This window comes from Amycolatopsis pretoriensis (assembly GCF_900107925.1).
Classification (GTDB): domain Bacteria; phylum Actinomycetota; class Actinomycetes; order Mycobacteriales; family Pseudonocardiaceae; genus Amycolatopsis; species Amycolatopsis pretoriensis.
In genome coordinates this window covers 502,576-958,704 of record NZ_FNUJ01000001.1, presented here as the reverse complement: position 1 = coordinate 958,704, position 456,129 = coordinate 502,576, and the positions used below count along the sequence as shown (strand labels likewise).

General features: G+C 72.2%; 423 protein-coding genes and 5 pseudogenes (1 of these 428 only partly in view). 190 read left to right on the top strand and 238 right to left on the bottom strand.

The annotated features are described in order from the left end of the window. The 4 genes in view from BLV96_RS04545 to hpaD are tightly spaced (at most 16 nt apart) and all read left to right on the top strand, a layout consistent with a single transcriptional unit that may run on beyond the window. On the top strand, positions 1-24 hold the final stretch of the coding sequence (locus tag BLV96_RS04545; RefSeq protein WP_086680092.1) for a GntR family transcriptional regulator. 645 nt of this gene lie to the left of the window's left edge; 24 of the gene's 669 nt are visible here — the last part of the coding sequence; its start codon lies off the left edge, out of view; the stop codon is at positions 22-24. 16 nt (positions 25-40) lie between these two features. After that, complete coding sequence (gene dapA / locus BLV96_RS04540) at positions 41-988, top strand: 4-hydroxy-tetrahydrodipicolinate synthase (RefSeq protein ID WP_086680094.1); 948 nt, start codon at positions 41-43, stop codon at positions 986-988. Next, positions 985-2,493: a 5-carboxymethyl-2-hydroxymuconate semialdehyde dehydrogenase gene (hpaE, locus tag BLV96_RS04535; RefSeq protein WP_086680096.1), complete on the top strand. Its 1,509-nt coding sequence runs from the start codon at positions 985-987 to the stop codon at positions 2,491-2,493. The genes dapA and hpaE overlap by 4 nt, the downstream gene beginning before the upstream one ends. Then, positions 2,490-3,533: a 3,4-dihydroxyphenylacetate 2,3-dioxygenase gene (gene hpaD, locus BLV96_RS04530; protein ID WP_086680098.1), complete on the top strand. Its 1,044-nt coding sequence runs from the start codon at positions 2,490-2,492 to the stop codon at positions 3,531-3,533. The genes hpaE and hpaD overlap by 4 nt, the downstream gene beginning before the upstream one ends. Here the strand turns inward: hpaD and BLV96_RS04525 are convergent. Both BLV96_RS04525 and BLV96_RS04520 read right to left on the bottom strand, forming a co-directional pair. Beyond that, a complete protein-coding gene (locus BLV96_RS04525; RefSeq protein WP_208608129.1) occupies positions 3,516-5,363 on the bottom strand; it encodes a S9 family peptidase in 1,848 nt (615 codons plus the stop codon). The genes hpaD and BLV96_RS04525 overlap by 18 nt on opposite strands. Positions 5,364-5,386: 23 nt before the next feature. Next, on the bottom strand, positions 5,387-5,803 hold the full coding sequence (locus tag BLV96_RS04520; protein ID WP_086680110.1) for a DUF6292 family protein: 417 nt from the start codon (positions 5,801-5,803) through the stop codon (positions 5,387-5,389). Positions 5,804-6,133: 330 nt separating this feature from the next. Here BLV96_RS04520 and BLV96_RS04515 point away from each other — a divergent pair, with 330 nt between their 5' ends. The 5 genes from BLV96_RS04515 to BLV96_RS04495 all read left to right on the top strand — a co-directional run bounded on the left by BLV96_RS04515 (position 6,134) and on the right by BLV96_RS04495 (position 10,901). Then, the gene (locus tag BLV96_RS04515; RefSeq protein WP_086680100.1) at positions 6,134-7,516 is read left to right on the top strand and encodes an FAD-binding oxidoreductase; all 1,383 of its coding nucleotides are present in this window, start codon (positions 6,134-6,136) and stop codon (positions 7,514-7,516) included. Beyond that, complete coding sequence (locus BLV96_RS04510) at positions 7,498-8,793, top strand: SAM-dependent methyltransferase (RefSeq protein WP_086680102.1); 1,296 nt, start codon at positions 7,498-7,500, stop codon at positions 8,791-8,793. The genes BLV96_RS04515 and BLV96_RS04510 overlap by 19 nt, the downstream gene beginning before the upstream one ends. A 100-nt stretch (positions 8,794-8,893) precedes the next feature. Further along, positions 8,894-9,097 (top strand): cold-shock protein, encoded by a 204-nt coding sequence (locus BLV96_RS04505; protein ID WP_086680104.1) that lies wholly within the window; start codon positions 8,894-8,896, stop codon positions 9,095-9,097. Between the two features lie 273 nt (positions 9,098-9,370). Beyond that, a complete protein-coding gene (locus BLV96_RS04500; protein ID WP_086680106.1) occupies positions 9,371-10,303 on the top strand; it encodes an acyl-CoA desaturase in 933 nt (310 codons plus the stop codon). 55 nt (positions 10,304-10,358) lie between these two features. Continuing rightward, positions 10,359-10,901 (top strand): polysaccharide deacetylase family protein, encoded by a 543-nt coding sequence (locus BLV96_RS04495; protein ID WP_091388757.1) that lies wholly within the window; start codon positions 10,359-10,361, stop codon positions 10,899-10,901. On the opposite strand, the gene BLV96_RS04490 is transcribed toward BLV96_RS04495, so the two are convergent. Further along, positions 10,888-11,874 carry an endo-1,4-beta-xylanase gene (locus BLV96_RS04490; RefSeq protein ID WP_244180043.1) on the bottom strand — a complete coding sequence of 329 codons (987 nt, stop codon included), beginning with the start codon at positions 11,872-11,874 and terminating at the stop codon, positions 10,888-10,890. The genes BLV96_RS04495 and BLV96_RS04490 overlap by 14 nt on opposite strands. A gap of 103 nt (positions 11,875-11,977) precedes the next feature. Between BLV96_RS04490 and BLV96_RS04485 the strand changes: the two genes are divergently transcribed. Then, entirely contained in the window at positions 11,978-13,039 is a 1,062-nt protein-coding gene (locus tag BLV96_RS04485; protein ID WP_091388755.1) for a LacI family DNA-binding transcriptional regulator, read from the top strand. 440 nt (positions 13,040-13,479) lie between these two features. Here BLV96_RS04485 and BLV96_RS04480 read toward each other — a convergent pair whose 3' ends face one another. Genes BLV96_RS04480 through BLV96_RS04465 form a run of 4 tightly spaced genes read right to left on the bottom strand, consistent with a single transcriptional unit; the run spans position 13,480 to position 19,612 of the window. Beyond that, on the bottom strand, positions 13,480-16,509 hold the full coding sequence (locus BLV96_RS04480) for a glycosyl hydrolase 115 family protein (RefSeq protein ID WP_091388752.1): 3,030 nt from the start codon (positions 16,507-16,509) through the stop codon (positions 13,480-13,482). Positions 16,510-16,524: 15 nt separating this feature from the next. Next, positions 16,525-17,349 (bottom strand): carbohydrate ABC transporter permease, encoded by an 825-nt coding sequence (locus BLV96_RS04475; protein WP_086672921.1) that lies wholly within the window; start codon positions 17,347-17,349, stop codon positions 16,525-16,527. Beyond that, positions 17,349-18,320, bottom strand: coding sequence for a carbohydrate ABC transporter permease (locus BLV96_RS04470; RefSeq protein WP_086672923.1), 972 nt, complete (start codon positions 18,318-18,320; stop codon positions 17,349-17,351). Before BLV96_RS04470 ends, BLV96_RS04475 begins: the two co-directional genes overlap by 1 nt. After that, positions 18,317-19,612, bottom strand: coding sequence for an extracellular solute-binding protein (locus BLV96_RS04465; RefSeq protein ID WP_086672925.1), 1,296 nt, complete (start codon positions 19,610-19,612; stop codon positions 18,317-18,319). Before BLV96_RS04465 ends, BLV96_RS04470 begins: the two co-directional genes overlap by 4 nt. A gap of 133 nt (positions 19,613-19,745) precedes the next feature. Between BLV96_RS04465 and BLV96_RS04460 the strand changes: the two genes are divergently transcribed. The 5 genes from BLV96_RS04460 to BLV96_RS04440 all read left to right on the top strand — a co-directional run bounded on the left by BLV96_RS04460 (position 19,746) and on the right by BLV96_RS04440 (position 26,190). Next, a complete protein-coding gene (locus BLV96_RS04460; RefSeq protein ID WP_244180042.1) occupies positions 19,746-20,756 on the top strand; it encodes a LacI family DNA-binding transcriptional regulator in 1,011 nt (336 codons plus the stop codon). Positions 20,757-20,786: 30 nt separating this feature from the next. Further along, positions 20,787-23,084 carry a beta-xylosidase/alpha-l-arabinosidase gene (locus tag BLV96_RS04455; protein WP_086672929.1) on the top strand — a complete coding sequence of 766 codons (2,298 nt, stop codon included), beginning with the start codon at positions 20,787-20,789 and terminating at the stop codon, positions 23,082-23,084. After that, positions 23,081-24,298 carry an SGNH/GDSL hydrolase family protein gene (locus BLV96_RS04450; protein WP_086672931.1) on the top strand — a complete coding sequence of 406 codons (1,218 nt, stop codon included), beginning with the start codon at positions 23,081-23,083 and terminating at the stop codon, positions 24,296-24,298. Before BLV96_RS04455 ends, BLV96_RS04450 begins: the two co-directional genes overlap by 4 nt. A 237-nt stretch (positions 24,299-24,535) precedes the next feature. Then, complete coding sequence (locus BLV96_RS04445; protein WP_086672933.1) at positions 24,536-25,207, top strand: Asp23/Gls24 family envelope stress response protein; 672 nt, start codon at positions 24,536-24,538, stop codon at positions 25,205-25,207. A gap of 218 nt (positions 25,208-25,425) precedes the next feature. After that, on the top strand, positions 25,426-26,190 hold the full coding sequence (locus BLV96_RS04440) for a hypothetical protein (protein WP_086672935.1): 765 nt from the start codon (positions 25,426-25,428) through the stop codon (positions 26,188-26,190). Positions 26,191-26,200: 10 nt separating this feature from the next. Here the strand turns inward: BLV96_RS04440 and BLV96_RS04435 are convergent, their stop codons facing one another. Continuing rightward, positions 26,201-26,764, bottom strand: coding sequence for a dihydrofolate reductase family protein (locus BLV96_RS04435; protein ID WP_086672936.1), 564 nt, complete (start codon positions 26,762-26,764; stop codon positions 26,201-26,203). A 393-nt stretch (positions 26,765-27,157) separates the two neighbouring features. Here BLV96_RS04435 and BLV96_RS04430 point away from each other — a divergent pair, with 393 nt between their 5' ends. Together BLV96_RS04430 and BLV96_RS04425 are read left to right on the top strand one after the other, a co-directional pair. Continuing rightward, the gene (locus tag BLV96_RS04430) at positions 27,158-28,966 is read left to right on the top strand and encodes a ThiF family adenylyltransferase (protein ID WP_086672937.1); all 1,809 of its coding nucleotides are present in this window, start codon (positions 27,158-27,160) and stop codon (positions 28,964-28,966) included. Then, positions 28,963-29,916, top strand: a complete 954-nt coding sequence (locus tag BLV96_RS04425; RefSeq protein WP_086672939.1) for a 3-oxoacyl-ACP synthase III family protein — start codon at positions 28,963-28,965, stop codon at positions 29,914-29,916. Before BLV96_RS04430 ends, BLV96_RS04425 begins: the two co-directional genes overlap by 4 nt. A 33-nt stretch (positions 29,917-29,949) precedes the next feature. Here the strand turns inward: BLV96_RS04425 and BLV96_RS04420 are convergent, their stop codons facing one another. Genes BLV96_RS04420 through BLV96_RS04405 form a run of 4 tightly spaced genes read right to left on the bottom strand, consistent with a single transcriptional unit; the run spans position 29,950 to position 35,875 of the window. Then, a complete protein-coding gene (locus tag BLV96_RS04420; protein WP_086672941.1) occupies positions 29,950-33,018 on the bottom strand; it encodes an ATP-binding protein in 3,069 nt (1,022 codons plus the stop codon). Further along, the gene (locus BLV96_RS04415) at positions 33,018-33,668 is read right to left on the bottom strand and encodes a hypothetical protein (RefSeq protein WP_086672943.1); all 651 of its coding nucleotides are present in this window, start codon (positions 33,666-33,668) and stop codon (positions 33,018-33,020) included. The genes BLV96_RS04420 and BLV96_RS04415 overlap by 1 nt, the downstream gene beginning before the upstream one ends. Next, positions 33,665-35,299, bottom strand: coding sequence for a KGGVGR-motif variant AAA ATPase (locus BLV96_RS04410; protein ID WP_086672945.1), 1,635 nt, complete (start codon positions 35,297-35,299; stop codon positions 33,665-33,667). The genes BLV96_RS04415 and BLV96_RS04410 overlap by 4 nt, the downstream gene beginning before the upstream one ends. A gap of 3 nt (positions 35,300-35,302) precedes the next feature. Continuing rightward, entirely contained in the window at positions 35,303-35,875 is a 573-nt protein-coding gene (locus tag BLV96_RS04405; protein WP_086672947.1) for a TIR domain-containing protein, read from the bottom strand. Positions 35,876-36,102: 227 nt separating this feature from the next. Here BLV96_RS04405 and BLV96_RS04400 point away from each other — a divergent pair, with 227 nt between their 5' ends. Continuing rightward, positions 36,103-37,077, top strand: a complete 975-nt coding sequence (locus BLV96_RS04400; RefSeq protein WP_086672996.1) for an SEFIR domain-containing protein — start codon at positions 36,103-36,105, stop codon at positions 37,075-37,077. On the opposite strand, the gene BLV96_RS04395 is transcribed toward BLV96_RS04400, so the two are convergent. Next, entirely contained in the window at positions 37,074-38,117 is a 1,044-nt protein-coding gene (locus BLV96_RS04395) for an alcohol dehydrogenase catalytic domain-containing protein (RefSeq protein WP_086672949.1), read from the bottom strand. The two genes, BLV96_RS04400 and BLV96_RS04395, sit on opposite strands and share 4 nt — an antisense overlap. 55 nt (positions 38,118-38,172) lie before the next feature. Continuing rightward, complete coding sequence (locus tag BLV96_RS04390) at positions 38,173-39,762, bottom strand: phosphoenolpyruvate--protein phosphotransferase (RefSeq protein ID WP_086672951.1); 1,590 nt, start codon at positions 39,760-39,762, stop codon at positions 38,173-38,175. A gap of 103 nt (positions 39,763-39,865) precedes the next feature. Between BLV96_RS04390 and BLV96_RS04385 the strand changes: the two genes are divergently transcribed. Genes BLV96_RS04385 through BLV96_RS04365 form a run of 5 tightly spaced genes read left to right on the top strand, consistent with a single transcriptional unit; the run spans position 39,866 to position 43,758 of the window. Next, complete coding sequence (locus BLV96_RS04385; protein WP_086672954.1) at positions 39,866-40,627, top strand: DeoR/GlpR family DNA-binding transcription regulator; 762 nt, start codon at positions 39,866-39,868, stop codon at positions 40,625-40,627. Further along, positions 40,624-41,568 carry a 1-phosphofructokinase gene (gene pfkB / locus BLV96_RS04380; RefSeq protein ID WP_086672956.1) on the top strand — a complete coding sequence of 315 codons (945 nt, stop codon included), beginning with the start codon at positions 40,624-40,626 and terminating at the stop codon, positions 41,566-41,568. Before BLV96_RS04385 ends, pfkB begins: the two co-directional genes overlap by 4 nt. After that, on the top strand, positions 41,565-42,017 hold the full coding sequence (locus tag BLV96_RS04375; RefSeq protein ID WP_086672958.1) for a PTS sugar transporter subunit IIA: 453 nt from the start codon (positions 41,565-41,567) through the stop codon (positions 42,015-42,017). Before pfkB ends, BLV96_RS04375 begins: the two co-directional genes overlap by 4 nt. A 2-nt stretch (positions 42,018-42,019) precedes the next feature. Continuing rightward, positions 42,020-43,468, top strand: coding sequence for a PTS fructose transporter subunit IIC (locus BLV96_RS04370; RefSeq protein WP_086672960.1), 1,449 nt, complete (start codon positions 42,020-42,022; stop codon positions 43,466-43,468). An 11-nt stretch (positions 43,469-43,479) separates the two neighbouring features. Next, positions 43,480-43,758 carry an HPr family phosphocarrier protein gene (locus BLV96_RS04365; RefSeq protein ID WP_086672962.1) on the top strand — a complete coding sequence of 93 codons (279 nt, stop codon included), beginning with the start codon at positions 43,480-43,482 and terminating at the stop codon, positions 43,756-43,758. Positions 43,759-43,801: 43 nt separating this feature from the next. On the opposite strand, the gene BLV96_RS04360 is transcribed toward BLV96_RS04365, so the two are convergent. Then, on the bottom strand, positions 43,802-44,368 hold the full coding sequence (locus tag BLV96_RS04360) for a TetR/AcrR family transcriptional regulator (RefSeq protein ID WP_086672964.1): 567 nt from the start codon (positions 44,366-44,368) through the stop codon (positions 43,802-43,804). 88 nt (positions 44,369-44,456) lie between these two features. Between BLV96_RS04360 and BLV96_RS04355 the strand changes: the two genes are divergently transcribed. Then, entirely contained in the window at positions 44,457-45,317 is an 861-nt protein-coding gene (locus BLV96_RS04355) for an NAD(P)H-binding protein (protein ID WP_244180041.1), read from the top strand. 6 nt (positions 45,318-45,323) lie between these two features. On the opposite strand, the gene BLV96_RS04350 is transcribed toward BLV96_RS04355, so the two are convergent. Continuing rightward, positions 45,324-45,905, bottom strand: a complete 582-nt coding sequence (locus BLV96_RS04350; RefSeq protein WP_086672966.1) for a TetR/AcrR family transcriptional regulator — start codon at positions 45,903-45,905, stop codon at positions 45,324-45,326. A gap of 84 nt (positions 45,906-45,989) precedes the next feature. On the opposite strand from BLV96_RS04350, the gene BLV96_RS04345 reads away from it, so the two are divergent. The 6 genes from BLV96_RS04345 (at position 45,990) to BLV96_RS04320 (ending at position 52,221) form a co-directional block, all read left to right on the top strand. Beyond that, positions 45,990-47,282, top strand: a complete 1,293-nt coding sequence (locus BLV96_RS04345) for a cytochrome P450 (protein WP_086672968.1) — start codon at positions 45,990-45,992, stop codon at positions 47,280-47,282. After that, on the top strand, positions 47,279-48,169 hold the full coding sequence (locus BLV96_RS04340) for an alpha/beta fold hydrolase (RefSeq protein WP_086672970.1): 891 nt from the start codon (positions 47,279-47,281) through the stop codon (positions 48,167-48,169). The genes BLV96_RS04345 and BLV96_RS04340 overlap by 4 nt, the downstream gene beginning before the upstream one ends. Beyond that, positions 48,153-48,998, top strand: a complete 846-nt coding sequence (locus BLV96_RS04335; RefSeq protein WP_086672972.1) for an SDR family NAD(P)-dependent oxidoreductase — start codon at positions 48,153-48,155, stop codon at positions 48,996-48,998. The genes BLV96_RS04340 and BLV96_RS04335 overlap by 17 nt, the downstream gene beginning before the upstream one ends. Beyond that, positions 48,995-50,470 (top strand): flavin-containing monooxygenase, encoded by a 1,476-nt coding sequence (locus BLV96_RS04330; protein WP_086672975.1) that lies wholly within the window; start codon positions 48,995-48,997, stop codon positions 50,468-50,470. The genes BLV96_RS04335 and BLV96_RS04330 overlap by 4 nt, the downstream gene beginning before the upstream one ends. Positions 50,471-50,503: 33 nt before the next feature. After that, positions 50,504-51,370, top strand: a complete 867-nt coding sequence (locus BLV96_RS04325) for an NAD(+)/NADH kinase (RefSeq protein WP_086672977.1) — start codon at positions 50,504-50,506, stop codon at positions 51,368-51,370. A 158-nt stretch (positions 51,371-51,528) separates the two neighbouring features. After that, the gene (locus BLV96_RS04320; protein ID WP_244180040.1) at positions 51,529-52,221 is read left to right on the top strand and encodes a DUF998 domain-containing protein; all 693 of its coding nucleotides are present in this window, start codon (positions 51,529-51,531) and stop codon (positions 52,219-52,221) included. Here BLV96_RS04320 and BLV96_RS04315 read toward each other — a convergent pair. Further along, positions 52,206-53,036 (bottom strand): dihydrodipicolinate synthase family protein, encoded by an 831-nt coding sequence (locus BLV96_RS04315; protein ID WP_086672979.1) that lies wholly within the window; start codon positions 53,034-53,036, stop codon positions 52,206-52,208. The two genes, BLV96_RS04320 and BLV96_RS04315, sit on opposite strands and share 16 nt — an antisense overlap. Continuing rightward, positions 53,026-53,391 carry a DNA polymerase ligase N-terminal domain-containing protein gene (locus BLV96_RS04310; RefSeq protein ID WP_244180039.1) on the bottom strand — a complete coding sequence of 122 codons (366 nt, stop codon included), beginning with the start codon at positions 53,389-53,391 and terminating at the stop codon, positions 53,026-53,028. The genes BLV96_RS04315 and BLV96_RS04310 overlap by 11 nt, the downstream gene beginning before the upstream one ends. A 106-nt stretch (positions 53,392-53,497) precedes the next feature. Here BLV96_RS04310 and BLV96_RS04305 point away from each other — a divergent pair, with 106 nt between their 5' ends. Both BLV96_RS04305 and BLV96_RS04300 read left to right on the top strand, forming a co-directional pair. Continuing rightward, positions 53,498-55,009 carry a catalase gene (locus tag BLV96_RS04305; RefSeq protein ID WP_086672983.1) on the top strand — a complete coding sequence of 504 codons (1,512 nt, stop codon included), beginning with the start codon at positions 53,498-53,500 and terminating at the stop codon, positions 55,007-55,009. A gap of 78 nt (positions 55,010-55,087) precedes the next feature. Further along, positions 55,088-56,083: a YdcF family protein gene (locus BLV96_RS04300; RefSeq protein WP_086672985.1), complete on the top strand. Its 996-nt coding sequence runs from the start codon at positions 55,088-55,090 to the stop codon at positions 56,081-56,083. Here BLV96_RS04300 and BLV96_RS04295 read toward each other — a convergent pair. The 4 genes from BLV96_RS04295 to BLV96_RS04280 form a co-directional block, all read right to left on the bottom strand. Next, positions 56,080-56,490 carry a RidA family protein gene (locus BLV96_RS04295; RefSeq protein ID WP_086672987.1) on the bottom strand — a complete coding sequence of 137 codons (411 nt, stop codon included), beginning with the start codon at positions 56,488-56,490 and terminating at the stop codon, positions 56,080-56,082. The genes BLV96_RS04300 and BLV96_RS04295 overlap by 4 nt on opposite strands. Positions 56,491-56,494: 4 nt before the next feature. Beyond that, entirely contained in the window at positions 56,495-57,694 is a 1,200-nt protein-coding gene (locus tag BLV96_RS04290; RefSeq protein ID WP_086673002.1) for a glycosyltransferase, read from the bottom strand. 199 nt (positions 57,695-57,893) lie between these two features. Further along, on the bottom strand, positions 57,894-58,724 hold the full coding sequence (locus BLV96_RS04285) for an SDR family NAD(P)-dependent oxidoreductase (protein ID WP_086673004.1): 831 nt from the start codon (positions 58,722-58,724) through the stop codon (positions 57,894-57,896). Beyond that, complete coding sequence (locus BLV96_RS04280) at positions 58,721-59,734, bottom strand: alpha/beta hydrolase (protein WP_086672989.1); 1,014 nt, start codon at positions 59,732-59,734, stop codon at positions 58,721-58,723. The genes BLV96_RS04285 and BLV96_RS04280 overlap by 4 nt, the downstream gene beginning before the upstream one ends. Before the next feature lie 405 nt (positions 59,735-60,139). On the opposite strand from BLV96_RS04280, the gene BLV96_RS04275 reads away from it, so the two are divergent. From BLV96_RS04275 to BLV96_RS04255, 4 genes are read left to right on the top strand one after another with little or no spacing between them, the layout of a single operon-like run. Next, positions 60,140-60,754 carry a hypothetical protein gene (locus tag BLV96_RS04275; RefSeq protein ID WP_086672992.1) on the top strand — a complete coding sequence of 205 codons (615 nt, stop codon included), beginning with the start codon at positions 60,140-60,142 and terminating at the stop codon, positions 60,752-60,754. A 35-nt stretch (positions 60,755-60,789) separates the two neighbouring features. Next, on the top strand, positions 60,790-62,493 hold the full coding sequence (locus BLV96_RS04270; RefSeq protein WP_086672994.1) for a fatty acyl-AMP ligase: 1,704 nt from the start codon (positions 60,790-60,792) through the stop codon (positions 62,491-62,493). Beyond that, the gene (locus BLV96_RS50490) at positions 62,490-66,869 is read left to right on the top strand and encodes a type I polyketide synthase (protein ID WP_244180038.1); all 4,380 of its coding nucleotides are present in this window, start codon (positions 62,490-62,492) and stop codon (positions 66,867-66,869) included. Before BLV96_RS04270 ends, BLV96_RS50490 begins: the two co-directional genes overlap by 4 nt. Then, complete coding sequence (locus tag BLV96_RS04255) at positions 66,866-68,323, top strand: MFS transporter (protein WP_086680445.1); 1,458 nt, start codon at positions 66,866-66,868, stop codon at positions 68,321-68,323. Before BLV96_RS50490 ends, BLV96_RS04255 begins: the two co-directional genes overlap by 4 nt. 18 nt (positions 68,324-68,341) lie before the next feature. On the opposite strand, the gene BLV96_RS04250 is transcribed toward BLV96_RS04255, so the two are convergent. After that, positions 68,342-69,481: a DICT sensory domain-containing protein gene (locus tag BLV96_RS04250; protein WP_086680447.1), complete on the bottom strand. Its 1,140-nt coding sequence runs from the start codon at positions 69,479-69,481 to the stop codon at positions 68,342-68,344. 83 nt (positions 69,482-69,564) lie between these two features. Further along, positions 69,565-71,061 carry a cryptochrome/photolyase family protein gene (locus BLV96_RS04245; RefSeq protein ID WP_086680449.1) on the bottom strand — a complete coding sequence of 499 codons (1,497 nt, stop codon included), beginning with the start codon at positions 71,059-71,061 and terminating at the stop codon, positions 69,565-69,567. Positions 71,062-71,258: 197 nt separating this feature from the next. Between BLV96_RS04245 and BLV96_RS04240 the strand changes: the two genes are divergently transcribed. Next, on the top strand, positions 71,259-71,420 hold the full coding sequence (locus BLV96_RS04240) for a hypothetical protein (protein WP_425266163.1): 162 nt from the start codon (positions 71,259-71,261) through the stop codon (positions 71,418-71,420). Here BLV96_RS04240 and BLV96_RS04235 read toward each other — a convergent pair. Then, complete coding sequence (locus BLV96_RS04235) at positions 71,399-71,845, bottom strand: MarR family winged helix-turn-helix transcriptional regulator (RefSeq protein ID WP_086680451.1); 447 nt, start codon at positions 71,843-71,845, stop codon at positions 71,399-71,401. The two genes, BLV96_RS04240 and BLV96_RS04235, sit on opposite strands and share 22 nt — an antisense overlap. 54 nt (positions 71,846-71,899) lie before the next feature. Here BLV96_RS04235 and BLV96_RS04230 point away from each other — a divergent pair, with 54 nt between their 5' ends. Then, a complete protein-coding gene (locus tag BLV96_RS04230) occupies positions 71,900-72,334 on the top strand; it encodes a nitroreductase/quinone reductase family protein (protein WP_086680455.1) in 435 nt (144 codons plus the stop codon). Next, a complete protein-coding gene (locus BLV96_RS04225; RefSeq protein WP_086680453.1) occupies positions 72,331-73,527 on the top strand; it encodes an FAD-dependent oxidoreductase in 1,197 nt (398 codons plus the stop codon). Before BLV96_RS04230 ends, BLV96_RS04225 begins: the two co-directional genes overlap by 4 nt. Here BLV96_RS04225 and BLV96_RS04220 read toward each other — a convergent pair. Further along, positions 73,497-73,958 carry an SRPBCC family protein gene (locus BLV96_RS04220; protein ID WP_086680457.1) on the bottom strand — a complete coding sequence of 154 codons (462 nt, stop codon included), beginning with the start codon at positions 73,956-73,958 and terminating at the stop codon, positions 73,497-73,499. The two genes, BLV96_RS04225 and BLV96_RS04220, sit on opposite strands and share 31 nt — an antisense overlap. Positions 73,959-74,035: 77 nt before the next feature. Between BLV96_RS04220 and BLV96_RS04215 the strand changes: the two genes are divergently transcribed. Beyond that, positions 74,036-74,455, top strand: a complete 420-nt coding sequence (locus BLV96_RS04215) for a DUF4383 domain-containing protein (RefSeq protein WP_244180037.1) — start codon at positions 74,036-74,038, stop codon at positions 74,453-74,455. Here the strand turns inward: BLV96_RS04215 and BLV96_RS04210 are convergent. Further along, positions 74,406-75,635, bottom strand: coding sequence for a glycosyltransferase 87 family protein (locus BLV96_RS04210; protein ID WP_091388749.1), 1,230 nt, complete (start codon positions 75,633-75,635; stop codon positions 74,406-74,408). The genes BLV96_RS04215 and BLV96_RS04210 overlap by 50 nt on opposite strands. 130 nt (positions 75,636-75,765) lie before the next feature. Between BLV96_RS04210 and BLV96_RS04205 the strand changes: the two genes are divergently transcribed. Then, the gene (locus BLV96_RS04205) at positions 75,766-75,987 is read left to right on the top strand and encodes a hypothetical protein (RefSeq protein ID WP_086685143.1); all 222 of its coding nucleotides are present in this window, start codon (positions 75,766-75,768) and stop codon (positions 75,985-75,987) included. 20 nt (positions 75,988-76,007) lie between these two features. Beyond that, entirely contained in the window at positions 76,008-77,207 is a 1,200-nt protein-coding gene (locus BLV96_RS04200; RefSeq protein WP_086685146.1) for a cysteine desulfurase-like protein, read from the top strand. A gap of 381 nt (positions 77,208-77,588) precedes the next feature. Here the strand turns inward: BLV96_RS04200 and BLV96_RS04195 are convergent, their stop codons facing one another. From BLV96_RS04195 to BLV96_RS04185, 3 genes are all read right to left on the bottom strand, one after another. Beyond that, complete coding sequence (locus BLV96_RS04195) at positions 77,589-79,229, bottom strand: PucR family transcriptional regulator (RefSeq protein WP_244180036.1); 1,641 nt, start codon at positions 79,227-79,229, stop codon at positions 77,589-77,591. Between the two features lie 87 nt (positions 79,230-79,316). Continuing rightward, positions 79,317-82,922: a discoidin domain-containing protein gene (locus tag BLV96_RS04190; RefSeq protein ID WP_086684111.1), complete on the bottom strand. Its 3,606-nt coding sequence runs from the start codon at positions 82,920-82,922 to the stop codon at positions 79,317-79,319. Between the two features lie 328 nt (positions 82,923-83,250). Further along, on the bottom strand, positions 83,251-84,129 hold the full coding sequence (locus tag BLV96_RS04185) for a MerR family transcriptional regulator (RefSeq protein WP_086684114.1): 879 nt from the start codon (positions 84,127-84,129) through the stop codon (positions 83,251-83,253). A gap of 386 nt (positions 84,130-84,515) precedes the next feature. Here BLV96_RS04185 and BLV96_RS04180 point away from each other — a divergent pair, with 386 nt between their 5' ends. Continuing rightward, on the top strand, positions 84,516-84,896 hold the full coding sequence (locus BLV96_RS04180) for an STAS domain-containing protein (protein ID WP_086684115.1): 381 nt from the start codon (positions 84,516-84,518) through the stop codon (positions 84,894-84,896). A 13-nt stretch (positions 84,897-84,909) separates the two neighbouring features. Here BLV96_RS04180 and BLV96_RS51435 read toward each other — a convergent pair. From BLV96_RS51435 to BLV96_RS04170, 3 genes and pseudogenes are all read right to left on the bottom strand, one after another. Further along, positions 84,910-85,548: pseudogene (locus tag BLV96_RS51435) on the bottom strand (AfsR/SARP family transcriptional regulator); the annotation flags it as partial. Between the two features lie 195 nt (positions 85,549-85,743). Next, positions 85,744-86,391, bottom strand: a pseudogene (locus BLV96_RS51430) (response regulator transcription factor); the annotation flags it as partial. A 175-nt stretch (positions 86,392-86,566) separates the two neighbouring features. Continuing rightward, positions 86,567-87,733 (bottom strand): sensor histidine kinase, encoded by a 1,167-nt coding sequence (locus tag BLV96_RS04170; RefSeq protein WP_244180035.1) that lies wholly within the window; start codon positions 87,731-87,733, stop codon positions 86,567-86,569. A gap of 261 nt (positions 87,734-87,994) precedes the next feature. Here BLV96_RS04170 and BLV96_RS04165 point away from each other — a divergent pair, with 261 nt between their 5' ends. From BLV96_RS04165 to glgC, 4 genes are all read left to right on the top strand, one after another. Continuing rightward, the gene (locus tag BLV96_RS04165; protein ID WP_244180034.1) at positions 87,995-89,521 is read left to right on the top strand and encodes a choice-of-anchor A family protein; all 1,527 of its coding nucleotides are present in this window, start codon (positions 87,995-87,997) and stop codon (positions 89,519-89,521) included. 171 nt (positions 89,522-89,692) lie between these two features. Then, complete coding sequence (locus tag BLV96_RS04160; RefSeq protein WP_244180033.1) at positions 89,693-91,210, top strand: glycosyltransferase family protein; 1,518 nt, start codon at positions 89,693-89,695, stop codon at positions 91,208-91,210. A gap of 94 nt (positions 91,211-91,304) precedes the next feature. After that, positions 91,305-92,459 carry a glycogen synthase gene (gene glgA, locus BLV96_RS04155; RefSeq protein WP_086684124.1) on the top strand — a complete coding sequence of 385 codons (1,155 nt, stop codon included), beginning with the start codon at positions 91,305-91,307 and terminating at the stop codon, positions 92,457-92,459. Next, positions 92,456-93,673: a glucose-1-phosphate adenylyltransferase gene (gene glgC, locus BLV96_RS04150; protein ID WP_167379524.1), complete on the top strand. Its 1,218-nt coding sequence runs from the start codon at positions 92,456-92,458 to the stop codon at positions 93,671-93,673. Before glgA ends, glgC begins: the two co-directional genes overlap by 4 nt. Positions 93,674-93,730: 57 nt before the next feature. Here the strand turns inward: glgC and BLV96_RS51180 are convergent, their stop codons facing one another. Both BLV96_RS51180 and BLV96_RS49680 read right to left on the bottom strand, forming a co-directional pair. Further along, positions 93,731-93,859 carry a hypothetical protein gene (locus BLV96_RS51180; RefSeq protein WP_279627520.1) on the bottom strand — a complete coding sequence of 43 codons (129 nt, stop codon included), beginning with the start codon at positions 93,857-93,859 and terminating at the stop codon, positions 93,731-93,733. 79 nt (positions 93,860-93,938) lie between these two features. Beyond that, positions 93,939-94,088 carry a hypothetical protein gene (locus BLV96_RS49680; RefSeq protein ID WP_167379523.1) on the bottom strand — a complete coding sequence of 50 codons (150 nt, stop codon included), beginning with the start codon at positions 94,086-94,088 and terminating at the stop codon, positions 93,939-93,941. Positions 94,089-94,237: 149 nt separating this feature from the next. Between BLV96_RS49680 and BLV96_RS04145 the strand changes: the two genes are divergently transcribed. Continuing rightward, complete coding sequence (locus BLV96_RS04145) at positions 94,238-94,696, top strand: MarR family winged helix-turn-helix transcriptional regulator (protein ID WP_091388746.1); 459 nt, start codon at positions 94,238-94,240, stop codon at positions 94,694-94,696. 105 nt (positions 94,697-94,801) lie between these two features. Then, a complete protein-coding gene (locus BLV96_RS04140) occupies positions 94,802-95,839 on the top strand; it encodes an NADPH:quinone reductase (RefSeq protein WP_086680076.1) in 1,038 nt (345 codons plus the stop codon). On the opposite strand, the gene BLV96_RS04135 is transcribed toward BLV96_RS04140, so the two are convergent. Next, positions 95,823-96,662: a DUF1932 domain-containing protein gene (locus tag BLV96_RS04135; RefSeq protein ID WP_158104202.1), complete on the bottom strand. Its 840-nt coding sequence runs from the start codon at positions 96,660-96,662 to the stop codon at positions 95,823-95,825. The two genes, BLV96_RS04140 and BLV96_RS04135, sit on opposite strands and share 17 nt — an antisense overlap. A gap of 43 nt (positions 96,663-96,705) precedes the next feature. Continuing rightward, positions 96,706-97,656 (bottom strand): alpha/beta hydrolase, encoded by a 951-nt coding sequence (locus BLV96_RS04130; RefSeq protein ID WP_086680080.1) that lies wholly within the window; start codon positions 97,654-97,656, stop codon positions 96,706-96,708. A gap of 105 nt (positions 97,657-97,761) precedes the next feature. Here BLV96_RS04130 and BLV96_RS04125 point away from each other — a divergent pair, with 105 nt between their 5' ends. Beyond that, the gene (locus BLV96_RS04125; protein ID WP_086680082.1) at positions 97,762-98,787 is read left to right on the top strand and encodes a PucR family transcriptional regulator; all 1,026 of its coding nucleotides are present in this window, start codon (positions 97,762-97,764) and stop codon (positions 98,785-98,787) included. A 39-nt stretch (positions 98,788-98,826) separates the two neighbouring features. On the opposite strand, the gene BLV96_RS04120 is transcribed toward BLV96_RS04125, so the two are convergent. Both BLV96_RS04120 and BLV96_RS04115 read right to left on the bottom strand, forming a co-directional pair. Next, complete coding sequence (locus BLV96_RS04120; protein ID WP_086680084.1) at positions 98,827-99,777, bottom strand: TIGR01777 family oxidoreductase; 951 nt, start codon at positions 99,775-99,777, stop codon at positions 98,827-98,829. A 32-nt stretch (positions 99,778-99,809) separates the two neighbouring features. After that, positions 99,810-100,691, bottom strand: a complete 882-nt coding sequence (locus BLV96_RS04115) for a LysR family transcriptional regulator (protein ID WP_086680086.1) — start codon at positions 100,689-100,691, stop codon at positions 99,810-99,812. A 105-nt stretch (positions 100,692-100,796) separates the two neighbouring features. On the opposite strand from BLV96_RS04115, the gene BLV96_RS04110 reads away from it, so the two are divergent. From BLV96_RS04110 to BLV96_RS04100, 3 genes are all read left to right on the top strand, one after another. Then, positions 100,797-101,990: an MFS transporter gene (locus BLV96_RS04110; RefSeq protein ID WP_086680088.1), complete on the top strand. Its 1,194-nt coding sequence runs from the start codon at positions 100,797-100,799 to the stop codon at positions 101,988-101,990. Between the two features lie 460 nt (positions 101,991-102,450). Next, on the top strand, positions 102,451-103,314 hold the full coding sequence (locus tag BLV96_RS04105) for a universal stress protein (RefSeq protein WP_091388744.1): 864 nt from the start codon (positions 102,451-102,453) through the stop codon (positions 103,312-103,314). Between the two features lie 58 nt (positions 103,315-103,372). After that, on the top strand, positions 103,373-103,765 hold the full coding sequence (locus BLV96_RS04100) for a hypothetical protein (protein ID WP_086673430.1): 393 nt from the start codon (positions 103,373-103,375) through the stop codon (positions 103,763-103,765). Positions 103,766-103,906: 141 nt separating this feature from the next. Here the strand turns inward: BLV96_RS04100 and BLV96_RS04095 are convergent, their stop codons facing one another. Further along, on the bottom strand, positions 103,907-104,503 hold the full coding sequence (locus BLV96_RS04095) for a TetR/AcrR family transcriptional regulator (protein ID WP_086673428.1): 597 nt from the start codon (positions 104,501-104,503) through the stop codon (positions 103,907-103,909). 37 nt (positions 104,504-104,540) lie between these two features. On the opposite strand from BLV96_RS04095, the gene BLV96_RS04090 reads away from it, so the two are divergent. From BLV96_RS04090 to BLV96_RS04075, 4 genes are all read left to right on the top strand, one after another. Further along, the gene (locus BLV96_RS04090) at positions 104,541-104,882 is read left to right on the top strand and encodes a cupin domain-containing protein (protein ID WP_086673427.1); all 342 of its coding nucleotides are present in this window, start codon (positions 104,541-104,543) and stop codon (positions 104,880-104,882) included. Between the two features lie 134 nt (positions 104,883-105,016). Continuing rightward, entirely contained in the window at positions 105,017-107,131 is a 2,115-nt protein-coding gene (locus BLV96_RS04085) for an AfsR/SARP family transcriptional regulator (RefSeq protein WP_086680962.1), read from the top strand. Between the two features lie 124 nt (positions 107,132-107,255). Next, positions 107,256-108,122, top strand: a complete 867-nt coding sequence (locus BLV96_RS04080) for a manganese catalase (protein WP_086680973.1) — start codon at positions 107,256-107,258, stop codon at positions 108,120-108,122. A gap of 210 nt (positions 108,123-108,332) precedes the next feature. After that, positions 108,333-109,409: an amidohydrolase family protein gene (locus tag BLV96_RS04075; protein WP_208608128.1), complete on the top strand. Its 1,077-nt coding sequence runs from the start codon at positions 108,333-108,335 to the stop codon at positions 109,407-109,409. 163 nt (positions 109,410-109,572) lie between these two features. Here BLV96_RS04075 and BLV96_RS04070 read toward each other — a convergent pair whose 3' ends face one another. The 15 genes and pseudogenes from BLV96_RS04070 to BLV96_RS04005 all read right to left on the bottom strand — a co-directional run bounded on the left by BLV96_RS04070 (position 109,573) and on the right by BLV96_RS04005 (position 126,519). Then, positions 109,573-112,452 (bottom strand): beta-galactosidase, encoded by a 2,880-nt coding sequence (locus BLV96_RS04070; protein ID WP_086680964.1) that lies wholly within the window; start codon positions 112,450-112,452, stop codon positions 109,573-109,575. 278 nt (positions 112,453-112,730) lie between these two features. Beyond that, a complete protein-coding gene (locus tag BLV96_RS04065; RefSeq protein ID WP_086680966.1) occupies positions 112,731-113,717 on the bottom strand; it encodes an arabinan endo-1,5-alpha-L-arabinosidase in 987 nt (328 codons plus the stop codon). 71 nt (positions 113,718-113,788) lie between these two features. Further along, entirely contained in the window at positions 113,789-114,796 is a 1,008-nt protein-coding gene (locus BLV96_RS04060; protein WP_086680968.1) for a pectinesterase family protein, read from the bottom strand. A gap of 56 nt (positions 114,797-114,852) precedes the next feature. Continuing rightward, positions 114,853-115,404, bottom strand: a pseudogene (locus BLV96_RS04055) (pectate lyase); the annotation flags it as partial. Between the two features lie 15 nt (positions 115,405-115,419). After that, entirely contained in the window at positions 115,420-115,635 is a 216-nt protein-coding gene (locus BLV96_RS50485) for a hypothetical protein (RefSeq protein ID WP_244180032.1), read from the bottom strand. A 151-nt stretch (positions 115,636-115,786) separates the two neighbouring features. Further along, positions 115,787-117,061, bottom strand: a complete 1,275-nt coding sequence (locus tag BLV96_RS04050; RefSeq protein ID WP_086680969.1) for a pectate lyase family protein — start codon at positions 117,059-117,061, stop codon at positions 115,787-115,789. Positions 117,062-117,072: 11 nt separating this feature from the next. Next, the gene (locus BLV96_RS04045; RefSeq protein WP_086680971.1) at positions 117,073-117,993 is read right to left on the bottom strand and encodes a DUF6807 domain-containing protein; all 921 of its coding nucleotides are present in this window, start codon (positions 117,991-117,993) and stop codon (positions 117,073-117,075) included. Beyond that, on the bottom strand, positions 117,990-119,195 hold the full coding sequence (locus tag BLV96_RS04040; protein WP_086683010.1) for a Gfo/Idh/MocA family protein: 1,206 nt from the start codon (positions 119,193-119,195) through the stop codon (positions 117,990-117,992). The genes BLV96_RS04045 and BLV96_RS04040 overlap by 4 nt, the downstream gene beginning before the upstream one ends. Continuing rightward, on the bottom strand, positions 119,195-120,298 hold the full coding sequence (locus BLV96_RS04035; RefSeq protein WP_086683013.1) for a Gfo/Idh/MocA family protein: 1,104 nt from the start codon (positions 120,296-120,298) through the stop codon (positions 119,195-119,197). The genes BLV96_RS04040 and BLV96_RS04035 overlap by 1 nt, the downstream gene beginning before the upstream one ends. Next, positions 120,295-120,855: a YesL family protein gene (locus BLV96_RS04030; protein ID WP_086683016.1), complete on the bottom strand. Its 561-nt coding sequence runs from the start codon at positions 120,853-120,855 to the stop codon at positions 120,295-120,297. The genes BLV96_RS04035 and BLV96_RS04030 overlap by 4 nt, the downstream gene beginning before the upstream one ends. Positions 120,856-120,860: 5 nt before the next feature. Then, complete coding sequence (locus tag BLV96_RS04025) at positions 120,861-121,706, bottom strand: carbohydrate ABC transporter permease (RefSeq protein ID WP_091388742.1); 846 nt, start codon at positions 121,704-121,706, stop codon at positions 120,861-120,863. Further along, on the bottom strand, positions 121,703-122,677 hold the full coding sequence (locus tag BLV96_RS04020; protein ID WP_086683919.1) for a carbohydrate ABC transporter permease: 975 nt from the start codon (positions 122,675-122,677) through the stop codon (positions 121,703-121,705). The genes BLV96_RS04025 and BLV96_RS04020 overlap by 4 nt, the downstream gene beginning before the upstream one ends. Then, a complete protein-coding gene (locus BLV96_RS04015) occupies positions 122,678-123,958 on the bottom strand; it encodes an ABC transporter substrate-binding protein (protein WP_086683916.1) in 1,281 nt (426 codons plus the stop codon). Positions 123,959-124,168: 210 nt separating this feature from the next. Next, positions 124,169-125,350, bottom strand: a complete 1,182-nt coding sequence (locus tag BLV96_RS04010) for a Gfo/Idh/MocA family protein (protein ID WP_086683913.1) — start codon at positions 125,348-125,350, stop codon at positions 124,169-124,171. Positions 125,351-125,553: 203 nt separating this feature from the next. Beyond that, positions 125,554-126,519, bottom strand: a complete 966-nt coding sequence (locus tag BLV96_RS04005) for a pectate lyase family protein (RefSeq protein WP_086683910.1) — start codon at positions 126,517-126,519, stop codon at positions 125,554-125,556. 229 nt (positions 126,520-126,748) lie between these two features. Here BLV96_RS04005 and BLV96_RS04000 point away from each other — a divergent pair, with 229 nt between their 5' ends. Next, a complete protein-coding gene (locus BLV96_RS04000; protein ID WP_086683907.1) occupies positions 126,749-127,726 on the top strand; it encodes a LacI family DNA-binding transcriptional regulator in 978 nt (325 codons plus the stop codon). A 14-nt stretch (positions 127,727-127,740) separates the two neighbouring features. On the opposite strand, the gene BLV96_RS03995 is transcribed toward BLV96_RS04000, so the two are convergent. The 7 genes from BLV96_RS03995 to BLV96_RS03965 all read right to left on the bottom strand — a co-directional run bounded on the left by BLV96_RS03995 (position 127,741) and on the right by BLV96_RS03965 (position 134,433). After that, positions 127,741-128,484, bottom strand: coding sequence for a hypothetical protein (locus BLV96_RS03995; RefSeq protein ID WP_143050914.1), 744 nt, complete (start codon positions 128,482-128,484; stop codon positions 127,741-127,743). 257 nt (positions 128,485-128,741) lie between these two features. Then, on the bottom strand, positions 128,742-129,980 hold the full coding sequence (locus tag BLV96_RS03990; protein ID WP_091388740.1) for an FAD-binding protein: 1,239 nt from the start codon (positions 129,978-129,980) through the stop codon (positions 128,742-128,744). Between the two features lie 36 nt (positions 129,981-130,016). Then, entirely contained in the window at positions 130,017-131,156 is a 1,140-nt protein-coding gene (locus BLV96_RS03985; protein WP_086679976.1) for a serine hydrolase domain-containing protein, read from the bottom strand. Between the two features lie 34 nt (positions 131,157-131,190). Beyond that, on the bottom strand, positions 131,191-132,222 hold the full coding sequence (locus BLV96_RS03980; protein ID WP_086679978.1) for an Lrp/AsnC family transcriptional regulator: 1,032 nt from the start codon (positions 132,220-132,222) through the stop codon (positions 131,191-131,193). Between the two features lie 67 nt (positions 132,223-132,289). Beyond that, positions 132,290-133,057: a hypothetical protein gene (locus BLV96_RS03975; protein WP_086679980.1), complete on the bottom strand. Its 768-nt coding sequence runs from the start codon at positions 133,055-133,057 to the stop codon at positions 132,290-132,292. After that, complete coding sequence (locus BLV96_RS03970) at positions 133,054-133,638, bottom strand: papain-like cysteine protease family protein (protein WP_086679982.1); 585 nt, start codon at positions 133,636-133,638, stop codon at positions 133,054-133,056. Before BLV96_RS03970 ends, BLV96_RS03975 begins: the two co-directional genes overlap by 4 nt. Positions 133,639-133,842: 204 nt before the next feature. Next, entirely contained in the window at positions 133,843-134,433 is a 591-nt protein-coding gene (locus tag BLV96_RS03965) for a DUF6801 domain-containing protein (protein ID WP_086679984.1), read from the bottom strand. Positions 134,434-134,699: 266 nt separating this feature from the next. On the opposite strand from BLV96_RS03965, the gene BLV96_RS03960 reads away from it, so the two are divergent. After that, on the top strand, positions 134,700-135,200 hold the full coding sequence (locus tag BLV96_RS03960) for a hypothetical protein (protein WP_086679986.1): 501 nt from the start codon (positions 134,700-134,702) through the stop codon (positions 135,198-135,200). 49 nt (positions 135,201-135,249) lie between these two features. Here the strand turns inward: BLV96_RS03960 and BLV96_RS03955 are convergent, their stop codons facing one another. Further along, entirely contained in the window at positions 135,250-137,991 is a 2,742-nt protein-coding gene (locus BLV96_RS03955; protein WP_244180031.1) for an AfsR/SARP family transcriptional regulator, read from the bottom strand. Positions 137,992-138,264: 273 nt separating this feature from the next. On the opposite strand from BLV96_RS03955, the gene BLV96_RS03950 reads away from it, so the two are divergent. Beyond that, a complete protein-coding gene (locus BLV96_RS03950; protein WP_086682039.1) occupies positions 138,265-138,966 on the top strand; it encodes a S1 family peptidase in 702 nt (233 codons plus the stop codon). Between the two features lie 49 nt (positions 138,967-139,015). On the opposite strand, the gene BLV96_RS03945 is transcribed toward BLV96_RS03950, so the two are convergent. Next, on the bottom strand, positions 139,016-139,555 hold the full coding sequence (locus BLV96_RS03945) for a hypothetical protein (protein WP_086682042.1): 540 nt from the start codon (positions 139,553-139,555) through the stop codon (positions 139,016-139,018). 142 nt (positions 139,556-139,697) lie between these two features. Here BLV96_RS03945 and BLV96_RS03940 point away from each other — a divergent pair, with 142 nt between their 5' ends. Together BLV96_RS03940 and BLV96_RS03935 are read left to right on the top strand one after the other, a co-directional pair. Further along, a complete protein-coding gene (locus BLV96_RS03940; RefSeq protein ID WP_086682045.1) occupies positions 139,698-140,267 on the top strand; it encodes a TetR/AcrR family transcriptional regulator in 570 nt (189 codons plus the stop codon). Between the two features lie 70 nt (positions 140,268-140,337). Continuing rightward, positions 140,338-141,345 carry a medium chain dehydrogenase/reductase family protein gene (locus BLV96_RS03935; protein ID WP_086682048.1) on the top strand — a complete coding sequence of 336 codons (1,008 nt, stop codon included), beginning with the start codon at positions 140,338-140,340 and terminating at the stop codon, positions 141,343-141,345. Between the two features lie 54 nt (positions 141,346-141,399). On the opposite strand, the gene argG is transcribed toward BLV96_RS03935, so the two are convergent. Then, entirely contained in the window at positions 141,400-142,845 is a 1,446-nt protein-coding gene (gene argG / locus BLV96_RS03930) for an argininosuccinate synthase (protein ID WP_086682051.1), read from the bottom strand. Positions 142,846-142,937: 92 nt separating this feature from the next. On the opposite strand from argG, the gene BLV96_RS03925 reads away from it, so the two are divergent. Further along, the gene (locus BLV96_RS03925; RefSeq protein WP_086682054.1) at positions 142,938-143,810 is read left to right on the top strand and encodes an aminoglycoside phosphotransferase family protein; all 873 of its coding nucleotides are present in this window, start codon (positions 142,938-142,940) and stop codon (positions 143,808-143,810) included. Positions 143,811-143,820: 10 nt separating this feature from the next. On the opposite strand, the gene glpD is transcribed toward BLV96_RS03925, so the two are convergent. Genes glpD through BLV96_RS03910 form a run of 3 tightly spaced genes read right to left on the bottom strand, consistent with a single transcriptional unit; the run spans position 143,821 to position 147,888 of the window. Next, a complete protein-coding gene (glpD, locus tag BLV96_RS03920; RefSeq protein ID WP_208608127.1) occupies positions 143,821-145,524 on the bottom strand; it encodes a glycerol-3-phosphate dehydrogenase in 1,704 nt (567 codons plus the stop codon). 9 nt (positions 145,525-145,533) lie between these two features. Further along, on the bottom strand, positions 145,534-147,051 hold the full coding sequence (gene glpK, locus BLV96_RS03915; protein WP_086682059.1) for a glycerol kinase GlpK: 1,518 nt from the start codon (positions 147,049-147,051) through the stop codon (positions 145,534-145,536). A gap of 15 nt (positions 147,052-147,066) precedes the next feature. After that, the gene (locus BLV96_RS03910) at positions 147,067-147,888 is read right to left on the bottom strand and encodes an MIP/aquaporin family protein (RefSeq protein ID WP_086682062.1); all 822 of its coding nucleotides are present in this window, start codon (positions 147,886-147,888) and stop codon (positions 147,067-147,069) included. Between the two features lie 152 nt (positions 147,889-148,040). Here BLV96_RS03910 and BLV96_RS03905 point away from each other — a divergent pair, with 152 nt between their 5' ends. Both BLV96_RS03905 and glpK (BLV96_RS03900) read left to right on the top strand, forming a co-directional pair. Beyond that, positions 148,041-148,793, top strand: coding sequence for an IclR family transcriptional regulator (locus BLV96_RS03905; RefSeq protein ID WP_086682065.1), 753 nt, complete (start codon positions 148,041-148,043; stop codon positions 148,791-148,793). 210 nt (positions 148,794-149,003) lie between these two features. Continuing rightward, complete coding sequence (gene glpK / locus BLV96_RS03900; RefSeq protein ID WP_086682068.1) at positions 149,004-150,953, top strand: glycerol kinase GlpK; 1,950 nt, start codon at positions 149,004-149,006, stop codon at positions 150,951-150,953. Between the two features lie 77 nt (positions 150,954-151,030). On the opposite strand, the gene BLV96_RS03895 is transcribed toward glpK (BLV96_RS03900), so the two are convergent. Continuing rightward, entirely contained in the window at positions 151,031-151,852 is an 822-nt protein-coding gene (locus tag BLV96_RS03895) for a substrate-binding domain-containing protein (RefSeq protein WP_086682112.1), read from the bottom strand. Positions 151,853-152,093: 241 nt separating this feature from the next. On the opposite strand from BLV96_RS03895, the gene BLV96_RS03890 reads away from it, so the two are divergent. Continuing rightward, positions 152,094-153,533, top strand: a complete 1,440-nt coding sequence (locus BLV96_RS03890; RefSeq protein ID WP_086682071.1) for a DUF1996 domain-containing protein — start codon at positions 152,094-152,096, stop codon at positions 153,531-153,533. A gap of 1 nt (position 153,534) precedes the next feature. Here the strand turns inward: BLV96_RS03890 and BLV96_RS03885 are convergent, their stop codons facing one another. From BLV96_RS03885 to BLV96_RS03805, 17 genes and pseudogenes are all read right to left on the bottom strand, one after another. Beyond that, entirely contained in the window at positions 153,535-154,227 is a 693-nt protein-coding gene (locus BLV96_RS03885; protein WP_086682074.1) for a glycoside hydrolase family 12 protein, read from the bottom strand. A gap of 135 nt (positions 154,228-154,362) precedes the next feature. Beyond that, positions 154,363-155,583, bottom strand: a complete 1,221-nt coding sequence (gene mmsB, locus BLV96_RS03880; RefSeq protein ID WP_086682077.1) for a multiple monosaccharide ABC transporter permease — start codon at positions 155,581-155,583, stop codon at positions 154,363-154,365. Further along, on the bottom strand, positions 155,580-157,100 hold the full coding sequence (gene mmsA, locus BLV96_RS03875; protein WP_086682080.1) for a multiple monosaccharide ABC transporter ATP-binding protein: 1,521 nt from the start codon (positions 157,098-157,100) through the stop codon (positions 155,580-155,582). The genes mmsB and mmsA overlap by 4 nt, the downstream gene beginning before the upstream one ends. Further along, positions 157,097-158,203: a multiple monosaccharide ABC transporter substrate-binding protein gene (chvE, locus tag BLV96_RS03870; RefSeq protein ID WP_086682083.1), complete on the bottom strand. Its 1,107-nt coding sequence runs from the start codon at positions 158,201-158,203 to the stop codon at positions 157,097-157,099. Before chvE ends, mmsA begins: the two co-directional genes overlap by 4 nt. 17 nt (positions 158,204-158,220) lie before the next feature. Continuing rightward, positions 158,221-159,720: an L-arabinose isomerase gene (gene araA, locus BLV96_RS03865; RefSeq protein ID WP_086682087.1), complete on the bottom strand. Its 1,500-nt coding sequence runs from the start codon at positions 159,718-159,720 to the stop codon at positions 158,221-158,223. A 14-nt stretch (positions 159,721-159,734) separates the two neighbouring features. Further along, complete coding sequence (locus BLV96_RS03860) at positions 159,735-160,412, bottom strand: L-ribulose-5-phosphate 4-epimerase (protein WP_086682090.1); 678 nt, start codon at positions 160,410-160,412, stop codon at positions 159,735-159,737. After that, positions 160,412-162,052 carry a ribulokinase gene (gene araB / locus BLV96_RS03855; protein ID WP_086682093.1) on the bottom strand — a complete coding sequence of 547 codons (1,641 nt, stop codon included), beginning with the start codon at positions 162,050-162,052 and terminating at the stop codon, positions 160,412-160,414. Before araB ends, BLV96_RS03860 begins: the two co-directional genes overlap by 1 nt. Before the next feature lie 72 nt (positions 162,053-162,124). Further along, a complete protein-coding gene (locus BLV96_RS03850; RefSeq protein ID WP_086682096.1) occupies positions 162,125-165,925 on the bottom strand; it encodes a LamG-like jellyroll fold domain-containing protein in 3,801 nt (1,266 codons plus the stop codon). Next, positions 165,922-166,908, bottom strand: a complete 987-nt coding sequence (gene yjfF, locus BLV96_RS03845; RefSeq protein ID WP_086682099.1) for a galactofuranose ABC transporter, permease protein YjfF — start codon at positions 166,906-166,908, stop codon at positions 165,922-165,924. Before yjfF ends, BLV96_RS03850 begins: the two co-directional genes overlap by 4 nt. Continuing rightward, positions 166,905-167,939, bottom strand: a complete 1,035-nt coding sequence (locus BLV96_RS03840; RefSeq protein ID WP_208608126.1) for an ABC transporter permease — start codon at positions 167,937-167,939, stop codon at positions 166,905-166,907. Before BLV96_RS03840 ends, yjfF begins: the two co-directional genes overlap by 4 nt. Positions 167,940-167,944: 5 nt before the next feature. Beyond that, entirely contained in the window at positions 167,945-169,438 is a 1,494-nt protein-coding gene (locus tag BLV96_RS03835) for a sugar ABC transporter ATP-binding protein (protein WP_086682114.1), read from the bottom strand. A 31-nt stretch (positions 169,439-169,469) separates the two neighbouring features. Continuing rightward, the gene (locus BLV96_RS03830; protein WP_086682105.1) at positions 169,470-170,450 is read right to left on the bottom strand and encodes an ABC transporter substrate-binding protein; all 981 of its coding nucleotides are present in this window, start codon (positions 170,448-170,450) and stop codon (positions 169,470-169,472) included. 77 nt (positions 170,451-170,527) lie between these two features. After that, a complete protein-coding gene (locus tag BLV96_RS03825) occupies positions 170,528-171,574 on the bottom strand; it encodes a LacI family DNA-binding transcriptional regulator (protein ID WP_244180029.1) in 1,047 nt (348 codons plus the stop codon). A 228-nt stretch (positions 171,575-171,802) separates the two neighbouring features. Then, positions 171,803-172,753 (bottom strand): endonuclease/exonuclease/phosphatase family protein, encoded by a 951-nt coding sequence (locus BLV96_RS03820; RefSeq protein ID WP_091388736.1) that lies wholly within the window; start codon positions 172,751-172,753, stop codon positions 171,803-171,805. Further along, entirely contained in the window at positions 172,750-173,667 is a 918-nt protein-coding gene (locus BLV96_RS03815; protein WP_086679097.1) for a D-alanyl-D-alanine carboxypeptidase family protein, read from the bottom strand. Before BLV96_RS03815 ends, BLV96_RS03820 begins: the two co-directional genes overlap by 4 nt. A gap of 195 nt (positions 173,668-173,862) precedes the next feature. After that, a pseudogene (locus BLV96_RS03810) lies at positions 173,863-174,702 on the bottom strand (glycoside hydrolase family 16 protein); the annotation flags it as partial. Positions 174,703-174,872: 170 nt separating this feature from the next. Further along, the gene (locus BLV96_RS03805) at positions 174,873-175,127 is read right to left on the bottom strand and encodes a hypothetical protein (protein WP_086679099.1); all 255 of its coding nucleotides are present in this window, start codon (positions 175,125-175,127) and stop codon (positions 174,873-174,875) included. Between the two features lie 232 nt (positions 175,128-175,359). On the opposite strand from BLV96_RS03805, the gene BLV96_RS03800 reads away from it, so the two are divergent. Together BLV96_RS03800 and BLV96_RS03795 are read left to right on the top strand one after the other, a co-directional pair. Beyond that, positions 175,360-177,399 carry a phosphocholine-specific phospholipase C gene (locus tag BLV96_RS03800; RefSeq protein ID WP_086679100.1) on the top strand — a complete coding sequence of 680 codons (2,040 nt, stop codon included), beginning with the start codon at positions 175,360-175,362 and terminating at the stop codon, positions 177,397-177,399. A gap of 116 nt (positions 177,400-177,515) precedes the next feature. After that, positions 177,516-178,964 carry a cellulose binding domain-containing protein gene (locus tag BLV96_RS03795; protein ID WP_086679101.1) on the top strand — a complete coding sequence of 483 codons (1,449 nt, stop codon included), beginning with the start codon at positions 177,516-177,518 and terminating at the stop codon, positions 178,962-178,964. A 1-nt stretch (position 178,965) separates the two neighbouring features. On the opposite strand, the gene BLV96_RS51175 is transcribed toward BLV96_RS03795, so the two are convergent. Further along, positions 178,966-179,091, bottom strand: coding sequence for a hypothetical protein (locus BLV96_RS51175; protein ID WP_279627519.1), 126 nt, complete (start codon positions 179,089-179,091; stop codon positions 178,966-178,968). 302 nt (positions 179,092-179,393) lie between these two features. Next, positions 179,394-180,188: an SDR family NAD(P)-dependent oxidoreductase gene (locus BLV96_RS03790; protein ID WP_086682798.1), complete on the bottom strand. Its 795-nt coding sequence runs from the start codon at positions 180,186-180,188 to the stop codon at positions 179,394-179,396. A 217-nt stretch (positions 180,189-180,405) separates the two neighbouring features. Here BLV96_RS03790 and BLV96_RS03785 point away from each other — a divergent pair, with 217 nt between their 5' ends. Continuing rightward, positions 180,406-181,023 (top strand): LysE family transporter, encoded by a 618-nt coding sequence (locus BLV96_RS03785; protein ID WP_208608125.1) that lies wholly within the window; start codon positions 180,406-180,408, stop codon positions 181,021-181,023. A 111-nt stretch (positions 181,024-181,134) separates the two neighbouring features. Continuing rightward, positions 181,135-181,839, top strand: a complete 705-nt coding sequence (locus BLV96_RS03780) for a DUF6008 family protein (protein ID WP_086684730.1) — start codon at positions 181,135-181,137, stop codon at positions 181,837-181,839. Here the strand turns inward: BLV96_RS03780 and BLV96_RS03775 are convergent. The 3 genes from BLV96_RS03775 to BLV96_RS49675 all read right to left on the bottom strand — a co-directional run bounded on the left by BLV96_RS03775 (position 181,820) and on the right by BLV96_RS49675 (position 187,559). Then, on the bottom strand, positions 181,820-185,905 hold the full coding sequence (locus BLV96_RS03775) for a beta-galactosidase (RefSeq protein ID WP_091388733.1): 4,086 nt from the start codon (positions 185,903-185,905) through the stop codon (positions 181,820-181,822). The genes BLV96_RS03780 and BLV96_RS03775 overlap by 20 nt on opposite strands. Positions 185,906-186,090: 185 nt before the next feature. Further along, entirely contained in the window at positions 186,091-187,134 is a 1,044-nt protein-coding gene (locus tag BLV96_RS03770) for a LacI family DNA-binding transcriptional regulator (protein ID WP_086682124.1), read from the bottom strand. Between the two features lie 122 nt (positions 187,135-187,256). Further along, entirely contained in the window at positions 187,257-187,559 is a 303-nt protein-coding gene (locus tag BLV96_RS49675; RefSeq protein WP_158104219.1) for a hypothetical protein, read from the bottom strand. A gap of 105 nt (positions 187,560-187,664) precedes the next feature. On the opposite strand from BLV96_RS49675, the gene BLV96_RS03760 reads away from it, so the two are divergent. The 3 genes from BLV96_RS03760 (at position 187,665) to BLV96_RS03750 (ending at position 190,144) form a co-directional block, all read left to right on the top strand. Continuing rightward, a complete protein-coding gene (locus BLV96_RS03760; RefSeq protein ID WP_086682131.1) occupies positions 187,665-188,237 on the top strand; it encodes an RNA polymerase sigma factor in 573 nt (190 codons plus the stop codon). Next, on the top strand, positions 188,230-189,345 hold the full coding sequence (locus tag BLV96_RS03755; RefSeq protein ID WP_169733314.1) for a CU044_5270 family protein: 1,116 nt from the start codon (positions 188,230-188,232) through the stop codon (positions 189,343-189,345). The genes BLV96_RS03760 and BLV96_RS03755 overlap by 8 nt, the downstream gene beginning before the upstream one ends. 73 nt (positions 189,346-189,418) lie before the next feature. After that, positions 189,419-190,144 carry a sulfite exporter TauE/SafE family protein gene (locus BLV96_RS03750; RefSeq protein ID WP_158104220.1) on the top strand — a complete coding sequence of 242 codons (726 nt, stop codon included), beginning with the start codon at positions 189,419-189,421 and terminating at the stop codon, positions 190,142-190,144. 2 nt (positions 190,145-190,146) lie between these two features. Here the strand turns inward: BLV96_RS03750 and BLV96_RS03745 are convergent, their stop codons facing one another. Next, complete coding sequence (locus BLV96_RS03745) at positions 190,147-190,797, bottom strand: helix-turn-helix transcriptional regulator (protein WP_086682138.1); 651 nt, start codon at positions 190,795-190,797, stop codon at positions 190,147-190,149. 87 nt (positions 190,798-190,884) lie between these two features. On the opposite strand from BLV96_RS03745, the gene folE reads away from it, so the two are divergent. Next, positions 190,885-191,505, top strand: a complete 621-nt coding sequence (gene folE / locus BLV96_RS03740) for a GTP cyclohydrolase I FolE (RefSeq protein ID WP_086682141.1) — start codon at positions 190,885-190,887, stop codon at positions 191,503-191,505. Then, on the top strand, positions 191,505-192,710 hold the full coding sequence (locus BLV96_RS03735; RefSeq protein WP_208608124.1) for an NAD(P)/FAD-dependent oxidoreductase: 1,206 nt from the start codon (positions 191,505-191,507) through the stop codon (positions 192,708-192,710). Before folE ends, BLV96_RS03735 begins: the two co-directional genes overlap by 1 nt. A gap of 73 nt (positions 192,711-192,783) precedes the next feature. Here the strand turns inward: BLV96_RS03735 and BLV96_RS03730 are convergent, their stop codons facing one another. The 4 genes from BLV96_RS03730 to BLV96_RS03715 all read right to left on the bottom strand — a co-directional run bounded on the left by BLV96_RS03730 (position 192,784) and on the right by BLV96_RS03715 (position 196,040). Continuing rightward, the gene (locus BLV96_RS03730; RefSeq protein WP_244180028.1) at positions 192,784-193,209 is read right to left on the bottom strand and encodes a hypothetical protein; all 426 of its coding nucleotides are present in this window, start codon (positions 193,207-193,209) and stop codon (positions 192,784-192,786) included. A 118-nt stretch (positions 193,210-193,327) separates the two neighbouring features. After that, on the bottom strand, positions 193,328-193,987 hold the full coding sequence (locus BLV96_RS03725) for a response regulator (RefSeq protein WP_086682147.1): 660 nt from the start codon (positions 193,985-193,987) through the stop codon (positions 193,328-193,330). After that, positions 193,984-195,489, bottom strand: a complete 1,506-nt coding sequence (locus BLV96_RS03720; RefSeq protein ID WP_091388860.1) for a GAF domain-containing sensor histidine kinase — start codon at positions 195,487-195,489, stop codon at positions 193,984-193,986. Before BLV96_RS03720 ends, BLV96_RS03725 begins: the two co-directional genes overlap by 4 nt. 146 nt (positions 195,490-195,635) lie before the next feature. Further along, the gene (locus BLV96_RS03715) at positions 195,636-196,040 is read right to left on the bottom strand and encodes a pyridoxamine 5'-phosphate oxidase family protein (protein WP_086674726.1); all 405 of its coding nucleotides are present in this window, start codon (positions 196,038-196,040) and stop codon (positions 195,636-195,638) included. Positions 196,041-196,277: 237 nt separating this feature from the next. Here BLV96_RS03715 and BLV96_RS03710 point away from each other — a divergent pair, with 237 nt between their 5' ends. Continuing rightward, on the top strand, positions 196,278-196,886 hold the full coding sequence (locus BLV96_RS03710; RefSeq protein WP_086674727.1) for a sigma-70 family RNA polymerase sigma factor: 609 nt from the start codon (positions 196,278-196,280) through the stop codon (positions 196,884-196,886). A gap of 278 nt (positions 196,887-197,164) precedes the next feature. Here BLV96_RS03710 and BLV96_RS03705 read toward each other — a convergent pair whose 3' ends face one another. Together BLV96_RS03705 and BLV96_RS03700 are read right to left on the bottom strand one after the other, a co-directional pair. Then, positions 197,165-198,556 (bottom strand): MFS transporter, encoded by a 1,392-nt coding sequence (locus BLV96_RS03705; RefSeq protein ID WP_086674728.1) that lies wholly within the window; start codon positions 198,554-198,556, stop codon positions 197,165-197,167. A gap of 148 nt (positions 198,557-198,704) precedes the next feature. Then, on the bottom strand, positions 198,705-199,499 hold the full coding sequence (locus BLV96_RS03700; protein WP_086674788.1) for an IclR family transcriptional regulator: 795 nt from the start codon (positions 199,497-199,499) through the stop codon (positions 198,705-198,707). A 115-nt stretch (positions 199,500-199,614) separates the two neighbouring features. On the opposite strand from BLV96_RS03700, the gene BLV96_RS03695 reads away from it, so the two are divergent. From BLV96_RS03695 to BLV96_RS03685, 3 genes are all read left to right on the top strand, one after another. Next, positions 199,615-200,823 (top strand): CaiB/BaiF CoA transferase family protein, encoded by a 1,209-nt coding sequence (locus BLV96_RS03695; protein ID WP_086674729.1) that lies wholly within the window; start codon positions 199,615-199,617, stop codon positions 200,821-200,823. Further along, a complete protein-coding gene (locus BLV96_RS03690) occupies positions 200,823-201,722 on the top strand; it encodes a hydroxymethylglutaryl-CoA lyase (protein WP_086674730.1) in 900 nt (299 codons plus the stop codon). Before BLV96_RS03695 ends, BLV96_RS03690 begins: the two co-directional genes overlap by 1 nt. Positions 201,723-202,264: 542 nt before the next feature. Then, entirely contained in the window at positions 202,265-203,698 is a 1,434-nt protein-coding gene (locus BLV96_RS03685; RefSeq protein WP_086674731.1) for a DUF1996 domain-containing protein, read from the top strand. 112 nt (positions 203,699-203,810) lie between these two features. Here BLV96_RS03685 and BLV96_RS03680 read toward each other — a convergent pair whose 3' ends face one another. Beyond that, entirely contained in the window at positions 203,811-205,010 is a 1,200-nt protein-coding gene (locus tag BLV96_RS03680; RefSeq protein WP_086674732.1) for an MFS transporter, read from the bottom strand. Positions 205,011-205,085: 75 nt separating this feature from the next. On the opposite strand from BLV96_RS03680, the gene BLV96_RS03675 reads away from it, so the two are divergent. After that, the gene (locus BLV96_RS03675; RefSeq protein WP_086674789.1) at positions 205,086-205,616 is read left to right on the top strand and encodes an ArsR/SmtB family transcription factor; all 531 of its coding nucleotides are present in this window, start codon (positions 205,086-205,088) and stop codon (positions 205,614-205,616) included. Positions 205,617-205,767: 151 nt separating this feature from the next. On the opposite strand, the gene BLV96_RS03670 is transcribed toward BLV96_RS03675, so the two are convergent. The 7 genes from BLV96_RS03670 to BLV96_RS03640 form a co-directional block, all read right to left on the bottom strand. Further along, positions 205,768-206,526, bottom strand: coding sequence for an SH3 domain-containing protein (locus BLV96_RS03670; protein ID WP_086674733.1), 759 nt, complete (start codon positions 206,524-206,526; stop codon positions 205,768-205,770). Positions 206,527-206,669: 143 nt separating this feature from the next. Beyond that, positions 206,670-208,109, bottom strand: a complete 1,440-nt coding sequence (locus BLV96_RS03665; RefSeq protein ID WP_086674734.1) for a glycoside hydrolase family 3 protein — start codon at positions 208,107-208,109, stop codon at positions 206,670-206,672. 3 nt (positions 208,110-208,112) lie between these two features. Beyond that, a complete protein-coding gene (locus tag BLV96_RS03660) occupies positions 208,113-208,943 on the bottom strand; it encodes a carbohydrate ABC transporter permease (RefSeq protein WP_086674735.1) in 831 nt (276 codons plus the stop codon). After that, positions 208,940-209,926 carry a carbohydrate ABC transporter permease gene (locus BLV96_RS03655; protein WP_086674736.1) on the bottom strand — a complete coding sequence of 329 codons (987 nt, stop codon included), beginning with the start codon at positions 209,924-209,926 and terminating at the stop codon, positions 208,940-208,942. The genes BLV96_RS03660 and BLV96_RS03655 overlap by 4 nt, the downstream gene beginning before the upstream one ends. Further along, positions 209,923-211,227 (bottom strand): sugar ABC transporter substrate-binding protein, encoded by a 1,305-nt coding sequence (locus tag BLV96_RS03650; RefSeq protein ID WP_086674737.1) that lies wholly within the window; start codon positions 211,225-211,227, stop codon positions 209,923-209,925. The genes BLV96_RS03655 and BLV96_RS03650 overlap by 4 nt, the downstream gene beginning before the upstream one ends. Positions 211,228-211,534: 307 nt before the next feature. Then, positions 211,535-213,349 (bottom strand): sugar phosphate isomerase/epimerase and 4-hydroxyphenylpyruvate domain-containing protein, encoded by a 1,815-nt coding sequence (locus tag BLV96_RS03645; RefSeq protein ID WP_086674738.1) that lies wholly within the window; start codon positions 213,347-213,349, stop codon positions 211,535-211,537. Further along, positions 213,339-214,187, bottom strand: a complete 849-nt coding sequence (locus tag BLV96_RS03640) for a shikimate dehydrogenase (protein WP_086674739.1) — start codon at positions 214,185-214,187, stop codon at positions 213,339-213,341. Before BLV96_RS03640 ends, BLV96_RS03645 begins: the two co-directional genes overlap by 11 nt. A 114-nt stretch (positions 214,188-214,301) precedes the next feature. On the opposite strand from BLV96_RS03640, the gene BLV96_RS03635 reads away from it, so the two are divergent. Both BLV96_RS03635 and BLV96_RS03630 read left to right on the top strand, forming a co-directional pair. Further along, a complete protein-coding gene (locus BLV96_RS03635) occupies positions 214,302-214,943 on the top strand; it encodes a TetR/AcrR family transcriptional regulator (RefSeq protein WP_086674740.1) in 642 nt (213 codons plus the stop codon). A gap of 115 nt (positions 214,944-215,058) precedes the next feature. Continuing rightward, positions 215,059-216,378 carry an MFS transporter gene (locus tag BLV96_RS03630; RefSeq protein ID WP_086674741.1) on the top strand — a complete coding sequence of 440 codons (1,320 nt, stop codon included), beginning with the start codon at positions 215,059-215,061 and terminating at the stop codon, positions 216,376-216,378. On the opposite strand, the gene BLV96_RS03625 is transcribed toward BLV96_RS03630, so the two are convergent. The 3 genes from BLV96_RS03625 to BLV96_RS03615 form a co-directional block, all read right to left on the bottom strand. Next, positions 216,340-216,912 carry an FHA domain-containing protein gene (locus tag BLV96_RS03625; protein WP_086674742.1) on the bottom strand — a complete coding sequence of 191 codons (573 nt, stop codon included), beginning with the start codon at positions 216,910-216,912 and terminating at the stop codon, positions 216,340-216,342. The genes BLV96_RS03630 and BLV96_RS03625 overlap by 39 nt on opposite strands. 76 nt (positions 216,913-216,988) lie before the next feature. Beyond that, entirely contained in the window at positions 216,989-219,088 is a 2,100-nt protein-coding gene (locus BLV96_RS03620) for a (Fe-S)-binding protein (protein ID WP_086674743.1), read from the bottom strand. 31 nt (positions 219,089-219,119) lie between these two features. Further along, positions 219,120-219,539 carry a hypothetical protein gene (locus BLV96_RS03615; protein ID WP_086674744.1) on the bottom strand — a complete coding sequence of 140 codons (420 nt, stop codon included), beginning with the start codon at positions 219,537-219,539 and terminating at the stop codon, positions 219,120-219,122. 221 nt (positions 219,540-219,760) lie between these two features. On the opposite strand from BLV96_RS03615, the gene BLV96_RS03610 reads away from it, so the two are divergent. Further along, positions 219,761-220,423, top strand: coding sequence for a nitroreductase family protein (locus BLV96_RS03610; RefSeq protein ID WP_086674745.1), 663 nt, complete (start codon positions 219,761-219,763; stop codon positions 220,421-220,423). A gap of 4 nt (positions 220,424-220,427) precedes the next feature. On the opposite strand, the gene BLV96_RS03605 is transcribed toward BLV96_RS03610, so the two are convergent. The 3 genes from BLV96_RS03605 to BLV96_RS03595 all read right to left on the bottom strand — a co-directional run bounded on the left by BLV96_RS03605 (position 220,428) and on the right by BLV96_RS03595 (position 225,097). Beyond that, positions 220,428-222,527 (bottom strand): putative bifunctional diguanylate cyclase/phosphodiesterase, encoded by a 2,100-nt coding sequence (locus BLV96_RS03605; protein ID WP_086674746.1) that lies wholly within the window; start codon positions 222,525-222,527, stop codon positions 220,428-220,430. Positions 222,528-222,615: 88 nt separating this feature from the next. Next, positions 222,616-223,707, bottom strand: a complete 1,092-nt coding sequence (locus BLV96_RS03600) for an alpha/beta hydrolase (protein ID WP_086674747.1) — start codon at positions 223,705-223,707, stop codon at positions 222,616-222,618. Between the two features lie 67 nt (positions 223,708-223,774). Further along, the gene (locus tag BLV96_RS03595; protein WP_086674748.1) at positions 223,775-225,097 is read right to left on the bottom strand and encodes a cytochrome P450; all 1,323 of its coding nucleotides are present in this window, start codon (positions 225,095-225,097) and stop codon (positions 223,775-223,777) included. 120 nt (positions 225,098-225,217) lie between these two features. Here BLV96_RS03595 and BLV96_RS03590 point away from each other — a divergent pair, with 120 nt between their 5' ends. Then, entirely contained in the window at positions 225,218-226,039 is an 822-nt protein-coding gene (locus BLV96_RS03590; protein ID WP_086674749.1) for an SAM-dependent methyltransferase, read from the top strand. Positions 226,040-226,128: 89 nt separating this feature from the next. On the opposite strand, the gene BLV96_RS03585 is transcribed toward BLV96_RS03590, so the two are convergent. Further along, positions 226,129-226,608 (bottom strand): hypothetical protein, encoded by a 480-nt coding sequence (locus BLV96_RS03585; RefSeq protein WP_086674750.1) that lies wholly within the window; start codon positions 226,606-226,608, stop codon positions 226,129-226,131. A 73-nt stretch (positions 226,609-226,681) separates the two neighbouring features. Here BLV96_RS03585 and BLV96_RS51170 point away from each other — a divergent pair. Together BLV96_RS51170 and BLV96_RS51165 are read left to right on the top strand one after the other, a co-directional pair. Next, positions 226,682-226,858, top strand: a pseudogene (locus BLV96_RS51170) (pentapeptide repeat-containing protein); the annotation flags it as partial. A 45-nt stretch (positions 226,859-226,903) separates the two neighbouring features. Continuing rightward, complete coding sequence (locus tag BLV96_RS51165) at positions 226,904-227,155, top strand: pentapeptide repeat-containing protein (RefSeq protein ID WP_279627524.1); 252 nt, start codon at positions 226,904-226,906, stop codon at positions 227,153-227,155. Positions 227,156-227,169: 14 nt separating this feature from the next. Here BLV96_RS51165 and BLV96_RS03575 read toward each other — a convergent pair whose 3' ends face one another. Next, complete coding sequence (locus BLV96_RS03575; protein WP_086674752.1) at positions 227,170-230,088, bottom strand: glycoside hydrolase family 3 protein; 2,919 nt, start codon at positions 230,086-230,088, stop codon at positions 227,170-227,172. 348 nt (positions 230,089-230,436) lie between these two features. Between BLV96_RS03575 and BLV96_RS03570 the strand changes: the two genes are divergently transcribed. The 5 genes from BLV96_RS03570 (at position 230,437) to BLV96_RS03550 (ending at position 236,573) form a co-directional block, all read left to right on the top strand. Further along, a complete protein-coding gene (locus tag BLV96_RS03570; RefSeq protein WP_086674753.1) occupies positions 230,437-231,444 on the top strand; it encodes a LacI family DNA-binding transcriptional regulator in 1,008 nt (335 codons plus the stop codon). Between the two features lie 136 nt (positions 231,445-231,580). Beyond that, positions 231,581-232,810 carry a sugar ABC transporter substrate-binding protein gene (locus BLV96_RS03565; RefSeq protein WP_086674754.1) on the top strand — a complete coding sequence of 410 codons (1,230 nt, stop codon included), beginning with the start codon at positions 231,581-231,583 and terminating at the stop codon, positions 232,808-232,810. Positions 232,811-232,812: 2 nt separating this feature from the next. Further along, entirely contained in the window at positions 232,813-233,748 is a 936-nt protein-coding gene (locus tag BLV96_RS03560) for a carbohydrate ABC transporter permease (RefSeq protein ID WP_425266168.1), read from the top strand. Beyond that, positions 233,745-234,560, top strand: a complete 816-nt coding sequence (locus BLV96_RS03555; protein WP_086674756.1) for a carbohydrate ABC transporter permease — start codon at positions 233,745-233,747, stop codon at positions 234,558-234,560. Before BLV96_RS03560 ends, BLV96_RS03555 begins: the two co-directional genes overlap by 4 nt. 9 nt (positions 234,561-234,569) lie before the next feature. Continuing rightward, a complete protein-coding gene (locus tag BLV96_RS03550; protein WP_086674757.1) occupies positions 234,570-236,573 on the top strand; it encodes a glycoside hydrolase family 31 protein in 2,004 nt (667 codons plus the stop codon). A gap of 11 nt (positions 236,574-236,584) precedes the next feature. Here BLV96_RS03550 and BLV96_RS03545 read toward each other — a convergent pair whose 3' ends face one another. Next, positions 236,585-237,517: a pentapeptide repeat-containing protein gene (locus BLV96_RS03545; protein ID WP_086674758.1), complete on the bottom strand. Its 933-nt coding sequence runs from the start codon at positions 237,515-237,517 to the stop codon at positions 236,585-236,587. Between the two features lie 54 nt (positions 237,518-237,571). Between BLV96_RS03545 and BLV96_RS03540 the strand changes: the two genes are divergently transcribed. After that, positions 237,572-238,213, top strand: a complete 642-nt coding sequence (locus BLV96_RS03540) for a TetR/AcrR family transcriptional regulator (RefSeq protein ID WP_086674759.1) — start codon at positions 237,572-237,574, stop codon at positions 238,211-238,213. Here BLV96_RS03540 and BLV96_RS03535 read toward each other — a convergent pair. Next, on the bottom strand, positions 238,200-238,757 hold the full coding sequence (locus BLV96_RS03535) for a YceI family protein (RefSeq protein WP_086674760.1): 558 nt from the start codon (positions 238,755-238,757) through the stop codon (positions 238,200-238,202). The two genes, BLV96_RS03540 and BLV96_RS03535, sit on opposite strands and share 14 nt — an antisense overlap. Positions 238,758-238,865: 108 nt before the next feature. On the opposite strand from BLV96_RS03535, the gene BLV96_RS03530 reads away from it, so the two are divergent. The 4 genes from BLV96_RS03530 to BLV96_RS03515 are packed head-to-tail and all read left to right on the top strand — an operon-like array spanning position 238,866 to position 242,328. Further along, complete coding sequence (locus BLV96_RS03530; protein WP_086674761.1) at positions 238,866-239,342, top strand: MarR family winged helix-turn-helix transcriptional regulator; 477 nt, start codon at positions 238,866-238,868, stop codon at positions 239,340-239,342. Between the two features lie 8 nt (positions 239,343-239,350). Further along, complete coding sequence (locus BLV96_RS03525; RefSeq protein ID WP_086674762.1) at positions 239,351-240,334, top strand: glutathione S-transferase family protein; 984 nt, start codon at positions 239,351-239,353, stop codon at positions 240,332-240,334. Positions 240,335-240,356: 22 nt separating this feature from the next. Further along, positions 240,357-241,139, top strand: a complete 783-nt coding sequence (locus BLV96_RS03520) for an SDR family NAD(P)-dependent oxidoreductase (RefSeq protein ID WP_086674763.1) — start codon at positions 240,357-240,359, stop codon at positions 241,137-241,139. Between the two features lie 58 nt (positions 241,140-241,197). After that, positions 241,198-242,328 (top strand): epoxide hydrolase family protein, encoded by a 1,131-nt coding sequence (locus tag BLV96_RS03515; protein ID WP_086674764.1) that lies wholly within the window; start codon positions 241,198-241,200, stop codon positions 242,326-242,328. On the opposite strand, the gene BLV96_RS03510 is transcribed toward BLV96_RS03515, so the two are convergent. Continuing rightward, entirely contained in the window at positions 242,325-242,825 is a 501-nt protein-coding gene (locus BLV96_RS03510; RefSeq protein WP_425266162.1) for an LmrA/YxaF family transcription factor, read from the bottom strand. The two genes, BLV96_RS03515 and BLV96_RS03510, sit on opposite strands and share 4 nt — an antisense overlap. Continuing rightward, a complete protein-coding gene (locus BLV96_RS03505) occupies positions 242,758-243,411 on the bottom strand; it encodes a GNAT family N-acetyltransferase (RefSeq protein WP_244180027.1) in 654 nt (217 codons plus the stop codon). Before BLV96_RS03505 ends, BLV96_RS03510 begins: the two co-directional genes overlap by 68 nt. A gap of 246 nt (positions 243,412-243,657) precedes the next feature. On the opposite strand from BLV96_RS03505, the gene rox reads away from it, so the two are divergent. The 3 genes from rox (at position 243,658) to BLV96_RS03490 (ending at position 247,943) form a co-directional block, all read left to right on the top strand. Continuing rightward, complete coding sequence (gene rox / locus BLV96_RS03500; RefSeq protein WP_086674766.1) at positions 243,658-245,085, top strand: rifampin monooxygenase; 1,428 nt, start codon at positions 243,658-243,660, stop codon at positions 245,083-245,085. Positions 245,086-245,114: 29 nt separating this feature from the next. Then, on the top strand, positions 245,115-247,271 hold the full coding sequence (gene helR / locus BLV96_RS03495; RefSeq protein ID WP_244180026.1) for an RNA polymerase recycling motor ATPase HelR: 2,157 nt from the start codon (positions 245,115-245,117) through the stop codon (positions 247,269-247,271). A gap of 72 nt (positions 247,272-247,343) precedes the next feature. Continuing rightward, on the top strand, positions 247,344-247,943 hold the full coding sequence (locus BLV96_RS03490; RefSeq protein ID WP_086674767.1) for a hypothetical protein: 600 nt from the start codon (positions 247,344-247,346) through the stop codon (positions 247,941-247,943). Positions 247,944-247,957: 14 nt separating this feature from the next. Here the strand turns inward: BLV96_RS03490 and BLV96_RS03485 are convergent, their stop codons facing one another. From BLV96_RS03485 to BLV96_RS03440, 10 genes are all read right to left on the bottom strand, one after another. Continuing rightward, positions 247,958-248,149 carry a hypothetical protein gene (locus tag BLV96_RS03485; protein ID WP_086674791.1) on the bottom strand — a complete coding sequence of 64 codons (192 nt, stop codon included), beginning with the start codon at positions 248,147-248,149 and terminating at the stop codon, positions 247,958-247,960. Positions 248,150-248,262: 113 nt separating this feature from the next. Beyond that, complete coding sequence (gene groL / locus BLV96_RS03480) at positions 248,263-249,954, bottom strand: chaperonin GroEL (protein ID WP_086674768.1); 1,692 nt, start codon at positions 249,952-249,954, stop codon at positions 248,263-248,265. Positions 249,955-249,965: 11 nt separating this feature from the next. After that, positions 249,966-250,991 (bottom strand): NAD(P)-dependent alcohol dehydrogenase, encoded by a 1,026-nt coding sequence (locus BLV96_RS03475; protein ID WP_086674769.1) that lies wholly within the window; start codon positions 250,989-250,991, stop codon positions 249,966-249,968. Further along, positions 250,988-251,686 carry a metal-sulfur cluster assembly factor gene (locus BLV96_RS03470; protein WP_086674770.1) on the bottom strand — a complete coding sequence of 233 codons (699 nt, stop codon included), beginning with the start codon at positions 251,684-251,686 and terminating at the stop codon, positions 250,988-250,990. Before BLV96_RS03470 ends, BLV96_RS03475 begins: the two co-directional genes overlap by 4 nt. Then, positions 251,683-252,720 carry an amidohydrolase family protein gene (locus tag BLV96_RS03465; RefSeq protein WP_086674771.1) on the bottom strand — a complete coding sequence of 346 codons (1,038 nt, stop codon included), beginning with the start codon at positions 252,718-252,720 and terminating at the stop codon, positions 251,683-251,685. The genes BLV96_RS03470 and BLV96_RS03465 overlap by 4 nt, the downstream gene beginning before the upstream one ends. A gap of 40 nt (positions 252,721-252,760) precedes the next feature. Further along, a complete protein-coding gene (gene mimD, locus BLV96_RS03460; RefSeq protein ID WP_086674772.1) occupies positions 252,761-253,132 on the bottom strand; it encodes a propane 2-monooxygenase effector subunit MimD in 372 nt (123 codons plus the stop codon). Continuing rightward, on the bottom strand, positions 253,129-254,298 hold the full coding sequence (locus tag BLV96_RS03455) for a ferritin family protein (RefSeq protein ID WP_086674773.1): 1,170 nt from the start codon (positions 254,296-254,298) through the stop codon (positions 253,129-253,131). The genes mimD and BLV96_RS03455 overlap by 4 nt, the downstream gene beginning before the upstream one ends. An 8-nt stretch (positions 254,299-254,306) precedes the next feature. After that, positions 254,307-255,335 (bottom strand): NADH:ubiquinone reductase (Na(+)-transporting) subunit F, encoded by a 1,029-nt coding sequence (locus tag BLV96_RS03450; protein ID WP_086674774.1) that lies wholly within the window; start codon positions 255,333-255,335, stop codon positions 254,307-254,309. Between the two features lie 84 nt (positions 255,336-255,419). Then, a complete protein-coding gene (locus BLV96_RS03445; RefSeq protein ID WP_086674775.1) occupies positions 255,420-257,072 on the bottom strand; it encodes a ferritin family protein in 1,653 nt (550 codons plus the stop codon). Between the two features lie 107 nt (positions 257,073-257,179). After that, a complete protein-coding gene (locus tag BLV96_RS03440) occupies positions 257,180-257,428 on the bottom strand; it encodes a hypothetical protein (protein WP_086674776.1) in 249 nt (82 codons plus the stop codon). 167 nt (positions 257,429-257,595) lie between these two features. Here BLV96_RS03440 and BLV96_RS03435 point away from each other — a divergent pair, with 167 nt between their 5' ends. Together BLV96_RS03435 and BLV96_RS51160 are read left to right on the top strand one after the other, a co-directional pair. Continuing rightward, positions 257,596-259,401: a sigma-54-dependent Fis family transcriptional regulator gene (locus BLV96_RS03435; RefSeq protein WP_086674777.1), complete on the top strand. Its 1,806-nt coding sequence runs from the start codon at positions 257,596-257,598 to the stop codon at positions 259,399-259,401. A gap of 293 nt (positions 259,402-259,694) precedes the next feature. After that, a complete protein-coding gene (locus tag BLV96_RS51160) occupies positions 259,695-259,826 on the top strand; it encodes a hypothetical protein (RefSeq protein ID WP_279627518.1) in 132 nt (43 codons plus the stop codon). Positions 259,827-259,835: 9 nt separating this feature from the next. Here BLV96_RS51160 and BLV96_RS03425 read toward each other — a convergent pair whose 3' ends face one another. Beyond that, the gene (locus BLV96_RS03425; RefSeq protein ID WP_086674778.1) at positions 259,836-260,546 is read right to left on the bottom strand and encodes a DUF4142 domain-containing protein; all 711 of its coding nucleotides are present in this window, start codon (positions 260,544-260,546) and stop codon (positions 259,836-259,838) included. Between the two features lie 182 nt (positions 260,547-260,728). Here BLV96_RS03425 and BLV96_RS03420 point away from each other — a divergent pair, with 182 nt between their 5' ends. Together BLV96_RS03420 and BLV96_RS03415 are read left to right on the top strand one after the other, a co-directional pair. Beyond that, the gene (locus BLV96_RS03420; RefSeq protein ID WP_086674779.1) at positions 260,729-261,205 is read left to right on the top strand and encodes a MarR family transcriptional regulator; all 477 of its coding nucleotides are present in this window, start codon (positions 260,729-260,731) and stop codon (positions 261,203-261,205) included. A gap of 17 nt (positions 261,206-261,222) precedes the next feature. After that, positions 261,223-261,636: a DUF5655 domain-containing protein gene (locus BLV96_RS03415; RefSeq protein ID WP_244180025.1), complete on the top strand. Its 414-nt coding sequence runs from the start codon at positions 261,223-261,225 to the stop codon at positions 261,634-261,636. 6 nt (positions 261,637-261,642) lie between these two features. On the opposite strand, the gene BLV96_RS03410 is transcribed toward BLV96_RS03415, so the two are convergent. Then, positions 261,643-262,908, bottom strand: a complete 1,266-nt coding sequence (locus BLV96_RS03410; RefSeq protein WP_086674781.1) for a YncE family protein — start codon at positions 262,906-262,908, stop codon at positions 261,643-261,645. Positions 262,909-263,081: 173 nt separating this feature from the next. Between BLV96_RS03410 and BLV96_RS03405 the strand changes: the two genes are divergently transcribed. Next, positions 263,082-264,212, top strand: coding sequence for a helix-turn-helix domain-containing protein (locus BLV96_RS03405; protein ID WP_086674782.1), 1,131 nt, complete (start codon positions 263,082-263,084; stop codon positions 264,210-264,212). A 54-nt stretch (positions 264,213-264,266) separates the two neighbouring features. Here BLV96_RS03405 and BLV96_RS03400 read toward each other — a convergent pair whose 3' ends face one another. After that, positions 264,267-264,812 (bottom strand): TetR/AcrR family transcriptional regulator, encoded by a 546-nt coding sequence (locus tag BLV96_RS03400; RefSeq protein WP_086674783.1) that lies wholly within the window; start codon positions 264,810-264,812, stop codon positions 264,267-264,269. Between the two features lie 102 nt (positions 264,813-264,914). Between BLV96_RS03400 and BLV96_RS03395 the strand changes: the two genes are divergently transcribed. Next, complete coding sequence (locus BLV96_RS03395) at positions 264,915-265,799, top strand: NmrA/HSCARG family protein (RefSeq protein ID WP_086674784.1); 885 nt, start codon at positions 264,915-264,917, stop codon at positions 265,797-265,799. Here the strand turns inward: BLV96_RS03395 and BLV96_RS03390 are convergent. Then, the gene (locus tag BLV96_RS03390) at positions 265,796-266,005 is read right to left on the bottom strand and encodes a hypervirulence associated TUDOR domain-containing protein (protein ID WP_244180024.1); all 210 of its coding nucleotides are present in this window, start codon (positions 266,003-266,005) and stop codon (positions 265,796-265,798) included. The genes BLV96_RS03395 and BLV96_RS03390 overlap by 4 nt on opposite strands. A 55-nt stretch (positions 266,006-266,060) precedes the next feature. Here BLV96_RS03390 and BLV96_RS03385 point away from each other — a divergent pair, with 55 nt between their 5' ends. Continuing rightward, positions 266,061-266,387, top strand: a complete 327-nt coding sequence (locus BLV96_RS03385; RefSeq protein WP_086674785.1) for a DUF3140 domain-containing protein — start codon at positions 266,061-266,063, stop codon at positions 266,385-266,387. On the opposite strand, the gene BLV96_RS03380 is transcribed toward BLV96_RS03385, so the two are convergent. Genes BLV96_RS03380 through BLV96_RS03370 form a run of 3 tightly spaced genes read right to left on the bottom strand, consistent with a single transcriptional unit; the run spans position 266,353 to position 271,790 of the window. Then, positions 266,353-267,582, bottom strand: coding sequence for an FAD-dependent monooxygenase (locus BLV96_RS03380; protein ID WP_086674786.1), 1,230 nt, complete (start codon positions 267,580-267,582; stop codon positions 266,353-266,355). The two genes, BLV96_RS03385 and BLV96_RS03380, sit on opposite strands and share 35 nt — an antisense overlap. A 31-nt stretch (positions 267,583-267,613) precedes the next feature. Next, positions 267,614-270,610, bottom strand: a complete 2,997-nt coding sequence (locus BLV96_RS03375) for an ATP-binding protein (protein WP_086674793.1) — start codon at positions 270,608-270,610, stop codon at positions 267,614-267,616. Positions 270,611-270,668: 58 nt separating this feature from the next. Then, positions 270,669-271,790 (bottom strand): epoxide hydrolase family protein, encoded by a 1,122-nt coding sequence (locus BLV96_RS03370; RefSeq protein ID WP_208608123.1) that lies wholly within the window; start codon positions 271,788-271,790, stop codon positions 270,669-270,671. A gap of 62 nt (positions 271,791-271,852) precedes the next feature. Here BLV96_RS03370 and BLV96_RS03365 point away from each other — a divergent pair, with 62 nt between their 5' ends. Next, a complete protein-coding gene (locus BLV96_RS03365) occupies positions 271,853-272,821 on the top strand; it encodes a helix-turn-helix transcriptional regulator (RefSeq protein WP_086684604.1) in 969 nt (322 codons plus the stop codon). On the opposite strand, the gene BLV96_RS03360 is transcribed toward BLV96_RS03365, so the two are convergent. Beyond that, a complete protein-coding gene (locus BLV96_RS03360) occupies positions 272,790-273,269 on the bottom strand; it encodes an SRPBCC family protein (RefSeq protein ID WP_086684580.1) in 480 nt (159 codons plus the stop codon). The genes BLV96_RS03365 and BLV96_RS03360 overlap by 32 nt on opposite strands. Before the next feature lies 1 nt (position 273,270). Continuing rightward, entirely contained in the window at positions 273,271-273,606 is a 336-nt protein-coding gene (locus BLV96_RS03355) for an ArsR/SmtB family transcription factor (protein ID WP_091388729.1), read from the bottom strand. A 256-nt stretch (positions 273,607-273,862) separates the two neighbouring features. Here BLV96_RS03355 and BLV96_RS03350 point away from each other — a divergent pair, with 256 nt between their 5' ends. From BLV96_RS03350 to BLV96_RS03325, 6 genes are all read left to right on the top strand, one after another. Then, positions 273,863-275,044 carry an ROK family protein gene (locus BLV96_RS03350; protein ID WP_091388857.1) on the top strand — a complete coding sequence of 394 codons (1,182 nt, stop codon included), beginning with the start codon at positions 273,863-273,865 and terminating at the stop codon, positions 275,042-275,044. A gap of 66 nt (positions 275,045-275,110) precedes the next feature. After that, the gene (locus tag BLV96_RS03345) at positions 275,111-276,130 is read left to right on the top strand and encodes an ABC transporter substrate-binding protein (RefSeq protein ID WP_086679127.1); all 1,020 of its coding nucleotides are present in this window, start codon (positions 275,111-275,113) and stop codon (positions 276,128-276,130) included. Next, entirely contained in the window at positions 276,127-276,900 is a 774-nt protein-coding gene (locus BLV96_RS03340) for an ABC transporter ATP-binding protein (RefSeq protein WP_086679126.1), read from the top strand. Before BLV96_RS03345 ends, BLV96_RS03340 begins: the two co-directional genes overlap by 4 nt. After that, complete coding sequence (locus tag BLV96_RS03335) at positions 276,897-277,739, top strand: ABC transporter permease (RefSeq protein WP_086679125.1); 843 nt, start codon at positions 276,897-276,899, stop codon at positions 277,737-277,739. Before BLV96_RS03340 ends, BLV96_RS03335 begins: the two co-directional genes overlap by 4 nt. Next, on the top strand, positions 277,736-279,049 hold the full coding sequence (locus BLV96_RS03330) for an LLM class flavin-dependent oxidoreductase (protein ID WP_086679124.1): 1,314 nt from the start codon (positions 277,736-277,738) through the stop codon (positions 279,047-279,049). The genes BLV96_RS03335 and BLV96_RS03330 overlap by 4 nt, the downstream gene beginning before the upstream one ends. Continuing rightward, on the top strand, positions 279,046-279,942 hold the full coding sequence (locus BLV96_RS03325) for a TauD/TfdA dioxygenase family protein (RefSeq protein ID WP_086679123.1): 897 nt from the start codon (positions 279,046-279,048) through the stop codon (positions 279,940-279,942). Before BLV96_RS03330 ends, BLV96_RS03325 begins: the two co-directional genes overlap by 4 nt. 22 nt (positions 279,943-279,964) lie before the next feature. Here BLV96_RS03325 and BLV96_RS03320 read toward each other — a convergent pair whose 3' ends face one another. The 3 genes from BLV96_RS03320 to BLV96_RS03310 form a co-directional block, all read right to left on the bottom strand. Continuing rightward, the gene (locus BLV96_RS03320) at positions 279,965-281,152 is read right to left on the bottom strand and encodes an amidohydrolase (RefSeq protein WP_086679122.1); all 1,188 of its coding nucleotides are present in this window, start codon (positions 281,150-281,152) and stop codon (positions 279,965-279,967) included. 107 nt (positions 281,153-281,259) lie between these two features. Beyond that, positions 281,260-281,739, bottom strand: a complete 480-nt coding sequence (locus tag BLV96_RS03315) for a hemerythrin domain-containing protein (RefSeq protein ID WP_086679121.1) — start codon at positions 281,737-281,739, stop codon at positions 281,260-281,262. An 8-nt stretch (positions 281,740-281,747) separates the two neighbouring features. Then, entirely contained in the window at positions 281,748-282,107 is a 360-nt protein-coding gene (locus BLV96_RS03310) for a hypothetical protein (RefSeq protein ID WP_091388728.1), read from the bottom strand. A 98-nt stretch (positions 282,108-282,205) separates the two neighbouring features. Between BLV96_RS03310 and BLV96_RS03305 the strand changes: the two genes are divergently transcribed. Further along, the gene (locus tag BLV96_RS03305) at positions 282,206-283,288 is read left to right on the top strand and encodes a carboxylate-amine ligase (protein WP_167379521.1); all 1,083 of its coding nucleotides are present in this window, start codon (positions 282,206-282,208) and stop codon (positions 283,286-283,288) included. Here the strand turns inward: BLV96_RS03305 and BLV96_RS03300 are convergent. Further along, on the bottom strand, positions 283,285-283,674 hold the full coding sequence (locus BLV96_RS03300; RefSeq protein ID WP_086681857.1) for an STAS domain-containing protein: 390 nt from the start codon (positions 283,672-283,674) through the stop codon (positions 283,285-283,287). The genes BLV96_RS03305 and BLV96_RS03300 overlap by 4 nt on opposite strands. A gap of 113 nt (positions 283,675-283,787) precedes the next feature. On the opposite strand from BLV96_RS03300, the gene BLV96_RS03295 reads away from it, so the two are divergent. Together BLV96_RS03295 and BLV96_RS03290 are read left to right on the top strand one after the other, a co-directional pair. After that, entirely contained in the window at positions 283,788-284,921 is a 1,134-nt protein-coding gene (locus BLV96_RS03295; protein WP_086681861.1) for a carboxylate-amine ligase, read from the top strand. 9 nt (positions 284,922-284,930) lie between these two features. Continuing rightward, complete coding sequence (locus tag BLV96_RS03290) at positions 284,931-285,929, top strand: iron-containing redox enzyme family protein (RefSeq protein ID WP_086681864.1); 999 nt, start codon at positions 284,931-284,933, stop codon at positions 285,927-285,929. Here the strand turns inward: BLV96_RS03290 and BLV96_RS03285 are convergent. Both BLV96_RS03285 and BLV96_RS03280 read right to left on the bottom strand, forming a co-directional pair. Further along, the gene (locus BLV96_RS03285) at positions 285,914-286,123 is read right to left on the bottom strand and encodes a CDGSH iron-sulfur domain-containing protein (protein ID WP_086681867.1); all 210 of its coding nucleotides are present in this window, start codon (positions 286,121-286,123) and stop codon (positions 285,914-285,916) included. The two genes, BLV96_RS03290 and BLV96_RS03285, sit on opposite strands and share 16 nt — an antisense overlap. After that, complete coding sequence (locus BLV96_RS03280) at positions 286,110-286,820, bottom strand: methyltransferase (protein WP_086681870.1); 711 nt, start codon at positions 286,818-286,820, stop codon at positions 286,110-286,112. The genes BLV96_RS03285 and BLV96_RS03280 overlap by 14 nt, the downstream gene beginning before the upstream one ends. A 165-nt stretch (positions 286,821-286,985) precedes the next feature. On the opposite strand from BLV96_RS03280, the gene BLV96_RS49670 reads away from it, so the two are divergent. Then, the gene (locus tag BLV96_RS49670) at positions 286,986-287,141 is read left to right on the top strand and encodes a hypothetical protein (protein ID WP_167379520.1); all 156 of its coding nucleotides are present in this window, start codon (positions 286,986-286,988) and stop codon (positions 287,139-287,141) included. Positions 287,142-287,440: 299 nt separating this feature from the next. Here BLV96_RS49670 and BLV96_RS03275 read toward each other — a convergent pair whose 3' ends face one another. From BLV96_RS03275 to BLV96_RS03265, 3 genes are all read right to left on the bottom strand, one after another. Beyond that, the gene (locus tag BLV96_RS03275) at positions 287,441-288,211 is read right to left on the bottom strand and encodes an ATP-binding protein (RefSeq protein WP_244180022.1); all 771 of its coding nucleotides are present in this window, start codon (positions 288,209-288,211) and stop codon (positions 287,441-287,443) included. Further along, positions 288,208-289,116 (bottom strand): chemotaxis protein CheB, encoded by a 909-nt coding sequence (locus BLV96_RS03270; protein ID WP_244180021.1) that lies wholly within the window; start codon positions 289,114-289,116, stop codon positions 288,208-288,210. The genes BLV96_RS03275 and BLV96_RS03270 overlap by 4 nt, the downstream gene beginning before the upstream one ends. Positions 289,117-289,197: 81 nt before the next feature. Further along, entirely contained in the window at positions 289,198-290,472 is a 1,275-nt protein-coding gene (locus BLV96_RS03265) for an ATP-grasp domain-containing protein (protein WP_086681873.1), read from the bottom strand. A gap of 83 nt (positions 290,473-290,555) precedes the next feature. Between BLV96_RS03265 and BLV96_RS03260 the strand changes: the two genes are divergently transcribed. Beyond that, on the top strand, positions 290,556-292,058 hold the full coding sequence (locus BLV96_RS03260) for an FAD-dependent oxidoreductase (RefSeq protein ID WP_086681877.1): 1,503 nt from the start codon (positions 290,556-290,558) through the stop codon (positions 292,056-292,058). Positions 292,059-292,091: 33 nt separating this feature from the next. Here the strand turns inward: BLV96_RS03260 and BLV96_RS03255 are convergent, their stop codons facing one another. Further along, entirely contained in the window at positions 292,092-292,607 is a 516-nt protein-coding gene (locus BLV96_RS03255; protein WP_208608122.1) for a DUF1360 domain-containing protein, read from the bottom strand. 82 nt (positions 292,608-292,689) lie between these two features. Next, positions 292,690-292,878 carry an SDR family NAD(P)-dependent oxidoreductase gene (locus tag BLV96_RS03250; protein ID WP_086681883.1) on the bottom strand — a complete coding sequence of 63 codons (189 nt, stop codon included), beginning with the start codon at positions 292,876-292,878 and terminating at the stop codon, positions 292,690-292,692. A gap of 95 nt (positions 292,879-292,973) precedes the next feature. On the opposite strand from BLV96_RS03250, the gene BLV96_RS03245 reads away from it, so the two are divergent. Both BLV96_RS03245 and BLV96_RS03240 read left to right on the top strand, forming a co-directional pair. Further along, positions 292,974-293,987, top strand: coding sequence for a DNA topoisomerase IB (locus tag BLV96_RS03245; RefSeq protein ID WP_086681885.1), 1,014 nt, complete (start codon positions 292,974-292,976; stop codon positions 293,985-293,987). Positions 293,988-294,109: 122 nt separating this feature from the next. After that, positions 294,110-294,451: a hypothetical protein gene (locus BLV96_RS03240; RefSeq protein ID WP_244180020.1), complete on the top strand. Its 342-nt coding sequence runs from the start codon at positions 294,110-294,112 to the stop codon at positions 294,449-294,451. A gap of 103 nt (positions 294,452-294,554) precedes the next feature. Here the strand turns inward: BLV96_RS03240 and BLV96_RS03235 are convergent, their stop codons facing one another. Together BLV96_RS03235 and BLV96_RS03230 are read right to left on the bottom strand one after the other, a co-directional pair. Further along, complete coding sequence (locus tag BLV96_RS03235; RefSeq protein ID WP_086681888.1) at positions 294,555-294,935, bottom strand: VOC family protein; 381 nt, start codon at positions 294,933-294,935, stop codon at positions 294,555-294,557. 4 nt (positions 294,936-294,939) lie between these two features. Continuing rightward, on the bottom strand, positions 294,940-295,926 hold the full coding sequence (locus BLV96_RS03230; protein ID WP_086681891.1) for a YihY/virulence factor BrkB family protein: 987 nt from the start codon (positions 295,924-295,926) through the stop codon (positions 294,940-294,942). Positions 295,927-296,010: 84 nt separating this feature from the next. Here BLV96_RS03230 and BLV96_RS03225 point away from each other — a divergent pair, with 84 nt between their 5' ends. Beyond that, positions 296,011-296,478, top strand: coding sequence for an SRPBCC family protein (locus BLV96_RS03225; protein WP_086681894.1), 468 nt, complete (start codon positions 296,011-296,013; stop codon positions 296,476-296,478). On the opposite strand, the gene BLV96_RS03220 is transcribed toward BLV96_RS03225, so the two are convergent. From BLV96_RS03220 to BLV96_RS03190, 7 genes are all read right to left on the bottom strand, one after another. Then, positions 296,479-297,882, bottom strand: a complete 1,404-nt coding sequence (locus BLV96_RS03220) for an FAD-dependent monooxygenase (protein ID WP_086681897.1) — start codon at positions 297,880-297,882, stop codon at positions 296,479-296,481. 517 nt (positions 297,883-298,399) lie between these two features. Beyond that, positions 298,400-299,992, bottom strand: a complete 1,593-nt coding sequence (locus BLV96_RS03215) for a phytoene desaturase family protein (protein ID WP_086681900.1) — start codon at positions 299,990-299,992, stop codon at positions 298,400-298,402. Between the two features lie 14 nt (positions 299,993-300,006). Then, positions 300,007-301,080, bottom strand: a complete 1,074-nt coding sequence (locus tag BLV96_RS03210) for an NAD-dependent epimerase/dehydratase family protein (RefSeq protein ID WP_086681903.1) — start codon at positions 301,078-301,080, stop codon at positions 300,007-300,009. Between the two features lie 33 nt (positions 301,081-301,113). After that, complete coding sequence (locus tag BLV96_RS03205; RefSeq protein WP_086681906.1) at positions 301,114-303,138, bottom strand: CocE/NonD family hydrolase; 2,025 nt, start codon at positions 303,136-303,138, stop codon at positions 301,114-301,116. A gap of 23 nt (positions 303,139-303,161) precedes the next feature. Further along, positions 303,162-304,352, bottom strand: a complete 1,191-nt coding sequence (locus tag BLV96_RS03200) for a zinc-dependent alcohol dehydrogenase (RefSeq protein ID WP_086681910.1) — start codon at positions 304,350-304,352, stop codon at positions 303,162-303,164. A gap of 213 nt (positions 304,353-304,565) precedes the next feature. Continuing rightward, positions 304,566-305,561, bottom strand: coding sequence for an inorganic phosphate transporter (locus tag BLV96_RS03195; protein ID WP_086681913.1), 996 nt, complete (start codon positions 305,559-305,561; stop codon positions 304,566-304,568). Beyond that, a complete protein-coding gene (locus BLV96_RS03190; RefSeq protein WP_086681915.1) occupies positions 305,562-306,176 on the bottom strand; it encodes a DUF47 domain-containing protein in 615 nt (204 codons plus the stop codon). It lies immediately after the preceding gene. 93 nt (positions 306,177-306,269) lie between these two features. Here BLV96_RS03190 and BLV96_RS03185 point away from each other — a divergent pair, with 93 nt between their 5' ends. Together BLV96_RS03185 and BLV96_RS03180 are read left to right on the top strand one after the other, a co-directional pair. Then, on the top strand, positions 306,270-307,199 hold the full coding sequence (locus tag BLV96_RS03185) for a glycosyltransferase (RefSeq protein ID WP_086681918.1): 930 nt from the start codon (positions 306,270-306,272) through the stop codon (positions 307,197-307,199). A 23-nt stretch (positions 307,200-307,222) separates the two neighbouring features. Next, a complete protein-coding gene (locus BLV96_RS03180) occupies positions 307,223-308,431 on the top strand; it encodes a glycosyltransferase family 4 protein (RefSeq protein ID WP_086681920.1) in 1,209 nt (402 codons plus the stop codon). A 60-nt stretch (positions 308,432-308,491) separates the two neighbouring features. Here BLV96_RS03180 and BLV96_RS03175 read toward each other — a convergent pair whose 3' ends face one another. The 3 genes from BLV96_RS03175 to BLV96_RS03165 are packed head-to-tail and all read right to left on the bottom strand — an operon-like array spanning position 308,492 to position 311,072. Then, positions 308,492-309,382: a glycosyltransferase family 2 protein gene (locus BLV96_RS03175; protein WP_086681923.1), complete on the bottom strand. Its 891-nt coding sequence runs from the start codon at positions 309,380-309,382 to the stop codon at positions 308,492-308,494. Further along, complete coding sequence (locus BLV96_RS03170) at positions 309,361-310,227, bottom strand: glycosyltransferase family 2 protein (RefSeq protein WP_091388726.1); 867 nt, start codon at positions 310,225-310,227, stop codon at positions 309,361-309,363. Before BLV96_RS03170 ends, BLV96_RS03175 begins: the two co-directional genes overlap by 22 nt. Further along, entirely contained in the window at positions 310,224-311,072 is an 849-nt protein-coding gene (locus tag BLV96_RS03165) for a polysaccharide pyruvyl transferase family protein (protein ID WP_091388724.1), read from the bottom strand. Before BLV96_RS03165 ends, BLV96_RS03170 begins: the two co-directional genes overlap by 4 nt. A 71-nt stretch (positions 311,073-311,143) precedes the next feature. Between BLV96_RS03165 and BLV96_RS03160 the strand changes: the two genes are divergently transcribed. The 9 genes from BLV96_RS03160 (at position 311,144) to BLV96_RS03120 (ending at position 319,645) form a co-directional block, all read left to right on the top strand. Continuing rightward, positions 311,144-312,109: a UDP-glucuronic acid decarboxylase family protein gene (locus BLV96_RS03160; protein ID WP_208608121.1), complete on the top strand. Its 966-nt coding sequence runs from the start codon at positions 311,144-311,146 to the stop codon at positions 312,107-312,109. A gap of 115 nt (positions 312,110-312,224) precedes the next feature. Continuing rightward, on the top strand, positions 312,225-313,898 hold the full coding sequence (locus BLV96_RS03155; protein WP_086680112.1) for a carbamoyltransferase family protein: 1,674 nt from the start codon (positions 312,225-312,227) through the stop codon (positions 313,896-313,898). Then, positions 313,898-314,458 carry a D-sedoheptulose-7-phosphate isomerase gene (locus BLV96_RS03150; protein ID WP_086680114.1) on the top strand — a complete coding sequence of 187 codons (561 nt, stop codon included), beginning with the start codon at positions 313,898-313,900 and terminating at the stop codon, positions 314,456-314,458. Before BLV96_RS03155 ends, BLV96_RS03150 begins: the two co-directional genes overlap by 1 nt. Further along, entirely contained in the window at positions 314,455-315,822 is a 1,368-nt protein-coding gene (locus BLV96_RS03145; RefSeq protein ID WP_086680116.1) for a PfkB family carbohydrate kinase, read from the top strand. Before BLV96_RS03150 ends, BLV96_RS03145 begins: the two co-directional genes overlap by 4 nt. Before the next feature lie 26 nt (positions 315,823-315,848). Further along, positions 315,849-316,535 carry an SDR family oxidoreductase gene (locus BLV96_RS03140; RefSeq protein ID WP_086680117.1) on the top strand — a complete coding sequence of 229 codons (687 nt, stop codon included), beginning with the start codon at positions 315,849-315,851 and terminating at the stop codon, positions 316,533-316,535. Further along, on the top strand, positions 316,526-317,476 hold the full coding sequence (locus BLV96_RS03135; protein WP_086680119.1) for a glycosyltransferase family 9 protein: 951 nt from the start codon (positions 316,526-316,528) through the stop codon (positions 317,474-317,476). The genes BLV96_RS03140 and BLV96_RS03135 overlap by 10 nt, the downstream gene beginning before the upstream one ends. Further along, positions 317,469-318,773 (top strand): UDP-glucose dehydrogenase family protein, encoded by a 1,305-nt coding sequence (locus BLV96_RS03130; protein ID WP_086680121.1) that lies wholly within the window; start codon positions 317,469-317,471, stop codon positions 318,771-318,773. The genes BLV96_RS03135 and BLV96_RS03130 overlap by 8 nt, the downstream gene beginning before the upstream one ends. Continuing rightward, positions 318,770-319,375: a flavodoxin family protein gene (locus BLV96_RS03125; protein WP_086680123.1), complete on the top strand. Its 606-nt coding sequence runs from the start codon at positions 318,770-318,772 to the stop codon at positions 319,373-319,375. The genes BLV96_RS03130 and BLV96_RS03125 overlap by 4 nt, the downstream gene beginning before the upstream one ends. Before the next feature lie 90 nt (positions 319,376-319,465). Then, on the top strand, positions 319,466-319,645 hold the full coding sequence (locus BLV96_RS03120; protein ID WP_086680125.1) for a hypothetical protein: 180 nt from the start codon (positions 319,466-319,468) through the stop codon (positions 319,643-319,645). A gap of 4 nt (positions 319,646-319,649) precedes the next feature. On the opposite strand, the gene BLV96_RS03115 is transcribed toward BLV96_RS03120, so the two are convergent. Together BLV96_RS03115 and BLV96_RS03110 are read right to left on the bottom strand one after the other, a co-directional pair. Next, entirely contained in the window at positions 319,650-320,831 is a 1,182-nt protein-coding gene (locus tag BLV96_RS03115) for an FUSC family protein (protein ID WP_086680127.1), read from the bottom strand. Continuing rightward, positions 320,828-322,177 carry an aldehyde dehydrogenase family protein gene (locus BLV96_RS03110; protein WP_086680129.1) on the bottom strand — a complete coding sequence of 450 codons (1,350 nt, stop codon included), beginning with the start codon at positions 322,175-322,177 and terminating at the stop codon, positions 320,828-320,830. Before BLV96_RS03110 ends, BLV96_RS03115 begins: the two co-directional genes overlap by 4 nt. Positions 322,178-322,266: 89 nt before the next feature. Here BLV96_RS03110 and BLV96_RS03105 point away from each other — a divergent pair, with 89 nt between their 5' ends. The 3 genes from BLV96_RS03105 to BLV96_RS49665 are packed head-to-tail and all read left to right on the top strand — an operon-like array spanning position 322,267 to position 324,983. Beyond that, complete coding sequence (locus BLV96_RS03105) at positions 322,267-323,745, top strand: HAD-IIIA family hydrolase (RefSeq protein WP_091388722.1); 1,479 nt, start codon at positions 322,267-322,269, stop codon at positions 323,743-323,745. Next, entirely contained in the window at positions 323,742-324,776 is a 1,035-nt protein-coding gene (locus BLV96_RS03100; RefSeq protein WP_086684818.1) for a glycosyltransferase family 9 protein, read from the top strand. The genes BLV96_RS03105 and BLV96_RS03100 overlap by 4 nt, the downstream gene beginning before the upstream one ends. Before the next feature lie 60 nt (positions 324,777-324,836). Continuing rightward, positions 324,837-324,983 (top strand): putative antibiotic biosynthesis monooxygenase, encoded by a 147-nt coding sequence (locus tag BLV96_RS49665; RefSeq protein WP_158104242.1) that lies wholly within the window; start codon positions 324,837-324,839, stop codon positions 324,981-324,983. Positions 324,984-325,025: 42 nt separating this feature from the next. Here the strand turns inward: BLV96_RS49665 and BLV96_RS03095 are convergent, their stop codons facing one another. Then, positions 325,026-325,214, bottom strand: coding sequence for a DUF2795 domain-containing protein (locus BLV96_RS03095; RefSeq protein WP_086684815.1), 189 nt, complete (start codon positions 325,212-325,214; stop codon positions 325,026-325,028). A gap of 161 nt (positions 325,215-325,375) precedes the next feature. On the opposite strand from BLV96_RS03095, the gene BLV96_RS03090 reads away from it, so the two are divergent. From BLV96_RS03090 to BLV96_RS03075, 4 genes are all read left to right on the top strand, one after another. Beyond that, entirely contained in the window at positions 325,376-326,200 is an 825-nt protein-coding gene (locus tag BLV96_RS03090; RefSeq protein WP_086684812.1) for an SDR family oxidoreductase, read from the top strand. Positions 326,201-326,356: 156 nt separating this feature from the next. Further along, positions 326,357-326,821 (top strand): DUF4383 domain-containing protein, encoded by a 465-nt coding sequence (locus tag BLV96_RS03085; RefSeq protein ID WP_086684809.1) that lies wholly within the window; start codon positions 326,357-326,359, stop codon positions 326,819-326,821. Then, positions 326,818-327,228 (top strand): hypothetical protein, encoded by a 411-nt coding sequence (locus BLV96_RS03080; RefSeq protein ID WP_086684806.1) that lies wholly within the window; start codon positions 326,818-326,820, stop codon positions 327,226-327,228. The genes BLV96_RS03085 and BLV96_RS03080 overlap by 4 nt, the downstream gene beginning before the upstream one ends. Then, entirely contained in the window at positions 327,225-327,581 is a 357-nt protein-coding gene (locus BLV96_RS03075; protein ID WP_086684802.1) for a VOC family protein, read from the top strand. Before BLV96_RS03080 ends, BLV96_RS03075 begins: the two co-directional genes overlap by 4 nt. 2 nt (positions 327,582-327,583) lie before the next feature. Here BLV96_RS03075 and BLV96_RS03070 read toward each other — a convergent pair whose 3' ends face one another. From BLV96_RS03070 to BLV96_RS03055, 3 genes are all read right to left on the bottom strand, one after another. Next, positions 327,584-328,021 (bottom strand): DUF6292 family protein, encoded by a 438-nt coding sequence (locus tag BLV96_RS03070; protein WP_086684799.1) that lies wholly within the window; start codon positions 328,019-328,021, stop codon positions 327,584-327,586. A gap of 475 nt (positions 328,022-328,496) precedes the next feature. Continuing rightward, positions 328,497-329,675 (bottom strand): erythromycin esterase family protein, encoded by a 1,179-nt coding sequence (locus tag BLV96_RS03060; protein ID WP_091388720.1) that lies wholly within the window; start codon positions 329,673-329,675, stop codon positions 328,497-328,499. 36 nt (positions 329,676-329,711) lie between these two features. Then, positions 329,712-330,026, bottom strand: coding sequence for a hypothetical protein (locus BLV96_RS03055; RefSeq protein ID WP_091388718.1), 315 nt, complete (start codon positions 330,024-330,026; stop codon positions 329,712-329,714). Between the two features lie 112 nt (positions 330,027-330,138). Here BLV96_RS03055 and BLV96_RS03050 point away from each other — a divergent pair, with 112 nt between their 5' ends. Next, on the top strand, positions 330,139-331,578 hold the full coding sequence (locus tag BLV96_RS03050; protein WP_091388715.1) for a glycoside hydrolase family 76 protein: 1,440 nt from the start codon (positions 330,139-330,141) through the stop codon (positions 331,576-331,578). A gap of 63 nt (positions 331,579-331,641) precedes the next feature. On the opposite strand, the gene htpG is transcribed toward BLV96_RS03050, so the two are convergent. After that, on the bottom strand, positions 331,642-333,537 hold the full coding sequence (gene htpG, locus BLV96_RS03045; protein ID WP_086680849.1) for a molecular chaperone HtpG: 1,896 nt from the start codon (positions 333,535-333,537) through the stop codon (positions 331,642-331,644). 153 nt (positions 333,538-333,690) lie between these two features. Here htpG and BLV96_RS03040 point away from each other — a divergent pair, with 153 nt between their 5' ends. The 3 genes from BLV96_RS03040 (at position 333,691) to BLV96_RS03030 (ending at position 336,630) form a co-directional block, all read left to right on the top strand. After that, entirely contained in the window at positions 333,691-334,632 is a 942-nt protein-coding gene (locus BLV96_RS03040; protein WP_086680847.1) for a CE1 family esterase, read from the top strand. A 62-nt stretch (positions 334,633-334,694) separates the two neighbouring features. Further along, a complete protein-coding gene (locus tag BLV96_RS03035) occupies positions 334,695-335,156 on the top strand; it encodes an HNH endonuclease (RefSeq protein ID WP_086680845.1) in 462 nt (153 codons plus the stop codon). Positions 335,157-335,271: 115 nt separating this feature from the next. Continuing rightward, positions 335,272-336,630, top strand: a complete 1,359-nt coding sequence (locus tag BLV96_RS03030) for a protein kinase domain-containing protein (protein ID WP_086680844.1) — start codon at positions 335,272-335,274, stop codon at positions 336,628-336,630. A gap of 4 nt (positions 336,631-336,634) precedes the next feature. On the opposite strand, the gene BLV96_RS03025 is transcribed toward BLV96_RS03030, so the two are convergent. The 8 genes from BLV96_RS03025 to BLV96_RS02990 are packed head-to-tail and all read right to left on the bottom strand — an operon-like array spanning position 336,635 to position 348,655. After that, positions 336,635-338,470 (bottom strand): glycoside hydrolase family 5 protein, encoded by a 1,836-nt coding sequence (locus BLV96_RS03025; RefSeq protein ID WP_425266167.1) that lies wholly within the window; start codon positions 338,468-338,470, stop codon positions 336,635-336,637. A 58-nt stretch (positions 338,471-338,528) separates the two neighbouring features. Next, positions 338,529-340,355, bottom strand: coding sequence for a sialidase family protein (locus tag BLV96_RS03020; RefSeq protein WP_091388714.1), 1,827 nt, complete (start codon positions 340,353-340,355; stop codon positions 338,529-338,531). Between the two features lie 2 nt (positions 340,356-340,357). After that, positions 340,358-342,319: a beta-galactosidase gene (locus BLV96_RS03015; protein WP_086680838.1), complete on the bottom strand. Its 1,962-nt coding sequence runs from the start codon at positions 342,317-342,319 to the stop codon at positions 340,358-340,360. Continuing rightward, positions 342,319-343,242, bottom strand: coding sequence for a dihydrodipicolinate synthase family protein (locus BLV96_RS03010; protein WP_086680836.1), 924 nt, complete (start codon positions 343,240-343,242; stop codon positions 342,319-342,321). Before BLV96_RS03010 ends, BLV96_RS03015 begins: the two co-directional genes overlap by 1 nt. Further along, entirely contained in the window at positions 343,242-344,186 is a 945-nt protein-coding gene (locus BLV96_RS03005; RefSeq protein ID WP_086680834.1) for an oligopeptide/dipeptide ABC transporter ATP-binding protein, read from the bottom strand. Before BLV96_RS03005 ends, BLV96_RS03010 begins: the two co-directional genes overlap by 1 nt. Beyond that, positions 344,183-346,087, bottom strand: a complete 1,905-nt coding sequence (locus tag BLV96_RS03000) for a dipeptide/oligopeptide/nickel ABC transporter permease/ATP-binding protein (protein ID WP_086680832.1) — start codon at positions 346,085-346,087, stop codon at positions 344,183-344,185. The genes BLV96_RS03005 and BLV96_RS03000 overlap by 4 nt, the downstream gene beginning before the upstream one ends. Beyond that, positions 346,084-347,043 (bottom strand): ABC transporter permease, encoded by a 960-nt coding sequence (locus BLV96_RS02995; RefSeq protein WP_086680830.1) that lies wholly within the window; start codon positions 347,041-347,043, stop codon positions 346,084-346,086. Before BLV96_RS02995 ends, BLV96_RS03000 begins: the two co-directional genes overlap by 4 nt. Before the next feature lie 13 nt (positions 347,044-347,056). Further along, the gene (locus tag BLV96_RS02990) at positions 347,057-348,655 is read right to left on the bottom strand and encodes an ABC transporter substrate-binding protein (protein ID WP_086680829.1); all 1,599 of its coding nucleotides are present in this window, start codon (positions 348,653-348,655) and stop codon (positions 347,057-347,059) included. Positions 348,656-348,797: 142 nt separating this feature from the next. On the opposite strand from BLV96_RS02990, the gene BLV96_RS02985 reads away from it, so the two are divergent. The 3 genes from BLV96_RS02985 to BLV96_RS02975 all read left to right on the top strand — a co-directional run bounded on the left by BLV96_RS02985 (position 348,798) and on the right by BLV96_RS02975 (position 352,908). Beyond that, the gene (locus tag BLV96_RS02985; protein ID WP_086680824.1) at positions 348,798-349,538 is read left to right on the top strand and encodes a FadR/GntR family transcriptional regulator; all 741 of its coding nucleotides are present in this window, start codon (positions 348,798-348,800) and stop codon (positions 349,536-349,538) included. Between the two features lie 98 nt (positions 349,539-349,636). Continuing rightward, complete coding sequence (locus BLV96_RS02980) at positions 349,637-351,757, top strand: hypothetical protein (protein WP_208608120.1); 2,121 nt, start codon at positions 349,637-349,639, stop codon at positions 351,755-351,757. Positions 351,758-351,771: 14 nt separating this feature from the next. After that, complete coding sequence (locus tag BLV96_RS02975; protein ID WP_244180019.1) at positions 351,772-352,908, top strand: S53 family peptidase; 1,137 nt, start codon at positions 351,772-351,774, stop codon at positions 352,906-352,908. Positions 352,909-352,951: 43 nt separating this feature from the next. On the opposite strand, the gene BLV96_RS02970 is transcribed toward BLV96_RS02975, so the two are convergent. The 5 genes from BLV96_RS02970 to BLV96_RS02950 all read right to left on the bottom strand — a co-directional run bounded on the left by BLV96_RS02970 (position 352,952) and on the right by BLV96_RS02950 (position 357,463). Next, the gene (locus tag BLV96_RS02970) at positions 352,952-353,596 is read right to left on the bottom strand and encodes a response regulator transcription factor (RefSeq protein WP_086680820.1); all 645 of its coding nucleotides are present in this window, start codon (positions 353,594-353,596) and stop codon (positions 352,952-352,954) included. A gap of 2 nt (positions 353,597-353,598) precedes the next feature. Continuing rightward, positions 353,599-353,994, bottom strand: a complete 396-nt coding sequence (locus BLV96_RS02965) for a hypothetical protein (RefSeq protein ID WP_086680819.1) — start codon at positions 353,992-353,994, stop codon at positions 353,599-353,601. Between the two features lie 10 nt (positions 353,995-354,004). Further along, positions 354,005-355,213 carry a cytochrome P450 gene (locus BLV96_RS02960; RefSeq protein WP_143050912.1) on the bottom strand — a complete coding sequence of 403 codons (1,209 nt, stop codon included), beginning with the start codon at positions 355,211-355,213 and terminating at the stop codon, positions 354,005-354,007. A gap of 246 nt (positions 355,214-355,459) precedes the next feature. Next, positions 355,460-356,851 carry an aspartate aminotransferase family protein gene (locus tag BLV96_RS02955; protein ID WP_086680817.1) on the bottom strand — a complete coding sequence of 464 codons (1,392 nt, stop codon included), beginning with the start codon at positions 356,849-356,851 and terminating at the stop codon, positions 355,460-355,462. Between the two features lie 117 nt (positions 356,852-356,968). Further along, positions 356,969-357,463: an Lrp/AsnC family transcriptional regulator gene (locus tag BLV96_RS02950; protein ID WP_167379547.1), complete on the bottom strand. Its 495-nt coding sequence runs from the start codon at positions 357,461-357,463 to the stop codon at positions 356,969-356,971. A 170-nt stretch (positions 357,464-357,633) separates the two neighbouring features. Here BLV96_RS02950 and BLV96_RS02945 point away from each other — a divergent pair, with 170 nt between their 5' ends. Continuing rightward, positions 357,634-359,001 carry an APC family permease gene (locus tag BLV96_RS02945; RefSeq protein WP_091388711.1) on the top strand — a complete coding sequence of 456 codons (1,368 nt, stop codon included), beginning with the start codon at positions 357,634-357,636 and terminating at the stop codon, positions 358,999-359,001. 1 nt (position 359,002) lies between these two features. On the opposite strand, the gene BLV96_RS02940 is transcribed toward BLV96_RS02945, so the two are convergent. After that, complete coding sequence (locus tag BLV96_RS02940) at positions 359,003-359,548, bottom strand: copper resistance CopC family protein (protein WP_086684327.1); 546 nt, start codon at positions 359,546-359,548, stop codon at positions 359,003-359,005. A 125-nt stretch (positions 359,549-359,673) separates the two neighbouring features. On the opposite strand from BLV96_RS02940, the gene BLV96_RS02935 reads away from it, so the two are divergent. From BLV96_RS02935 to BLV96_RS02915, 5 genes are all read left to right on the top strand, one after another. Then, positions 359,674-360,081, top strand: a complete 408-nt coding sequence (locus tag BLV96_RS02935; RefSeq protein WP_086684324.1) for a hypothetical protein — start codon at positions 359,674-359,676, stop codon at positions 360,079-360,081. Continuing rightward, positions 360,074-361,252, top strand: coding sequence for a PPE domain-containing protein (locus BLV96_RS50250; protein ID WP_091388708.1), 1,179 nt, complete (start codon positions 360,074-360,076; stop codon positions 361,250-361,252). The genes BLV96_RS02935 and BLV96_RS50250 overlap by 8 nt, the downstream gene beginning before the upstream one ends. Further along, positions 361,249-361,536: a type VII secretion target gene (locus BLV96_RS02925; protein ID WP_086684315.1), complete on the top strand. Its 288-nt coding sequence runs from the start codon at positions 361,249-361,251 to the stop codon at positions 361,534-361,536. Before BLV96_RS50250 ends, BLV96_RS02925 begins: the two co-directional genes overlap by 4 nt. A gap of 362 nt (positions 361,537-361,898) precedes the next feature. Beyond that, positions 361,899-362,582 (top strand): hypothetical protein, encoded by a 684-nt coding sequence (locus BLV96_RS02920; protein ID WP_086682927.1) that lies wholly within the window; start codon positions 361,899-361,901, stop codon positions 362,580-362,582. Next, complete coding sequence (locus tag BLV96_RS02915) at positions 362,579-363,172, top strand: hypothetical protein (protein ID WP_086682931.1); 594 nt, start codon at positions 362,579-362,581, stop codon at positions 363,170-363,172. The genes BLV96_RS02920 and BLV96_RS02915 overlap by 4 nt, the downstream gene beginning before the upstream one ends. Here BLV96_RS02915 and BLV96_RS02910 read toward each other — a convergent pair. After that, a complete protein-coding gene (locus tag BLV96_RS02910) occupies positions 363,084-363,869 on the bottom strand; it encodes a helix-turn-helix transcriptional regulator (protein ID WP_086682959.1) in 786 nt (261 codons plus the stop codon). The two genes, BLV96_RS02915 and BLV96_RS02910, sit on opposite strands and share 89 nt — an antisense overlap. A 48-nt stretch (positions 363,870-363,917) precedes the next feature. Here BLV96_RS02910 and BLV96_RS02905 point away from each other — a divergent pair, with 48 nt between their 5' ends. Next, positions 363,918-364,691, top strand: a complete 774-nt coding sequence (locus BLV96_RS02905) for an ESX secretion-associated protein EspG (protein ID WP_086682935.1) — start codon at positions 363,918-363,920, stop codon at positions 364,689-364,691. A 16-nt stretch (positions 364,692-364,707) separates the two neighbouring features. Here BLV96_RS02905 and BLV96_RS02900 read toward each other — a convergent pair whose 3' ends face one another. From BLV96_RS02900 to BLV96_RS02885, 4 genes are read right to left on the bottom strand one after another with little or no spacing between them, the layout of a single operon-like run. Beyond that, positions 364,708-365,106 (bottom strand): hypothetical protein, encoded by a 399-nt coding sequence (locus BLV96_RS02900; RefSeq protein WP_086682938.1) that lies wholly within the window; start codon positions 365,104-365,106, stop codon positions 364,708-364,710. Continuing rightward, on the bottom strand, positions 365,103-365,366 hold the full coding sequence (locus BLV96_RS02895; protein WP_086682941.1) for a hypothetical protein: 264 nt from the start codon (positions 365,364-365,366) through the stop codon (positions 365,103-365,105). Before BLV96_RS02895 ends, BLV96_RS02900 begins: the two co-directional genes overlap by 4 nt. Further along, positions 365,363-366,361: a CHAP domain-containing protein gene (locus tag BLV96_RS02890; RefSeq protein WP_086682944.1), complete on the bottom strand. Its 999-nt coding sequence runs from the start codon at positions 366,359-366,361 to the stop codon at positions 365,363-365,365. The genes BLV96_RS02895 and BLV96_RS02890 overlap by 4 nt, the downstream gene beginning before the upstream one ends. A gap of 1 nt (position 366,362) precedes the next feature. Beyond that, positions 366,363-367,079, bottom strand: a complete 717-nt coding sequence (locus BLV96_RS02885) for a transglycosylase SLT domain-containing protein (protein WP_086682946.1) — start codon at positions 367,077-367,079, stop codon at positions 366,363-366,365. A gap of 138 nt (positions 367,080-367,217) precedes the next feature. Between BLV96_RS02885 and BLV96_RS02880 the strand changes: the two genes are divergently transcribed. The 7 genes from BLV96_RS02880 to BLV96_RS02850 all read left to right on the top strand — a co-directional run bounded on the left by BLV96_RS02880 (position 367,218) and on the right by BLV96_RS02850 (position 372,358). Next, positions 367,218-367,715, top strand: coding sequence for a L,D-transpeptidase (locus BLV96_RS02880; protein WP_086682949.1), 498 nt, complete (start codon positions 367,218-367,220; stop codon positions 367,713-367,715). A gap of 12 nt (positions 367,716-367,727) precedes the next feature. Then, positions 367,728-368,492, top strand: a complete 765-nt coding sequence (locus BLV96_RS02875) for a putative protein N(5)-glutamine methyltransferase (RefSeq protein WP_086682952.1) — start codon at positions 367,728-367,730, stop codon at positions 368,490-368,492. A gap of 35 nt (positions 368,493-368,527) precedes the next feature. Then, the gene (locus BLV96_RS02870) at positions 368,528-369,004 is read left to right on the top strand and encodes an RNA polymerase sigma factor (RefSeq protein WP_086682955.1); all 477 of its coding nucleotides are present in this window, start codon (positions 368,528-368,530) and stop codon (positions 369,002-369,004) included. Beyond that, on the top strand, positions 369,001-369,594 hold the full coding sequence (locus BLV96_RS02865) for a methylated-DNA--[protein]-cysteine S-methyltransferase (RefSeq protein ID WP_091388705.1): 594 nt from the start codon (positions 369,001-369,003) through the stop codon (positions 369,592-369,594). The genes BLV96_RS02870 and BLV96_RS02865 overlap by 4 nt, the downstream gene beginning before the upstream one ends. A gap of 1,182 nt (positions 369,595-370,776) precedes the next feature. After that, the gene (locus BLV96_RS02860) at positions 370,777-371,490 is read left to right on the top strand and encodes a 2OG-Fe(II) oxygenase (protein ID WP_086681785.1); all 714 of its coding nucleotides are present in this window, start codon (positions 370,777-370,779) and stop codon (positions 371,488-371,490) included. Continuing rightward, on the top strand, positions 371,487-371,864 hold the full coding sequence (locus tag BLV96_RS02855) for a hypothetical protein (protein ID WP_086681782.1): 378 nt from the start codon (positions 371,487-371,489) through the stop codon (positions 371,862-371,864). Before BLV96_RS02860 ends, BLV96_RS02855 begins: the two co-directional genes overlap by 4 nt. Beyond that, entirely contained in the window at positions 371,864-372,358 is a 495-nt protein-coding gene (locus tag BLV96_RS02850; protein WP_167379518.1) for a methylated-DNA--[protein]-cysteine S-methyltransferase, read from the top strand. Before BLV96_RS02855 ends, BLV96_RS02850 begins: the two co-directional genes overlap by 1 nt. 1 nt (position 372,359) lies before the next feature. On the opposite strand, the gene BLV96_RS02845 is transcribed toward BLV96_RS02850, so the two are convergent. Then, positions 372,360-372,962 carry a LysE/ArgO family amino acid transporter gene (locus BLV96_RS02845; protein ID WP_086681780.1) on the bottom strand — a complete coding sequence of 201 codons (603 nt, stop codon included), beginning with the start codon at positions 372,960-372,962 and terminating at the stop codon, positions 372,360-372,362. Positions 372,963-373,031: 69 nt separating this feature from the next. Between BLV96_RS02845 and BLV96_RS02840 the strand changes: the two genes are divergently transcribed. Both BLV96_RS02840 and BLV96_RS02835 read left to right on the top strand, forming a co-directional pair. Continuing rightward, positions 373,032-373,913, top strand: a complete 882-nt coding sequence (locus BLV96_RS02840; RefSeq protein WP_425266161.1) for a LysR family transcriptional regulator ArgP — start codon at positions 373,032-373,034, stop codon at positions 373,911-373,913. 109 nt (positions 373,914-374,022) lie between these two features. After that, positions 374,023-377,013 carry an NACHT domain-containing protein gene (locus BLV96_RS02835; protein ID WP_086681775.1) on the top strand — a complete coding sequence of 997 codons (2,991 nt, stop codon included), beginning with the start codon at positions 374,023-374,025 and terminating at the stop codon, positions 377,011-377,013. A gap of 22 nt (positions 377,014-377,035) precedes the next feature. Here the strand turns inward: BLV96_RS02835 and BLV96_RS02830 are convergent, their stop codons facing one another. Continuing rightward, positions 377,036-377,671, bottom strand: a complete 636-nt coding sequence (locus tag BLV96_RS02830) for a TetR/AcrR family transcriptional regulator (RefSeq protein ID WP_086681773.1) — start codon at positions 377,669-377,671, stop codon at positions 377,036-377,038. Between the two features lie 65 nt (positions 377,672-377,736). Between BLV96_RS02830 and BLV96_RS02825 the strand changes: the two genes are divergently transcribed. After that, positions 377,737-379,254, top strand: coding sequence for an FAD-dependent monooxygenase (locus BLV96_RS02825; RefSeq protein ID WP_086681769.1), 1,518 nt, complete (start codon positions 377,737-377,739; stop codon positions 379,252-379,254). Between the two features lie 41 nt (positions 379,255-379,295). Here the strand turns inward: BLV96_RS02825 and BLV96_RS02820 are convergent, their stop codons facing one another. After that, on the bottom strand, positions 379,296-380,315 hold the full coding sequence (locus BLV96_RS02820) for a hypothetical protein (protein WP_086681766.1): 1,020 nt from the start codon (positions 380,313-380,315) through the stop codon (positions 379,296-379,298). Between the two features lie 108 nt (positions 380,316-380,423). Between BLV96_RS02820 and pip the strand changes: the two genes are divergently transcribed. Continuing rightward, positions 380,424-381,350 (top strand): prolyl aminopeptidase, encoded by a 927-nt coding sequence (gene pip, locus BLV96_RS02815; RefSeq protein ID WP_086681763.1) that lies wholly within the window; start codon positions 380,424-380,426, stop codon positions 381,348-381,350. Here the strand turns inward: pip and dmpG are convergent. From dmpG to BLV96_RS02800, 3 genes are all read right to left on the bottom strand, one after another. Next, positions 381,347-382,372: a 4-hydroxy-2-oxovalerate aldolase gene (dmpG, locus tag BLV96_RS02810; protein ID WP_091388701.1), complete on the bottom strand. Its 1,026-nt coding sequence runs from the start codon at positions 382,370-382,372 to the stop codon at positions 381,347-381,349. The genes pip and dmpG overlap by 4 nt on opposite strands. After that, on the bottom strand, positions 382,369-383,268 hold the full coding sequence (locus tag BLV96_RS02805) for an acetaldehyde dehydrogenase (acetylating) (protein ID WP_091388851.1): 900 nt from the start codon (positions 383,266-383,268) through the stop codon (positions 382,369-382,371). The genes dmpG and BLV96_RS02805 overlap by 4 nt, the downstream gene beginning before the upstream one ends. Before the next feature lie 62 nt (positions 383,269-383,330). Next, positions 383,331-384,467 carry an MFS transporter gene (locus BLV96_RS02800; protein ID WP_091388698.1) on the bottom strand — a complete coding sequence of 379 codons (1,137 nt, stop codon included), beginning with the start codon at positions 384,465-384,467 and terminating at the stop codon, positions 383,331-383,333. A gap of 121 nt (positions 384,468-384,588) precedes the next feature. Between BLV96_RS02800 and BLV96_RS02795 the strand changes: the two genes are divergently transcribed. Further along, positions 384,589-384,807, top strand: coding sequence for a hypothetical protein (locus BLV96_RS02795; RefSeq protein ID WP_091388695.1), 219 nt, complete (start codon positions 384,589-384,591; stop codon positions 384,805-384,807). A gap of 1 nt (position 384,808) precedes the next feature. Here the strand turns inward: BLV96_RS02795 and BLV96_RS02790 are convergent, their stop codons facing one another. The 3 genes from BLV96_RS02790 to BLV96_RS02780 form a co-directional block, all read right to left on the bottom strand. Next, entirely contained in the window at positions 384,809-385,078 is a 270-nt protein-coding gene (locus BLV96_RS02790) for a hypothetical protein (protein ID WP_143050911.1), read from the bottom strand. A gap of 84 nt (positions 385,079-385,162) precedes the next feature. After that, entirely contained in the window at positions 385,163-386,653 is a 1,491-nt protein-coding gene (locus BLV96_RS02785) for a rhamnogalacturonidase (RefSeq protein WP_091388849.1), read from the bottom strand. A gap of 136 nt (positions 386,654-386,789) precedes the next feature. Beyond that, positions 386,790-387,374, bottom strand: coding sequence for a helix-turn-helix domain-containing protein (locus BLV96_RS02780; protein WP_091388690.1), 585 nt, complete (start codon positions 387,372-387,374; stop codon positions 386,790-386,792). 18 nt (positions 387,375-387,392) lie between these two features. Between BLV96_RS02780 and BLV96_RS02775 the strand changes: the two genes are divergently transcribed. Next, positions 387,393-387,878, top strand: coding sequence for a GNAT family N-acetyltransferase (locus tag BLV96_RS02775; RefSeq protein ID WP_091388687.1), 486 nt, complete (start codon positions 387,393-387,395; stop codon positions 387,876-387,878). A 20-nt stretch (positions 387,879-387,898) separates the two neighbouring features. Then, complete coding sequence (locus BLV96_RS02770; protein ID WP_091388684.1) at positions 387,899-388,888, top strand: RNA polymerase subunit sigma-70; 990 nt, start codon at positions 387,899-387,901, stop codon at positions 388,886-388,888. Here BLV96_RS02770 and sigJ read toward each other — a convergent pair. After that, positions 388,885-389,754: an RNA polymerase sigma factor SigJ gene (gene sigJ, locus BLV96_RS02765; RefSeq protein WP_208608119.1), complete on the bottom strand. Its 870-nt coding sequence runs from the start codon at positions 389,752-389,754 to the stop codon at positions 388,885-388,887. The two genes, BLV96_RS02770 and sigJ, sit on opposite strands and share 4 nt — an antisense overlap. A gap of 120 nt (positions 389,755-389,874) precedes the next feature. Here sigJ and BLV96_RS02760 point away from each other — a divergent pair, with 120 nt between their 5' ends. After that, the gene (locus BLV96_RS02760) at positions 389,875-390,486 is read left to right on the top strand and encodes an LUD domain-containing protein (RefSeq protein ID WP_091388681.1); all 612 of its coding nucleotides are present in this window, start codon (positions 389,875-389,877) and stop codon (positions 390,484-390,486) included. Here the strand turns inward: BLV96_RS02760 and BLV96_RS02755 are convergent. Further along, the gene (locus BLV96_RS02755; RefSeq protein WP_091388678.1) at positions 390,483-391,067 is read right to left on the bottom strand and encodes a helix-turn-helix domain-containing protein; all 585 of its coding nucleotides are present in this window, start codon (positions 391,065-391,067) and stop codon (positions 390,483-390,485) included. The genes BLV96_RS02760 and BLV96_RS02755 overlap by 4 nt on opposite strands. Positions 391,068-391,144: 77 nt before the next feature. Between BLV96_RS02755 and BLV96_RS02750 the strand changes: the two genes are divergently transcribed. Both BLV96_RS02750 and BLV96_RS02745 read left to right on the top strand, forming a co-directional pair. Continuing rightward, complete coding sequence (locus BLV96_RS02750; RefSeq protein ID WP_086679532.1) at positions 391,145-392,083, top strand: NAD(P)/FAD-dependent oxidoreductase; 939 nt, start codon at positions 391,145-391,147, stop codon at positions 392,081-392,083. Between the two features lie 41 nt (positions 392,084-392,124). Next, positions 392,125-392,580 carry a group II truncated hemoglobin gene (locus tag BLV96_RS02745; RefSeq protein WP_086679534.1) on the top strand — a complete coding sequence of 152 codons (456 nt, stop codon included), beginning with the start codon at positions 392,125-392,127 and terminating at the stop codon, positions 392,578-392,580. A 612-nt stretch (positions 392,581-393,192) separates the two neighbouring features. On the opposite strand, the gene BLV96_RS02735 is transcribed toward BLV96_RS02745, so the two are convergent. Beyond that, positions 393,193-394,089 (bottom strand): NAD-dependent protein deacetylase, encoded by an 897-nt coding sequence (locus tag BLV96_RS02735; protein ID WP_086679536.1) that lies wholly within the window; start codon positions 394,087-394,089, stop codon positions 393,193-393,195. Then, a complete protein-coding gene (locus BLV96_RS02730) occupies positions 394,089-394,991 on the bottom strand; it encodes a MarR family winged helix-turn-helix transcriptional regulator (RefSeq protein ID WP_086679538.1) in 903 nt (300 codons plus the stop codon). The genes BLV96_RS02735 and BLV96_RS02730 overlap by 1 nt, the downstream gene beginning before the upstream one ends. A gap of 89 nt (positions 394,992-395,080) precedes the next feature. Between BLV96_RS02730 and BLV96_RS02725 the strand changes: the two genes are divergently transcribed. Next, positions 395,081-396,529 carry a serine/threonine-protein kinase gene (locus tag BLV96_RS02725; RefSeq protein ID WP_086679540.1) on the top strand — a complete coding sequence of 483 codons (1,449 nt, stop codon included), beginning with the start codon at positions 395,081-395,083 and terminating at the stop codon, positions 396,527-396,529. On the opposite strand, the gene BLV96_RS49655 is transcribed toward BLV96_RS02725, so the two are convergent. Continuing rightward, positions 396,519-397,436, bottom strand: coding sequence for a DUF3800 domain-containing protein (locus BLV96_RS49655; RefSeq protein ID WP_167379517.1), 918 nt, complete (start codon positions 397,434-397,436; stop codon positions 396,519-396,521). The two genes, BLV96_RS02725 and BLV96_RS49655, sit on opposite strands and share 11 nt — an antisense overlap. A gap of 40 nt (positions 397,437-397,476) precedes the next feature. Further along, on the bottom strand, positions 397,477-397,929 hold the full coding sequence (locus BLV96_RS02715; RefSeq protein WP_086679542.1) for a DUF3291 domain-containing protein: 453 nt from the start codon (positions 397,927-397,929) through the stop codon (positions 397,477-397,479). A 101-nt stretch (positions 397,930-398,030) separates the two neighbouring features. Between BLV96_RS02715 and BLV96_RS02710 the strand changes: the two genes are divergently transcribed. Then, positions 398,031-398,714 (top strand): hypothetical protein, encoded by a 684-nt coding sequence (locus tag BLV96_RS02710; RefSeq protein ID WP_086679545.1) that lies wholly within the window; start codon positions 398,031-398,033, stop codon positions 398,712-398,714. A gap of 22 nt (positions 398,715-398,736) precedes the next feature. Then, entirely contained in the window at positions 398,737-399,396 is a 660-nt protein-coding gene (locus BLV96_RS02705; protein ID WP_143050910.1) for a hypothetical protein, read from the top strand. Here the strand turns inward: BLV96_RS02705 and BLV96_RS02700 are convergent. From BLV96_RS02700 to BLV96_RS02690, 3 genes are read right to left on the bottom strand one after another with little or no spacing between them, the layout of a single operon-like run. Beyond that, complete coding sequence (locus tag BLV96_RS02700) at positions 399,393-399,824, bottom strand: Rieske (2Fe-2S) protein (protein ID WP_086679553.1); 432 nt, start codon at positions 399,822-399,824, stop codon at positions 399,393-399,395. The genes BLV96_RS02705 and BLV96_RS02700 overlap by 4 nt on opposite strands. Before the next feature lie 10 nt (positions 399,825-399,834). Then, positions 399,835-400,380 (bottom strand): DUF6529 family protein, encoded by a 546-nt coding sequence (locus BLV96_RS02695; RefSeq protein ID WP_086679555.1) that lies wholly within the window; start codon positions 400,378-400,380, stop codon positions 399,835-399,837. Continuing rightward, entirely contained in the window at positions 400,380-401,060 is a 681-nt protein-coding gene (locus BLV96_RS02690) for a hypothetical protein (RefSeq protein ID WP_086679558.1), read from the bottom strand. The genes BLV96_RS02695 and BLV96_RS02690 overlap by 1 nt, the downstream gene beginning before the upstream one ends. A 133-nt stretch (positions 401,061-401,193) precedes the next feature. On the opposite strand from BLV96_RS02690, the gene BLV96_RS50245 reads away from it, so the two are divergent. Continuing rightward, on the top strand, positions 401,194-402,216 hold the full coding sequence (locus BLV96_RS50245) for an alpha/beta hydrolase (protein ID WP_208608118.1): 1,023 nt from the start codon (positions 401,194-401,196) through the stop codon (positions 402,214-402,216). Continuing rightward, positions 402,213-403,070 carry an alpha/beta fold hydrolase gene (locus tag BLV96_RS50240; protein ID WP_208608117.1) on the top strand — a complete coding sequence of 286 codons (858 nt, stop codon included), beginning with the start codon at positions 402,213-402,215 and terminating at the stop codon, positions 403,068-403,070. Before BLV96_RS50245 ends, BLV96_RS50240 begins: the two co-directional genes overlap by 4 nt. On the opposite strand, the gene BLV96_RS02680 is transcribed toward BLV96_RS50240, so the two are convergent. The 6 genes from BLV96_RS02680 to ligD (BLV96_RS02660) all read right to left on the bottom strand — a co-directional run bounded on the left by BLV96_RS02680 (position 403,028) and on the right by ligD (BLV96_RS02660) (position 406,709). After that, positions 403,028-403,369, bottom strand: a complete 342-nt coding sequence (locus BLV96_RS02680; protein ID WP_086679611.1) for a DoxX family protein — start codon at positions 403,367-403,369, stop codon at positions 403,028-403,030. The two genes, BLV96_RS50240 and BLV96_RS02680, sit on opposite strands and share 43 nt — an antisense overlap. A gap of 95 nt (positions 403,370-403,464) precedes the next feature. Next, positions 403,465-403,635 (bottom strand): hypothetical protein, encoded by a 171-nt coding sequence (locus BLV96_RS49650; protein WP_158104200.1) that lies wholly within the window; start codon positions 403,633-403,635, stop codon positions 403,465-403,467. Beyond that, the gene (gene ligD / locus BLV96_RS02675) at positions 403,632-404,624 is read right to left on the bottom strand and encodes a non-homologous end-joining DNA ligase (protein ID WP_244180018.1); all 993 of its coding nucleotides are present in this window, start codon (positions 404,622-404,624) and stop codon (positions 403,632-403,634) included. The genes BLV96_RS49650 and ligD (BLV96_RS02675) overlap by 4 nt, the downstream gene beginning before the upstream one ends. Before the next feature lie 32 nt (positions 404,625-404,656). Then, entirely contained in the window at positions 404,657-405,076 is a 420-nt protein-coding gene (locus BLV96_RS02670) for a DUF6292 family protein (protein ID WP_086679561.1), read from the bottom strand. Positions 405,077-405,134: 58 nt separating this feature from the next. Further along, complete coding sequence (locus BLV96_RS02665; protein ID WP_086679564.1) at positions 405,135-405,539, bottom strand: STAS domain-containing protein; 405 nt, start codon at positions 405,537-405,539, stop codon at positions 405,135-405,137. 249 nt (positions 405,540-405,788) lie between these two features. Continuing rightward, complete coding sequence (gene ligD, locus BLV96_RS02660; protein ID WP_167379545.1) at positions 405,789-406,709, bottom strand: non-homologous end-joining DNA ligase; 921 nt, start codon at positions 406,707-406,709, stop codon at positions 405,789-405,791. Between the two features lie 62 nt (positions 406,710-406,771). Here ligD (BLV96_RS02660) and BLV96_RS02655 point away from each other — a divergent pair, with 62 nt between their 5' ends. Then, on the top strand, positions 406,772-406,993 hold the full coding sequence (locus BLV96_RS02655; RefSeq protein WP_086679566.1) for a hypothetical protein: 222 nt from the start codon (positions 406,772-406,774) through the stop codon (positions 406,991-406,993). Here BLV96_RS02655 and BLV96_RS02650 read toward each other — a convergent pair whose 3' ends face one another. The 3 genes from BLV96_RS02650 to BLV96_RS02640 form a co-directional block, all read right to left on the bottom strand. After that, positions 406,994-407,725: an SWIM zinc finger family protein gene (locus BLV96_RS02650; protein ID WP_086679567.1), complete on the bottom strand. Its 732-nt coding sequence runs from the start codon at positions 407,723-407,725 to the stop codon at positions 406,994-406,996. Continuing rightward, on the bottom strand, positions 407,718-410,726 hold the full coding sequence (locus BLV96_RS02645; protein ID WP_086679570.1) for a DEAD/DEAH box helicase: 3,009 nt from the start codon (positions 410,724-410,726) through the stop codon (positions 407,718-407,720). Before BLV96_RS02645 ends, BLV96_RS02650 begins: the two co-directional genes overlap by 8 nt. Positions 410,727-410,838: 112 nt before the next feature. Continuing rightward, positions 410,839-411,579, bottom strand: a complete 741-nt coding sequence (locus tag BLV96_RS02640) for a GAF and ANTAR domain-containing protein (RefSeq protein WP_086679572.1) — start codon at positions 411,577-411,579, stop codon at positions 410,839-410,841. A 98-nt stretch (positions 411,580-411,677) separates the two neighbouring features. Between BLV96_RS02640 and BLV96_RS02635 the strand changes: the two genes are divergently transcribed. Together BLV96_RS02635 and BLV96_RS02630 are read left to right on the top strand one after the other, a co-directional pair. After that, a complete protein-coding gene (locus tag BLV96_RS02635; RefSeq protein WP_086679575.1) occupies positions 411,678-412,409 on the top strand; it encodes a GAF and ANTAR domain-containing protein in 732 nt (243 codons plus the stop codon). Between the two features lie 7 nt (positions 412,410-412,416). Then, positions 412,417-413,799: a PP2C family protein-serine/threonine phosphatase gene (locus tag BLV96_RS02630; protein ID WP_086679577.1), complete on the top strand. Its 1,383-nt coding sequence runs from the start codon at positions 412,417-412,419 to the stop codon at positions 413,797-413,799. A gap of 7 nt (positions 413,800-413,806) precedes the next feature. On the opposite strand, the gene BLV96_RS02625 is transcribed toward BLV96_RS02630, so the two are convergent. Together BLV96_RS02625 and BLV96_RS02620 are read right to left on the bottom strand one after the other, a co-directional pair. Continuing rightward, positions 413,807-414,202, bottom strand: a complete 396-nt coding sequence (locus BLV96_RS02625) for an STAS domain-containing protein (RefSeq protein WP_086679580.1) — start codon at positions 414,200-414,202, stop codon at positions 413,807-413,809. 70 nt (positions 414,203-414,272) lie between these two features. Further along, the gene (locus BLV96_RS02620; RefSeq protein WP_086679584.1) at positions 414,273-415,037 is read right to left on the bottom strand and encodes an ANTAR domain-containing protein; all 765 of its coding nucleotides are present in this window, start codon (positions 415,035-415,037) and stop codon (positions 414,273-414,275) included. A gap of 292 nt (positions 415,038-415,329) precedes the next feature. On the opposite strand from BLV96_RS02620, the gene BLV96_RS02615 reads away from it, so the two are divergent. Then, entirely contained in the window at positions 415,330-416,262 is a 933-nt protein-coding gene (locus BLV96_RS02615; RefSeq protein WP_086679587.1) for a PfkB family carbohydrate kinase, read from the top strand. A 74-nt stretch (positions 416,263-416,336) separates the two neighbouring features. On the opposite strand, the gene ligD (BLV96_RS02610) is transcribed toward BLV96_RS02615, so the two are convergent. The 5 genes from ligD (BLV96_RS02610) to BLV96_RS02595 all read right to left on the bottom strand — a co-directional run bounded on the left by ligD (BLV96_RS02610) (position 416,337) and on the right by BLV96_RS02595 (position 420,540). Then, positions 416,337-417,914 (bottom strand): non-homologous end-joining DNA ligase, encoded by a 1,578-nt coding sequence (ligD, locus tag BLV96_RS02610; RefSeq protein WP_086679590.1) that lies wholly within the window; start codon positions 417,912-417,914, stop codon positions 416,337-416,339. Positions 417,915-417,931: 17 nt separating this feature from the next. After that, positions 417,932-418,060: a hypothetical protein gene (locus BLV96_RS51155; RefSeq protein ID WP_279627516.1), complete on the bottom strand. Its 129-nt coding sequence runs from the start codon at positions 418,058-418,060 to the stop codon at positions 417,932-417,934. 5 nt (positions 418,061-418,065) lie between these two features. Beyond that, positions 418,066-418,620, bottom strand: coding sequence for a hemerythrin domain-containing protein (locus BLV96_RS02605; RefSeq protein ID WP_086679593.1), 555 nt, complete (start codon positions 418,618-418,620; stop codon positions 418,066-418,068). A 71-nt stretch (positions 418,621-418,691) separates the two neighbouring features. Next, a complete protein-coding gene (locus tag BLV96_RS02600; RefSeq protein ID WP_086679596.1) occupies positions 418,692-418,880 on the bottom strand; it encodes a hypothetical protein in 189 nt (62 codons plus the stop codon). A 97-nt stretch (positions 418,881-418,977) separates the two neighbouring features. Next, positions 418,978-420,540 carry a glycoside hydrolase family 13 protein gene (locus BLV96_RS02595; RefSeq protein WP_086679600.1) on the bottom strand — a complete coding sequence of 521 codons (1,563 nt, stop codon included), beginning with the start codon at positions 420,538-420,540 and terminating at the stop codon, positions 418,978-418,980. 26 nt (positions 420,541-420,566) lie between these two features. On the opposite strand from BLV96_RS02595, the gene BLV96_RS02590 reads away from it, so the two are divergent. Next, positions 420,567-421,361 (top strand): class I SAM-dependent methyltransferase, encoded by a 795-nt coding sequence (locus BLV96_RS02590; protein WP_086679602.1) that lies wholly within the window; start codon positions 420,567-420,569, stop codon positions 421,359-421,361. Between the two features lie 380 nt (positions 421,362-421,741). Here the strand turns inward: BLV96_RS02590 and BLV96_RS02585 are convergent, their stop codons facing one another. The 10 genes from BLV96_RS02585 to BLV96_RS02540 are packed head-to-tail and all read right to left on the bottom strand — an operon-like array spanning position 421,742 to position 431,516. Beyond that, positions 421,742-422,125: a hypothetical protein gene (locus tag BLV96_RS02585; protein WP_086679604.1), complete on the bottom strand. Its 384-nt coding sequence runs from the start codon at positions 422,123-422,125 to the stop codon at positions 421,742-421,744. A gap of 8 nt (positions 422,126-422,133) precedes the next feature. Beyond that, positions 422,134-425,352, bottom strand: a complete 3,219-nt coding sequence (locus tag BLV96_RS02580) for a WXG100 family type VII secretion target (RefSeq protein ID WP_091388675.1) — start codon at positions 425,350-425,352, stop codon at positions 422,134-422,136. After that, positions 425,352-425,669 carry a hypothetical protein gene (locus tag BLV96_RS02575; protein ID WP_086684006.1) on the bottom strand — a complete coding sequence of 106 codons (318 nt, stop codon included), beginning with the start codon at positions 425,667-425,669 and terminating at the stop codon, positions 425,352-425,354. The genes BLV96_RS02580 and BLV96_RS02575 overlap by 1 nt, the downstream gene beginning before the upstream one ends. Beyond that, complete coding sequence (locus tag BLV96_RS02570; RefSeq protein ID WP_208608116.1) at positions 425,666-425,929, bottom strand: acyl carrier protein; 264 nt, start codon at positions 425,927-425,929, stop codon at positions 425,666-425,668. The genes BLV96_RS02575 and BLV96_RS02570 overlap by 4 nt, the downstream gene beginning before the upstream one ends. Continuing rightward, complete coding sequence (locus tag BLV96_RS02565; RefSeq protein WP_086684000.1) at positions 425,922-427,562, bottom strand: fatty acyl-AMP ligase; 1,641 nt, start codon at positions 427,560-427,562, stop codon at positions 425,922-425,924. Before BLV96_RS02565 ends, BLV96_RS02570 begins: the two co-directional genes overlap by 8 nt. A gap of 9 nt (positions 427,563-427,571) precedes the next feature. Beyond that, positions 427,572-428,156 carry a cysteine hydrolase family protein gene (locus tag BLV96_RS02560; protein ID WP_208608115.1) on the bottom strand — a complete coding sequence of 195 codons (585 nt, stop codon included), beginning with the start codon at positions 428,154-428,156 and terminating at the stop codon, positions 427,572-427,574. Next, the gene (locus tag BLV96_RS02555) at positions 428,149-429,540 is read right to left on the bottom strand and encodes an MFS transporter (RefSeq protein WP_244180017.1); all 1,392 of its coding nucleotides are present in this window, start codon (positions 429,538-429,540) and stop codon (positions 428,149-428,151) included. The genes BLV96_RS02560 and BLV96_RS02555 overlap by 8 nt, the downstream gene beginning before the upstream one ends. Beyond that, positions 429,537-429,974 carry a MarR family winged helix-turn-helix transcriptional regulator gene (locus BLV96_RS02550; RefSeq protein WP_086683994.1) on the bottom strand — a complete coding sequence of 146 codons (438 nt, stop codon included), beginning with the start codon at positions 429,972-429,974 and terminating at the stop codon, positions 429,537-429,539. Before BLV96_RS02550 ends, BLV96_RS02555 begins: the two co-directional genes overlap by 4 nt. A gap of 49 nt (positions 429,975-430,023) precedes the next feature. After that, positions 430,024-430,965, bottom strand: coding sequence for a sigma-70 family RNA polymerase sigma factor (locus BLV96_RS02545; protein WP_086683992.1), 942 nt, complete (start codon positions 430,963-430,965; stop codon positions 430,024-430,026). Positions 430,966-431,000: 35 nt separating this feature from the next. After that, entirely contained in the window at positions 431,001-431,516 is a 516-nt protein-coding gene (locus BLV96_RS02540; protein WP_086683989.1) for a bifunctional nuclease family protein, read from the bottom strand. 162 nt (positions 431,517-431,678) lie between these two features. Here BLV96_RS02540 and BLV96_RS02535 point away from each other — a divergent pair, with 162 nt between their 5' ends. Together BLV96_RS02535 and BLV96_RS02530 are read left to right on the top strand one after the other, a co-directional pair. Further along, positions 431,679-432,149, top strand: coding sequence for an SRPBCC family protein (locus BLV96_RS02535; protein ID WP_086683986.1), 471 nt, complete (start codon positions 431,679-431,681; stop codon positions 432,147-432,149). 417 nt (positions 432,150-432,566) lie between these two features. Beyond that, a complete protein-coding gene (locus BLV96_RS02530) occupies positions 432,567-434,000 on the top strand; it encodes an MFS transporter (RefSeq protein WP_086684270.1) in 1,434 nt (477 codons plus the stop codon). Here BLV96_RS02530 and pdxR read toward each other — a convergent pair. Next, the gene (gene pdxR, locus BLV96_RS02525; protein ID WP_086684273.1) at positions 433,928-435,331 is read right to left on the bottom strand and encodes a MocR-like pyridoxine biosynthesis transcription factor PdxR; all 1,404 of its coding nucleotides are present in this window, start codon (positions 435,329-435,331) and stop codon (positions 433,928-433,930) included. The two genes, BLV96_RS02530 and pdxR, sit on opposite strands and share 73 nt — an antisense overlap. Before the next feature lie 80 nt (positions 435,332-435,411). On the opposite strand from pdxR, the gene BLV96_RS02520 reads away from it, so the two are divergent. Then, the gene (locus BLV96_RS02520; RefSeq protein WP_086684276.1) at positions 435,412-436,632 is read left to right on the top strand and encodes an MFS transporter; all 1,221 of its coding nucleotides are present in this window, start codon (positions 435,412-435,414) and stop codon (positions 436,630-436,632) included. Between the two features lie 386 nt (positions 436,633-437,018). Here the strand turns inward: BLV96_RS02520 and BLV96_RS02515 are convergent, their stop codons facing one another. Then, positions 437,019-438,467 carry an AAA-type ATPase lid domain-containing protein gene (locus BLV96_RS02515; RefSeq protein WP_086684279.1) on the bottom strand — a complete coding sequence of 483 codons (1,449 nt, stop codon included), beginning with the start codon at positions 438,465-438,467 and terminating at the stop codon, positions 437,019-437,021. Positions 438,468-438,630: 163 nt separating this feature from the next. On the opposite strand from BLV96_RS02515, the gene BLV96_RS02510 reads away from it, so the two are divergent. From BLV96_RS02510 to BLV96_RS02500, 3 genes are read left to right on the top strand one after another with little or no spacing between them, the layout of a single operon-like run. After that, on the top strand, positions 438,631-439,644 hold the full coding sequence (locus tag BLV96_RS02510; protein ID WP_086684281.1) for an amidohydrolase family protein: 1,014 nt from the start codon (positions 438,631-438,633) through the stop codon (positions 439,642-439,644). Position 439,645: 1 nt separating this feature from the next. Beyond that, complete coding sequence (locus BLV96_RS02505; RefSeq protein WP_086684284.1) at positions 439,646-440,320, top strand: iron-sulfur cluster assembly protein; 675 nt, start codon at positions 439,646-439,648, stop codon at positions 440,318-440,320. Continuing rightward, on the top strand, positions 440,317-441,342 hold the full coding sequence (locus BLV96_RS02500; RefSeq protein ID WP_086684287.1) for an NAD(P)-dependent alcohol dehydrogenase: 1,026 nt from the start codon (positions 440,317-440,319) through the stop codon (positions 441,340-441,342). The genes BLV96_RS02505 and BLV96_RS02500 overlap by 4 nt, the downstream gene beginning before the upstream one ends. A 65-nt stretch (positions 441,343-441,407) precedes the next feature. Here the strand turns inward: BLV96_RS02500 and BLV96_RS02495 are convergent, their stop codons facing one another. The 3 genes from BLV96_RS02495 to BLV96_RS02485 form a co-directional block, all read right to left on the bottom strand. Further along, entirely contained in the window at positions 441,408-442,196 is a 789-nt protein-coding gene (locus tag BLV96_RS02495; protein WP_244180016.1) for a hypothetical protein, read from the bottom strand. A gap of 116 nt (positions 442,197-442,312) precedes the next feature. Then, positions 442,313-443,821: a CehA/McbA family metallohydrolase gene (locus BLV96_RS02490; protein ID WP_086684290.1), complete on the bottom strand. Its 1,509-nt coding sequence runs from the start codon at positions 443,819-443,821 to the stop codon at positions 442,313-442,315. 86 nt (positions 443,822-443,907) lie between these two features. Beyond that, positions 443,908-444,225, bottom strand: coding sequence for a hypothetical protein (locus BLV96_RS02485; protein ID WP_086684292.1), 318 nt, complete (start codon positions 444,223-444,225; stop codon positions 443,908-443,910). Between the two features lie 113 nt (positions 444,226-444,338). On the opposite strand from BLV96_RS02485, the gene BLV96_RS02480 reads away from it, so the two are divergent. From BLV96_RS02480 to BLV96_RS02470, 3 genes are all read left to right on the top strand, one after another. Further along, positions 444,339-444,578 (top strand): hypothetical protein, encoded by a 240-nt coding sequence (locus tag BLV96_RS02480; protein WP_086684296.1) that lies wholly within the window; start codon positions 444,339-444,341, stop codon positions 444,576-444,578. A gap of 299 nt (positions 444,579-444,877) precedes the next feature. Then, on the top strand, positions 444,878-450,352 hold the full coding sequence (locus BLV96_RS02475) for an ATP-binding protein (protein ID WP_086684299.1): 5,475 nt from the start codon (positions 444,878-444,880) through the stop codon (positions 450,350-450,352). 176 nt (positions 450,353-450,528) lie between these two features. Further along, positions 450,529-451,848, top strand: coding sequence for a M14 family zinc carboxypeptidase (locus tag BLV96_RS02470; protein WP_086684302.1), 1,320 nt, complete (start codon positions 450,529-450,531; stop codon positions 451,846-451,848). Between the two features lies 1 nt (position 451,849). Here BLV96_RS02470 and BLV96_RS02465 read toward each other — a convergent pair whose 3' ends face one another. Beyond that, a complete protein-coding gene (locus BLV96_RS02465) occupies positions 451,850-452,881 on the bottom strand; it encodes a class I SAM-dependent methyltransferase (RefSeq protein ID WP_086684305.1) in 1,032 nt (343 codons plus the stop codon). Between the two features lie 59 nt (positions 452,882-452,940). Beyond that, on the bottom strand, positions 452,941-453,720 hold the full coding sequence (locus tag BLV96_RS02460) for a PadR family transcriptional regulator (RefSeq protein WP_091388672.1): 780 nt from the start codon (positions 453,718-453,720) through the stop codon (positions 452,941-452,943). Between the two features lie 239 nt (positions 453,721-453,959). Between BLV96_RS02460 and BLV96_RS02455 the strand changes: the two genes are divergently transcribed. Beyond that, positions 453,960-455,456, top strand: a complete 1,497-nt coding sequence (locus BLV96_RS02455) for a sialidase family protein (RefSeq protein WP_091388669.1) — start codon at positions 453,960-453,962, stop codon at positions 455,454-455,456. Between the two features lie 51 nt (positions 455,457-455,507). Here BLV96_RS02455 and BLV96_RS02450 read toward each other — a convergent pair whose 3' ends face one another. Further along, on the bottom strand, positions 455,508-455,960 hold the full coding sequence (locus tag BLV96_RS02450; protein ID WP_086683623.1) for a hypothetical protein: 453 nt from the start codon (positions 455,958-455,960) through the stop codon (positions 455,508-455,510). Between the last annotated feature and the right edge of the window lie 169 nt (positions 455,961-456,129).

The window sequence follows — 456,129 nt, the reverse complement described above, 5'->3', positions numbered from 1 at the left end:
TTCCTCGCCCACCGCCACCCCTGACCCAGGAAGGAACCCCATGCGCTTCCGCTCCGACCCCCAGGCCGTCCGCGGGTCGATCGCGCCGCTGATGACGCCGTTCACCGCCGACGGCGCCGTCGACCACGACGGCCTGAAGAACCTGGTGCGCTGGCAGCTCGCGGCCGGCTCGCACGGCATCTCCATCGGCGGCTCCACCGGTGAACCCGGTTCGCAGACGGTCGCCGAGCGCGCCGAGGCGATCCGGACTGTGGCCGCCGAAGTCGGCGACCGCGTCCCGATCGCCGCGGGCACCGGCTCGGCGAAGCTCGACGAGACCCTGGAGCTGACCGCGCTGGCGCGGGACGCCGGCATCGACGCGGCGCTGGTCATCACGCCGTACTACGCGCGGCCGACGCAGGACGCACTGTTCGTCTGGTACCGCACGGTCTGCCGCGAGTTCCCCGACCTGCCGATCGTCGCCTACAACGTGCCGAGCCGGACCGCGGTCGACCTCGCGCCCGAGACGGTCGCGCGCCTGTTCCGGTCGTGCGACAACTTCGTCGGGATCAAGGAGACGACGAAGGACTTCGAGCACTTCTCCCGCGTGCTGCACCTCTGCGGGCGCGAGCTGCTGGTGTGGTCCGGGATCGAGCTGCTCTGCCTGCCGCTGCTGGCCCTCGGCGGCGCCGGGTTCGTCAGCGCCACGGCCAACATCGCCCCGGCCGCGTGCGCGGAGATGTACACCGCGTGGCAGTCCGGCGACCACGAGCGGGCGCGGGAGATCCACTACGGCCTGCACCCGCTGGTCGACCTGCTGTTCGTCGAGACCAACCCGGCGCCGGGCAAGTGGGTCCTCGAACAGCGCGGGCTGATCGCGTCCGGGCACGTCCGGCCGCCGTTGATCACGCCGACCGAAAAGGGCGTCGCCCGCATCACCGAACTGATGGCCGAAGGCGAAAAGTACCTCTCGCCGGCCGACGGCTTTACCGTGGAAGGGAAGCGATGACCCACTACGTCCCGGAAGGACTGCCGGGCGAGCTCAAGCACTACATCGGCGGTGAGCTCGTCGACAGCGTCTCGGGCAAGACGTTCGACGTGCTCGACCCGGTGTCCAACACCCCGTACGTCACCGCGGCCGCGGGCCAGGCCGAGGACGTCGACCGGGCCGTTGCGGCGGCCCGGAAGGCGTTCACCGACGGGCCGTGGCCGCGGCTGCTGCCCCGGGCCCGCGCGCGGATCCTGAACAAGATCGCCGACGCCGTCGAAGCGCAGGACCGGCGGCTGGCCGAGCTGGAGACGTTCGACACCGGCCTGCCGATCACCCAGGCGCTCGGGCAGGCCCAGCGCGCGGCCGAGAACTTCCGGTTCTTCGCCGACCTCGTCGTGGCGCAGGCCGACGACACCTACCAGGTGCCGGGCCGGCAGGTGAACTACGTGCACCGCAAGCCGGTCGGGGTCGCCGGGCTGATCACGCCGTGGAACACGCCGTTCATGCTGGAGAGCTGGAAGCTCGCGCCCGCCCTGGCGTCGGGCTGCACGGTGGTGCTCAAGCCGGCCGAGTTCACCCCGCTTTCGGCGAGCCTGTGGGCGCGGATCTTCGCCGACGCGGGCCTGCCCGACGGCGTCTTCAACCTGGTCAACGGCTTCGGCGAGGAAGCGGGCGACGCGCTCGTCAAGCACCCTGACGTCCCGCTGATCTCCTTCACCGGAGAGACCACGACCGGGCAGACGATCTACCGCAACTGCGCGGCGCACCTCAAGGGCATGTCGATGGAACTGGGCGGCAAGTCCCCGGCCATCGTCTTCGCCGACGCGGACCTCGACGCCGCACTCGACTCGACGTTGTTCGGCGTCTTCTCGCTCAACGGCGAACGCTGCACCGCGGGCAGCCGGATCCTCGTCGAGCGCCCGATCTACGACGAGTTCTGCGCCCGGTACGCCGAGCGGGCGGCGAACATCGTCGTCGGGGATCCGCACGACCCGGCCACCGAGGTCGGCGCGCTCGTCCACCCCGAGCACTACGAAAAGGTGATGCGGTACGTCGAGCTGGGCAAGTCCGAGGGCCGGCTGCTCGCCGGCGGCGGCCGTCCGTCCGGTTTGGACAGTGGGAACTACGTCGCGCCGACGGTGTTCGCGGATGTTCCTTCGTCCGCACGGATCTTCCAGGAGGAGATCTTCGGACCGGTCGTCGCCTTGACGCCGTTCGACACCGAAGCCGAAGCCCTGGCGCTGGCCAACGACGTCAAGTACGGGCTGGCCGCCTACCTCTGGACGGCCGATCTGACGCGGGCGCACACCTTCGCGCAGGCGGTCGAAGCCGGGATGGTCTGGCTGAACTCGCACAACGTCCGCGACCTGCGGACGCCGTTCGGCGGGGTCAAGGCGTCCGGCCTCGGCCACGAAGGCGGCTACCGCTCGCTCGACTTCTACACCCACCAGCAGGCCATCCACGTCTCGCTCGGGCCGGTGCACACCGCCCGGTTCGGGAGCGTCCGAAAGGGACAGTCATGACCGCCACCCCGCCGGACGTCCTCCGCTGCGCGTACGCCGAGCTCGTCGTCACCGACCTCGCCGCGTCCCGGGCCTTCTACGTCGACGTGCTCGGGCTCGTCGTCACCCACGAAGACTCTTCCGCGTTGTACCTCCGGGCGTTCGAGGAGTACCTGCACCATTCGCTGATCCTGCGGAAGGGGCCGACGGCCGCTCTCGCGGTGCTCGCCTACCGCGTCCGGAGTGCGGCCGATCTCGATCTGGCCGACGCGTACTACCGCTCGCTCGGCTGCCGGGTCGAGCGGCGGGCGGCGGGGGCGACGCGCGGGATCGGCGAGGCGGTGCGCGTCATCGACCCGCTCGGGTTCCCGGTCGAGTTCTTCCACGAGGCCGAGCACGTCGAGCGGTTCACGCAGCGCTACGACGTCCACGGTGCCGGCGCACTGTCGCGTTTGGACCACTTCAACCTGGACACCCCCGACGTCCCGGCGGCCCGGAGGTACTACGAGGGCTTGGGTTTCCGCGTTTCGGAAGACATCCAGGACGACGAGGGCACGGTGTACGCGGCCTGGATGTTCCGCAAGCCGACGGTGCACGACGTCGCCCTGACCGGCGGCGACGGCCCGCGGCTGCACCACATCGCGTTCGCCTCGCACGAACGGCACCAGATCCTGCACATCTGCGACCACCTCGGCGCGCTGCGCAAGCCGGGCATGATCGAACGTGGCCCGGGCCGGCACGGCGTGTCGAACGCGTTCTACCTGTACGTCCGGGATCCGGACGGGCACCGCATCGAGATCTACACGCACGACTACTACACCGGCGACCCGGACAACCCGGTGATCACGTGGGACGTCCACGACAACCAGCGCCGCGACTGGTGGGGCAACCCGGTGGTGCCCAGCTGGTACACCGACGCGTCGGTGGTGCTGGACCTGGCCGGTGCGGTGGCCCCGGTCGTCGCCCGGGCCGAGCCGCGCGAGGCCGACGTCACCATCGGAGCGGACGGGTTCTCCTTCAGCGCCGGTTCGGCGGAGTTCAAGTTAGGCGAGCAGGTCTGAGAACCAGTCGCGCGTGCGGTTCAGGACGTCGATCTGGTGGCCGCGTTCGCGGATCGAGTGGCCCTCGCGCGGGTAGACGACGAACTCGTGCGGGCGGTCGCCGAGGGCGTGGTGCAGGAGTTCGGCCTGCGAGAGCGGGACGTTCGTGTCGTCCTCGCCGTGCAGGATGAGGACGGGTGTGCGGATGTTCGCCGCGTGCGTGATCGGGCTGTTCTCCCGGCCGCCCAGTGCGGCTTCGAACCGGGAGTGCTCGCCGGTCGCGGCCAGGAGCGGCCAGTCGATGACGCCGGCGCCGACGACGGCCGCTTTGAAGCGGTCGGTTCGCGTGACCGCCCAGGCGGCGAAGAACCCGCCGTGGCTCCAGCCGCCGATGCCGAGCCGGGCTTCGTCGGCGACGCCGTCTTCGACCAGGAGGTCGATGCCGGAGAGGACGTCGGCGAACTCGCCACCGCCGACGTCCCCGGCGACGGCGGACGCGAAAGCGTGGCCGTGGCCCAGTCCGCCGCGCGCGTTCGGGAGGAACGCCGCGAACCCGGCCGCGGCGAGCCACTGGCCGGAGGGGTACCAGCCGAGGTGGAAGCGGTCGGCGTAGCGGTCGTACGGACCGCCGTGGACGAGGGTGACGAGCGGGAACGGGCCATCGGCCTTCGTCGTGCCGGGCGGCAGGATCAGGAGGCCGTCGAGGTCCAGGCCGTCCGGGGCGCGGTAGGCGAGGCGGTGCTGGGTGCCCCAGGTGCCCGGCGGGGCGGGTGCGCTGACGCGGTTCAGGCGGTGCGGCGGGCCGGCGTGGATCTCCTCGGGTCCGGTTCCGGTGCTCGCGACGAGCGCGATCGTGGCGCCGTCCGGGCTCGCGGTGAGGGAGGTGCCGTGGACGCGGGCGATCTCGGTCGTCCCGCGGCGGACGGTCGTGTCCAGGCCTTCGGCGAAGAGGGCGAGGGGTGGGCCGGTGTCGACCTGGGTGAGTTCGATCGGGCAGGCGTCCAGGCCGGCGGTGAGGTTGTCGCCGTTGTCGAAGACCGCGGTGCCGCCGATGAGGCCGGGCGGGGTCAGGCCGAGGTGGGCGAGGTGCCAGGTGGTGCCGTCGTGCCACCAGGCCGGGTGGGACGCCTCGAGGGGCGGGGTGGGTTGGTCGTGGGTCTCGCCGGTGGCGAGGTCGACGAAGTGGAGGCCGGGGTCGAAGACGCCGGGTTCGCGATCGGCACAGGACCAGGTGAGGACGGCGAGGGTGGCGAAGTCGGGCCGGACGGCGACTTCCCGGACGTGCCGGCGGCCGAGGTCGCCGAGTGGCTTGATGCCGGCGGCGCGGAGGTCGAGCAGCCAGAGCCGATCGGGGCGGGCCGCGGAGTCCCAGCGATTCTCCAGATCGCCCGAACGAGCTTCAGGTCCACCACGCCCGCTCTCAGCTCGTCCGACAGTGCGCACCCGGGGATCACCCAGCGGCTCCTGAGGATCCGGTGCGATCAGCACCACCGCCGCCGGCAGCGGGATGTGGCCGCTGATCCCGGCCGGCCACTCGGTGAACCGCTCGGGCTCGCCGTCGCCGAGGCCGATGCGGTAGAGCTGCGCCGTCCCCCGGTTCGCGCGGTCCGAGAGGAAGAACACCGAGCCGGAATCGGGCGCCCACCGCGGCGCGTGATCCTCCGCGACCGCGCCGGCCGCAAGCCTCCGAGGCGTCGCGCTGCCATCGGAAGGGATGAGCCACAACTCACTCACGGGGAGCCGGCCGGCCCGGCCCACCGGGGCGGCGACGTACACCACCCACCGGCCGTCCGGGGAGATCCGCGGCTCGCGCGGCACTTTCCGGTCCACCGCGGTTTCCGCCGTCAGCACCCGCCCCAGTGTGCCGCAGATGATCAGCTCGGGGCCAGTGTCCCCAGGAGTTCCTCGTGCCGGCCCGGCTCGCGGAGCTCGGGTGCCTCCAGGGTTCCGGCGTCGGGATCGCCGGCGCGGACCGCCGCCAGGAAGCGGACCACCGCGCGGGGTTCGGGGAGCACTTCGCCGCCCAGGTAGGTCAGCACGGTCGCGCCGCCCGAGTCTTCGATCGCGGCCGCCCAGCCGTTCGCTTCGTCCCACACCAGGGCCAGGTCGTGTTCGGCGAACCGGCTGAGCCGCCAGTCGAGCGCGATGTACGCCGCCGCGGGGGTGCCCGCGTCCAGTGTGCAGGACTCCAGCCCGACCCCCACCGCGCGGGCCACCGCGGCGACGTACCCGCGCAACCCCCGCTCGAACGAGAACTCCGTATCGCGCCCGAAATCGATCAGAATGCTCAACGCCGCCTCGCTTTCCCCATCCGGCCGCGGGATCCCCGCGGTCCGAGCGCCGGATACCCGGTCACCACCGCGATCAACCCCGGCGATCGCCGTCATCGATCCGGCGACCTGTCGAATGTCATCCTTTCGATGACATTTTAGAGCGTGGCAGCCGGAACCGCTACCGGCTGCCGAAGATCGGGGCGTTCCGGGCCGCGGCGGCGGATCTCCTCGAAGCGGACACCCGCCGAGGGGCGTCGCCTGAACCGTTCCCACCACCCGGGACAGGCCGCGAAAGCCCGCCCGGACGGCACGGTGCGCCCGCCGTCGGCGTGAGGCAGGATCGACCACGTGACCATCGATCAGGCCGGGGTGCCGGAAGCCCCGCCGTTCCCCGAACACGAAGCCCGCGTCGACGCGGTGCGGCGGCAGCTCACCGCCATCGCCGGCCAAGCGACGATCCGGCTCGCCAAGCGGACCTCCAACCTCTTCCGCTCCCGCGCCGCCGCGAAGCACCCCGGGCTGGACGTCTCCGGCTTCACCCACGTGCTGCGCGTCGACCCCGAGAGCCGCACCGCCGATGTCGAAGGGATGGTCACCTACGAACAGCTCGTCGACGCCACCCTGCCGCACGGGCTGATGCCGCTGGTCGTCCCGCAGCTGAAGACCATCACCCTCGGCGGTGCCGTCACCGGCCTCGGCATCGAGTCCTCGTCGTTCCGCAACGGCATGCCGCACGAGTCGGTGCTCGAGCTCGAAGTGCTCACCGGGGACGGGCGGATCGTCGTCGCCACGCCGGACAACGAGCACCGGGACCTCTTCCGCGGCTTCCCCAACTCCTACGGCACCCTCGGCTACGCGCTGCGGCTGAAGATCCTGCTCGAGCCGGTCAAGCCGTTCGTCGAGCTCCGGCACGTCCGCCACCACGACCGGGACAGCTACTTCCGCGCGCTGGCCGAAGCCTGCGACAGCGGCGAGCACGACTTCGTCGACGGCACGATCTTCGGCCCCGACGAGCTGTACCTGACCCTGGCGAAGTTCACCGACACCGCGCCCGCGACGAGCGACTACACCTGGCTGGACATCTACTACCGCTCGATCCAGCGACGTCAAACGGACCACCTCACCGTCCGCGCCTACCTCTGGCGCTGGGACACCGACTGGTTCTGGTGCTCGCGTGCGTTCGGTGTCCAGCACCGGCTGCCGCGGCTGCTGCTCGGCCGCCGGTTCCTGCGGTCGTCGGTGTACTGGAAGGCCGTGGCGCTCGACCGCCGGTTCAAGATCGCCGAGCGGCTGCTCAAGCTGCGGCGCCTCCCGCCGGAGGAGACGATCGTGCAGGACATCGAGGTCCCGATCGGGCGCGCCGCGGAGTTCCTGGAGTTCTTCGAACGGGAGATCCCGATCAGCCCCGTGTGGATCTGCCCGCTGCGGCAGCGCCCCGGCGGCGTGCGCTGGCCGCTCTACGAGCTTGACCCCGAAGCGCTGTACGTCAACTTCGGGTTCTGGTCGGCCGTCCCGCTCGACCCCGGCGAGCGTGACGGCGTGCACAACCGGATGATCGAAGCCGAGGTCACCCGGCTGGGCGGGCACAAGTCGCTCTATTCGGACAGCTTCTACGCCGAAGACGAGTTCTGGCGGCTCTACAACGGCGACACCTACCGGGACCTCAAGCGGACCTACGACCCGGCCGAGCGGCTGCTCGGCCTCTACGAGAAATGCGTCCGCCGCCGGTGAAAGGAACGAACGTGAACCAGGCAACCATCCCGGTCGGCGAGGTCTTCGAACGCCTGCTCGGCCCCCGCGCGACCGTGTCGATCACCGCCTACGACGGCAGCAGCAGCGGCCCGGCCGACGCGCCGGTCGCGATCCAGGTGCGCTCGCCGCTGGCCCTGGACTACCTGATGTCTTCCCCCGGCGACCTCGGCCTCGCCCGCGCGTACGTCGCCGGCGCGCTCGACGTCACCGGTGACCTCTACACCGCCCTGCACGCGCTGGCGGCCCAGGTCGACCAGCTCAGCCCGGCCGACCGGCTGTGGCTGCTGCGCAAGCTCGGCCCGCGCCACCTGCGCGTGGTCAAGCCGCCCGCCGAGGAGCACCCGAGCCGGTTCCGGCGCGGGCTGACCGCGCTGCGGCACTCGAAGGGCCGCGACAGCGAGGCCATCGCCAGCCACTACGACGTGTCCAACCGGTTCTACGAGCTGGTCCTCGGCCCGTCGATGGCCTACACGTGCGCGGTGTTCCCGGAGGCGGGCTCCTCCCTGGAGGAGGCGCAGTACCACAAGTTCGACCTGGTCTGCCGCAAGCTCGGCCTGCAGCCGGGCATGAAACTGCTCGACGTGGGCTGCGGCTGGGGCGGCATGGTCGCGCACGCCGTCCGGCACTACGGCGTCGAGGCGCTCGGAGTCACCCTTTCGCGTGAACAGGCGCAGTGGGCGCAGAAGAACATCGTCGCCCTCGGGCTGGCCGACCGCGCCGAGATCCGCCACCTGGACTACCGGGACGTCACCGAGACCGGGTTCGACGCGATCTCCTCGATCGGGCTGACCGAGCACATCGGCGCCCGCAACGTGCCCGGCTACTTCCGGTTCCTCGCCGAGAAGCTCAAGCCGCACGGGCGGCTGCTCAACCACTGCATCACCAACCCGGACACCAGCGTCGCCCACCGCTCGCGCGGGTTCATCGACCGGTACGTCTTCCCGGACGGCGAGCTCGAGGCCCCCGGGGAGCTGATGACGGCCATGCACGACGCCGGGCTGGAGGTCCGGCACTCGGAGAACCTCCGCGAGCACTACGCGCTGACCCTGGCCGGGTGGTGCGCGAACCTCGACGAGCACTGGGACGAGGCCGTTTCCGAGGCCGGCGCCGGGCGCAGCCGGGTGTGGGCACTGTACCTCGCGGCCTGCCGGCTGGCCTTCGAACGACGCGAGATCGAACTGCACCAGATCCTGGGCGTGCGGACCGACCGCGAGGGCGGGATGGGCATGCCGCTGCGCCCCGATTGGGGAGTTTGACCACCGGGGCTGGCCGCGCGGGACCGGGAATGGAAGGATGGTCGCGAGACCGGGCGTCCGAACGGGGCGTCCAGGCTCACTACAAAGAGTAGGTATTGGTATGGCTCAGGGCAGTGTCAAGTGGTTCAACGGCGAAAAGGGCTTCGGCTTCATCGCCCAGGATGGCGGGGGCCCGGACGTGTTCGTCCACTACTCCGAGATCCAGGGCACCGGCTTCAAGTCCCTCGATGAGGGCCAGCGCGTGGAGTTCGAGATCGGCCAGGGCCAGAAGGGCCCGCAGGCCCAGCGCGTGAGCGTCATCTGAGCCACGAGGCACCGAAGGCCCTCGCCCCCCGGGGCGGGGGCCTTTCTCGTGCGCGGCCACACTGCGGGTTCACAACGATCAGGTAACGTGAGACGCATCGGGAGACCCCCTTGGACGCCGGCGTCCCGCCGGTTCCACTCCCGACCGGGGCCACCGAGGCCATCGCCGACAGGAGCGGCGACGCGCCCGGCCCGCCCCAGACCGTTGATCGCCGGGTGTTCCCGCTCCCCGGCTGCCCGCGCACGCGCGCGTCGACCTCGAAACGAGAAGTGCATGACAGCCTCCGTGAAGGCTCCCCGTTCCGTCCCGAAACCCGTGCTCTCCGGCCGCCAGACGGTGGCCGAGCTGATCACCATCCGGACGTTCCTGCTGGTCCCGTTCCTCGCGCTCGCCGCGGCCGTCCCGGTGTTCTGGGGCTGGGGCGTCAGCTGGCTCGACCTCACCATCGGCGGCGCGTTCTTCGTCGTGTCGACGCTGGGCATCACCATCGGCTACCACCGGTACTTCACCCACGGCGCGTTCCGCGCGAAGCGGGCGCTGCGGATCGCGCTGGCCATCGCCGGCGGCCTCGCCGCGCAGGGCCCGGTGATCGGCTGGGTCGCCGACCACCGCCGGCACCACGCCTTCTCCGACCGCGAGGGCGACCCGCACTCGCCGTGGCTGTTCGGCACGTCCCCGGTCGCGCTCGCCCGCGGCTTCTGGCACGCCCACATGGGCTGGCTCTTCGGCCGTGACAAGACCAACGTGGACCGCTTCGCCCCCGACCTGGCAGGCGACCGCGACATGCGCGTCGTCGACCGGCTCTTCCCGCTGTGGGTGGTGCTGAGCCTGCTGCTCCCGCCGCTGCTCGGCGGCCTGATCACGCTGTCGTGGTGGGGCGCGCTGACGGCGTTCCTCTGGGCCGGCCTGGCGCGGATCTCGTTCCAGCACCACGTGACGTGGTCGGTGAACTCGATCTGCCACATGATCGGCGAGCGCCCGTTCGCCAGCCGCGACCGGTCGGCGAACTTCTGGCCGCTGGCGATCCTGTCGATGGGCGAGTCCTGGCACAACACCCACCACGCCGACCCGACGTCGGCCCGCCACGGCGTGCTGCGCGGCCAGATCGACGTCTCCGCGCGGGTGATCTGGGCGTTCGAGAAGCTGGGCTGGGCGTGGAACGTCCGCTGGCCCACCCCGAAGCGGCTGGCCGCGCTGGCCCGCTGACGAAAGCCCGCCGAAAGTCCTTGCCTCGCGGGTTCCGCCGGGTGACCTTGGCCGGGTGGACTCGGTGGCGCTGACCTTCGACGACGGCCCGTACCCTTCGACGACGCCGGCGCTGCTGGCCGCCCTCGGCGGGGTCCGGGCGACCTTCTTCCTGTGGGGCGAGCACGCCGCCGCGCACCCGGCGCTGGTCCGGGAGATCGCGGCGGCGGGGCACGTGCTCGGCAACCACACGTGGACGCACCCGCACCTCACCGGCGTCTCCGCGCGGGTGCGCGACCAGGAGGTCCGGCGGACCCAGGACCTCCTGGTTTCGCTGACCGGGGTGCGCCCGGAGCTGTTCCGGCCGCCCTACGGCGACACGGACCCGTCGGTGGCGCGGACCGCGGCCGCGCACGGGCTGACCGAGGTGCTGTGGACCGTCGACACCCGCGACTGGGCCGGTGCTGCGGAGGACGAGATCGTCGCCGCGGCGGACCGCGTGGCGCCGGGTGGCGTCGTGCTGATGCACGAAGGCCGCCCGGCGACCGTGGCGGCGGTGCCGCGGATCCTCGCGGCGCTCGCCGCCCGCGGCCTGCGGCCGGGACTCACCAGGGGTTGATCCGCAGGTAGGCCGGCTTCGGCTGCAGGTTCTCGTCGAACAGGCAGGCCGCCCCTTCGCCCGGGAAGACGTCCGGCACCCACGAATGCCGGTCGGTGAAGCCCCAGGTCGTGAACTCGACGCACCGCCGGACCGCCTGGCAGCCGTCCCACAGCTGGTCGAAGTAGCTCGCCTGCGTGTCCAGCTTCGCCGCGTCGGCCGGGGTGGGGATCCGGACGTCGGCCTCGGTGACCGCGACGTCCACGCCGAGCTTCGTCAGCCGGGCCAGGTTCTCGCGGTACTGGCCGGGGAAGCCGTACTGGATCGACAGGTGCGCCTGGACCCCGACGCCGCCGATCGGGACGCCCTGCCGCCGGAGCGTCTTGACGAGGTCGTACACCGCGTCGCTCTTCGGGTTGATCCCTTCGATGTTGTAGTCGTTGATGTAGAGCGTCGCCGCCGGGTCGGCCGCGTGCGCCCAGCGGAAGACGTCCGCGACGAAGCCGTCGCCGAGCTTCTGCCGGAAGACGGTGTCGCGGCGCGTGCCGTCCTCGTTGAAGATCTCGTTGACGACGTCCCAGGCGCGGATCTTCCCCTTGTACCGCTTGACCTCCGTGGTGATGTGGTCGCGCAGGACGCGGCGCAGCTCGTCGGCGGGCAGCGCGGCGACCCAGTCCGGCAGCTGGGAGTGCCAGACCAGCGTGTGGCCGCGGACGGTCTTGTGGGTCGCCTGCGCGTACCGGACGATCGCGTCGGCGCCCGACCAGTCGTACTGCCCGCGAACGGCTTCGACCGTCCCCCATTTCATCTCGTTCTCGGGCGTCACGTTGTCGAATTCACGGGTGAGGACGGCCCGGTAGTCGGGTTCGTTCGCCAGGTACTGCGCCGCCACGGCACTGCCGACGTACTTGTGCGTGATGGCTTTCAGCGGAACCGACGCCGAAGCGGCCGGCGCCTGCCCCACGACAATGCCCGCGACGATCGCGGCGGTCATGAGCGCGCGTTTAATAGGAATTCTTCGCAGCATCCGCATCCTCCATTTGTCCGAAAGTTTCGAGGTATGTCAAACCGGGTTTCGATGACCTAGAATCTCCTCCATGACAACGAAGTCCGACGATCCCGAGCCCTGTGCGTCCCGGGTCACCATCGCCCGGATCGCGGCCGAGACCGGAGTTTCCGTGCCGACCGTTTCGAAAGTGCTCAACGGTCGTCCCGACGTCGCCGAAAGCACCCGCGCACGAGTGGAAGCCGTCATCGGGAAATACGGTTACCGCCGCCGGGCCGACGAACGGTCCCGCCGTTCCCGGTTGCTGGAACTGATGTTCCACGAACTCGAAAGCACGTGGGCGCTGGAAATCATCCGCGGGGTCGAGTACGTCGCCCGCGAAAACGGAATGGCGGTCGTGCTGGCGGAATCGTCGGGCCGTCACACGCCGGGCCAGAGCTGGCTCGAAAGCGTCCTGGCGCGGCGGCCGGTCGGCATCGTGTCGGTGTGCTCCGACTTCACCGGCGGGCAGCTGGCGAAGCTGCGCGCCCGCGACATCCCGCTGGTCGTGGTCGACCCGGCCGGCGCGCCCGGGCCGGAGACGCCCTCGATCGGGGCCACGAACTGGCAGGGCGGCCTGACCGCGACCCGGCACCTGGTGGAGCTGGGGCACCGCCGGATCGCGATGATCGGCGGGCCGGACGGGGTGCTGTGCAGCCGGGCCCGGATCGACGGCTACCGGACGGCGCTGGAGACGGCGGGCCTGGCGTTCGACCCGGCGCTGGTCCGTCGCGGTGATTTCCACGTCCGGTCGGGTTACCGCGAGCTGGCATCACTGCTGACCCTCCCGGATCGTCCGACGGCGGTGTTCGCGGGCAGCGACCTGCAGGCCCTGGGGGTGTACGAGGCGGCGCGGGACGCGGGGCTGCGCATCCCGGACGACCTGAGCGTGGTGGGTTTCGACGACCTGCCGGTGGCCCGGTGGTTGACCCCGGAGCTGACGACGATCCGCCAGCCACTGCAGGAGATGGCGGCGGCGGGGGCCCGGCTGGCGATTTCCCTGGCGCGCGGGACGCACCCGGAGAGCCACCGGCTGGAGCTGGCGACGAGCCTGGTGGTCCGGCAGAGCACGGCGGCGCCGGCGCGGCGGGCGGTTCCGGCCGGCCGGGGCTGAGCGAGCGACCGGTGGGCCCGGCGGTCGTTCGCGGACTTCCGGGCGCCGGAATTGTCGGTGGCCACCGGTAGAGTAGAGAACGGGGGGCGCCCCGGCGGCCGGACTCGGTGAGCGGTCGTCCGGAAAGCGGCGGCCGGGGCTGAGCGGCCGGCCGGGAAGCGACTGGCCGAGCCCGGGACCGCCCGCGTTCGAGGACCTTCGGGCGCCGGAACTGTCGGTGCCCACCGGTAGAGTGAGAAACGGGGGGCGCCCCGGCGGGTGGGCGCTCGGCAGGCCGCCGAGCCGCGGCCGCTCGCCCCGCGAACCCCGCACCGGTCCGGCGACCCGGGCCACCCCCGGCCCGGTAATCCCGGCCACCCCCGGCCCGCTCATCCCAGCCACCCCCGGCCCGCTCATCCCAGCCACCCCCGGCCCGCTCATCCCGGCCACCCCCGGCCCGCTCATCCCGGCCACCGCAGGCTTTCCGGCGGACCGAAATAACTGGGCCGCAGCCCACCGGTGTCCACCACCAGCTTCTGGACCACCACCGCCGGGTCCACCATCCACACCTTCAGCACGTGCGGCCCCGCCGCCCCCACCTCGTGCCGCGTCGAGGTCAGGTTCACGTTGTCCGACGTCGTCCGCTCCCACTGGCGGTTCATCGTCATGTCGTCCGCGCCCGTGGCCTTCGTGATGTTCACGACCTGTGGCGAAGCGTCGTCGAACGACACCGCGTAGCGCAAACCGTCCCCTTGCAACACGTTGCTGCGCGGGGACAAGTACGCCCACACCGTCACCGGCCCCGGGGTCACCAGCGTCAGCCGGTACTCCAGCCGCGGGCCCGCTCCCGCCGCGCGGCTCGGCGCCGTCACCGGGAACGGCGTCATCCCCGCGCCCGTGCGGCCCAGGTCCGGGATCGCCCGCCACGCCACCGGCCCGGCCGGGACGTTCGCGCTGCAGTGCGCCGCCTCCATCGACACGTACCCGCCCGCCTCGACGAACCCGCGCCGCGCCGAGGCCGGCAGGTCCACCTTCCGCACGACAGCGTCCACCACCACCGACTGCCCCGCTCCCGACACCGTGATCGGCACGGTCGAGGTGCCCTTCGGCGCCCGGCTCCAGTCGATCCGCACGGTCATCCGCAGCTCCTCCTCCACCCGGCCGCCGCGCGGCTCGACCCGGACCCACGGCGCCCCCGCGGTGGCCGTGCACCGGAACGGGGTCCGGCCGCGGTTGAAGACGTCGATGTACTGCGCCGGCGCCGTCTGGTACGGGCTGAACTCCGGCAGCACCGGACGGCCCGCGGCACCCGGCCACGCCTCCGCCGACCCGTCCACCGCCACGCCCAGGGAAGCCGCCGCGGGCAGGTCGAGCCGCCGGACCGCCGGGAAGATGACGTCCGGCAGCGCGACGTTGTTCAGCTCCGGCTGCTGCCACGGCGCGTTCGGGCCGTAGCGGGCGACGTCGCCGTAGTCGATATGCGGCTGGGTCTGGAACCCCTTCCACTTGCCGCCCGCGATCCCGGTGTTGTACCTCTCCGCGAGCGCCAGGTCGTCGGCGAACCGGGCCTCCGTGACCGCCGCCAGCCCGTTCGCCGACGCACGCCCCTGCGCCGCGTACAGCAGGTTCGTGAACTCCGCGCGCCGCAACGCGTACAGGTTCGCCGACGCCGTGACCTCGTACCCCACCAGTTCGTAGAACGCGTCGCGGTGGGCGGCCGGCACCCGGGCCGCGAGCCGGGCCGTCCGCGCCGCGAGGTCCTGCCACTCGTCGGTCACCCGGTCCAGCTCGCGGTAGTTCACCAGGCTGAACGGCGTCATCTGGTCGTCGTAGGTGATCACCCCGGCGCTGTCCACCGTGATCCGCCGGTTCAGCAGCTCCGGCTTGCGCCGCGACTGCAGTCGCCCGTAGTCGTGCAAGACCGCGGCGATGTCCGACGCCAGTGCGGACCCGAAGTTCTCCGAAGCGAACGAACGCTCCCAAGTGGACAGTCGCTCGGCCGGCAGCGCGGCGGGATCCCACGCGTAGTCGAGGAAGAACTGCAGCGGCAGCTCGTTGCCCTTCATGTCGCCGACGTTGGCGACCCACAACCGGTCGTTCCCGTACGAGACGGCCTGGTGCAGCTGCTCCCACGTGTTCGCGAGCAACGCGGTGTCGACCCACTTGTAGTTGCGGCCGCCGCCGACGTAGTCGAAGTGGTAGTACAGCCCGTACCCGCCGGGGTGCGGCGGCAGCGAGAGGTCCGGGTGCTTGCGGATGTTGCCCCAGTTGTCGTCGGTGAACACGACGATGACGTCGTCCGGCGGGCGCAGGCCCTGGGCCCAGTACCGCTGGACCTCCTTGTACAGCGTCCACACCTGCGGGACGTCCGTGCTGAGCTCGCGCGCGAGGATGTCCCGCTCGGCCGCGATGATCTCCCGCATCAGCTCGATGCCGTCGCCGTCGGGCAGGCTGACGTCGCCGTTGCCGCGCATGCCGAGCGTGACGACGCCATCGAAGCCCTCGCGGGCCATCCGCCGGATGCCGTCGGTCCAGTAGGCCTTGATGGCGTCGCCGTTGCGGCGGAAGCTCCACTCCCCCGTGCCGCCGTAGGGGTCGTGGCCCGGCGTCGTGATCGTCCCGGACGAATCCCGGACCGCGGGGACCGCGTGCCGGTTCCACTCCTCGATGCCGCGCATCATCGGCGCCTCGTGCGAGGTGCCCATCACGACGCCGTACTCCTTGGCCGTGGCGTGGTTGAGCGGGTCGTCCTCGGCGAACGCGCGACCCCAGACGGCCGGCCACAGGTAGTTGGCCCGCAGCCGCAGCATCGTCTCGAAGACCTTGGCGAAGAAGAGGTGGTTGAAGCCGTTGGGAAAGCCCGGCGCCTTCCCCGGCCCGAAGTACGCCGGCGCCCAGGTGCCGAGCGCCGGGTTCTCGTCGTTGATGAAGAACCCGCGGTACTTCACGTGCGGCGTTCCGAGGCTGAACCGCTCCCCCGGGAGGTGCAACTCCGCCCGCCGCAGCGGCGGGACGTCGGCCCACCAGTACCAGGGCGAAACCCCGATCCGCCGCGAGACCTCGTAGACGCCGTAGATGACGCCGCGCTGGTCGCTGCCGGTCAGCACGAGCCGGCCGTCGACGACCTGGCTCAGCGACGTCTCCCACTTGCCGGCGATCCCGCGGACGTCCAAGCGGCCGGCCGACACCAGCGAGTCGACCAGCGGACTGTGGCCGAGGGTGCCGACCACTACCACCGGCCCGCTCGCCGGCACGACGTCCGAAACTGCGGGGCGGACCCCGGTGACGCGTTCGACGTCGGCCGCCAGGTCGCCCGCGACCCGCCGCACCCCCGGCAGATCGCCGGGACTGACGACGATCGTCGCGGCCTTCCCCCGCGACACCAACGGAAACCCGGTTCCGGCCTCGGCCAGTCCCGGGAGGGCGGCCGAGCCGGCTCCGGCCAGCGCGAGCAGCTGCAAAAAGGCACGACGGTGGACCTCGGACGGCACGGCAGACCTCCTGAGTCAGCCCTTCACGGATCCGGTCAGCCCGCCGACGATGCGCCGTTCGGCGAGCACGAAGAACGCGAGTGCCGGGATCATCGACAGCGCGGTGAACGCGAGCACCCGGGCGGTGTCCTGGGAGTACTGGGTCCGGAACGTCGCGACGCCGAGCGGGAGCGTGAAGTGCGCGGAGTCGTTGAACACCAGCAGCGGCAGCAGGTAGGCGTTCCAGCTGGTGACGAAGGCGAGCACGCCGACCGTGGTCAGCGCCGGCGCCGACAGCGGCAGCAGGATGCGCCAGAAGAACCCGAGCCGGCTCGCGCCGTCGAGCACGGCAGCGTCCTCGAGCTCACCCGGGATGGCGTGCATGAACGGGCGCAGGATCACGATCGTCACCGGCAGCGAAAACGCCGCTTCCGGGATCGCGACCCCCCAGAAGCTCTCGAGCATGCCCAGCTCGCGCAGCCACAGGTACAGCGGCAAGGTCGCCACGGTCAGCGGGAACAGCAGACCGAGCGTGAACAGCGTGTACAGCGCTTCACGGCCCTTGAACTGGTACCGCGAAAGCGCGAACCCGGCCATCGAACCCAGGCCGACGGCGACGGCGGTCGCGATCACCGCGATCAGCGCGCTGTTGCCGAGGAACGTCCAGAACGCGCTCGAGCCGAGGACCGAGGCGTAGTTGTCCATGACCCACGGGCCGGGCAGCCCGGCCGGGTCGTTGTTGATCTGCGCGTTGGTGCGGAACCCGCCGAGCACGACGAACAGCAGCGGCACGACGGTCACGCCGAGCACGACGATCGCCGCGAGGTACCCCATCGAGAGGCCGAACTTGCGTGACCGCATCAGCCCGCCATCCTCGTCAGGGCGCCCTGGGTGTCACGGCGCAGCGCGAATCGCTGGTACAGCAGCGCGAACAGGAAGCAGATGACGAAGAGGATGACCGCCACCGCAGAACCGAAACCGAACTCGTAGCGCTTGAAGCCGTGGTCGACCAGGTAGGTCGCCATCGTCGTCGACGCGTTCGCCGGCCCGCCCAGCGTCATGATCCACACGACGTCGAACAGCTGCAGCGAGCCGATCACCGACAGGAAGATCCAGATCCGGATGGTCGGCCCGAGCAGCGGCAGCACGACGTGCCGGGTGGTCTGCCACGCCGACGCGCCGTCGAGCGCCGCGGCCTCGCGCAACTCGGCGGGCACGCCCTGGAGACCGGCGAGCAGCAGGATGATGCCGAAGCCGATGTACTTCCAGGTGATCACCGCGAACATCGTGTAGAGCACGAGGCCCGGGTCGGCCAGCCACTGGTGGACCAGGCCGCCGAGCCCGGCGCCCTTGAGCACCTGGTCGGCGAACCCGTTGGGCTGCAGCATGAGGATCCAGATCACCGCGGTGATCGCCTCGGAGAGCACGTACGGCGCGAACACCAGGGCCCGCAGGACCGCGCGTCCCCGCAGCTTGCGGTTGAGCAGCATCGCCAGGCCGATCGACAGCGGCAGCTGCACCACGATCGACAGCCCGGCGATGATCAGGTTGTGCACGATCGCGCCCTGGAACACGTCGCCGCTGAAGGCGTCGACGTAGTTGTCGAGACCGATGAAGTCGTCGAGCGGGCCGAAGCCGTTCCACTGGAACAGGCTGTAGAACCCGGCGATCCCGATCGGCACCAGGACGAAGCCGACGAACACCAGCAGGGCCGGCCCGAGCAGGATCGTCAGCTCGAGCCGTTTGCCGAGGCCGGATCGCTTCGCGCGGCGGCCCGGAGCCGGTGCGGACGGCTGGTTCGCCGTCCGCACCGGCTTCGTCGCCGTGGTCACTTGTTGCCCGCCGCGGCCTGGTTGACGGCGGCCACGATGCCCTCGGGGGTGCCCTGGCCGGCGAACATGTTGGCCACCGCGTCGTTCAGCGCGGCGCCGACCGCGGTCGGGAACGCCCGGTCGAAGTACATCTGCAGGTACGGCGCCTTCGTGCCGTAGTCGTAGACGGCCTTCAGCGTGTCGGTCTTCAGCGACTTCGCGGCGACGGTGTTGACGGGCAGACCGGCTCCCTGGGCGGCCAGCTGCGTCTGCACCGGTTCACTGCCCAGGTACTGCAGGAAGTCCGCACACGCCTTCGACGCCCGGGTGGTGCAGGCGAAACCGTCGCCGCCGCCGAGCACGGCCGCCGGGTCGCCCTGGCCGCCCGCCACGGACGGGAACGGGAACCAGCCGACCTTCGAGTCGAGCTGCTTGTCGTCGGTCAGGGCCGACATCGTGCCGGGCTCCCAGTCGCCCTGCAGTTCCATCGCGGCCTTGCCGTTGGCGACGAGGCCGGCGGAGCTGCCCGCGCCCTGCTGGGCCGGCGTGCCGGCGAACCCGGTCTGGAACGGCTGCGTCGCCAGGAAGCTCTTCAGGTCCTGCCCGGCCTTGGTCCAGCACGGGTCTTCGAGCTTGACCGCCTTCACCGACTGCTTGAGCACGTCGATCGAGCATTCGCGGATGGCGAAGTAGTTGAAGTAGAAGGCGTCCGGCCAGCGGTCCTTGCCCCCGACCGAGATCGGCGCGATGTTTTTGGCCTTCAGCTGCGTGACGGCGGCGTTCAGCTCGTCCATCGTCTTCGGCGGGGTGGTGATCCCCGCCTGCTGGAAGAGGTCCTTGCGGTACCAGAAGCCGACGAAGTGCTGTTCGAACGGCACGCCGTACTGCTTGCCGTCGACCTGCCAGTTCTCGCCGAACTTGCCGGTGGTCTGGGTGATCCACGACTTCGTGGCGTCGGTGATGTCGGCGACCTTGCCCGAGGTGATCTGCGAGGCCAGGTCACCGGCGCCCCAGGACTGGTAGACGTCCGGTGGCTCGGCGCCCTGCAGGGCGAGCGGGACCTTGGTGGGGAAGTCCTCGTTCTGCAGCGGCTGCGCCTTGATCGTGACGTCGGGGTGCGCCTGGTGGTAGTCGACGACGACCTTTTCCCAGATCGTCTTGATCGGGTCGGTGGTGCCGTTGTGCCACCAGGTGAGGGTGACCGGGCCGCTCGGCTGGGCGGGCGCTTCGCTCCCCCCGCTGCACGCGGAAAGCGCGAGCGGGACGACGGCCGCCAGGGCGGCGAGAACGGGGATCCGGCGTTTGACAGACATCGTGGGTCCACTCCTGACGACTTCGGCCGAGTTGGACGGGGCGCGACTGCGCCCGGGTTGGCGAAGAGTCTGCTCCCGGGCAAATCGGATGTCAATCGTTGTCGATAACGTTTTCCATGGTTAGTCTGAGCCGATGCAGCCCAGTTCCAGGGTGACCATCCGTGACGTCGCGGCCCGGGCCGGCGTCTCGGTGGCCACGGTGTCCAAAGTGATCAACGAGCGCTACGGCGTCTCCGCCGCGACGCTCGCGAAGGTCCGCGCGGTGATCGAAGAGCTCGGCTACGAGGCGAGCCTCGTGGCGCAGAGCCTGAGAAACCACCGGACCAACGTGATCGGGATCCTGGTCGCCGACCTCGAACCGTTCTCCACCGAGCTGCTCAAGGGGGCCGCGGACGCCATCCGCGGCAGCGGGTTCGAGCTCGTCGTCTACTCCGCGGGCGGCCGCACCGGCGACCCGCGGGGCTGGGAAAAGCGTTATCTGTCCAGGCTTTCCGGCACCCTCGTCGACGGGGCCGTGCTGGTCACGCCGGCGGTGTCGCTGGAGGCCGTCCCCGGCACGCCGGTCGTCGCGGTCGACCCGCACACCGGGCCCTCGCACCTGCCCACCATCGACTCGGATAACCTGCGCGGCGCGCAGCTGGCCACCGAGCACCTGCTCGACCTGGGGCACCGGCGGATCGCGTTCCTCGCCGGCCGGCCCGACCTCGAATCGGCGTCGCTGCGCAAGGCGGGCTACCTGCGCGCCCTGGAAGCCGCGGGCGTGCCGGCCGACGAGAGCCTGATCCGGATCGGCGCCTACGACCCGGAGGTCTCCGCCGCCTCGGCCCACGACCTGCTGACCGGCCCGGACCGGCCGACCGCGGTGTTCGCCGCGAACGACATCTCGGCCATCGCGACCGTCGGCGCGGCCCGCGAACTGGGTCTTTCGGTGCCCGACGACCTGTCCGTGGTCGGCTTCGACAACGTCCCCGAGTCCGCGCTCTGCAGCCCGCCACTGACCACAGTGGACCAGCCGATCCGCGAAATGGGCCACCGCGCGATCAGCATGCTCATCGCGCTGATCAACGGCGACGAAGTCCCGCGCACGCACGTCACCCTGGACACCGGCCTCGTGGTGCGGCACTCCACCCGGGCCCTCTCTTAATCTCCCCTCCCGACGAAGGGCGGAAAAGCCTTGACCACGCAGCCTGCCACGGCACCCGAGCCGTGGCGCGACCCCGCGGCCGACCCCGGCGAACGCGTCCGCGCGCTGATGGCGCGCATGAGCCTGCGCGAAAAGCTCGGCCAGCTCTACGGCATCTGGGTCGGCATCGACTCCGGCGGCGAGGTCGCGCCGCACCAGCACGACTTCGACGACCCCGCCGTCGACTTCGACGACCTGGTCCGCCACGGCATCGGCCAGCTGACGCGCGTCTTCGGCACCCGGCCGGTCGACCCGCTGATCGGCGCGCACAGCCTCGCCCGCACCCAGCGCCAGATCGTCGCCGGCAACCGGTTCGGCATCCCCGCGGTCGTCCACGAGGAATGCCTGACCGGCCTGGCCGCGTGGCAGGCGACGATCTACCCCGCGCCGCTGTCCTGGGGTGCGACGTTCGACCCGGACCTGGTGCGGCGCATGGGTGCGCGCATCGGGGAGACGATGCGGGAACTGGGCGTGCACCAGGGCTTGGCGCCGGTCCTCGACGTCGCCCGCGACCTGCGCTGGGGCCGCGTCGAGGAGACCATCGGCGAGGACCCGTACCTGGTCGGGACGATCGGCAGCGCCTACGTCGCCGGGCTCGAGTCCGCCGGCGTGATCGCGACGCTCAAGCACTTCGTCGGGTACTCGGCCTCGCGCGCCGGGCGCAACCTGGCGCCGGTTTCGGCCGGGCCGCGGGAGATCGCGGACGTCCTGCTCCCGCCGTTCGAGCTGGCGCTGCGCGCGGGCGCCCGGTCGGTGATGAACACCTACACCGACGTCGACGGCGTCCCCGGCGCCGCCGACCCGGCCCTGCTGACCGAGCTGCTGCGCGAGACCTACGGGTTCACCGGCACCGTCGTCTCGGACTACTTCTCCGTGGCGTTCCTGCACCGGCTGCACGGCGTCGCGGCCGACCGCGGCGACGCGGCCGGGCAGGCGCTGACCGCGGGCATCGACGTGGAACTGCCCACCATGGACTGCTACGGCGAGCCGCTGCTCGCCGCGGTGGAAGGGGGTGCGGTCGACGCCGCCGCCGTCGACCGCGCCCTGATGCGGGTGCTGCGGCAGAAGTGCGAGCTGGGCCTGCTCGACGCGGACTGGGCGCCCGAGGTGCCCGAAGAGATCGACCTCGACGACGCTTCTTCGCGGACGCTGGCCCGCGAAGTGGCCGAGAAGTCCATCGTGCTGCTGCACAACGACGGAACGCTGCCGCTCTCCCCCGGCGCGTCGATCGCCGTGGTGGGGCCGCGCGCGGACGCGCCCGGCGCGATGCTCGGCTGCTACTCCTTCCCGCTGCACGTCGGCGTCCACCACCCGGACGTCCCGTTCGGTGTCTCGGTGCCGACGGTGGTCGAGGCGCTGCGGGAGTCCTTCGAAGTCACCTACGCGCTGGGCTGTCCGGTCACCGGTGGCGACGACGACGGGATCGCCGAGGCCGTGGCGGCGTGCGCTTCGGCGTCGGTGTGCGTGGCGGTGCTGGGCGACCTGGCCGGGTTGTTCGGCGGCGGGACGTCCGGCGAAGGCTGCGACGCGGCCGACCTGCGGCTGCCGGGCCGCCAGGAGGAGCTGCTCGAAGCCCTGCTCGCCACCGGCAAGCCGGTCGTCGTGGTGCTGCTCTCGGGTCGGCCGTACGAGCTTTCGCGGCAGATCGACCGGCTGGCCGCGGTGGTCTGCGGGTTCTACCCCGGCGAGGAGGGCGGCCCGGCGCTGGCGGGTGTCCTCAGTGGACGGATCGACCCGGCCGGCCGGCTGCCGGTGAGCTTCCCGGCGGCCGGCGCGAGCCAGCCGTCGACCTACCTCGCCGCGCCGCTCGGGCGCCGCAGCGAGGTGAGCACGGTCGACCCGACCGCGCTGTTCCCGTTCGGGCACGGGCTTTCCTACACGCCGGTGACCTGGGCCGACGTCAGCGCGACGGGCTCGCTGTGGCCGACCGACGGCGTCTGCCGGGTCCGGGTGACCCTGCGCAACGACCACGCGCGGACGGCGTCCGAAGTGGTCCAGGTGTACCTGCACGACCCGGTCGCGGAAGTCGCGCGGCCCGAGCGCCAGCTGATCGCGGCCCGCCGGGTCTCGGTCGAGCCGGGGGCGACGGTGGTGGTGGACATCGGGCTGCACGCGGATCTGACGTCCTACACCGGCCGGGCGGGCCGTCGCCTGGTCGAGCCGGGCGAGGTCGAGCTGCGGGTGGGGACGTCGAGCGAGCAGATCGTCACGACGCTGCACTGCACGCTGACCGGCTCTCGGCGTTACGTCGGCGTCGAGCGGGTGATGACGCCGGAGTTCGGGTCATGAAGCGCACCCTGTCCGTCTTCTGCCTCGCGGTCCTGACCGCGCTGTTCGTGGGAGCGTCGGGACGTCCGCCGGCGTCGCACTGGGTGGCGACCTGGACGTCGATGCCGCAGCTGACCGAGCCCGCCAACCTGCCGCCGGCGCCGTTCACGGGCGCCGACCGGGTGCTGGACAACGCTTCCCTGCGCCAGACCGCGCACGTTTCCGCCGGTGGTCCCCGGATCCGGCTGCGGTTTTCGAACGCCTTCGGCGGCGCCGCGCTGCCGCTCACCGCGGTCTCGGTGGCCCGGCCGGCCGGTGGTGCCGCCGGGGTGTCCGCGGTGGTTCCGGGCAGCGTCGTCCCGGTGACGTTCCACGGCAAGCCGTCGACGACGGTGCCGGTGGGTGCGCAGGTCGTGTCGGATCCGCTGCCGTTCCCGGTGCGGCCCTTCGAGAACATCGCGGTGACGACGTACCTGGCGCACGGCCAGGCGTCGCTGTCGATCACTTCGCACCCGGGCTCGCGCACGACGTCGTACCTGATGGCGGGTGACCAGGTTTCCGCGCTCGATCTTCCGGGTGCGACACCGGTCGACCACTGGTACTTCCTGAGCGGCGTCGAGGTGCTGTCGCCGGCGTCGGCGGTGGCGGTGATCGGCGACTCGCTGTCCGACGGCCGCGGGTCGACGACGAACGGCAACGACCGGTGGCCGGACGTGCTCGCTTCGCGAATCCCGGCCGCCGTCGTGAACCAGGCCGCGGGCGGCAACCGCGTGCTGCAGGACGGCCTGGGCCCGAACGTCCTGGCGCGCCTGGACCGCGACCTGCTGGCGACGAGCGGCGTGTCGTGGGCGATCGTTTTCGAGGGCGTCAACGACATCGGCACCGCGACACCCGACGCGGCCGCGTCCACGGCTGCGGACCTGATCGACGCCTACGACCAGATCCTGACGCGAGCCCACGCGGCCGGAATCCTGGTGTACGGAGCGACGTTGACGCCGTTCGGCGGCAACACCGGCTACGACGCCCCGTCGCGCGAAGCGGCGCGGACGTCGGTGAACGCGTGGATCCGCGGCCATTTCGACGCGGTCCTTGACTTCGACCGGGTGGCCCGCGACCCGGCGGCGCCGACGCGATTGCTACCGGCCTACGACGTCGGTGACCACCTGCACCTGAACCCGGCCGGGTACCGGGCGCTGGGTTCCAGCATTCCGCTCGGGCTATTCCGGGCGGGGTGAAGGAATTGTCCCGACGCCGGAAAGTGGACAATTCCTGGACGCCATTTCCGATCCCCGATCACGGACCGGCGAACCCGGCCTGACGCTGGGTGATCAGTGGTCCAGTCAACGGGTATCCGTTGGGACACAAGCGAGTCTCGAAGCCCAGACCCGGTGACGCCGCTCACCCCTCTCCCCTACTATGTCGCCGTCTGCTCGTCCCCCATCCGCAGTCGACGATCCCGAAAAGGGGAAACCATGTCCGACGTCATCAACAGCATCTTCGGTCGCGCCCAGAACGAAACGCCCAGTTCAGAGACCTACGAGTACGGCACCACCGCGACCGACACGGTGGACGCCGTGGACACCGTCGACACCGTGGACGCCGTGGACGCCGTGGACGCCGACGCGACGGAGACCGACACCGAGACCGCCGAGCCGGCCGAGGACACCGCCGAGGTCGAGGTCGAGGCCGTCTCCGAAGAGGACAGCGCCGAGGAGACCGACGAGCCCGCGGAGTCCGGGCAGGACACCGAGGAAGCGGTTTCGGAGGAGGCCGAAGCCCCGGTCGTCGCCGAGGAAGAAGAGGCCGAGACGCCGGTCGCCGTGGCGGAAGAGCCGGCGCGCCCCGCCGCGGGCAGCCGCGGCAGCACGACGGTGGCCGACGGCGTCGTCAGCAAGATCGTCATCCGGGTCGCCCGCGGCGCGGAGGGCGTGCACGAACTCGACGAGGCGGGCACGTCGGTCGAGGTGGACGGCGAAGTCGCGACGATCGCGGTCACGCTGGTGGTCGAGTTCGGCCGCGCGGTCAAGACCCTGGCCGAGCAGATCCGCGTCCAGGTCGTCGAGGCGGTCGAGGAGTACCTCGGCCTGGAGGTCGCGACGGTGGACGTCCACGTCGCCGACATCCACTTCCCCGACGCCGACTGACCCGCCGTCCGGTCCCGGGTCCCGCACCCCCGGGACCGGCCGCCGGTCACCGGCGCACCTTCTCCGGCATTGTCGATCTCACCTTCGTGGCACGCACACAGTCGATCTTGTAACGCACACAGGTCAGCCTGACGACTCAAGGCGTTGTCCACGAGATGATGACAACCGAGCTCGGCCCACAGAGCAGGTGACCGACGTTGATACCGGCGTACGCTTCAGTGAGCAAGTTCTCGAACTTTCCCCAGATAGCAGGGTTCTATTCTCAGCTGGCCGGCGTTCTGGCAGGCTTCGCGTTCGCCGGGCTGATCACATTGATCGCCTCCCAGTTGGTGTCCGGCAGCGTAGCCGACATAACCTTGCGCAGCTATCGCCCGCTGATCGGCGCCTTTCTCGGACTCGTGGCCACGAGTCTCAACTATGCGATAGTCGCCGGCGAGGACCGCGACACGCCAAGACTGGCCGAACTCGAGGTCACGGCAGGCTTGGGTTTCTGCGTTGCCGCGTTGATGGTCCTGTACTCGATCCTCGTACTACTACGCGGTGTACAGACCGACCTCTCCGGCAACGGGCAGATGAGCGGAGACACCGCGGATCTACTTCGAGGAACGCTGATCTTCGGCGTATGCCCCCTACTCGTAGTCATGATGTACGGAACAGTACGAGACCACAACATCGCGAAGTACGGCAGCGCGGACTTTCGAGGACTCGACATCGCCGTGGCGATCATCCTGCTTCTCACCTTCTGCTACATGCCGGTAATGAAGCAGAACTTCCGCAAACCGACATCAACACGCGGCCAAGTCGACACCATCGCCAAGGCCGGAGTGATCCTTGCACTGCTGTCTCTTCTTGCGTCAACGCTGACGATATCGTTTTCCACACCAGACGAGACCGTCTCCGACTACGTCCCTCTTCTCTGCGTCCTCATTCTTGCGTTGTACAATTTTGCCGTCATGTACTCGGCCTCCAGGTATCGCCCCTGACGCAGGCCCCTCACCGGCGCACGGTGTACCGCAGGTGCAGCACATCGCGGTCGGTGAGCTGCCGGACGAGCTCCAGCTCAACCTGCTCCCCCGCCCCGAACAACCGGCGGCCGCCGCCGAGCAGCACCGGGACCACGTGCAGTTCCAGCTCGTCCAGCAGCCCCGCCTTCAGCAGCGCCTGCGCGGCACCCGCGCCGTGCACCATGACCGCGCGACCGCCCGCCGCCGCGCGGGCCTCTTCCGCGCACGCCACCACGTCCGTGTAGAACCGGGCGCTGCCCGGCGGGGTGTCGGACGGGTCAACGTGGTGGGTCAGCACGTGGATCGGGACGCCGTCGTGGTGGTCGCCGCCCCAGCGGCCGGCCAGCTCGAACGTCCGCCGGCCGGAGATCAGCGCGCCCGTGGCCATCGCCTCGGCGAAGATCCGCGCGCTCGGCCCGGAACCCTGGCGGTCGTCCAGCCAGTCGAACAACCGGAAGCCGCCGCGGCCCATCTCCTGGCCCGGCCGGTCGTCCGGCCCGGCCACGAAACCGTCGAGCGACGTCGTCATGTACAGCCTGATCGGTCCGGTCATCGCGGACTCCCTCCTCGAGTGGGCTACTCCGGTGCGTCGAACGGGAAGCGGCCGGATCGACAGCCCGCGCGAGATGATCTCTCCCCCGCCGGGGTGAAGCCTTGCCGCGATCCGCGATGAAGCCGTTCGTGCGCCCGTCGCTGTCCGGAACGAGCCGCCACCCCATCGAGTCAAAACCGGCGCCGATCACCGTCACCGGCGGGTCGAAATCATCACCGGGCGTCAGAATCGGCCTGGGTAAAGGATTTCCCGCACCGACGACGGCGCTCCCACGTCCCCGGCCGGGGCCGGCGGCCGCTGCTACCGTTCCGCCCGCCCTGGTCCGGACCACGTTTCCGGCCGGGGCCTTCTCACGGGCGCTTCCGCCCGCACCTCCTGGAGAAAAGGCGACACTTGACCCACCTGGACCACCCCGGCGCGCCCGCGCCGGACTGGCACGTCACCGCGTTCCCCGGTACCGGCGACCGCTCGACGCTCGACGCCGTCCGCGAACTCCGCGCGCGGATCCTGTTCGACCACGGGCGCCGCCCGGCCTTCCGCCGCGCCGACGGCACCCACTCCGACGACCAGGCCCTCGACTTCGGCGCCTGGCACTTCATCGCCCGCCGCAGCCCCGCCGGGCCGCCGCTGGGGTACATCCGGCTGTCCACACCGGACTCCGGCGTCCCCTTCCAGTCGCGCGAGTTCCTCGGCGACGACCGCTACGAGGACCTGCTCGCCGCCGAGGATCTTCCGGAAGCCGCCGTGTTCGAGCACAGCCGGCTCGTCGTCGAGCACCGCGCCCGCAAGCTCGGACTCGGGCTGTACCTCAACGCGCTGGCGATCGGCGCCGCCCACCACCTCGGCGCGCGGGCGATGATCGGCACGTCCGGCACCAAGGACGGCCAGGACAAGTTCCACGAACGGTTCGGGTTCCGGCCCGTGCGCGGCACCCGCAGGTACGTCCCGCAGTACACCGAGGACGTCGTGATCCTGCTGCACCGCGCGGACGAGGGCGGCGGGCGGCACCACGACCTCGTCACCCGGCTGCGCGACGAGTTCCCCGTCATCGCCGCGAGCGGGCCCGCCGAGCCGGCCGCCGTGGCACGCACCCGCCGTCCCGCGCCGGTCACCCTGATCGGCCCGCCGGACCACGACGTCTGGCGCCCGGTGCTCCACACCGCGGACGACGCGCTGGACGCGCTCTTGGCGTCCGGAGACGTCCGCGAAGTCCACGACACGATCGACGACCAGCTGACCGAACTGGTCCGCAGCCGCGAGCCGTCGTGCCGCGACGAGGCCGAGATCGAGCGGCTCAAGCAGGACCAGCTGGCGGGCGTTCCGCCGTGGACGTACGGAACCTGGGCCTGGTACCCGTGGTCGGGCCGGCTGGTGCACGTGCTGCCGCGCGAGGAGTTCCGGCTCGTCCGGACCGACCGCAACCGCGGCCGCATCGAGCGCCCGGACCAGCGCCGGCTGTTCGGCAAGCGCATCGGGGTCATCGGCCTGTCGGTCGGCAACAGCGCGGCGCTGACGTTCGCGCTCGAGGGCATCGGCGGCGCGTTCAGGCTGGCCGACTTCGACGCCTTCGGGCTGTCGAACCTCAACCGGCTGCGCGCCGGGGTGCACGACCTCGGCGTCAACAAGACGGTGCTGTCGGCACGCCAGATGTTCGAGATCGACCCGTACCTGGACATCGAGATCCAGCGCGACGGCCTGAACCCCGACACCATCGAGGACTTCTTCCGCGGCGGGATCGACCTGCTCGTCGAGGAGTGCGACACGCCGTGGGTGAAGATCGCCGCCCGCGAGCACGCGCGCGACCTCGGCATCCCGGTCGTGATGGACTGCAACGACCGCGGCATGCTCGACGTCGAACGGTTCGACCACGAGCCCGACCGGCCGCTGCTGCACGGGCTGCTCGGCGACGTGAAGTCCGTCGACCTGCTCGACCTCGCGCCTCGGGACAAGGTGGACCTCATCCTCGCGATGGTCGACGCCGGGCGGATCAGCCCGGAGCTGGCCGCGTCGTTCGGCGAGCTGGGCCGCACGCTCAGCAGCTGGCCGCAATTGGCGTCCGGCGTCGCGCTCGGGGGCGCGCTCTGCGGCGAGGCGGCCCGGCGCGTCCTGCTCGGCGAGCCCTGCGCGTCCGGCCGGTTCTACACCGACCTCGGCGAGCAGCTGCACCCCTCGCGCGACGTCTACGCCGGCGGTGTCCGGTGAGCGCGCTGTCCGTTCCCGTGGCGATCGCGGGCACCGGCGTCCACCTGCCGCCGGAGGTCGTGACCAACGCCGAGCTGGCGTCCACACTGGACACTTCGGACGAGTGGATCGTCAGCCGCACCGGCATCCGCGTCCGGCGCCGGCTGGCGCCGGACCGCTCGACATCGGACATGTGCGCGGCGGCGGCCCGCCCGGCGCTGGCGGCCGCCGGGCTGACGGCCCGCGACGTCGACGCCATCATCGTCGGCACGTACACCTACGACCAGCCGCTGCCGTCGACGGCCCTGATCGTGAAGGAGTTGCTCGGCGCGGATCGCGCGCTCACGCTGGACGTCACGCAGGCGGCGTGCGCCAACGGCGTCCAGGCGCTGTTCCTGGCCGCGCACCTGCTGCAGACGTCGGCGGCCCGGACGGTCCTGGTCCTGGCGGCCGACTGCGCGTCCCGCGTGACGGACCCGGCGGACCGCACGACGAGGGTGTTCTTCGGCGACGCGGCGGGCGCGGCGGTCCTCACGCGCGCGGCGTCCCCGCAGGGCGGCCTGCTGGGCTGGGACTTCGGCGCCGAGCTGTCCTACGACGTCGAGATCCCGGCGCCCGGCTCGTACCTGAAGATGAACGGCCGCGCGGTGTGGGAAACGGCGACGAGGTGCCTGCCGGACAGCATCCTGCGCGCGACCGACGAGGCCGGCGTGCCGGTGGAGGAGGTCACGCACTTCTTCCTGCACCAGGCGAACCTGAACATCATCACGGCGGCCCTGGACAAGCTCGGCATCGACCGCACCCGGGCACCGGTCACAGTGGACACGTTGGGCAACACGGGATCGGCAGGCGTGTTCACGGTGTTGCACGCCCGCTTCGCGGCCGGCGAGGTGCGTCCCGGCGACACGTACGTGATGTCGTCGATCGGGGCGGGCTTCCAGTGGGGGACGCTGTGCTTCCGCCACGCGTGAGGTGACGGCGGCCCCGGTCCCCCACCGGGGCCGCTACTCCGCCTCGTCGCGCGCCCGGGCGAGGACCTCCTCCAGTCTCAAGGGGCTCGCCGGGTGGTGGGACAGGCACAGCGGCGTCGCCACCTGGCGGAACCCGAACGCCTCGCCCGCCACGTAGAACTGCGCGCGCTCCAGCCTCGAGATGTCCGCGACGGGACTTCCCTTGGCCCGCGCCAGTTCGTTCGCCGCCGCGATCTGCGCCGGGCTGTTCAGCCGGCCGAAGAACTGCGTCATCGCGTTGCCGACCACCTGGTTGTGCAGCCCCTTCGGCGCCTGGGTCGCGAACAGCAGGCCCAGCCCGTACTTGCGCGCCTGCGAGGCGAGGACGATCGTGCTGCGCGTGCTCGCCGTCAGACTGCCGGACGAGGCCATCGTCTGGGCTTCGTCCATCACGAACAGCGCGCCCAGCGGCCGGTCGCCCGCCGGGTGGCGCTTGATCCAGGCGAACAGCTCCATCTGCAGCTGGTTGACGAAGTTCTGCCGTTGTTCCTCCGCCTGCAGGCCGACGAAGCTGATCACCGAGACGCGCGCCCGCTTGCCCTCCGCCGGGGTGAGCAGCGCGCCGGGGTCGACGGGCTCGCCACCGCCGGCGAAGAGGGGGTCGTTGACCATCGCCGCCTTGAGCACCTCGGCCAGGCCGGCCGCGATGCGCGGGGCGTCGTTGAGGTTGCTGACGTCCTCGGGCAGGTCGGTCAGCAGCTCGATGAGGTCGGGCAGGCTGCGCGACCCGGTCCGCGCGTGCCGGACGACGGCCTGCCGCAGCACGGCGAGCCCGATGTTCGTCTTGGCGGTGCTCCCGGTGAGCCGGGCTTGCGGCGCGAGCGTCGCGACAGCCACCTCGACGGCGGCGCCGAACTCGTCGGAGTCGTCGAGAACGCCGGCGAAGTCCGGCAGCGGCTGGAAGGCGAGCGGCCGTCCGGTGGCGCGCCCAGGCGTCCAGACGACGACGTCGGTCTCGGCGAGGTACCGCTTGGCGAGCTGGGCGTCGTCGGGGCCCCAGCCGTCCGGCGGGGCGGGCCAGGGGTCGCCGAGCCGGGCGAGGTCGTTGTTCGGATCGAGGACGATGGCGGAGACACCGAGGAGGGCGCACTCTTCGACGATCCGTCGCAGCAGCACGGTTTTCCCGGAACCGGACCCCGCGAAGACGGCGGCGTGCTTGCGGAGGGCGGAGAGTTCGACCCGCACGGGTTCCCCGGAGCCGACGACGGTTCCGAGGGTGATTTCCCCTTCGGCGGGCGGCGGGTGGGTCCCTTCGGAGGGCTGCCCCGACGGCTTCTCCGGCAGGACGGCGGAGAGCAGCTCGGACCGGCTCGCCGGGCGGCGGTCGATCAGCCACTCGTGCAGTTCGCGGCCGCCGTTGCCGAGCATCTTCTGCAACGCCCAGAAGGTCTTCACGTCGGACGGGCTCGGCGGGATCGTCCGGCCGCCCGCGGTCGTGAACTTCGCGACCTCTTCCCGGGTCTTGGCCCCGCGGCCCCACGCGTCCCGGAGGATGACGAGGTGTCGGTTGTCCGCACCCTGCAACTGCCCCGCGGCGGACCGGGCCTTGCGGAAGCGGCTCAGCGCGGCTCGCGGATCCCGGGCCGCGATCACCCGGAACGCCCAGTGCTCCTGCAGGTCCGCGGCCTCATCGAGGGTGCGCGTGAGCCAGGCGTGCACCTCGGTGCGCCCGTTCTGGCGCTCGCACGACCACTCCATGTCGTCGTCCCCGACTTCGGTGACCCAGCAGCGCAGGGCCGCCGAGAGCAGGTCGGGCATGGCCTTGTCCACGGTCTTTTCGGCGAGCAGCTTCTCGGGCTCCGCTTCCGCCTGCAGCTTTTCGAACTCGGCGTCGAGATCGGCGAAGCGGTCGCTCTCGACCGCGGTCCGCACGGGCGCGACCGGCACGACGGCCTTCTCGTCGAAGGACAAGAGCTCACGAACCTGGCCGGCACGCAGGCACGCGTCGATGTGCGCACCGATGCGCTTCAGCAGCTCCCGCGGAGTCCACTGCTCCCAGGGTTCGTCGAACGCCGTGGGCGCGACGGGCCAGGTCGGGTGCGGCGGCGTGAACTCCATGGCCTGGTAGGCCACTCCGAGCCGTTTCGCCACCAGCGCCCGGCCGACCTCGGCATCGACGATCCGGCCCAGCATCAACGATTCCCGGAAGCGGTCGGGGACGGTGCCCGCCGCCTTCGACTTGATCTGCTCCCAGGTGGACGGCAGGCAGGCCAGCACGGTCAGGGTCTTGTGGGTGACCTCCCGCAACCCCATGAGCCCGTCGGCGATCTGCGCCACCAGGGGATCGTCCCCGACGCCTTCGCCCAGCATGCCCTGCTTCGAGCGCGCGACAAGGGTGTCGAGCTGGTCGACCGCGATCACGACCGGCCCGGTGAGGGCGAGCAGCCGGGTGATCTCCTGCACGAGGACCCGTGAGGGTTTCGGCCGGGAGTAGATGTTCCACTCACGGGCTTCGGAGGTCAGCTCGGTGTCGCCGTCGAGGAAGTCCTCGCCGATGTACTTCGCGCTGCGGTCCCGGCTCGCGATGAGCACGAGCGCGCGGGCGGTGTCCCCGCACTCGTCGGCGACCATTTCGTCGAGCGTCGCCACCCCGTCCACGAACGCCTCGACATCGGCCGCGGTCAGTCCGCGGCCGCGCCGGATCGTCGCCGTGACCTCGGCGCTGACCTGGGCGCGCAGGCAAACGCGGAGCAGGAAGCTTTTCAGCTGCGACTCGCCCGAATCGTCCGGGCGGGCCAGCCCGCGGCGCAGCGCCTCCGCGGTGTTCTCCCAGAACGCTTCGGCCGCGGTGACGTCATCGAGGAAGAAGTACCCCCGCGCGCGGTGGACCTGCCGCCGGACGAGACCGAGCAAATGGGTCTTGCCGACCCCCTTCAGCCCGCGCATGACGAGACCGATCGGGCTGGGTCCGTCGCTGGCCACGGCATCGCGGATCCCCGTGTCCAGGGCGGCGAGCGCGTCGGCGTGCAGGCCGTCCACGTGGTAGGGCGAGTCCCGCCAGACGTGGTCGGGGGTGTCCGCCCAGTCGAAGCTCAGGGTCGCCAGTGCCTTGAGTTCGTCCATCATGACGCCTCGAAGGAGACGAAGTGGTTGTCCTCACCGCCGATGCGGATGGCCGCCTCGTGGTCGGCCGCGGTGAGCGCCTTGCGGTTGTCCTCCGGGACGAGGTGCACCTTGCCCGCGCTGCTCAGCTTCTTGAGCACGGCATCGACCTCCGCCGCGGGGGCGCCGAGCTTCGGGCGCAGGTCCACCAGCCCGACCCAGCCACGCGGCTCCTTGACGAGCTCCCGGTATGCGACCCGGATGCGGTCTTCGAGGTCGCCGGCCGGTGTCGCTTCGACGGTCGGTGCCTCGGCCGGCCCGAAGACGTGGGACAGCCGCTTGTTCTCCCGCGCGAGGTACTCGTTCAGGCCCCCCAGCAGCACGTACAGGGCCGACGCCAACGTGCTCTGCCCTCGGGGCGGAGGCGGATCCCCGGCGGCGAGCTCCTTCTCGCACCACGCCCAGCCGCTGTCGCTCAACACGTGCACGAAACTCTTCCTCGGCCCGGTCGGCTCGCTCTCCACGTACCCCAGGGTGTTCAGGTTCGTCCGGTCCTTGCCGGTGAGCGTGAACCCCACGACCTCCTGCAGTTCCTGGTTGGGCACCTCGCGGCCCAGCACCATCAGCGTGAACATCGCCGCGGTCTGCTTGTGTCCCAAGCGGTCGGTCATCCGAGATCCTTCCGGTGGTTCGGTTTCGTCGTGGTCCGGGCGCGGGCTTCGAGGATGCTCAGGAGCCAGTCGATCGAGCGGCGGAGCTTCACCGGCGCCGCGAGGTGGGTGTCGCCGTTCGGGGGGCGGGGCTTGATCGCCACCGCCAGGTCGGTCGCCAGGTCGCGGGTGCGGTCGGCGTCGCCCGCGCCGACCGCCGGTTGCAGGGCCGTCACCAGCTCGTCGACCAGGTCCCAGCGGGACGGGCGCAGCCGGGCTCCGCGGGCCTGCCCGAGCAGCGTCGCCAGGTCGACGTCGTCGTCCGCCTCGACCAGCGGGGTCAGCCCCTTCAGCTGGGCGACCAGGTCGCGGGCCACCTCGGCCGGTCCGCGCGTGCCGCTCAGCCGCAGGTAGCGGAGGTTCCCGACGTACCCCGGCAGCGCCGTCGGCTCGGTGCCCGGCGTCAGGACCGGGATCACCCGGCGGTCCTGGCCGAGGGTGCGGTGCAGGAACAGCTCGACCTCGGCCGCCTGCCAGCGGCTCACCTTGCCGTCGACGACCAGGCACAGGTGCCGCGCGTCGTCCTCGACGCGGGCGAGCAGCGAACGGTCGCCCGACAGCGACTTCACCGCGCGGACGCCGCGCGCCTCCAGCTCGGTGACCAGCTCGGTCGCCGTTTCGAAGGCCGGCCGCGGGGTGCTGACCCGCAGGTCGTGCCGGAACTCCTGCCGCCTCGCCCGCACGGCGGCCACGTAGGCGTCGCGGTTCTCGGCCAGCAGGTCGGTCCGGTCGAGCCGGCAGGCGATCACCGCCGCGACCGTCTCGAGCGCGAACCCGATCTGGTCGGCACTCGGCGTCTGTTCCGACAGCACCGGCAGCTGCTCGCCGAAACTCCAGTACGACACGTACGGCAGCGTGAGGTGACGGGCCATCGTCGCCGGCTCGACGGTCTGGTCGAGCCACGTCCGGTACAGCTCGGCCGTCTCGTCGACGACGATCCGGCGCCACGTCTCCGACCGGTCGTACTCCTCCCGGTTGTCGAACCGCGACAGCACCGGCAGGACCGTCAACCTGGCGCGGTCGAAGGGCAGGAGGTTGCGCGCCGCGTCCGCGCGCCGGGCGAGGTCGGTCGCACCGCGGATGCTCTGCCGGTTCGCCGTGAACAGCACGACGAGGTGGTCCGGCAGGTGCGCCGTGCAGATCCCGCCGATGTCCGAGATACCGGTCCGGCTGTCGATCAGCACGAAGTCGTAGTTCGCGGCCCACTGCTCACGGCACTTGTCGAGGTACTCGCCGAACCCGTCCTCGTAGAGGACTTCCCAGTCGATCTCCTGCACCTGCCCGACGTAGCCGTCCTCTTCCCGGCCGGCGGCGATGAAGTCGAGCGCACCGACGTCCTTGAGCCGCAGGGCGTGTGTTTCGGGCGCGAACCGGCCCTGCCGGAAGTCGGCGACGAGGTCGACCACGCCGCCGTCGGGCCGCCGCGGCAACCGGTCGCGGAAGTAGTCGGCGAGGCCGGGGGCTTCGAGGTCCCAGTCCAGGCAGAGCACCCGGTGCCCCCACCGGGCGAGCAGGACGGCGATGTTGGCCAGCGTGAAGCTGCGGCCGACCCCGCCCTTGTAGGAGTAGAAGGTGAAGACCGCTCCGGGCATGGGTCAGAACCTCGGCATCCGCGCCCGCTTCGGCGGCTCCGGGGCCGGCGTGAGCACCGGCCAGTCGGCACGCCAGTCCGGCGCCCCTTCGATCAGCTCTTCCAGCTCCTTGGCGATGTGCCCGATCTGCTCGTTGAAGTCGAGGTACGCCGGCGCGGTCTGGAAGTGCTCGAACGGCTGGCTCCACTTGTGGAGGTCACGCATGCGCCGCTGGTTGGCGTAGTCGGGGAAGTTCCACGAGTCGCAGAAGATGACCGGGTAGATCAGCTGCCGCGGGTGCTCGCCGGTCAGCTCTTCCCGCTTGGCCATCGAGTGCCACTCGGCCAGGCACCACTCGTCCTTGAAGTACTTCGGCGAGCAGACCGGGACCAGCACGCGGGTGCGCTGGAGCGCCGAGCGCAGCTGCGCCGGCCAGTTCGAACCGGTGGGGATCCGGTCGTCCAGGAATACCCGGACGTCCCGGTAGAAGTTGTTGTCGAGCACCTCGGTCAATCGGGGGTGGAAATGGTTTCGCACCCACGACGGGACGTCGTGACCGGAGCGTTGGTAGCTGATGTACACGTCGTACTCGTACACGCGTGCCGACGCTCCTTCACCGCTCCCCACCAGGCGGATCCGATCCTAGATCGGCCGCACGCCACCGAAGAAGGCGGGAAACCTGACAGATCCAGGACAATAACTGGCCACGCCCCAAAGCGACCGGAAAACGCGCTCTTGACAACGCGCCGAGCCGTCGATATATGACAGGCGAACACGGGGGACGATGCCGAGAATCGTTTCCGGAATACCCGAGGAGCGAGATGATGTCCGACCGCGAGGTACCCCGGGTGTTCGTCACCTATTCGCACGACACCCCGGAGCACAAGGAACTCGTCGGGCGGTTCGCGGCGTTCCTGCGCGCGACCATCGGCTTGGACGTGCACCTCGACGCGTGGTACGACAACATCCGCCGCGACTGGTCGGCGTGGGCGGTCGAGCACCTGGACAGGGCGGACTTCATCCTCGTCATCGCCTCCCCCGAGTACAAGCGCCGCGCGGACGGCGCGGCGATGCCCCACGAAGGGCGGGGCGCCCAGTTCGAAGCCGCGATCATCCGGAACAACCTGACCCGGGACCTGCGCCGGGAGACCGAGCGCGTGCTGCCGGTCATCCTGCCCGGCCGCTCGGTCGACGAAATCCCCACGTTCCTCAACGGCCACTCGACGACCCGGTACCACGTCGAGGAGTTCACCGAAGCCGGTGTCGCCGATCTGCTCGCCGCGATCACCGGGCAGGGGCAGTACCCGATGCCCCGCCGCGGGGTGTGGCGCGGTGGCGGGGCACGGGACCGCGAGCCGGTGCGAGCCGGCGAGCTGCCCTGGGCCTGCGCCAGCCAAGGCGTGCGCCGCGATGCCGCGTCCATCGACGGCACCCACTACGAACACGGCATCGTCCTGCGCCCCACCACGCCCACCGCCACCGGGCCCGGCTTCGTCGAACTCGACCTGGGTGGCCACTACCAGCGGTTCACCACCGTCGCCGGGGTGCTCGACGATGCCCGCGATCCGTTTCAAGTCGGCCGCTTCCGCGTGCTCCTCGACGGCAGGCCCCGGTCGGAACACGAGGTCGCCGCCGGGAAGCCGGCGACCATCGACCTCGACGTCACCGGTGCCCGGGTGCTGCGGCTCGAAATGTCCCGGCCCGGGGTGCCCGCCTCGCCCTTCGGGTCCGCCGCCGTCGTCGTAAGCAGGCGGGGACGGCCGCCCGAGCTGGGCCTCGGGGATCCGGTCGTCACCTAAGGCGTGATGACCACCTTCAGCGCCGAGTTCGCGGCCGCGTTGCCGAACACCTCGTACGCCTCGGCCATTTCGGCGAACGTGAACCGGTGGGTGCCCATGCGCTCGGCCGGGATGCGGCCCGAGGCCACCATCTTCAGCAGCGTCGGGATCGACACCGTGTCCACCAGGCCCATCGTCAGGGTGACGTTCTGGATCCACAGCTCCTGCATCGGCAGCTCGACCGGCACCCCGTGGACGCCGATGTTCGCGATGTGGCCGCCCGGGCGGACCAGGGACGCCGCCGTCCGCAGCGTCTCCGGGTAGCCGACCGCCTCGATCGCCACGTCCACGCCCAAGCCGTCGGTCAGCGACCGGACGTCCTCGAGCAGGCCGGGACCCGCCTCGAACGCGTCCGTCGCGCCGAACTCCAGGGCCTTCTCCAGGCGGAACTTGTCGGAGTCCACCGCGATCACCTTCGCCGCGCCCCACAGGCCCGTGGTCAGGATCGCCGCCAGGCCGACCGCGCCGGCGCCGACCACCGCCACCGCGTCGCCCGGGCGGACGCGGCCGGCCAGGACGCCGACCTCGTAGCCCGTCGGCAACGAGTCGGCCAGGAAGATCGCCTGCTCGTCGGTGACTTCCGGCGGCACCGCGTACAACGACGTGTCCGCGTACGGCACCCGCACGAGTTCAGCCTGCGTGCCGTCGATGAGGTGCCCGAAGATCCAGCCGATCCCGCCGACCGTCTGGCAGTGCGAAGGCATCCCGCGTCCGCAGTATTCGCAGCGTCCGCACTGGGTGATCGCCGGCACCAGAACGCGGTCCCCCACCGCGAATGCCCGCACCGCGTCCCCGACCGCCGTCACCGTGCCGACCGCTTCGTGCCCGAGGATCCGGCCGTCGGTGACCGCGGCGACGTCGCCCTGCAGGATGTGCAGGTCGGTGCCGCAGATCGTGGTCGTGTCGACGCGCACGACCACGTCGGTCGGCTCTTCGACGACGGCGTCCGGGACGTCTTCCCAAGCCTTCGCACCCGGACCGTGGTAGACCAGCGCCTTCATCGTCGCCTCCGTCGCACCGCCCGGCTCCGGTGGCCGGGCTCGGCCGCCTTCGACGCTAGAACCGCGAAAGCCGCGCGGCTGTCGCAATTTGAGACCGGCACCCCGCGAGATCCACCTGGCGCAAAGCCGCCCCGACGCCGGCCAGCGCCACCGCGTTCATCGACAGCGACGTCACGCCCAGCCCGGTCAGCACCGGCGCCAGCGCCGGGTCCGCCGCCGCCTCGCCGCACACCCCGACCGGTTTGCCGGCCTCCGCGCCCGCCGCGGCCACCATTCCCACCAACCGCAGCAACGCCGGCTGATGCGGATCGTTGAGCGACGCCACGGCGCCGAGCTGGCGGTCCGCCGCGAAGACGTACTGGGCCAGGTCGTTCGTGCCCAAGGACACGAAGTCGACCTCGGCGAGGATCGACTCCGCGCACAACGCCGCGGCGGGGATCTCGATCATCACGCCCACGCGGGGAATCCCCGCCGCGCGGGCCCGCGCGGCGAACCAAGCCGCCTCCGAAGCCGTCGCCACCATCGGGGCCATCACCGACAGCTCGACTCCCGCGTCGGACGCCGCCGCCACGATCGCCGACAGCTGACGATCCAGCAGTTCCGGCCGGTCGAACGCGACCCGCAGGCCACGCACGCCCAGCGCCGGGTTCGGTTCCGCGCCCATCGGCAGGAACGCGAGGGGCTTGTCGGAGCCCGCGTCCAAGGTCCGGACCACCACCGGCTTCCCGGCGAACGGCGCCAGCACTTCGGCGTACGCCGCCCGCTGCTCGGCCTCACCCGGCTCGGCGTTCGCCGACAGGTAGCAGAACTCCGTGCGGAACAGGCCGATTCCCTCGGCTCCCGCGGCGACAGCCGCCCGGGCGTCGGCGGGTGAACCGACGTTGGCCAGCAGCTTCACGCGGTGGCCGTCGGCGAGCCGCCCGACGCCGTCCCACGACGCACGCGCGGCTCGCGCCGGTGCCGAAACCTCGCCGCCGGACGGGGAAACCGTGCCCGCGGAACCGTCGACCACCAGGCCGGGGCCGGGCAGGTCGAGGACGCCGGCGCACGCGACGACCGCCGGGATGCCCAGTGCCCGCGCCAGGATCGCCGTGTGGCTCGTCGGCCCGCCTTCCTCCGTCACCAGCGCGAGCACGAGGTCCGGGTCGAGGCCCGCGGTGTCGGCCGGCGCGAGGTCGCGCGCCGCCAGGACGCTCGGCGACGTCAGGTCCGGGACCCCGGGCGGCGCCGCCCCTAGCAGCGCGGCAACGATCCGGTCGCGGACGTCGGCGACGTCGGCGGCGCGTTCGGCCAGGTACCCGCCGGCCGCGCGCAACGCTGTCATGAACTCCCCCGCCGCTTCCCACACCGCGCGCGGCGCCGGCAACGACCGCGTACGGACGAGGTCCGAAGCGGACGCGACCAAGGCCGGGTCCGACGCCATCGCCGCCGTCGTCTCGAGGACCGATCGGGCGTCTCCGGACACGGAACGGGCACGATCGGACAGCGCCGCCGCGACCGACTCCGCCGCGGGCCCGATCTTGCCCGCTTCTGCCGAAAGATCGTCCGGAGCCGGCGTTGAAGCGGGTTCTTGCAGGTCAGCGGCCACGACCACGCGGGGACCGGCGACCCGGCCGGGGCTGACACCGACACCGGACAACTGCATGGCGGGACCTCCGGGAGCAAAGGATCTCGTAACTGGGGATTGACAGTACGGTAACAACGGGCACAATCAAACTGCAACGGGCAAACATCGGAGAGGAACGGGCATGTACGCCGCCGAACGGCACCAGCTCCTGGCGCAACGCGCACGTCGCGACGGCCGGGTCGACGTCAACGACGTCGCCGGCGAACTCGGTGTCGCCCCCGAGACCATCCGCCGCGACCTCGGCGTCCTCGAACGCCAGGGCGTCGTCCGCCGCGTCTACGGCGGCGCGGTCGCCGTCGAGCGGCTCGACTTCGAACCCGAAGTGGCGCAACGGGACCAGACCAACGCCGCCGAGAAGGACGCGATCGCCCGCGCCGCCCTTGACCAGGTCCCCGACCGCGGCTCGATCCTGCTCGACGCGGGCACGACGACCAGCCGGCTCGCCACGCTCCTGCCCACCGACCGCGAGCTGACCGTGATCACCAACTCGATCCCGGTCGCCTCGATCCTCGCCACCCGCCCGGGCATCACGCTGCACATCCTCGGCGGCCGCGTGCGCGGGACGACGCTGGCCGCCGTCGAAGCCTGGACGCTGCACGCGCTCGACGGGCTGCTCGTCGACGTCGCTTTCCTGGGCGCCAACGGCTTTTCCGCCGAGCACGGCTGCACGACCCCGGACATGGCCGAGTCCGCGGTGAAGGCCGCGGTGGTCGCCGCCGCGCGCAAGCGGGTCCTGCTGGCCGACCACAGCAAGTACGGCACCGACCAGCTCAGCCGGTTCGCGCGGCTGGCCGAGATCGACGTCCTGGTCACCGACAGCGGCCTCGACGCCGGCGCGGTGGCCGAACTGGAAGAGGCGGGCCCGGAGGTGGTGCTGGCGTGATCGTCACCGTGACCCCGAACCCGAGCCTCGACCGGACCGCGCGGCTGGCAGGCCTGCGCCGCGGTGAGGTCAACCGGGCCGAGGCCGTGCGGCTGGACCCCGGCGGCAAGGGCGTCAACGTCGCCCGCGCGCTGGCCGCCGCCGGGACCCCGACCGTCGCCCTGCTGCCCGCCGGCGGCCTGGTCGGCGACCGCCTGGCCGACCTGCTCGCCCCCGAAGGCGTCCCGGTCGTCGCCGTGCCGATCGCGGGGACGACCCGCAGCAACATCACGCTCGTCGAAGCCGACGGGACCACGACGAAGATCAACGAGCCGGGTCCGGAGATCTCCCCCGCCGAGCTGGCCACGCTCGAACGCCGGGCCGTCGAGCTGGCCGCGCGGGGCGAATGGCTGGTGTGCTGCGGAAGCCTCCCCGCCGGCGTGCCCGACGACTTCTACGCGCGCCTGACGAAGCTCGCCCGCGACGCCGGCGCGAAGGTCGCCGTCGACTCCTCCGGCGCACCGCTCGCCGCGGCCTGCGCGGGCGGGCCGGACCTGCTGAAACCGAACCTCGACGAGCTGGTCGAGCTCGCCGGCCACCCGCTGCCGCTGCTCGGCGACGTCGTCGCCTTCTGCCGCGAGCTGATCGCCGGGGGCGTCGGCACCGTGCTGGTCAGCCTGGGTGCGCGCGGCGCGGTCCTGGTCGGCGACACCGAAACCTGCCACGCGCTCGGCCCGCTCGTCGCCGTGCGCAGCACCGTCGGCGCCGGAGACGCCGCACTCGCCGGGTTCCTCCACGCGGGAGGGACCGGCCCCCGAGCCCTGCGGACCGCGGTCGCCTACGGCACCGCCGCGGTCACGCAGGAGGGCAGCCGCATGCCCACCCCCCACGACGTGCACCCGGACCAGGTGCGCGTGCTCGACGCCGACCCCACCCTCACCCTCAGCGGAGCCGCCGCATGACCACCGCAGACCTGATCACCGCCGACCTGGTCGACCTCGGCCTCGACGCCACCGACAAGGCGGGCGCCACCCGCGCGCTCGCGCGGCGGCTCGTCGACGCCGGGCGGGTGACCGACCTGGACCTGTTCCTCGAGGACGTCGCCGCCCGCGAGGAGCAGATGGCCACCGGGCTCGAAGGCGGGATCGGCATCCCGCACTGCCGCTCGGCCGCGGTCACCGCGCCGACGCTGGCGTTCGGCCGCAGCGCCGCGGGTGTCGACTTCGGCGCGCCGGACGGCCCGGCGACGCTGATCTTCCTCATCGCCGCGCCGGAAGGCGGCGGCAGTGACCACCTCAAGGTGCTGGCAGCCCTCGCCCGGCGGCTCGTCCGGGCGGAGTTCAAGCAGCACCTGCTGGCCGCCACCGACGCCGGCGCCGTCGCCTCGTACATCCGCCAGGAGGTGTCCTGACCATGAAGTTCGTCGCCATCACCGCGTGCCCGACCGGCATCGCGCACACCTACATGGCCGCCGAATCGCTGGAGCAGACCGCGAAGGCCAACGGCGACACGATCGTCGTCGAGACGCAGGGTTCCGCCGGTTCGGAGCCACTGTCCACTGAGGACATCGCGAGCGCGGACGCCGTCATCTTCGCCGCGGACCTCGCCGTGCAGGGCCGGGACCGCTTCGCCGGCAAACCGATCGTCGAGGCGCCGGTCAAGGCCGCGATCAACGACGCGGCCGGGTTGTTCGAACGCGCGAAGGCCGCCGCGCGCGAGCCCGTCGCACCCGCCGCCGCTCCGGAGCTGACGTCGAAGGTCGGCGCGAACGACAAGGCCGGAACGAAGGTCCGCCAGTGGCTGATGACCGGGGTCAGCTACCTGATCCCGTTCGTCGCGGCGGGCGGGTTGCTGATCGCGTTGAGCTTCGCCTTGGGCGGCTACAAGATCGTCGACGCGCCGAAGGTCACCGAGCACTTCGACGCGGGGTCGGTCGCCGGCTGGGCCGCGCTGATGTTCCAGATCGGCAGCGCCGCGTTCGACTTCCTGGTGCCGGTGCTGGCCGGGTTCATCGCGTTCGCGATGGCCGACCGCCCGGCCATCGCCCCCGGTTTCGTGGGCGGCGCGATCGCCGTCACCGTCGGCGCGGGCTTCCTGGGCGGCCTCGTCGCCGGTCTGCTGGCCGGTGGAGTCGTGCTGTGGCTGAAGAAGATCCGCGTGCCGAAGGCGATGCGCGGGATCATGCCGGTGGTCGTGTACCCGCTGCTCGGGTCCATTGTGGTCGGTGTGCTGATGTACGTCGTGGTCGGCAAGCCGATGGCGGCCGCGACGAGCGGGCTGACGAACTGGCTCAACAGCCTCAGTGGCGCCAGCGCGGTGCTGCTGGGCGCGCTGCTCGGCCTGATGATGGCGTTCGACATGGGTGGCCCGGTCAACAAGGCGGCGTACGCCTTCGCGGTCGGCGGGCTGACGACCGGCGCGACCGGGTCGCTGCAGATCATGGCCGCGGTGATGGCGGCCGGGATGGTGCCGCCGCTGGCCCTCGCGCTCGCGTCGGCGGTCCGGAAGAAGCTGTTCACCGAGGCCGAGCGCGAGAACGGCCGCGCGGCCTGGCTGCTGGGCGCGTCGTTCATCACCGAGGGCGCGATCCCGTTCGCGGCGGCGGACCCGTTCCGGGTGATCCCGTCGATCATGCTCGGCTCGGCGGTGACGGGCTCGCTGTCGATGGCGTTCGGCGCGACGCTGCGCGCCCCGCACGGCGGCATCTTCGTGCTCCCGCTGATCGGCAGCCCGCTGCTGTTCCTGGTGGCGCTGATCGCCGGGACGCTGGTCGCCGCCGGCTCGGTGGTCGCGCTCAAGCAGGTGCGCTTCCGCGCGGCCGAGCGCACCGCCGCCGTCCCCACCCAGGCTGTCAACGCGTGAAGGAGTCCACTGTGTACCAACGCCGAACGCTCGTCGCCAGCAGCGTCGGGCTGCACGCCCGGCCCGCGGGCCTGGTCGCTCGCACGGCGGCCGAGCAGGCCGTGAAGGTCCGGATCGCGAAGATCACCGGCGGAGTGGCCGGAGACCCGGTCGACGCCGCCAGCGTCCTGGGGTTGATGACCCTGGGCGCGGCGTTCGGCGACGAGGTGGAGCTGACCGCCGAAGGCGACCACGCCCAGGCGTCGGTCGACGCCCTGGCCGAGCTGATCGCGCGCGACCTGGACGCGTAACCAGCGGGCACCGGCTGAGGGCGCGGCACCCGGTGCCGCGCCCTCAGCCGCGTGTTCCGGCGCGGATTCCGCCCAGCTGCAGGTCGATCAGCCGGCGCCAGCGGCCGTCGCCGGGCATGTTGGCCATGGCCGCGCGGGTGACGAGGACGAAGTCCCCGGGGCCGAAGTCCGCTCGCAGCCGGCCGGCTTCGACCGCGCGTCGCACGATGCGCCCGACGCTCGCCGAGAACGCCACCTTCTGCTCTTCGATGTCGGCCCAGCTCGGTTCTTCCGGTCCGAGGAGGGCGAACCGGAACGCGGCGTCGGGTTCCGCCGCTTCCAGGTAGCCGTAGAGCAGCGACTCGAACGCGACCCACGGGTCGTCGGCTTCCTCGGCGGCCTGGGCGAGGAAGGTCATCTGCTCGAACCGGCGGCCGATGATCGCCGCACGCAGTGCGTGCTTGTCGGCGAAGTGCCGGTACAGGGTGCCGACGCCCAGCCCGGCGCGGTCGGCGATCTCCTCCATCTGCACGGCGTCGCCCCGCTGGGCGAACAGTTCGCCGGCGGCGTCGAGGATGGCGTCGCGGTTGCGCCGGGCATCGGCGCGCAGGACACGTCGGGAAGCGGTCATGGTCGCCCCAGCGTACTTGACCGCGGGGATTTCCGGACTATATTCGGAACCGGAATTCACCTTCATCTTAGGAGCTCTCCTGATCGTCGTGACCACCCCGACCGGACAGGTCGGCCGCCGGCTCGTCCGGCACCTGCTCGCCGGGGGCACCGGCGTCAAGGTCGTCGTCCGGGACGCCGCCCGCCTGGACGACGACGTCCGCGAACGGGTCGGCGTGGTCGAGGGATCCCACGACGACCCGGCGGTGCTCGATGCGGCGCTGCCCGGAGCCACCGCGCTGTTCTGGCTCGTGCCGCCGAACCCCGCCGCGGCGAGCGCCGAGGAGCACTACCTGACCTTCGCCCGCGCCGGAAGCGAGGCCGTCCGCCGCCACGGCGTCCGTCACGTCGTCGCCGTGAGCAGTGCCGGCCACGGCTGGGCCAAGCCGGCCGGCGTCCTCTCCGCGGCCTTCGCCATGGACGCGGAACTCCAGGAGTCCGGTGCGGCCTACCGCGCGGTGTCCCCGCCCTTCTACATGGAGAACCTGCTCGGCCAGCTCGCCGCGATCCGCGAGCGGGGCACGTTCTCCCTGACCTGCGCCGGCGACCAGCCCCTGGCCACGATCGCGACGCGGGACATCGCCGCCACCGCCGCCGACCTGCTGGCCGACCTTTCCTGGACCGCTCGCGCGGATGTTCCCGTCTTCGGCCCCGACCGGCTCACCCCGGACGGCATGGCCGGGGTGCTGAGCGAGGAACTCGGCCGGCCGGTCCGCTACGACCGCATCGCCCTGGCCGACTTCGCCGCGATGCGCCGATCGCACGGCGCGAGCGAACGGGTGGTCGACGACGCGGTCGCGATGTTCGCCGCCCAGGACGAGGGCATCTACGACGCCGACTGGGCGAAGGCGACGATCGCGCCGACGAGCTTCCGGACCTGGTGCCGGGAGGTCCTCAAGCCCGCACTCTGACCGGGTTCAGGCCGGGCCGAGCAGGGCGATCGACGCCCGTACCGCGACCTCGGTGACGTCACCGGCTCGCCCGCCGTCCTCCACGGTCGTCGCGATCAGCTCGCGCAATCCGCCCAGCAGGATGATCGCCGTCTGGCGGGATGGGGGGCTGATGCCCGCCGCGCGCAATGCCGGTGTGTCCGTCAGCTTCTGTGTCATCGCGATGAACCCCTCCATCGCGTCGCGCTGCAAGTCGCGGGCCGGCGCGCCCAGGGCCGGGACGTCGCGGATCCAGCTCAGCGTGATCTCCGGCTCCGACTCCGCGCACGCGATCCACGCCTCGATCGCCTGACGCACCTGGTGCGCCCACGGCGCGTCCGGGTCGACGGCGTCGGAGATCTGCTGGATCATCGCGCGGTTCGCGTCCGCCAGCAGCGCGATCAGGCACTCTTCACGACTCGAGAAGTGCTCGTAGAACGTCCGGCGGGACGTGCGCGCGCGGCGGACGACGTCGGCGACCGTCGTGTCGCGGAAGCCGCCCTCGGTGATCGAGGCGGCCAGGCCGTCCAGCAGCCGCTGCCGGCGGATGTCGACGTCCACAGCAGTCACGCTATCGCCTCCCTCTTGAACCCGGATGGTACACCGGCGTACCGTACCGACGGTACGCTCGCGTACCACCTCTCGGGAGGGTCGATGACGACCATGACAAGCGCGGTGACGCTGCCGCCGGGACCGACCGCGCCCCGCGCCGTCCAGGGCGCCTACGCGCTGACGCGACCGCTTCGGGGCATGCGGCGGCTCAGAGAGCGGTACGGGGACGCCTTCACCGTGAACGTGCCGATCTTCGGCCGCGCCGTCGTGCTCAGCGACCCCGCCGAGATCAAGCAGCTGTTCACCTCGGGTCCCGATCTCGTCGACAACCTCGAGGTCAACCTCGGCCGCGTGCTCGGGCCGCACTCGATGTTCGCCCTCTCCGGCGATGAGCACAAAAGGCAGCGCAAACTCCTCGTTCCGCCCTTCCACGGGCGGCGGCTGGCGACCTACGAGAAGATCGTCGAGGAAGAGACCGTCCGCGAACTCGCGAATTGGCCGGAGGGCACGGCGTTCGCCACGCTGCCGTCGATGATGCGGATCACGCTCAACGCCATCCTGCGCACGGTGTTCGGCGCCGAGGGGGCGGAATTCGCCGAGCTGCGCGAGCTGCTGCCGCCGTTCGTCACGCTCGGCTCGAGGCTGGCCGTCGCGCCGATCTCCAAGAAGGGCCGCTTCAACCCGTGGCGCCGCTTCGAACGGATGCGCCGCGAGTACGACGCGATCGTCGACCGCCTCATCGCCAAGGCCCGCGTCGAACCAAAAGACGACGTCCTCTCGATGATGCTGCAGACCCGCTACGACGACGGGTCCGGGCTCACCCGCGACGAGATCTCCGACCAGCTCCTCACGCTCCTCACGGCCGGCCACGAGACGACGGCGACCACGCTGGCCTGGGCCGTCGAACGCCTCCGCCGGCACCCGGCGGTCCTGCGCGAGCTGACCGAAAGCGATGACCTCCTCGACGCCACCATCCTCGAGGTCCAGCGCAGCCGCCCGGTCATCGACCTCACCGCCCGCCAGGTCAAGCAGGACGGCTTCCGGCTCGGCCGCTGGACATTGCCGAAGGGGTACGCGGTGCTCGTCAGCATCGCGCTGGTCCACGACGACGACGCCGTCTTCCCGCGCGCGAAAGCCTTCGATCCGCACCGCTTCGCAGGCGCGCGACCGGACCTCTACCAGTGGATCCCGTTCGGCGGCGGCACCCGCCGCTGCCTCGGCGCCGCCTTCGCGACCATGGAGATGACCGTCGTGCTGCGGACCCTGCTGCGGGACTTCACGCTGGTCCCGACGGCCGAACCCGACGAACGCTGGCACTCGCGGGGCGTGGCCTACGCCCCGGCCAAGGGCGGGCGCGCGGTCGTGCGCCGCCGAAGCACCGGAGGAGAGCAGTGACCGAACAGATCGCCGACGTCGGCCGGGGCATTTCCCTGGCCTACGAGCGGATCGGGGACGCCGGCGCCGAGCCCCTCGTCCTCGTCGCCGGGCTGGGCCAGCAGCTGCACAGCTGGCCGGACGCCTTCTGCGCGCAGCTCGCCGAGCGCGGCTTCGAGGTCGTCCGGTTCGACAACCGCGACACCGGGCGCTCGACCCATCCCCGCTTCCGGCCGCCGAGCCTGCCCGGCATGCTCGCGGGCCGGTTCCCCGCGCAGCAGTACGACCTGACCGACCTGGCCGCCGACACGATCGGCCTGGTCGACGCCCTCGACCTCGAAACCGTCCACATCGCGGGCGTCTCGATGGGCGGCATGATCTCCCAGACGGTCGCGGCGCTGCACCCGGACCGGATCCGCACCCTGACGTCGATCATGTCGACGACCGGGTCGCGCCTGCTCGGCCGCCCCGCGTTCTCGACGTTGCGGATGATGGGCGCGAAGCCGCCGAAGTCCCGCGAAGAGGCCGTCGAGAGCGCCGTCCGGATGTTCCGGCACATCGGCTCGCACGGCTTCCCGTTCGACGAGGCTTTCGTGCGCGAGCTGGCCGGGACGGGCTGGGACCGCGACCCGACATCCGGTGGCGTGGGCCGCCAGCTCGCCGCGATCATGAAGTCCGGCAACCGGACCCCGCTGCTGCGGCGGATCACCGCGCCCACGCTGGTGATCCACGGCGACCGCGACCGGATGGTCCACCCCACCGGCGGCGCCGCCACCGCGCGCGCGATCCCGGGCGCCCGCCTGGAAACCGTCTCCGGCATGGGCCACGACCTGCCCGAAGGCGCGTGGCCGACGATCCTCGACCTCATCGACAAGCACGCGAGGAGCAGCGATGTCACGGCCCCGTAGCCTCACCGGCCGCCCGGTGGTGATCACCGGCGCGGCCTCCGGCATCGGTCGCGCATTGGCCACGCGGCTGTCCCGGCTCGGCTCGCCGGTCGCCCTGGCCGACGTCGACGAAGACGGTCTCAAAGCCACCGCGGCCGCCCTGCACGGCAGGGTGCTGACGCGTGTCCTCGACGTCCGCGACGCCGAGGACCAGCTGAAGTTCGCCGCCGAAGTCAAGGACTGGCTCGCGGCGCCCCTGGCCGCCGTGTTCAACAACGCGGGCGTCGCCGTCACTTCCACCGTCCTCGACGCGGTGATCGAGGACGACGACTGGCTGCACGACATCAACTTCCGCGGCGTCGTGCACGGCACGCGCGCGTTCCTGCCGATCCTCGTCGAGCAGGGCGAAGGCGCCATCGTCAACACCTCCAGCGTGTTCGGCCTGCTCGGGATGCCGAACCAGAGTGCGTACTGCGCCGCGAAGTTCGCCGTCCGGGGCTTCACCGAGTCGCTCCGGCAGGAGCTGCAGGGGTCCGCGGTCCGGGCGATCACCGTGCACCCCGGCGGCATCACGACGAACATCGCGCGCAACGCCCGCCTGCGCCGCGACCCCACCGGTCTGGGCCGCAGCCGCGAAGAGATGGCCGCGCAGTTCGAAGCCATGACCATGACGTCGCCGGACAAGGCGGCCGCGATCATCCACGCCGGCGTCGACCGCGGCAAGGCCCGCATCCTGGTCGGCCCGGACGCCTACCTGTTCGACGCGCTCGCCCGCATCACCCCCACCCACTACAACGCCGTGCTCTCGCGCGTGATGAAGCGCCCGCGGCGGACGGAGGCCGTTCGATGACCGAGCACGTCGAAGTCCTGATCGTCGGCGCCGGGCTGTCCGGCGTCGGCGCGGCCCACCACCTGCGGACGGCCTTCCCGCGCAAGACGTACGCGATCCTGGAGGCCCGCGAGGCCATCGGCGGCACGTGGGACCTCTTCCGCTACCCCGGTGTCCGGTCCGATTCGGACATGCAGACCCTCGGCTACCGGTTCCGGCCGTGGACCGACGCGAAGGCCATCGCGGACGGCCCGTCGATCCTCCAGTACGTGCGCGACACCGCGGCCGACGCCGGGATCGACCGGCACATCCGGTTCGGGCACAAGGTGGTCCGCGCCGAATGGTCCACAAAGGATGCATTGTGGACGGTCGAGGCGACCCACGACGGGAAACCGGTCGAGTTCACCGCGAAGTTCCTCTACCTGTGCAGCGGTTACTACGACTACGCCGGCGGCCACACCCCGGAGTTCCCCGGCATCGAGGACTTCGCCGGCACGGTCGTGCACCCGCAGCACTGGCCCGAAGACCTCGACTACGCCGGCAAGAAGGTCGTCGTGATCGGCAGCGGCGCGACCGCCGTGACGCTCGTGCCGGCGATGACCGACCGCGCCGAGCACGTGACGATGCTGCAGCGCTCCCCCACCTACATCCTGTCGCTGCCGTCGGAGGACGCGCTGGCCAACCGGCTGCGCGGGCTGCTCGGCCCGAAGCTCGCCTACCCGATCGCGCGCTGGAAGAACGTCGCCGTGAGCACGCTGATCTACCAGCTCAGCCGGCGCCGCCCGGGCGTGGTCAAGGCGCTGATCCGCAAGGCCGCGATGAAGCAGCTGCCGCCCGGGTACGCCGTCGACACCCACTTCAAGCCGCGCTACCAGCCCTGGGACCAGCGGCTGTGCCTGGTGCCGGACGGCGACCTGTTCCGGTCCATCAAGCGTGGTGACGCCTCGATCGTCACCGACCGGATCGCCTCCTTCACCGGCTCCGGCATCCGGCTCGAATCGGGCGACGAGCTCGAAGCGGACGTCGTCGTCACCGCCACCGGGCTGCGGCTGCTGGCCTTCGGCGGCATCGACCTGGTCGTCGACGGCGACCCCGTCAAGCTGCCGGAAACCATGGCGTACAAGGGGATGATGCTCAGCGGCGTGCCGAACTTCGCGTTCACGATCGGCTACACGAACGCGTCGTGGACGCTCAAGGCCGACCTCGTCGGCGAGTACGTCGTCCGGTTGCTGCGCCACCTCGACCGCGGCGGCTACGACCAGGCCGTCCCGGTCAACGACGACCCGGCGGTCACCGAGCGGCCGCTGCTCGACTTCGACGCCGGGTACGTGCTCCGGTCGATCGACGAGTTCCCGAAGGCCGGCTCGCGGGCGCCGTGGACGCTCGGCATGAGCTACGCCCACGACGTCGTCAAGCTGCGGCACGGCAAGATCGACGACGGCGCGCTGCGGTTCTCGCGGCGGAAGGCGGGAGCGGGCAGACTGAGCGCATGACGCTCTGCACTCCGCCGGTCCGGGGCCGCTGACATGCACTCCGCGGGACTCGTGCTGCACCCCCGCCGCGACTCGGCGGCCGCCGTCGAGGCCGTGCTCGGCTGGGCGGGCAACCGGAACATCGAGATCCTCGGCATCGCCGACGAGATCGTCCGCCTCAACTGCGCGGCGATCGGGGTGACGGCGGAGGAGCTCGGCCGCCGGTCCGACCTGGTCGTCAGCCTCGGCGGCGACGGCACGATGCTGCGGGCCATGCGGCTGGCCGACGGGCAGCGCGCGCCGGTGCTCGGGGTGAACCTCGGCAAGCTCGGTTTTCTCGCCGAGGTCGACGTCCCGGACCTGCCCGGCGCGCTCTCGGCCATCGACGACCACCAGTTCACGGTGGAGCCGCGGCTGGCCGTGGACGCCGTGCTGGAGGGGCGGAAGATCACGGCGTTCAACGACATCGCCGTGGTCCGCGTGCCCGGCGACGGCAGCGCGGTGGTCGCGGTGCACGTCGGCGGCCAGCAGTTCGTCAGCTACTCGGCGGACGCGGTGGTCGTCGCGACGCCGACCGGGTCGACGGCGTACAGCTTCTCCGCCGGCGGGCCGATCACCAGCCCGTCGGTCGAAGCACTGCTGGTGACGCCGGCGGCGCCGCACTCGGCGTACAGCCGGGGCGTGGTGCTGTCGGTGCACGACGAGGTGACGCTGGAGCTGCTGCCGACCAGCGGCCGGCTCGCGGTGGAGGTCGACGGCCAGGTCCAGGGGTACATCTCCCCCGGCGACCGGCTCGACCTGCGCGCCCGCCCCAGCGCGGCCCGGGTCGTCCGGCTCGGGATGACGACGTTCTACCAGCGGGCCCGGCGCAAGCTGCGGCTGACGGACTCGGCCGAGATCCCCCAGGACGGCGACCACTGAGCGGAGCTTTCACGTGAAAGCTCCGCCTCCAGGTCGCAGCTTTCACGTGAAAGCTCCGGCGGTGGCGGGGATCACATCTCGGGCGTGTCGCGCGTTGGTCACGGAACGGTCACGGGTAGCGTCCGCGGCTTCGCTTGAACCAGCCGAGCCGCCCGGGAGTGTCCCTCTACATGCTGTGCCCCGCACCCGTCCGTCCCCGCCTCCGCGCCCGGCTGCTCGTGCCCGGCGCGCTGGCCGCGTTCGCCGGCGCCCTCGTCCTGCTCGCCGTGCTGCACCTCGACCGGCGCCTCGCCCCGCTGGACCCGGTCAGCTCGATGCTCAGCGACTACGCGCTCAGCCCGGGCCGCTGGATGTGGGACGGCGCGCTCCTGCTCACCAGCACCGGCTCGGCACTGCTGCTGGTGGCGCTCTACCGGCGGGGCCTGCTGGCCAACCCGGCGCTGGTGGCCGCGAAGGTCCTGTGGTGCGTGAGCCTGCTCGCCGTCGCCGTCTTCGCGAAGGACCCGCAGGGCGGCGCCATCACCGCCACCGGCAAGATCCACCTCTACGCCTCGGCGGTGACGTGCCTGAGCCTGCCGATCGTCGGCTGGGCGCTGGGCCGGCGCCACCGTGACGACCCGCGCTGGCGGCGGTTCGCGACTTGGTCACGGCGGCTGGCGCTGGCGGCCATCCCGTTCTACCTGCCGTTCATCGTCCCGTTCGCGGTGAACGTCGTGCTCGGCGGCCACCTCCCGACGGTGGCGACCGGCCTGGTGGAGCGCCTGATGATGGTGCTGGAGATCGCGTTGCTCGTCGTGCTGGGTCGCTGGGCGCACCGGGCGATGCGCGCCGGGGTTCAGCTGCGGGCGTAGGCCGCGATCCGCTCGACCGGCGGCGCCGGAGCCGGCATCCGCAGCCGGCCGTTCCCGAAGCCCCGCTGCCGGACCGCCTCCTTGATCCCCTCGACCGTGCCACCCAGCGCGGCCCGGACGGCGTCCGCGCGGGACTGAGCAGTTCGTTCGGCCTCGGCATCTCCGGCTTCGACCGCCGCCGCCAGGTCCGTGAACGGTTCCGGGAACGCCGACGACAAACCGGACACCACCCCCGCTCCGCCGCCCCGGGCCACCGCCGCGACGTCGGTGTCGGCGCCCGACCAGAACCGCGCGTCCGGCAGCGCCGCGCGGAAGTCGGCGAACCGGGCCGCGGCCGCGCCGGAGAGCTTGCCGCCGCGCAGGCCCGTCGCGGCGAACTCCGCCGGCGACACCGTCACGCCGGTGCGGTCCGGGAAGAGGTAGCCGTAGACGTCGGCGTCCCCGGCGGCCTCGCGCACGGCCGCGAAGTGCCGGCGAACCGTGTCGGCGTCCACGGGCAGGTAGTACGGCGTGATCACGGCCAGGCGCGTGGCACCCGCGGCGAGAGCGTCCCGGGTCAGCGAAACGGCTTCGCGCGTGCTCGCCGCGCCGACGTGCACGATCGTGCGGTCCGCGCCGAAGACGTCCAGCGCGAGCCCGGCGAGCGTCCGGCGCTCGGCCCGGTCCAGGGCGGGGAACTCGCCGGTCGTCCCGGCGACGAAGACGCCGTCGACGCGGCCGTGCAACCAGGTCAGCAACGCGGTGTTGGCGCCTTCGTCGAGCACGAGGTCGTCGCGGAAGAGCGTGGGCGTGGCGGACAGGACCTCAGCGCGCATCGGCGTCTCCGGGCTGGTCGCGGGTGCGGTGCAGGAGCCAGTCGCGGTCGGTGCGGATCAGCGCGTAGCGGACCGCGCCGGTCCGGCCGTGCAACGTGAACAGGATGCGCTTGTCCGTGCGGTCGTGCTCCTCCCACCAGCCGGTGTCGGCGACCTTCTTCGTGTCGTCCTCGTAGGCGAGGTGGTCGAGCCCGTGGTCGGGGACGGCGACGGCGAGCCGGTTTCCCGACGAGTCCGGCGGCAGCCCGCGCGGGACGGCCCACGAGCGCAGCACGCCGTCCTCCTCGAGGCGGAGGTCGAAGTGGTGCCGCGGGCGCCAGTGCTCGTGCAGCACGAAAGCCGGTCGCTCACTCACCACCCCCACGATGCCAGAAACCCCGCTTCATACCCGTTTTCCGGCCGGTCAAACACGCCATCCGAGGACTTGACCGAATCCAGAAAGGCGCGCACGGTGTGGTGTCATGACGGAACCGACCACCACTGACGCCGGCATCCCGGTCGAGAGCGACGAGCATTCCCTCACCGTCGGTCCCGACGGCCCGATCCTGCTGCACGACAACTACCTCATCGAGCAGATGGCGCAGTTCAACCGCGAACGCGTCCCCGAACGGCAGCCGCACGCCAAGGGCAGCGGCGCGTTCGGGCGGTTCGAGGTGACCGGCGACGTCAGCGCGTACACGAAAGCGGCGGTCTTCCAGCCGGGTGCGAAAACCGACCTGCTGGTGCGGTTCTCCACCGTCGCCGGCGAGCGCGGCAGCCCCGACACCTGGCGCGACCCGCGCGGCTTCGCGGTGAAGTTCTACACCAGCGAAGGCAACTACGACATGGTCGGCAACAACACGCCGGTCTTCTTCGTGCGGGACCCGATGAAGTTCCAGCACTTCATCCGTTCGCAGAAGCGCCGCGCCGACAACAACCTGCGCGACCACGACATGCAGTGGGACTTCTGGACGCTGTCGCCGGAGTCGGCGCACCAGGTGACGTGGCTGATGGGCGACCGCGGGATCCCGCGCACCTGGCGCCACATGAACGGCTACAGCTCGCACACCTACATGTGGGTCAACGCCGCGGGCGAACGCTTCTGGGTGAAGTACCACTTCAAGACCGACCAGGGCATCGAGACCTTCACCCAGGACGAAGCCGACCAGATGGCCTCGGCCGACACCGACTACCACACGCGCGACCTGTACGAGTCGATCGAGCGCGGCGACCACCCGAGCTGGACGCTGAAGGTGCAGGTCATGCCGTTCGACGACGCCAAGACCTACCGCTTCAACCCGTTCGACCTGACGAAGGTGTGGCCGCACGGCGACTACCCGCTCATCGACGTCGGCCGGATGACCCTCGACCGCAACCCGACCGATCACCACAGCGAAATCGAGCAGGCCGCGTTCGAGCCCAGCAACCTGGTGCCGGGGATCGGCGCGAGCCCGGACAAGATGCTGCTCGGCCGCCTGTTCTCCTACCCGGACGCCCACCGCTACCGGATCGGCGCGAACTACCGGCAGCTGCCGGTCAATGCGCCCGTCGCGCCCGTGCACAGCTACAGCAAGGACGGCGCGATGCGGTACACGAAGGTGTCCGACCCCGTGTACGCGCCGAACTCGAAGGGCGGCCCGCGCGCCGACGTCGCCCGGTACGGGCAACCCGCGGGCTGGCACACCGACGGCGACATGGTCCGCACGGCGTACACGCTGCGCGAGGACGACGACGACTGGGGCCAGCCCGGGACGATGGTCCGCGAGGTGCTCGACGACGACCAGCGCGGCCGGCTCGTCGACAACATCGTCGGGCACCTGCTCAACGGCGTGTCCGAGCCGGTGCTGGCGCGGGCGTTCGACTACTGGCGCAACGTCGACAAGGACCTCGGCGACCGGATCGAATCCGGGGTGCGGGCCAAGCAGGACGAGAAGGACCCGAAGGCCGCCGACCAGGGCAACCCGGCCCGGTCGAGCATGCAGCACAAGGCCTGACGCCGACGCGGCCCCGGCGTGCCACCGCCGGGGCCGCGTGCTCTACGTTGGCCTCGTCACGGGAGGTGGGGAGGCCGGGTGAGCGTCACGGGTGCCGTGTTGCCCGGCTGCGCCGCCGTGGCGCTGCTGGTGTTCGCCGCGCGCCTGGCCCGCGAACCGCGCCGGCTCGGCAACGCCGTCTGGCTCGGGATCGCGCTCCTGTGCACCGGGTTGTGGGTGCTGCGCGCGGCCCTGCACCTGGAGTGGCTCACCCCGGTGCTGGGCGGGCTCCTGGCGGCGGTCGGCGTGCTCGTGGCGGTCGTGCTGCCGGCCGCGCTGATCGGCAACGGCGTCCGGATGGTGCGTCGTGAGGGCCGGAAACTCGCGAACCTGCTGTCGTTCGTGCTGGGCGTCGGCATGCTCGTGCTCGAGGGGCTGTTCTTCGTCCCGCTCGGCCGGTGGGGCTCGGCGCTGGTCGCGACGGCGGCGGTGCTCGCCTGCTACTTCGGGTTCCTCTTCGTGTCCCTGCTCGGGTATTCGATCCTGTACAGCCGGTTGCGGCGCCGCCGGGGCGTCGAGGCGATCGTCATCCTGGGCTGCGGCCTGGCCGGAAACCGGGTGTCACCGCTGCTGGCCGCCCGGCTCGACCGCGCGATCCGGCTGTCCTCACGGGAAACCGTGCCTCCGCTGCTGGTGGTGTCGGGTGGCCAGGGGCCTGGCGAGACGGTCACCGAGGCCGCGGCGATGGCCGAGTACCTGCGTGAGCGTGGGATCCCGGCCGACCGGATCCGCCGCGAGGACCGCGCGACGACGACCGAGGAGAACCTCCGGTTCTCGGCCGAGCTGCTGCCCTCCGGTGTCCGGCCGCACCGGGTGCTGGCGGTGACGAGCAACTACCACGTCTTCCGCACGGCCGTGGAGTGCCGCCGGCTGGGCCTGCCGTTCGACGCGGCGGGCGCGCCGACCGCGCGCTACTTCCTGCCGAGCGCGCTGCTGCGCGAGTTCGCGGCACTGATCCTGCACTACCGCCGCACGACGATCGCGGCGTGCGCGCTGATCACCGGCACCGGGCTCGCGCTGGCGATCTTCGCCTAGATCGGCACGGCGGCGACCGCCTCGACCTCCACGGCGTACTCCGGTCGCGCCAGCCCCGCCACCACCGCGAGCGTCTGCGCCGGGTAGTCGCCGCCGGGGAACCAGCCCGCGAAGACCTCGGCCTGCGCGGCGCGGTAGCCGTCGAGGTGCTCGGTGCCCGCGACGAGCGTCAGCAGCTTGACGAGGTGCTCCGGCCCGGCGCCTTCGGCCGCGAGGAGGGCGCCGAGGTTGGCGAAGAGCTGCCTGGCCTGCGTTTCGGCGTCGGCGCCGGCGAGCGTCCCGTCCGGTTCGACGCCGAGCTGTCCGGCGAGGAAGACGAGCCGGTACCCGGCGGGGACGTCGGCCAGGTGGCTGTACCGCCCGAGCGGGGCGGCGACGGTGTCCGGGTTCCAGCGGCGTGGCTTCACGCCGTCATGATCGCAGACCGGGCCGGACCTCGCGCAGCACCGAGCAGGCGTGGGCGACGCCGTTCTCCTTGCGCAGCCGGGCGCCGACGTACTGCGCGCCGCGGCGGAAGAGCGGATTGCCGGTCAGCTCTTCGAGTTTCGCGGGCAGCTCCGCCGGGTCGGCGAGCGGCCGGGGACCCGCGCCGAGGCGGAAGACGCGGTCGCCCCAGTAGGGCTGGTCGGCGAAGACCGGGCACACCAGCGTCGGGACGCCGGCTCGCAAGCCGGCCGCGGTGGTGCCCGCGCCGCCGTGGTGGACCACCGCCGCGGTGCGCGGGAACAACCAGTCGTGCGGGACGTCCGCGACGGTGAGCACGTCGTCGGTCTCCGGTCCCGCGCCGGCGACGAGCCCGCGCAGCCCGGCGCGGCGGAGGGCAGTGCGCGCGAGGGCGAAGGTTTCCTCGGTCGCACGCATGCTGCCGAAGCCGATGTACACCGGCGGCGGACCCGCGGCCAGGAAGTCGCGCAGCCGCGGGCCCGGGCGCCAGCCGGGGTCGGCGTCGAGGAACCAGTAGCCGGTGACGTGGACGCGGGCGGGCCAGTCGGGCGGCCGCGGCACGACGGCCTCGGAGAACCCGCACAGGACGGGGGAATCGCGGCGCGGCCGTTTCCCGGGCACGCCGAGGGTTTCGGCGCGCCAGCGGTCGAGTTCGGGACGCAGGAGGCGCCCGGCCAGCGCGTCGACGGCGGTGAAGCTCAGGTGGCGGCCCCACGGTCCCAGTCTGGCGGCCCACGGGAGCAGCGGGTGCGGGAAGGCGCGCGTCGGGACGCTGGGCTGGTAGTGGAGTTCGACGTTCGGGACGGGCAGGTGGGTGCCCAGGAAGCCGAGCGTCGGCGCGAGCACGAGGTCGGCGGTTTTCGTGCCGGCGTGGACGTCGGCGAGCAGGCGGTCGAGCACCGGCCGGAGGGCGGCGCGGAGGCCGGTGAGGAACTTGAGCGGGCGGCCGGTGGTCCAGGCTTTCCCGGCTTCGGAGCCGAGCAGGGCGCCGGGATCCGCCGATAGGGGGCCGAAGCCGAGGCCGTGCCGGGTGACGAGGGGTTCGAAGGCCGGGGCGGCGAGCACGCGGACCCGGTCGCCATCGGCAGCGAGCCCTCGCCCGAGGGCGACGCAGGGTTGGACATCGCCGCGCGAACCGGGGGCGATGATGACGACCTCGCGGCTCATCGCTTCGCCGCCGAGCGGTGGGGTTGCGGCCGGCCGCAACCGGCGGCCGACGAGCACGCCCCCGCGGCCGCCGCCACACGGTGGAGTTGCGGACCACCGCGCCCGGCGGACAACCAGCAAGATCGCGCGGCCGCCGCCACACGGTGAAGTTGCGGACCACCGCGCCCGGCGGCCGACCGGCAAGCCCGTTCGGGCCGCTTCATCGCTTCGCCGCCGTCAACCGGTAGCGCAGGCGGAACGGCAGGTTCGCCAGCACCGCTGCCAACCGCGCGTCTCCCCCGACCAGGTACCTCGGCGCCGGCCGTCTCGTCGTCAACGCCCGGACCACCACCTCCGCAGCCCTTCGCGGCGGCAGCCCCGTCCGCGCCGACCGCGCCGCGCTTCGCTCCGCCGCCGCCAACTGCTCGCCGTACCTCTCGAGACCCGCGGCCGGCAGCGTCGCGCGTACCTCCTCCGCTGCTTCGCGCGCCCGGGTCCAGATCGCCGTCGCCACCGCGCCCGGCTCGACCAGGACCACCTCGATCCCCTCCGGGGCCAGCTCCGCCCGGAGGCTGTCCGTCAAGCCCACCAGCGCGAACTTCGACGTGTGGTACGGCCCGACCATCGGCCCCGCGACGCGGCCGCCGATCGAACCGACCGTCACCACCCGCGCCACCGGGGCGATCCGCAACGCCGGCAGCATCGCGCGGGTCACCGCCAGCTGACCCGTCACGTTCACGTCCAGCTGCTCGCGGAACGCCGCGAGCGGCACGTACTCCAGCGGCCCCGGCCGCGCCAGCCCGGCGTTGTTCACCAGGCCCCGCACCGGTCCCGCCGCCGCGACCCGCGCGCCGCACGCGGCGATCGACTCCGCGTCCCGCAAATCCATGCGCAGCACCGTCACCGCGTCGCCGTACGCGCGGTCCAGCTCCTTCTCGTCCCCGTCCGTGCGGACGCTCGCCCACACGTGCGCGCCGCGGCGGACCAGCTCCGCGACGCACGCGCGGCCGATCCCGCCCGACGCGCCCGTGACCACATAGGACGGTTTCACGACGCCACCACCGCCAGCATCCGCGGCCACGTCTTGTGCAGCTGCTCCTGCCAGTACGCCCACTGGTGCGTGCCCGGCCCGTAGAGGTCCGCCGTCACCGGGACGCCGAGCGCACGCAGCCGGCCGGCCATCGCCGTGGTCTGGCCGCCGCACAGGAACTCCAGCAGCATCGCCCCGGGCAGCACGTCGACCGGGAGCTTCGCGTCGAGCGGCCCCGGCAGGCCGTTGCCCGCCGACAGGTACAGCTCCGTGCCGCGCAGCCGATCGGCGTTCACGACCGGGTCGTGCGCCTCCCACCGCGCGGATTCGCGCCGGCGGTCGCCCCACAGCGCTTCGGGGTCGAGGTGGGCCGAAGCGACGATGGCGTCGGTCAGCAGCTCCCCCGTGGGGCCGGCCGGGTTGAGGTTCCCGCTGTACGACGCCGCGTAGCGGAAGACGCCCGGCCGGCGCGCCGCGAGTTCGATCGCGCCGTAGCCGCCCAGCGACAACCCGGCCGCGGCGCGCCGGCCGTTCCCGCGGTAGCCGCGGTCGACCAGTTGCGGCAGCTCGACGGCGGTGAACGTCTCCCACTGGTTGAGCGCGAGGTCCTTGCCGTAGTTCCACCAGTCGCTGAAGAACCCCGCCGGACCCGCCCCCGGCATGACGACGAGGACGTCCGCGTCGTCGGCGAGGCGCCGGACGTCGGTGTTGGCGCTCCAGCCGCGGTAGTCCTGCAGCCGCGTCTCCCCCGCGAGCAGGTAGACGGCGGGCCACGTCCGCTCCGGCGAAGCGGCCCAGTCGCGCGGCAGGATCAGCCGGACCATCGCATAAGCGCCGACGCCGGTCGAGCGCACGGTCAGGTCGAGCACCCGCGGGTCACCGTCCACAGTGGTCTGCGCGACCACGTGCGAGCCGTCGTCGGCGCGGGCGTCCGGCACGCCCGTCGCGGCGTGGGCGGGGACGCCGGGCAGTGTGGCCGCCACGGCGAGCAGCACCGCGGCGCACCGCCGCCACCTCGCGGATATGCGCATCTGTTTTCCTTTCCCGGGAAAGTGACGGCGATCACCCGGAAACGCGCCGGGTATGCGGTCAAGTTAGCCGAGCGAGAAACGGGAACGCAATTGTCCGATGCCGGACAATGTGACCGGCAGGCAAACAAACTCCCCCACCAGGGTGAGTCGGCGACCACCCAGGGTGACGAAAGTCGGACGCCCGTGCCACACCGCCGGGGTTGACTCGCCAGTAACCTGCCATTCCACAGGTCACGCCGGGTACACGCACGACGTTTACGCAATCTTGAGGCTCTTCCGGTAACCGATTACCTGCCGTAGGGTCACCCGTGCCGCCGGGCTTGGCCGTCCGCAGACGCAGCGCCGGCGAAGGGTCCCAGCGCGGGGACCGCGAACCCCTCGAAAACCCTCCCGAAAGGGATGACCATGGCTGCCCGAATTCGCTTTCTCCCCGTCTTCCTGATCATCGCCGCCGCGACGGCGACCATTTCCGGATCGACCGCGAAACCGCCGCCGACGGTGCCGCCCGCCGCGCTGCTGCCCGCCGAAGCGATTCCGGGCACCCCCGCCCGCGCCGAGTTCGCCGTACCCGAAGCACCGTCCACAACGGACCGGGACGACGGCTGCACCGCCGTCGTCCACGGCCGGCTGCTCCCCGGCGGACAGGTGACCGCACGCGGCTTCCAGACGACGCTGGAAAGCGGTCAGCTGTCGGAACTCCTCGCCCGTACTCGCACCGATCTCAAGGCGTGGACCGCTCAGGCGCGCCGCTGCGCCCAGGTCACCGTCGACGACGGCGATCTCCCGACGGTCTCGACGCTCACCCTGAACACCCCACCCGCCATTCCCGGTGCGGAAACCCTGTCCTACCAGCAAGTCCTGAGCCTGCCCGGCCAGACCACCGGGCTGCGCCTGCGCACCGTCGCCATCGCCGCCGACGACGTGCTGCTCGTGCTCCGCGACGCCGGAGCGACCGATCTCGACCTCGACGCCCTGGCCGTCGCCGCGTGGCAGCACGCGGGCCCGCGGCTGGGCCGCTGAACCGCTGATCTGCCTGAACCACAAGGAGAAACCCGATGTCCCTGCAGCACCTCGGCGGCGCCACCCTCACCGCCTGCCTGCGCCACTGGGCGGCGGCGACGCCCGACGAGCCCGCCGTGACCTTCACCGACTTCGCCGACGACCCCGCCGGGCGACGGCGCGGGCTGACCTGGCGACAGCTCGCCGAGCGCGTCGACGCCGTCGCGGCCGCGCTCCCGGTCCGCCCCGGCGACCGGGTGGCCGTGCTCTGCCCGCAGGGGACGGACTACGTCGCCGGCTTCCTCGGCGCGATCGCCGCGGGCGCGATCGCCGTGCCGCTGTTCGACCCCGGCCTGCCCGGCCACGCGGGGCGCCTCGCCGCCGTGCTCGACGACTGCGCGCCCACGGCCGTCGTCACGACCACCGGCGCCCGGCCCGCGGTCGAGGACTTCCTGGGCGGCGGTGTCCCGGTCGTCGCCGCCGACCGCCCGGGCCCGGCGCACTCGTGGCCGGCTCCCGCGGCGGCGCCGGACGACGTCGCGTACCTGCAGTACACGTCCGGCTCGACGCGCAGCCCAGCCGGTGTGGTGCTCACCCACGCCGCCGTGCTCGCCAACGTCGGCCAGGTCGTGCGCGGCCTCGGGCTCGACCCGCGGACGGCGACCACGGTCTCCTGGCTCCCGCTGTTCCACGACATGGGGCTCGTCCTCGGCCTGATCACGCCGCTGGCCCTGGGCCTGCGGTCGGTGCTGATGGACCCGCTCGCCTTCGTCGAGCGCCCGGTCCGCTGGCTCGACCTGCTCGGCGACCACCCCGGTGCGTGGAGCGCGGCGCCGAACTTCGCCTTCCACTACTGCGCGGCCCGCGTGCGCGAACCGGAGCGCCTGCGCCTCGGCGGTGTCGCGGCGATCGTCAACGGCGCCGAGCCGATCAACCCGGACGTCCTCGACCGCTTCCACACCGCGTTCGCCGCCGCCGGGTACTCGCCCGAGAAGACGCGCCCGGCCTACGGCCTCGCCGAGGCGACCGTCTTCGTCACCACCGGCCCGGCCGCGGCCCCGCAGGTCACGACCTTCGACCGGGACGCCCTCGCCACCGGCACCGCGCGGCCGGCCGAGACCGGCGTCCGGCTCGTCGCGTGCGGGGTGCCGGCCGGCCAGCACGTCGCCCTCGTCGACCCGCACACCGCCGTCGCCCTGGCCGACGGCGAGGTCGGCGAGATCTGGGTCCACGGACCCAACGTCGGCGCCGGTTACTGGGAGAAACCGTTGGAGAGCACCGAAACCTTCGGCGCCCGCCTGACCGGCGAGCACCCCGGGCTGCCCGAAGGCCCGTGGCTGCGCACCGGCGACCTCGGCGTCCGGCACGACGGGCAGCTGTACATCGCGGGCCGGATCAAGGACCTCATCATCGTCGACGGCCGCAACCACTACCCCCAGGACGTCGAGGCGACGGCCGCGTCCGCCGACCCCGCCATCCGCCCCGGCAGCGTCGCCGCCTTCGCCGTCACCGGTGCCGACACCGAGTCCGTCGTCGTGGTCGCCGAGCACCGCACCCACGACGCGCTGACCGAGGAGGCGGAACGCGCACTCGCCGTCGCGGTGCGGCGGCTGGTCTCCGACGCGCACGGGCTGTCCCTGCGGGACGTGCTGCTCGTCCCGGCCGGCCGGGTGCCGCGCACCTCCAGCGGCAAGATCGCGCGCGCCGCCTGCCGCGACCGCTACCTCGCCGGCGACTACGGAAAGGCTTTGGTGCGATGAGAAACCGCGATCTGCGCCGGCGGCTCCTGGAGCTGCTCGCCGAACACACCGGCACCGACGTCGAGCCGGACCGTCCGCTCGCCGACTACGGCCTGTCCTCCCGCCAGGCCGTCGGCCTCGCCGCCGACCTCGAAGACCTGACCGGCAAGCGGCTCCCCGCGACACTGCTGTGGGAGAGCCCGACCGTCGACCACCTCGTCCGCAGCCTCACCTCGGACGACGAGCCGGCGGCGGCGCCGGCCGACCGGCGCCGGACCGACCCGGTCGCCGTCGTCGGCCTCGGCTGCCGGTGGCCCGGTGCCGACGGCGTCGAGGAGTACTGGGACCTGCTGCGCGGCGGGCGGGACGCCGTCCGGACGGCGCCGCCCGGCCGCTGGAACGCCGACGCCGCACCCGTCGTCGGCGGCTTCCTCGACGACGTAGCCGGGTTCGACGCCGAGCACTTCGGCATCACCCCGCGCGAAGCCGCGACGATGGACCCCCAGCAGCGGATGCTCCTGGAGGTCGCCTGGGCCGCGCTCGAGCACGCCGGCATCGCCCCGGCGTCGCTGCGCGGCAGCCGCACCGGCGTCTTCACCGGGATCGCCACCCACGACTACGGCCACCTGACGCTGACCGGCGCCGAACCGGACCTGTGGACGGCGACCGGCGCGGCGGGCAGCATCGCCGCCAACCGGCTCTCCTACGTCTACGACCTGCGCGGCCCGAGCATGGCGGTCGACACGGCCTGCTCGTCGTCGCTGGTCGCGGTGCACCACGCCGTGCGCGCGCTGCGCGACGGCGAAGCCGATCTGGCGCTGGCCGCCGGGGTGAACCTCATGCTCGTGCCGGGGCCGACGGCCGCGTTCGCCGCCGCCGGGCTGCTCGCCGGCGACGGCCGCTGCAAGACCTTCTCGGCCGGCGCGGACGGCATCGCGCGCGCCGAGGGCTGCGGCGTCGTCGTGCTCAAGCGGCTGGCCGACGCCGAAGTCGACGGTGACCGCGTGCTCGCCGTCCTCCGCTCGTCGGCGGTCAATTCCGACGGCCGCTCCAACGGCCTGGCCGCCCCGAACCCCGGTGCCCAGCAGGCGATGCTGCGCGACGCCTACCGCGGCGCCGGGCTCGATCCATCCACTGTGGACTACGTCGAGGCGCACGGGACCGGCACCCTGCTCGGCGACCCGATCGAGGCCGGCGCGCTCGGGGCCGTCCTGGGCGCCGGCCGCTCCCCCGGCGCACCGCTGCTGATCGGCTCGGTCAAGACGAACATCGCGCACGCGGAGGCGGCCGCCGGGATCGCGGGGCTGATCAAGGTCGTGCTCGCGCTCGTTCACGGTGAGCTCCCGCCCCAGCTGCACTTCACCGCGCCGAACCCGCACATCGCGTTCGACGACCTGCGGCTGAAGGTCGTCACCGAGCCGACGCCGTGGCCGGCGTATTCCGGGCGTGCCACGGCCGGGGTGTCGGCGTTCGGGTTCGGCGGGACCAACGCGCACGTCGTCCTCGAAGAGGCGGCGCGGGTCGAGCCCGTTTCGGCGGGGCCGGGGGTGCGGATCGGGCTGCTGTCCGCGCGCACCCGTTCCCGATTGACCGAGCGCGCGACGCAACTGGCGGACTGGCTGGACTCGTCGCCGGGCCAGTCCCTCGCCGACGTCACGCACACGTTGTTCCGGCGCGACAACGGCGAGCGGCACCGGGCGGCGTTCGTCGCCGGGGACACCGCCGAGCTGGCGGCGCTGCTGCGGGCGGTCGGCGCCGATCCGCTGCCCGCGGGCGTGGCGGCGGGGACCGCGGTGCCGGGCGACGGGCCGGTGTTCGTGTTCTCCGGGCACGGTTCGCAGTGGGCCGGGATGGGCCGCGGGTTGCTGGCTTCGTCGTCGGTGTTCGCGGCGCAGGTGGACAAGCTCGGCGACCCGTTCACCGAGCACAGTGGACGGTCGTTGCACGCGTTGCTCGGCGCGGACCGGCTGTCGCTGCCCGAAACGCAGCTGGCGATCTTCGGGACGCAGGTGGCGCTGGCCGCGCGGTGGGAGGCGCTCGGCGTCCGGCCCGCGGCCGTCATCGGGCACTCGCTGGGCTCGGCGGCCGCCGCCGTGGTGAGCGGGGTGCTGACGGCGGACGAGGCGGTCCACCTGGTCGCCAGCCGCGCGCGGCTGCTGGGCACGATCGATGCGGGTGGTGCGATGGCCGCCGTTTCGCTGACGCCGGCGGAACTGCCGGCCGGGGTGGAACTGGCGGTCGACTCCGCGCCCGGGCAGGTGACGGTGGCCGGCGAGGCGTCGGTGTTGGACGACCTGGTCGCGTCGCTGACGGCCGCCGGGCGGACCGCGCGCCGGCTCCCGGTGTCGGTCGCCGGGCACTCGGGCGCGGTGGAGCCGATCCTGGGCGCGTTGCGCGAGGCGCTGACCGAGCTGGGCGGGCGTCGGCCGCTGGTGCCGTGGTACGACACGGTGCTGACGGACCCGCGGTCGTTGCCGGACTTCGACGCGGGCTACTGGGCGGCGCATGTCCGCCGTCCGGTCCGCTTCCGCCAGGCGGTGACGGCGGCGGCCGCGGACGGGCACCGGGTGTTCGTGGAGGTCTCGCCGCACCCGATCCTGCGGGGGTCGCTGTCCCGGACGCTGGAGGCGGCGGGGATCGCGGACGCGGTGGTGACGGGGACGGTGCGCCGCGGGCAGGACGAGGTCCGCGCGTTCGGCGCGGCGGCGGCGGAGCTGTACTGCGCGGGAACGCGGATCACGGTGAGCGCCCCGGACGACGGTGCCCGGTTGGCGGACGTGCCGCCGATGCGGTGGCGCCACGAACGGCATTGGTACACGGATGTCGCGCCGGTGGCCGAGTGGCCGCCCGGCTCTCGGGCCGGCTCGCTCGCCGCCACCGGCGCCCGAGCCGCCGCGGCGGCGGAGCCGCTCGCCCAGCCGTTGCCGAGCGGTGGGGGCACATCGCTCGCCGCCACTGGCGCCCAGGCGGCCGCGGCGAAACCGCTGTCCGGTCAGGGGAGCGCATCAGCCGAGCACCCCAGCCGACCGCTCGTTGCCACGGGCGGCCCGGCAGCCGCGGCGGGCCAGGCCGCCACCCAGACCGGACCGCTGCCCGGCCCCGGAGGCACCTCGCTCGCCGCCACTCCTGCTCGCGACCGGCTCACCGAAATCGTCGCCGCGGTCATGGGCCTGGCCCCCGCCCACCTCGATGCCGATACCCCGCTCGTCGACCTCGGGCTCGATTCCCTCATGGCGAACCGGATCCGCGAGGCCGTCCGGCGGGAACTCGGCGCCGAACCCGATACCGCCGCCGTCCTGCGCGGTGCCACCCTGGCCGACCTCAACCGGGACCTCGCTCCCCGGGACGGCGAACTCCCCCGTCCCGCCCGCGGCCGCGCCTGGGACGCCGCCGACCGGCTCGTCCTGCGGCTCTGGCGGACGCACACCGGCGCCGACCCGGGCCCGCACGTCCACCTCGACGACCGTCTCGCCCGGCTCCTCGCCACCGACCTCACCGCCGAGCTCGACACCCCCATCGACGCGGCCGACCTCCTCCCGCACGACTCCCTCGCCGCCCTCGCCGACGTCGCCCGCGCCGTCCTCGACACGCGCGAGGCCCGGGGCCCGGTGCACGTCCTCGCCCCCGGCGACGCCGGCGCCGCGTCCCTGCTGCTGTTCCACCCCGGCGGCAGCACGTGCACCGTCTACCGGCCGCTGCTCGACCGGCTGCCCGCCGGCGTGCCGTGCCTCGGCTTCGAACGCGTGCCCGGCACGAGCATCGAGGACCGCGTCGAACGGCTGCTGCCGCTGGTCCGCGCGCGGCTGCCGCGCGGGCCCTACCGGCTCGCCGGGTGGTCGTTCGGCGGCGCGCTGGCCTACGGCGTCGCGACCCGGCTCGCCGACGACGGCGCAGACGTCGAGCTCGTCGCCCTCGTCGACACGATGCTGCCGCTACCGGAACCGGACCTCGACCCGCGGGCGTCGTCGGCGCGGCGGTTCCTGCGGTTCACCGGCTACGTCGAGGGCACCTACGGCCGACCGGTCCGGCTCGGCCACGACGAGCTCGCGCCGCTGCCCGAGGAAGAACAGATCGAGCTGACCATGCGCCGGGTCGCCGAGGCCGGGCTGCTCAGCCCCGGCGTCCTGCGGCACCAGCGTCAGTCCTTTTTGGACACCCTCGCGGCCGAACGCGGGGTCCCGCGCCGCTACGACGGCCGCGTGGTGCTCTACCGGGCGACCGAGCCGTACGCCGCCGGGCTGGCCATGGAACCGCGCTACTCCCGCTCCGACCTCGCCGCGGGCTGGGCGGACCTGTGCCCGCGGCTGGAGATCGTGCCGGTGCCCGCGCACCACCTGTCGGTGGTCGACCCGCCGCACGTCGACGTCGTCGCGCGGCACCTCGCGAGGCTGCTGTGAGGCGGCCACTGCTCGCGGTGCTCGGCGCGGGGCTGTTCCTGGTGGCGGTGGACGCGACAGTGCTGCACGTCGCGCTCCCCGACCTCGTCCGGGACCTGCGCCCGGGCGCGGCCGCGCAGGTCTGGATCGTGGCGATCTACCCGCTCACGGCGGCGCCGCTGCTGCTCCCGTTCGGCACGCTCGGCGACCGCTTCGGCCGGCGGCGCGTGCTGGTCACCGGCTACGCGGTGTTCGGCGTCGCGTCGCTCGGGTGCGCGCTCGCCCCCGACGTCCCGGCACTGCTCGCCGCCCGGGCGGTGCTCGGCTGCGGCGGCGCGATGATCATGCCGGTGACGATGTCGCTGCTGCGCGAGCTGTTCCCCGACCAGCGCCGCCGGCGCCGGGCGATCGCGGTGTGCAGCGGCGTCGCGGGGACGGGTTCGGTGTTCGGGCCGGTGCTCGGCGGCGTGCTCGTCGAGGCGTGGGGCTGGCGGGCGACGTTCCTGGTGAACCCGCCGGTGATCCTCGCGGCGGTGGCCGCGGCGCTGCGGTGGCTGCCGCGGTCGCCGCCGGGCCCACGGCCGTGGGACGCGCTCAGCGCGGTCCTCGCGGCGGGCGGGGTGCTCGGGATCGCGTTCGCCGCCGGGCCGTCGGGTGGCGGCCTCTTCGCGGGCGCGGCCGGTGGTGTCCTGTTGGGACTGTTCGTGCGGCGGCAACGCCGTTCGGCCGCGCCGTTGCTGGATCTGGCGTTGTTCCGCCGTCCGGGCGTGCCGGGTGCGGTGGGCGGGGTGCTGCTGGTGATGAGCACGCTGGTCGGGCTCGGGGTGCTGCTGGCGCAGTACCTGCAAGTGGTGCTGGGCCTGTCCCCGACGGCCGCGGCGGCGCGGCTGCTGCTGGTGCTCGGGGCGTCGGCGGCGGGCAGCGTGACGGCGCCGGCGTTGCTCGGCCGGTTCGGCAACGCGCGGGTTCGCACCGCGGGGTTCGCCCTGGCCGGGGTGTCGCTGGCGGTGCCGGCGGCGGGCGGGCTGACGTCGTGGTGGCTGGGTGCGGCGTTGACCGGTTCGGGGTTCGGGATGGCGCTGGCGCTGACGTCGAGCACGGACACCCTGCTGTCGGCGGCGCCGGCCGGCCAGGCGGGCGGCGCGGCGGCGGTGGAGAAGACGGGGTACGAGCTGGGAGCGGGCCTGGGCACGACGGTGTTCGGTTCCCTGGCGGCGGCGGTGTATGCGGCGCGGCTGGTGGTGCCGCCCGGCGTGCCGGCGTCGGTGGCCCGGGTGGCGGAGGCGGGGCCGGTCCAGGCGGAGGCGGCGGCGCGGGAGTTCGCGGCGGCGGGGTTGTCGGCGGCCGCGCGGGCGGCGTGCACCGCGGGGGTGCAGGTGTCAGCGGGTGTCGCCGGTGGGCTTTTCGCGGTCGCGGCGATGGTTTCGGTGTTGAGTCGCGCCAAGACTCGCGGCGCGAAGACGGCCACGGTATAGGGCGTTATACACACGTCGTCAGCGGAACCAGGTGCCCGCCCCCGAGCGCATCACCAGGCCGTGCGGCTCGGCCGGGAGCGGCAGCGATCCCTGGCTCGGCGGCCACAGCAACACCGCCGGCACCTGACGCAGCTGCGCGCGCAGTTTCTGCAGCGGCAACGGCCTCCGCCGCGTCAGCAACGTCGTCGTCCGGGGGTGCAGGTCCACGAACGGGTAAGTCGCGTGCAACGCCGCCAGCCGGGACTCCAGGTGGCGGCTGCGGGCCGTCAGCTCGGCCGGCTGGACCGCCGGCTGGATCACCAGGAACTCCCCCGGCCCGAGCCGGACCGCGCGGTCGAGGGGGCGCAGCCCGCGGCGCAGGAGGTCGGCGATGTTCTGCTCGGTGTGCATCCGGACGCGGGAGCCGTGGCGGCGCTCGACCGCCGTCAGGTCGTCGACGGCCACCAGGACCAGGCCGAGCGGGACCGTGTCCGTCGCGTCGCCGAGCCACGGCGTGACGCCGGCGAGGGTGTCCAGGCCCGTCTCGGGGTCGACCGCCGGGCCCACCGGGACCGGGGCCGACGCGCGCGCCGCGTCCAGCCGGGACGCCACGTGCCGCAGCGCCGCCTCCGCGCGGCTCTCGATGTCGAGCTCCGCCGGGGTCTCCACCGACGCCAGGACCTCGCCGACCTTGCGGCGGACCGCCGGGGGCAGGCGGTCGCCCATCGCGTCGCGCAGCCGGACCACCTCGGCGTACGCCTCGTCGCGGCGCAGCCCCCAGCGGCCGCGGAACAGCCGCGCCCGCTCGACCGACGTCGCCTGCGGGTCGATCTCGTCCAGGTCCTGGGCGACGACCGACGCGCCGAACGTCGGCGACAGCACGGCGACCGACCACTCGCGCGCCATCGGCTCGTCGGGGCGCAGCAGCACCGGCGTCACGCCGTGCGGGAGGTCGGGCCGGCCCGAGTCGACCATGCCGACGACCGTGACGGCGGCCCGGCGCGCGATCTTCGCGTACATCTCGCGTTCGCGTTCGAAGTACTGCAGCCGCTGGAACAACGCGAACACCACGGTGTCCGTGCCCGCCCCCTCGGCGAGGGCCGCGCGTTCGACCGCGTGCGAGGCGGTCACCAGGGCGCGCTTGGACAGCACACCGGCGCGCGGGTCTGCGTCGGGCATGAGGGGTCGCCTTCGCCGGGGAAAGGGAGGCAATCAACCTAAAAGAGCAAACCCGGCTCGGCTAGCCACACAATGAGGTGAAATCAAAAGTGGCGACGGTCATCCTCACGGGCGACAACCTCGTCACGGTCCGCAAGCCTCTCCAAGCCCCGCAACGGCTGCCGCATCCGGTGGTTGTCCCGCAGCCGCCCCGCGTTGCGGTCGAGGAACGCCCAATACCCGGCGGTGAACGGGCACGCGTCCGGGCCGGTCCGCTTCTTCGGGTCGAAGACACAACCGGGGCAATGGTCACTCATCCGGTTGATGTAGGCGCCGCCGGCCGCGTACGGCTTCGTCGCGACGACCCCGCCGTCGGCGTACTGGCTCATGCCGATCACGTTGGCCGGCATCACCCACGGGAAGCCGTCGACGAAGGCGGTGGCGAACCAGCGCGTCAGCTCGGCGGGGTCGTACCCGCGCTGCAGCGCGTGGTTGCCGAGCACCATCAGGCGTTCGATGTGGTGGGCGTAGCCGCGGTCGCGCACGCCGGCCAGCGCGGTGCGCAGGCAGGCCGCTTCGACGGCGTCCGCGTCGAGCGAACGCCACCACTCCGGCAGCTTCCGGCGCGCCTGCAACGCGTTGCGGCGCAGGTACTCCGGGCCCTGGTGCCAGTACAGGTGCCACACCCACTCGCGCCAGCCCAGCACCTGCCGGACGAACCCTTCGACGCTGCTCAGCGGCGCGTCGCCGGCCCGGTAGCGCTCCTCGGCCCGCCGGATGACGTCGCGCGGGTCGAGCAGGCCGAGGTTGAGCGGGACCGAGAGCAGCGCGTGCGCCATCGCCCAGTCGTGGGTGAGCATGGCGTCCTGGTGCGGGCCGAAGACAGGCAGGCGGTGGTCGAGGAACCGCCGCAGCGCGCGGACGGCTTCGTCGTGCCCGACGGCGAACTGCCGCGGCCCGTCCAGGCCGACGGGGTGGATCTGCCCCGCCCGAACGGCGTCGTCGAGCTCGGCGCGGACGCGGTCGTCGATCTCGTTTTCCCGCGGGTGCCACGGCGCGGGAACGTCGAGCCGGGTCGTCTTCGGCGGCGGCTGCCGGTTGTCGTGGTCGTAGTTCCACTGCCCGCCCTCGGGCTCACCGTCGGCTTCGAGCAGCACGCCGAACTTCCGGCGCTGGTCGCGGTAGAAGTCCTCCATGACGAACCGCTTCCGTCCGTCCGCCCAGATCTTGAAGTCCTCTTTGGACAGTACGAAACCGGGTGTGGGCAGGATTTCCGTGACGAGGCCTTCGTCGCGCAGCTGCCGCACGAAGGCATCGGCGGCGTGCGACGTCGGCTCGTGCACGACGACCGGCCGCCCGAACCGCCGCAGCCCGGTGCGGTAGTCGGGCGCGTCGAGCAGCGTGACGCGGTCGCCGAGATCGGCGGCGAGCCGGTACAGGGCAGCTTGGACGAGGTGCAGTTTCTGCCGGTGGAACGGCTTCGCCCCGAAAGCGGCGGCGGACCGGATGAGCAGCACGTCGCGGCCGCGGTGGGCGGGGGTGCTGTGGAAGTGCGGCCCGAGCTGGTCGGCGAACAGCCAGAGCGCGGGCTCGTTTCGCATGAGCGGAACGCTAACCCGGTTCGCGGGGCTCCGCACTTCCGGTCAGGTAGGCGAGGGTGAGTTCGGTCGTTTCGCCGGCCCACGCGGCATCTACGAGCCGACCCGCGGCAGCGCCCGGTCACCGGCCGGATTGCGCAAGCAGATGGAGAAGCGCGCCGACGACATCGCGGAGTTCACCGAAGGCCCGCGGCCGGCTCGTGGACCTCGGCCGCCGGGCCGGGGCGCTCGTGTTCGCGTCGCATTCGGAGGAACTCCTGCGCGCGCTGTGCACCAGCGCGCTCTGGATGGACGAGGGCCGGATCCGCGCCAGCGGCCCACTGGACGACGTCCTCACCGCCTACCGCGGCTCGGCGGCGTAAGCGCGCAGGACTTCCGTCGTGTCGCCGAGGAACTTCGCCACCACCTCCGCCTCCCCCGGGGCCAGTTCCTCCGTCAACCGCGTCACCGCGTCCACCAGCGGGGCCAGCGCCGCGCGGACCTCGGCACGCGCCGCCTCCGCCACCACCAGCGTGATCCGGCGGCCGTCGCTCGGGTGGCGGTCGCGGCGGACGTGGCCCGCCGCCTCCAGGCGGTCGACCAGGACCGTCGCCGACGCCGAGCGGATCTTCAGCGCGTGCGCCAGTTCCACCGTGCCCATCGGCGTTCCCGCTGCCAGGTGCTGCAGCGCCTGCACGTCGGTCGCGCCGAGGCCCAGGCGGCGGGCCAGGGCCAGCTGGACGTCGTGGGCGAGCGCCAGCAGGTCCCGCAGGGCGAGGTTCACCCGGAGCGCCACACCGTCTTCCACCCGGCCATTCTAAGGTAGCTAGACAATCTAGCGAGTTTTGCTACCGTGGACCGGGTGGACGTGCGAGCGATGAACGCCGAAATGACCGCCAAGCTGATCGACGCCCCCGGCGAGGCCCCGCCCGAAGGCGGGTACGCGTTGCGCGTCGTCGAGACCCGGGGCCGCAGCTCCGGCGAGCCGCGGCGGGTGCCGCTCGCCGTCGTCGCGCGGGACGGTGGGCACTACCTCGTCTCGCCCGTCCGCGACCGCGACTGGGTCGCCAACCTCTTGGAAGCAACGGAGTGCGCGTTGCTCGCCGCCGGTGAACGCCAGGAGTTCCGAGCCGGGACCGTCGGCGGCGACGAGGCCGCGAACGTCGTCGCGACCTACCTGGCCGCGATGTCGGTGCCGTGGGCCGTCAAGGCCTTCCCGGTTCCGCAGGACGCGACCCCGGCGCAGATCCTCGAACACCTCGACGGGATGGCCGTCTTCCGGCTGGAGCCGGCGTGAGCCTCGCCGTCGCGGGCGGCGGCCCCGGCGGGCTGCTGCTCGGCTACCTGCTCGCCCGCGCCGGGATCGACGTCACCGTGCTCGAAGCGCGGTCGGACTTCGACCGCGACTTCCGGGGCGACTCGCTGCACCCCTACACCCTCGAACTGCTCGACCGCCTCGGCCTGGCCGACGACCTCCTCGAGCTCGACCACTTCAAGGCGCGCTCGTTCCGCTTCCACACGCCGTCCGGCGTCTACAGCTGCGCCGACTACGACCGGCTCGACACGCCGTTCGGCTACATCGCCCTCATGCCGCAGGTGCGGTTCCTCGACTTCCTCGCCGAGCGAGCCGCGAAACTGCCGTCGTTCACGCTCAAGACGAACGCCAAGGTCACCGGCCTGCTCGAAACCGACGGCAAGGTGACCGGGGTCCGGTACCGCGGCGGCGAACTCGAGACGTCCCTCGTGATCGGTGCGGACGGCCGGTTCTCGACCGTGCGGCGGCTGGCCGGGCTCGACGCCAAGCCGCTCGGCGCGACGACCGACCTGCTCTGGTTCCGCCTGCCCCGCTCCCCGAGCGACCCGCAGGACGCCGACCTCGACCTCTACTTCGGCCGCGACGCCTACGTCGGCGTCCTCGGCGGCGTCCACGACTGGCAAGTCGGCTACAGCCTCGAAAAGGGCGAGTACCCGGCCCTGCGCGAACGCGGTGTCGAGCCGATCCGCGCGTTCCTGCGCGAGCGGGTGCCGTGGCTGGCCGACCGCGCCCACCTGCTGACCGGCTTCGCCCAAACCACGCTGTTGTCGGTCGACATCTCCCGCGTCGACCGCTGGCACCGCCCCGGCCTGCTGCTGCTCGGCGACGCGGCGCACGTCATCTCACCGGTCGGCGGCAACGGGATCCTGATGGCGATCCAGGACGCCGTCGCCGCCGCGAACCGGCTGATCCCCGCACTGCGCCGGGGAGACGTCACCCCGGCCGACCTCGCCGGCGTCCAGGCCGACCGGATCGCGGCGATCGAGCGGGTGCAGGCCGACCAGGTCAAGGTCGAACAGCGAGCCGCCGCCGCGCGGGCCCGGGGACGCGGCACGGCTCCGCCGGCGTTGCTCAAGTACCTGTTCGCCGTGCCCGCGCTGCGCACCCGCGGCGCCCGCGGCAACGCCTACGGGCCGTTCCCGCCTCAGCTCGACGTGTCCCTCTTGGCGTCGTAGGACGTCCAGCCGCCCTCGCCTTCGGCCGCTTCGACGTCGGCGTCGGCGCTCGCCGCGTGGGTCATCGCGGCCACCGTGCGCTCGAGCCCCTGCTGGACCTCGCCGCCGTCGGCCTCCCGGACGCTGTGCAGCGTCACTGTGATCTCCGATGACGCCGGGCCGTCCTCGGCGATCCGCAGTTCGCCGTGGTAGTCGTCGGGACCTTCGGCACCCCAGGACAACGAGCGGTTCGCCGCGTCGGTGTGCAGCCACGCCTCGCCGGCGACGCGCTGACCATGCACTTCCGCTTCGACGTGCACGCTGTCACCGCCCTTCGGTTCGGCGACCTTCATCTCCGGGAAGTACCGCGGCAGGTTCTCCGGGTGGCTCAGGAACGCGAACAGCTCGTCCGCGGGAACGTCGGCGGTCGCGGTGTGGCGGTACTCGGTCATCGGCTCACCTTTCATCGACCCCTCGGTTACCCCTGAAACCGTGCATTAAAAGGCGTTCCTCGGGGAACCTGGTGAACATGACGGCCACCGAACCCGAGACCCGGCGCGGTCCCGCCCCCGTCCAGGGCATGGGCATGCTGATCGGCTTGCTGTTCCTCGTGCTCGCCGCGCTGGAGCTGATGTCGGGCGTCGCCGACGGCGGTGGCCCGCATTGGCTCTTCGGAGTGGTCGCGGTGTCGGGGCTGTGGGCTCTGCTGCACCTGCTGACCGGTGCCGTCGCGGTGTTCTGCACCCGTTCGTCGCGCCTGGCCGCCCGGTTCCTGCTCGCCGCCGGTATCGGCTACGCCGTGGTCGGCCTCGCCGGGCTGCTCCCGTTGCCGCAGGCGGTCACCGACGTGCTGCCGATGAACACCGCCGGGGTCTGCCTCGCCCTCGGCCTCGGCACGGTCATGCTCGTCCTGGGAGCCGGCTGGCGGCAACGGGGACGGAACCGCTGAAGTCGTCCGACGGCCGCGGGAAGCGCACCAGCGCCGCCGTGACGAGCACGGCGAACCCGAAGAGGACGTAGCCGTTGCCGGTCAGCTGCTGGAGGAACGTCCAGTCGCGCTCGGCTTCCCCGCCGCGCGGCCACCACCACTGCGGCCCGGCGACGAACAGCACCGCGCCCACGCCCGCCGGCATGGCGAATCCGCGCCGCCGAGTACGGCGCGCCAGCTCCGCCCAGCCGAGCAGGACGACGACGGCCCAGACCCAGTGGTGCGTCCACGAAATCGGCGAGACCAGCAGCCCGCCGACGGCGTTGACGCCGAGCGCGACCGTCTTCTCCCCCGCTTGCAGGGCCCGCCGCACCCCCAGCGCCGTCAGCACGAGGACCACCGCGACCAGCGGCAGCCACCACGCGGTCCGCGCTTCGGCCGGCACGCCGGCGCGGGCGAGCAGGCCCAGCAGCGACTGGTCGCCGGCGTAGGTCGGCTCGCCGACGCGGCCGGTGTCCCACAGCGCGCCGGTCCAGTACCGGACCGAGTCGGCGCCGGCCAGCAGGAAGCCCAGCGCCGTCGCGGCGAGGAACGTGACGGCGCTCGTGACGGCCGCCCGCGTGTCACGGCGGAGTAGGAAGTACAGCAGGAACACCGCCGGGGTCAGCTTGATCGCGGCGGCGAGCCCGATCAGGAGGCCACGCGGCCACCGCGGGGTGTCCACGAGGACGTCGAGCACGACGAGCGCGAGCAGCAGCACGTCGATCTGCCCCGCGTACACCGTGCGCAGCACCGGCTCGAGGATTTCGGCGGCCAGGAGGAGCGCCGCGACCCGGCGCCAGCCGGCTCGCGCGCCGAGTGCGCGCAGGACCGTGACCAGCACCAGCGCGAGCAGGCCGAGGGTGCCGACGGTCACCACGAGGCAGGCGGCCCAGTACGGCAGCACGGACAGGGGTGCCAGCACGACCGCCGCGAACGGCGGGTAGGTGAACAGCAGCAGCTGACCGTCGCCGGTGGGCGGCAGGGTGCCGTAGAGGGCGTCGCCGTGCAGCAGCGCCGCCGACCCGAGCCGGTAGACGTCGAGGTCGACGCGGTAGGCCGGGAACCGCACCCGGCCGTCGTTGTAGGACACCAGCAGCACCGCCAGGACGAGCACCTGCGCCCCCAGCAGCACGTACACGTTCCCGAGCTTGGCTCGCACCCCTCGTCCCCCTCGGATCATCTCTCGCATTCTGTCGGGTCCCCGCGCCGGCGCCATCCGGGAAACCCCCGAGCCGGCCCCGGGGCCGCTGCTCCCGAAAACGGGTTGCCCGGCGTGCCAGCCTGGGCGGATGGGGACACCGACCGGCTTCGCCTACCGCGTGGACGAACGCGGCACCGTCACGATCACCCACCACGGCCGCCCGGCCGGGACGCTGCGCGGGTCCGCCGCCGCGCGCTTCCTGGCCGCCGCCGACCGCGGTGACGACCGGCAGCTGCTGCTGGCGCGCGCCACCGGCAACTACAAGCACGGCAACGAGCGGCGGGCCCGCGAGCACCCCCGCAACCGCTGAGTTCCTGGCACGCTGGCGCCATGAGCTACGACGTGCGGACGATCCGCAAGCACTTCCCCACCCTCGCCGCCGCGCACTTCGACGGACCGGGCGGGTCGCAGGTTCCCGACGTCGTCGGCGAAGCCGTGGCGGGGACGCTGTGCGCCGCGATCGCCAACCGCGGCGTCGTCACGGCCGCCGAGCGCCGGGCGAGCGCGGTGGTCGCCGAAGCGCGTCAAGCCGTCGCCGACCTGCTCGCCGCCGACCCGGCCGGGGTCGTCTTCGGGCGCAGCATGACGCAGCTGACGTACGACTTCTCCCGCACGCTGGCCAAGAACTGGGGGCCCGGCGACGAGGTCGTCGTCACCCGGCTCGACCACGACGCGAACATCCGCCCGTGGGTGCAGGCCGCCGAAGCCGCCGGCGCGACCGTGCGCTGGGCGGACTTCAATCCCGCGACCGGGCTACTGGCCACGTCCGCCGTCGCCGGGCTGCTGTCGGACCGGACGCGGCTGGTGGCGGTGACGGCTGCGTCGAACCTGCTCGGCACCCGGCCGGACATCCCGGCGATCGCGGCCGCGGTGCACGACGCCGGCGCGCTGCTGTACGTCGACGGCGTGCACCTCACGCCGCACGCACCGGTCGACGTCACGGCGCTGGGAGCCGACTTCTACGCGTCCTCGCCGTACAAGTTCCTCGGCCCGCACCTGGGCCTGCTCGCGGCGGCGCCGGCGCTGCTGGAGACGCTGCGCCCGGACAAGCTGCTGCCGTCGACCGACGCGGTCCCGGAGCGGTTCGAGCTGGGGACGCTCCCGTACGAGCTGCTGGCCGGCACGACCGCGGCGATCGACTTCCTGGCGGGTCTGGTGCCCGGCTCGGGCTCGCGCCGCGCGCGGCTGCTGGGCTCGTTGTCCGCCTTGGAGGACCACGAGAACGCGCTGCTCGCGCGCTTGGACACCGGGTTGGCCGCGCTCCCGGGCGTGACCCGGTACGGCGCGCCGGACCGGCACCGGACGCCGACGGTCCTGTTCGCGATCGACGGCGTCGCGTCGCAGACGGTGTACGAGCACCTCGGGGCTTCCGGGGTGAACGCACCCGCGGGAAGCTTCTACGCGATCGAGTGCTCCCGGCACCTCGGGCTGGGCGACACGGGCGCGGTGCGGGCGGGGATCGCGCCGTACACCACGGAAGCCGACGTCGACGCCCTGCTGGCCGGCGTCGAGTCGGTCCCGCGGTCCTGAGGTCCGCTCAGCTGGGGTCCTGGTCCAGCTGGGTGGCCTTCACGGCGTTGCCGACCTGGGTGCATTCGTCGGCGGTGATGCCCGCGGTGCCCGCCTTTTTAAGGTCGGTCGTTAATCACCGACATTTCGGGCGGGGCCGGTCGCTGGTGCGGGGACGGGGTGGGGCTGCGGCGGGAAGCGGGCGCCGGGGATGGGTGGGGCCGCCGACGCCGGGTGGGCTGCGCGGCAAAGCGGTGCCGCCGTGGCGCGAAGCCGCCCCGCTCAGGCCGGCTGTCGCGGCGAAGCGGGCGCCGAGCGGCGTCCGAACCGCCGACCTAAGCCCGGCGGCGCGATTCGGTTGGCTGTCATGGCGAAGCGCGCCGGGGCAGGCCGAAGCCGACCTCAACTCGCCGGCGGTGCCACCACCCTCAACTGCAGCATCGCCGCGAAACGAGCCTCCGGATCCGTCATATCGAACCCCCCGACCTCCGCCAATCGCCGCAGGCGGTACCGGAACGTGTTCGGGTGTACATGCACCGCCGCCGATGCCGCGATCACGTCGCCGAAAGCGTCGAGCCACGCCCGCAGCGTCTCGACCAAATGGGCGTGGTGCTGCTCGTCGTAGTCGAGCAGGCGGGCGACCGGGCCGGTCGGGCGGTCGCCGCGGGCCGCCACCAAATCCTGCAGCTCCAACAACAGCGCCTCGACGTGCACGTCGGCCAAAGCCGCCACCCGGCGGCCGGCTCCGCTGCCCGACCGCAGTACGCGCAACGCCCGGTCCGCGCTGTCGCGGGCCTCCGGCAGCTCCGCCGCGCTGCGCGCCACCGGCCCGATCCCGATCACCGCCCGGACTCGGTCGCCCACCCGGTCCAGGAAGTCCTTCGCGATCCGCAGCGCGCGGCGCTCGCCGTCGGCGTCGCGGGTCACCGGTACCAGCCCGTACGCGGTGTCGCCGACGAGCGCCGCCGCGCAGCGCGGGTGGACCGCGCTCAGGTGCATCGCCAGGCCGTCGGCCAGCCGCTGGCGCTCGGTCGCGACCTCCGCGTCCTCGGCACCGTTCTCCAGCACCGCCAGCGCCAGCACGACCACCGGCTGGTCCGCCAAACCCAGGCGGCTCAACGCTTCCCGCGCGGCCGCCCCACCTTCCAGCGCCGTGCTCAGCAGGTCCGCGCGCAGCCGGCGTTCGACGTCGGCGCCCGCCCGGACGCGCAGCAGGTGCAACGCCACCAGCCGGGCCGCGTCGCACAGCGCCTGGGTTCGGTCGGCCGTCAGCGGCTCGCGCACCGCGGCCCAGATCGAGCCGAGGATCTCGTCGCCGGCCCGGACCGCGACGGCCACGCGGGGGATCATGAACCCCTCCGGGCTTTCGTCCGGCCGGTCGACGTACACCGGCCGGTCGCTGCGGTAGAGCTCGCGGAACACGCCGCGGTCGGCCAGCATCCGCGAGAACCGCTCGGGCACCTGCCGGCCCAAGATGGTTTCGACGCGCGAGGGGTCGGCTTCGTCCTGGCGCCCGGAGAACGCGAGCACGCGCGAGCGGCGGTCCTCGATGGTGACCGGCGCGTCGATGAGCGCCCCGATCGCGTTGGCCACGGCGAAGAGATCGCCCGACGGCAGCCCGGCGAGGGTCTCGGGCTCGGCGTCGCCGACGTCGCCCTCGGCCAGCAGCGACCGCAGCATCGCCGCGAGCTGGGCCCAGGACGCGCCGCGCGCCAGGCTCAGCAGCGCGACGCCGGACTCCTCGACGGCGGCGGTGATCGCGGCCGTCACCGTGACCGGCGCGCGCAGCACCAGCCCGGCGGCGTCGTGGCGGGCCAGGACCCGCAGCTGGCGCACCACCTCGTCGGGCTCGGCGAGGCCGACGCCCAGCACCAGGGCGTGCTGCGGCAGGGCGGGTTCGTCGAGCGGGTCGTGGATGGCGACGCCGCCGATGCCGCCGGGCCGGTCGGCGTCCCCGAGGACGAGGTCCAGGAGCGTGCCGCCCAGGTCGTCGAGGACGCGGCCGAGGCTGGCGTGCGGGCGCAGGTTCACCGAAACGAGCACCTCCCGAAGCTAGGCGGGACGCCGCCAGCCTAGTTCGTCGGGAGGGACGAATTCACGTCTCGGATTCGTGCGCCCGCACCAATCGGGTCACGACGTCAGCTTCGCCGCCACGTTGTAGGCCTCCACCTGCAGCCGGGCGCCCGGCACGCGCCGCCGCGGCTCGACGCGGACCGTGCGGCTCTCCCCCGGCAGCAGCCAGAAGTAGTTGTCGCCGTAGCGGGTCGGCAGGACTCGGTCGGTGCCGTTGCGCTCGCGCAGCGACAGCCGGATCATCGCCGCGACCGTCTTGCCGTCGTTGCGGATCGTCGCGGTGAAGGCGTCGCCGTCGGCCTTGAGCGACGACGTCAGCCGCGCGCCCGGGAGCTGGTTGAGCGCACGCATGGCCGCGTCGCTGCGGTAGCGCCAGTACGTGTTCTCCGACAGCACCGCCCCACCCGCGTCGGTCAGGGTCAGCCGGAGCAGGTGCAGGTCGGGGTGCGCGGCGTCGAACGGCACGGTGAACGCCGCCGCGCCGACGTTCGCGGCGACGTCGAGCTTCTGCTGCACCGCGGCACCGAGCGAGGCACCGGCCAAGGAGAACAGCCGCGCGGTCACCGTCACCCCGCTCAGCGGCGCCGGCGTGTGGTTGACGACGCGGATCTGCCACGTCGTCAGGTCGGCCTGGACGTGCCGGGCCTCGCAGCCCTTGCGCGCGCCGTAGTAGCTGCCGTTGACGTCGAGGTCGTAGTCGTAGGTCTGCCACACCGTGCTGTGCCAGGCCGGGTGCGACATCCAGAGCAGGACGCCGGTCGCGTCCGCCCACAGCTTCGTGTTCCACGCCTCGAAGATCGCGCGCATGTTCTCGTAGTTGACGAACTGCGCCTTGCGGCAGAACTCCGCCAGGCTCGTCGAGGGCGCGAGCCGCGCGTCGATCGCGGCGAGGTAGCTCTGCGGTGACTGGTTGCCGCCCGTGGACCAGTCGTGCAGGAACCACGGCGCGCCGATCGGCCAGCCCGGGTCGTCCGGGCCGACGAGGTTGCGCATGCTCTCCACCACCGACACCGTCGGCAGCCCGATCTCGCTCCAGAACCCGTACTTCCCGCCGGTCGCCTCACCGGTGAAGTACCGCTTCGGGTCCTGCCAGAAGTACGGCCCGTCGCCGGTGATCACGCCACCCGCGGAGTTGCCCTGGTAGAGCAGATCGGTGTGGTCGTGGACGATGTCCCGCAGCGCGTTGTCGATCACCGGCGGCGGAGTGCCCTCGTTGCAGCCGAACCAGACCGTCGCGCACGCGTGGTGGCGGTAGCGCAGCACGGTGTCCTTCGCCTGCGCGAGGAAGACGTCGTGGTTGGCCGGGTCGGTCGACCAGCCGTCCCAGAACTCGTTCCACAGCAGGATGCCGTACTTGTCGCAGGCGTCGAACAGCTCCTGACGGTAGGACGAGCCGACCCAGTTGCGCAGCAGCGTGAAGTTCATGTCGCGGTGCATGCCGACGACGGCGTCGGTGCGCTCGGCCGGCATCCGGCGCAGCAGCTCGTCCCAGCCCCAGCTGCCGCCGCGGGCGAACACCTTGACGCCGTTGACGAGGAACGTCAGCGGCTTCGGGCTGTTGTCCACCGACGCCGCGTCGGTCCACGTGTCGCCGTCCTGCGACACCTGGATCTTGAAGGTCGCCGCGTACGCGGTCTCCCAGGTCAGCACGACCTTCTCGAACGCGGTCGCGGCCCCGAGGTCGACCTGCAGCCACTGGTTGTCGTCGTAGGCCGAGGTCCAGCGCGTGTTCGGGTCGCCGTCGAAGGCCCGCTCGGGCGGGTTGCCGTCGGCCACCGACAGCGAGGACGCCGCCTTGCCCTGGGCCACGTCGGTGCCCGAGCCGTCCAGCACGGCCATCGTCCAGAGCGAGAAACCCCAGCTCGTGGCGCGCTTGAGGCCCTGCATCCGGACGAACCGGGCGGTCTGCGGCGCGAGGTCGACGGTCTGTGTGGCGCGGCCGTCGGCGATGACGATCGGCAGGTCGTACTGGTAGCCGATCTCGCGCAGGCCGATCTTGACCGTCCGGCGGTCGCTGGTGCTCGCGCCGATCGCCGCGGTCAGCGTCAGGTCGTAGAGGTTCGGGTCGCCGTAGCCGTTGGGCCACCACAGCTTCGGGTTCTTCACCACCTGCTTCGGGAACGCGACGTCGGTGGTCTGCCCGGGCGGCACGGTGACCGTGGCCGACACGCTGACCGGGCCGAACGCGGCACTGACCTTGACGCGCTGGGCGGTCGCGGCGGCGTTGCGCACCGGCACGGTGAGCGTCACCTCGGCCGTGTCCGCGGCGGGCACCACCGTGTCGACGCGGACGTCACCGAGGACCGCCGCGCCGGTGGAGCGCAGGCGGACGTGGTCCCAGATGCCGGACGCGCGGTCGCGCACCGCGGGCATCCAGTCCCAGCCGGACACGGCCAGGTAGGTCGGCGAGTTGTCGAACATCGTGCTGCCGGCGTCGCGCCAGGAGCTGCCGTCGGCGCCCTTGTCCCCCGGGCTGCCCGGACGTGGCATCGGCGCGATCTTCACGGCGAGGGCCTGGTCGCCGGAGCGGCGCAGCGCCGCCGTGACGTCGAACGCGCCGCGGCCGAACGGGTGGCTCTGGGTGCCGATTTCGGCGCCGTTGAGCCAGATCCGCGCTTCGTGGTTGACGCCGTCGAACTCGAGCCAGACGTGCCGGCCCGACGAGGTGTCGAGGCCGCGCGGCAGGGCGAAGCGGCGGCGGTACCACCAGGCGTGGCGGGACAGCGCTTCCGGGACCTGGAGCTGGTTCATGCCGGAGACGGGATCGGGCAGCTGACCCTGCTCGACCAGGGATGCCAGGACGGTGCCCGGGACCGTGGCGGGGAGCCAGCCGCGGGTGTCCACAGTGGATCCCGAGAGGGCCTTGCCGTCGGCGGTCGGCGCCCAGTCGTCCATCGTGAGGACCCAGCCGGACTCGAGCGGCACGGTGCCGTCGGCCGCGACGGCGAGCGCGGGCGGGTCGTCGTGCGGACGGACCGGGAAGCTGGTCCAGCCGTGCACCGCGGGCCGGTTCTGCGGGCCGGTGCCGAAGACCTGGAAACCGTTGAGGCCCAGCGGGTTCGTCGTCGAGCGGCTCGCGGCGCTGAAGCGGACCCAGCGGGCGGTGACGGCCGGCAGCGGGATCGTGACGACGCCGCCCGTGCCGGCGTCGGTGTGGTGGACGGTGCGCCAGGCCTTGCCGTCGCCGGAGACGTCGAGGTCGAAGGAGACGGCGTAGCTGGAGAGGATCTCGAAGCCGCTGGTGTGGCTGCGGGAGCCGGCGGCGTCGAACGCGGCGTCGCCGGGCTGGGCTTCGAAGGTGAGGACGACCGAGTCGATCCGGCACTGGCCCTGCAGGTCGACGACGATCCACTGGCCGTCGCCGTCCGCGGCGCGCCAGCCGGAGCCCTTGACGCCGACCTGGGCGAGGCCGTCGACGGCGAAGCCGGCCGGGGTGGCGGCGTAGGCGGTCGAGGACACCTGCACCGGGCGGAACAGGGCGAGGTCGGTCTTCGCGACCTGCGCGCCGGCGGCGGCGGGCGCGGCGGACGCGACCCCGGGCAGGACGGCCGCGAGGCCGAACCCGGCCAGCAGCCCGGTCCCGGCGGTCAGGACGTGCCGCCGCGAAACGGCGGTCACCTCCGCCGGCTCGACATCGGCGGCGATGCCGTACTCCTCCGCCATGGGGGAACTCCGTTCGGGAGTGGGTGACAACGTTGCCAGGAAGCTTCCGCCGCGCGCGCTGGGAGCGTCAAGAAGACAAGGAGGACAAGAATTAGGAAAAATGACATCGATGTCGGCGAGCGGCTCACGGTGTCCCGGTCAGCGGGGATCGGCGCGGGTGCAACGAATCCGCATCCGGCGCGCGGAGCCGGTGGAGTCCGGGTGGCCGGCCCGCGACGACCGCCCACCGTGGCGTCGCGAATGACGCATTCGGGACCTCCGAAGCCGCCAATGGGTCATTCGCGACGCTCGACTCCGGCGGCCGAGCTCTCCCGCCCGGCGACGCCGCCTAATTCCCCGCGTTCGCCACGGCCAGCTCCACCGCCGACGCGAGGTCGTTCACCCGGGCGAAGCCACGGTCACCGAGGTGCTCCCAGCCCGGCCCCGCCGTCCCGACCACCCGCCCCAGGTCGCGCACCCGGGCCGCGAGGAGGTCGTCGGCCGTCGGGGGTGCCAGCGACCACAGCAGCACCAGTACCGGGTCGAGGCGCGCGGCCAGGTCGGCGACCGTTTCCGCCGGGACCAGCTGCCCCAGGTACGCCACCGGGATCCCCGCCTCGGCCAGCGTCGCGCGCAGGGCCTCCAGCGGCAGCGAATGCCGCTCCGCCGGGCAGCAGGCCAGCAGCACCGGACGCCCCGGCACCGCCGCCGGGAAGCGGCGGCTGAACCGCTCGAACGCCAGCGAGATCTCGGTCGTCAGCGCCCATTCCGACGCGAAGCAGACTTCGCCGCGCTGCCAGCGGTCACCCAGGCCCCGCAGGACCGGGGCCAGGACGTCGGTCCACGCCGCCGCCGGGCCGAGCGTCGCGAGGGTTTCGTCGAGCAGGCCCGAGACCGACGCCGACCTCAGCTCCTCCGCCGCCTCCTCGAGTTCGCGCACCCGGCGGGCGGCCGGTACCTCGGGTGGTTCCGCGGGTCCGCCGAAGGCCGCCGCGGCCGCCTCGCGCACCGGCATCCCGCGCCCGACGAGCCGCTGCATGTGCTGCAGCCGGCGGACGTCGGCGTCCGAATAGCGGCGATGGCGGCCGGCGCCGCCCGCCGACGGGCCGATCCCGTACCGCGCGCTCCAGCTGCGCAGGGTCACCGGTGAGACGCCGAGCAGCTCGGCGACCTTGCCCGGCGCCCAGGCACCGGCCGCGGACGGCTCGTCGACGCTCTTCCGTTCCACCGTTCCCCTTCGCCTCGATCGCCGCAGCTTAGCGACGACCGGATCATGGGGCAGGTGGCGACACGGTGGACAACCCGGGCGTAGGAGACGAAGCGGCCATAACGACCCGAGCCGCGCCCAGGGGACGCGGCGGCGGGGCGTCGACCTGCCGCGTCCCCTTTCGGCGCCGCCCGGCGCCGGGACCCGGCCCGCGTCAGCCGGATCCGGCGGCCGCGGGGTGTGGCAACCCACCACGGCCGGCCCGTCGCGAAACGGTTCTGCCACCCCAAGTTACCGCTGATCGCAACGTTCGTGCATCGTTATCCCCCGGATGCCGCAGCGAGCAACCCGCTTTGGCGCGTGATCTCGGACGGCGTTGGGTACTTCGCAGCACAGGAGGGACTCCGATGACCGAGAACCGCACTTCGCCCCGCTTCGCGACGACGACCGACGCGGGTGTCGTGACCGTGCACTGCGCCGGCGACCTCGACCTGGCCACGACGTCCAAGCTGAGGGACGTTCTGCTGAGCCCGTTCGCCGGCGGCGCCGAGGGGGTCGTGGCCGACCTGACCGAGACGACGTTCTGCGACTCGACCGTCTTCAGCGTGCTCGTCGAGGCCTACCGCGAAGCGCTGGCGCGCAAGATCCCGTACGCCATCGCGGCCGCCCGGATCGCCGTCGCCCGGCCGCTCGCCATCCTCGGCCTCGACCGCGTGCTGCCGCTGCACCTCGAGCTCGCCGAGGCCCACGCCGCGCTCGCCGGGACTCCGGCCGCGCGCGTCTCCTGACCGCGGGGACCCCTCAGCCGGGGAAGTCCGGGTGGAGCACGTCGTCCAGCACGGCCCGGTGCGCGCGCCGCAGCTCCTCCCCCGGTTCGACCCCGAGGTCGGTGGCCAGCCGGTCGCGGATCCGGCCGTACACGGCGATCGCCTCGGCGCGGCGGCCGGTGGCCTGCAGCGCCCGCATCAGCAACGCCCCCACCGGCTCGCGCAGCGGCTCGACGGCCAGCACGGCCGACAGTTCGTCGGCCGTCTCGGCGTACCGGCCCAGCCCCAGCTGCAGCCGCGCCTTGCGGGTCAGCATCGCGGCGCGGCGCTCGGTCAGCCGCAGCCGCTGACCTTCGGCGAACGGCCCCGGCAACCCGGAAAGCGGCTCGCCGTGGAACAGCCCGAGGGCGGCGGACCAGGACTCGACGGCGGCGGCCGGCTCGTCCGCTTCTTCGGCGGCGGTGGCGTCCGCGGCCAGCTCGGCCAGCCGCGCCGTGTCGATCCGGACGCCGTCGACGGCGAACCGGTAGCCGCCGCGCGTGCGGCCGATCACCGAGTCCGGCGTCCGCTCGCCGGGTGCGCGCAGGCACTTGCGCAGCCGGTGCACGTACACCGGCAGCACGCGGCCCCCGGTCCCCGGCGGCTCCAGCCCCCAGACGCCGTCGAGCAGCTCGGCCGGGCCGACCGTGACGCCCGGGCGCAGCACCAGCGCCGCGAGCAGGGCCTGCTGGCGCACCGGCCCGAGGTCGAGCGGGGTGCCGCCGCGCCAGGCGCGCATGGGTCCCAGCACCGAGAACCGCAGCCCGGGCAGCGGGGCCGGCTCCGCGACGGCCGGCCGCACCGGGGCGTCGTCCACAGTGGACCCGCGCGGGCTGACGATGCCGTGGTCGAAGGCGTACACGACGGCCGCGGCGCGGTCGCGCAGGCCGAGCTTGGTGAAGATCCGGCCGAGGTGGCTCTTCACCGTCAGCTCGGAGACGACGAGCGCGGCGGCGATCTCGGCGTTGGACAGCCCGCGCCCGGCCGCGCGCAGCACGTCCAGCTCGCGGGGCGTCAGCAGGCCCGGCGGCGGACCACCGGGCTCTTCGGCGGGGGCGCGCCGGTAGGTGGTGAGGACGCGCGCGGTCACGGAGGCGTCGAGCCAGGCGTCGCCGGCGGCGACCGCCCGGACGGCGCGGATGAGGTCCTCGGCGGGTGAGTCCTTGAGGATGTAGCCGACGGCGCCCGCGCGCAGGGCGCCGGCGAGCAGTTCGTCGTCGTCGAAGGTGGTCAGGGCCAGCACCGGCGGCCGGCCGCCGATCCGCCGGGTCGCCTCGATGCCGTCGACGTGCTTCATCCGCAGGTCCATCACGACGACGTCGACATCGAGGGCGGCGAGGGCGGCGGGAACTTCGGCGCCGTCAGCGCACTCGCCGGCGATGACGAACCCGTCGCGCCGGCGCAGGATCCGCCGTAGGCCGGAGCGGACGAGCTCCTGGTCGTCGACGAGCAGGACGCGGACTTCGCCGGCGGTCACGGGCCCGGCGGTCACGGGGTGCCGCCCGTGGAGATGCAGCCCGAGTCTTCCGGTCGCGCCACCAGCTCGGCACCGCGCCGCCCGGCGGTCACGAGGCGCCCGCCCGCGGGAATGCGGTCCGAGTCTTCCGGTCGCGCCGCCGGCTCGACACCACGCCACCCAGCGCGCCCGGCGGTCACGAGGCGCCGCCCACGGGCACGCCGACCGTCACGACCCAGTCCGGGCCCTCCGGTCCCGCCGTCAGCTCCGCGCCGAGCTGGCCGGCCCGCGCTGCCATGCCCCGCAACCCCGAACCGCCCGTGGCAGCCGGCCTCTCGCCGGGCAGCCGGTTGCGGACGACCAGCCGGGCCTCCGTCGCGCCGATGTCGAGCCGGAGCCGGGCCGGTGCGCCGTCGCCGTGCTTGGCGATGTTGGCCAGCGACTCCTGCGCGATGCGGTAGAGCCCCAGCCCGGCCAGGTCCGGCACGGCGGCCACGTCGCCCTCCTGCTCGTAGTGCACCGCCAGCCCGGCCGCGCGGGTGCGCTCGACCAGCGCGGGGATGTCGCGGGCGCCGGGCAGCGGGCGGGTCCCGGCGGGCGCCTCGGCCAGCAGCCCGACGGTCCGGCGGATGTCGGCCATCGCCGTCCGGCCGACGCGTTCGGCTTCGGCGAGGCCTTCGAGGGCCTCCTCGACGTCGCGGTCCTGCTGCAGCGCGTGGCGGGTGCCGGTCAGGTGCAGCAGCGTGATGCTCAGCGAGTGGGCGACGACGTCGTGCACCTCGCGGGCGATCCGCTGCCTTTCGGCGAGGACGGCCTGGTCGCGGGCGGCGTCGCGGGCCGCGCGTTCGGCGTCGAGGGCGCGGACGTACCAGCGCATCATGAACCCGCCCGCGGCGCCGAGCAGCACGGCGGCGACGTAGACGGGGAACCCGACGAGCCCGACCCGCGCGGCGGCCACGGCCAGGGTGGCGACGCTCGCGGCGGCGACGCCGTAGGCGATGGCCGGGCGCGCGATGGCGGCGGTCTCGGCGGCCAGCACGACGAGCACGACCGGCGCGAAGTCCGGGACGGCGGGGCGCGCGAGCAGGACGGCGACGGCCGCGAGCACGGTGAGCGCCTTCAGCCACGGCGGGACGATGGTGCCGGTGACGGCCCAGACCAGCGCGGTCACGATGGCGAGCAGCCCGGCGAGGGCGATCGGTGCCGGCGGCGCCAGCGCCCCTCGCTGCGCCACCGCCGCCACCGCCAGCACCACCCCGAAGGCGGTGACACCCACGGGGACCCACCACGGCAGCCCGATCCCGGCGCGGCCGAGGCTCGTCTCCAGACGGGCCCGGATCCCGCTCACCACCCTCGCCCCCACGACGGACAGCCTAGGAAGCGCGCGGGGCGGGCGCATCCGGCCCGGGGAGGAAGTTGCGGTTCACCGGGATTTCATCGGCGCAGGTCCGTCCACTGTGGCTTCCGCGCCGATCGGCGCGGAACACCCCGGCAAACTTGACAACAATCCACTCAAGTTTGTCGCCCGGGGACACCCTCCCCGATCGGGTGGATCGCCGGGCGACCGCGCTGACCGGCCGCTATCGTCCGCGACGGAGAGTCCACAGTGGACAGGGGAGGTCCCGTGCGCGTGACCCATGCCGCCCTGGCGGCGCTGGCGGCCTGCGGGCTCGTGGCCCTCTCGGTGCCACTCGGCCGGACCGCGCACGCCGATCCGCTGCCCGACGGCCTCGGCCCGTGCGTGCCCGGCACGTGCCCGACCGTCCACCCGCCGGTCGGCAACGGCCCGTTCGCCGGCCGCGACAACGGGGTCAACCTCTACGTCGGCGGCGACATGCGCGTGACCGGCAGCGCGGCCGAGGCGGAGGGCCGCGTGGTCGTCGGCGGGGACTTCACGCTGCGGAAGACGTCCGGTTCGTCGATCTACAACGTCGGTGTCGCCGGGGTCGGCTCCCGCGTTCCGCCACCGGACGGAGCCGACTACCTGACCGTCGGCAAGGACGTCACCGTCGCCGAGGGGCAGCGGCTCGACGCCGTCGGCGACTCGGCGGGCGGGGTCGTCCGCCACGCCGGGTCGGTCACCGGCACCGTGATCGGCAAGCTCGTCCACGACCCCGCCGCGCTGCAGCCGTACGCCGGGCTGCGGGGCCGGCTCGAGGCGGCGAGCAAGTGCTACGCGCGGGCCGCGACCACCGGGACCGCGAAGAACCAGGGGTACCAGACGCTCTTCACCGGCGACGGCAAGTCCAAGCTGCAGATCTTCACGATCGACGCCGACATCGCCGGGCCGGGCGGCAGCACGCAGGGCATCGCGTTCGAAGGCATCCCCGAAGGCGCGACGGTGCTGGTCAACCTCACCGGCCGCGTCCGGACGATCAACACCTACAGCGGCACGCTCGATGACAACGACCAGCTCAACAAGCTGCGGCCGCGCCTGCTGTGGAACTTCCCGGACGCGAGCACGACGGCCCTCACCGGCAGCGGCATGTTCCAGGGCAGCGTGCTCGTGGGCAACCCGGCCGGGACGACGACCGTGACGCTGCCGGGCACGAACGGCCGCTTCTTCACCGCGGGCGACCTCGTCCACGGCTCGGGTTCCGGCCAGGGCAGCGGGCAGGAGTTCCACGCGTACCCGTTCGTCGGCGACCTGCCGTCGTGCCACGGCAAGCCCGACCCGACCACGACCACCACCAAGACGACCACCACCACGCCGACGACGGTCACCACGACGGCCGGCCCCACGACCACGACGGCGCCGACGACCACCACGAGCCCGGCCACGACCACACCGACCACCACCGCACCCACGACCACCAGCCCGACCACGACGGCCCCCGCCACCACGACACCCACGACCACGACCCCGGCCACCACGGCCGAGCCCTCGACCACCGCACCGTCCACGACGACAGGCCCGGCCACCTCGACGGAGACGTCGACCGAAACGTCCACCTCGACCCGCACCTCGACGAGCCCGGCGAACCCGACGAGTTCGACCACCCCGGCCCCAGCACCGACCACCACCCCGGGCGGCGGCACCGGCCTGCCGGACACCGGCACCGACGCCGGCCCGCTGCTGGGCCTCGGCGCCCTGCTCCTGACCGGCGGCACCGCCCTCGTCCTGGTCACCATCCGCCGCCGCACGCCCTGACCGCGTCCACTGTGGACCACACTGCGGACCCCGCCGGGCCATGACACGATCAGGTGAACCCCGGCGGGTCCGGCGGACGTGATCCGGGTGTAGCAGCCCGGTAATACGCCGTCGTTACGGTGCCGGGCCATGGCAGTCGGACAGCGGGCGGTGGTTCCGCGAGGTGGGCAGGTGCTGGCGGAAACGGACGCGAAGACCACGACCGCGCCCCGGTGGCTGCCCGTCTTCGGGGCGGTGCTGGGCGCCGTCGTCTTCCTGGTGGTGCGCGGCAGCCTCACCGACGACGGCTACATCACCCTCGCCTACGCCAAGAACCTCGCCGTGCACGGCGAGTGGGGCCTCATCCCGGGCTCGCCGGCGAACTCGGCGACGTCGCCGCTGAACGTCCTGCTCCTCGCCGCGCTGACCCTGGTGACGCGGGTGACGGGCGGCCCGCACCCGGTGGTCGCGCTCGGGATCCTGACCGTGCTCTGCGGCGCCGCGCTCGGCTGGGCGTGGCTGCGCCTCGGCCGGGCGTTCGCGCTGCCGGCCGCCGCCGGCGTGCTCGGGGTCGCGCTGGTGCTGCTGAACCCGTTCGTGCTGTCCGCGATCGGCCTGGAAGTCCTGCTGATCCCCGCCGTACTGCTGGTGCTGACCGTCTTCGCGGTCGAAGCGCGGCCGCTGCTCTTCGGCGTGACCGCCGGGCTCACCGTCCTGACGCGCCTGGACCTCGTGCTGTTCGTCGTGGTGATCGCGGTGAGCGCGCCCGCGATCCGGCGGCGCCTGCTGCCCGTCGCCGGGGTGGCCGTGCTGACCGCGGCGCCCTGGTTCGTCGTCAGCTGGGTCGCCTTCGGGTCGTTCGTCCCGGACACGCTGGTGATCAAGCAGCTGCAGGCCGGGCTGTTCGCGCCGTGGACCTACAGCACCGGGCCGGTCATGTACTACGTCGGCTGGCCGGTCACCGTGCTCGTGTCGTTCGTGCCCGCGCTGCTCGGCGTGGTCGCGCTGGCGGGCTGGGCGGCCGCGCGCTTCGGCGTCCGCTGGCCGCAGTTCCCCGCCCTGGGCCCGGTCGCCGCGCTGGCCGGCGGCGGGATCCTCTACTACGTCGCGTATTCGCTGCTCGGGGTCGGGCCGTTCCACTGGTACTACGTGGCCCCGGTGACCGCGGCGAGCGCTTTCGCGGTCGCCGCCTTCGGCGCCTGGCTCGGACAGGCCCGCGAGCGGCCGGCGCTGCGCGGTGCTCCCCCGGCGCTCGCGCTCGGGCTCACCGGCGTCCTGGTGCTGGCCGGGGCCGCGGTCGACGCCGCGCAGGGCGTGCCGTGGAAGTCGCCGGTGATCTTCGGGAACTGGGCGAGCGCCCCGGACTACGCGCGCGTCGGCACGGAGCTCGGCGCCCGGCTCGGCGGGGCCGCCGTGGCCAGTCCCGGCGAGATCGGCACCCTCGCCTACTTCTGCGAGTGCGCGATCCTCGACGAGTTCTCCGACCGCGGCCAGGCGGTCGCGCTCGTCGAAAAGCGGATCGCGACGGCGAACCCGCTGATGAGCCTGGCGCTGCGGGTCAACTACCACTGGCTCGACCGGTCCGCGGCGCCGCGCAAGCCGGACTACCGGCTCGTCTACGCGACGGGCCCGGCGACCGGACCGGACAGCTGGCAGGTCCGGTCCGCGGCCAAGGGCACCGGCCACTTCACGCTGACCCGCGAACCCTGATCTTCGCGCTCATCTGAGCAGTGACGGAAAACTCCGAAGATTCCCCTGGACGCCAGACTGCGCCACAGGCCGGGAAGGCCATAGGGTTCCGGTCATGAAGGTCGGCCTGCTCACCCGGGAATACCCGCCGGAGGTCTACGGCGGCGCCGGAGTTCACGTGGAGTTCCTCGCCCGGGAGTTGCGGCCGCTGGTCGACCTCGACGTGCACTGCTGGGGCGCGGACCGCCCCGACGCGACCGGGCACACCGATCCCCACGGCTACCGCCAGCCCGCGTTCACGACCATGGACATCGCCGTGTCCATGGCGAACGCCCTCGAAGGCCACGACCTCGCGCACAGCCACACCTGGTACGCGAACCTGGCCGGGCACCTGGCGAAGCTGACGCACGGCATCCCGCACGTCGTCACCGCGCACTCGCTCGAACCGCTGCGGCCGTGGAAGGCCGAACAGCTGGGCGGCGGCTACCGCGTCTCGTCGTGGATCGAGCGCGAGGCCTACGAGTCGGCGGACGCGATCGTCGCGGTCAGCGGCGGCATGCGCCGCGACGTCCTCGCCGCCTACCCGGCGGTGCCGCCCGAGCGGGTGCACGTGATCCACAACGGCATCGACACCGCGCTCTACCGCCCCGACACCGCGACCGACGCGCTGGCGAAGCACGGCATCGACCCGAACCGGCCGTACGTGCTGTTCGTCGGCCGGATCACCCGCCAGAAGGGCGTGCCGCACCTCGTGCGCGCGGGCGCGTCGCTCGACCCCGGCGTCCAGCTGGTGCTGTGCGCGGGCGGCGCGGACACCCCCGAACTCGACGCCGAGTTCCGCGGGCTGGTCGCCGACCTGGAGAAGACCCGCACCGGCGTCCGGTGGATCCCGGAGATGCTGCCGCGGAACGAGGTCGTGCAGCTGCTGACCCACGCCGCGGTGTTCGCGTGCCCGTCGGTCTACGAGCCGCTCGGCATCGTGAACCTGGAGGCGATGGCCTGCGGCACGCCGGTGGTGGCCAGCGACGTCGGCGGCATCCCGGAGGTCGTCGACGCCGGCCGCACCGGGCTGCTCGTGCACTACGACGAACAGGACGCGCAAGGGTTCGAGGCGGGCCTGGCCGCCGCGCTGAACGAAGTGGTCGGCTCCCCGGACCGGGCCGCCGCGATGGGTACCGCCGGCCGCGAGCGCGCGGTCGGCGAGTTCGGCTGGAAGGCGATCGCCGAGCGGACGGTCGCCCTCTACGAGGCGTGCGGGAGGTCGTCGTGAACACTGGAGCCGACGTGCTGGGCATCGTGCTCGCGGGCGGCGAGGGCAAGCGGCTGATGCCGCTGACCGCCGACCGCGCGAAACCGGCCGTGCCCTTCGGCGGTGTGCACCGCCTGGTCGACTTCGTGCTGTCGAACATGGTGCACGGCGGGTTCCGGCGGCTGTGCGTGCTGACGCAGTACAAGTCGCACTCGCTCGACCGGCACATCTCGACGACGTGGCGGCTGTCCTCGCTGACCGGCGAATACGTGACGCCGGTGCCGGCGCAGCAGCGGCTGGGCCCGCGCTGGTACCAGGGCAGCGCCGACGCCATCCACCAGAGCCTCAACCTGGTCTACGACGAGGACCCCGAGTACATCGCGGTGTTCGGCGCGGACAACATCTACCGGATGGACCCCCGGCAGATGCTGGAGTCCCACATCTCCTCGGGCGCCGGGGTGACGGTGGCCGGGATCCGGGTGCCGCGGGCGGAGGCGAGCTCGTTCGGCGTCATCCGGACCACCGACGGGCTGATGATCGACGCGTTCATGGAGAAGCCCGACGACCCGCCGGGCCTGCCGGACTCCCCCGAGGAGTCGTACGTGTCGATGGGCAACTACATCTTCACGACGAAGGTGATGCTCGAGGCGCTGCACGCGGACGCCGAGAACGCGGCGTCCCACCACGACATGGGCCGGGACATCATCCCGGCGCTGGTGAAGTCGGGCGAAGCGGCGGTGTACGACTTCAACGGCAACGTGGTGCCCGGCGAAACCGAGCGCGACCACGGCTACTGGCGCGACGTCGGGACGATCGACAGCTACTACGACGCGCACACCGATCTGATTTCGACGCACCCGATCTTCAACCTGTACAACCGCAAGTGGCCGATCCTGGCCCACCCGGGCCAGCGCGCGGCGGCGAAGTTCGTCGAGGGCGGCTCGGCGAACCAGTCGATCGTCAGCAACGGCTGCATCATCTCGGGCGCGCAGGTGGTGGACTCGGTGCTGTCGCCGGACGTGCTGGTGGAGCACGGCGCGGTGGTGCAGGGCTCGGTGCTGCTGGACGGCGCCCGGGTGGGCCGCGGCGCGGTGGTGCGGCGGGCGATCCTCGACAAGAACGTCGTGGTGCCGCCGGGGGCGCACATCGGCGTCGACCTGGCTCGCGACCGCGGGCACTACCACGTGAGCGAGGGCGGGATCGTGGTGCTGGGCAAGGGAGAACGCGCGATCTGAGCCGGCGGGCCGCCGCGGGGTTTCGCCCGCGGCGGCGGTCCGGTGTGGACCGCCGGTTCAGCGCGCGGCCGCCGAAAGGCGCTCGAGGACCTGGCGGGGGTCGATGCCCCAGCGCTCGGCCAGCTCCGAAATCGTGGCGCCCGCCGCGTGCTCCGCGGCGATCATGCTGTTGACGACGCCTGCCACGTTCCACTCCTCGACCGCAGGTGCACGGGTGTCCGACATGCTACATGTTCACTGCGAACGTCGAACAAAGTGCCACAGGTCAGCGTCTCGCTTCGTCCGGCTCGCCCGGCGGATTCGTCGTTTCGGCCCGCGCGCGGGTGGCACTGAACACGGCGTCGAAAATCGGCGTCGGTTCACCGTCGTCGCGCTGCGGCCGCTGGTCCCCCGAGCCGCGCTTTTCCTCTCCCACGCGCCCAGTTTCTGCGACGGCGGCCGATTTCGCGCGGGCAACACCGAAAATCGCCCGGCCGGGGGATCACCTACGCGAAACCCGTTTTCGGCATTTCCCGCCGGCGGTGCGATCTGCCGCCCCCGGGCATCGTGTGTCAGAATCCTGACATGAGTCGAGACGACCTCGGCGTCGACCTGAAGACGTCCCTGGGCTACCTGCTGAAAGAGGCGTCGAGCGCCCTGCGCGCGGCCATGGAGGAGGTGCTGCGGCCGCTCGGGATGAGCGTCACGCACTACTCCTGCCTCGAGCTGCTGGCGCAACGGCCGGGCTTGTCGAACTCCGAGCTCGCGCGGGGCGCGTTCGTGACCCGGCAGACGATGAACGTGCTGCTGCAGAACCTGGAGCGGGACGGCTACGTGAGCAGGCCCGCGGCGGCGCCGGTCGGCAAGGTGCTTCCCACGCGGCTCACGCCCCGCGGGCGGCGGAGCCTGGAGAAGGCGAGCGCGGCGGTCCGGGCCGTCGAGGTCCGGATGCTGGCCGGGATGACCGGGGCCGACCAGGCGGCGGCGTTCCGGATCCTGCGGGGCATGATCGGTTCCCTGCGCACCGGCGACGACGGCGGATAAGCTCCTTCTTCTTCCGCGAACAGCCGAACAATGGCCGCGGATTCCACCTCCGTCCATTTCCGGGTGCCCGGGAATAACCCGGCGGGCGGCGGGATTGCACCGGGCATGAAAGCAGTCGTCTACCGCCGCCACGGCGGACCCGAGGTACTGTCGCTGTCCGAGCGGGCCGTCTCCGACCCCGGGCCCGGCGAGGTCCGCGTCCGGGTCGTCGTGTCCGCGGTCAACCCCACCGACTGGAAGGCCCGGGCCGGCCGCGGCGCCGAGGCGGGGACCGAAACGCCGGACACCGTGCCCAACCAGGACGGTGCCGGCGTCGTCGACGCGGTGGGCCCGGACGTCACCGGCCTCTCCCCCGGCGACCGCGTGTGGCTGGTCCTCGCCGGCACCCACGGGCCCGAGGCCGGCACCGCGCAGGAGTACACCGTCCTGCCCGCCTCGCAGGTGGTCCCGCTGCCCGAGACCGCGCGGTTCGACGACGGCGCCGGGTTCGGCGTCCCGGGCCTGACCGCGCACCGGGCGCTGACGGTCGCCGAAGACGGGCCCAGCCGGCTCGCACCCGGCGCCCTGGACGGCCGGACGGTGCTGGTCAGCGGCGGCGCCGGCGCGGTCGGCAACGCCACCATCCAGCTCGGCCGCTGGGCCGGTGCCACGGTGATCGCCACGGTCAGCAGCGACGAGAAGGCCGCTCTCGCCCGCGCGGCCGGCGCCCAGCACGTGCTGCGCTACCCCGATCCCGAACTGGCCGCCCGGATCCGCGAGGTCGCGCCGGACGGCGTCGACCTGGTCGTCGAGGTCGCGGCCGCGGTCAACGCGAAGCTGCACACCGAGGTCCTGCGCCCGCGCGGCACGGTCGCGGTCTACGGCAACGACCGTGGCGGGGCGACCCTCAGCCTGGACTTCGGCGCGAACCTGTGGCTCAACACGCGCTACCAGTTCCTCGTGCTCTACACGGTCGGCGCGGACAAGCTGCGGGCCGGCGCCGAAGACGTCACGGCGGCGCTGGCCGACGGCGCGCTGCGGCTCGGCGAGGACCGCGGGGTGCCGGTGCACCGCTTCCCCTTGGCGGACACCGCGAAGGCACACATCGCGTCCGAGGAGGGCGCGACCGGGAAGGTGCTGATCGACGTCACCCCGGCGGGGTGACCAGCGCCTGAAGCAACCGCGGGAGCGTGACGCCGTCGTCGTCGCGGTGCTCGCGCCAGTGCCCGAACAGCTCGCGCACGGCGTCGAGCAGCGCCGGGGACAACCCGGCGGCGGCGCACGCTTCCGCGATTTCGGCCATCTCGCCCTCCCACCGCCATGCCCGCCCGGCGGCGGAGGCGATTCCGGCGGGCGCGCCCAGCGGCGTGGCCGGCAGCACGTCGGCGGCGAGCTCCCGCAGCTCGTCGCCGACGCCGTGGTGTTCGGCCAGCGCGTACGACTGGGCGGCGAGGGCGAAGGTGAGCTTGTTGTAGGCGGCGAAGGAGAGCTTGAGCGCCGACGCGCGGCCGACCGGCCCGTCGAGGACGACCGGCTTCAAGTACGTGCCTTCGAACAAGCGCGCCAGCGGCGTGACGGCGGCTTCGGGTCCCGACAGGTAGAGCCGGGTGGTCCCGGCCGACCGCGGGGGCGGCCCGACGAGCCCGCCGTCGGCGACGGTCGCCGTCCCGCCGAAGAGCGCTTCGACCTCCTCGGCGTGCCGGGGGCTGATGGCGTTCGCGTCGAGGTAGACGCCGGCGAACCCGGTGGCCGCGACGGACCGCGCGACGTCGAGCGCGTGGGCGGGCGGGCAGACGCTGAGCACGACATCGCACCCGGCCAGCGCGGCGACGTCCGGCACCTCGGTCAGCCCGGCTTCTTCGGCACGACGGCGCGTCGCGGGGCCGCGCCCGGCCGAAACCCAGGAGACCGGGGTCCCGGCGCGGGTGAGCACGGCCCCGACGGCGGCGCCCATCGCGCCGGGGTGCAGCAGTCCGACCGATGTCACGGCGGCTCCTTCCACGGGAGCCCCCATGATCGCCCACGACGCGCTAGACGCGCAGGCCGCGGCGCAGGGCGTCGACCTCGTCGGCGAACATCCGGCGCGAGATCGCCGCCGTCTCCACCATGCCGGAGCCGTGGAACGTGCCCGGGTAGTGCCGCAGCTCGGTCGCCACGCCGGCGTGCGCGAGGCGCCGGGCGTACTCGATCCCCTCGTCCCGCAACGGGTCGAACTGGCACGTCGTGACGAACGCGGGCGGCAGCCCGGCCAGGTCCGCCGCGCGGGCCGGGGCCGCGTACGGCGAGACGTCGTCGCCGCCGGGTTCCGCGCCGAGGTAGCTGGTCCAGCTGTAGATCGCGTTCGGCCGGTTCCACAGCGGCGTGTCGGTGTAGGCCGTCATCGACGGGGTGCCGAGGCGGTCGTCCAGCTCCGGGATGCCGAGGTACTGGAAGCACAGCGCCGGGCCGCCGCGGTCGCGCGCCAGCAGCGCCACCGCCGCCGAGAGGCCGCCGCCCGCGCTTTCGCCGGCCACGCCGAGCCGGGCCGGGTCGATGCGCAGCTCCGCCGCCTTGGCCTCGACCCACTGCAGGGCCGCGTAGCAGTCCTCGACCGGCGCCGGGAACGGGTGCTCGGGGGCCAGCCGGTAGTCGACCGACACGATCACGATGCCGAGCTCGTCGACCAGCCGGAGCAGCGGCGCGTGGAACATGTCCAGGTCACCGAGGACGAACCCGCCGCCGTGGATGTACAGCAGGCCGGGCACCTCGCCCGTGCGGTTCGCCGGGGAGTAGACGCGCACCGGGACCTCCGGCGCGTCGGACGGCCCGGGCACGGTCGTGTCGCGGACGTCGACGGGGTGCACCGGCTCGTAGGCCGGCAGGACGTCGCCCAGTTCGCTCATCGAGGAGCGCGCGGCGACCAGGGCGTCGTAGTCGGTCAGGGTCACGCCCGGCAGCATGTCCAGCCAGGGCAGCAGCTCGGGATCGATCGCGTAGGTCATGGGACCGATCTTCGGCCGCGGGACACGGTCGCGGCCACCGCCACGCGGCGGGCGTTGCGGGTGCGGACCTCGCCATCCGGCGGCGGGCGCGCCTATCGTGACGGCATGAAGGGGCTGCTGCTGCGGCTGTCCGGGCTCGACGCCGACGCCGAGAACGCCGTGCGGGTGATCGGGTTCTTCGACCGCCTGATCACCGGCCGGGCCGGGCTGGACGCGCTCGTGCGCAGCACGGCCGACCTCGCCGGCTGCCCGGTCGGCGTCCACGCGCCGGGTCAGGGGATGTCGCTGCGGGCGGACCCGGGCGGGGCCGTCGCGCCGCCCGGCACGGCCCCCGCCGGGGCGGCCGTCCGCCGGCTCGAGGGCGGCGTCGAGGTGTGGGTGGCCCGCGCGGGCGCGCCGGTCCCGCTCGACGACATGCTGCTCGAACGGTTCGCGATCGCGACCGCGGTCCTCCTGGAGCAGAACGGCGTTCCGCGTCCCGAGCTCGGCGACCCGGCGCTCGTCGAACTGGTGCTGTCCGGCGACGCGGGCGCGGCCGAGCGGTCGCGGGCGCTGCACCTGCTCGGGATCGCGCCCTCGGCCCGGCTGCGCGTGCTGGCGGGCACCGGCGTCGACGGGCTCGCGGGGCGATCGGCCCAGCTGGGCGGCGTGCGCGCGATCCTGGCCGAGGCGGTCCCCGCGGCGTTCGGAGACGGCGGCCGGGCGGGCATCGGCCCGGAGCTGCCCGCCCTCGACGCGGCGCGGTCCTGGGCGGCGGCCCGGACCGCGCTGCGGTTCACTTCGGACACCGAGCCGGTGGTGTGGTGGGAGCGGCTGGGCAGCCTCGGCGCGCTCGGTTCGCTGCTCGGCGACACGGACCTGCACGACCTGCCGGACGTCCGCGCCCTCGACCGGCTCGCGGCCGAACCCCACGGCGCGGACACGCTGTCGGCGCTCGACGCGTTGTGCGCCACCGGGTCGGCCCGCAAGGCCGCGGCGGTGCTGCACCGCCACCACAGCACGATGCCGGCCCGGCTGGCCCGCGCCGAAGCCGTCCTCGGGTTCGAGGTCGACTCCCCCGCCGGCCGGTTCCGGCTGCACCTCGCGCTGATGCTGAGGAGGCTGCGGGACAATAGCGCCGTAAGTCCGTGAATGGCACATTCACGGACGCTAAGTCCGTGAATGTGCCATTCACGGACTTACCCGGCGGATCAGGTCTTCCGCCGCGGCCGGCCAGTCCGGGTGCTCGAAGGCGAAGCCCGCGTCTCGCAAGCGGCCCGGCACCACCCGGCGGCTTTTGAGCAGCAGTTCGGTGTCCGAGCGCAGCGCGAACGCGCCGAGCTCCGCCAGCCACTTCGTCGCCGGGAGCCCGAACGGGACCCCCGCCGCCGCGCGCAGAGCGCGCATGAAGTCGCGGTACGGCAATGGTTCCGGGGCCGCGAGGTTGACCGGCCCGCTCACGTCGTCCCGGGCGATGAGGAAGTCGATCGCCCGGACGAGGTCGCCCTCGTGGATCCACGACAGGTACTGCGCGCCGCCCGCGACCGGGCCGCCGAGGCCGAGGCGGGTCAGCCGCAGCAGCATCGCGAACGCGCCGCCGGGCTCGGGGCTCATCACCATCGCCGTGCGCAGCGCGACCTTGCGCGTGCGCGGGGTGCCGGCCGCCGCCTGCTCGCGCTCCCACGACCGGGCGAGGTCGACGCTGTAGGCCCAGTACGCGGGCACGCCCGGCTCGCCACCGCCGAGGACGCCGGTGGTCTCGTCGTTCGGGGCGTCGAAGCGGTGCGCGTAGATCGTCGCCGTGCTCATCTGCAGCCAGACCCGCGGCGGCCGCGCGGCGCGTTCGATCGCGCCGCCGACGACCCGCGCCGAGTCGATCCGCGAGGTCCACATCTCCCGCAGGTTCGCCCGGGTGTAGCGGCAGTGCACCGACCGGCCGGCCAGGTTGAGCACGACGTCGCTGCCGTCGAGCTCGGCGGCCCACGGCCCGGCGGCGCGCGCGTCCCAGCGGACGTGGCGCACGCCCGGCTCCGGTGCGGCGTCCCGCCGGGTGAGCACGACGACCTCGTCGCCGCGTGCGGTGAACGCGCGGCTCAGCACGCGCCCCAGGTGCCCGGTCCCGCCGGGTATCACGACCTTCACGGACCCCACCGTACCGAAGGATTTGAACGCGTTCAAATATTGGCGGCGAGGAGATCGAGCAGCGTCCGCAACGCGCGGCTCGGCGGCTTCGCGGCCGAGGTGACGACGTTGAGCGGCCAGTCCAGGCCGGCGCCGGCGAGCGGCACCACGACGACACCCGGCCCGTCGGGCGCGGGAAGGTCCGGCACGACCGCGACACCCAGCCCGGCCGCGACGTACCCGGGGACGGTCCGCAGGTCGGCGACCTCGACGGTGACCCGCCGCGGCGACCCGAGCGCGTCGAACGCGCGGTCCAGGGCGACCCGGTTGCCGAAGCCGCGCGGGGTGTCGACGAAGGACTCGCCCGCCAGGTCGGCGAGCCGCACCGCGCGCCGGCCCGCCAGCCGGTGGGTTTCCGGCAGCAGCACGACGAACGGCCGGGTGTCGACGCGCAGGACATCGAGCCCGGCGAGGTCGGCTTCGGGCAGGCCCACCACCGCGACGTCGAGCCGGCCCTGGCGGACCTCTTCGGCCAGCCCGGTCGAGCCGGTGAGCGACACCGTCACGTGGATGTCCACGCGCGGGTGCCGCCGGTGGAACGCCCCGAGCAGCCCGGGCAGGTCCACCCCGCCGATCGAGGTGAGCGTGCCGATCCGCAGGCTGCCGCGCACCCCCTCCGAAGCCTCTTGGACGGTCGCGCGGGCGCGTTCGACGGCCTCGATCGCGGTCTTCGCCTCGGGCAGGAACGCCGCGCCGGCCGCCGACAGCGCGACACGGCGGGTGGACCGGTCGAACAGCTTGGTGCCGAGTTCGGTCTCCAGGGCGCGCACGGCAGCGGACACGGTCGACTGGACCGCGAACATCCGCTGGGCGGCCCGGGTGAAGCTGAGTTCCTCGGCCACCGCGACGAAGTACTCGAGCTGACGCGTCTCCATTCATCGATCGTACCGATAACTCGGACCAGGACTTTTCGTTGGACTTGCTGAGTCGGCGGGCCCATCGTGGAGGGCGGAAGATCCCCCGCCTCCCGGAAGGTCCCGATGTCCGTCACCCTTTCCCCCGCCCGGCTCCGGATGAGCCACGGCTGGGGGTTCCGCGTCGTCGCGGTCGCGTTCGCGACGGCGCTGGCGTTCTCCACCGTCCCGACGCCGCTGTACGCGCTTTACCAGCAACGGGACGGGTTCCCGGCGTTCCTCGTCACCGTCGTCTTCGCCGCGTACGCGGTCGGCGTGATGCTGAGCCTGTACCTGGCCGGCCACGTCAGCGACTGGCTCGGCCGCCGTCGGGTGCTCGTCGCGGGACTGCTGGCCGAGGCGCTGTCGGCGGCGGTGTTCCTGCTGTGGCCGGAGGTGCCCGGCCTGATCGTCGCGCGGCTGCTGAGCGGCGCGGGGATCGGCGCGATCACCGCGACCGCCACCGCGCACCTGTCCGAGCTGCGCCCGCGGGCGCGGGCCGGCCTCGCCGCGACGGTCGTCAACGCCGGTGGTCTGGCCCTGGGTCCCCTGGCCGGCGGGCTGTTCGCGCGGTTCGCGGGTCAGCCGCTGCACACGCCGTTCGCGGTGTTCCTGGTGGTCCTGCTCGCCGAGGCGGCCGTGGTGAGCCTGGTGCCGGAGACCGTCGAACGCCGGGAGGAGCGCCCGGCCTACCGGCCGCAGCGGCTGTCCCTGCCACCCTCGGCCCGGTCCGGGTTCGCCGGGGCGGCGACCGGCGCGTTCGCGGCGTTCGCGCTCAGCGGGCTGTTCATGGCACTCGCCCCGACTCTGCTGGCGCACGAGCTGCACGAGCCGTCCCGCCTGCTCGCCGGACTGGCGCCGTTCACGATGCTGGGCAGCGCGGCCGTCGCCCAGATCGGGCTGGCGCGCTTGCGCACGACGGTCCAGCTGCGAGCGGGGTATGCGCTGATGGGCACCGGGCTGGTGCTGCTGGTGTTCGCGGGGACGGTGCCGCTGTTCTTCGCGGCGAGCGCGCTCGCGGGAGCGGGCTTCGGCCTGGGCTTCCGCGCGGCGGTCGGCACGGTCGCGGCTTTGGCGGACGACTTCAGCCGGGGCGAGGTGCTGGCCGCGTTGTTCCTCGCGGCGTACGCGGGGTTGGTGGTGCCGGTGCTGCTGATCGGGCTGGCGATGCTGGTGGCGTCCGGGCCGGTGGTGCTGGGTGGGTTCGCGGTGCTGGAGCTGGGTTTGCTCGGCTGGTCCGCCCGGCGCACCCTCGGCTCCCGCGCCGGTGGGCTCGGCTGAACGGGCCGGGCCGTGCCGGGCGCCCGGCACGATCGCGGCGCTCGCACCCGCGGTTGGTGGCGCCGGCTCGGCTGATCGACCTGGCGATGCCGATGGCGCCCGGACCGGTCGCGCTGGCCGGGTTCGCCGTGCTGGAGCTGGGTTTGCTCGGCTGATCGGACCGCCGCACCCTGGGCTCCCCTGCCGACCGGCTCGGCTGATCGGACCGGTGGCGCTGGCCGGGTTCGCCGCGCCGCAACCGGGCTCGCCCAGCTACTCGGCCCGCCGCATCCTCGGCCCCCGCCCCGGCCGGCTCGGCTGAACGGGCCGGGCTGGGCGCCCGGACCGGTCGCGCCGGCTAGGTTCGCGGTGCTGGAGCTGGGTTCGCTCAGCGGGTCCGCCCGCCGCACCCTCGGCCCCCGCCCCGGCCGGCTCGGCTGATCGGGCCCGCCCGCCCCTTCCTCGGGCATACAGTCGGCGGATGACCGCTGCAGCCGCGCCGCCGATCGTCACCGGGGTGGACGGGTCGGCCGAATCCCTGGACGCCGTCCGGTGGGCCGCGCGGACCGCCTGCCTGCGGGACGCGCCCCTCGAAATCGTGCACGCCCTCGACGTCCCCGCGCTGCTCGCGGGCGGGGTCGTCCCGCCGCCCGAAGAAATGATCGACGCGCTGCGGGCCCGGGGCCGGCGGGCGTTGCGGACCGCGCGGGAACTCGCGGCCGCGCAAGGGGTTCCGGGCGCCGGCACCCGGCTCGACCCCGACCGGGCCGCCCAGACGCTGATCGAAGCGTCGCGGGGCGCCTCGCTGCTCGTCGTCGGCTCCGCCGGACACGGACGGCTCGCCGGCCTGCTCGCGGGCTCGGTCGCCACCGCGCTCGGGACGCACGCCCGCTGCGACACCGTCGTCGTCCGCGGGGATAGCTGGGACGAGCCCGGCGCGAGCGACCGTCCGGTGGTGACCGGGATCGACGGCAGCGAAGCCGGGACGCGGGTGCTCGCGGCGGCCGTCGCCGAAGCCCGGGCCCGCCGCGCGCCGCTGGTCGTCCTGCACGCCTGGGCGGACACGCCGCCGCCGCGGCCGGACCCGCGGTGCGTCGACGACGCCGGGCGGCGGCTGCTCGGCGAACGGCTGCACGACCACGACACCGGTGACGTCGCCGTCGAGCAGGTCGTCGTCCACGCCCACCCGCGACGCGAGCTGATCGACCGCAGCGGGGCCGCCCAGCTGATCGTCGTCGGCGACCGCGGCCGCGGCGGTTTCCCCGGGCTGCTGCTCGGCTCGACCGGGCAGGCGCTGCTGCACCACGCGGCGTGCCCGGTCCTGCTCGTCCGCACCGCCCTTTGAGCGGAAGCGCGACGGAAGCCGGCCACGGCAGGATGGCGGGGAACGAGAGGAAGAACCCATGAAGACAGTGGTGGCGGCCGCAATCCTGATCACGGCGCTGGCGACCCCGGCCCAGGCGGCGACGGTCAAGCAGGTCACGAGCACCTGCCACGCCGGCGCGTTCGCCGGGACGTTCACGCTGCGCTACGAGACCACCGGCGGCTACCACCACCCGCTCGGCTCGTACACGACGTCGGGGCCGTACATCGGCGACTCGGGCACGCAGACGCTGCGGATCTCGTACGTGGACGGGTTGGGCACGCACGCGGTCTACACGTGGGCGGGGCCGGCGACGAACGGAACGCAGAGCCTGCCGGCGGGACTCGCGATCCCGGCGACGGCACGGGGAACGGCGTCGGTGAAGTTCGACAACGGCTCGACGCCCTGCACGGCGACGGTGCCGATCACGTAGGGCCAGTGAGGGGCCGCGCGGGATGGCTCGCGCGGCCCCGGCCTGCGCTCCGGTTCGCCGCGACCGAAGGCAGCGCCGAAGATCGCCGGGGCCGCTTGAGCCGCACCGGCCTCGACCTGCGTTGGCCGCACCGGCCTCCCCTCACGCCGCCGGACCGAGCGCGGCGCGGAAGATCGCCCGCGCCGAGGCCGCCAGCACCTCTGCCGCCCGCTCGCGATCCAGGCCGCCGATGTCCGTCAACCACACCAGCGACTCGATCCCCGTCGCCGAGCGTATCGCCACCGCCAGGCCGTGCACGTCCACCTCGGGATGGGTCTCGGCAAGCGGCTCCAGCGCCTCCTCGATCCACCGGATCGCCCGGCCGCCGCGGAGCACCGGCTGCTCCGCTCCCGGTTCCAGCGACAGCCGCAGCTGGGTGCGCAGCTGGGGTTCCCAGCGCACCGTGAACCCGATGAACTCGCGCATCACCAGGTCCAGCCGCGCGGCGAGGTCGGTGGGCGCGTCCGGTGGGAGCAAGCCCGCGCCGGCGTCGATCTCCGGGTACGCCGCCAGCAGCAGAGCCCGCTGGTTCGGGAAGTACCGGTAAGCCGTCGTGCGCGAAATCCCCGCCTCCGCCGCGGCGTCCTCGACCGTCGGGGCGGCTCCGCGCGCCAGGAGTTCGTGGGCGGCGGACACCAGCGCCGCCCGGGTCCGGCACTTCTGCCGGCGCCGGCCCGTGGACTCATATGGCACTTCCATGCCATCATGGTACTCAAGTCCCATAAAGGAGGCTGCCATGACCGCCGATCCGGCCGAAACGAACCCCGAGCTCTACCGCGTCGTCCTCGAGAACGACCGGGTGCGGGTCCTCGAATACCGCGACCGGCCCGGCGACCGGACCGCGCCGCACCGGCACCCGGACACCGTGATGGTCACACTCGGCTCCTTCAGCCGCCGCATTTTCGCGGGCGGTCGCGAGGTGCGCGTCGACCTTTCCGCCGGCGAGGCGCGCTGGGTGGCGGCGCAGGAACACTCCGGCGAGAACGTCGGTGACACGCCCACACACGCCTTTTTCGTCGAACTGAAAGAGCCTGGGCCCGCGATCGTTCCGGGTGCGGCCCTGGGGCCCGGCGAGTGAGCCGGCCGCCGGGAAACCCCGGCCGGTAGTCGACAGTTCACCGACGCCGCTTTTCCTTCCTGTCGACGTATCTCGCGCCCCCCACCACGCTCCTGTACGCCTGAGCGCGGACGCGTCCGCGGCGGAGGGGTGGGATGGTCGGGAACACCACCGGCGGAGTGGACCTCGGAGTGCTGGGACCGTTCGAGGTCCGGATCAGCGGCGCACCCCGGGACGTCGGCGGGCCGCGCCTGCGGACCCTGCTGGCGGTGCTGGCGGCGGAGGCGGGTCACGTCGTGAGCGTCCCCGCGCTCGGCCGCGCGCTGTGGGGCGAGCGGCCGCCCGGCAACGCGGACCGGACCGTCCGGACGTACCTCTCGCGGCTGCGCGGGTCCGTGGACCCGCGGCTGATCCTGACCCGCGCGCCGGGTTACGTCCTGCACGTCGCACCGGAGGCGCTCGACTCGGCGCGCTTCGAGCAGCTCGCCGCGGAAGGACGCCGGGCGCTCGCGGCCGGCGAACCCGACGTCGCCCGCGAGTACCTGGCCGGCGCTTTGGCCCTGTGGCGCGGGAACGCGTACGAGGAGTTCGACGACGTCGAAACCCTGAAGGCCGAAGGGATGCGGCTGGACCGGTTGCGCCACAACGCCGTCCAGGACCGGATCGACGCCGACCTCGCCACCGGCGAGGACACCGGGTTGATCGCCGAACTGGAGGCGCTGACCGCCGCGTTCCCCGGGCACGAACGGCTGTGGGCGCAGCTGATGACGGCGCTCTACCGCGCCGGGCGCCAAGGTGACGCCCTGGAAGCGTTCCGCCGGGCCCGGCACGGGCTGATCACCGCGTCCGGGGTGGAGCCGTCGCCGGTGCTGGCCCAGGTGCACCGGCAGGTCCTGGCGCACGACCCGGGACTGCTCGCGGTCCGGTCCGGGGCCGTGGCGACCGTCCCGGACGACGCGCTGGCCGCCGGCGAGCACGCCCTGCTGGAGGACGGCGACCTGCGTACCAGCCGCGAACAGTTCGACGTCGCCTACCGCCGCGCCGAGCAGGCCGGCGACACCGACACGCTCGCTCGCGCGGCGCTCGGCCTCGGCGGGGTGTGGGTGCACGAGCACCGGACGGCCGCCACGTCGGCGTTGCTGCGCACGCGGCTGCGGTACGCGCTGGACCGCCTCGACCCGGCGGCGCCCCTGGCCCAGCGGCTCCGGACCCGGCTCGCCGGCGAAGAGGACTACGAAGCCGGGACGCACGAGAAGATCCTGGCCGTGCTGGAGCGGACCCGGGCGGGTGACGACCCGGTCGCGCACGCCGAGGCGCTGAGCATCGCCCACCACTGCCTGCTGGGCCCGGACGACACCGCCGTGCGGCACCGGCTCGCGACCGAACTGGTCGGGGTGAGCACCCGGTCCGGGCGGCGCACCGACCTCGTGATGGGCGTGCTGTGGGAGACGGTCGACCAGTTCCTGGCCGGCGACCCGCACGCGGAGCGGATGCTCGGCGAGCTCGACGACCTGCTGGCCGCCCGCAAGCACCTGGCGGCCGGGTTCGTCGCCGACGCCGTGAAGGTGATGCTCGCGATCCGGGCCGGCCGGTTCCACGAGGCCGAGCAGGGCGCCCAGGCGTGCGCGGAGCTCGGGCAGGCGGCGGGCGACGTCGACGCGCTGGGCTGGTACGGCGCGCAGCTGGTGGCGATCCGGTGGTTCCAGGGCCGGCTCGGGGACCTGGTCCCGGTGCTGGACGGGCTGATGCACTCCCCCACGCTCAGCGCTCGGGACAATTCGTACTACGCGGCGCTGGCGGTGGCGGCGGCCTCGGCGGGCGATCGCCGGACGGCCGCGGGCGCGCTGGCCCGCCTATGCGGCGACGACCTGGGGGCGTTGCCCCGGTCGAGCACGTTCCTCGTTTCCCTGTGCGGCGCGGCGGAAACCGCTTACTTGCTGTCGGACGCGGAGACGGCGACGCGGGTTTCCGAGCTGCTGCGCCCGTTCGCCCAGCTGCCGGCGATGGCGAGCCTGGCGATCGCGTGCTTCGGGTCGGTCCACTACCCGCTCGGCACGGCGGCGCTGACAACGGGCGACCTGGACCGCGCGGTGGCCCACCTGCGCGCGGCGGTCCACCACAACCTGGCGCTGTCGCACTGGCCGGCGGTGGTGTTTTCCCGGCGCCGCCAGGCCGAAGCGCTGCTCCGCCGCGGCGGCGTTGGCGACGCGGTGGCGGCGGAACGGGAACTGCGGGCAGCCGACGACGAGGCCCGCATCTTCACCCGATGACGAACGCCCCTCTCCGGGGAAATCGGCGTTTCCGTGGTTATCGCCCCGGCGCCCGGGAATGCGGTGGCTTCCGGCCACCGGTTCCGCCCCGGGAACCACCGGCGCCGACGAAGGGGAACCACGCGTGTTCCGTCACACCAAGCTGCTCCAGTTCGAAGCCAAGCCCGAAAAGCCCGATGCCGTCTACGCCCACAAGCTGCAGGAACTGATCGGTGGCGCGTTCGGCGAGATGAGCGTGACGATGCAGTACCTGTTCCAGGGCTGGAACTGCCGCATCGAAGGCAAGTACAAAGACCTCCTCATGGACACCGCGACCGAAGAGATCGGGCACGTCGAAATGCTCGCCACCATGGTCGCGCGCCTGCTCGAAGGCGCTCCCGCCACCATGACCGCCGAGGCCGCCAAAGACCCGGTCATGGCGGCCACGCTCGGCGGCATGGATGTCCAGCAGGCCATCGTCGCCGGCGGCGGGGCACTCCCAGCCGACAGCAACGGCTACCCCTGGAGCGGCCGCTACATCGTCGCCTCCGGCAACCTGCTCGCCGACTTCCGCGCCAACGCCGCCGCTGAAGCCCAAGGCCGCCTGCAAACCGCCCGCCTCTACAACATGACCGACGACCCCGGCGTCAAGGCGATGCTCAAGTTCAACCTCGCCCGCGACACCGTGCACCAGAAGCAGTGGCTGGCCGCGATCGAAGAACTGAAGGCTGACGGGCTCGAAGAGGAAATCGCGCCCAACGCCCTCCTCGACGAAGAGGACCAGACCCACAACCACACGATCTGGCACCTGTCCGACGGCCCCGACGGCGCCAAGGGCAGCAGCTGGACCACCGACGCGGGCATCGAGTACCTGATGGACCCCGAGCCCCTCGGCGGCCCCGGCACCGCGCCGAAGCCCGACCCGGCCCTCTACGGCACCTACGCCCCGCTGCAGGACGCCAAGGGCACCGCGAAGGGCAAGGCCAAGGCGGTCAAGAACAAGCTGACCTGACCGGGTGCCCGGCGCGTCCCTCGGGACGCGCCGGGCCCTTCCCCCGCCCGCGTCCGGGTGTCACGCTCCTCGGTGACGAGAAGGAGCGACGATGCCCGGACTTCTGCTGCGCGACGGCCACCCGTGGCGCGCCGGCGGTCCGGCCGACCTCCTCGTCCGCGACGGCGTCGTCGCCAAGATCGGTCCCGGGCTCGTCCCGGGGACGCCGACGTGCTCGACCTCGGCGGCCGGCTGGTTCTGCCGGGCCTGGTCGAAGCCCACTGCCACCTCGACAAGACGCTCTTCGGCGGCCCGTGGCGGCCGCATTCGGCCGGGCCCGCGCCGGCCGACCGCATCGCCGACGAACGCGTCCGCCGCGCCGAGCCCGGCCTTCCCGACGCGGCCCGCGTGACCGCCCTGCTCGAAGCGATGGCGGCCACCGGTACGACGCACGTCCGTACCCACACTGACGTTTACGCCGGCGCCGGCCTGACCGGGGTCGAAGTCGTGCGGGACGTCGCCGCGCGGCTGACCGGGCGGATCACCGTCGAGCAGGTCGCCTTTCCCGCAGAGCGGCATCCTCACCAACCCGGGCACGGCCGAGCTGCTGGAACAGGCGATCGGCCTCGGTGCGCGCGGTCGGCGGCATCGACCCGGCGGGTGTGGACCGCGATCCGGTCCGCCACCTCGACGTCGTGTTCGGCCTCGCCGAGCGCCACGGCGTGCGGATCGACCTGCACCTGCACGACCCCGGCTCGCTCGGCGTGTTCGAGCTGGAGCTGGTCATCGAACGGACCCCGCGCCGCCGGGCTCGCCGGACGGGTGACGGTCAGCCACGCCTACGCGCTGGCCCAGGCGGACGCGGCGACGCAGGACCGGCTGGCCGCCGGCCTCGCCGCAGCCGGCATCACGATCACGACGGCGGCGATCTTCGACTTCCCGGTCCCGCCGCTGAAGCGACTGCGCGCGGCCGGCGTGAACGTGGCGTGCGGCCACGACGACATCCGCGACCTGTGGAGCCCGTTCGGCAGTGGCGACCTCCTCGAGCGGGCGATGCACCTGGCCTACCGCAGCACGTTCCGCCGCGACGAGGACATCGAGCCGGCCCTCGAAGCGGTCACCTACGGCGGCGCCCGCGCCCTGGGGCTCGACGGCTACGGGCTCACCGAAGGCGCGCCCGCGGACCTCGTCGTGGTCGACGCCGAGACCCCGGCGCAGGCCGTCGTGACGCGGCCGCCGCGGGACCTCGTCGTCAAGGCGGGCCACGTCGTCACCCGCACGGCGGCGCTGTCACCGCCACCCCGGTGAGAACACCGGCCGGACCGGCACGCCGCCGCGCAACCTCATCCGCAACGCGGCCCACATCGTCGCCCGAGGGGCGGCGCTGTCACCGCCATCCCGGTGAGAACACCGGCCGCACCGGAACCCCATCCTCAAGGTGGGCCACGTCGTCGCGCGCACGGCGGCCCTGTCACCGCCACCCGGGTGAGTACACCGGCCGGACCGGCACACCACCGCGTGCCGAGCCCAGGTCGGTCAGTGCCACCTGCTCCAGGCCGTTGCCCGCGCCGCCGTCGCTGGTCACCGCCAAGGCCAGGGTGTTGCGGCCGTGCGGGTCGAGGAGCCCGGTCGGCAGCGCGAACGTGTGCTGCGGCCCCACGTCCGCGACGTACTGCCCGACGTTCCAGCCGTTGAGGAAGATCAGCACCCGGTAGTGCCCGCCGGAGCGGGGCCGTGCCGGGTCGCCGAGCGTCAGGCCCACCGACGTGTCCTGTCCGGCCGGCACCTTCAGCGAGAACGTCGTGCGGTACCACGTCGTCCCCGCCGAAGCCGTGACCGCCGGCACGGTCGCCGGGGCCCAGCTCCGGTCCGGGAAGCCCGGCAAGGTCCAGCCCGCGCGCTCGCCCGCGAGACCGCCGTTGTTCAGCGGCCCGCGCACCGGGTCGGCCGTCCCGCCCCGGAGTTTCCACGTCACCCCGGTCAGGGACGACGAAATCAGCCCGCGCCCTTCCTTGTGCGCGTCGTTGACGCCGCCGTCCTCGTTGTGGCCGTTGTTCCGCACCATCACCGACAGCACGTGCGGCCCCTCCCCGCGCAGTCCTTCGGGGACCGTGAAGGTCGCGGTGCCGGTCGTCGGCGGCGACGCCAGCGCCGAGGGCAGGACGTTCTCGCCGAGGTACTGCCCGTCCAGCCACGCCTGCAGCATCCCGGCGCCGCCCCCGCCGTAGCGCAGGGCGACCTGCTCCCCCGGCGGGCCCGTGAACCGGCCGCGGTACCAGACGTCGCCGGTGCCGAAGCCGTAGTCGTCCGCCGTCAGGACCGGCTCGCCGGCCGGTGGTGGGGTCGTGCTGTTGGTCGTCGTCTTCTCCGCGACGGCCCACGTCGTGTCGTCGTAGCCAGGCGCCGACTCCGGGGAGCCGGGCGCGGACCGCCAGCCGGTCAGCTCCGGCAGCCGCGGGTCGGCGGGGCCCGGCAGCGGCCGGAGCGCGACCAGGCTGCCCGACGTCGTCCGCCGCGTCGGCACCACCACGCCGTTCCACCGGAGCACCGGGCCGCGGGCACCCCAGACCTCGAGGTCCCTGGGGCCCTTCGTGTCGCCGGTCAGCGAGCCGCCGGCCTGCGCCGTCCGGACCAGGTCCGGACCGCGCACGAGCAGACCCGAAGCGAGCCAGAACGTGTCGGCCGTCGCGTCGTCGGCGAGCAGCAGCGTGGCCGCCGGGCGGCCGCCGCCGCTGATCCGGACCCGGGCGAGCCCGTCGTGCCGGTAGGCGAGCTTCAGGTCGCTGCCGGACCAGGTCGTCGTGACGTCCCCGGCGAGCACGTCCACCCGCGGTCGCGACGCGTACCGCAGCACGGTCTCGCCGTCCTCGCCCGGCCGGCCGTGCAGCAGCACCGTGCCGGCCGCCTGGGCCATCGGCTCCGACGTCGAATAGACCAGGTGCTGGCCCGCGACGTCGAAGTTCGCCACCAGCTGCTTGGCGTCCTGCCCGTTCAGCCGCACCGGAACGGTGTAGAAACCGTCCGGTGTGGACAGTGGGAACGTGAAGCTGTCGTCCGTGGTCAGGTTGGACGGCGAATGCATCGGGACGTACAGGTGCACCCCGGTGTCCGGGTTGACGTTGTGGTAGACCTTCACCGCGGACGACGACGGCGTCACCGGGTCCGCACGGTCCATTTTGGCCACATCGGGAACCGTGGCGAGGAAGTAGCCCAGCTCCTTCATCGTCAGCGCCTTCGGCCGCAGCTGACGGCCTTCGTCGATCGCGGCGCCGTAGTCGTACGACGAATAGACGACCGGGGCGGGCAGCCAGCCCCACGACGTGCCGCCGAACGTCATGTAGAAGTTCTGCAGCGTCAGGCCGTTCGCCAGGTTCGTGCCGTAGAAGACGCGCTCGTAGCCCGGCCCCTGCCGCACGGCCGTGCACGGGTAGGTCCCGTTGCTGCCCCAGTAGTCGAACCAGCCGCCGCCGAACTCCGCCACGAACCCGGGCGTGTTCGGCGACGCGCTCGCGCCGCCCTTGGCCCCGCCCGGTCCGTAGGTGCCCCAGTCCGGCGCGGCGTTCGGGCTGCCCGGCGTCGCGTCGGTGCGGCAGGTGCCGCCCGGGTAGCCGTCGAAGGCGTACAGGTCGACCTTGCCCGGCACGGTGCCGGGCACCCCGGAGTCTTCGGGGACCCAGATCCCGTTGCGGCCCTTGTCGTTGTGGAAGACCGGGACGGTGATGCCGTCCGCCCGGACCTTGTCGTAGAGGTGCGCGACGTAGTTCCGCTGCGCGGTGCCGGTCGCCGCGAGCTCGTTCTCGATCTGGTACAGGATCACCGAGCCGCGGCCGTCGGTGTACTGGTGGCGGCCGATGATCCGGTCGATCCGCGAGAGCCAGTCGTCGGCCGCGGCGAGGTAGTCCGGCGCGTCACCGCGGGCGCGCCCGGCCTGGGTGCTCAGCCACGCCGGGAACCCGCCGCCGGTGACCTCGGCGTTGATGTACGGACCGGACCGCGCGATGACGTACAGCCCGGCCTCGGCGGCGAGGTCGAGCACGCGGTCCATGTCGCGGACGCCGCCGAAGTCGTACACGCCGGGCGCCGGCGAGTGGTAGTTCCAGTCAAAGTAGATCGAGACGGCCGTGTAGCCGGTGGCCTTCATCTTCTGCAGCACGTCGCGCCAGAGGTCCGGGCTGGGCAGCCGGAACGGGTGGAATTCGCCGGACCAGACGACCTGGCGGCGGCCGTCCAGCAGGAGCGAATACTTGTCGAACGTGACTTGGTGCTTCGCCGGTGATACCGCCGACGCGGGCGCGGCGCACAACCCCGCCGTCACGAGCAGAGCGAGGACGAAGGCCGGGAAGCGGCGCATGGAATACCTTTCAGGCCCGGCTGCGGCCGACGTAGACGTTACGGGCGCGGTAGCCGTGCCACGCGTGGGGTTGCCGATCCCGACGATCGTGTTCGACCAGGCGTCGCTCGCCTTCTGGCAGGTGTTGAATCGGTTCCGCGCGGCACCCTCGAACTCGGGGATGTCGCCCTCCGGCGGCCGGGAAATCGCGCTGGGCACCCAGAAGGCCTGCCAGGCGCCGCGGGCGAACGGCGCCTGGAACTCGCTCTTGACCTCCCACTGCGGGAACCTCCCGAGCCTCAGTAGACGTAGGGCCAGCCGGCGCTGTCGTAGCCGATGAGGTTGATGCCGAGCTTGCCGGTCAACGGCGTCGCGTCGGAGTAGTAATAGTGGTAGACGAGCACATCGGCGTCGGTGTCGTGCAGGACCGCGACGTGCCCCGGGCCGTGGACGTCACCGTGGCTCGCGAGGATCTGCGTGCCGCCGCCCGAGGTCATCCGGACGCCGGCCCGGTCGGTGTAGGGCCCGGTGATCGACGTCGAGCGCCCGACCATCACGCGGTACGTGCTTTTCGTGCCTTGGCAGCACAGGTCCCACGAGACGAACAGGTAGTAGTAGCCGCCGTGCTGGACGATGTACGGCGCTTCCTCGGCCGTCGTACCGCCGGTGCGCTGGGCGATGCCGCGCAACGCGGTGTCGGACGTGCTGCGCTTGCCGGTGGCCGGGTCGAGCCGGATCAGCTTGATCCCGGTCCACCACGAGCCGAAGCTCAGCCACCAGCGCCCCGAAGAGTCGACGAACAGGTTCGGGTCGATCGCGTTGTAGTCGTTGCTCGTGCTCGTCTGGACGACGATGCCCTGGTTCGTCCAGCTGCCCGGCAGCCCGGTCGTGCTGGTGGCCAGGAAGATCGCCGAGTTCCGCGAGCCGAACGTCGAAGCCGCGTAGTAAAGGTAGTACCTGCCGTTGTGGAACGAGATGTCCGGCGCCCACAGGTAACCCGGGTTGGCCGGGTCGGTGAAGGGCGCGGTCCACGGCGCGCCGTTCGGGAAGACGGACCCGATCCTGGTGAAGTGGATCCGGTCGGTCGAGCGCCGGATCTGCAGGTACTGGTCGGTGGAGTAGAGCAGGTAGCTGCCGTCGGCCGCGCGGATCATCGACGGGTCGTGCACCGCCGTGGTGTCGCCGGTGACGTAACCGGGGTTCGGGTAGTCCGCGGCCTGGGCGGCGGGCACGCCCAGCAGGGCGGTGGCCACGGCGAGCACGGCCGGGAAGCGGCGCAGTCTCATGACGTGTCCTAGGGTCGACGCTGATCCTCGGTTGTTAACGCTAACAGGATTGGGCCGGTACTTTCGTCGGGTCAGTGGACGGGGTTCCACCCGTCGCCGCCGGCGAGGTAGCGCTGCGCGGTGAACGTCGCGGCCTGCGCGGCGGTCAGCTGCGGCCGGTCGGTCCCGGTACCCGCGCCCGGCCCGGTGTTGCGGTACTCGAAGAACCGGGCGTCCTTCCACGAAAACCCGGACATGTCCGTCCACGGCGTGGTCTTGATCGCCGCCGGCAGCGCGGTTTCGCGGATGACGACCTGCGCGATGGCGTCGACGTCCCCGCCGGGGTGCCACGGCCGGCCCAGGTAGAAGCTCCCGTTCGCCGCCGAGCTGAGCACCTTGCTGCCGACGACCAGGAAGCCGTACGGGTTGGTCCGGCGGGTGCTCGCCGCGGTCAGGTAGCCGTTCGGGTTCGAGCCGCGGTCGAGCGCGGTGATCGTCGCCCGGTCGAACACGGCGGTGGCGCGCCCGAAGAGGAAGTCGACGTCGCCGCTGATCGCGCAGTTCCGGTAGTACTGCCGGCCGACCGTGCCGGTCGCCGCCGTGTCGGCGTAGAGCGTGTCCTGGTGGCCGAGGAACGTGACGTTGTCGAAGACCATCCGGTCGCCGGTGGTCTTCACCGCCACGGCCTGGGTCGCGGTGATCTCCGGGTGGGCCGAGCGGTCGAACGAGTTGCGGAAGGTCAGCGCGCTGGCGGTGAAGCCGTTCGCGGCGATCGTCGCGGTCGCGCTGCCCGACGTGCCGTACGTCGAGCCGTCGGGTTTCTTGGTGCCGCCGGCGTTGTCGTAGTCGACGACGACGTCGGCGGCCTTGCCGGTGGTGCCGCGCAGGGTGATCCCGGTCTTGGCCGCGGGGACGGTGAGCACCTCGCGGTAGGTCCCGGGCTTGACCGACACGGTGCCGCCGGCGGACACGGCGTCGATCCCGGCCTGGACGGTCGTGTAGTTCCCGGAGCCGTCCTTGGCCACGACGACGTTCGCCGCGGCGAGTGGGGCCAGCGTCGCCCCGGTGAGCACCGAGGCGAGGAGCAGGGTCTTGAACATGACACCTCCACGGGGGACGCCGGGGGTGCCGGACGGCGACCGGCACCCCCGGTCGCTTACTGGTAGGTGATGTTGGCGGTGGTGTAGAGGCAGTTCGTCGAGTCGGGCCCGCTGCCGGTCTTCGTCGGCTCGCCGCTCGTGACACCTTTGTACTTCTCGCAGGGCACGATCTTGCGGCTCGAGTCGCCGACGATGGTGATCCGGGTCAGCTTCGCGGTGTCGCCGTAGTTGGTGTTGATGCCGACGAGCGTCTTGCCGGGCACGGTCGCGGTGACGTTGTCGACGACGACGTTGCGCTTGTACTGCGTCTTGCAGTTGCCGCAGGAGCGGTACAGCTTGCCGAAGTCGTTGACCTGGAAGTTCCGGATGTACATCGTGCCGGGGCCGTTGTGCTGGAAGACCTTGTCCGACGCCTTGCGCGCACCGCCGCCGTCGATGGTCATCGTCTGCGACGCCGAGGTGCCCTTGAAGGTCGCGGCGTCCTCGCCGACGTCCTCCCACCAGACGTTGAGCAGCGTGCAGGTGCCGAGGCAGTGCACGCCGTCGGCGGCCGGGTTGCCGAGGACGACGTTCTTCAGCGTGGTGCCGTTCGCCAGCTCGAAGATCGGGCCCTGGTCCTCGTCCTAGCCGCCGGTGCCGAGGTCGCCGGTGCCGTAGAAGCGCTTGAGGCCGCCGTCGTAGGTGCCACTGGTGACCTTGATGGTCGCGCCGACGGGCACGCTCGTGCTCGGGTTCGGCCAGGACGCGGCTCCGGCGGCGGTCGCGCCGGTACCGACGGCCGCCGAGAGCGCGAGGGCGGCGACGACCGCGACCCGGAGCACCCGGGAGATCGGGGACATGCTCATCACTCCTTGGTTCTTCCCGTGCGGGAAATGGTCCTTCGAGTGCTGAAAGCGCTTTCTCAGTCTCCGGTCACCGAGATCGGGGTGTCAATGTCACCGGCCGCAGCGACGACCCTGTCGCCCGGATGGTCGCTCCGGCACCACGTTTTCAGAAAACGGGACCGGCGCCGGCCAGTACGCGCATCGGCACTTGCCACGTCGGGTCGAGCCGCTCCACCAGAGTCGGCGTCCAGCCCACCTCCGAGCCCAAGTCCGGGTCGTTCGCCGCGTCGTACTCCGCCAGCAGGTCCACCGGACGTGGCAAGGACGCACCGGAAGAAACCAGCGTCCCGGTCGCGTGGAACACCGTCCCCTTCCAATAGTGGACCAGCGCGCCCAGCGGCACCGAAGCCGGGATCCGGAAGAAGTTGTTCTCCGCGTAGATCCGCGATTCGACCCCGACGCCCAGCGAATACGTGTACGCGGCCACATCCCGCACCACGTACAGGTTGTCGTACACGTGCACCTGCCCGTACCGCACCCGCGGGGCGCGCTGCCCGATGTCGGAGAACAGGTTGTGGTGCACCGTCACCCGCAGCTTGCCCACGTCGTAGGTCGGCTTGTCCGTGTTGCCGATCAGCATCGTCTTGTCGTGGTCGTGCAGGCGGTTGTCCGACACCGTCACCAGGTCCGAGCCGTTGACGATGTCCAGCAGTCCGTCGTGGACTTCGTACTTCCGCCCGAAGTACGTCGGCTGCGCGTCGTTCCCGCCGTCGCTGAACTCGTTGTGGTTGACCCACACGTGCGTCGCCCCGACGAGGTCGACGTTGTCGTACTCGGAGTTCCAGTTGCCGTCCGCGCCGTCGAGGGGGTCCCACTGGGGGAAGCAGTCGTGCGCGTCGGAGAACCGGAGGTTCCGCAGGATCACGTTGTCCCCGGTGACGCGCAACGTCAGGCCGTGCAGGTTCGCGCCGCCGAGGCCGTAGACCGTCGTGTTCGGGCCGACGTCCACCACCACCTGCGCGGCCTGGTTGGCCTGCGACCGCGCCCGGGCCTCCTCCAGCGGGCCCGACGGCGCGACCTTGCCCCAGGTCGCCGGGTCGTACGCCGCCAGGTACGCGGGCAGGCTGTAGGCCGGGTCCGCGAAGTCCTCGCACGTCCGAGGTCGATCGGCGGCGTCGACGTTGCCCTCGATCGTGCCGCGGACGTAGACGATCTTCGGCGCGCCCGGGTTCGACGCCAGCGCCGCGACCAGCTCCGAGCGCTTCGACACCGTGTGGACGTCGGCGGGTGCGGCGGCGGCTCCGCCGGTCGTCCCCGCGCCCCAGCCGTCGTGCGCGCCGGGCACCGCGCGGCCGGGGTCGTGGCCGTGGGCGTCCGCCGGTCCGGCGGTGAGGGTGAGTCCGAGCAGGGCGAGGCACCCCGCGAAGGCCTTCCAGCGCATGTCGGCTCCTTCTACTCGGCCGCCCGGGCCGCGAGCTCGGCCAGCCGGGCGGGCTGCGGGTCGCCGTCCACGACGACGACGTGGTGGGTCAGCGTCAGCTCCTCGCCCGGTTCCAGCAGCCACGGCCGGTGGTAGGTGGCGGCGAAGCTGACCACCGGGAACGGCTCGGCGCGGACGTACCAGGCGGTCGGGAAGCCGGGGTTCGCCGGGCTGTCGGCGAACAGCAGCGTCGAAGTGCGCAGGCTTTCGTCGTGGCGGCCGGTGAAAGCGAGCCACGGCGCGCGGTGGCCCATCGCGCTTTCGGCTGAGCGGCCGTCGGACGTCCGGACGGCGCCGCCGACGAACGAGCGCGGGCCGCGCCAGAACAGCCCGCCGTACCCGGCGGTCTCGCGGCCCTCGGTGACCGGGCTCCCCCACCGCAGCTCCTGGTTGCTCGTGTTGCGCAGCCGGCTCGACCACGTGAGGGTCCAGCTGTCCGCCCAGACGTCGCCGAAGCGCAGCGTGCGGTGCTCGGTCAGCCACCGCCGCCCCGCCGCCGTGCGCCAGGCCAGCTCGTGGCGCAGTTCGCAGTGCCCGGCCGCGCACACGATGCTCTCCCAGCGGACGTGGCCGATCGTGCCGTTGTTGTCGAGCGGGGTGTACCCGCGGCCGCGCACGTAGGTCCGGCCGCCCCAGAAGTTCTCGCCCGACAGGTGGGCCATGGTGAACTGCAGGCCGTTGTGCCAGGTGTGGTCGTGCGGCCGGACCGCGGTCACGGTCTCGCCCGCGGTGGTCCGCAGCGGGTGCAGGTACGGCTTCGGCGAGTCCCCGGCCGGTGTCGGCGGCGCGATGACGTACTCCGCCAGGACGAGGTCGCCCAGGCGGACGCGCACCGCGCCGTCGTCGTCTTCGGCCAGCTCCAGGGTCCCGTCGCCCACCGCCGCGCGGCTCACGCCCGGTCCCCGGTCTCGGCGAGCAGTTCCGCCACCGGCACCGGGCGGCCGGTGGCCAGGGACCGGTTCGCGGCCAGGCCGGTGAGCAGGGCCCGCAGGCCGGCGTCGTGGTCGGCCGCGCAGCCGAGTTCGTCCGGTTCGGCGTCGCCGAGGAGTTCCGCGAGCATCCGCTCGTCGCCGCCGCCATGGCCTTCGCCGAGAACGCCGTCGAACACGGCTTCCGCCGGCTCCCAGTGCCGTTGCACGGTCAGGACGGCCCGGCCGGGTTCGCCGGCGTCCGTGGGGTACTCGTTCTCCCGGACGTCCAGTTCGAGCCGCCCTTCACTGCCGGAGAACGCGACGCGGTAGCCCTCGCGCGGCGAATAGGCGTGCAGGTGGTAGTTCAGGACCACCCCGCCGTGGTGGCGGACGAGCACCGACACGTCGTCCTCGATCGTGACGCCGGGCGCGAACACGTCCTGGTTCCGGACGTAGCCGTCCTCGTGCTCCGCGTCGCGGTAGAGCGCGCGCAGGCGGGGCGAGGCATCGAGGTCGAGGGCGAACCGGTCGTCGGTGTGCCCGGTGCCCTCGCCGTAGAAGAACAAGCGCCCGAACGCGAACACCGTCTCCGGGCCGCGGCCCAGCCACCAGTTGACCAGGTCGAAGTGGTGCCCGGACTTGTGCACGAGCAGCCCGCCGGAGTTCGCCTTGTCGCGGTGCCAGCGGCGGAAGTAGTCGGCGCCGTGGGCGGTGTCGAGCAGCCAGCTGAACTCGACCGAGCCGACCTCCCCGATCGCGCCGGCCGCGAGCAGCTCCCGCACGCGCCGGTGCACCGGGTTGTAGCGGTAGTTGAAGGCGACGCGCACCGAGCGTCCCGTCTCGCGGCGGGCCGCCAGGATGCGGCGTGCGCCGTCGACGTCGGTGGTCATCGGCTTTTCGGTGACGACGTCGCAGCCCGCGTGCAGCGCGGCGACGACGTAGTCCGCGTGCGTGTGGTCGGGCGAGCACACCACGACGAGGTCGACGCGTTCCTTCGCCAGCATGGCGGTGAAGTCGTCCGGCCGGTAGCCAGGCACCGCCGTGCCGAGCCAGCCGTTGTGGACGCGCATGCGGGTTTCGTTCGGGTCGCAGAAGGCCGCGAGCTCGGCTCGCGGCGAACCGGCCAGGGCGCGGGCGAACAGCTCGGCGCGGGAACCCAGTCCGACGATCGCGCAGCGTCGCATCACCTCTCCTCTCGGGCGGGGGTCCAGGGCAGGGCGAGTTCGGAGAAGAGGGCGAGCCGCTCGGCCGCGTCGTCGACCGCGCGATCGACGCCCGGCACGACGAACCGGCGGTCCGGCCCGGTGCCGACCGCCCGGGCGTGGGGCAGCCGCCGCGGCTCCGGCGCGTCGCGGACGGCCTCGACCAGTGCGGTGAACGCGCGGGTGGCGTCCAGCGGGGCGAGCAGCGGGACGCCGTCGCGGAGGTGGCCGACGAGGTTCGCCAGCAGGTCTTCGGGCGGTCCGGCCTGCACCGGCTCGCCGTCGATGAGGACGACGTCGGTCTTGTAATGCCACCGGATCCGGCCGTCGGTGCCGTGGATCAGCACGTAGGGTTCGTGGTCGGCTTCGGCGGCGAGGGTCGCGGCGGCCACGACGTCCGGTGCGCCGGCGAAGCACAGGCGAGCGCACGCGGTGTCGTCCGACTCGATGTCGCGGGCGCGGTAGAGCTCGACGGTGGTCCGCTCGGGCAGCGCGCCGGCGGTGCCGTTGAGCAGCAAGGCGGTCGCGACGGCGTGGGCGAACGGGTTGGTCAGGGCACCGTCGACGACCGCGTGCCCGTCGAGCCGGCGCCGGCCCGCCCACGCGGTGCGCGCGAAGTAGCGGTCACGCCGGATCCACGCGCCCGCGGCGGCGATCCCGGTGACCGCCCCGATCGCGCCGCGGGCCAGCGCGGCCCGGATCACCCCGACCGCGGGCGAGCCGAAACTCTGGAACCCGACCTGGCAGGCCCGCCCGCGCGCCCGCTCGGTCAGCTCGTCGAACGCCGCCAGGTCGAGCACCGGCGGTTTCTCCACGAGCACGTGGCAGCCCGCGGCGAGCGCGAGGCGGGCCAGGGGCAGGTGCGTGTGCGGCGGGGTGGCGATCACGGCGATGTCCGCCGGCACGCGCGCCAGCAGTTCGGCCGGGTCGTGGGTGAACACCGGAACCAGGTCGCCGTCCGGTGGTTCGCGGACGTCGCACGCCCCGGCCAGGACGAGCTCGCCCCGCTCGTGCAGCGCCCGGGCCCGGCGCAGGTGCGTGCGCGCGTACCCGGCCGTGCCGAACACGACCACCGCTGGGGTCATCGGGGCCCGCCGGTCGCCACCGCGGCCAGGGCCAGCGGCCCGGCCACCACCAGCGCCAGGATCGGCAGCATCCACACGAGCACCACCGAGAGGCCGGCCGCCCCGGCCAGGAGCAAGGCGTTCCCCGGCGCCGCCGCGGTCTCGCGGGCCGCCGTCACCACCGCGCGGCGCCAGGACGGTTCCCCGGTCGCCACGACCGCACAGGTCCGCACCGCGACGACGACGGCCACCGCGGCCAGCGCCCACAACGCCGGCCGCAGCACACCCGCGCCCGGCATCGAGGCGGCGACCTCGAGGTCGACCGCGAACACCACCACGGCGGCGAGGCACCCGAGCGCGAAGAGCGAACCACCCCGCGCGGTCTCGCGGAAATCGGCCCAGAACGTCGTCCACAATGGACGTCCGATGCCGTGGCGCGACCGGTCGAGGGCCCGGCAGCCCGCCGTGAACGCCGGCGGCGCGGTCACCACCGGCACCGCCGCCAGCGCGACGAGCAGGCCGGTCAGCAGGCAGTCCGAGAAGTCCGCCAGCCCGGTGCGCCACTCCGTCGATCGCATCGCCGTCACCCCTTCAGGCCGCTGGTGCTGACGCCTTCGACCAGCAGGCGCTGGAAGGCGAGGAAGAACAGGACGATCGGCACGAGCGCGAGCGCCGACATGGCGAACATCGCGCCGAAGTCGGACTCGCTGCTCGTGTCGACGAACAGCCGCAGGCCCAGCGGCACGGTGAACTTCTCCGTGTCGTTGAGGTACACCATCTGCGTGAAGAAATCGTTCCACGTCCAGATGAACGTGAAGATCGACGTCGTCACCAGCGCCGGTTTCGACAGCGGCAGCACGACGTGCCAGAACGTCCGGTAGACCGAACAGCCGTCGATGGTCGCCGCTTCGTCCAGCTCGCGCGGGATCCCGCGCATGAACTGCACGATGAGGAACACGAAGAACGCCTCGGTGGCGAGCAGCTTCGGCAGGATCAGCGGGACGAACGTGTTGACCAGGCCGGCCTGCTGGAAGATCACGTACTGCGGGATGAGCGTGACGTGGTAGGGCAGCATCAGCGTCGTGATCATGAACGCGAACAGCGCGCCGCGGAACCGGAACTTCAGCCGCGCGAAGGCGTACGCCGCCAGCGAGCACGACAGCACGTTCGCGAGGACCGACAACCCGGCGACGAGCACCGAGTTGAGGAAGAACCGGCCGAACCCGACGTCGGCCGCGCCTTCCCACCCCTTCGTGTAGCCGTCGAAGACGAACCGCGTGGGCAGCAGCGACAGCCGCGACAGGATTTCGTCCGGCGGCTTGACCGACGCGAACGCCAGCCACACCAGCGGGTACAGCACGACGAGCACGCCGGCCACGCACAGGACGTGCCAGCCCACCGATCGCGCGGAGCGGGGCACCACCGTCATCGGCGCTCCTCGGCATCGTCGTAGAACACCCACAGCTTCGCCGTGCGGAACACGATCGCCGTCACGATCGCGATCACGACCAGCAGCACCCACGCCATCGCGGACGCGTACCCCATGTGGAAGTCTTGGAAGCCGACCTCGTACAGGTAGAGCGTGTAGAACAGGTCCGCGTCGGCCGGGCCGCCGCGGCCGCCGCCGATCACGAACGCCGGCGTGAACGCCTGGAACGCGTGGATGGCCTCCATCACCAGGTTGAAGAAGATCACCGGCGAGAGCATGGGCAGCGTGATGTGCCGGAAGCGGCGGAACGCGCCGGCGCCGTCGATCGCGGCCGCCTCGTGCAGCTCGGCCGGGATCTGCTTGAGCCCGGCCAGGAAGATCACCATCGGCGCGCCGAACTGCCAGACGCCGAGCAGGACGATCGAGGCGAGGCTGAACCGCGGGTCGTCCACCCAGCTCGGCGTGTGCCAGCCGGCGAAGGCCAGCACCTCGTTCACCGGGCCGCCGCCCATGAACAGCGCCCGCCACACCAGCGCCGCCGCGACGCTCGCGCCGAGCAGCGACGGCGCGTAGAACGCGGCGCGGTAGAAGCCGCCGGCCCCGCGGCGGGTGTTGAGCAGCATGGCCACCAGCAGCGACACCGTCAGCTTGAGCGGCACCGAAACCAGGACGTAGACGAGCGTCACCTTGACCGACTGCAGGTAGCGGTCGTCGTCGGTGAACATGTGCGTGAAGTTGCCGAAGCCGACCCACTTCGGCGCGGTGAACAGGTCGTAGTCGGTGAAGGACAGGTAGAGCGAGACGACCATCGGGCCGACGGTCAGCGCCACCGCGCCGAGCAGCCAGGGCGTCAGGAACGCGAAGGCCTCGGGCTGGTTCCGGCGCCGGCGTCCGGCCGGGCGATCCCGCCGCCGGACCCGCGCGGCCGCCTCGGTGGCGACCGGCGGGTCCGGGGTGCGCACGGTCGTCATCTAGCCCAGCGCCTTCTCGGCTTCGGACATGAACCGCGTGACGGCGTCGTCGATGCTCATCCGGCCGAACGCGACTTCCTCGTAGGTGCGCTGGAGGAGCTTCTGGATCGAGCCGGCGCCCTTGGGCGGGACCGGCGGCGCGGCCCCGAGCTTCGGTTCGAGTGCGGCTTCGTAGTCGTAGAGCGTCTTGTCGGCGCCCTTCGCGCTCGTCGCGAGCTGCGCGCGGACCTTGAGGTTGGGCGCGAGGCCGCGGTCGGTGCCGACGATCTTGCCGACTTCCGCGTCGTTGACCAGGAAGTCGACGAGCTTCGCCGCCGCCTCCTGCTGCCGGCTGCGCGCGGACACCGACAGGAACATCGACGGCCGCCGGTACTGCCCGAGGTCGCCGTTCGCGGCGGTCGGGTACGGCGCCACGTTCAGCGGCTTGCCGTAGGCCTTCTGGTAGGCGGGCAGGAGGTTGTCGTAGGCGAACTCGGAGCTGGTCAGCTTCTTGCCGAGCGGCGACTGCTCGGGCGAGGTGTTGTAGGACGCCGTGACGTCGGCCGGGGACGCGCCCTTGCTGTCGCGGAACCCGCCCGCCAGCTGCCAGTACCGGCGCAGGTCGTCGGCGGCGAAGCCGAGCTTGCCCTCGGGGGTGTAGAACTGCTTGCCCTGCTGGCGCAGCCAGATCTCCAGGGGGGTGTCGAGGATGCCGAAGTCGGTCGTGCCGCGGGCGCCGCCGGCGGCGCTCACCTTCCGCGTCGCGTCGGCGTACTGGTCCCAGGTGAGGCCCTTCGCCGGGTCCGCGCCCACCGCGGTGAACGCGGCGGGGTCGTAGAGCATCGCCGGGGTGTTCTGCGCCCACGGCACGGCGTACCGCTTGCCCTGGTAGACGCCGGTGGCCGCGAGCTCGGGGTTGACGTCGGCCAGCGAGACCGACTTCCCGGCGCCCTGGTTCAGGTCGGCCAGCACCCCGCGGCCGCCGTACTCGGCCAGGTAGCGCGTGTCGACGTTGAGGACGTCCGGCGGTTTCCCGCCCGCCGTCTGCGTCGCCAGCTTCTCCCAGTAGGCGGCGTACGCCGAGAACGACGTCTGCACCTTGATCTTCGGGTTCTTCTGCTGGAACAGCTCGACGGCCTTCTTGGTCAGGTTCGCCCGGCCGTCACTCCCCCACCAGACGAACGTGATCGTCACGTCCCCGCCGCCGCCGGAGTCCGAGCCGCACGCGGCCACCCCGGTCAGCAGCAGCGGCACCACCGCGGCCAGCGCGACGAGGGTCCGCCGCTGTCTTGTCCGACGCATCGAGCTCTCCGTTCTCAGCCGGTCAGCTTTTTCTGAAAACGCTGTCAGCGCGCTCACGGTAGGCAGTGCGCGCGGCACGTGTCAACGGCCGAAACGGCGCAATAACCCTTGTGCAGCAACGGTTATGCCGATATTCGGGCAGCTTGAGAAAGCGCTTACAGCACCACCGGTCCGGAGCGGGCTGTCAGCGCGGTGAGCACCGGGGCGGCGTTACCCGGTGCGTTGCGCGCCCCGGCGGACGGCATTCGCCCACGGGACGCCGATTTCGGAGAACAGCGCGAGGCGATCCGCGGCGACGGCGACCTCCTCGCCGATCCCCCGGACCACCGGGTGCCGGCTCGCCCCCTCGCCCGCCGTGCGGATCCAGCCCGGCGGGATCCGCGCCGGCGAGGGCGCGTCCCGCACCGCCTCGACCACCGACGCGAACGCGCGGGTGGCCGGCAGCGGCGCGAGCAGCGGCACCCCGGCCGGGTCGCGGTGGTGGGCGACGAGGTTGCGCAGCAGGTCCACCGGTTCGCCGAGGTGGACGCGCTCGTCGTCCAGCTCCAGCCGGTGGCTCTTGTACCAGAACTTCGCGCGCCCCTTCTTGCCGTGCACCACGACGTAGGGCTCGTGGTCCTGCTCGGCGCACAGCGACGCGGCGACGACGATCTCGGGCCCGCGGTCGAAGCGGATGCGCAGGCACGCCGTGTCGTCGGCTTCGATGTCCCGCGTGCCGTACAGCTCCAGGGCGATCTCCGCCGGGTCGCGCCCGCCGACCCCGCCGACGAGCAGTGCGGTGGCGACGGCGTGGGAGAACGGGTTGGTCAGCGCGCCGTCGACGACCGCTTCGCCGTCCAGCCACCGGCGGCCCGCCCAGGGGTTGCGGCGGTAGTAGGCGTCGGTGCGGATCCACGCCCCGGCCGCGCCGACGCCGGCGATCTCGCCGAGCCGGCCCGCCGCGATCGCCGCCCGCAGCACCGGCAGCGCGGGCGACCCGAAGCTCTGGAACCCGGTCTGGCACGCCGATCCGTTCTCCGCGGCCAGCCGGGACAGCGTCCGGAACCCGGCGAGGTCGAGCACCGGCGGGGTTTCCAGCAGCAGGTCGCCACCCGCCCGCAGGACCGCGCCGCCGACCCGGACGTGCGCGTGCGGCGGCGTCGCGACCACGGTGATGTCGGGCCGGCAGCGGCGGAGCAGGTCGTCGACGCCGACGTGCGCGGTGCCGCCCTCGGGCAGCAGCGCGATCGCCGCCGCCGAGGGCACCCGGATGTCGGCCATCCCGGCGAACCGCACGAGCCCTTCGTCGTGCAGGATGCGCGCGCGGTGCAGGTAGCTGAACGCGTAGCCGGACGTGCCGACCACGGCCAGCTTCGGCGGGTCCGCGACGGTGCGGCGCCTGCTCCCCGACATGGGTCTCCGATCGGCGCGGCCGGCTCCGGCCGTGCGGGAACTGACGAATGGGCAGTTCGGGAGAAACTTCCGGTGGTCACGGTAGGGCGTTCGCGACAAGTGTGTCAATATCCGCCGGCACCCTTTCGAATTCGTCGAAAACCGGGTACTCCGAACGGCGGTGGCCGGTTCGAGTAAGCGCTTACTCGAACCGGCCGGGCCACTCAGATCCGGCCGGTGCCCGCGCCCGCGGTCACCGACGCCTTGACCGTCGAAGTCGGCTCCAGCGTGAAGGAATACGGCGCCTGGGACAGGCTCCCCGTGCGGGTGATCTTGTTCGTGCAGCCGCCGAAGGAGTTGCCCGACTCGTTCAGGTAGCCGTCGACGTCGCTGTCGCCGGTCGTTTCCAGGCACACCTTCGTCGATTCGAAGACGTTGTTCTGGGCGAGGAACTGCGCGTTCATCCGCGAATGCACGGCGGAATCGGTGACCGAGTGGAAATAGTTGTCGTAGGCGTGCCCGGTGCCGAACCGCAGGCTGGGCAGCCGCGAGTTCACGTTCTCGAACCAGTTGTGGCTGTAGGTGACGTGGAGCTTGCCGGTGTCCTCGGCGGCGTTGTTGTCGCTGTGGCCGACGAGGGAGACCTTGTAGTGGTCGTGGAACTTGTTCCAGGACACGGTGATCCCGTCGGCGGCGTGGCTGATGTCGAGCAGGCCGTCGTAGTAGTCCTTGCCGTGGTCGAGGTCCGAGGACAGGTCGTTGTGGTCGATCCACACGCGGGTCGCGCCGCGCTGGATCTGGATCGCGTCGGTGCCGACCGCCTGGGAAATGGCCAGGTTGCGGATGATCACGTTCGACGACTTGTCCACGGCGAGCCCGCCGCCGGTGAAGCCGGACGCGGAGCCGACGCCGAGGATCGTCTTGTTCGACCCGATCTTCACCAGCGTCTTGTTCGCCAGCGCGATCTTCCCGCTCACCTTCACCGTGCGGGCGGTGGCATCGGCGACGGCGCTGGTGAACGCCGACGCAGTCGAGACGGTGACGGTCTCGCCGCCCGCGCCGCCGGTCGTGCCGGCTCCGAAGCCGACCGGGGAGTTCTCGTAGGCGTGCGCGACCCCCGTGGGGACGGCGACGGCCATCGCGGCGGCGACGGCGGCGGTTCCGAAAACGCGCAGGGATTTCCTGGTCATCAGGCACCTCTGAAGGGGAGGGGACCCGCGCCCCGGGAGCGGGGAACACGGCGGAGCTTCCGTTCTACGATTTGCAGCAAAACCCGGTCAACGATTTGCAGTGTTTTCAGCGCAAGCCCAGCCGAATGGCCCTGCGGCGGCCGGATCCCCGCTGCCGCAAGGCGATCCGTTGTTGACAACGCTGCCGCGCGTTTCCATGATGTTGCGCAGAGCCTGCCGAGGAGTAGCCGTGAGCGTGACCATTCACGACGTCGCCCGCCGGGCCAACGTGTCGATCTCGACCGTGTCGCGCGCGTTCACGTCCCCGGACCTGGTCCGCCACCAGACCCGCAGCCGGGTGCTGGCCGCGGCGAGCGAGCTCGGCTACCACGCGGCCGGCGCGCCCCAGCCGGTCGCGCGCACCGGGCACATCGGCATCGTCGTGTCGGATCTGGGCAACCCGTTCTTCACCGGCGTGCTCGACGGCGTGCAGGCCCGCGCGCGCCAGGACGACGTCGCCGTGCTGTTCGCCAGCAGCGACCAGGACCCGGCGACCGAGCAGAACCTGGTCCGCCGGATGGCCCGGCAGGTCGACGGCGTGGTGCTGGGCAGCCCGAGCATGACCGACGACCAGCTGCGCGCGCTCGCCGGCCAGACGACGCTCGTGCTGCTCAACCGCGAGGTGCCGGGGATCCCGTCGATCGTGATGGACGCGGCGGACGGGATGCGCCAGGCGATCGAGCACCTGGCGGCGCTGGGCCACCGCCGCTGCGCCTACCTCGGCGGCCCCCGCGCGTCGTGGGCGAACCGAGCCCGTCGTCAGGGGCTGACGGAAGCGGCCGAGCGGCACGGCACGGAGGTCGTCGAGTTCGGCCCGTTCCCCCCGGTCTTCGAGGGCGGCCTGCAGGGCGCGGACCTCGCGCTGGCGGCGGACGTGACGGCGATCGTCGCCTACAACGACCTGGTCGCCTTCGGGGCGCTCGCGCGGCTGAACGCCCGCGGGGTCCCGGTCCCGGACGAGATCAGCCTGATCGGCTTCGACGACTTGGTGTTCGCGGCGATCTCGGCACCCCCGCTGACGACGATCGCGATGCCGACGGAGGCAGCGGGCCGCGCGGCGGTCACGATCCTCCTGGATCTGCTGGACGGCCAGGCGGACGGGCGCACGAACCAGGTCCTCGACACGTACTTGATCGTCCGCGCGACCACGGCCCCACCGGCGGGCTAGTGCCGCGACGGCCGTCAGCGGTGTCTGCCCACCCCTTCGGACGACCTGGCGAACACGGAAACGACCGCCATGAGAGTGACCGCGGTCGCGATGAAGACCAGTTCGATTCCCAGAACGGTGTCCAGCCGGGTGATGCCGGGAACGTCGTTCGGAACGAGGACGCTGCGCAGTGGCAGCAAGGCCAATATCGCCGCCGCCAGTTCGAAGGGAACCCGGTCTCGCCGCCGCAGCCAGATCACCATGGCGGCCAACCCGAGCACCAACGGCGCGATCGCGACACCGTACACGAATTTACGCACGTTTGACGACCGCTCCAGGAGGAGCTCCACGTACCACGTCGGACTGGTGTTCCGCACGACCGTCCGCCAATCGGTGAGCGCTTCGTTGCGGAGAGGAAGAACAGCCAGAGACAGGGACTTGTTCTTCGTTCCGGACAATGTGTAACCATCGGGCAATAACAGATCGAAAGCCTGATGGAGAGAGTACTGGTCGTCCGGGAATCGCTGCGAAGCCGCTGTCAGCGGCAGCTTGACCGTGGCGTTGTACCCGACGGTGACGCCGCGCCCGTCGGTCGCGGCCAGCTCCTTCGGCCGCACCTCGGCGACCGCACGGTAATCGGCCATCAGAGTGTAGTTCCCGTTCACCTCCTCAACAGGTACGGTTCGACCGTCCGGACCGGAAACCGGCTCGGCGTGGTCGCCGATCTCGATCGAGACGGCCACGTCGGCAGTTCGCGTCTTGTGGTCGATCGCCAGCACTTTCACCCTGGTCGGAAGGCCAGTACCGAAATGTGGTGACACCTCGTCGATGGGCGACTCCCAATAAGGGCCCGGATAGAGGATTGACACTGTCAACCAGATAGTCGTCGATGCGAGTGCGATCAAGATGAGGCAAGCGATGATCCGCCAGGGCAGAGCTTTCCCTTCCATGGCGCTTCAGTCGCCGTGGCAGCAGAAAGCGTTTCGGTCCTCGGCGTATCGGACTCCGTCCCCATCAGCGGGCCGCCGTCGCGGAATCAGCCGGCCAGCACGTGCCGCTCCAGGAACGGGTTGCGGAACTTGCCCGCCGGGTCCAGTTTCCCGGCCAGCGCCCGGAACTCCGCCAGCCGCGGGTAGTCCCCGCCCACCGCGTTGAAGAGCTTTCCCCAGTGGGGCCGGGCCCCGAACGGCGCGAGGCGCTCCTCCAGGACCGGGAGCACCGCCTCGACCTCGGCCTGCCGCGGCTGCCACGTGAAGTGCAGCGCCACGCGGTCGCCGCCGTGGCAGGGGCTGAGCCACAGCTCGTCGCCCGCGATCGCGCGGATCTCCGACACCAGCAGCACCGGGGTCAGGAGCTCGCCGATCTCGCGGACCGCCCGGATGGCGGCCACGGCGTCGGCGTAGGGCACGAAGTACTCCGACTGCAGCTCGTCCCCGACGCTCGGGGTGAACGCCAGCTGGAAGTGCGGCAGCCGCTCGTGCCACGGGCCCGGCACCCCGAGCTGCGGTGTGCAGTTGCCCGCCGGGACGCCGGCCGCGTGCGCCGGGTGGCGCGGGCCGTCGGCCGGGACCGCGCCGAACAGCTCCGCCCGCGGGGTGAACGCGTCGACGCGGCTCTTGACCCACACCTGGTCGATCGTGTCGTTCGCCCAGTTCGTGAACATGCTGACGCTGTAGCCGGCGTCCTCGATCTCGTCGAAGTGCCGGTACGCGGACTCCCACGGCAGGGCGTCGAAGACGTCTTGGCGGACGTCGAACGCGGGCACGACGTCGAGCGTCAGCCGCGTCACGACGCCGACCGCGCCCAGCCCGACGACCACGCCGGCGAACTCCGGGTCGGCGCGGGTGAACGTGCGCGGCTCGCCGTCCGCGGTGACCAGCTCGACCGCCGAGACGGCCGCGGCGAGCCCGGGCTGACGGCGGCCGGAACCGTGGGTGCCGGTCGCGACGCTGCCGGCCACCGTGATGTGCGGCAGCGACGCGAGGTTCGGCAGGGCGAACCCCGCCGCGTGCAGCTGTCCGGCGAAGTCGCCGTAACGCGCGGAGCCGCCGACGGTCACGCGGCCGTCGTGGAACTCCAGCGGGACGTCGAGCGCGCGCAGGTCCAGCAGGACGCCGCCGGGTGAGTCCGCGATGTCGTTGAAGCAGTGCCGGCTGCCCAGCGCCTTGACGCGCGACGCGCCGGCGACCGCCGCCCGCACCTCGTCGACCGTGCGCGGGGCCACCACCGCGTCCGCGGTGTAGGCGTGGTTGCCCGCCCAGTTCGACTCGCCCAATGTCCCTCCACAGTGCCGGATCCCCGTCTGGAGACCCTACGCGGCCGCCTCCCGCCAGAAGTCGCGCAGCCACTCCGGCGGCACCGGGTTGTCCTCGCCGACCTGGGTCAGCAGGACCGCGACGGTGCCGGTCGCGGGGATGACGTGGGCGGTCGTGCCGGTGCCGCCGACCCAGCCGTAGCGGCCGGGGACGGTCCACGGTTCGCCGGCGGTGACGTCCACCGTGCCGCCCATCCCCCAGCCCTGGCCCTCCAGGAACAGCGCGCCGATCTCGCGCTGGGCCGCGGTGGTGTGGTCGGTGGTCATCGCGCGGACCGACTCGGGGCTGAGCACGCGCCGGCCGTCCGGGGCGGTCCCGGAAGCCAGCAGCATCCGGCCGAAGGCCACCCAGTCCCCCGCCGTCCCGGCCAGGCCGCCGCTGCCCAGCGGCAGCGCGGGCATCGTGCTCCACTGGCCGTCGGCCGGATCGGCGAGGACGAGACCGTCCGTCGTCTTCTTGTAGAACGCCGTGAACCGGTCGCGCCGGTCCGGGCCGACGACGAACCCGGTGTCCGCCATGCCCAGCGGCGCGAAGATCCGCTCCTCGAGCAGCGCCGGCAGCGTCCGGCCGGACGCGCGGGCGGCGAGCACGCCCTGGATCGTGGAACACGTGTCGTACAGCCACGCCTCGCCCGGCTGGTAGGCGAGCGGCACCTCGCCCAGCCGCGCGAGCCAGACGTCCGGCGAAGGGAAGCTCTGCACCTCGCGGCCGTCGCCCTGCACGGGGAACAGCGCCCGCACCGCCGGGAGCGTGAAGTCCGACGCGAAGCCCCAGCCGGCCTGGCCGGTGAGCACGTCGAACACGGTGATCGGCCGTTTCGCCGGGACCAGGTCGTCGACCGGGCTCGACGGCGTCCGCACCACCTTCGGGTCCGCGAGCTCGGGCAGCCACCGGCCGATCGGGTCGTCGAAGGCCAGGGTGCCGTCGTCGACCAGGGTGAGGACGGCGGCCGCGGTGATGGGCTTGGTGAGGGAGGCGATCCGGAACAGCGTGTCTCCGGCCATCGGCCGGCTGCCTTCGACGTCGGCCGAGCCGACCGCCACGATTTCGCGGTCGCCGGCCCGGTCGACGACGGCCACCGCACCGGGCAGCGTTCCGGCGTCGACGTGGTGTTGCAGGGTTTCGCGCAGGCTCATGATCCTCCCCAGGGGTCTCCTCGCCGCACGGTAGTCAGCGGGCGGGGATGATCGCCTGGTGGGTGCCGCCGAGGCCGTGCGGGCTGAGCAGCCGGCCCATCCGCTTCGGCATCCGCAGCGTGATCGCGCGGTCCAGGACGCGGGCGCCGGGTGCCGCGGCCGCCAGCCGCTGCTCGTAGCCGGTGCAGCCGGCCGGTTCGCGCAGCCACGCCGAGACCACCAGGTTGCCCTCCCCCACCACGGCTGCCGAAAGCCGCGTCTCCGGCAGCTGCGCGATCGCCGTGCCGGCGCGGTCCAGGTCGCCGGCGGCGATGTCGAGGCGGTAGCCCGCGATCACCGGCCAGCCCGCCGGGACGTGCGCGAGGTCGCAGCGGAAGTCGAGCTCGTGGTTGCGCAGCATCCGCGCCAGCGTGCGGCGCACCGCGGACTCGCTCATCCGGCAGTCGCGGGCCAGTTCGGCGTAGCTGCGCCGGCCGTCCTGGCCGAGGGACTCGACCAGCGCGCGCACGTCGCGGTCGTCCCACTGCTGCGGGACGACCAGCCGGGCCTGCACCGCCGTCTCGTCGAGCACCGCCCGCTGTTCGGGGGCCAGCGCGTTCACCAGCCAGCCGCTGCCCTCGCGGTAGACGCGCGTCGCGACGGCGAACCGGACTTCGCGCACCCCGGGCAGCGCGCCGAGCCGGCCGGTGACCAGCTCGTCCAGCGCGTCGAGGTCGCGGGCGGCCAGCGAGAGGAACAGCGAGAACCGGCTCGTGGTGCGCTCGACGCTGAACACCGGCGGCCAGCCGCACAGCTGGCGCGTCAGCTCGGTCAGCGCGTCCGGGCGGCAGGCCAGGTCGACGTAGCCGACCGTCGTCGTCGGGGCCGTGGCGTACGCGGTGAGCCAGGCCAGCCCGGCCGCCTGCAGCCGGTCCCAGCGGCGCGCGGCCGTCGTCGCGTCGGTGCCGACGGCGGCGGCGATCCGCGTCCACGGCGCCCGCGGGTCGCGCTGCAGCGCCTCGACCAGCGCGAGATCCGACCCGGTCAGCCGCGCCGGTTCCGGCTGGGCCGCCGTGGGAACGGGCATGGCGCATTGTGCCCTGATCATGATCACCTGCCAAGGGGCCGCCGGGCGCGCCGGCGGCCCCGCCGTCCTACTGGCGCCGCAGCCGCGGCACCACGACCGCCCCGGCCACCAGGACCAGGACCCCGCCGAGCACGAACGGCAGCACCGGCACCTCGTCGGAGCCCGTGGCCGGCACCGCGCGCTCGCGGCCGCCGTAGCCGCCGCCCGCGCCGTCGCGGTCGTAGGCCGAGCCGGGCAGCTTGTCCGCGTACCGCTGGTGCAGCTGCGCGCGGTAGTCGGCGAGCGCCAGCTTCGTGCCCGCGGCCAGGCCGGTGACCGAGCCGTCGAGCACCGTCACGGCGTCACCGTGCACCGCGTACCAGGCGTTGACCTGCGGTTCGTGCAGGAGGTAGCCGCCGGCCGCGGCTTCGGCGTACTTGCGCTCGTAGTCGCCGGACGCGACGTTGACGACGGTCCAGGCCGCGCCTTGGCGCTCGGCCCAGACGGTCGCGGTGGTGCCGTCGCCGGTCCGGGCCGGGACGGCGACGTAGGCCAGCGCGGCGGGGACGTCCGAGGTACCGGCGACGAAGGCCGCCGTCGGCTCGTAGACCGCGACCTGCGAGCGGGCGTCCGCGTCGGCGCGTGAAGCGGCGGCGGCCGCGTGGGCGCCGGGGAACTTCGTCTCCGCCAGCCGGTCGAGGGTCTGCTTGCCGCCGGTCACCTGCCCGATCGCGGCGGTGTCGGCCGCGGTCGGGGTGCCGGCCGGCCCGGTCGCCGCGCCGGCCGCGCCGGCCGTCGTGAGCATCGCGGCGCCGGCCAGCACGGCCGCGCCCATCGCGTTCTTCAGCACGCTCATCCCTCGATCCCGTACAGCGTGTGCGTCCACTGGAACTGGTTGTTCGAGCGGTAGGTGTCGTAGTTCATCGAGTTGTAGCGGCTGTTGTTCGGCCACGGGTCGCCGTATTCGACGCGGGTCGCGCCGCCGGAGTTGTCGTAGCCGTAGAGGACGTGCATGTGCCCGCCGCCGGAGCGCCAGCCGATGCGGGTGCCGATCGGCTGTCCCGCGTCGATCTGGTTCTTGATGGTGGTGAAGGAAAGGACCTGCCCGTTCGAGTTGTACGACCCGACGTTCGAGAAACCCAGCCAGCGGAACACGCGCTGCTGGTCGGACAAGTAACCCTGGTTGTTCGCGCAGTCGCTCCCGGATTCGTTGTGGGCGACCTGGCAGAACCGCGTCTGGGAAAGCGAATATCCCCAGAAGTCGGCGATCGTGTTGCCGCTGGCGTCCCAGCACCACTGGTCCTTCTGCTGGGCCTGCATGCTGATGCCGAGATCGGTCCGCGCGGCGGCCGCGGTGGCGGGCGCCTGCAGTGCGACGACGGCCACCGCGGCCGAAATCGCCGCGAGTCCACGTAGGACTCCTGAAGTGGTTTTCACGAAGTGCTCCTCCAGCCGGTGGGGATTCGACCTGGTGGCGAGAAATACTCCGCGCACGCCCGGTATCCCGGTACCTACGAAGGGAGGATCACGTTGGGAGGGAACGGTTTCCGGCGGATCCCGGCATTTCCCGGGTGCCGGATTCCGGCATCGACTCCGGCCCGCCGGGCGGATTCCGGCGGGCCGGGACGGTGCCGCGGGAGGTCAGCTCACCGTCGTCGTGCCGAGGGTGGCGTCCTGGTCCGGCGGGTCGAGGGTCAGCGCGACGTCGAACTCGCCGAGCCCGCTGTCGGTGACGACGTGGGTGGTCGCCGCGGCGTCGACGCTGCTCGTGGCCTCCCCGGCCGGGGTGCCGGCGGGAACGGTGAAGTCGACCTGGCCCTGGGCGGTGAACTTCAGGCTGCCTTCGGCGGGAACGGGCGTCTCCGGAATGGGCAGCTCGATCGGGATGGCGACCGACTGGCCGCCGATCGCGACGTTCACCTGGGACTTGATGCTGCCCGAGACCTTCGTGGCCCCGACCAGGCGCAGGCCGTCGCCGGCCGCCTGCCCGGCGTCGACGTCCAGGCTGAACGGCACCGAAACGGGGGTGCCCGCGGTGGCGGTGGCGGGGATGTCCGCCTTGACCACGACGGTGACCTGCTGGTCGCCGATCAGCGGAAAGCCGCCCTTGTAGGTGAGCGATTTCTCGGCCGCCGCGGCCGGTCCCGCGGAAACCACGGCCACCGCGCACGCCAGGAGCGCGGCCAGCCCGATTCCCCGGAACCGCTTTTTCCGCACGAGGGTTTCCGTCATGTCTGGTCCTTTCGTCGTCGAACGGCCTTTCGGATGCTAGGCGGAAACTTCCCAACCGGCCAATGCGCTTTTCCGTGGCTGCGTAATTTGTCACGCGCTTCGGCGGGAACGGCTTTGTTTTTTGTCACGCGCGTTTTCCGGGGTGACAATTTTCCGGTCCCGCGCACTCACCCACGTCAGCACCGCGAGCGCGCGGGTGTAGTGCCGGTGTAGGGGGCGCGCGCAGGGTCGTCGGCGTCGGAACCCCGTTCCCCGAGGGAGAAGTCATGCGCACGATCTACCCGGCGGCCACGCTCGCCGCCGCCCTGCTCTTCGGCGGCGCGTCCGTCGCCTCGGCCGCCCCGGCCGACGTCTACGCGGAGGTGACCGCCGCCGACATCGCCGACCCGGGCGCGGTGATCGTCGATTCGCCGGCCGCCCTGGCCGCCGCCCGCACCGCCGCGCAGGCGATCGCGTGGTATTCGAGCCGCAACGGCAGCACGGCGTACCAGGGCTATTGCGAGAAGGCCGCGCGGCTGTCGTGGAACCGCACGACGCACCACGCGAGCGCGATCGAGCACTGGCGTTCCTCCGACGGCGCCCGCCACACGACCGGCACCCCGCCGAGGGGCGCGTTCGTGTTCTGGAACATCTCGGCGTACGGCCACGTCGGCATCGCCGACGGCAGCGGCGGCGTGTGGGCGACGAGCGTCAACGGCGCGATCGGCCACGCGCGGCAGGGCTACTTCGCGAACTACCTGGGCTGGAAGCCGGGCAACAGCAACTGATCGCGGCGCGGGGGCCGGGCGCGGGAGCAGCGCACCCGGCCGGCCGCGCTCACGTGCGGGCCGGGGTCAGCCGCCGCCGGACCTGCTCCAGCAGCTCCAAGCCCGTCGTCTCCCCCTGCCGGTTCCCGGTCTCCCGGAACACCCGCAACGCGCGGTCGCACACCCCGCGCGCCTGGGTCCGCTCGCCGGCCGCCAGCAGCGTCTGGCCGATGCCGAGCAACGCGTACGCGCTGCACCGCTCGTCGTCGAGGTCCTCGAGGATGCCCAGCGCCGACCGCAGGCACGTCAGCGACTCCGGCAGCCGGCCCCGCTCCCGGTGCAGCGTCCCCAGCTCGGTCAGCACCTTCGCCTCGCGGTGCGGGTCCTCGATCTCCCGGGCCAGGTCACGGGCCTGCCGCAGCCAGGAATCCGCTTCTTCGAACGCCCCCAGCAACGCGTACGTCGTGCCCAAGGAGGTCCGCAGCTGGGCGACGCCCCGGCGGTCGCCCGCCCGCTCCAGCCCGGCGAGGGCCTTGCGGTAGAACTCGAGCGCGTCCCGCGGCCGGTCGCGGACGCGCGCCACCGTGCCCAGGCCCGCCACCGCGAGGGCTTCCCCGCGCACGTCGCCCAATGCGGCGAACAGCGACGCCGAGTGCTCCATGTCGCGGACCGCGTCCGCGTATTCGTCGTGGTACAGGCGGACCTGGCCGAGCCCGCGGTGCAGCACGGCCGCGCCGAGGCGGTTGCCCGCCGCCTCGACCGCGGCCAGCGCCGTCAGGTGGCTTCGGCGCCAGTCGTCGTACGCGCCGCGCAGGTCGTAGAACGGGACCGCCGTCGCCGTCAGCTGCCAGGCCAGCTCGTCGAGACCCGCGTCCGCGGCCAGCTGGACCGCGGCCGCCAGCAGCTTGCGTTCGGCCGTGAACCAGCCCAGCGGATCGGCGGGCCCGGCCGGCGGCACCGGCGGCCCGACCGGCGGCCCGGTCATCGCGCCGAACGCCGGGGGCAGGCTCGCCGCCGCGGACTTCGCCAGCGCCAGCAGGACCGTCAGCACCCGGGCGAGCGCGTCCCGGCGCACCGCGATCGGTTGCGCGGACAGCAGTTCCGCCGCGTGGCAGCGCAGGAGGTCGTGCAGCCGGTACCGCGGCCGGTCCCGGGAATCCCGCCCCACCAACGCGACGAGGTTCGCGTCGACGAGCACGTCGAGCACCTCGTGCGCGTCCGCGCGATCGAGGAGCGCGTCGAGGACCCAGCTCGGGAAGTCCTGCGCGCCCAGCACCGCGGAGCGGCAGAACGCCGTCCGCGCGGGCGCGGGCAGCTGGCGCAGGCTCAGCTCGAAGCTCGCCCGGACGCCGAGGTCGCCGACGCGCAGCTCGTTGAGCCGGCTCGACTCGTCGGCCAGCCGCTCGTGCAGCGTCCGCAGGCTCCACGCCTGCCGCCCGGCCAGCCGCGCGCCCGCGACGCGGATCGCCAGCGGCAGGTAGCCGCAGCAGCGCACGATCGCCGCCGCCTCGGCCGGTTCGCCGACGACCCGGTCGCCGCCCGCCACGCCGGCCAGCAGGTCGAGGGCTTCGCGCTCGCCGAACACCGGCAGTTCGACGTGCTTCGCGCCGGCCAGCTCCGGCAGCCGCCCGCGGGTGGTCACCAGCACGGCGCACCCGGCGTCCCCGGGCAGCAGGGGGCGGACCTGCGCGGCCGTCGCGGCGTCGTCGAGCACCAGCAGCACCCGCCGGCCGGCCAGGCGGGAGCGGAACACCGCGGCCCGCTGGCCGAGCCCGGCCGGGACGGTGTTCCCGGTGACGCCCAAGGCGTGCAGGAAGTCGGCGAGCACCTCGGCCGGGTCGCGCGGGGCGCCGGTGCCCGCGAGGTCGACGTACAGCTGCCCGTCGGGAAAACGGCCGGCGAGGCGGTGGGCGACGTGCATCGCCAGCGCCGTCTTGCCGGTCCCCGGTGCGCCGGTCAGCACGACCGGCGCCGGCCCCAGCGCGTCGGTCAGCTCCCGGACGTACTCCGTGCGGCCGGTGAAGTCGGGCAGGTCGGCGGGAAGCTGGCGCAGCGGCGGGGGAACCGGTGGCGCCACCGGTTCGTCAGCGAGGATCGCCGTCTGCACGGCCCGCAGGTCCGCCCCGGGTTCGACACCGAGGTCGGTGACCAGGCGCTCGCGGGCCGTCGAGTACGCCTGGAGCGCTTCGGCCCGGCGGCCCGCGCCGGTCAGCGCGAGCAGGTACTGCCGCCAGAGCCGTTCGCGGTACGGGTGTTCGGCCAGCAGGACGGTGAGCTCGGCGATCGCCGCGTCGTGCCGGCCGAGGCGCACCTGCAGCGCGAGCCGTTCCTCGACGGCGGCCAGCCGGTTCTCGACGAGCCGCCCGAGTTCGGCGTCCCACGCCGGCGCCGTCGGCAGGTCTTCCAGGGGATCGCCGCGCCACAGCGACTCCGCCTCGGCGAGCAGCTTCACCGCCGTCTCGGGCACGTCGGCCCGCGCGGCGTCGGCGACGAGCCGGGCGAACCGGTGCACGTCGACGTCGCCGGGGTCGACGACCAGCGAGTAGCCCGGGCCCTGCGTGCGCAGGGCGGCACCCTCGGGCAGCAGCCGGCGCAGGCGCCACACGTAGGTCTGCAGGTTGGCGGTGGCGGACGTCGGCGGCTCACCGGGCCAGATCGTGTCGACGAGCTGCCCCGGCGCGACGGTCCGGTTCGCGTTGAGCAGGAGGTGGGCCAGCAGCACCCGCTGCTTCCGCCCGCCGAGCGGCACCGGCCGGCCGCCGGCCGTCACGGTCAGCGGTCCGAGCAGGTGAAACCGCACTTCAGGCCCCATCGCGCACCCCGTTCCCGCGGCCGCCCCCAGGCGGCACCCAGTGGCCGGACTGTAACCGGGTGTCGCCGCACCTCGTGCGGGATTCGCGCACATTCGGGACAGCGGACCAGGACATGTCACCGGTTCCGCCGGACGGCGCACGACGAAAGTCGCGTTGTGGATCAACCGACTATCGGCGGGTTTCGGAGATTCACCCACACCGGTGACGGTAGGCGTGTCCTTCACCACACGTCACCGCGAGGCCTCGGTCCGCGGCAGGAGGTTGATCCTAAAGTGCGTATCGCGCGAACCGGCGTAGTCGTCTCCGGCGTCTTGTTCTCGGCCCTCGCGGCGGCAGCGCCGTCGCCGGCGGCCCAGCCGGCCATCATCGACGGGAGCAACGCCGACTCGCTCCACTCCGCGGCCCGGATGTTCGCCGGTGGCCAGGAGATCTGCTCGGCGACGATCATCGCGCCGGACTGGATCCTGACCGCCCGCCACTGCACGCAGGGCGCGGGCGGCCAGCCGATCAGCTTCCACGTGGGCGACCTCGACCAGACGAAGGGCACGACGGTCAACGCCACGTCGGTGCACGAGGCGCCGGACTCCGACCTCGCGCTGGTCCAGATCGACCAGCAGGTGCAGACGGACTACGCACCGCTGGGCAGCGAGGGCGACGTGAAGGTGGGCGACCAGGCCGAGGTGTACGGCTGGGGCGCGACGTGCACGGACAAGCCCGAGATCGAGTGCCAGTCCCAGCTGCTGAAGGTGGCGAAGGTGAGCGTGACGTCGATCGACTGCCCGGACGGCGCGGCAGGGGTGTCGGTCTGCGCGAACCGCGGCGACGGCATCACGGCGGGCGGCGACTCGGGCGGCCCGATGTACGCGAACGGCAAGCAGGTGGGCGTGGCCTCGACGAGCGACCGCCAGTCGTACACGGCGTACATCAACATCACCGAGTACCGGGACTGGATCTCGTCCACCGCGGGCGTCTGAGGCGTGGCGCGCCCGTCGAGTCCACTGTGGACCCGACGGGCGCGCGCGTTCAGCTGATCCAGAGCGAGCGGATGCGGTTGCTCCAGTCCTCGGGGAAGCAGTAGCGGATGTCGTCACAACCGTGGACCGCGTTGTCGGTGACGAGCTTCGAGGAACCGGTGAAGCCGATGCCGTCGAACACCCGGACGCGGCAACCCGACCCCGGCCGGATGTAGATCGAACTGATCGAACGATCCATCAGCGCGCCGGTGTTCTGGTAGAAGGCGTCCCGCAGGTCGCCGTCCGAGGCTTCGTGCGGACTGTCCGCCGCGGTGCACGTGGTGCGGTTGTAGACGTTGGTGTAGTTGAAGAACCCCTGGTCCCCCAGGTAGCTGACGCTCTTGAAGACGGTGACCACCGGAGCGAGTGCCGCCGCGGCCTCGTAGCCGCGGAGACCGTCCGCGGTGGCGAAGCACGTTTCCGCGCCACTGCCCAGGTTCACGTCGCAGAACGGCTTCGCGGCCGAGGCCGCAGGCGCGCCCGCGAGCACGATCCCCGCCGCCGCCACCGAAGTGAAGAACGCGGCCACGAGCCTCTTGGAAAACTTCATCGGTTCCTCCCCGAGCCGGCGTGGGCCGCCTGCCCACCCCAGCAGGTATATCGAGCCCGGGGGCCTCGCGGGCGGTTCTGACCGAAGCCGGACGCCGCCCGGAACTGGACACGGCCACGAGAGTGAGTGTACAGTCACTCACATGACGAAACGCGGTGCCACCCTCTCCACCTCCGACGCCCGGCGGGATGTCGTCGTCGACGCCGCCATCGCCGAGTTCGCGCGGGGCGGGTTCCACGGGACGCCGATCAGCGCGGTGGCCGACCGGGCCGACATCTCCCCCGCCTACGTCTTCAAGTTGTTCCCCGGCAAGGTTTCCCTCTTCGTCGCCGCGCTCGACCGGTGCTACGAACTCGTCACGCACGCCCTCTCCAACGGCGCCGCCCGCGCCGACGGCGAAGACCCCGGCAAGATCCTCTACGAGATGGGCGGCGCCTACGCCGAACTCATCGCCGACCGGAACCTGCTGATGCTGCAGGTGCACGCCCAGTCCGCCGCCGACACCCCCGAGATCGCCGACGCCGTGCGCCGCGGGCTGGCGAAGGTGACCGAGTTCGCCCTGACGCGCTCCGGCGCCGAGGGCGAGCAGGTGCAGCGGTTCATCGCCTACGGGCAGCTCTGCCACCTCATCGCCACCCTCGACCTCGACGAGCACGCCGGCGAGTGGGCCGCGCTCCTCGCCGCCGGCATCCGCCACCCCGGCAAGAACTGAGCGCTACCCAGCCCTTTTTTTCGTGCCCGTCGAGTGATTGACCAGTCACTCACCTCTGGAAGGAACCACCGTGAACATCACCGAGATCGTCCTCCCCGGCCTCGTCGAGCCGGACGGCCTGCGCGTCGAACACCGTGAGCTGCCGCCCCTGGGCGCCGGCGAAGCGCTGCTCCGCGTCGAGGCGAGCGGGATCTCCTTCGCCGAGCAGCAGATGCGGCGGGGCAAGTACTACGACCAGCCGCCGTTCCCGTTCGTGCCTGGCTACGACGTGGTCGGCACGGTGGTCGAAGCCGGAGACCGCGCCCTGGCCGGGCGTCGCGTGGCCGCCATGACCAAGGTCGGCGGGTGGAGCAGCCACGTCGTCCTCCCGGAGGCCGACCTGGTGCCCGTCCCCGAAGAACTCGACGCGGCCGAGGCCGAAACCTTCGTGGTCAACGGCATCACGGCGTACCAGATGCTGCACCGGTGGGCGAAGGTGAAAACCGGCGGGACGATCCTGGTCCACGGCGCGAGCGGCGGCGTCGGCAGCACGCTCGTCCAGCTCGCCCGCGCGGCCGGGATCACGGTGATCGGCACGGCGTCGGCCCGCAACCTCGACGTCGTCACCGCGCTCGGCGCCACGGCGCTGGACTACCGCGGCGACGTCCCGGTCCAGGTCCGCAAGCTGGCTCCCCGGGGCGTCGACGCCGTCTTCGACCACGTCGGCGGGCCCGGCATCGTCGACTCCTTCCGGCTGCTCGCGCCCGGCGGTGCCTTGCTCGCCTACGGCAGCGCGTCCACCAAGGACGAGACGGGCAACTCGCGGCTGCCGGTGCTCAAGCTTTTCGCGCGGCTGCTGTGGTGGAACCTCCTGCCGAACCGCCGTCGCGCGCACTTCTACAACGTCTGGGGCGGCAAGCGGAACCTCGCCCGCTTCCGCGCGCGGCTCGCCGAAGACCTCACGGCCGTCTTCGCGCTGGCGGCGAAGGGGGACCTCAAGCCGCAGGTCGCCGCCCGGATCCCGCTCACCGAAGCCGGGAAAGCCCTGGCACTGGCCGAATCCGGCACGGTGACCGGCAAGGTCGTGCTCGTCCCCTGAACGCGCCGAAGGCGGCACTTTCACGTGAAAGTGCCGCCTTCGGGTCGTGGGCGATCAGTCCGTGCCGAACTCCATCGCGGCGCTGTCGAGCAGCTCGACGTCGTCGGTCTTGCCGCGCGAGGCGATCACTTCGGCGCCGCCCTCGGGCATCGCGCCGATGAGCCCGGTCGACGCGGCCTGGGCGGCGCCGATCAGCTTCGGGTTCGAGCCGCCGACCATGCCGAGGCTGGCGTACTGCTCCAGCTTCGCCCGCGAGTCGGCGATGTCGAGGTTGCGCATGGTCAGCTGGCCGATCCGGTCCACCGGGCCGAACGCCGAGTCCTCGGTGCGCTCCATCGACAGCTTGTCCGGGTGGTAGCTGAACGCCGGGCCGGTCGTGTCGAGGATCGAGTAGTCCTCGCCGCGCCGCAGCCGCAGCGTCACCTCGCCGGTGATCGCGGTGCCGACCCAGCGCTGCAGCGACTCGCGCAGCATCATCGCCTGGGGGTCGAGCCAGCGGCCTTCGTACATCAGCCGGCCGAGGCGGCGGCCTTCGTTGTGGTAGCTGGCGAGGGTGTCCTCGTTGTGGATGGCGTTGACGAGCCGCTCGTAGGCGGCGTGCAGCAGCGCCATGCCGGGGGCCTCGTAGATGCCGCGGCTCTTGGCCTCGATGATCCGGTTCTCGATCTGGTCGGACATGCCGAGGCCGTGCCGGCCGCCGATGGCGTTGGCTTCGAGGACGAGGTCGACGGCGGAGGCGAACTCCTTGCCGTTGATCGTCACCGGCCGGCCCTGCTCGAAGCCGATCGTGACGTCTTCGGCGGGGATCTCGACCTCGGGGTCCCAGAACGCCACGCCCATGATCGGCTTGACGATCTCGATCCCGGTGTCCAGGTGCTCGAGGGACTTGGCCTCGTGCGTGGCGCCCCAGATGTTGGCGTCGGTCGAGTAGGCCTTCTCGGTGCTGTCGCGGTAGGGCAGGTCGTGCGCGAGCAGCCACTCGGACATCTCCTTGCGGCCGCCGAGCTCGGTGACGAAGTCCGCGTCGAGCCACGGCTTGTAGACGCGCAGGGAGGGGTTGGCCAGCAGGCCGTAGCGGTAGAACCGCTCGATGTCGTTGCCCTTGTAGGTGGAGCCGTCGCCCCAGATCTGGACGTCGTCCTCGAGCATGGCGCGCACGAGCAGCGTGCCGGTGACCGCGCGGCCGAGCGGGGTGGTGTTGAAGTAGCCGCGGCCGCCGGAGCGGATGTGGAACGCCCCGCAGGTCAGCGCCGCGAGCCCCTCTTCGACGAGGGCTTCCTTGCAGTCGACGAGCCGCGCGAGCTCGGCGCCGTACTGCCCGGCCCGGCCGGGCACCGACTCGATGTCGGGCTCGTCGTACTGGCCGATGTCGGCGGTGTAGGTGCAGGGGACCGCGCCTTTGTCGCGCATCCACGCGACCGCTACGGAAGTGTCGAGGCCACCGGAGAAGGCGATACCGACACGCTCGCCGACGGGCAGAGAAGTGAGCACCTTGGACATGCGAATGATTATGCACGCCTATGCATCGTCGTGCAATCCGGGGGTGTGCCGAGTCACGGAAACCCCGTTGACGTGCGTGGTTCGGTGATCACATGGGCCGGATGCACGCCGACGAGCACACCGTCGACACGACGCTGGTCCGGCGGCTGGTGCGCGGGCAGTTCCCGCGGTGGGCGGACCTCCCGGTCACTCCCCTGGCGTCGGGCGGCACGGTCAACGCCGTGTACCGCCTCGGGGACGAGCTGACCGTCCGGCTTCCGCTCACCGAGGGCGGTGCCGGCGACATCGCGAAGGAACGCCGGGTTCTCGGTGCCCTGGGTGAGCTGCCGGTCGCGGTCCCCGCTGTCGTCGCCGTGGGCGAACCGGCCGAGGGATATCCGTGGCCGTGGGCGGTGCACGGCTGGCTCGACGGCTCACCGGCACGCGAAGGCCGCGCCGCCACCGGCCTGGCGGAGTTCGTCCTCGCGGTCCGGGCGAACCGGGCGGCGGGTCCCCCGGCCCGCCGCGGGCGGCCGCTGTCCACAGTGGATCCGGCCACCCGCGAGGCGATCGACGAGCTGAGCCGTACCGGCGAGCCGTTCGACCCGGAGGCCGCGCTCGCGGTGTGGGCCGAAGCGCTCGACGCTCCACCGTGGACCGAGCCGCCGTGCTGGCTGCACGGCGACCTGATGCCGAGCAACCTCCTGCTGCGCGACGGCCGGCTGAGCGGCGTCCTCGACTGGGCGACCGCGGGCCTCGGCGACCCGGCGATCGACCTGATCCCGGCCTGGAACCTGCTCACCGCCGAGACCCGGCACGCTTTCCGCGAGGACGTCGACGCCGATGACGCCACCTGGGCACGCGGCCGCGGCCGGGCGCTCTCGATGGCGGTGATCCAGCTGCCGTACTACCGGCACACCAACCCGGTCATCTCGGCCAACGCGCGGTACGTGCTCACCGAGCTGGGGTGCGTCCCGGCTCGGTGAGCACGCCGGATCAGCTCGGCAGCAGCGCCGGGGCCGCGAGGCGGGTGGCGTTCGCCGCCGCGTCGTCCGGTGCCTCCTGCGCCGAGCGCTCCGCCTCGACCCGGGCCAGGTAGTTCGCGACCTCCCGGTCGGCCCGGTGCGCGTCCCAGCCCAGCACCGGGGCGATCAGCCCGGCGACGACCGGGGCCGCCGCCACCCCGCGGTCGCGTTCCTCGATCGAGATCCGCGTCCGCCGGGTCAGCACGTCCTCCAGGTGCAGCGCACCCTCGTGGGAAACCGCGTAGACGGCCTCCACGCGCAGGTACTCCGAGGTCTCCGTGATCGGTTCCCCGAGCGAAGGGTCCTCCTCGACCAGCGAAAGGAGGTTCCAGATCCGCGTGCCGTACCGCTGCAGCAGGTGCTCGACGCGCGGCAGCGGCAGCCCGGTCCGGGAAGCGACCGAACCGCGGTCGGCCCACAGTTCGTGGTACCCCTCGGCCCCGGCGATCGGGAGCCGGTCGGTCCACGACGGCGGCGCCGGGCGGCCGAGCTCCTCGACCACCACGTCGACCGCGTCCGCGGCCATCACCCGGTACGTCGTGTACTTGCCGCCGGCCACGATCACCAGGCCCGGCACCGGGTGCGCCACCGCGTGCTCCCGCGACAGCTTCGTCGTCGCCGCCGCCTTCGCCGCGAGCAGCGGACGAAGACCCGCGTAGACGCCCTCGATGTCCTCGTGCGTCACCGGCGTCCGGAGCACCTTGTTGAGGTGCTCCAGCACGTAGTCGACGTCCGCGCGGCTCGCCGCCGGGTGCTCGCGGTCGAGGTCCCACTCGGTGTCGGTCGTGCCGACGATCCAGTGGCGGCCCCACGGGATCACGAACAGCACGCTCTTCTCGGTGCGCAGGATCAGCCCGGTGTCGAGGTCGATCTTCTCCCGCGGCACCACCAGGTGGATGCCCTTCGACGCCCGCACGGTGAACGGCGCGGGGATCCCGGCCGCCGCCGCCATGTCGTCGCTCCAGACACCGGTCGCGGCGACCACGGTGCGAGCGCGGATCTCGAACTCGATGCCGCTCTCGCGGTCGACGACCTTCGCCCCGACGACCCGCTCGCCGTCGCGCAGCAGCGACGTCACACGAGCCCGCGTCAGCACCGAAGCACCCTGCTCCGCCGCGGTCCGCGCGATGGTCATCGTGTGACGGGCGTCGTCGACCTGGGCGTCGTAGTACTGGATCGCCCCGACCAGCGCGTCGTCCGCGAGCGCCGGGGCCGCCTTGAAGGCGCCCCGCCTGGACAGGTGCCGGTGCCGCGGCAGCGCGCGGGCGCCGCCGAGCGTGTCGTACAGCGTGACGCCGGCACCGATGTACCCGCGCTCCCACACCCGGTGCTGCAGCGGCACCAGGAACTTGACCGGCCGCACCAGGTGCGGGGCCAGCTTCTGCAGCAGCAGCCCGCGTTCCTTGAGCGCTTCGCGCACCAGCTTGAAGTCGAGCTGCTCCAGGTAGCGCAGGCCGCCGTGGATCAGCTTGGACGACCGGCTGGACGTACCGGCGGCGAAGTCGCGGGCCTCGACCAGCGCGGTCGAGAGCCCGCGTGACGCGGCGTCGAGCGCCACGCCCGCCCCGGTCACTCCCCCGCCGACGACCAGGACGTCGACCTCCTCGCGCGCCAGTTTCCGCAGGGCGTCCGCGCGGTAGGACGGGGACAGTGCGGTCACGGTGTTCCTCCTCATCTCAGGGCCTCAGTCCACGTCGACCCAGTCGAGCGTGCGGCCGACGGCCTTCTGCCAGCCCGCGTAGCCTTCGGCCCGCTGCTCGTCGGTCCACGACGGCGCCCAGCGCTTGTCCTCGTTCCAGTTCTGCTCGAGCTCGTCGGTGGACTTCCAGAAGCCGACGGCCAGCCCGGCCGCGTAGGCGGCCCCGAGCGCGGTGGTCTCCGCGACGACCGGCTTCGACACCGGCACGCCGAGGATGTCCGCCTGCAGCTGCATGCACAGCTCGTTGGCGGTGACGCCACCGTCCACCCGCAGCACGTCCAGGGTGACGCCCGAGTCGTTCTGCATCGCCTCGACGACGTCGCGGGTCTGGTAGCAGATCGCCTCCAGCGTGGCCCGCGCGAGATGAGCGTTGGTCGTGGCGCGGGTGAGCCCGACGATCGCGCCGCGGGCGTCCGAGCGCCAGTAGGGCGCGAACAGGCCGGAGAACGCCGGGACGAAGTAGACGCCGCCGTTGTCCTCGACCTGGCGGGCCAGGCTTTCGCTCTGCGCCGCGCCGCTGATGATGCCCAGCTGGTCGCGCAGCCACTGCACGGCCGAACCGGTGACGGCGATCGAGCCTTCCAGGGCGTAGACGGGCTTGTCGTCGCCGAACTGGTAGCACAGCGTCGTGAGCAGGCCGTGCTTCGAGCGGACCAGCTCGTGGCCGGTGTTGAGCAGCAGGAAGTTGCCGGTGCCGTAGGTGTTCTTGGCTTCGCCAGGCCGGAAGCAGACCTGCCCGACGGTGGCCGCCTGCTGGTCGCCGAGGACGCCGGTGAGCGCGACCTCGCCGCCGAGCGGGCCGTCGGCGCGGGTGGTGCCGAAGCGGCCCGGGTTCGACGACGGCCGGATCGCCGGCAGCATCTGCTTCGGGACGTCGAAGAACGACAGCAGCTCGTCGTCCCAGTCGAGGGTTTCGAGGTCCATCAGCATGGTGCGGGAGGCGTTGGTCGGGTCGGTGACGTGCACGCCGCCGTCCGGGCCGCCGGTGAGGTTCCAGATGAGCCACGAGTCGGTGGTGCCGAAGAGGGCGTCGCCCTTCTCGGCGTCCTCGCGCACGCCGTCGACGTTCTCGAGAATCCACTGCAGCTTGCCGCCGGAGAAGTACGTCGCGGGCGGGAGGCCGGCCTTGCGGCGGATGACGTCGCCCTTGCCCTCGCGCTCCAGCGCGGAGGCGATCCGGTCGGTGCGGGTGTCCTGCCAGACGATCGCGTTGTAGTAGGGACGGCCGGTGCGGCGGTTCCACACGACGGTGGTCTCGCGCTGGTTGGTGATGCCGAGCGCGGCCAGATCGGCGTGCGTCAGGTTGGCCTTGTTGAGCGCGGTCGCGATGACCGAGCGCGTGCGTTCCCAGATCTCGGTGGCGTCGTGCTCGACCCAGCCCGGCTTGGGCAGGATCTGCTCGTGCTCGAGCTGGTGGCGGGCGATCTCGTTGCCGCCGTGGTCGAAGATCATGAAGCGGGTGCTGGTGGTGCCTTGGTCAACCGCGCCGACGTAGTCCGGCATGGGCGTGCTCCTCACTCAGTTGGCGGGCTCGAAGTCCTTGGCGGGCATGGCGTCCAGCGGTTCCCCGGCGGGCAGGTGGCGCTCGATCAGGTACTTGTAGATCCCGCCGCCGATCACCGCGCCGATGACCGGTGCCACGATCGGGATCCACCAGTAGGGGAAGCCGTACTGGTCGGACCACGCCGTGTCGTAGCCGGTGAGCCAGGACGCGAACCGGGGGCCGAAGTCGCGGGCGGGGTTGATCGCGTAGCCGGCGTCGGTGCCCCAGGCCATGCCGATGGCGACGACGAGGAAGCCGACGACGACCGGGGCGAGGTTCGCGCCCGGCGAGGTGTTGCGGAGGTCGGTGATGGCGAAGATCACCAGGACGAGGATCGCGGTGCCGATGATCTGGTCGCGGAAGGCGCCCCAGTCACCCACCGGGAGCGTGCCGTTACCCGGCAGGGTGGAGAAGACGCCCTGGGTCTTGATCGTGAGGCCGGGGTCCTTGGCGTTGAGCACCTCGGTGTAGTTCCAGCGCACCAGCAGCGCGGCGAGGAACGCGCCGGCCGTCTGGGCCAGGGCGTAGGGGGCGACCTTGCGCCATTCGAAGCCCTTGAAGACCGCGAGCGCGACGGTCACGGCCGGGTTCAGGTGCGCGCCGCTGATCCGCGAAGCGACGTAGACACCGAGCGTGACGCCGAGACCCCAGGCCCAGGCGATGCTGTCGTGGTCCCCGATGCCCGCGGCGACGACCTGCGCCACCACTCCGCACCCGAACAGGATGAGGATCATCGTCCCCACGAACTCGGCGGCCATCTCGCCGACGAGCCCGTGGGCCTTGAGGTTTCGCACCATTGCTTCCTCCACAAAGGACCGCTCTTCCCCCTGGTGAGTGAAAGTTAAGTTCGGGTTGCGGAGGGGTCAACGGACGCCGGTCGGCATTGTCGAACGACCGAAGTGGATGTTCGACATTGTCGAATCGGGGCCGGTCGGGTTAGGTTGGCGGCGTGCCCGGTCCGATCCAGTCCATCGAGCGCGCCGCCGCGATCCTGCGGTTGCTGGCGCGCGGCTCGGGCCGGCTGGGCGTCGGAGAGATCGCCGAATCGCTGGAGCTGGCGAAGGGCACCGCGCACGGGATCCTGCGCACGCTGCAGGGCGTCGGGTTCGTCGAGCAGGACCGCGACACGGGCAAGTACCAGCTCGGCGCGGCGCTGCTGCACCTGGGCACGAGCTACCTCGACGTCAACGAGCTGCGGTCCCGGGCGATCAACTGGGCGGACGCGCTGGCCGCCCGCAGCGGCGAGGCGGTCCGGATCGGCGCGCCGCTGGAAGGCCGGGTGCTGGTGGTGCACCACGTGTTCCGGCCCGACGACAGCCTGCAGAGCCTCGACGTCGGCACGCTGCTGCCGCTGCACGCGAGCGCGCTGGGGAAAGTCCTGCTGGCCTACGACACGACGTTGAAAGCCGACCTCGAGCCGTACACTCGCCGCACCCTGGTCACCCAGACGGCGATCAAACGGGCGTGTGCGAAGGTGCGCGAGGCCGGCTGGGCGTCGGAGAACAGCGAAATGATCTCCGGCGAGGCCGGGATCGCGGCGCCGATCCGCGGTCACGGCGGCATCGTGGTCGGCGCGATCGGCGTGTCGGGACCGGCGGACCGGGTGTGCGAACCGGACGGCACCCCGATCCCGCGGCTGCTGACCCACGTCCGCGACGCGGCGCGCGCGGTGTCGCGGGATCTGGGCGCGTCCCGATGGTGAAGGAGGTGGCGAGCGTGAAGTACCCACGGCGCGCCCGCGAAGGCGCCTCCGCGCCGCAGCCGGTTCCACGCCCCGGCGGCTCACTGGCCGGCCCCACGATGACGGCACCCCCCGTGCGGCGCCTGCGCCCACCGCACCGACCGCCCGCGCCTCGCTCGGCCACCCCGCGCGGCCGGCACCAAGCCTTCCCGATCCGATGGAGGTGAGCACGTGGTCCAGCGGTACGTGATGTCCATCGACCAGGGCACCACCTCGACCCGGTGCATCCTGTTCGACGCGCGCGGCCGGCTCGTCTCGGTCGTCCAGCGCGAGCACCAGCAGCACTTCCCCCGGCCCGGCTGGGTCGAACACGACGCCGTCGAGATCTGGCGGAACCTCGCCCGGATCGTGCCGCAGGCGCTGGCCGACGCCGGTGCCACCGCCGAGCAGGTCGTCGGGCTCGGGATCGCCAACCAGCGCGAGACCACCGTGCTGTGGGACCGGCACACCGGCAACCCCGTCGGGCGGGCGATCGTCTGGCAGGACACCCGCACCGACGCCATGCTCGAACAGCTCGCGCGCGAGCCCGGCGCCGACCGCGTCCGGCAGCTGTGCGGCCTGCCGCTGGCCACCTACTTCTCCGCGCCGCGCGTGCGCTGGCTGCTCGAACGCACCCCCGGCCTGCGCGAACGCGCCGAACGCGGTGACGTCCTCTTCGGCACCATCGAGTCCTGGCTGATCTGGAACCTCACCGGCGGCGCCGAGGGCGGCGTGCACGTCACCGACGTCACCAACGCCTCGCGCACCATGCTGATGAACCTGCGCACGCTCAACTGGGACGACGAGCTGCTCGACTTCTTCGACGTCCCGCGCGCGATGCTGCCGGAGATCCGCTCCTCCACCGAGGTCTACGGCACGACCAGCAGGGTCGTCCCCGGCATCCGGATCGCGGCGGCGCTCGGCGACCAGCAGGCCGCGCTGTTCGGCCAGACGTGCTTCGCGCCCGGCGAGGCGAAGTGCACGTACGGGACCGGCAGTTTCCTGCTGCTCAACACCGGCCCGACGCCGGTGCTCTCCACCCACGGCATGCTCACGACGGTCGGGTTCAAGATCGGCGACGAGCCGGCCGTGTACGCGCTCGAAGGGTCGATCGCCGTCACCGGGTCGCTGGTGCAGTGGTTCCGCGACGGCCTGGAACTGATCGGCAGCGCGCCCGAGATCGAGACCCTCGCCCGGACCGTCGAGGACAACGGCGGCTGCTACATCGTCCCCGCGTTCTCCGGGCTGTTCGCCCCGCACTGGCACAGCGAGGCGCGGGGCGTGATCGCCGGGCTGACGTCGTACATCACCAAGGGCCACCTGGCGCGGGCGGTGCTGGAGGCGACCGGCTGGCAGACCCGCGAGGTCGTCGACGCGATGAACGCCGACTCGGGCCTGGCCCTGAAGACGCTGAAGGTCGACGGCGGGATGACCGCCGACAACCTGCTGATGCAGTTCATCGCCGACGTCCTCGACGTGCCGGTGGTCCGCCCGATGGTCGCGGAGACGGTGTCACTCGGCGCGGCCTACGCGGCCGGGCTGTCCGTCGGGTACTGGCCGGACCTGGAAGGGCTGCGCCGCAACTGGCACCGGGCCGGGCAGTGGCTGCCGGCGATGGACCCGGCCCGCCGCGACACCGAGTACGGCCACTGGCGCCAGGCGGTGGAGCTGACGTTCGGCTGGATGCGCCCGGGCCCGGCCGCCGCGGCGCCGGGGTCCGACCTGGTCGAGGTGCTGCTGGCCGACCACCGCCGGTTCGAGCAGTTGCTGCGCGACCTGCGCAACACCGAGGCCGACCGGCCGGCGCTGGTGGCGGAGCTGGCGGCCCTGCTGGTCGCCCACGCGACGGCGACCGAGCGGATCGTCCGTCCTTCCGCGCCGGGCACCGCCTTCGCCGACGAGCTTCTCGCGGTTCTCGAAGCGGAGGATTTCGAGAAAGCGTTGCTGCGCTTGGAGAACGTGATCGACGCGCACGTGCGTGGCGAGGAACGCGGGCTGCTGAACGACCTGCGCCGCACGATGTCCACTTCGGACCGCACGGGCCTCGGGCGCGCGTTCGTCGCGGAACGCCGCCGCCAGCTCGACCTCGACTGCGGGACGACCACCCACATCCGCGAACTCGGCGACCGCCTCACGCTCTAGCCGGCGCCGGAAAGCCGCCGCCCCCGTCGTGTCTCGAACGCGCGGAGGCGGTGGCGGCGCGACCGGCCCGCGCGGTCCTAACCCGCGCGCAGGCAGCGGCTGCTCTCCCGCACCACCAGTTCGACCTCCACCGACTCACGAGGCGCCGGGACGCCGTCGATGCGGGCCGCGAGCGCTGCCAGCGTCTGGCGGCCCGCCGCCTCGAAGTCCTGGCGGACCGTCGTCAGCGGGGGTTCGAAGTACGCCGCCTCGGGGACGTCGTCGAAGCCGACCACGTGGGCGTCGCGGGGGACTCGCATTCCCGTTTCCCGGAACGCCGACAGCAGGCCCAGTGCCATGTGGTCGTTGGCCGAGAACACCGCGCCCACCCCCGGCTCGACCGCCAGCGACTGACCGGCTCGGTAGCCGGACCGGGCGGACCAGTCGCCGCGGACCACCGGGGGGACGTCCGCGCCGTGGTGCTCGAGGGTTTCGCGCCAGCCCCGCTCGCGGGCGCGGGCGATCGGGCCGTCTTCGGGGCCGCCCAGGTGCCACACCGTCGGGTGGCCGAGCTCGAGCAGGTGCTCGGTGGCCCGCCGGGCGCCTTCGTACTGGTCGGCCGACGCGGCCGGGATCAGCGGGACACCGGCGACCGGGGGCAGTTCGGCGACCAGGTGCGGGTCGAGCACCACGATGCCCGACACGCCCTGCAGCAGCAGGCCGGCCACCGCGGCCGGCACCGCGGACCGACCGCGGCCCGGGACGCCGAAGACGACGAGGGCGTACCCGTGCTCGCGCGCGGCGGCGCGCAGACCGTTCAGGACGGGCCCGGACGCGGCGGTCCCGGTGGCGATCACGCCGAGGGTGCCCCGGCGCCGCGTGGGGAGGGAACCTCTGGGACCCGCGTCGTCCTCGGTCATGGCCTGGATGTTAACGATCACACGAGTAGACGTGAACTTCCTTCACTTTCCATAAATAACGAAACGATAACGCGCTGAACCGGCCCGCTTCCGGGGCCGTTTCAGCCAGTGCCGGAACCAGTGACACCGGGCGCGGTTCCCCGATTCCCGCGCCCGCGGTGGCACTCCCCCGGGTTCCGCGCGTCTCCCCTCGGGCACGCAGCTTTCCCAGTCGTGCCCGGAAAAACCGAAGAAGGTGACCATGCCCCGGAAAACTTCCCCCGCCACGGGCAGACATCGCATCACCCGCCGCACCAAGATCGCGACCGGCGGCCTCGCCCTCGCGCTCGCGGTCGGCGGCATCGTCGTCGCGACGACGGCCGGGCGCACCGGCGAAGCAAGCGCCGACCCCGCGGACGCGTCGTTCTTTCTCGACATCGCCAAGGTGCCGAGTGGTGTTAACGTGAACAAGGCGCAGCAGCAGAAGGGCGCGCGTGGCACGTTCACCGTGGACTGCGGGCGCAACGAGAACCAGCACTTCAACCCGGACAACTTCATCGCCCAGCCGGGCATCAAGAACGGCGCGCAGCACCTGCACGACTACGTCGGCAACCTGTCGACGAACGCCGATTCGAACAACAAGAGCCTGGCCAAGGCCGGGACCACGTGCAAGAACGGCGACAAGTCCGCCTACTTCTGGCCGGTCGTGCGCATCGACACCGGCGAAGAGGACGAAAACCCGCCCGCGACCCAGCCCGACCGCGCCGGCAGCGCGAAGGACAAGGCGAGCACCCAGGTCGACTGCCCCGACGTCGCGAGCAAGCTCCCCGATGTCCCGGACCAGGCCATGGACGAGGTGAACCGCAACCTCGACCTGCTCGACAAGCAGATCGACGAGGCGAACGCCCGGATCGCGAAGGGCGACCTGAAGACGCCGCAGGACGTCCAGAACGCCGTCGTCGGCCCGCTCAAGGACAAGCGCGCGGCCACGATCGACCGGATCGCCATCGCGATCGGCCGCCGCGCCACGAAACCCACCGACCTCGGCGGGCTCGCGGCCTGCGTGCTCAAGCAGAACGGCCAGGGCGGGCTCGACAACGGCGGCCAGAACGGCACCGGCCAGGCGGGCGAGCTCCCCGGCGTCAACGACCAGAACGAAGTGGCCGGCAACGACGGCGAGATCCAGCGCGTCCGCTCGGCGACGATCACGTTCACCAGCGGCGGCGCGAACAAGGTCGTCGCGATGCCGCAGTTCCTCCGCATCCTCTACGGCGACGCCAAGCAGAGCACCAACGGCCCGGCCAACGCCCGGCCCAGCTGGACGTGCACGGGCTTCGAGGACCGGCTCACCGACCACTACCCGATCTGCCCGCAGGGCAGCCGGGTCGAACGGATCCACGCCTTCCCGAACTGCTGGGACGGCAAGAACATCGACAGCGCCAACCACCGCACGCACATCGTGTTCGCCGACCAGCGGGGCAAGTGCCCGCAGGGCTTCAAGAACGTGCCGCAGCTGGTCATCAAGCTGGTCTACGACATCCCGCACGACATCCAGGTGAAGGGTCAGTACAAAGTGGACGCCTTCCCGCAGGAGAGCCACAACCCCCGATCGGACCACGACGACTTCGCCAACGTCATGGGCCAGCGGCTGATGAACCAGGTGGTCAACTGCATCAACACCGGCAAGCGCTGCACCCAGTAGGTCAGGACGCGGTGACGGAGTAGCTGTTCGCGGCGAAGTCCAGTCCCCCGGCGGACGAGGTGATCTCGAAGCCGAACTGGACTTCGCCGAGCGTCACGTCGCCGAACCAGCCGCGGGCGCGGATCCAGTTCAGGACCGCCAGGACGTCGACCGTGCCCGCGTCGGTGTTCGACGTCCGGACGAACGAGAACACCGCGTTCGAGCCGTTCGACCCTTTGTAGACGTCCCAGGTGTGGCCGCCGACGGAAACGGTGGTCTGCTTGCTGCCGAGCGGGCCGACCGCGCCCTGCTTGTTCAGCCACAGCATCGTCTCGTAGGCGTTGTTGTCCGCCCAGATGTCGTACGCCGTCTCGTAGGCGCCACCACCCGGGCGGGTGACGTTGAAACTGCTGGACACCTTCCCGAGCGCGCTCAGCTTCTTGCCGACGTTCTTCGCCGAATGCGGGTACGACTTCACGCCGCCGGTGTTCGGCTGATTCGACCAGACACCCCAGTTGGAATACGAATTCGCCCAGATGGTCTGCGGGCCGGCACCGCTGCCCCAGACGTCGTTGCGGACGGTGTAACCGCCGTTGGACCAGGTCGCCCATTTGTCCGTGGACGACCAGGTCGCCGCCGAAGCGACACCGGCCGAGGCGGCCACAGACGCAGCCACGGTCAAGGAAACCACGAGGAAACGCACGCCATTGCGCATGAGGGAGGTCCTCCACTGGTGAGGGATTCACCAGCACTATGAACGTCCCGTTACCACCCGGTCAAGCAATTCGAGAACTTCGAAAAAGAAAGGGGCTTTCCCGTCGAACGGGAAAGCCCCTTTCGATGCCGGGACTCAGGAAGCCGCGCGGCGTTTCGTCCAAATGTCGTAGGCCACGGCCGCCAGCAGCACGACGCCCTTCACGAGCATCACCCGCTCGCTCGGCGCGCCGATCAGGGACATCCCGTTGTTGATCACCGCCATGATCAGGCCACCGGTGATCGCGCCGACCACCTTGCCGACACCGCCCTGGACCGCCGCGCCGCCGATGAACGCCGCCGCGATCGCGTCCAGCTCGAAGTTGACGCCCGCCGTCGGGCCGGCCTGGTTGAGCCGGCCGGCGAAGATGATCCCGGCCAGCGCCGCCAGGACGCCCATGTTGACGAAGATCCAGAACGTCACCGACTTGACCTTGACGCCCGAGAGCGTCGCGGCCTGCAGGTTGCCGCCCACGGCGTAGATGTGCCGGCCGAACACCGACTTCCCGGCCACCAGCGAGTAGCCGAGCACCAGCACCGCCAGCAGGATCAGCACCCACGGCAGGTTCTTGAACCGCGCGAGCTGCACGACCAGCGCGAGGACCAGCACGGCGATGCCGACGATCTTCAGCACGAACACCGGGAACGGGTCGACGTCCTGGCCGTAGCCGAGCCGCCCCGCGCGCTTGCGCCACTGCGTGAACGCGATCCCGGCCACCGCCGCGACGCCGGCGAGCAGCGACACGAGGTCGGCGCCGCCGAGCGGCCCGAGGCCGATGTTGCCGAGGTAGCCGTCGGTGAAGCCGTTGGACAGCGTGCGGATGGCGTCCGGGAACGGGCCGATGCCCTGGTTGCCCAGCACCGTCAGGGTCAGCGCCCGGAACGCCAGCATCCCGGCCAGCGTCACGATGAACGCCGGGATGCCGAAGTAGGCGACCCAGTAGCCCTGCCACGCGCCGATCACCGCGCCGACGACGAGGGTGATCAGCACCGCCCAGAACCACGGCAGCTGCCAGTTCACCATCAGCACCGCCGACACCGCGCCGGTCATCGCCACGACCGACCCCGCCGAGAGGTCGATGTGCCCGGAGATGATCACCAGGATCATCCCGATCGCGAGGATCAGCACGTAGCTGTTCTGCACGATGATGTTGGAGATGTTCTGCGGTTCCAGCAGCGCGCCGCCGGTGAGCACCTCGAACAGCACCACGATCAGCGCGAACGCGACGTAGATACCGCTCTGGCGCGGGTTGATCGAGATCCGCCGGGCGGAGCGCTCGGCCGGGGGCGCGGCGGGCCGCGCTTCGGTCGTGGTCATTGCCGTTCCTTGGTCATGTACTGCATGAGCAGTTCCTGGGTGGCTTGTTCGCGGGTCGCCTCGCCGGTGATCCGTCCGGCCGAGAGCGCGTAGATCCGGTCGCAGAGCCCGAGCAGCTCCGGCAGCTCGGAGGAGATGACCAGCACGGCCTTCCCCTGCGCGGCCAGCTCGTTGATGATCGTGTAGATCTCGAACTTGGCGCCGACGTCGATGCCGCGGGTCGGCTCGTCGAGGATCAGCACGTCCGGGTCGGTGAAGATCCACTTGGCCAGCACGACCTTCTGCTGGTTGCCGCCGGAGAGCTTCCCGGTGACGCTGCGCACGGACGGCGCCTTGATCCGCAGGTCGCGGCGGTAGCGGGCGGCCGTGTCGTGCTCGGCGTGCTCGTTCACCCACCCCCGCTTCGCCAGCTTGCCCAGCCCGGCCGCGGACACGTTGCGCTGGATGTCCTCGATCAGGTTGAGCCCGTAGCGCTTCCGGTCTTCGGTGGCGTAGGCGATGCCGTGGCGGACGGCGTCCTGCACCGAACGGACGTCGATCTCCTTGCCGTCCTTGAGGATCCGCCCGGAGATGTCCTTGCCGTAGGACCGGCCGAACACGCTCATCGCGAGCTCGGTCCGGCCCGCGCCCATCAGCCCGGCGAGGCCGACGATCTCCCCGCGCCGCAGGGAGAGCGACGCGTTTTCGACGACGACTCGGCCGGCCTGGCTCGGGCTGTGCACCGTCCAGTCCTCGATCCGCAGCACCTCTTCGCCGATGTCCGGCTCCCGGGGCGGGAACCGGTGCTCGAGGTCGCGCCCGACCATGCCGGTGATGATCCGTTCCTCGGTCAGCCCCGCCGCTTCGAGGGTCTCGATCGTCTTGCCGTCCCGCAGGATCGTGACGGTGTCCGCGATCGCGGTCACCTCGCCCAGCTTGTGCGAGATGATCACGCAGGTGACGCCCTCGTCGCGCAGCCCGCGCAGCAGGTCGAGCAGGTGAGCCGAGTCGTCGTCGTTGAGCGCCGCGGTGGGCTCGTCGAGGATGAGCAGCTTCACCTCCTTGGACAGGGCTTTGGCGATCTCGACGAGCTGCTGTTTGCCGACGCCGAGCTCCTGCACCGCGCGGGTCGCGTTTTCGGCGAGGCCGACGCGCTTGAGCAGCGCGCCGGCCTCGTGGTTGGTGCGGTTCCAGTCGATCCAGCCCCGCTTCTGCTGTTCGTTGCCGAGGAAGATGTTCTCCGCGATCGACAACTGGCCGCACAGCGCGAGTTCCTGGTGGATGATCACGATCCCGCGCCGCTCGCTGTCGCGCACCGACCCGAACTCGCACCGCTGCCCGTCGAAGGTGATCTCGCCGTCGTAGGTCCCGTGGGGGTAGACGCCGGAGAGCACCTTCATCAGGGTGGACTTCCCGGCGCCGTTCTCCCCGCAGATCGCGTGGATCTCCCCTTGGCGCACGGAAAGGGTGACGTCCGACAGCGCCTTGACCCCGGGGAAGGTCTTGGTGATCCCGCGCATGCCGAGCAGTTCGGTCATTTCAGCTGACCTGCCGTGTAGTAGCCCGAGTCGACCAGTTCCTTCTGGTAGTTGGCCTTGTCCACGGTCACCGGCTGCAGCAGGAAGGACGGGACGACCTTCTTGCCGTTGTCGTAGTCGGTGGTGTTGTTGACCTCGGGCTTGCCGCCCTTGAGCACCGCGTCGGCCATCTTCACCGTCGTGTCGGCGAGGATGCGGGTGTCCTTGAAGACCGTCGAGTACTGCTCACCGGCGATGATCGACTTGACCGAGGCGACCTCGGCGTCCTGCCCGGTGACGATCGCGTACGGCTGGCCGGCGGTGCCGTAGCCGTTGCTCTTCAGCGCCGAGAGGATGCCGATCGACAGGCCGTCGTACGGCGAAAGCACGCCCGCGACCTTCGCGCCGCCGGTGTAGGTCTTGGTGAGCAGGTCCTCCATGCGCCGCTGGGCGGTGGCCGGGTCCCAGCGCAGGATGGCCGCGCGGGCGAAGTCGGTCTGCCCGCTCTTGACGACCAGCTTGCCGCTGTCCATCAGCGGCTTGAGGACGGACATCGCGCCGTTGAAGAAGAACGTGGCGTTGTTGTCGTCCGGCGAGCCGGCGAACAGCTCGATGTTGAACGGTCCCGGGCCGGTGCCCAGGCCCTTGACCAGCGAGTTCGCCTGCTCGACGCCGACCTTGAAGTTGTCGAAGGTGGCGTAGTAGTCGACGTTCGGCGAGTTGCGGATCAGCCGGTCGTAGGCGATGACCGGGATCTTCTTGTCGGCCGCCTCCTGCAGCTGGGTGGTGATGGCGGTGCCGTCGATCGAGGCGATGACCAGCAGCTTGGCGCCCTTGGTGATCTGGTTCTCGATCTGGTTCACCTGGGTGGGGATGTCGTTCTCGGCGTACTGCAGGTCGACCTTGTACCCGAGCTTCTCCAGCGCCGACTTGATGTTGTCGCCGTCGTGGATCCAGCGCTCCGACGACTTCGTCGGCATCGTGACGCCGACCAGTGCGCCCGCCGCGCTCGCGGTACCGGGCGCGGCCGCCTGGTCGGCGGTCTTCTGGCTCGAGCCGCACGCCGACAGCGTGAGCACGAGCCCCGCGGCCGCGAGCGCCGCGATTCCTCTGGTGAACTTCATTGTTCCTTCTTCCTTTCTCAGAAGCCCTGTGCGAGCCGGTGGTACGCCTGGTTCCAGCGGATGCGGTCGGCGAAGCCGTGCGGGGTGGTTTCCTTGTCGATCATGAGCAGCTCGACGCCGAGCAGGTTCGCGAAGTCGCGCAGCGTCTCGGTGCCGACGGCCTGGGTCAGCACGGTGTGGTGCGGGCCGCCCGCGGTGATCCACGACTCGGCCGACGTCGACAGCGACGGCGCCGGCTCCCAGACCGCGCGCGCCACCGGCAGGTTCGGCAGCGGCTCGTCCGGCGCGACGACCTCGATCTCGTTGGCCACCAGGCGGAACCGGTCGCCGAGGTCGACCAGGCCGAGGGTGACGCCGGGGCCGGGGGCCGCGTCGAACACCAGCCGGACCGGGTCTTCCCGGCCGCCGATGCCCAGCGCGTGGATCTCGCACGACGGCTTCGCGGCGGCGATGCTCGGGCAGACCTCCAGCATGTGGGCGCCGAGGATCTTCGGCGTGCCCGGCCCGAAGTGGTAGGTGTAGTCCTCCATGAAGGACGTGCCGCGCTCGGCGCCGACCCCCATGGCCTTGACCGCGGCGAGCAGCGCCGAGGTCTTCCAGTCGCCCTCGCCGCCGAAGCCGTAGCCGTCGGCCATCAGCCGCTGCACGGCCAGGCCGGGCAGCTGGCGCAGGCCGCCGAGGTCCTCGAAGTTCGTGGTGAACGCGCCGAACCCGCCGTCGCTGAGGAATTTTCGGAGTCCGGCCTCGATCTTCGCCGCGTAGCGCAGGGATTCGTGCCGCGCTCCCCCGGCCGCCAGCTCCGGGACGACGTCGTAGTCCTCGGCGTACTGCGCGACGAGCGAGTCCACATCCGGCACCGCGTCAACGACCTCGACCAGGTCGTTCACGCCGTACGTGTTGACCGAGACGCCGAACCGCAGCTCGGCCTCGACCTTGTCCCCTTCGGTGACGGCGACGTCGCGCATGTTGTCGCCGAAGCGGGCCAGCCGCAGGTTCCGCAGGTGGTCGGCGCCGATCGCCGCGCGCGCCCACGCGTCGATCCGCGCGACGACGGCCGGGTCCGACACGTGGCCGGCGACGGTCTTGCGCGGGACGCCCAGGCGGGTCTGGATGAACCCGAACTCGCGGTCGCCGTGGGCGGCCTGGTTGAGGTTCATGAAGTCCATGTCGATGGTGGACCACGGCAGGGCCTCGTTGAGCTGGGTGTGCAGGTGCAGCAGCGGCTTGCGCAGCGCGTCCAGCCCGGTGATCCACATCTTCGCGGGCGAGAAGGTGTGCATCCACGCGATCACGCCGACGCAGGCCGCGTCGGCGTTGGCTTCCTGCAGCACGCGCCGGATGGACGCGGACTCGGTCAGCACCGGCTTGCCGACGATCTCGGCCGGGAGCCCGCCGGAGGCGGCCAGCAGCTGCTGGATGCGCAGGGACTGGCCGGCGACCTGTTCGAGGGTCTCCTCGCCGTAGAGGGCCTGGCTCCCGGTGAGGAACCAGAGCTGGGGTTTCGACGCGCGGGTCATCGTTCTCCTTGAAATCAGTGCTGGCCGTAGACGTTCTGGTACCGGGCGTAGAGCCGGTCGACGTCCTCGGGCGGCAGGGGTTCGGGCGTGCCCAGCTCGAAGGCCTTGTGGACGGTGCGGGCCACGTCCTCGACCATCACCGCGGCCTTGACCGCGGCACGCGCCGTGCGGCCGACGGTGAACGGGCCGTGGTTGCGCATCAGCACGGCCGGCGACCGGCTCGCGCGCAGCGTCTCGACGATCCCGCGACCGATGGAGTCGTCGCCGATCAGGGCGAACGGCCCGACCGGCACGGGACCGCCGAACTCGTCGGCGATCATCGTGAGCACGCACGGGATCGGCTCGCCGCGCGCGGCCCACGCCGTCGCGTACGTCGAGTGCGTGTGGACGACGCCGCCGATCTCGGGCATGTGCCGGTAGACGTAGGCGTGCGCGGCGGTGTCGGACGACGGCGCGAGCTCACCGTGGACGAGTTCGCCGTGCAGGTCGGTGACGACCATGGTGTCGGCGGACAGGTCGTCGTAGGAGACGCCCGAGGGCTTGATGACCATCAGCTCGCGGCCGGGGACCCGTGCCGAGACGTTGCCGGCGGTCCAGATGACGAGTGCGTTGCGGGTCAGCTCGCCGTGCAGGTTCGCCACGGTCTCGCGCAGTTCCGCGACGGTGTCGAGGACTTCGTCGGTCAGCGACATCAGGACCGTCCTTTCGCGACGGCTTTCGAAACGGCGCGGCGGCGGGCGGCGAGGCGGTGCATGACATCGTTGCCGCCGCGGCCGAAGTAGTCGTGCAGCGTCGTGTATTCGGCGTAGAGGTCGTCGTAGGCGACGACGTGGGCGGGCACCGGCCGGTAGACGGCGCGCTCGACCGAGCCCATGGCCGCGGCCGCCGCGCGGATGTCCGGGTAGGCCCCGGCGGCGACGGCCGCGTGGATGGCCGAGCCGAGCGCGGGGCCCTGCTCGGAGCCGATGACCGACAGCGGGAGGTTGGTGACGTCGGCGTAGATCTGCATGAGCAGCGCGTTCTTCACCAGCCCGCCGGCGATGATCAGCTCGGTGACCGGCACCCCGGCCTCGGTGAACGTCTCGATGATCTTGCGGGTGCCGAACGCGGTGGCTTCCAGCAGCGCACGGTAGACGTCCTCGGCGCGGGTGGCGAGGGTCTGGCCGACGATGACGCCGGACAGCTCGTGGTCGACGAGCACCGAGCGGTTGCCGCTGTGCCAGTCCAGCGCGACCAGGCCGTGTTCGCCGATCTCCTGCCGCGCGGCGAGCCGGGTCAGCTCGTCGTGGCCGTGCGGGGCGAAGTGCTCGGTGAACCAGCCGAAGATGTCGCCGACACCGCTCTGGCCGGCCTCGTAGCCCCAGAGCCCGGGGACGATCCCGCCGTCGACGACCCCGCACATGCCGGGGACTTCGCGCAGTTCGGCGCCGTTCATCACGTGGCAGGTCGACGTGCCCATGATCGCGACCATCTGGCCCGGTTCGACGGCGTTCGCGGCGGGCGCGGTCACGTGGGCGTCAACGTTGCCGACGGCGACGGCGATGCCCTCGGGCAGGCCGGTCCATGCCGCGGCCTCGGCGGACAGCGAGCCGGCGCGGGAACCCAGCTGGCCCAGGGGGTGCTCGAGCTTGTCGGACACGAAGGACTCGAACTCCGGCGCCAGTTCCCGGAGGAAGTCGCGGCTCGGGTACTGGCCGTCCTGCAGGACGCCCTTGTACCCGGCGGTGCAGGCGTTGCGGACGTAGGTGCCGGTCAGCTGCCAGACGATCCAGTCGGCCGCCTCGACCCAGTGCCGCATCGCGGCGTAGACCTCGGGCGCCTCCTCGAGCAGCTGGAGCGCCTTCGCGAACTCCCACTCCGAGGAGATCAGCCCGCCGTAGCGCGGCAGCCACTTCTCGCCGCGGGTGCGGGCCAGCTCGTTGATCCGGTCGGCCTGCGGTTGGGCCGAGTGGTGCTTCCACAGCTTGACGTACGCGTGCGGGTCGCCCGCGAACTCGGGCAGCTCGCACAGCGGCGTGCCGTCCGCGGTCGTCGGCACCATCGTGCACGCGGTGAAGTCGGTGGCGACGCCGATGACGTCGCCCGCGTCGGCGCCCGCGTCCCGCAGCGCCGCCGGTACGGCGTTGCGGAGGACCCCGACGTAGTCCGCGGGCACCTGCAGCGCCCAGTCCGGCGGCAGCGCGCGGCCGGTGGCGGGCAGCGTCTCGTCGAGCACCCCGTGCGGGTACTCGAAAGCCGCGGAGCCGAGCTCGGCCCCGTCCCGGACCCGCACGACCACCGCGCGACCCGACAGCGTGCCGAAGTCGACGCCGACGGTGAGTGGTTCTGCCACGGTGTCCTCTCCCTCCTGTGTGGTGACCGGGGCGCGGCGCGGGCGGCGGTGGACGCGCCGCGCCCCGGGGTTCTAGCGGCCGGTGAGGACCAAGGTCGTCACCGAGTTGGCGGGCAACGTGAGCTTCGAAGTGGCGGCGAGGCCGGTGATCTCCCTGGTCTGCGGCACGATCGCGGTCGGCGCGGCGAGGCTGTTGCGGCCGGCCGGGTCGCCGGTGAGCGTGGTGAGCGTCCCGGTGCCGTCGACCGCGGTGACGCCGGTGAGCGCCAGCCGCGCGGTCTGGACCTGGCCGGTCGGGTTGACGAGCTTGACCGTGAACGTCTTCCTGCCACCCTTGGTGGTCACGTTCACCACCTGCCGCAGCGGGCTGCCCTGGTTGAGGCGGCTGGTCACGATCTGCTTGCCGAGCGTGCTGGAGAACATCTGCTGCACCCAGTACGACGGCGAGGCGTAACTCGTCCCGGCGTCGAAGCCGATCAGGTTGACCGGCCAGTTCGACTGGTTCTCCTGCACCAGCACCGGCGCGTACATCGAGCCGATGACGACGTCGCTGTTGCGTTCCAGCCCGGTGAGGAACGCGGCCTCGCCGATGGCGGCGGCCAGGGTGCCGGTGGGCCGGCCGTCCTGGGCGCCGTATTCGCCGACGAGGATGTCCGGCCCGGAGCGGTCCGCGGTGTCGTAGCGGGTCGAGTTGTCGGTGAACCACTGCGGCGACTGGTAGTAGTGGTCGTCCGCGGCGTCCGGGCGCACGCCGGTCGAGGTGCTCGACGCGGCCCCGCCCTGCAGGCCGCCGGTCGTCGCGATGACCGTCAGCTGCGGGTACTTCGCCTTGATCGCGTTGTACATGTCGGTGAAGCGCCAGGCGTAGCTGCCCGAGCCGTCGAACCAGTCCTCGTTGCCGACCTCGACGTAGTGCAGGTCGAACGGCGCCGGGTGCCCGTCGGCGACCCGCTTCGCGCCCCACGTCGTGGAGGCGTCGCCGATGGCGTACTCGATCTCGTCGAGGGCTTCCTGGACGTACTGCGGGTAGTCGGCCTGGCTGACGTGCTGGCCGTTGAGGGTGTAGCCGGCGAACAGGGCCAGGAGCGGCTGGGCGCCGATGTCCTCGGACAGCTCGAGGTAGTCGAGGATGCCGAAGCCGTCGGTGGACCAGTAGCCCCACGCGGTGTTCTGGTGTCCCGGCCGCTCCTCCGGCTTGCCGATGGTGTTCTTCCACGCGAACCGCGTGTCGAGGGTGTTGCCTTCGAGGTAGTTGCCACCCGGGACCCGGAAGAGGCCGAGCTTCATCGCCGCGAGCTTCTGCCCGAGGTCGAGGCGGACGCCGTGGTTCTTGAACGTCGGCGGGAACAGCGAGACCTGCTGGAACCAGGCGTCCCCGGCCAGTGCCTTCTTGGTCTTGTTCACCAGGGAGACGACGATCCGGTTGTCGGTCGACGCGGTGATCGTCGACGGCGTGGTGAAGCTGAACGTCTGCTGCGCCCAGTTCACGCCGACCGGCTGGACGTCCTTGCTCGCCAGCACGGTGCCGTCCGGCTTCTCCAGGCTCACCCGGACCGCGCCGGTCCACGTGCCCTTGCCGAAGAAGCTGCCCGTGTACTTCGTGGACGGTTTGGCCGCGATGCCGTAGTAGCCGACGTTGGCCGCGGCCACGCGCCCACCCGCCGGAACCGCGTCGGCGTGCAGCTTCAGCGACCGGTCGAGGGCGGTGTTGAGCGGGGTCGCGGTGTCGATCGCGTAGGTGCCGGTCGCGCCGGCCGAGGTGAGCAGCGACCAGTACGGGACCGGGGTGTCGCCCGCGCCGCTGCCGCGCTGGTAGGCCTCCTTGAAGGTGCGGTTGCGGACGAGTTCGGCGTAGAGCCCGCCTTCGACGGAGTGGCTGATGTCCTCGAGGATCGAACCGTACGTCGTCGGGCGGGTGTTGGCGCGCACGACGTTGGCGTCGACCGCGAGCTGGTTGGCTCCGGCGAGGGTGCCGATCTGGGCCGCGGTGAGCGGGAAGCGGCGCAGCTCCAGCTCGTCGACCGCGCCGGTGAACCCGGCGCCGACCGTCAGGGGCGCCGCAGCGGTCCCGGACGCCGGGCAGGCGGAGACGTCCAGCATCGTGCCGGTGGGGGTGCCGCAGGTGCTGGTGACCGCGGCCGCGTCACCGTCGGCGTAGACGGTGAGCCGCTGGGAAGCGCGGTCGAGGACGACGGCGGCGTGGTGCCAGGTGCCGTCGGCGAGCCCGCCGCCGGTGGTGGTCACCTGGAGGGTGCCGACGCGGGCGGTGAGCTTGCCGCCGGTCACGCCCAGGGCGTAGCCGTCGCCGTGGTCGACGAGGGTGCCGCCGGTGGTGGTCCGGAACCAGGCGGCCAGCGAGAGCGAGCCGGTGCCGGTGTCGAACGCGGGCGAGGTGCCCATGTCCACAGTGGACTTGCCGTCGAACTGGACGGCCTGGCCCGCCGCACCCGCGGTCCACGTCGCGCCGCGCAGGGTGCCGTCGGCGGCGTTCGCGCTCGAGTCGCGGGCGACCGTGCCGGTACCCTCGTCGAAGTGCCACGAGCCGCTCGCGGCCAGGGCGGCGACGGCGGACGCGGCCAGCGGCGTCGGGTACGCGCGGACGTCGTCGATGCCGCCGGCGAACCAGTCGGCCGGGGCGCCGGCCCACTTGCCGCGCCCGATCTCCAGGTGCCCGGAGGCGGTCCACGGCGTGGTGAACGGGACGCTCTGCTGCAGGGTTCCGTTGACGTACAGGGAAAGGGTGCCGGCGGCGCGGTTGTAGACACCGACGAGGTGCTGCCACTGGTCGGCTTGTGCGGGCAGCGTCGAGACCGCCGCGGACGACGCCGTGTCGCCGTCACCCGCACGGCGCGTGAACGCGAAGCGGCCGTCGCCGGCGCGTTGGAGGTAGAAGCCGCTGATCGCCGAGCCGTCGACGCTCACCGCGGTCCGGAAGCCGGTGGCCGCGGTCGGCTTGACCCACGCGGACACCGAGAAGCTCTGCGCGGTGTCGATCACCGGGGCCGGGGCGTCGATGGCGGCGTCGGTGCCGTCGAAGACCGCACCGTGCGGGCCGACCACCCCGTCGCCCCAGGTCGCGCCGCCGGTCAGGGTGGCGGTGCGGGCGTCGAGGGAGTCGTCGGCCGCGGTGGTGCCGGTGCCCTCGTCGAGGGTCCAGTGCCCGGCGATGGCCAGGCGGGCGGCGTCGGCTCCGGTCAGGGCGCCGCTGTAGGCGCGGACGTCGTCGATCGAGCCGTCGACGTAGTCCACCGGGTTGCCGCCGTACTTGCCGCGGCCGATCACCAGGTGACCGGTGCCGGCCCAGCCGGCGGGCGCGGCGACGGTGGTCTGGCGGGTGCCGTCGACGTACAGGGCCAGCGTCGACGCGGCGGCGTCGAACACGCCGGTGAGCTGGTACCACTGGCCCACGACCGGGTCGAAGTTCGCGGCCGCGACGACGCCGTCGGCCGGGGCGTCCCCGGCGAGGCGGGTGAAGGCGAACCGGCGCGAATCGTCGCGGAACTGCAGGAAGAAGTTGCTGACCTGGTTCCCGTCGATACTCACGAACGTCTGGTAGCCCGACGTCTTGTCGAGCTTGACCCAGCTGCTGACCGAGAAGCTCTTGGTGGTGTCCAGCACGGGTGCGCCGGCGTCGGCGAATCCGCTCGTGCCATCGGTCGTCAGGGCGCCGCCGCGGACACCCGGGCCCCAGCCCGCGCCGGAGGTCAAGGTGGCGGGGTGGTCCCCCGCGCTGTCGGCGGCGGTGGTGCCGCTGCCCTCGTCGAACGTCCAGTGCCCGGCGAGCGCCGACCCGGGCTCGGCCGCGGTCGCTGTCGCGGGCAGGGCGGAGAACAGGGTCAAGGCCGCGAGCACGGCCAGAACGCGCCGGATCATCGGTCGCTCCCTCGGGTGACGAGGCGCTGCAGGACGATGAAGACGAACAGGAGGGCTCCGGTGATGATCGACGTCCACCAGGAGTTGAGCGTGCCGTCGAAGGTGATCAGCGTCTGGATGATGCCCAGCACCATGATCCCGAGCACGGTGCCCAGCACGTACCCGGAGCCGCCGGTGAGGATGGTGCCGCCGATGACCACCGCGGCGATCGCGGTCAGCTCCAGGCCGACGCCGTTGAGCGGGTCGCCGGAAGACTTGTACAGCACGAGAAGCAGGCCGCCGAGGGCCGAGCAGAACCCGCTGATCGTGTACACGGCGATCTTCGTGCGACCGGTCTTGAGGCCCATCAGCATCGCCGACTGCGCGTTGCCGCCGATCGAGTAGACCGTGCGCCCGAACCGCGTGAAGGCCAGGACGTACACCGCGACCGCGACGACGACCAGCGCGACGACCACGCTGATCGAGATGTGCAGCTCCCCGCCCAGCGGGATCTGTGTCTGGGCGAGGGTGGCGATCGTCGGGTTGTCGATGGAGTACGCCTCGGTGCTGATCGTGTAGCAGAGCCCGCGCGCGAAGAACATCCCGATCAGCGTCGCGATGAACGGCTGGATCTCGAAGAAGTGGATGAGCGCGCCCATCCCGGCCCCGAGCAGCGCGCCGACCACCAGGACCACGGCGATCGCCGCGTACGCCGGCCAGCCGTGCTTCTGCATCAGGTCGCCGGAGACCACTGTGGACAGTGCGACGACCGAGCCGACCGACAGGTCGATGCCGCCGGTGAGGATCACGAACGTCATCCCGATCGCGACGACGAGCAGGAAGGCGTTGTTGATGAACAGGTCGAGCACGACCTGCCCGGACCCGAAGGCCTCGTACTGGGCGGCGCCGAAGATGTAGGCGGCGATCAGCAGCGCCATGGTCGCCAGGATCGGCACGTGCCGCTGCTGCGGCCGGTAGCCTTTGACGCGGGCGAGCGTGGTCATGCCGTGACCTCCACCTTTTCCGGAGCGGACGCGGGGGCCGGCGCGGCCGGGCGGGCCCCACGCCGGCGCAGCTTGCGGCGGAACGCGGGCGACTGCAGCAGGCACACCGCGAGGACGACCAGGGCCTTGAACAGCATGATCGCCTCGGGCGGGATGCCGAGGGCGTAGACGGTGGTGGTCAGCGTCTGGATGAGCAGCGCGCCGATCACCGAGCCGCCGAGGGAGAAGCGGCCGCCGGTCAGCTGGGTGCCGCCGACGACGACGGCGAGGATCGCGTCGAGCTCGATGAACAACCCGGCGTGGTTGGCGTCGGCGCTGTGCACGTTCGCGCTGATCATCAGCCCGGCGATGCCCGCGCACAGTCCACAGAAGACGTAGACGAGCCAGGTGAGCCGCGCCGAGCGGAGCCCGGCGAGCCGGCTGGCTTCCGGGTTGCCGCCGACGGCTTCGACGAGCATGCCGAGCGCGGAGCGCCGGACCAGCAGCGAGGCGAGCACGAAGACGAGCAGGGCGATGAGGATCGCGCTCGGCAGCGTCAGCACGAACCCGCTGCCGATCCACTCGTACGGCGCGGCGTTGATGGTGATGATCTGGCCGCCGGAGATCAGCTGCGCGATCCCGCGGCCGGCGACCATCAGGATGAGCGTCGCGATGATCGGCTGGATGCCCAGCTGGGCGACGAGCCAGCCGTTCCACACGCCGAGCACCAGGGACAACCCGAGCGCCAGCCCGACGGCGACGAGCGTGGCGCCCACGCCGTCCGGGTGGTCGGCGATCCACAGGCACGCGAGCGAGCCGCTGATCGCGACGACCGCGCCCACCGACAGGTCGATGCCGCGGGTGGCGATCACCAGCGTCATGCCGATCGCGATGAGGATCAGCGGGGCGCCGTTCTTGAGGATGTCGACGAGGTTCCCGTAGAGGTGGCCGTCGCGCAGCTCGATCGAGAAGAACGCCGGGCTGGCGATCAGGTCGCCCAGCAGCAGCGCGAGCAACGCCACCACGGGCCAGAAGAGCCGGTGTTTGGTCATCCCTTTCACGCCTGCACCCCTTCGGCCATCGTGGCCATGATGTCGTCCGCGGTGAGTCCCTGGTTTTCCCGCTGCGCCACGACTTTCCGGTCGCGCAGCACGACGACGCGGTGGCTCAGCCGCAGGACCTCCTCCAGCTCGGCGGAGATGAACACGACGGCCATGCCGTCGGCCGAGAGCTGCGTGACGAGCCGCTGGATCTCGGTCTTCGCGCCGATGTCGATGCCGCGGGTGGGCTCGTCGAGGATGAGCAGCCGCGGCTCGGTGATGAGCCAGCGGGCCAGCAGCACCTTCTGCTGGTTGCCGCCGGACAGGTTGCCCACCAGCGCTTCCGGGTCGGCGGGCCGGATGTCGAGCGCCTTGACGTACTTCTCGGCGATCTCGTCCTGACGGCGGCGGGACAGCGGCCGCGCCCAGCCGCGGGAGGCCTGCAGCGCCAGGACGATGTTCTCCCGGACGGTCAGCTCCTCGACCAGCCCTTCGGACTTGCGGTTCTCCGAAAGGAACGCGATCCGGTGGTCGAGCCCGGCGCGCGGGGTGCGCAGCGACGTCGTGTCGCCGTCGATCCGCACGGATCCGCTGTCGGCGTGGTCGGCGCCGAAGAGCAGCCGGGCGAGTTCGGTGCGCCCGGAGCCGAGGAGCCCGGCCAGGCCGACGACCTCGCCGGCGTGGATGTCGAGCGTGAACGGCTCGACCCCGCCCTTGCGGCCGAGGTCTTCTGCGGACAGCAGCACCGGCGCGTCCGCGACCTCGGCCCGGGTGGGCCCGGAGTCCTCCAGGTCCTCGAGGACCTGCAGCTCCTTGCCGATCATCCTGGTGACCAGTTCGACCGGCGTGATGTCCGCGGTGCGGTACTCGCCGATCAGCTTTCCGTTGCGCAGCACGGTCATCCGGTCGGCGATGGCGAAGACCTGGTCGATGAAGTGGGAGACGAACAGGATCGCCAGGCCTTCGTCGCGCAGGGACCGGACGACCTTCAGCAGCTGCTCGACCTCGCCGGTGTCCAAACTGGACGTCGGTTCGTCGAGGACGAGGACCCGCGCGTCGACGTCGAGCGCGCGGGCGATCGCGACGAGCTGCTGGACGGCGATGGAGCAGGTGCTCAGCTCGGCCGAGACGTCGACGTGGACGTCGAGGCGGGCGAGGAGCTCCTCGGCCCGCCGCCGCATCGGGCCCCACTGGATGCGGCCGAAGCGGCGGGGTTCCCGCCCGAGGCAGACGTTCTCCGCCACGGACAGGTTCGGGCAGAGGTTGACCTCCTGGTAGACCGTGCTGACGCCGGCCTGTTGCGCCTCGCCGGGGCCGCCGAAGGAAACGGCGGTCCCGGCGAGGGTGATCGTGCCCGCGTCCACCCCGTACACCCCGGTCAGCACCTTGATCAGGGTGGACTTGCCGGCGCCGTTCTCCCCCATCAGCGCGTGGACCTCGCCCGGGAACAGGCGGAAGTCGACGCCGTCGAGGGCGAGGACGCCGGGGAACTCCTTGCGGATGCCGGTCATGGTGAGCAGTTCGGTGGACACGACGGACCTCTCAGTACTGCCGCTGCGGCAGGGCGGCCTTCGCCGACGCCTGGTCGAACTCGGTTTCCTGGGTCTCGATGCGGGCGGGCACCTGCTCGCCGGCGGAGACCTTCTTCACCAGGTCCATCAGCTGCGGGCCGAGCAGCGGGTTGCACTCGACGACGTGGTTGATCTTGCCGTCGGCCAGTGCCGTCAGCGCGTCCTTCACGCCGTCGACCGAGACGATCTTGATGTCCTTGCCCGGGACCTTGCCCGCGGCTTCGATCGCTTCGATGGCGCCGAGGGCCATGTCGTCGTTGTGCGCGTAGAGGACGTCGATCTTCGGCTGGGACTTCAGGAAGGCCTCCATGACCTCCTTGCCCTTGGCGCGGGTGAACTCACCGGTCTGCGACGCGACGATCTTGTACTTCGGGTCCGCCGCGATGACGTCCGCGAAGCCCTTCTTGCGGTCGTTGGCCGGCGCCGAACCCGTGGTGCCCTGCAGCTCGACGATGTTGACCTGGCCGGTGGCGCTGCCGAACTCCTTGGTCAGCCACTCCCCCGCCTTCTTGCCCTCGGCGATGAAGTCGGAGCCGAGGAAGGTCTTGTAGAGCGACTTGTCCGGCGAGTCGATCGCCCGGTCGGTGAGGATGACCGGGATGTTGGCCGTCTTCGCTTCCTTGAGGACGGTGTCCCAGCCGGACTCCACCACCGGCGAGAAGGCGATGACCTTGACCTTCTGCTGGATGTAGGAGCGGATCGCGGAGATCTGGTTCTCCTGCTTCTGCTGCGCGTCGGAGAACTTGAGCTCGATGCCGGCGGACTTGGCCGAGTCCTGGATCGACTTGGTGTTGGCCGTCCGCCACCCGCTCTCGGCGCCCACCTGGGCGAAGCCGAGCGTGATCGCCCCGCCGGAGCCACCGGAAGAGCCACCACTCCCGCAGGCGGTGAGCAGCACGAGTCCGGCCGCCGCGGCCGCCGCGGCGGCCCATCGCTTCTTCAGCACGTTCACTCCTCGATCGACGGTGATCAATTTTGTTAGCGTTAACAGTCGGAGCTGGTCTTCTTCTGCCGGGCGCGTTCGCCGTGCTAACGCGGCCCGGTGCTCTCGCGGACGATCAGCTCGGGCACGACCAGGGCGCGCGCGTGCCGGTCACCCCCGTCCATCCGCTGGGTGAGCAGGCCGAACGTGCGCCGGCCGACTTCGATGAAGTCCTGGCGCACCGTGGTCAGCGGCGGCGTGAAGTACGCCGCCTCGGGGACGTCGTCGAAGCCCGCGACGCGCACGTCCCGCGGCACCGAGACGCCGGCTTCGGCGAAGGCGCGCAGCAGGCCGAGCGCCATCTGGTCGTTGCCGGCGAAGACGGCGTCGAGGTCGCGTTCCTTGGCGAGGGATCGCCCCGCCTCGTAGCCGGAGCGCGAGCTCCAGTCACCTTGGATCACCCGCGGCATGTTCGCGCCGTGGCGTTCGAGGGTTTCCCGCCAGCCGGCTTCGCGGTCGCGGGCCTCCAGCCAGTCCTCGGGTCCGGCGACGTGCCAGACGGTCCGGTGCCCGAGGGCCAGCAGGTGTTCGGTGGCGCGGCGGGCGCCGTCGCGCTGGTCGACGGAGATGACCGGAACCGGTGCCGCCTCGCCGCCACCGACCGCGACGACCGGGAAGTCCGCGGGGGCGGCTTCCAGGGCCCGGCCGGCGGTGACGTGCGGGGCGATGACGATGATGCCTTCGACGGCCTGGCGGCGGAGGTTCTCCACCGCGTCGGCGATCGACGACCGGCCCGGCCGGCTCACGCTGGAGATCGTGATCGCGTACCCGGCTTCGCGGGCGGCGTTCTCGATGCCGTAGAGCGTGCTGGCCGGACCGTACAGATTGGACTCGAGCGCGACGACGCCGAGCGTCCCGGTGCGCCCGGTGACCAGCGCGCGGGCCGCGGAGTTCGGGCGGTAGCCCAGTTCCTCGATCGCGGCGAGCACCCGGGCGCGGGTTTCGGGCCGCACCGGGCCGGTCCCGTTGATGACCCGGGAGACGGTCATGTGCGACACGCCCGCCACGCCGGCGACGTCGGTCAGGCTGGGCTGCCGCGTGCCGGCGGTCACCCTGACGGGGCCGCCGGAGCGGGGTCGTTCGGCCACCGGCATCCCCTTCCCGCTCGCTTCGCTGTGGCAGTCACAGTGGTCACCGTCACCCGTTCGGGTGGCGGCGAGGAGTCAGTGTTAGCGATAACACCGGCGGGGTCAAGCCTGGGTCGCGTAACGGTCTAGTCACGTGCGTTCAGCGCCCGGCACCGCCGCCGACCAGCGGAGGGCGCCGTGGGGAATTCACCGGAAGGGGCGTGAGCGGGGTGTTCAGGTGCACAAACCGGGGGGTCAGAGGGCGAGTGAAGCCGCCACCGGGAGGTGGTCGCTGCCCGTCGCCGGCAGGGTCCACGACGCGGTCGGCCGCACCCCCGCCACGAAGATCTGGTCGATCCGCGCCATCGGCAACCCGGCCGGCCAGCTGAAGCCGAAGCCGTCGCCGGCCTGCTCCTGCGCGGACCGCAGCCGCGCGGTGATCGGCTCCAGGGCCCGGTCGTCCGCCGTGCCGTTGAAGTCGCCGACCAGCACCGTGCGCGACGACCGCTCTCCCGCCAACGCGTCGGCGAGCAGGCCGATCGCTTCGTCGCGGCCGTTCGCCGTGAAGCCCGAGTCGAGCCGGACGCGCACCGAGGGCAGGTGCGCGACGAACACCGCCACCGGGCCCTTCGGAGTGTCCACTGTGGTCCGCAGCGCGCGGGTCCACGGCATGATCGCGACCGGTCTCGTGTCACCCAGCGGAAAAGTGCTCCAGATCCCGACCGTGCCCTGCACCGAGTGGTGCGGGTAGGCCGCGGCGAGCGCGTCTTCGTACTTCGGGATCTCGGACTTCTTCAGCTCCTCCAAGGCGATCACCTGCGCGCCGGTCGCGGCCAGCGCCCGCGCGGTGCCGGCCGGGTCCGGGTTCTCGTCGTTGACGTTGTGCGACACGATCGTCAGGTCGCCGCCCGCTTCGGTCTTGTCGGACAACCTGCCGCCGAAGAACCCGCCCCACACCAGCGCCGGCAGCAGCAGCGAAACGAGCGCGAGCGCCGAACGCCGGAGCAGCGCCGCCACGAGCAGCGGGAGCACGAGCAGGGCGGTCCACGGCAGGAACGTCTCCAGCAGGCTGCCGGCGTTGCCGACCCAGTTGGGCACCAGTCGATGCGCGAGCAGCAGAAGCGCCGTCAGTGCGGAAAACGCCGCGATCACGCGGCCACGCCGCCAGGTTCCGCGGTCCGGCGCCGTCTCGAGCACCGCCGTCATCGCGTGGCCGCCGGCAGTTCGCGCTGGATCGCGGCGATGAGCGTCCGGCTGTTCTCCAAAGCGGCCCGCAGCCCCTGCGCCGGGCTGCCGCCGGGGTTCTGGTGCAGGACGACGCCGAGGATGAGCGCGCCGCCCGGGCCCTTCGCCGCCCACATCAGCGCCCCGCCGGCGGCGGTCGACGAACCGGTCTTCAGCCCGATCACGCCGTCGGAGCCGAGGAGGGTGTTGGTGTTGACGACTCCGGGCACGCCGTCGACGCGGAGGTTCGTCGTGGCGACGATCTCGCGGATCACGGCGTTGCGCATCACCTCGCGCGCCAGGCGCAGCTGGTCGGTGGCGGTGCTCGTCGTCGAGTCCTCGACCCCGCTGGCACCGGTGTAGGTCGTGTCGCTCATGCCGAGCGCGGCGGCCTCGCGGTTCATCTTTGCGACGAAGTCCTCCTGGCTGCCGGCGTCCCAGCGCGCGAGCAGCCGGGCCGCGTTGTTGCCGGACGGCACGAGCATCAGCGCCAGCAGGTCCCGCTCGCTCACCTGCCGCCCGGCCCGCAAGGTCACGGTCGACTCCTCGCGGGACGCCGACTCGGCTTCGGCCTGGTCGTCGACGGTGATCATCGGGCCCGCGTCGCCCGGGGCGAGCGGGTGGTCCTTGAGCACCACGTAGGCGGTCATGACCTTGGTGACGCTCGCGATCGGCACCGGCCGCCGCTCCCCGCGGCTGCCGAGCGAGCCCAGGCCCTGGACCTCGGCGCTCGCCTGCCCGCCGTCGGGCCACGGCAGCGCGAGGTCGACGGCGGGCCGGGCACTGGCGTAGCCGTCGACGGTGGGCGGGAAGAGGACCCAGCAGGCCACGGCGAGCGCCACCGCGACGGCGGCGGCGATCCCGCCGACGACGGGTGGGATGCGGGTACGGGCCATGGGTCTCCTCCGGGTGCCGGGGCGCTTTCTCAGCGCACTCCGTCACTGTGTCCGGGGAAGATCGCCGGGCCGTCGGGGTTGTTCGACAGGTCTGAACCAGGAATGTCCGGATTCTGTACCAGAAGACGTGGCGCGGGACCGGTTCCTCTCCGCCGCGCACGGGGAGGAGCCGGTCCCGCTGGTCCGGACCGCTCAGCTCACGTGGACGTAGTCGACCACGAGCTGCTGCGGGAACTGGGTGCTGCCGTCGGGGTCACCGGGCCAGTAACCACCGACCGCGAGGTTCAGGATCACGAAGAAGCCGTGGTTGAACACCCACTGGTTGCCGCCGACGTCGGCCGGCGTGCGGGTCTGGTAGGCGTTGCCGTCGACCGACCACACGATCTTGTCCTGCGACCAGTCGATCGCGTAGGTGTGGAAGTCGTCGGAGAAGTTCGGGCCGTCGTAGGGCGCGCCGATGCCGCCCGAACCCGAGTAGCCCGGGCCGTGGATGGTGCCGTGCACGGTGTTCGGCTCGAACCCGACGTTCTCCATGATGTCGATCTCGCCGCACTGCGGCCAGCCGACGCTGCCGATGTCGGAGCCGAGCATCCAGAACGCGGGCCACATGCCCTGCCCGCGCGGCAGCTTCATCCGGGCCTCGACGTGCCCGGAGGACGCGGTGAACTTGCCGGAGGTGTTGAGCCGCGCCGAGGTGTACTCGCAGGCGCCGTACCAGCAGTTGTTCCCGCTGTTCTCCTTCTTCGCGGTGATCACGAGGTGGCCCTGGCCGTCGAGTACCGCGTTGGCGGTGCCGTCGGTGTACCACTGGCGCTCGTGGTTGTTCACGTTGTCGCCGGTTTCGTGGCCCCACTTCGAGCCGTCGACCCCGCTGCCCGCCGGGCCGTCGAAGTCGTCGCCGAAGCTCGCAAGGGTCTGGGCGGGCGCAGCCTGGCTCTGCGGCGCGGTCAGCACGGCACCGGCCACGAGCAGCGCCGCGGGCGCCACCAGCAGGCGGGCGGTCCGCCGCCATCGGGCGGAGTTCCTGGTCGACATCGTCGTCGCCCCTTCCGTTCCGCGGGCGACGGCTGGCGGCTCACCGGCACCCTATTTGTTGTCGAACACAACAAAGTATGAACGGGTCGATGGCGAAGAACAAGGCTATCCGGTCGGACATTTTCCGACGAGTACCCGATGGTCCGGACCACCGGGTACTTTCGGGCAACTCAGGCGGCCGAGCGCTGGATGCAGTCGAGGCCGATGCCCAGCGGCGTGGCCAGGTACTGGCAGATGTGCGTCGAGTGCGCCTCGTCGGTCGGCGTGCAGGCGACCGGTACGCCGAGCAGGTCCACCGAGCAGTAGGCGTAGAACTGGGTGGCGCTGCCCGGCACCGGGTCGGCCGACGCCGGAGCCGCCGCGGCGACCACCGCGGAAATCGTGAGCGCAGCGGCCGCCGCCAGGGAAGCGATTCGGGTCTTCATCGTGCTCTCCTTCCGCAATCTCCCCTGCGCGTCAGGGGTGTGTGGTGATCAAGATTCCCCGTCCGGACCGCGTTCAGCTCCGGGTCACCGGAAAGTGTCACCCCGGCGGGCCGCGAACCGAACAGCGCGTGAACTTCACGCTGTGTGATTACGTACCTTCGTCGGTGTCACCGAGCGGCTCGGAGTACCTACGCTGGCGCTGCCCTGCCGAGGTCCCCAGGAGGCTCCCGTGATGGCCGACCCGCACGAGCTCACCCGACGCACCTTCCTCGGCGGGGTCGCCGCCGCCGGCGCCCTGGGCGCCCTCCCGCCCGGCATGGCCGAAGCCCTCGCCGAACCTCGCGTGCCGGGCAGCCTCTCGGACGTCGAGCACGTCGTGGTCCTCATGCAGGAGAACCGCTCCTTCGACCACTACTACGGCACGATGAAAGGCGTCCGCGGCTACGGCGACCGATCGGCGATCGTGCAGCCAGGAGGCCTGGACGTCTTCCACCAGCCCGATTCCGGGCGCGGCGACGGGAAGTACCTGCTGCCGTTCCGGGTGGACACGACCAAAGTGGACGGTCAGGACCTCGGCGACCTCGGCCACGGCTGGGCCGACCAGCACCAGGCGATCGCCGGTGGCGCGAACAACGCGTGGGTCGCGGCCAAGGGCGAGATGACCATGGGCTATTTCGGCCAGGGGGACATCCCGTTCCACCGCGCGCTGGCCGACGCGTTCACGGTGTGCGACCACTACTTCTGCTCGGTGCAGGGCCCGACCACGCCCAACCGGCTCTACCTGTTCACCGGCACGATCGACGCCGACGGCCGGGCGGGCGGGCCGGCGAACTACAACCCCGCCGACTACAAGCCCGTCTTCAGCTGGACGACCTACCCGGAACGCCTGCAGCAGCAGGGCGTTTCGTGGAAGGTGTACGCCAACAAGGAGGTCGGCGACGCGGGCGGCTCGTTCGTCGGCGACTACGGCGACAACCCGCTGTGGCTGTTCAAGGCCTACCACCAGGACTACAACTCCGAGCTGTCCCAACGGGCCAGTGTGTTCAAGACGTGGGGCCCGGATTCGGGCCAGGGCAAGAACGTCGACCACGTGCTCGCCGAGTTCAAGGCCGACTGCGCGAGCGGATCGCTGCCCCGCGTCTCGTGGGTCGTCGCGCCCTACGGCTACTGCGAGCACCCCGAAGCACGCCCGGTCGACGGCGCCGCGTACACCCAGACCGTGCTGAACGCCTTGTGGGCCAACCCGAAGCTGTGGGAGTCCACTGTGGTCCTCATCAACTACGACGAGAACGACGGCTTCTTCGACCACGTCGCCCCGCCGATCGCGCCGAGCGGCACCGCGAGCGAGTACATCGGCAGCAAGCCGATCGGGCTCGGCGCCCGCGTGCCGATGACGGTGATCTCGCCGTGGAGCCGCGGCGGCTGGGTCAGCTCCGAGGTCACCGACCACACGTCGGTCATCCGGTTCCTCGAGCGCTGGACCGGCGTCGCCGAGCCGAACATCAGCGCGTGGCGACGCGCGCTCTGCGGCGACCTCATGACGTGCTTCGACTTCGGCACCCCGAACACGCAGATCCCGCTGCTGCCGGACACCGCGGCGCTGCGCAAGCAGGCCGACGACACCCAGAAGAAGCTGCCGAAGCCGGCCCCGCCGGCGACCGGGAAGCAGCAGGTCCCGGTCCAGGAGGACGGCACGCGCCCGGCCCGGGCCCTGCCCTACCGGCCGTCGGTCGCGACGTCGCTGAGCGCCGACCGCAAGATCCTCACCACGACGTTCGCCAACCAGGGCACGGCGGCCGTGCAGCTGCTGGCCTACCGCAACGACGGCCAGACCGACGGCCCGTGGCCGTACGACCTCGCGCCCGGCGCGCAGGTGAGCGACACCTGGCGGATCCAGCTCTACGGCGGCGGCAAGTACGGCGTCGCGGTGCACGGCCCCAACCGGTTCCGCTGGGTCCTCGCCGGGGACGCGAACAGCGCGGGCGCGGGGGTCGACGTCCTGGGGAGCTACACGACCGAGAACAAGCTGCGCCTGACGATGCGCAACGGCGGGACGACAGCCGTGCGCGTCACGATCACCGCGAACCACTACCGCACGGACGGCCCGTGGACGTACGCGCTGGCCGCGGGCCAGACCGTGACCGACGAGTGGAACCCGGTCGCGTACGGGAACGGCTGGTACGACCTGTCCGCGACGCTCGACGCCGACCCGAAGTTCCTCCGCCGCTTCAGCGGGCACCTCGAGACGGGTGCGCCGAGCGTTACCGGCTGACAGATTCAGATATGTGACCGCTATTCAGCCCATTGACGCTTCCGGGAGGCTCACCTATAAAGGGAACGTCCGGGTGTACGCCGCAACACCTCCGCTGTCCCTTTCGGAGGCCTTTGGTGTCCCCACGCAGTCGTGCCGTCCTCCTCGGCGCCGCCACCCTCTCGGCCGCACTCGCGGTGACCGGCGCGGTCGGCGCCCAGGCCGCCGCGGCGAACCTGTCCGCCACCTTCGCGCAGACGTCGATCTGGACCGGCGGCTACGGCGCCGGCTACACGATCACCAACCGCGGTGACGCGCCCGCCACCGGCTGGACCGTCGAATTCGACCTGCCGGCCGGCACGGCGGTGACCAGCTCGTGGAGCTCGGTCAAGACGCAAAGCGGGCAGCACTACAAGTTCACCAACGCGGGCTTCAACGGCACGGTCAAGCCCGGCGCCACCGCGAACTTCGGCTTCAACGTCGCCGGCTCCGGGCTGCCCGCCGGCTGCACGGTCAACGGCCTCCCGTGCGCCGGCGGCGGCCCGGTCACCACCACCCCGACGACGACCAGCACCCGACCGCCCACGACCACCACGACTCCCCCGCCGGCCGGGGACACCGTGAACGTCTCCACGGCCGCGCAACTGCAGGCCGCCTTGGCCGACGCGGCGCCCGGCCAGGCGATCAAGCTCGCGGCCGGCACCTACCGCGGGTCGTTCGTCACGACGAAGGCGGGCACGGCGGCCAAGCCGATCACCCTTTCGGGTCCGTCGGACGCGATCCTGATCAACGACGGCCCGAGCGGCGACGCGCCGGACTGCCCCGCCCCGACCGCGGGCTGGGACTCCGGGTACGGCCTCTGGCTCTCCGGCGCGCCGTACTGGAACCTCGTCGGCTTCACCGTGCAGGAGTCGAAGAAGGGCATCGTCGCCGACGACTCGCCGCACACGACGATCGACGGCGTGAACGTCAACCACGTCGACGAGGAGGCGATCCACTTCCGCCGTTCGTCGGCCGACAGCGTGCTGAAGAACTCGACGATCACCTACACCGGGCTGGTGCAGCCGGGCTACGGCGAGGGCGTCTACCTCGGCTCGGCCAACTCGAACTGGGCCTGCCACGGGAACTCCGGCGGCGTCGACCGCGGCGACCGGATCCAGGTGCTGGACAACCACATCGGCCCGTTCATCGCGGCGGAACCCATCGACGTCAAGGAAGGCACGTTCGACGGCGTCATCCGCGGCAACACGTTCGACGGCCGCGGCATCTCGGGCGAGAACTCGGCGGACTCCTGGATCGACGTCAAGGGGATCGGCTACACGATCGAGAACAACACGGGCACGTTCGCGTCGCCGGGGGTGTTCGCCAACGGCTACGAGAACCACAACACGAGCACGTCCCCGTCGTTCGACAACGGCTGCGGGAACGTGTGGCGCGGCAACAAGTCGGATCTCGGCGGCGTGGGCGCCTACGCGATCAAGATCAGCTCGGTGTCCAAGTGCGCGGCGAACCCGAACGTGGTGTACGCGTCCAACACGGTCGCGAACGCGACGGCGGGACTGACGAACATCCCGGTCACGCCGTAGGTCACAGGTGCATGGCGAGCCAGAGCGCCACCCAGGCCGCGGCGGCGAGCAACGCGCCCGCCGCCGCGGCGAGGAGCACCCGGCGCAGGCCGCTTGCGGGTTTGGCGGGCGTCTCGATGTGGTCCATGAAAACGATCATGACCCACGCGCGCCGGACGCGACAGCCGGCGCGCTCGTCCGGGCGACCCCTGCGCGGGGTACCCCGGACGGCGGCGACGCACGTCACTCCCGCCCGCGGAACACCGGAACCGGCGAAGCGTTGTACTGGGTGTCGGTACGGCGGTGCCCCCGGGCCTCACCCCTTGCCTTCACGGAATACCGGTAGCGCTGGAGCCGTGTCGTGCCTTCCGCCGCGAGGCGGCCCCCGTACCGGCCCCGAAACCCCCGTTCCCACCCGGGTCTCCCCCGTGCGCCCGGGCGGGAGCGGGCCTACGGCACGATCGAGTCGACGTACCCGCCGTCGACGCGCACGGCCGCGCCGGTGGTCGCCGAGGCGAACGGGGAACTCAGGTACACCACCAGGTTCGCGATCTCTTCGGGTTCGATCAGCCGCTGCAGCAACGACTGCGGCCGGTGCTCCTTCATGAACTCGCGCTGGGCTTCCTCCCACGGCAGGTCCTTGTCGACCAGCTCGTAGACGAAGTCCTCGACACCGCCGGTGTGCGTCGGGCCCGCGATCACGGCGTTCACCGTGACGCCGGTGCCGGCCGCGTGCTTGGCGAACCCGCGCGAAACCCCGAGCAACGCCGTCTTCGAGACGCCGTAGTGGATCATCTCGGCCGGGATCACGACCGCGGAATCGCTGGCGATGTACTGGATCCGGCCCCAGCCGCGGCCGGTCATGCCGGGCAGGTAGGCGCGGGTGAGCCGCACCGCGGCCAGGACGTTGACCTCGAAGTAGCGCCGCCAGTCGGCGTCGGTGATGTCGAGGGGCTCCTGCGCGCCGAAGATGCCGAGGTTGTTGACCAGGATGTCGGCGTCCGGCACCTCTTCGACGACCTGGGCGGCGCCGGCTTCGTCCGAGACGTCACCCGGGGCCGGGACCAGGTCGGCGTCCGGCTGGTCCTCCTTCAGGCGCGCGATGGCCTTCGCGACCCCGGTCTCGCTCCGGCCGTTGATCGCGACCCGCGCGCCCGCGGCGGCGAGCCCCGCCGCGATCGCCGAGCCGATGCCCTGGGTGGACCCCGTGACCAGGGCCGTCTTCCCGCTGAGGTCGACCCGCATCGTGAAAACCCTTTCTCGCGTCGGCCGGTCCCCCGGCCGATTCAAGCACAGGCGCCCCGTGCGCACCGGCTGGAAATCGGGTTGCCCAGCCGGGCCCGCGGCTACACCATCTGCGCATGACCTCTTACCGCACACCGCTCCTGCCGACCGTCGCCGCGACCACCGCGCCGGTCCAGCAGCAGCCGTGCCGCCCGCGGAGGTCGATCACCCCAGTGCCGTGACGGGCGCGCTGCTCGCCGGCCTGCTGGCCGGCTACGGCATCGCGATCCCGGTCGGCGCGGTCGCGACGTACCTCGTCGCGCTCACCGCCCGGACGTCGCTGCGGACCGGCCTGGCCGCGGCGCTCGGCGTCGCGACGGCCGACGGGGTGTACGCGCTGGTCGCGGTGCTCGGCGGCGCCGCGATCGCGGGCGTGATCGCCCCGGTCGCGGAGCCGTTGCGGCTGGTGTCGGCCGCGATCCTGGTCGTGCTGGCGATCCGCGGCGCCGTGCTGGCGCTGCGCTCGCACCGGGCGCCGGCGGCCCGGCCCGTGACCCCGCTCGCGCCGGGCCGCGCGTACGTCAGCCTGCTCGGCATCACGCTGGTGAACCCGACGACGGTCGTCTACTTCACCGCCCTGGTGGTCGGCGACCGCGCCGGGGACGCGGTGTCGGTGCTCGAGCAGGTCGTGTTCGTGGTCGCGGCGTCCGTCGCGTCGGCGAGCTGGCAAGCACTGCTGGCCGGCGGCGGGGCGTTGCTCGGGCGCGTCCTCACGGGACCGCGGGGCCGGCTGGTGACGGCGCTGGTCTCCAGCGCGGTGATCACCGCCCTCGCCGTCCGGCTTGTCCTGTCTTGAGCGGGAAACCATTGCTCTGCAACGCTTTGCCCGGTTCGCGGCCGCACGGACGGAGACGTTCGGCGGCCCGTTCCGCGGCTAGCCTGGGCGGGACGCGGACGGGAGGCGGCCATGACCATGCCGATGGGGACGATGTCCGGCTGGGAGGTCGCGGGCGCGACGCTGCTCGTGCTCTGGGCGCTGGCCATGTGGGCCGCGGTCGGGGTGCTCGCGTACGCGAACCGCGGCCCGGTGCGGCCGTGGGTGTACCGCGGCTCGGTCGCCGTGATCGGCGTCGGCGTCCTCGGGCAGCTCGGCCACGTCCAGGAGCACGTCGCCCAGGCCGGCTACTGGCTCGGGCACCCGAACTCCGCCGCGTGGATGACGCCCTGGGGCACCGGCCTCGCCGACGGCCTGCAGATGCTGCTGCCGGACCGCAAGACGTTCGGGATGGAACTGCTGCACCTCACCGGCAACTTCATCTTCCTCGCCGGGCTGGCCGGGGTCATGGTGATCACGCGGCGGGCGCTGAAGACCCGCGCCCGCCGCTGGGCGAAGATGGGCGTCTGGATGCAGGGCCTGCACGGGCTCGAACACCTGGTCCTGACGCTGTCCGTGGCGTTCGGTTCGCGCGCCATCGGTCTCTCGACGTTCTTCGGCCTGGTGGACCCCGGTCCCGGCCTGACCACCTACCGCGTCTGGTGGCACTTCGTCGCGAACGTGCTGGGCTCGGTCATCTTCGGGCTCGCGCTGTACCACCTGTGGAAGGAACGCCGGGAGGTCCGGACGACGTTCTTCGTCCGGCCCCTCCCGGAAGTCACCCGGCAGGCGGCGTAGCGCAGGTCAGCGTCGGCAGCGCCCAGTCCGCGTGGTCGTTGCCGTTGCCGTCCCCGCCGTCGCCGACCAGCAGGTCCAGGACCTGCGCGCCGGTGACGTCGACGTCGATCGGCACCGCCGCCTGGCCACCGCGGACCACCGGTGTCGTGACCTTCGTCGCCCCGTCCACCGAAACGCCGAAGCTCACGCTGCCGCCGGTGCCCGTTTCGCCGTCGACACCGACCGAGGCGGTCAGGCGGGTGCAGGCGCCGGCCAGGTAGAGCTGGACGTCGCTCGCCGCGTGCGCACCCAGCCCCTTCGCGTACGCCACCCCGCCGATGGTCATCGGCTTGCCGTCGCCGGCGCCCGCCTCACCGTTGCTCGTGTCCCGCTCGACGGGACCCCAGCCGTTGGTCGCCGTCAGGAAGGGCAGCGAGCTGACGGCCACCTGCCCGGCCGGCGGCGCGGGCGGCACCGCGCCGACGATCCGTTCGTCCGACGCCGTCCCCGCCCGTCCGGTCTGCCGGTACGCGACCGCCACCTTCAGCGCGGAGGTGTCCACTGTGGAGGGAGCGGTGACGGGCCAGGTGAAGGTCGCCGCCGCGCCGCCGTCGAGCTTCGCCACCGACGGCGGGGAGGCCGCGCCGACGGTCCACCCGGCCGGCGCGGTGAGCACCGGCTTGACGTCGAACGCCGGCGGGGCGCCCGCGGCCACCCGGACCGTCGCCGACGCGGTGAACCGCTGCCCGCCTGACGCCGTGTCCGGCGCGGTCAGCGCCACGGTCGTGGCCGGCGCGGCCGGCATCGCGTATCGCGCGGGGTCGAAGCCCGGCGAGGCGTTCTGCCGCACGGTCAGCGGCGAGCGGTAGCTGCCGTAGTTCGTCCACGTGATCTTGCCGAGCCCGCCGGTGCTGCCGTCGAGGTTCCACACGGCGACCGCGATCGTGTTGTGGCCGTTCGGGTTCAGGATTCCGTTCGGGATCGGGAAGCTGTGCTGCGGCCCGAGGTAGTTGACGTACTGCCCGAGCTGCCAGCCGTTGACGAAGAGCAGCGCCCGGTACTGCCGCGCGGGGTCGTCGGTGATCGTCAGGCCGAGCGAGGTGTCCTGGCCGCGCGGCAGGTCCAGGTCCGCGGTGGTGCGGTACCAGGACACGCCCGGGGTCGTGTCCTTCGCCGGCAGCGACGCCGACGTCCAGCGCGCGTCGGGGAAACCGGGCAGCGACCAGCCCGCGCGCTCGCCGTACAGGCCGCCGGTGTTGAGCGGGCCGCGGACCGGGTCCAGCCCGGTCTCGCCGCCGCGGACGCCCTGCAGCCGCCAGGTCACCGACGTCAGCGGCGCCCCGGTCAGCCGCGCCGAAGTGAGCCCCCGCGCGGCCTTGTTGCCGTTGTTCGCGCCGTAGTCCTCCTCGTGGCCCATGTTCACGGTCAGCACGGAGATCTCGTTCTCGCCCTGCTTAAGCGATCCCGCCGGGAAGGGGAAAGTGTGCTGCGGATCCGTCGAGCTGCCGAGGAAGACGCCGTTGAGCCACGCCGAGAACGCGCCGGCCGGGCCGCCGCTCTGGCTCGACACCGTGATCCCGGTCTGCTTGCCGTCGGCGGTGAACCGGCCGCGGTACCACGTGTTGCCGGTGTGGAAGCCGTAGTCGTCGGCGAACAGCACGGGTTTGGTGCCGAGCGTGGTCGAGCTGTTGGTGGTGTCCTTGTCGGCCACCCGCCACGCCGAATCGTCGAAGCCCGGCTGGCTCTCGGGTGATTCCTGCTGGTGCTTCCACCCGGTCAGCGCGGGCAGCGTCACCGGTTTCGCGGTCGGCGCGGCGGCGGTCAGGCTGCCGCTCGACGTCGGCCGCGTCGCGACGCGGGAACCGTTCCACGACAACGACTTCTCGGCCGCGAAGACCTCGAACGCGCCGTCGGTGCCGGTGTCGCCGGTCAGGTTCAGCGTGCCGTGGTCGTCGGCGCTGGTCCGCACCAGGTGCGTGCCGCGGACCAGCACCGGGCCCGCCGCGGTGTCCTGGCGCCAGAAGGTCGCCGCCGTCGCCTTGTCGGCGAGCAGCAGGAGCAGCGGCCGCTGCCCGGGAGCGGTGACCAGCACGCGGGTCAGGCCGTCGTGGGTGTAGTTCAGCCGCAGGTCGCCGCGGGTGGCGTCCCAGGTGGACGTCGCGCTGCCGCCGAGGACCTGCACGGCCGGCTGCTTCGCGAACCGCAGGACGGTTTCGCCCGGTCCGCCCTTGTCTCCGTAGAGGACGGCGACGTCCCGGCCGCCGATGGTCGCGTTCGTCATGATCTCCGACGTCGAGTACTGCATCCGCGTCCGCCCCAGGTCGTAGCCGGCGACGACGATCTTCGACTGGCGGCCGTTCAGGGTGATCCCGGCGCCGGGCTGCTGCGGGACGACCGGGTAGTAGTCGCCGCTGCCGCTCAGCAGGTCGACGGCGTCCACGACGACGAACGGCCCGGTCGCGCTCGCGTTCTTCTGCCCGGTGACGACGATCTTGAGCGTGTGCGCCCCGGCGGGCAGGCCGCGGACCTCGTAGCCGGTGACCTGGTTCTGCTTGCTCGCCGCGTAGAGGTCGACGGTGCTGACCTTCGCGTCGTCGAGGTAGACGTCGGCGATGCCGTGGTTGCCGTCCTTCGACGTCACCCAGCGGATCCCGGTGCCGGTGAAGGGAATGCTGACGCTGTCGCCGGTGACCTCGGAGAACGATTCGGTGTGCTGGTAGTCGCCGCCGGTGTAGTTCACCTCGGGCCCGACGTGGCTCCAGGTGCCGGTGTACCCGGCCTCGGCGGCGCGGTCGTCGTAGGTGTAGCCGGCGTGCGCGGCGAGGTCGAGCGCCATCGTGGTGGTGTTCGTGGCGGTGGACGTCGAATCGGTGTGACGCAGGGTGTGGAACTGCGTGCGGGTGTCCGGGTTGATCCGCGCGGTGTCGGTGAGCGCCGGATCGGTCAGCGGTGCCTGGGCCAGCCCGTCGGTCTTGGTCAACGGCGTCACGGCTTGGGTGAAGTAGCCGATCAGCTTGTCCTCGTCGTACTTCGGGTCGAACTGGCGGCCTTCGGTGATGGCGGCGCCGTAGTCGTAGGACGTGTAGTTCTGCGGGATCGCGCTCCAGCCCCACGACGTGCCGCCGTGCAGCATGTAGAAGCTCTGGCCGGTCGCGCCGACCGCGATGTTCTGCTTGTAGAAGACGTTCGCGAACTGGTCGTTGATCAGCTGCGCGCACTTCTCGTAGCCGGGCCCGCCCCACGGGTCGAAGGCGCCGCCCTGGAACTCGGCGGTGATCAGCGGCTTGCCGGGGACGTGGTCGTAGCTGATGTCGGGGACGCCGTTCCAGCGCGTGGGGTTGGAGCAGTCGAAGCCCTGCGGGTAGGAGTCGGCGGCGTCGACGTCGAGCGCGGCCTCGCCGGCGTTGAAGGTGCCGTTGTTGTTGCCCACCAGGGGAACGGTGATGCCGTCGGCGCGGGCTTTGTCCTCGAGGTGCTTCATGTACGCGCGGCCGTCGGCGTTGCCGTTGTAGTACTCGTTTTCGACCTGGTAGGCGAGCACGCTGCCGGTGCCGTCGGTGAGCTGGTGGCGGGCGATGATCCGGTCGATCTGCGTCTGCCACTCGTCGGAGTACTTCAGGTAGACGGGATCGGCGCTGCGGGTGTGGCCGGGGGTGGTGGACAGCCAGGTCGGGAAGCCGCCGCCGTCGACCTCGGCGTTGATGTAGGGCCCGGGCCGGGCGATGACGTAGAGGCCGGCCTGCTGCGCGGCGTCGAGGAGCTTGTCGAGATCGCGGACGCCGGTGAAGTCGTAGACGCCCGGGCGCGGCGAGTGGTAGCCCCAGTCGAAGTAGAGCGACGTGGAGTTGAACCCGGCGGCCTTCATCTTCTGGAAGATGTCGAGCCACAGGTCGGGGCTGGGGAGGCGGTAGGAGTGGAACTCGCCGGACCAGAGGTAGGTGCGGTTGCCGTCGACGAGGAAGGAGTAGCCGTCGTAGGTGACGGTGTGGGCGGCCTTCGGCGGGGGCGGGGCCGCGGTGGCCGGCGGGACGGTCACCCCGACGAAGGCGAGCACGGCGACGAGCAGGGTCCGGACGACGGCACGCATGCGGGGACCTCCAGGAACGGCACTGAACCGAACACGATCCTTTGCCGATCGCACAGAAGCGGTCAAGATACAACACCGGGATGGATCAGTGCGTCGGTTGTGTTAGCGTTAACACTCAATCCGGCAGGCCATGAAAGGGTCGTTCATGGCGTCGGACGACATGAACGACCCTTTCCTGGCGTTTGTCAGCGGGGGCCGGTGCTCTCCCGCACGATCAGCTCGGCCGGCACCAGGTGCCGCGCGCCGACGTCGCCGCCGGCCATGCGGTCCTCCAGCAGCCCGAACGTCTTCCGGCCGACCTCGATGAAGTCCTGGCGGACCGTCGTCAGCGGCGGGGTGAAGTACGCCGCCTCGGGGACGTCGTCGAAGCCCGCCACCTGGACGTCCTCCGGGACCCGGATGCCGGCCTCGGTGAACGCGCGCAGCAGGCCGAGCGCCATCTGGTCGTTGGCCGAAAACACCGCCTTGAGCCCGCGCTTGCCGACGAGCGCCCGGCCGGCCTCGTAGCCCGAGCGCGGGCTCCAGTCGCCGCGCACGACCGCCGGGACCCGCAGGCCGCGCCGCTCGAGGGTCTCGCGCCAGCCGCGTTCGCGGTCGCGGGCTTCCAGCCAGTCCTCCGGGCCCGCCAGGTGCCAGACCGTCTTGTGCCCCAGGGCGAGCAGGTGCTCGGTGGCGCGGCGGGCGCCGTCGTACTGGTCGACGGAGATCACCGGCACCGGCGCCGACTCGCCGCCGCCGACCGCGACCACCGGGATGTCGCCCGGCACCGCCGCCAGCGCCCGCCCGGCCGTCACGTGCGGGGCGATCACGACGATCCCCTCGACCGCCTGGCGCCGCAGGCTTTCCACCGCGTCGCCGATCGAGGTCCGGCCCGGCCGGGTGACGCTGCAGATCGCGACGCCGTAGCCGGCCTCGCGTGCGGCGTTTTCGATGCCGTACAGGGTGCTCGCCGGGCCGTAGAGGTTCGACTCCAGCGCGACGACGCCGAGGGTGCCCGACCGGCCGGTGACCAGCGTCCGCGCGGCGGTGTTGGGCCGGTAGCCGAGCTTGTGCACCGCGGCGAGGACGCGTTCGCGGGTTTCCGGGCGCACCGGGCCGCTTTCGTTCACCACCCGCGAGACGGTCATGTGCGAGACCCCGGCCATGCCGGCGACGTCGGCCAGGCTGGGCTGCCGCGGCCCCGGGGCCGACGTCCTGGCCTGCTCCCCCGGCTTCGCCCGGTCCACCACCCTGGCCCCCTTCACCTCGCGCGTCACCACCGGGGAGACCGTACCGCCGAACGGCCCGTCACCGATGGACGCCGGGCCACACCGGCCGCCACCTCGACCCGGGAGCGGCTCGGCGGACCGCGTCAGGACCGGCCGAGCCGCGCCGAGGTGGGCGGCGCGGGGGTTGCCGCCACCGCCGCGCCGGTCCCGATCGGCGGCGCGCCGGCCACCGAGCGCCCGGGACCGCGCGAGGCACCCGCCGCCGGGCGCTTCCTCGTCGACTCCGGTGGTGCGGACGTCGCCGTCGTCGCCACGCTCGTCGTCAGCGGCGGCTCGGCCGGTGGCGCGGCCGGCGCCGGTGGCCGGACCGCCGCGGCCACGACCAGCATCGCCACCACCACCCCCGCGCACGCCCCGGCCAGCAGCACCGCGCCTCGCGACTCCATACCCCCTGTTGTCCGCACCCACCGCCGCTGTTCGCCCGATGTGGCGTGGGTCTCATCCGAGCGGGCGACCGGGGACGCGGGCGAGGGGTCGCGACAACCAGTAGCGTGACCAGAATCGTGGAACGGCTCGACCGGCCCGACCTCGCCGCGAAGGATCCGAAAGAGGTCTTCTCGCGGCTCTTCGACGAGTACGCCCATCCCCTGCGCGGGTACCTCGCGGGCCGGGTGGGCGTGCACGCCGCCGACGACCTCGTGGCCGAGACCTTCGTCGTCGCGCTGCGAAGACGCGCCAGCTACGACCCCGCGCAGGCGCCCATCCGCGGCTGGCTCTACGGGATCGCCACCAACCTGCTGCGCAACCACCTGCGCCAGGAGGTGCGCGGCTTCCAGCTGACCGCGAAGGCGGGCGCCGAAGATCGTCCGGAGGAGAACCACGACACCGCGGTCGCCGGCCGGGTCGACGCGGCCGCTCGCCTGCGCGTCCTCGCCGGTGAGCTCGCCGCCCTGTCCGAACAGGACCGTGACGTCCTGCTGCTCACGTCCTGGGCCGGGCTCGAACCGGCCGAAGTCGCCGAAGCGCTCGGCGTGCCCGCCAGCACCGTGCGCTCGCGCCTGCACCGCGTCCGCCACCGCCTCCAGGCCCTGCTCGTCCCCACCGAGGAGAACCCCCATGCGTGAGCTCGACGAAACCCTCGAGCTGCTCCACCGCGACGCCCGCAAGGCGCCGGCCGACCTGTCCGCCGCCCGGGCGCGGCTCATGGCCGAGCTGGACGCCGCGCCCGCTGTCGTCCCGTTGCGGCCGAAGCGGTCCCGCCGGTGGATCGCCGTGCCCGTCGCCGCCGCCGTGGCCGGGGCGGTCACGGTGGCCGTCGTCGTCCAGACCGGTTCGACGCCGGCGCCGGACGTCCCGCGGGCCGCGTCGCCGAGCGCGAAGCCCACTTCGAACCCGACCGCGAACTGGCCCGACATCAAGCTGATGTCGGCGGCGCAGGTGCTGAACCGGGCGGCCGACCTCAGCGTCGGGGCCACCGATCAGCCCGTCGGCCCCGGGCAGTTCCGCTTCGTCGCGGAGCACACGTGGGTGCAGCGCGGCGTCCAGATGGGCCAGACGACCGGGTACACCTACCTGGCCGAACAGCAGGTCGACCGCTGGATCCCCGCCGACCCGCACGACGTCTGGCAGGAGAACCGCAAGATCCTGAACCCCGGGAAGTTCCTGGGCGGCTCGGTGCCGCAGGCGCAGGCACCGGTCCCGGAGGTCACGGACACCGACCAGGGCCAGTGGCAGGGCCGCTGCGGCGACTTCTTCCCGAAGTCCAAGCCGGCCAAGAAGTGCGACGACCCGGCCGACTGGGACAGCCCGGCGTTCTACGCGACGCTGCCGCACGACCCGGCGGCGCTGTACGCGAAGCTGCGGGCGCTGACGGCGGGCCGCGGCTCGACGCCCCGGGCGATGTTCCACTACGGCATCGAGATCCTCCGCGCCGGCGTGATGCCGGCGCAGCTGCGCGCGCAGTGGTACCGGGCGCTGGCGAAGATCCCGGGCATGACGGTCCTGGCGGCGGAGACGAACCTCGACGGCCGTACTGGCGTCGCCCTCGGCCTCGACGACCGCCACGAGATCCGCCAGCTGATCATCGACCCGGTGACCGGGCAGTTCATCGGCGAGCGCCAGGTCGCGGGCGCGGAGCCGGACGAGCCGTGGATCAAGCCGGGCACGGAGATCGGCGCGAGCGCGATCACGACGAGTGTCGCCGGGCAGCTCGGGGTCGTGCCGGCCAAGTAGGAGTCCGTCAATGGCACATTCACGGACACTTGGTCCGTGAATGTGCCATTCACGGCGTGTTAGCGTCGGCGTCGTGGTGGTCGTTCTGCTGCTGGCCGTGCCGGTCGGCGTCTTCATCGGGGCGATCGGCATCGGCGGCGTCCTGCTGCCGCCCGCGCTGACCTGGCTCGGTGGGCTCGACGTCCACTCGGCGGCGGGCACCAGCAGCTGGGCCTTCCTCTTCACCGGGCTCGTCGGCACCGCGGCCTACGCCCGGCACCAGGCGATGCCGTGGCGCTTCGGCGGGTGGCTCACGCTCGGCGCGGCCCCCGCCGCGGCGGCCGGGGCCCTCGTCAACGGCGTCGTCCCGGCGACGGCGCTCTGGCTCTTCCTCGCCGTGGTGACGGCCGGTTCCGGCGCCTTCAACCTCTGGGCGCGCCCGCGGGAATCCCGGGAGCTGCCCGCCCCGGCGGCCGTCGCGGTCGGCGCGGCCGTCGGGTTCGGCTCGGCGCTGACCGGCACCGGCGGGCCCGTCCTGCTCGTCCCGGTGCTGCTGGCCCTCGGCGTGCCCGCGTTGACCACGATCGCGGCCGGCCAGCTGATCCAGCTGCCCCTGGTGGGTTTCGCGACGCTCGGCTACGCGGCACACGGGTCCGTCCACTTCGGACTCGGCACCGTGCTGGGGATCCTGGCGGGCGCGGGAACGCTGCTGGGCACGCGGCTGGCGAGGCGATTGCGCGGCCGAAGCCTCCACCGCGTCGCCTCGGCGGCCCTCGTCGGCTTCGGCGCGTTCCTCCTCGTCCTCGCCGTCCGCGGCTGACGTCAGGCGGGCGCGAGCCGCACGCAGCAGAACCCGGGCTGCGGGTCCAGCCGAGCCCGCAGCCGGCTCTCGCCCGCCCCGTCGAGCAGCCCCTCGACCAACCCCAGGTTCATCTCGCAGACCAGTCGCGTGTGCGTCCGGGCCAGCCGCTGGAACGGGCAGTTGCCGAGCAGCACGTCGTCGCCTTCCACCCGCGGCTCGAACCCGTGCTCCTCCAGCGCGCCGACGACGTCCGGAGCCGCCAGTCCCACGCCGTGCTCACGGGCGCGGCGGCTCAGGATCTCGCGCGCCGAACCGCCGGTCTCGTCGGCTTCCTCGATCGCCGACGCGAGGAGTTCGCCGGCCAGCTCGTAGTGCCGCTCGGGCACCGAAACGCTCACCTGGCGATCCGACCGGCGGTAGAGCTTGGCCGGACGGCCCGCGCCCGGACCGGTGCGGCCGCTGCGGCGCTCGTACTCGACGACCAGCAGCTGCTCCTCCACCAGGCGATCGAGGTGGAAGGCGACGGTCGCGCGGGGCACGGCGAGCGCCGCGGCGACGTCGTCGCGGCTGACCGGCTGCGGGCGCCGGACGACGTACTCGTACAGCCGCCGGCGCGTCGGCTCGTCGAGCGCCGCCACCGCGGCCAGCGCGCCGGCCTGGGACTTGTGCATCCGAGCACTCTAAAACAAACAACCGTTGACGAAAACCCCTGCGGGCTTCTAACGTCGGCACGTCTTGGTTTTAGAAGGAGGCTTCCTGTGACCGTCGAACCCGTCAGCGAACCGGTGCCGCTGCGGCACCTGGGTGTCGTCCACGATCGGGACGCGATGGACCTGCCCGCGGCGGAACGCGCGGTCGCCGACCTGCTGCGCGCCCTGGGCAAGGACCCGTCGTCCGAGCACCTGGGCGACACGCCGCGCCGGGTGGCCAACGCGTACGCGGAAATGCTGAAGCCGCGCGACTTCCAGCTCACGACGTTCCCCAACGACGAGGGCTACGACGAGCTCGTGCTCGCGAAGAGCATCCCGGTGCAGTCGCTGTGCGAGCACCACCTGCTGCCCTTCCGCGGCGTCGCGCACGTCGGGTACCTCCCCGGCGAGCGGATCCTGGGCCTGTCGAAGCTCGCCCGCGTGGTCGAGATGTTCGCGCGCGACCTGCAGGTGCAGGAGCGGCTGACCAAGCAGGTCGCCGACTGGCTGCAGGAGCACCTGGCGCCCAAGGGCGTCGGCGTCGTGATCGAGGCCGAGCACCTGTGCATGTCGCTGCGCGGGGTGCGGGCGGCCGGCGCGCTCACCGTGACGTCGTCGCTGCACGGCCTGCTGCGGGAGGAACCCAAGACCCGCCAGGAGTTCTTCGCGCTGACCGGGGTGAGTGCCTGATGGACGCGTTCGTCATCGCCGGCGCCGGGCTGACCGGCGCGAAGGCCGCGGAAACGCTGCGGGCGGAAGGGTTCGCCGGGCGGGTCATGCTCGTCGGCGCGGAGCCGGACCTGCCCTACGAGCGGCCGCCGCTGTCGAAGGGGTACCTGCTCGGCCAGGACGACCGCGCGTCGGTCTTCGTCCACGACGAGAAGTGGTACGCCGACCAAGGCATCGAGGTGCTGACCGGCCGGCGCGTCACGGCCCTGGACCGCGCCGCCCACGAAATCGAGCTGGCGGGCGGCGAACGCCTCGGCTACACGAAGCTGCTGCTGGCGACCGGGGCGTCGCCGCGGCGGCTGCGCGTGCCGGGCAACGACCTCAAGGGCGTCCACTACCTGCGCCGCCTCGCCCACGCCGACCGGCTGCGCGACGCGCTGGCCGCGGGCGGCCGGGTCGTCGTGGCGGGCGCGGGCTGGATCGGCCTGGAAACCGCGGCCGCGGCCCGGACCTACGGCTGCGAGGTGACGATCGTCGAGCCGAGCCCGTCGCCGCTGCACGCGACGCTCGGGCCCGAGCTGGGCGGGTTCTTCGCCGAGCTGCACCGCAAGCACGGCGTCGACCTGCGGCTCGGCACCGGCGTGACAGGCTTCGCGGGCGACGCGTCGGTCACCGCGGTGCAGACCGAAGCCGGCGAGATCCCGGCCGACGTGGTGATCGTCGGGATCGGCGCGCGGCCGGAGACGCAGCTGGCCGAGGAAGCCGGGCTGGCGGTCGACGACGGCGTCTGCGTGGACGCCTCGCTGCGCACCGAGGACCCGGACGTGTTCGCCGCGGGCGACGTCGCGAGCGCGTGGCACCCGGCGTACGACCGCCGGATCCGCGTGGAGCACTGGGCGGCGGCCACGAACGGCGGCCCGGCGGCGGCGTTGTCGATGCTGGGGCGCGAAGTGAGCTACGACGACCTGCCGTACTTCTTCTCCGACCAGTACGACGTGGGCATGGAGTTCACCGGCTGGTTCCCGCCCGGCGGGTACGACCGCGTGGTCACCCGCGGGTCGGACGAGGCGTTCCACGCGTTCTGGCTGGCGGGCGGCCGGGTCGTCGCGGGCCTGCACGTGAACCAGTGGGACGAGGGCCTCGACGCGGTCCGCGAGCTGATCCGCAGTGGACGGACGGTGGACGCGGACGCCCTCGCCGATCCGGCCCGTCCCCTCCCGAGCTAGCCGCGCCGGCTACGAGGTCGTGAGTGGGAAACAGTGTTCCGACACTGTTTCCCACTCACGACCGGTCGTCGCGTCAGTTGTCCCGGCGGTGGCGGCCGCCGCGGCTGCCGGCGATCGCCCGGACCCGTAAAGCCAGGTCGCCCCGGCGCGCGCGGCGGGCGTACTCCAGCAACGCCTCCGCCTGCTCGTCCGGCAGCCAGCCCTCTTCGGCCCCGATCTCGAGGCACAGCAGGTGCCCCACCAGCTCACGCGATTCGACGTCGTTTTCGCCCGCCAGCTCGGCGAAGCGGCGGGCCGCCTCGGCCTCGCCGTCGCACCACGCCGTCATCGCCAGGAGCGTCGCCGTCGCCGTCAGGATGTCGCCGCGGTGGACGCCTCCCTCCGCCGCCAGGTGCTCCGCGAGCTGGAAGCTGCGCGTGCCGACGCCCCCGGCCCCTTCGCTGCGCACGGCTCTCGCCAGTGCCCGGATCTGCTGCGTGACGTAGTCCCCGCTCGACATCCCCGACATGCTGTCCCCTCTGCCGCGCACGACAATTCGTGCGTCACCCGTCAGGTGTATCGCATCCGCGGCCAGATACGTCGGATGCCCCACGGGTTTGCGCCGAGTGGGCGTGCGATCAGCTTGAACGGCCGCCGTCGGCGTGTCGCTGCGACAGGTACACCGCCGCCGAGGTGCGCCGCTCGACCCCGAGCTTGTGCAGCACCGACGACACGTAGTTCTTCACCGTCTTCTCCGCGAGGAACAGCCGCTCGGCGATCTGCCGGTTGGTCAGGCCCTCGGCCACCAGGTCCAGCACCCGCCGCTCCTGCGGGCTGAGCTGCTCGTACCGCGGGTCCGGCGCCGCGACGTCCGCGCCGCGCAGCTTGTTCATCACCGACGCGGTCAGCGTGGCGTCCAGCAGCGACCCGCCCACGGCGACCGTGCGGACGGCGTCCACGAGGGACCGGCCCGACACCTGCTTCAGCATGTACCCGGCCGCGCCCGCCATGATCGCGCCGAAGAGCGCGTCGTCGTCCGAATAGGACGTCAGCATCAGGCACGCGGGCGGCGGCGCGACCGTCGAGCGGATTTCGCGGCACACCTCGACGCCCTGGCCGTCGGGCAGCCGGACGTCGAGGATCGCCACGTCCGGGCGCGACTGCGGGATCCGGACCAGCGCCTCGGCCGCGGTCCCCGCCTCGCCCACCACCTCGATGTCCGGCTCGGACTCGAAGACGGTCTTCAACCCGGTGCGGACCAGCTCGTGGTCGTCCAGCAGGAACACCGAGATCGTCATCGCCCACTCCCCTGCTCGCCGGTCCGCGCCGGCAGCTCCGCGGTCCATTCCAAACGCGAGCCGCCACCCTCGGCGGCCGCCAGCGCGCAGTTCCCGCCCCACCGCGCCGCGCGGGCGGCCAGGTTGCCGAGCCCGCTGACCCGGCCCGGCCCGGGTGGCGGTCCCGTCCCGTCGTCGCGCACGGCCAGCATCAGCCGCCGGCCGGCGGCGTCCACGGTGACCTCGACCGAACACGACGTCGCCCCGGCGTGCCGCGCCACGTTCGTCAGCGCCTCCCGCAGCGACGCGATCAGGTCGGACCGCACGGCGTCGGGCACCGCCGCGTCGAGCGGCCCGTCGAAGCCGACGCGCGGCTCGAAGCCCAGCGTGTCGCGCGCGTCGACGGCCACGCGCAGCAGCTCCGCGCGCAGGCTGCCCTGCGCCTGCGCGGGCGCCTGCAAGGAAAAGATGCTGTTGCGGATCTCGCGGATCGTGCCGTCCAGGTCGTGCGCGAAGCCGGCGACGCGCCCGGCCACGGCGGGCTCGGCGATCAGCCGGCTGACCCCCTCCAGCCCGAGCCCGGTGGCGAACAGCCGCTGGATGACCAGGTCGTGCAGGTCGCGGGCGATCCGGTCGCGGTCTTCGAACACCGCCAGCTGCTGGCGCGCGTCCTGGGCCCGCGAGAACTCGACCGCCAGGGCGGCGTGCCCGGCGAAGGTTTCGGCCAGTTGCACTTCGGCTTCGGTGAACGGCGTCTTGTCCCGGAACTTCGCGACGACCAGCACGCCCAGCGTCTCCTCGCCGACGATCAGCGGCACCGAGATCGCCGAGTCGAGGTCCTTGATCATCGCCGGCATCGACCCGGCGCGGTCGCGCTGCTGTTCCTGCACGCGCTCGCCGTAGTCGCGCACGACGACCGGGCGGCGGGTGGCGAACGCGACGCCGGTGGCGGTGCCTTCGGTCGGCACGGTCACGCCGGTGAGGCGGTCGGCGTCCTCGCCCGGCGGCTCGACGATGTCGAAGACGAGCCGCCCCGGCCCGTCCGGCACCGCGATCGCACCGGCCGTGCCGCCGGCCACGACCCGCGCGCGTTCAGCGATCAGCCGCAGCGTGGCGTGGAAGTCCTTCGTGGCGAGCAAGGCGCGCGTGACGTCGTAAGACGCTTCGAGCCAGCGTTCGCGGCGGCGCATCTGCCCGACCAGGACGGCCTTGTCGACGGCCATCGCGGTCGCCGCGGCGAGCGCGCCCAGCACCTGCCGTTCGCGGGGGCCGAATTCGCGGTCGGCCGGCGGTTCGACCGCGAGGGAGCCGAACACCTTCGGCCCGGCCCGCACCGGGAGCTCGACGACGCCGTTGCCGCCGGGCCGGCCCTTTTCGGCGACGGCGCCCTCCGGGCCGGTCACCTCGACGCGGCCGTGCGGGGCGCCGAGCAGGTCGCACACGACCGACACCGCGGCGCCCAGCACCGCCGGCACCTCCAGCTCGCGCGCGATCCCGGCCACCGCGGCCAGGATCGCCGGCATGCCGATTTCGTCCGCCACTGACCGCCGACCCCGTGTCCGTCCGCTCCCGAGGGTCTCCTCGGGCCGTCAAGGGTCCCACAGGTGACTGCCCGCGTCGGCCCAATCCGGTTCGTCCATCCGGTGGGTCGATCGGCGGAGTGGCTTTGTTACTCGGCGTGGCAGCTGATGCGGTGGCCGGTGATGGCCTCGACCGGGATCCGCAGGAAACGGCGGCCGGACAGGGCCGGGCACGGGCAGAGGCAGGCGACGCCGGCGTCGTCGACCGGCGACTCGGTGGCCCGGCCCAGGAGGCTGACGTACCACCCGGCACCGAAGTCGGCGGCGAAGTCGTCGGCTTCGAAGGCCACGACGGCGTCGCGGGCGCCCGCGTAGAGCGGGCTTCCGGTCGGGACGGCGAACACGACGGCGTCGTCGACGACGGTGAACCGCACCGGCCGGACGGCCGGCATGGCCCGGTGGGTGAAGATCACCCGCCCGAGGCTCGCCGTCCGGAGCAAGGCGAGGCACTGCTGCCGGTCCAGCAGCAGCCCGAAGCCCACGTCGTCCACCATCGCGTTCCCTGTGTTTCTCCTGTGAAAAATCCCCGGCCACCAGCGTGGTCGGTGGGCCGGGGCGGCCGATAGGGCCGTTCGGCCCGGCCGCCGCCGCGCGGGCCCGGCAGGCACATCGCCGATGGCAGGCACCAGGGCCGGAAGACCCGGGTCGTGGCGGCCGCCCGGCCGGTGTGGCGACCACTCCGGGTGACCTAGCGTCGTGACGGTCAGTCGCCGACGAGAGGTGAAGATCCGATGCCGCCGCAGTCCGCCGCGGGCGAGCCCGCGACGTTCGGCCTCGATCCGGAGCTGGTCCGGTCCGCGATGACCGGCAACCGCGCCGCGGTCGCGGGGGTGCTGCGCGCGCTGCGGCCGATGGTGTTCCGCTACTGCCTGGGCCGGCTCGGCACGTGGCAGGACGGGTCGTCCGACGCCGAGGACTGCGCGCAGGACGTGCTCCTGGCGGTCGTCGGCGCGCTGCCCGGGTACCGCTACGCGGCCGACGGCTTCCTGGCGTTCGTGTTCGGCATCGCGGCGCACAAGGTGTCCGACTTCCACCGCCGCCGGGCGCGCGACCGCACGAGCCCGGTGGCCGAGCTCCCGGCCGACCGCTGGACCGGCCCGGACCCGACGGGCGAGGAGGTCGAGCGCGCCGCGGGACTGGACTGGTCGGAGGGGCTGCTCGACACGCTTCCGCCGCGCCAGCGCGAAATCCTGGTGCTGCGCATCATCCTGGGCCTGTCGGCCGAGGAGACGGCGACGGCGGTCGGGTTGAGCAGCGCGGGAGCGGTCCGGGTGGCCCAGCACCGCGCGCTCACGACGTTGCGGCGCGGGTTGCTGGCCCAGAAGCGCGAGGTGTCCTGAAGAGCGGGTGGCGGCCCGGGGCCACCGGATCGAGGGACTTGGCCTGCTCCGATCCGGCGGCTCCGGCGAGCGTCACCGCGCCGGCAAGGCTTCGTCGGTGAGCGCCGCCGACAGCTGCTCCCCACGCCGAGACCGCCTCCCCGCGGAAGCCGAGGCCGCCCGCGCCGGAACCGCCGTGGCGTCCCGGCGGGCCGTCACCGCGCCGGCAAGGCTTCGTCGGTGAGCGCCGCCGACAGCTGCTCGCCACGCCGGAACCGCCGTGACGGCTCCGGCGAGCGTCACCGCGCCGGCAAGGCTTCGTCGTTGACGTTCTCCAGCCGGCGGCCCGTCGTGCGCGGGCCGAGGACCGCGACGTCCAGTGCGACGACCACCAGCGCCCCCGCCACGACCAGGAACAGCGTCGTCGGGCCGTGGGCGTTCAGCAGTGGCACCAGCACGAACGGCATCGCGCCGCTCGCCAGCCGGGACAGGGAATACGTTCCGCTGGACGCCGTCGAGCGCAGCGCCGTCGGGAAGATCTCGGCCTGGTAGATGTGGTAGGCGTTCGAGAACAGGTTGCTCGTCGCGGTGTAGAGGAAGCCGAACACGAGGATCAGCGCCATCGAACCCGCGTAGCCGAACGCGATGCCGAACACCGCCATCGCCAGCACCGAGCCGACGACGAGGTACTTCCGCTCGACGCGTTCCACGATCGGCAGCGACAGCGCGGAACCGACCGGGTAGCCGAGGTAGGTCAGCGCGGCGAAGAGCAGCGACTGCGAGACCGCGTACCCCTTCGCGGCCAGCACCAGCGGCACGAGCGTGCCGAAGCCGTAGTAGCCGAGGGTCTGCAGGACGTGGAACACGACCATCATCCCGGTGCGCCGGCGCAGGGCGGGGCCGAACAGCTCGCGCACCGGGGCGGCGGCGCGCCTGCGGGTGGTGCCGCGCGGCGGGGCCGGGGTTTCGTCGACGCCGCCGCGGGCTTCGGCCTCCATGCCCGCCACCAGGTGCTCGGCCTCCTCGGAGCGGCCGACCGACTCCAGCCACCGCGGCGACTCGGGCAGGCCGCGCCGCAGCAGGAACACCGCACCCGCACCGAGCGCGCCGAGCACGAACAACCAGCGCCAGCCGGCGATGCCGAGGATCTCGTGCTCGGTCAGGCCGCGGGCGAGGAACCCGACGACCGGGAAGCCGCAGAACGCGAGCGTGTACGCCCACGCGATGAACCGGCCGCGCTTGCGGGCCGGCAGCAGGTCGGTCAGGTAGGTGTCGGCCAGCGGCGGCTCCGCGCCCAGCCCGATGCCCGCGAAGAACCGCGTCACCAGCAGCATCAGCGCGCTGCCGCTGAACGCGCCGAGCAGCGAGAACAGCGAGTAGAGCCCCAGGTTGAGCAGGAACGCGCCGCGGCGGCCGAACCGGTCGGCGAGACGTCCGAGCAGCAGGGCGCCGAAGAACATGCCGACGAACGTCGACGCCAGCAGCGGCGGCAGCTCCGCCTTCGTCAGCGAGAACTCCTCGACGAGCACCGAGCTCAGCACGCCGGTCAGGAAGACCTCGTAGAAGTCGAAGAAGAGGCCGAGCCCGACGGCGACGGTGGCCCGGCGGTGCGTGCGGGTGATGGGCAGCCGGTCGAGCCGGCCCGCGATCGTGCCGGTGTCCGGCACGGCGGCGTCGGGGATGTTCGCCATCCGTCGTCTCCTTTGACATCTCCACCATGTGGTTGGCCGACTCATAATGTGACGGCAGCCGCGTGGAGTCAAGGACGGACGAGCGCGCGTCCGAACCCGTCAACGGGCAACAAGGCGGTCTTCGGCACGAATCGGGCGCCGGCGAAGATCAGAGAGCGGCGACGCGCTCCACGCCGGGCCGGTACCCGAGCCGCTCGGAAGCCCGCCGGCCCGCTTCGACGACGATCGGCGCCAGCCGCGGGACGTCGGCCGCGGTGAACCGCTGCGTCGGCGCGCCGATCCCGATCGCCGCGCTGACCTCGCCGTTCAGGCCGAACACCGGCGCGCTCAACGACGCCGCGCCGAGGTCGCGTTCCTCGAAGCTCACCGCGTAACCCGCCTCGCGGATCTGCCCGAGCTGCTCGGACAGCAGGTCGATGTCGACGACGGTCCGCGGCGTGAACCGGGCCAGGCCGTGGCCGATGGCGTCCTTGACCGCCAGTTTGTCCCAGGCCAGGAACACCTTCCCGGCCGAACCGGCGTGCAGCGGCATCACCATGCCGACCACGAACAGCCGCACCACCGGGTGCCGGGACTCCGCCAGCGAAATCACCGTGCGGTACGCGCCGTCGCGGACGTACAGGCACGCCGTCTCGCCCGTTTCGTCCCGCAGCTGCTGCAACACCGGCCGGGTCAGCCGGACCAGGTCGAGGCCGAACGTGCCGGGCGCCGCCCAGCGGACCAGGCCGAGCCCGACGCGGTAGGTGTCGTCGTACCGGTCGAGGAAGCCTTCGCGGACCAGGTTGTGCACCAGCCGCTGGCACGTGCTCGCCGGCAGCCCGGTCGACCGGGTGATCTGCTGCAGCGTCAGCTCGGGGTTGTCGATCGTGAACGACTCGAGGATCTGCTTGAACTTGCTCAGCACCAGCACCGGCGTCGTGCCACTGCGTTCTTCCTCTGCCATCGCCCCGCCCCGTGCCGTGGTGTGCCACACAGTCTATCCAGGCGTCACGCTGTTGACTCCTCGACACTCGCCCGTATTCTGGGTTTGTAACTCACATCGTGGTTTGGAGTCGGGCATGAGTCAGCAAACCGGACCTCTCGCCGGCATCCGGGTGGTCGAGCTCGGCGGCTTCATCGCCGCGCCGACCGCCGGCCGGCTCCTGGCCGACTTCGGCGCCGACGTCGTCAAGGTCGAGCGCCCCGGCACCGGTGACGAGCTCCGGCGCTGGCGGCTGCACGACGGCGACACGTCGCTGCTGTTCCGCACGCTCGGCCGCAACAAGCGCTCGGTGACCGTCGACCTGCGCCGCCCCGAAGGCCAGGACCTCGTCCGCTCGCTCGCCGAGCGCAGCGACGTCCTCCTGGAGAACTTCCGTCCCGGCACCCTCGAACGCTGGGGCCTCGGCCCGGACGAGCTGCGCGCGCTCAACCCGCGGCTGGTCGTCGTGCGCGTCTCCGGCTACGGCCAGACCGGCCCCTACCGCGACCGGCCCGGCTTCGGCGGCGTCGCCGAGGCGATCGGCGGCCTGCGCGCGCTCACCGGCTACCCCGACCGGCCGCCGACGCGGGTCGGGGTCAGCCTCGCCGACTCCGTCGCCGGGCTCTACGCGGTGATCGGCGCGCTGATGGGCCTGCTCCGCCGCGAGCGCGAGCCGGGCTCCACTCCCGGCGAGGTCGTCGACGTCGCGTTGTACGAAGCCGTCTATTCGCTGATGGAGTCGCTGATCCCGGACTACGACGCGTTCGGCGTCACGCGCGGGCCGGCCGGTTCCGCGCTGCCCGGGGTCGCGCCGTCCAACACCTACCGCTGCGCCGACGGCAAGTACATCGTGGTGAGCGGCAACGGCGACGCGATCTTCCGCCGCCTGATGCACGCCGTCGGCCGCGCCGACCTGGCGGCCGACCCGCGGTTCGCCGACAACGCCGGCCGGGTCGCCCACGCCGGCCTGCTCGACGACGCGATCGGCGCGTGGGCGGCGACACTCACCCAGGAGGCCGCCGAAGCCGCGCTGCGCGCGGCGTCCGTCCCTTGTGGACCGATCCTGACCGCCGCCGACATCGCGAAGGACCCGCACTTCGAGGCCCGGGGCATGCACGAGCGACACCGGGTGCCCGGCCACGACACCGAAGTCACCTTCCCCGGCATCGTGCCGGCGCTCACCGAACGGCCCGGCCGGACCCGCACGCTCGGGCCGGAGCTGGGCGAACACACCGAGGCCGTGCTCGCCGAGCTCGGCGTCACCGGCGAGGCGGTCACCCGCCTCCGCGAGTCTGGAGTGATCTGATGACCGAAGTCCTCCTCACCGAGGTCGTGCTGCGCGACGGCCTGCAGGACGAGCCGATCACCGTGCCCGCGCACGAAAAGGTGCGGCTCGCGCGCGGCCTCGTCGACGCCGGGGTGCGGTCGCTGGAGGTCGGCTCGTTCGTCTCCGCGCGCCGGGTGCCGCAGATGGCCGACACCGGTGAAGTGCTGAAGACGCTGCTGGACGCGCCGGCGGTCCTGCACACCCTCGTCTTCACCGAACGCGGCGCCCGGCAGGCGATCGAGGCCGGCGCGCGTTCGGTGCGGCTGGTCGTCTCGGCCAGCGACGGGCACAGCGTCGCCAACGCCGGCGTCCCGACGGACGCGGCGCTCGAGCGGCTGGCCGGGTGCGCCGCATTGCTCACCGAAGCCGGCGTGGCCATCGAAGCTTCGGTCGCGACGGCGTTCGTCTGCCCGTTCGACGGCGACACCGACCCCGACCGCACCGCCGACGTGGCCGCCCGCCTGGGGAAGCTGGGCGCGCGGGTCGTCCACCTCGCCGACACGATCGGCGCGGCCCGGCCGGGCCAGCTGCGCGCGACCGTCGCCGCGGTGCGCGACGAGCTGCCGGACGTCCCGCTGGGCCTGCACCTGCACAACACCTACGGCCGGGCCGCGGCCAACGCGTGGGAAGGCTTGTCGCTCGGCATCCGCCGCTTCGACTCGGCGCTGGGCGGTCTCGGCGGCTGCCCGTTCGCGCCGGGGGCGTCGGGCAACGTGGCGACGGACGACCTCGTCGACTTCTTCCACCACGAAGGCATCGCGACGGGCATTGACGTGGACAAGCTGGCCGAACTGCGCGACCAGGTCGGTTTGGCGGTCGGCCACCGGCTGGACTCGGCACTGGCGGCAATTCCCGCGGTCCCGGCGACCCTGCGCTGACAAGTCCGCCGCGGCATTTCGGTCGATGGGCATTCTCGAGGTCTCACCCAGGGATACGTACGCGGGTTCAAGTCGGTTCAAAGTTTTTCGCCACACCGTCGGAAGCTGGACAACGCCCAGCTCAGCGGCCCAGGATGGCCGCACCACCCGAGTACGCCGGAGAGGGACACGCGCGGCGATCCAGCGTGATCCAGTCGCGGGCCGTCGCGCCCGCTTTTTCCGCGTCCGCCATTCTTCGTTGATTTCTCGCACCTTTTCGCAGCCACTCGCGACTACGCAGACGAGAACACGAAATGACGGTTCGTGATTGCCGGAAATCTCTTCTTGCCCGGTGTCAAACCCCGGTGTAGCTTCCATCACGGAACGATAACCAGCCGGTTGACGGCGTGGCCACGGGCAGGTGGCCGCGCACCCATCGATGTCGGGTCGGTGGCCGGCGCGGAAATCGTTCCGTCCCGCCGACGCAGTACCTGGTGGGTACGAGCCTGGGCTCGCACCGCCAGTGTCGCGCGTTCCCGCCAGCCCGACACCCCGGAGGATCCATGTCCCGCACCCAAGGGCGCCATCGCATTTCCCGCAGAACCAAGATCGCGACCGGCGGCCTCGCGCTCGCGATCGCGGTCGGCGGCATCGTCGTCGCGACGACCACCGGCAACACCGGTGAAGCGAGCGCCGACGAGGCGAACCCCGCGTTCTTCGTCGACATCCTCAAGGTCCAGCCGAACCAGTTCGACCCGCGCCCGGTCTACGGCGCGTCGACCGGCACCTTCACCGTCGACTGCGGCCGCAACGAGAACGGCCACTTCAACCCCGACAACTTCATCGCCCAGCCCGGCGTCCGCAACGGCGCCCAGCACCTGCACGACTACGTCGGCAACCTCTCGACGAACGCCGACTCGAACAACAAGAGCCTCGTCAAGGCCGGCACGACGTGCCGCAACGGCGACAAGTCCGCCTACTTCTGGCCGGTCGTGCGCATCGACACCGGCGAGGAGGAGAAGAACGAGCCCGCGAAGAAGCCCGACGGCGACCGCGCGCAGGCCGACCAGGAGGCCAAGACCGTCCAGGTCGCCTGCCCGGACGTTGCCAGCAAGCTCACCGACGTCCCCGACCAGGCCATGGCCGAGGTCGACGGCAACCTCGACCAGCTCGACACGCAGACCGACGAGGCCAACCAGCGCATCGCCGCGACGCAGGGCCAGGGCGGCGCGAACTTCGTGCAGAACGCGATCCTGAACCCGCTCAAGGACCGCCGCGCCGCCATCCTCGACCGGATCGCCACCATCATCGCCCGGTTCGCGCCGAAGCCGCAGGACCTCGGCGGCCTCGCACCGTGCGCGCCGAAGCCGGGCAAGGACACCGGCACGCCGACCCCGCCGCCGAGCACCTCGGCCCCCGGCGGCGCGCTGCCCGGGCAGGACGAGAACAACGAGCTGCCGGGCAACGACGGCAAGATCCTGCGCCCGCAGAAGGTCCAGATCACCTTCCGCGGCAGCCCGGTCGGCAAGGTCGTGGCGATGCCGAAGTTCCTGCGCGTGCTCTACGGCGACGCGAAGGTGTCGACCAACGGGCCGGCCAACGCCCGGGCGAGCTGGACGTGCACCGGGTTCGAGAACCGCGTCACGGACAAGTACCCGATCTGCCCGCAGAACAGCAAGGTCAAGCGGATCCACACGTTCCCGAGCTGCTGGGACGGGAAGAACACCGACAGCGCCAACCACCGCACGCACATCGTGTTCCCGGACCAGTTCGGGCAGTGCGCCAAGGGGTTCAAGGCCGTTCCGCAGCTGCAGATCTCGTTGACCTACGACATCCCGCACGACATCCAGGTCAAGAAGCAGTACAAAGTGGACGCTTTCCCGCAGGAGAAGCACAACCCGGGTTCCGACCACGACGACTTCGCCAACGTGATGTCGCAGCGGATCATGAACGGGCTGGTCAACTGCGTCAACCGCGGCCGGACCTGCCGGGCGTGACGTTCGCCGGAGCCGGCGGCGCGGGTACGCACCCACGCCGCCGGCTTTGCGGTTTACCGGGTTGGGCAGATCGTGTTCGCGGCGCTGTCGCGGGGACGAGACCGTCCTGGGCCTACGCGGAGACGCATTCGCTCTGATCCTCGGTCAGCACGCGGAGGCCGGCCACCACGGCGAAGGCCAGGACCGCCATCACCACGAAGACCGTGCGCAGCCCGAAAGCCTGGGCGATCGCGCCGCCCGCGAGGGCTCCGAGGGACTTCGTTCCCCACGCGACCAGGCGGTGGCTGCTGTTCAGCCGGCCCAGGAGCCGGTCCGGCGTGAGGCGCTGACGCAGCGACACCATGACGACGTTGGACACCATGACGCCCACGCCGCCGAGGAAGAAGCCCGTGCCGACGGCGTACGGTTTCGCGGTCACCGCGAGCGTGCCGACCGAAAGCGCGCCGGCCGACCAGGAGATCCACAACGCGCGGATGCGGCCGAGCCGGCGTTCGGCCGCTTCGGCGAGCACCGACCCGGTCAGCCCGCCGGCGGCGCTCGTGGCCATCAGCAGGCCGAACGCCGGCGCGGACAGGCCCATCGCCGAGCCGGGCCCGACCGCGTAGAGGACCAGGACGGCGAAGGTCGCGCCGGTGGCGAAGTTGTACGTGCCGACCATGAGCGAGAACGTCCGCAACACCTTGTGGCGCAGCAGGAAACGCAGTCCGTCGGCGATGTCGGCGCGCAGGGTGGTGCGGCTCTCGCGGGGAATCCGGTATTCGCCGCGCACGAGCAGCAGGGCGGCGACGGCGACGGCCCACAGCGCCACCGGCGTCACGAGCGCGGCGACGACCCCGGCGGCGGCGAGCACCCCGGCGAGCGGCGGGCCGGCGAACTCGTTGGCGGTCTGCTCGGCGGCGAACATCCGGCCGTTGGCGCGGGCGAGCTGTTCGCGCCCGACGACCTGCGGGACGATCGACTGCGCGGCGGTGTCGTAGACCGTCTCGGCGCAGCCGACCCCGACGGCGACGACGTAGAGCGCCCAGATCGAGCCGGCGCCGAAGACGGTCAGCAGCGTGACGGCGGCGAGGAGCCCGCCGCGGGCGAGGTTGGCGGCGAGCATCGCGCGGCGGCGGTCGAGCCGGTCGACGACCGCGCCGGCGAGCAGCGCGAAGAGCAGCCACGGCAGGCTGAAGGCGAAGGCGAGCCCGGCGATGAGGGCCGGTTCGCGGGTGTAGCCGACCGCGACCAGCGGCAAGGCGACCTTGAGGACGCCGTCGGCGAGGCTGGACAGGCCCGCGGCGGTCCACAGCCGCCAGAACGCGGTGGTCATCAATGGAGGATCGCACATCGATGGGGTTTTCTCCATCGATGGGAGCCGATTCCATCGATGGACTACCCTCCGGTCATGACCGAACCCCGCCACCGGCGCCCGGCGACCCCGGAGGAGGCGAAAGCCCTCGGCCACCCGCTGCGGCTGCGCATCATGCGGTTGTGCCTGGTCGAGGAGCTGACGAACAAGCAGCTGGCTGACCGCCTCGACCGCGACCCGGGAACGGTCCTGCACCACGTCCGCCAACTGGTGGCGGCGGGCTTGCTGGAGCCGGCGCCGGTCCGGACGGGGTCGAGCGGGGCGTTGGAGAAGCCGTACAAGTCGAACGGCGAGACGTGGTGGCTCGACGGGCCGTTGTCCGAAGCCGACGCGCAGACGCGGTTCGCGCCGATCGAGATCTTCCAGGAGGAGATCCGGGCAGCGGGTCCCGAGTCGGTGGCGGTGCACGAGAAGTTCCTGCTGCACCTGTCGCCGGACGAGATCGAGGAGCTGGACCGGCGGATCCTGGCGGTGCTGGACGAGTACGTGGCGAGCGACCACGAGCGCCGCGACCGGCCGGCGGTGGGTGGGATCTTCGTGCTGCACCACCTGAAGCCGGGCGGCTGACCACGCGGAGCTTTCACGTGAAAGCTACGGCCCAGGTGGGAGCTTTCACGTGAAAGCTACGGCTCGGCTCCCGGCCGGGGATGGTGGCCGGAGCCGGGCGGGTCTCGCCGCCCCCAGTTGCCGGCGAGACCCGCGTCCCCGCTTCAGCGGGTCAGTGGTTGACCTTGAACCACGGCTGCGACCAGCCGAGGTAGGTCTGGCCCCACTTGCTCTTGATCTGCGCGATCGTCGTCTCGGTGTAGCTGCCGTAGCCGTTGATGTCGTTCGACAGGAACTTGCCGCCGCCGATCGAGATCATCGTGTGCCCCGCGCCGCTGCTCTTGAAGAACGCGAGCCCGCCGGCCGGGACCTGGGTGTCGCCCGGGTGCTTGAACGAGGCCGGGATCTGGGTCCAGTGGATGTAAGCCGTCTCCGAGCCCGAGGCGGTCCAGCCGTAGTTCTGGGCGTTGATCCGGTCGCACCAGCCCTCGTAGGAGTCGAGGTCGTTCGTGTGGACGCGGGTCTTGGCGTAGGCGACCGCCTGCGCGCAGGTCTTCGGGTTCCCGGTGCCCGCGGTCGTGCAGGTCAGGGTCGAGCCCGCGCAGTCCGGGGCCACGCGGCCGTCGGAGCCGGTGTAGACGTAGGCGTCGCTGATGTAGCCGTTGCCGACCTTGTCCCAGATGTCCGAAGTGCCGTACTTGCCGTCGACGGTCGAGCCGTTGGTCTGGCAGGAGATGGTGACCGCGGTGCCGTCGGCCACGGTGCCGACCGCGCTCCCGCTGGTGCTCGGCGTCGCCCGCACGGTCAGCGCGATGCCCGAGTCGGTGTGCACCGTGCCCGAGGCCGCCAGGGCCGGGGTGGCGCCGGCCAGCGCGATCGCCGCCGCCGCGCCGACCACGGCCGCCGTCCGCTTCCCGATCCGAATTCTCATGGGTCCGTCCCTCCAGGATTTCGTTGTGGGGACAGCATGGCGACCGCCGGTACAAGGCCCGTACAAATCCGCTGACGCCTTGTGAAGGTGCGGCAAAAAGGACGAAGCCCCGCCAGAAGGCGGGGCTTCGTCGGAACGAACGGTCAGGCCAGGTACTCGGCCGCCGCGCGCAGGCTCACGTACGAACCACTGAACGTGTCGATCCGCGGCCCGTCGCCATCAGGCGGTCCCGGGACCCCGGTCTCCACGCGGATGAAGTCCACAGTGGACAACGCGGCCAGCAGCTCGCGCACCCGCGGGTGCCGGTGCGCCTCCCGCGTCACCACGACGACGCTGCGCACCTCCCGCGCCGCCGCCAGCACCTCGGCGACGTCGTCCGGGGTCGCCGTCAGCGTCCGCGTGCCCGGCACCAGCTCGGCCAGGTGCGCGCCGAGGCCCCACGGCATCGGGCCCGCCGCGATCGTCGGCTCCGTCTGGACGTCGACCACCAACGGCGGTCCGGCCAGCCGAGGCGAACCCTGGACGCGCAGCGCCTTGCGCGCCGCCTCGAGGCCGAGCCGCCGGTCCACCGGGCCCACCGAAGCCGGGGCCGGGTCGGTGCCCAGCGCCGCCGTCCGTGCGGCCGCCTCCGCCAGCCGCTCCAGGGGCAGCTCCCCCGCCGCGACCGCGGCCACGATCGCCGACACGCACGCGTCCAGGTGCTCGGGTTCGAACGCCGCACCGCCGAGGCACAGCGCGTCCGCGCCCGCGGCCAGCGCCCGGACGGCGGAGCGGCCGAGGCCGTCGTGCTTGCCGTACGCGCCCGACACCGCGCCCATCTCCAGGGCGTCGGTGATCACCGCACCCGTGAAGCCGAGCTCGCCGCGCAGGACGTCGGTGAGCGCGACCCGGTTGAGCGTCGCCGGCTCCTCGCCCCACGCGCGGACGACCAGGTGGCCCGACATCACCGAGCGCACCCCCGCCCGGATCGCCGCGGCGAACGGGACCAGCTCGATCTCCCGCAGCTCCTCGACCGTCCGGGGCAGCACCGGCAGCGCGACGTGGGAGTCTTCGGTCGCCGCACCGTGGCCCGGGAAGTGCTTGGCGCACGCCGCGACGCCGTACTTCTGCAGACCCGTCACGTACGCCGCGACGTGCGGTGACGCCTTCGCCGGGTCCGACCCGAACGCCCGGACGCCGATGATCGGGTCCTCGGCCGCCAGGGTCAGGTCCGCGCACGGCGCCAGGTTCAGCGTGACGCCGCAGGCCGCCAGCCGTTCGCCGAGCGCCGCGGCGACCGCCGTGGTCAGCTCCGGGTCGTCGGCCGCGCCGAGGGCCAGCGGCCCCGGCACGAAAGAACCCGTGCCGACGTCCAGGCGGGTGACGTCCCCGCCCTCCTCGTCGATCCCGACCACGACGCCGTCGCGTTCACCCCGCAGCTGCGCGGTGAGCGCGGCGACCTGCTCGTCGTCGACGACGTTGCGGCCGAACAGGACCACCCCGCCCAAGCCGTCGGCGACCCGGCGGCGGAGCCAGTCCGGCGCCGTGGTCCCGGCGAACCCGGGCAGGAGGACGGCTTCGGCGAGCTTCTCGGCGGATGTCACCGGCTACCCCTTCACCGCGCCGGCGGCCACGCCGGCCACGAGCTTGCGCTGCACGATCAGGAAGAACACCAGCGCCGGGACCGCGTAGATGACCGACGCGGCCATGACGCCACCCCAGTCGGTCGCGAACGCCGTGCGGAACGACGCCAGCCACACCGGCAGCGTCTCCTTCTGCTTGTCCCGGATGAAGACCAGCGCGAACAGGTACTCGTTCCACGCTGTGATGAAGCTGAACACCGAGGTGGTGACCAGGCCCGGGCCGAGCAGCGGCAGCGTCACCCGGCGGAACGCGCCGGTCTGGCTGCAGCCGTCGATCATCGCGGCCTCCTCCAGCTCGTACGGGATCCCGTTGACGAACCCGTAGAGCATCCAGACCGTGAACGGCAGCGTGGTCGCGAAGTAGATCAGCAGCAGCGACGGCAGCGTGTTGAGCAGCCCGGCGTCCCGCATCAGCAGGAACAGCGGGATGAACAGGGCCGACACCGGCGCCAGCTGCGCCACCATGACCAGGACCAGGAAGCCCTTGCGGCCGGTGAAGCGCAGCCGCGAGAGCGGGATGGCCGCCAGCGTCCCGGCGACCAGCGCGCACAGCACCGACCCGACCGTGACGATCAGGCTGTTCATCAGGTAGACCGGGAAGTTGTCCTTGCCGAGCGCGGTGGCGAAGTTGCCGAACGAGAACGACGTCGGGATGAGGTCGTACTTGGGCGAGAGGATCTCGCCGGGCGTGCGCAGCGACGTGACGAACATCCAGTACGTCGGGAAGACGATCAGCAGCGCCACGATGACGCCGACGACCGACAGCACGATCCGCTGCGACAGCGGTTTCCTCACTTCAGATCACCTTCCGGGGTCCGGACCAGCAGCTGGATGTACCGGCCGGTGATGAGCGCCAGCACGATCAGCATCAGGGTCGCGATCGCGCCCGCCGCGCCGAAGTGGTTGCCCGCGATGCCCTTGAGGTAGAGCACGACGGCCAGCGTGGTGCTCCCGCCGTCCGGGCCGCCCTCGCGGATCGCCCAGATCTGGGCGAACGCGTTGAAGTCCCACAGCACCGACAGGAAGGTCACCATCGTGGTGATCGGCCGGATCGCGGGCCAGGTGACCGCGCGGAACGTCTGCCACCCGCTGGCGCCGTCGATGCCGGCGGCCTCGTACTGCTCGCGCGGCACGCCGATCAGGCCCGCGTACAGCGAGAACGTCACGAACGGCACGGCCTGCCACACGATGAGCAGCCCGATCACGGTCAGCGTGCTGGGTCCGCTGGAGAACCAGGAGAACCCGATGAAGCTGTGGAACCCGAGCCGGTCGAGGGTCTTGTTGAGGATGCCGTACTGCTCGTCGAAGATCCACTGGAACACCGTGGTCGTCGCGATCACCGGGGTCGCCCAGGCCAGCACGAGCGTCACCTGCAGGATGATCCGCACGACCGGGTCGAGGTGGCGCATGAGCACCGAGAGCAGCAGGCCACCGAGGATGGTGGCGGCCACGATCGCCGCCGTGAAGACGAGCGTCCGGACCGTGATCGTCCAGAACTCGGGGTCCGAGAGCGTGTTCGTGTAGTTGTCGAGGCCGATCCAGATCGTCTTGCCGGAGATGAGCTGGCCGATGTCGAGCTTGCGGAAGCTGATCGCGAGCACCTGGACCAGCGGCCAGGCGAGCAGCACGAGGATCGCCACGAGAGCGGGGAGGAGCAGCAGGTACGGGAGCACCCGGTCGCCGAACCGGCCCCGCCTGCGCTTCTCGGCCCGCGCGTCGCGCGGCGATGCCGGCGGGGTCGCCCCCGCCGGCATCGTCACATTCGCGGTCGCTGTCATCCGCCGATGAGCTTGTTCAGCGCTGCGTTGGCGTCGGCGGTCGCCTGGTCGAGCGTCTTCTTGCCGGTCAGGTACGCGGTCAGCATGTCCTTGACCGGGTTCTGGCCGGACTCCACGTCACCCCACTTCGGGCTGGCCGGCACGGCCTTGCCGTTGGCCGAAGCCTTCGCCATCACGCTGCCCAGCGGGTCCTTGTCCAGGCCGGTGAGGTCGGTCGACGTGCCGGGCACCACGCCGGCGGCGGCGAGCTGGCTCTGGTACTTCGGGCTGGAGAGCAGCTTGATGTACTCCTTGGCCGCGGCGGCGTTCTTGCTGTTGGCCGGGATCGCCAGGTTGGAGCCGCCCAGGAAGACCGGGGCGGCCTGGCCCGCGTTCTTGCTCGGGATCGCGAAGGCGCCGGTCTTGCCGGTCAGGCTCGCGTCGGTCTTGGCCGCGGTCGCGAGCTCCCACGGGAGGCCGATCATCATGGCCACCTTGCCGGCGCCGTACACGGTCGCCTGCTGCGGCTTGGCCTCGTCGGCGTCCTTCGGGGCCTTGGTGCCGGAGGTGTCGACGAGCTTCTTGTAGAAGTCGAGGCCCGCCTTCGCGCCGGCGCTGTCCAGCGTCGCCTTGAAGTTCTTGCCGTCGGGCTGGGCGATGTCACCGCCGTTGTCCCAGATGAACGACAGCAGCGCGTACCAGTTCTGACCCGGCATGTAGAGCGCCTGGAAGTCGGGGTCGGAGCCGAACTTCGTCTTCAGCTTGGTGATCGCGTCGACCCACTCGTCGTTCGACGTCGGCGGCTTGGCGATGCCGGCCTGCTCGAACATGTCCTTGCGGTAGATGACCTCGCGGTTGGCCGCGTAGAACGGGACGCCGTAGACCTTGCCGTCGTAGGTGCCCGAGTCGGCGAGGCCCTTCAGCCACTGCGCGCCGTTGAAGCTGTCCTTGTCCGCGGTCAGGTCGGTCAGCACGCCGTCCTGCGCGGCGAAGGACGCGGTCTGCGTGTTGCCGATTTCGATGACGTCCGGCGGGGCGCCACTGGCCAGCGCGGTGGTCAGCTTCTGCTGGATGCCGTCCCACTGCTGGACTTCGTACTTGACCTTGACGCCGGGGTGCGCGGCCTCGAACTCCTTGTTGAGCGCGTCGGTCAGCGTGGCCGGCGCGGACCCCGTCATCAGCCAGACCGTGACGTCGCCGCTGAGCTGCGCGGGAGCGCCGCTCGACGAAGCGGCCGTGTCGGTTCCGCTGGAGCCCGCGCAGCCTGCGGTCGCGAGCGTGAATGCGGCGGCGCCCGCCGCCAGCTTGAGCCAGCGTTTCACTCGATGCCGTCCTTTCCCTGCCCGGCCAACCGCGGCCGAGCGCCCCAAATGGTGTAGACCAATGTTGGGGTTAGAGTGGTACGTACCACAGGCGGTGTCAAGGCGGTTGCCGGAACGTTGTAAACGCACCGGGGAGTTGTACGCGCAGTAGCCGGATGGTTACCGGGAACTGACGAACGGGCGGCGGAAGTCGTCCTGATAGGAAGGTGTCCGGGCCGTTTTTCACCGCAGGACAGCGGAAAGCCGCGCGGCCGCTCGTGGGCCGCGCGACGAAAACCGCCCCGGGAAAGGCTTCCCGGGGCGGCGGTCACGCGCGTGAAGTGGTTTTGGCCGGTGGGGCGGGCGCTCTCGCGTCCCGGCGCGCGCGGTGGGCGGCCATCCGCACCGGGGCGTTGACCACGCCGTACCCGCGGTACCCGCCGATCCGCTGCACGACCTCGAAGAACACCCGCGCCCCGGCCAGCGCCGTGTAGAAGTGCAGGAACTCGCCGTGGGCGTCGCGGTCGTAGAGGACCGAGTGCTCCCGCAGCCCGGCCAGCCGCTCGGCCGGCAGATCCAGGCGGGCGTCGAGGTCGTCGTAGTAGTTGGCCGGGACGTCCAGCAGCGGTGCGCCCGCGGCCCGCATCGCCGCGGCCGCCGCGAGCGCGTCCGCGCAGGCGAACGCGACGTGCTGCGGTTCGGGGACCGCCGGCGCCCATTCGCCGCGGCGGACCAGGGCGCTGTCCAGCGTCAGCCGGACCTCCCCCGCCGCCACCGCACGGCTGCGCACCAGCCCGAACGGGGCCGCGAACTCGGCCACCGGCGACGGCGTCAGCCCGAACACCGAACGGTAGAACAGCGCCGCCTCGTCGAAGTGGTCGAAGGGCTGGGTGAGCGCCACGTGATCGATTCCGAGGATCCCCGCGCCGGCCACCGTTTCGCCGGTGTGCACGAAGTCGTCGCGCCAGTCGTCGCCGCAGAGGAAGACCTGGGTGCCGTCCGGGGCCGCGACCGACGCCAGGTCGGCTTCGCGCGGGCCGCGCACCCGCGGCAGGACCGCCGCGAGCAGGACCTCCGCCCGGCGGGCCGAGCGCGCCGGATCGGTGCTGGCCAGCGCCACCGCGCCGACGGCGCCGTGGGCCGCGCCGCCCTCGTTGACCACCACCCGGGCTTCACCCTGCTCCCACAGCTCGACCGGCTTGGTCCGGTGGATTCCGGTGCGCGCGAAGCCCAGCGACGCCAGGATCCGGCCCGCGCCCGGGTCGGTGACGACCTCGGCGAACGCGTGGCCGGTCAGCGCCGGCGCGGGCGGGACGTCGAGGACGCCGAGCGAATCCTGCAGCGCCAGCAGCGACCGCATGGCGTCGACCGCGGCGGGGCGCGGGTCGGCCTGCCGGTAGACGTCGTTGAAGACCTCCAGGGACAGCGGGCCGCGGTAGCCCGCGGCCAGGACGTGCCCGGTGAACGCCGTCAGGTCGAAGTCGCCCTGACCGGGGAAGAGCCGGTGGTGACGGCTCCACGGCAGGACGTCCATCGGCAGCTCGGGTGCGTCGGCGAGCTGCAGGAAGAAGATCTTGTCGCCGGGGATCGCGCGGATCGGCGCCGGGTCGTGGCCCTTCGACAGGATGTGGAAGCTGTCCAGGCACACGCCGAGGGCGGGGTGCGCGGCGCGGCGCACGATGCGCCAAGCGTGTTCGTAGCCGCTGACGTGGCGGCCCCAGGCCAGCGCTTCGTACGCGATCCGCAGTCCTCGCTCGGCCGCTTGCTCGGAGAGCGCGTGCAGCTGTTCGGCGGCGAGCTCGTCGTCGTCGATCGCGTCCGGCGAGACGGACGAGCAGACCAGCACCGTGTCGGCGCCGAGTTCGGCCATGACGTCGAACTTGCGCCGGGCGCGGCGGAGGTTGGCCGCGTAGACGTCCGGCGGGACCGCCTCGAAGTCGCGGAACGGCTGGTAGAGGTCGATCGAGAGGCCGAGGTCCGCGCAGCGGCGGCGGATTTCGGCCGGGCTCGACGGCGAGACGACCAGGTCGTTCTCGAACAGCTCGACGCCGTCGAACCCGGCCGCGGCCGCCGCGGCGAGCTTGTCCTCGAGGGTTCCGGAGAGGCAGACGGTGGCGATCGCGGTACGCAGTTCAGGCGGCACGGGCGGCCTCCCCTTCGAGGGCGTCGAAGTGGCGCAGCATCCGCGCCGGGTCCGGCTCGACGCCGGTGAACAGCCGGAACGACTCGGCGGCCTGCAGCACGACCATGCCGCCGCCGTGCAGCACGCGGCAGCCGCGGGCGCGGGCGTCGGCCAGCAGCGCGGTCTCCAGCGGACGGTAGACGATGTCGGCGACCCACAGCCCAGGCCGCAGGTACCCGGCCGGCAGCGGCGAGCCGGGGTGGGCGGCCATCCCGGTCGGGGTCGCGTGCACCAGGCCGTCGGCGCGGTGGACGGCGTCGAGGCCGCCGGGTTCCGCGCGTCCGGCACCGAACCGCGCTCGCAGCGCGTCGACGAGCTTCGCGGCACGCTCGCGGTCGACGTCGTGGACCGTGAGCCGGCCGGTGCCCAGGGACAGCAGCGCGTGCGCGACCGCGGCGCCCGCTCCCCCGGCGCCCAGCAGGACGACCTCGTCCATCCGGACGTCCGGCAGGCCCCGGGTGAGGCTGCGGGCGAAACCGGTCGCGTCGGTGTTGTGCCCGATCGCGCGGCCGCGGTCGAAGACGACGGTGTTGACCGCGCCGAGCGCGGCGGCTTCGGGGGACAGCTCGTCGAGGTGCTCGCACACCAGCTGCTTGGCCGGGTGCGTGACGTTGAGCCCGTCGAAGCCGGCGAGCCGGGCGGCGGCGAGGACGTCGGCGACCGGGCGGCGCAGCGCGTCGAGGTCCAGCAGGCGGTAGACGTAGCGGAGGCCGAGCTCGTCGGCCTCGCGTTCGTGCAGGGCCGGGCTGGCGGACGGCCCGATGCCGGTGCCGACGAGTCCGATCAGGTAGCTGGTCACGCGGACGCCCTCCGGATTAATGTACGAACTAGTACGTTCACGGTAGCGCGGCGAGCGGTCCAGGGGAAGGGCTGGGCTAGAGTGGGGCCGTCGACCTGCAGCGGAAGGAGCCCGGTGGCCGCACCATCGTCGGAGGCCGAGCGCCAGCGCGACAAGGACCGCACGCGCGCCGACATCCTCGCGGTGGCCACGCGGGAGTTCGCGGACAAGGGCTACACCGGCGCCCGCGTCGACGAGATCGCCGCCCGCACGAGCACGACCAAGCGGATGATCTACTACTACTTCGGCGGCAAGGAACAGCTCTACATCGCGGTGCTGGAGAAGGCGTACTCGACGATCCGCTCGCTGGAGCGGCAGCTCGACGTCCGGCACCTCGACCCCGAGGACGCGCTGCGGCAGCTGGCCGCGCTGACGTTCGACCACCACGAGGCGAACCCGGACTTCATCCGGCTGGTCAGCATCGAGAACATCCACAACGCGGAGCACCTGGCGCAGTCGGAGATCCTGGCCGGCCTGGCCGACCCGGCGCTGGGCGGGCTGACGGTGGTCCTGCAGCGCGGCCGCGCGGCCGGCCGCTTCCGGGAAGACGTCGACGCGCTCGACGTCCACATGATCATCAGTTCCTTCTGCGTGTTCCGGCTGGCGAACCGCCACACGTTCCAGGCGATCTTCGGCCGCGACATGCTCGACCCGGCCCGGCGCGAGCACTACCGGAAGATGCTCGGCGACCTGGTGATCGACTACCTCACCGCCTGAAATCCCCCTCTTGACACCCGGGGTCCGGTCTCGCACTCTCTATTAACTAACTAGACCGTACATTGCTTCCCGCCGACTCTGAGCAACGAAGCACGGACGTCAGGAGCTCATCCCCGTGACCGGATCGATGCCCCGCAAGGCGGCGCTGGCCGCCTGGATCGGCAGCGCGCTCGAGTACTACGACTTCTTCATCTACGGGACCGCCGCCGCACTGGTGTTCAACAAGGTCTTCTTCCCCGCCTCCTCCCCCGCGACCGGCACCCTGCTGGCCCTGGCCACCTTCGGCGTCGGCTACCTGGCCCGGCCGGTCGGGGCCTTCATCCTCGGCCACGTCGGCGACCGCTTCGGCCGCAAGCGCGTCCTGGTGTTCACGCTGCTGCTGATGGGCGTGGCGACGTTCGCCGTCGGCTGCCTGCCGACCTACGGGTCCGTGGGCGTGCTCGCGCCGATCCTGCTCGTCGTTCTCCGCCTGCTGCAAGGACTTTCCGCGTCCGGCGAGCAGGCGGGCGCGAACTCGATGTCGCTCGAACACGCCCCGGAACGGCGGCGCGCGTACTTCACCAGCTTCACCCTGAGCGGCACGCAAGCCGGCCAGATCCTGGCGACGGCGATCTTCCTGCCGGTCGCCGCGCTCCCCCAGAGCGACCTGCTGACGTGGGGCTGGCGGGTGCCGTTCTGGTGCAGCGCGGCGGTCGTGGTGGTCGGGTTCGTCATCCGCCGCAAGCTCGACGAGACGCCGGTGTTCGAACGCACCGAGGTCGCGAAGCTGCCGGTCGCGGTGCTCTTCCGCCACCACTGGGCGGACGTGCTGCGCGTGGTCGTCGCGGCGACGATCGCGTCGGTGAGCACGATCTTCACGGTGTACGCGCTGAGCTACGCGGTCAACACGATCGGGCTGGCCCGCACGCCGATGCTGTGGGTCGGCGTGCTCGCGAACGTCGTGGCACTGGCGGCGATCCCCCTGCTGGCCGGGCTCGCCGACCGCGTCGGGCGCAAGCCGGTGTTCATCACCGGGTGCCTGCTGTGCGGGGTGCTGATCTTCCCGTACCTGTGGTCGATATCGATCGGTTCGTACGCGCTGGTGTTCGTGCTGGGCATCGTGCTCTTCGGGGTGGCGTACTCCGGGGTCAACGGTGTCTGGCCGTCGCTCTACGGCGAGATGTTCACCGCCCGCGTCCGCCCGTCGGGCATGGCGATCGGCACCCAGATCGGCTTCGCGGTGGCGGGTTTCGCACCGAGCGTAGTGGCGGCGATCGGCTCAGCCAAGGAGGACTGGCTGGGCGTCGCGATCTTCACGGCGGCGGTCTGCGTGGTGGCGGCGGTGGCCGCGGCAACGGCCCGGGAGACGTACCGGGTACCGACCGCCGAACTCGGCAGCCGGCTCCCGGTGACGCCATCACCGTCCACTGTGGTCGCTTCCACTGTGGACAGCTGACGGCCGGCGCGGGCGCGCGTTCCGCCGGCGCGCCCGCGCCAGTCCGAGCGCCGACAGCACCAACCCGGCCACGAGCAGGCCGACGCCGATCTCGGGGCCGGCGTCGAGGTGCCGGAGCACCCGCGCGGCCCCGACCCCGAACCCGGCGACGAAGAGAACCGGCCCGGCGACGAGCGCGACCGCACCGCTCCGGGCGGCGGGGACGGAGGCGAACACGGGCTCGTCACCGGCCGCGCGGAGGTCGGAGTAGACGGTGGTGATCGGCCCTAAGGACACGCGATCACCGTCCCGCAGCAGCCGCGCCCGCCCCGGCGCCAGGGGCTCGCCGTTGACGAGGGTGCCGGCGCGGGAACCGGCCTCGGACACCCAGGTACCGCGGGCGTCGCGCCGGAGCCAGGCGTGCCGCGGGCTCACGCGGTCCGAATAGAGCTTCAGGTCCGCTTCGGGAGCACGCCCGACGAGCCACGAGCCGCGCCGCACCTCCAGCCGCGTCACGGCACCCTCGACGGTCTCGATCGTCGCTTGGTGTTCCATCGCCCCTCCCGCTTCGTCCCGGCTCGGAACAGAGCCGGGACGAGGCGGGAAGATATGCGGCGAACGGGTGATTCCGTCAGGGCTTGGGCGCCGCCTCCGGGGCTTTCACCCGCTCCAACAACAACTGAGCCACATCGCGGACGTCGACGTTCTCCGCCTTCTGCTCGCTCTGCCGCTGCACCAGCCCGTCGGTCAACATCACCCGGCAGAACGGGCACCCCGTCACGATGGTCGAAGCGTCGGTTGCGATCGCTTCGTCCACGCGCTCCAGGTTGATGCGCTTGCCGATCTGCTCCTCCATCCACATGCGCGCGCCACCCGCGCCGCAGCACAGCGCGCGGTCCGCGTGCCTCGGCATCTCCTCCAGCGTCGCTCCCGTCGCGCCCACCAGCTCGCGCGGCGGGGTGTAGACCTTGTTGTGGCGCCCCAGGTAGCACGGGTCGTGGTAAGTCACGCGGGGGCCGGCGTCCACCGGCGCCACCGGGGTCAACTGACCGCCGCGGACCAGGCGGTTCAGCAGCTGCGTGTGGTGGACCACCTCGTAGTGCCCGTCCAGGTCCGGGTACTCGCGGCTCAGCGTGTTGAGGCAGTGCGGGCACGTCGTGACGATCTTGCGCAGCCTCGGCTCGCGGCCCTCGAACACCGCGTTCAACGTCTCCGCCGTCTGCTGGGCCATCATCTGGAACAGGAACTCGTTGCCCGCGCGCCGCGCCGGGTCGCCCGTGCAGGACTCCTCCTTGCCCAGCACCACGTACTTGAGGCCGGCGATGTGCAGCAGCTCCGCCGTCGCGCGGACCGTCTTGCGCGCCTGGTCGTCGAACGCTCCCGCGCAGCCGACCCAGTAGACGTATTCGACGTCTTCCGCGAGCTCACCGTCGAACACCGGGACGTCGAAACCGAGATCCTTCGTCCAGGCCAGCCGCTCGGAGTTGTTCTGGCCCCACGGGTTGCCCTTGGTCTCCAGGTTCTTGAACAGCCCGCCCAGCTCGGTCGGGAACGCCGACTCGATCATCACCTGGTAGCGGCGCATGTCGACGATGTGGTCGACGTGCTCGATGTCCACCGGGCACTGCTCGACGCACGCGCCGCACGTGGTGCACGACCACAGGACGTCCGGGTCGATGACGCCGCCGTCGGCCTCCGGGCCGACCAGCGGGCGCGCCTCCTCGTGCTCGGTGCCCGCGAGGATGTACGGCGCCTCCTCGAACAGGTTGTCGCGCAGGTTCATGATGACGAGCTTGGGCGACAGCGGCTTCCCGGTGTTCCACGCCGGGCACTGCGACTGGCAGCGGCCGCACTCGGTGCACGTGGCGAAGTCGAGCATGCCCTTCCAGGTGAAGTCGCCGATCTTGCCGCGGCCGAACGTGTCGTCCTCGCCCGGGTCCTCGAAGTCGATCGGCTTGCCGCCGGACTCCATCGGCAGCAGGGGGCCGAGCCCGTCCGGCAGCCGCTTCGCCGAGACGTTGATCGGCGCCACGAAGATGTGCAGGTGCTTGGAGTACAGCACGATCGACAGGAACACGAGCATGACGCCGATGTGCAGCAGCAGGCCGACCGTCTCGAGCACCTCGGTCGTCGAGTGCCCGAGCGGTTCCAGGAGGTTCCCGACGCCGAGCGAGACGTACGCGCCGTTGTCGTACGGGAAGTTGCCGGACGCCGAAGATGCGCCGCGGAAGAAGAACATCGTCCACACGACGTTGAAGATCATGATCAGGATCAGCCAGGCGCCGCTGGTGTGGGAGCCGTAGAAGCGCGACGCGCGGTCCTTGCGGGCGGGGGCGTTGCGGATCCGGATGATCGTGAACACGCCCAGCGAGACGGCCACCGCGACGGCGATGAAGTCCTGCAGGAAGCCCAGCACCGCCCAGTGGCCGATCCACGGGATCGCGAACCGCTCGTCGAACAACGCGCCGTACGCCTCGAGGTAGACCGAAGCGAGGATCACGAAGCCCCAGAACGTGAAGAAGTGCGCCAGGCCGGGCACCGACCACTTCAGCAGCTTGCGCTGGCCGAACACTTCGCGCACCTGCGCGAAGAGCCGGGCACCCAGGTCGTCGGACCGCTTGGTGTCCGGCTGGCCGGCCTTGATCAGCCGGTACAGGAACGCCACCCGCTTGCCGGCGACGGCGAGGCCGACGACGGTCATGAGCAGGCCGAGGATGAGACGAACGAGCACGAGTCCTCCGTGACGTGCTGGACGGAACGGCTCAGTGCGAGCCGGTGTAGTACCGGCACGCCTTGCACGCGTACCGCATCTTCGCGACCCGCCAGTGTTTCCGGTACAGATCGAGGTCGGGCGACCGGCGGACGCCGAGGCGCTGGTAGCGCCCGGGACGGCGGCGGCCGGTTTCGTACTGCTCGGTCGCGCGGCCGAGGTGGGCGCGCCGCAGCACGCACCCCCGCGGCCCGCACCGGCCGAGCGCGCCGCGGCAGAACCGGTGCAGCAGCACCAGTTCCCCGGTGACTTCTTCGACCACGCCGTAGCCGGGGTGGTCACTCCGCCCTTCGAGCCGGACGGGCAGGCCGCAGTACCCGCACTTGAGGGTGCAGGACAGGCAGCCGGCGATGTGCCTGAGCCGCAGTTCGCGCCGGTCTTCGGAGCCGGGTCCTCGGACGCGCGACGCCATAGAGCCTCCCGGAACGACTGTGATCGGCACCACTGTCTGCTACTGGAGGGTAATGAGGAGATCACTTCGCGCGACAGGACCGAAAAGCCTAGTTACCTTGCTCCGTTCGGCCCAAAAATCGAGGCAAGGATGACCTTACTGTCCGTATATCGGACGCTTAACTCCGCGAATCGTACGTTCGGCCCTGCTGCCGCGTGCGTGTCCCCAGCCACAATCCCGGCATGACCTTCCACCCGGTCCCCTACCGCCCGACCCGGCTGCCCGACGACGAAGCGCTCGCCCGAGCCGCCGCGCTGCGGCAGCGGATGGAGGCCCGGCGGTCGGTCCGGATGTTCTCGCCCGACCCGGTGCCCGAACGCGCGGTGCTCGACGCGATCGCGGTCGCCTCCACCGCGCCCAGCGGGGCGCACCAGCAGCCGTGGACGTTCGTGCTCGTCACCGATCCCGAGGTGCGCCGGCGCCTGCGCGAAGCCGCCGAGGCGGAGGAGCGGATCTCCTACGACGGCAGGCTCGGCGAAGCGTGGCTCGACGCGCTGCGGCCGCTGGGCACGGACGCGGTGAAGCCGCACCTGACCGACGCGCCGTACCTGATCGTCGTGTTCCAGCAACGGTTCGCCCTCGACGGCGACGGCGGCGTCCGCAAGCACTACTACGTCGACGAGTCGGTGGGCATCGCGGTCGGCATGCTGCTGACGGCGCTGCAGGTGGCCGGGCTGGCGGCGTTGACGCACACGCCGTCGCCGATGCGGTTCCTCGGCGAACTGCTCGGCCGGCCCCGCAACGAAAAGGCGTTCGCGGTGATCCCGGTCGGCTACCCGGCCGACGACTGCGTGGTGCCGGACCTGCGGCGCAAGTCCCTCGACGAGGTGCTGGTCCGGATCTGAGCCCTCAGGAGGGCAGTCCGTCCGGCAGCGCGGCGAACAGCGGCCCGGACAGCCGGTCCGCGCCGCGCTCGCGCCACCACCCGGCTTGCTCCTCCGTCGCGATCCCGGTGACCGCGACTTCGGCGCCGGCCAGGTGGGCCGCGTCGATCAAGGCCGTCAGCGAGCGCTCCACCAGCGGGTGCTCGCGCCGCTCCACGACGTGCGCCGCCACGCGGACCGCCCGGGCCGGGAACTCCGTCAGGCACGTGACGTCCGCGAATTCGTGGATCTCCGCGTTCACCCCGATTTCGGCCAGCACCTTGAGGTTGTCCGCCGCGTCTCCGGTCGCCGCGGTCAGCGACGCCATCGGGAAGCCGGGCCGCAGCCGGTCCGGCTCGAGACCGGTGGACTCCAGCACGCCGCGGATCTCGCCGACCAGCTCGGGGTCGGCGGCCTGGTGCGCGGCCAGCTCGACGGTGAGCGGCACGGTGACACCGGCCGCCACGACGCGCTCGGCGGCTGTGCGCAGGAGCCACGTGCTCAGCGGCAGTGCCAGGCCCGTCTCCGCCGCCAGCCGCACGCACGTCTCGTGCGACAGGACGCCTTCGGCCGGGTGGTTCCAGCGCAACCGCGCCTCGACGCCCCGGACCGCGCCGTCCCGCGCGTCCGCCAGCGGCCGGTACCCGACCTCGATCTCGCCGTTCTCCCAGGCGCCCGCCATGGCCGCGGCGAGGCCGAAGTCGTGCCGGTCGCGGCGGTCCAGCTCGCGGTCGAACAGGCCCCACTGGTTGCCGGTCCGCTGGACGCGGCGCAGCGTCAGGTCCGACGCGCGCAGCAGCTCGGCCGGGGTGATGTCGCGTGGCGGCCGGTGGACGACGCCGATGCTGGCCGACACCGCGACCCCGCGGTGCCCGTCGACGTACTCCGGCTCCGCGAGCTCGTGGGTGATCTTCCGGACGAGCGTCACCACGCCCGGCGTCTCGGCCGCGTTCTGCAGCAGCACGCCGAACTCGTCACCGCCGAGGCGCGCCACGAGCGCCTTCTCGTCGTCGAACACCGTCTTGAGCTTCGCCGCGACGCCGCGCAGGACGCGGTCCCCGAGGTCCTGCCCGAGCCCGCCGGTGATCTGCGAGAAGCCGTCGAGGTCGAGGTGGAACAGCGTGACGCCGCGGGACGCGTCGGCGTCACGCAGCAGGGTTTCCAGGCGGGTGCTGAAGAACTGGCGGTTCGGCAGCCCGGTCAGCACGTCGTGCAGGGCCTGGTGGGACAGCCGCCGCTGCAGCAGCGACACCTCGGTGTCGTCGTCGACGATCGTGATCAGCTGCCGGGGCGCACCGACGGCGTCGCGCACGACCGACGCGGCGAAGGTCGCCCACATCGGTTCGCCGTCCCGGCCGACGAGCCGGCGTCCGACCCGCAGCCGGTGCAGCCGCCCGGCGACCAGTTCGCCGTAGGACTCCCGCAGCTGCTCGACCTCGTCCGGGTGCACCAGGTCGAACAGCGTCATCGACGCGATCTCGGCCGGGGTGCGGTTGAGCGTCTTGGCGAGCGCCGCGTTGGCCCGCAGCACCCGGCCGTCCAGCTCGGTCAGCGCGACACCACTGGCGGAGCCGGCGAAGACCTCCTCGAACTGCGCGCGCGTGATGATCTGCTTCTGCCGCGTCTCCTGCTCGACCTTCAGCAGCGCGCGGCTCAGGCCTTCCTGGCGCTTCTGGATGTCTTCGCGCAGCATCTCGCCATAGCCCGAGCTGAGCGCGCCGAGCACCAGCACCACCCGCTCGGCCAGCCCGTCGACCTGCCGCAGTTCCGGCTCGCGCAGCAGCGCCTTGCCGAGCACCTCCAGGGTGCGGCGGAGGCTGTCCACGCCCACACAGCGCAGTTCGACGAGCTTGCCGCCCGCGGCGGCGGCTTCGTCGAGGCCCGGCGGTTCGCTCGCGACCGCGTCGAACACCCTGCCGACCAGCACCGCCAGCTCGCGTTCGATCTCTTCTGGTGTGTGCGGCAGGTAGGCGGTGGTGCTGATCAGGTAGCCCCACTTGCGCGCGAGCGTGCCGAGCCGTCGCGCCGCGCGTTCGGCCGACGGCTTCTTCCGCGGTTCGTCACCGCGGTGATGAGGAGCAGTCACCTCAGCCTGTCCTGGGGTTCAGTGAAACTCCGGTTCGGGTAGCCGATATATCTTGGCGCGAAATTGTGTCCGACGCACGAAACAGCATTCATCCAATCGAGTGATAACCCTGCGGAGCGATCGCCAGCCGGTCCCGCAGCCACGACCGGGTGGCGTCGCGGTAGGCGGCCGCGTTTTCGTGCAACGCAACGGAATGACCGGCACCCGGCAGGACGTACATCGACAGTTTCGACGGATCGGCGTAATACGGTGCTTCCTGCGCGCGCAACACAGCGGAGTCCGAGCAGTCACGCAGGGCGAGCAGTCCGCAGAAAAGGACGTCCTTTTCCCCCACCACCTGGAAAACCGGTACGGAAATTCCCTTCGTCGCCGGGAGCACGATCCCGAACAGCGCGACCGTGCCCATCCCGGGCACCGAAACCTGGTCCTTCGTCGCTTCGTCGGCGGCGATCACCGCGGGGTCGGAATCGCCGGCCGCGTAGAACAACCCGGCCCGCGCACCCGGCCTCGTCGTGAAGTACAGCGGATCGCTGCCCAGCCGGCCGAGCTGACCGTCGAGCAACGCCGGCCGCAGGCCGAGCGCCGCGCCGAGCGCCAGCACCGGCAGCGCGGGCAGGTGCGTGATGCCGGTGAGGACCACGCCGTCGACGTCGTGGTAGGTCGACGCCTCGACCGCGACCACCCCGGACCCGACCGAGTGCCCGACGATGACGACCTTCGCGAACGGCACGCCGCCGACGCGCCCGGCCCGCAGATGCCCGACCACCTCGTGCATCGACTCGGCCGCCGCCCAGACCGACAGCGGCAGGCTGAGCGGGTGGCTGCTGCCCCCGGCGCCGAGCTGGTCGGCGGCGAAGGTCGCGTAGCCGTGCGTGGCCATGTCGCGCTGGTAGGAGTACCGCGCCGGCTCGTACGGCAGGTCCCAGTAGGCGCTGTTGTACGTCCCGCCGTGCACGAGCAGCTGGACGGTGTCGGGAGCGTCGCCCGCCGGCAGGCACAGCCGGCCGTGCACCATCGCCGGCGCGCCCGGCACCAGCGGGGGCAGGCCGGGCCCGCTCACCGGCAGATCCGTGTCGGTGCAGGAGATCGCGGCGGCCTCGGCCGGCATCGCGGCGGTCAGCGAGGCCAGCAGGACACCACAGGCGAACAAGGCCGACGTCACCTTGACGGGCAGCTTCACGCTGTTCTTCCTCTCGGACAGGTGAAGGAACTCCGGAACACTACACCTGGTAGCCGAATGAGTACCGTCAGGTCCCGCGCGGCACCAGGGTCATCGGCAGCCGGTTGGGCTGCATGGTGGCCTTGAGCTGCGCGCGGACCTTCTTGCCCGGCACCGGGACCAGCCGCCAGCGCGCCCCGATCGTGGCGGCGACGATGCCGATCTCCGTCGGCGCGAACACGTGGCCCGGGCACAGCCGCGCACCGGCGCCGAACGGGATGTACGCGCCCTTCGGCAGTTCCGCGGTCTCGCCGGGCGCCCAGCGGTCCGGGTCGAACCGGTCCGGGTCCGGGAACCAGCGCGGGTCGCGGTGCAGCGTGTGCTGGCTGACGGCGACCTCGCTGCCGGTGCGGACGGTGACCCCGCCCAGGTCGACGTCCTCGCGGGCGCGGCGCATGAGGATCAGCGGCGGCGTGCGGCGGACGATCTCGTTGACGATCTGGTGCGTGTACACAAGGTCCGGCAGATCCTCGAAGGTCGCGGGCCGCCCGCCGAGGACGTCGTCGACCTCCGCGTGGAAGCGGCGTTCGACCTCCGGGTGCTGCCCGAGCTCGTGGAAGAACCAGGCCAGCGCGACGGCGGTGGTCTCGGCGCCGGTGGTGAGGATGGTGATGACCTCGTCGTGCACCTGCCGGTCGGACATGCCCTCGCCGGTGTCCTCGTCGCGAGCCAGCAGCAGCATCGACAGCAGGTCGCCGTGGTCGGCGCCCTCCTTCCGGGCGGTGATCACGGTTTCGCCGATCACTTCGCGCAGGCGCGCGGCCGCGGCGTCGAACCGCCGGTTCGCGGGGATCGGCAGTTTCTCCACGAATTTCGGAGAGAACGCCCGGATCAGCACGTATTTCAGCATGATCGGGATCGACCGCTGGATTTCCGCGAGTGCTTCTTCGCCGAGCGCGGTCGAGAAGAGCGTCTGGCCGGCGATGGTGAGCACGAGGTCCTGCATCCGCTTGTCGAACTCGACGACTTCGCCGGGCCGCCAGGAGCTCGTCAGCTCGTCGGCCAGCTTGGTGATCGTGGTGTCGGCGTAGCCCGCGATGCGCGTCCGGCCGAACGCGGGCATCACCAGGCGGCGCTGACGGCGGTTGAGCTCGCCGTTCGAGGTGGCCAGCCCGTCGCCGAACAGCGGGCGCATCTTGTCGAAGACCAGGCCCTTGTCGAACTTGTCGGCGTCGGTGGCCAGGACCTGCCAGGCCAGCTCGGGCGTCGTGACCACCTGCACCGGCAGCGGGCCGAGCCGGAGTTCGACGACATCTCCGTGCGCCGGAAGGGAAGTGAAGAGCTTCAGCGGGTCGCGCAGCAGGGGCACCGTGTGGCCGAGCACGGGCCACCGTCCGGGAACGTTCGTCATGGCCTCGTCTCCTCGCGACCGGAACACCCTAGCGGTGCGCGGGTGGCGTCGAACGCGAGTCCACACGAACGGATGAGGGGGCTACACTCCGGCTTCTCTGAGGCGAGGGTGGGAGGTCCCGTGACCGGGGAGCTGAGCTGGGTACCGCCGGAGATCGACACCACGGTGCCGAACCCGGCGCGGGTGTACGACTTCTGGCTCGACGGCGACCACAACTTCGCCGCCGACCGCGCGCTCGGGGAGCAGATCCTCAAGATCATGCCGGGGGTGCGCGACGCGGCCCGCCTCAACCGCGCGTTCCTGCGCCGCGCGGCGCGGTTCATGGTCGCCTCGGGCGTCCGGCAGTTCCTCGACATCGGCTCCGGCATCCCGACCGCGGGCAACCTGCACGAGATCGTCCAGCAGGCCGACCCGTCGTGCCGCGTGGTGTACGTCGACCGCGAGCCGGTGGCCGTCGCGCACAGCCGGCTGCTGTTGCAGGACAACGACCGCTGCGCGGTGCTGCAGGCAGACCTGCGCGACGCCAACGACGTCTTCGAGGGCGCGGCCGGACTGCTGGACCTGGACCAGCCGGTCGGCGTGTTCATGTTGCTGCTGCTGCACTTCGTCCCGGATTCGTGGGACCCGGCGGGCATCCTGGCCCGCTACCGCGACCGCCTCGCGCCGGGCAGCTTCCTGGCGGTCACGCACGTCGCGGCGGACTCCGAAGCCGGGCGGCTCGACGAGGCGGTCGAGGTGTACAAGAGCAACCAGGACCAGCAGAACCAGCCGGTCCCCCGCACGCACGACGAAGTCCTGGCTTTCTTCGACGGCTTCGAGGTGGTGGAGCCCGGCGTGGTCGGCTGCGCGATGTGGAAACCCGAGGGCGCCGGCGACATGTCCGACGATCCCGCCATCAACTCGCTGCCGTACGCCGGGGTGGGCCGGAAACCGGGATCCTGATTTTGCCTGGCTCCTTCCGGCGGGCGCGCCGGGCACTGACGGCTCGCCGGTCGACGATCGCGCGGTGGAGCGCCGGCACCTCGGCCGCCTTACTCGCTGTAGCCCTCGTCATCCTGCTGATCGGTCCGGTCGCCATCGCGGTCGGCGGCGACGACCTGCGCCACCTGGATCCCAAGGCACGCCTCGACGCGCTCGACAGCATCCGCCGGATCTTGCTGTCCGCCGCCGCCGGCGCGACGGGGTTCGCGGTCATCGTCATTACGCTTCGCACCTACGTGATGAACCGAAGGGGCCAGCTCTCCGGCCGGTTCAGCACGGCGATCACCCAGCTGTCCTCCGACAAGCTCGACGAGCGGACCGGGGCGATCTACAGCCTTCAGAACATCCTCGGAGAATCCCCCGCCGACCACGAAAAAGTGGTCCGCCTCCTCGCGGCGTTCGTCCGGGTCAATTCGACCGCGAAGACCCCCGGCCCGTCGGAAGACCGGCTTGGCGTCCAGCGGTCTCGACCGCACCGGCTCCGGACTCCGCCGACCGGACTCCCGGCCGAAGTGGAAGAGGACATCCAAGTCGCGATGACCGTCCTGGCCACGAGGCCCGCGAGAGCGGAGAAGTTCACCCTGAAACTCGACGGGGGCGGACCTCCGCGGCGTCGACCTCACCGGAGGTCGGCTGGCCGGCGCCTCCCTGCTCAGGGTCAAGCTCGACCACGCGCAGCTCACCGATGTGGACTTCACAGACGCCCACCTCGACTGCAGCACCTTCACCCAGGCGGACCTGACCCGCGCGAACTTCAGCGAATGCTTCGCCTGTTCCGCGGACTTCACCGACGCTCACATCGTTTCAGGCAAATTTCGCGACACCATGTTGGTGGGCGCCGACTTCTCGGGCGCCAAGCTCGTCCACGCCGACTTCTCGGGATCCGTGCTGCATCTGACGGTATTCAACAACGCGGACACCAGGAGAGCGAGAATTCCCGCCAAGGACGCGAAGACCCTCGAAGCGGAGGAGAGACTGGCGGCCGCACTCAGCCACGGCTTCACGTTCGACGACATCCTCGGCGAGGGTCTGCTCAACCTCGAGGTCGACGGCTTTCCCTCTCCCCGCCCGGTCTGATCGAGACTCCCGGATCACCGCAGGGAGAACGTCGCCAGGTTCACCGGTCCGTCGAACGTCAGGTAGACGTCGTGGCGGCCGGTCGCCTTCGCCAGTGCGGCCGTCACCGTCGTGTACGCGTACCGGTCTCCCGTGGACGGCACCGACGCCGTGCCCAGGACCCGGCCGGTCGGTGAGTCCAACCGCACCGTGACGCGCGCGGGCTCCACAGTGGACACCGAAGCCGTGAACCGCGCCGGTCCGTCCAGCGCGACATTCCGGTACGCCACCCAGCTCCCGGCCGCCGCCGCGACCGAGGTGCCCGACGTCTTCGACGTGTCCGTCAACGTCGTCCCGGCGTAGTCGTCGAAGTTCTGCGCCTGCGTCGGACGGCTCAGGTCGCGGGGCTCGGCCCGCTCCCCCGGCACGAACACCGGCTGCGCCGAGGACAGGTCCGACGCGTCGCGGCCCACGGCGAACTCGTACACGCCCTGTGCCACCACGGATCGGTCGCGGGAAACGTCCCAGGAAGCCAAGTCGGCGACGGGAACGGAGAACCGGACCGTCCGCGTCTCGTGCGGGGAAAGCGTCACGCGGGAGAAGTCCCGCAACCGCTGTACCCCCGACGCCTTCGAGTACAGCTGGACGACGTCGGTCCCGGCGCGGCTCCCCGTGTTCGTCACGTCGAGGCTGACCCGCACGGACGAACCGGCCAAGGAAGCGCGCACCGCGCCGTACCGGAAGTTCGTGTAACCGAGCCCGTAGCCGAAGGGGTACAACGGCTTCCCCCGGTAGTACTGGTACGTCATCCCCGTTTTCGCGATGTCGTAGTCGAGGATGCTCGGCAGCCCCGCGTCGGACGCGTACCAGGTCTGGGTGAGCCGACCGCTCGGGTTCACGTCGCCGAACAGCACGTCCGCGACCGCGTGCCCGGTCTCCTGGCCGGCGTGGCTCGTCCAGACGATCCCCGGCACGGACAGCGTGTCCCAGCCGGTCGTTGGGTAGCTGTTCTCCACCACGACCACCGTGTGCGGGTTCGCCTTCCGAACCGCCTCGATCAACGCCCGCTGCGCCGGCGCCAGGGCGGTGCTCGTCCGGTCGTTCGCCTCCCGGCCGTTGATGAACGGCATGCTGCCGACCACCACGACCGCCGTGTCCGCGCCCCTCGCGGCCGCGACCGCCGACTCGACGCCGCTGGTGAGCACCTCCCGGCCGAACTTCGTCGCGTGCGCCGCGTCCGGCGACGAGATCGTCAGGACCCCGTCGGCGCCGACGGCGGCGAAGCGGTTCGGGCCGAACCACGGCTCGGTCACCTCGTTGCCCGCGTACTCGAGCACGTAACTGCCGTCGGGCTGCGGGTCGAGCTTGAGCTGCTGCTGCACGAACCAGCCCGTGGGCTGGTCGACGTCGTTCACCAGCGCGCCACCGGAGTAGCCGAGGAACTTGCCGTTCGCGGCGGCACGCAGGGTGTTCTTGCCCGCGCCCCAGTCGTAGACGTCGAAGGACTCCGGCGTCCCCGCGGTGGTCCCGCCCGCGGTGACCTTGCCGGGCGAGGCGGGCGCCGTCAGGTAGCGGCCGGTGGCGAGGTCCTTCAGCGCGATCCGGTCGACGCCTTCGGACGAGGCGACCGGCGCCCCGAGCCGCTCCTCGATGCCCTGCTTCGGCGTGACGCGGTACGGCATCGCGCCGCTGTACCAGTCTTCGTACAGCGTGTCGGACAACGGCCCGACGACGGCCACCTTCTTCTTCGCCGCGTCGAGCGGGAGGGCGTTGCCGTCGTTGCGCAGCAGGACGACCTGCTCGTCGGCGACCTTGCGGGCGAGCGCCTGGTGCGCCGGGGAGTTGATGACCGCCGGGGTGATCTTCGCGTACGGGTTGCGGCCCGGCGGGTCGAACTCCCCGAGCCGGAACCGCAGCGACAGCAGGTGCCGGTCGGCGCGCTCGACGTCGGCCATCGTCAGCAACCTGCGAGAGAGCGCTTCCTTGACCGCTTCGACGGTGATCGAGCCGTTGGTGTCGTTGTCGGTGAAGCTGTCGAGCCCGGCCTTGATCGCCGCCGCGTCGGCTTCGGCCTTGGTGGCGTAGTACTTCTCCGAATCGACCAGGTTGGACGGTGCACCGGCGTCGCTGACGACGGCGATGTCCTGCGGCGCCCACTTCCGCAGCAGGCCGCCGAGGTCGGGGCTCACGGTGTTGGGCCGCCCGTTGACCAGGTTGTACGAAGGCATGACGCCGTTGGCCGCGCCGGCCCGCAGCGGGATCTTGAACGCCTGCTCGTCGTAGTCGTGCAGGATCTTGGGCGGCACCGAGGAGTTGCTGGTATCGCGGCTGACCTCGTTGTTGTAGGCGAGGTAGTGCTTCAGCGTCGGGGCCGCCTGCAGGTAACGCGGGTCGTCGCCCTGGATGCCGTGGCCGTAGGCGGTCGCGAGCGCACCGGTCAGGTACGTGTCCTCGGAGTAGCCCTCCTCGTTGCGGCCCCAGCGCGGGTCGCGCAGCAGGTTGACCACCGGCGCCCACAGGTTGAGGCCCCACAGCGTCGGGTTGCGCGCGTTGAAGCCGCGCGCTTCCTGCCCGACGGCCGTGCCGACCTGCTTCACCAGCGGCGGGTCCCACGTCGAGGCGAGGCCGATGGCCTGCGGGAACACCGTGCCGTCGGCTTTGACGACGGCACCGTTGTTGTCATAGTCGGTCGACCAGGCGACGCCGTGCAGTGCTTCGGTGCCCGTCTTGAACACCCCGATGCCCAGCCGCGGGATGGCCGGCTCGTACTGGTGCAGCAGCGAGATCTTCTCGTCCGCGGTCAGCCGCGACAGCAGGTCGTCGATCCGCGTCGCGAGCGGCAAGGCGGGGTCGCGGAACGGCGGTGGCGGCGCCGCGAGCGCCGGCGCGGGGGCCAGCAGCAGGGTGGCGGCCACCACCGGGACGAGGACGCGGCGGAGCGGGGACTGGCGCACGGACGGCCTCCCGGAATCGTCGAATCGTTTCGACAGTGCGGCGCGGAACATTCGCGTCGAAGGTGAGGATGGTGCCGACTATTGCAGTCGTGTGAGCACGAGGTCAAGACTTTCTGGATGCGCTCCCAGGAAGTGCCGGCAGCCGTCGAATCTTCGCGCTGAGCTGGAGGAAGAGCCACCATCAGCGCCGTTCGACAAATTCGACGCAGGCGGTCATCGTCGAATGCGAATCGAATAACCGCGAACGGAAAATCGTGCTTGTGTTTCGGACCGGTCTCTTCTACCTTCGTGCCATCGTCGATGCGCTTCGACGCACCTTCCGCTCCGCCCGTCCCCAGGAGGCCGCCCGTGGTCACGATCAACGACGTCGCCACGGCGGCGGGCGTGGCACCCAGCACGGTGTCGTACGTGATCAGCGGCAAGCGCTCGATCTCGCCGAAGACCCGGCGGCTGGTGGAGGAGAGTATCCGCAAGCTCGGCTACCACCCGCACGCCGGGGCCCGGGCGCTCGCCAGCAGCAAGACGAACGTGCTGGCGCTGGTCGTGCCGCTGCGCACCGACCTCAACGTCGCCGTGGTGATGCAGTTCGTCGCGGCCGCGGTCACCGCGGCCCGCGCGCACGACCACGACCTGCTGCTGCTCACGAAGGACGAAGGCCCCGCGGCGCTGCAGCGGGTGGCGTCGTCGGCGATCGCCGACGCGCTGATGGTGATGGACGTCGAAGCCGCCGACCCGCGGGTGCCGATGCTCATCGCGCTCGACCTGCCGGTGGTGCTCATCGGCGTGCCCGACCACCCGGCCGGCCTGAGCTGCGTGGACCTGGACTTCACCGCCGCCGGCTCGGCGTGCGTCGCGCACCTGGCCGAGCTCGGCCACCGCTCGATCGCGCTGATCGGCCCCTCCCCCGCCGTCTACCGGCGCGGCACCAGCTACGCCACGCGGTTCCTGCGCGGGTTCGACGACGCCGCGAAGACCCACGACGTCCGGGCGACGAACCGGCCGTGCGCCCACTCCTACGAAGCGGTGAGCGCCTGCCTCGACGACCTGCTCGCCGCCGACCCGGACCTGACCGGCCTGGTCGTGCACAACGAGGCCGTGCTGCCGGGCCTGCTCTCGGACCTGCGCCACCGCGGCCTGCGGGTGCCCGAGGACATCTCCGTCGTCGCGGTCTGCCCGGACACGATGGCCGAGCAGCACCCGGTCGCGCTGACCACGGTCGCCATCCCGGCCGAGGAGGTCGGGGCCCAGGCCGTAGAAATGACCATGCGCCGGCTCGCCGGCCACTCCACCCCGGAGGTCCGGCTGCTCGGACCCCGCCTCACCCGGCGCGACAGCACCGCCGCGCCGCGCGCCTGACTGTGCTGTTCATCGCCGATCCGGCCACGGCCACGGCCGATTCGGCCCGTAGCGACGGTCACCTGCCGCTGCGGGGCCGGCCTACCTTTGGCCGGATCGGCGACCGGTTCTGCTCCAGCGTCGAAGGAGGATCACCATGTCCCTACCCCGTCGCGCCCTGATCCTGGCCGCGAGCGCCGCACTCGTCGCCGCGTGCAGCCCCAGTCCGACCGCGCCGCCCGCCGCCACCGGGGCCGCGCCCGCCTCCTCGATCACCGAGCTCGACTACTACGCCGACGAGCAGGGTTCGGCGGCGTGGCAGAAGATCCTCGACGCGTGCGCGGCGCAGACCGGGATCAAGGTCCAGCGCCAGACCGTGCCGACCGCGCAGATGCTGCCGAAGGTCCTGCAGGGCGCGAGCTCGAAGACGCTGCCGGACCTGCTCTTCACCGACAACCCGACGCTCCAGCAGGTCGCCGCGACCGGCGCGCTGACCCCGCTGGACGGCTACGGCATCACCACCGACGGCTACTACGACAGCATCGTCAAAGCCGGGACGTACCAAGGAAAGGTGTACGGTGTCGCCCCCGGCGTCAACGGCCTCGCGCTGATCTACAACAAGGACCTCCTCACCGCGGCCGGGGTCCAGCCGCCGAAGACGTGGGACGAGCTGAAGGCCGCCGCGGCGAAGCTCACCAAGGACGGCAAGTACGGCCTCGCCTTCTCCGCCATCCCGTCGGAAGAGGGAACGTGGCAGTTCCTCCCGTTCTTCTGGAGCAACGGCGCCGAACTGTCCCGATTGGACTCCACGCAGTCGGTGAAAGCGCTTCAGTTCGTCACGGACCTGGTGAACGCCGGGTCGGCGTCGAAGTCCGTGGTGACGTGGAACCAGAACGACGTCGCCGACCAGTTCGTCGCGGGCAACGCGGCGATGATGGTCAACGGGTCGTGGAACCTGGCCCGGCTCGACGAGGAGAAGTCGCTGCACTACGGCGTCGTCCCGATCCCGGTGCCGCAGGCGGGCGCGAAGCCCGTCGTCGCGCTCGGCGGTGAGGTCGGCACCGTGCCGGTCACCGGCGGCCCCACCCAGGCGGCCGCCGGCAAGGTGCTCTCCTGCATCCTGTCCGAACCCACGATGCTCGAGTGGAGCAAGGCGCACGCCTACATCCCGTCGAAGACGGCCACCGCGGCCAAGTTCGGCGCGGACCAGCCGGCCATGCAGGCGTTCGTCGACGAGGTCGGCACCGCCCGCTCCCGCACCGCCGAACTCGGCGAGAAGTACCCGAAGGTCTCGCAGGCTCTGGCCGACGCGCTGCAGGCGGCGCTGACCGGCAAGCAGCCCGCCGACCAAGCCCTGATGGCCGCCCAGCAGGCGAGCGGTTCGTGACGCTGGTCGCCCCGGCCGTCGCGGCCGGAAACCCCGGCGCCGGCCGGAAACCCCGGCGGGACAACCGGTTCGCCGCGTGGTTGTTCCTGCTGCCCGCGCTGGCCTACATCGTGGTGTTCTTCGGCTACCCCTTGGCCGCGAACGTCGTGATGAGCACGCAGAACTACACCGTGAAGTCCTTCTACACCGGCGAAGCGCCCTTCGTCGGCCTGAGCAACTACACGGCCGTGTTCGGCAACCCGCTGTTCGGCACGGCGGCCCTCGACACCGTCCTGTTCACCGCCGGGTCGCTGATTTTCCAGTTCGGCATCGGCCTGGCGCTCGCGGTGTTCTTCACCGGCCGCTTCCTCGGCAGCGCGCTGCTGCGGTCGCTGCTCCTGCTGCCGTGGCTGCTGCCGCTGGTGGTCAGCGGCGCGGTCTGGCGGTGGATGTTCGACCAGGACCACGGCGTGCTCAACGCGGGCCTGCGGTTCCTCGGGTTCGACGCGGTGCCGTGGCTGAGCAGCACGACCTGGGCGCTGCCGGCGGTGATCCTGACCAACATCTGGATCGGCATCCCGTTCAACCTGGTGATCCTGCACGGCGGCCTGCGCGCGATCCCCGCGTCGCTCTACGAAGCCGCGGCGCTGGACGGCGCGGGCGCGTGGCAGCGGTTCCGGCACGTCACCTGGCCGCTGCTGCGGCCGGTCACCGGGATCGTGCTCATGCTCGGGCTGGTCTACACGATCAAGGTGTTCGACGTGATCATGGTCGTCACCGGCGGCGGCCCGGCCAACGCGACCCAGACGCTCACGACGTGGTCCTACCGGCTGTCGTTCCAGGACTTCGCGTTCGGGCAGGGCGCCGCGGTCGGCAACGTCCTCATCCTGGTGGCGACGGTGTTCGGGCTGCTGTACCTCCGGTCGGCGAAGGCGACCCTGGCCGAGGCGGCGGCATGAAGACGTCGTCCTGGCCGCGCACGGTCGCCGGTGTCCTGATCGTGGCGGTGCTGCTGTTCCCGCTGTACTGGATGGTCAACGCCTCCTTCCAGCCCAGCGGCGCGCTGCTGCGCCCGGACCCGGCGTTCTTCCCCGTCGGCGGCACGCTCGAGGGTTACCGGAAGGCGCTGGCGTCGCAGGGACCGCACCTGCTCTCCAGCGTCGTCGTCGCGCTCGGCGCGGTGCTCGTTTCGCTCGCGATCGCCGCGCCGGCGTCGTACGCGCTCGCGCAGCTCAAGGTCCGCGGCGGGCCGGTGCTGGTTTTCGTGCTGCTCATCGTGCAGATGATCCCGGGCATCGTGATGGCCAACGCGCTCTACACCGTGTTCGGCAACCTCGGGCTGATCGACAACTACCTCGGGCTGGTGCTCGCGGACTCCACCGCGACCATCCCGTTCGCCGTGCTCCTGCTGCGGGCGTTCATGATCTCCGTGCCGAAGGAGCTCACCGAAGCGTCCCGTGTGGACGGTGCCGGGTACTGGCGGACGTTCGTCTCGATCATCCTGCCGGTCAGCCGCAACGCACTCGTCACGGCCGGGCTGTTCTCGTTCCTGTTCGCGTGGGCGGACTTCCTCTTCGCCGTCACGCTCACCACCGGGCAGTCGTTCGAGCCGATCACGGTGGGCATCTACCGGTTCGTCGGCAACCAGTCCGCCGACTGGAACGGGATCATGGCCACCGCCGTCCTCGCCGCGGTCCCCGCGGCCGTCCTGCTCGTCGTCGCCCAGCGGTACGTCGTCGCCGGGCTGACCAGCGGCGCCGTCAAAGACTAAGGAGACCGCGTGATCACGTCCGAAGACGGCCGCTCGCTCGAAGTCACCGTGCGGCACGAGGTCCTGCGCGTCGAACCCTGGGGCGAGGGCAGCCTGCGCGTGCGCGCGGGCCGGCACCGCATCCTCGACGACGTGCCCGGCGCGCTGCTGCCCGCGAAGCCGTCCGCCGCCACCGCGTCGGTCGAGGAGCGGATCGGCAAGGTCGTCAACGGCCCGCTGACCGCGATCGTCGAGATCGCCGACACCGACACCGGGATCGACGCGCAGCTGAAGTTCGTCCGGACGGACACCGGCGAGGAGCTGCTTTCCGAGCAGCGCGCGCACTTCTGGTGGCCCGGGGCGCGGCTGTTCATGCCGTCCCGCAACGGGTACGGGCGCCTCGAACAGCGGTTCACCGCCTACGAAGACGAGCGGATCTACGGCCTCGGCCAGCACACGCACGGCCGGCTCGACCAGAAGGGCCTGGTGCTCGACCTGGTGCAGCGCAACGCCGAGGTGTCGGTGCCGTTCCTGCTGTCCAGCCGCGGCTACGGGTTCCTCTGGAACAACCCGGCGGTCGGCCGGGTCGAGCTGGCCGCCAACGGCACCCGCTGGGTCGCCGACGACGCCCGCCAGCTCGACTACTGGGTGACCACCGGCGACGGCCCGCGCGAGATGCTCGGCCACTACGCCGACGCGACCGGGTACGCGCCGATGCTGCCGGAGTGGGCCGCGGGGTTCTGGCAGTCGAAGCTGCGCTACCGGACGCAGGACGAGCTGCTGGCGGTGGCGCGCGAGTACCACGCGCGCGGGCTGCCGCTGTCGGTGATCGTGGCGGACTTCTTCCACTGGACGCACCTCGGCGACTGGCGGTTCGACCCGGCCGAGTGGCCGGACCCGGCGGCGATGGTGCGGGAGCTGTCCTCCTTCGGCACCAAGCTGATGGTGTCGGTGTGGCCTTCGGTCAGCCCGCTGTCGGCGAACTACCGGGAGCTGCACGAGAAGGGGCTGCTGGTGGCGGCCGAGAACGGCGTCCCGGCGCACGCGCCGTGGAAGGACAAGGGGTTCGACGTCGAGATGCCGGTGGCGTTCTACGACGCGACCAACCCGGCGGCGCGGCGGTTCGTCTGGAGCGAGGTCAAGGAGAACTACTACGACCTGGGCGTGCGCGCGTGGTGGCTGGACGGCGACGAGCCGGAGATCCAGCCCGGCCACCCGCACAACCTCGGCTTCCACGCCGGCCCGGGGTCGGCGGTGTTCAACCTCTACCCGCAGGCGAACGCGCAGGCGTTCCACGACGGCATCCGCGCCGAGGGCGACGACGAGGTGGTGCTGCTGAGCCGGTCGGCGTGGGCGGGCAGCCAGCGGTTCGGGGCGGCGCTGTGGTCGGGCGACGTCGGGGCGACGTGGGAGTCGCTGCGGGCGCAGGTGCGCGCGGGGCTGAACGTGGCGCTGGCCGGGATCCCCTGGTGGACCACGGACATCGGCGGCTTCCACGGCGGCGACCCGGAGTCGGAGTCCTATCGGGAGCTGCTGGTCCGGTGGTTCCAGTACGGGGTGTTCTGCCCGCTGTTCCGCCTGCACGGCTTCCGCGACCCGCGCACCGCCTTCGGCCCGGCGATGACCGGTGGCCCCAACGAGGTGTGGTCCTACGGCGATTCGGCCTACTCCTCGATCGTGGCGTCGCTGAGGCTGCGGGAGCGGCTGCGGCCGTACTTGATGGAGCAGATGCGGGTGGCGCACGAGCAGGGCGTCCCCCCGATGCGGCCGCTGTTCGTCGACTTCCCCGGGGACGCCGCTGCCTGGGACGTCGCCGATCAGTTCCTGCTGGGCCCGGATGTGCTCGTGGCGCCGGTGCTTTCGGCCGGGGTGACGTCCCGGCGGGTGTACTTGCCCGCCGGGGCTTCGTGGACGGACGCCGTCACGGGCTCCCGGCACGACGGCGGCGGCTGGGTCGAGGCGGCGGCACCGGCGGACCGCATCCCGGTCTTCCTGCGCGACGGCGCGCACGTGCCGATAGCCGGTCGTGAGTGAGAAACAGTGTTCTAACCCTGTTCCACACTCACGACCTCGGCCCAGTGGCCCGGCTTGCGCGGGGACGGCGGCCCGAGCGCCCAGCCCGGCGGCCAGCTGCGGCGCGCGTATACGTCGGTGCGGGCCCGAGCCCGCGGAAACCGGAGCCGCTCGGCCGCGGTCCCCGTGAAGTCGGTGTGCCCGCTGAACCGCGCTCCGCCGAAGAAAGCGTCGCCGAACCGGGCATCGCGGAAGGACGTCCGGCCCGCGAAGCCCACGTCCGCGAACGACACGTCCGCGAAGGCGCACTCGGAAAAGTCCGTGTGAGCCGAGAACCGGGCGTGGTCGAACCACACTTGCTCGCCGGCGGTGGCTCCGGCGAGCAAGGCCGTGCCGGTGAAGGTGACCTTCTCGAAGTCCGCGCCCGCCTCGAAGGCGGTACCGCGGAACAACGCGTGGCGCGCGAAGCACGCCCCTTCGAAGCTGACCAAGCGGGTGAAGACCGCGCCGCCGAACCGGGCGGTGCCCGCGAACCGGACACCGCGGAAAGTCACGTCGCGCAGTTCGCAGCCCCGCAAGTCCACGTCGTGGAGCACTATCGGCTTCACGTGCAGGTCCATCCCGGGCCAGAACAGCCACGAACCGCGACGCAGGCGCGCCAGCAGCACCGGCCAGAGCCGGGCCTGCCACGCGGCGACGTCGTGCCCCCCGTAGCCGAGCTGGACCACGACGTGGTCGACAAAGTCCTGGCGCAGCGACGGGTCACGGTCCGCCAGCTCGGCGAACTCGTGCACGCCGGCCAAGCGGACTTCGCGGTCGTCGGCGAAGGTCTTGCGCTCGGCCTCGGAGCCGGCGAACTCCTCGGGTGCGGCGGTCAGCTCGGCGTAGCGGTCCCGGCGCACCACCAGCCACGCCGTCACCAGGCAGGCGGCGACGGCGGCGTAGAAGACGACCCAGCCGGACACGCCCGGATTGTCCCGTGGTGGCCGACGTCCGCGACACCGGTTTAAAGTGGACCCGTGAGTCCAACGCTGACCCGGAAGGGCGCCGCGACGCGGCAGCGGATCGTCGAAGGCGCCGCGGCGGAGATCCGCGAGCGCGGCGTCGCCGTCACGACCCTCGACGACATCCGCGCGCGGACGGGCACCAGCAAGAGCCAGCTCTTCCACTACTTCCCCGAGGGCAAGGAAGAGCTGCTGCTGGCGGTCGCGCGCTTCGAGGCGACCCAGGTGATGGCGGCCCAGCAGCCGCAGCTGGGTGAGCTGGACTCGTGGGACGCGTGGGGCCGCTGGCGGGACACGGTCGTCTCGCACTACCGGGAACGCGGGCAGTACTGCCCGCTCAACGTGCTGATCTCCCAGCTGGGCCGGGCGACGCCGGGGGCTCAGGCCGTAGTGACCGAGCTGCTGCGCGGCTGGCAGAACGAGCTGGAAGCGGGCATCCGCCGGCTACGGGACGCGGGCGAGGTGAGCCCGGACCTGGACGTCGAACGCACGGCGGCCGCCCTGCTGGCGGGCCTGCAGGGCGGCGTGGTGGTGATGCTCTCGACCGGTGGCATCGAGCACCTGGAAGCGGCGCTCGACGTCGGGATCGGCAATCTGCGGGCGAGCGGGAACCGGCCGTCGAAACCGGCTCCCGCTCCCGAAGTCAGGCGTTCTTGATCGCCGAGATCTCGAACTCCAGGGTGACCTTGTCGCTCACCAGGACGCCGCCGGTCTCGAGGGCCGCGTTCCAGGTGATGCCGTAGTCCTTGCGGCTGATCGTGGCCGAGCCCTCGAAGCCGATCCGGTCGTTGCCGAACGGGTCCTTGGCGGAGCCCTCGAACTCGAACGGGATGGTGACCGAACGGGTGACGTCCTTGATGGTCAGGTCGCCGGTCACGTCGAAGCTGGTGTCACCGGTCTGCTTGATCTCGGTGGTGGTGAAGGTGATGGTCGGGTACTCGTCCATCGACAGGAAGTCGTTGCTCTTCAGGTGACCGTCGCGGTCGGCGTTGCGCGTGTCGATGCTGTGCGCCTGGATGGTCACCTGGGCGGACGACTTCTCCGGGGCGTCGCCGTCGATCGTGGCGGTGCCGGTGAACTCGTTGAAGCTGCCGCGGACCTTGGTCACCATGGCGTGCCGGGCGACGAACCCGATCCGCGAGTGGGCGGCGTCCAGGGTGTACTCGCCGGTCAGCTGGGGGTAGGTGGTCGCGCTGGTCATGGCTCTGCGTCATCTCCTCGTGGTGGCGCCCCCAGGTGATTGAGGGTTCAACGACACTGTACTCACTTTTACTGGTTGCGCAAGCAAGCTTTGGCTAGACTCGCCGGTATGGGTGAACAGTCCGCTCTCGACCTCGACGAAGCCCCGTTCTGGCGGGCCCTGATGCGCATCACGACCGCGCTGCCGCGGGCGCTCGAGGACCAGTTCCTGCCCGAGACCGGCCTCGCGATCACCGACTACGGCGTGCTGGTCGCACTGTCCGAAGCGCCGGAGCACCTGCTCCGCATCTCGGCACTGGCGACGACCACCGGGCTGTCGCTGAGCCGGATCAGCCGGGTCGTCGACGACCTCACCCGCCGCGGCCTGGTCGAGAAGCGCAAGTGCGCCGAGGACGGCCGCGCCTCCAACGCCGTGCTGACCGGCGCGGGATTGGCCAGACTGGAGGCGGCCTACCCGAGCCACCTGGCCCGCGTGCGGACGTCGGTGTTCGACCACTTGAGCGCCGAGGACATCCGCACGGCGGGGCCGGTGCTGGCCCGGCTGGCCGCGGCACTGGACACCGCTCCCCCGACCGACGACTGCTGAGGACGCCGATGACCGACCAGGGCGAGTACAAGCGGGACCTGAACTACATCCCGGACCGCATCACCGCCGACGGCCGCGACGGCTGGCCGGTCGAGCCCGGCCGCTACCGGCTGGTCGTCGCCCGCGCCTGCCCGTGGGCCAACCGCGCGGTGATCGTGCGGCGCCTGCTCGGCCTCGAACCGGTGCTGTCGATGGGCATCGCCGGGCCGGTGCACGACGAGCGGAGCTGGAGCTTCGACCTCGACCCCGGTGGTCGCGACCCCGTGCTGGGGATCGAGCGGCTGCAGGAGGCGTTCTTCAAGCGCGACCCGGAGTACCCGCGCGGCATCACGGTGCCGGCGTTCGTCGACGTCCCGAGCGGCCAGGTCGTCACCAACGACTTCGCGCAGATGACCTTGGACATGTCCACCGAGTGGACCGCCCACCACCGCACCGGTGCGCCCGAGCTGTACCCGGAGCAGCTGCGCGACGAGATCGACGACGTCGCGCAGAAGGTGTTCACCGACGTCAACAACGCGGTGTACCAGTGCGGGTTCGCGCGGTCGCAGGAGGCGTACGAGCACTCGTACACCAAGCTGTTCGCCCGGCTGGACTGGCTGTCCGAGCGGCTCGCGGGCCAGCGCTACCTGGTCGGCGACACGATCACCGAGGCCGACGTCCGGCTGTTCACGACGCTCGTCCGGTTCGACGCCGTCTACCACGGCCACTTCAAGTGCAACCGGCAGAAGCTGACCGAGCTGCCGGTGCTGTGGGCGTACACGCGCGACCTGTTCCAGACACCCGGCTTCGGCGACACGATCGACTTCCCGCAGATCAAGGAGCACTACTACGTGGTGCACAAGAACGTGAACCCCAGCGGCATCGTGCCGCTGGGGCCGGACACGTCGGGCTGGCTGACCCCGCACGGCCGCGAGGACCTGGGCGGCCGCCCGTTCGGCGACGGGACCCCGCCGGGCCCGCCTGTGGAGTCCGAACGGGTGCCCGCGCTGTAGGTTCCGGGCTACGGTGATCGCCATGGAACGCCTGCGCGATCGCCGGATCCTGGTCACCGGTGCCGGCTCCGGCATCGGCCGGGCCACCACCCACCGCCTGCTGGAGGAGGGTGCCCTGGTCATCGGCACCGACGTCTCCGAAGAGGGGCTGATCGAAACCCAGAAAGCCGCCCCGCGCGGCGGCCTGACGACCTACGTCATGGACGTGGCCGACGAGTCCTCGGTGAACTCCGGGGTGACCGCGGCGGTCGACGCGCTCGGTGGGCTGGACGTACTGGTCAACGCGGCGGGGATCCTGCTGGCGTCACACACGCACGAGACGTCCTTGGAGCTGTGGAACCGGGTGCTGGCGGTGAACCTGACGGGCACGTTCCTGGTGACGCGGGCGGCGTTGCCGGCGCTGCTGTCGTCCGAACACGGCGTGGTGGTGAACTTCAGCTCGACGTCGGCGTCGTTCGCGCACCCGTACATGGCGGCGTACTGCGCGAGCAAGGGCGGGATCCAGGCGTTCACGCATTCGCTGGCGTTGGAGTACGGGAAGCGGGGGTTGCGGGCGGTCAGCATCGCGCCGGGGAGCGTGAAGAGCGGGATCACGGATTCGGCGGCGAGCTGGTTGCCCTCGGACGTCGATTTCTCGTTGTTCGGGCGGTTGTTGCCGATTTTGCCGACCGAGCACACGACCGAGGTGGGGAACGCGGTGGCGGGCCCCGAGACGGTGGCGGGAGTGGTGGCGATGCTGGCATCGGAGGACGGGAAGTTCATCACGGGCACGGAGATCCGCATCGACGGCGGCACGCACACCTAGGTCACGGCGCCGGGCGATCAGGACCGGAACTGTCCTGAAGAGACGCCACCCTGGCGCCATGGAACCGTTCCGCATCGACGTCCCCCAGGCCGACCTCGACGAGCTGCACCGCCGGCTCGCCCGCACCCGGTGGCCGGGTGAACTGCCCGGCGCCGGCTGGGACTACGGCGTCAGCGAGCCCTACCTCGCCGAGCTCGTCGAGTACTGGCAGACCGGCTACGACTGGCGTGCCCACGAAACACGGCTCAACGCCTTCCCGCAGTTCACCACCACCCTCGACGGGCAGCGCGTGCACTTCCTGCACGTCCGCTCCCCCGAACCGGACGCCACGCCGCTGATCCTCACCCACGGCTGGCCGAGCACGGTCGCCGACTTCCTCGACGTCCTCGCACCGCTCACCGACCCGCGCGCCCACGGTGGGGACCCCGCCGATGCCTTCCACGTCGTCGCGCCGTCGGTGCCCGGTTTCGCCTTCTCCGGTCCGACGCACGAGCGCGGCTGGAACACCCGGCGGACGGCCCGGGCGTGGGCCGAGCTCATGCGGCGGCTCGGCTACGACCGCTACGGCGCCCAGGGCGGCGACTTCGGCAGCATCGTCTCGCCCGAACTCGGCCGGGCCGCGCCGGAGGCGGTGCTCGGGGTGCACGTCAACGCCGTCGCCAACGCCGGGGTCCCGACCGCGCCCGGCGACCTCGAGCGACTGTCCGAAGAGGACCGGAAACGAGCCGAAGAGAACCGAGCCTGGTGGTACGGCCATTCCGGCTACGCCACCCAGATGGCCACCCGCCCGCAGACGCTCGCCTACGCGCTCAACGACTCCCCCGCCGGTCAGCTGGCCTGGAACCTGGAGTGGTTCGTCGACTGGGATCCCACCGCGACGGCCCGGACGCCGGTGGACCGCGACGCCATCCTGACCGACGTGACGATCTTCTGGCTCACCGGCACCGCGGGCTCGGCCGCGCGCCTCTACCTGGAGGCGGCCCAGGACGGCTGGGGTGAGCGGCCGGCGCCGTCCGGGGTGCCGACGGCGGTGGCGAACTTCCGCGGCGACCACGCCCTCCGCGGGCTCGCCGCACTGTCGAACACCATCACGCGCTGGACCGAGTACGACAGCGGCGGGCACTTCGCGTCCCTGCAGGCACCCGAAGTCCTGGTCGAGGACATCCGGGAGTTCTTCCGCGATCTTTAGGCCACGGCGCCGTCGAGGAGCGGGCGCAGCTCCGCGACCACCGTGTCGAGCGGTGCGACGTCCTGGTGCGCCCGCGCCAAGACGATCGCACCCTCCAGAGCCGAAAGCATCAGCACCGCCAAAGACGTGCTGCGGGCCGCGGGCACGCCCAGCTCCGAAAGCGTCGCCGCCACGGGGCGCTGCCAGCCCTCGAACGCCTTGCCGACCGCTTCGCGCAGGTTGTCGCTCGTCGCCACGGTGTCGGCGACCGTCGCGACCAGCGGGCAGCCCGCGTCGAAGCCCTGCGCCGTGAACTCGTCGCGCCACTGCGCGGCCATCGCCTCGAACAGCTTGCCCGGCGTCGGGTCCTCGAGCTTCGCGGCGATGCGCGCGACGCGCCGGGCCGCGTAATCCCCCGCCCACGCGACGGCTTCGGCGATCAGCTGGTCCTTACCGCCCGGGAAGTAGTGCTGCAGGGACCCCCTCGGCGCCTCGGCGTGCGCGACCACGTCCCGCATGCCGGTCGCCCCGACACCGTGGATCCGCACCAGCTGCGCGGCGCTCAGCACCATCCGCTCGCGGGGTGTCCGCGTCATCCGCCGCCTCCTTCATGACGTCCGTCATGGTAGCCCAGTCCGGGACGACCAGCGCGAAGTCCCGTTCGCCGCGTTCGTAGGACGGCACCGGCCGGAACCCCTGGCGCAGCAGCAAAGCCTCGGCACCGGCGTTGCCGGCGCGCACGGTGGCCCGCACGGTCCAGCCCCGGAACTTCCCCGAAGCCCACAGCCACCGGGCCAGCGCGCTGCCGATCCCCCGGCGTTGCCAGGCATCGGCGACGAGGATCCCGATCTCGGCCTCACGCGGGGCCACCGCGGCGAAGTTGAGCAGCCCGACCGGAAGCCCGCCGCGGGTGGCCAGCAGCGCGGGAGCCCCGGCGAGCAGGAACCGGCCGTACCGCCGGAAGACCTCGTCCGGCTCGGCCGGCCCGCCCATCAGGAAGCGCCGCCGGAGGCTCTCCGGCGAGCAGGCCGCGACCAGTGCGGCCACGCACTCCCGGTCCGCCGGGTGGACGCCCAGCTCCCGGATCGTTATGACGGCTGTCATAGCTCCATGAGAGCACAGTGCGACGCGAAGCACACTATGACAGCTGTCATAGTCCGTGGGGTGCGCGACAGGGCCATGGGGACCATGCTGGGGATTCACCGCGAGACCGGCAGGAGGAAACGACACTCCCTTCCGTAATTAATATATAGCGCACCCCTGGGCTTGCGGCAAGACCCCCGTCATGCTCCACAATTCTCGGCCGTAGCCACAACCTGCACAAATGCGGGTGATCCAAGGGGGTCTTTTTTGTTCGACGTGATCATCGCCGGCGGCGGGCCGACCGGCGTGATGCTGGCGACGGAGCTGCGGCTGCACGGCGTCGGCGTGCTGGTGCTCGAGCGGGACGCCGAGCCGACGAAGGTCGTCCGCGCGCTCGGCCTGCACGCGCGGAGCATCGAGGTGATGGACCAGCGGGGACTGCTGGAGCGGTTCCTGGAACTCGGCACGAAGTACCCGGTCGGGGGTTTCTTCGCCGGGATCCCGAAGCCGTCGCCGGAGAAGCTGGACACGGCACACGGGTACACGCTCGGCATCCACCAGCCCGTCATCGACCGCCTGCTGACCGAGCACGCGCTCGAGCTCGGCGCCGAGATCCGGCGCGGGTGCGAGGTGACCGGGCTGAGCCAGGACGACGACGGCGTGACGGTCGAGCTGGCCGGCGGTACGCGGGAGCGCGCGCGGTTCCTGGTCGGCTGCGACGGCGGGCGCAGCACCGTGCGCAAGCTGCTCGGCGTCGGCTTCCCCGGCGAACCCAGCCGGAACGACATGCTGCTCGGCGAGGTGGAGGTCGGCGTCTCCCGGGAAGAGATCGACACCGCGAACGTCGAGGTCCGCAAGACCCAGAAGCGGTTCGGGTTCATGCCGGTGGAGGGCGGCACGTACCGGGTCGGCGTCCCGGCCGCCGAGGTCGCCGAGGACCGCCGCACCCCACCGACGCTGGACGAGCTGAAGGAGCAGCTGCGCAAGACCGCCGGAACCGACTTCGGGATCCACTCGCCGCGCTGGCTCTCCCGCTTCGGCGACGCGACCCGGCAAGCCGAGCGCTACCGGGTGGGCCGGGTGCTGCTGGCGGGCGACGCGGCGCACGTCCACCCGCCGGTCGGCGGACAGGGGCTAAACCTCGGTGTCCAGGATGCGTTCAACCTGGGCTGGAAGCTGGCCGCCGAGGTCGACGGGTGGGCGCCGGAGGGGCTGCTGGACAGCTACGAAACCGAACGGCACCCGGTCGCCGAGGAGGTGCTGAACAACACCCGGGCGCAGATGGAGCTGATGCTGCTCGAGCCCGGGCCGCAGGCGGCGCGGCGGCTGCTGGCCGAGCTGATGGACTTCGACGACGTCAACCGGTACCTCACCGAGAAGATCATCGCGGTGAACATCCGCTACGACTTCGGCGAGGGGCCGGCGCTGCTCGGCCGGCGGCTGCGGGACGTCGAGCTGAAGCAGGGCCGGCTCTACGGGCTGCTGCACGCCGGCCGCGGGCTGCTGCTCGACCAGACCAGCCGGCTGTCGGCGAAGGGCTGGGAAGACCGCGTCGACCACGTCGTCGACGTCAGCGAGGAACTGGACGTGCCGGCGGTGCTGCTGCGGCCGGACGGCCACGTCGTCTGGGCCGGCGAGGACGAAACCGAGCTGCCCGGCGTGCTGCGGAAGTGGTTCGGCACGCCCACCGCTTGAAAGCCGTCGCGGGACAACGAAGAGGGAATGTGACACAGGGGTACGAAGAAGAACTGCGGTCCGAACGCGACCACGTCGCCGGGCTGTACGCGCGGCTCGACGCCGAGCGCGCGCGGGTCAAGGCCGAGTACGAGGCCGCCCTCGGCGGCAACGGCGTCGGCGCCATGGAACGGGACGTCAGCGTGCGCGCGCTCGGCCGGCAGGTGAAGCGGCTGGACGTCGTCGACAACGGGCTGTGCTTCGGGCGGCTCGACGCCGTCTCGGGCGAGCGGACCTACATCGGGCGCGTCGGCCTGTTCGACGAAGAGGACGAATACCGGCCGGTGCTGCTCGACTGGCGGGCACCCGCGGCACGCCCGTTCTACACCGCCACCGGCGCGAACCCGGAGGACATGCACCGCCGGCGCCAGTTCCACACGCGCGGGCGGCGCGTCCTCGGCTTCACCGACGAGGACCTCGGGCGGCCCGGTGGGGACGCCCAGGGCGACGCGGCGCTGCTCGCCGCCGTCAACGCGCCGCGCGGCGAAGGCATGCGCGACATCGTCGCGACGATCCAGGCCGAGCAGGACGAGATCATCCGGCTCGACCACCCGGGCGTGCTGGTGATCGAGGGCGGGCCGGGCACCGGGAAGACGGTCGTGGCGCTGCACCGCGTCGCGTACCTGCTGTACACGCAGCGGGAGCGGATGGAACGCCACGGCGCGCTGGTCGTCGGGCCGAACCCGGCGTTCCTGAACCACATCGGGCGCGTCCTGCCGTCGCTGGGCGAGACCGACGTCGTGTTCACGACCACCGGTGACCTCGTCCCCGGCCTGCACGTCACGGCCGAGGACACCCCGGAAGCCGCGCGGCTCAAGGGATCGCTGAAGATCCTCGACGTGCTGAAGGCGGCGGTCGCCGACCGGCAGCGGCTGCCGGTCGAACCGGTGCCGGTCGTCCTCAAGGACGTCACCGTGCGGATCGACGCCGAGACCGCGGAGTGGGCCCGGCAGGAGGCGCGCGACAGCGGGCTGCCGCACAACGAGGCCCGCAAGGTGTTCACCGACATCGTCACGTACGTGCTCACCGAGCGCGCGATCGCCCGGATCGGCCGCGGCTGGCTCAGCCGCGACGACAAGGACGAGTGGGAGAGCATGCGGAAGGGGCTGCTGGCCGACCTCGCCGGCGACGCGAAGTTCACCGCGGCGATCGACGCCCTGTGGCCGATCCTGACGCCGGAGGAGCTGCTGTCCTCGCTGTACACCTCGGCCTCGGCGGACTCGCCGCTGTTCCGCGCCGACGGTTCGGCGTGGACGGTGTCGGACGTGCCGCTGCTCGACGAGCTCGTCGACCTGCTGGGTCACGACAAGACGGCCGAGAAGGCGGCCGACGCGGCGGCCGAGCGGGCACGGAAGGCCGAAGCCGAATACGCCGAAGGCGTCTTCCAGACGATGAAGCTGGACCGGGAGGAGATGGACGAGGACGTCATGCTCTCGGCGGAGAACCTGCTCTACGCCGAGGACCTGGCCGAGCGGTTCGTCGAAGCCGACACGCGCACGCTGGTCGAGCGGGCGTCGGCGGACCGGGACTGGACCTACCGGCACGTCGTCGTCGACGAGGCCCAGGAACTGTCCGAAATGGACTGGCGGGTGCTGATGCGGCGCTGCCCGGGCCGGTCGTTCACGGTGGTGGGCGACCTGGCCCAGCGCCGCTCGGCGGCCGGCGCGCGGTCGTGGGGCGCGATGCTGGCGCCGTACGTCCCCGATCGCTGGGTGTACCGGTCGCTGACGGTCAACTACCGCACGCCGGCGGAGATCATGGCGGTCGCGGCGGCGGTGCTGGCGGACTTCGCGCCGGACGTCGTGCCGCCGGAGTCGGTGCGGGCGTGCGGGGTCCCGCCGTGGTCCCGGCGGGTGACCGGCGACGAACTGCCGTCGGCGATCGAGGAGTTCGTCCGCGAGGAGGCCGGGCGTCCCGGGACGAGCGTGGTGATCGGGCCGCCGGGGGTGCCGGGCGCGGTGCTCGCGTCGGAGACGAAGGGCCTGGAGTTCGACGCGGTGCTGGTGGTGGAGCCGGCGGCGATCCTCGCGGACAGCGCGGCGGACCTCTACGTGGCGTTGACCCGCGCGACGCAACGGCTGGGCGTGCTGCACGAAGGCCCGTTGCCCGCCGCGTTGGCGGGGCTCGCGGAGGTGGTCCGGAGCTAGCGAGGGGTTCGGTGCCGGGGAGCGCGGGTACGTTGCCCGCGCCCGCGCTCCCCCACCGCGAAAGGCGTTCCGATGCAGTTCTACGCCGAACGGCCGATCCGCCGCACCGCCCAGCTCGTCAGCGACCTGCTCGCCCTGCTGCTCGTGATCTTCGCGGTCTGGCTGGGAACGACGGTGTACGACGAGGTGCTGAAGCTGCGCGCCCCGGGCGACGGGCTCGTCGACGCGGGCACGGGCCTGCGCGGGACGTTCGATTCGGCGGCGGACTCGGCGGGCGGGCTCCCGCTGGTCGGCGACGCGCTGGCGAAGGCGCTGCACGGCGGTTCGGACGTCGGGACCAAGCTCGTCGACTCCGGGCGGTGGCAGATCGAGGCGGTGGAGAACCTGGCGTGGTGGATGGCGGCGATCATCATCGCGCTCCCGGTGGTGACGCTGGTGGCGACGTGGTTGCCGCTGCGCTGGCACTTCACGCGCCGGGCGTCGGCGGCCGCCCGGCTGCGCTCGCTCGGGGACGAGGGGATGGACGTGCTTGCGCTGCGGGCGTTGACGACCCTGCCGCCGCACCGGCTGGCTTCGGCCGGCGAGGTGGCGACCGGGTGGCGGGAGCGGGATCGGGACGTCATCGGGGAACTGGCCGAGCGGGAACTGGCTCGCCACGGCCTGGTGACCTGACCGACCTGCCCGGTTCAGGCTCGCGGGCCCTGGCGGCGGCCCACCGAGCGGCCGACGAAGAACCCCAGCAGCAGCCCCACGACCAAGCCGATCGCGATGAAGAAGATCACCGTCGCCGCGGCGATCTTGCCCACCGTGCCCAGGAAGCCCTTCGCCTCGAATTCCCCGACCGTCGCCAGCGTCTGCGCGAGAACGTAGTGCGTCATGATCACCAGGATGGCAGCCGGGCGCGGCGGGCGCACGATGGCGAAGGTCCCCTCACCGGAGCTCAGGACACCGGTGAGGGGACCTCCGATCCCCGTGAGCCGCGGACGAAGGCTCAGCCCACGGAGGGACCCATCCCGAGGGACTGCGGCGTGCTCGCGTCGGGCGAAGGCTGGTGCAGCCCCTCGTCCAGCGGGCCGAACTCCGTCATCAGCGCCGCGCTGCCGCCCCACGGGGTCTGTTCCTCGGCGATCAGCGAGTTCGTCGTCAGCAGCAGGCCCGCCACCGACGCCCCGTTCTGCACCGCCGACCGGCACACCCGCAGCGGGTCGACCACGCCGAGCGCGATCATGTCGCCGTAGCGGTCGTGCAGGGCGTCGAAGCCCTCGTCGTCGCCCAGCTCCCGGGTCCGCGCGACGATCTCGTGCGCCGGGTGGCCCGCGTTGTGCGCGATGAGGAACGCCGGTTCGGCCAACGCGCGCCGCACGATCTCGACGCCGATCGCCTGGTCACCTTCCAAGCCGAGGCCTTCCAGCGCCTTCTCCGCGTGCAGGAGCGCCGCTCCCCCGCCGGCCACGATGCCCTCGGCCATCGCCGCCCGGGTCGCCGACAACGCGTCCTCGACCCGGTGCTGCAGCTCCTTCAGCTCGGCCGGCGTGGCCGCGCCGACCCGGACCACCGCGACCTTGCCCGTCAACGCGCCGATCCGCTCGGTCAGGACGTCCTCGTCGACGCCGAACTGGGCGCGTTCCAGCTCCGCCCGCAACTGGCCGACACGGAAGTCCACGGCGGAAGACGACCCCGCGCCGCCGACGATCGTCGTGCGGTTCTCGGTGACCCGGACCTGCTTGGCCCGGCCGAGGTGCTCCAGGGTCATCGTCTCCATCGTGAACCCGGACTGCCGCGAGAGCACCGCGCCGCCGACGATCGCGGCGAGGTCCTCCAGCTTGTGCAGCCGCCGGTCGCCGAAGCCGGGCGCGCGGATCGCGACCGACTGGAACGTGCCGTTCATGTGGTTGTGCACCAGCATGGACAACGCCGTGCCCTCGACCGTCTCGCCGATGACGACCAAGGGCCTCGGCGCGCGCATCACCTTGTCCAGCAACGGCATCAGCTGCTGCACCTTGGTGATCTTCTCCGCGCACATCAGGATGTACGGGTCGTCGAGCACCGCCTCCAGGCGGCCCGGGTCGGTGACCAGGTACGGCGAGAGGTAGCCGTTGTCGAACTCGAACCCCTCGACGAAGTCGACGCTCATCCCGATCGACGGCGACTCCTCGACCGTCACCACGCCACCGTCGCCGACGGTGTGCAGCGCCTTCGCGATGACCGCGCCGACCGTGTCGTCGTCGTTGGCGGAGATCGCCGCGACCCGCGCGTAGTCCTGTTCGGACACCACCGGGTGCGCCTGCTTCTCCAGGTGCGCCACCAGCAGCCCGACCGCGTGGTCGATGCCGCGCTTGACGAGCACCGGGTTGCCGCCGCCCGCGATCGCCCGCATGCCTTCGTGGACGATCGCCTGGGCCAGCACGGTGGCCGTGGTGGTGCCGTCGCCGACGACGTCGTTGGTCTTGATCGCCGCTTCCTTGACCAGCTGCGCGCCCATGTTCTCGAACTGGTTCTTCAGGTGGATCTCGCGCGCGATGGTGACGCCGTCGTTGGTGACCACCGGCGAACCGGTGATCTTTTCGATGATCACGTTGCGGCCCTTGGGCCCCAGCGTGGACTTGACCGCTTCGGCCAGCTTGTCCACGCCCGCCAGCAGCAGGTCGCGGGCGTCCGAGCCGAACCGCAGTTCCTTCGCCATGTTTCCTGCTCCTAGGGGGTGAGGATGGCCCGACCGCGCACTCGACCGGCGTCGAGGTCGGCCAGTGCGTCGAGAGCCGCGTCCAGCGGGTACTTCTTCGTGTGGAGCGTGACCTTCCCGGCCTGGGCGAGCACCATCAGCTCCACCAGGTCGTTGTAGGTGCCGACCAGGTTGCCGATGACGTTGCGCTCGGTGGAGATGATGTCGATGGTCGGGATGTCGATGTTGCTGCCGTAGCCGATCACGAAGTGCGACCCGGCCCGCCGGGTCATCGCGAACGCGTCCTGCTGGGCGCCCTGCTCGGCGACGAAGTCGAGCACGACCTCCGCGCCGTTGCCGCCGGTCAGGTCGAGCACGGCGTCGACCTGCTTGCCGTCGCCCAGCACCGTCTCGTCGGCGCCCAGTTCGGCCGCCAGCTTCAGCGCTTCGGCGTTGCGGTCGACCACGATCACGCGGGTCGCGGTGAGCGCCTTGAGCGACTGGATGCCGATGTGCCCGAGGCCGCCGGCGCCGTTGACGACGCAGGAGGTGCCCGGGTACAGCAGCGGCACGGCCTTGCGCACCGCGTGGTAGGCGGTGATGCCCGCGTCGGCCAGCGCCGCCACGTCCTCCGGCTGGGTCGCCGGGTCGAGCTTGATGCACGCCCGCGCCGACGTCAGCAGGTACTCCGCCATCCCGCCGTCGCTGTCGATGCCCGGGAAGCTCCCGTTGGGACAGTGCATGTCGTCGCCCGCGCGGCAGGCGTGGCACAGCCCGCACGTCGGCGTCGGGTGCAGGATGACCGTGTCGCCGACCTCGACGTTCGTCACCGCCGGGCCGACCTCGTGCACCCAGCCCGCGTTCTCGTGCCCGATCGTGTAAGGCAGCTCGACGCCGGACTTCTCGGCCCACTGCTCCTCGATGATGTGCAGGTCGGTGCGGCACACGCCGGCGCCGCCGATCTTGACCACGACGTCGAAGGGCCCGGTCGCGCGCGGCTCCGGCACTTCTTCGATCACCGGGTGCTGGTGGTACTTCTGCAGCCGCACGGCCTTCATCCCGTGCCCTCCTCGTCTTCGGTCAGCGCGTACCGCGCGCGCAGCATGCCGCGGCACACGCCGGAGTTGGCCTCCATGCTCGTGCGGGTCAGCCGGGCGAACGCCAAGTGGCGCTTCGCGTCGGCGGGAGCCACCGCTTGGCCGGTGGCCGGGTCGAGCAGCAGCGGGTCGCCGTCGTCGGCGGGCAGGCCCAGCTCACGGCGCCGGGCCCGCAGCCGGTCGAGGTCCGGGCTCGGCGGGACGTCGCCGAGGGTCAGCGACGTCGGGTCGAGCCCGGCCAGGGACCGGCAGACGCGGTCGGTGCCGGCCAGGACGGCCTTGCGGACGAAGTCGTACCGCAGGGTGTCGAGTTCGTCGGCGGCCTCGCCTTCGAACGACGCGACGAACCCCTGCCGGGCCGCCACCCCGCGGTTGATGACGTCGGACGCGAAGTGGTCGTCGAGCCGGATGTCGAGCGCGGTCAGGCCCGGCACGCCGGCCACGGCGTCGTAGGCGTCGGCCACCATCAGGAACGCGAAGTTGGGCGCGCAGAAGTACGTCGGCAGCCGCAGCCGGACGACGGCGTGGCCTTCGTCGTCCACTTCGCAGCGGGCGACGAACCCGAGGTCGGTGAGGGGTTCGTCCAGCTCGGGATCGCGGACGGTGCCCAGCGCCGCCCACACGGCGGCGCGGGCACCGAGCACCAGGGTGGTCATGAGTTCGGCACGCCGACCGGCTCGACGTTCTCCGGGTTCGCGAGCTTCAGCTCCTCGGGGACGTCGATGTCGTACAGGCGGGCGGCGTTCAGCCCGAGGATCTTCTTCTTCTGGTCGACGGTGAGCGGCGCGAAGTCCGACAGCTCCTCGTCACCCGGCATGTTCCAGTCCACGAACCCTTCGACCTGCCACTTGGGTTCCCAGATGGCGTAGTCCGCGCCGAAGATCAGCTTGTCCTCGCCGAGCCAGAACATCAGCTCGCCCATGACCTTCGCGAAGAACTTCGGCCGGGCGTGCATCAGGCCGCCGACCACGACGGCCAGCCCCGCGTAGACGTTCCGCTCCTGGGTGGCCATGAAGCAGAAGTCCTCGATGCGCGGCAGGCCGACGTGCTCGACGATGAAGTTGAGGCCCTGGAAGTTCGTCGCCACGTGGTCCACATCGGACACGTCGAAGGCGTCCTTGTCGAGGGGCCAGATCGTCGGTCCCTTGTGGATGTGGATGTTCTTGACGCCGAGCTCTTCGCACTTCTCCAGGTACCGCGCGGCTTCCGGGTCCTTGAGGCTCCAGCCGCGCGAGTCCCCGCGCCACTCGGCCGTGTACAGCTTGACGCCCTTGCAGCCGTACCGCTTGACGCGCTCTTCGAGCGCCTTCAGGCCTTCGTCGCCTTCACGCGGGTCGAAGGTGGTGTTGACGAGGAACTTGCCGGGGTGCTTTTCGGCGAGCGCCGCGTCGGCCTCGGTCGTGTTGAACCCGTTCTTGTACCACTGCCGCAGGTTGGTCGGCTGGAAGATGGCCGTGTCGACGTGCCCGACCTCGAACAGGTCGTGCATCATCAGTTCCTCGGAGTACTTCTGGAACCGGTCGATCGGCCAGTGCGTCTCCTGCGGGCCGAGCCCCTGGTAGGCGTGGAAGCACTCGATCCAGCCCTTGGCGTATTCCTCCTGGCCCTTCACCCAGTTGTCCGGGCTCGCGTCCCAGAAGTGGGTGTGGGCGTCCACCACGAAATACTTTTCGCCGTCTTTTTCGTACATGGTTGATCCTCCTGAGCGGGATCGAGTGCTTCCTACGGGATTACTTCAGCGGCTTGAGGTCGAAGTCGAGGTACTCGGCCGCGTCCTCGGGGTTGGCGAACATGATCGTGCGGTCGTCTTCGTGGATCATGCGCCCGTAGTGGGTGGACATGCTCTCCTCGAACTCGGCCGCGTTGAACCAGCCCTCCTCCTCGCCGGCGGCCTCGTCGACCTCGGCGTAGACGACGTCCATGCGGCCGACCGCGTCGACCCGGATCATCGACGGGAGCGGCGTGATGGTGACGTTGTCCTTCGTCCCCATGACCTCCGCGATGATCGCGCCGACCTGGTTGTTCATCAGGGTGAAGCCGCACATGTTGGACGCGGTGTTGTCCGCCTTGTACGGGCTTTCCGCGGTTTTGAAGACAGTCACTGGCCCAGCTCCTCGGGTGCCTTGAGGCCCAATTCGGACAGGATTCCGGCGAACCGGCTCTTCACGCGGTCGAGACCGTCCTCGAACCGGATCGGCTTGGCGTCGGGCTGCGACCACAGCGGCTGCAGCGCCCGGGCGGCGGCGATGCTCTTCGGCACCCACTCCTGGAGCCACTTCTGCAGCAGCCCGCGGTTGTGGTCGGCGAACTCCTTGTCGTTGACCAGCAGGTCGAACATCGGCTTGGTGTAGCGGAGGTCGCGTTCGGAGAAGTCGAACTCCTCGGCGCCGATCAGCGTCGGGGTGACGAAGTCGCCGTTGGCCGGCGCGGCCTGCTGCACGAGGTTGCTGCGGAACAGCTCGCCGACGAGGGGCTCGAAGACGATGTTGGCGGCGAAGATCGCCTCGCCCCAGTCCCAGATCCCGGTCAGCTGCTCGGCGGTCTCCCGCACGCCCTGCCAGGCCGGGTCCTCGTTCCAGGTCGAGAGGTGGGCCGTGCCGTCGAAGCCCTCGATCTCCTCGGTCAGCGTCAGGTTGTACAGCGCCAGGTCCTGGGCCGCGCGGATCCGGTGCATGCTGTTCACCGAGATCGCGTTGTTGTGCATGTTCGTCGGCGCCCGGCGGTTGGCGTTGGCGAACAGGTACAGGCCGAGGCCGTGGTCGACGTGCATCCACGCGCCGACGTGCTTGGCGACGAACTCGACCCAGTTGCGGTTCCACTGCTCGAACGCCTTGGCCTGGCGCGCGGCGTCGATGTTTTGGTTGAGCTGGCGCACGACGTTCGCGTTGTACCGGTAGAGGGTGAGCTCCCACTCCTCGTTGGGGTCGCGGAACTCGTGCCAGCCGTGGGCCGGCCAGTCGTAGCCCTTGCCGCCGGAGCCGGGGCTGCGTTCGGGCACCGGGCGGTCCGAGCCCCACGCCTTCAGCGCGGTCCACTCCAGCGGGTACCCGGCCTTGCCGTCGGCGAAGGCGTAGAGCCAGCCCTGGGACAGGTAGTGCCGCGGGTCGGGCTGGACCTCGACGGTCACGTCTTCGTAGTGGCTCTGCTTGCGCTTGGCCGGGGTGAAGTAGTTGTACTGGCGGGCAGTGGAGTCCGGGAAGACCTTCGCGCCCGCTTCGGCGTCGGTGAACGCCGGCTTCGGCACGCTGCGTTCGGAGGTGGCTGTCATGGGTTTCCTTACCCTTCGCCCGTGGTGGTGAACTTGTCGTAGAAGACGCGCTTGTCGGCGACGCCGAGCGCGGGCAGCAGTTCCAGCGCGGCTTCCACCATCGGCGGCGGTCCGCAGACGTAGGCGTCGGCTCCGGTCAGGTCGAGGCCGGCCCGGCGCAGGACGTCGGTGATCAGGCCGGTCTCGCCGTCCCAGGCGTCGTCACCCGGTTCGGAAAGCGCTGGGACGTAACGGAAGTTCGGCAGCTTCTCCTCGAGCTCCCGCAGCTCCGCCTCGAAGCAGAGGTCGTGCCGGCGGCGGGCGCCGTAGTAGAAGACCGCCTTCCGGTCGAGGCCGCGCTCGGCCATGGACCGCAGCAGCGCCAGGATGGGCGCCATCCCGGCACCGCCGCCGACGAAGATCAGGTCCGCTCCCGGGTTGTCCCGGAGGGTGAACACCCCGAACGGGCCGGTCACCCGGAGCCGGTCACCGACCGCGACATCGGCGTCGAGGAACCGGGAGAACAGCCCGTCGGGGTAGACCTTGATGACGAACTCCAGCAGCCCGTCGCGCGCGGAGGTGTTGGCCATCGAGAACGACCGCGTCTCTTCGGTGCCCGGGATCGCGAAGTCCAGGTACTGCCCGGGGAAGAACTTCAGTTCCTCGTCCAGGCGCACCACCAGGTGCCGCAAGTCGTGCGTGACGTTCTCGTTCGAGACGACCTCGACGGTCGCTTCCTGGATCGGCAGCCCGGACTGGATCATCTCCTCGTCGTAGTTGAGCAGCTCGATCGTGAGGTCCTCGTAGGCGTGGGCCCGGCACAGCAGCGTGAAGCCTTCCTCCTTTTCGTAGTCGGGGAGCGCGAAGGTCGAGTACCGGTCGTGTTCGACGTCGTCGCCGTCGAGGATGAACGACTTGCACGCCGCGCACTGCCCTTCCTTGCAGCCGTGCATGAGCATGACGCCCTGCTCGGCGGCGGCGCGCAGGATCGTGGTGTCCTCGGCGACGTCGATTTCGATCCCGACCGGCTCGAACCGGACGCGGTGCTTTTCCGCCATCCCAGCCCCGTTCCGGAGCTTTCACGTGAAAGCTCCCACCTGGGGGCGGCACTTTCACGTGAAAGTGCCGCCCTTCCCGTCTCGTCAGGCCTGCTGCGGCGCCGGGCGCCCGGCCGGGCCCTGGCGGTTGTAGTCGGCCACGAAGGCGGCCCGCTCGGCGTCGGTCATCTGGTTCAGCAGCACGTTCGGCGACTGCACCTCCGGCATCCGGCGCAGGTGGTCGAGCGTCCACATCTTCTTCGGGTCCAGGTTCAGGTGCGGCTGCGCGACCATGGTCTTGCCGTCGTCGCGCACGAAGCCCATGTCGGAGACGACGTCGGCCCAGTTCCAGCCGTGGTAGAGCGTCTCCCACTCGCGGGCGCCGACCAGCTGGCCCATGTTCGGGGTGTTGCGGCCCTGGTAGGTGGGCCGGAACGCCTCGGCGTCGGTCCAGCGGCACGTCTCCGAGCAGTACGTCCGGTGCTGGCCGTCGACCTGGTCGACCACCATGTCCTCACGGATCAGGCACGGCACCATGCAGGTCCAGCAGCGGTGCGGGTACACGTAGTCGACGTCCTCGGCGACGATCGGGTGGTGCCCGTTCGGCGTCGCGAGGCGGGCGTAGTTCTCCCACCACTTGCCGTACTTGTCGTACCAGCCCGGGTACTTGTACTCGAACCACTCGAAGTCTTCGTCGGTCATCGGGTCGATGCGCCAGTAGTTGGCGAGCCACCCGGTGGCGAAGAACTGCGCGACCTCGTGGACGTAACCCTTGTTCCAGATCCGGTTCCAGGCTTCCTCGATGAGGTCGTGCGGGATGACGAGCCCGTACTTCTCCAGCGGGACGAGGTAGGAACGGTAGTAGTCGTCGTAGATCCAGCGGCGCCACATCTCCGCGTAGCTCTCGCGGTCCTTGCGGCGGTCCTTCGTGCCGTACTCGATGAACGTGCCGATCGCGGCGTCGACGACGGCGTGGTTGTTCCACCACGCGTACCGCAGGTCGCGTTCGAGCAGCTGGTGGTTGCTCTCGTCCGACAACGCCATCAGCAGCGTCGCGTACCCGTTGCTGATGTGGCGGGACTCGTCGGACTGCACCGAGTGGAACACCGTGGGCAGCAGGTAGTCGCCGTTCGCGGCGGCCTCGGCCGGCATGGCGACGAACAGCGTGTTCGTGAACGCCGTTTCGGCGACGATCGTGAGGTAGATGCTCGCGGCGGTGATGGCGTCACCGGTGATGAAGCCTTCGGCGAACTGGCGCCCGATCGTGCCGCAGTAGTCGTTCTGGAAGTTGCGCAGGCTCGAGTTGAAGCCCGCCGGGTCGATGTAGTTCTGCATGTACAGGCGCTTGAGGTTCTGCTGGATCGTCGAGTGCCGGACCTCGTCGATCATCTGGATCGCCTGGCCGTTGTGCAGTTCCGGGTTCGGCACCGTGCGGAACAGCAGCGGCATCGCCCGCGCGGCCGAGATCTCGGGCAGCGGGATGATCGAGAGGAACAGCTTCTGCCACTCCAGCCAGCGCTCCTGCACCTGGCGGAACATGTTGCCGCGGATCGCGCCGTCCTCGGCGCCGTAGACCCGGTGGTCCTTTTCCTCCTGCATCGGGAAGTACGAGCGGAGGACCTGCTTCAACGGGTCCTTCTTCTTGGCCTTCTGGAACGTGTAGTCGGTCCCGTAGTGCGAAACCGGGGTGTGGTACGCCGGCTCCCACGACAGTTCCTGGATCTTCTGGTGGGCTTTCGCCACACTCTGGCGACTCATGGATCAACTCCTTGTCGGTCGCTCGCCGTCGGGGCGGACGTCCTGCGTTGACCATTGAAGGGGCGCGCTCGCGTGACGCGGGTCTCAATCTGAGACAGAACCGCTGCTCAGGGCGTTTCGTCCGGCCCGAGCATCCGGGCGCGCAGCTCGGCGAGCTCGCTGTGGACGCTCGTGCGCACGCGCGCGTCCCCCTCGACGGTCGGGGTGATCCCGAGCGCGCGCAGCAGCGCCGCGGCCGGTTCACCGGGATGGCCCTCCCCGCCGAACGTCGGGTGCAGGCCCTGTTCCGCCAGATGCGTGAAAACCAGGTTGACGATCGTCCACGGGTTGTACGTCTCCGCGGCCTCGGCGGCCATGGGCACTCCTCCTGGTCAGCGGTGGGTCGGACCTCCATCGGACCGCCGCGCGCGGGACCTGGGCGTCTCAATTTGAGACACCGCTCGTCGCGCACCGCATCTAGGCTGAACGGGCGGCACAACGGGTGTGCCCGCACCCACGTGGGCCGCGGGAAGCTGGAGGTCACGTGGACGAGATGGCGCCCGGAACCCTGCTCGCCGACGACGAGCTCGCCCGCACCCGGGTGCGTTTCCTGACGGCCGAACCCGTGCCGCCGGGCACGGTCCGGCAGACGATCCTGGCCTCCTGGCGGCGTTCGCAGGAGTTCCGGGTGGAAGCCGACCGGATCGATCCCCGCTACTTCGGCGACCAGAACCTCGACATCCCGCTCATGCGCGGCGCCGAACCGGTGCTGCACAAGCTGAGCGAACAGTTCGACGGCCAGCCCATCAGCCTGATCCTCACCGACGCCAGTGGCGTCGTGCTCACCCAGCGGACCGGCGACGCCGACCTCAAGCGGCACCTCGAACGCGTCGAGCTGGTACCCGGGTTCAGCTACGGCGAGCAGTCCGTCGGGACCAACGGCATCGGCACCGCGCTGGAGGACGGCCGCGCGACCACCGTGTTCGGGCACGAGCATTACGCCGAGCACCTGGAGAACCTGGCTTGCGCGGGCGTGCCGATCCACCACCCGATCTCCGGCAAGAAGATCGGCGCCGTCGACCTCACCTGCTGGTATAAGGACGCCGGCGGCCTGCTGATCGCGCTGGCGCGGTCGACGGCCGAGCAGATCCGGCAGGCGCTGCTGCGCCACAGCGACCTGCGGGAGATGATCCTCTTCCAGGCCTACCTGCAGACCTGCCGCCGGTGGACGGGCATCGTGCTGGCGTTCAACGAGGACATCGTGATGATGAACGACCGGGCGCGGCAGCTGCTCGACCCGGCCGACCAGTCGGTGCTGCTGAGCCACGCCACCGCGGCCCTGACCGACGGCCGCCGGACGTCGGCGACGCTCGCGCTGTCCAGCGGCCTGCGCGTGCGCGTCTTCTGCCGCCGCGTCCCGGGCCAGCGGGAGACGGACACCGCGGGCGGCGTGCTGTCGGTCAAGCTGATCGAGGCCGAAGAGACGCCGGCGGTGCCGTCGACGCCGATGCTGCCGATGTACCTGCCGGGCGTGGTCGGGTCGGCGCCGCTGTGGCTGCGCTGCGGGCACGAGCTCGACACGGGCCACCAGCGCGACGAGTGGGTCGCGCTGGAAGGCGAGGCCGGGACGGGCAAGCTGACCCTGGCGAAGGGCCTGCACCAGCGGCACCACCCGGCCGCGCGCCTGCTGACCGTGGACGCGGCGGTGGCGACCGGCACCGACTGGGCGGCCGAGCTGCTGCGCGAACACACCGACGCCCCGATCCGCACCCTGGTGATCCGCCACGCCGACCGGCTGACGGCGTCGGCCGCGAACGCGCTCGCCACGGCGTTGCGGGAGCTGCGTGAGCGGGCCGACGCGCCGTGGGTGGTGCTCACACTCGTGCCGGAGGCCGAGACGAAACCGGCGCTGGCCGAGCTGCTGAAGTCGTTCCCGCGGACGGTCCGGGTGCCGCCGCTGCGCCACCACGTCGAGGACCTCGCGGAGCTGGTCCCGCTGGTGCTGAGCAAGCTCGGCTACGGCGGTCGGCTGACGTGCTCGGCCGCGGCCCTGCACCTGCTGATGCGGGCGGAGTGGCCGGGCAACACCGGGCAGCTCTACCAGGTGCTGCGGACGGTCGCCCAGCGCCGCCGCGCGGGCACGATCCGCCCGGGCGACCTCCCGGCGGAGTTCCACACCGTCGGGCGGCGGCCGCTGAACCGGTTCGAGTCGATCGAGCGCGACGCGATCGTGAAGTGCCTCGAAGACGCCGACGGCAACAAGGTCCGGGCGGCGAAGCTGCTGGGCATCTCCCGGGCGACGATCTACCGCAAGATCCACGAGTACGGGATCGTGCCGCCGGCCCGCTAGGTTGGCGGCATGACCTGGCCGCCTCCCCCGATCGAGACCGCCGACCGGCTCGTGCTCGCCGGAGGTGGGCATGTACGTCGGCGGGTCCCGGCCGCGCGCCGAGGTCGGGGCCGCGGTGCCCGAGCTGCCGGGGCGGCGGTCCGGGTCGTTCGTGGTGGACATCGGCATGGTCACCTTCGACCCCGATGTAACTGGCGAGACCGAGATCGGCTACCTGTTCTCGGCCTCGGCGTGGGGCCGGGTACGCGCCGGAAGCGCTGGGCTGGTTCGCGTCCGCCCGGCCCGGCGAGCCGGTGGCGCTGCGCACCCAGACGGCCAACGCCGCCTCGATGCGGCTCGCGGCGAAGCTGGGGTTCACCGAGGTGGAGCGGTACGAGGACTACGGCGCCGAGCAGTGGCTCGGCCGGTGGTCCCCGGACCGCTGACCCCGGCCGTCACTTGGGCGGGTTCACCGCCGCGGCGACGTCGGCGATGGTCTGCGGGTCGACGAGCCCGGTGTCCTCCAGGACGTTCATGTGGTCGAGGACCGTCTGGTTGGCCTGCGTCGCATGCCGCCGGATGACGTCGTTCTGCGTGCCCGCGCGGACTTCCGCGATGGTCGCGAAGATCTTGCCATGCGAGGCGCGCAGCAGGTTGACGAACAGCCGGTCGAACTCGATCCCCTGCGCGGCGGTCAGCTGGCGGACCCAGCCCTGCTGCTCGGCGCTGGCCTGGTCCGGCAGCGTCACGCCGAGCATCCTTGCGTCTTCGCGGACGAGCTGGTCCAGGTGCGAGTGCCCGTCGAGCAGGTGCAGCCCGGCGCGCTTCACCGCGTCGCTGCTGGCGTGGCTCTGGGCAAGGGTGCCCGCCGGCATCTCCCACAGCCCGGCCTGGCGGACCTTCACCAGGAACGTCTTGTCCAGCTCGGTGACCGGCCCGGCGCCGACCGGGTTGTCCCCGGCGCCGGCCTGGGCGGCCGAGCCCATCCGCATGCCCGCCATGTCGTGCCCGTACGCCGGGACCTGCGCCTGCGTCGACCCGGGTGCGGTCTGGGCGCTCGCTTTGAGCACCATGACCGAGCCCACGCCGACCACGGCGAGCGCGGCCACGACGACCAGCACGGTCCGAGCCCTGGCCTTGGCCGTCATGCCACGGTGATCCGGCATCGTTCCTCCTTCTGGCAAGTGCCTGTACGGGGTACTACGGCTCCCGGCGCGAAGGGGTTCAAGCCAATTCTTCTTGTGCCGCAAGGGTTTTCCGACGTCTCATGTGGACGCGAAGAAGTTCCGGGCGAGTGCCGGTGCCCCCCATCTTGACCGATGCTCTTGCCGTTGGCAAGTATTGCTTCATGCAAACCCTCGAAGACGCGGCCCCGGGCGCCGACCCGGACGTGGTGGCCCTGGACGGCCTCACCCTGGTGCTGGTCGGGATCGCGTGGGAGTGCGCGCACACGGCGCCGCCCGAGGTCTCGTTCCCGCAGACGCGGTTGCTGCTCATCCTCGACCGCCTCGGCCGGGTGCCGAGCTCGCGGCTGGCGGCGGCGATGGGCGTGAACGCGTCGTCGGTGACCCGGCTAGCCGACCGGCTCGAGGCCCTCGGCTACGTGGCACGTGGGCGCGACCCGCGCAACCGGAGCGTGGTGACACTCGAGGTCACCGACGCGGGCCACGAGCTCGTGGCCCGGGTCCTGGAGCAGCGCCACGCGGCACTGGGCGCGCTGCTGGACCGGTTGCCGGCGGCGCAGCGGAAGTCCGCGGCGGCGGCGGCCCGGCGGCTGGTCAACGCGGCCGCGACGATCCCCGCGCTCGGCCCGGCGCCGCTGTGAGTGCCATCCTGGACGGCATGCCGACCCGGTGGACCTGCCCGCGGTGCGACCGCGAGTTCGCGCGCACCGGCCAGGGCCACACGTGTGTCCCGGGCTGCACGGTCGAGAAGACGTTCACCGGCCGCGACCCGAAGTTCCGCGCGATCTACGACGCCGTCGTCGCGCACCTGCGGACCCTCGGCGACGTCCACGAGGACGCCGTCAAGGTCGGGGTGTTCCTCAAGCGGGACCGGAAGCTCGCCGAGCTCCGGCCCCGCTCGCGGGACGTCCTCGTGTACCTGTTCCTGCCGCGGCCGGTCGAGACGAACCGGATCGCCCCGGCGCGGTGGGCGTCGGGGCCCCGGGTGGGACACCAGCTGAAGCTGCGCGAAGTGTCCGATGTGGACGACGAAGTCCGCGGCTGGTTCACGCTGGCCTACGACTTCTCCTGAGCCGGCTCAGGCGGCCGGGCCGGTCCAGCCCTCGGGGACGTGGCCGATGCGGACCCGCTGCGGGTGGTCACCCACCGGCACCGAAACCAGCTTCTGCCCCGTCGCGAAGTCGATCGCCGTCACCTGGTCCGCGCCGGCCTCGGAGATGACGCACGCGCTGCCGTCGCCGCTCACCGTGGCCCAGTACGGTTTCACCGCCGGCACCAGCGCGCCCTGCTGCAGGGTCGCGCGGTCGACGACCGTGGCGTAGTCGTCCATCGTCCCGGCGACACAGAGCTTGGTGCCCGCCGGGTTCATCGACATGCCGTGGTGGCGGGAGTCGTTGACGAACGTGGTGCGGTCGTCGCTCGTGGCCGGGTTCTTCGGCAGCTCCTTGAGCCGGGTGATCTTGTCGGTCGCGACGTCGTACTCCAGGAAGCCGTTGAAGAACGACACCTGGAAGTACAGTTTGGACTCGTCCGGGGTGAAGGCGACCGGCCGGACGGCGTCCGAGAGGTCGCGGCGCCCGAAGGCGTCGAGGCGGTCGCGCATGTCGATCACCTTGACCTGCCGGAAGGTCGTGGTGTCGACGACCGTGATGTGCCGGTCCCCCTTGGTGAAGTCCCAGCCGGGGTCGTCGAGGTTCGTGTCGACGTTGCCGATCGACATGTTCCACAGGTACCGGCCGCCGCCGGTGAAGACGTTCTCGTGCGGCTTGTCCCCGGTGGCGAACGAGCCGACCTGCTGCCCGGTCACGATGTCCAGCACGTGCACGGTGTTCGACGTCGAGGCCGAGACGGCGACGCGGCGGCCGTCCGGCGAAACCGCCATGTGGTCGGCGCGGAAGCCGGAAACCGGGAAGCGCCAGTTGATCCGGCCGGTGGCCAGGCTGATCGAGACGACGTCGGCGAAGCTCGGCCGCGACGCCACCACCGACGCCCCGTCCGGGGTCGTGTACATGTCGTCGACGAACTGGTCGTGCCCCTCCCCCGGCCCGTTGCGGATACCGAGGAAGAACGCCAGCTTGATCGGGTTCAGGTAGATCTCGCGGAGCCGGTCGTCCTTGTCCGGGATGATGTTCACGCGCCCGATCTTCGCGAAGGAGCCGCGCGAGGCGATGACGTCGGCCGTCCCCTCCCAGTTGTTGCCGACGAACATCACCTCCCGCAGCGCCGCGGGCGCGCCGGTCGCGGGCACCGCCGCGCCGGTCGCCAGCAGGGCGACGGCGGAGGTCGGGTACGCCAGGCGCGAGAGGTAGGACCGCCGTCGGCGGGTTCTCGGGGAAGTGCGCACGGGAAACACCTTTCGACGCTGAACAGGTGCGGCGGTGGTTTTTGCGCTGGACAGGGGTTACTGTCCGGTATCGCCACGATAACCGGGTACCGGAGCCCGTCCGGTAGGGTCGGCCGCCCAACGTCGCCGGTGCCCGGTTGTGGCGGTGCCACAACGGTTTCGGGAGGTGCCCGGTGACGCCGCTGCTCCGCCGGATCCTCGACGAGCTGGCCGCGGACGAGACCGTGCTCGACGAGCTCGTCAAGGCGGCGCGCAGCGAGTCGCCCGAGGTCGCACGCCTGCCGGAGGCCGAAAACCGGCGGCACATCCAGGTGCTGCTGTCCGCGGCGTTGCGGGCGACGGCGAGCCCGGACGGCCCGGCGCGAGAGGACTACACCACCGCCGAGGCGCTCGGCGCCGACCGCGCGGCGCAGGGTGTCCCGCTCACCGGACTGCTGCGCGGGGTCCAGGCCGGCCGCACGCACGCGGCTCGCGTCGCGGTCGCGCGCGCCCGGGCGGCGGGCGTGCCCGACGAGCTCATCCTCGAAACCGTCCTCGACGCCGACCGCTACACCGGGGCGCTGGAGCACCACATCGTCAAGGGCTACCACGCGGCCGAGCTCCAGCTGTCCCGCACGGTGCGCGACGCCCGGACGCAGCTGCTGCGGACGTTGCTGCTTTCGGGGCACCCGCCGACGCCCGAGGAGCTCCGGCGGGCGGGGCTGCACCCGGACGTCCGGTACTTCTGCGTCGTGTCGGACGTCAGCGACCCGGCCCAGGCGCGGACGCTGGAGCAGGCGCTGCTGGCGTTCGGCGGGGTGTACGGGCTGGTCGAGGGCCGGCTGACCGGCTTGGCCGTGCGGTCACCGGCCGGGGTCGCGCTCTTCGAAGGTGCTTCGCTGGTGGTCGCGCCCCCGGCGGCGTTGCCGGCACTGCGCGAGGTGCACCGGCTTTGCACGGCGGCGGCGCGCATCGCCGGCCCCGGCTACCACGACGTGACGGCACTGGCGGGCGAGATCGCGTTGACGGCCCAGCCCCTGCTGGCCGACCTGCTGACGACGGCCCTGCTCGGCGCGCTGGATCCGGCGAACCCGTTCCACCGCGAGCTGGCGGCGACGGCGCTGGCGTACCTCGACCACGGCCAGCGCCTGCGCCCGACGGCGGAAGCCCTGCACCTGCACCCGAACACGGTCCGGTACCGGCTGGACCGGCTGGCGGAGCTGACACCGTTGCCGTGGGCGGAGAACACGGGCGGCCGGGTCCTGGACGCGGTGCGCTCGTGGTGGGCGCTGCACCACTGGCTCACGGCTTCCGAACGCCCATGAGGGTGCGGTTCACGGCGACCCTGATTCGCGAGCGCGGCGGCCGGCCCCACCGGCTCAGCGCGCCGGGCTGATCCCCCGCACCGCCAGCTCCAGCAACCGCTGCGCCTCGGCCGCCGGGGCGCGGTGGTGCTCGGTGGCCAGCACGATCCCCGTCACCACCGCGATCAGGTCCGCCGCCGTGACGTCCGCGCCGACCGCGCCCGCCTCGGCCGCTCGGCGGACCAGCGGCTCGCTCGCCGCCGTCATCGTCGTCGAGCACGCGTGCGCCATCGACTCCTCGTCGCGGACCAGCGCCGTCGCCAGCCCTCGGGCCGTCGCCGCGTAGGTCGTCAACGCGCGCAGCCAGTCCAGCAGGGCCGTGCGGGCGTCCGGCGCCTCCGCCAGTGAGCGGGCCCGCTCGGCCAGCGCGTCCAGCTGCCGCCGGAACACCGCCTCCAGCAGCGCCGGCCGGGTCGGGAAGTGGCGGCGGACCGTCGCCGAGCCGACGCCCGCCGTCCGGGCGATCTGCTCCAGGGACGCGTCGGCGCCGCGCGCGGCGACCTCCTCCTCGGCGACGGCGAGGATGCGCGCGTAGTTGCGGCGGGCGTCGGACCGCGGCACGGACCACCTCCGGAACAGGAAGTGGCGGGGGCCGCCACTTAGTCGCTAGTGTAGCGAGCACGAAGTGGCGGGCCCCGCCACTTATCGGTCCGAGGAGTTCCCATGTCCCCCGTCCTGGTCACCGGCGCCACCGGCAAGCAAGGCGGCGCCACCGCGCGCGCCCTCCTGAAGGCCGGCGTGCCCGTCCGCGCGCTCGTGCGAAACCCCGGCAAAGCGGAGGCTCTCCGCAGGTCAGGCGCCGAAATCGTGCAGGGCGATCTTTACGATCCGGCCTCGCTGGCGCCCGCCGTGAAGGGCGTGCGCGGCGTGTTCTCCGTCCAGATGCCCGACCTGACGAACCTCGACGGCGACTCCGAGTGGGTCCAGGGCCGCAACCTCGTCGACGCCGCCCGCGACGCCGGGGTGCCGCAGTTCGTGCACACGTCCGTCTCCGGCGCCGGGCAGCACCGGTCCGTGCCCGGCTGGGCGGAGGGCCGCTGGGCGTCGATGGAGCACTACATGGAAACCAAGACGGCGATCCAGGACCGCGTCCGCGACGCGGGCTTCGCGCACTGGACGCTGCTCAAGCCCGGGTTCTTCATGGAGAACTTCCTGCCGCCGTCGTTCCTCCTGCCGCACGGCCGGCTCGTCACGACCATCAAGCCCGCGACCGAGCTGGCCCTCGTCGCGGTCGACGACATCGGCGCGGCGGCGGCCGCCGCGTTCGGAGACCCGGCGCGCTTCGACGGCGTGGAGCTGGAGCTGGCGAGCGAGCTGATGACCATGACGGAGGTCGCCGAGGTCCTGTCGCACGCGCTCGGCGTCGAGCTGACGGCCCCGGACATGACGGCCGAGCAGGCGATCGCCGCGGGAGCGCCGTCGTTCGCCGTCCGGCACGAGTGGCAGAACGAGGTCGGCCACCCCGCGCGCCCCGAGTTCGCCCGGGCGCTCGGCATCCCGCTGACCACCTTCGCGGAGTGGACCCGGAAGTACCTCGCGAACAGCTAGGCCTTGTGCAGCTTGTCCGGGTGGTGCACCGCGGTCTTCCCGGTCTTCTCGCTCTTCACCAGGTACTGCGGCTCCTCCGGCGACGCCTTGACGTCCCGCTTGCCCGCATGGGTGTCCTTGGTGATCTTCTCCTCGACCGTCCCGACGGAACTCTGGTTGCCCGCGTCCCAGCGGACGCGGTCGCCCTTCTTGAAGTCCTTGCTCACGAGAACCACCTCCTCGGGTGGGCATACCCCTGTTCGCAGCGGGTATGCGTCCCGAATGGACGACGAAGAGACCCGCCGCGAGTTCGGCGAGAACGTCAACATGACCGCCAAGCAGCTCGAAGAGTGGCTCCAGACCGACGAGTCCAAGGACGCCGGGCAGCACAAGAACGGTGGGGAGTCCGTCGGGCACGAGTCCGGCCGGCGGATCATCGGCATCCTGAACAAGAAGAAGGACGACGTCTCCGCCGACGACCTCGCCCACATGCGCAAGGTCGTCGGCTACGTCCACCGCCACCTCGCGCAGCGGCCGTCCGGGGACGTGCAGGAGACGACCTGGCGATACTCGCTCATGAACTGGGGGCACGATCCGCTGAAGAAGTGAAGTCCTTGAGCACCAACGCGTTCGCCGCCTCACGGATCGGGCGGGCCATCTGCTCCAGGACGCGGTTGCGGCCCGGGAGGTACGGCATCAGCTTGATCATCCGGGTGTTGAACCACGCGAACGCGCGCGACTGCGGAATGATCCCGCGCAACGCCGTCTTCGCCAGCGCCTGGTTCTTCTCGATGTACGGCCGCATCTCGCGCTCGTAGGCGGCGAACGCCACCGTGTGGTCGCCGGCTGCCGCCGCCAGTTCGCCCGCCAGGACGTACGCACCCGCCAACGCGAGGCTCGTACCTTGTCCCGACGCCGGCGAGGGGCAGTACCCCGCGTCGCCCAGCAGGGTCACGCGGCCGGCCGAGAGGCGGTCCATGACGATCTGGCACACCGGGTCGAAGTAGAAGTCGCCGGCTTCGCGCATCGCGGCGAGCAGCGCGGCGGTTTCCCAGCCCAGGCCGGCGAACTGGTCGGCGACCAGGTCCTTCTGGCCCTCGACGTCCCGGCGGTCGTAGCTCAGCGGCGGGGCGCTGAACCAGAACGCCGCCTTCGCGTCGTCGGCGCGGGCGGTGCTGTAGACGTTCACCATCTTGCCCGCGGCCGCCGAGTGCAGCAGTTCCCAGCGGTCCAGCTGATGCGTGTTGGGCACGGTCAAGATCGAGATGTAGGCGTCGAACCGGCGCAGGAAGTCCTCCTCCGGGCCGAACACGAGCGCGCGGACGCCGGAGTGCAGGCCGTCGGCGCCGACGACCAGGTCGAACCGGCGCGGTGCCCCGTGGGCGAACGTCACGTGGACGCCGTCGGCGCGCTCGTCCAGGCCGGTGATCCAGTCGCCGAACACGTACTCGGTGTGCTCGCGGGTCGCGTCGTAGAGGATCTTCGCGAGGTCGCCGCGCAGGATCTCGGTGTCGTCGCCGTGGCGGAAGCCGAACGTGTCGGCGTCGAGCGTCGCGATCTCCTTGCCGCGCTTGTTCACGAACGCCGCGCCGCGCATGTCGGTGCTCGCCGCGTGCACCTCGTCGAGAAGACCCATCCGGCGGACGACGCCGACCGCGACGCCGCGGATGTCGACCTTGTAGCCGCCTTCGCGCAGGCTCGGCGCGCGCTCGACGACGGTGGGGCGGAAGCCGTGGTGGTGCAGCCACCAGGCGAGGGCGGGGCCGGCGACGCCGGCGCCGGAGATCAGGATCGTCTTCGTCATGCCCCGGACTGTGGGCGCGGCCGCTGACCGCTCACGAACCGAGCGCGAACCGCCGCTGACCGAACTCGCTCAACGCCTGCTCAGGAGGCATTTCGCGGCCGCGGTCGAACGCCTTGCCGTACGCCTCGGCGTCGATGCGCGAGAGCACCCGGCCGGTCACGCCCGCCACGTCCGGGTCGCCGGCGACGGGCGCGCCGCGCAGCCCGACCGCGACGCCGAGCAGGAACGCGGCCCGTTCGTCCTCCTCTCGTGCGGCGAGGACGCCGGCCAGGCCTTCGACCGCCTGGGCCACGCCCGGCAGGTTCGCGTGTTCGAGCGCGGTGGCCAGTGCCTCCTGGTGCAGTTCGGTCGCCTCGTCGAGCCGGCCTTCGGCGACGGCGGTCCAGCCGAAGCCCGTGTGGAGCCGGATCCGCGTCTCGCCGCCGGTGACCGAGCCCGCTGCCAGGCCGAGGGCCGCGGTGTACCAGCGCCGGGCCTCGGGCAGGTCGCCCGCGCGCCGCGCGATCTCGCCGAGGCCGCCACGGGCCCGCGCGAGCGTCACCGGCGTGCCGGCCGCGCGCGCCTGTTCGGCGGCGGTTTCGTAGTCAGCGCGGGCGGTTTCGACGTCGCCGGTGCGCAGGACGCCGTCGGCGCGACGGCAGAGCAGGTCGGCCGCGTCTTCGAAGGAACCCAGCTCACCGGCCAGCCGGACGGACTCGTCCATCAGCTCGCGGAACCGCGCGTGGTCGCCGCGCCAGTCCGCGAACTCGGCGAGCTTCTCCAGCGCGCTCGCTTCGCCCCAGCGGTCACCGAGGGCGCGAAACCCTTGCAACGCAGCCGAAAAGTGCGTCTCGGCTTCTTCGATCCGGCCGCGGTACTGGGCGCCGAGGCCGTCGCCGATGCGCGTGAACGCCCGCGACCACGGGTCGTCGCCGACCAGCGCGGCCAGCCGTTCGCCGTCGGTCACCTTGGTACGCGGGGAAAACGCCCACAGCAGGAAGAGGTACGGGTGGCGCAGCGGCCCCTCGAGCTCCCGCAGGATCGGCTCGGGCTCGACGTCGGTGGCCGACGCGTGGATCAGGCAGACCACGTACTCCTCGGCCAGCCCGGGCGGTGGCTCGGCACCGAAGGCGGCGACGACGGCGTCCGCGAACGGTGTCGCCTCGCCGCGCCGGCCCCGCAGCCACCAGTACCAGGTCAGTGCGGCGATGAGCCGGACCGCGGTCTCCGGGTCTTCGGCGGTGCTCCAGCGCAACGCCGCGGTCAGGTCGGCGTGCTCGGCGGTCAGGGCGTCCAGGGCGCTCAGCTGCTCCGCGCCCCGCAGCTTCGGCTCGGCCGCGCGGGCCAAGTCGAGGAAGAACTTCGCGTGCTCCGCGCGCCGGTCGGCGCCGTGCTCGGCGCAGAACGCCCGGATCGTCTCCAGCATCCGGTACCGGCCGCCGGCGAACTCGACGAAGGACTTCTCGACCAGCCCGGTGAGCAGGACGTCGGCGTCGGGCTCGGCGCAGACGCGCTCAGCCGCGTCGAGCCGCGCGCCGCCGGCGAACACCGCGAACCGGCCCGCGAGCCGCCGCTCGTCCGGTTCGAGGAGGTCCCAGCTCCATTCGACGACGCCGCGCAGGGTCCGGTGCCGCGGCTCGGCGGTCCGGTCGCCGCGTGAAAGCAGCCGGAAGCGGTCGCCGAGCCGGGCGGCGACGTCGGCCACCGGCAGCGACCGCAGGCGCGCGGCGGCCAGCTCGATCGCCAGCGGCAGGCCGTCGAGGGCGGCGCAGATCCGCGTCACCGCGCCCGGGTCGAGCTCCGCGCCGGGAGCGACGGCCGCGGCCCGGTCGGTGAACAGCCTCGCCGCCGCGTCCACCGGCAGCGAGCCGACCGGCACCAGCGTCTCGCCGGTCAGGCCGAGGGGTTCGCGGCTGGTGGCGAGCACGCGCAGGCCGGGACACCCGGCGAGCAGCCGCCGGACGAGCCGCGCGGCCGCGGCGACGACGTGTTCGCAGTTGTCGAGGACGAGCAGCAGCGGCCGGTCGGCGAGGGCGGTGGCCAGGCGGTCGGCCGGGTCCTCGGCCGCGCCCGGGGCCAGCACGCCCTGTTCGCGCAGGCCCAGCGCGGTGAGCACGGCCCGGGGCACGTCGGTCGTCGTCGCCAGTTCGACGAAGCAGGCGTCGCCGGTCGCGGCTTCGATGGCGAGCCGGGTCTTGCCCGCGCCGCCGGGTCCGGTGAGCGTGACGAGCCGGGCGGTGGCCAAGGCCGTCGTCAGCCGGTCGAGTTCGCTCCGGCCGACGAACCCGGTGAGCGGCACCGGAACCCGCCGCGCCGGGGCCGGAGCGGCGGCGCGCAGGACGGCGGCGTGCGCGTCCGCCAGCTCGGGCGACGGGTCCGCGCCCAGCTCGTCGGCGAGCCGCTCCCGCGTCTCGGCGAACACGGTGAGGGCCTCGGCCGAGCGGCCGCTGCCGTGCAGCGCGCGCACCAGCTGGGCGGCGAGCCGTTCGCGCAGCGGGTGTTCCCGGGTCAGCTCGCGGAGTTCGGCGACGACGACCTCGTGGTGCCCGAGCACCAGATCGGCCTCGACGCGGTCCTCGGTCGCGGCCAGGCGCAGTTCGGCCAGCCGGGCCGCGCGGGGCGGGTCGGCGAGACCGTCGAGCGCCGGCCCGCGCCAGAGTCCCAGCGCTTCGGCGAACAGCGCGTGTTTCCCACCCGGATCGGATGTCTCGCGCGCTTCGGCGGTGAGGCGTTCGAAGCGGTGGACGTCGACGTCCTGGGGGTCGACGGCGAGCCGGTACCCGGCCGGCGTGAACTCGACGAGCCCGTCGGGCGCACCGCCGTCCCGCAGCCGGCGCCGCAGCCGCGAGACCTGGGACTGCAGCGCTTCGGCGGCCCCCTCGGGCGGCTGGTCGCCGTGCAGGCCGTCGATCAGCCGCTCGGCACTGACAACGCGTCCGGCATCGAGGGCGAGGAGCGCGAGCAACCCCCGCAGCTGCGGACCACCGAGGGCGACGACGGTCCCATCGGGACGGCGGGCTTCGACCGGCCCGAGGATCGCGAACTGCACGCGCTGATTCTGGCCCACCGCCCCCGGTCGTGAGTGGGAATTCGGGTTCTAACCCGAATCACCACTCACGACAGCCGCGGAAGAACGTGCGGATGTCCTCGACCAGCAGCTCCGGCTCCTCCATCGCCGCGAAGTGGCCGCCCTCGGCGAAGTCCGACCAGTGCGCGATCTTCTCGTCGGGGTCCATGATCCGCCGGACGACCGGTGAGCTGTCGAACACCGCCCAGCCCGCCGGGACGTCCGACGGCGCCAGCCACCCGTGCGCCGAGTGGGCGGCCTCGTACAGGAACCGGGCCGCGGACGCGCCGCTGCGGGTGAACCAGTAGATGCTCACGTTCGTCAGCAGCCGGTCGCGATCGACGCCGGTCGCGCCGGTCCACGCCTCGAACTTCTCCGCGATCCAGGCCAGCTGCCCGACCGGGGAGTCGGTGAGCGCGGCCGCGATCGTCTCGGGCTTGTGGGACTGCAGGTCGAGGTAGCCGCGGCCGGCGACCCAGGCCGCCCGGGCCGCGTCCAGTTCGGACTGTTCGGCGTCGGACAGGTTCTCCGGCAACGGCAGCTGCTCGCCCGCGAGCGCGATCGTGCCGCGGTCGCTGGTGACGTGGGTGCCGATCACGCGGCCGGGATACACCGCGGCGAGCCGCCCGGTGACGCCGGCGCCGATGTCGCCGCCCTGCGCGGCGAAGCGGTCGTAGCCGAGGCGCGTCATCAGCTCGGCGAACGCGTCCGTCGTCCGGGCGAGCTCCCAGCCCGGGCCGCTCAGCGGCGTCGAGAACCCGAAGCCGGGCACCGACGGGACGACGACGTGGAACGCGTCCGCGCCCGGCTCGGTCAGCGGCCCGATGACGTCGAGGAACTCGGCGAAGGAGCTGGGGTAGCCGTGGGTGAGCAGCAGCGGCACCGCGTCGGCTCGCGGCGACCGGACGTGCAGGTAGTGGATGGTCTGGCCGTCGATCACGGTCGTGAACTGCGGGAACGCGTTGAGCGCCGCCTCCTGCGCGCGCCAGTCGAAGCCGTCGCGCCAGTACTCGGCCAGCTCGCGCACGGCGGCGGTGGGCATGCCGCGCGACCAGTCCGGCTCGTCGCCGGGGACGGGGTCGGCGAACCGGGCCCCGGCGAGGCGGCGGTGCAGGTCGTCGAGCTCGGTCTGCGGGATCTCGATGCGGAAGGGGTTCGTCATGAGCGGTACGGTAGAAACCATTGCGGAAGACTTTCTTCCGCGATTCGTGCGATCCTCGGAAAATGTTGCAGACCTCCGCCCGCCTGCTGCGGCTGCTGTCGCTGCTCGAGACCCGACGCGACTGGACCGGCGCCGATCTCGCCGAACGGCTGGGGGTCACCGCGCGCACCGTCCGCACCGACGTCGGGAAGCTGCGCGACCTCGGCTACCCGGTCGAGGCCTTCCCCGGCGTCCAGGGCGGCTACCGGCTGGGCGCGGGTGCGCAGCTGCCGCCGCTGCTGCTGGACGACGACGAAGCGGTGGCCGTCGCGGTCGGACTGCGGACGGCCACCGGTGTCGCCGGGATCGCCGAGACGTCGGTGCGGGCGCTGGCGAAGCTGGAGCAGGTGCTCCCCTCCCGGCTGCGGCACCGGGTGCACGCACTGCAGGCCGCGACGGTCGCGGTGCCGGGCGGCGGCCCGGCGGTCGACGCCGACGTGCTGACGGCGATCGCGGCGGCGATCCGGGCGGCCGAGCGGCTCCGGTTCGACTACACGAGCCACACCCGCGCGCCGAGCCGCCGCGACGTCGAGCCGCACCGGCTGGTCAGCTGGGGCCGGCGCTGGTACCTCGTCGCGTGGGACACCGCGCGGGACGACTGGCGCACGTTCCGCGTCGACCGGATGACGCCGAAGGTGCCGAACGGGCCGCGCTTCACCCCGCGCGAGGCGCCGGAGGGGGACGTCGCGCAGTTCGTCCAGCGCAGCGTCGGGGCGGCGACGTGGCGGTTCCACGCGAAGGTGCGTCTGCACGCTTCCGAGGCCTACGTGCGGGCCCGGCTGCCGATCGCGGTCGACGTGACTCCCGAGACGCCGGACCGCTGCGTCGCGGAAGTGGGCTCCGACAACGCCCAGATGCTCGGGCTGTACCTCGGGTTGCTCGAGGTCGACTTCGAGGTGCTCGACGCGCCGGACCTGGCCGCCGAGCTGGCGAAGACGGGCGAACGGTTCCTGCGCGCGGCTAGCGCAGGGAGTCCGCCAGCTCCTGGATGATCACCATCTGCTCCCGGACGCCGACCTCCATGCCGGACTGCAGGATCGTGTCGCGCAGCTCCCGGCTGCCGGTCACGGTCAGCAGCTCGAGCCGCGTCCGGTCGCCGTCCAGGGCGGTGAAGGTGGCGGTGTTGAGCGGGCCGTCCACGGAGTCGAGGTCCACGCCGGGCAGCTCGAACACCTCGGTGTAGACGATCCGCTCGTCCGGCACGATCTCGCGGTACTCGCCGTGGAAGCCGACCTCGGCGCCGTCGTTCGTCTTGATCACGTACCGCCAGCGACCGCCGGGCCGCAGGTCCAGCTCGACTTCGGTGGTGGTCCCGCGGTGGCCGCTCCACCAGCGCCGCACCAGCTCCGGGGTGGTCCAGACGCGGTAGACGAGGTGCTTCGGCGCGTCGAACTCGCGCGTGATGAGGATCTGGTCCTCGGCGGGGGTGGTGATCTCCACGTCACTTCTCCTGTTCCTTGAGTTCTTCGAGGACTTCGTCCATCAGGTCGAACCGCTCGGCCCACGTCCGCTCGTAGCGCTTGACCCAGTCGTGGATGGGTTTCAGCGCCGGGCCGTTGAGCCGGTAGAGCCGCTGCCGGCCGTCGCCGCGCACGTCCACCGCACCCACCTCCCGCAGGACGCGCAGGTGCTTGGACACCTGCGGTTGAGCGAGGCCGAGCACGTCGACGAGGTCGCCGACGGACCGCTCGCCCGCCATCAGGACGTCGAGGATCTGGCGCCGCCGGGGTTCGGCGACGGCGTTGAAGGTGTCGGCGGTCGTCGCTGCTCGTGCCACGGGAGCAATCATATGCCCATATGGGTATGCGTCAAGCCCCACATCCTGGACGCGCTGGGCTCCCGCGCCCGCCGCCAGTCGCGCCGGGCGTCCACTCCTCGTCTCGCCGCGCCTTACCCACCCACCGACCCGGCCGCAACCCCCACCACCGCCGTCAAGCACCCACCCGAAGCGCGCCACGGCGGCAGCCGCCGGAGGCGGTGCCCGCATGCTGAGCACGCTGGGCTCGCGCCGCCGCGTCTGCCACCATCGGGCCATGACGGCGGTGGCCGACGGTCCACAGAGGACGGATGGACGCGGCGCCCGGCGCAGTGCCGCCGCGAGCTCCGTCCTGCGGGCCGTCCTCGACGAAGGGCCGATCGCCCGCAGCACCATCGCGCGGCGGACCGGGCTCTCCGCCGCGGCCGTCACCGGGCACACCGCCGAGCTGCTCCGGCGCGGGCTGCTGCGGGAACTCCCGGAAACCGGGAAGCGCGGCGTCGGGCGGCCGCACGTGCCGGTCGACCTCGACACCGGGCGGCACGTCGCCGGCGCGCTGCACGTCGCCGTGCACCACGCGACCGTCGCGCTGCTCGACCTGCGCGGCAATGTCCTGGTGCAGCACGAAGAACCGCACGACGGCCTGGCCGCCGAAGACCTGCTCGCGCGTGCCGCCGAGATCCTCGACGACCTGCTGCTCGGGCACGCCCCGGACCGCGAGCCGCTCGGGCTCGGCGTCGCCACCGGCGGCTGGGTCGACCGGGCCTCCGGCACGGTGGTCGACCACCCGCTGCTGGGCTGGCGGGACGTCCCGGTGCGCGACCTGCTCACTGCGTCGACCGGGCTCACCGTCGCGGTCGACGGGCACGCGCGGTCGCTCGTGCACGCCGAGCGGCTCTTCGGGCACCCGCGCGCGCGGGACAGTGTCGTGCAGCTGTTCACCGGCAACGTCGTCGACTCCGCGTTCGCCACCGGCGCCACCGTGCACCACGGACCGCGCTCGGCCGCGGGCGCGGTCGCGCACCTGCCGGTCGACGACAGCGCCGAGCCGTGCCGCTGCGGGCGCACCGGCTGTCTCGAAGCCACCGTCTCGGAAGCGACGCTCGCGCGCAAAGCGGGCCTGCCCTTTCCGGAATTGCTCGCGCTCGCCGCGCACGGCGATTCCGAGGCGGTGCGGATGTTCCACGACCGCGCGCGGCTCATCGGCCAGGCGGCCGCACTGCTGCTCGACGTGCTCAACCCGGCCGTGCTCGTGGTGGTCGACCGGAGCATCGCGGTCGTGCCGAGCTGCCTTCCCGCCATCCGGGACGAGGTCGGCGCGCGCTCCCGCCGCCTTGACAGCGCGGAAACCGTTGTGGGAACGAGCTTCCCGGGCACGGAGCTGGCCACCGCCGGCGGCGCGGTCCTGCTCGACCTCCTCTACGAAGACCCGAGTTATTTCACGAACTCGCAAAATTGACCGTCCGCCCGACGGCCGCGAACAATTGCGGTATCCCCGCCGACTCCCGGAACGGACGACACCACCGTGAAGAAAACCTTGCCCCTGCTCGCCTTCGCCGCCGCGCTGCTGGCCGGCTGCGCGTCGGCGACGGCGACCGGGCCCCCCGGGCAGCCGGAGAAGCTCGAGCTGCGCTACCAAGGGAGCGCCAACTCCGTGACCCTGCCCGAACTCGCCGAGGATCTGGGCTACTTCGGCCCGGTCAAGCTGAAGTGGGTCGGCAACACGATCAGCGGCCCGCAGGACATCCAGTCCGCGGCCACCGACCAGACCGACTTCGGCGGCGCCTTCACCGGCGCGGTCGTCAAGCTGGTCGAAGCGGGCGCGCCCGTCAAGGCGGTCGTCAACTACTACGGTTCCGACGACAAGGCGTTCATCGGCTACTACACCGAAGAGGACAGTCCGATCCGGACCGCCCGCGACCTGATCGGCAAGAAGGTCGGCGTCAACACCGCCGGCGCGAACCTCGAAGCCGCGCTCGACACGTGGCTGAAGAACCAGGGCCTGTCCGACGACGAGATCAAGCAGGTCCAGCTGGTCGTCATCCCGCCGGTCAACGCCGAGCAGGCGCTGCGCAACGGCCAGCTCGACGTCGTCGCCCTGCAGGGGATCCTCCAGGACCACGCGCTCGCCACCGGCGGCGTCCGGCCGATCTTCAGCGATGTCGGTGCGTTCGGCCCGTACAACGGCGGCCCGTACGTGCTGCGCACCGACTTCATCAAGAAGTACCCGGAAACCACGAAGATCTTCGTCGCCGCCGTGGCGAAGGCGATCGAGTGGGAGCGCACCACCCCGCGCGAACAGGTGATCGCCCGCTTCACCCGGATCATCCAAGCCCGCGGGCGCAATGAGAACACCGGCACGCTCAAGTACTGGAAGAGCGTCGGCATCACCCACGGCGGCCTGATCGCCGACCAGGACTACACGCTCTGGGAGCCGTGGCTCAAGCAGCAGGGCTACATCAAGGGTGACCGGATCGACACCTCGAAGCTCTACACCAACGAGTTCAACCCCTACCGCGACGGCGCCCCGGCGGTGACGAAGTGATCAGCATCCGGTCGGTCACCAAGACCTTCGGCGCGCTCACCGCCCTCGACGAGGTCTCCCTCGACGTCGCCGACGGCACCTTCCTCTCCCTCGTCGGGCCGAGCGGGTCGGGAAAGTCGACGCTGCTCGACCTGCTCGGCGGGCTCACCACCCCGACGTCCGGTGAAGTCGTCATCGACGGCGAACCGGTGCGCGGCCCCGGGCTCGACCGCGGGGTCGTCTTCCAGCAGTACGCGCTGTTCCCGTGGCGCACCGCCCGCGCCAACGTCGAGTTCGGCCTCGAAGGCGGCCCGCTCGGCAAGCGGGAGCGGGCCGAGCGGTCCCTCGAATACCTTTCCCTGGTCGGGCTTTCCGGGTTCGAGGACCGCTACCCGCACGAGCTGTCCGGCGGGATGAAGCAGCGGGTCGCGATCGCCCGCAGCCTCGCCTACGACCCCGCCGTGCTGCTGATGGACGAGCCGTTCGCCGCCCTCGACGCGCAGACCCGCGAACAGCTGCAGGACGAGCTGCTGCGGATCTGGCGCCGCACCGGCAAGACGATCGTCTTCATCACCCACGGCATCGACGAAGCCGTCTACTTGGGACAGCGGGTGGCCGTGCTGACGTCACGGCCCGGGCGGCTCAAGGCCGTCGTCGACGTCGAGCTCGGCGACCGCTCCGGTGACGTCCGGTCCGACCCGGCGTTCGGGCGGCAGCGCCACCGGCTCTGGGAACTGCTGCACGACGAGGTCCGCAAGGCGGCCGAACACGAACGGAGCGCGGCCCGATGACCACCACCCTCGAAGCCCCGACCGTCCACACCGGACCGGCGGCCCCGCCGCCGAAACCCCGCCGGTTCGCCGGGAAACTCACGCGCGCGGTGCACGCGTCCGCCGCGGTCGTCCTGTTCGTCCTGCTGTGGGAGCTGGTCCCCCGGTTCGTCCTGGACGAGGGCACGCGGACGTTCCTCCCGCCGCTTTCGGAGGACTTGCAGGCGCTGTGGGACCTCGCGCTCGACGGCGAACTGGCCGACCACCTCCTGGCGAGCGTCGGCCGGTCGGCCGCCGGGTTCGCGATCGCCGTCGCGGTCGCGGTGCCGCTCGGGCTGCTGATCGGCTGGTACCGCCCGGTCGCGCGGTTCCTGCAGCCACTGCTGGAACTGGCCCGCAACACCGCCGCGCTCGCGCTGCTCCCCGTGTTCACGCTGCTGCTGGGCATCGGCGAGCTGTCCAAGGTGACGCTCGTGGTCTACGCCTGCGTGTGGCCGGTGCTGCTCAACACGATCGCCGGCGTCAACACCGTCGACCCGCTACTGGTGAAGGCGGCCCGCTCGCTGGGGTTGTCGAGCCCGCGGCTGTTCCGGAAGGTGATCCTGCCCTCGGCCGTGCCGACGGTGTTCACCGGCATCCGGATGGCGGCGTCCTATTCGATCCTGGTGCTGGTGGCGGCCGAGATGGTCGGCGCGAAGGCCGGGCTCGGCTACCTCATCAACACCAGCCAGGTGAACTTCCAGATCCAGCAGATGTACGCCGGGATCATCGCGGTCTCGGTGCTCGGCGTGCTCGTCAACGCCGGCTTCGTCGTCCTCGAACGGCGGTTCTCGACCTGGCGTCCCAAGGAGAAAGCATGATGCACCTCAACGCGTTCGTGATGCCGAACGGCCACCACGAGGCCGCCTGGCGGCACCCGTCGACCGACCCGCACCGGGCCCGGACGCTGCAGCACTACGTCGACATCGCGCGCACGGCCGAACGCGGCAAGCTCGACTCGCTCTTCCTCGCCGACGGCGTCGCGTTGTGGGGCAACGTCAAGCACAACTCCCACAGCCACTTCGAGCCGTTGACGCTGCTGTCGGCGCTCGCCGCGAGCACAGTCCACATCGGACTGATCGCGACCGCGTCCACGACCTACAACGAGCCTTACCACCTGGCGCGGAAGTTCGCCTCGCTCGACCACCTCTCCGGTGGCCGGGCGGGCTGGAACATCGTCACTTCGGCCGGCGTCGACGAAGCCCGGAACTTCAACCTGGCCAAGCGGCCGGCCCACTCGGCGCGCTACGAGCGTGCGGAGGAGTTCATCGAGGTCGTCAAGAAGCTGTGGGACAGCTGGGACGACGACGCCGCGCTCGTCGACCGCGCGAGCGGCGTCTACGCTGACACCGACCGGATCCGGGCCATCGAGCACGACGGCCCGCACTTCCAGGTCCGCGGCCCGCTCAACATCGAACGCCCGCCCCAGGGCCATCCGCTGCTCGTGCAGGCGGGCTCGTCGGAGACCGGCAAGGAGTACGCGGCCCGGCACGCCGAAGCCGTCTTCACCGCGCAGCAGACGTTCGCCGAGGGCAAGGCGTTCTACGACGACGTCAAGGGACGGCTCGCGAAGTACGGCCGGACACGCGACGAGATCAAGATCCTGCCCGGCATCTCCCCCGTCCTGGGCCGCACCGAAGCCGAGGCCCGCGCGCGTGAGGCCGAGCTGAACGCGCTGATCACGCCGGACTACGGGCTGCGGCAGCTGTCGAAGATGCTCGACCACGACGTGACCGGATACCCGCTCGACGGCCCGCTGCCGGACGTCGGCAGCTTCACCGAGGGCGGCCAGAGCCGGTTCGAGCTGGTCGTCGGCCTGGCGCGGCGCGAAGACCTGACGATCCGGCAGTTGCTGGAGCGGCTGGCGGGCGGGCGCGGGCACCGCGTCTTCGCCGGGACGCCGGTGCAGGTCGCCGACGAGCTGGAGGCGTGGTTCACCGGCGGCGCCGCCGACGGCTTCAACGTCATGCCGCCCACCCTGCCCGGCGGGCTCGACGACTTCGTCGACCTCGTCGTCCCCGAGCTGCAGCGGCGCGGGCTCTTCCGCACCGAATACGCCGGCACCACCTTGCGCGAGCACTACGGCCTCGCGCGTCCCGTCAACCGCAACCGAGTGAAGGAGCCCGCATGACCGCGATCAGCACCGACGTCCGCAAGATCACCGGGAACATCGGCGCCGAGATCATCGGCCTCGACCCCGCCGGGGATCTCGACCCGGCGCAGGTGGCGTTCCTCGCCGACGCCCTGCACGAGCACAAGGCGCTCGTGTTCCGCAACACCGAACTGGACGACGAGGGCCAGCAGCGGTTCGCCGCCCGCTTCGGCGAGCTGACCAAGGCGCACCCGACCGTGCCGGCGGTCGACGGCGCCCCGGCGATCCTGCCGGTGGACAGCGAGCTGGGCCGGGCCAACCACTGGCACACCGACGTCACGTTCGTGCTCAACCCGCCCAAGGTCAGCACGCTGCGCAGCCTGGTGGTGCCGCCCTACGGCGGCGAGACGCTGATCGCGAACGCGGCCGCGGCCTACCGGGACCTGCCGGAGCCGCTGCGGGCGTTCGCCGACACGCTGCGGGCGGTGCACACCAACGACTACGACTACGTCCGGCCGCCGGAGACGGTGGACGAGAAGGAGCAGGCCCGCCGGACCCAATTCGTCTCGCGCAGGTTCCGGACGGTCCACCCGGTGGTCCGGGTCCACCCGGCGACCGGCGAGCGCGGCCTGTTCATCGGCGGGTTCGCACAGCGGATCGAGGGGCTGTCGGTGAGCGAGTCACGGGATTTGCTGCGGTTGCTGCAGTCCTACGTGACGCGGCCGGAGAACGTGGTGCGTGTCGCGTGGGAGCCGAACCAGCTGGTGCTGTTCGACAACCGCATCACGCAGCACTACGCGATCGACAACTACGACGGTCTCCCCCGGCGGCTGAACCGCGTCACGGTGGCCGGTGACGTTCCGGTGGGGATCGATGGGCGTCCGAGCGAGTCGCTTGAGGGCGACGCGTCGCATTACACCTCCGTCGCGTGAACCGGGGGCGGGACGGGCGCGCTCAGTGCCCGTTCCGCTCCTGGTTCCGGAAGCAGTCCCACACGCGGCTGACCAGCGCCGGATGGGTGGACAGGTCGATCGCCGTCCGGGCCAGCGCCGCTGCGGCGGCCAGCATCGCCGAGCGGCCGCGTGGGCTCGCCGCGGCCGCCGCGAACTCCGGCGTGTGGTCCGAGTACTCCTCCGCCGTGATCGCCACGAACGGGTGGATCGCCGGGACGCGGACACTCACGTTGCCGATGTCCGACGACCCCAGGAACACCCCCGGCGCGGGCGGGGTCGCGTGGATCCCGCACGCCGCCAGGTGTTCGGTGAACCGCTCCGACAGCACCGGGTTGTCGCGGAAGTGCGCGTACCCGCGCCCGAGGCGTTCGACGTCCACCTTCGCGCCCGTCGCCAAGGCCGCGCCCTGGGCGCACGTCGAGACGTCCTCGACCAGGCGGTCCAGCGCGTCGGTCGTCAGCGCGCGGAGGCCGAAGCGGCCTTCCGCGCGGTCGGGGACGATGTTCGTGGCCTCGCCGCCGTGGGTGATGATGCCCTGGACGTGCGATCCCGCCGGGAGCCGCTGACGCAGGGCCGAGATCGCGCCGAACGCCTGGATCAACGCGGCCAGCGCGTCGATGCCGGCCTCCGGGTCGCCGGTCGGGTGGGCCGCGCGGCCGTGGAAGGTCACCTTCAGCTCGACCTGCGCGGTCAGCGGCGCCCACGACCACGAGTGCACTCCGGGGTGGACCATCAGGGCGGCGTCGACGTCGTCGAACACGCCCGCCTCGGCCAGCGCCACCTTGCCGCCGCCGTGTTCCTCGGCCGGGCAGCCCACGGCGAGCACGGTGCCCGGGCCGTCCGCCAGCACCTCGCGCGCCGCCAGCGCGGCGCCGAGCCCGGTCGCGGCGATCAGGTTGTGCCCGCACGCGTGCCCCAGCCCCGGCAGCGCGTCGTACTCCATCAGCAGCGCGACGCACGGCCGCCCGCTGCCCGCCCGCGCGACGAACGCCGTGGGCAGCCCGGCCACGCCGGTCTCCACGGCGAACCCGTCCGCGGCCAGCTCCGCGGTCAGCCGTCCGGCAGCCGCGTGCTCCTCATAGGACAGTTCCGGCCGCTCGTGCAATGCGGTCGCGACGGCCCACAGCCGGTCCGCCAGCGCCCCGACCCGCTCGTCGGCGCGCTCGTGCAGCTCTTCGTGCCACTCCATGCCCACGGGAATACCCCTACCACGCACGGTCACACCAGCGGGGGTGTTTCACCCAGCCGGCGAGGGCGGCACTTTCACGTGAAAGTGCCGCCCTCGCCGGTTCCCTGTCAAGCCTTGGCGCTCTTGAGCTCCAGGGGATTCTTCGGCGCGTCACCCCGCGCGTCGAGCATCCGCTGCCCCAGTTCCTGCAGCTTCTTGCGGCCCATCGCCGAACGGACCTCCGGGAACCACTCGTCCTCTTCCTCTTCGACGTGGTGGCGGACGTTCTCCGTCAGCACCGTCACCTTCGCGTCGAACGTCTCGTCCTTCGGGTCCATGCCGAGCAGCTCGGACAGCATCCACACGACGACGTGGTGCTCCTCCACGCTTTCCAGGACGTGGTCCTTCGTCTCCGGGACGGCTTCGCGCGCGGCCGGGTAGAAGATCTCCTCCTCGATGTACGCGTGGACGGTCAGCTCTTCGATGATCGAGTCGGCGAGCCGGCGCTTCTCGGCGTACGCCTCCTCACCCGCCTTCTCGAACTCCTTGAACAGCTTCTCCACGGTCTTGTGGTCGTTCTTGAGCAGCACGATCGCGTCGGTCGACATCGGTGTCCTCACGGTGCGGCCAGGTCCCGCAGGGGAACCTGGGCGTTCTCCAGTTCCTTCGTCATCAGCAGGGCGACGGTCCCGGCGTGGGCCAGTGCCCGGCCGACGTCCCCCACCGAGTCCCACGTCGCCGCGACGGCGTCGCCGCCGCCGTGGCCGGTCACCCGGCCGGACAGCAGCCCCTCCTCCAGCCGGCCCTGCAGGGCGGGCAGGAGGTGGGTCAGGTCGTCCGCGAGCAGCCGCAGGGCGCCCAGCACGCGGTACATCTCGGCGGGTGAGTCGAGCTCGCCGTCGCCGACGCAGCGGGCCAGGCGGCGCACGGTGGCCCCGGCGTCGGCGGCCAGCAGTGACGGCGTGGGAGCGTTCATGAGCGCCCGGTTACCCGCTCCCCGCCCGGGAAAACGCCGTTTGCGCAGGCTCGTGCCCGGGTATCACTCCGGCTCCCCGACCCGCAGGAGATATCCCGGTGAACCCAGACGTACTGACCTTCGGCGTCGAAGAGGAGTTCTTCGTCGTCGATCGGCGTGGTCACCTTTCGCAGGCGGGCGACGACGTCGTCGACGCCGCGGAGGCGGCCGAGGACGTCCAAGGCGAGCTGCAACACGAGCTGAACCTTTCGCAGGCCGAAGCCGCCACCGACGTCTGCAGCACCCACGCCGAAGCGTTGCGCCAGCTGAGCGGGCTGCGCGAAGACCTGGCGAAGGCGGCCCGGACCCGCGGCTACCGGCTGCTGCCGGCCGGTGCTCCTCCGCTCGCCGAAACCGAACCACCGAAGATCACGCCGAACCCACGCTACCAGCGGATGGCCGAGCACTTCGGGGCCACCGCGTGGACTTCGCTCACCTGCGGCTGCCACGTGCACGTCGCGATCCCCGACAAGGCGAGCGGGATCGAAGTCCTCAACCGGGTCCGGCCGTGGCTGCCCGCGTTGCTCGCGATCACCGCGAATTCCGCGATCGTCGACGGCTACGACACCGGCTACGCGAGCTGGCGCTACCACCAGTGGAGCCGGTGGCCCTCGGCCGGGCCGCCGCCGCGGTTCGCTTCCCTCGACGAGTACGAAAGCATCGTCGACGGCTGGCTGCGCAGTGGCGCGATCCTCGACCGCGGGATGATCTACTGGGACGTCCGGCTTTCGGAAAAGCAGCCGACGCTCGAGTTCCGCATCTCCGACGTCGCCGCGACACCGACGGAGGCGGTGCTGTTGGCGGTACTGGCCCGCGCGCTGGTCGCGACCGCTCTGGCCGACGGCGGGCCGACGCCGATGCTGTCGAACGAGGTGCTGCGCGGCCGGCTGTGGCGGGCGTCGAAAGAAGGCGTGACCGGCTCCTGCCCGCACCCGCGGACCGGGGATCTGGAGCCGGTGAAGGCGGTGCTCGACGACTTGATCTCGCTGACCGCGCCGGCGCTGGAAGCGGCCGGGGACCTGGATTTCGCGCGGGAGACCACGGCCCGCCTGGTGGCCGAGGGCGGCGGCGCCGACCGGCAGCGGCGCGTCTTCGCGGAGAAGAGCCGGGCGGACGCGGTCGTCGACCTCCTGACCGGCTAGGGCAGGAGGGCCTCGAGTTCGTCGAGTAGCTGGAGTGCGCGGACGGCGGCGCGGGAGCGGCCCGGGTCGACGACGAGGTGGACACCGGCCGCTTCGGCGTGCCGGTGGGCTCGCACGAGGACCCGCAGGCCCGCGGCGCCGAAGAAGCGGACCTCGCTCAGATCCACCCGTAGGACACCGGGGCGGGCGCGGACGTGCTCGGTCAAGGTCGCTTCGAGCGCCCCGGCGGTGCAGAGATCGATTTCGCCGCCGACCTGGACGACGATCGCGTCGGACGACTTCCACCGGAGACTGCTCCGGAGGTCGGCCGGGGCGCGGGGCGACGGCAGCCGGTGCGTCGGCGGCGGATCGGCTCCGACCAGGCTCGGACGCTCGTGAGTTGTCATGGGTCGGAGATACCCCCGGCCCGCCGACGGCGAAACAAACGCCGGGCCCGGGCGCATTTCCGGCGGCCGAGCGGGTAACCACCGCCGAGCGCCCGCGCGGAAGGAGCCCGCCCATGTCCGACGGCCCGCCCACGATGGGCGTCGAAGAGGAGTTCCTGCTGGTCAACCCGCGTACCGGGCACGCTTCGCCGGGCGCGGAGCAGGTATTGGCGCGCTACCCTCACCACGGTCCGCTGCCGGACGGCGTCCGGGTGCACCGCGAGCTGCGGCTCACGCAGATCGAGGCCGCCAGCGGCGTCTGCACCACCGCCGGCGAGCTGCGTGACCACTTGACGGCGGCCCGGCGGGTGCTGGCCGGCGCGGCCGCCGCCGAGGACTGCGCGTTGCTGGCCACCGGGACGCCCGTCGGGCCCGGACCGGCCACGCCGCCGCCCGCGGCGACCGGCCGCTACGCCGACATCGACGCGGCCTACGGCGCGCTCGTCGCCGACTACGAGGCCTGCGGCTGCCACGTCCACGTCGGGGTCGCCGATCCCGACACGGCGGTCGCGGTCGTCAACCACCTCGGCCGCTGGCTGCCCACCCTGCTGGCGCTGTCGGCCAACGCGCCGTTCGACCACGGGCGCGATACCGGCTACCACAGCTGGCGGATGGTCCTGCAGTCCCGTTTCCCCGGTTCCGGCGTCGCGCCGCACCTGCGGGACCACGCCGAGTACCGGCGGTCGGTCGGCACGCTCGTCGACTGCGGCGCGCTCGTCGACCCCGATCAGACGTTCTGGCTCGCCCGCGTGTCCGGCCGGTTCCCGACGGTCGAGTTCCGCGTCGCCGACACCGCGCTGACCGTCGACCACGCCGTGCTGCAGGCCCTGCTGAGCCGGGCGCTGGTGCGGCGGGCGCTCGACGACCTGGCCGCCGGACGCGAAGCCGTGCCGCTGTCACCACAAGTGGCCGCGGCCGCGGTGTGGGCCGCCGCGCGCCACGGAGTGACCGGCCTGCTCGTCGATCCGCTGGAAGAGACGCGCGGCCCGGCGTGGTCGCGGGTCGAGGCACTGCTGGACCACGTCCGGACGGCGCTCGATGACAACGGGGACCTGGCCGAGGTCCAGGCGCTCGTCGCGGCGCTGCGCGCCGACGGGACCGGTTCGGTGCAGCAGCGCGCGGTCGCCGGGCGCGGCACGGCGGAGGCGGTGCGGTGGCTCACCGCGCGGACCGTGCCGCCGGGGCATGGAACGCGGCTGACCGGGTAAACCCCGGCCATGACGACCTTCACCGCCGCTGCCACGCTGCCGGCGTCCCGCGGTCCGCTCTCGAGGTCCGTCCTGCAGACGCTGCTGCGCGAGCAGCCGCGTGCGGACCTGAGCTTCGACGGCCTGGCGGACGCCGATCCCCTCGGCGACGACGTCCAGCTCGCCCTGCACCTGTGCTACGAACTGCACTACCAGGGCCTGCCGGGCGTCTCGGCCGACTGGGAGTGGGACCCGGAACTGCTGCGGCTGCGCGGGGCGCTGGAGGCGCGGTTCCTGGCCGCACTGCGGGAAAACGTGCCGGGTGGCGACGACGTCACCGCCGAACTCGACGCAATGCTCGTCGAACCGCTCGACGCCGAAGGCGTGTCGCACTTCCTGCGCGACCACGGCGATTGGAACCACGTGCGCGAGTACTTCACGCACCGCTCGATCTACCACCACAAGGAAGCCGACCCGCACGCGTGGGTGATCCCGCGGCTGCGCGGCCGGGCCAAGGCGGCCCTGGTGGCGGTGGAGTTCGACGAGTTCGGCGGCGGGCGCGCGGAGCTCGCGCATTCCCGCCTCTACACGGATCTGCTGCGCGCAGCGGAATTGCCGGACGGCTACCTCGAACTGATCGACCAGGTTCCGGGCACGATGCTCGCCGTCGTCAACATGATGTCGATGTTCGGCCTGCACCGGTCGTTGCGGGGCGCGTTGTGCGGTCACTTCGCCGCGGCCGAGATCACGACGGCGCCGTCGGCGACGCGGCTGGACCAGGGGTTGCGGCGGCTGAACGCACCCGAGGCGTGCCGGTTCTTCTACACGGAACACATCGAGGCCGACGCGGTACACGAACAGGTGATGCGCCACGACGTGCTCGGCGACCTGCTCGAGCAGGAGCCCGAGCTGGCCGCCGACGTCGTGTTCGGGATCCAGGTGACGGAGTTCCTGGAGGGCCGGTTCGCCGCGGGACTGCTGGAGAGCTGGCGCGCCGGGCGGTCTTCGCTGCGTCAGCCGGCGGGCTGAGCCCGGACGCGTTTGCGGTGGCTCGTGTCGCAGAAGGGGAACCGCTTGCTCCGGCGGCACGCGCACACCGCGACGACGAACCGGTCGGACGTGACGACCTCGCCGTCCGGGGTGCACAGCTCGACCGGTCCCTCGACGAGGACCGGTCCACCCGGGACGACGGTGACGCGGCGGGGGCGCTCAGCGGACGGCACGCAGCACCACCAGCTCCTCCATCCGCTGCCCCGGCTCGATCAGGCCGGCGGCCTCCAGGAACTCCGTCCGTCCGGACAGGACCGGGCCGAACGGGATACGGGCACTGCGGTCCACCTCGGCCCGAAGACCCTGCGCGGTCAGCATTTCCAGTGACTTGTCCACATCGGACAGCCGGGACTGGACGATCAGCATCGTGCCGCCGGGCCGCAGGAGCGTGCGGGCCCGGCCGCAGAGCGGGTCGAGGACGGCGCGGCCGTCCGGGCCCGCGTCCCAGCCGCGGGTCGACCGGACCGTCGCGGCCGGGGACGGCACGTACGGCGGGTTGGCGACGACGACGTCGAACGGCCCCTCCCCCAGCGCGGTCGTGAGGTCGCCGCGGCGGGGCCGGATGCGCAGGCCGCGGGTGAGGGCGTTGAGGCGGACCGACGCGAGGGCGCGCCGGGAAAGGTCCAGTGCCAGCACGGTTTCCGCGCCGCGGCGGGCGAGCGTGAGCGCCTGGGCGCCGGTGCCCGTGCAGAGGTCGAGGGCGCGTGCGCCCGGCGGGATCGCGAGGTCGCCGATCGCCGCGGCGAGCAGGGCGGTGTCCTCCTGGGGACGGTAGACGCCCGGCAGCCGCAGCAGCCGCGGCGCGGGCGAAAGGACGACGGGCCGGGCGGCCAAGGGGCCCGGGCGGACGGGTTCCGCCGACGTGGTCATCTCGGTCTCCTTCACCTCACCGCGGCCCGGCGCACTCGCCGGGGGACAACCGCGTCGCCCCGGGCTACCCGGCGAAGATCGGCGCAAACGGACGAAGGTAAGGGCGGTTGAACGGGAACCGGCGGGGTAACCGCCTCCGGAACGGACCCCGGAGGAGGATTCGAGATGACGTCCCAGGACCGCACACAGCACCCGACGGACGCGGCCGAGGGCGAGGACCCGCACGGCGACACCCCCGAGGCCCAGCGCGAAACCCTGCGCGGCGAGCAGGGCACGTCAAGCGGCGACCAGCACGACGACAGCGACCCGCAGTCGGGCTGACGGGGGCGCGGTCGGTCGGGCCGGATCTCACGCCGGTGGCGTGGTTTCCCCATCATCAGCCGCGCGCTGCCGCGGCCGATGTCGCGTTCGGACAGTCCGAACGCGACCTCAGCCTGCGCGTTGACGAGGGCGGTAACCCCTCGTCATCGGTCACCACGATCTGCGGCCACCAGGCTCGCCGAGAAGGCGTGCTCGCGCAGCTCGTCCAGCCCGGAGATGTCCCGGTCCGCCGCTGCGGGAAGCCCCGGGTCGCGGTAACCGCCGGCGGACCAGCCGCATCAGGCTCACGGTCCGACGCGCTACTCGCCGTCACGACCGCCGGAACCGGCGGTACGCCGGGTGAGCACCGCCCAGACGACCTTGCCGCCGGACCACGAGCGGCTGCAGCCCCACACCCGCGCCACCTGCGCGACCATCCGCAGGCCGAGACCTGGTTCGAGCGGGCTCAGCCGCTCGAGCAGGACCGCCCGCCGCGGATCGTCGTCGGTCACCGCGACGCTCAGCAGGCTCTGCCTCAGCTCCAGCCGCACCCGCGGCGTGGAGGCGGTGTGCCGGATGACGTTCTCGACCAGCTCGGTCACCACGAGCAAGGCGTCGTCGGCGAGGTCCGGCACCGCCCACTCCGCGCAGACGCGCCGCACGAAGTCACGGGCGAGGCCCGAAGCGTTCGCCGAGCGGGCCAGCAGCTGGGCGGCCCGGCGGCGCGGCGGCGCGGAGAGCCGGGTTTCGGCGATTTCGCGGGTCTCGTGCAGCGGCACGAACCGGTCGACGGCCATGCCGCGGAACATCGCCCGGTGCTCGGTCCGGCCGGTCACCACGGTGAAGGGGATGGCCGGCCAGTCCCCGATCCGCATGGCGACCAGCGAAAACACGGTCGCCAGCGTGGGTTCGCGGATGGCGAGCGCGTCGATGTCCGCGATGAGCCCGTCGGGGGCCTCCGCGGCGATCTTGAGCAGGCCGTCACGCAGGTCGGGGTAGGACTCGATGTCGAGGACTCCGGTGACGAGCGCCGTCGTCACCTTGTCCCCGGGCTGCGGCACCACGTGCACCTGGCCGGCCGGTGCCGTCACAACAGCTCCTCCACCCCGGCGCCGGACAGCGAAAGGAGGAACTTGCGCGGCGTCGCCGCGGCGGTGGTGCGTTCGGCCGCGGTGACGGCGTACCGGGCGGCGAGCAGGCTGTCGTCGCGCAGGTGGGAGTCCCGGCGCAGGCGCTCGTCGAAGCCTGCTTTTTCGTCGAGCGAGCGCAGCGCCGTCCACAGTGTCCGCTGGAACTCGGTGTCGTGGGCGCCCGGCAGCGCCTCCGTCGACCACGCGTGCCCGATCCGGCAGCGGTACTGCCCGGCGTCGCCGACCTCGAGCAGGAGTCCGGCTGACGGCGGCGGCGCGTCGGCGCTGTCCACGGGAGCCCGGGTCAGCTTGTCCAGCGCCGCACCGAGCTCGTTCGCCGGCAGGACGAACTCCGCGTCCACCGCGGCGAGCGCGCTGTCGGGCATGCCCCGGTACAACGCGTCCGCCGGATCCTGTACGACGGCGACGCCCCCGCGGTCGGCGACCGCGCGCAGCCCGGCGGCACCGTCGTCGAGGGTGCCCGAGAGGACAACGCCGATCGTGCGCGGCCCGGCCCCCACCGCCGCCGAGCGGAAGGTGGCGTTGATCGCCGGCCGGTACCCGTTCTCCGCCGGCCCCCGCGTCAGGATCACCGAACCGTTGTCCACCAGCAGGTGCCGGTCCGGCGGTGCCACGTAGATGACGCCCGGCCGCAGCGGCGCGCCGTGGGTGGCCGGCAGCGCCGGCAGCGGACCCGCGCGATCCAGGATCATCGGCAGCGCACTGCGCGCCCCGGGTGGCAGGTGCATGGTCACCAGCAGCGTGGCGAGGAAGTCGGCGGGCAGCGACCGGGCCAGGGCGCGCAGCGCTTCCACCCCGCCGGCCGAAGCTCCGGCGACCACGACGTCCCGCCGGGCTGCGGGCACGGTGACCACCTCCTCCCGGCACACGCTAGACCTCGTGCTACCGGGCGGGTAGCCCACCCGTGGCCGGTCGAAACGTTATCGTCACCCTTCGTCGAACTCGAACCGCAGGGCGTCCACGCAGGCGTCGTACTTCTGCGTCATCTCGTGCTCGGTGTGCGCCGCCACGAACAACTGGGCCAGTTCGAAGCTGTAGCTGTCCTGCTCCGGCAGTTCCGAAAGCCGCTGCCCGGCGGTCGGCACGATCTCGATCTGCGTGCCGTCGATCCGGTCTTCGATCGCGGCGACCTCCTCACGGGTCGGCACGCGCGTCACGACGCCGTCCTCGAAGCGGCGCAGGTACCACTTCCCGGCGATCTGGTACTTGCCCTTGCTGGGCCGGCGGCCGGGATCCTGCCCGAGTCCCAGCCGGACCATGATCTCGTGGTTGGCGACGCCGTCGACGAACTCGAACAGCTCGGCGTGCGACTGCGAGTGCCGCGGGTTGATCTCCAACAGGGCCACCTGGCCCGATTCGGGGTCGCAGAAGAACTCGATGCTGAAGGTGCCGTTGTCGTAACCGATCTGCCGCATCACCCGCTCGGCCACCTCGCGCATCCGCCGCACGGGCTCCTCCGCCAGCTGGGACGGGTACTGGTGGCGCAGGAACGACGAGCTGTCCGGGTAGTTGATCGAGTCGAGAGCGCCGTAGACGACGACTTCGCCGTGGTAGACGTAACCCTCCACCGCCGCCTGGACGCCGTGCAGCGCCTCCTCCGCCAGACAGGCGGCTCCGCCGACCTGGGCGATCTCGGGCGGCAGCTGCACCTGGTCGAGCACGTACCCGAACGGCTCGCCCACGCGGCCGACCCCGGCGCGGATTTCGGCAACGGCGTCGGCGAACTCGGTCTCGTCGTCGGCCTTGAACGCGAGTTCGGAGGAGAACGACTTGACCGGCTTGAGCCACATGGGGAAGCCGACCCCGCGGGGCGGGGCGGGGTGCTCGTCGTCGAGGTCGACGACGCCGAAGTTCGGCAGCTCGTCGATCACCTTGCGCTGTTCCAGGCGGCTCCAGTACTTGTGCTCGCACTTGAGCACGGCCTCCAGCGACAGGCTGGGCAGGCCGTACCGGGCGCACAGGATCGGGACCAGCGTCGCCGCCGGGAAGTCCCAGTAGGTGACGATCGCGGCGACGTCCCCGTCGAAGGCGTCCAGCTGGTGCTGCGCCGTCTTCAGCAGTGCCTCGAAGTCGATCTCGCCGTGCTGCAGTTCCTCGGGGGTCAGCAGGCCGTGGAATTCGTACGTCCCGGCCCAGGGCAGTCTCTGAAGGACGCGCTGGTTCTCCTCGTCCAGCCCGACCACGAAGATGTTGTTGCTCATGACCGTGGCCTACCCGGCACCCCCGGCCCAAAACGGTCCGGACGGCCGAGTTTCGGCGCACCGCGAGCGGGAAACCCGCGCGCATGACCGCATTGCCCGAACCGCTGTCGCTCTGGGTCGAAACCGCTCCCGCGCCGGATCGCACGGGGGTGCCGGTCCCGGAGTCGGCGGATGTCGCGGTGCTGGGTGCGGGCATCGCCGGGCTGACGACCGCCCTGCTGCTCGCCCGGGGCGGCCGTTCGGTGGTCGTGCTGGAAGCGGAACGGGTCGCCGCCGGGGTGTCCGGCCACACCACCGCGAAGGTCAGCGCCCAGCACGGGGCCAAGTACGCGGACCTGACCTCTCGGCACGGCGAGAAGGCCTCGCAGACCTACGCCAGGACGCAGACCGCCGCCCTCGAGTGGATCGCCGCCACCGCGGCCGACCTCGGGATCGACTGCGGCTTCACCCGCGCGGACAGCTGGGTGTACACGACTCGGGAGAAGACCGTCGACTCGCTGAAGCGGGAGGCGGAAGCCGCCGCCGCGGCGGGCCTGCCCGCGGCGTTCACCACCGACGTCGGCCTCGACGTGCCCGCGCTCGGCGCCGTCCGGACCACCGGGCAGGCGCACTTCCACCCCCGCCGGTGGCTGCTCGGGCTGGCCGCCGAAGTCGAGCGCGCGGGCGGGACGGTCGTCGAGAACGCCCGGGCGACCGCGCTGAACGGGCAGACCGTCCGCACCTCGCGCGGCGACGTCGTGGCGGGCGAGGTCGTCGTCGCGACCCACTACCCCGTGCTCGACCGCGGCCTGTACTTCGCGCGGCTCGAACCGGTCCGCGACCTCGTCGTGGCGGGTCCGGCGGCCGGGAACGCGGCCCCGGAGGGCATGTTCCTCGACGCCGACACGCACCACTCCGTGCGCGGATACGTCGAGGCCGGCACGCCGATGGTGATCGCCGGCGGCGAGCACTACCGCGTCGGGGCGCACGTGCACGTCGAACGCCGGTACCGGCGGCTCGCGGACTGGGCGGACGCGCACGCCGGCCTGCACCGGGTGACCCACCGCTGGTCCGCGCACGACATGTCCACCGTGGACCTGCTGCCGTACGTCGGGCGGTACCTGCCGGGGACGAAGAACCTGTGGGTGGCCACCGGGTTCGGCCAGTGGGGCATGACCGGCGGCACCGCCGCGGGGCACGTGCTCGCCGCGCGGATCCTCGGCGAGCCGCACCCGGCCGCGGACCTGTTCGACCCCAACCGCTTCGACGCCCGCTCGGTGTTCGGGGTGGCCGAGGACAACCTGACGGTCGCCAAGTACCTGATCGGCGACCACGTGGCGGCGCTGTGGCGGTCGGAGAAGCTCGACGACCTCGCGCCCGGCGACGCCGAGGTCGTCCGCGTCGGCGGCGAGCTCGTCGCCGCGCACCGCGACGAAGCCGGTCGGCTGCACACCGTCGGCGCGCACTGCACGCACCTGGGGTGCCTGGTTTCGTTCAACGACGCGGAGAAGACGTGGGACTGCCCGTGTCACGGCTCGCGGTTCGGGGTGGACGGCGAAGTCGTGCAGGGACCCGCGGTCCGCCCGCTGCGCCGCGGCCCCGCCTGAGGCTTGACCGGCACTTTCACGTGAAAGTGCCGGTCAGCCCGAGGCGAGCTTCTTGCCGGCGTCGTAGAGCAGGTGGAGGGCGTCGGCGACGCCGACCGCGGTCAGGACCGTCGCCGCCAGCCGGGTCGGCTTCGGCGCGATGACCAGGCCGGCCGCGAGCCCGGTGCCGACCCACACGTTCAAGCAAAACGGGCACGTCAGCAGCTCCCCCACGGCGTGCTTGACGTGGCCCTTCGCCGGGACGGACTCGTTGAGCTCGTCGTCGCCGGCCGGCTCCTCGTAGCGCGTGAACGGCGCGCGCAGCGGGCTCGTCACCGCGTCCTTGGCCAGGAGCCGGCTGGCCTTGAACGTCGCCGTGCCGAGCAGCACCGTGTCGCCGGCGCCGAACCGGCTGGGCAGCCGCTTGCCGAGGACGCGGCCCAGCGCCGTCAGCCCGCCGACGAGGGTGCCGTAGGCGCCCATCACCCCGAGATACCCGGCCAGCGGTCGGTCGGCCTGCCCCGCGTAACCGCGCTGCACCCGCTTCGCCTTCTCCTTGACCACGCTCATTATTCCGCCGATCCGGGCTTCGTCTTCTCGCCCTGCTGCTTCGCCTTGGCCTCACCGGGCACAAGCTTGTCTTCGCCGCTCATCAGGGCTTCGTAGCCGACCTCGACCCGGGCCTCGCAGGCGCGGATCGGTCGGCGGCCGCGGCCGGCTCGGCGTCCTCGGCGGCGAGCACGACGTCGAAGCCGTGCCGGGCGAACTGCTTCGCCGGTTCGAGCCCGATCCCGCTGGACGCGCCGGTGACGACGGCCGGCGGCTTGGTGGCGGTGCTCATGCGGCCGCTCCCTTCCGGTTGACTCCTCCCGGCGTACCCGGCGCGCCGCCGGGCAATCATGGTTTCCCCGTACGCCGGGCGGGTATTTCGCGGCGATGGGACGCACCCGACTCCGCCGCAGTGACCTGCGCGGCCCCGGCATCCGGCGGATCCGCCGCGGCCGGGGTTTCTCCTACGCCACGCCCGAGGGCTCGCCGGTCACCGACCCGGAGCTGCTCGACCGGATCAAGGGCCTGGTCATCCCGCCCGCCTGGCGGAACGTGTGGATCTGCCCGTACCCGAACGGGCACGTCCAGGCCGTCGGCACCGACGACGCCGGGCGGCGCCAGTACCTGTACCACGAGCAGTGGCGCCGGGATCGTGACGAGGAGAAGCACGACCGCGTGCTGGCGATGGCGCGTCGGCTGCCCTCGTGGCGCGCGTCGGTCGAGGACGACCTGGCCGGGTCCGGCCTCACCCGGACGCGGGTGCTCGCGGCGGCGTTGCGGATGCTCGACCGGGGGATCTTCCGGACCGGCGGCGAGGAGTACGCGGAGGAGAACGGCACGCACGGCGTCGCGACGCTGCTGCGGTCCCACGCGTCGGTCCGCGGGGACGAGTGCCGGTTCTGCTACGTCGCGAAGGGCGGCCTCGACCGGGAGGTGGCGATCCGGGACGCCGCGCTGGCGTCGGTGGTGAAGTCGCTGCTGCGCAGCAAATCGGGCAGTGACCGGCTGCTGGTCTACCGCGAGGGCCGCACCTGGCACGAGGTGCACGCGGCCGACGTCAACGAGCGGTTCAAGGAGCTCGCCGGCGACGACTGCACGGCGAAGGACCTGCGGACGTGGAACGCGACGGTGCTCGCGGCGGCCGCGTTCGCCGCCGCGGAGGCGCCGGCGTCGAAAGCGGCGGCCAAGCGGGCGGAGTCCGGGGTGATGAAGGAGGTCTCGAAGGCGCTCGGCAACACCCCGGCGGTGTGCCGGACGTCCTATGTGGACCCCCGGCTGGTGGAGGCCTACCGCGACGAGCGCACGATCTCGTCGGCGCTGAAGCGGGCGGGCAAGCTCGACGGCGACGACGCGCGAGCGGTGCTGGAGAAGGCGACCGCGCGGCTGCTCAACCGCGCGTGATTGAAGATCACCCGAGCGGGGAAGACTTCCCCTGTCGAGTGACAGGAGACACGGTGAGTGAACTGCGATCCACCCGTCCGTGTACTGGCCCGCGGACGCGGTCTTCCGGGAACCTGGGACCGATGAACCCCGACGCTTCCCCCGTGCGCTGGCGCGCGTCGATCGGCCTGACGGTCGGCGGCGACGGCCCGGTGTCGAGCATCGTCGAATCCGACCACGGCACTGAGGGATCGGCGCGGGAGTGGGTCGAGCGGAAGCTGCCGCGGACGCGGTTCCCGGCGTGGATCCCGGCGGCTCGGCGGGCCGATGGGGTCGAGTTGTTCGGTCAGGTGGCCCGGGGACGCGTGGTGACCGGGCGGCTGGTGCCCACTTGGGAATCCGAGGGGACGGCTGTCTGGCACGCCGATCCGGCCGGGGACCGGGTTCGGTGGCGCCGGTGTGCCGCGGAGTCCGCGGACAGCTGAGGGTCGGCGGGCATGCCGGGCAAACCTTCGGTCGGTCCCGCGCCCCGCGGGTTCGGCGGCAGCTCCCCCGCCCACGTCATGAACGAGTCGTTCATGACGTCTTCTACGCCTCCCCCACGTCCTTGCGCAGCAAGCAGAACTCGTTGCCCTCCGGGTCCTGCAGCACCTCCCAGGACTCGCTCCCGTCCTGGCCTACATCCGCCCGGCGGGCACCCAGCGCCAGCAACCTCGCCAGCTCCGTCTCCTGGTCCGTCCCCGCCGGGCTCACGTCCAGGTGCAACGGCAGCTTTCCCCGGCGAGGGTTCTCCGTCTGTGCCAGGATCAGCGTCGGCGGGCCCGCGCCGAACCGGCCGCCCGCCGGGCCCAGCTCGAGGCCGTCCGGCTCGTGGCCGATCACCTCGTAGCCGAGCACCGCGCACCAGAACTCGGCCAGCCTGTCCGGGTCTCGGCAGTCGAGCACCAGTTCCGTGATCCGGCAGGCCATCCGTTCAGCTCCGTTCGGTTTCCCGAGCCACATTCGCGGCTTCGTCCTCGTCCATCGCCTTCGTGTCGCGCGGGGGCAGGAACGGCTCCGCCTGGTCGTCCTCGCGGCCCGCCTCGATCGCGCGCCCGCGGGCCAGCTCGGCGTCCAGCTCCGCCCCCAGCAGCACCGCCACGTTCGAGATCCACAACCATACAAGGAACACGATCACCCCGGCCAGCGAACCGTAGGTCTTGTTGTACGACCCGAAGTTCGCCACGTACAACGCGAACCCGCCCGACGCCAGCACCCACAGCACCACCGCCAGCAGCCCGCCCGGCGTCAGCCACTTGAACCCCGGCAGCCGCACGTTCGGGCCCACCCAGTACAGCAACGCGAACGCCAGGCTGACGAGCAGCGCGATCACCGGCCACTTCGCGATGTCCCACACCAGCACGCCCGTCGAGCCGAGGCCGATCAGGTCGCCGATCCGCCGCGCCACCGAGCCGGTCGCCACCACGCCCAGCGCGCACGCCGCCAGCAGGATCACGATCCCGATCGTCAACGCGATCCGCAGCGGGATCGTCTTCCAGACCGGCCGTCCCTCCGGCATGCCGTAGATCGCGTTCGACGCGCGCATGAACGCCCCGATGTAGCCGGACGCCGACCACAACGCGCCCAGCAGGCCGATGATCGCCAGCGGCCCGGCCAGGCTGCGCGAGCCCGCCAGCTCCTTGATCGCGCCGACGAGGATGTCCTTGCCCTGCCCCGGAACCACCTGGTTGATGTTGTCGATCACGGTCTGGATCGCGTTCGGGCCCAGCAGGCCGAGGATCGCCGTGAGCACGATGATGCCCGGGAACAGCGACAGCACGCCGTAGTAGGTGAGGGCCGCGGCCCAGTCGGTCAGGTTGTCGCGGTTGAACTGCTTGAAGGTGCGCTTGAGCACCCCGCCCCACGTCCGCTTGTCGAGCTCGCCCGGGCTTTCGGGCTCTTTCCGGCGTCTGGCTGCCATCGCCACCTCCTGCGTCGTCGCCGCGGGGCATACCCCGTCCACGACCGGGTACTCCTCGGTGGTCCCGATGAGCAGGAGGAAGCCGTGACCGAGGTCAGCCGCGTGATCGACGTACCGCCCGAGGCCGTGTTCGAGGTGCTCGCCGACGGCTGGCTGTACGCCGGCTGGGTGGTCGGGAGCTCCCACATCCGCGACGTCGAGCAGGACTGGCCCGCCGTGGGTTCGCGGATCCACCACAGCGTGGGCCCGTGGCCGGTGCACATCCAGGACGAGACGGTGGTGACGGCTGTCGAGCCGGGCCTGTCGCTTTCGCTCGAGGCCCGTGGCTGGCCGCTGGGCGCGGCGGCGGTCGGGTTGACGCTCGTGCCGCACGGCGAGGGCAAGACGCTCGTCCGGATGACCGAGCACATCGTCCGCGGCCCGGGCAAGGTGCTGCCGGCGGCCGTCCAGGCGCTGCTGGTGAAGCCGCGCAACACCGAGTCCCTGGCGCGGCTGGCGGACCTCGCGACCGGCAAGCACGCCCGGGCGAAGAGCGGCCACCCGCGGCCGTGATCAGCCGGCGGGCTCGCCGAACCAGCGGGCCAGGTGGACGTCCAGTTCGTCCTGCCGGTCGCCGGCCCAGGCGACGTACCCGTCGGGGCGGAGCAGCAGCGCGGGGACGTCCAGCGCCGCCGTCGGATCGGCGATGACGTCGACGCGGTCCGCCCAGCCCCCGGCGGTCAGCCGCTCGGTGCGGTCGAGGACCAGGCCGCGTCCGCGGTGCAGCCGGTCGAAGAGCTTGCCCTGCTTCAGTTCGACGTCGCGCAGGCGCCGGCCGACCAGGTCCGGGCCCGCGCCGAAGTCGTAGCGGACGCCGGTCGCCGTGATCTTCTCGATGAGGTACCGGTTCACCTCGGGGAAGTCCATCAGTTCGGTGAGCAGCGCGCGCACGGCTCCGGCGGAGTGGAGTTCGACCTGGGCGCGGGTGTTGGCGAGCACGTCCCCGGCCACCGGGTGACGTTCGGCGTGGTAGGTGTCCAGCAGGGTTTCCGGTGCCCAGCCGCGGATCCGCGCGGCCAGTTTCCAGCCGAGGTTGACCGCGTCCTGGACACCCAGGTTCAAGCCCTGCCCGCCGGCGGGCGGGTGGATGTGCGCCGCGTCGCCGGCGAGCAGCACGCGTCCGACGCGGTACTGCTCGACCAGCCGGGTGGCGTCGCCGAAGCGGGACAGCCAGCGCGGGGAGTGCACGCCGAAGTCGGTTCCGGCGAGGGTGTCCAGTGCCCGCCGGAAGTCCTCGATGGTCGGTGGCTCCGCGCCGGGGTCCGATTCGGGGACCACGACGCGGTAGATGCCCTGGCCGAAGGGGCGGAAGTCGAACGCCTTGTTCGTCTCGCGGACCTCGGCCACCTTGGCGGAGACTTCCTCCGGTGGTGCCCCGGCTTCAAGTTCGCCCATCAGCGTGAACATTCGCGACGGTTCGCCGGGGAAGCCGACGCCGAGCAGCTTGCGGACCGTGCTGCGTGCGCCGTCGCAGCCGACGAGGTAACGGGTTCGCAGGTGTTCCCCGTCGGCGAGTTCGACGGTCACCCCGTCGTCGTCCTGGTCGAACCCGGTGACGGTGGCCCCGCGCCGGACTTCCGCACCGAGGTCGGCCGCGTGGTCGCCGAGCAGCCGGTCGACGACCGGCTGCGGGATGCCCAGCAGGTACGCGGATTCGAGCCCTTCGGGCGCGGGTTTGGGGATGGCGGCGAAGACCCCGCCGACCGGGCGCTGCCTGCCGTGTTCGAGGAGGCGGTCCAGGAGGCCGCGCATCGCCATGAGTTCGAGACTGCGGACGTGCAGGCTCACGACCCGCACGAACGACGACGCGGGTTCGGGTTCCTTGTCCAGGACGAGCACCCGCACATCGTGCAACCGCAGCTCGGCCGCCAGCATCGCGCCGGTCGGCCCACACCCGGCAATGATCACATCGAACACGAACCACCCGTTTCCGCAGGTCCCGACATCGGCGGCCGAGTATGCGGCAGGTGGGGTGGAGCCGCAAGCGAAATAGTGGGGAGGTTGCCGCGCGCCGCAGTGGAGCGCCCGGCGGGTGGCTCGGATCAGCGGTGCTCGGCCGCGGATCGCGCACGACCGGCCGCCGGAAGCTTTGCCGCGCTTCTGCTCAGCCACGAATCGCCCGGTGAAGCGCCCAGCTCGCCGACGGCTCGCGCGGCAAGGCGCCGCCCCCACCACCGCCGCTCAGCCCGGATCACATGGCCGGCCGCCGGAAGCTTTGCCACGCTTCTGCTCAGCCACGAATCGCCCGGTGAAGCGCCCAGCCCGCCGACGGCTCGCGCGGCAAGGCGCCCCGCCACCGCCGCTCAGCCCCGCGCTCAGCTGTAGATCGCGCGGTTTGCCGCCTGGGTCGGCGGCGCTCGTTCCCCGCGCTCGGCCGCGAATCGCACGCGACCGGCCGCCAGTCACCGCAGGCTCAGCGCCCGGCCACCTCAGCTCAGCCGTAGATCGCCCGGTGGGCCGCCCGGATCACCGCCGCGTACCCGCCACCCAGCACACCCGCCCGCGCCAGCGCCGCCTTGGCCGCGTTCGCTCCCGGACCGCCGTGGACCGCCCCTCCCGGGTGCGCCGATGCTCCCGCCAGGAACAACCGGTCGACCGGGGTGTCCGCCCGGCCCGTCCCCGGCACCGGCCGGAAGAACAGCTGCTGGTGGATCGCCGTCGTCCCCGCGTTGATCGCGCCGCCGACCAGGCCCGGGTTGTGGTCCGCCAGCTCGGCCGGCCCCTGCACGTACCGGGCCTTGATCAACCCCGTGAAACCCGGCGCGTTCGCCTCGACCGTCTCTTCCATGCGCTTCGCCCGCCGCTCCAGGGCCGTGCGGTTCTCCATCGTGCCGCGCGGTACGTGCGTGTACGCCCACGCTGCCTCCGTGCCCGCCGGGGAGCGCGTCGGATCCGTCGTGGTCATTTGGCCCAGCAGCAGGAACGGCCGGCGCGGGGTCCGGCCGCGGGTGAGCTCGCCGCCGAACGCCGACAGCCCGTCCAGGTCCGTCCCCAAGTGGATCGTGCCGGCGCCGCGAGCCTCTGAGGCCGTCCACGGGATCGGGCCGGACAACGCCCAGTCCACCTTCACCGTCGCACTGTCCCATTCGAACTTTCCGAGGTCTTCGACCAGCCGCGACGGCAGCCACTCCTCCCCCACCAGCTTGCGGTAGAGCACCGGCGCGGGCACGTCGGCGAGCACGGCCTTGTTCGCCCGCACCGCGACCCCCGCACCGTCCCGGACGCCGAGCGCCCGGCCGTCGCCGACGATCACCTCGCGCACCGGACGTCCACAGTGGACCACTCCGCCGCGGGACTCCAACCGGCGCACCAACGCCGCGATCAGCTCCCCCGCTCCGCCTTCGGGCACCGGGAAACCCACGTCCTGGCCGATCATCGCGAGCAGCCAGCCGAAGACCGCGCTGCCCGCGTTGTCGACGGAAAGGTCGCTGTGCGCGGCATTTCCCGCCACGAGCAGCTTCGCGCCTTCGCCGGCGAACAGCTCGTCGCCGAACCGGCGCGCCGGCAGCGTCAGCATCCGCGCCAGGCGCAGCGCGTCCCCGGTTCCGGTGCGCCGCAGCAGCTTCAGCGCCGGGCGAACCGGCGGGAACGGCGTGAACAACGCGTTCAGCAGCGGCTCGCGGATCTCCTGCCACTGCTCGAACAGCCGGCGCCACGCGTCTCCGTCGCCCGGGGCGAACTCGTCGGCCGACGCCGCGGTGCGGTCGAGGTCCCGGGACAGGACCGCGCACCGGTCGTCGGGCAGGATGTGCGCGAGGACGTCGGGGGCGTGCCGCCAGCGCAGGCCGTGCTCCTCCAGCTTCAGGCCCCGGAGCACCGGTGATACGGCCGAAAGCGGGTAGAAGGCGCTGAAGAGGTCGTTGCGGAAGCCCGGCTCGGTGACCTCGGCGGTGCGCACGGCCCCGCCCGGGTGCTCGGTCGCCTCCAGCACGAGCACCGACCAGCCCGCGTCCGCGAGGAGGTTCGCCGCCACCAGGCCGTTGTGGCCGGCGCCGATCACCACGGCGTCGGCGGCTTCGGTGCTCACTGGCGGCCTCCCGTTCAGGCTTGCGACTGGTGGCTCGGCCCCACCCGCGTGAGCGAGCGCAGCCTGGACACGACCCCACCGCGGCGCGGCGGGGCCAAGGGCGGGCTCGCCGCCCCCTCGCCCGACCGGAGCCCGGCGACCAGCTCGGCGACCGCGGACGCGGCGTCATACCGAGGTTGCCAGCCCAGCGCGGTCTCCGCCAGCGTCGTGTCCGCGAGCGCCGCGCGGTCGGCGAGCTCCAGCCAGCCCGGGTGCACCGGCAGCACGCCGCCGGCCCAGGCCGCCCGAACCGCCACCTGCGCCAACGGCTTCGGAACGGGGATCCGCCGGCCGCCGAGGATCCCGGCCAGCGCGTCGGAATCGAGCACCTCGGGTGCGGCGAGGTTGACCGCGCCGGCGAAGCGGCGGTCGAGGATCCGCTCGATCGCGCCGGCGACGTCGGCGGTGTGCACCGCTTGGGCGCGCAGACCGGTCCACAGCGGAACCGGCAGCCGCCGGCCGCCGACGATCCGGGCGGGCACCACCGGGTCGAGCAGCCACCGCGCGAATTCCCCGGCGGCGCGCCGGTGGACGATCGCGCACGGCCGGATCCGCGCCACCGGCACCTCGGGGTGCCGCTCCTCGAACCGGTCGAGCAGCGTTTCCAGCGCGGCCTTGCCGCGGCTGTAGGCGCTGTGCGGGATTCCGGTGCACACGTGGGTTTCGGGCACCTTCTCCCAGCGCGGCGCGGGCCCGTAGGCCGCCACCGACGAGGCGACCACCAGCTGCGGCACCCCGGCCGCCGCGGCCGCGGCGAGGACGTGCCGGGTGCCGTGGTCGTTGGTCCGGTACATGGGTGGGTCGCCGCGCACCGGCGAGATGGCCCACGCCAGGTGGACGACGGCGTCGGCGCCCTCGAACACCCCGGCCAGCTCCTGCTCGGCGCCCCGGACCCCGATGTCGGCGGCGCGCCAGCCCGCCCGGCGGTACGGCTCGGCCGTGGTGTCGGGCAGCCGGCGCGCCAAGCCGACGACGTCGTGGACAGGGTCGAGGGCGGCCAGCAGCGCCGTTCCGACGTTGCCGGTGGCCCCGGTGATCACGATCCGCACACGGAGTGCGTACCCCGTCGCGCCACGGTGAAACTAGACCAGGTCACGCGGGATCCGCCGGTGCCAGTTCCGGGAGACGATTCGGCGGGCGCCGTCGTAGCCGTCGAGCTGCGCGTCGATCACGAACTCGGTGTCCGTGCAGGACACCCGGGTGCGCGTTTCGCTGCGCGCCAGCCACTCACCGCGGGAGAACGTCACGACCCATTCGGTTTCGGCGACCGGCGAGCAGAAGTCGTCGGCCTCCCAGCTGTAGCGCTCCCGGACGTCGCGGGCGACCTCGAGGTCGAGCTCGTCGAAGCGCACGGTGCCGGCGTTCTTCACGATGTCGAGCGCCGAGTGGTAGTCGACGAGGTCCCGCGAGACGGTCCAACGCTGCTCCCCCGGCGTCACCGCGGTGACCGGCATCGGCGGCGCGCCTTCGGGTTCGCCGAACGGCCGGGCGGGCAGCTCGTCCGGTTCGGCGACCGGCCGCACCGGCAGCTCCAGCGCGCTGTGTCCGGTGTGGACGCTCAGCAGCACCGGCTTCGGCGGCGGCCACGCCAGCGGCCAGTACGAAGTGGACAGTGACAGCCGGATCCGGTGCCCCGCCGGGAAAGCCTGCGCGACGGCGTTCAGCTCGATCTCCACGGCGCACCGCTGCCCCGGCTCCATCGGCGCCGGTTCGTCGTGGCCGTCCCGGTGGGTCAGGTTGAGCAGGCCGTAGGTGACGCGGGTGGCGCGCCCGTCCGGGGCGACGTCGGACAGCCGGGCCGCGATCATCGCCACCGGCTGGTCGGCCGAGACCTCCAGCCGGACCACCGGCGAGCCGAGGATCTCACAGCGCTCGGTGAGCACGTCGGTGTCGAACACCAGCGAGCCGCCGTCCTCTTCGCGCTGGTCGTACGGCAGGTCCGGCGGCGCGCTGTAGGACGCCCACTTGCCGGAGAACTGCCCGACCGACAGCGGCGAGGACACCGTCACGGCCTCGTCCTGAACGGTCTCCCCCGGCCGCCCGAGCCGGTGGCGCGCCAGCGGCAGCTCCTGCGGCTTCACGTGCGGCGACGGCCAGGTGGCCTCGCCGACCCACCGGCCGGGCCGGTCCTCGTAGGACGTCGACGGCGGCACGCTCTCCTGCATCCACGTCCGCAGCATCGGCCCGTCCATGGCCTCGTTGTCGGCGCCGCGCAGCCAGTGGTCCCACCACGTCACGACTTCCTGGAGGTAGCCGATGGCCGGGCCCGGTTCGCCGAGGTGCGGGTACTTGTGCGACCACGGCCCGATCAGCCCGCGCCGCGGGACGTCGAGGTGGGCGAGCAACCGGATGACGGCGTTGGAGTACCCGTCGGCCCAGCCGCTGGAGGCCAGCACCGGGACCTGCACGTCGCTGTAGTTCTCCGACACCGAGGCGTGCCGCCAATAGTCGTCACGGCGCTGGTGGCCGAGCCAGTTCTCGATCCACAGGCTGCAGTTCTCCAGCCGCTCCCGCCACATCTCGCGCCACCGGTCGCCGACGACGGCCGGGTCCGGCGGCAGCGTGGCGTAGGCGAACATCGTGCCCGACTCGGCGACGTTGTCCGACAGCAGGCACCCGCCCATGTAGTGCATGTCGTCGGCGAAGCGGTCGTCGGTGAACGAGGAGATCACGATCGCGCGCAGGCTCGGCGGTTTCCGCGCCGCGACCTGCAGGGCGGCGAACGCGCCCCACGAGATCCCCATCATCCCGGTGTCCCCGGTGCACCACGGCTGCGCGGCGATCCACTCCAGGACGTCCTCGGCGTCGAGCTGCTCGCGTTCGAGGTACTCGTCGGCCAGCACGCCCTCGGACTCGCCGGTGCCGCGGATGTCCACACGCACGCACGCGTAGCCGTGGCCGGCGAGGTAGGGGTGGTGGATCGAGTCGCGGGGCGCGGTCAGGTCGCGCTTGCGGTACGGGATGTACTCGAGGATCGCCGGCACCGGCTCGGCGTCCGACGAGACCGGCCGCCAGATGCGGGCGGACAGCACGGTCCCGTCGGACGCCGGGATCCGGACGTGGTCCTCGACGGTGATTTCGTACGGCAGCGAGGTGACGGCTCGCAAGAGTCAGTTCCCTCCTGGGGTGTCTAGGCGTTGGGCTGCAACAGGATCTTCTGCGCGCCGTCGAGCTTCTTCTGGAAGATCTCGTACGCGCGCGGCGCGTCGGCCAGGGGCAGCTTGTGGGTGGCGAAGCCCTCCACGCCGAGCGGGTCGCCGTCGCCGGTGAGCACCGGCATGATGTCGTCGAGCCAGTGCCGGACGTTGGCCTGGCCCATCCGCAGCTGCACCTGCTTGTCGAACAGCTCCATCATCGGCATCGGGTCGACCATGCCGCCGTAGACGCCGGACAGCGAGATGGTGCCACCACGGCGGACGGCGTCGATCGCGGCGTACAGCACGCTCAGGCGGTCGACGCCGGCCTTCTCGGTGATCTTGGCGCCGACGGCCTGCGGGAGCAGGTTGACCAGGTTGTGCGCGAGCTTCCCGACCGGGGCACCGTGGGCTTCCATGCCGACGGCGTCGACGACGGAGTCCGCGCCGCGGCCGTTGGTGAGCTGCCGGATGGCGTCGCCGATGTTCTTGTGGTCACGGGTGTCGAGGGCCGTGGCGCCGTGCTCCCGGGCCCGGGCGAGCCGCTCAGGTACGAGGTCGACCCCGATCACCTGCGCGGCCCCGCGGTGCCGGGCGATGCGGCAGCTCATCTGCCCGATCGGCCCGAGCCCGAACACGACGACCGTGCCGTCCTTCGGGACGTTCGCGTACTCGACGGCCTGCCACGCGGTCGGGACTACGTCCGAGAGGTAGACGAACCGCTCGTCCGGCGGGCCCTCCGGCACCTTGATCGGGCCGTACTGCGCCTGCGGGACGCGCAGGTATTCGGCCTGGCCGCCGGGGACCTGGCCGTAGAGCTTGGTGTAGCCGAGCAGCGCGGCGCCCTTGCCCTGCTCCTTGACCTGGGTGGTCTCGCACTGCGACTGCAGGCCGCGTTCGCACATCCAGCAGTGGCCGCAGGAGATGTTGAACGGGATGACGACACGGTCACCGGGCTTGAGGTTCGGCACGGCGTCCCCGACCTCTTCGACGATCCCCATCGGCTCGTGGCCGAGGATGTCGCCTTCGGTCATGAAGGCGCCGAGCACTTCGTAGAGGTGCAGGTCGGAGCCGCAGATCCCGGTCGAGGTGACGCGGATGACGGCGTCGGTGGACTCCTCGATCTTGGGGTCCGGTACGTCCTCGACGCGGACGTCACGCTTGCCGTGCCAGGTCACTGCCTTCATGGCTCTCCCTTTCCGGGTACGGGTCTCGGGGCCCGGTTTCCCGCAGGACGAGGAGGCAAACGCGACCGAGGGCGGGAGGCGGCTCCGATCGGCGGCCCCGCGCGCGAGTGCTGGGCAGCGGGCTCACGAAATCGCCTGGCGACGACATGAAAGGGTCGTTCACCACGCCCGACGCCACGAAAGAGTCGTTCATGACGTCCCGGCACCGCCTGCTCAGGTGAGCGCGTCCGCCACCAAGTACACCGCCGCGGCCACCGCGGCCGCCGCCGGGAAGGTCAACACCCACCCCAGCACGATGTCCCTCGCGATCCCCCACCGCACCGCCGACAACCGCCGGGTCGCGCCCACACCCATGATCGCCGCCGTGATCACGTGCGTTGTCGAAATCGGGGCCTTCACCGCGAACGCCGTCACGTACAGCACCGACGAGGCCACCGACTCCGCCACGAACCCGTGCGGCGGGTCCAGCGGGAACACCCGGCGGCCCAACGTCCGCATGATCCGGAGACCACCCGAATAGGTGCCCAGCGACAACGCCGCCGCGCACAGCAGGGTCACCCACAGCGGCACCGAAAACGTCGCCTGCTCGCCCGCCGCCACCAGCGCCAGGACGATCACGCCCATGCCCTTCTGCGCGTCCTGCAACCCGTGGCCCAGTGCGAGCGCCGAGGCCGAAAGGATCTGGAACCGGCGGAACACCCGACCGCTGCGGTGCGGGTTCGCCCGGCGCAGCAGCCACAGCGCCGCGACCATCGCGGCGTAGCCCAGCCCCAGCCCCAGCAGCGGCGACGCCACCATCGGGATCAGCACCTTCTCGGCGATCCCCGCCCAGTGCACCGTGCTCGCCGCGGCCAGCGCCGCCCCCACCATGCCGCCGATCAGCGAGTGCGAAGACGACGACGGCAGGCCGAAGTACCAGGTCACGAGGTTCCAGGTGATCGCCCCGGCGAGGGCGGCGAACACCACCGTGAGCGCGTCCGGGCCGGCCGGGACGTCGATGATGCCCTTCGCCACCGTCGCGGCGATGCCCGTCGACAGCAGCGCGCCCGCCAGGTTCATCACCGCCGCCAGCAGCAGCGCCGCGCGCAGGGTCAGCGCGCGCGTCGACACCGCGCTCGCGATCGCGTTCGCCGCGTCGTGGAACCCGTTGGTGTAGTCGAAGAAGAGCGTCAGGACGATCACGACGACCAGGGCGGCCGTGCCCGTCACTCAGGACTCCTTGACGGCGATGGTCTGCACCACGTCGGCGACGTGCTCGAAGGCGTCGGCCGCCAGCTCGAACTGCTCGACGACCTCCTTGGTCTTGAGCACCTCGAGGGCGTCCCCGCCCGGTTCGAACAGGTGGGCCAGCACCCGCCGGTAGACGCGGTCGGCCTCGTTCTCCAGCTCGTTGATCTCGATCCAGTACGGCTCGAGCTCGCCCACCTTCGCCAGCCCCGGCATCGAGTTCGCGGTCAGCTCGGCGCACCGGCACAGCACCCGGACCAGCACGTCCGTCCCCGGCGGGAAGGCGTCGATGCGGTACAGCACGGCCAGGTCCGCCGCGGTGTCCATGAAGTCGAGCACGTCGTCGAGCTTCCCGGCCAGCGCCTGGATGTCCTCGCGGTCGAACGGCGTCACGAACGAGCTGTTCAGCTCGACCATGATCGTGTGCATCAGCTCGTCGCCGTGATGCTCCACCTCGTGCAGGCGCTTGGCGAAGGGCTCCCGCTCGCCGGGCTCGGCGGCGACGAGGTCGCGCAGCACCGCGCTCGCGGTCACCAGGTTTCTCGCCGCGTCGGTGAGCAGGTCGAAGAACCGGGTACCCCGTGGGGTGAACCGCATCGATGGCCGTCCCTTCGTCGACGCAAGCGCCGGGAGCCGGGTACCCCCTGGAGGGGCACGTTTAACAGGCGTTCTCCGGGAAACCAGGGGGCCATGACCGAACCCGGATCCCGGCGCCTGAGAGTACTGCTCTGGCACGTGCACGGCTCGTGGACCGACGCCTTCGTCCGCGGGCGCCACCAGTACCTGCTGCCGGTGTCCCCGGAGGGTGCCCCGTGGGGGCTCGGGAAAGCGGGTCGCGACTGGCCGTCGGTCACCGAGGTGCCGCTCGACCGCCTCGCCGAGGCCGAGCCGGACGTCGTGGTCGTCCAGCGCCCGGAGGAGCTCGACCTGGTGGCGCGCCTCGGCGTGCCCGCCGTCTACGTCGAACACAACGCGCCCCGGCCGTACGCCGCTTCGAGCGAGCACCCCCTGTCCGCGCGGGCGGACATCACCGTCGCGCACGTGACCCACTTCAACGAGGCGATGTGGGACTGCGGCCGCGCGCCCACGACCGTCGTCCCGCACGGCATCCCCGACCCGGGCGCGCGCTACACCGGCGAGCTCGCCGCCGGCGTGTCGATGATCAACGAACCGGTGCGCCGCCGCCGCGTGACCGGCGCCGACCTCCTCGAAACGCTCGCCGAAGCCGCGCCGATCGACCTGTTCGGCATGGGCACGGAAGAGGTCGGCGGCCGCGGCGACGTCCCCGCGCCGGCGCTGCACGACGAGATCGCCCGCCGCCGCGTCTACCTCCACACCGCCCGCTGGACGTCGCTCGGACTGTCCCTCCTGGAGGCGATGCACCTGGCGATGCCGGTCGTCGTCTTCGCCTCGACCGAGGCGATCGAGGCCGTCCCGCCGGACGCGGGCGTGCTCTCCACCGACGTTTCCGTGCTGGCCCGGGGCTTCCGCGAGCTGGTGCACGAACCCGACTTCGCCGCGCTGGCCGGCAAGAACGCCCGCGAACACGCCCTGAAAAAGCACGGGCTGGACGCCTTCCTCACCACTTGGGACCACCTCCTCGCCGAGACGGCCCGCTGAACCCCGAAGGGAACGCCTCTCCGATGAAGATCGCGATGGTGTCCGAACACGCCAACCCCCTGGCCGCGTTGGGCGAAGCCGACGCCGGCGGGCAGAACGTGCACGTCGCCGAGCTGTCGGCGGCTCTCACGCGCGCCGGCCACGACGTCACCGTCTACACGCGACGGGAGAGCCGCGACGAGCCGGCCGAGGTCCGGACGCCGCAGGGCTACGACGTCGTGCACGTGCCCGCCGGGCCGCCGCGGAAGGAGCCGAAGGACCGCCTCCTGCCGTACATGGGCGAGTTCGGCAGCTTCCTGCGGGACCGCTGGGCCGCCGATCGGCCGGACGTGGCGCACGCGCACTTCTGGATGTCCGGTCTCGCGACCGTGCTCGCGGCGAGCGCGACCGCGACGCCGGTGACGCAGACGTTCCACGCCCTCGGCGTCGTCAAGAAGCGCTACCAGGGTGACCAGGACACCAGCCCGGCCGACCGGATCCGGCTGGAGCGGATCATCGGCCGGCAGGCCGGGCGCGTCGTCGCCACCTGCTCCGACGAGGTCTTCGAGCTGTCCCGCCTCGGCGTGCCGCGGTCGCGGATCTCGATCGTGCCGTGCGGCGTCGACCTCGGGCGCTTCTCCCCCGACGGGCCGATCGCCCGCCGCCGCGAACGCCACCGCCTGGTGGCCGTCGGCCGGCTGGTGCCGCGCAAGGGGTTCGACATCGCGATCACCGCGCTCGCCCAGCTGCCCGACACCGAACTGGTGATCGCGGGCGGGCCCGAACGCGGCCGGCTTTCGCAGGACCCCGAGGCCAACCGGCTGCGCGAGCTGGCCGGCCGGCTCGGCGTCGGCGACCGCGTCCGCTGGCCCGGCCAGGTGTCCCGGGACGACATGCCGGCCCTGTTGCGCTCGGCCGACGCCGTGGTGTGCACGCCGTGGTACGAGCCGTTCGGGATCGTGCCCCTGGAGGCGATGGCGTGCGGGGTTCCGGTGGTCGCGGCCGCGGTGGGCGGCCTGACCGACACCGTCGTCGACGGCGTCACCGGGCTGCTGGTCCGGCCGCACCAGCCGAAGGAGCTGGCGTCCCGGGTCCGGCGGCTGCTGGACGACCCGGCGCTGTGCCACGCGTACGGCACCGCCGGGCACGACCGCGCGGTGGCCCGCTACTCGTGGGACCGCGTCGCGGCCGACACGCTGCGGGCGTACCACAAGCTCGTGCCGGAAGCCGCGGTCACCGCCGAGGCCCGCTGACGAAGTCCGTGAATGGCACATTCAGGGCCGCTAAGTCCGTGAATGTGCCATTCACGGACTTCAGCCCACGTACCGGCGGGCCTTCGAGGTGCGCTGGGGTTCTTCCAGCAGGTAGAGGCCGTGTTCGACGTGCGGCGGGACCACCTTGCGGTCGCGCAGCACCCACGGCAGGCCGCGCAGGACGTCGAGCAGGGCCGCCGCCGTCGCGCGGTCGCGAGGGGCCGTGCGCAGCACCTCGCGGCCGCGGCGGAAGACCGCCGGCCACGGACGGCGCAGCAGCAGTGTCCACAGTGTGTTGCGGATGCCGAGGCGACGGCGGTGGCGCGGGTCGCGCAGCTTCGACGGCGCGTGGTGGATCACCACGTCCTCGGCCCAGCACATCCACCAGCCGCGCGCCGCGAGGTCCAGCGCGAACAGCTCCTCCTCGCCGCCCAGCCACATCCGCGTCGAGAAGCCGCCGACCTCCCGGAACGCGCTGACGCGCACGGCGGTCAGCCCGGCCATGATGCCCAGCAGCGCCGGCCCGGGCAGCCACGAGGGGCCCGGCACCGGCGAGTCGCGCAGTTCGGGCGTGATCGGGTCTTCGGCCAGGCTCGGCTCGACCAGGCAGCGGCCGGTCACCGAGCCCAGGCCGGGGTGGGCGTCCAGGATGTCCGACGCCCGGGTCAGCGCGCCCGGCTGCCAGGTCGTGTCGTCGTCGCAGAAAGCGACGTACGGCGTCGTGACCTCCTCGACGGCGACGTTGCGCGCCACCGCGCCGAGGTTGTCCGGCAAGGCGAACAGCCGGACGTCGGGGAATTCGCGCGCGACCATCTCGGCCGTGCCGTCCGCGGAGCCGTTGTCCGCGACGAAGACCGGTGGGTCGTCCGGTAAGGACGTCATGTGCGCCAAGGTCTCCCGCAGCTGCTCACGGCGGTTGCAGGTGATGATCACGACCGAGATGCGCGCCATTCGGCGGTCCTTTCCAGTGTCCGGGCCTGGTCTTCGACGTGGGCGGGCAGTACGCGGCGGGAGCCGAGCGCCTGGGGCAGCCGGGCGACCGCGCCGAGCACGGCGCCGGGCGCGGTGACGAGCGTCCGGGCGACCTCGCGGCGGCAGACGCGCGGCGGCCGGCGCAGCACGGCGATGAGCAGCCGGTTGCGCAGCTCGGCGCGGCGGCGCCAGGACGACGGCGGCCGCGACCGCGACGGGTGGTGGTGGGCACGCAGGTGCCCGACGTAGCAGACGTCCCAGCCTCGCGCGGCCAGGTCGTAGGCGAGCAGCTGCTCCTCCGCGCCGAAGTGCAGCAGCGGGCTGAAGCCGCCCACCTGCAGGTACGCCGTCCGGCGGACGATCGCGGAGCAAGCGAGGAACCCGAGCACCAGCGGTCCGGGCGCGCCGTCGGGGCGGCCGAGCGGGCTTCTTTCCATGTCGGGCGTCACCGGGTCGTCCCGGCAGTCCGGGCCGACGAGGGTGCGTGCGGCGAGCAGGCCGGCCCGCGGGTGCACGTCGAAGATCCGTTCGGCTTCGGGCAGGGCATCGGGCGCCCACCACGAGTCGTCGTCGCTGAAGGCCACGTACGGCGTCTCGGCGACGAGCACCCCGAGCGTGCGGGCGGCGGCGCCGACGTTGTGCGGCAGCCGGATCAGCCGGACGCCGGGGAAGCGCGCGGCGACGGCGGCGGTGTCGTCTTCGGAAGCGTTGTCCAGCACCACTACCGGTGGCCGTGGGTCCAACGAGGACAGTTGCGTGAGGGTGCGGGCCAGCTCGCCGGCGCGGTTGTGCGTGGCGATGACGACGGTCGTGCGCGCGCTCACCGCGAGGCCGCCAGCTCGTCCACGAGACCCGCCAAGGACGGCGCCGGCGGTGGTGTGACCGCGGTGGTCAGGCACCCCTTGAGCCTCGCGTCGAGCAGCGCGGTGTCCCCGGCTTCTTCGGCTGCGACGACCGGCCAGCCGAGCGCTTTCGCCTGCGCCGTCACCTTTCCCCCGCCGGCCACCGGATCGACGGCGACCACCGGGACCCCGGCCTTCAGCCCGAGCACCAGCCCGTGCAGCCGCGTGGTGACCACTACGTCCATTGTGGACACGAGCGAGACGAACTGGTCCGGCGTCGCGCACCGCTGCCAGTCCTCGTGCGCCAGCCGCGTGTCCAGGGGCACCCGCGCGCAGTCCAGGCCGGCGACCCAGCCGGTCAGCGCGTCGTGGACGTCGTCGTGGCGCCCCGCACCGCCGTACTCGGGCTGGTGCGGGGCGAGGACCACGCCGAGCACCGGGGTCTTCGAGACCGGCGCGGCCAGGGACAGGTCCGGGGTGACACCGTCGTCACGCGGGAAGATCCGGTGGAACCCGGTCGCCGCCGGGTCGTCCGGGTCGGGCACGGATACGCCGATCGCGATCCGGCGGCAGGACGCGTACCGCTCGTGCAGCGAACGCACCTGCGGCCCGTGCAGCGGACCGCAGGCGAACACCACGTGCGTGTACTCCGAGGGCGGGGCGTCGGGCAGGTGCCGGGTGCCGGGGCGGAAACCGGGGCTCCAGACCACGTCGTGGTCGATCCCCGCCGCGGTCAGCGCGGCCCCCACCGCGCGCAGGCTGAGGGCGTCCCCCGCGGTCGCTTCGCCGTGCAGGAAAGAGGCCCATCCGGTGAGCAGAACTCGCATGTCGGCCGGGTACCCGGCTGGCGCGGCCTAAACGGGGTTTGCGCCCACTACGCCCGGGTAGCCGCAACGGCATGACGGATCCGGGAGTGCCCAGGCGGTTCGAACGCGCGGTCGTGACTGGGGGTGCCGGCTTCGTCGGCGCGCACCTGTGCGAGCTGCTGCTCGAAGAGGACGTCGAAGTGATCGCCGTGGACAACCTCGCGACGTCCTCGGCCGACACCCTCGACGCGCTGCGCCGCCACGACAAGTTCCGGTTCGTGCGCCACGACGTCACCCAGCCGATGCCGCTGCACTGCCGGGCCGACGTCGTGTTCCACCTGGCCTCGGCCGCGTCGCCGCGCGACTACCTGGCCCTGCCCCTGGAGACGCTGCGCGCCGGCTCGCACGGCACCGAGCACGCCCTCGACCTCGCCCGCCGCGACGGCGCCCGGTTCGTCCTCGCCTCGACCAGCGAGGTGTACGGCGATCCCCTGGAGCACCCGCAGCGCGAGGAGTACTGGGGCAACGTCAACCCGATCGGGCCGCGCAGCGTCTACGACGAGGCCAAGCGCTTCGCCGAGGCACTGACGTCGGCCTACCGCCGGGAGCACGGCGTCGACACCGGGATCGCGCGGATCTTCAACACCTACGGCCCCGGCATGCGCGCCCACGACGGCCGGATGATCCCCGCGTTCCTCGACCAGGCCCTCAAGGGCGAACCGATCACGGTCACCGGGACCGGCGAGCAGACGCGGTCCATCTGCTACGTCGAGGACACCGTCCGCGGCCTCGTCGCCCTCGCGCGGTCGGGCCACCCCGGCCCGGTCAACATCGGCAACCCGCACGAGCTGACCGTCCGCCAGGTCGCCGAGCGGATCAAGGACATCACCGGGTCCGGCTCGCCCATCGAGGAGATCGACGCGGTCGTCGACGACCCGAAGCGCCGCTGCCCCGACATCGGCCTCGCGCGGGACGTCCTCGGGTGGGAACCGAAGATCGACGCCGACGATGGGCTCCGGCGGACGGCGGCGTGGTTCCGCCGGGCGCCGCTGCGCTGAGTAGCGACGCCCAGGGCATTCGGGCGCAATCGTTTATGGGTGACTTCGCCGGGTAGCGCTATAGGCGAGAGCGGACCGGCCAAGAAGTCCGCACCGGAATGCCAGAGGCAGGTCGATGCGCATCCTCGGGATCAACGCCGTCTTCCACGACCCGGCCGCCGCGCTGGTGGTGGACGGCGAGATCGTCGCCGCGGCCGAAGAAGAACGCTTCAGCCGCCGCAAGCACGGCAAGCAGGCCGTCCCGTTCTCCACGTGGGAACAACCCGCGCAGGCCGCGGCCTGGTGCCTCGAACAGGCCGGCCTGTCCGCGAAGGACCTCGACGCCGTCGGCTACTCCTACGACCCCGCGCTGGTCGAGCCCGGTCTGGCCGGGCACGACCCGAGCGGCGAGGAACTGCGGACCGAGTTCGCGAAGCGGGCCCCGCTGTTCCTCAAGTCCGCTTTGCCCGGTCTGGACCCGGGCATCGTCCGGTTCGTCCGCCACCACGTCGCGCACGCCGCGTCGGCCGCGCTGGCCGCGCCGTTCGGCGACTGCGCCGTGCTGGTGGCCGACGGGCGCGGCGAGAGCACGTCCTACCTGGCCGGTGAGTACCGCGACGGCCGGTTCAAGGAACTGGCCGCGCAGAAGCTCCCGCATTCGCTCGGCCTGCTCTACGAAGACCTGACCGAGCACCTCGGCTTCGCCCGGTCCAGCGACGAGTACAAGGTCATGGCGCTGGCCTCCTACGGCAAGCCCGAGTACCTCGACGAACTCTGCGAGCACGTCCACGTCACCGGCGACGGCGGCTTCCACGCCGCCGGCGTCGACCTGGCGGCACTGGCCCCGCGCCGGGAAGCCGGCGAGGAACTGACCCGGCGGCACGCCGATCTGGCCGCGAGTGTCCAGAAAGTCCTCGAGGACATCCTGCTGGAGCTGACGGACTGGCTGCACGACCGCACCGGCCACCGTGACCTCGCGCTGGCGGGCGGGATCGCGCTCAACTGCGTCGCCAACAGCCGGCTGCACGCCGAAGGCCCGTTCGACCGGGTGTGGGTGCAGCCCGCGGCGGGTGACGCGGGCACGGCGCTGGGCGCGGCCCTGCAGCTGGCCGCCGACGCCGGGGAACGCGGTGCGCCGATGGGCGACGCCGGGCTCGGTCGCGAGTGGACCGACGAGCAGCTCGAAGAGATCCTCATCAAGGCGAAGCTGCCTTACGAACGCCCCGGCGACGTCGCCGAAACCGTCGCCGAAGCGCTCGCGGACGACGCCGTCGTGGCCTGGTTCCAGGGCCGCGCCGAGTTCGGGCCGCGGGCGCTGGGGCACCGGTCGCTGCTGGCCCACCCGGGACGGAAGGCGAACCTCGAACGCCTCAACGACGTCAAGGGCCGCGAGCAGTTCCGCCCGGTGGCGCCGATGGTGCGCGCCGAGCGGGCGGCCACCATCTTCAGCCGCGGCCCGCTGCCGAGCCCCTACATGCTGTTCGTGCACGACGTCGCCGAGGACTGGCGGCAGAAGATCCCCGCCGTCACGCACGTCGACGGCACGGCCCGCGTCCAGACCGTCGAAGACCGCGAAAACCCCGTGCTGGCACGGATGCTCGCCGGGTTCGAACGGCGCACCGGCCTGCCGGTCGTGATCAACACCAGCCTCAACACCGCGGGCCGGCCGATGGTCGACTCGCCCCGCGACGCGCTCGAGTGCTTCGGCTCGGCGCCGATCGACCTGCTGGCGCTGGGGCCGTTCGTGCTCCGGCGTCCCCGTCCGACACGAGCCGGCGCGGCGTCGCCGGAGGAGAAGGAGGTGCCGTGATGGAAGACCATCTCGCCGCTCTGGCCGAGGCCGCCCGGCGGACCAGCGAATCCGCGCCGAAGATCACCGGCTGGGGCCGGCACCTGGCGGGTGTCTTCGAGGCCGGCGGCCGCCTGCTCGCCTGCGGCAACGGCGGCAGCGCGGCCGAAGCCCAGCACCTGACCGGCGAGCTCGTCGGGCGGTTCCGCCACGAGCGGCAGCCGCTGTCGGCGATCGCGCTGCACGCGGACACCTCCGCCACCACGGCCATCGTCAACGACTACGGCGACCACGAGGTCTTCGCCCGCCAGGTGCGCGCGCACGGGCGGCCGGGTGACGTCCTGGTCTGCCTGTCCACCAGCGGGACCAGCCCGAACGTCGTCGCCGCGGCGAAGGCCGCGCACGAACTGGGCGTCACGACGTGGGCGCTGACCGGGCCCGCGCCGAACCCCCTCGCGGCGTTGTGCGACGACGCCGTGACGGTCGAAGCGCCGACCGTCGCGACGGTTCAGGAAATGCACCTCGCCCTGGTGCACGGCCTGTGCGCGGCGCTCGACGACGCGCTCGGGGTGACCGCGTGAGGCCGCTGGTCGTCCTCGGCGACACGCTGCTCGACGTCGACGCCGAAGGCACCGCCGAGCGGCTGTGCCCGGAGGCGCCGGTGCCGGTGGTCGACCTGACCTCGCGGCGCCGCCGCCCGGGTGGCGCCGGCCTCGCCGCGCTGCTGGCCGCGCGGTCCGCGCCCGAAGTCGTCTTGGTGACGCCACTGGGCGACGACGAAGGCGGCCACGCGCTCACCGGCCTGCTCGAACCCGACGTCACCGTGCTGCCGCTGCCGCTGCGCGGCACCACGGTGTGCAAGACCCGCGTCCGCGCGGGCGGGCAGTCGTTGCTGCGCCTGGATTCCGGCGACGGCACGGCCACCACCGGCCCGCTGCCCGACCCCGTGCGGGAGGCCCTCGAAGAAGCCGGCGCGATCCTCGTCGCCGACTACGGGCGCGGCCTGACGCGCAACCCGCACGTCCGGCGGCTCCTGCGCGACCGGGCCGAGCGGATCCCGGTCGTCTGGGACCCGCACCCGCGCGGCGCCCAGCCGGTACCCGGCCTCGCGCTGGTCACCCCGAACCTCGCGGAGGCCCGCGCGGTGCTCGCCGGGCACGAAGAGCCGGCCGAGCTGGCCAAGCTGCTGCGCGGGCACTGGCACGCCGGCGCGGTCGCGGTGACCGTCGGCTCGCGCGGCGCCGTGCTGTCCGACGGCTTCGGCGAAACGGCCGTGCCGATCCCCGCCGCGGCGCGGGCGCCGGGGCACGCCGCACCCGACACGTGCGGCGCCGGCGACCGGTTCGCCGCGGCCGCCACCGCGGCCCTGCTCGCCGGGGCCGGCGCCGGGGAAGCCGTCACGACCGCGGTCGAGGCGGCCGCCCGGTTCGTCACCGACGGCGGCGCCACCGCACTGTCCACGAACGACGGTCCGGTGCCCGACCCGCAGCCGGCCACCGACGCCTTCGGCCTCGCCGAACGTGTCCGCGACCGCGGCGGCCGGCTCATCGCCACCGGCGGCTGCTTCGACCTGCTGCACCCCGGGCACGTAAGCCTGCTGCGGCAAGCCCGCGCCCTCGGCGACGCGCTCGTCGTCTGCCTCAACTCCGACAGTTCGGTACGGGCCCTCAAGGGACCCGGCCGTCCGCTCGTGCGCGACCGCGACCGGGCGCGGCTGCTGACCGCGTTGTCCTTCGTGGACGCGGTCGCGGTGTTCGACGAGGACTCGCCGGCGGCCGTGCTGGACCGGCTGCGCCCGCACGTGTGGGTCAAGGGCGGCGACTACGCGGCCGCCGACCTGCCCGAACGCGAGGTCGTCGAGCGCCACGGCGGCGAGGTCGTGCTCGTCCCGACCGTCCCCGGCTATTCGACGTCGCGGCTGGTCGCCGCGGCGGCCAGTGCCTGAATCCCCTTATCTCCCGAAGGAGTGCGATGCGACCCCTCGGCAACGTCCTGATCACCGGTGGCGCCTCCGGCCTCGGTGCCGCCACCGTCGACGCCGTCCGCAAGGCGGGCGGCACCCCGTACGTCCTCGACCGCGTCCGGCCCGAAGACCCGGCCGAATACGTCGAAGCTGACTTGACCGACACGGCCGCGACCGAGGCCGCGGTGCGCGAGCTCGCCGACCGCGCAGGCGGCCTGGACGGCGTGTTCACCGCCGCCGGCACCGATGCCTGCGGCCCGCTCGGCGGAGTGTCCACCGAAGACTGGGAGCGGGTGGTCAAGGTGAACTTGCTCGGCACCGTCGCGGTGATCCGCGCCGCGCTCCCCTACCTGGAGCGGTCACACGGAACCGTCGTCACCGTGGCGTCCACTTTGGGCATCAAGGCCGTGAGCGACGCGACCGCCTACTGCGCCTCGAAGTTCGGCGTCGTCGGGTTCACCCGCGCGTTGGCCGCGGAGCTGGCCGGGCGCGTCGGCGTCACGCTGCTGATCCCGGGCGGGATGTGGACGCACTTCTTCGACGGCCGCACCGACCAGTACAAGCCGCCGCCGGACGCGAAGCTCAACCAGCCGGAGAACGTCGCGAACACCGTCGTCTTCGCGCTCCAGCAGCCGCCCGGCTCCGAGGTGCGCGAACTCGTCGTGTGCGCGTCCGAGGAGGGGTCGTGGCCGTGAGCTCCGCGGTCCTCGTGCTGCGCGCGCTCGGGCTCGGCGACCTGCTGACCGGGGTTCCCGCGCTGCGGGCGCTGCGCGCGGCGTACCCGGACGACCGCCTGGTCCTGGCCGCGCCGGAGGGGCTGCGCGACCTCGTCGAGCTGATCGACGCGGTCGACGAGCTGCTGCCGACCGCGGGCCTGGGCGACCTCGCGTGGCCCGGGCCCCCGCCGAGACTCGCCGTGAACCTGCACGGCAGCGGCCCGGAGAGCCTCCACGACCTGCTGGCCACCGACCCCGCCGAGGTGCTGACCCACCACCACCCGGACTTCCCCGACGTCCCCGGCCTCGAATGGCGCGACGACGTCCACGAGGTCGACCGCTGGTGCCGGCTCGTCGAGTACGCCCACCTGGAAGCGGACCGCACGGCGCTGCGGCTGCCGGCGCCGCCGGGCCCGAGCCCCGCGCCGGACGCCGTCGTGGTGCACCCCGGCGCCGCGTTCCCCGCACGCCGCTGGCCGCCGGAGCGGTTCGCCGGCGTGGTGCGGGCGCTCGCCGCGGCCGGGCACCGCGTGGTGCTCACCGGCAGCGCCGCCGAGCGCGAGCTGGCGACGTCGATCGCCGACCGGGCCGGGCTCGGCGAAGACGCCGTGCTGGCCGGACGGACGGATCTGGCGGAACTGGCCGCGCTGGTGGCCGGGGCCGCGCTGGTCGTCTGCGGTGACACCGGGGTCGGGCACCTCGCGACCGCGTTCGGCACACCGTCGGTGCTGCTGTTCGGCCCGACGCCGCCGCGGCTGTGGGGACCGCCGCCGGCCGCGCGGCAGCACGTCGTGCTGTGGGCCGGCAACGTCGGCGATCCGCACGGCGAGGAGCCCGACGGCGGATTGCTGCTGCTCGGCGAGGAACGCGTGCTGGCCGCGACCCGGTCGGCCCTGGAGGCGCGGGTGGCGCATGGCTGAGCACATCGGGATCGTCGGCGCGGGCTACGTCGGCCTGACCAGTGCCGCCTGCTTCGCGCGGCTCGGGCACCGGGTGACCTGTGTGGACGCCGACGAGTCCAAAGTGGACGCCCTCGGCCGCGGCGAGGTCGCCATCGCCGAGCCCCGCCTGGCCGAGCTGGTCGCCCAGGGCCTCGGCGACGGCACGCTCACCTTCACCGACGCCCAGGCCGAGCTGTACGGCGCCGACCTGGTGTTCCTGTGCCTGCCGACCCCGCCCGCCGAGGACGGACGGCCCGACCTCGGCGTGCTCGAACACGTCCTGCCGCAGCTGGGCCGGCTGCTGCGGCCCGGCTGCGTGGTGGTCACGAAGTCGACGGTCCCGGTCGGCACCGCGGCCCGGATCCCGGGGCTGCTGGGCCGGGACGACCTGCCGGTCGTGGCCAACCCGGAGTTCCTGCGCGAAGGCCACGCCGTCGACGACTTCCTGCACCCGGACCGGGTCGTGGTGGGGACCGACCCGCCGGGCTCGCCCGCCGGACACCGCGTCGCGCGGCTGTACGAGCCGACCGGCGCGCCCGTGGTGGCGACCGACTCGGCCAGCGCCGAGCTCGCGAAGTACGCGAGCAACGCGTTCCTCGCGGTGAAGCTGTCCTACGTGAACGTCCTCGCCGAACTGTGCGAGCGGTTCGGGGCGGACGTCCGCGAGGTCGCCCGCACCATGGGCCTGGACGCGCGGATCGGCCCGGAGTTCCTCGCCCCCGGTCCCGGCTGGGGCGGCTCGTGCCTGCCGAAGGACACCTCGGCGCTGCTGCACGCGGCCGAGTCCGCCGGCGTCGAATTCGGCATCCTCCGGGACGCGGTCCGCGTCAATGCCCGGCAACGCGCGCGGGTCGTGCGAGCCGTCCGCCAGGCCGTCACCGGGTCGCCCGCGGGCTCCCTCGCCGGCACGCGGATCGGCCTGCTGGGCCTGGCGTTCAAGGCGGGCACCGGCGACCTGCGCGACTCGCCCGCGCTCGCGGTGGCGGCCGACCTCGCCCGCGCGGGCGCCGAACTGGCCGCCCACGACCCGGCCGTGAGTGCCGTGCCCGGCCTGGACGCCGTCCAGGTCGTCGACGACCCGTACCTGGTGGCCAAGGACGCCGCCGCGCTGGTCGTGCTCACCGAATGGCCGGAGTTCCGGGACCTCGACTGGGCGCGGCTGGCCGCGTCGGCCGCGCGGGCGGTCGTCGTCGACACCCGGAACCTGCTCGATCCCGGCGCCGTCGCGGGCTTCACGCACGTCGGCGTCGGAACCCAACCCAGGAGGCAGTCATGACCCTGCGCGTCCTCGCGCTGACCTGCACGCTCAAGCCGTCGCCGGCGAAGTCGAGCAGCGACCTGATCACGCGTCAGCTGCTCGACCTCTTCGCCGAGCGCGGGGTCACCGGCGAGGTGGTCCGGGTGGTCGACCACGACGTCCGCCCGGGCGTCGAAGCCGACATGGGCGCCGGTGACGAGTGGCCGGAGATCCGGAGCAAGATCGCGGCCGCCGACATCCTGCTGATCGCCACGCCGACCTGGGTCGGCCACATGTCGAGCGTCGCCCAGCGCGTCCTGGAACGGCTCGACGCGGAACTGTCCGAAACCGACGACGAGGGCCGGCCGGCGATGTTCGGCAAGGTCGCGGTGGCCGCCGTCGTCGGCAACGAGGACGGCGCCCACAAGATCATCGCGGACCTGTTCCAGGCGCTGAACGACACTGGCTTCACGATCCCGGCGCAGGGTGGCACGTACTGGAACGGCGAGGCCATGCAGGGCGGCGACTACCAGGACCTCGACGAGACGCCCAAGGCCGTGGCCTCGACGAACGCGACGCTGGTCCGCAACGCCGTCCACCTGGCGACCCTGCTCGGAACGCAGCAGTACCCGGCGTCGTGATTACTCCTTTCGAGTGAGGTCACTGCTCCGGACGAGTGTGGCGCAGGACACGGGGTAAGCGGTCGGGACCATCCACAGTGAGGGGATACCGTGCCGAACCGAGTGCTCATCAGCCGCGACAGCAAGCCCATTCCGTGCGAGGAGTGCGGCCTGCCCTCGTTGCACGTCGCCCGGCTGATCGCCGGGGACGGCTCGCTGCTGGGCCAGACGATGGTCTGCACGGCCTGCCGCCGCCACCGCTCGGAAGCCGAGGCCATCGCGGTGCCCTGACCGCTCAGCGGTTCTCCAGCTTCTCCACCAGCAGCCGCGCGGGGAGGATCATCGTGCTCAGGCCCAGCCGGGCCGGCACGCCGTCCTCGTCCGCCGTCACCAGGCGCTCCTCGAGCTTCTCCAGCAGCGCGCGGCACTCCTCCAGGTCGACCGGCTCCCCCACGACGGCCACCGCCTGCACCGCGCCCGCCAGCAGGTGCACCAGGTCGGCCAGGGTGTCGCGCGCGTCCGGCCAGGGGTATTCGAACGGGTGCCGGTCGCGGGCCTGGGTCGTGGTGCGCACCGCGGCGATCAGCTGCGCCACGGCGGGCCACAACGCCGTGAGCGTCCGAAGTGGACGTTCGTGGCGGGCACCGGACGTCGGGCGGCCACGGCGGAGGTTCAGCATCCGCCCCTCGCGGGTCAGGCCGACCGCCTCCTCGGCCGCCAGCACCTGGCTCCGGGTGTCCTGCGCCTGCCCCAACAGGTCCTCGAGGTCACCCGGGTCGTCGTGGCGCACCAGGTCCGAGATCGACTCCAGCAGGCCCGCCAGCGCCGTCGCGAGCCGGTCGGTCGTCGTGGCCAGGCGTTCGCCGTAGAGCGGCGGGAAGATCAGCGTGTTGACCGCGACGCCGATGGCTGCGCCCAGCGCCGTCTCCAGGAGGCGGTCGCCCAGCAGCGAAACGTCGCGGGCGGTGCCGTAGGAGATCAGCAGCATGCCGGTGACGCCCACCCAGACCCCCGCGTCGCCGAACCGCCGCCAGTTCCCCGCGAGCAGGCCCACGAACACGACGACGGCCAGCGCGACCGCCTGCGACGGGATGAGCTGACCGGCCACGGCGGCGAGGAGCACCCCGGTGGCCACCGAGCCGACCTGCTGCAGCCACCCGCGCAGCGACCGGTACACGGTCGCCTCCACCAGGAAGATGGCCGCGTACGGCGCGAGGAACGGCTGCGGCAGCTTCAGCACCAGCGTCGCCAGCAGCCACGCCGCGGTCGCCGCCAGCGTGGCCTTCGCCGTCTGGACGAGGATCCGCCGTTCGCGGCCGGGCACCCGCAGCGCGCGGGCGAACCAGCCCAGCGGCGTCCGGTCGTGCCGTTCGGCGTCCGTACCGCCCGTGCCGAACGCGGCGGCGAGGCCCCGCCGGACCTCGTCCCCCGCCTTCAGCCGGACCCGGCGCCCGGCTCTGCCGTGCCGGTCGGTCATCCGGGCGGCGCCACGTGCACGAGCTTCGTCTGGGTCAGCTCGTCGAGCAGCTCCGGCCCGTAGCCGTAACCGTTGCCGCTGCGGCCCCTCGGGTGCGCCGCGCCGCCGGGAGCGCCGCCGAAGACGTTGTTGACCTTCACCGTCCCGGCCGGCAGGTCGCGCCACGCGCGCTGGGCGTTCGCCATCGAGGCCGTGAGCACGGTCGCCGCCAGCCCGTAGTCGCCCTTCGCCGCTTCGGCGAGCCCGTCGTCGAAGTTCGCGACGACCTGCACCGGCGCCACCGGGCCGAACGTCTCCTCCTGCATCACCCGCAGGTCGGACGCGCAGGCCGTGAGCACGGTCGCCGGGTAGTGCGCGCCGGGACCGTCGGGCACCGCTCCCCCGGTCAGCACCCGGGCGCCGCGCTCGACCGCGTCCGCGACGTGCGAGTGCACGTGGTCGCGGTGCCGGAGGTCGACCAGCGGGGCGAGGGTCCGCGCCTCGGCCTCCTTGACCAGCGCGGCGAGGAAGGCGTCGGCGATGGCCTCGTGGACGTAGATCCGTTCGACGGCGACGCAGATCTGGCCGGAGTTGGCGAACGCGCCCAGCGCCGCCTGGCCCGCCGCCCACGCCGGATCGACGTCCGCGTCGACGACGAGGGGGTCGTTGCCGCCGTTCTCGAGCAGCGTCTTCGCCCCGGTCGCGGCCGCACTCGCGGCGATCGACCGGCCGGTCGCGGTGCTGCCGACGTGGGCGAGCACGTCGACGTCGGCGCGCATCGCCAGGATCGCGCCGACCCCGCCGTCGCCCTGCAGGGTCTGCAGCACGCCGCCGGGGAACACGCCGCCGAGGAGCTCGCCCAGGAGCTGCCCGGTGTGCGGCGCGCGTTCGCTCGGCTTGTGCACCACCGTGTTCCCGGTGGCCAGGGCGGCGCCGAGCAGGCCGCAGGCGACCGCGACCGGGTCGTTCCACGGCGTCAGCGCGACGACCACGCCCCGCGGCTCGGGCACCATCAGGTCGGTAGCGCCCGCGTCGCCGAGCAGGCTGCGCCCGCGATGGACCGGGCCGAGCTCGGCGTACTGGTCCAGGGTGCCGGCGCCGGCGAGCACGCCTTCGCGGGCTTCGTCGCGCGGGCGGCCCGTTTCCGCCTCGTTCGCGGCGGCCAGTTCGTCCGCTTGGGCGCGCAGCCGCTCGGCCGCGGTGTGCAGCAGTGCGCCGCGCTCGGCGGCCGGCGTCCGCGCCCAGGCGGCCTTGGTTTCGTTCGCCAGCGCCAGCACGGCGTCGATCTCGTCCTCGCCCACGGTCGGCACGCTGCCCACCACGCTGCCGTCGGCCGGGTTCCGGATTTCGAGTGTCCCCGCGATCATCCGCACCTCCTTCTCGTCCCCGCCCGGTTACCCGCGCACCCACGATCGACACGCCGTTTGACCGGGCACCCCGCGGGTAGCCCGGTCCGGTGACGACTTCGCTCGACTACACCGTGGTGATCCCCACGACGGGCCGGGAGACGCTTCGGCCGCTGCTGGAGACCGTGCTCGGCGGCGACGGCCCGCGCCCGGCGGAGATCCTCGTCGTCGACGACCGCCCCGGCGGGTCCGAACTGGACGTTCCCGGCGGCGTCCGCGTCCTGCGTTCGGGCGGGCGCGGTCCGGCCGGCGCGCGGAACCTCGGCTGGCGCACGGCCGCGAGCGAGTGGATCGCCTTCGTCGACGACGACGTCGTGCTCGCTCCGGACTGGCCCCGGCAGCTCGCCGAAGACCTGCTGTGGCTGCCGCCGGAGGTCGCCGCGTCCCAGGGCCGGATCACCGTCCCGCTGCCCGCGGACCGCCGTCCGACCGACGACGAGCGCGGCACGGCGGGCCTGGAGACGGCCCGGTGGATCACCGCGGACATGGCCTACCGGCGCGCCGCGCTCGTCGAGGTGAACGGGTTCGACGAGCGGTTCCCGCGCGCGTTCCGTGAGGACTCCGACCTCGCGCTGCGCGTCGCCGAAGCCGGGTACCGGATCGACCAGGGTGAGCGGCTGACGACGCACCCCGCGCGCCGAAGCGGGTTCTTCTACAGCGTGAAAGCCCAGCGCGGCAACGCGGACAACGCGTTGATGCGCGCCAAGCACGGTGTTCTCTGGCGCCAGCGCACCGGTGCGGGCCAAGGCCGGCTCGGGCTGCACGCACTGTCCACAGTGGCCGGTCTGACCGCGCTGGCCCTCCCCTTGCTGCGGCAGCGCGGGAAAGCCGTCCTCGCCGCCGGGATCTGGGCCGGGCTGACGGCGGAGTTCGCCACCCGCCGGATCCTGCCGGGCCCCCGCACCCCGGGCGAGGTGGCGCGGATGGCCGTCACGAGCGCGCTCATCCCGCCGGCCGCCTGCTACCACCGCGTCCGCGGGGAAATCGCGGCGCGGCGCCCGAAGCCACCGGTCGCGGTTCTGTTCGACCGGGACGACACGCTCATCGTCGACGTCCCCTACCTCAACGACCCGGCCGGGGTCCGCCCGGTGCCGGGCGCGGCCGACCTGGTCCGCGGGCTGCGGGACCGCGGCATCCCGGTCGGGATCGTGAGCAACCAGTCGGGTGTCGCGAAAGGACTGATCGCGCCGCACCAGCTCGCCGCCGTGAACGCCCGCGTGGACGAGCTGCTGGGTCCGTTCGGCACGTGGCAGGTCTGCGTGCACGACGACGGCGACGGCTGCGAGTGCCGCAAACCCCGGCCCGGCATGGTGTTGCGCGCGGCGGACGAGCTGGGCGTCGATCCGGCGTCCTGCGTGGTCATCGGCGACACCGGCGCCGACGTCGACGCCGCTTTGGCCGCCGGCGCCCGCGCGGTGCTGGTGCCGACGGCCCGCACCCTCGAACCCGAGATCGCCCGCGCGCGCCGGCACGCCGCCGTGGCGCGGGACCTGTCCGAAGCGCTGCGCGTCGCCGGGGTCGCCGGATGAGCCGGGTGCTCGTCGCCCGCCAGGACAACCTCGGGGACGTCCTGCTGGCGGGGCCGTGCCTGCGCGCAGTGGCCACGCAGGCGTCACACGTGACGCTGCTGGCCGGGCCGCACGGGCGCGCCGCGGGCGAGCTGCTGCCGGGCGTCGACGAGGTGCTCACGTGGACGGCGCCGTGGATCGACCCCGCGCCGCCGCCGGTCACCGCCGAGGACACCGGTGAGTTCGTCGCGCTCATCCGGGCGAAGTCGTTCGACCGGGCGCTGATCCTGACGTCGTTCCACCAGTCGCCGCTGCCGTTGGCGCTGTTGCTGCGGCAGGCGGGCGTCCCGTGGATCGGCGCGATTTCCGAGGACTACCCGGGCAGCCTGCTCGACCTGCGCCACCGCGTCGGGGGCGACCCGCCGGAAGCGGTCCGGATGCTGTCGCTCGCCGAGGCGGCGGGGTACGCGCTGCCGCCGGACGACCACGGCGCCTTGGCCCTGCGGCGCCCGCTGCCGCCCAGCACGCGGCTGACGGGCGGCGGTCCGTACGTCGTCGTGCACCCGGCGGCGTCGGTACCGGCGCGGCAGCCGTCGGCGGGGTGGAGCCACCGCGTGGTACGGGCGCTGGCCGCCGAAGGCCACCGGGTGCTGGTGACGGGCGCCCCGGGCGAGGCGCAGCTGACGGCGTGCGTGGCGGGAACGTCGGCGGTGAACCTCGGCGGCCGGACGTCGCTGGCCGAGCTGGCGGCGGTGCTGTCCGGCGCGCAGGTGGTCGTGGCGCCCAACACCGGCCCGGCGCATCTGGCCGCGGCGGCGGGCACACCGGTGGTGTCGCTGTTCGCGCCAGTGGTCCCGGCGTCGCGCTGGGCTCCGTATGGCGTCCCGGTGGTGCTGCTCGGCGACCAGCGAGCGCCGTGCCGCGACAGCCGGGCGCGGGTGTGCCCGGTGCCGGGGCACCCCTGTCTGGAGGAGATCGACCCGGCGGAGGTGTGCAAGGCGGTGGCCGAGCTGGGAGCGACCGTGCCGCCGCGGGTCAGTTCCTTGCTGTAGACGTTCCTTCCGCTTCCGGGCGGGCCTTGGCTGATCTCGCTGGTCGCGGTCCAGCCCCTGGTGCTGGAGTTCCAGGCGTGGGTGGTGCCGCTGACGGAGTCGTGGCCGTTGCCGCTGCGAGCGGCGCTGTTCCCGGTGGTGCTGCTGACGACGATGACGTACGTGGTGATGCCGGCGGTGACGCGGTTGTTGCGTCCGTGGCTGTGACGGCCCGGGCGGGCGGCATCCCGCCCGGGCCGCGTTCAGGGGTCAGCCGCCGATTTCCTTGCTGACGCCACTCGGCCCGTCGTAGGACCGATCGGGCAAGCCGCGCACGACATCGAGGGTCCCGTCGTCGGCCCCGTTCCGCTCGGCGGCGCGCACGAGATCGTCGCGCTGGGCGGGGTAGTCGACACCGGCGAGGTACTTCTGCAGTTCGATCGGATTCGGCTTGCTCACGGGAGTTCCTTCCGTTCGGCGAACGGCGCGGTTACCCGCCCGAAGCCCGGACACACCGGCGACTTCGGTTCGATCGGCCGAGATCGCCGCCCACGCCCGCGACGGCCCGGGTTTAGTCCCGGGTGGACGTGGTAGCCGACCCGGAACGAGAGGAGCCGCCCGTGTCCTTGCCGGCACCACTGCCCGCCGACGCCGCTTCGCCGCGACGCGCCATCGTGACCGGCGCTGACTCCGGCATCGGCCGCGCGGTCGCCGTCGCCCTCGCCGGTGGGGGTCTGGACGTGGGCATCACCTACCACTCCGACGCCGGTGGCGCCGAAGAAACCGCCGCCGAAGTCCGCTCACACGGCGTGACGGCGCACGTCCGGCAGCTCGACCTGACCCGGCTGCCCGAAGCCGCCGACGTCATCGACGCGTTCGAAGGCGATCTCGGCGGCATCGACGTCCTGGTCAACTGCTCCGGTACCGGCAGCAGCCGGCGGGTGCTCGACCTCAGCTACGAAAAGTGGCGCGAAGTCCTCGACGTCGACCTCGACGGCGTCTTCCTCCTGTCGCAGCGCGCGGCGCGGCACATGATCGACGCCGGCCGCGGCGGCCGGATCATCACCATCACCAGCGTGCACGAACACGTCCCGCGCGTCGGCGCCGCGCCCTACTGCGCCGCCAAGGCCGGGGCGGGCGCGCTGACGCAGGTGCTCGCCATGGAACTCGCCGAGCACGCCATCACCGTGAACTCCGTGGCACCGGGCGAGATCTCGACACCGATGACCGGGCAGGCCGACGCCGACCCGCGCGAGCAGCGGCGGCCCGGCATCCCGCTCGGCCGCACCGGGCACGCCGCCGAGGTGGCGGCCGCCGTCGCGTTCCTCGCGACGCCCGCGGCCGGGTACATCACCGGCACGTCGGTGGTCGTCGACGGCGGACTGCTCCTGATGGGTGCCCAGCACGGCACCGCCCACGACGGGAACGACTGGCGTTCCCCCTGAGAACCGGGGGTCCGCGCCGAGGCTGCAGGGACCGGCGCGGGTCCCGGCCGTGGGCCGGACGGTGGGACACAGTCCACCGTCCGGCCCCTTCCACTCCCCCGGTTTCCCGTCCGGTTCGCCGGGTATCCGGCCGTGAAGGGGAAAAGGAGGCTTTTCATGACGTCCGCCGAGACCCGCTCCCGGACCGGCCCCGCCTGGCTCCGGCCGGTCGTCGCCGTGCTCGGGTTGCTCTACCTCGCGCTGGGGATCGCCGGGTGGCTGACGCCGGAAACCGCGACGGTCGGCCACGTGACCACCCACCAGGTGGTGGGCCTGTTCAGCGCGAGCGCCCTGCTGAACCTCGTCCACACGGCCGTCGGGGTGCTGGGGCTGCTCGCCGCGACGCGTGGCGCCGGGGCGGTCATCTACTGCTGGGTGCTGTTCGTCGGCTTCGCCGGCATGACCGCGTACGGCGTCCTCGCCACGGCGTTCAGCACGCCGGACGACGACCCGATCAACATCAACTGGGCGGACAACGTGCTGCACGGGCTCACCGCCGTCGCCGGGCTGGTGCTCGGGATCGCCGGTGCCCGCTCGCTTTCGGCGCGGCAACGCCGGACGACCGGGGAGGACAACGCGTGACCGTGGAAACCGCCGTCGTCGTGCACTACCGGCTGCACGCGGACTTCTGCGTCCGGTTCCCGTGGTTGCGCCGTGCACTGGGCGCCCGCAGCGGCCTGGAGCTGGACGCGGACGGCTTGCGCGCGCGGTTGGGGCCGTGGCTCGTCACGACCCCGCTGAGCAACATCGCCGGCGCCGAGGTCAGCGGGCCGCTCAGCCCGGTGCGCGCGCTGGGCGTCCGGCTGTCCCTGGCCGACCGCGGCCTGACGTTCGGCACGACCACCGAAGGCGGCGTGTGCCTGCGGTTCCGGGAGCCGGTCGGCGGCATCGACCCGTGGGGCCTGGTCCGCCACCCCGGCCTCACGGTCACGGTCTGCGAACCGGACCTGGTGGCCGAGGCGATCAACCGGGTGGTGACGCGGGCGTGACGAGGATCCTGGCCATCGCCGTCGACTGCCGCCGACCGGACCTGCTGGCGGAGTTCTGGAAACAGGCGCTGGGGCAAGGGAAAAGCCGGACCTGGACCGACTCCCACGGCTTGACCTACCGGCAGCTGGACTTCGACGACGGGCCCGCGCTGCTGTTCCAGCCGGTCCCGGAGGAGAAGGCCGGGAAGAACCGGTTGCACCTCGACCTGGCCCCGGCGGAAGGCGACCAGCGCGCGGAGGTCGAGCGGCTGGTGATGCTGGGCGCGAAGGTCCTCGACGATCCGCCGGACGACCCGTGGATCGTGCTCGCGGACCCCGAAGGCAACGAGTTCTGCGTGCTCCCGCCGCGGTGATTCTAGGCTTGGCCCTCGGGCAGGCAGACGGTCTCGTCGCCGGCGTAGGCGGCGAGACGTTCGTCGAAGCCGTCCGGGGCCCCGGGTCTCCGGAAGTCCGGGGGATCCGGTTGGCCCGGGTAGTCGTCTTCGTAGAGCCCGTGGACGAACGCCACCACCGCGGCCGGGGCCGGCAGCACGTCCGCGCCGAGGTAGGCGAGCACGACCACGTCCTCGCCGGTGGCCGATTCGACGGCGGCGGCCCAGCCGTCCCGCTCGTCCCACAGCAACGCCGTCTCGTGGTCCGGGAACCGCTCGAGCCGCCGCTCCAGCGCCAGGTACGCCGTCGCGGGCGCGTCCACTTCGCAGAACCAGGCGGGCGCGTCCAGCTCGGCCGCGACGGCCAGCAGGTACTGCCTCAGCCCACGCGCCGCGGCGCCGAGCCCGTCCCGTTCGATCATCCCGCGCCTGCCCATCCGGTCGGTACCCCCGCCGGGTGATACCCCACCACTCTTCCGGTCAATCCCGGTGTTCCGCCAGGTGGAGCAGCACGTCTTCGCCACTCGTCTGGTGGAAATCCGCGTACCACTGACCCACCGCGCGAAAGTCCGGCGGTTCGGTCACGCAGACGACGTCGTCGGCTTCGCGCAGGGCACCGTCGGGGTGATGCCGGTGCGAGTCCCTCGTCGATGAGGAGGCCCCGCCGGACCGGCCGGCGGACGGCCGTTCCGGCAGCGTTCGAGCCGGAGGAACGCCTCAGCGCGTTCGCGGCCGTGCGGCCGCGTCATCCGGGCCGCCATAGCTTCACCCGCGCAGGGCCCCGGCGTGATCGTGCCGACGCTGAACTCGCGCCGCGCGGGCGCGCCGATCCTGCGCGCCACCGCGGGCGAGGCCGAGCAGAAGCGGCGAAACTCAGCGCCGGCGAGTCGCCGCCCGTCAGCCACCACGCGCGTGGGTCTGCGCCGGGACGAACGGGATGTCCTCCTCCGGCTCCCAGTGGTGCAGCGGGGTGATGGCGGTGGTCTCGTCGCAGTGGACGAACGCGTCGTAGCGGGCCGCCGGGACGTACCCGCCGCCGCGGTGGACGACGCCGATCGCGCGCTCTTCACGCGGTTCGCGCACCCACTCGTCGTCACCGAAGACGAAGAAGCTGTCCTCGCCGGGCACCGCGTCGTGCAGCACGCCCTCGAAGCTGTCCGGGGGCGCCGGCTCGACCGTCATCCGGCGCGCCGGGCCGCCCCAGTGGCCGGCCGCGATCACCGAGCCGTGGTGGGTGCCGAACCCGACCGTGACGACGCCGTCGGCCGCGTGCCGTTCCCGAGCCAGCCGGCCGAGGGTGCCGCCGACGTGCGTGTTGTGCGCCCACACCACGGCCTTCGAGCGCGGGCCGTACGCCTGCAGCAGCCGGTCGAGGGTGTCACCCAGGTGGGTGGCGCGGGCGGTGCGGGCCCGCACGCCGCCGTGGAGGAGTTCGCGGTAGTAGTCCTCGGCGCCCGGCACCCCGGCGCGGGCCGCCGTCAACCGGCGCACGACCTCTTCGCGGCAGTTCTCCGGCACCAGCTCGGGGTCGCGCGGATCGGCACCGCCGGGCTCGAAGCAGCGGAACGCGCGGATCGTCGCGTCGAGCTGGTCGGGCGCGTGCTCGCGGACGAAGTCGAGGACGCCGCGCAGGGTGTCCCCCAGGCTGTAGACGTCGAGACCGTGGAAGCCGCACGGGACGCCGTCGCCGGTCGCGTTGAACGCGCGCTGCCAGCGAGCGAACTCGGCCACTTCTTCGTTGGCCCACCGCCAGGTCGGCCAGCGGCGGAACCCCCACAGCGCCTGCCCGGGGTCGTTCGGCGCGCCGGGCGCCCCGGCGACGCAGCAGTGCACGCGGTGGCACTCCGGCCAGTCGCCCTCGACGGCGACGAACGAGAAGTCCCGTTCGGCCAGCAGCCGTTTCGTCAGTTCGGCGCGCCAGCGGTAGAACTCGGCGGTGCCGTGGGTGGCCCCGCCGAGCAGCACGATCCGGGCGCGCCCGATGCGCCGGACCAGCGGGTCGAGGTCCTGCGGACTCCGCAGGGGCGTCGCCGCTTCGCGAATCGCCGTCACGTCGGTGAGCAGGGTTCCTGACATGCTTGGACGTTCCCGTTCCGCCGGGCCGCGAAACCCTCAGGGCCGCCAGCCGTCCTGCCAGTCGGGGTGGGCCTCGTACACGGAAGCGATCAGCTTCACGGACGCGTCGTCGTGGACGTCCCGGATCTCGCGGCGCAGGAACTCGGCCTTCTCGGCGAACGGCACCGGGTGCCGGTCCTCCATCGCTTCGACCGGCCCGCCGGCGAGGATCAGGCCGTCGCCGTCGTCGGCGTACATGATCCGCAGCCTGCCCCGCCGTTCGGCCTCGTCGAGCAGCGGCAGTTCACCGTCGCGGACGCGGTCTTCGTCCTCCGCGAGCCGGGCGAGCACGAACGCGTCGAGATTCGTCATGGCCGGGGGTTACCGCGGGAATTCCTGTCCGAAACCTGTCCGGGTAAGGACTGGACCAATATTATTAGCTCCCGAAAATGGAAGCATCGCCCTTCAGCGCGGAAGGTGACAGATGAGCTTCCTGGTCCCCCTGCTGACCGTGGTCCTCGCGGCCACGCCCACCCCGGCCCCCGCCCCCGCCGCCGCCCCACTGGCGACGATCTGCGACAAGTACTGCGACGCCCGGGATCCCGCCCTCTCCCCCGGCGACCGCGAAGGCGCTTCGGCGACCGTCAGCGGCCGCCGGCTGTCCCTGCACCTCGACGACGGCGACGACATGGGCTGGGCGGCGATCACCGGCGGTGCGCCCGGCGACCACGTCTGGCTGGACCGCTCGTTCGACGCCGGGCGCACGTGGGCCTCGGGCAGCAAACTGGGCGACACGGCGACGCCGTCGGGCAGCACCGGCTGGCGGACGCTGATGTACAACGCCGACGACTGGAACAACCGCGGGGTCGGACTCCTGCGAGCGTGTGGGCAGCCCGCCGGTTCGGGCACGATCGCGTGCACCGGCTGGGCCCGCACGACGTGGAACGCGGGGGACCGCCGCACGGCGGCCGCGACGGCGTTGATGGAGCGGTACAACCAGGGCACCGGCCTGTTCGACACGACCGGCTGGTGGAACTCGGCGAACGCCCTGACCGCGATCATCGACAACGCCCGGATCAGCGGCATGGGCAGCTACCGGTACGCGATCGACACGACGTACACGAAGAACCTCGGCGCCCAGGGCGGCCAGTTCCGCAACGACTACATCGACGACACGGGCTGGTGGGGCCTGGCGTGGGTGAAGGCGTACGACCTGACGGGCGACAGCAAGTACCTGAACACCGCGCGCGCCGACGCGGACCACATGTACGCGTACTGGGACGGCGTCTGCGGCGGCGGGGTCTGGTGGAGCACGGCGCGCACCTACAAGAACGCGATCCCGAATTCGCTGTACATCCAGCTGAACGCGGCGCTGCACAACCGCATCGGCGGCGACACGACGTACCTGGCCCGCGCCCGGGCCGGCTGGACCTGGTTCGCCGGCAGCGGGATGATCAACGGCTCGAACCTGGTCAACGACGGCTTGACGACGTCGACGTGCGCGAACAACGGCCAGGCGGTGTGGTCGTACAACCAGGGAGTGCCGCTGGCGGCGCTGACGGAGCTGAACCGCGCGACGGGCGACGCGAGCCTGCTGACGAAGGCGCGGGCGATGGCGAACGCGTCGACGGCCAACGGGTCGTTGAACCCGGGCGGCATCCTGCGCGACCCGGGTGAGTCGGCCGGAGGCGGCGGCGCGGACGGGCCGACGTTCAAGGGCGTGTACGCGCGGGATCTGGCGGTGCTGAACGCGGCACTTTCGGACCACCCGTACACGGGGTACCTGCAGCGCCAGGCGAACTCGGCGTACGCGAACGACCGGAACAGCGCGGAGGCGTACGGGCTGCTGTGGGCAGGGCCGTTCGACCAGGCGGACGCGGCCCGGCAGCAGAGCGCGCTGGACCTGATGAACGCGGCCCCCTGACAGCTCGGCCGGTCGTGAGTGGCAATTCGGGTTCCAACCCGAATCACCACTCACGACCACGGCTCAGAGGGTCTTCTCCAGCCGGCCCGCCAGCAGCTTGATGAACCGCGACGGGTCGGCCAGCTCGCCGCCCTCGGCGAGCAGCGCCATCCCGTAGAGCAGCTCCGCCGTCTCGGCCAGGCCTTCGTCCTCCGGCCGGGAAGCGTGTGCCTCGCGCAGGCCCGTCACCAGCCCGTGCTCCGGGTTCAGCTCCAGGATCCGCTTGATCGGCGGCAGTTCCTGCCCCATCGCGCGGTACATCTTCTCCAGCGTCGGCGTCAGGTCGTGCGTGTCGCCGACGATGCACGCCGGCGACGTCGTCAGCCGCGACGACAGCCGGACCTCCTTGACGTCCTCGCCCAGCGCCGTGCCCATCCACGTCAGCAGGCTCTCGAAGTCCTTCTTCTGCTGCTCGCGCGCGACTTCGGTGGCCTTCTTGTCCTCGTCCGACTCCAGGTCGACCTGGCCCTTGGCGATCGACTGGAACTGCTTGCCGTCGAACCCGCCGACGCCGTCGACCCACATCTCGTCGATCGGGTCGGTCAGGACCAGCACCTCGTAGCTCTTGGCCCGGAACGCTTCCATGTGCGGCGAGTTCTCGATCGCGGAGCGCGACTCGCCGGTCATGAAGTAGATGTGCTCCTGGCCCTCCTTCATCCGCGAGACGTAGTCGCGCAGCGAAGTCGGCTTCTCCGCGTCGTGCGTCGAGGCGAACGACGAGATCTCGAGGATGGCTTCGCGGTTCTCGAAGTCGTCGAGCAGGCCCTCCTTGACCGCGCGGCCGAACTCGCGCCAGAACGTCGCGTACTTCTCGGCGTCGGCGGTCATCATCGTCTTGACCGTCGAGAGGACCTTCTTCACCAGGCGGCGGCGGATCAGCTGGATCTGCCGGTCCTGCTGCAGGATCTCCCGCGACACGTTGAGCGAGAGGTCCTGCGCGTCGACGACGCCCTTGACGAACCGCAGGTACTCCGGCACCAGCGACTCGCAGTCGTCCATGATGAAGACGCGCTTCACGTACAGCTGCACGCCGCGCTTGCGCTCGCGCAGGAACAGGTCCATCGGCGCGTGCGACGGCAGGAACAGCAGCGCCTGGTACTCGAACGTGCCCTCGGCCTGCAGCCGGATCGTCTCGAGCGGGTCCTGCCAGTCGTGGCTGACGTGCTTGTAGAACTCGTGGTACTCGTCCTCGGTGACCTCGCTCGACGAACGCGCCCACAGCGCCTTCATCGAGTTGACGGTCTCGACCTCGGCGTCTTCGCCCTCGCCCTGCATGCGGATGGGCCAGGTGATGAAGTCGGAGTACTTCTTGACGATCTCCCGGATCTTGGCCGGGGACGTGTAGTCGTAGAGGTGGTCCTCGGCGTCCTCGGGCTTGAGGTGCAGGGTCACCGCGGTGCCCTGCGGCGCGTCCTCGACCGGCTCGATCGTGTACGTGCCTTCGCCGCTCGACTCCCAGCGCACGCCTTCGCCGGTGCCGGCCTTGCGCGTCACGAGCGTGACCTTGTCCGCGACCATGAAGCTCGCGTAGAACCCGACGCCGAACTGGCCGATGAGGTCCTGCGACGCCGCCGCGTCCTTCGCCTCCTTCAGCTTGGTCAGGAAGTCGGCGGTGCCGGACTTGGCGATGGTGCCGATGAGCGCCACCACCTCGTCACGCGTCATGCCGATGCCGTTGTCCCGGACGGTCAGGGTCCGCCCGGCCGCGTCCGCCTCCAGCGTGATGTGCAGGTCGGAGGTGTCCGCGCCGAGGTCCTTGTCGCGGTAGGACTCCAGGCGCAGCTTGTCGAGTGCGTCGGAGGCGTTGGACACGAGCTCGCGCAGGAAGGTGTCCTTGTTCGAGTAGATCGAATGGATCATCAGCTGCAGCAGCTGACGCGCTTCCGACTGGAACTCCAGCGTCTCGATCGGCGTGGTCACTTCCGGTCCTTTCCGGGTGCGGCGGCCTTGGTTGGGTCGATCCTACCGAGGGGGTCCGACAGTCCCGGCCGCGCACTTTATGAACGCAATGCAGACTCCCCCGGCTGCCGGGGTGATGCTGACCACGCCCCGCTGCCGATCAAGGAGGATCGAGTGCCCGGACGCCTTCCCCGGTGGGCCGCCGCGTTCGCCGCGACCGCTGCCCTGACCACCGCTTTCGCCGCTCCCGCCGCCGCCGCGGCGGGGGTCGCCGACCACCCCGTCCGCACCACCGGCTGCGGGCGCGCGGCGCCGGTCCCGGCCGGGGTGACGACGACACAGCACGTCGTCTCCGGCGGCCTCGACCGCGAGTACACGGTCCACCTGCCGGCGCACTACAACCCGCGCCGGGCGTACCCGCTGGTGCTGTCGTTCCACGGGCACAAGCGCACGTCGCAGTACCAGGAGGAGCTGACGGGCTTCTCGGCACTCGACGCGATCTCGGTGTACCCGCAGGGCCTGGTCGGCACCGACGGCGAGACGGCCTGGACCGGCGCGCCCTACTCCGCCGCCGCGGACGACGTCCTGTTCACCAGCGACCTGCTGAACTCGCTGCAGCGCACGCTCTGCGTCGACAACGACCGGATCTTCGCCGCGGGGAAGTCCAACGGCGGCGGGTTCGTCGGCGTGCTGGCCTGCCGGCTGCCCGGCCGGATCGCGGCGTTCGCGCCGGTGTCGGGCGCGTTCTACCCGCAGGGCGGCGCGTGCGACCCGAGCCGCCCGGCGCCGATCCTCGACTTCCACGGCACGGCCGACACGACGATCCCGTACACCGGCAACCCGGCCAAGGGTCTCCCGGCGATCCCGGACTGGCTCGCGGCGTGGTCCACAAGGGACGGTTGCTTCCCCAAGCCCGTGTCCTGGACGCCGGTTTCCGGTGTCGTCGCGCAGAAGTGGCTCGGCTGCGACCGCCGCGGCACGCTCGAGCACTACCGCGTCGAGGGCGCCGGGCACGTCTGGCCGAGCACGAAGCCGAACAACGACTCGGCGACGCCGACGGTCATCGACGCCACGCCGGTCATCTGGCGGTTCTTCCGCGCGCATCCGCTGCACTGAAACACGATTGACGCACCTCTTTCCCCTCGGCGACGATTTCGCCGAGAGGAAAGAGGTGCGTTGTGAAGGTGCTCGTCTTGAACGCCGGCTACGAGCCGCTGCAGACGGTTTCGGTGCCGCACGCCATCCGGATGCTGGTGCGGCACGTCGCCGAGATCCACGAGGCCGAGGACGGTCTCGCCTACGGGCTGTTCCCGCGCCCGAAGATCGTGCGGTTGCTGCGGTACGTCGTGATGAAGTGGCGATATACGCAGCCGCCCCGCTGGTCCCGCAGAGGCGTGCTGACGCGCGACGGCCACCGCTGCGCGTACTGCGGCGGCCGCGCGACGACGATCGACCACGTGACGCCGCTGAGCCGCGGCGGCGAGCGGACGTCGTGGCTGAACACGGTGGCGGCGTGCGGCGGGGCGTCCCGCAGCTGCAACGCGCGCAAGGCGGACAAGCTGCCGGCCGAGGCGGGGATGAAGCTGCGGTTCACGCCGTACGTCCCGACGTGGGACCAGCTGCACGCCCTGACCGCGTGACGGCGCGGCCTGCCCCCGGCAGGCCGCGCCCGTCGGCGGGGCGGGCCGCCCGTCGCTAAGCTCGAACCGATCGTTCCCCGCATCCGTGTGTTCCGGGGAAGGCCGGGAGGTCGTCGTGACCGACGAAGGACAGCTGATCGCCGGGCGGTACCGCCTTGCGGCGCGGGTCGGCCAGGGCGCGATGGGCGTCGTCTGGCGGGCGCGGGACGAGCGGCTCGACCGCGTCGTCGCCGTCAAGCAGCTCGGCTACGACCCCGCCATCGGGCAGGCCGCCGGGGAGCAGGCCGCCCAGCGCGCCCTCCGCGAGGCCCGGCTGACCGCGCGGCTGCGGCACCCGCACGCCGTCACCGTGCACGACGTCGTCGAGGACGGCGGCGAGCCCTACCTCGTCATGGAGTACCTGCCCTCGCGCAGCCTCGCCGACGTCCTGCTCGACCGCGACCGCCTGCCCGCCGACGAGGTCGCGCGGATCGGTGTGCAGGTCTCCTCCGCGCTGGCCGCCGCGCACGCCGAAGGCATCGTGCACCGGGACGTCACGCCCGCCAACGTCCTGCTCGCCGACGGCGACGTCGCCAAGATCGCCGACTTCGGCATCTCCCGCGCCACCGGCGAAGGCACCGTGACCGGCGGCGGCTTCATCGCGGGCACCCCCGCCTACCTGTCCCCCGAAGTCGCCGGCGGCGGCGAAGCCGGCTTCCCGGCCGACGTGTTCTCCCTCGGCGCGACGCTCTACCGCGCCCTCGAAGGCCGGCCGCCGTTCGGCAACGACGACAACCCGATCGTCCTCCTGCTCCGCGTCGCCCGCGAAGAGCCGACCCCGCCGCGGCACAGCGGCCCGCTCGCCGAGGTCCTCGGCCGGCTCTTGCGGCGCGACCCCGCTCAGCGCCCGGCGATGGCGGAGGTCCAGGAGCTGTTCCAAGCCGTCACCGACGGCCGCCCGCTACCGCCACCGCGCCCGCGGCCCCGCACCGAGACCCGGCTGCTGCGCGTCCGCCGTCCTCGCCGCCGGGTCGTACTGGCCGCCGCGGGCGGAGCCGTCCTGCTGGCCGCCGGCGTGCTGATCGGGACGGCGCTCGTCCCGGACGCGACGCCGATCGCCGCCCCGGCGACGACCTCGGCGACCCCGCCACCGACGACCACCACCAGCAGCAGTCCGCCGCCGGACCTGGGCTGCGCCGCCAACTACCAGGTGACGAACTCCTGGCCCGGCGGCTACCAGGTCGAGGTGACGGTGCGCAACGACCGCACCGGCGGCCTGTCCGGCTGGAGCGTCCGCTGGTCCCTGCCCGGTGGCCACCACATCACCGGCCTGTGGAACGGCAACTTCACCGTCGAGGGCACCACCGTCACGGTCGACAACGCGGCCTGGAACGCGAAACTCGACGCGGGCGGCGCGACGACGTTCGGCTTCATCGCCCTCACCGGCAGCGGCAACGCCACGAGCCGCCCGGAGCTGACCTGCCGGACGGTCTAGGACTCTAGGACCGGCAGAGCAGCGCGTCCGGCGTCCGGTTCGACCCGATCCGGCCGGTGTAGGCGACGCCGGCGACGTACTCCCCCGGCGCGCACTGGCCCTTGTAGTTCCCCGACGCGAAGTCGCCGCCGGGGTCGCCGGACGGCCGGTTGTCGCCGCGGTCGAACCACACCGTGCGGCCGGTGCGGCCCAGCGGCGTCGCGGACCGGCCGCACAGCACGGCGGAGAAGGCCGCGCCCTGCACGCTGTACCCGACGACCGCGTGGTCGGGCGGGCACTGCGTCTTCGTGTACCCGGACGCCCAGTCGGTGTCGACGTAGGTCTCGTCGCGGACCACGACGTACCCGGCCGGGGCGGCGAGCGTCCCGGTGCACAGGCCGCGGTTGCCGGTGTGGGCCAGGCCGGCGAGCCGCTGGCCGTCCGGGCAGACGCCCTTGCGGGCGCCGGAGTTCCAGTCCGGCAGCGCCCGGACCTGGCGTGACTCCTGGAAGTCGCCGTAGTCGAGGTTCAGCATCGACCAGTGCACCACGCCGTCCGGGATCTGCCCGGTGCGGGACGGCGCGGAGATCAGCCGCTGCCACGCCGGGCCGCGCCAGTCCGTGCCGTCGAGGACGTCGATGCGGCGGCCCGCGGAGTCGTATTCGAGCAGCGCCCAGCCGTCGCCGGAGCCGCCCGTCTGGAAGCCGACCGCGGGCCAGTAGGCGAAGTCGGTGTCGGTCTCGGCGAGGTGGTTCACGAAGTTCTCGAAGAACGCGCGCGACGCCGGGTCGGTGGTGTTGCGGCCTTCGCCGAACTCGCTGATCCACAGCGGCGCGGTGTAGTGCTTGCCGGTGTCGGCCGAGACGAAGAACGCCTGCCGGTACAGGGTGTCCCGCAGTTCCTGGGGTGAGAGGTCGCGGTAACGCGGGTCGTGCGTCTCGCCGATGCCGGTCGCGCCCGAGTGGTTCGGCCCGGTGTAGCCGTAGAAGTGCGCCGAATAGACGAGCTTGCCCGAGTCCACGAGCGTGTGCGACAGCGTCCGGGCGGGTTCGAGCGTCGGGCGTCCGTGCGCGAAGCCGTCGATCGGCAGCCCGGTCCAGTTGATGCCCTCGACGAAGATGAGCAGGTCGCGGTTCGCCTCCGTGAGGATGCGGTCGGCGACCTGCTGGCTCGCGCGCTGCCAGTCGGTGCCGTTGCCCCAGCCCCAGTTGGGGTCGTCGAACGCGTTCCGGCGGACTTCGTTGTACAGGTCGGCGCCGACGACGCGCTTGTTCGCGGCGTAGCGGCGGGCCATGAACAGCCAGTCGTCCTGCCACTGCTGTTCGGTCTGCGCGGTGTTCCAGCGCTCGTTGCCGTCGAGCCCGCAGCACCAGCGCGAGGTCGTGGTGTGGTTGTTGAGGATGACGGCGAACCCGCGCGCGGTCAGCCGGTCGACGACGCGGTCGTAGACCTGCAGCGGGGTCAGGCCGTGCAGGTCCGGGTTGGCGGGCAGGTCCGGCACCGGCCGGGTGTCGTGCAGCATCGCGTTGGAGAACTGCAGCCGGACGCTGTTCAGGCCGAGCTGGGCGAGCCCGTCGATGACCGTGTCGATCGACGCGCGGTCCAGCCCGAGCGGCGTCTGGTAGGCGATCTCGCCGGCGTGGTGGTTCGCCGGGTCGTTCACGTCACCGGAGCCGGTCCACGTGCCGCTCGCGCCGTGCCAGTTGGCGGCCTTCAGCTTGAAGCGGTCACCGTGCGCGTCGACGATGTACCGGCCGCGGGTGCTGAGCGGCCCGGTCCAGGAGGGCGGATCCGCCGCGGCGACGGTCACGGGGACCGCCAGGCCGGTGGCGACGAGCAGGACGGTGAGCAGCGCACCCAAGATCCTCACGGAGGAAGTGAACCAATTCCGAGCCCGCCGGATAAGGGCCATAAGGAGGTCAGCCGTGGAGGCGGTCGAACGGGAGCCGCAGGACCTGGCCGGCCGGGGCCGGCGCGTTCCGCACGCGGATCGCGTCGAGTTCCGACGTCGTCAAGGCCCGGCGGTAGAAGCGGACCTCGTCGAACGAGCCGTTCCAGCGGAACTGGTTGTCCAGCCGCTGCCCCAGCTGCAGCTGGAACGACACGGTCTGGCTGACCGACCCGGCGGCCGCGGCGCCGGACGCGACCTGGACGCCGTCGACCCACAGCAGCAGCTGCCCGCCGGTGCGTTCCAGGGCCACGTGGTGCCACGCCTGGTCGTCGTACGCCTGCGCCGACGTGATCGACGCGCTCCCGGCGGCGGTGGTCATCATCGCGATGAGCCGGTGGTTGGCCGGCTCGCCGCGCAACCACAGCTGCGGTGCCGTCGTGCCCATTCCGCCGAGCCAGAACAGCACCTGGTTGCCCTTCGTGGCGCCGTACCGGAACCACCCCGTCCACGTGAGGTCGCCGTCGCCCGGGGGCTGCGCCGGGTCGTACGGCACGCGGACGTAGTCGTCGACGCCGTCCAGCGTCACCGCGCCGCCGAACCGGCCGGGGGTCACCGAAGCACCGCCGAGGACCCGCGCGTCCGCGTGCCCGGAAACGTCCGGTGTGGACGGTCCCGCGGAGTTGTGCCGGCCCAGGTAGGATTCGTCGAAGCGTGCGAAGCGGATCTCGTCCCGCGCGTCGACCGCGCCACCTTCGTACATCAGCCCGATCTTCGAGCCGCTGATCCGCACCAGATCCGAGTAGCCCGACCAGTCCGTCGTGATCTGCGTGCCCTGTTCGGCGTTCTCCCACGTCCGGCCGTTGTCGTAGGACGAGCGGATCATCATCCAGCGCCGCCGGTCGGTGTCCGACGGCGAGGAGAACAGCAGCCGGTCGCCCACCCGCAGGATCGACCCCTGCACCATCGGCGTCACCAGGTCGGGGATGGTGGTGAAGGACCTGGTGAACGTCTCGCCACCGTCGCGGCTGATCGCGGAGTCGCGGTTGCCGATGTCGGTGCCGCCCTGCTCGCGGCCGCCGGCGTAGATCGAGCCGTCCGGCAGCTCGGCCACCGTCACTTCGGACGGCTTCTGCGTGTACGTCCCGCCGACCGGGTGCGGGTACGAGTTCACCGCGCCGACGTGCCAGCTGCGGCCGCCGTCGTCGCTGTACACGAGCCCGGCGTGGTTCTCGATCGAGTGCGTGCCGTCGCTGGTCTCCGCGTTGACGCCGAACACGAGCCGTCCCGCGTGGCGGCCGCGGGTCAGCTGGATGCCGTGCACCGGCCCGGACGCGTACCAGGAGTCCCAGTCGGGCAGTTTCGCCTGCGCGCTGATGTCGACCGGGGTGGACCAGGTGCGGCCGTCGTCGTCGCTGTACTGCGAATGCGGCGTGCGCGGGCACGGGACGTCGCACGCCTTGTCGTCGGCCCGCCCCTTGTTGTACGTCGTGATCAGCACGATCCGGCCGGTGCGGCGGTCCACCATGGGCACCGGGTTGCCGTGCGTGTCCCCGCCGCCGCGGTTGACCACCTGCAGCGGCGACCACGTCCGGCCGCCGTCGGTGGAGCGCTTGAGCACCAGATCGATGTCGCCGGTGTCGCCGCAGTTGTCGACGCGGCCCTCGGCGAACGCCAGCAGCGTGCCGTGGGCGGACTCCACGATCGCCGGGATCCGGAAGCAGCTGTACCCGGGATCCTGCGCAGCTTTGAACAGGACTTGCTGGTCGAGCTGCGGCTCGGCCTGCGCCGGGCTCACCGCCAGGAGCGTGCTCGACACCAAGGCCACCAGCGCGGCCCATCTCCCCAGTGTTCTCATTCTCATCCCTTCAGGACGGCGACACCCCGCGGGGCGAGCCGCACCTCGCGCACCGGCCGCGACGGGTCGGTCAGCAGGTCCGGCGCTGCTTGCGGCAGGTCGACGGTGACCGGCTCGGTGCCGTGGTTGAGCAGGATCAGGTAAGCGCTTTCCCCGCCGTGCCGGACGACGGCCTGGACACCGGGCGGGGTGGCCAGGACCGGCGTCACCCCGGCTTCGGCGGTGATGCGGCCGAACAGCGGCGCGAGGTCGGGCCGGGTGCCGAGGTACCAGGCGACGCCGTCGCCGAACGCGTGCCGCGTGATCGCCGGACGGCCGGTCAGCTCCCCGGAAGCGAACGACGCGACGGCTTCCGCGCCCTCGGGTTCGATCCACTCGGCCCAGATCGTCCCGGAACCCGTTGTCCCATCTACGAAAATCACGCCGACAGAGTCATCGAGAGGCCAGAACTCGTCGACCCGCAGGCCGAGGATGTCCCGCAGGGGCGCGGGGTGGCCGCCGAGGTAGGCGCGGTCGCAGGCGTCGACGATGCCGGAGAAGTACGACACCACGAGGTGCCCGCCGCCCGCGACGTAGGCGCGCAGGTTGTCGGCGGTGGACGGTTCGAGCAGGTACAGGTTCGGGACGACGACCAGCTTGTACGACGTGAGATCCCGCGAAGGGTGGACGACGTCGCAGGTGACGTTGGCGTCGAACAGCGGCGCGTAGTGCGCCAGCTGCGTCTCCAGGTACTCCAGCCGGGCCGGGTGCGAGTCGAGTTCGAGGCCCCACCAGCTCGGCCAGTCGTGCAGCAGGGCGACGTCGGCCCGCACGCGCATCCCGGCGAGTTCGGGTACCCGGGCCAGTTCCCGCCCCAGCGCGGCGGTCTCGCGGAACGTCCGGGTGTCGCGGCCGCCGTGCGGGACCATCGCCGAGTGGAACTTCTCGGCGCCGCCGCTGGTCTGGCGCCACTGGAAGAACAGCACGGCGTCGGCGCCCTGGGCGATGGCCTGCCAGCTGCCGAGCCGCATGGCACCCGGGGGCTTGGGACTGTTGCGCGGCCGCCAGTTCACCGCGCTGGGCGCCTGTTCGAGCAGCATCCACGGCTGGTCCTTCGTGGACCGGACCAGGTCGTAGGCGAACGCGGCCTCGACGTGGGCACGCGGGTCGTAGGGGTCGGGGTAGGAGTCGAGGCTGACGACGTCCTCGTGCGGTGTCCACCGGTGCCAGTCGAGGGCTTTCTGGACCAGGCCGACGAAGTTGGTCGTGATCGGGACATCCGGCGTGACGCGGCGCAGCACCCGCTCTTCGGTCAGGAAGCACCCGAGTGCGGCGTCGGAGGAGAACCGGTGGAAGTCCAGCTGCTGCGCGGGATTGGGGAACGTCGGGGCCACCCGCGGCGGCAGGATCTCGTCCCAGGTGGAGTACCGCTGGGCCCAGAAGGTGGTCGTCCACGCCGCGTTGAGCTCCTCGATCGTGCCGTACCGCTCCTGCAGCCAGACGCGGAAGTCCGAAGCGGACTCGTCGCAGTAGCAGGCCCGGACGTGGCAGCCGAACTCGTTGCCGACGTGCCACATCGCCAGCGCCGGGTGGCCGGCGTACCGCGTCGCCAGCTCCGTGACGAGCCGGGCCGCGTGCGCGAGGTAGACCGGGCTGGACGGGCAGAACTGCTGCCGCGCCCCGGGTGAGAGCCGGACGCCGTCGGCGCGCACCGGCAGGATCTCCGGGTGCGCGTGCGTCAGCCACGGCGGCGGCGACGCGGTCATCGTCGCCAGGCAGACGCCGATCCCGGCGCCGGCGAGGCCGTCCATGACGTCGTCGAACCAGCCGAAGTCCCATTCCCCCGGCCGCGGCTCGACGCCCGCCCACGAGTAGATCCCCGCGGTCACCATCGTGACGCCCGCCTCGGCCATCAGCTTGAGGTCTTCCCGGCGGACCTCTTCGGGCCAGTGCTCGGGGTTGTAGTCGGCGCCGTAGCGGAGCATCAGAGCAGCCCCGCTTCGGCGAGTTTCTCCTTGATCCGCAGCAGTTCTTCGTCGTCCAGCGGAAGCTGCGGCGGCGCCATGACAGCGTTGTCGATGAAGCCGCGCATCTTCATCGCGGCCTTGAAGGCGCCGAGCCCGGCCGAGCCGCGGCCCATCCGGCTCGGCGGCGCCACGGCCGTGATCGAGAACAGCTTCAGCAGGCGTTCCTGCTCGCGGCGCGCCGCGGCGAGGTTGCCGGACTTGAAGTGGTCGTGGATGAGCACGTACCCGACCGGGTCGACGTTGCCGAGACCCGGGACCGCGCCGTCGGCGCCCATCGCCAGCGCCGCGTCCACGACGAGTTCGGAGCCGGTGAACACCGCGAAGGAGTCGAGGCCGCGCTCCCGCTTGCCGAGCAGGACGGCGCGGAAGGACGCCTCGTCGCCGCTGGAGTCCTTGAGCCCGGCGAGGACGCCGTCGGCGGCCAGGTCGAGCACCATCGCCCCGTCGAGCTTCGTGTGCACCGCGACCGGGATGTCGTAGGCGACGATCGGCAGCGCCGTGCGTTCGTGCAGCAGCCGGAAGTGCCGGTCGACCTCGGCGACGTGCGTGCGCGTGTAGTACGGCGCGGTGACGACGACGGCGTCGGCCCCGGCGGCCTCGGCGGCCTTGATGTGCTCGGCGACCCGCAGGGTCGTCATGTCGATACAGCCGACGAGTACCGGGACGCGGCCGGCGACCTGGTCGACCGTCGTTTCGACGACGACGCGGCGCTGGGCGTCGGGCAGGAAGGCGACCTCACTGGAGGAGCCGAGGACGAAGACGCCGTGCACGCCGGCGTCGAGCTGGAACTCGACGTGGCGCCGCAGCGAGTCGGTGTCCACGCCGAAGTCGTCGGTCAACGGCGTGCACAGCGGCGGGACGATTCCGGCGAACTTCGGCATCAGGCGCTCACTTCGGTAGGGATCTCGGGGTGGATGCAGCGGTAGGTGTGCCCGCCCTCGGCCGCGGCGAGGGGTGGCAGCTCGGCCGCGCACTCGGCGGTGGCCTTGGGGCAGCGGGTGCGGAACGGGCAGCCGCTCGGCGGGTTGGTCGCCGAGGGCACCGGGCCGGTCAGCACGATGGGCTCGACCGGGTGCAGCAGACTCGGCGTCGCGGAGAACAACGCCCGCGTGTAGGGGTGGCGGGCCTCGGCTCCGACCGGCGCCTCCTCGACGATCCGGCCCAGGTACATCGTGACGATCCGATCGCTCATCTTCGACACCGTCTGGATGTCGTGGGAGACGAACACCATCGCCAGTTCGAGCTGTTCGCGCAGGTCGAGCAGCAGGTTGAGGATCTGGGCGCGGACCGAGACGTCGAGGGCCGACGTCGGCTCGTCGGCGACCAGCAACGCGGGCCGCAGGGCCAGCGCCCGGGCGATGGCGACGCGCTGGCGCTGACCGCCCGAGAGCTGGCCCGGCACGGCGTCGGCGACGCTCGTCGGCAGCCCGACCAGGGACATCAGCTCCCGGACGCGGTCGTCGCGCTCGGCGGGCGTCCCGACTTTGTGCACGTCCAGGGGGTCGCGGATGATCTTGGCGACGGCGAGCCGCCGGTTCAGCGCCGTCGACGGGTCCTGGAAGACCATGCCGACCTCGCGTCCGGAGCCCCCGTCCAGGGGCTCGCCGCGGAAGCGCACGGTTCCCGCGGTCGGCCGCTGCAGGCCGACGATCACCTTGGCCAGCGTCGACTTGCCGCAGCCGGACTCGCCGACGACGCCGATCGTCTCGCCCGGGTTCACCACGAGGTGGGCGTCGGTCAGGGCGTACACGTGCTGGTGGCCGAGCAGGCCGCGGCCGCGGATCTTGTGGACGACGTGGACGCCGTCGACCTCGAGGAGGTTCACGCCGTCGCCTCCTTCTCGCGCGCGATGTCGACCGCCGGGAAGTGGCAGGCGACCAGGTGGTCGACCGGCTCGCCGAACCGGACCGGCGTTTCTTCGTGGCACTTGGCGCGGGCGGCCGGGCAGCGGTCGGCGAACCGGCAGCCGGCCGGGAACTCGGCCGGGGCCGGGACGACGCCCTTGATCTGCGTCAAGCGGGCCTCGTTCTCCTCCAGCGACAGCACGGCGCTGAGCAGGCCGCGCGTGTAGTGGTGGCGGGGCGACCCGACGACTTCGGCGGTGGTGCCGAGCTCGGCGACCTGGCCGCCGTACATGACGACGACGCGGTCGGCGATCTCGGACACCAGCGCGAGGTCGTGCGAGACGAGGACGAGCGCGAAACCCAGTTCTTCCTGCAGCCGCAGCAGAAGCGCCATGATCTGCGCCTGCACGGTGACGTCGAGCGCGGTGGTCGGCTCGTCGGCGACGATCAGCTTCGGGTCCCGTGAGAGCGCCATCGCGATCAGCACGCGCTGGCGCTGGCCGCCGGACAGCTCGTGCGGGTACGCCCGCAGCGTCCGCTCGGGGTCCAGGTTGACCAGTTCCAGGAGCTCGACCGGGGTGCGGGTGCCGCCGCGGCGGGTGAACTGCTTCAGCTGGGCGCGGATCGTCATCGCCGGGTTGAGCGAGCTCAACGCGTCCTGGTAGATCATCGCGATGTCGTGACCGAGGTGGCAACGGCGTTCGCCGGGCCGCAGGGCCAGCAGGTCCCGCTGGGCGAACCGGATCTGCCCGGACACCTGTGCGCCCGCCGGCTGCAGGCCGAGGATCGACAGCGCGGTGAGCGTCTTGCCGCAGCCGGACTCGCCGATCAGGCCGAGGACCTCACCGGCGCGGACGCTGAACGACACGCCGTCGACGACGTCGACCCCCTCGTGCCGGCCGGGAAACGCGATCCGGAGCCGGTCGACTTCGAGGACCGGCTCCCGGTGGTCCAGAGACCGGGCGGTGCGGGCGAGCCGCTCCCCCGCCTCCCGCAGCCCGGCGATCGGCAGGACGGGCGCGGTGTCGGCGTCGTCGCGAGCCTCGACGGCCTTCGCGACTTCGGCGGCCTTGACCGCGCGGGCCGACGGCGCCGCCCAGGCGTCGGAGATCCGCTCGGAGAGGATGTTCAGCGCCAGGACCGTGACCAGGATCAGCAGGCCGGGGAACAGCGTCGCCCACCAGCCGCCGGTCAGCACGAGGTCCTTGCCGTCGGCGAGCACCGAGCCCCACGACGGGTCCGGCGGCTGGATGCCGGCGCCGATGAACGACAGGGACGCCTCGAAGACGATCGCGTCGGCCACCGTGACCGTGCAGTAGACGAGCACCGGCGCGGCGCAGTTGATGGCGACGTGCCGGGTCAGCACGAAGAACCGCTTCGCTCCGATGACCCGCTCCGCGGCGACGTAGTCCTCGCCGTACTGGGCCAGGACGTTCGCCCGGATCACCCGGGCCACCGGGGGCGTGTTGAGGAAGCCGATGGCCAGGATCAGCACGAGGATGCCGTGGCCGAAGACCGCGACGAGGACCGCGGCCAGCGCGATGCCGGGGAATGCCATGATGACGTCCAGCACGCGCATGACCACGGCGTCCACCCGGCGGTGCGAGGTCGCCGCGAACGCCCCGATCACCGCCCCCGACACGAGCGCGAGCGCCACCGCCCCCAGGCCGATGGCGAGCGACCAGCGCGTGCCGGCGACGAGCCGGGAGAAGATGTCCCGGCCCGACGTGTCCGTGCCGAACCAGTGCGACCCGCTGGGGCCGCCGGTGTCGGTGCTCAGCGCGTCCGGGTTGTGCGTCGCGACGAGCGTGCCGAGCACGGCGACCAGGAGCAGCACGCCGAGGATCGCGAGCGCGGGCCAAGCCGCGCGCAGGCGGTTCACGCGTGGCTCCGCAGGCGCGGGTTCGCGATCAGGTACAGGACGTCGACGATCAGGTTGACCAGCACGAACCCGATCGCGATCGTGATCACGAAGCCCTGCACCTTGGCCGTGTCGCCGTCGGTGACGGCCTGGATCATGTTCTGCCCCATCCCCGGCAGCGCGAACATCGTCTCGATGACGACCGCGCCGCCCAGCAGGTAGCCGACCCGCAGGCCGAGCACGGTCAGCGGCGTGACGAGCGCGTTGCGCAGCACGTTGCGCCCGACGACGACCACCGGCGGCAGCCCGCCGCCGCGCGCGGTGCGGACGTAGTCCTTGTCCAGCTCTTCGACCATCGACGTCCGGATCACCCGGGTCAGCTGGGCGGCCACCGGCAGCGCGAGGGAGACCGCGGGCAGCGTCAGCGAGTTCAGCCAGCCGCCGAAGGAGTCGGCCGGGCTGACGTACCCGCTGGTCGGGAACAGCCCCTGCCCGACCGCCAGCCACTGGACCAGCAGCAGCGCCACCCAGAACGCCGGCGCGGCGACCCCGGCCAGGGTGACCACGCGGATCAGCTTGTCCGGCCAGCGGTCGCGGAACAGCGCCGACGTCACGCCGAGCACCAGCGCCGTCACCAGTGCGATGACCAGGCCGAGCAGGGTCAGCTGGACGGTCAGCGGCAACGCGGTCGCGATGGTCTCGCCGACCGGCTGCTTGGTGATGACGCTGGTGCCGAAGTCACCTTGGACCAGGTGCCAGACGAAGTGGACGTACTGCAGCGGCAGCGGGTCCAGCAGCCCGTTCTCGAGCCGGAACTGCTGGAGCTGCTCGGCGGTGGCGTTCGCGCCGTCGAACGCGGCCAGCGCCGGGTCGACCGGCGCGAACCGCATCACGATGAACACGAACAGGATCACGCCGAGCAGCAGCGGGATCAGGGCGAGGATGCGGCTGAGCAGCATCCGCACGACGACGGCCACGGGTGTTCTCCTCCTAGGCCGGCTTGGCCTGGTTCAGGTAGATGCCCGGGTAGCCCTGGGCGTGCACGCCGGTGATCGCCTTCGGGTCCCACGCCGTGCCGAGCTGGGTGAACACCACCGGGTAGATCACGGCCTGCTCGGAGATCCGGTCCAGCAGCTGCTTGTTGAGCGCGGTCCGCTTGGCCTCGTCGGTCTCGGCCGCGGCCTGGTCCTGCAGGGTGAGCAGCGACTGGGCGTCGGCGCCGGTGAAGCGGGCGTACTTGCTGGTGAGGATGGACTTGGCGTCGTAGTAGTACCGGATCATCAGGTCGGGGTCGTTGCCGAACTGCAGCGGGTTGTTGGTCGTCGCGACGACCTGGAAGTCCGTGCCCGCGTCCAGCTTCGAGAACAGCGCCTTGGTGTCCTGGGAGTCCAAAGTGGTCTGGACGCCGATCGCGTCCCAGCCCTCCTTGATCACCTTGACGCAGTCGGCGACCAGCGAGGTGTTCGTCGTGGACAGCGTGACCTTGAGGCCGCTCACGCCGGCCTGCTGCAGCAGCTGCTTGGCCTTCTCCGGGTTGTAGACGAAGTCCTGGGAGGCGGGCTGCGACGACGGGAGCTTCGGGTTGATGAACGACGTCCCCGGCGAGCCGGCACCCTTCAGCCCGATGTCGATCATCTTCTGCTTGTCGATGGCGTAGTGCAGTGCCTGGCGCACGAGGTTCTTGTCGAACGGCGCGTGCGCGGTGTTGAAGAGCAGGAAGAGGTTGTTGCCGCCGTCGGCGAACTCGACCGTGCGGCCGGCCTTGCGCAGCTGGTCGGCGTTGGCGGCCGGGATGTTCTCGGCGATCTGCGCGTCCGGCTTGGCACCGGAGATCGCGGCGACGCGCGGGGCGGCGTCCACGATGGACTTCCAGAGCATCTTGTCGTAGGCGGCCGGGCGCGGGCCGTTGTAGCCGGCGAACTTCTCGAAGCTGGTGTGGGAAAGCGGCGCCTGCTCGACGACCTTGTAGGGGCCGGAACCGACGACCTTGCCGCCCTTGGCGTCGTCCCACTTGCCGTCGTAGACGTGCTTCGGGACGATCTTGCAGCACTGGATCCGCTGCAGCGCGTAGGGGAAAGGGAACTTGAGGACGAACTCGACCGCGCGGTCGCCGGTCTTGCGGACTTCCTGCAGCCAGTGCGAGAAGAAGCTGTGGATCAGCACGTTCTCCTTCTCGTCGAGCGCGCGGGCGTAGGTGAAGACGACGTCGTCGGCGGTGACGGGCTGCCCGTCGTGCCACTGGGCGCCGTCGCGCAGCTCGAACTTCAGGCTCGTCCCGCTGACGTCCGCGGGCAGCGCTTTCGCCAGGCCGGGGAAGGGCGCGCGGGTGATCGGGTCACCCTCCACGAGGGACTCGTAGCAGTGCAGGATCGCGGCCATCGAGAACGCGGACGCGGTCTGCAGCGGGTCCCACGTCTGGTTGTTGCCGTAGCCGATGACGGCGGTCAGCGAGCCCGCCGAGCTGCCGGTCTTGTTGGTGGACGCCGGCCCGCCGCACGCGGCGAGCACGGTCGGGAACGCCAAAGCCGCCCCGGCGAAGGTGGTGTAGCGCAGCAACTGGCGGCGGCTGAGCGACGGGCTCTGGGACATCGCTGTCTCCTGCGGGCCTCGAACGGTAGGACATGGGACGTCCTATGACCGGCGTGAGCCTAGGATGGGTTCGCGTGCTGGTCAACCCTTCTGGACGTATGACGTAGGATGTCCTCTCACGACGCACCCGGGGAGGACAGCAGTGGCCCGTCCGCAGCGCAGCGAAGAGATCACCAAGCGCATCATCGACCTGATCGTCGAGCGGGAGCTCCCGCCCGGGGCACCCATGCCCACCGAGCTCAGCCTGATGGAGGACATCGGCGTCAGCCGCAACTCGATCCGCGAGGCGATCAAGGCCCTGCAGGCCCTCGGCATCGTCGAGATCCGCCACGGCTACGGCACGTTCGTCGGCTCCGCCGGCTCGGAGTCGCTGCAGACGTGGCTGCTGTTCCGCACCCGCGCCCGCGGCGCCACCGACGTCGGGCGGCTGCGCGACCTCCTGGAGGTGCGGGAGATGCTCGAGACCGAGCTGACCCGCCGCGTCGCCACCGACCACCGGCCCGGCCTCGTCGAGGAGCTGCAGGCCTGCGTCACGCGGATGAAGCGCAAAGGCCCCGACGCCGCGGAGGCCGACCGCGAGTTCCACGACCTCATCTGCGCCGAGGCCGGGTTCGACCTCGCCCGCGAGCTGACCGGGTTGTTCTGGGACGTCTACCGGATCGCCGAAAGCGAGCTGGGCGGGCCCGCGTCGTCCCCGACGGCCACGGCGAAGCGGCACCAGGCCATCGTCGACGCGCTCCTGCTGCGTGACGCCGACGCCGCGGCCGAAGCCGTGCACCGGCACTTCGACGAGGTCCGCAAGCGCGCGAAAGCCGGTCCGTACGGCGGTTTCGGCGTCGCCCGGCCGGTTCCCGCCGCGCACTCGGAGACTGTGCGTCGTTGAGCCGATCGAGGTAACTTCGCGAAGATCGAGAACCGGGCTCAACGGGTTCGGCGTCTGGCTCGTCGGTAGTGGTGATCAACCACCACACGGAGGTGCCAGTGCGAAGAACTTTGTCCGTCCTGGGGGTCGTGCTCGCCGGGCTCGGGGGCATCGCTCCCCCGCCGGCCGGCGCCGCGGTGCCCACGACGTCCGCCACCTTGATCACCGGCGAAACCGTCAGCGTCCGGACCACCGCCGACGGCCGGTCCCTGTTCGACATCCGGCCCGCCGCGGAGAAGGGCATGGCGCGGACGCTGGTGCACCTGCGGCTCGGCGACCGCGACTACGAGGTCCCCGGCACCGCCCTGCCCTACCTCGGGCGCGGGCTGGACCTGAGCCTGTTCGACGTCGGCGCGCTGCTGGCCGGCGCGCCGCTGCCCGCCGACCCGGCGACGTTCGGGCCCGCGCTGGCGAAGCAGTTCAAAGAGGACAACGCGCGCGGGCACTTCGGCGGGCAAGGGCTCTTCGCCGGCGGCGCCCGCTTCGCGCTGCCGGGCGCGCGCCCGGCCGTCCAGCCGCGTTCGGTGATGCGCACGGTGTCGCTCGACGCCGACGACATCGCGGGCAAGCCGGCCGACACCGGTGTCGCGTTCCTCTACAACACCGACGACGGGAACCTCCTCGACCCGAACGAGAGCGTCAACTACTTCTCGGGCGGCACGGCGAAGTTCAGCGCCCCAGAAGGGAACTACAGCGCGCTCGGCCTGTTCTGGACGGCCGACGCCGACGGCAACCCGACGGAGGTGCGCTTCAGCGCGCAGCCCGAGTTCGCGGTCAAGGCGGACAAGACCGTCCGCGTCGACGCGTCCCGCGCGTCGAGCAAGCTGACCTGGGTGACGCCGCGGCCGGCGTTGCTCGACGACACCGGGTTCCTGTTCCGCCGCGCGGCCAAGACGGGCCCGGCGCTGGTCGTCGACTTCGACGCCGGGCCCGGCGTGCCGGTCGCGGTGTCGCCGACGGCCGTCCCGGTCAAGACGGGCGCGCTGCAGACGTACCCGTACAGCAGGCTGGTGTCCCCACCGGGGCCGGGCACGCCGTACGAATACGTGCTGCAGAAGGCGAGCACCGGCACGATTCCGCAGCAGCGGTACGTCATCACGGCGAAGGACGTCACCGCGGTCGACTCCACCTACTTCAGCGAGTACTCGTCGCTGGGGTTGCGCCAGCGCAGCGGGATGTTCTCGTTCGAGGACTCCGGCGGCCGGGTGTCGCACCCGATCCAGCTGCCGCGCCGGCAGGTCGAGTACGTGTCGGCGGCGCCGGACCTGCGCTGGTTCGGCGGGTTCTCGAAGTACGTGCTGCCCGGTCCGTTCCCGGGCTGGGCCGGGGGCCAGTACGAGCCGTTCCACGCCTACCGGGGCGGTACCTCGGTCACCGAGGACTGGAACAGGTTCCCGCTGCACCCGGCGGGCGAGGTCGCGCTGCTGCCGCTGGACGACGGCACCGTTCCGGTGGCGCCGGCCGCGACGAGGGCCGGGGACCTGCTGCGGCTGTCGCTCACGCCGTTCAGCGACAACCAGCCCGGACACACCGGGCTGGGCTTCTACGGCGAGGCCCGGGACACCATCACCGGGCACTACGCGCTGACCCAGGACGGCGCCACGATCGCCGAGGGCTCCCCGCAGAACGGGGTCACCGAACTCGCGCTGGAGCAGCCGGTGGCGGCCGGGCCGTCGACGCTGGGGCTGACGGTCGACGCCGGGCGCACCGGCCCGATGTACCGCCAGAGCACCGCGACCCACACCGAATGGACGTGGAAGTCCCAGCACGTCGAGGGCGCGGAGCTGCCGCCGGCGCTGGTCTGCCTGCGCCTGCGGGGCGGAGTCGACCGCTCGTGCGCGGTCGAGCCGATGCTGACCCTCGGGTACGCCGTCGGCGGCCTGCGTCCGGACGGCTCCACGGTGTCCGGGCCGCAGAGCCTCGACCTGACGGTCGGGCACCTACAGCTGAGCACGGCTTCGCCGGTCACGGCGGCGACCGTGCAGTATTCGGACGACGGCACGACCTGGCACGACGCGGCGGTCACCGCCCGCGGCGACGGGGTCTTCCACGCGGACTTCTCCGCGGTCACGGAGACCTTCCGCGGCACGGACGTCTCGCTGCGCGTGACGGCGTCCGACGCGGCCGGGGCGACCGTGGCCGAGACGATCACCGCCGCCTACCACGTCTACGTGGCCTGAACGGAGAGTCCACTGTGTACAGAACACTGATCGGCGTGCTGAGCGCCGCCCTGGTCGTCGCGTTCGCTCCGGCCGCGACCGCGTCCCCGGCACCGCGCGCGGCGTGTCCCGAGCGGCCCGGGGTGGCGCGCTGCCTCACCACGTACACCCCGGGTGCGGTGCGTGCCTTGGCCGACGGCCCGGCCGGCTGGGGTGCCGACGACCTGGCGTCGGCCTACCGGCTGCCGTCCGACGCGGGGCCGGACACCGTCGTCGGCATCTCGATCGCCTACGACGCGCCGAACCTGGAGGCGGACCTCGCGGCCTACCGGGCGCAGTACGGCCTGCCGCCGTGCACGACGGCGAACGGCTGCTTCCGCAAGGTCAACCAGCAGGGTCTTGCCGCCCCGCTGCCCGAGGCGGACTTCGGCTGGGCGATGGAGTCCACTTTGGACGTCTCGATGGTGTCGGCGGCGTGCCCGTCGTGCCGGCTGCTCGTCGTCGAAGGGAACTCACCGGGCTTCGCCGACCTGGCGGAAACGGAGGACACGGCGGTCCGCTCGGGCGCGACGGTGGTGTCGAACAGCTACGGCGCCCGGGAAAGCGGCGCGTCGCTGGCGCTCGCGAGCCACTACCGGCACCCGGGCGTGACGGTCGTGGCGTCCTCGGGTGACGCGGGCTTCACGGCGGCGAGCTACCCGGCGGTCCTGGCGACGACCATCGCGGTCGGCGGGACGTCGCTGGCGCGCGACCCGTCGTCGGCGCGCGGGTGGACGGAATCGGCGTGGTTGTACGGCGGCAGCGGCTGCTCGGCGTACATCGCGAAGCCGTCGTGGCAGAAGGACACCCACTGCGGCAAGCGAACGGTCGCGGACGTCGCCGCGGCGGCCGAGGACATCGCGATCCACTACGCGGATGCGGGCGGCTGGCTCCCGGCGAACGGCACGAGCGCGTCGGCGCCGTTCATCGCGGGGCTGATCGCCCGGTCGGGACACGTCCCGGCGCCGTCGGACGTGTATGCGAAGGCGTCGTCGTTCACCGACATCACGGCGGGTAGCAACGACCCGGCGGGTGCCGGCAAGAAGTGCGGCGGCGACTACCTGTGCGTCGCGGGCCCGGGCTACGACGCCCCGACGGGAGTGGGCGTCCCGAACAGCCTGTCCGGCTTCTGACCCGGTCGTGAGTGGTGATTCGGGTCAGAACCCGAATTACCACTCACGACCCCGGGCGGCACAGGCCTCGTTCGTAGGCCAGCAAGCCGGCTTCGGTCCGGTGCGCGCACCCCAGCTTCCGCACCACCTGGTCCACCACGGTCCGCACGACCGGCTCCGGCAGCTCGAGCCGCGTCGCGATCTCGGCGTTCGTCAGCGCCGAGCCGATGCCGATCAGCACTTCCCGCTCCCGCGCCGACAGCCGGTCGACGCCCGCGAGCCGCTCGTCGCGCGGGCCCGACAGCCGGGTCGCCGCCGAGACCAGCCGGCGGGAGGCGTCCGGCGACAGCACCACATGCCCGTCGGCGGCCAGGCGGACCACCTTGATCAGCTCGTTGCGCCGGGCCGAGCGCAGCACGTACCCCGAGGCGCCGTCGCGCAGGGCCCGCAGGATCCCCGCGTCGGAGTCGAACGTCACCAGTGCCAGCACCGCCGGGCGGCGGAACACCGGCCCCAGCGAGCCCAGCCGCAGGTCCAGCAGCACCACGTCGGGCAGCCGGCGGCGCAACGTCGTCCGGGCCGCGGGCGCGTCCGGGACGGAGCCGATCAGCTCGATGCCGTCCGCCTCGTCCAGCAGGGCACCCAGCCGGGATCGCACCGCCGGGTCGCGTTCGGCCACCAGGACCCGGACGGGTGGCGGGGGCAGCACCGTCAGTCCTGGTCCTTGGGCCGCAGGCGGATCAGCGGCAGGTCGGTGCGCGACGCGCCCACCAGGTCACGCCCGCCCGGGCCGCGCAGCCGCAGCTCGCGGAACCGCACCGAAGACAGCTGCGCCGCTTCGATCGGGTACACGTCGCCGTAGCGCTTGATCTTGTCGACCAGTTCCTTGCCGAGCAGCTCCACCAGCCCGGCGTGCCGCGTCGAGCCGCCGCCGAGGGGCACGTCGAGCTGCTTGCGGACCTCGGGGAACCGCTGGTCGAGCTCGACCGCCAGCTGGTGGATGGTCACGTAGGCCGGGCCGAACTCCGGCGCGTCCGGGCCCGGCGGGATCTCCTTCAGCACCTTGATGAGCTTGTCGTCCATCCCGAGCCTGTCCCACAGCGTCACCGCCGCAGGTCTACCAGAGGACCGGCACGCGGTCCACTCCCCCGGTGACCCGGTTCGTCCGCACTTCCAGCTCGTCGACGGGCACCGCGAGCCGCAGCCCGGGGAACCGGCGGAACAGCGAGCCGAACACGACGCGCAGTTCCGTGCGGGCGAGGCTCGCGCCGATGCAGAACCAGCCGCCGTAGGCGAACGACACGTGCGAATTCGGCTTGCGCCCGGCGTCGAACTCGCCGGCGTCCGGGAACACGGCCGGGTCCCGGTTCGCGGCGGCCAGCGCGAGGACGACCGCGTCGCCGCGGGCGACCCGCACGCCGCCGAGCTCGACGTCGTCGTGGGCGTACCGGAGGACACCGAGCCCGCCCGGCGCGGACAGCCGCAGGATCTCCTCGACCACACCGTGGACCTGCCCGTCGGGGTCGGCGACGACGGCGTCGCGCCGCGCGAGGTCGGTCAGCAGGTAGAGCACGCCGAGGTCGATCCGGTTCGACGTCGTTTCGTGGCCGGCGAAGAGCAGGCCGGCGGCGAGCCGGGCGAGGTCGTCGTCGGTGAAGGCGGGGTCGTCGGCCTGGGCCCGGACCATGTCCGAGACGACGTCCTGGCCGGGGTCGCGCCGCTTGGCCGTCGCGAGCCGGCCCATGTAGGCGGCGAACTCGTCGAGGGCGGCTTCGGCGCCGGAGCCGATGTCCATCCGGCCCACCCGCTCGGACAGGACGCGGAAGGTCTCGCGGTCTTCGTAGGGGACGCCGAGCAGCTCGCAGATCACGAGCACGGGCAGCGGGAAGGAGAGGTGTTCGTGCAGGTCGACGGGCTCGTCGCCGTGCCGGGCGCGGTCCATCGCGGCGAAGCAGCCGTCGGCCAGCTCCTGGACGTGGCCGGCGAGCCGCCGGATCCGGTTGGCGGAGAAGGCGGGCACGAGCATCCGCCGCATCCGCGCGTGTTCGACGTGCTCGGTTTCGTGGTCCCCCTGCGGCCGGCTGAGGATGGCGGCGTCCGACAGCGCCGACGCCTCTTCGGGCGCGGGGTGCGAGCGCCCGAAGCGCGAGTCGGTGAAGACGGCGCGGACCTCGTCGAACCCGGTGACGAGCCAGGCCGGGTCCCCGGTGGGCGTGGTCACCGCCACGACGGGCCCCTGCCGGCGCAGCACGTCGAAGAGCGGAGCGATCTCCAGGACGTTCGGCCGCTCGAAAGGCAGGCGCGGGGTGTCCGTGGTCGCGGTCATCGGGTCTCCTCCCGGGTGCGCGGCCGGTCGGCGCGGACACGGGCGGCCCGGTCACCGGCCGCTCCCCCCGGTCCCCCCGCGATCCACGGTACTCAGAAAGCCCGCGTGGGGCGGGGAACCCGCGATTCGCCGCCCTTTCGGGTCAACCCGCCGACTGCGCAGGACGGCGGAGCGGCCCGCCGCGCGACTTCGCCGGAACTGTCGGTGCCCTCCGCTAGCGTGGATACCGGGGGCCGGAGGCGCGCCCTACAGCATCTTCCACGCCCGGGTCAGCGTGTCCCTCAGGATCTGCTCCATCTCGTCGAACTCCCGCTGCCCGCAGATCAACGGCGGCGACAGCTGCACCACCGGCTCGGCCCGGTCGTCGGCCCGGCAGTACAACCCCGCTTCGAACAACGCTTCCGACAAGAACCCGCGCAGCACCCGCTCCGACTCCGCCGCGCTGAACGTCTCCTTGGTCGCCTTGTCCTTCACCAGTTCGATGCCGTAGAAGAACCCCGCCCCGCGGACGTCCCCGACGATCGGCAGGTCCGTCAGCTTGTCCAAAGTGGACCGGAATGCGTCCTCCGACGAAAGCACGTGTTCGTAGAGCCCTTCACGAGCCATCAAGTCCAAATTGGCCAGCGCGACCGCGCACGACACCGGGTGCCCGCCGTAGGTCGACCCGTGCATGAACGTCGTCGAGCCACGCGTGAACGGCTCCATCAACCGCTCCGAAGCCAGCACCGCCCCCAGCGGCGCGTACCCGGACGTCAGGCCCTTCGCCGTCGTGATGATGTCGGGCTGGTACCCGTAGCGCTTCGCGGCGAAGTCGTACCCGACGCGGCCGAACGCGCAGATCACCTCGTCGGACACCAACAGCACGTCGTGCTTGTCGCAGATTTCGCGCACCCGCTCGAAGTACCCCGGCGGCGGGACGAAACAGCCGCCGGTGTTCTGCACCGGCTCGAGGAACACCGCGGCCACCGTGTCCGCGCCCTCGAACTCGATGGCCTGCTCGATCTGGTCGGCGGCCCAGCGCCCGTAGGCAGCGTAGTCGTCGGCGTGCTCGGGCGCGCGGTAGAAGTTCGTGTTCGGCACGCGCAGGGTGCTCGGCACGAGCGGCTCGAAATCGGCCTTCGCACCCGGGATGCCGGTGATCGACAACGCGCCTTGAGACGTGCCGTGGTAGGCCAGCGCGCGGCTGATCACCTTGTGCTTCGTCGGTTTCCCGACCAGCTTGAAGTACTGCTTCGCCAGTTTCCACGCCGTTTCGACGGATTCGCCGCCGCTCACGGTGAAGAACACGCGGTTCAGGTCGCCCGGAGCGGCCGACGCCAGCCGGGACGCCAGTTCGATCGCCGTCGGGTGCGCGTGACCCCACAGCGGGAAGTACGCGAGCTGCTTCGTCTGGCGCGCGGCGGCTTCGGCGAGCTCCTCGCGTCCGTGGCCGACCTGGACCGCGAACAGGCCGGCGAGCCCGTCCAGATAGCGCTTCCCGCGGGCGTCCCAGATGTACGGCCCTTCGCCGCGCACGATCACCGGCACGTCGGTCTCGTCGTAGGAAGAGTGGCGGGTGAAGTGCATCCAGAGGTTGCTGCGGGCGGCCTGGGCGAGGCCGGCGGCGTCGACGGAGGCGAGGTCGGCGGTAGTGGTCATGCCTCGGTTATCGCACGCCTCGGACCACCGAAGCAAGCGATTCAGTCGTCCGGCCGAACTTGGCCGACTAATTCAAGGTCATTTACGACCAACAACCTTCGGATTTAGTCGTCACACTCAGCGAGTACCCCACTGGTAGGTCTGTTTCCGCAGCTTGAGGTACACCATCGCCTCCGCGTGCCGGACGCCCGGCAGCGCGCGGATCCGCGTCGAGATCAGCTGCAGCAGCGCCTCGTCGTCCGCGCAGACGGCCTCGCACAGCAGGTCGTAGCGCCCGGCGCAGAGGATCACGTACGCGATTTCGTCCATTTCGGCCAGTGCGTCACCGACCGGCTCGAGGGGACCGTCCACGGTGATCGCGATCATCGCCTGCCGGAACAGCCCGACCTGCAAGGGATCCGAGACGGCGACGATCTGGATGACGCCGGAGTCGGACAGCCGCTGCACCCGCTGCCGCACGGCGGCTTCGGACAGGCCGACGGCCTTGCCGATCGTCGCGTACGCGCGCCGGCCGTCCTCCTGCAGCTGCGCGATGATCTGCCGCGAGATGTCGTCGAGCACCGGCGGCGCGGGCCGGCTCGGGGTGTCCTGGCTGCTCACGCCCCGGATCATCCCCGACGCGGGCGACACAGGGCAATCCCGGCACGCCGTCACAACCCGTGACTAAATCCGAAGGCGCACGGCCAGCCAGACGACGATTTCGGTCGTCTTTGTTGCGTTGACAACACCGAATCGGTGCTGTTCCATCCGTCGCACCTTGCTCCCGGCCGGAGGGAACGCCCATGCCCCGCACTCCCGCCCCGCCCGACGTCACCGCGCCCGCCCCGGCGAAGAAGACCCTCACCCGTTCCATCGGCGTCGGCGGCGGCACCCTGCTCACGCTCAGCTGCGTGACGCCGGCGTCGTCGCTGTTCGTCCTAGTGCCCCCGCTGTTCGCCGACCTCGGCACCGGCACCGCCCTCGCCATCGCCCTCGCGGTGCTGCTCTGCGTCGGAATCGCCTTCTGCTACTCGGAACTCGGCACGCTGGTACCGAGCGCGGGCGGCGAATACGCGATGGTGACGACGGTGGCGAACCGCTTCGCCGGCTGGCTGACGTTCATGTTGTCGTTCATCGTCATCCTCGTCGTCCCGCCGATCATCGCGATCGGCGTCGCGGACTACGTGGCCGCGGTCGCCGACATCGACCCGTCGGTCGCCGGGGCGCTCGTCATGCTCGCGTCCACCGTGATGGGCCTGCTGAACCTGCGCGCCAACGCCTGGATCACCGGCATCTTCCTGGTGATCGAGGTCGTCGCGATCTTCGCCGTGTCCCTGCTCGGGTTCACGCACACGACGCAAAGCCCGGCGGTGCTGGTCAAGCCGAGCCTCGGGACGGGCTCGATCGGGCTCATCGCCGTCGTCGCCGGGCTCGCCGTCGCGTTGTTCGTCGTGCAGGGCTTCAGCACCGCCGTCTACCTCGCCGAGGAGATGCGGGAGCCGCGCAAGACCGTGGCCCGCACGGTGTTCTGGACGCTCGGGATCAGCGCGCTCGTCATCCTCGTCCCGGTCGTCGCCGTGACCCTCGCGGTGCCCGACGCCGCCGCACTCGCGAGTGTCGACCTCACCGCGCTGGTCACGGGCTGGAGCAACTCCGCCGTCGGCGCCGCGATCAGCCTGTGCATCGCGGCCGCGATCGTCAATGCGGTGATCGTCATGGTCATCCAGAACTCGCGCGTGCTCTACGCCTCCGCGCGCGACCGGGCGTGGCCGGCGCCGGTCAACCGCGCGATGAGCGTGGTGAGCGACCGGTTCGGCGCGCCGTGGGTCGCCACCCTCGTGGTCGGGCTGTCCGAAGCCGTCCTGTGCTTCGTGCCCGTGGACACGCTCAGCGGCGTCACCGGTGTAGCAGTCGTCGCGCTCTACCTGAGCGTCGCGGCCGCCGCGTTGCGCGCCCGCCGGGCCGCGCACCGGAAGCCGCACGTGTGGCGGATGCCGGCCTGGCCGGTGGTGCCGGTGCTCGCGGTCGCGGCGCTCGCCTACGTCCTGGTGGAACAGAGCGCGCTCGACCTCGGGATCACCGCCGGTGTGCTGGTGGTGTCGGCGCTGTACTGGTGGGGCTACCTGCGCCGCCGTCCCGAACGATGGGTCGTGACGGTTCCGCGGGAGTAGCTCAGTCCTTCCGGCGGCCCAGCAGCTGCCGCAGCCCGACGACGATGACGGCGAGCAGGCCGGCGATCGCGACCACGACCCAGATCCAGCCGGGGATGCCGGTGGCCACCGCGGCCGGCGCGGGCGCCTGGGCCTGCGCGGCCGTCGCGGGAGCCGGTGCCGACGTCGTCGCCGGCGCGGTGGCCGCGAGGGTGAAGTGCACGGTGCCGGTGAGGTTGTCGCCGTCCTTCGCGATCACCTTCCACGTCAGCGTGTAGGCCTGGGCCGGTCCGGACGGCGTCACCGGCGCGGTCACGACGGCCCCGGCCACGGTGGGCGTGCCGACGGTCCAGGCCGTGCCGTCGCGGCCGGTGACCTTGATGGCCTCCGGCGGCAGCGTCACCGGCTCCTCGAAGGTCAGCTTGACCTCGGACGGCGCGGCCGTGAGCGACGCACCTTCGGCGGGTGAGCTGGACGCCAGGTCGGTGTGGGCGGTGGCCGGTCCGGCCAGCACCACGAGCCCGGTGAGGGCGGCGAAAACGACTCCGAACACGCGACGCGGGATCATCCGGACATCCTGCCCTATCCGCCCGTGCAGTCTTCGTGTCCACCCGTGCACCCGGGTGGGGCGGTCTTCTCTTCGCGGCGGGCATTGGCCAGGATGGACGCCTGGGTGGCGAGGGAGGACCTCAAATGGCGACTGTGCGCGACGAAGCCGACGCGCGGCGGCAGCTGCGGGCGGAACGGCGGCGTGAGAACGACGAGCTGGTCGTCGCGGGGCCGGTGACCAGCGGCATCGAGCTCCAGTACGGCGGCGTCGACGACGCCAAGAGCGCCATCGACGCGCGCGTCGAGGAGCTGACCCAGCACCTCGAAACGGCCAAGAGCCTCGACGTCGAGCTGGCCAACGGCAAGGGCCCGGTCGCCCACTGGATGCGCCGCTCGTTCGCGGTCCGCGGCGGCGGGCTGCAGACCGCGTTGCAGTCGTACCTGAACGAGCTGGCGACGCTGCGGCAGACGCTCGACACCGTCGTGGCGATGCACCAGAGCAACGACGAAGAGGCCGCCACGGCACTGCCGGCGGGGGACGTCGATGCCTGAGTTCTACTCGACCCACCACGCGCCGACCGCGCGGCAGCGGGCCAAGGCCCGGCGCGTCCGCCGGGAGAAGGCCGTCAACGACCGCGAAGCCACGTTCGGCAAGATCAACTGGGACGCCTACGAGCACCGCGAGCTGTGGGACATGACGCAGTCGGCCATCCCCGCGGAGCTGTCCCAGCACACGGACTGGTGGCGGCAGGTGGCCGAGGGCGTCGGCTCCGCGACCGACGAAGTGTCGAGACTGGTGCGGAAGCTGCGGGAGTCGTGGACGGGGCCGTCGGCGGACCAGGCCGCGGCGTCGGTGGACCGGCTGACCGGCTGGGCGACGACGGTGGGCGAAAACGCCCAGCGCGTCGGCTCCGGGCTGGAGGACTACACGTCGGTGGTCGGCGAAGCCAAGCAGCGGATGCCCGAGCCGGTGCACTACTGGGCCGAGCGGTGGTTCCGGCAGGGCTACGCGGTGAAGCGGCTCGACGGCCCCGAGGGCACGTACATGCTGGACCAGCTGCTCGACGACAAGCTGCCGACGAAGCGGGAAGCCGACGCCGCCAAGGCCGAGGCGGTCCGCGTGATGGAGCAGTACGAGGGCGCGAGCCACGACGTCCGCCACCGGCTGCCCCCGGAGTTCGACACGGCGCCGCCGGTGACCGCCGGGCCCGACAGCACACCGCTGCCACCGGCGCCCCCGCCTGGGCCCCCTGTCCCGCCTGGGCCCCCGGTGCCGCCGGGTCCGGGCGGCCCCGGCGAGCCGGGTCCCGGTCCGCACGACGGAGCCGGCCACGAGCCGGGCACCGGACCGGACGACTCGACGTCGACGGCGGCCGCGTTGCCGCCGGTAGTGACCGGCGCCGGGGTCCCGGGCACGTTCGACGGGGTGATCGGCGCCGCCGGACCGGGTTCGGCGGCGGCCGGCTACGGCTTCCCCGTCGCGGGAACGCCGGGTGCGCTCGGCGAGGGCGGCCGAGCCGGCGCGGGACGTTTCGGCGCCGGGACAACGGGTTACGGACCGGGCGGGACGGCCGGCCGCGGCCCGGCGGGCGGGTACGGCATGTACCCACCGGGCCAGGGAGCGCGGCGCGAGGAGGACACCGAGCACCGCGACAAGTACGCGAAGGGCTACGACCTCCTCGACGACCTCCCGCCGGCGTACCCCCCGGTGTTCGGCGAATGACGGGCTTCCACGCGGACCCGGCAGCCCTCGACGCGCTGGCGCGGCGCTTGGAGGACACGGCCGAGGAGTACGGCGCGGCGGCGGCTTCGCTGCCATCGCCGGATGAGGTCGGGCCGGGCCCGGTCGCGGCAGCGTTGACCGCGCTGACGGGCGAGTGGTCCGGCAGGATACGGGCGGTGGAGAGGGATTTCACCGCAGCGGCAGCGGATGTCCGGACGGCCGCGAAGGCCTACCGGGCAACGGATGCGGCCGCGGCAGAGGAGCTGGGCCGGGCTGATGGCTGAACGGAGTCACGAGTCTGGCTGCGCCGCGAAAGCAGCCCGGCGGCCGACCCAGGCGCCCGGCCGCCCCGGGACTGTCGGCCCCCGCGCGACCAAACCGACAGCCAGCCCAACCCACACACCCAGCCACCCCACGACCGCCGGCCCCCGCCCCACCAAACCGACAGCCAGCCCAACCCACACACCCAGCCACCCCACGACCGCCGGCCCCCACCCCACCAAGCCAACAGCCAGCCCAACCCACACACCCAGCCACCCCACGACCGCCGGCCCCCACCCCACCAAACCGACAGCCGACCCGACCTACGCGCCCAGCCGCCCCACAACCACCGGCCCCCACCCCGCAGCCGAATCGAGCCGAGCCGATGGCTGAATTCCGCGGCCTGGGCTTCGACCCCGTCCCCGGACGCCCCGACGCCGTCGCCGAAACCGCCCGCCGCTACGCCGCCACAGCCGCCCGCCTCGAGGAAATCCGCTCCCCCGGCCCGATCCCCGAATGGGCCGGCCGCTCCGCGCAAGCCCTCGCCGACCGAGCCGAAAACGCCGCCACCGGCCTCGCCGCCACCCGCGAAGCCCTCCGCGCCGCCGCCGGCCTCCTCGAAGACTGGGCCGGCACCCTCGCCGCCCACCACCGCCGGGCCGAAGACCTCGACCGCCGCGCCACCGCCGCCCGCCAAGCCGTCACCGCCGCGCGCGACGACGTCGAACGAGCCGAAACCGAAGCCCAGTTCTCCCCCGCCACCGAGCCGAACCTCACCGCGGCCCGCGCCCGGCTCACCGCCCGGCAAGACGACCTCGGCCGCGTCCTCGCCGAAGCCCGCGACCTGGAACGCGCCCACCACGCCGAAGCGGCCCGCGTCGCCGGCCGCCTGACCGGCGGCAATCCCCTGCCGGAAGCCCCCGATCGAGCCGGAATCACCGCCCACCTGGAGACGTTCTCGGCCGCCGGGCGCGAGCTGGCCGTGACCATCGCGCGCACCCCCGCGGGCAAGGTCACGCCGCCGCCGGGTGCCGTCAGCGCGTTCGCCGCGGCGCTGGGTGGCCGGTGAAACTGCCCGCCGTTCCGGGGATCACCCCGGTGAACCTGGACTCGGTCGAGCGCACCACCGCCGAGCTGCACGCGCTGATGGCGCGCCTGCGCGGTCCCGACGCCGCCCGCGACCTCGGCCTGGAAGCCGCCGCCGTCCAGTGCGCGGAGATCGCCCACGAGCAGCGCGCCGGGCTGCTGGCCCTCGTCGAACACCGCGACGCCGACCCCGCCCTGCTCATCGCCGGCGTCGTCCCCGTCGACCACCCCGGCGAGGCCGCGGACCTCGGGTACTTCATCGCGGACACGACCCCCGGCATCCGCGAGGTCAGCAACGCGCACACCAGCCGCGGCTACCCTGTGGTGATCGTCGAGCGGATCGGCCTGTCCGGCGCGCAGCTGCAGGCCGTCGTGCTCGACCCGGACCGGCCGCGTGCCGCCGTGTTCACCCTGCACTCCCCCGGCGGCCGCGGCTGGCTGGAGGTCGCCGGGCTGGCCGGGACGCTCGTCGCCGGCGTCGACCTCAGCCCCGCAGCGCCCGCTCCCGGAACTCGCGCGGGGTCCGGCCGGTCGCCTGGCGGAACGTCCGCGAGAAGTGCGGGGCGCTGGTGAACCCGCAGTCCCGCGCGATCTCCGCGATCCCGCGCCCCGCCTTCGCCGGGTCGGCCAGCACCGCCTTCGCACGCTCGATCCGCAGGCCCTTCAGCCGTTCCGCGACGCCCTGGCCGTCGTCGAAGAGCTGGTACAGCCGCCGACGCGAGATGTACAGCGCTTCGGCGATCTTGTCCGCGCTGAGCGACTGCTCGCCGAGGTGCGCGCGCATGTACTCGAGCGCTTCGCGCCTTCGCGTCGCCAGCGCGTCGACGCGGTCGAGTTCGACGCGCAGCGCGCTTCGCAGCACCAGTTCGGCCAGGCCCAGCAGGTGGTGGGCGAGCCCGTGCGGGTCGAGCCGCGGACCGGCCGCCACGACGTGCGCGACGGCGCCGGCGAACAACGACCGCAGCGGCGCGTCGACCTCGACCGGCCGGAACATCAGCGGCCGCAGCTCGGCGAACGAGATCGACAGCTTCGCCGCCGCGACGGTCAGCATCACCACGCCGGAGGGCTGCAGGTGCAGCGTCGCGTCGGCGAACGTCAGCTTCGCGCCGGACTCGGCGACCGCCCGCGGGACGGGACAGCGCAGCAGCAGCTGGACGTCCTCGGGGTCGCCGCGGCCGCCGAGGATCGCGGCGCGCGCGGCCGCCGCGCCGGACGCGCGGACGACGAGGTACCCGCTCGCGGGGACGTCCATCGACTGCGGCTCGGCCATCGGCACCATCGTGCCGGACGGCGGCCGCTCGGCACGGGAAGGGGGACCATGGCGCGGCGCACCGCGACGGCGGCGGGAGTGATCCTGTCGCATCTGGAATTCGATCTCCTCTGGGAGGACCTGGGACCGGGCGGGCCGCCGCCGTACCCGTTCGACGTGCCGTCGCACGGCGCGACGCACGCCGAGCGCGACGACCTGGGCGTCCAGGTCTTCGCCGGCCTCACCGAAGCGGGGCTCACCGACGGCGACGACGTCGACCCGGAACTGGCGGACCTGGTCGTGCTGCTGGGTTCGCCGTCGCTCAGCATCGACGCGCTGGTGCTGGGCGAAGCGCCTTGGCGGCTGCTCGCGGCGGCCCGGGACGGCGCCGGCGTGCTCGCGGTGCTGGACGACCGCGACCTGGTGCTGGAGCCGGTGCGCCCCCACGACTTGGTCACCGCGGTGGCCCGGATGCTCGGCGACGCCGGACCCGGCCCCGGCGATCAGCTGCGCCTGCCCCGGGCCGCTTATTCGGCGGCGATGGACGCCTACGCGCGCAGCGGGTACGACGCGTTCGAACGGGCGTTGAGCACGGCCGGCATCACCGGCCGCGCGGTCCGCCCGCTGGCCACGCTGGTGACGGCGGAGCGGTACGCGGCCGGCCAGCTGGCGGCGACGGGCCCGGCGGGCCGGAGCCCGGTGCTGGCCTGGTTCGACACGGCGGCCGGCCGGTACGCGGTGACCCCGGAGGACGTGGGCGGCGAGCCGTGGGTGACGGTCACCCCGGCGGACGGCCCGTGGCTGGCCGACCGCCTGGCGCGGCTGGTCGACGACGTCCGGTGAGCAGTCACTCACGACCCTAGGTAGCCCAGGTCGCCGGCAGGAAGGAGTCGTCCGGCCCGGTGTGCTCGCGCGGGCGGATCCTCGGCCCGGCGTCGGTCACGCTCACCGGCCGCGGTCCGATCCTCGGGCCTTCCCCGGGCAGGAGATCGCCCAGCAGCTCGCGGCCCTGCCGCAAGGTCTCCGCGCCCGCCTCCGAAGCCAGCCGCCGGATCAGCCCGGCCAGCTCCCCCGGTGACTTGTTCAGCGCCCACCGGTCGAACCGCAGGTCCACCAGCGCGCCGTGCAGGTCGACCACCACCGACACCCCGTCCTCCGCCGCGGCCGCGCGAATGGCCGCCAACCGAGCCCCGAACCCCGGCTCCTCGGCCGCGAAAGCGTCGTCAGCCAGTTCCGAAGCAGTCCGCGAGTCGTTCACTGCGCCCGCCAGCTGTCCGGAATGGTCTCTTCGGCGGCTTCCCCCGGCTCGGGCAGGCCGAGCGCCTCGACGCCGTCCGCGTTGTGCCACAAGGAAGCCGTGGCCCGCGCCGACGCGGCCGCTGTCAGCAGCAGGATCCGGCGTGCCAGCTCGTCCGGCTCCAGCCGCAGCGCCGCGGCTTCCAGCGTCAGCTCCTGCAGCGCCCCACCGGGCGCGACCTCCACGGCGACCGTCCGGTCGGCGGCTTTTCCGGTGATCACGGGTGCACCCCTCCGTAGAACGTCGACGCCGAGAGCGTGTGGGTGTTCCGGCGGACGGCGTCCCCGGAGTTGCCCTCGATCATCGTGACCCGGTTCCCTTCCACCTTCTCGACGATGCCGATGTGCGTGCTCGTTGACGTGTTCTGGGGGCCGGTGCCGAAGATCAGCACGTCCCCGGGTTTCGCTTCGTGCAGCGAGTTCTTGCCGTACGCGTGCCCGTTGCGCTCACCCCAGTGGTAGACGTCGCCGCTGAAGGGCAGGACCGGGATCTTCACGCCGGCCTTGCGCCACATCGCCGTCGCGAACGACGAGCACCACGCCGCGGTCGGCCCGTACGGGTTCCGGTTGCTGCCCGGCGGGCTCTCCCGGACGCCGAGCTGGGTGCGCGCCGCGTGGACGATGTCCTTGCCCCGCCCTGAAACCGCTTTCGTGGGCGCGGTCTTGTCCCCGGCTTCGTCGTGCGTCAGGTCCTTTCGCAGCTCGTGCAGTTCCTTAGCCGCCGCCTTGAGTTCCGCGTCGACGTGCCGCAGCGTCGACGCCGACTGCCGCGTGTACCGCGGCGCGAGGTCGGCGGCGTGCCCGACGGCCCGCATGAGCGCCGCCTGCGTCCCGGCCGCGACCCCGGCGTCGAGAACCTGCTTGGCCTGGGCGGTGTACTCGTCGACCAGGCGCTGCACGGCCGCGTGCCCGCTGTCCACTGTGGACGCGACGTGCGCGACGACCTTCTCCGCCGCCGCGCCGGCCGCACCGGTGACCTTCAGTTCGTTCGTCAGCTTCGCGCTGTGGTGGCGGAAGCCGTCGGCACCGCGGCCGTGCCAGTGGTCCAGGACCGTGGTGCTTTCCTTGTGGTAGGCGTCGTGCTGGGCGTCCAGCGCCCCGGCCACCTGGTGCAGCGCGTATTCGGCGCGGACGGCGTATTCGGCCTTCCCGGCGAGCTTGTTGCGGTGCGCGACGAGGTCCTTCGCGAAGGAGCGCGCGAGTGCGGCGGTGTCCACGTCAGCCCTTCCCGTTCAGCGCGGCGGCGGTGGCCGTCTCGTGGTCGCGATAGGACTTCGCGGCCTTCCCGGCCGCCGACGCGAGCCCGTCGGCGTGCGCGCCGACGCCTTTGACCTGCCGCTGCAGCGCCAGCCCGAACCCGGCGAGCGCGTCGGCGAAGCCCGACTCCTCGCCGATCTTCCCGAAGCTGTCCCGCGCGATCTCGCGGACGTCGCGCAGCTGCCCGGTCGTGGTGCCCAGCGCGTCGGCGACGTGCCGGGTGCGGTGCACGTAGGAGTGCAGCACCGCGTCGTCGACCCGGAGGGTGCTGCCGCCCGTGCTGCCCCCGCCGGGCTTCCCGTGGTGCTTCGTGACGTCCTGGGCGGCCTTGCGGGCGGCCGTCAAGTGGTGCTTGTACGCGCCGTTCGTGTACGTCGACCAGGGCGTGAAGTCGTGGCCGTCGCCCGAGATGCTGTTCGCGACCCGGGCGTTGGTGTCCGGGTCGAACAGCTGGTCATCGGACTTCAGGTGGTACTGCCGGCGCCGTTCCGGGCCGAGCGCGCCCAGCATGTTGATCTGCCAGAGGCCGTAGGAGTCGTCCGGCGGGGTGGCGTTGTGCGCGGTCGACCGCCCGCCGGACTCGGCCAGCGCGACCGCGACCGCCGTGGTCAGGCCCTGGCCGCGGAACCCGGCCGCGTAGGCGTGCCGGGCGATCTGCTCGGCGCTCAGCTTCGTCATGGTTCGACCTTGTCCCTCCGGGTACCCACCCTGGTAGGCGCGGTGCACGCAGGGACAACCCGGGTGCACGCGCGGCTCAACCTCCGGGGCGGCTCACCCGTACTGATCGGCGGGAGAACTTCGGCGAGGGGAAGAGGCATGCGCACTACCAGGGTGGTCACCCTGCTGGGGTTGACGCTGGTCACGGCGTCGTGCGCGGCGCCGCGCACGACGACGCCGACCCCGATCGCGGAACCCGCGCCGCTCGTCCGGACGTCCACTCCGGTCACCACGACCACGCCGCCGCCCGCACCGCCCTGCGCGGTCACGACCGGCGCGTGCGTGAGCCTCGCGCAGCACCTCGCCTGGCTGCTGCGGGACGGCCGGGTCGTGCGCGGCCCGGTCCCGGCCGGGTTCGGGCCGCCGGACCAGACGACGCCGGCCGGGTCGTTCCACGTCGTCTGGAAGGACCGCGAGCACACGAGCAGCGAGTACGGCACGAACATGCCGAACTCGGTGTTCTTCGCCGCCGGCGGCATCGCCTTCCACGCCGGGCCGCTGGACGCGCCGTCGCACGGCTGCGTCCACCTCACCGACGCCGATTCGGCCGCGTTCTTCGACGGCCTGAACGTCGGGGACGCGGTGACGGTCCAGTAAGCTCACTCCTCGTTGGACACTTCACCGATCGTTTCCCGGCTGCGCGCGGCGGGCTGTGTTTTCGCCGAGGACGAGGCGGACTTGCTCGTCGCGGCCGCGTCGACCCCCGCGGAACTCGAGTCGCTGGTGGCGCGCCGGGTCGACGGGCTGCCGCTGGAGCACCTGCTGGGCTGGGCGGAGTTCCACGGCCTGCGGATCACCGTGCGGCCCGGGGTGTTCGTGCCGCGGCACCGCACCGAGTTCCTCGTCGACGTCGCCGTCTCGCTCGCGCCGCCGGACCCGGTGGTGCTCGACCTGTGCTGCGGCTCGGGTGCGCTGGGTGCCGCGTTCGGCGCTTTCGTGACTCCTCGTGAGCTGCACGCGGCCGACGTCGAACCCGCGGCTGTCTCGTGCGCCCGGCTGAACCTCCCTCTTGCCGAGGTGCACGCGGGCGATCTTTACGACGCGCTGCCGGCGTCCCTGCGCGGGCGGGTCGACGTGCTGTTGGCGAACGTGCCGTACGTGCCTTCGGAGGCTGTGGCGACGATGCCGCCCGAGGCGCGGCTGCACGAACCGCGCGTCGCGCTCGACGGGGGTTCCGACGGTCTCGACCTCGCCCGGCGCGTCGCCGAGGGCGCCTCGCGCTGGCTCGCGCCGGGTGGGACGCTGCTGGTGGAGACGAGCACGCGCCAGGCACCGGTGTTGAGCGGGATCTTCGCCGCGGTGGGGCTCGCGCCGCGGGTGCACGAGTCGGACGAGCTGGGCGCGACCGTGGTCACGGGTTCCACGAAGGTGTGACCTCACATTCCGGCGGACCCGGACGTCTACAGGGTGTGATCGTGAAACCGTTCGAGCAGATCGTGGCCGAGCACGGGCCGATGGTCCTGCGCGTCTGCCGGGCCGTCCTCGGCCAAGCGGACGCCGAAGACGCCTGGTCGGAGACCTTCCTGGCGGCGCTCAAGGCGTACCCCGAGCTGCCCGCCGACGCGAACGTGCAGGCGTGGCTCGTCACGATCGCGCACCGCAAGGCCGTCGACGTCACCCGCGCGCAGGCTCGCCGCCCACTGCCCGTGGGCGAGATCCCGGACCGCCCCGGCCGCACCGACGCGTGGAACGGCGACTTGTGGGACGCGCTGGCGAAACTGCCGGACAAGCAACGCATCGCCGTCGCCTACCACTACCTGGCCGGGCTGCCGTACCGCGAAATCGCGGAGATCACCGGAGGCACGGCGGAGGCCGCCCGCCGCGCGGCCGCCGACGGCGTCAAGGCCTTGCGGGCCGTCTATCCCCTGGAAGGAGCGCACTCATGATCGACGCAATCTGGTCGTTCCCGGTGGAGGCCCAGGTCCTGCCGCACCACATGCACGAACGGCTGCAGGCCGACGCGGAGCGCGAGGGCCTGCTGGACGTCGCCTACCGCACGATCGACAGCCCGGTCGGCCCGCTGCTGCTGGCGGCGACGAAGGAGGGCCTGGTCAAGGTGGCCTTCGACCGCCAGGACCACGACGCGGTCCTGGCCGCCCTGGCCGAGGCGATCAGCCCCCGCATCCTACGCGCCCCAGCCCGTCTCGACGCGGCGGTCCGCCAGCTGGACGAGTACTTCACGGGCGGCCGCCAAAGCTTCGACCTCCCCCTCGACTTCCGCCTGGCCCGCGGCTTCCGCCTGTCGGTACTGGAGCACCTGCCGGAGATCGACTACGGCCACACGGAGAGCTACGCCCAGGTGGCAGCGGCGGCGGGAAGCCCAAAGGCGGTCCGCGCGGTCGGCACGGCCTGCGCGCTCAACCCGCTGCCGGTGGTGGTGCCGTGTCACCGGGTGGTCCGGTCGGACGGATCGTACGGCCAGTACGCGGGAGGAGAGGAAGCAAAGCGGACGCTGTTGACACTGGAGGCCGCTTGAGGTGACGGGCCGCGGGGGGCCGGGCCGGGGTGGGCGGAGGTGGGGCGTCCTCAGCCTTCCTTGCTCTGCCTCTCCATTGACCTCCGCCCACTCCGCGTCTCCGCTCCCGCTCAACCCGACTGACACCTCCCGCGCTCCGCCACACTCAGCACCCCGGCGCAACGCCGCCCACCCCTGCTCCACCACCCGCACCGGCATCACCCACGCCACTTTCTGCACTCCGCCATCCCACCGGCACCATCCCCACGCCACCATCACCCCACCCCACCCCTCCCAATTCTCCCTTCCACTCCGCCATCCCATCGGCACCTTTCCCACACCGCCATCACCCACCGCACCCAACCCGCTTTGCTCTTCCCCGCTCCACCCTTCCCACTCCGCCATCCCACCGGCACCCTTCCCACACCGCCACCACCCACCGCACCCAACCCGCTTTGCTCTTCCCCGCTCCACCCTTCCCACTCCGCCATCCCACCGGCACCCTTCCCACACCGCCGCCACCCACCGCACCGCTCCCACTTCACCCTTCCCCACTTCGCCTTCCCAGCCCGCCATCCCACCGGCGCCATCCCCACGCCACCATCACCCACCGCACCCCTCCCACTCCCCCCATACCCGCTTCACCCTCCCCAGCCCGCCATCCCACCGGCACCATCCCCACCCCGCCCTACCCACCACACCCCTCCCACTTCCTCTGTCCCCGCTTCGCCTTCCCAGTCCGCCATCCCACCGCCACCCTTCCCACCCCTCCCACTTCTCCCTTCTCCGCTTTACCCTTCCCAGCCCGCCATCCCTACCGGCACCTTCGCTAACGGCGCCTTCCGCACCCGCCATCGCAACCGGCGCCCTCCCACTTCGCCTTTCCCTTTCCGGCCACTCCCACCGGCACCGTCCGTGCGCCGCCTTCCCGACACCGCCTGCCCAGGCCGCCGTGCCCTTCCCCACTCGGCATCCCGGTCGGCGCCGCCCGCAGGCCGCCCTAACCGCCCCCTCTCCCACGCCCAGTCCCGCCGTTCTCCCCGTGCCGGATTCCGCCGCCGGTCGCCATCCCCCCGGTGGAGCGCCGCCGGGAAACCCAAGCCCACCCGCGCAATCCCGCGTCCACCGAAGCCGCCCGGCGCGGCCGGCGAACCCATCCGAATTCCGACCTCACGTTTCACCCCGCCCGAGCGTCTACCAGGTATGAGCACCTTCGAGAAACGCGTCGCCGCCGCCGATTGGGAGGCCGTGGCCGCCGAAGTCGATGACTACGGCTGCGCCCTGCTTCCCCCGCTGCTCACGCCGGCCGAGTGCGCAAAGCTCGTTGCCCTCTGGGACCAGCCCGAACACTTCCGCGCGACCGTCAACCTGCGGCGCCACCGCTTCGGCGACCACGGCGACTACCACTACTTCGCCGAACCCTTCCCCGAACCGGTCCACCGCTTGCGGCAAGCGCTCTACCCACGCCTCCTGCCCATCGCCCAAGACTGGTACACACGGCTCGGCCGCGAGCCGGAATGGCCGTCCACATTGGACGAATGGCTGAAGGTCTGCCACGCCGCCGGGCAACAAAGGCCCACGCCCATCCTCTTGCGTTACGAAACCGGCGGCTGGAACGCCCTCCACCGCGACCTGTACGGCGACAAGGTGTTCCCCCTGCAAGTCGTGATCAACCTCAACGAACCGGGCGTCGACCACACCGGCGGCGAATTCCTGCTCGTCGAGCAACGACCACGAGCCCAATCCCGCGGCACCGCAACCCTCATCCCGCAAGGCCACGGTCTGGTCTTCACCACCCGCGACCGCCCGGTCCGTTCGGCCCGCGGTTGGTCCGCGTCCCCGGTGCGGCACGGCGTCTCGGCCGTCCGATCGGGCCGGCGGCACACCCTCGGCCTCGTCTTCCACGACGCCGCATGACCGACGCGGAACTCGAGGCACTCGTGAAACTGATCGGACCGGCCCGGCACGCCGTGATCGGCACGGCCGCGGACCCGGATTCGCGAGCCGACGGCGAACGGATCGCCGAAGCCTGGGGCGGCCTGGTGCTGGCGACGGTGACCTGGCCGGAAACGGCGGCGTCCTGGCTGCGCCAGGCACGGCGGTTCGCGGCGCCGGACCCGGACGTCTGGGTGGTCAGCGCCACCCCGGCCGGCTGGGCGGGCATGTCCCGGCGGCTCCGGCTGTCGACGACCTGGAGTCCACATCGGACGGTCGTGACCGAGAAATCCGCGGAAATCCGGCTGCCCGGCCTGCGCGGCGCGCGGGCGGACGGCACTACTTGGGAGGACTGATGAAGCACGCGATCATCGACTCGCCGATCGGCGAGCTCACCCTGGTCGGCGACGGCGACGGCGACGTCGTCACCGGCCTCTACTTCCCGCACCACTGGACCCGTCCGGACCGGACCGCGTTCGGCCCGCGCGACGACTCGGCGTTCCCGGCCGCGGCCGCACAACTGAAGGAGTACTTCGCCGGCCAGCGCACGGAGTTCGACGTCCCGACGCGCGCCGACGGCCCAGCCTTCGACCGCGCGGTCTGGGCCGAGATCGCGAAGATCCCGTACGGCGCAACCGCGACGTACGGCGACCTCGCGCGATCCGTCGGCGTCCTGCCGCAGGAAGTCGGGGCCGCGGTCGGGCGGAATCCGCTGAGCATCCTGGTGGCGTGCCACCGGGTCGTCGGGAAGAACGGGAAGCTCACCGGATACGCGGGCGGCGTGCGGCGCAAGGAGTTCCTGCTGGAGCTGGAACGACCACCGGCCGACGAGCGCGGGCAGCTCTGGTGACTCACACGTGACTCAGGAGCATCGTCGCACCGAGGCCGGTCATCGTGACGGCGATGAGGACGTCGAGGACGCGCCACGCCACCGGCCGCGCGAAAACCCCGGCGAGGCTGCGAGCTCCGAAGCCGAGCGCACTGAACCAGACGGCGCTGGCGATCCCGGCGCCGAGGCCGAACAGCCAGCGCCCGTCGCCGTGGGCGACCGCGACCGAGCCGAGCAGGAGCACCGTGTCGAGGTAGACGTGGGGGTTGAGCCAGGTGAACGCGACGCAGGCGAGCACGGCCTTGCGCAACGGCGTCCGCTCGTCGCCGACGGCCATGACCGAGGGCCGGAACGCCCGCCGCGCGGCGAGGGCGCCGTAGCCGAGCAGGAAGAGCCCGCCCCCGACGGCGATCACCCCGATCGCCGTCGGCCACTGCTCCAGCACGGCGCCGATCCCGCTCACCCCCAGCCCGATCAGCACGAGGTCCGACGCCGCACAGATGACGACGAGCGGAGCGACAGCACCGCCGCGCAAGCCCTGTTGCAGCAGAAAGGCGTTCTGGGAGCCGATGGCGACGATGAGGGAGAGACCGGTTCCGAACCCGGCGAGGAGCAGCGGTAGCACCCCTCCACGGTAAGGCGGCCCCGCCGGATTACTCCAGCTAAAGATTCTTACGTAACATTAGCGTTCGTGATGTCAGATCTACCCCTCGACCAGGTCAGGACGCTGCTGGCCGTAGTAGACGAGCAGAGTTTTGACGCCGCGGCGGCGGTGCTGCACGTGACGCCGTCCGCGGTCAGCCAGCGGGTGAAGGCCTTGGAGCAGCGCACCGGCCGGGTACTCCTCCTCCGCACGAAGCCGGTCACGCTCACCGAGTCCGGCCAGGTCTTGATCCGCTTCGCGCGCTCACTGGCCCAGCTGGAACAGGACGCCCTGGCCGAGCTGGGCCTCGGTTCACCGACCCGCACACTTTCGGTCGCGGTGAACGCGGACTCCCTCGCCACGTGGTTCCTCCCCAGCCTGGCCCACGTCCCGGAGTCCCTCGGAATCTGCTTCGACGTGCAACGCGAGGACCAAGACCACACAGCGGCACTCCTGCGCGAGGGTCTGGTGATGGCCGCGGTGACGGCGTCACCCCAACCGGTCCAGGGCTGTACATCGGTCCGTTTGGGCCGCATGCGCTACCGGGCGATGGCGTCCCCCGGGTTCGTCGAGCGATGGCTCTCGAAAGACCCGCTGCCGGCGTCCCTGCCGATAGCGCCGGTGGTCTTGTTCGACCGCAAGGACGACCTCCAGGACCGCTTCCTCCGAGCCGTGACCCGCCGCCGCACGTTCACCCTGGTCCGCCACTACATCCCGGCATCCGAGTCGTTCGCCGACGCAGTGGCGGCCGGCCTGGGCTGGGGCATGGTCCCGGAGATCCAGGCAGCACCCCGCGGAGACGCCCTGGTGGACCTCGCCCCGGACCGCCCATTGGACGTACCGCTGCACTGGCAGCAGTGGAAACTGGACTCCCCCGCCCTGGCCGCCGTGGCCGCCGCAGTCGCCGAAGGCGCGAAGACCGCCCTCCGCTGAAGATCAGCCTGATTCGGCTCGTCACACATGGACAATGCGCGTAACGCGGTTCGCGCGGAATCCGACTACCGGAACGGCAACCGAGGGCGTCCGGCGATGGGAGGGCAGTTTGATCCTCACGATCGCGGCCGTTGTCACATCGGTGGGTTTCGGCGTCACGGTGAATCTGGTCAGCAACTACTTCGTACCGATGGCGAGCAAGAAGCGCCTGACCACGCTGGTGGCACTGGCCGCGTCGGTCGTCTTGACGATCTTCCTGACCGTTTTCAGCGAACAGCAGGTGACGGACCTGCTGAACAGGGTCAAAGCGTTCATCTCCGCGACGCTGAACACCCGGTACGGCTGGATCCTCGTCCTGGTCGCTGTCGTCGGCGTGGTGGTCTCCGTGTTCATGGTCGGCCGGCGCACCCTCTCCATGGCGTCCTCCCCGAACCTCGATCCGCAGGAGGCCGCGTACCTCAAGGGAGTCATCGCCGAGGTCGACAACCTCAACGCTCGGAGCAGCTGGAAGGACGATCTCTTCGTCGACCCCGAGGCCGAGATCGTCAGCAACGACCACCTTGATCGGATCCGACCTTCGTACTACCTCGTGCAGAAGCTGAAGCTGGGTGTCGAAAGCAGCGACTTCGAGAACCTCCCCAACGCGGAGAAGGTGGAGAACTCCCGCGGCGTCAGCTACCGCTCCTTCGCGCACGCGGCCCGGCGGGCGACCGACAGCGCGACCGTGGTCCTCGCGGCACCGGGCGCCGGCAAGACCGTGACGTTGCGACGCCTCGCGGCCGACCAGGCCAGGAGCCGGCTCAAGAACGGGCCCAGCACACCGATCTTGGTCAACTTGGCCTACTACACCGGCTGGCGAACACCCGAACAGGTGGAATCGTTCGAAGACTTCCTCCGGAGCCAGTTCGCGACCGGGTACCGGAGCTGGCTGTCCGACTCGAAGTGGGAAACCCTGCTGCGCGAAGGCAGGTGCGTCTTCATCCTGGACGGACTCGACGAAATGCCCCGCGCCGCCGACGAATACGTGGCCCGCGCGCTGGAGGTGGAACGGTTCGTCCGGTCGTGGCCCGGCACCAGGTTCTACCTCTCCTGCCGGGAGCTCGACTACGACTACCGGCTGGGGTTCCAGCAGATCCTGATCAAGCCGTTCGACTTGCGCCGAGTCAAGAAGTTCACCAAGCTCACCTTCGGCGGGCAGCCCGAGCTGCACGCCGTCAGCGGCCAAATCTGGCAGAACCCCTCTTTGCTCCAGCTCGCCAAGGTGCCGTTCTACCTCAATCTCATCTGCGGCTACATCAGGGCGAACCATCGAATCCCGGCCGACAAGTCCCAGCTGTTCTCCTTCGTCGTCGACCGGGTCATGACTCGAGAGGTGTCGAGGCGCACCGGACAGAAGACACTCACCTCGGTCGAAGAGGTCATCGAGTTCCACAGCCGGCTGGCCGCGACCATGTCCCTGGAGACGATGAGCCGGACGCTCAGCCTCAAGGCAGGCCCGGGCCGGGCGAGCTTCGCCGACGAGGTAGGCCCGAACTCCGTGCTCAGACTGGGTACCCGAAGCGGCCTGCTGGAGCACGACCTCGACAGCGACACGATCCGGTTCGCCCACCACCGGTTCCAAGAGTACTTTTGCGCCATCTACCTCGCCGAGCAGCTGCATCTCGGCAACGCGGACCTTCCTCCCGATTTCTTCTTCAACATCTGGTGGCGGGAAACCATCCTGATGATCGCATCGGTGGATCCGGACCCCGAACCGTTCGTCCGCCGCCTGCTGGAGAGCGGCGCCAGGTACCGGAACGAACTCCCTTACATCGAAGCCGCCATCAAGATGGACACTCGGACACTGGCGCACGAGTGCCTGCTCAGCAGCGATGCCACCAAGAACTCCGCACTGCTCGCGGAAACGCGCAACGAGCTGATCTCTGCCTTTGCCACTCAAAATCCTTCCGGCAAGATGAAGATCCTCGACGCGATGACCGAGGACCCGTCCCGAGACGCCATGTCATTGCTCGAAACCGCCGAAAAGGATCGAAGCGCCTGGATCTCCGAGAAAGCGTTCTTCATCCGCAGCGCCGGCTCCTTGCGGTTCCGGCCGACTTTCTGGGGAGCGACCAAGGAGTTCACCCGCTTCCTGCTCGCCGGACGCATCTTCTCCAACGCCAGGAGCGTCCTCGCGCTGGCGTTCCGCTTCCCGGAGATGCGCTGGCTCGTCCCTCTCTACTTCCTGTTCGCCGCCATCGGATTCGGTGCGGTGACGGCCTTGGCGGTGCTGGCCCTGGTCGTCGGCAAGTTCCTCATGTTCGACCTCCACTACTCCATGAGCGTGCAATGCCTGCAGTGCCTGTTCAACGTGAGTGCCATGGCCGCGATCATCGCTTACCTGCTCACCCGGCACCGGCCCTGGCTGCAACGGTTCCTCGTCGCCACGCCCATTTCCCTGATGTGCTGGTTTCTCGTGTTCAACATCCCCGACGAAGTGCTACTGAAGGTCGCCGGCCTCGCCTTGGGCGGCGCCTTGGCATTAGGACTCGAACGCTGGGGGAAGGATTCACGAGCAACGGAAATCGCGCCCCAGGGAATGGAACCGTACGTCATCGGAGTGATCACCGGATTGTTCCTGGCCGGCGTCACAAGTCAGGTCATCGCCGGCGACCTGGACACGGCACCGGGCCCGGCCGTCGCCAGCTTGCCGCTGCCGGTCATGACCGCGTCTCTCGCGCTCATCGTCTTGTTGTTCGTGTTCATCGTCAGCCGGGACCTTCTGGTCATCAGGTCCTTGAGGGAGTGCCGCCAGCGGGTGAATTCGCTCATCTCGGAGAAGAAGGTCTCGCCGGACCTCGTCGCAGCCCTGGCCGCGGTGTTCAGCACCCTCAAGGCGCACAGCTGGGCACAGCGCGTTCTCCTCGACCACCTGCTGGTGAAGCTCGCCGAGCAGGCCGAGTTGAGCCCGGCCGCACGTCTGGAGTTCTTGTTCCAGCTCGGCGATCTACTGCCTTCGTCGCGATTCCGCGACATCCTGTACCAACGTTGTGACGAACTGGAGGCGAACATGCGAAGGGCCATGGGAGACACGGCGCACCCCGGCCCCGCGATCGCTTGACCCGCCTCGGGCGGCACCGGCGTCAGAGCCCCCCGACAGCCGGGAAGTCGCCCACTCCGCGTTCCACCAGGTCAAAAGCCTGATCGATCGCCGCGACCTGCTCCCGACGCACCAAATCCGCGTCCTCCCCCGCCACGATCCGCCCCATCGCGTGCGAAAACACCGTCGTGATCGCCGTCGTCAGCAGGCCCGCCGCCATCCGGGACCGGAACACCTCGCCCGTCTCCGCGACGAACACCTCCGCGAACGCCGCCGCGATCTCTCGCTCCTGCTCGTACCACCGCGCCATCAACGCCGGGCTCGATGTCAGCACCCACCAGAACCCCGGCCCACCCGTGATCGCCCCCGACAGGGGATGGCCCGAAGCCAGCAGTGCGTGCTGATGCGCACGCAACGCCGTCGCCGGTGATACCCCCTCCGGGCGGGACCGGACCACGTCGACCAGCTCTGCCAGCCGGTCCGCGTGGCGGTCGAGGAACAGGTCCTCCTTGCGCGGGAAGTAGTTGAACACCGTCATCTTCGAGACGCCCGCCGCCTCGGCTATCTCGGCCACCGTCACCTCTTCGAAGCCGCGCTGGATGAACAGGCCCGTGGCCACGTTCGAGATCAGCTCGCGCGTGGCCCGCTTCTTGCGCTCGCGCAGTCCGTGATCCGCCATGAGCCGAGAGTATAGACCGGACACAAAGTTTGACTCGGTAAAAGTTTCGCGACATCATCGGAGGCATGAACAGGGATGTGGTGATCTCCGGGGGCGGACCGGTCGGGTTGATGCTGGCCTGCGAACTCCGGCTGAAGAACGTGGACGTGCTGGTCGTCGAGCGGCTGAGCGAGCCCGACCTGACCATCAAGGCCGGGTCGGTCAACCTCACGACCGCCGAAGCCTTCTACCGCCGTGGCCTGCTGCCCGCGGTGGACGAGATCGTGCGGCAGAACGCCAAGCAGATCGAGGCGTTCATGAAGTCACGCGGCGGCGGCGGGCCGAACCCCGCGATCCCGGTCGGGCACTTCGCCGGGATCATGGTCGCTTCGCGGGGGGTGCACTTCGACGACCCCGCCTTCCGGGAGGTCGGGCCCGCCGCCCGCGTCGTGGTGATCCAGCAGCAGGCCGTCGAAGCGGTCCTCGCCGCTCGCGCCCTCGAGCTCGGGGCCGAGATCCGGCGCGGGGTCGAGGTCGTCGGGTTCGACGCCGGCGACGACGGCGTCACCGTGCGGCTCGACGACGGGACCGAGGTCGGCGCCGGGTGGCTCGTCGGGGCCGATGGCGGCCGCAGCTTCGTCCGCAAGCACGCCGGGTTCGAGTTCCCCGGGACCGACCCCGCCATCACCGGGCGGCAGGCGCTCGCCGAGCTGACCGGCGCCGAGGCGCTCCCCGCCGGCTGGCAGCACGGCAACGGCGGGCTCTACGTCCACGGGCCGATGCCCGGCCGGATGCTGACCGTCGAGTTCGACGGGCCGCCCGCGGACCGGACCACCCCGATCACCGCCGAAGAGCTCGAAGACAGCTTCCGGCGCGTGTCCGGCGCGGACATCCGGGTCAAGAAGATCCACAGCGCGACGCGTTTCACCGACAACGCGCGGCAGGCGACCACCTACCGCCAGGGCCGCGTGCTGCTGGCCGGCGACGCCGCGCACGTCCACTCCCCCTTTGGCGGGCAGGGGCTCAACCTCGGCATCGGCGACGCCGTCAACCTCGGCTGGAAACTCGCCGCGACCATCCACGGCACCGCGCCGGACGGCCTGCTCGACACCTACACGACCGAGCGGCACCCGATCGGCGAGTGGGTCCTCGAGTGGACCCGCGCGCAGGTCGCGCTGATGCGCAGCGACGTCCGGACGAAGGCGCTGCGCCAGGTCGTCACCGACCTGCTGCTCACCGACGACGGCGCGACCTACCTGGCCAAGAAGCTCTCCGGGGTCCTGCACCGGTACCCGATCGACGGCGAGCACGACCTCACCGGCCGCGGCGCGCCCGACTTCGCGTTCGCCGACGGCACCCGGCTCGGCGAGCACCTCCAGGACGGCAAGGCGTTCCTGCTCGACCTCGCCGAGAACGCCGAACTGCGCGAAACCGCGAGCGGCTGGGTCGGCCACGTGACGACGTTGACGGCGAAGTGCGTCAACGAGCCGGCTCTCACCGGTGTGCTGATCCGGCCGGACGGCTACATCGCCTGGGCCCGCGAAGACGGCACGACGACCGGCCTGGCCGATTCACTGCACCGCTGGTTCGGCGAACCCGCCTGACCCCGAAAGGGGCGCGCCGGAAACCGGCGCGCCCCCGGACTTCAGTAAGCGACCGCGAAGGCGTGGCTCATCGCGTCGTAGTGCTTCGCCGTCGAACCGGCCGCGTCCGGCAGACCGCCCGACGCCATCTGGACCGCACCCGTCGACCCGCTCACCCAGTCGGTCTTCACGTAGAAATTGAACTTGGGCACGCAGCCGTTGCCCGTCGCCGCCGTGAAGCGGGTGTTGAGCGGGACCACGTAGTGGTGGACGTCGCGGCGGACCAGCGCCGTCACGCTCGACGAGGCGTCCGACTTGCACAGCGTGCCGTCGGCCTTCCACTGGTTGACGAACAGCGTCACCCGGGCGGTCATGCTGTTGACCGGGCAGCCGCCCTTCGGCTCCGGGTAGCACGCCATCAGCTCCATGTCGCCGAACACGCTCAGCCCGGTCACCGGCGCCATCTCGAAGATGCCGGTGGCCGGCTCGCGGACCGTCGGGGCCGCGGAGCTGAGGCCGATCACGCGACCGGGAGGCGTGTCACCGTCGTCGGCCTGCGGCGGCGTGCCGGCCGTCGTGTTCGCGACGCTGGTGTCCGCGAACTTCAGCTCACCGCTCGCCAGGCGCACGGTCGAGTTGCCCAGCCCGAGGTTCGCGCTGCGCAGGTACGTCGTGCACGTCACGGTGCCCGCCGCGCCCGGGTGGACCAGGAACCGCGTCGTGATGTTGATGTCCCGCAACGACGCCGGGGTGCCGGTGGCGCTCGCGATGATGACGTTCTGCCCGAGCACCTCGTTCTTCGTCCAGCCGCTCGTGCTCGAACAGCGGACCTCGTTGTCGATCAGCGTCGTGTTGGACGCGTTGTTCGCGCGCAACGTCGAGTAGACGTACGCGGTCTGGTTCGCCGTCATCGACAGTTGCACCGAGCCCAGCGCCGCGACGTACTGGGTCTCGTGCGGCGAGGTCACCGTGCGCGGGGTGAACGTCACCGACGTCGCCGCCTGCGCCGCCGGAGCGGCGCCGAGCAGTCCCGCGAACGTGGCCGCGCAGGCCACGGCCGCGGCGAAGATCCTGCGTTTCATCGAAGTCCCCTCAGTGGAAGTGGAATGATCACCGGGACCGATTCTGGCGGCCGGAAACCCGCCGCGGACCGGTCAAGACCGGACGTCGACCGAAAGAGGACACCGGAGATGGCGGAGCTGTACCCGTTGACCGAGCCCTACGACCACGGGCTCCTCGACGTCGGCGACGGCCACCGCGTCCACTGGGAGACCTACGGGAACCCGGCCGGCAAGCCCGCGGTCGTCCTGCACGGCGGGCCGGGCCAGGGCAGCGCGCCCGGCATGCCGCGGGCCTTCGACCCCGCCCGCTACCGGGTCGTCCTGCTCGACCAGCGCGGCTGCGGCCGGAGCACGCCGCACGCGACGACCTCGGTGCACGCCAACACGACCGAGCACCTGGTGGCCGATCTGGAGAAGCTGCGCGAGCACCTCGGCATCGAGCGCTGGATGGTGACCGGCGGCTCGTGGGGCACGACGCTCGCGCTGGTGTACGCCGAGCGCTTCCCGGAGCGGGTCACCGAGATCGTCGTGAGCGCGATCAGCACCACGCGCCGGTCGGAGATCGACTGGCTCTACCGCGGGGTGCGCCGGTTCTTCCCCGAGGAGTGGGCGCGGTTCAGCTTGGGCGCCGAGGACGACGTCGCCGCGTACGCGCGGCTGATGGCCGACCCCGATCCGGCGGTCCGCGACCGGGCGGCCGCCGCGTGGTGGCGGTGGGAGAACGTCGTGCTGTCGCTCGAACCCGGCGCTCCCCCGGTCCAGGACGAGCCGGTCGACGACACGATCCGCGCGTTCGTCCGGCTCACGACGCACTACTACGCGAACGCGGGCTGGCTCGAGGAAGGCGCGGTGATCCGGGATGCCGGCCGGCTCGCCGGCATCCCGGGTGTCCTGATCCACGGCCGGCTCGACCTCAGCTGCCCGGTGACCACGGCGGTCGAGCTCGCCGAGGCGTGGCCGGGCGCGCGGCTGCTCGTCGACGACCACTCCGGGCACCGCGCGAGCGACGTCAAACGCGACTGGAAGCTCGCCGCGCTCGACCGGTTCGCGGCTTAGCCTTCGGCGGCCAGCGTCACCGCCACGTCGATGATCATGTCCTCCTGACCGCCGACGAGCGCGAGTTCGCCACAGCGGCGCAGGATCGCCTGCGCCGGCACGCCGTACCGCTCCGCCGCGCGCTCGGCGTGCAGCAGGAAGCTCGAATACACCCCGGCCCAGCCCTGGACGATCGCGTTGCGGTCCATCTTCGGCCAGCGGTTCAGGTACGGGCGGACGACCTCCTCGGCCGCGTCGAGCAGCCCGCCGACGTCGAGGCCCGTGTCGATGTCCAGGCGGTCGAACACCGCCGCGAGCACCTCGGTCGGCGAGTTCCCCGCGCCCGCGCCGAGCGCGCAGAGCGACCCGTCGATGTAGCGGACCCCGGCTTCGTACGCCAGGACGGAGTTCGCGACACCGAGCGAAAGGTTCTGGTGCCCGTGATAGCCGACCCACGCCGTGTCACCGACCTCCGCAACCAGGGCCTCGAACCGCGCGCGGGCCTCGTGCATCAGCAGCGCGCCCGCCGAGTCCGTCACGTACGCCGCCTGGCAGCCCGCGTCGACCATGATCCGCGCCTGCTTCGCGAGGTCCTCCGGTGGCGTCCGGTGCGCCATCATCAGGAACCCGGCGGTCTCCATGCCAAGCTCGCGCGCCAGCCCGAAGTGCTGCGGCGAGACGTCGGCCTCCGTGCAGTGCGTCGCCACGCGGACCATCTCGGCGCCCGCGTCGAACGCGCGCTGGAGGTCTTCCGCCGTCCCGATCCCCGGCACGAGCAGCACCGCGATCTTCGCTTGCTTCGCCTCTTCGCGGGCCGCCGAGATCAGTTTCAGCTCGTCGACGGCGGAGAAGCCGTAGGTGAACGACGAGCCGCCGAGGCCGTCGCCGTGGGTCACTTCGATCACCTCGACGCCGGCGCGGTCCAGCGCGCGCACAGTGTCGCGGACGTGCTGTTCGGTGAAGCGGTGGGCCATCGCGTGGCTGCCGTCGCGCAGCGTCGTGTCGACGATCCGGACGTCGTGCTTCAGGTCTGGGCGCGTCACGCCGGCACCTCCTGCTTCGCGCGTGCCATGAGCTCGCCGACGCGGGCGGCCGCGGCGGTCATGATGTCGAGGTTGCCGGCGTACTCGGGCAGGTAGTCGCCGTTGCCGCGGACCTCGAGGAAGATCCCGACGCGGGCGTTGCCGTCCCACTCCTCGCGCGCGTCGTCGAACTGCGGGTCCGCGCGCAACGTGTAGCCGGGCACGTACTTCCGGACTTCTTCGGCCATTTCGTGGATGGACGCGGTGATCGCGTCGCGGTCGGCGTCGAGCCCGATCGCGCAGAACACGGTGTCGCGCATGATCATCGGCGGCTCGACCGGGTTGAGGATGATGATCGCCTTACCGCGCCCGGCACCGCCGACTTCGGCGACGGCGCTGGACGTCGTGCGCGTGAACTCGTCGATGTTGGCGCGCGTGCCGGGCCCCGCGCCGCGCGAAGCCACCGACGCGACGATCTCCGCGTACGGCACCGGCGTCACCCGGGAAACCGCGTGCACCATCGGGATCGTGGCCTGGCCGCCGCAGGTGATCATCGAGACGTTCGGGGCGTCGAGGTGCGCGCCGAGGTTCACCGGCGGGCACACCATCGGGCCGAGGTGCGCCGGGGTGAGGTCGATCGCCTGGATGCCGGCCGCTTCGTAGCGCGGCGCGTTGGCGGCGTGCGCCTTCGCCGACGTCGCCTCGAACACCAGCTCCGGCAGCTCCTCCTGGCGCAGCAGCCAGTCGACGCCCTCGGCGGACGCTTCGATTCCCTGCTCGCGGGCGCGCCGGAGCCCGTCGGACTCGACCACGCCGACCATGTAGCCGACTTCGATCACTTCACTGCGTCGCAGCTTCGCCAGCAAATCGGTGCCGATGTTGCCGGGGCCGACGATCGCCGCTTTCACGGGTGCCATGCCCTCGACCGTCGCACCGGGCCGGGTGGGCGGGACAGCCTGGTGTTCCGGCCAACGGAACGTCACCTCACCTCCTCTTTCGAGCGGACACCCGTGACGACCGCCGCCGCGGCGAGCGCCACCACTGCCCCGGCGACCATGACGGCCGGGACGGAGACGGCGTCGACCACGAAGCCGCCGGCCAGCGCGCCGAGGGAGAGCGTCGCCTGGAAGGACGCGGTGAACACGACGGTCGCCGCCTCGGGGGTGTCGGGGGCCGCGCGGGCGAACCACGTTTGGGAGCAGACCGGGACGGCCCCGTAGCCGACACCCCACACGACGAGCAGCAGGAGCGCGCCGATCGGTCCGGCGTGCGGCAGGAGGACGGTCGCGAACGCGATGAGGATCGCCGCGGTGGTGAAGTTCAGCCGGTTCGCGCCCGCCAGGAAGGTGCCCGCGATCCCGGCGGCGCCGTAGACGAGGAGGTAGCCGCTGAGCACCTCCAGGCGGACGACGTCCCGCAGCAGCGGCGTGACGTAGGTGTAGGTGGCGAAGTGGGCCAGGACGACGAGGACGGTCACCACGAGTCCACTTCGGACTCCGCTCTTGCCGAGAAGTCCTTTCAGGACGGTCGCACGGGTCACTTCTGTTGCGGGCAAAGGCGGTGTGACGAGCCAGAGAGCGGCGGCGGTGCCGACACTGAGCAGGCCGACCAGGAGGAAGGCCGTCCGCCACCCGGCGAGCTGCCCGACGAGGGTGCCCAGCGGCACGCCCAGCACCGAGCCGAGCGGCACCGCGGCGAAGATCACCGACGTCGCCCGGCCGGCTGCGGCCGGCCCGACGAGCCGGGGTGCCAGGCCCGAACCGATCGACCAGAAGCCGCCGATGACCAGCCCGACGAGGAAACGGGCCGCGAGCAGCACGGCGAAGGTGGGCGCGGCGGCGGCGAGGAACCCGGCGGCCGCGAGCAGCAGCATCAGCACGGCCAGCATGGTGCGCCGGTCGAACCGCCCGGTGCCGACGGTGACGACCGGCGCGGCGACGGCGGCGACGAACCCGGGGACGGTCATGGTCCAGCCGGCCGTCCCGGCCGCGAGGCCGAAGTCGCCGGCGATCGGGTTCAGCAGGCCGATCGGCAGGATCTCGGTCGTGACGATGGCGAAGATCCCGACGGTCACGGCCACGACGGCGGGCCACCGGCGGTGCGGAGAGGTGATCATGGGGCCGAGTAGACCGGCCGCGGCGCACGGATGCTGGCAGGAACGCGACAACTCCGTGCCGGCGGTTTGATCGACACGCGATCGGGGCAGCTACGGGAAGTCGACCGAACGAGGAGGCGCGATGGCCGGGCAGACCCGTTGGCACGTGATCCCGAGGACCGCCCCGCTGTGCTGGCTGAGCCTGGCCGCGGGGGTACTGCTTTTGGTGTCGAGCATCGTCACGTTGACGACGACCGCGGCCCGGGTGCCGGTGCTGGAGGTGATCGTCGCGGTGGCGGCGGTGGCGCTCATCGCGTTGGCGGGCATCGGCTTGGCCCGCCCGGACCTGCGCGGCCGCTGAGTCAGCGCGGCCGGCGGCGGGTCATCGTGCGGTGGGGAGTCGTCGGCTTCTTCGTCGTCGTGTGGGCTCGTGTTTCCGGCGTCGTGGTGGTCGGCCGGGTCGTGGTGGTCGACGGTGACTCGGTCGTCGGCGCGGTCCCGGTCGTCGTCGGAGTCACCGTGCTGTCCGTCGTGGACGGTGGGAGCAGCCGTCCCGTTCCCGATCCGCCGCCCGCGCACGCGGCCACCAGCACCACGCCGCTCACGGCCAGTCCGCACCACCACACCTTCACCCACCGGACGTTAGCAGCGGCGCGCCGCCCGCATGACCGAAACCGGCCGGGTCCCGCGGCGGCGCCAGGACCCGGCCGGCAGCTTCACAGCTCCTGGTGGTCCGCGTGCTCCACCTTCGCCTCCGGAACCGGGCGCCCGTCGCTCACCCGGAAGTCGTCCACGTCGTCCAGCACGAACGTCGGGGTTCCCGCCACCTTGTCCGCGCGGCAGTGGTGCACGTCGAGATCCACGACGTCCCGCGCCACGAACGCCGGGCGCGTGTCCGGCGTTCCGAAGTGGACGTCCACATTGTCCAGGCTGATCCCCCGCGCGTGGCGGATGAAGAACCCGTACGCCGGCAGCGTGCCGAACATCGACGGCTCCGGGTACGCCGTTTCCAGCTCCGGTGGGTTCTGGACCGCGTCGCCCGGGGTGAGGCCGCCCGCGAGGTGGTGGCGGATGTTGCTCAGTTTGACGTCCTCGATCGGGTGGCCGGGGATGCCCGCGATACACGACGGGTACCTCGGGTCCGCGGCGAACGTCGTGACGTCGCTGATGCTCACCCGCCGCAGGAAGCCGACCGGGATGCCCGCCGGGCCGCGCATCCGCGCGCCCAGCCGCAGGAACAGCGGCATCTGGACGTTGCGCATCGTCAGGTTGCCGATCGTCACGTCCTCCAGCCACCCGCCGTCCACCGTCTCCAGCGCCAGCCCGCGGCAGTACTCGAAGACCACGTTGGAGATCGCGATGTTGCGGAACCCGCCGTTGGCCTCCGTGCCGAACTTGACCCGGCCGGTCCGCCCGTACGACGACGTCTTGAACGTTCCGTCGACCAGCGTCCCGAGGTCGTAACCGCTGACGAAGCAGTTGTCGATCGTCACGTTCTCGGTGTCCCGCACCCGGTTCAGCGCGTACGAGCTCTTCAGCACGATCGCGTCGTCGTTCGGCGAGTTGACCGTCGTGCCGGAGATCCGGACGTTCTTGCAGCAGTCGATGTTGATGCCGTCGCGGTTGGTGTCGATCACCAGACCTTCGATGCGGAAGTTGTCGACACCGGTCGGGAGGATGCCGAAGTGCCCGCCGTTGACGATCGTGATCTCGCGGATCGCGACGTTGCGGCACAGCTTGAGCGCGATCGCCTTGTTGCCGTTGAGCGGCGCGGATTCCGCGCTACCGCCGGCGACGAGCCCCTTGCCGTCGATCTTGCCCGGCCCTTCGATGGTGACGTTCTCCAGATTCTCGCCCCAGATCAGGCTGTTGTGCCAGTGGCTGTGCCCGAAGTCCTGGTACGGGTTGCCCGCGCCCGGCTCGGCGGGGTCGTACCCCCGGCCGCCGGCCGGCGTGGCCGCGAGGATCGTCGCGTTCGCCGCGAGGTACAGCGCCACGTTGCTCTTGAGGTGGATCGAATAGCTCGCGTACGTCCCGGCCGGGAAGTAGACGGTCCCGCCGCGGCCGGCGGCCGCGTCGATCGCGCGGTTGATCGCCGCCGTGTCGATGGTCCGGCCGTCACCTTTGGCGCCGAACTTCGTGACGTCGAAGACGCGGCCCTGCGCGCCCTCTTCCGCCGCGACGGCCGGAGATCCGACGAATGGCAGCGCGGCACCCGCCGCCGCTCCCCAGGTGACCGCGCGACGACGGCTCAACGGTCTGCTCACGGGACCTCCCTTTCCTGGCCACGACGGAAGCACCACGCGGTGTTCCGACGGCGGATCGGGAATGCGTCAAATCAGGCTAGGAGGAAGTGATCGGATGAGTCAAGCGTGAGCGCATGACCAGCGCCGCGACGTGGTACGAGCACGGCTCGTGGCCGCGGTTGGCGTACGAATGCGTCTCGTCCGCCGGGAAGTAGACCGAATCCCCCGCCGCCAGGACGTACTCGGCCGAGCCGACGCCCAGCCACAACGTTCCCGATTCGACGGCGACGAACTCGTGCGAGCCCGCGGCGTACGCCGGGAAGCTGCCCGCGTCGCACCCCGCCGGCAACGTGGTCCGGATCCACTCGAAGTTCACGCCGGGCACCACCGGGGTCAGCACCGTGCGGTGCCAGCCGCCCGGTTCCGCGACGTGGTCCTGCTCCGCCGCGCGGCGGACGATCACCCGGTCCGACTCCAGATCGGCCAGCAGCCGCGACAGCGACAGCCCCAGGCCGTCGGCGACGCGGGACAGCACGACCACCGTCGGCGTCTTCTCGCCGCGTTCGATCGCCGACAGCATGCTCACGCTCACCGCCGCCCGCGTGGCCAGCGCGCTCAGCGCCAGGCCGCGGTCGGTCCGCAGGTCGTGCAGGCGGCGGCCGAGGACAACCGGATCGATCATTCCTCTATAATACCTGTCATGTCCACTATCGAGGAAGCGGGCGAGGCCGACGCCGAAGGCATCGCGGCGGTCTTCGCGCCCTACGTCACCGACTCGGTCTTCACGTTCGAGACCACGCCGCCCACCCCGGACCAGTGGCGCGCGAAGATCCACGGAAGCGACCTGCCATTCCTTGTCCTGCGCGGCACGAAGGTCGACGGCTTCGCGTTCGCCGCGCCCTGGCGGCCGAAACCCGCCTACCGGCACACGGTCGAGACCACGATCTACCTCGCGCCCGAAGCCGCCGGGCGCGGGGACGGCCGCCGGCTGCTGGACGGGCTGCTCGAGCGGTGCGCGAAAGCCGGGGCCCGGCAGGCGATCGCGGTCGTCGTCGACTCCGGCAACCCCGCGTCGCGGAACCTGCACCGCGCCGCGGGCTTCACCGACGCCGGCGTGCTGCGGCGCGTCGGGTTCAAGCACGGCCGCTGGCTCGACACCCTGCTGATGCAGCGCGAACTGGGCTGACCATCGGGCAGGATGCGCGCATGGACACCGAAGCCGACCTCCTCGAAGCGGCGCGGCGCGCGGACCGCGGCGCGTTCGACCGGCTCGTGCGGCCCTACCAGAGCGAGCTGCGCGCGCACTGCTACCGGATGCTCGGCGCCCTGCACGACGCCGAAGACGCGCTGCAGGAAGCGTTGCTCGGCGCGTGGCGCGGACTGGCCGGGTTCGAAGGCCGCAGCACGGTGCGTGCGTGGCTCTACCGGATCGCCACCAACGCCTGCCTGCGGTTGATCAAGCAACGCCCGAAACGCCTGCTGCCGCGCGACTTCCACCCCGCGGCGAACCCCGGTGACGCGCTGGCCGACCCGGTCGACGGCGAGGCGTTCGTCGAGCCCTACCCCGAGGACGACTGGGACCCGCAACGCCTGTTCGAGCTCCGCGAAAGCGTCGAGCTGGCGTTCGTCGCGGCGCTGCAGCACCCGCCCGGCACCCAGCGGGCCGTGCTGATCCTGCGTGAGGTGCTCGCGTTCTCGGCCGCGGAAGTCGCCGAAGCACTCGGCACCTCGGTCGCTTCGGTCAACAGCAGGCTGCAGCGGGCGCGCAAGACCCTCGACGAACACGCACCTTCGCAAAGCCAGCAGGCGACGCTGCGCGCCCTCGGCGAGGACGCGGAACGCGCACTGGTGGCGGACTTCGTCGCGGCGTGGGAGCGCGCGGACGTCCCGGCGCTGCTGGCACTGCTCGCCGAGGACGCCCGTTTCACGATGCCGCCGCTGCCCGCCTGGTTCGACGGCCGCGACGACGTCGCCCGGTTCCTCACCGCCAACGTGTTCGCGACGCCGTGGCGGCTGGTCCCGGTCCGGGCCGCCGGCCAGCTCGCGTTCGCCTGCTACCAGCGCCATCCGGACGGCGTCTTCCGCATCGGCTGCGTGAACGTGCTGACGCTGCGCGGCGATCGCGTCGCCGAGATCATGGGCTTCCTCGACCCGAAGATGTACGCGGGCTTCGGGCTGCCGGAAACCCTCGCCTAGCTCGTCCAGCGCCGGAGTTTCTCGGGGTTCCGCACGACCCAGATGCGCCGGATCCGGTCGGCCACGACGTCGAAGGCGAACACCGTCACGGTGACGCCGTCCTCCTGGGCCACCAGGCCCGGCCGCCCGTTGACCGTGCGCTCCAGGACCGTCATGCCGGGCGGCCGGCGCCGGGCCAGCTCGACCCACGCGGTCGCGATCCGCTCGCCGCCTTCGAGGGGACGCAGGAAGGTGAGCGCGAGGCCGCCGCCGTCGGCGGTCGCGGTGGCCGCGGGATCGAGCAGGCCGATCAGGGCGGCGATGTCCTGGGCCTCCCACGCCCGCCTGAAGTCCCGGACGATCCCGGCCTGCCGGGCCGCCGGCGTCACCCGGCCGCGGGACTCGCGGACCCGGCGCCGCGCCGAGGACGCCAGCTGCCGGCACGCCGCCGGCGTCCGCCCGACGATCTCGGCGACTTCGGCGAACGAGTGGCAGAAGACGTCGTGCAGGACGAACGCCACGCGTTCGGCCGGGGTCATCGCCTCGAGCACGACCAGGAAGGCCATGCTGACCGACTCGTCGAGGGTGACCCGGTCGGCCGGGTCGCCGCCCTGGTCCCCGGGCACCGGCTCGGGAAGCCAGTCGCCCACGTAGCTCTCGCGCCGGGCCCGGGCCGAGCCCAGGACGTTCAGGCAGACGCGGCCGGTCACCGTCGTCAGCCACGCGCCGGGGGACGCGATCTCGTCCCGCCGCGCCGGAGTCAGGGCGAACCAGCGGGCGTAGGCCTCCTGAACGGCGTCCTCGGCCTCGGCCAGGCTGCCCAGGAGCCGGTAGGCGAGGTTGAGCAGCGCGCGCCGCTCCCCCATGACCGCGTCGCGAGTGGTCATCGTGCTCCCTTCGTCGTCACCCCTACGACCGGACAGCGCCCCGGAATGTGAGGCCTGACGTTCCGGGCCGCTGCGTTGTCGAACCCTCCGAAACCGATCCGACCACGTTCCGGAGCCACCATGACCACGTTCGCCGAGCCGGCCGCCGCCGGCCGCCTGGAGCGCGCGGCCGCCGCGTTGACCGCCCACGGATTCGCCGTGGAGATCCTCGACGACGCCGCCGCCGCGCGCATCCGCGTCAAGGAGCTGATCCCGGCGGGCGCCGCCGTGTTCACCGGAGCCAGCGAAACCCTCCGCCGGTCCGGCATCGACGACGACCTCAACGCGACCGGGAGCTACGAGGCCATCCGGCCGCGGGTGCTGGCCATCGACCGCGAAACCGGCGCCGACGAGATCCGGCGGCTGCTCGCGAGCCCGGACGTCGTCGTGGGCAGCGTCGCGGCGGTCACCGAAACCGGTTCGCTCGTGGCCGCCTCGGGCAGCGGCAGCCAGCTGCCCGCCTACGCCGGGGGCGCGGCCCGGGCGATCTGGATCGTCGGCGCGCAGAAGATCGTGCCCGACCTGGAAACGGCGCTGCGTCGCGTCGAGGAGCACTGCCTGCCGCTGGAAAGCGTCCGCACGCAGGAGGTCCACGGGTGGCCCAGTGCCGTCAACCGCCTGCTGGTTCTCAACGCCGAACCGCGGCCCGGGCGCGCGACCGTGCTGTTGCTGCGTGAGGCGATCGGGTTCTAGCGGGACTTGGCCCGCAGGTGGAGCCGCTCGCCCTGCTTGCCGAACAGGCTGAGGATCTCCGCCGGCCGCCCGACCGCGCCGAACCAGTGCGGCAGCCGTGTGTCGAACTCCGCCGCCTCGCCCGGCCCCAGCGTCAGGTCCCGGTCGGCCAGGATCAGGCGGAGCCGGCCCGACAGGACGTAGAGCCACTCGTAACCCTCGTGGACCTGCGGGTCGGGCTCGCCGGTCTCCGGTTCCAGGATCATCTTGAACGCCTGGGGCGCGCCGGGCTGGCGGGTCAGCGGCAGGACCGTCATCGTCGCGCCGTTGGCCCGCGGGAGGCGGCGGGCGGTCAGCCGGACGCGGGGGTCGCCGACCTCCGGGGCGCCCACCAGCTCGTCCAGCGGGACCTGGTGGGCCTGCGCGATCGGCAGGAGCAGCTCGAGGCTCGGCTTCCGCTGCCCGGATTCCAGGCGGGAGAGCGTGCTCTTCGAGATGCCCGTCGCGGCCGAGAGGTCGGCCAGCGTGACCCGTCGCTGCGTGCGGACCCGCTTGAGGCGGGGGCCGACCTCGGAGAGGGCCTGGGTGATCGCGTCCGTCATCCCTCCAGGAAACGCGCTCGTTGCGGAAACGGCAACATGTGTTGTCGAATCCGCCAAGCCGGGCGCAGGGTGGCGGCATGACCGAAAACAGCTATGACGTCCTGGTGGTGGGTGGCGGCGCGGCGGGTCTGAGCGCCGCCCTGATGCTGGGCCGGGCGCGGCGGCGCGTCGCGGTCGTCGACGGTGGCTCGCCGCGCAACGCGCCCGCCCAGCACATGCACGGTTTCCTGTCCCGCGACGGCCTGCCGCCGTCGGAGCTGCTCAAGATCGGCCGCGAGGAGCTCGCCGGCTACGGCGTCGAGGTCCTCGACGACCGGGTGACCCGGCTCGACGCGGGCTTCACCGCCGAGCTGGCCAGTGGCCGGGAGCTGACGGCCCGGCGCGTCCTGGTCGCGACCGGCGTCCACGACGACCTGCCGGAGCTGCCCGGCCTGCGCGAAAGCTGGGGCACCGACGCCGTCACCTGCCCGTACTGCCACGGCTACGAGGTCCGCGACCAGCCGCTCGGCGTCCTCGGCACCGAGCCGCTGAGCGTCGAGCACGCGCTGCTGGTGCGCCAGTGGTCGCCGGACGTCGTGTACTTCCCGCACACCACGCCACTGTCCGAAGAGGACCGGACGCGGCTCGACGCGCGGGGCGTCCGGGTCGTCGACGGGGCCGTCACGGCGGTGCGGCGGGAAGACGGGCACCTCACCGGAGTCGAACTCGGCGCGCGGTTCGTCCCGCGGGTGGCGCTGTTCATCCGCACGCGGACCGTCCCGCACGACGATCTCCTGCGCGGGCTCGGCTACGAAGAAGGGTCCACGGACCCGATGGGCAAGACGAACGTGCCGGGCGTGTGGGCGGCCGGGAACGTCGTGGACGCGCGGGCGACGGTGATCATCGCCGCGGCCCAGGGCGCGGCCGCCGCGGGTGCGCTGAACCACGACCTCGTGGCCGAAGACGTCCAGCGGGCGGTGGACGCGTTCGGCGGTTTCACCCCGGCCGCGGAGCGAGCGGCCGCGGCGGCGCGCTGACGTCCTGGCGTCCGGCGGCCGGGCGTGCCAGGCTCGACGCCGTGCGTCCGACCCTGTACGACTTCGCCGGCGGCGACCCCGCGTTCCTCGCGCTGGCCGCCGCCCACCACGAGCGCTGCCTGGCCGACCCCGAACTGAACCACCCGTTCTCGCACCCGGGGCAGAACCCCCGGCACGTGGAGCGGCTGGCGTGGTACTGGGCCGAGGTGATGGGCGGCCCGCCGCGGTTCTCCGCCGAGTGCAGCGACCATTCGGCGATGCTGCGGATGCACGCGGGCAACGGCGACATGAGCGACCTCGGCCGCCGGTTCGTCGACTGCTTCGTGCACGCCGCGGACGACGCCGGCCTGCCCGCCGACCCGGAGTTCCGCGCCGCGCTGCGGTCCTACATGGAGTGGGCGGTGGCGGAGGTGCTCACCTACCCCGGTCCGGCCGCGGAAGTGCCCGGCGGGCTGGCGGTACCGCGCTGGTCGTGGACGGGTTTGCAGCCGGTGTAACGCCCGGGGCGGCGCCGACGTCTTGCAGGCAACGACCGGCTGTGGAGGTCCGTCGCAGAGCCGGCCCCGGGCGCGTTTCCCCCAACCCGCCCCGGGCCGGCTCGTCCACGGTGTCCGAACCTGGACACGGCACAAGACCGGCCGGGGATGTCCTTCGACCGCTTTCTCCCCACCCACCAAAGTTTCGAGCGCAACCTGCGCGCGGTCCCGCTCGACGGCCGGGACGCGCCGAACGGACGTGCGGGCGCTGGTGAACCCCGTGGCCCCGGGGCAACCTCATCCACTTCCAGCTCGTGCGCGGCCCACCCGTGAGGACGTCCCGGCAGCCCGCGACACCTCCGGCGACGACCCCGCGGCTGCGTTTACCGGGTCGGTGCGGCCTTCGCCGAAGCGGGAGCGCTGGACCGGGTCGTCGACTACTTGCTGGGCAGGCCAACCGAGTGGCGCGCGCAGGCGTCCGCACCACCGACAGTACTGGCGCACCTGCGAGCCCGCCCGCGCTCGGCGCCGACCAGGGCTTCGACGACATCTTCGCGGGCCTGGCGCTGAACCCCCGCGTGTTCGCCGGCCCACCGCCCGGCGTGCCCGCCGCGTCCCGGCAGGACCGGTTGCTCACGCGCTTCGGTCGCGATCCCCGCACCCCAGCCGCTCCGCCAGCTCGGTGAGCGCCCGCCCCAGCGGCAGATCCACGCGCAGCGACGCGTACCGGTCACCTCGGGTTTCGCCGTGGTTGATGATCGCCACCGGCTTGCCCGCGGCCGCCGCGTGGCGGACGAACCGCAGACCCGACATCACCGTCAGGGACGAACCCAGCACCAGCAGCGCGCCGGCTTCGTCGACCAAGCGGTAGCACTGCTCCACCCGCGGCCGTGGGACGTTCTCGCCGAAGAACACCACGTCCGGCTTGAGCACGCCGCCGCAGTCGGTGCAGGGCACCGGTGTGAAGCGGCGCACGACGTCCTCGGGCAGCTCGACGTCGCCGTCCGGGTTGATCCGGGTGGCCGCGCCGCCGAAGTCCGGGTTCGCCGCCCGCAGCCGGCGGTCCAGCTCGGCGCGCTCGCTGAGGCGGCGGCAGTCCAGGCAGATCACCCGGTCGAGGCTGCCGTGCAGCTCGACGGCGTCCGCGGTGCCGGCCGCCTGGTGCAGACCGTCGACGTTCTGCGTGATGACGCCGCCGAGGTAACCGCCGTCGCGCAGGGCGGCGACCGCGCGGTGGCCGTCGTTCGGGTCGGCGCGGGCGATCGTGCGCCAGCCGAGGTGGCTGCGCGCCCAGTACCGCTGCCGCCCCTCGACGCTGGTCACGAACTCGTCGTAGGTCATCGGCGTGTGCCGGCGCAGGCTGCCGGACTCGCCGCGGTAGTCGGGGATCCCGGACTCCGTCGACAACCCGGCGCCGCTGAGCACGACGACGCGCCCGCGCGCCACGACGCCGGCGAGCTCGTCGAGGCTCGAGGTCCGGGGCAACGGCGCGTCCGGGGACGTCCAGGTCAGGGTGGGGCGGGTCCGCACTACGCCAGGGTACGTGGGCTCGGGAGGTGCTTCTCGAACCAGTGATCGGCGTAGTGCTCGTCGTTGAACGACGGGACCTCGCGGTAGCCCGCCGCGCGGTAGAGGCCGATCGCCTCGTCGAGCGCGCGGTTGGTCTCCAGCCGCAGCGTGCGGACGCCGAGGCCGGCCGAGTACGCCTCCAGCTCGCCCAAGAGCCGCCGGCCCAGGCCCAGCCCGCGGGCCGACGGCGCCACCCACATCCGCTTGACCTCGGCGGGCGCGCCGTCGTGGAGCTTCAGCGCGCCGCAGCCGACCGGCTCGCCGTGCAGCGTGGCCACCAACAGGACGCCGGCCGGCGGGGTCATCTCGGCGTCCGCCGCGGAGATGCTGCGCTCGGGGTCGAAGCCGTCGTCGAACCGCCGGGCCAGCTCGGCGAAGTAGGCGCGCAGGCAGTACCGGGCGTGCGCGTGCGAAGGCGGGCACGGCGCGACGGCGACCGCCGAGGCCGTCAGGAGCCGCTCGACCTCCGCCATCGCGGCGACGAGCCGCCTGCGCTGCCCGGCGGACAGCGGAGCGAGCAACGCGGCCGCGGCGTCGTCGGAAAGCCGGTCGAGCGCGGCGCGTTCGGCGCGCCCGGCCTCGGTGAGCCGCGCGGAGCGGACGCGGCCGTCGGCGGTGCTCGGCCCGACGCGCACCAGGCCGTCTCGTTCCAGCCCGCGCAGCAGCCTGCTGAGGTAGCCGGAGTCGAGGTCGAGCCGTTCGCGCAGCTCACGGACGTCGCAGCCCTCGGCGCCGAGCTCCCACAGCACGCGGGCCTCGCCCAGCGGGCGGGCGCGGGCGAGGAAGGCGTCATCGAGTGCGCCGATGCGCTGGGTGACCGTCCGGTTGAACCGCCGGACGCCCGCGACCAGGTCGTTCGCCATTCTCTGACCTTAGTCAGCTAATCGGCTGTAACGCAACGCCGCGTGCGGCAGACTTCCCGGTGTCGGGGTGCCTTGCGGAAAGGGTGCACGTGAGCTGGCAGTTCGGCCCGTACCGCGTCGAGTCGCTGATCGCCCGGGGCGGCATGGGCGAGGTCCTGCGCGCCTACGACTCGCGCCACGACCGCGTCGTGGCCCTGAAGCTGCTGGCCCCGGAGTTCGCGGCCGACCGCGACTTCCAGGAGCGGTTCCGGCGGGAGGCGCACGCGGTGGCGCGGCTGCGCGAGCCGCACGTGATCCCGATCCACGCCTACGGCGAGATCGACGGGCGCCTCTACCTCGACATGCGCCTGGTCGACGGCGACGACCTCGGCAGCCGGCTGGCCGCGGGTGGCCCACTGGCGCCGGCCGAGGCGGTCGACGTCGTCGGGCAGGTCGCGCAGGCCCTGGCGGCCGCGCACGCCGAAGGCCTGGTGCACCGGGACGTCAAGCCGTCGAACGTGCTGGTCGGCGCGACCGGGTTCGCCTACCTCGTCGACTTCGGCATCGCCCGCGCGGCCGGGCCCGCCACCGGGATCACCGCCACCGGCGGCGCTGTCGGCACCCTCGACTACATGGCGCCCGAGCGCTTCACCGACGCGCCGGCCGACCACCGCGTCGACGTCTACTCGCTCGCGTGCGTGCTGCACCAGTGCCTGACCGGCAGCAAGCCGTTCACGGCGACGACGGCCGCGTCGCTGATCGGCGCGCACCTGCACCAGCCGCCGCCGCTGCCGAGCGCGCTGCGGCCCGGGCTGCCCGCCGCGTTCGACGCCGTGATCGCGCGGGGCATGGCGAAGGACCCCGCGGTGCGCTTCGGCAGCGTGACGGAACTGGCGGCCGCCGCCCGGGCCGCGCTCGGCGGCACCAGCCCGGTTCAGGCGCCCGCTCCCCCGACGCGCCACGCCACCCGGCTGACCGCGGTCCCGGAGCCGAAACGGCCGTCGAAGGCGCCCTGGCTCGTCGCGGGCGTCGCCCTGCTCGCGCTGCTGGCCGTCGTCGGGTGGTTCACCGTCCTCAAGCCGTCGTCGCCGGTGGCGTCCGGCTCGACCCCGCCCTCGACTCCGCCCTCGACTCTGCCCTCGACAACGTCGTCCGCGGTGCCGCCGATGACCGCCCCGCCGGTCACCACGACGCGGATCAGCGTCCGGACGTCCGTCGCCACCAGTGTCGCGAGCAGCGCGGACCTCGGCCTGACCACGGCGCTGAGCACCCCTGCGTGCGACGGCTCGTTCGTCGTGATCCTCGGTTCGGCCATCACCCCGGCCCGCTACCGCGCCGACGTAGAGGGGTTCCTCGACGCCCACCCGGGCGCCGGGTACCTGCACGCGCCGAGCACGGGGTGCGGCTCGCTGCGGCAGCAGGTGGACGGCGCCGACGTGTACGCCGTCTACAGTGGACCGTTCGCCACGAAGGACGCGGCCTGCGCCCACCGCAGCGGCGGCGCGTACGTCAAACGGCTCGACAACACCACGGCGCCGACGCAGGTCGTCAACTGCTGACCGCGTTCCACACCGACTCGGTGTCCACAAAGGACTTCAGCAACGCGGTCAGCCGCGGGTCGCCGCGGCCGTTGAGCGCGTCGGAGGCGATCCGGCGGGCGACCCCGGCGAGGAAGTCGGCGACCTGCACCCGGGCGTCGGACCGCGAGTCGACGAACCGGACGCCCGCCAGCCGGTGGCCGAGGGTGGCCTTGAGCTGCAGCACCCGCTCCCCGGTCAGGGCCAGCTGCTCGTCGTGGACCACCGCGACCGGCGTGCCGCCGGCGCTGAAGTGCCGGACGGTGTGGACCACCGCGGGCACCAGCGGATCCAGCACCGGGATCAGCCCGGGGTCGGTCGCCAGCCGGACGCGGTAGTCGGCGACGCGCGCGGCACCTTCTTCCAGGCGACCGACGATTTCGCCGGCTTCCCCGGGGACCACCGCGAGTTCGCCGGCCAGCGCGAAGAACTCCGCCGGCGACGTCGTCACGCCGCGCCGCGGCCGCAGGCGCAGCACGCTGGTGAACGCGGCCAGGAAGTACGCCCAGCGCTCGGCCCCGAACGCGGCCGGCCCGGCGCGGTGGAGGGTGCGGGCCATCTCGTCGGTGCCGTCCTCGGTCAGCAGCGTGACCGCGGCCCGCACGGCGAAGAACGTCTTGTCGGTCAGGTGCACGTGCCCGTGGCCGGCGAGGGGGCCACCGGGGTCGAGCAGCCACTCGAGCACCGGGCGGTGCTTGGCGCGCAGGAGGTGGTTGGCCTTGTACTCCTCGGCGGGCGAGCCGATCCGGGCCCGGATCTCGCGCACGCAGGCGCGGGCGGCCTCGGGGGTCAGCCCGACCCCGGCGTGGGCGAACACGTCCGTCTCGCCGCCGACGAGGTTTTCGCCCTCGGAGCCCGACTCGTCGCAGGCGATCTCGACCGGGCTCACCGGTCCGATGGTGCCAGACCGGCCGCGCGGCGGCGACCGGTTACCGGCAGCGGCGTCCGTCCACGGTGAACCGGTGGACCGGTGAGAACGCCTGCGGCGACGGTCCGTGGTCGCGGAGGAATCCCAGCCGCGCCAGGGCCTGCCCGACGGTGGGCCGCCGGCCGTCGGCCACCCACCACAGCGCGGTGGCGGGCGGCGGCGTCGGCGCGAACCAGTCGCGGCGGCGCGGGAGGAACCGTCCGTGCGCGCCGCGGTAGACGAACTCGTGCAGGCTGCGGTAGTCGCGCCACACCGACACGTTGACGACCACCTCGATCCCGGCGGAGGTGGCGAGGACCGCGTGCCCGGACTCGGCGGCGAGCCGCCAGACGAACCCGGGTGCGGCCTCGGCGAGCCGCGCGACGACGTCGAAGGCGTTCGCGAACCCGGCCATCACCGGGTCGTCGAGCGGGGCCCGCGGCACCGCGACGTTCACTTCGGCGAGTTCGGCCACCGCCCCAGCCTAGGTCCGGCGCTGTCACGGTTGGGCCACGACGGCTGACGACCACGGCGGGTGCGGTGACTTGCCGGACGTAGGTGTGCTGGGAGGCGCCGATGGCCACGAACGACCGGCCGGCCCGGCTCGCGCTGACCGCGGCGGTGCTCGCGCTGCTGCTCGGCGGGGCCGGAGTGCTGGTGCAGCACCGGTTTTCCGCGACGGCGAGTCCGGGTGGGACGGTCGCCGGGATCGAGGCCGCGGGCAGCCGTGTCTCGGTGCGGCCCGCACCGGAGCCGGCCGTCGCGACGCCGTTGACGCGCCGGTTCGGCGGTGGCGCGGACCTCGCTTTCGACGGCGCTCAGCCCGTGCGGGTGCGGATTCCCGTCCCCGCGGCACCGCCGGCCGGATTCGCGCCCGTCGTCATCGGCGGGCGAACGCTCGTCCCCGCGGTGTACGACGCCGCGAGCCGGAGCATCGTCGCGGAACTGGGCCGGCCGGGTCCGTTCTGGGGCGGGCTGCTGGACTTCGCGGCGCTCGGCCGCGAAGTCCGGCCGGCACCGGTGTCCCGGCCGGGTTGCGCCGGCCGCTCGGCCGGCTCCGACGGCGTCGTCGTCGCCTCGGCGTCCCCGGCCCGGCGGCACCGCCGGCCCCTGCGTGAGCGCCGGCGGTGGGCGAGCGAGCGTCACCTTGACGTCGAACGCCCCGGTGCCGTACCGGATCACTCCGCCGCCGGACTGGCCGGAACCGGCCGCCCGGACGGTCACCGCCGGCCAACCGGCCGGTCGGCCGCGGAACCGTGACCTGCTGTGGCCGGGTGCCACCGTGACCTACGACGTCCCGTTCGGCCGGCTTCCCGGCACCCTCCGCGGCCGGGCCGAGCCCGGTCCGGCGATCGGCACGACGCTCGCCGCGGCCGCCCACCGCCTCGCCGCGTTGTTCGGCATGACCGACGCCGCCGGGCCCGCTCCCGAGGTGCCGGCCTGCGCCGCGGACGCCGGCGCGGGCCACTTCACCGCGGACCGGCCGGAGGCCGCCGTCTGGGCCGCGCTCCCGGCGTGCCACCCGGCCGGCGGGGACGTGGTGCGCCGGTACCGGCCGCGCGCCACGACGGCCCGCGCGACCGGCACGTGCGCGTCGGTCTCCGCGGTGTCCGGCCGCCACGACGCCTACCGCTGCACGAGCGGCGCCACGACGTACGACCCGTGCTTCGCCGTGCCGGGAACGCGGGTCGTCTGCCCGGTCTCGGCGGTGAAGGCGGTGGCGCTGACCTACACCGGCGCCCTGCCCGTGCCGCCGGCGCCCGGCGGCACGGGCGAGGTGTTCCTGCTCGCGCTGGCGAACGGCGTGCAGTGCGCCGCCGTCCCCGAGGACCCGGGTATGCGGTTCGCGTGCGCCGACGGGACCGTACTGTCCGACGCACTGGACACTTCGGGTCCACTGTGGACGATCGGTGGGCTGACCGTCGCGAAGGCCTACACCTAAGCAAGCGTGATCTTGCCGTTCGCGACGGTGACCGATTTCTTGTCGAGGGCCTTCGACGCCGGGCCGTTGGCGACCGAACCGTCGGCGATCTTGAACTTGCTGCCGTGGCACGGGCAGTTGATCGTGCCGTCCGCGACCGTGTCGACCGTGCAGCCCTGGTGCGTGCAGATCGCCGAGAAGGCCGCGAACGTGCCCGCCGCCGGCTGGGTCACCACCACCTGCTTGTCCGCGAACACCTTGCCGCCGCCGACCGGGACGTCGGCGGCCGCGCCCAGCTCGGTGCCGCCCGGTGCCGCGGGCTGCTGCGCGGCCGACGACGGCGCGCCCGCACTCCCGCCGTAGGTGCTGCAGCCCGCCACCAGGCTCGCGCCGGCCACCGCGATCGCCGTCCGGCGGGTGACCGCCGGGTCCGTTTCGTCGTTGCCCACGATCGTCCCCCTAGAACGTCAGGCCGGATTGGGTGAAGAACCACAGCGACGCGCTCAGCCAGAGCCCGACGAGCCCGGTGAACACGAGCCCGCCGAGGACCGGCAGCGACCAGGCGGGTGCGCCGTCCTTGCGCAGCAGCAGCATCTTCGCGACGAACGCGCCGTAGAAGAAGCAGCCCAGCAGTGAGTGCAGCAGCACGCGCGTGTCGAACGTCTGGAACCCCAGCGCGTACAGGCAGTGCAGCGCCACCGGGATCGACACGAGGAACGCCAGCCGCCCCGACCACCGGTGCACCGGCGACACCCACGCGGGCGCGTTCCGGCCCAGTTTCCCATACATCGCCAGCGCCGACAGCAGCTGCACGATCGCCAGCACGACGACGACCGTCGCGAGCCACGCCTTCACCGACTGCGGGCCGGAGAAGCCGGCGACGTTGATCGCGACGCCGGTCGGGGTGTGCAGGCTGCCGTAGACGCCGAGCGCCACCGAGACGACGGCGCCGGCGACGAGCGGCACGAGGAGCGCGGCCGCGGCGCGGTTGCCCGCCGTGGTCATCAGAAGTCACCGTCCCCGGTGAGGCCGCTGACCGGCTCGGCGGTCACGGGCGCGCCGTCGACGGTCGCGGTCGCCCCGGTTCCGAAGTTCAGCGCCGGCGCGGTGGCCGAGTCCGCTTCCGTCGTGAGGATGCCGACCTGGCTGCCGTCGGGCTGCACGATCCAGCCGACCTTCCCCGGCTTGCCCTTGACCTTCGGCGCCGCGCGGTAGAGGCCCGCGGGCTTCTTCGCCGTCGGCGCGGTGAACTGCCAGGTCTTGCCGGACGCCGTCACGGTCCCGGTGACCGTGGCCGCGTCGAAGCTGCCCGTCAGGCTCGAGTTCTTCGCCCCTTCGAGGTCGAGCTTCCCGCCGGCCGTCACGCCCTGCAGCCAGGCTTCGACCTTCTTGCCGTCGCAGAGGTAGGCGATGGCGTGGCCGTCGCGCACCGACACCGCGACCGACGCGCCGCCGCCGGTGACGCGCCCGGCGTAGTCCGCCCGCGCGGGCGGATCCGCCCGGGGCGCCTCGGTTTTCGGCGCTTCCGATGTCTCGGGCGGCGCCGCCGTGGTACTGGCGGCGGCCGCGTTGGCGGCTCCGGCGACCGGCGCGACGCCCGTCCCGGTAGCCAGGTTGACGATCCCGATCCCGCCGGCGAGCACGACCCCGGCGAGCAGTGTGAACAACGGCCCCGGATGTTTCATGACTTCCCCGCATTCCCCAATCCCACCACCGTGCCCATAACACGGAGGTCGGGGCGAAACGGCTCAACGCTACCCGCGGAAAAGAGGTATCGCTTAGCCCCCGCAACCGGTTGGGCCGTGGTTGACTGGCCGCATGCTGCCCTGGGACGGCGACCTCGCCGGCCGGCTCGACCGGCACACCGTCACGTCCGCGCTGCTGCGCGGCAACCCGCTCGGCGACCCGCACGAGCGGCCGCTCTGGGTGTACGTCCCGCCGGGTTACGACGACGGCGACGAGCGGTACCCGGCGGTGTACGTCATCCAGGGCTACACCGGGCACCTGTCCATGTGGGCCAACCGGACGCCGTTCCGCCAGCCGTTCGTCGAGACGGCGGACGCGGTGTTCGCGGACGGCGCGCCGGGCTGCGTCGTGGTGTACGTCGACGCGTGGACGGCCTACGGCGGCTCGCAGTTCGTCGACTCGCCGGGCACCGGGCGGTACCACTCGTACCTGTGCGACGAGATCGTCCCGTGGGTGGACGAGCACTACCGGACGATCCCGGACCGCGAGTCCCGCGCGATCGCGGGCAAGTCCTCGGGCGGGTTCGGCGCGATGATCACGCCGATGCTGCGCCCGGACCTGTTCGGCGCCCTGGCGACGCACGCGGGCGATTCGTTGTACGAGCTGTGTTACGTCCCGGACTTCGGCAAGGCGGTCCGCGCGCTGCGGGGCTACGGCGGCGACATCCACGAGTGGTGGGCGGACTTCCGTTCCCGCCCCGCGTTCACCTCCCCCGACGACCCGACGCTGCTGCAGCTGCTCGGCGTGTCGGCCTGCTTCTCGGCCGGCCCGGACGGCACGCCGGAGCTGCCGTTCGACCCGGCGACCGGGGTGCTCCGCCCGCAGGTGTGGCAGCGCTGGCTGGACTGGGACCCGGTCCGCATGGTGCCTTCGCGGGCGTCGGCGGTGAGTTCGTGGCGGGCGGTGTGGATCGACGCGGGCACGAGCGACGAGTACTTCCTCGACGTGGGTGCGGAAGCGTTCCACGCGGAGATCGTCACGGCGGGGCTGCCGGCGGACCGGATCCACTTCGAGCTGTTCGAGGCGGGCCACGCCGCGATCGACTACCGGTACCCGTTGTCCTTGGCCTGGCTGGCCGGAAAGCTGGCCCGGTGAACGTCACCGAGACCGACCTCGCGCTGCCCGGCGGGCGCACCCTGCACGTCCACGACACCGGGAACCCCGCGCGGCTCACCGTCCTCTGGCACCACGGCACGCCCAACCTCGGCGCCCCGCCCGGACCGCTGCTGCCGCTCGCCGAAACGCTCGGCGTCCGCTGGATTTCCTACGACCGGCCCGGCTACGGCAGCTCCACTCCCCGGCCGGACCGGACCGTCGGGTACGCCGCCGAGTGCGCGACCGCCGTCGCCGACGCCCTGGGCGTCGGCCGCTTCGCCGTCATGGGGCACTCCGGGGGCGGTTCGCACGCCCTCGCCACCGCCGCGCTGCTGCCCGACCGGGTCCTGGCCGTCGCGAGCCTCGCCGCCGTCGCGCCCTTCGGGACCGAGGGCTGGTTCGACGGGATGGCCGCCGGCAGTGCCGCTTCCCTGCGCGCCGCCGCCGAAGGCCGGGCCGCCAAAGAGAAGTACGAGGCCGCCGCCGAGTTCGACCCCGACGTCTTCACCAAAGCCGACTTCGCCGCGCTCACCGGGTCGTGGTCATGGCTCAACGAGGTCGTCCAGCCCGCGCTCGGGGCCGCCGGGCTGATCGACGACGACCTCGCCTACGTCACGCCGTGGGGCGGCGACCCGGCCGCCATCACCGCGCCGGTCCTGCTGCTGCACGGCGAGGACGACCGGATGGTCCCCGCCACGCAGGGCAAGTGGCTCGCCGGGGCGATCCCCGGCGCCGAGCTCCGGCTCACCCCCGGCGACGGGCACATCTCCGTCCTGGACCACGCCGCCGACGCGCTTACCTGGCTCGCCGGTCAGGACAGCAGCGCCAGCGACGCGACGACCGGGGCCAGGTAGAGCGCGGGGAAGGCCAGGTGCCCGTACGACCGCGCGCGGGCCACGGTGAGCAGCGCGCCGAGGAAGTACAGCACCAGCCCGATCGCCGCGGCGACCCCGATCGGCGTCCAGAAGAGGCCGGCGACCAGGCCGGCGGCGCCGGCGGCCTTCGCGGCACCGAGCCAGTTCCACCACGCCTGCGGCACGCCGTAGGAGGTGATCGGCTCGACGACCCACTTCGCGCGGGTGAAGACCGAGACGGCCGAGAAGCCGACGAAGGCGGCGGCGAAGAGGGTGACGATCACGTAGGCGGTGGACATCGGAACTCCTTCGGGGAGCGCGGACCCCGGGGTTTCGGTGTCCGTCACCCCCACGACTCCGCCCGCGGAGCCGATGTGACCGGCCGTGACGGCGATCACAATCCGAGCCGCAGCACGATCTCCCCGTGGTCGATCTCGCCGGTCGACCTCGTCCGGCCCGACGACGCCGGCCGGCCGGGTGACACGTTCCAGCTGAGCACCACGAACGCGACCGTCTCGTCGCCGGAGCCACCGGTGATCTCGACCAGGCGCACCGGCGTTGTCATGCCGCTCCCGTCGGTTCCGGCACCCCCACCTCGCCGGGTGCCCGGTCCGGGCGCAACCCCCGCCACGACGTGTGCCGCAGCCGCCGGTCCGGGGTGACGCGGCGGAAGACGACTTCGCCCACCAGATCCGGCTCCACCCAGTGCGCGCCCCGGGCACGGTCCCGCGGTACCTCGGTGCCGAACGGGCACCGCGGGCGGGCCAGCGGCGCCAGGACGTCGCGGAGGTGGTCGAGCGCGTCGTCGGTGAAGCCGGTGCCGACGTCGCCGACGTAGACCAGCGTGCCGTCGTCGTCGTAGCCGCCCAGCAGCAACGCGCCCAGCGTGCCGGCGCGGCGGCCGGCGCCGGTCCGCCAGCCGCCGACGACCACTTCGCGCGTCTGGGTCAGCGCGCGCTTGGTCCACAGCGGTGAGCGGGTGCCGGGCAGGTAAGGCGCGTCGAGCCGCTTCGCGACGACGCCCTCGATGCCGTGCTGGGCCGCCGTCGCCAGCAGCTGGTCCGGCCCGATGTCGGCGCCGCTGTACCAGGGCGGCACGACGAGCCGGCCGTCGGCGGGCCGGACCAGCTCGGCCAGGAGCTCGCGCCGCTGCTCGTACGGCCGGTCCAGCAGCGATTCGGCGCCGATCCGCAGCAGGTCGAAGGCGAAGTAGACGACCGGGACCTCGGCGCGCAGCTTCGCCGTCGGCTCGTGCATGGCGCGGCGCTGCATCAGCTCGAACTCCGGGCGGCCGGCCGCGTTCACCGCGACGACCTCGCCGTCGAGCACCGCCGCGTGGCCGCCGAGCGCGGGCGCGAAGACGTCCAGCAGCTCGGGGTAGCGGTGGGTGTGGTCGCTGCCGCTGCGGCTGGTGATCCGGGCGTCGCCGGTGTCCGCGACCCGGGCGCAGCCGCGGAAGCCGTCCCACTTCCACTCGTAGCCGTGCCGGCCGTCGTCCGGGAGTTTCCCGTCGACGGCGAGCATCGGCGCCACCGCGTCCGGCACCGTCCCCATCGCTCCAGTGTGGAGGATCGGGCCGCCCCGCGTCACCCGGCCGGCAGCAACGGCAGGAGGTCCTGGTGGCGGCCCGCACGGCGCAGCACGGGTGATCCGGGTCCGTCCGGTGCCAGGTCCCCGGCGCGCAGCGCGGCCAGGAACCGCACGATCACGCGCGGCGGCGGCAGGATGTCGGCCCCGCCGAGGTAGGCGAGCACGATCATCTCCTCCCCGCACGCCGCCTCGACCGCGACGGCCCAGCCGTGCACCTCGTCCCACAGCAGCGCCACGTCGCGCTCGGGGTAGCGGCGCAGCCGCCAGTCCACCGCGACGTAGGCCGACACCGGGACGTCGACGTCCACGGTGCAGGACTCGAAGCCGAAGCCGAGCGCGGCCGCCACCTCGCCGAGGTACGCGCGCAGCCCGCGCTGGAACCAGAACTCGAGATCGGTGTCGATCAGGACGGACACCCGTTTCCTTTCTTCCCGGATCCGCACCGGGCACCCTGCCCGGTGCGGTCGAAGCGGATCAGCCGGCCGCCGCCAGTGCGTCGGCCCGATCCCCGTAGCAGGAGAACCCGGCGGCGCCGCTCCCCCGCAGCAGCCGCCGCAGCGCCGGCGTGCCGACCACCCACGCGACGGGGACGGCCGCTTCGTCGGCGGTGCGCTGGACGCCGTGCAGCGTCCGGAACCCGGCGCCGGTGCAGAACGTCACCCCGCCGAGGTCCACGACGAGCGCTCCGCCGCGGCGGAGCGCGATTTCCGCGCATTCGACAAAAATGGCGACGGTCGACAAATCCAAGTCGCCCACGACCACGAGAAGCGTGCACCGGCCACCGGGGAAAGTCGTGGTGACCGAGAACGGCTCGCACAACGCTCCCGGTGTCGAACGCCCGAATGCTCGCGAAAGCCGCGGCGGTTTCTGGATCTTCATGACCGGCTCCGGCGGCTCAAGATGAACGTTTACGGGGTAGACCGTACCCACAACGTCCACCTTGGCGCACACCAAGATCTTCCCGGCCTCCGGGGTGTGCAGCGACACGGCCACCTGCACGTGCAGCAGTCCACAAGGGACCGTCCGGGTCGCCTGGTCGGGCCCGATTTTTCGCAATTCCCCCGAACCGCCCGGCGAGCGCTTCGGAGAATCGCCGCCGGCGCACCGGGCAATTCCGATTTCCGAAATTCAGCCGAACGCCGGAATCGCGGCGCGCGTCCGGCCCAGATCCGCGAACAGGTCGCCGTGCTGCTCGACGCGGTCGAGCACCTCATCGGCGGTGAAGCGCAGGTGCGATACGTGCCGGCAGGCCCGCACCTCGTCCCAGGTGACCGGCGTGGACACGGTCGGCTCGTCACGCCCGCGCAGCGAGTACGGCGCGACGGTGGTTTTGAAGGGGTTGTTCTGGCTCCAGTCGATGAAGACCTTGCCCGGCCGCAGCGTCTTGGTCATCCGCGCGACGACGAGGTCCGGCGTCTCGGCCGCGAGCCGCTCCGCGAGCGCTTTCGCGTACTGCGACGTCTCGGCGGGGTCCGTCGTCACGACCCCGGCGTAGAGCTGCATCCCCTTCGAGCCGCTGGTCTTGGCGACGGGGGTGAGCCCGTCGCCGGTGAGGACGTCGTGCAGCCGCTCAGCGACGCGGCAGCAGTCGACGACAGTCGCCCCGGGCCCGGGGTCGAGGTCGAACACGAGCCGGTCGGGCGTGCTCCGCTCGTCGTCGGCGTCGACGGTCCACTGGTGGACGTGCAGTTCGAGCGCGGCGAGGTTGGCGGCCCAGACGAGCTCGGGCAGGTCGTTGATCAGCGGGTAGGCGACGACCTCGGCGTCCTTCCCCCGGCCACCGACGGCGAGCCGAGCGGTGCGCACCCAGTCGGGCGCGTGACGCGAGACGTCCTTCTCGAAGAAGGAGCCACCGGCAACGCCGTCGGGGAACCGCACGAAGGTCATGGCGCGATCGCGGATGTGCGGCAGCAGCAGCGGCGCGATGCGGGTGTAGTAGTCGAGCACCTCGCCCTTGGTGAAGCCGTGCCGCGGGTAGAGGACTTTTTCGAGGTTCGAGAGCGTCAGCTGCCGCTCGCCCACCCGCACCGTGATCCGGCTCCCCGCCACGACGCCGACGATATCACCCATGGTTATGATGCACTTGTACCAAAAAAACGGGAGGGGACCACGTGAAGTTCGACGTGCTGCAGATCGTGGGAGCGGTGTTGACGGTCCTGGGAGCCCAGGGCGCGATCCGGCTGCTGGTGGACCACGGGAACACGGGCCTGCTGGGGTGGCTGGGGGCGGGCTTCGCCGGAACGCTGGTGTGCTACTTGGCGGTGACGGCGGCGGGGGTCGTGCTGGCCGGCTGGGCCCACGACCGCGCCAAGGCACTGGGGCGGCGGAAGTAGCTAGGCGCCGTGCTCTCCGGCCAGTGCCCGGTACACCGGCCGGAGCAGCTCGGCGACGTCCGCTCCGCCCGCCGTGATCGCGAACGGCGGGGCCTGGTCCACCAGCGCGTCGAACGGCGCGCGCGGTCCGTGCAACGGTGCCGCGCCGCCCAGGCCCGGGGCCTCGCCGCAGGCGAAGAACGTGTCCAGCACCTCGGTCAGCGCCGGTGACCGGTCGTCGGGATCGCGGGGCTCGGCGGACATGAGCCGGTTCTTCAGCTCCTCGAGCAGCGCCTCACGATCGCGGCCGCGCAGCGCGAGGACCGTGAACGGATCGTCGTCCACCCTCGCCACCAGCGCCGAGAACACCGCGTTCAGGTGGCCGCACGGGACCTCGGCGGCCGGGCACGTGCAGTCCAGCGACACCTCCCGCGCCGACGACGGGAACAACGGCAGCCGCAACGCCTTGAAGATCTCTTCGACGTCTCGGGGCAACTCGCCGCTGAGCAGCAGGACCGTGGCCGACGCCTTCGCGGCGAGCGCGTGCGTGATCGCCGCCCACTCCGTCTTCCCGAACGCCGTCAGGCCGATGCGCACCCGGTACGGCCGGCCGTCCCGGACCTCGGCGTCGACACGCCCGGCTCCGACCTCCAACGACTCCACGCGGCCCGCGCCGGCAGCGGGCAGGAGGACGCCGATCGCCGTCAGCGCGCGGAGGAACCGGGCCGGCCACCACGGGAGCGGGTCAGTCATCGAGCGCCTCCTCCCCCAGCGTGAGCACGCCGCGCAGCGCGTCCGTGGACAGTTCCGTCAGCCAGCTTTCGCCCTCGCCCACGACCATTCCCGCGAGGGCGCGTTTCCTGGTGATCAGGGTGTCGATGCGCTCCTCGATCGTGCCCGGGCAGAGGAACTTCCGGACCTGGACGGTGCGCCCCTGCCCGATCCGGAACGCGCGGTCGGTGGCCTGGTTCTCCACGGCCGGGTTCCACCAGCGGTCCAGGTGCAGGACCTGGCCGGCGGCGGTCAACGTGAGCCCCGAGCCGCCCGCCTTGAGCGACAGCAAGAGGATCCGGGGCCCGTCGCCGGACTGGAAGCGGTCCACGATCGCGTCCCGCGTCCCCTTGGCCAAGCCACCGTGCAAGAACGCGACTTCGGTGCCGAGCCGGGCCGACAGGTGCGGCACGAGCAGGTGCCCGAATTCGGCGTACTGCGTGAAGCACAGCACCCGATCGCCCGACGCCAGGATTTCCGCCAGGATCTCTTCGAGGCGGTTCACCTTTCCGGAGCGTTGCCCGATCGGGGAACCGTCGTGCAGCAGGTGCGCGGGGTGGTTGCAGACCTGCTTGAGCTTCGTGATCGCGGCGAGGACGTTGCCGCGGCGCTTGATGCCTTGGCTGTTCTCGATCTTCTTCATCATCTCGTCGACGATCGCGCTGTACAACGTGCCCTGTTCGCGGGTGAGCCGGTATTCCTGCCGGATTTCGAGCTTGTCCGGGAGTTCGGGGACGATCGCGGGGTCGGTCTTCACCCGGCGCAGCAGGTACGGCTGCGTGAGCCGGCGCAGGACGGCGGCCGTGGCGGTGTCGCCGCCGCGCTCGATCGGGGCCGCGAACCGCTGCCGGAACTCGAACCTGCTGCCGAGCAGCCCGGGGTTGAGCAGGTCCAGCACCGACCACAGGTCCGCCAGCCGGTTCTCCACCGGGGTGCCGGTCAGCGCGAGCCGGTGCCCGGCCGTGAACCGCCGCACCGCCTTGGCCGTCGCGGTGTCGGCGTTCTTGACGGCGTGCGCTTCGTCGAGCACCAGGCGCCGCCAGGTGACCGTCTCGAGTCCCTCGGCGTCCCGGGCGGCGGTGGCGTAGGTCGTGACGACGAGGTCGGCCGCGGCGACGTGGGTGGCGAGCGCGTCCCCGTGCGCGCGGGCGCTGCCGTGGTGGGCGAGGACCCGCAGGTCCGGGGCGAAGTTCGCGGCCTCCCGCTCCCACATGCCGACCAGCGACATCGGGCACAGCACCAACGTCGGCCCCTGCTCGCCGGCCGCCCGCTCGACGGCCTCGAGCGCCAGGGTCTGGACGGTTTTGCCGAGGCCCATGTCGTCGGCCAGGCACGCACCCAGCCCCAGTGCCGACATGAACGCCAGCCAGGCGACACCCCGCCGCTGGTACGGCCGCAGGGTGGCGCGGAACGACGGCGGCAGCTCGACCGCCTGCAGCGTCTGCTGGACCCGCCCGGCCAGGACGTCCCCGACCCAGCCTTCGGTGTGGACGTCGGTGACCGGGAGCGGCACCTCCCGCGTGAGGCGGACGAGCTCCAGCAGCTCGGCCGCGGTGGGACGCCGGGCGTCCCGGTCGCGGCGCAGGAACTCGAGACCGGCGCGGAGCCGGTCGGCGTCGACGCTGATCCACCTGCCCCGCAACCGCACCAGGGGTTTCTTCGCCGCGACGAGCTTCGCCAGCTCTTCCTCGCCGATCTCGTCGTCGCCCACCGCGATCGTCCAGCGGAACGTGGCCAGCTCGTCGCGGCCCACCCGGCTGCGGGCGACGACCTGTTCGGACGGCGTGCCGCGGACGGAGAGGCGCAGGCCGAGCCGGCGCCGGCCGTCCCAGGTGGCCGGGAGCTGCGCCTCGAACCCGGCTTCGATCAGCCGGGTGGCGCCCGAGGTGAGGAAGTGCTCGGCTTCCTCGACGGTCAGGTCGTACTCGGACGGCTGACTCCGGCGCAGTGCCGGCGCAAGCATCGGTTCCACCAGCGCGGCGCGGCCCAGTTCGGCTACCAACAGCCCCCTCGGGTCCCGGACCAGCCCGTTCGCCTCGCCCGACCAGATCTGCCCCGCCGACAGCAGCAGGCTCGGATCGGCCGCCGACCGCAGGAGGAACTGCAGCTGCCACTTGGTGCCGTCGCCGGTCTGGTCGTCGGGATCGTCCTCGGCCGGCCGGCGCAGGGTGCCGACCTCGGCCAGCCGGAAGCAGGCCCGGCCGTCGACGACGTCGGTGTCGGCGACCTGGTCCCACTTCGCGACGGCGTCGGTCAGGACCCCGAGCTCGCCCAGCGGCAGCTCGACGCGGGCGGCGCCGCCCTGCAGAGCCGCCAGCCACACCCCGGCCGCGCCCCGGCCCCCGCGCAGGTCGACGGGTGGATCCGCGCGGGCCAGCCGGTCCCGGACCGCCGCGTCGACCAGCGTGTGGAGGGCATCGGTGCCGAGCGCGCGCGGCGACGCCCCGGTGAGCGGCGCGATCTGCTCGGCCCGCCCGACCGGCGGCATGGCCGCGACCAGCGCGTCGAAGGCGACGAAGTCCACGCCCTGGAGCACCGGCCGCCACCGGGCCTCTGCCGCGTCACCGCGGCGGCGGAGCGTCGGCAGCACCCGCCCGCGCCGCACCAGATCCTCGGCAAAGCGAGCCACAGCCCGGAAGTAGCCGACCGACGAGCCGTAGGAGGCCGCGTCGTCGAGGTCGTCCAGCTCGAGGGGGTCGACGACCAACGCCGGCACCGACCACGGCCGCAGCGCCGGCGCACGCCGGTTGGCGCCCGCCACCGGCTCGGCGGAGGCGAGCGGCCGGTTCGCCCGCGAGGGCAGCAGCAACGTCACCGACGTGGGCTTGCCGGGGTGCAGCGCGGTCAGCTGCGCGCTGGAAACGGCGAACGGATGCGAGAGCGCGACCAGTGTCGAACGGCTCGACGTGCCGGCCGGGCGGTCGTGCTCCGCCCAGAGCAGCAGACCCCGGCCCGGAGACCACAGAGCGTGCACCGAGGGCAAGGTCTGGAGCTCCTTCTTCCGATCCGCGTGACCCCCAGATCGTCGCACGGGGGGAAGCGGCGCCCGCGAAAGCCCGCCGGCGGTGCGGGTCAACCCCGTGCCCGACCGAGAATCAAACGACGCCGCTGGAAACGACCCGCTCCACGAATCGCTCGGCGATTTCGCGTAGTTTCACGTTCTCCCGCTGCGACTGCTCGACCAGCACCGCGAACGCGTCGTCCGCGCCGATGCGGCGGATCGCCATCAGCATCCCCTTCGCCTGGTCGATGACCGCGCGCGAGGTCAACGCCGTGCGCAGGTGGTCGGCCGTCTCGCGGGCCTCCACGTACCGGTGGTAAACGCGGAACACCGCTTCCACCGCCGTCGTGTACAGCTCCAGCAGCTGTGCTTCGATCTCCTCGAAGCCGTCGTCCTGGCGGCCGTAGCAGTTCACCGCGCCCGTGTACTCCTCGTCCGCCACCAGTGGTGCGGCGAGGAAACTGCCGAAGCCCGCTTCCATGGCGCCGCTCGCGAACGCCGGCCAGCGCTCCGCCGCGTCGGTCACCGACGTGCGGACGATCTTGCCGCTGCGGACGGCCTCCAGGCACGGCCCGTCGCCGAGGCGGTACTGGTCGCCGTCCAGCTCGCTCACGACGGCGGCGGTCGCGGACGCCGTGTGCGGCTCGTCGGCGCGCACCAGCGTGATGGACGCTTCGGCGACGCCCGGGATCGCCCGGCGCACCTCGAGGCACACGTGCCGCAGCAGGATCCGGAAGTCGTCTTCCTGCCGCAGGACGGCGGTGAGCGACTCGAGCGCTCCCGTTACGTCGTCGAGCAGCGGCGAAGCCGTCGTGGTGGGCTCCGGCAGTTCCATGTCCTCTCCTCCCGCTGGTGCGCCGACCGCCCGGGTACCCACTTCACGCGACGCCATGTGCAGGTTTGGCCGCCGCCTCCCTTTGGTATTCAGCGGCCATGGCGACGGAGAAGGCGGACGGGCTGCCGCTGGACGGTGAGCTCGCGGCGGTCGCCGCGCGGATGTCGGGGCTGCTGCTCTCGCGCGAAAGCGTGGATTCGGTGCTCGAACTGGTCGTCTCGCTCGCGGGCAAGACGATCTCCGGCGCGGCCGGCGCCGGGGTGACGCTCATCGACGACGAAGGCCGCCCCGCCACGACGAGCGCGTCGGGCCCGCTGGTGCGCGACGCCGACACCCTGCAGTACCAGCTCGGCGAGGGCCCCTGCATGGCCGCGCTCGCGGAGTGCGCGCCGATGCGGATCGACGACGTCACCACCGAACGGCGCTGGCCGCGGTGGTGCGCCGCGATCACCGGCTCCGGGCTGCGCTCGGTGCTCACCACCCCGCTCGTCGCCGAGGACGGCTGCCACGGCGCGATCAAGATCTACGCGACGACGGCCGGCGCGTTCGGCCACGCCGAGGAGCAGGCGCTGGCCTCGTTCGCCGCCCGAGCCGCGACGCTGGTCGCCAACGCTCGCGCCTACGAGCGGGCGAGCCGGTTCAGCGAGCGGTTCAAGCACACCTTGCGCGACCGCGACGTGATCGCGATGGCGAAGGGCTTCCTGATGGGCCGCGACGGCCTCGACGAGGACGCCGCGTTCGACCGCCTGCTCTCCCTGGCCCGCGCGGACGGCCTCAGCCCGGCCGAGGCCGCCACCGGACTGCTCGCACCCGCGCCGCGGGGAAGGTGAGCCGCCGATGCGCTTCCTGCCCGAGGGCGAACAGCAACGGCTGCTCACCGCCTGCTTCGCCCGCAGCGGCCTGACCCTGGAACAGCTGTGGATGCGGTACTTCGCGCTCGGCGGCAGCCAGAGCCTGCTGGAGCTGGACGCCTACCTCAACGCGCTGACCACGCTCCCCCGCGTCGACCGCGACATGCTCGCCCACGCCGTCAACGAGCGGCTCGACGAGCTGGCCGGGCCGCCCCGCGCGCCCTACAGCCATTCGGTCCGCGACGGGAAACCGTTGCACGGCCCGCTGAAGGCGCTCGTCGACCTCCTCGAAGGCGCCCACCGCGCGCCGCCCGAGCGGCTGCCCTCCGTCGTCGCCGCGGCGGGCCGCGCGCTCGACCTGCGCATCGGCGTCTACCTCGCCGACTACGACCAGCGGACGCTCGTGCGCGCGGACTCCGCCGCGGAGCTGGACATCGACACCACCGTCGCCGGCGCCGTCTTCCGCCACGCCGGGACCGCGGTGACGCGGGACGCGCCCGGCCCCACGTTGTGGACGGTGCTGCTCGACGGCGTCGAGCGGCTCGGCGTGCTGGAGATCGTCCCCACCGACGGCGCCGACCCCGACGACCCCGTGCTGCGGGAGCAGTGCCGGTGGCTGAGCACGCTGCTCGGGCACCTGGTGACGGTCACGACCCAGTACGGCGACGGCCTCGACGTGCGACGGCGGCGGCGCCACCGCGGCTCTCCCGCCGAGCTGCTGTGGCAGAGCCTGCCGCCGCTCACCGGCGCGACCGAGAGCGTGGTCGTCGGCGCGAGTGTCCAACCGGCGTACGACCTGTGCGGGGTCGTGTTCGACTACGCGCTCTCGGAACGGCGGGCGCGGCTGGCGATGTTCGACGCCGGCTCGCGCACGGGCGACGCGAGCTACGCGGTGGTGAACGCGCTGGCGGCCTACCGCGCGGCCCGGCGCGACGGCGCTTCGCTGGAGGAGCAGTACGAGGCGGTCGCCGGCTCCGCCGCGGCGGTCACGGGGGTGCTCGCGGAGCTGGACCTGGTGACCGGCGACGTGCGGTGGCTGGGCGCCGGGCACCCGGCCCCGCTGATCGTCCGGGGTGGGGCCGTGCTGCCGGAGACGGGGTCGGCGGCCGTCGGCTTCGAGCGGCCACCGCGGGTCACCGACGCCCGGCTCCGGCCCGGCGACGTGCTCGCGCTGTACTCACCCGGCCTGGCCGGGGCGACCGACCGGCTGGGGACGCCGTTCGGCCGGGAGCGCGTGGCGCGGTGCCTGGCGGGCGGGACGCTGCCACCGGAGACCGCGCGCTTGCTGACCCAGGAGGTCGTCGCGCACGCCGGTGGTGAGCTGCGGTCGGACGCGGGAGTCCTGGTGGCCCGCTGGGTCCCGCGTTGAGCGACGCTCAGCAGGCGGTGTCCCGCACCCCGGCCGCCAGCAGCTCGCGCAGCGCGTCCGACAGCGACGCGAACATCGGGACGACCGCCGCCAGCCCGGTGATCCGGAACAGCCGGGCCAGCGTGCGGCTGTTCGCGACGACCCCGAACCGCCGGCCCTCCGTGCTCGCGAGCCGAGCGGCCGCCGCCAGCGCGCGGGCGCCGGCCAGGCCGAGGAACGCCACCTGCGTGAGGTCCACCACCGTCGTCCCCGGTGGGGACGCCGCCAGCTCGCGTTCCAGGATCGGCAGGGTCAGCGCGTCGATCTCGCCGGCGAAGGTCAGCACGAGCAGACCGGGGCGGTACTCCGTCCGGCGCGCCGCGAGCGGCGCGGACCGGGTCGGGACCGGGGACGTGGGGGACACGGGTTCGGCAAGCCTTCCGGGGTGATCAAGGTCGGGGTCTTGATACCCAAACCGCCGGAACGGAAACGCCCTATTCCGCGGTGAACGCCGACCAGAGCCGTTCGGCCGCATGCCGGGCCGAGGCGCCGGGCCGGATCTGCGGAACGCCGTCGGGCTGCGGCGCGTGCCCGCCGCCGACGTGCTCGACCAGCGCGACGGCCAGCTCGCGGACCTTCGCGTTGAACTCCTGGCTGGCCCGCCGCAGCGTCTGCCAGGCTTCGTCCGGCGAGCACCGCCGGACCGCCATGACCACGCCTTTCGCCTGCTCGATGGCGGCGCGCGAAGCCAGCAGGTCGAGGGTCTGGCCTGGGTCGCCGGCGGTGGCGGTCTCGGCGACCACCAGCGTCATCTCGGTGAGCTTTTCGTAGCGCCGCAGGACGCTCAGCACGCGAGCGTCGGGCGGCCGGTCAAACGCCGCCGACAGCACGAACGCGCTGGTGTCCTCCCAGAGACCGGGCAGGGCGGCCGCGCCGCGGACCGCGGCGAACTCCGGGCGGCCGGCGACCGCGCGGGCGAGCTCCGGCCAGCGTCCGTCGGTGAAGAGGTCGTCGGTGGTCACCGGCTCCCCGGTGGCGGCCGCGACGGCGACCGGGCCGCCGTGCGCCAGCGAAACGGCCAGCAGATCGGCGGCGACGCCCGCGACGGCCAGCACCCGCGGCGGCCGCCCGCCCTGGCCGACCGTGAGCCCGGCGCCGAGGCACCCCGGCAGCTCACCGGTGATCCGCTCGAGCAGCGCACCCAGCAGCTCGGTCAGCGGTCTCCACCGGTCGGCGGCGTTCATCAACGTCTCGGTCACCCGAACCTCGCTTTCGTTCTCGTTCCTCTGATTTACCCGAAGACGCGGTGATCCACATCCGGGGCGCGGACGAATCGGTACCGCCGTCCGGGGGAACGAAGGATCACCCGGTGACGGCGGGCAGAGGACGCCGCTCGCGAGCCCGGCACCGCCGGAACCAGGCCGCCTTCCCCCTTCGGCGGTCCCCCACGTCGACCGCGCGACCCGAACGTGCGGTTTATCCGCCGCCCGGGACGGGGTAGCCGATCTTCGCCAACCGAGGAGGCGCCATGACCGACCGGCGGTACCGGTGATGTACAGCGAAGTCGTGGTCGTCGGGCAGATCGCCCGCGACCTGGTGGTCGAGGTCCCGGACGCACCCGATGCCGACTCGTCGGCGCCGGTGAAGCACCGGAAGGAGGTGCTCGGCGGGAAGGGCGCCAACCAGGCCGTGGCGCTCGCCCAGCTCGGCGTGGCCGTTTCGCTGGTCGGCGTGGTCGGCCGGGACCGCACCGGCGACGCCCTGCGCGCGCAGGCACGCGCCGACCGGATCGGCACGTCGCACGTGGTCCGCCGGCCGGGCACCGAGACGGCGCTCCTGATCGACGTCGTCGACGCCCACGGCCGCCGCCGCTACCTCGAGCACGTCCCGGACGGGACCCTGGTGACCGAGACCGACGTCTTCGCCGCGTCCGCGCCGATCTCGGCGGCAAGTTCGCTGATCATCCAGCTGCAGCAGCCGGCCCCGGCGGCGCTGCTGGCCGCGCGGCTCGCGCACACCGCGGGCACCCGCGTCGTGCTGGACGGCGCCCCGCAGGACCTCACCGGCGAGCTGCTCGCCCTGGCCGACGTCGTGCGCGCCGACGGGCACGAAGCCGAGCTGCTCACCGGGCAGCCGGTGGACGACGTCGCGAGCGCGGCCCGCGCGGCGGCGGACCTGCGGGAACGGGGGCCGTCGCTGGTCGTGCTGGAGGTGGCCGGGCAGGGGAACCTGTTCGCCGGACCGGCGGAGTCGTGGTTCGTGCCGCACGTGGAGACCGAGGTCGTCGACCCGACCGGCGCGGGCGACGCGCTGGTCGCGACGCTGACGGCCGCGCTCACCCGCCGCCGTCCGCTGGAGACGGCGGCGTGCCTGGCGGTCGCGGCGGCCGCGGCGACAACCGAGCACGCGGGCGGGCGGCCGCACCTGACCCGCCCCGACCTCGACCGGCTGCAGCCCCGCGGCCTCGAAACCGTCCACGCCTGAAGGGCACCTTCCTTACGTCACATGCACGGAAGGTGCCCTTCGGCCCGTCACATGCACCGAAAGTGCCCTTCAGCTCACAGGCCCGGCAGCTTCTGCTCGATCCCGAGCAGCGCCGCGAACGGGTCGCCGCGCTCGGTCAGCCGCTTCGGGACGTCCCGGATCGTCCAGCGGTCCGGGGTGAGGCCGTCGTCGTCCAGCTCGTCCCACTCGAGCGGCACCGACACCGGCGCCCCGGGCCGCGGGCGCACGCTGTACGGCGCCACCAGCGTCTTGTTCAGCACGTTCTGCGTGTAGTCGAGCCGGGCGCGGCCCTGGCGCTTGTCCTTCGACCAGGCCCAGCTGACCAGGTCCGGCAGGACCCGCCCGATCGTCTTCGACACGGTTTCCGCCCACTCGCGGGTCTGCTCGAACGTGCAGTGCGCGACGATCGGCACCCACACCTGGATCCCGCGCTGCCCGGTGACCTTCGGCCGCCCGGTCAGGCCGAGGTGCTCCAGCGCGGTGCGGTGCAGCCGCGCCAGCTCCAGGACCTCGGCGAACGACGTCTCCGGGCCGGGGTCGATGTCGAACAGCACCCACGTCGGGTGGTCGACGTCGGCGGCGCGCGACGTCCAGGCGTGCAGCTCCAGGGCGCCGTAGTTCGCGAGCCACGCCAGCGTCGCGACGCTGTCCGCCACGACGTACCGCCGGCTCTCCCCCGCCTTCGCGCGCTCGTTGCGCCACGTCGTGAGCCAGTCCGGCGCGTGCTTCGGGACTTCCTTCTGCCAGAAGCCGGTTTCGGTGACGCCCTGCGGGAAGCGGTGCGTGTTGAGCGGCCGGCCCGCCAGGTACGGCAGCATGACCGGCCCGGCGGTGACGTAGTAGCGGATCAGGTCCCGCTTGGTCACCGGCTCCCCGTCGCCGGCCGGCGGGAAGAGGACCTTGTCGAGGTTCGTCAGCGTCAGCTCGCGTCCGACGACCGACCACCTGCCCTTGGCGCCGAGGTCGTCGAGGGCCGCCAGCTCGTCGGCGGTCGCGGCGGTGAACCCGACGGCTTCCTCGGCCTGTGCGGCGGGCCGGTCGCCGTGCCACAACGCGCCCGGCGCGGCCGCCACCTCGTCGTTCGTGCGGCCGCTCTTCACCGAGCGCGGGTGGTCCTCGGCGTCCCAGCCCGCTTCGGCGTGGTCGTCCTCCTTGTGCAGCAGGAACCACTGGTCCTTCTCGCCGCGGTTCGTGCGGACGAGGACGAACCGGCCGGCCAGCTTCTCGCCGTCGAGGTCGAAGTGCAGGGTGCCGTCCTCGATCGCCTTCGCCGGGTCGGCGTCGACCGGCCGCCACTCGCCGCGGTCCCAGACGATGACGTCCCCGCCGCCGTATTCGCCGCGCGGGATCACGCCTTCGAAATCGGCGTACTCGATCGGATGATCTTCGACGTGCACAGCCAGCCGACGGGCCTTCGGGTCCAGCGTCGGGCCCTTCGGCACCGCCCAGCTGACCAGGACGCCGCCCAGCTCCAGCCGGAAGTCGTAGTGCAGGCGGCGGGCGCGGTGCCGCTGCACCACGAACCGGTGCCCGGCCGGGCCGCCCGCGGCCCCGCCGGCCGGCTCGGCGGTCCGGCCGAAGTCCCGCATCTCCTGGTAGCGCCGCAGTTTGCGGGCCGAGCCCTCTGCCATGACGACGGGGTACCCACTCAGTCCGGTGCCGACCAGGGCGGGTTCTTCTTCGCCAGCTCCTGGTACTCCTCGACCTCCTGCGGGGTCGGGTCGAGCCCGGCCTCTTCCGCGAACTCTTCGGGGTCCCGGGGTTCTTCGGACGTCACCGCCCTCACCTCCCCAGCGCGCCGCGGATGAGGTCGCGCGCCCGGTCCATGATCGCCGCGGGCGGGCCCAGCACCAGGTTCGCCGTCGCGCTCTCGACGCCCGGGTGCGGCCGGGTCGGGCCGACGGCTTCGGCGAGCTTGGCGGTCGCGGCCATGGCGCGCAGCCGCTCGGGCGGCCGGTGGGCGCGCAGCAGCGGGAACTCTTCGCGCTCTTCGTGGTCGGCGTGCGCGAGCACGTCTTCGCGCAGCTGGACGAGCAGCGTGTCGAACCCGTCGGCTTCGGGTCCCATCTTCTGCAGCGTGCTCAGCAGTTCCTTGGCGCGGTGTTCCTCGCCGAGCCGCGCGTCGACGACCGGTCCGGCGGCGGGCTCGAGGTCCCGGATCTCCGGGTGCACCACCAGTTCCTCCGCCGTCTCGTGCACGGCCAGCAACCGCACGAGGTCGGCGAACACCTCGCGCCGCCGGTCGCCGCCGGCGGTTTCCAGCGTGGCGAACAGGTCCCGGATTTCGCGGTGCTGCCGCTGCAGCAGCTCGATGACGTCCTCTTCGTGGTCGGGCACGGAAAGCCTCCTCGTCGGTGTGTGGGAGGGGCTTTCCCCGTGGCGGGCGGGTTACTCGTGCCGATTGCCCGTCAGCCCATCCTCCCGTCGACGGCGGCCACGACGAGCGCCGCGCACCGCGCGACCGTCAGGCCCCGCTCCTGGGCCATCGCCTTCAAAGCGGTCTGCGCGGCCGGGCGGCTCATGCCTTGCGCCGCAAGGACTTCCAGCGCCAGGCCGACGACGTCGGTGGCGGGCGGGGTGGCGGTTTTGACGGGCACGGGACGACCTCCGGCTCGGACAGCGGCAGCGAACGCGACCGGATACCCCGCCGATCGCGGTTTCACACCACCGGTTCGACCCGGCCGGGTGAACCGCTCAGCTCCCGGCGAGCCACACCGCCGCGTCGGGCGGCAATTCGCCGTCGAGGGGCACGCTGGACAGCACCACCCGGCCGGCCGGCAGCCCGACCGGTTCCGCCGACAGGTTCACCACGCACCGGAACCCGGGCTCTCGCGCGAAGGACAGCACTCCGGGAGGCGACGGCAGCCACGTCAGCGTCCCGTCCCCCAGCGCCGGATTCGCCCGCCGCTCGGCCAACGCCGTGCGGTAGAGGCTGAGCATGGACGCCGGGTCGGCCGCTTGGGCTTCGGCCGTGCTCCAGTGGGCCGGCTGCGGCAGCCACGTCGGCACGCCGTCGGGCGCGAAGCCGAACGGCGGCTCGGTGCCCGACCACGGCAGCGGCACCCGGCAGCCGTCGCGGCCGCGGCGGGTGTGGCCCGAGCGTTCCCACGTCGGGTCGGCGAGCACTTCCTCCGGCAGGTCCTCGACTTCCTCCAGGCCCAGTTCCTCGCCCTGGTACAGGTACGCGCCGCCGGGCAGGGCGAGCATCAGCAGCAGCGCCGCCCGGGCCCGCTGCCGGCCGCGCGCGAGGTCGCCGCCGGGCGCGAACCGCGTCACGTGCCGGACGACGTCGTGGTTGGACAGCACCCAGGTCGCAGGCGCGCCGACCGCGTGCAGTGCTTCGAGGGTCCGGTCGACGACCTCGCGCAGCGCGGCCGCGTCCCAGTCGCAACGCAGGTAGTCGAAGTTGAACGCGGTGTGCAGCTCGTCCGGGCGCACGTACCGGGCGAGGCGGTCCGGCCGGTCGACCCACGCCTCGGCGACGAACACGCGGTCCGGGCCGAACTCGCCGGCGATCTTCCGCCAGGCGCGGTAGATGTCGTGGACGCCGTCGAGGTCCCAGTGCGGGTGCGCGGCGCGGTCCGGCGGCCGCGCGATCTCCTCGTCGTCGGCGCCGAGGTCGGGGAAGGCCGGGTCCTTGAGCAGGCCGTGGGCGACGTCGATGCGGACGCCGTCGACCCCGCGGGAGAACCAGAACCGCAGCAGGTCTTCGAATTCGGCGCGGACCTCCGGGTCGTCCCAGTTGAGGTCGGGCTGTTCCGGGGCGAACAGGTGCAGGTACCACTCGCCGTCGGCCGCGCGCGTCCAGGCCGGGCCGCCGAAGACGCTGCGCCAGTCGGTGGGCGGCAGCTCGCCGTGTTCGCCGCGGCCGGGCCGGAAGTGGTAGCGCGCGCGTTCGGGCCCGCCCGCGAGGGCTGCGAGGAACCAGGGATGGCGGTCGGAGGTGTGGTTCGGGACGACGTCGATCAGCAGCCGCAGCCCCACCCGGTGCGCCTCGGCGACCAGGTCGAGGACGTCGGCGTCGGTGCCGAAGAGCGGGTCGGGGGTCCGGTGGTCCTCGACGTCGTAGCCGCCGTCGACCATCGGCGAGCGGTACCACGGGGTGGTCCACACGGCGTCGACGCCGAGGTCGGCGAGGAAGCCCAGGCGCGAGCGCAGGCCCGCGAGATCCCCGGTGCCGTCCCCGTCCGCGTCGGCGAAGCTGCGTACGTAGACCTCGTAGACGACGGCGTCGCGCCACCAGTTCGCGGAGTCCATGACACCCGAGTATCTACGCTGGGGGCGTGGCCGACGCGTGGGAGTGGGATCCGTCCCTCTATTCGGGCAGTGCCGGGTACTACGCCCGGGGTCGCGCCGCGTATCCCCCGGAGCTCGCCGAGGCGTTCGCGGCGGAGCTGGGGCTGGACGGTTCGGGCCGCCTGCTCGACGTCGGCTGCGGGCCGGGATCGCTGACGCTGCTGCTGGCCGGGTGGTTCGAGGAGGCGGTCGGGCTCGACGCCGACGAGGGCATGCTCGCGGAAGCCCGGCGGCTGTCGGGGGCCTGCCGGTGGGTGCACCGCCGCGCGGAGGAGCTGCCGGCCGGACTGGGGCGCTTCCGGCTGGTGACGTTCGCGCAGTCGTTCCACTGGTTCGACCGGGCCAGGGTCGCTTCGGCGGTGCACGGGATGCTGGCGCCGGGCGGCGTGTGCGCGCACGTCCACGCGACGACGCACGAGGGTGTCGAGGGGACGGTGCCGCGTGGCGAGATCGCGGAGCTGGTGCGGGAGTACCTCGGCTCGGTCCGGCGGGCCGGCCAGGGGACGCTGCCGGCGGGGACGGCGGGCGGCGAGGCGGAGATCTACCGAGGCGCGGGCTTCCGCGGGCCGCGGCGGTTCACGGTGCCCGGCCGGGTGGTGACACGGACGGCCGACGAGGTGGTGGCGGGGGTGTTTTCGCTGTCCAGCGCGGCGCCGCACCTGTTCGGTGAGCGCCGCGCGGAGTTCGAGGCCGGGCTGCGCGGGGTGCTGGAGCGGGCGAACCCGGGTGGGATCTTCAGCGAGCGGTTGCGGGAGATCGCGGTCGACCTCTGGGAGCCGTGACGGCCGCGGGCGGGGGTTTGGCGCTGCTCGGCCGGGACCGCCGTGGCCTCCGGCGCCCGCTGGACCGGCGCCGCCACAGCCGCGGGAGATCGCGACCGACCTTCGGGAGCCCTGACCGCCCCGGCCGGGTTTGCCACTGCCCGACCGGAACCGCCGTGACCTCCGGCGCCCGCTGGACCGGCGCCGCCACAGCCGCGGGAGATCGCGACCCACCTTCGGGAGCCGTGACCGCCGCGGCCGGGTTTGCCACTGCCCGGCCGGGACCGCCGTGACCTCCGGCGCCCGCCCCAGCCGGCACTACCGCAGCCGCGAGAGATCGCGACCGACCTCCGGCAACCGCAACCACCGGGGCGAGCTGTGACCGCCGACCCCTCAGCCCCTCACCAGGGGTTGTTGTCGAAGTCGTCCTCGGCCTCCGCTGCCCGCGACCGGCGCGCGCGGCGGGGTGACTCGTCACGAGCCGCCGGGGGTGTCGCCGAGGGCGCGAACGGGGATGCCTCCCCCGGCTCGCCGCCGAAGGCGTCCGTGTCGAACGCCGACTGCTGTTCCGTGCCGCGGTCGGTGCTCCAGCCCGACTTCGTCTTGCGCTGCGCCATCTCGCGCACGTGCTGCACGTACCGCTCGGCCGCCTGGACCTGCTTGGTCATGTACTCCTGCGACCGGGCCTTGATCTCCTCGCCCCGCTGCTCGCGCAGCTCGCGGCGCTCGGACTGTTCGCGCACCAGGCCGGCCAGCTCGGCCTTCATCGCGGCGATGTCGGTCATGGGTCCTCCTACCAGGTCCGGCGGCCGGACGGCGGGTCTTCGTCGTCGTTCAGGGAGCCGATGATCCGGCGGCCCGGCTCACCGAGGTTGTCGAACACCGCGCCCTCGATCCGGTACGCGGGCGTGCGCCGCTCGGTGTCGCCGCCGCCGGCGCCGCCGTGGGCCCCGCCCATGGCGCCCATGCCCGGCATCCCGGACATCGCCTGGCCGCCGGTCCCGGCCGACGCCCCCATCGGGGCGAACGCCGCCGCGGGCTGCGCCTGCCCGACGCCCGCGCCGGCTCCCGTGTGGGCGCCGCCGGTCATCGGGGTCTCGCCGAGCCCGGCGTGCGTGTCGAGGCCGGCCGAGGACAGCCCGCCACCGCCGTGCGAGCCGCCGCCGATCGCGGCCCCGGCGCCACCGCCGCCGTGGTGCGCGCCGGAACCCCCGTCGTCGGGGCCGCCGCCGTGGTGCGCGCCCGAGCCGCCGAGGTCGTCGAGCGTGCCGCGGTGGGTGGGCAGGTCGTCGTCGAGCTTCTTGGCGGGCGTGTCGCCCAGGACGTCCGACGGCTTGTCGTCCTCGCCGAGGGTGTAGGTCGTCGGCTTGCCGCTGCCGTCGTCGACGGTGACGACGGTCGGACCGTCCGGACCGTCCGGCCGCTCGGCGGTGATCTTGAGGTCGCCGTCCTCGATGTGGATCTTGCCGTCCGGGCCGGGGCAGTACGCGTCGTCCGTCCCTTGTGGACTCTGCCCGTCCGCGGCCTTGGACCAGTCCAGCTTGAAGTCCTTGACGGCGTCGGTCCCGTCGCCGACCTTGATGTCCATCTTCCCGTCGTGGTCGGGTTCGGTCATCTCGAAGGTCTTGTCGCCCTGCTTGACCTTCAGGTGGTCGGGGGTGTCGTCGCCGTCCTTGCCGTCTTCTCCGAGCAGGCCGTCGGGCTTGCCGTCCCCGTCCTTGTCCAGGCCGTCGGGCTTGCCGTCCCCGTCCTTGTCGAGACCGTCGGGCTTGCCGTCGCCGTCGGTGTCCAAGCCGTCGGGCTTGCCGTCGCCGTCGGTGTCGCCGAGCCCCGCACCTTCGCCGGAGTCGGTCTTGATGCCGTCGCCGCTGAACTCCTTCAACGCGTCGGCCGCCTTCTGCTTGGCTTCTTCCGCGGCCTGCTCGGCCGCCGCCTTGCCGTCGTCGCCGGAACCGCCGCCCGAGCCGGAACCACCGCCCGAGCCCGAACCCGAGCCGCCGCCCAAGCCTTCGCCGCCGCCGAGCCCGCTGCCCGCGGAACCCGAACCGGCGCCGTCACCGGACTCGGTCTGGATGCCCGGGCCGCTGAACTCCTTCAACGCGTCGGCGGCCTTCTTCTTGGCCTCCTCGGCGGCCGCGGCCGCCGCATCCTGGCCACTGGACGAAGGCGGCGGCACCGACGAAGGCGACGTGTCATCGGAACCCGAGCCGGATCCACCGCCCGAACCCGAGCCACCGCCCAGGCCTTCGCCACCGCCGAGGCCGGCGCCCGAGCCGCCGCCGAGACCGGCGCCGCCGCTCCCGCCGCCGTCGAACGAACCCAGCGCCTCCGAGGCCTGCTTCTTGGCCGCTTCCGCCGCCTCCGCGGCTTGCTTCTTGGCGGCTTCCGCGGCGGCTTGCTGGTCGTCGCCCGGTGAACCGGAACCACCGCCCGGCGAACCGGAGCCGCCACCGGTCGACCCGGCATCCGACGGGGTGTCCGTGTCCGGGATCGGGGGCACCGAACCACCGCCCCCGGCACCCGAGCCACCGCCCGAGCCCGAACCGGAACCCGAACCGCCGCCGGGAATGCCCGAGCCGGAGCCACCACCGGGGATACCCGAGCCGGAGCCGGAGCCACTGCCCGAGCCACTGCCCGAGCCGCCGCCCGGGATGCCCGAACCGGAGCCCGAGCCACCGCCGGAACCCCCGCCCGGAATGCCCGAACCCGACCCGCTGCCGGACCCGGAACCGTTCCCCGTCCCGTAACCGCCCCCGGCGCCACCGGCACCCGGACCGCCCGCGCCACCGGCACCCGGGCCACCGGCCCCACCGGTCCCGGACCCGCCGGGCATCGACACACCCTCGAACTCGTTCTTGACCGCGCCCATGACCTTGTCGAGCGCGTCGTAAGCCTGGTCGACGAGGTCCTTGGTGTCCTTGCAGGTCTTCTCGAAACCCTTGTACAGCCGGTCCCACATGTCGGGGTTGAACTGGTTCTGGATCCACTGCTTGGCCAGGTCCTGGCCGTGCTTCTTGATCTCGTCGCCGTCGCAGCAGCCCTGGTCGTTGAGGGTCTTGACCAGGTTGGTGCCGAAGTTGAGGTCCATCCAGCCGGCGATCTGGGCCAGGTCCTGCTCGTTGCCGTGCTCGCCGCTGGCGACCGCGACGACCTTCTGCGCCATCGTGTAGTCGGCCTTGCCGACCAGGTCGGTGTACATGCCGATGACGGCGTCGGCCTTGCCCTTGCACAGCTGGAACACCGTGGTCGCGGTGGTCGTCGTCGCCTCGCTGACGTTGCCGAGCGTCTGGGCGAGCTTGGCGGCCTTAGGCTGGATCTTGTCGTTGTAGGTGTCGGACGCCGCGTCCGCGCCCGCGCCGCTCCACGTCTTGTACAGGCTGCCGAGCTGGGAACCGGTGTCCTCCAGCGTCCGGTCCACCGTCTCCGAGCCGGTCTTGAAGTGCGCGGCGTCCTGGACGAAGTGCTCGAAGCTGATCCCGCGCTGCTCGTCGAACGGCGCGCGGATGTCCTTGTCGAGGTCGAGCGCGCGCGTGTTGCCGCGGCAGTCGGCCGGGATCTTCGCCAGCAGCGAGCCGAAGGTCTCGAACAGCTTCAGCGCGGGCGCGGCGGCGTCGAAGATCTCGTCGGACGTCTTCGTCCCGGTGGTGGTCCCGCCGTCGGCGGACGCGGGCGGCTTCGTGTCGCCGAGCTTCGTCTTGCCCTCGTCGACGGCCTTCTTTTCCTGGTCTTCGTTGTAGGAGTTCTGGTCGCCGCTCGACTTGGCCTTGTCGAAGGCTTCGTCGACCGACTGCCCGGCGAAGAGCGGGTTGGCGTTGTACGCGTTCGCGTACTTCTCGGCTTCCTGCCGCTTCTGCTTGATCTCGTCCGGTTCCTGGTCGGACAGGAACGGCGGGGGCGGCGGGTTCTCCCGCAGCCAGCTGCTGATCAGCGCGCTCTTCTGCTGAGCGGGGACGCTCGGGTCGTCCAGCAGCGCCTTGACGTCGGACCACTTCTTCTTGTTCTCGTCGGCCATCAGAGCGAGCCCCCGGCGTTCGTGATCGTGCCGGCCTGGTTCTCCTCGTTGGCGCCGTAGCTCGAGCCGGCGGTGCCGAGGTTGGTGCCGAACGAGCCGAGCGTGCTGCTGTAGCCGGAGACGGCGGCCCACAGCGCCTGCGCGCCCGCGGTGTACTTCGCCGCGTGGGCGTTGTGCGCCTTGCCGAACCCCTCCGCGGTCACCTGGGGGGTCTGCAGGTCCGGGTTGTCGTCCAGCAGGTGCTCCGCCAGGTCCCCGATGGTCTTGGACGCCGTCGACAACGCTTCCGTCGTCGCGGTGTACCCCCCGCCGCTCATTTCCGAGCCTCTCCTGTAGGTCCGCCAGTTCCCAGGGCTTCCGCGAGCACGGCGGCCACCGAACCCACGTCGGTGAACCGATCGAGCTGGTCCAGGTCGATCGTCACGCCGTAGTAGACCTCCAGCGCCGCGAGGAGCTTGATCCGGCCCTTCGAGTCGATGCCCAGCTCCTCCAGCGGCGCGTCGGGCTCGACGAGGGCCGGGTCGAGCCGGAAGGTCTCGCTGACGACCTTCGTGACCTCGGCGCGGTGATCACCCACGGGCGCCACCATAACGTGCCTTCGCCGCCGACCGGGCGACCTTGCCACTCGATGTGCGCGGAAGTCCGCCGGAAGGGACCAGATGTACCGCACGGAGCGTGAGATCGTGCTCGCGCGACACCGCGCGCAGCACCGCCCGGGTCACCTCTTTGAGGTCGGCGTCGGCATCTCGGGCCCACTCGGCCACCACCACCGCGCCTTCGCCGTGCTCGTCGGCGACGCCGAACGCGGCGACGCGGTCGCGGCGGACGGCCGGGTGGGCCTCGCCCGCCGCCGCCTCGATGTCCTGCGGGTGGAAGTTGCGGCCGTCGACGACGATGAGGTCCTTGAGCCGGCCGGTGACGTAGAGGTCGCCGCGGTGCACGACCCCGAGGTCGCCGGTGCGCAGCCAGCCGCCGGCACCGTCCAGCGTGGCGTCGAACGCGGCCGCGTCGCCGCGCCTCCAATAGCCGGTGGCCACGTTGGGACCGCGGATCCAGATCTCGCCGACAAGGCCTTCCGGCTGTTCCCGTCCTTCGTGGACGATCCGCACGTCCTGCCCGATCGGCCGGCCGACGGAGATCAGTTCCTGGCCGTCGACGGTTTCGACGGCCCGGCCCTGCGCGAGCGTCTCGCGGTCGAACACCGCGCCGCTCGGCCCTTCCGGCCCCGCGCTCGCGACGTACACGGTGGCTTCGGCCAGCCCGTACGACGGGCGGTACGCCTCGCGCCGGAAGCCGTGCGGGCCGAACACCTCGAGAAAGCGCTCGCCCGTGCGGGGCCGGACGGGTTCGGCGCCGTTGAGCGCGACCCGCACGTCCGACAGGTCGAGGCCGGCTTCGGCGCCGGCCTCGGCCGCGAGGTCGTAGGCGAAGTTCGGGGCGGCGGTGAACACCGCGGGGTAGTCCGCGAGCTGCCGCAGCCAGCGCGCCGGCCGGTGCACGAACTCGGCCGGCGCCATGAACACCGCGCGCCCGCCGGCGAAGACCGGCAGGCACAGCAGCTGGATCAGGCCCATGTCGTGGAAGAACGGGATCCAGCCCGCGCAGGTCGTGCCCTCGTCCACGGCGTAGGCCCGGCTGCCCTGCCAGCAGGCCGCGACGATCGCCCGGTGCGGGATCACCGCGCCGGCCGGCTCCCGCGTCGAGCCCGACGTGTACTGCAGGTACGCGGGACTTTCCGGCGCGACCGGCACCGGGTCGGCGCCCGGCCCGCTCAGCTCGTCGACGACCAGGAGGTCGCCCGCGTCGCCGAACTCGCGGACCCGCGCCGCCGCGGCCGACGACGTCAGCCACACCCGCGCGCCGGAGTCGGCCAGCACCCCGCCGAGCCGCTCGGCCTGCGCGCGGTTGCCCGGCGGCATCAGCGGGACGGCGATCAGGCCGGCGGCGAGGGCGCCGAAGAACGCGAGCGGGTACGCCAGTTCCTGCCCGGCGAGGACGGCGACCCGCTCCCCCGGCTCGGCGACCCGGCGCAGCTCGCCGGCGACGACGCGGACCCGCGCGGCGAACTCGGCCCACGTCACCGTGTGCTCGGCGTCGTGGCTGTGGTCCTGGTGGGTGAACAGCGGGCGGTCGTCGTCCGCGCGGGCGAACAGCCGCTCCACGATCGAGACGCGCAGCACCGCCTCGGGCACGGTCGCGGGACGGGGCACGCAGCGAACCTACTGGACGTCCCAGAGGTCGCCGAGCCCGGCCACGTCGACGACCGTGGCGGTGCGCGGGAACACCGTGCCGGTCAGGAAGTCGTGCGTGGCCTGGTCGCGGTCGCCGCACGCGTCGCGCAGGACGACGATCCGGTAGTCGCGGTCCATCGCCTCGCGGACCGTGCTCAGCACGACGCCGCTGGTGCTGAGCCCGGCGAGGACGAGCGTCGTGATGCCGCGCTTCTCCAGCTGCGCCGCCAAGTCCGTGGTGGAGAACGCGCCGACGCGGATCTTGCGCACCTGGACGTCGTCGGCGTGCGGAGCGAACTTCGGGTGGATTTGTGTGCCGGGCGCATCCGCGTGCATCGCCGCGCGGAGGTCGGCGGAGGCGGCGATCGGGGCGAACATGCTCGTTTCGGGTATCGCGTCGAACTCGGTGTCCTCGAAGGCGACGCGCACCCAGCCGACGTGCCCGCCGCGGCCGCGGACGTCGTCGACGACGCCGGCGACGCGGTCGAGCAGCGGGCCGGTGCCGGGCAGCTGCCCGACGATCCCCTCCTGGTAGTCCATGACGAGCAGGGCGGTGCGGTTCGGGTCAAGCACGGGTTTCGTCCTTTCCGGGTGGGGTGGTGCGCTGGGACAGGGATCGGTCGAACGCGGTGACGGCGAGGAACACCACGCCGATGCCGAGCAGCAGCAGCGCGAGGTCGTGCAGGCCGCCGGTTTCGGCGGCGGGTCCGTAGAAAGCGCCTTGCAGCGCCGAAGAGACGATCGCGCCGAGGTAGCCGAAGGTGCGCAGCAGCCCGGCCGACGCGCCGATGTCGGCGGGATTCGCCTGGTGGTACACGGAGTTCTGCAGCGCGAGGCTGTTGAGCCCCTGCGGGATCCCGGCCACGAGCGCGACCACGACGAGCAGCCAGACGGCGGCCGAAGAGTCCAGCGTCAGCAGCAGCGCGCAGCCGGCGAGCTGCCCGAGCGCGGCGACGACGAGCTTGCCGCGCACCTGCTCGCGGCGCCCGCTGATCAGCGACACGAGGATCCCGGTCGCGAACAGCGGCAGGGTGGCGAGCCCGGCCTCGGCCGCGGACAGGCCACGCCCGTGTTCGAGCCATTGCGTGTAGCCGTAGAGGAAGCTGTAGGCGATGACGTAGGCCAGCAGCGCCCGGCCGTAGGTCCGCAGCAGCGGGCCGTTGCGGCCGAGCAGCCGCAGGTCGATGAACGGGTGGGCGCAGGTCAGCTCGCGCACGGCGAAGCCCGCCGCCCCCGCGACGGCGATGACCGCCAGGTACCGGTCCCCCGCACCCGGGTGCATCAGGAACAGCAGCACCGCGACGAGCGAGCCCGCGAACAGCGCCATGCCGGGCAGATCGAGGTCGAACGACCCCTTCGCCGCGGGTTTGGGCGCCCCGGGGAAACGGCGCGCGCCGAGGACGAACGCGACCAGCGCGATGGGGATGTTGAGGGCGAAGGTCGTGCGCCAGCCGCCGACACCGATCAGGAGGCCGCCCAGGGCCGGCCCGATCACCGAGATCGTCTGGGTGGAGATGGCCAGCACGGTGAGCACGGACGCGGGGCTGTCGCGGCCGGTGCGGTCGCTCTCGTCGCGGATGAGCCGCATCGCCGCCGGGTAGCCGGCGCACGTGCCGAAGCCGAGGACGACCCGGGCGGCGATGAGCCACCCCAGGTTCGGCGCGAGCGTGCCGAGCACGCCGGCCAGGCCGACCAGCGCCGTCGCCGGCAGGAACACCGGGCGCGGCCCGTAGGTGTCGATGAGCCGCCCGGCCACCGGTTGCCCGACGGCGGTGGCGAGGTACAGCGCGGAGATCAGCCACGCGGTCGCCGAGGCCGGGGCGCCGAACGCGACGCCGATCGGCACCAGCGCGACCGCGATGACGGTCGAGTTGACCGGGTTCAGCACCGCGCCCGAGACGAGCGGGGCCAGCAGCTTGCGGTCGAACCCGTCCCGCGTCCCCGGCCGGGCCGTCACGATTCGACGACCCGGCCGAGCAGGGCGACCGCCTCGGTCACCACCGCCAGCTCGTCCTCGGTGAGCCCGTCGGCGAGGGTCCGGGCCAGCCATTCGTGCCGGGAGGCGCGGGCCCCCTGGGCGTACTCGCGTCCTTCGGCCGTGAGGAAGAGCAGCTGGCGGCGGCCGTCCTCCGGGTCGGCCTCGCGGCGGACCAGGCCGAGCTTCGCCAGCGCGGCCACGGTCGCCGCCATCGACTGCGGGCGCACCTTCTCGCCGCCGGCCAGCACGCTCGCCGTCGTCGGCTCGGTGATCGCGAGCCGGGCCAGCGCGGAAGCCTGCGCGGAGGTCAGGCCACCGACCGCCGTCGCGTCCATCATCCGCCGCCGCAGCCGGCCGACGAGCACGCGCAAGTCCTGCGCGGCCGCGACGGCCGCGGCCTTCTTCGAAGTCATAATCGACAGGGTAGACTGATCAGGTAACCCTGTCGAATCTACTGTGGACTCATGGCAGCACGGCCGGCAGGTCGAACAGCGCCAGCACGGCGGGATCGGCGAACACCACGTTGTGCGCCACGCGCCCGCCGGCCACGGTGAAGACCTGCAGCGTGTGCAGCCGGTACACCCCGGTGTCGTCCCGGCAGTAGGCCACCAGCGCGGGCTGCCCGTTCGCCGCCGCGCGCGTCATGCGCCAGTCGCGGCCGCGCATCGCGAACAGCCGCTCCAGGAAGCGGCCGTAGCCGTCCGGGCCGAGGAACCACAGCGGCACCGGCGGCATCTCCATCACGACGTCCTCGGTCAGCAGCTCGACCAGGCCCGTGACGTCGGCGGATTCGAACGCGCGGACGTACCGGTCCAGGACCGCCTCGACCGCCGAGTCGTCCGGTTCGGGCACCTCGTCCGCCGTCAGGTCGCCGAGGCCGGCGCGGGCGCGCTGCAGAGCGCTGTTGACCGACGCCGGGGTCGTCTCCAGGAAGCCGGCCACCTCGGCCGCGCTGAACTCCAGGACCTCGCGCAGGATCAGGACCGCGCGCTGCTTCGGCGGCAGCGTCTGCATCGCCGCGAGGAAAGCCAGCCGCAGCGTGCCGCGCCGGGCCAGGCGCAGGCCGGGGTCGTCGAGGCGCGCGTCCGGGAACGGGTGCAGCCACGGGATCTCGAACGACGGCGTCAGCGGCGCGTCCGGGTCGTCGCTCGGCCGGCCGAGCCCGGACGGCAGCGGCCGCCGGGACCGGGTTTCCAGCGCCGTCAGGCAGGCGTTGGTCGCGATCCGGTAGAGCCAGGTGCGCACCGACGCGCGGGCCGGGTCGTAGCCGTCCCACGCCTTCCACGCGCGGACCAGCGTCTCCTGGACCAGGTCCTCGGCCTCGTGCACCGAGCCCAGCATCCGGTAGCAGTGCACCAGGAGCTCACGCCGGTGCGGCTCGGTGTTCGTCACGAAGTCCGGCATGGCTCTCCCGTCACTGGGGTACGGGAGACGATTCTCTACAGGTCGTCGAAGTCCTCGGGACGCAGCCCGTCGAGTTCGGCGCGGAAGCGGGCGACCTCGGCCTCGGTGTCCAGCACGTCGGCGGCGGGGCCTTCGGCCTCCTGCTCGACCTCCAGCTGCACCGACGCGACGTCGAGCACCTCTTCGGCGACGCTGATCGGCGCGCCTTGGCGCAGGCCGAGCGCGACGGCGTCGCTCGGGCGGGCCGACACGCGCGTACCGGAGGCGAGCACGAGGTCGGCGTAGAAGATCCCGTCCCGCACCTCGGTCAGCTCGACCGCGGCGACGCCCTGGCCGAACGCCGCGAGCACGTCGCCGAGCAGCTCGATGGTCCCCGGGCGCGGTTGCGCGATCTGCTCACGCGCCCGCACGAGGGCCTCGGCTTCGCCGTACCCGATCATGATCGCCAGCCAGCGGCGCGCCCCGTCCGGCTCCCGCAGCAGCATCAGCGGCGCCTCGCCGGGCACCGGGACGGCCATTCCGACCACCTCGATCGGGATCACGCTGACCACCGCACCCTCCGTATCGGGACACTCCTCCGCGCGCGAGATACCCAGAACCCCGGGTCGGCAACCCAGGTGGCGGGCGGGAGTTTTTCACCGCCGGATCTCCTCCGCTGCGGACTCCGCCCGAACCCCTTGCCGGGCACCCGGCGGCACTGTCACCGTCGAGGCGTGGAACCGACGATTTCCCGCGCCACCGACGTCCCGGCCGACGCGGGCACGGTGTGGTCGTGGGTCACCGACCTGCCCCGGATGGGCGAGCTGAGCCCGGAGAACATCGGCGGCCGCTGGCTCGACGAGCCGGGCTTGGGAGCACGTTTCCGCGGCCGCAACCGCAACGGCGACCTGCAGTGGTGGACGCGGGTCCGCGTCGTGGCGTTCGAGGAGCGGCACCGGTTCGCGTTCGACGTGCGAACCCCGATCGGGTCACGGGTGTCGCGGTGGGAGTACGTACTGACCCCGACGGCGGACGGCTGCCGGGTCACCGAGAACTGGTACCGGATCGGCAGCTGGGTGGTCCGGAAGTTCATGGGGCCGCGGGTGACGGGGCGCGCGGATCGGCCGGGGTACAACGTGCGGTCGATCGAGCACACCTTGGCGGCGATCAAGGCGCGGGCGGAGGCCCAGGCCGCGGCGGCTTGAGCTGCCCCCTGGAACGCCGCGAAAGTCGCATTCGCGGCGGCGGAGGTCCCGAATGCGTCCTTCGCGGCACTCCGGCCCAGCGCGGTCGCGGCCGTCGGGCTGGTCCGCCCGCCCGGCAAGGGGGCTCTTGGCCCACTTCCGCCTCGCGCGGTCGCGGCCGGCTGGTCCGCCCGCCCCACCTCCGGGCCCACGAAGTGCTGCGAAAGTCGCATTCGCGGCGCCGGAGGTCCCGAATGCGTCGTTCGCTGCACCTCCGGCCGAGCGCCACCCACCCCGGCCCCCGGAGCACCCGGCCACCCGAGCCCCTCCACCTCGCACCCTCCCGGCTCCACGTGACCTATCTCGCTCCGAACAGCTCAGTCTCTTGTTGAGACCCACACCCTCCGGCTAGGTTGCTTTTTCAAACCTAGGAGGACCATGACCGACACCGCGCCGAAGCCCGGCCTCGTGCTGCTGGTCGTCTCGACGGCGGCGTTCCTCGCCAGCCTCGACACGTTCATCGTCACGATCGCGTTCCCCGGCATCCGGGCCGCCTTCCCCGGCGACGGCCTCGCCACGCTCTCCTGGGTCCTCAACGGCTACACCGTCCTGTTCGCGGCCTGCCTCGCGCCCGCCGGACGGCTGGCCGACCGCTACGGCCGGAAACGGCTGTTTCTGCTCGGTGTCGCCGTCTTCACGCTCGCCTCCGCCGCCTGCGCCGTCGCGCCGTCCATTCCGCTGCTCGTCGCCTTCCGGGCCGTGCAGGCCGTCGGCGCCGCGCTCGTCATGCCGACGTCGCTGGCCCTGCTGCTGACCGCGTTCCCCGCCCACCGGCGGCCGATGGCGGTCGGGGTCTGGGCGTCCGTCGGCGCCGCGGCCGCCGCGCTCGGCCCGCCCGTCGGCGGCCTGCTCGTCGAGGCGTCGTGGCGGTGGGTGTTCCTGGTGAACCTGCCGATCTGCGCCCTGACCCTGCTCGCCGGACCGCGCGTGCTGCGCGAGTCTCGGGACACCACCACCGGCGTCCCGGACCTGCTCGGCGCGGCCGGCCTGCTCGCCGGCGTCGGCGCCCTCGCCTACGCGCTGGTGGAAGCACCCGAGCGCGGCTGGACCGCGAAGCCCGTCCTGCTCGCCTTCGCGATCGCCGTCGTCGCGCTGGCCTGGGTGCCGGTGCGCTCGGCGCGGCACGCCGTGCCGGTGCTGGACCTGCCGGCCCTGCGCGTCCCGACGCTGTGGCTGGCGTGCGTGACGACCGGCGTGTTCGCCGCCGGGTTCGCCGCGATGCTGTTCGGCAACGTCCTGTTCCTGACGTCCGTCTGGCACGACTCGATCCTGGTGGCCGGACTGTCACTGGCGCCGGGACCGCTGATGGTGGTGCCGGTGTCGATCCTCGGCGGCCGGTTCGTGCACCGCTTCGGCCCGGGCCCGGTGGTCGCCCTCGGCGGCGTCTCCTTCGGTGCTGGCGCGCTGATCTGGTTGCTGCGTATGGGTTCGACGCCCGACTACGCCGCCTCGATGCTGCCCGGCCAGCTCCTCACGGGCATCGGGGTCGGGCTGATCCTGCCGAGCCTGTCGGGCGTCGTCGGCACGGTCCTGCACCCGGCACGCTGGGGCGCGGGTTCGTCGATGGTCAACACGACGCGCCAGATCGGCACGGTCCTGGGGACGGCGGTGCTGGTGGCGATCTTCGCGGGAACCCCGGACCTGACGGACTTCCGCCACGGCTGGCTGCTGGTCGTGGCCACGGCGGTGGCGACCGGCGCGGGCGGCCTGGCGATCGCGGCCCGGCGGCGGACGGACCACTACGTCGAGCCCCAGGCCGCGTCCAGCGCCGCGAGCCCGTCGCCGATCCTCTCGACCGGGATCGAGCCGTAGCCCAGCACCAACCCCGGCGGAGGCGACCCGCCGCACAGGTCGGCAAGGGTCTGCACCGCCACCCCGGCGACCGACGCCCGCGCGGCGATCGGCTCCACGTCGGAGCCGGCCAGCGCGCACACGTGCAGCCCCGCCGCCGACGGCACCACCCGGAGCCGGCCCGCGAACAATTCGTCCACAGTGGACACCAGACGCTCGTGGCGTTCCGCGTACACCTTGGTGGCGCGCCGGATGTGGCGGGCGAACAAGCCTTCGTCGACGAACCGGGCCAGCGTCGCCTGGGCCGGGACGTCGCCGTGCCAGTCCGAAAGCTGACGCGCGGTCCGCAACGCCTCGCGCAACGACGGAGGAGCCACCAGGAAACCCAGGCGCAGCATGGGAAGCAGCGTCTTCGAGAACGACCCGACGTACGCCACACGCCCGCCGCGGTCCAGGCTCTGCAGCGGCTCCAGGGGCCGATCGGAGAACCGGAACTCGCTGTCGTAGTCGTCCTCGACGACGACCGCGTCCGCCCGCTCGGCCCACGCCAGCAACGCCGTGCGGCGGGCCAGGGACATCGGCGTGCCGAGCGGGAACTGGTGCGACGGCGTCACGTACACCAGCTTCGTCCGCGAAGGCAGCGCCGAGACGTCAAGGCCTTCGCCGTCCACCGGCACCCCGACGACTTCGGCGCCGTGCGAAGCGAACAGCAGTCTCGCCTGCCGGTAACCGGGTTCCTCGATGGCGACGCGGTCGCCCGGCGAGAGCAGCACGCGGCACAGCAGGTCGAGGGCCTGCTGCGCCCCCTGCGTGACGAGCACGTCGTCCGCGCCGGCGCGCACCGACCGGGAAACGCCGACGTGGCGCGCGATCGCCGCGCGCAGCCCCGCGTGGCCGCCCGGGTCGACGTAGTGAGCGAAGCCGGTCCGCAGCTCGCGCCCGAGCAGCCGCCGCCACGTCTCGAGCGGGAACAACGCCGGATCGGGGACGCCGACGCGGAAGTCGAACTCCAGGGCGTCCACCACCGCGGCGGCCGGCGCCGGCAGTGAACGCCAGATCGCCTTCGGCCGCGGACCCCGCGTCGGCGGCGCCGTACGCGGCTTGGGTGTAGGCAGCGAACCGCTGACGTACGTCCCGGCGCCGACGCGGCCGGTCAGGAAGCCGTCGGCGGTCAGCCGGTCGTAGGCGACCGCGACGGTGTTGCGCGAGACGGCCAGGCGCCGCGCCAGTTCCCGCGTCGGCGGGAGCCGCTCGCCCGCCCGCAGCCGGCCGTCCAGCACGGCGTCCCGCAGCTGCCGGTAGATCCGGACGGACAGGTCGCCGCGGCCGGCCAGGCTGACGTGGAAGTCCATCCGGCGAGCCTATATTGGCCCAACCCGATTCGACGGAATTGGATCTGGGATCGGGCCAAGTCCCGATCTACGGTAGGTCCATGACGCTGACCCAGGACCGCCCCGCCCGGCTGCTCGCCACCGCCCAGCTGGCCGGCTCGCTCGGCGACGGCGCCTTCCTGACCTGCTCGGTTCTCTTCTTCACGCGGGTCGCCGGGCTGACCCCGGCGCAGGTCGGGCTGGGCCTGACGCTCGGCTGGGCGGTGGGCTCGGTCGCGGGTGTGCCGCTCGGCCACCTCGCCGACCGCCACGGCGCCCGCGGCTGCGCGATCCTGCTGGCGCTGGCCACGAGCGCGTCGATCCTGGTGTTCCCGTTCGTCCGCACGCCGCTGCTGTTCGTGCTCGCCGCGTGCCTCTACGGCAGCTGCCAGACCGGCCTGGCCGCCGTCCGGCAGGCCCTGCTGGCCGCGCTCGCCGATCCGCGACGCCGGACGCGCATCCGGGCCCAGCTGCAGTCGGCGGGCAACGCGGGGCTGGCGATCGGCGCCGGTCTGGGCGGCCTCGCGCTTTCGGCCGACACGGCGTCGGCGTACATCTCGGTCTTCGCGCTCGACGCCGCGGCTTTCGTCGTGACGGCGGTGCTCATGGTCGCGCTCCCGCCCGTGGCGCCCTCAGCGCCGCGGGCCGGGGAGCCGAAGCTGGCGGTGCTGCGTGACCGGCCGTACGCGCTGGTCACGCTGCTGAACGCGGTCCTGCTGCTGCGGATGCCGCTGCTGAGCGTCGCGATCCCGCTGTGGATCGTCGAGCGGACCGCCGCGCCGGGCTGGACGGTGTCCGCGCTGTTCGTGCTCAACACGGTCGTGGTGGTGCTGCTGCAGGTCCGCGTGGCGGGGCGGCTGGCGAGCATCGGCGCGGCGGCGCGGATGGTCCGCCGGTCCGGGGTGCTGCTGCTGGCGTCCTGCGTGGCGTTCGCGCTGGCGGCGGCCGGGACGTCGCCGTGGACGGCGTTCGCGGTGCTGGTCGTGGGCGCGGTGGTGCAGGTGTTCGGCGAGATGCTGCAGTCGGCGGGCACGTGGGAGATCGGCTTCGCGCTGGCGCCGGCCGACCGGCAGGGGCAGTACCAGGGGTTCTTCGGCACGGGGGTGTCGGTGGCGCGCGCGGTCGGGCCGGTGCTGCTGAGCACGGTCGTGGTCGGCTGGGGCCTGCCGGGCTGGCTGCTGCTGGGCGCGGTGTTCCTGACCGCGGGCGCGGCGATGGGCCCGGCGGTCCGCTGGGCGCAGGCGACCCGCACCACGGCCGAGGCCCCAGCCGCCGCCCGCTGACCGCTGACCGGCGGTGGCTGGGGCTCCGGCCGGAGACCGACGCCACCCCGCCAGGAGCCGACCCGCACCACCAGCCGCGCGCCGACCCACGCCACCCCGCGCCGCCGGCCGCCACACGCCGACTTCATGCCGCCCACGTCACCAGCCGCCGCGCACCGGGCCCGCCTGCACCTTCGGCCGCCGCATACCGGCCCGCCTACACCGCCGGCCACCGAACACTGACCGGCGCAGGCTTCGCCTCCGGCCGAGGACCGACGCCGCGCGCCACGCGCCGCCCCATGCCACCCACGGCGCCGCCCGTCGCGCACCTGCCCCGGCCCGCCCACGCCGCCGCCCGTCACACACCTGCCCATGTCACCTGCCGCCGCGCACGTGCCCAGGCCCGCCTACGACTTCAGCTGCCGCGCGTTGAGGCCGTACTGCGCCATCTTCCGGTAGAGCGTCGCCCGGCCCATGCCGAGCTTTCCCGCCGCCTGCACGACCGTTGCCCCGGGCTCGGCCAGGCACCGGACGATCTCGTCCCTTTCGAGCGCCTGCAGCCGGCTCAACCGGTGTCCCACCGCGCTGAACACCTCGGCCGGCAGGTGCCCCACATCGACCACGTCGGACCGCGAAGCCGCTTCGCGCACAACCCGCCGAAGCTGCTTCGCGTTTTCCGGCCAGTCGTACGCCGCCAACGCCCGCGAAGCCGCCGAAGTGAACGTGATGTCGCGTCCGCGGTCGCGGCGGACGAAGTGGTGGGCCAGCGGGAGGACGTCGTCCGGGCGGAACCGCAGCGCCGGGACCTCGACGACCCGGTCGACCAGGGGCCGCAGCGCCGGCGGCACCGCTCCGGCGTCCTCGGCCGTCAGCACGAACGGCGGCGGCCCGTCGCCGCGCACCTCGGCGAACCGCCGCGCCAGCTCCTCCGCCGCCCACGCCGGCAGGGCCTCGACGCCGGACACGATCACGCACGTGCCTTCCTTGGCCAGCTCCGGCGTCCACAACGTCAGCCACGTGTCGACGTCGTCGGGCGCGGGCGGGCGCGCGTTGAGCACGCGCTCACGCGGCCGCAGCTGCCGCCGGGCCAGCGACGCCAGCGCCGTCTTGCCCGCGCCCGGCTCACCGACGACCGCGACGACCCGGCCCGCCGCGAAGGCCGCCTGCGCCGAACCGACCGCCGTGGTCCAGGCGGGTGATAGCCGCGGCAGGTCACCCGGGTCGACGCGGTCGGCGTAGACGCGGAAGACCTCGCCGCGCGGGGTCGGCCGGGCGATCCGCCCGGACGCGCGGGCCAGCATCAGCGCCGCGGTGTTGCCGGCCGCGGCCTGCGCGAGCGCCAGCAGCAGCTCCGAGGACTGCTCCGACCAGGTGGTCAGGTTGACGCTGCCGGCCAGCGACCCGGTGAGCGGGTCGAGCACGGGCACCGCCGCGCAGGTGTAGCCGCGCAGGTCGGTGCAGTAGTGCTCGCTCGCCCGGACCAGCGACGGCGCCCGGTCGGCGAGCGCCAGGCCGAGCCCGTTGGTGCCCGCGTTGCTCTCCGCGAAGTAGAAGCCGGGCGCCAGGTGCACCTTGTCGAGCGAGCGGTTGATGGACGCGTCCGTGCACAGCCGGCTCAGCACCAGGCCTTCGCTGTCGGTGATCATCAGGCTGATCGGCTCGTTGGCCAGCGTCGCCTGCAGCCCGCGCAGCACCTCGGTGCCGCACTCGTAGAGCAGCGACCCGGTGTCGACCGCGCCGGAGAACACCGGCAGGACCTCGTCCTCGGGAACGCCGTAGCGCTCGCTGCGCTGCCAGGACGCCCGCAGCCGGGCCGCGTCGAACGACCGCGTGACGGACACCTGCGGGTTCTCCACTCGACCTCCTCCGGACGCGCCGCTGCGTCGGACGTCGTCCAGCCTACGTCCGCCGCCCGGGAGGCGGCGGCCCGAGCTGTCTCATATCGAGACACCGGACGGGTCCCTGACCAGCCCCGACGTCCCTAGCGTCGCCTCCACCGAGCCAACCGTGGAGGACCGCATGTACAGCAAGGACGGCGAGACGTACTTCATCGTGGACGCCCACGTGGCGCTCTGGGACGCGCGCCCGGAGAACCAGCGGAACGTCCACGGCAAGCAGTTCATCGACTGCTTCTACGACTACCACCGCAACCTCAGCCCCGAGTCCGAGGTCTGGCCCTACGAGGACTACCTCTACCAGGGCGGCGAGCGGCTGATGCGCGACCTGTTCGAGAACGGGTACGTCGACCACGCGATCTTCCAGCCCGCGTACCTCGGCGCGTTCTACGAGAACGGTTTCGGGCAGACCGAGGAAGCCTTCGCGCTGACGCAGAAGCACAAGGGCAAGCTGACCTACAACCACTTCTTCGACCCGCGCTTCGAGCAGGCCGGGATCGACCAGCTGCGCCGGGACGCGGAGCGGTTCAATCTCAAGGGCGTCAAGCTCTACACCGCCGAATGGCAGGGCGACTCGCGCGGCTACAAACTCGACGACAAGTGGACGTACAAGTACTTCGAGGCCTGCCAGGAACTCGGGATCAAGAACATCCACGTCCACAAAGGACCGACGATCCGGCCGCTGGACCGCGACGCCTTCGACGTCGCCGACGTCGACCACGCCGCGACCGACTTCACCGACCTCAACTTCGTCGTCGAGCACTGCGGGCTGCCGCGGCTGGAGGACTTCTGCTGGATCGCGACGCAGGAGCCGAACGTCCACGCGGGACTCGCGGTGGCCATCCCGTTCATCCACACGCGGCCGCGGTACTTCGCGCAGATCATCGGCGAGCTGCTGTACTGGCTGGACGAGGACCGCATCCAGTTCTCCAGCGACTACGCGCTGTGGACGCCGAAGTGGCTGATCGAGCGGTTCGTCGACTTCCAGATCCCCGAGGACATGCCGGAGTACGCGCCGCTGACCGTCGACCAGAAGAAGAAGATCCTCGGGCTCAACGCGGCGGCGATGTACGACATCCCGGTTCCTTCCGAGCTGCAGCTCGCGCCGGTCGAGCCGCAGGCCGTCTCGGTGGCCTGACGTGGACGCCCACACCGCGCTGGACGCGGTTCTCGACCCCGAGCTGGACGAGCCCATCACCGACCTCGGCTTCGTCAAGTCCCTCGACGTCGACGGCGGGCGGGTGACCGTCCACTTGCGACTGCCGACGTCGTTCTGCGCGCCGAACTTCGCCTACCTCATGGCGTCGGACGCCAAAGACGTGCTGACCGCGCTGCCGTGGACGACGGAAGTCGTGGTGGAGCTGGACGACCACCACGACTCGGACCTCATCAACGCCGGTCTCGCCGCGGACGCGGGGTACCGCGGGACGTTCGGCCACGAAGCCGACCAGGATCTGGAAGAACTGCGGGAGATCTTCCGCCGCAAGGCCCACCAGGCCGCGATGGAACGCGCGCTCACGGTGCTGCTGCGCGCGGACGAGGACGTCGACCTGCACGGCGTCACGCTCGCGGACCTGCCGGACACCGCGTCTTCTCAGGCGTTGCTGCGGCGGCGGGCGGCGCTCGGGCTGTCTTCCGACCCGTCGTCGCCCGTGCTGGTCGATCACGACGGAACCCCGTTCCCCCGCGAGGAAATCCCGTTGCGGCTGCGGTTCGCTCGCTCGGTCCGCATTTCCATCGAGGGCAACTCGCACTTCTGCCGCGGCCTGCTCCGCACCCGTTACCCCGAAACTCCCGTGGAGGCAACAGCATGAAAGCGGTCCAGGTCGTCGGGTACGACTCGCCGTTGGAGATGACCGACGTCCCGGCGCCGGAGGTGACCGGGCCGTACGACGTGCTCGTCCGGATCGGCGGCGCCGGTGTCTGCCGCACCGACCTGCACATCCTGGAAGGGCAGTGGAAGGAGAAGTCCGGCGTCACGCTGCCCTACACGATCGGGCACGAGAACGCGGGCTGGGTGCACGCGGTGGGCAGCGCGGTCACGAACGTCGCCGAGGGCGACAAGGTGATAGTGCACCCGCTGATCACGTGCGGGCTGTGCCGGGCGTGCCGCTTCGGCGACGACGTCCACTGTGAACAGTCGCGGTTCCCCGGCATCGACACCGCGGGCGGGTACGCGGAGTATCTGAAGACGTCGGCCCGCAGCGTCGTCAAGATCGACGACTCCCTGGTGCCGGCGGACGTCGCGGCACTGGCCGACGCCGGTCTGACGGCGTACCACGCGGCGGCGAAGGCGGCGCGGCGGCTGCGTCCGGGCGACAAGTGCGTCGTGATCGGCGCGGGCGGGCTCGGGCACATCGGGATCCAGGTGCTCAAGGCGATTACGGCGGCGGAGCTGATCGTCGTCGACCGCAACCCGGACGCGGTGAAGCTGGCGGTGTCGATCGGCGCCGACCACGGCGTGACCGGCGACGGCTCGCAGGTGTCGCAGGTGCTCGACCTGACCGGCGGCCACGGCGCGGAGACGGTGATCGACTTCGTCGGTGAGGGCGGGGCGACGCGCGACGGGATCGCGATGCTGCGGCGGGCAGGCGACTACCACGTCGTCGGCTACGGCGAGAACATCGACGTCCCGACGATCGACATCATCTCGACGGAGATCAACCTGATCGGGAACCTGGTGGGGTCGTACAACGACCTGTGCGAGCTGATGGTGCTGGCGGCGCAGGGCCGGGTGAAGCTGCACACGGCCCGCTACCGGCTGGAGGAGTTCCAGACGGCGCTCGACGACCTCGACGCGGGCCGCATCCGAGGCCGCGCGATCCTCGTCCCCTGAGCGGAGCTTTCACGTGAAAGCTACCCGGAGCGCGCACTCCAGGTCACTTTCACGTGAAAGTGCCGCTACTGGCTGGGCTGGGGGGCCGGGGCCTGGTGCAGCGCCAGGTCCGGACCGGCGGCGGGGTCCTGGGCCCAGGCCCCGGACTCCGCCGTCCACGTCTGGCCGGCGAAGCTCACCTTGTCCACGCCCAGCGCCTCCGCGCGGCCGACCAGCCAGCTCGCGTACGCCCACCCCTGCGCGGCCGGGTGCGCGCCGCTCAACCGCGCCGTGCCCAGCTCGTTCGTCGCCGTCGTGGCGAGGTCGCCGGGGGCCGCCAAGGTCAGGTTGCGGCACGTCATCGCGGCCGGGAACTGGCCGGCGAACGCCGCCGCCATGGCCCGCGCCTGCGGCTCCCACTGCGCGTACGCGTCCGGGACGCCCGAGCGCTGGATCTCCTGGGCCGCCTCGGTGATCGGCAGCGTCTCCCAGCCCGGCAGCTTTTCGAGCTTCTCGTAGAACGCCGTCGCCGCGTAGACCGGGTCGCGCAGCTGCGCGACCGCGCCCCAGCCCTGGCTGGGCCGCTGCTGGAACAACCCGACCGAGTCGCGGTCACCGCCTTCGAGGTTGCGCAGTTTCGACTCCTGCAACGCGGTGGCCAGCGCGACGGTGGCCGCGTGCGGCGGCAGGCCGAGCTTCGTCCCGACGCCCGCGATCGTCGCGGCGCTGTCCATCTGCTCGGGCGTGAACGTGTACGACGCCTGCCCGGGCAGCGCCACGGTGCAGCCCGGCGTCCGCACCGGGCTGCGCGTCAGCACCACCACCACGACGACCCCCGCCGTCAGCACGACGACCGCACCGAGGAAGATCGCCACCTTCAGACCACACCCGCGCACCCTGCCCCGCTTTCACCCGTTCGCACCAGTCTGCCAAAGGACGCGGCGCGGGGTGTGGAGGTTCGGTGAAGGTTCTCGGCCGGACGGAGCGTGCCTCAGTCGTCGGCCCCGAGGAAGATCGGGTTCGACATCGCGACCATCGCGTTCGGCTGAGTGGTGTTCGGACCCCCGGACGGGCGACGGACCTCCACGCGCACCCACCGGGAGTACCTCGGGTAGGTCGTCCACGTCACCGTCGCCGCGCCGCCGTCGCCGATCGTCTCCGTGTGCTCCGGCCCCAGCTGGTCGAGGAACGTCACCGTCGTCCCCGGTACTCCGCCGACCACCGCGCGCACGGTCACCGGCGTCCCGGTGCCGGCCGGCAGCCGCGAGCCGATCCCCGCCGTGCGGCCGCCGCCGGAGGCCGTGAAGTCCAGCTGGACCGCCGACGACTCGGCCAGCCACGACCGGCCCGCCTTCAGCCCTTCGAGGAGTTCCTTGCGCCGCAACCGGTCGGCGAGAACCACCGTGTGCGGCAGCGCGACGCGCTGGTCCGGGTTGTGCGCGTCGGAGTCGCCGATAGCCGGGATGAACCGGCCGCCGCGCAGGAGCCCGTCCCAGTGGATGACGCTCGCCTCGTCGTCCTGGGTCCACGGCCCGTTCCAGACCTCGACCAGGTCGGCGATCTCGTACGCGAACTCGTAGGTGCAGCCGAAGCAGTTGGCGAACGGGTGCGCCGCGGTGACCAGGCCGCCCGCGCGGTGCACCTGGTCGGTGAAGCGGCGGAAGTCCCGCGGGTCGGCGGCGCGGTAGCGCCAGTCGATCCACGTGCCGGCGGGCAGGCCGATCGCGGGCCAGTGCCCCGACCGCGTCGTGACCTCTTCGCCGTTGAGGATCAGCAGGTCGTCGGTGGCGTGGTTCCCCCAGACGAGCTGCGAGCTGGACGTGTTGTGGTCGGTGGAGACGATGAAGTCCAGGCCCGCGGCACGCGCGTCGGCGACCAGCTGGTCCGGCGTGCGGCGGCCGTCGGAGTGGACGGTGTGCAGGTGGCCGTCGCCGCGGTACCAGGCGCGGCCGCGCTCGCGGGCGGGCGCGGATTCCGGCGCCGGCTTCGGCACGAAGGGCGCCGCGTCCGGCCCGAAGGTGAGCGTGATGTCCACTTTGTAGGTCAAGCCCTGCGGCGCGACCGTGTACGGGCCGAGGATGACGTGCCAGCGGCCCGGCTTGATCGGGCCGGCGAGGTAGCCCGGCGTGGCTTCGGACGCGCTGATCGAGAACCGGTCGCGGAAGCCGCCGGACCAGCCGCGGAAGCCGCGCGCGTTGCCCAGTTCGTGGCCTTCCGGGCCGAACATCCCGATGTCGCAGGCGTTCCCGCGGGTGCCGGCCGGGACCGTCGGCCGGTCGTAGGAGTAGACGACGTCGATCTGCCGCACCCCGCGCGGGACGTCGACGGGCAGGTAGTACCAGTCCGGGACGTCCGGCTTCAGCGCGCCGGTGACGGTCCGGGTCTGGCTGCCGGTGCCGCCCGGCTGGTCGGCGAACGCGACACCGGGCAGCAGCCCGGCCGCTGCCACCACCCCGCTCGCGCGCAGCAGCGTGCGCCGGCTCAGGTCCCCAGTACTCATGCGTACCTCCGCATCGAAAGACGCTCTGACGCTAGGTGGGCCACGCGAACACCGGCGCGAACCGGTGGTGAACTTCCGCCGTCGGGTCAGCGCCGCGAAAGGATCTTGGCGAGCGCGACGACGGTGACCGCGGCGGCCAGCCCGATCCGCGTGCGGTCGACCGCGGGCACCCAGGTCACGGCGTCCCCGCGGACCACGAAAGCCCCGGCGGGCCGGGCGAACACCCCGAACCCGGCACCTTCGCGCACGGGCAGCGCGGCGGTGTCGTCCGCGCCCCCGCCCCCGCCGCCGAACACCGCGGCGGCGGGGATCACGACGACCCCGTCGCGCTCGACCGGATCGCCGTAGACCAGCTTGGCGGTGAACAGCTCCTGCGCGGTCGTGGCCAGTTGCCCCAGTTTCATCTGGCCATCATGGCCGACTTTTCTCCACCATCGGGTGTAACCGCGAGGTATCCGGGGCATTAACCACCGACACCTGTGCTTCACGGGGAGTGCACGACCGAGGGGAGACCGCGATGACCTTCGACTTCGTCGGCCGGTGGCTGGGCAGGCATCGCGACCGCCCCGGGATCAGCGTGGACCTCTCCTGCGGCGGCCGGGTGACGCTCCGGGAGATCGACGGGCAGCCGGTGCTGGCCATCACGACGGCCCCGGGCCCGGACGGCCGGTGCAGCGTCGCGGCCGTCCCGCTGTCGGAAGCCGAACGGCGCGAGCTGGGCCAGGTCCTCGGCCCGGACGTCCTGCTGGCTTCCTGACCCCTGCCGCCGGGGGCCCGCGAACAGGGGCCCGTACTTCCGCTTCACCGGATGTTCCCCTCCCCGTCGCCGCCGTAAGCTGCGCAGCGTGCTTTGTGGCAGTCCTCGCGAGAAATGCGGCCCCCGCGGTGTGGCGCGGGTCGCTTTTTGTGGGGTGTCCACAACGCAGCCGCCTCGGCATGCGCCATGGCGGACATTGGTCTACCCCTCGGTAATCCAGCAGGGTGTAGACAGGTGCAGGCGACGCCCCAGGACAGGTGCGTCGCCTTCTGTGCGTGGGTACTTGGGAGGCTCAGCCGGTGTTCAATCGTGTCGCCATCGTCAACCGCGGAGAGGCCGCGATGCGGCTCATCCACGCCGTCCGGGATCTGTCGGCGGAAACCGGCACGAAGATCGAGACGGTCGCCCTCTACACCGATGCCGATCGCACCGCCACCTTCGTCCGTGAGGCCGACCTGGCCTACGACCTGGGGCCGGCTTCGGCCCGCCCCTACCTCGACCTGGCCAAGCTCGAGCGGGCCCTCGTCGAGACGAAGGCCGACGCCGCGTGGGTCGGCTGGGGTTTCGTCGCCGAAGACCCGGCGTTCGCGGAGCTGTGCGAGAAGGTCGGCATCACCTTCGTCGGGCCGAGCGCCGACGCGATGCGCAAGCTCGGCGACAAGATCGGCGCGAAGCTGATCGCCGAAGAGGTCGGCGTGCCGGTCGCGCCGTGGAGCCGCGGCGAGGTCGCCACCCTCGAAGACGCGCTGAAGGCCGGCGAGCAGATCGGCTACCCGCTGATGCTCAAGGCCACCGCCGGCGGTGGCGGGCGCGGCATCCGCATGGTCGCCTCCGGCGAAGACCTCGCCGACGCCTACGAGCGCACCAGCTCCGAAGCCCTGCGCGCCTTCGGTTCCGGCGTCGTGTTCCTCGAGCGACTGGTCACCGGCGCCCGCCACGTCGAGGTCCAGGTGATCTCCGACGGCGAGACGGCGTGGGCGCTCGGCGTCCGCGACTGCTCGGTGCAGCGGCGCAACCAGAAGATCATCGAAGAGTCCGCCTCGCCCGTCCTCTCGCCGGAGCAGACCGCCGAGCTGAAGGCGTCGGCCGAACGCCTCGCCGTCGCCGTCGGCTACCGCGGCGCGTGCACCGTCGAGTTCCTCTACCACCCCGGCGAGAAGCTGTTCGCCTTCCTCGAGGTCAACACCCGCCTGCAGGTCGAACACCCGATCACCGAGATCACCACCGGCACCGACCTGGTCCGGCTGCAGCTGCACGTCGCGGGCGGCGGCAAGCTCGACGGCGCCCAGCCGGCCGAGCTCGGCCACGCCGTCGAGGCGCGGCTGAACGCCGAGGACCCCGACCGCGACTTCGCGCCCTCCCCCGGCCTCATCGCGCGGCTGGCGCTGCCCGCCGGCCCCGGCATCCGCGTCGACACCGGCGTCAGCGAGGGCGACACGATCCCCGCCGACTTCGACTCGATGATCGCCAAGATCATCGCCTACGGCCGCGACCGCGACGAGGCGCTCGGCCGCCTGCGCCGCGCGATGGCCGAGACCACCGTGATCATCGAGGGCGGCGCGACCAACAAGAGCTTCGTGCTCGAGCTGCTCGACCAGCCCGAGGTCATCGACGCCAGCGCCGACACCGGCTGGATCGACCGCGTCCGCGCCGAAGGCCGCCTGGTCACCCACCGGCACTCCGCGGTCGCGCTCGCCGCGGCCGCCATCGAGGCTTACGAAGACGAGGAAGAGGTCTCCGTCCAGCGGCTGCTGTCCACCGCCCACGGCGGGCGCCCGCAGGTCCAGCACGAGACCGGCCGGCCGCTCGACCTCAAGCTCCGCGGCGTCGGCTACCGCGTCAGCGTCGCGCGCACCGGCCAGAAGCGCTTCCGCGTCGGCGTTTCGGCCGGCGCGTCGGACGTCCACCACGCCGACGTCGAGATCGACCGCTTCGACGCCCACAGCGGCCGGATCCGGGTCAACGGCCAGGGCTTCCGCCTGGTGGCCGCCACGCACGGCCCGATCCACCTCGTCGAGGTCGACGGCGTCACCCACCGCGTCAGCCGCGACGAAGGCGGCGTCGTCCGCTCCCCCGCGCCCGCGCTCGTCGTCGCGACACCGCTGTCCGTCGGCGACGAGGTCGAGGCGAACGCGCCGATCCTCGTGCTGGAAAGCATGAAGATGGAGACGGTGCTGCGCGCGCCGTTCCGCGCCCGCGTCCGCGAATGCCCGGTGTCGGTCGGCAGCCAGGTCGAGACCGGCGCGCCGCTGATGCGCCTCGAACCTCTGGCAGACGGCGACGAGGACGAGGTCGCCGAGGAGACCCAGACCGTCGACATCGACCTGCCCGCCGAGGCGGCCGACGTCTCCGCGGCCGACCGCGTCGAGCGCGGCCTGCAGGACCTGCGCAGCCTGCTGCTCGGCTACGACGTCGACCCGGCCGAACGCAAGCGCGTCCTCTCGGCGTACACCGCCGCGCGGGCCGAGCTGGGCGGCCGCCCGGTCGAAGGCGAGCTGGAACTGCTCACCGTCTTCGCCGACCTGTCCGAGCTGAGCCGCAACACCCCGGGCGGCGAGGACACCGTCCCGAACGGCGCGGTGCACAGCCCGCGCGAGTTCTTCCACAGCTACCTGCAGAGCCTCGACGTCGAACGCGCCGGCGTCACCGAAGGCTTCCAGGCCAAACTGGCCAAGGTCCTCGGCCACTACGGCGTCACCGACCTGGAGCGCACGCCGGAGCTGGAAGCCGCGGTCTTCCGAATCTTCCTGGCGCAGCAACGGACTTCGGCCGACGTCGCCGTCGTTTCGGAGCTGCTTCGGCAGTGGCTGACCGGGCCGCAGCCGGCGGAGGCGCTCAGCGACCGCGCCGGCCGGACCCTGGAGCACGTCGTCGAGGCCACGCAGGTCCGCTTCCCCGCGGTGTCCGACCTGGCCCGCGGTGTGGTCTTCCGCTGGTTCGCCCAGCCGCTGCTGCGCCGCAACCGCGCCGAGGTCTACGCCGCCGTCCGCACCGAACTGCGCTACCTCGACCAGCACCCGGACGCCGCGGACCGCGCCGAGCGGATCCAGGCCATGATCACCGGCTCCCAGCCCCTGGTGCGGCTGATCGGGCAGCGGATCGGCCGCCCGGGGCGCGACCACGCGCCACTGCTGGAGGTCCTGACCCGCCGCTACTACGGCAACCGCCGGCTGACCGGGGTCGCCGTCCGCGACGCCGGCGGCTCCCGCTGGCTGACCGCCGAGCTCAACACCCCGGACGGTGTCCTGCCGCTGGTCACCACCGCCGTCGACTTCGCCGCCCTGCCCGACGCGCTGCGCGCGCTCGGCGAGGTGGCCACCGACGGCGTCGTCGCCGACCTGTACCTGCGCTGGGAGGACCAGCCGGACGTCGACGCGACCGCCGAGCGGCTCGGCGCGCTGCTGGCCGAGCACGTGGTGCCGGCGAGTGTCCGCCGGATCGTGGTCACCGTCGCCGGCACCGGCGGCGCGGTGATGCACCACCACTTCACCTTCCGCCGCGACGACAGTGGCTCGACCGGCTTCGCCGAGGACCGGCTGATCCGCGGCCTGCACCCGCAGATCGCGAACCGCCTGCAGCTGCAGCGGCTGCACGAGTTCGACCTCACGCGGCTGCCGTCGGCGGACGAGGAGATCTACCTCTTCAAGGCCGTCGCGAAGAGCAACCCGGCCGACGAGCGGCTGATCGCGATGGGCCAGGTCCGCGACCTGACCCCGCTGCGCGAGGCCGACGGCCGGCTGGTCGCGCTGCCCGCGCTCGAGGACGCCGTCACCGCGTGCCTCGACGCGATCCGCAACATCCAGGCGCAGCGGCCGCAGAACAAGCGGTTCGACACCAACCGGATCATGATGTACGTCTGGCCGCAGACGGACCTCACCACCGACGAGCTGAACACCCTCGTCCAGCGCATCCTGCCGACCTCGGTGGGCGCCGGACTGGAGGAGGTCCAGTTCCTGGCCCGCCGGCGCACCGACGCGGGCAAGCTGACCGAGCTCGCCGTCCGGATCACCTTCGACCCGAGCCAGGGCGCGCGGCTGCACGTCGGACCGCCCTCGACCGAGCCGGTCAAGCCCCTGGACGACTACCGCCTGAAGGTGCTGCGCGCGGCGCGGCGCGGCAACGTCTACCCGTACGAGCTGACCGACCTGCTCGCCGGGCCGGCCGGCACGTTCGCCGAGCACGACCTCGAAGGCGGCGCGCTGGTGCCGGTCGACCGGCCGAAGGGCGGGAACACCGCGGCGATCGTCGCCGGCGTCGTCACGACCCCGAGCGAGCGGCACCCCGAGGGCGTCACGCGGGTCGTGCTGCTCGGCGACCCGACGAAGTCGCTGGGCGCGCTGTCGGAGCCGGAGTGCTCACGCGTCATCGCGGCGCTCGACCTGGCCGAGCGCATGCGGGTGCCGCTGGAGTGGTTCGCGCTGTCCTCGGGCGCGCGGATCTCGATGTCCTCGGGCACCGAGAACATGGACTGGGTCGCCGCGGCGCTCAAGCGGATCGTCACGTTCACCCAGGACGGCGGCGAAATCAACATCGTCGTCAACGGGATCAACGTCGGCGCCCAGCCGTACTGGAACGCCGAAGCCACGATGCTCATGCACACCAAGGGCGTTCTCATCATGACGCCGGACTCGGCGATGGTGCTCACCGGCAAGCAGGCGCTCGACTTCTCCGGCGGCGTCTCGGCCGAGGACAACTTCGGCATCGGCGGCTACGACCGCGTGATGGGCCCGAACGGCCAGGCGCAGTACTGGGCGCCGACCCTGCCGGCCGCCCGCGAAGTGGTCATGTCCCACTACGACCACACGTACGTGGTGCCGGGCGAAGCCGGACCGCGCAAGGTGAGCACGAACGACCCGGTCGACCGCGACGTCTCGCCGTTCCCGCACGCGATCGTGGGCAGCGACTTCCGTACTGTCGGCGAGATCTTCTCGGCCGAGCACAACCCGGACCGCAAGAAGCCGTTCGACATCCGCACGGTGATGCGCGCGCTGTCGGACCAGGACCACCCGGTGCTCGAGCGCTGGGCGGGCATGGCCGACGCGGACACCGCGGCGGTGCAGGACGTACACATCGGCGGCCGCCCGGTCTGCCTGGTCGGTATCGAGTCGCGGTCGGTCCCCCGCCGCGGCTTCCCGCCCACCGACGGCCCGGACACCTACACGGCGGGCACGCTGTTCCCGCGGTCGTCGAAGAAGACGGCGCGCGCGATCAACGCGGCGTCGGGCAACCGGCCGGTGGTGGTGCTGGCGAACCTGTCCGGCTTCGACGGCTCGCCGGAGTCGCTGCGCAAGCTGCAGCTGGAGTACGGCGCGGAGATCGGCCGGGCGATCGTCAACTTCGAGGGCCCGATCGTGTTCACCGTGATCTCGCGCTACCACGGCGGCGCGTTCGTGGTGTTCTCCAAGGCGCTCAACCCGAACATGACGGTGCTGGCGCTGGAGGGCTCGTTCGCCTCGGTGCTGGGCGGCGCCCCGGCGGCGGCGGTCGTGTTCGCCGGCGAGGTGGCCAAGCGCACGGCGAACGACCCGCGGGTGACCGAGCTCCAGGACCGGGTCACGGCCGCCGACGCGGCCTCGCGAGCGGCGTTGAGCACCCAGCTGGCCGAGGTCCAGTCGTCGGTCCGGGCGGAGAAGGTCAGCGAGATCGCGGCGGAGTTCGACAAGGTCCACAGCATCCAGCGAGCGGTGGAGGTCGGCTCGGTCGACGCGATCATCAGCACCGCCGAGCTGCGGCCGCGGATCATCGAGGCCATCGAGCACGGCTTGAAGCAGTAGCAGCGTCCTCCGGAGGGCGGCACTTTCACGAGAAAGTGCCGCCTTTCGGCATTCCGGCGCTTCGCGACTTTCGGGGGTATGGCGGTTTTGCCCCCACCGACACACTGTCCGTGCCGGTACGGTGACCACGGGTACCGACCGGACCCTCCATCCGTGCGGCGTGAGGAGAACTCCCGATGGCGTCAAGGTCCCTGTCCCGGCTCGCCCTCGCGGCGACCGGTGTCCTGCTCACCACCCTGCTCGGGGGCACGGCCACCGCGCAGCCCGCGGACACGCCGGTCTTCTGGCGCGTCCCGGCCACCGCTGCCCAGGCGCAGATCCTCACGAACGCCGGCTTCGACGTCGAGGAAGGTGACGCCGGCGCCGTCTTCGTCGTCGGTGGGCAGGCCGTCGCGAACCAGCTGCGGGCGCGCGGCTTCACGCCGTCGTTCCACGACACCGTCTACAAAGAACTCCCCGCGCAGGCGAATTCCCTGGCTGCGGACACCTTCTACGGCGGGTACCGCACGGTCACCGCGCACGAGAACCACCTCACCGCCGTCGCCGCCGCGCACCCCGACCTCGCCACGAAGTACACCATCGGCCAGTCGTGGAAGAAGACGAAGGGCCAGGGCGGGCACGACGTCCAGGCCCTCTGCCTCACCAAGAAGCAGGCCGGCGACTGCACGCTGTCGACGACGTCACCGAAGCCGAAGTTCTTCCTGGTGGCCCAGATCCACGCGCGCGAGCTGTCCACCGGCGAGCTCGCCTGGCGCTGGATCGACTACCTCGCCGACGGCTACGCGACCGACGCCACCGCGAAGTCCATTTTGGACACCACCGAGGTCTGGGTGGTGCCGATCGCGAACCCCGACGGCGTCGACATCGTCGCCTCCGGCGGGAATTCGCCCAAGCTGCAGCGCAAGAACGCGAACAACTCGCGCGGCGGCTGCACCGGCACGAACATCGGCATCGACCTCAATCGCAACTCCACGTTCAAGTGGGGCGGCGACTCGAACTCCGCGTGCTCGGAGACCTACCAGGGCGTGAGCGCCGGTTCCGAGCCGGAGGTGCAGGCGCTGGAGAAGCTGGCCCGCGCGATCTTCCCGGACCAGCGCGGCACCGGGAACAACGACCCCGCGCCGGCGACGGCCAAGGGCACGATGATCACGTTGCACAGCTACGGCAACGACATCATCATCCCGTGGGGCTTCACCCAGTCCACCTCGCCGAACGACGCGCAGTACCGCCGGCTGGGCGCGAAGTACGCGGCGTCGAACGGCTACCTCGTCGGCACCAACGAGGAGACCGTCGGCTACGACACGAGCGGCACCACCGACGACTTCACCTACGGCGAGCTCGGCGTCGCGAGCGTGACCTTCGAGGTCGGCGGCTCGAGCGGCACCTGCGGCGGCTTCCTGCCGAGGTACACCTGCGTCGACAGCACGTTCTGGCCGAAGAACAAGGGCGCGCTGATCACCGCCGCGAAGGCCGCGGCGGCGCCCTACCAGCAGTGAGTCACGGCCGGCAGACGTAGATGCAGTTCTGCGGACGCGGGGACTCGAGCACGCTCACGTGCCCGAACCCCGCGTCCGCCAGCATTTCCGACGCCTTTTCGGTGCCCCACATGGCCCCCAGCGCGGCGCCGCCTTCCGCGAGCGACGTCGTCGTGCAGTACATGAGGCTGATCGAGTAGCACAGCGCCGCCATCGGGTTGCCGACGTTGTTCTCGACGTGGCTCGAGAAGTTGGTGTCCACCATGAAGAACAGGCCGTCTTCGGCCAGGGCGCCACGGACCCGGCGCAGCACGACGTCCGGCCGGTCCTGGTCGTGCACGGCGTCGAACGCGGTGATCACGTCGTATTCGCCGGTCAGGTGCGCGGCGTCGCCGACGGCGAATTCGGCGTTCGGCAGGTCTTCGGTGGCTTCCCGCGCTTGGCCGACGACGTTTTCGTTGATGTCGAGGCCGGTGAACCGCGACGCGGGGAACGCGCGGGCCGCGACGGCGATGGCGTTCCCGGTGCCGCAGCCCAGGTCGAGCACGCGCGCGCCGGCCGTCAGCTGGTCGTTGAGGCCGGGGACCGCGCCGAAGAAGCCGTCCACGAGGTGCTCGCGGTAGATGTGCTTCCAGCTGTCGCCGGTCTTGGCGCCGAGGGTTTCGAGGTGAGGCCCGTAGGCCGACCGCGGGACGCCGCCGCCTTCGGCGAAGCTGCGTTCGAGGTCGGGCAGGATGCCGGTGAAGGCGCTCAGCGTCAGCAGGGACGGCATGAGGTTCGCCGCGGTCTCGCCGAGCAGGAACTTGGCGTGCTGCGGCGGGAGGGTGTAAGCCCCGGCGTCGAGGGTGAAGATGCCCCCGGTGACCATGGCGCCGAGCCATTCGCGGACGTACCGCTCGTGCAGCCCGGCCCGCTCGGCCAGTTCGGCGCTGGTGGCGGGCCCCCGCGCGGCGGCGGCGAGCAGCCCGGTGCGGTGCCCGATCCCGAGCAGCATGGTGAGGGCACTGCCGGTCAGGGTGGCCGTGAGGTGGGCCGCGAAGTCCTTTTCCTCCATGCGGCCGGAGTCTACCGGCCGGGCGGACCGTCCGAAGTGGACGATCCGCCCCGGCCGGGTCAGTCCTCGTCCTCGAGGCCGGCGTCGGCGAGCACCGCGTAGACGCGGCGCCGCGCGTCGGCGAGGATCTTCTTCACCTCGGCGACCTGCGCTTCCGTGCCGCTCTGGCCGACCTGGGCGGTCGCGCCGGACAGCTCTCCCAGCGCGTGCCACAGGGCGGCGAAGCGGTCGGCGTTGGGTGCCTCGTCGGGTTCCTCCCAGAGGGCGGCGAACTCGGCTTCCCGCCCGGCGACGTGTTCCCGCCCGGCATCGGTCAGCTCCGCCACGCGGCGTCCCCCGGTCTCGGCGGTGTGCACCAGGCCTTCGTCCTCCAGCTGCTGCAGGATCGGGTAGACGGACCCGGGACTGGGCCGCCACCGCTCGTTGGTGCGGCGCCGGATCTCCTGCATGAGCTGGTAGCCGTGCATCGGTTCTTCGGCGAGCAGCGCGAGCACGGCCGGCCGCACCGGACGGCTCGGCCCCCGCCCGCGGAACTCCTGCACCCGTTGGAACGGACCCGCCCCGCCGAACCAGCCCCCGGGGCCACCGAAGGAGCCGGGACCACCAGGGAAGCCGGGGAACCCGGGAGCGCCGGGCGGCCCCGGCGGCTGGGGTGGGTGTGGCGGGTGGGGCGGGAAGCCGCGGGCCAGGTCGGGGCCGGGGTCGAAGTCTTCGTGTCCGGGGAAGCGGTGGTCCGGGTGACCGTGGCCGGGGTGACCGTGCCCGGCCGGCCCGTGACCACCGAACATCCCGCCCCCGAAGCCGCCGAACATCCGGCCGGCACCTGCGCTCATCGCCATGGTTGTCTCCTTCGGTTTGCCGTATCGCCGACACTACGACGATATATCGCCGTTGGATCGGCAGCAACCCGCCAGGTCAGAGTGGGTCGGCTCCCGCGGCGTCGGCCGCGTTCACCCGGCGTTTCCCGCCCGGCCATGAATAGTTCGTTATACGCCAGGTTGTACGGGTCTTGTACGGGCCGCGTCGACGCTACCGCCGAGACGTAGGACGTAGAACGAATCCGTAGGGAGCTTTCACCGTGAAGATCACCCGACTCGCCCAGGGCCTGCTGGCCGGGCTGCTGGGGTGCGCCGCCGTCGCCGTCCCGGCGGCCGTGGGCGCCGCCACCGCGTCGGCCGACGTGGCCAGCACATTGGTGTTCAACAAAAACACCGAAGGCCACGACTGCTACCGCATCCCGACCATTGTCAAAGGCAACAACGGCGATCTGCTCGCCTTCGCCGAGGGCCGCAACGGCGGCGCCAGCACGTGCGCCGACCTCGGCGAGATCGACCTCGTGCTGAAGCGCTCGACCGACGGCGGGAAGACGTGGAGCGCGCTGCAGACCGTCATCAAGGCCAACGGCGACACCAAGGGCAACCCGGCGCCGATCGTCATCCCGGGCAGCAGCCGGATCGTGCTGCTGTCCACCATGCAGTGCTACACCAACCCCTCCTGCGGCCGGATCCCGCGCGTGTCGATCAGCGAGGACAACGGCAAGACGTGGGGCGCGCCGAGAGTCCTGACCACCGAGCTCGGGTTCCCGAGCGCACCCGGCTGGCTGGCGACGGGCCCGTCGCACGGCATCGTGCTCACGCGCGGCGCGCACGCCGGCCGGATCGTGGCCGGCATGAGCTACACGACCGGCGGCAAGAACACCGGATCGCTGGTGTACAGCGACGACCAGGGCGCGACCTGGCACCGCGGTGCGACCGACACGTCCACTTCGGACTTGATGAACCCGCAGGAGATCAGCGTCACGGAGCTGAAGGACGGCCGGATCTACGCGGCGGCGCGCAACGACGCCAACGGGGACGACAAGTGCCTCGCGGACGGCACGCACAACCGCGCGTTCGCGATCAGCTCGGACGGCGGCGCGACGTTCAGCTCGAAGTTCGCCTTCGCGACCGACCTGGTCACCCCGACGGTCGAGGGTTCGACGGCCCGGATGAGCGCGACCGACACGGGTGCGAAGTACAACCGGATCGTCTTCGCGGCACCGTCCACTTGCGACCGTCGCAAGGAGCTGCGCGTCCACTCGTCGTTCGACGAGGGCGCCAACTGGACGGGCACGGCGGGCAGCCTGCTCGTGTGGGGCCAGGACGCGGCGTACTCGGACATGGTGCAGCTGTCGCAGGCGTCCGTGGGCGTGTTGTTCGAGGCGGGCCCGGAGTTCCACGCGAACGACACGATCCGCTACGCGACGGTGACGGAGACCCAGCTGGGCGCCCCGGCGTGCGGCGGCGGTTACGGCGTGATCGACTCGGCCCCGCTGGGCTCGGCGGGCACGGTGTACCTGTCGTACAACGCCTCGAACGGCAAGAACTGCGTGAGCGCGATGAAGAGCGCGAACGCGGGAACGGCGACGCAGACGTCGGCGTACTTGGAGGTCAAGGGGTCGACGCGCCAGACGGACTCGGGCGCGTTCTCGTACTTCGCGGGCCCGGTCGCGGCAGCGGCGGCGGACAAGTGCGTCAAGTGGGGCGGCGCCGTGGACGGTCAGGCGTACAACAGCGAGTTCGAGCACTGCGGCTGAGGTGCACGGGGCGGCCGGGCTTCCGGCCGCCCCGGCTCCGCGCCGGAGAACTCACGCGGGGGCGAGAGCAACCCGCGGCATGAGCTGCGTGAACGCGACGCCGCTCCTGCGCAGCCTCGGCGGGAGCGGCGGGACCGTCAGGGCCAGCGCCTGGTTCCAGCCCTGGACGTGGAGCTGGAACTTGAGCAGGAAACCCGACTTCGGTTCGGTGATGGCGGCGTACGCGCGGGGGATGCTCAGGATGTGCTTGCCGGGAGTGCCGGCGTGCGACCGGAAGAAGAGGATCTGCTGGCCGGTCAGCACGATGTAGGCCTCCGCCTGCGTCGAGAAGGCCATCATCGTGCCGCCGCTGAGCACTCCGACGGCGACACCGTAGGCGATGGACTTGCCGACCGCCTTCTTCACCGATCCGATCTTCGCCATGGCGACGAGCTCGACGCGCTCGTCGGGCCGCATCACCGCGGCGGCGGACTCCAGCAGACGTCTTTCCTGGCGGGCACCCATGGTGGTTTCTCCTCGAAGCGCCGGGCGCGTGCGGGCGCACGCGAGCGCCTCAACGTAGAGGAGGCCCGGGGTGCCGATTTCCCCGCCTCGGCGGGAAAATCGCCTCGTTGCCCCACAATCCGGACAGGTCGCCGCGTCGGCCGGTGCCAACAGTTGCGCAACCGAGACC

Coding starts and splice junctions, on each gene's coding strand:
- dapA (WP_086680094.1), top strand. CDS start 41: ATGCGCTTCCGCTCCGACCCCCAGGCCGTCCGCGGGTCGATCGCGCCG.
- hpaE (WP_086680096.1), top strand. CDS start 985: ATGACCCACTACGTCCCGGAAGGACTGCCGGGCGAGCTCAAGCACTAC.
- hpaD (WP_086680098.1), top strand. CDS start 2,490: ATGACCGCCACCCCGCCGGACGTCCTCCGCTGCGCGTACGCCGAGCTC.
- BLV96_RS04510 (WP_086680102.1), top strand. CDS start 7,498: ATGCGTCCGCCGCCGGTGAAAGGAACGAACGTGAACCAGGCAACCATC.
- BLV96_RS04505 (WP_086680104.1), top strand. CDS start 8,894: ATGGCTCAGGGCAGTGTCAAGTGGTTCAACGGCGAAAAGGGCTTCGGC.
- BLV96_RS04500 (WP_086680106.1), top strand. CDS start 9,371: ATGACAGCCTCCGTGAAGGCTCCCCGTTCCGTCCCGAAACCCGTGCTC.
- BLV96_RS04490 (WP_244180043.1), bottom strand. CDS start 11,874: ATGACCGCCGCGATCGTCGCGGGCATTGTCGTGGGGCAGGCGCCGGCC.
- BLV96_RS04485 (WP_091388755.1), top strand. CDS start 11,978: ATGACAACGAAGTCCGACGATCCCGAGCCCTGTGCGTCCCGGGTCACC.
- BLV96_RS04475 (WP_086672921.1), bottom strand. CDS start 17,349: ATGCGGTCACGCAAGTTCGGCCTCTCGATGGGGTACCTCGCGGCGATC.
- BLV96_RS04465 (WP_086672925.1), bottom strand. CDS start 19,612: ATGTCTGTCAAACGCCGGATCCCCGTTCTCGCCGCCCTGGCGGCCGTC.
- BLV96_RS04460 (WP_244180042.1), top strand. CDS start 19,746: ATGCAGCCCAGTTCCAGGGTGACCATCCGTGACGTCGCGGCCCGGGCC.
- BLV96_RS04450 (WP_086672931.1), top strand. CDS start 23,081: ATGAAGCGCACCCTGTCCGTCTTCTGCCTCGCGGTCCTGACCGCGCTG.
- BLV96_RS04445 (WP_086672933.1), top strand. CDS start 24,536: ATGTCCGACGTCATCAACAGCATCTTCGGTCGCGCCCAGAACGAAACG.
- BLV96_RS04435 (WP_086672936.1), bottom strand. CDS start 26,764: ATGACCGGACCGATCAGGCTGTACATGACGACGTCGCTCGACGGTTTC.
- BLV96_RS04420 (WP_086672941.1), bottom strand. CDS start 33,018: ATGGACGAACTCAAGGCACTGGCGACCCTGAGCTTCGACTGGGCGGAC.
- BLV96_RS04415 (WP_086672943.1), bottom strand. CDS start 33,668: ATGACCGACCGCTTGGGACACAAGCAGACCGCGGCGATGTTCACGCTG.
- BLV96_RS04410 (WP_086672945.1), bottom strand. CDS start 35,299: ATGCCCGGAGCGGTCTTCACCTTCTACTCCTACAAGGGCGGGGTCGGC.
- BLV96_RS04400 (WP_086672996.1), top strand. CDS start 36,103: ATGTCCGACCGCGAGGTACCCCGGGTGTTCGTCACCTATTCGCACGAC.
- BLV96_RS04395 (WP_086672949.1), bottom strand. CDS start 38,117: ATGAAGGCGCTGGTCTACCACGGTCCGGGTGCGAAGGCTTGGGAAGAC.
- BLV96_RS04390 (WP_086672951.1), bottom strand. CDS start 39,762: ATGCAGTTGTCCGGTGTCGGTGTCAGCCCCGGCCGGGTCGCCGGTCCC.
- BLV96_RS04385 (WP_086672954.1), top strand. CDS start 39,866: ATGTACGCCGCCGAACGGCACCAGCTCCTGGCGCAACGCGCACGTCGC.
- BLV96_RS04375 (WP_086672958.1), top strand. CDS start 41,565: ATGACCACCGCAGACCTGATCACCGCCGACCTGGTCGACCTCGGCCTC.
- BLV96_RS04370 (WP_086672960.1), top strand. CDS start 42,020: ATGAAGTTCGTCGCCATCACCGCGTGCCCGACCGGCATCGCGCACACC.
- BLV96_RS04360 (WP_086672964.1), bottom strand. CDS start 44,368: ATGACCGCTTCCCGACGTGTCCTGCGCGCCGATGCCCGGCGCAACCGC.
- BLV96_RS04345 (WP_086672968.1), top strand. CDS start 45,990: ATGACGACCATGACAAGCGCGGTGACGCTGCCGCCGGGACCGACCGCG.
- BLV96_RS04335 (WP_086672972.1), top strand. CDS start 48,153: ATGTCACGGCCCCGTAGCCTCACCGGCCGCCCGGTGGTGATCACCGGC.
- BLV96_RS04330 (WP_086672975.1), top strand. CDS start 48,995: ATGACCGAGCACGTCGAAGTCCTGATCGTCGGCGCCGGGCTGTCCGGC.
- BLV96_RS04325 (WP_086672977.1), top strand. CDS start 50,504: ATGCACTCCGCGGGACTCGTGCTGCACCCCCGCCGCGACTCGGCGGCC.
- BLV96_RS04315 (WP_086672979.1), bottom strand. CDS start 53,036: ATGCGCGCTGAGGTCCTGTCCGCCACGCCCACGCTCTTCCGCGACGAC.
- BLV96_RS04305 (WP_086672983.1), top strand. CDS start 53,498: ATGACGGAACCGACCACCACTGACGCCGGCATCCCGGTCGAGAGCGAC.
- BLV96_RS04290 (WP_086673002.1), bottom strand. CDS start 57,694: ATGAGCCGCGAGGTCGTCATCATCGCCCCCGGTTCGCGCGGCGATGTC.
- BLV96_RS04280 (WP_086672989.1), bottom strand. CDS start 59,734: ATGCGCATATCCGCGAGGTGGCGGCGGTGCGCCGCGGTGCTGCTCGCC.
- BLV96_RS04275 (WP_086672992.1), top strand. CDS start 60,140: ATGGCTGCCCGAATTCGCTTTCTCCCCGTCTTCCTGATCATCGCCGCC.
- BLV96_RS04270 (WP_086672994.1), top strand. CDS start 60,790: ATGTCCCTGCAGCACCTCGGCGGCGCCACCCTCACCGCCTGCCTGCGC.
- BLV96_RS50490 (WP_244180038.1), top strand. CDS start 62,490: ATGAGAAACCGCGATCTGCGCCGGCGGCTCCTGGAGCTGCTCGCCGAA.
- BLV96_RS04250 (WP_086680447.1), bottom strand. CDS start 69,481: ATGCCCGACGCAGACCCGCGCGCCGGTGTGCTGTCCAAGCGCGCCCTG.
- BLV96_RS04245 (WP_086680449.1), bottom strand. CDS start 71,061: ATGCGAAACGAGCCCGCGCTCTGGCTGTTCGCCGACCAGCTCGGGCCG.
- BLV96_RS04220 (WP_086680457.1), bottom strand. CDS start 73,958: ATGACCGAGTACCGCCACACCGCGACCGCCGACGTTCCCGCGGACGAG.
- BLV96_RS04215 (WP_244180037.1), top strand. CDS start 74,036: ATGACGGCCACCGAACCCGAGACCCGGCGCGGTCCCGCCCCCGTCCAG.
- BLV96_RS04205 (WP_086685143.1), top strand. CDS start 75,766: ATGGGGACACCGACCGGCTTCGCCTACCGCGTGGACGAACGCGGCACC.
- BLV96_RS04200 (WP_086685146.1), top strand. CDS start 76,008: ATGAGCTACGACGTGCGGACGATCCGCAAGCACTTCCCCACCCTCGCC.
- BLV96_RS04190 (WP_086684111.1), bottom strand. CDS start 82,922: ATGGCGGAGGAGTACGGCATCGCCGCCGATGTCGAGCCGGCGGAGGTG.
- BLV96_RS04180 (WP_086684115.1), top strand. CDS start 84,516: ATGACCGAGAACCGCACTTCGCCCCGCTTCGCGACGACGACCGACGCG.
- glgA (WP_086684124.1), top strand. CDS start 91,305: ATGAAGGTCGGCCTGCTCACCCGGGAATACCCGCCGGAGGTCTACGGC.
- BLV96_RS04145 (WP_091388746.1), top strand. CDS start 94,238: ATGAGTCGAGACGACCTCGGCGTCGACCTGAAGACGTCCCTGGGCTAC.
- BLV96_RS04140 (WP_086680076.1), top strand. CDS start 94,802: ATGAAAGCAGTCGTCTACCGCCGCCACGGCGGACCCGAGGTACTGTCG.
- BLV96_RS04130 (WP_086680080.1), bottom strand. CDS start 97,656: ATGACCTACGCGATCGATCCCGAGCTGCTGCCCTGGCTGGACATGCTG.
- BLV96_RS04125 (WP_086680082.1), top strand. CDS start 97,762: ATGAAGGGGCTGCTGCTGCGGCTGTCCGGGCTCGACGCCGACGCCGAG.
- BLV96_RS04115 (WP_086680086.1), bottom strand. CDS start 100,691: ATGGAGACGCGTCAGCTCGAGTACTTCGTCGCGGTGGCCGAGGAACTC.
- BLV96_RS04110 (WP_086680088.1), top strand. CDS start 100,797: ATGTCCGTCACCCTTTCCCCCGCCCGGCTCCGGATGAGCCACGGCTGG.
- BLV96_RS04105 (WP_091388744.1), top strand. CDS start 102,451: ATGACCGCTGCAGCCGCGCCGCCGATCGTCACCGGGGTGGACGGGTCG.
- BLV96_RS04100 (WP_086673430.1), top strand. CDS start 103,373: ATGAAGACAGTGGTGGCGGCCGCAATCCTGATCACGGCGCTGGCGACC.
- BLV96_RS04095 (WP_086673428.1), bottom strand. CDS start 104,503: ATGGAAGTGCCATATGAGTCCACGGGCCGGCGCCGGCAGAAGTGCCGG.
- BLV96_RS04090 (WP_086673427.1), top strand. CDS start 104,541: ATGACCGCCGATCCGGCCGAAACGAACCCCGAGCTCTACCGCGTCGTC.
- BLV96_RS04085 (WP_086680962.1), top strand. CDS start 105,017: ATGGTCGGGAACACCACCGGCGGAGTGGACCTCGGAGTGCTGGGACCG.
- BLV96_RS04070 (WP_086680964.1), bottom strand. CDS start 112,452: ATGCGCCGCTTCCCGGCCTTCGTCCTCGCTCTGCTCGTGACGGCGGGG.
- BLV96_RS04065 (WP_086680966.1), bottom strand. CDS start 113,717: ATGAGACTGCGCCGCTTCCCGGCCGTGCTCGCCGTGGCCACCGCCCTG.
- BLV96_RS04060 (WP_086680968.1), bottom strand. CDS start 114,796: ATGTTCAAGACCCTGCTCCTCGCCTCGGTGCTCACCGGGGCGACGCTG.
- BLV96_RS50485 (WP_244180032.1), bottom strand. CDS start 115,635: ATGTCCCCGATCTCCCGGGTGCTCCGGGTCGCGGTCGTCGCCGCCCTC.
- BLV96_RS04050 (WP_086680969.1), bottom strand. CDS start 117,061: ATGCGCTGGAAGGCCTTCGCGGGGTGCCTCGCCCTGCTCGGACTCACC.
- BLV96_RS04040 (WP_086683010.1), bottom strand. CDS start 119,195: ATGCGACGCTGCGCGATCGTCGGACTGGGTTCCCGCGCCGAGCTGTTC.
- BLV96_RS04035 (WP_086683013.1), bottom strand. CDS start 120,298: ATGACCCCAGCGGTGGTCGTGTTCGGCACGGCCGGGTACGCGCGCACG.
- BLV96_RS04030 (WP_086683016.1), bottom strand. CDS start 120,855: ATGCGATCGACGGAGTGGCGCACCGGGCTGGCGGACTTCTCGGACTGC.
- BLV96_RS04025 (WP_091388742.1), bottom strand. CDS start 121,706: ATGACGGTGGTGCCCCGCTCCGCGCGATCGGTGGGCTGGCACGTCCTG.
- BLV96_RS04020 (WP_086683919.1), bottom strand. CDS start 122,677: ATGACGACCGTGCGCACCCCGGACCCGCCGGTCGCCACCGAGGCGGCC.
- BLV96_RS04015 (WP_086683916.1), bottom strand. CDS start 123,958: ATGCGTCGGACAAGACAGCGGCGGACCCTCGTCGCGCTGGCCGCGGTG.
- BLV96_RS04010 (WP_086683913.1), bottom strand. CDS start 125,350: ATGTCGGGGAGCAGGCGCCGCACCGTCGCGGACCCGCCGAAGCTGGCC.
- BLV96_RS04005 (WP_086683910.1), bottom strand. CDS start 126,519: ATGACCAGGAAATCCCTGCGCGTTTTCGGAACCGCCGCCGTCGCCGCC.
- BLV96_RS03985 (WP_086679976.1), bottom strand. CDS start 131,156: ATGAGCCTGCGCGAAACCCTGCAACACCACGTCGACGCCGGAACGCTG.
- BLV96_RS03980 (WP_086679978.1), bottom strand. CDS start 132,222: ATGCCCGTTCCCACGGCGGCCCAGCCGGAACCGGCGCGGCTGACCGGG.
- BLV96_RS03975 (WP_086679980.1), bottom strand. CDS start 133,057: ATGAGCGTGCTGAAGAACGCGATGGGCGCGGCCGTGCTGGCCGGCGCC.
- BLV96_RS03965 (WP_086679984.1), bottom strand. CDS start 134,433: ATGACGGAAACCCTCGTGCGGAAAAAGCGGTTCCGGGGAATCGGGCTG.
- BLV96_RS03960 (WP_086679986.1), top strand. CDS start 134,700: ATGCGCACGATCTACCCGGCGGCCACGCTCGCCGCCGCCCTGCTCTTC.
- BLV96_RS03955 (WP_244180031.1), bottom strand. CDS start 137,991: ATGGGGCCTGAAGTGCGGTTTCACCTGCTCGGACCGCTGACCGTGACG.
- BLV96_RS03945 (WP_086682042.1), bottom strand. CDS start 139,555: ATGAAGTTTTCCAAGAGGCTCGTGGCCGCGTTCTTCACTTCGGTGGCG.
- BLV96_RS03940 (WP_086682045.1), top strand. CDS start 139,698: ATGACGAAACGCGGTGCCACCCTCTCCACCTCCGACGCCCGGCGGGAT.
- argG (WP_086682051.1), bottom strand. CDS start 142,845: ATGTCCAAGGTGCTCACTTCTCTGCCCGTCGGCGAGCGTGTCGGTATC.
- BLV96_RS03925 (WP_086682054.1), top strand. CDS start 142,938: ATGGGCCGGATGCACGCCGACGAGCACACCGTCGACACGACGCTGGTC.
- glpD (WP_208608127.1), bottom strand. CDS start 145,524: ATGAGGAGGAACACCGTGACCGCACTGTCCCCGTCCTACCGCGCGGAC.
- glpK (WP_086682059.1), bottom strand. CDS start 147,051: ATGCCGGACTACGTCGGCGCGGTTGACCAAGGCACCACCAGCACCCGC.
- BLV96_RS03910 (WP_086682062.1), bottom strand. CDS start 147,888: ATGGTGCGAAACCTCAAGGCCCACGGGCTCGTCGGCGAGATGGCCGCC.
- BLV96_RS03895 (WP_086682112.1), bottom strand. CDS start 151,852: ATGACCGAGGACGACGCGGGTCCCAGAGGTTCCCTCCCCACGCGGCGC.
- BLV96_RS03890 (WP_086682071.1), top strand. CDS start 152,094: ATGCCCCGGAAAACTTCCCCCGCCACGGGCAGACATCGCATCACCCGC.
- BLV96_RS03885 (WP_086682074.1), bottom strand. CDS start 154,227: ATGCGCAATGGCGTGCGTTTCCTCGTGGTTTCCTTGACCGTGGCTGCG.
- mmsB (WP_086682077.1), bottom strand. CDS start 155,583: ATGACCACGACCGAAGCGCGGCCCGCCGCGCCCCCGGCCGAGCGCTCC.
- mmsA (WP_086682080.1), bottom strand. CDS start 157,100: ATGACCGAACTGCTCGGCATGCGCGGGATCACCAAGACCTTCCCCGGG.
- chvE (WP_086682083.1), bottom strand. CDS start 158,203: ATGAAGTTCACCAGAGGAATCGCGGCGCTCGCGGCCGCGGGGCTCGTG.
- araA (WP_086682087.1), bottom strand. CDS start 159,720: ATGACCCGCGCGTCGAAACCCCAGCTCTGGTTCCTCACCGGGAGCCAG.
- BLV96_RS03860 (WP_086682090.1), bottom strand. CDS start 160,412: ATGTCGCTGACCGACGAAGTCCTCGACACCGTCGCGGAACTGCGCGAG.
- BLV96_RS03850 (WP_086682096.1), bottom strand. CDS start 165,925: ATGATCCGGCGCGTTCTGGCCGTGCTCGCGGCCTTGACCCTGTTCTCC.
- yjfF (WP_086682099.1), bottom strand. CDS start 166,908: ATGACCACGCTCGCCCGCGTCAAAGGCTACCGGCCGCAGCAGCGGCAC.
- BLV96_RS03840 (WP_208608126.1), bottom strand. CDS start 167,939: ATGACCAAACACCGGCTCTTCTGGCCCGTGGTGGCGTTGCTCGCGCTG.
- BLV96_RS03835 (WP_086682114.1), bottom strand. CDS start 169,438: ATGACCGGCATCCGCAAGGAGTTCCCCGGCGTCCTCGCCCTCGACGGC.
- BLV96_RS03825 (WP_244180029.1), bottom strand. CDS start 171,574: ATGCCGGTGGCCGAACGACCCCGCTCCGGCGGCCCCGTCAGGGTGACC.
- BLV96_RS03820 (WP_091388736.1), bottom strand. CDS start 172,753: ATGACGGCGGTGCTCGAGACGGCGCCGGACCGCGGAACCTGGCGGCGT.
- BLV96_RS03815 (WP_086679097.1), bottom strand. CDS start 173,667: ATGGCCCGTACCCGCATCCCACCCGTCGTCGGCGGGATCGCCGCCGCC.
- BLV96_RS03805 (WP_086679099.1), bottom strand. CDS start 175,127: ATGAAGACCCGAATCGCTTCCCTGGCGGCGGCCGCTGCGCTCACGATT.
- BLV96_RS03800 (WP_086679100.1), top strand. CDS start 175,360: ATGGCCGACCCGCACGAGCTCACCCGACGCACCTTCCTCGGCGGGGTC.
- BLV96_RS51175 (WP_279627519.1), bottom strand. CDS start 179,091: ATGGACCACATCGAGACGCCCGCCAAACCCGCAAGCGGCCTGCGCCGG.
- BLV96_RS03790 (WP_086682798.1), bottom strand. CDS start 180,188: ATGCGGGTCGACCTCAGCGGGAAGACGGCCCTGGTCACGGGGTCCACC.
- BLV96_RS03780 (WP_086684730.1), top strand. CDS start 181,135: ATGACCATGCCGATGGGGACGATGTCCGGCTGGGAGGTCGCGGGCGCG.
- BLV96_RS03775 (WP_091388733.1), bottom strand. CDS start 185,905: ATGCGTGCCGTCGTCCGGACCCTGCTCGTCGCCGTGCTCGCCTTCGTC.
- BLV96_RS49675 (WP_158104219.1), bottom strand. CDS start 187,559: ATGGAGTCGCGAGGCGCGGTGCTGCTGGCCGGGGCGTGCGCGGGGGTG.
- BLV96_RS03755 (WP_169733314.1), top strand. CDS start 188,230: ATGCGTGAGCTCGACGAAACCCTCGAGCTGCTCCACCGCGACGCCCGC.
- BLV96_RS03745 (WP_086682138.1), bottom strand. CDS start 190,797: ATGCACAAGTCCCAGGCCGGCGCGCTGGCCGCGGTGGCGGCGCTCGAC.
- BLV96_RS03735 (WP_208608124.1), top strand. CDS start 191,505: ATGGACGCGTTCGTCATCGCCGGCGCCGGGCTGACCGGCGCGAAGGCC.
- BLV96_RS03730 (WP_244180028.1), bottom strand. CDS start 193,209: ATGTCGAGCGGGGACTACGTCACGCAGCAGATCCGGGCACTGGCGAGA.
- BLV96_RS03725 (WP_086682147.1), bottom strand. CDS start 193,987: ATGACGATCTCGGTGTTCCTGCTGGACGACCACGAGCTGGTCCGCACC.
- BLV96_RS03720 (WP_091388860.1), bottom strand. CDS start 195,489: ATGCCGGCGATCCTGGCCGCGGTGGCCGGGATCGCGCGCGAGCTGGAG.
- BLV96_RS03715 (WP_086674726.1), bottom strand. CDS start 196,040: ATGGTGGACGACGTGGGCTTCGGGCTGCTGCTGGACCGGCAGCAGTGC.
- BLV96_RS03710 (WP_086674727.1), top strand. CDS start 196,278: ATGCCGCCGCAGTCCGCCGCGGGCGAGCCCGCGACGTTCGGCCTCGAT.
- BLV96_RS03705 (WP_086674728.1), bottom strand. CDS start 198,556: ATGGCGAACATCCCCGACGCCGCCGTGCCGGACACCGGCACGATCGCG.
- BLV96_RS03700 (WP_086674788.1), bottom strand. CDS start 199,499: ATGGCAGAGGAAGAACGCAGTGGCACGACGCCGGTGCTGGTGCTGAGC.
- BLV96_RS03695 (WP_086674729.1), top strand. CDS start 199,615: ATGAGTCAGCAAACCGGACCTCTCGCCGGCATCCGGGTGGTCGAGCTC.
- BLV96_RS03690 (WP_086674730.1), top strand. CDS start 200,823: ATGACCGAAGTCCTCCTCACCGAGGTCGTGCTGCGCGACGGCCTGCAG.
- BLV96_RS03685 (WP_086674731.1), top strand. CDS start 202,265: ATGTCCCGCACCCAAGGGCGCCATCGCATTTCCCGCAGAACCAAGATC.
- BLV96_RS03680 (WP_086674732.1), bottom strand. CDS start 205,010: ATGACCACCGCGTTCTGGCGGCTGTGGACCGCCGCGGGCCTGTCCAGC.
- BLV96_RS03675 (WP_086674789.1), top strand. CDS start 205,086: ATGACCGAACCCCGCCACCGGCGCCCGGCGACCCCGGAGGAGGCGAAA.
- BLV96_RS03670 (WP_086674733.1), bottom strand. CDS start 206,526: ATGAGAATTCGGATCGGGAAGCGGACGGCGGCCGTGGTCGGCGCGGCG.
- BLV96_RS03655 (WP_086674736.1), bottom strand. CDS start 209,926: ATGACAGCGACCGCGAATGTGACGATGCCGGCGGGGGCGACCCCGCCG.
- BLV96_RS03625 (WP_086674742.1), bottom strand. CDS start 216,912: ATGGAACACCAAGCGACGATCGAGACCGTCGAGGGTGCCGTGACGCGG.
- BLV96_RS03615 (WP_086674744.1), bottom strand. CDS start 219,539: ATGGCGTCGCGCGTCCGAGGACCCGGCTCCGAAGACCGGCGCGAACTG.
- BLV96_RS03610 (WP_086674745.1), top strand. CDS start 219,761: ATGACCTTCCACCCGGTCCCCTACCGCCCGACCCGGCTGCCCGACGAC.
- BLV96_RS03595 (WP_086674748.1), bottom strand. CDS start 225,097: ATGACGAACGTTCCCGGACGGTGGCCCGTGCTCGGCCACACGGTGCCC.
- BLV96_RS51165 (WP_279627524.1), top strand. CDS start 226,904: ATGTTGGTGGGCGCCGACTTCTCGGGCGCCAAGCTCGTCCACGCCGAC.
- BLV96_RS03565 (WP_086674754.1), top strand. CDS start 231,581: ATGTCCCTACCCCGTCGCGCCCTGATCCTGGCCGCGAGCGCCGCACTC.
- BLV96_RS03555 (WP_086674756.1), top strand. CDS start 233,745: ATGAAGACGTCGTCCTGGCCGCGCACGGTCGCCGGTGTCCTGATCGTG.
- BLV96_RS03535 (WP_086674760.1), bottom strand. CDS start 238,757: ATGACCAGCGCGACCACCTACCCCCAGCTGACCGGCGAGTACACCCTG.
- BLV96_RS03530 (WP_086674761.1), top strand. CDS start 238,866: ATGGGTGAACAGTCCGCTCTCGACCTCGACGAAGCCCCGTTCTGGCGG.
- BLV96_RS03525 (WP_086674762.1), top strand. CDS start 239,351: ATGACCGACCAGGGCGAGTACAAGCGGGACCTGAACTACATCCCGGAC.
- BLV96_RS03520 (WP_086674763.1), top strand. CDS start 240,357: ATGGAACGCCTGCGCGATCGCCGGATCCTGGTCACCGGTGCCGGCTCC.
- BLV96_RS03515 (WP_086674764.1), top strand. CDS start 241,198: ATGGAACCGTTCCGCATCGACGTCCCCCAGGCCGACCTCGACGAGCTG.
- BLV96_RS03510 (WP_425266162.1), bottom strand. CDS start 242,825: ATGCGGGACGTGGTCGCGCACGCCGAGGCGCCGAGGGGGTCCCTGCAG.
- BLV96_RS03505 (WP_244180027.1), bottom strand. CDS start 243,411: ATGACAGCCGTCATAACGATCCGGGAGCTGGGCGTCCACCCGGCGGAC.
- BLV96_RS03490 (WP_086674767.1), top strand. CDS start 247,344: ATGCAGTTCTACGCCGAACGGCCGATCCGCCGCACCGCCCAGCTCGTC.
- BLV96_RS03485 (WP_086674791.1), bottom strand. CDS start 248,149: ATGACGCACTACGTTCTCGCGCAGACGCTGGCGACGGTCGGGGAATTC.
- groL (WP_086674768.1), bottom strand. CDS start 249,954: ATGGCGAAGGAACTGCGGTTCGGCTCGGACGCCCGCGACCTGCTGCTG.
- BLV96_RS03475 (WP_086674769.1), bottom strand. CDS start 250,991: ATGAAGGCCGTGCGGCTGCAGAAGTACCACCAGCACCCGGTGATCGAA.
- BLV96_RS03470 (WP_086674770.1), bottom strand. CDS start 251,686: ATGACCACCCTGGTGCTCGGTGCCCGCGCCGCCGTGTGGGCGGCGCTG.
- BLV96_RS03465 (WP_086674771.1), bottom strand. CDS start 252,720: ATGTACGAAAAAGACGGCGAAAAGTATTTCGTGGTGGACGCCCACACC.
- BLV96_RS03455 (WP_086674773.1), bottom strand. CDS start 254,298: ATGACAGCCACCTCCGAACGCAGCGTGCCGAAGCCGGCGTTCACCGAC.
- BLV96_RS03450 (WP_086674774.1), bottom strand. CDS start 255,335: ATGGCGGAAAAGCACCGCGTCCGGTTCGAGCCGGTCGGGATCGAAATC.
- BLV96_RS03445 (WP_086674775.1), bottom strand. CDS start 257,072: ATGAGTCGCCAGAGTGTGGCGAAAGCCCACCAGAAGATCCAGGAACTG.
- BLV96_RS03440 (WP_086674776.1), bottom strand. CDS start 257,428: ATGGCCGCCGAGGCCGCGGAGACGTACAACCCGTGGACGATCGTCAAC.
- BLV96_RS03425 (WP_086674778.1), bottom strand. CDS start 260,546: ATGCCGGATCACCGTGGCATGACGGCCAAGGCCAGGGCTCGGACCGTG.
- BLV96_RS03420 (WP_086674779.1), top strand. CDS start 260,729: ATGCAAACCCTCGAAGACGCGGCCCCGGGCGCCGACCCGGACGTGGTG.
- BLV96_RS03415 (WP_244180025.1), top strand. CDS start 261,223: ATGCCGACCCGGTGGACCTGCCCGCGGTGCGACCGCGAGTTCGCGCGC.
- BLV96_RS03395 (WP_086674784.1), top strand. CDS start 264,915: ATGTCCCCCGTCCTGGTCACCGGCGCCACCGGCAAGCAAGGCGGCGCC.
- BLV96_RS03385 (WP_086674785.1), top strand. CDS start 266,061: ATGGACGACGAAGAGACCCGCCGCGAGTTCGGCGAGAACGTCAACATG.
- BLV96_RS03380 (WP_086674786.1), bottom strand. CDS start 267,582: ATGACGAAGACGATCCTGATCTCCGGCGCCGGCGTCGCCGGCCCCGCC.
- BLV96_RS03370 (WP_208608123.1), bottom strand. CDS start 271,790: ATGACGAACCCCTTCCGCATCGAGATCCCGCAGACCGAGCTCGACGAC.
- BLV96_RS03365 (WP_086684604.1), top strand. CDS start 271,853: ATGTTGCAGACCTCCGCCCGCCTGCTGCGGCTGCTGTCGCTGCTCGAG.
- BLV96_RS03350 (WP_091388857.1), top strand. CDS start 273,863: ATGACGGCGGTGGCCGACGGTCCACAGAGGACGGATGGACGCGGCGCC.
- BLV96_RS03335 (WP_086679125.1), top strand. CDS start 276,897: ATGACCACCACCCTCGAAGCCCCGACCGTCCACACCGGACCGGCGGCC.
- BLV96_RS03330 (WP_086679124.1), top strand. CDS start 277,736: ATGATGCACCTCAACGCGTTCGTGATGCCGAACGGCCACCACGAGGCC.
- BLV96_RS03325 (WP_086679123.1), top strand. CDS start 279,046: ATGACCGCGATCAGCACCGACGTCCGCAAGATCACCGGGAACATCGGC.
- BLV96_RS03320 (WP_086679122.1), bottom strand. CDS start 281,152: ATGGAGTGGCACGAAGAGCTGCACGAGCGCGCCGACGAGCGGGTCGGG.
- BLV96_RS03315 (WP_086679121.1), bottom strand. CDS start 281,739: ATGTCGACCGACGCGATCGTGCTGCTCAAGAACGACCACAAGACCGTG.
- BLV96_RS03310 (WP_091388728.1), bottom strand. CDS start 282,107: ATGAACGCTCCCACGCCGTCACTGCTGGCCGCCGACGCCGGGGCCACC.
- BLV96_RS03300 (WP_086681857.1), bottom strand. CDS start 283,674: ATGACAACTCACGAGCGTCCGAGCCTGGTCGGAGCCGATCCGCCGCCG.
- BLV96_RS03295 (WP_086681861.1), top strand. CDS start 283,788: ATGTCCGACGGCCCGCCCACGATGGGCGTCGAAGAGGAGTTCCTGCTG.
- BLV96_RS03290 (WP_086681864.1), top strand. CDS start 284,931: ATGACGACCTTCACCGCCGCTGCCACGCTGCCGGCGTCCCGCGGTCCG.
- BLV96_RS03280 (WP_086681870.1), bottom strand. CDS start 286,820: ATGACCACGTCGGCGGAACCCGTCCGCCCGGGCCCCTTGGCCGCCCGG.
- BLV96_RS49670 (WP_167379520.1), top strand. CDS start 286,986: ATGACGTCCCAGGACCGCACACAGCACCCGACGGACGCGGCCGAGGGC.
- BLV96_RS03265 (WP_086681873.1), bottom strand. CDS start 290,472: ATGAGCAACAACATCTTCGTGGTCGGGCTGGACGAGGAGAACCAGCGC.
- BLV96_RS03260 (WP_086681877.1), top strand. CDS start 290,556: ATGACCGCATTGCCCGAACCGCTGTCGCTCTGGGTCGAAACCGCTCCC.
- BLV96_RS03255 (WP_208608122.1), bottom strand. CDS start 292,607: ATGAGCGTGGTCAAGGAGAAGGCGAAGCGGGTGCAGCGCGGTTACGCG.
- BLV96_RS03250 (WP_086681883.1), bottom strand. CDS start 292,878: ATGAGCACCGCCACCAAGCCGCCGGCCGTCGTCACCGGCGCGTCCAGC.
- BLV96_RS03245 (WP_086681885.1), top strand. CDS start 292,974: ATGGGACGCACCCGACTCCGCCGCAGTGACCTGCGCGGCCCCGGCATC.
- BLV96_RS03240 (WP_244180020.1), top strand. CDS start 294,110: ATGAACCCCGACGCTTCCCCCGTGCGCTGGCGCGCGTCGATCGGCCTG.
- BLV96_RS03235 (WP_086681888.1), bottom strand. CDS start 294,935: ATGGCCTGCCGGATCACGGAACTGGTGCTCGACTGCCGAGACCCGGAC.
- BLV96_RS03230 (WP_086681891.1), bottom strand. CDS start 295,926: ATGGCAGCCAGACGCCGGAAAGAGCCCGAAAGCCCGGGCGAGCTCGAC.
- BLV96_RS03200 (WP_086681910.1), bottom strand. CDS start 304,352: ATGAAGGCAGTGACCTGGCACGGCAAGCGTGACGTCCGCGTCGAGGAC.
- BLV96_RS03190 (WP_086681915.1), bottom strand. CDS start 306,176: ATGCGGTTCACCCCACGGGGTACCCGGTTCTTCGACCTGCTCACCGAC.
- BLV96_RS03185 (WP_086681918.1), top strand. CDS start 306,270: ATGACCGAACCCGGATCCCGGCGCCTGAGAGTACTGCTCTGGCACGTG.
- BLV96_RS03180 (WP_086681920.1), top strand. CDS start 307,223: ATGAAGATCGCGATGGTGTCCGAACACGCCAACCCCCTGGCCGCGTTG.
- BLV96_RS03175 (WP_086681923.1), bottom strand. CDS start 309,382: ATGGCGCGCATCTCGGTCGTGATCATCACCTGCAACCGCCGTGAGCAG.
- BLV96_RS03165 (WP_091388724.1), bottom strand. CDS start 311,072: ATGCGAGTTCTGCTCACCGGATGGGCCTCTTTCCTGCACGGCGAAGCG.
- BLV96_RS03160 (WP_208608121.1), top strand. CDS start 311,144: ATGACGGATCCGGGAGTGCCCAGGCGGTTCGAACGCGCGGTCGTGACT.
- BLV96_RS03155 (WP_086680112.1), top strand. CDS start 312,225: ATGCGCATCCTCGGGATCAACGCCGTCTTCCACGACCCGGCCGCCGCG.
- BLV96_RS03150 (WP_086680114.1), top strand. CDS start 313,898: ATGGAAGACCATCTCGCCGCTCTGGCCGAGGCCGCCCGGCGGACCAGC.
- BLV96_RS03140 (WP_086680117.1), top strand. CDS start 315,849: ATGCGACCCCTCGGCAACGTCCTGATCACCGGTGGCGCCTCCGGCCTC.
- BLV96_RS03130 (WP_086680121.1), top strand. CDS start 317,469: ATGGCTGAGCACATCGGGATCGTCGGCGCGGGCTACGTCGGCCTGACC.
- BLV96_RS03125 (WP_086680123.1), top strand. CDS start 318,770: ATGACCCTGCGCGTCCTCGCGCTGACCTGCACGCTCAAGCCGTCGCCG.
- BLV96_RS03115 (WP_086680127.1), bottom strand. CDS start 320,831: ATGACCGACCGGCACGGCAGAGCCGGGCGCCGGGTCCGGCTGAAGGCG.
- BLV96_RS03110 (WP_086680129.1), bottom strand. CDS start 322,177: ATGATCGCGGGGACACTCGAAATCCGGAACCCGGCCGACGGCAGCGTG.
- BLV96_RS03100 (WP_086684818.1), top strand. CDS start 323,742: ATGAGCCGGGTGCTCGTCGCCCGCCAGGACAACCTCGGGGACGTCCTG.
- BLV96_RS03085 (WP_086684809.1), top strand. CDS start 326,357: ATGACGTCCGCCGAGACCCGCTCCCGGACCGGCCCCGCCTGGCTCCGG.
- BLV96_RS03070 (WP_086684799.1), bottom strand. CDS start 328,021: ATGATCGAACGGGACGGGCTCGGCGCCGCGGCGCGTGGGCTGAGGCAG.
- BLV96_RS03060 (WP_091388720.1), bottom strand. CDS start 329,675: ATGTCAGGAACCCTGCTCACCGACGTGACGGCGATTCGCGAAGCGGCG.
- BLV96_RS03055 (WP_091388718.1), bottom strand. CDS start 330,026: ATGACGAATCTCGACGCGTTCGTGCTCGCCCGGCTCGCGGAGGACGAA.
- BLV96_RS03050 (WP_091388715.1), top strand. CDS start 330,139: ATGAGCTTCCTGGTCCCCCTGCTGACCGTGGTCCTCGCGGCCACGCCC.
- BLV96_RS03020 (WP_091388714.1), bottom strand. CDS start 340,355: ATGAGAACACTGGGGAGATGGGCCGCGCTGGTGGCCTTGGTGTCGAGC.
- BLV96_RS03015 (WP_086680838.1), bottom strand. CDS start 342,319: ATGCTCCGCTACGGCGCCGACTACAACCCCGAGCACTGGCCCGAAGAG.
- BLV96_RS03010 (WP_086680836.1), bottom strand. CDS start 343,242: ATGCCGAAGTTCGCCGGAATCGTCCCGCCGCTGTGCACGCCGTTGACC.
- BLV96_RS02990 (WP_086680829.1), bottom strand. CDS start 348,655: ATGTCCCAGAGCCCGTCGCTCAGCCGCCGCCAGTTGCTGCGCTACACC.
- BLV96_RS02960 (WP_143050912.1), bottom strand. CDS start 355,213: ATGACCGCGACCACGGACACCCCGCGCCTGCCTTTCGAGCGGCCGAAC.
- BLV96_RS02955 (WP_086680817.1), bottom strand. CDS start 356,851: ATGACCACTACCGCCGACCTCGCCTCCGTCGACGCCGCCGGCCTCGCC.
- BLV96_RS02950 (WP_167379547.1), bottom strand. CDS start 357,463: ATGATCCGGGGCGTGAGCAGCCAGGACACCCCGAGCCGGCCCGCGCCG.
- BLV96_RS02945 (WP_091388711.1), top strand. CDS start 357,634: ATGCCCCGCACTCCCGCCCCGCCCGACGTCACCGCGCCCGCCCCGGCG.
- BLV96_RS02940 (WP_086684327.1), bottom strand. CDS start 359,548: ATGATCCCGCGTCGCGTGTTCGGAGTCGTTTTCGCCGCCCTCACCGGG.
- BLV96_RS02935 (WP_086684324.1), top strand. CDS start 359,674: ATGGCGACTGTGCGCGACGAAGCCGACGCGCGGCGGCAGCTGCGGGCG.
- BLV96_RS50250 (WP_091388708.1), top strand. CDS start 360,074: ATGCCTGAGTTCTACTCGACCCACCACGCGCCGACCGCGCGGCAGCGG.
- BLV96_RS02925 (WP_086684315.1), top strand. CDS start 361,249: ATGACGGGCTTCCACGCGGACCCGGCAGCCCTCGACGCGCTGGCGCGG.
- BLV96_RS02920 (WP_086682927.1), top strand. CDS start 361,899: ATGGCTGAATTCCGCGGCCTGGGCTTCGACCCCGTCCCCGGACGCCCC.
- BLV96_RS02910 (WP_086682959.1), bottom strand. CDS start 363,869: ATGGCCGAGCCGCAGTCGATGGACGTCCCCGCGAGCGGGTACCTCGTC.
- BLV96_RS02905 (WP_086682935.1), top strand. CDS start 363,918: ATGGCGCGGCGCACCGCGACGGCGGCGGGAGTGATCCTGTCGCATCTG.
- BLV96_RS02885 (WP_086682946.1), bottom strand. CDS start 367,079: ATGACGAAGCTGAGCGCCGAGCAGATCGCCCGGCACGCCTACGCGGCC.
- BLV96_RS02880 (WP_086682949.1), top strand. CDS start 367,218: ATGCGCACTACCAGGGTGGTCACCCTGCTGGGGTTGACGCTGGTCACG.
- BLV96_RS02865 (WP_091388705.1), top strand. CDS start 369,001: ATGATCGACGCAATCTGGTCGTTCCCGGTGGAGGCCCAGGTCCTGCCG.
- BLV96_RS02860 (WP_086681785.1), top strand. CDS start 370,777: ATGAGCACCTTCGAGAAACGCGTCGCCGCCGCCGATTGGGAGGCCGTG.
- BLV96_RS02855 (WP_086681782.1), top strand. CDS start 371,487: ATGACCGACGCGGAACTCGAGGCACTCGTGAAACTGATCGGACCGGCC.
- BLV96_RS02850 (WP_167379518.1), top strand. CDS start 371,864: ATGAAGCACGCGATCATCGACTCGCCGATCGGCGAGCTCACCCTGGTC.
- BLV96_RS02840 (WP_425266161.1), top strand. CDS start 373,032: ATGTCAGATCTACCCCTCGACCAGGTCAGGACGCTGCTGGCCGTAGTA.
- BLV96_RS02830 (WP_086681773.1), bottom strand. CDS start 377,671: ATGGCGGATCACGGACTGCGCGAGCGCAAGAAGCGGGCCACGCGCGAG.
- BLV96_RS02825 (WP_086681769.1), top strand. CDS start 377,737: ATGAACAGGGATGTGGTGATCTCCGGGGGCGGACCGGTCGGGTTGATG.
- BLV96_RS02820 (WP_086681766.1), bottom strand. CDS start 380,315: ATGAAACGCAGGATCTTCGCCGCGGCCGTGGCCTGCGCGGCCACGTTC.
- pip (WP_086681763.1), top strand. CDS start 380,424: ATGGCGGAGCTGTACCCGTTGACCGAGCCCTACGACCACGGGCTCCTC.
- BLV96_RS02805 (WP_091388851.1), bottom strand. CDS start 383,268: ATGGCACCCGTGAAAGCGGCGATCGTCGGCCCCGGCAACATCGGCACC.
- BLV96_RS02800 (WP_091388698.1), bottom strand. CDS start 384,467: ATGATCACCTCTCCGCACCGCCGGTGGCCCGCCGTCGTGGCCGTGACC.
- BLV96_RS02795 (WP_091388695.1), top strand. CDS start 384,589: ATGGCCGGGCAGACCCGTTGGCACGTGATCCCGAGGACCGCCCCGCTG.
- BLV96_RS02780 (WP_091388690.1), bottom strand. CDS start 387,374: ATGATCGATCCGGTTGTCCTCGGCCGCCGCCTGCACGACCTGCGGACC.
- BLV96_RS02775 (WP_091388687.1), top strand. CDS start 387,393: ATGTCCACTATCGAGGAAGCGGGCGAGGCCGACGCCGAAGGCATCGCG.
- BLV96_RS02770 (WP_091388684.1), top strand. CDS start 387,899: ATGGACACCGAAGCCGACCTCCTCGAAGCGGCGCGGCGCGCGGACCGC.
- sigJ (WP_208608119.1), bottom strand. CDS start 389,754: ATGACCACTCGCGACGCGGTCATGGGGGAGCGGCGCGCGCTGCTCAAC.
- BLV96_RS02760 (WP_091388681.1), top strand. CDS start 389,875: ATGACCACGTTCGCCGAGCCGGCCGCCGCCGGCCGCCTGGAGCGCGCG.
- BLV96_RS02755 (WP_091388678.1), bottom strand. CDS start 391,067: ATGACGGACGCGATCACCCAGGCCCTCTCCGAGGTCGGCCCCCGCCTC.
- BLV96_RS02750 (WP_086679532.1), top strand. CDS start 391,145: ATGACCGAAAACAGCTATGACGTCCTGGTGGTGGGTGGCGGCGCGGCG.
- BLV96_RS02730 (WP_086679538.1), bottom strand. CDS start 394,991: ATGGCGAACGACCTGGTCGCGGGCGTCCGGCGGTTCAACCGGACGGTC.
- BLV96_RS02710 (WP_086679545.1), top strand. CDS start 398,031: ATGGCCACGAACGACCGGCCGGCCCGGCTCGCGCTGACCGCGGCGGTG.
- BLV96_RS02695 (WP_086679555.1), bottom strand. CDS start 400,380: ATGACCACGGCGGGCAACCGCGCCGCGGCCGCGCTCCTCGTGCCGCTC.
- BLV96_RS02690 (WP_086679558.1), bottom strand. CDS start 401,060: ATGAAACATCCGGGGCCGTTGTTCACACTGCTCGCCGGGGTCGTGCTC.
- BLV96_RS50245 (WP_208608118.1), top strand. CDS start 401,194: ATGCTGCCCTGGGACGGCGACCTCGCCGGCCGGCTCGACCGGCACACC.
- BLV96_RS02680 (WP_086679611.1), bottom strand. CDS start 403,369: ATGTCCACCGCCTACGTGATCGTCACCCTCTTCGCCGCCGCCTTCGTC.
- BLV96_RS49650 (WP_158104200.1), bottom strand. CDS start 403,635: ATGACAACGCCGGTGCGCCTGGTCGAGATCACCGGTGGCTCCGGCGAC.
- ligD (WP_244180018.1), bottom strand. CDS start 404,624: ATGGGGACGGTGCCGGACGCGGTGGCGCCGATGCTCGCCGTCGACGGG.
- BLV96_RS02665 (WP_086679564.1), bottom strand. CDS start 405,539: ATGAAGATCCAGAAACCGCCGCGGCTTTCGCGAGCATTCGGGCGTTCG.
- BLV96_RS02650 (WP_086679567.1), bottom strand. CDS start 407,725: ATGACTGACCCGCTCCCGTGGTGGCCGGCCCGGTTCCTCCGCGCGCTG.
- BLV96_RS02640 (WP_086679572.1), bottom strand. CDS start 411,579: ATGGAACTGCCGGAGCCCACCACGACGGCTTCGCCGCTGCTCGACGAC.
- BLV96_RS02635 (WP_086679575.1), top strand. CDS start 411,678: ATGGCGACGGAGAAGGCGGACGGGCTGCCGCTGGACGGTGAGCTCGCG.
- BLV96_RS02630 (WP_086679577.1), top strand. CDS start 412,417: ATGCGCTTCCTGCCCGAGGGCGAACAGCAACGGCTGCTCACCGCCTGC.
- BLV96_RS02615 (WP_086679587.1), top strand. CDS start 415,330: ATGTACAGCGAAGTCGTGGTCGTCGGGCAGATCGCCCGCGACCTGGTG.
- ligD (WP_086679590.1), bottom strand. CDS start 417,914: ATGGCAGAGGGCTCGGCCCGCAAACTGCGGCGCTACCAGGAGATGCGG.
- BLV96_RS02595 (WP_086679600.1), bottom strand. CDS start 420,540: ATGGACTCCGCGAACTGGTGGCGCGACGCCGTCGTCTACGAGGTCTAC.
- BLV96_RS02585 (WP_086679604.1), bottom strand. CDS start 422,125: ATGACCGACATCGCCGCGATGAAGGCCGAGCTGGCCGGCCTGGTGCGC.
- BLV96_RS02580 (WP_091388675.1), bottom strand. CDS start 425,352: ATGGCCGACGAGAACAAGAAGAAGTGGTCCGACGTCAAGGCGCTGCTG.
- BLV96_RS02575 (WP_086684006.1), bottom strand. CDS start 425,669: ATGAGCGGCGGGGGGTACACCGCGACGACGGAAGCGTTGTCGACGGCG.
- BLV96_RS02550 (WP_086683994.1), bottom strand. CDS start 429,974: ATGACTTCGAAGAAGGCCGCGGCCGTCGCGGCCGCGCAGGACTTGCGC.
- BLV96_RS02545 (WP_086683992.1), bottom strand. CDS start 430,965: ATGCCGGACTTCGTGACGAACACCGAGCCGCACCGGCGTGAGCTCCTG.
- BLV96_RS02530 (WP_086684270.1), top strand. CDS start 432,567: ATGACCGACACCGCGCCGAAGCCCGGCCTCGTGCTGCTGGTCGTCTCG.
- pdxR (WP_086684273.1), bottom strand. CDS start 435,331: ATGGACTTCCACGTCAGCCTGGCCGGCCGCGGCGACCTGTCCGTCCGG.
- BLV96_RS02520 (WP_086684276.1), top strand. CDS start 435,412: ATGACGCTGACCCAGGACCGCCCCGCCCGGCTGCTCGCCACCGCCCAG.
- BLV96_RS02510 (WP_086684281.1), top strand. CDS start 438,631: ATGTACAGCAAGGACGGCGAGACGTACTTCATCGTGGACGCCCACGTG.
- BLV96_RS02500 (WP_086684287.1), top strand. CDS start 440,317: ATGAAAGCGGTCCAGGTCGTCGGGTACGACTCGCCGTTGGAGATGACC.
- BLV96_RS02490 (WP_086684290.1), bottom strand. CDS start 443,821: ATGAGTACTGGGGACCTGAGCCGGCGCACGCTGCTGCGCGCGAGCGGG.
- BLV96_RS02485 (WP_086684292.1), bottom strand. CDS start 444,225: ATGAAACTGGGGCAACTGGCCACGACCGCGCAGGAGCTGTTCACCGCC.
- BLV96_RS02480 (WP_086684296.1), top strand. CDS start 444,339: ATGACCTTCGACTTCGTCGGCCGGTGGCTGGGCAGGCATCGCGACCGC.
- BLV96_RS02470 (WP_086684302.1), top strand. CDS start 450,529: ATGGCGTCAAGGTCCCTGTCCCGGCTCGCCCTCGCGGCGACCGGTGTC.
- BLV96_RS02465 (WP_086684305.1), bottom strand. CDS start 452,881: ATGGAGGAAAAGGACTTCGCGGCCCACCTCACGGCCACCCTGACCGGC.
- BLV96_RS02460 (WP_091388672.1), bottom strand. CDS start 453,720: ATGGCGATGAGCGCAGGTGCCGGCCGGATGTTCGGCGGCTTCGGGGGC.
- BLV96_RS02450 (WP_086683623.1), bottom strand. CDS start 455,960: ATGGGTGCCCGCCAGGAAAGACGTCTGCTGGAGTCCGCCGCCGCGGTG.